Genomic DNA, 447,023 nt, shown 5'->3' on the forward strand with positions numbered 1-447,023 from the left:
TTTCGGCCGTGGTGTCGCGCAGCACCAGGTCGGACTCGGCGCCGCGAAGGCAGAGCACGGGGATGTCGAGCGCGTCGTAGTGGTCCCAGATCAGGTAGTCGTTGGCGTGGTGGGTGAACTGCTGCACCATGGCCGGGTCGTAGTGCGGCGTCACGCGGCCGTCGGGCAGGCGGCGGGTGCTGCTCTCGGTCAGCAGGCGCCACTGCGCATCGCTGAGCCAGCCATAGGGCGTGTAGACCTGACGGAAAAACGCCTCCAGCTCCCGCACGGTATCGAATGCAGGCGGGTGGCCCGCATAGGCCTTGATGCGTTCCAGCGCGGCGTCGGCCAGGCGCGGTGCGTTGTCGTTGAGCAGCAGGCTTTGGATGCGGCCCTTGAGCTGCGGCTCGAACAAACCCGAGGCGCACACGGTGCCGATGGCGCCGCCCATCGACGTGCCCACCCAGTGCGCTTTCTCGATGCCCAACTGGTCGAACAGATCGGCCGCAATGCGCGCGTAGAACGACAGACGGTACTCGTCCTGCGGCGCGCGCGCCCACTGGCTCAGGCCCCGGCCCAGGGTGTCGGGGCAGATCACGCGGTAGCGTGAAGCCAGGTGGGCGGCCAGCGGGTCCATGTCGCGCCCGGTGCGCGCCAGGCCGTGCCACGCGATCACCACCGGGGCGTCGGGCGCGCCCCATTCCATGTAATGGATTTCATAGCCAGCGCAGGTGGCGTAGCGTGAGGTGGGGGACATGATGGCGACCTTGTGGAACAGAGAAAAATAAAAGGGACCGGCGGCTCACTTCATGAGGCGGCCATTGCTGCCGATGACGGTGACCTCAACGTAGCGCGAGCCGATACGGTTGGTGGGCGAGTAGCCCAGCGTGATGCCGCCGAGGTCGTAGCTCTGCAGCGATTCGAGCGCCTTGACGACCTTGGCGCGTGTGGGCGCAGGCCCCGCGCGGCGCAGGGCTTCGACCAGCACCTTGGCGCCCAGAAACTGCTCGAAGCTGGTGTAGTTGACCTCTGCCTCGGGGGCGTACTTCTTCAGCAACGACTGGTATTCGCGCACCACGGGCAGCTGCGGCCGGTAGGGGTACGGAACCACCTGGCTGATGCCCAGGCCATGTGCGTTCTTGAGGCCCGCGAGCTTGACCAGCTCCGTCGGGTCTACCACCGAGATGTTGTAGAGCTGCGCGCCACCGCCCTGCTCGCGGTAGCGCTGAATGAACGCCGCCGCAGGCTTGTTCACCGCAATCATGATGACCGCATGCACATCGGCGGACTTGATGGCCTTGACGGCATCGTCCACCTTGTCGGTATTGCGTTCGTAGCCCGCAGACACCACGAGCTTGAGGCTGCGCTTGGCCAGCGCCGCCTCCACCCCCGCCAGGCCCGCCTTGCCAAAACCATCGTCCTGGTACATCACGGCCACACGGTTCATGCCCAGCGTGGTGAGCTGCTGCACCATGTGCTCGGCCTCGTCGGCATAGCCCGCACGCACATGAAAGATCCAGGGGTTGAACGGATTGCGCAGCGACTCACCCCCCGTGTAGGGCGCCACCAGCGCGGCGCCCCCCTGCTCCAGCACGCCATCGGACAGCAGCTGGGTGATGTTGGCCGTGCCTGCAAAGCCGTACAGCGCCACCACCTCGGGCTTGGCCAGCAGCTCGCGGGTTGCCTTGACGGTGTCGGCGACCTTGTAGGCGTCGTCCACCACCGACTGGCGGATGCTGGCGCCGTGCACGCCGCCCTGGGCATTCACCCAGTCAAAATAGATCTTGCCGCCCAGCACCATCTGCGCGCCGGTGCTGGCCAGCACGCCGGTGAGCGGCGCCACCTGCCCCACCACGATCTCGGCGGCGTGCAGCGAGGGCGCTGTGGCGCCCCCCCACATCAGCGCCAGCGCTGCCGCAGCGCGGCGGCCCCATGTCTTGACTTTGTCCATCTCGGTTCATCCCCTGGTTGAGTGGCTTGCAGCCGAATCCACGGGCGGCGCTGGGGCATACAACCCCGGCGCGTACCCGGCAGGCGGCAGTGACGGTATGTCGTCTGGCAAAGCTCCTTGGGGTCAGTCGGGGATGGCGATCGTGCCCGCCGTGATGGCGATGGCATTGGCGGCAGCAGGCGTGGTGGCCAGCGGCGGCACGTTGGCGGCCGTGATGGCCGGGGCGCTGCCCGGTGTGCCGCCACGCGGCACCGTGCGCACCACCTGGCTGGCAGGCAGGGCCTTGCCGCTGGCGAGGTGGTCGTACACGGCGTCGAGCGCGTGGTTCAGGTACACGTGCAGCGGCACGTAACGGCTGTCGTAGCCCGGCAGCACCGTGGGCAGGCCGATGAAGCTGTCGAAGTGCTGGGCGTTGGCCACCTCCACGTAGCTGAGCTTGCTGGCGGCGCCTTCGACCTTCTTGTTCAGCGCGGCGTAGGGGCGCGAGGTATGGCTCACGGGCAGCAGCGCATCGGCGCGGCCATGCACGATCACGGCGGGCTTGCCTCGCAGGTTGCCGCTGCGGCGGGTTTCGTCCACGCCGGCCTGCAGCTTCTTGGCAGCGGCGTCGGTGCCGGTGACGAGGTTGCGCAGGCACAGCGCGCCGCTCAGGTTCCAGTCGGCCACACCGGCGTCCGACACCAACAGGAAGTCGCGCGCCGGGCCCAGCTTGCCCAGGTTGTTGACCAGGTTGATGCCGCCCGAGGGAGGCACGCCGTTGCCCGTGGCAAACAGCACGGGCAGCGCGGCGGCGGCCAGCGGCGTGACCCCGCCGGTGGCTGCCGTGGCGGCGTAGCTGAAGCCGCAGAGGTTGTCCCGGACGCTGGCGCGCGAGAGGCTGTTGGCAAAGGTCACGGCCACGGCCGGGGCCACTTCAAATGCGGCCAGCGAGGCATGCAGGTCGTTCGACTCGGGCTCCCAGCCATAGTCGCGCAGCTTTTGCAGCGCCTCTTCGGCCTGCGTGGCCGTGGTGCTAGCCGTGAGCAGCCCTGCCGCCTTGAGCGACGCACAGCGGTTCGGCGCAATGGGCAGCGCGGCGCTGGCAAACCCGGCCGCAAATGCGGCGGCAAAGGGGCTGGTGCTGACCGAGGGTGCGAGCGACGCGCAGGCCTGGTAGAGGTTTGCGTAGGTGGTGAAGTCCACCAGCGTCTTACCGGTGACGGCCACATCGGCACTGCCACGGCGCACCGTGACGCCGGGGTTGGCGGGCAGCTCCAGCGCGGGCTCAGACACGGCCACGCCGCTGATGAGGCCTTGCGTATCCAGCTCGGCGGCGGCAATGGCAGCGCCACCGCCATTCGAGATGCTTGAGGCAATCACGATGGTGTTGGCCGGGGTCAGCGTCTTGAGGCGCTGGCCCGCTGCATCGGTGGTGCCATAGCGCTGGTTGAGCACGTAGTAGCCAAACTCCACCGCCTGCAGAGTGGTCGTACCCCAGTCCTTCTCGGCGTTCTGGCCCGAGTGCGCGTGCTTGAAGGCAAAGCGGTTGGGCGTGGCGGTGTTGAAAGCCGCCAGCTCGGTGGCCGTAAGGCCTGCGTTGAAAGCCGCGCTCTTGCCCGCCGCGGTGGCCGTGGTGCGGGTGCCGTCGATCAGCGGCACGGTGTCATTCATAAGATCGTGCGGCGCGCCGCCCGTGCCCTTGTCGGAGTACGCCACGGCGCAGCCCTTCTTGAGGCCCCACTCGCCGGTGGAGATGCCGCCGTACACACCGCGCGAACCCGAGGCCGTGGCGGTGATCATGCAGGGCTTCTTGGGGTCGAAGCTGGCAGGCACCTGCACCATGAGGGTGACGTTCTTGCGGCCTGTGCCATCGTCGGCAAAGGCGATGTATTCGGTGCCCGCCACCTTGCCCTCGCCGGTGGTGACCTTGCCCTGCGCATCCACGTTGGGGCCGTAGAGCGTGCCGTAGCCACCGGCCGCCGTCATGTCGAGCATGGCGCGGTAGTTGGTGTGGATGGCAGTGCGGCGCAGTTCGGCCGCCGTGGGCTGGAGCGGGTCGGCAAATGCGGGGGGGGCAGCGGCGGCCAGGCCAGAGGCGCCCAGGCCCGCCGTGAGCAGGTCGTTGCTGCCGCCGTCGTAGCTGGCCTCGCTGATTGCGCCCAGGTAGGCAGGCTTGGTGTTGAGTGCGGCGCTGTCGCCGTCACTGCCGCCGCAGGCAGCCAACACCGCAGCGGCCAGCACTGCGGGAACGAACGGACGAGAAAAGGGACGAAAACGCGGGTTCTTGATGCTCATCTTCATGTGCTTGTCTCCTGGAGTTTTTTCTTTGCGTCTTGTTGCACAGCTCACCCACAGACCCAGGCCACGCCGGTCACCCGGCGCGGCCGGGGCCACTCACCCCGCCTTGCGCGCAGCTGCCGCGCGCAGGCGCCCCACCACACCGGTGGGGAAGTAATAGACAGACAGAACAAACAGCACGCCCAGCCACAGCAGCCAGCGGTCGGGCGACAGCAGTGCGGACAGCCAGGGCAGGCCCGAGGTGGCCTCGTGGCCCAGGCGCAGCAGATCCTGCAGGTAGCTTTGCGCCACCAGAAACAGCACGGCGCCAATGGCCGAGCCGTAGATCGTGCCCATGCCGCCGATCACCACGATGAGCAGGCAGTCCATCATGATTTCGAAGCTGAGCGAGGTGTCCGGCCCGTTGTAGCGCAGCCAGAGCGCGAGCATCGCGCCCGCCATGGTGGCGAACAGCGCCGACAGCACGCTCGATGTGGTGCGGTACACCACCACGCGGTAGCCAATGGCCTCGGCGCGGAACTCGTTTTCGCGGATGGCCTGCAACACGCGGCCGAACGGCGAGTTAACGATGCGCAGCAGCGCCAGCACCAGCGCCACGGCCGTGACAAAAAGCAGGTAGTAGCAGATCAGCCGCCCGTCGATGGTCACGCCCAGGAAGGGCTCTTCAAACGGCTCGAAGCTGGGCGAAAGGATCTCGGGCACCTTGAAGGTCAGGCCGTCTTCGCCGCCGGTGATGTCCGACAGCTGCGAGGCCAGCGTCTGGAACGCGGCCGCCACGGCCAGCGTGATCATGGCGAAGAAGATGGCCCGCACGCGCAGCGAGAACAGGCCCACCGCCAATGACAGCAGCAGGGACAGCAGCAGCGCGCCGCCAACACCCACACCCAGTGCCGTCCAGGTGGGCCCGAGGCGGGTGGTGGCCACGGCAATGCCATAGGCGCCAATGCCAAAGAACATGGTGTGCGCAAAGCTCACGATGCCGGTGTAGCCCAGCAGCAGGTCGAAGCTGGCGACCAGCACCACAAAGATCAGCACCTTGGCCGCCACCGACAGCGCCTTGACGCCCGGGAAGAGGAAGGGGGCGAACGCCAGCCCCAGCAGGAGGGTCACGAGGATGACCGCCAGCACCTTGCTGCGCGGGTAGTCGCCAGAGAGAAGTCGGTTCAGCATGTCAGTCGGCTCCTCATCAGCGGTTGGCCACGGGATAGACGCCCTGCGGACGCCACAAGAGAATGGCCACCATCAACGCGATGTTGGAGAACAGCGCCACCTTGGGCACCAGGAAGCCGGTGTAGTTGGCCATCAGCCCCACCAGCAGCGCACCGATGAGCGCGCCGCCCGTGCTGCCCAGGCCGCCGATGATGATCACGATGAAGATCAGCACGTTGACCTGCGCGCCCATCTGGGGCACCACGTTCTGCTGGTACAGGCCCCACATCACGCCGCCCAGGCCCGCCAGGGCCGAGCCCACCACGAACACGCCAATGAACAGGCGGCGGATGCGGTAGCCCAGGCTTTCGACCATCTCGCGGTCTTGCACACCAGCGCGGATCAGCAGGCCGACCTTGGTGCGCGACAGCGTCCAGGCAAGCACGCCAAACACCAGCAGGCCCACGGCCACCGCCACCAGGCGGTATTTTTCGATGGCCGCATCGCCCACCAGCAGCGAGCCGCGCATGCCTTCGGGCAGCGGCAGCGGGATCTGCTGCGGGCCCCAGATGACCTTGATGAGTTCTTCACCAATGATCATGCCGCCCATGGTGATGAGGATCTGCTTCAAGTGCTGGCCGTACACCGGCCGCACGATGAAGCGCTCAAACGCCAGGCCCACGGCCCCCGCCACCGCCATGGCCACCACCATGGCGGGCAGCACGGCCATCAGGTTGCGCCACAGCTCGGCGCTCTGGGTGTAGTCGCCCATTGCGCCCAGCACGCTGGTGGCCACAAAGGCACCGAGTGCAATGAACACGCCGTGACCGAAGTTCAGCACGTCCATGAGGCCAAACACCAGCGTGAGGCCCGAGGCGATGATGAAGATGATCATGCCCATGGCCAGCCCCGCCACCGTGAGCGTGAGCCAGGTGCTGGGCGAGCCGATGAAGGGCAGCACCAGCAATGCCAGCGCGGGCACCAGGGCCAGGGGTTTCCAGTCGAAGTCGCGAGCCATGCTCATGCCAGGCCTCCTTGTTGGGGGGTAGGGGAATGTGCAATCACTATGCTTTTGATAGCTGCAACCGCTTGATGGACGCGCGCAGACGGTCTGAAAAGCTTGAAACCAAGGGTGACACTCATAGCGCCAGCCCCAGCAGCGAGCGCTGCAGTTCTTCGTCTTGCGCCAGCGCGGCCATGCTGCCCGCATGCACCACCTGGCCGTTGTCCATCACGGCCACGGTGTCGCCCAGCCGCTTGGCAAAGTTGATGTTCTGCTCGACGAGCAGGATGGTCACGCCGCTCTTCTTGAGCTGGTCGAACGCATCGATCATGTTGTTGATGATGGCGGGCGCGAGGCCCTTGCTGGGCTCATCGACGATGAGCAGGTCGCGCGGCTCGACGATGGCGCGGCTCACGGCCACCATCTGCTTTTGGCCGCCGCTGAGCTTGCCTGCGGGGTGGTTCCAGAACTTCTCCACCGCCGGGAAGAGCTTGAAGATCCACTGCAGTCGGGCCTCGTCCATCTGCGCGGCATTGCGCGCGCTGCGGGCGGCCAGCAGCATGTTTTCCTTCACCGTGAGGTCGGCAAAGATGCCCATGTTCTCGGGCACATAGGCGATGTTCAGGCCCGCGATGGCGGGGGTGTTCATCGCCGTGATGTCTTTGCCGCCAAAGTGGATGGAGCCCTGCGACGCATGCCACAGACCCATGATGGTGCGCAGCGTGGTCGTCTTGCCCGCGCCGTTGCGGCCCAGCAGCATGGTGAGCTGGCCCTTGGGCACGGCCAGGTCCACGCCGTGCAGGATGTGGTACGCGCCGATGTGCGTGTGCACGCCCTTGAGTTCGAGCAGGTTGGGGGTGCTTGCGTTGCTGGTGCTCATGCGGCCTCCTTGGTCACACCCAGGTAGGCCTCTTGCACCACGGGCGATGCGATCACCTCGGCCGGTGGGCCATCGGCCACCAGCGTGCCGTTGGTCAGCACGATGATGCGGTCGGCCAGCTCGCGCACCACGTCCATCTTGTGCTCCACCAGCAGGATGATCTTGGTCTTGTCCTTCTTCAGCTCGCGGATCAGGTTCAGGATCACGGGCGCCTCGTCGTGGCTCATGCCGGCCGTGGGCTCGTCGAACATGTAGACCTGCGGCTCCAGCGCCATGAGCAATGCCACTTCCAGCTTGCGCTGGTCGCCGTGTGGCAGGCTGGCCACGGGGGTGTCGGCGCGGTCGGTCATGGCCACGGCCTGCAGGATCACGCGGGCGCGCTGGGTGAGCGCGGTGTGGTCGCTCCAGATGCTCCACAGGTTCAGGCCCCGGCGGTGCTTGCCCTCTTGTGTGGCCTGCACGGCCAGGCGCACGTTTTCGAGCACGCTGAGGTTGGGGAACAGGTTGGTGAGCTGGAACGCCCGGCCCAGGCCCGCGTGGGTGCGTGCCGAGACGGACTGGCCCGTGAGGTCCTGCCCGCCCAGCGTGACGCTGCCACTGGTGGCCTTGAGTTGCCCGGAGATCAAGTTGAAGTAGGTGGTCTTGCCCGCGCCGTTGGGGCCCACGATGGCGGTCAGCGTGCCGGGCTCGAACGAGCAGGTCACGCCGTTGACCGCCACGTGGCCGCCGAAGCGGATGGTCAAGTCCTTGGTGGCCAAGGTGCTCATGGGTGGGGGTTCACTTTCACGGTCTGAGTCAATCGATGGAATGGGTGGGGCGCCCTGCCCTGCGGCAGCGCCCCCGGGCACTTTAAGGACAGGTGCCGATCACGTAGTAGTTGGTGCTGGTCTGCTTCAGGGTTTTGGTCACAAACACATTCCACAGCCCCATGTTCTGGTTGGAGCCCAGCGCATAGGTATAGCCCCCGGCGGCATAGGCGCGCCCGGCCAGCGTGTGTGCATAGTTGCTGGCCGTGGTGCAGGTGGCCGTGCCACCGCCCGCATCCGCCAGTGTGGTGCCCGATGCGGCGGCCGACGTGGCGCCCTCGGCCCCGTTGGCATCGGCGGCGCGCACCGTCCAGCTGTAGGTGGTGGATGCAGCCAGGCCGGTGTCGGTGTAGCTCGTGGCGGTGACAGGCAGCGCGTTGACCTTGTTGGCGTTGCGGTACACGTTGTAGCTGGACGCGCCCGTGACGGCGGCCCAGCCGATGGCCATGCTGCTGGCCGTGGCGCCCGAGGTGCTCACGCCCGTGGGGGCAGGCAGGGCAACAGGATCAGGGGGCGTGGTGCCACCCGTGCCGCTGGAGACGCGGTCCACCATGGCCTTGATGGCCGCCATTTGTGGGCCGGACTTCTTGGAGTAGTTGGCGCTGTCATAGCCCCACCAGTCCCAGCAGCTGTTGGTGGCGGCCAGGCTGGTCTGCGGGTACAGCATCACGATGTTGTTGGTGTCGGCCCAGCGGTTGTAGCCCGTGTTGCGCACGTACTGCTGCTGCACATCGTTCACGTTCTGCTTGCAGCCGTGCAGCACCACATGCAGCTTGCAGGTGGCACTGCCGCCCGCCTGGCAGGCCTGGGGCACATAGGCCCAGCCCGTGGTGGCCATGCCGTGGTTGCTGATGAATTCGCTCTGGTTGAACTCGATGTAGTTGCCGGTGGGCAAGGTGGCGTTGTTGCGCGCGTTCAGCGTGCCGTACAGGTGCTGCAGCATGGCACCGGCCAGGTCGAAGTTGCAGTCGCTGATGTAGGGCGCGCCCTTGGTGGAGCAGCCATTGCCGTAGTCGTCTGTCACCATCGCGTGTTCGGCCGCGATGTCTTTCTTGTAGACCACGTTGGCCGTGGGCACGAAGCTGTTGTAGTAGGTGCGCAGCGCGTCCATGGCACCGGTCTTGACCACACTGTCGAGCGTGCCCGAGAACAGGTAGACCTTGGAGTTTTGCAGGTTGGCCACAGGGTCGATCACGCCCTGGCTGGCCCAGGTGTTGGTGGTGCTCACCAGCGTGCTGGTGGGGATACCCGCGGGGCTGGCCATGCAGCGCCCAGTGGCGTTGACGACCGAGCCTTCAGCGCAATAGAACGGGCCACCAGCGACCACGCCCGCGCCCTTGGCAAACGTGGCCGAATACGCCACGTGCAGCTGCACCGCCATGAAGCCGCCCGAGGACAGGCCCGACACGGTGGTCTGCGTCTTGTCGATCTTGAGTGCTGGCAGGTTGACGGCGGCAAAGGCGCCGCCCGTGCCACACAGTGCCATTGCAGCCCCTGCTGCTGCCGCCCGGATGAAATTGAAAGCCATGTTGTCTTGTCTCCAAATAATTTTTGAGAAAAACCGACCCAGCCCCCGTGTAACCCGGGGGTTCATGCATCAATTCACTGGAAAAAAAGGGGCGGCCGCCCCCGCGAGGATGGATCCCCGCTGGGCTGAACAATCGTCAGCCAGCGGGGCCACGCAAACCGTTTATCGCTTGTTGCGAATCGGAACTTGCATCTCTTCAGGCTTGATCTCGCGCACCAGCTCGGGCACGCCCCAGGCAAAGGCTGGGTCCACCTTGATCTTGAAGTGGTACATGCTCTGCATGGCCTGGTGGTCTTCCTTGCGGAAGGTCATCTTGCCCTTGGGCGTCTCAAAACTCATGCCTTCCATGGTCTTGATGAGCTTGTTGGTGTTGGTGTCGCCATTGGTGGCCTTGAGGGCCGTAACCAGTGCCATGGCCGAGCTGAAACCACCGGCGGTGAAGAAGTCTGGCGGAGTCTTGAACTCCTTGTAGTGCGCGGCCACCAGGGCTTCGTTCACAGGGTTCTTGGGGATGCCGAAGTAGTAGTACGTGGCGCCTTCCATGCCCGGGAAGTTCTTGTACGCAGCCATGGCGGGCAGGATGTTGCCGCCCGTGGCGATCTCGATGCCGTAGCGCTTGAGGTCCAGATCAGCGATCTTGAACGGGTTGCCCGCACCGGCCCAGATGATGAAGATGACCTTGCGGCCGGGCACGTCCTTGAGCTTGTCGATCAGGCGCTGGGCACCGGCGGTGAAGTCGGTGGTGGTGGTGGGCAGGTATTCCTCGTGCACCAGCTTGGCGTTCTTCAGCGCGTCCTTGAAGGCTTTCACGCCGTCGCGACCAAAGGCGTAGTCCTGCGCCAGCGTGGCCACCGTCACGCCGGCCTTGTCGATGGCCACGGCGTTGGAGATTGCGTCCTGGCTGCTGTTGCGGCCGGTGCGGAAGATGTACTTGTTCCACTTGTCGCCAGTGATGGCGTCGGCCACGGCAGGCTCGACCAACAGGATCTTCTTGTATTCCTCAGCCACAGGCAGCAGGGCCAGGGCCACGCCGCTGGAGGTGGGGCCGACGGCGATGTCGGCCTTGTCGTCCGAGTAGGCCGAGGCCAGCAAGCTTTTGCCCAGATCGGGCTTGCCCTGGTCATCCTTCTCGATCACGACGAGCTTCTTGCCATTGACGGTCATGCTGCCGCCGGTGGCGTAGTTCAGGCCCATCATCAGGCCGGTCTGGGTCTGCTTGCCATAGGCTTCCAACGGGCCGGTCTTGCTGTAGACGTGGGCGATGCGGATTTCGCCGGTCTGGGCGAAAGCGGGGGCGGAAAGCGTGGCGGCGGTAACGGCTGCAGTGGCGAGGGTGACCAGAGTGCGACGGTGCATGGCGATGTCTCCTGTTGTGATGCCTGAACATTGCACAGTTTGTGCCAGCTCGCAAGCTATTGATTTGTATGAAACTTCTACTAACACCTCAGAAGCAGTGTCTGAATTTAATGCAATTGATTTGCCTGAATTTCAGACATTTGCCTGAAATTTATTCAGGGTTTTCCAGACGTCCATACAGCGTGGCGCGCGAGATGCCCAGTTGCCGCGCGGTGGCCAGCTTGTTGCCGCCATGGGCTTTCAGCGTGGCGGCGATGGCCTTGCGCTCCAGCTCGGCCACCTGCTCGGCCAGGGGACGCAGGTAGCGGCTTTCGTCCTCGGTGTCAGCCGCGTGGTGGACGGGGTCCTGCACGGGCGCCGGGGCGGCAGGCTCCACACCCGCTTCGCGCAGGATGCGTTCAAGCTGCGCGGCGTCGATGGACTGGCCTTCGCCGCGCATCACCGCCTGCTCCAGCACGTTGCGCAGCTCGCGGATGTTGCCGCGCCAGGGCTGGCCCGCCAGCAGGGCCATCGCATCCGGCAGCAGTTCGGGCGGCGGCGTGCCGTTGCGCAGGGCCAGGTCTTCGCCCAGGGCTTCGACGAGCGCCGGGATGTCGCCGCGCCGCACGCGCAGCGGCGGCACGCGCACGGGCAGCACATGCAGGCGATAGAACAAGTCCTCGCGGAACTTGCCCTCGCGCACCAGGGTCGCCAAATCGCGCGAGGTGGCGGCCAGGATGCGCACGTTGAAAGGCACGAGCTTGTTGCTGCCCAATGGCTCTATTTCGCCCTCTTGCAGCGCGCGCAGCAGCTTGGCCTGCAGGCTTTGCGGCATGTCGCCGATTTCGTCGAGAAACAGCGTGCCGCCATCGGCCAGCTTGAACTTGCCGTCGCGGCCCTTGCGGTCGGCACCGGTGTAAGCGCCCGGCGCCACGCCAAAGAACTCGGCTTCGAGCAGCGTGTCGGGCACGGCGGCGATGTTCACGCTCACGAACGGGCCGCTGGCGCGGCTCGATGCCGCGTGGATGGCGTGGGCCAGCAGCTCCTTGCCAGTGCCGGTTTCGCCCAGCAGCAGCACGGGGCTGGTGGACTGCGCCGCACGCCGTGCCTGGCGCTTGACCTCGGCCGCTGCGGGGCTCGACCCAATGAAACTCGCAAACGTGTATTTGGCGCGCCGCTCGCCGTCGCCTGCCGCCGCCAGGCTGCGGTTGCGCTGGCTGGCCAGCTCACGCCGGGCATCGTCCAGGTCGCGCTGCAGCAGCGCAAACTTGCTGATGAGGGGCTGCAGCGTGGTCTCGGGGTGGTCGAACAACACGATGCCGATGGCGCCGATCACGCGGTCGGCCTCGTCACGCAGCGGGATGCGGCTGACCACAAAGGTGCCCGCCTTGTTGGTGAGCAGGTCGATCAGCACAGGCTGGCCGGTTTCGAGCACACGGCGCATCTGGGTGTTGGGGATCACCTCTTCCACCGTGCGGCCCACAAACTGGTCCACCGACGAGAAACCCAGGTCGGGCAGAAAGCGCTGGTAGCCCTCATTCACCCACACGATGCGCCCGCTGCGGTCCACCAGGAACATGCCCTGGCTGACGCTGGAGAACAGCTGGAACATGGAGCGTGCCGCCAGTTCAAGGATGCCCTGGGCATCCAGCGGCAGTGCGGGGGCGTCGTCAACAAGCAAAGGCATCTGCGGATGGTAGCGCGGCGCTGCTGTCCGGTACCCGCCCACACACACGGGGCAAAGGGAGCGCCCAATGCACGAATTGCTATAAATTCAATAGCTTAAAGGGCAATACCAACGCGCGGTAACGGCCATTTTTTATCAGATTTCAATATCTTCAGGCTGCCCGGACGCTGCAGGCAGGATGGCCGAGGCCATTCGCAGCACCACCATGGGCCGGAGGGCCGCCAGCGCCTGCGCCTCGCGCACGGCCAGGGGCTGGTCCACCAGGATGCAGGGCTTGCCCGTGCGGCGGCAGTGGTCCTGCACACGCCAGTAGTCGTCGTGGCTGATGCAGCCCGTCTGGCAGATCACCAGATCGGCGGCGGCCAGGCTGGCATCCAGGGCCGACGGGTTGCCTTCCCCATACTCCCCACCGCCCTGCCCGGCCTGGGCACGCCGCCCAAAGCCGTCGTCCATGCGCAGTTGTGGCAGCACCGGCTGCACCGGTGCCGTTGGCATGGAGGCCCCAGTGGCCAACAGCGCTGGCTCCTGCACAGAGGGCAGCGCCACCGGTGCCTGCCCCTGCGCCACCTGGCGCCAGCGCAGGCATTCCCGCGACAAGCGGGTGATGCGCTCTGCCAGCAGGCTGATATGCCGCGCCATGGCCTGGCGGCGCGGCAGGCTGGGGTTGGCGGCACGCAGTTGCTCCAGCTCGTCCCGGGCCTGCGCCAGGCGGGTGTCGCGCACGATGACCGCGCCGCGCAAGCGCACCACCTCAGCCGTCAGGGCCTCGATCTGCCGGGCCTGTGCCTGCATGGCGGCGCTGCAGCGCTGCTGCGCATCCCCCAGCTGGCGGCACAGCGCCAGAAACTCCTGCGGAAGTGAGACCATGCACCATCCTTGCAAATAAGAACTATTCGCATTTTATGGTAGAATCGGCCCCCGTTGAGCAAGCCATCCTGGTGGGGAGGGCATCGAAGGGCGTCAGGGCCTTGGGTGTCTGGCTTGTGGCGACATCGTTGCTGACACATAAAAAAACCGCGCTGGAAGGCGCGGTTTTTTTGTTGGAGGCAGGCTCCCAGAGCCTGTTTGCGATCTCGCGGAGGTCAGACCTGCGCCAGTGCCATCTTGCGCGCGGCCCAGCGGCGCAGCAGGCGCGGCACGATCAGCACGGCCAGCACGATCACGATCAGGGTCACCGAGCCGGGACGCTCCAGGAAGATGGTCCACTTGCCTTCGCCAATCGCCACGGCATTGCGCATCTGCGCCTCGGCCAGGGGGCCCAGGATCATTCCCACCACCACCGGGGCGGCCGGGAAGTCGAAGCGGCGCATCACCACACCCAGCAGGCCAATGGCGTACAGCAGCACCAAGTCGAACGCGCTTTGGCGCATGCCATACACACCCAGCGTGGAAAACACCAGAATGCCCGCGTACAGGTACGACTTGGGAATGTTCAGCAGCTTCACCCACAGGCCCACCAGCGGCAGGTTCAGGATCAGCAGCATCACGTTGCCGATGTACATCGACGCGATCAGCGCCCACACCAGTGCACCGTTGGTGTCAAAGAGTTGCGGGCCTGGTTGGATGCCGTAGTTCTGGAACGCGCCCAGCAGGATGGCCGTGGTGTTGGACGTGGGAATGCCCAGCGTGAGCAGCGGGATCAGCGTGGCCGTGATGGCAGCGTTGTTGGCGGCCTCGGGGCCCGCCACGCCTTCGATGGCGCCGGTGGTGCCGAACTCTTCGGGGTTCTTGCTCAGCTTCTTTTCAGCGGCGTAGCTCAGGAAGGTCGGGATCTCGCTGCCGCCCGCAGGCACGGTGCCAAAGGGGAAGCCGATGGCCGTGGCGCGCAGCCAGGCGGGCCAGGAGCGCTTCCACTCTTCCTTGGTCATGTGGGTGCTGGTCAGGCGGTTCTGGGTTTCGTCGGCCTTGCCTTCGTACATCACGTTGTACAGCGCCTCGCCCACGGCAAACAGGCCCACAGCGATCAGCACCACCTCGATGCCATCCATCAGCTCGGGCACGCCGCCGGTGTAGCGGGCCTGGCCCGTGATCTGGTCGATACCGATGAGGCCCATGGCCAAGCCCACAAACAGGGCCACCATGCCGCGCAGCGTGCTCTTGCCCAACACCGCGCTAACGGTGGTGAAGGCCAGCACCATCAGCATGAAGTATTCAGGGGGGCCCAGGCGGATGGCGTATTCGGCCACCAGGGGTGCGCAGAAGGTGACCAGGATGGTGGCGATGGTGCCCGCCACAAACGAGCCGATGGCGGCCGTGGCCAGCGCCGCGCCGGCGCGGCCATGTTTGGCCATCTTGTTGCCCTCCATGGCCGTGACCATGGACCCCGCCTCACCCGGCGTGTTGAGCAGGATGGAGGTGGTGGAGCCGCCGTACATGGCGCCGTAGTAAATGCCGGCAAAGAAGATCATCGAAGCCGTGGCCTCGACCTTCACAGTGATGGGCAGCAACATGGCCACAGCCACGGCCGGGCCGATGCCAGGCAGAACGCCCACGGCGGTGCCGATCATGCAGCCCACAAAGGCCCACATCAGGTTGATGGGTGTTGCCGCAGTGGCAAAACCCTGCATCAAAAGGTTTAAGGTTTCCATGGCGCGCAGGCTTTACAGCCACCCCGTGTTGGTCAGGCCGGGCAGGTTGATGGCCAGCAATTGCGTAAACATCCAGTACACCGGCGCAGCCACTGCGATGCCGATGAAGGAATCCTTGATCCAGGCCTGCAGGCGCAGGTCCAGCTCGCCTTCGGAGCTTTTGAAGCCGCGCACCGACAGCACAAAACACAGCGCGCAGCTCAGGATAAAGCCGAGCGTGGTGATGAGCAGGGCATTGAGCAACAGCCCGGCGGAGACCCAGATGAAGCCCTTCCAGTGGGCCCGCTCGTCGCCCGAGCCGTCTTCCAGTTCGCGGAATCCGCCCGTGAGCGCGTGCACCACACAGAGCACGCCGCAGATCAGCAGCGCAATGCTGACCACCCAGGGGAAGAAGTTGGGGCCCACGCCACCGTAGCCCGCCTCGGAGCTGACCGAGCTGGCCCCCCAGCCCAGGCCCAGCGAGAGCAGCACCAAGCCCGACCCCACCAGGGTCTGCAGGGGCTTGGAGCGCGATGAATGTTGTTGTGTCATGTTTTTTCCTTCGCACCAACCAGCGCGCTGCGCCGCCGCGCCCTTCCTACCGGGCAGGGCGGCAGCACAGCGTCTTGCTCCCGATCAGATCATCCCGGACTTGGCCATCGTGGCGCGCATGCTGGCAAATTCGCTGTCCACGAAGTTGGCAAACTCGTCGCCTGCCATCCATGCAGGGGTCCAGCCGTTTTTCTCCATCGCGTCCTGCCAGGCCTTGTGCTTGTAGGTCTTGGTCAGGGCGTCGATCAGGGCCTTGCGCTGCTCGGGCGTGATGCCGGGGGCGCCATACACGCCGCGCCAGTTGCCGATCTCCACGTTGATGCCCTGCTCCTTGAGCGTGGGCACGTTCACGCCCTTGAGGCGGGTGCCCGAGGTCACGCCCACGGGGCGCATCTTGCCGGCCGTGATGTATTCGGCAAACTCGCTGTAGCCGCTGCCGCCCACGGTGACGTTGCCGCCCAGGATGGCTGCGGTGGCCTCACCGCCCCCACGGAAAGCCACGTAGTTGATCTTGGCAGGGTCCACGCCCACTTCGCGCGCAATCATCGCGGCCGCAATGTGCTCGGTGGAGCCGCGCGAACCGCCGCCCCACTTCACGCTGCCAGGGTCTTTCTTGAGCTGGTCGATCACGTCCTTCATGGTCTTGAAGGGCGAGTTGGCAGGCAGCACGAACACGTTGTATTCGCTGGTCAGGCGCGCCAGCGGCGTGACCTTGTCCAGGCCGACGGGTGGCTTGCCGGTAATGATGCCGCCCAGCATCACGGCGCCCATCACCATCATGGCGTTCGGGTCGCCCTTGCTGGCGTTGACGAACTGCGCCAGGCCAATCGCGCCGGCAGCACCGCCCTTGTTGTCATAGGCCACCGACGATGCGGCACCCGCGTCCTGCATGGCCTTGCCCAGCGCACGGCCGGTGGTGTCCCAGCCTCCGCCCGGGTTGGCAGGAATCATCATCTTGACGGCAGACGCCGTCTGGGCCGAGACGGGCAACACGCCTGCAGCGGCCATGGCGGCCAGTGATTTCAGAAAGGTATCGCGACGCATGGAGTCTCCTGAATGGTTATCGGACTGCCCGATGATGCGCGCGCTGCCTGTCAAACGGCTGTCCTCAGACTCAGGGAAAACACTAGCCTCTGAAGCCCCTCAGCGGCAAGCGCGCGCAGCACGCCCGGGAGTGATATGGTCCCGCGCATGCAATTGCTCCTTGTAGAAGATGACCCCACCATGCAGGCCACCCTGCACCGTGCACTGACGCGCCGGGGCATGGAGGTCACGGCCGTCAGCGACGGGCGCGCCGCCCTCGCCCAGTGGGCCGCCCTGCAGCCCGACGCCATCGTTCTGGACCTGACCCTGCCCGGCCTGGACGGCCTGCAGGTGCTGCAGCAGGCGCGCAACCGGGGCCTGCGCACCCCTGTGCTGATCCTGACAGCGCGCGGCACAGTGGGCGACCGGGTGCTGGGCCTGAACGCTGGCGCCGACGACTACCTGCCCAAGCCCTTTGACCTGGATGAACTGGAGGCCCGCCTGCGTGCCCTGGTGCGTCGCAGCGCCGACCCCACCGTGCCCCCCCTGGCGCCCAGCACCTTGCAGATCGGCGCCATCCGCTACGACAAGGACAGCGGCGCGCTGTACCTGAACGGCGAGGTGATGGAACTCACCCCTCGCGAGCTGGCGCTGATGCACGCACTGCTAGCGCAACCCGGCCACGCCGTGACCAAGGAGCGGCTGTATGAACTGGTGTTCCCCGGTCAGCTGGATGTGCAGTACGAAGCCATCGAGGTGGTGGTGTACCGGCTGCGCAAGAAGCTGGCGGGCACGGGCCTGACACTGATGACGCTGCGCGGCCTGGGCTATCTGCTGCGGGCCGACGCATGAGCCAGGGCCCGACCCGAACCCAGACCCAGAACGTGGCACGCCACCATTCGCTGCGGCGGCGGCTGTTGCTGGGCATTCTGCTGCCGGTGGCACTGTTCATCGGCTTCAACACCTGGAGTCTGTACCACCAGACACTGGCATCGCTGAACACCGCCTACGACCGCACCCTGCTGGCATCGGCCAAGAGCATCAGCGAGCAGCTCGATGTGAAAGGCTTTGACGATGCGGCGCAGTTGCGGGCCATCGTGCCGTACTCGGCGCTCGAAGCCTTCGAGGCCGACAACCAGAGCCAGATGTTCTACCGCGTCTCTACCTTGAAAGGGGGCATGGTGTCGGGCTTTGAAGACTTGCCGGTGTGGCGGGGCAGCATCCCCGACAAGCCCCCCTACGCCGCCCTGGTGGACTTCTACGACGACCGGTTCCGCGACCGCGATGTGCGTGTGGCCGTGCTGCTCCAGCCAGTGGCCAGCTCCGAAGGTCGCACCATGGCCGTGATCCAGGTGGCAGAAACCCTGGAGGTGCGCGAAACCCTGGCCCTGCAGATCCTCCGGAACACGCTGCTGCGCCAAGCGCTGCTGATCGCAGTGATCGCATTCACCGTGGTGCTGGTCGTGCAGCGCGCAACCCAGCCAGTGCGCCAGCTCAGCCAGCAGCTGCAGGCACGGCGCGAGGGCGACCTGAGCCCCATCGCCGCCCCCACGGCCCCGCGCGAACTGCAGCCGCTGGTGGACGCCACCAACGAGGTCATGCAGCGCCTGCGCCACCTGCTCAGGCATCAGAAGCGTTTTGTGCGCGATGCATCGCACCAGTTGCGCACCCCGCTGGCGGTGCTCAAGACCCAGGTGCAATCGGCCCTGCGTGGCGATGTGGAGCCTCGCCAAGCTTTGCACGAGATCAGCGACACCGTGGACCGCGCCACCCAGCTCGCCAACCAGATGCTGGCCCTGGCCAAGGTGGAACAGCTGCGCCAGCAAAGCACCCCGCCCGCCACCCGCTTCGACGACATCCTGCGCGCCGTGGCGCTGGAGATCTCGCCCCTGATCGCCCAGCGCGACCTGGACTTCGGCATTCACACCGAACCCGCGCTGGTGCAGTCCCACGAATGGATGCTGCGTGAACTCAGCCGCAACCTGCTGCACAACGCCGTGCGCCACGCGCCGCCAGGCAGCGAACTCACGGTGGATCTGCGCAGCGACGGACGGCATGTAGCGCTCACGATCAGCGACCATGGCCCAGGCATTGACGACGAGCTGGCGGCCCGGCTGTTCCAGCCCTTCTCGGCAGGCGACGTGCGCACCGGCAGTGGCCTGGGCCTGGCCATCTGCCGCGAAATCGTGCAGGCACTGGAAGGCAGCATCACCCTCAGCAACCGCACAGCGGGCCAGCGGGTCATGGGTCTGGACGCCGTGGTGCGCCTGCCCCTGCCCAGCGCTGCAGCCGCTAGCCCGCCCGAGCCACAGGCGACACAATCTCGCCCATGAACACTCTGGAGACAATGCGGCTGGACAAGTGGCTCTGGTGCGCCCGCTTCTACAAAACCCGCAGCCTGGCCACCGAAGAGATCGGCAAGGGCCGGGTCACCGTCAACGGCCAACTGGCCAAACCCGCGCGCGATTTGCGCTGCGGCGACACCGTGGCCCTGCGCCAGGGCCCCGTGGCGCGGACCGTGCGCGTGCTGGGCCTGAGCGGTGCACGCGGCCCGGCCCCTGTGGCCCAGCTCCTGTACGAAGAAACCCCCGACAGCATCGCCGCCCGCGAAAAAGCCGCCGAGCTGCGCCGCCTGGCCCCCGAGCCCGCCGCCGCGCTGCAGGAAGGCCGCCCCACCAAACGCGACCGGCGCGAGATCGACAAAGTCAACCGACAAGGCAGTGACTGGGGGAACCGGTGGAGCGCTTCGATCGACGAATGAAGGCAAGAGAGGTAGCTGTAGTTTTTTGCCAACCGTACGGAACCCGCCGCGTGTTGACGCTCCCGCGAGATCGTCAGCAGGCGCTCAGGCCAGCCGCCGCATCCGCAACCTGAACCGGGACATCACCAGCGCCGCGTCAGGCGCGCTGCGCGGCAGCAACTCTTCCACACATCCGGTGGCAGAAGGTGGCACAAAGCCCGACGCGATGCCCCCCATGGCAGCCCTGGCCCCCCCCGCCCAATCCCTGCCCCACTCTGGGCCCTCCACGCTGCCGGAGAAAACAAGCGCGCCCTTGGCCGAGAGGCCGGTGCGGATCTCGACCCTCATGCGGTTGGCCAGAGCTCCCTGTCGATAGCCAGCCACAATGCGCAGCGCAAAAACCGGATGCTGCGCGGGGTCGAACACTGCACCAGAGGTATTTGCAACGGCTGCCAACGCAGGCATGGCGGTCCCGTTCCAGCCCTCGGCCATCACCGCACCGTCGCCAAAAACGATAAAACCCCGCGCTGTGGCCCACAGGTTCTTGCCATATCGCAAGATCGGCCCGCAGTGCGGGTTGTAGCTGCCCTGCCCGCCTTCGCAATCGACGGCAAAAAAAATGTGGTGCCCCCCATTGGCAAAGAAGCGGGACGCATCGACGGTACATACCAGCTCGCTGCCATGCGAAGGCACAGAACTCGCCACCCATGGCAAGTAACAAAAGTCCAGGTCGTTGGGTGTCAGGCGGAGTTCACGGGTATGCCCTGTGTGGTGGAGAGTCATGGGGGCCTTGTGCTGTGCATGGATTGCCCGCCAGCATACATGCCCCTCCGCCAACGCCTCCCTGCCCGCTCCGCTCCAAACCTGCGCGGCATCACACCAGCCGCCGAGCCCGGTCAAAAAAAACCCGCACAAGGCGGGCTGAAACCTTGCCAGATTCCCCAGGACATCTCCAACGCACCTCCCGAAGCGGCGGGCGGCGCCTGGAGTCCACGGAGAACAGACAAGGCTCTTAGGACGAAATGATTGGGCGCGCAAGCCGGCCGCCTGGCAATGCGGGATTCACCTATGCACCGAAGCTGACCCTGCGCAGGAATCCTGCGGACAGGCGATGCCGATCCATACTGGGACAAAGAAAAAGCCCCGAGTACATGAAGAACTCGGGGCTTATCTTGGCGGAAACGGATGTTTTCGACGCTATTGACCGCCCTTGACACGATACAAGGCACGTTTGACAACAGAAGGCGAAACCCCGTATTTAGTTGCTAATCCCTTCTGAGTGACCCCGCCAGCAAGGTATTCAGCAACCAAAGCCGATTCGTCTGGCGGCGACAAGGCGCGAACTCTCCCCGGCAACCTGCCACGCGCACGAGCGGCAATCTGCCCAGCAATAGACCTCTCCCGGATCATCGAACGCTCCAGCTGAGCGACAGCGCCAAGAATCTGGACGACAAAAACCCCCATGCTGTTGGTGGTATCCAGAGGCTCAGTGACACTCTTGATGGTCGCACCTACAGACTCCAACTGGCGAAGCATCGCCAACAAATCAAACAGACTTCTGGCTATCCGGTCGATTTTGTAGACGACCAGAACATCACCCTTCTGGAGCGAGGCGAGACACCTAGCCAACTCATGACGCCCACGCCTTGACGCGCCGCTAGCCTTTTCCTGAAACACAACCGAGCAGCCCGCCTTTTCAAGAGCATCAAGCTGCAGCGCGGTGTCTTGATCCTGCGTTGACACACGCGCGTAACCAACGAACGCCATTCAATCCCCCCATAGAAGACCTTGCGAACGCCAATCCCTGTTGGTCAGTGCAAAGCGCAGCAGGGACCGAACGACGACCGCCTTACTGCAGCCGTATTGGGATGCTAGGTCTTCGATAGTTTTACCAATCGGTAAAGAAATAGGCACATCAAGGCGCGCATGCTTTGAGCGAAATTTCGCCACGCGCTGAGAATCACTTGCAGGCACTTTCCCACGGGCTGCGTTACCGGTAACAACACGCCGAACGACAGGAGCGGTAGCCATACCCACCCCTCATCCTTTCGACGCAGCCACAGCCCGTTTTGAGGGCAACTCGCCGTAGAGAACAAACCAGTCTTTCCACTTCGACAGCCGTTCAAGGACAACGGCGTGAACGTCCAAGAGACACGAATAAGCGGCCTCCCAAGCGGCCAGCGGTGTGGCGAAGTGGCCCATGTTGACGGGCTTGGGGACGTCAGGGGCGCCGAAGGCTGAATAGCGGTTAGAGAACGCCTCACCGTCGCGAAATGCCTTGACGATGTACTTTGCGATGTAGGAGGCGATCTGGGCCGGGCTGCGCCTGCTGGAGGCCTTACGCCGGGCTATGTCGATGTTGCCCTCACGTGCACCCGTCACAGAGCGCCAGATTGAACGGATGACGTTGAAGCTTTTCACCTTGCAGGGGAGGCCATGGGGGCCGGACTGGGTGAAGAACGTGGGGACATTGGCGGTAGCGATGTGCCAATGGATGGCGCCGCGCTTTTGGGTTTCGTACACGGCCACAGCACGGAATTCAGGCATGACGCGGCGGAGACGGCGCACGAACTCTTTCAAGTCTTTTTTGGCCTGCTTTACGCACTGTTCGTTTTGCCGGTAGGTGAGCGTTAGGAGGGTATCGGCGCCCATGGCTTTGCAGAGCTTGCGAACCTTCGCGTTTGCCCTGTTTGCGGCGATGGTGAGGGACTTCTCGCGCAGTTCGTCTGCGTTGTCTTCGCGATGCTTGATGACCGTCTCGAGGTACATCTCAAGCGCCATGGGGGACCAATCGAGCTCTTCCCACTTTGTTGGGGCTACCCCCGTCACCTCGATATGGCCGTTGCCCAGATCGTGGGCTTTGACGTTGATGCCATCACCCATCTTTCCCTCGAAAGCAACGAGGGGGACGCCACGGCGGTGCATATCGAGCAGCTCAGCGGGAGTGAATTTGGCAGTAGGGCGGGTTTCGTCGAAAATGCGGATCATGTTGACCAGTCGTAGTGGTTGACATCACGAACCCCGGACAGTTGGCGCTGTTGCGGGGTTCACCTTTTTCAGGCGTCTATGCCTGATGTTCCAAAGTGTTTATGGGATAAATCTAGGCCGGGCTTCGCCCGGCCCCGCCGCCGCGCTTCGCTCGCGTCAGCGGTGCCGGTGCGCAGCCATGCCACGCAGGGGTATCAAACAGATCCATCTGGATCAGCAGGAGGGGAGCAGTAACACGGGTACGGGCCGCACAACGGTTCACCATGGGGCCTGTCGCCCCATACCCCAACCCCCGAGCCTTCGGCGCGTGACTATTCGTCACTTCGGGGCCCCCGGTTTGTCTCTCAGAAACAGAGCGCATGCGGTACCTCACTGGGCGAGACTCGAACGCACCTGGGCATTCCGCGCGGCGAGGCCCTGCGCCCATTCGGACGTTGTTTTGACGGGCTCAGGCTTTGCCGCAGGCATGGGGACAGGAACAGTGCGCGGCGGCGGCGCTTGAGCTACTTGCTGAGCGTCAGGGACCGCGACGGGGTGGGGCCGGTAGTCGCCCCTATCTCTGCGCCCGCTATCGCCCTTCTCCTGAGCTTTCCAGTCGATGAAGAAGCCTTGCGCCACGATCTGGAGGCACACGGAGCCGCTCACTTGCAACAGGGTGGCTTGCTGGGTGTAGCACTTGCAAACGTTGCCCATCTGGACGCACGCTGCGGGGTATGGCGCTTCGGTGGGCCTAGTCACATCGTCGTAGGCAGGGGCGCTATGGGGGAAGTCTTTCAGACGCGCAATGCGGTCGGCAATGTATTCATCTGCTGTGAGCTTCTGACGTTCGCGCGGCAGTGTGCCGGGCATGCCTTGACCTGGTGGGGGCATGCCTTGCGTAGCGTCCTGTTGCTTGGTCTGCTTTGTGACGTTGCCATAGACCTTAGTGATAGCGAAATAGCCAAGCGCGGGCACAAGCAATACGCAGGCGACGAGCATCCAGACCTGCTTTGGGATGCGCACCTTTGCGGTGTGAAGGCTGGCCGATTCGTACCAGTCATACACCTCCTTGGGATACGCCCGCATGCTTACGACACCACGGGCACCGGAGTTAGGTTGCTCGCACTTGAGTTCAGCAAAGTTGAACTTGAGTTCGCTCACCATGGCCGCGCCTGCGGTGCGCTTGAGGTGGCGGTGCCAACTGGGCGACTCGATCAGGCGCCGGATGTTCACATGGATCAGGCTTGGATGGGGCGTGATCATCCAGAAGTCAAAGCCACGGCGGCGGCGGTGCTGAGCTACCGCGTTGATGTAGTCAGGCAGTTCGCCTTGGACCTTCGCGGGAAACTCGTTTTGGCACTCGTCCATCACGCAGATGGAGCCGTCTGGCAGGTCTTGCCACCTCTTCGGGTCGAATTCCTGCCAGCCCCAATCGAGCAAGACCTGCTTGGCCTTGAAGCCGTGGAAGTAGACGGGGCGGTTTTCTTTGAGTTGCTGCTCGCGTACGTCTTTGAGGGTGAACAGGGTTTTGCCCGCGCCGTTGCCGCCTGTCGTCAGATAGATCATTTCAAGACCCACTTTTTGAAGGTGTCGCCAGATACGCCGCTGATGACGGCGCGAGCAACAATTGCGCTGGTGATGATGCTGATGCACACACCAACTTTCATGAAGCCGATGAGGCCGAACAGATCAGCAGGCAGGCCACTGAGCGCAGAGATAGCGCCAGCCTTCAACCAGTCCAGCGAGGACGACACGCCGGTATAGGTCACAACGCTGATGCCCAGAGCGATCAGAACGCGGCCCGCGAGTGTGCCGACGAGGTTGATAAGCATGCCGCCGATAGCAGCGATGAAGATGGGCATGGTTTATCCCCTGGTGATGATGCGGGCGGCCATGAGCATGGACACGGCTACAAGGATGTTGCCGAGCATGGCAAGGTATTGACAGAGATTCGAGAGAGGCAGGGTGACAGAGGTGTGCCAGACCGTCAGATTGAGGTCACCGAAGCAACCGCCGCCGCCGATGGCGTCTGATGTATTGATGCGCCCGGCAATGCTGATGGTCTCGTTGCCGGGGAGGTTGCCGGTTTGGTTGCCCTCTTTGCCTTTGTTGTCCTGGTAGAGCTTCGACTCGGGTGACTCGTCATCAAAGAGCTTGCAGGCCCTGCGGTGCTGCTCTTGAGCAATGGCGCATTGGATGGCGTCGCCCTCACATGAAAAGCCACTCATGCAGGCACCGCCGAAGCCGCTTTGCTCCTCTTCGCCTTCGCCGTCACCATTCCCACCGCCACCACCACCGCTACCCCCGCCACTGCCACCGCCCCCGGGCTGCGTGTAGACACAGGTATCGCCAATCTTGACGGAGCCCGCAGGGCATGTGCCGTCGCCATCTGGTGGCGTGGGGTTCTTCACACAGAAGCGACCGCTTTGCGAGTAGCCAGCGGGGCAAGAACCATCAGGTTCTTTGGGCTTTGGCTCAGGGGGTGGGAGCGCCCCCGTCTCATCGCCCGGAGGGACCGGACGCGGACCACCGCCGCCCGTATCGCCACCAGTTCCGCCGCCCGTGTTGCCACCCGTGCCACCCCCAGTGTTGCCGCCTGTTCCACCAGTTCCGCCACCGGTGCCGCCAGTGCCCCCACCCGTGCCGCCGCCAGTGCCACCAGTACCGCCCCCGGTATTGCCACCGGTCCCACCCGTGCCGCCGCCAGTGTTGCCACCAGTCCCACCGGTTCCGCCCCCGGTATTGCCGCCCGTGTCACCGCCGCCAGGGCCTTGGGAGGATGAACCGCCATCACCGCCGCCAGTGCATGACGCACCAGTGAAGCGGCCAGCGCCGCTGCAGGAGGTTGACCCGTTGAATGAAACACAGATATCCGGCTTTATGCGCACAAGACAGGACTTGCCGCCGCTTTGCTCACAGATGTATGTGACCTGATCAGGCAGATCCGTGTAATCACCCGCCGGGCCCGCTTGGCAGTTGTTTTTCTTGCACTCGCCAGCTATGCGGGTGTATCCGGGGTCACAAGGCGGTGGATTGACACAAAAGCCGTTGACACGTACTTGACCGGGGTTGCAGTTGCGGGGAACGCAAGCGCCACCCTGCTCGATGTCATAAGGATTGGGGCAGGCGGTATCAGGGCCGCGAACCGGTATGCCAGTGCCGCCGCCGTTGTAGCCACTGCCCCAGCTGCTGGTGTAGGTGTAGTGGCACTGATCGCCATCAATGGCCGCAGTGATGACTGTGTTTGTGCCTGTTGCAGACAGGTACTGTGCGCCGACCAAACCGCTGCACGCATCTGCCGCACTTGTGCCGCGTGAGGTCTTATCGCCGTAGCTGATCGACCATGCTTGAAATGCAGCAAAGGCATTGCACGCAAACAGCGAGAGCAGCGCGGCGAGGGCTAGGCGGTGAAGATGAACCATGCGGCCCCCAAGACGGCGATGATGACGAAGAGGCCCATTTGTTTGCACCTTGAAGAAGCCCACCGCGTGAGCTTTTGCAAGGCCCCTGCCGGCCGGTCAGGGAGCGCTTGGGGCGACGGCTTAGGACAGAGCCTTGCGCACCCACTGGAAGGCCTTGACGCCCACGTAGATCAGCAGCACTGCGGCACCGATCGCGGCGATGGGGGCAGCTTGCAGAGCAATGTCCGCAGTCACTGCCGTGACGTCCACGGCGGCAGCATTTGCCGAGCCCACAGCGGCCAGAACACCAGCGGCGACGAGGCCGCGCTTGATTGCTTGAGTCATTTCAGGTTTCCTCTTTTGAAGTTGATGAATTGCCGTCGATGTTCAGAGCGCGGATGAGCATGCGAAATGCCCAGCCAACAGCCCAGACCGCGAGGACGGCGCCCGCGATTGCTGCCCCATCCGCTGTATCGAGTTGCAGCGGAGGGAGGCTTAATTCATGCACCACAGTCACCGTGCAGGTGCTGGGGCAGTCGATAACGATGGGGTCAGCCATGGGCGCGAGTGCGAGCCGCTGCAATGCGCTGGCGCTGGGCCATGCGGGCGTGCAGGCGCAGGGCCAGAACGTGCATGGAGCCAACGAGCAGTTGCCACAGGGCCGCGCCTATGAAGCCGCTGCAGATGCCGACGATGGCCAACCGCTGGGCCACGTGGGCGAGGTCAATTTCCGGGGGCATTACGCGGCCTTGGGAGCAGCGGGAGTGGGCGCAGCCGTGCGGGCAGGGGGTACAGGCGTCAGGCTAGTGAGAACGGCCACCACATCGCCCTTATCCGCGCCGTAGTCAGGCACGCGGAGAGCAAAGCCTGCGCGGAAGACGCCGACCGCCGCAACGTTCACCAAATCACGGGGAACGCGGAGACGGCCAACGGTTTCGAGCTCGCCGTCATCGTTGATCAGCGCCGTTCGGGCGATAGTGGACTCGTAGGGCTTGCCCGTGTCGGGGTTGATCTTTTTGCTGAGCTCTTGGGAGACCTTGAGGATTTGAATCGTGCTAGTGAATGCCATGGTGTGTGCCTCTATTGGCTGTGTGAAAATTGGCAATCCGCCACCGATGGCAAATTGCCACCGGAATGTAACAGCTATTGATGGCAATTTGCAACCATGAACCTCATCGAAATGATTGAAGAAGCCTCTGCAGTCGCAGGAAGCCAACGCAAACTGGCCGAGCTACTCGAAGTAGACGCGGCTAGCTTGATTCAAATGAAACAGGGGAAGAGGCCCGCGAACTGGCGCGTTCGGGGCAAGCTGCGAGTGATCCTTGGGCAGGAGCCAGCGCAAGCATTTGTGGCCGCGATGGCAGAGGACCTGGAGCAGTCAGAAAACGAGGACGAAAAAAAAGCCGCAGATGGTTTTAAGGCCATGCTTGCAGCTTTTCCTGATGGTTGGCGGAAACGGAGGGATTCGAACCCTCGATGAGGCTCTACACCCCATACTCCCTTAGCAGGGGAGCACCTTCGGCCACTCGGTCACGTTTCCAATCCCGCTATTATGCCTCATTTCGGAGGTGGTTCCGGCGGTTTGGGCGGGCTGCGGATCCAGTCCGAAGGCCCTGTGCAGGGTGTGCAGGGCCTGTACCAGCTGCGTTTCGTCGATCAACACCGAGGTGCACGTCTCTGCGGTGGAGACCATCTGCGCCTGGATGCCCTCTTCGCGAAGCGCACCAAACAGCTTGCTGGCGGTACCTACCTGGCTGTGCGTGCCATTGCCAGCAATGCTGATTTTGCAAACACCGGTGTCGGCCACAACTTCCCGCGCACCGAGGGCGGGAAGCACCTGGACCCTCAGCAGCTCCACGGTGCGCGCGCAGTCGTTGCGGCGCACGGTGAAGCTGAGATCGGTCTTGCCGTCCTTGCCCGTGTTCTGGACGACCACGTCCGCCTCGATGTGCGCCCTGGCCATCGTGCCCAGGATATGGCTGGCGAGACCGGGCTGGCTGGGCACGCCGAGCACGGAGACCTTGGCCTGGTCGCGGGTGACGGCAAGGCTGGATGCGGCGGCTGGTTCCATTTCTGTGTTCCTCAAAGTCTCTGGTGGCCTGGGTGTGCAGTTTTCAACACCGTCGTCCCCATCCCCTGCGGCAGGCTGCATGTGGCGCACGGCCATAGCGCTTTTAAACAAGGGGGGTCCAACTACGGACTGGTCCAATCCAGCCTGAGGCCGGAGCGCACCACAAAACCACGCCCCACCTTGATGCGGATCTGGTGACCCCGTGTGGTGCAGGCCTGGATTTGGTCAAGCAGTTCACCCAATTGCGCCGCTGCGGGTGTGGTGTGGTGGGCATGCCGCAGCCAGTGGCGCAACACGTTGGCCTGCCGTGCACGGCTGAGCCCTTGCAGGGCCTTGATCTGCGGAGGGACGCCCACCAGGACCAAGTCCTGCTGCGCCAGTTCGTCCAGCAATTCGGCCGCCTGGGCAGCGTTGTCGGCCGATCGCGCGAAGGTGTCACGAAAGGCTGGGAACGCCGCATCCAGCGCGGGCAGCAGCTGCGCCCGGATGCGGTTGCGCGTGAAGCGTTCATCGGTGTTGGTGGGGTCTTCTACCCAGGCCTGGCCCTGCGCGCTCAGCCAGCGGCGCACTTCTGCCCCCGCCACCTGGAGCAGTGGCCGGTGCCAGACCAGGCCCGCCCGCTCCCAGCGTGCAGGCATCGCGGCCAGGCCCGCCACGCCAGCCCCGCGCGACAAGGCCAGCAGCAGGGTTTCAGCCTGGTCATCCGCATGCTGCGCCAATGCTATTGATTTGATAGCATTATTTTGAATATGGTCGCGCGCAAAGACCTCAAAAGCTTGGTATCTCGCCTGCCGGGCCGCATCTTCCGGGCTCTGGCCCGGGGCGTGACGGGCGTCGAGCCGATGCACCACCAGCGGCACATCCAGCCGCTGGCAAAACGCGGTGCAGTGCTGCTCAAACCCATCGGCCGCAGCCTGAAGGCCGTGGTGCACATGGATGGCCCGCACCTGGCCGGGCCAGCGCAGGGCACAGGCCAGCAGCAGCGCGGTGGAGTCCGCGCCCCCGCTCAGACCCACTGCCAGCGGGAGCACAGGCGCGAAGGATTGGATGGCCGCCTCGAAGGACTGGGTCATGCCAGCGGCTTCCGCAATGGGCAAAGGCCTGGGCACGGGCCGGAGGCAGGATCAACAAGGCGGACGAGGCGACAGGGCATGGGCGCCGATTATCGCGGGCGGCACCAGCCTCATCAGCTACCGCCCACACGCACGCGAGCCTCAACCGGCGGGCGCAGACAGGCGTGGTGCAGAGTGCGACGCATCGGTGGACAGGCGGAAGGTGCCCACCACTTCAGACAGCCGCACCGACTGGTCTTTGAGGCTTTGCGCAGCTGCGGCGCTTTCCTCTACCAATGCGGCGTTTTGCTGGGTCATCTGGTCGAGTTGCGCCACGGCCTGGCCGACCTCGTTGATGCTGGTGCTCTGCTCGTTGGTGGACGCCGTGATCTCGGCCATGATGTCCGTGACACGCTGCACCGAGGTGACGATGTCGTTCATGGTGGTGCCCGCGTCGTGCACCAGGCGCGAGCCGTTCTCAACCTGCTCCACCGAGGTGTTGATCAGCGTCTTGATCTCGCGCGCGGCCTCAGCGCTGCGCTGGGCCAGACTGCGCACCTCGCCCGCCACCACGGCAAAACCCCGGCCCTGCTCACCTGCGCGCGCCGCCTCCACGGCCGCGTTCAGCGCCAGGATGTTGGTCTGGAAGGCGATGCCGTCGATGACGCCGATGATGTCGTTGATCTTGCGCGATGCGGCATTGATCTGGTCCATGGTGGTGACCACATTGCCCACCACTTGGCCACCATGCCGCGCCACATTCGACGCCTGGGCCACCAGCTGGTTGGCCTGACGGGCGGAGTCGGCGTTGTGGCGCACGGTTTCGGTGAGCTGCTGCATGGAGGCCGATGTTTGCTGCAGGCTGGACGCGGTGAGTTCGGTGCGCCCGCTCAGGTCGTGGTTGCCGGTGGCGATCTCTTCAGCCGCCACGCGTACCGAACTGCTGGCATCGCGGATCTGCGCCAGCACGCCCGAGAGCTTGCCTGCGAAGCTGTTGAAACTGGCGGCGATCTGCGCCAGTTCGTCCTCGCCCTGCGCATCAATCCGGCGCGAAAGATCACCATCGCCCGCGCCGATCTCGTGCATGGCGTCGCGCACCTGGGTGAGGCGGCGCAGCCGCTGCGACAGGATGCCGGCGAGCACCACCAGCGCCACCAGCAGCACCACAATGCCTGCGCCCAGCGACACCTGCAGCATGGTGCTGATGGCCTGCAGCGCCTCGCCCCGGTCGAGCGCAATGGCCAACAGCCAGGGTGTGCCGGTGACTGGTGCCACCGTGAGCAGCATGGCGCGGCCCTGCAGATCCATCGCGTTGAGGTCGGCACGTTTGGCCATGTCGGCCAGTGCAGCGGCGGTGAGCGCGGGGGCCACGTCGGTGGCGGGCTTCAGGGCCAGCTTGACCTCGGGGTGGGCAATGATGTTGCCGTCGCCGCCCACCAGAAAGGCGTAGCTTGATGGTGTGGGCTTGATGGAGGCCACATTGGCCACCACCGCCGCCAGCGAAACATCGCCCGCCATCACGGCCTTGACGGTGCCGCCTTCGCGCGCCGCCTTGGCAAAGGTCACCACCAGCCCCGCGCCCCCAGCGTCGGCATAAGGCGCAGTGAGCACCGAGGCATCGGCCCCGGCCGCCTGCTTGTACCAGGGGCGTGCGGTGGGGTCGTAGTCGGGCGGCAGGTTCTGCTTTTCGGAGAACACCGTGCGCTTGTCGGCATAGCCGAAATAGGTGGTGTGGAAGTTGCCCGCCTTGGCCAGCATATTGAGCGGCTTGGCGGCGTCGGCATCGTCCAGCGCAGCCGCCGCAGACTCGACGACCTGGGCCTTGCTGCGCGCCCAGTCGCGCAAGGCCTCAATGTGGCTGTGGGCCAAGGCCTGCGACTGCGCCGTGAGGGAGGCATAGGCCTGGGATCGTGCGGTGAGGTAGTTGGCCACGGTCAGGGCAATCAGCCCGGCCACCAGGCAACCCACCGATACCAGAAGGATCTGGCCCTTGAGAGTCTTCAGAAGCGACATTGAGCACCCCTTGGTCCACCCGCACGGGCGGCATCGGACCATGTTACATCCGGTATCACGGTGCGCGCCAGTGGGGGTTATCGCGAAGGGGTGGGCTGTTCGCTCTTGAAACGACGTGAAACGCGTGGAAAAGCCCCGGATCAGTCCACAAAAACAACAACGGCCCCGAAGGGCCGTTGTGCAGTGCAGCAGTGCAGTGTCTTGAACAGGGCCAAAACGCCCTGTGCCATCTCAGCGGCTGTCGGCCTTGGTGTCGCCGAAGCGGCCGTAGCTTTGCAGGCGTTCGTAGCGGCGGTCCAGCAGGTCTTTGGTCTTGAGGTCAGCCACCTGACGGAAGGCGTCGCCCAGCGCGCGCTTGAGGAAGGCGGCCATCTGCTTGTGGTCGCGGTGGGCGCCGCCCACGGGCTCGCTCACGATCTTGTCCACCAGGCCCAGGGCCTTCAGGCGGTGGGCTGTGATGCCCAGCGCGTCGGCGGCCTCCTGGGCCTTGTCACTGGTTTTCCAGAGGATGGACGCGCAGCCTTCGGGGCTGATCACGGAGTAGATGGCGTACTGCAGCATCACGACCTGATCAGCCACGCTGATGGCCAGCGCGCCGCCCGAGCCGCCTTCGCCAATAATGGTGGTGATGATGGGCACTTCGAGCTGCGCCATCTCGAAAATGTTGCGGCCGATGGCCTCGGACTGGCCACGCTCCTCGGCGTCGATGCCGGGATAGGCGCCGGGCGTGTCTACAAACGTGAACACAGGCAGCTTGAACTTCTCGGCCGTCTTCATGAGGCGCAGGGCCTTGCGGTAACCCTCGGGCTTGCTCATGCCGAAGTTGCGCATGGCGCGCTCCTTCGTGTCACGGCCCTTCTGGTGGCCGATGACCATGCAGGCATGGCCATTGAAGCGCGCCAGGCCGCCCACGATGGACTGGTCGTCCGCATAGTGGCGGTCGCCGTGCAGCTCCACAAAGTCGGTGAAGATGTCGCGCACGTAGTCGAGCGTGTAGGGGCGCTCGGGGTGGCGGGCAATCTTGGTGATCTGCCAGGGACTCAGCTCGCTGTAGATGTCCTTGGTGAGCTGCTGGCTCTTCTTGCTGAGCTGGTCGATCTCTTCCGAGATATCGACGGCGCTCTCGGTCTGCACGTAGCGCAGTTCTTCAATTTTGGATTCCAGCTCTGCGATGGGCTGCTCGAAATCCAGAAAGGTCTTTTTCGCCAACGTTGTTCTCCTTGGGGCTCGCGCCGGGCGGCTGCCACGATGAATGGCACGCACTGTAACCGACGGTTAACGATTTTTTGTCAAACGCGTCAGAGGGCGTCAGTAAGCAACCGGCTGCGGGTCAAGCGACCGCCAAATATACCAAGTCGCCACACTGCACCAGGGTTTCCAGGCCTCAGCCACTTCGCGGGCGTCGCTGCGGCTCACCGGGTCACCCGAGAAGTAATTCTGGCTGATGCCGGTGATCAACCCCGGATCGTCCAGCGGCAATACATTGGGCCGCATCAAATAGAAGATCAAAAACATCTCGGCCGTCCAGCGGCCAATGCCCCGGATGGCCACCAGCTCGGCAATGATGGCCTCGTCGTCCATCGCCGCCCAGTCCTTCACGTGGAGCTTGCCGCTCTCGAAGTGCATGGCCAGGTCCACCAGGTAGTCCACCTTGCGGGCGGACAGGCCTGCGGCGCGCATGTCGTCGATCTTGAGCTTGAGCACGCTGGCCGGCTTCATGCCGCGCGGCAGCAGCGCCACCAGACGCTCCCACACAGCCTGGGCCGCCGCCACCGAGACCTGCTGGCCCACGATGGAACGCGCCAACGTGATGAACGGGTCGCCCTTGGTCTGCAGCGCGGCGTCGCCAAACTGCGGGATCAGGCGCTTCATCACCCGGTCTTTTTTCACCAGGTGCTTGCAGGCCTCGGCCCAGTAGTCGGGCGTGGCCAGCACCAGCGGCGGCGCCACAGCGTCGCCTGCTATCTTTTTAGAAGCTGCCACGGCTTACCCCATGCGCCGCAGCGGCATTTTTTGCATCAAACAACGGCTCACTGGGCAGCTTCCCATGTCGTGCCCGCTGCCGAGTCCTTGAGTACGATGCCTTGCGCCAGCAGCGCCTGGCGGATGCGGTCGGCCTCGGCAAAGTCCTTGGCGGCCTTGGCAGCGGCACGAGCGGCAATCTGCGCCTGGATGTCGGCCTCGTTCACGCCAGCGCCAGCTTGCAGGAAAGCCTTGGGGTCGCCTTGCAGAACCCCCAGGCAACCGCCCAGGGCCTTGAGCAGCCCTGCCAGCTCGGCCGAGCGGGTCTTGTTGACCTCGCCCGCCAGCTCGAACAGCACGGCCACGGCCTCGGGCGTGCCGAAGTCCTCGTCCATGGCGGCCTTGAAGCGGGCGGCGTAGGGGTTGCTCCAGTCGATGGCCGCCACTTCAGCGGGGGCTACCAGGCTCAGCGCCGTGTACAGGCGCTTCAAGGCCTGGCGCGCATCGTCCAGGTGGGCATCGCTGTAGTTCAGCGCGCTGCGGTAGTGGGCGCGCACCATGAAGAAACGCAGCGTCTCCGCGTCGTAGCTCTTGAGCACGTCGCGGATGGTGAAGAAGTTGCCCAGGCTCTTGGACATCTTCTCGTTGTCCACGCGCACGAAGCCGTTGTGCACCCAGAACTTCGCCAGGGGCTTGCCGGTGGCGCCTTCACTCTGGGCAATCTCGTTTTCGTGGTGGGGGAACTGCAGATCCGCACCGCCACCGTGGATGTCAAAGGTCTCGCCCAGCGTCGCACCGCACATGGCCGAGCACTCGATGTGCCAGCCAGGGCGGCCCGAGCCGAAAGCGCTGTCCCACTTGGCCTCGGGCGGCTCCTCGGGCTTGGAGGCTTTCCACAGCACGAAGTCGAGCGGGTCTTCCTTGCCATCAAGCACCGCCACGCGCTCGCCGGCGCGCAGCTCGTCCAGCGACTTGCCCGAAAGCTTGCCGTAGCCGTCGAACTTGCGCACCGAGTAGTTCACGTCGCCGTTGCCCGCGCGGTAGGCAAGGCCCTTGCCTTCCAGCTGGCCGATGAGCGAGAGCATCTGGGGCACGTATTCGGTCGCGCGCGGTTCCACGGTGGGTGGCTCGATGCCCAGCAGGCCGATGTCCTGGTGCATCGCGGCAATCATCTCGTCAGTGAGCTGGCGGATGGTGATACCCCGCTCCAGCGCGCGTTTGATGATCTTGTCGTCGATGTCAGTGATGTTGCGCACATAGGTGACGCGGTAACCGCTGCTTTTGAGCCAGCGCTGCACCACATCAAACGCCATCATCATGCGGGCGTGGCCGATGTGGCACAGGTCATAGATGGTCATGCCGCACACATACATGCGCACATGGCCAGGTTCGAGCGGGGAAAAGTCCTCCAATGCACGCGACAGCGTGTTGTAGATGCGCAAACTCATGGGATTTCAGTCACGGGGAAGAGGTGGTTGGGTGAAGAGATTCACCCGGCAGCAAAGGGTCTGGAACAGGTTTTCAGAGCCCTTAGCGGGGGTTGGCCCGGCAAGGGGCCTCCAGTGAAATCACCCGCGGCAACAGCGTTCCGTCATGACAACCCCCTCAGCTACAATCCGCCGCAGTATAAGCCCCCCGCCCCGGCGGGCCGCTGCCCAACACCCCGGAATCCCCATGAAGCCAGTCCTCCGCACCCTTCCACAACTCCTGCGCCTGGTGGCGCTGACCGCGCTGCTGGGCGCTGGCGTGGCCCATGCCGAGGACTACTCCGACATCACACAGTTGCTGAAAACCGGCAAGGCCGCCGAAGCCCTGGTCAAGGCCGATCAGCGTCTGGCCGCCACCCCGCGCGACCCCCAATTGCGCTTCCTGCGTGGCGTGGCGCAGGCCGACAGCGGCAAGCAGGGCGAGGCCATCACCACCTTCACCAAGCTGACGGAAGAGTACCCCGAGCTGCCCGAACCCTACAACAACCTGGCCGTGCTCTACGCCAACCAGAACCAGCTGGACAAGGCCCGCACAGCGCTGGAAATGGCGATCCGCACCAACCCCAGCTACGCCACCGCGCACGAAAACCTGGGCGACATCTACGCCAAGCTGGCCAGCCAGGCCTACAACAAGGCCTTGCAGCTCGATGCCACCAGCGCCAACTCGGTCAAACCCAAACTGGCCCTGATCCGCGAGTTGTTCTCTGCCGATGCGGCCAGCAAGTCCGGCCGCCCTGCGGCGGCAGCCCCTACCCCCGCCGTGGTGACCACCCAGCGCCCCGCACCGGCCGCAGCGCCTGCAGCACCCGCCCCCGCAGTGGCTGCCGCGCCTGCGCCAGCACCAGCCGCCGCGCCGGCTGCTGCGGCACCGGCCCCCACGCCCGCACCGGCCCCAGCCCCTGCCGCCGCCAGCGACGCATCCACCCAGGCCGTCACGGCCGCCGTGCAGGCCTGGGCCGCCGCCTGGGCCGCCAAGGACATGAAGAGCTACCTGGGTGCCTACGACAAGTCCTTTGACCCACCAGGCAACCAGAACCGCTCTGCCTGGGAAAAAGAGCGTGAAGCGCGCATCGTGGGCAAGTCCAAGATCAGCGTGAAGCTGTCCGACATCGCCGTGTCGGTCCAGGGCGACAAGGCGACGGCCCGCTTTCGCCAGGCCTACAGTGCCGATGCACTCAACGTGACCAGCCGCAAGACCCTGGATCTGGTGAACAGCAACGGCCGCTGGACCATCGTTCGCGAATCCACAGGCGGTTGACCGTGAACCCCGACGCGGCGCCTGCGCCTCTTGCGCGGGCTTTTTTTTTGCCCTGACCCGATCCTGATGCCGCGCATGTCTGTGCCTTTGTCCGCACCAGGCCGCCTGGCGGCTACCGTCGTCCTGTGCCTGGCGGGCCTTTTGCTGGCCTCCCCCGCCATGTCCCAGGGCGATAAGGAAAAGAAGAGGCGGCGTGCGGCTCCCTCCGCAGCGCCGCCTGTCTCGGCAGAAGCCCTGCGCGACGGCCAGGCCGAGGCCCGCCTGATGGCGGTGTACAAGCTTGTGGGCGAAGGCCGGGGCCGCGAAGCCCTGGCGCAGGCCGAAAGCCTGGCGCGCGACTACCCCAACTTCCAGCTGGCGCAACTGGCCGTGGGCGATTTGCTGATGTCACGCACGCGCCCCATCCGCCACCTGGGCGACGTGGCACCCGAACCCGACTCAGCCCGCAGCATTCAGGCTGCCGCCACGCTCACCGAGCTGCGCACCGAATCCCGCCAGCGGGTGGACGCGCAGCGCAGCCGCCCGCCTGACAACAGCATTCCAGCCCAGTTCCTGGAGCTATCGCCCCGTTCGCGCCACGCCATCGCGGTGGACGCCTCACGCTCGCGCCTTTACCTGTTCGAGAACACCCCCAAGGGCCTGCAGCTGGTGGCCGACTACTACGCCTCTGTGGGCAAGCTCGGCATCGAAAAAGAGGTGGAGGGCGATCAGCGCACGCCACTCGGGGTGTACTTCATCACCAGCCGCCTGGATCCCGCCACGCTCAAGGATTTCTACGGCGCGGGCGCCCTGCCCATCAACTACCCCAACCCCCTGGACCAGAGCCGGGGCAAGACAGGCAGCGGCATCTGGCTGCATGGCACGCCACCCGACCAGTTTTCACGTGCGCCGCTGGCCACCGATGGCTGCCTGGTGCTGGCCAACCCCGACCTGGAACGCATCCTGCGCACCGTGGAGACACGCTCCACACCCGTGGTCATTGCACGCCAGCTGCAGTGGGTGCAACCCCACAGCGTGGCGGCCGAACGCAAGTCGTTCGAAGCCGTGCTCAATGCCTGGCGCACAGCCAAGACCGAGGGCGACATGAAGCGCCTGCTGAGCTTTTATGCCCCCAACTTCCAGAGCTACCGCAAGAAGCCCCTGGACGAATGGAGCCAGGTGCTGCAGGCCGAGGCACGCGCGCTCAAGGGCCGGGAACTCCAGCTCAAGGACAAGTCTTACCTGCGCTGGACAGACTCGGCCGACACCATGGTGGTAACGTTCGGCGAAGTCGCCGAAGGCGCCCGCACCGGCCCCACAAAGCGCCAGTACTGGACGCGGCGCGGCCAACATTGGCAGATATTTTTCGAAGGAGTGATTGGATGATTTCCAGAAGAAATTCGACCCTTGCGCTTGCCAGCATTGCCCTGGCAGCTATTTTTTCGGTAGCACCTGTCCAGGCGCAAGATGCCCCCAAGGTCAAGCTGGCCACGTCGATGGGTGACATCGTGGTGCAGCTCGACGCCGCCAAGGCGCCCAAGACGGTCGAGAACTTCCTGGCCTACGTGAACAGCAAGCACTACGACGGCACGGTGTTCCACCGCGTGATCGACGGCTTCATGATCCAGGGAGGCGGCTTCACGGCCGACATGCAGCAAAAGTCCACCAAGGCCCCCATCGCACTCGAAGCCAAGAACGGCCTCAAGAACGACACCTACACCATCGCCATGGCCCGCACGGGCAACCCCGACTCGGCCACCTCCCAGTTCTTCATCAACGTGAAGGACAACGCCATGCTCAACGCCCCCAGCCCCGACGGCCACGGCTATGCCGTGTTCGGCAAGGTGGTCGAAGGCACCGCCGTGGTAGACAAGATCAAAGCCGTGGCCACCGGCAACAAGGGCCCACACCAGAACGTGCCCACCACCCCCGTCACCATCACTTCCGCCACCGTGGTGAAGTGAATTTTTTGAAGAAAGCACTGCAATGAGCAATCCACAAGTCGAACTCCACGTGACCATCAACGTGGCTGAAACCGCCACCCAGGGCGTGATCACCATCGAACTGGACGCCGTGAACGCCCCCAAGTCCACGGCCAACTTCCTGAGCTATGTGAACAGCGGCTTCTACAGCGGCACCGTGTTCCACCGCGTGATCAAGAACTTCATGGTCCAGGGCGGCGGCATGACGGCCGACATGAAGCAAAAGGAAACCCAGGCTCCGATCGAGAACGAAGCCAAGAACGGCCTGAAGAACGACAAGTACACCCTGGCCATGGCCCGCACTGGCGACCCCCACAGCGCCACGGCCCAGTTCTTCATCAACACGGTGGACAACGCCTTCCTGAACCACACCTCCCCCACCGCACAAGGCTGGGGCTATGCCGTGTTCGGCAAGGTCGTGAAGGGCCAGGACGTGGTGGACGCCATCAAGGCCGTGCGCACCACGCGCAAGGGCTACCACGATGACGTGCCTTTTGACGCCGTGGTCATTGACAAGGCCGTGGCCCTGTAAATCCACAGCCTGGTTCGGGCCTTGACTGCTGCCCCGTTGACGACCGTGCCCCCGTTCGAGGAGCTTGCCGCACCATCGCACTGGCGCACGGTCGAATTCATTTCGGACCTGCATCTGCAGGCCAGCGAGCCCGCCACCGTGGCGGTTTGGCAGCACTACCTGCGGACCACAGAGGCCGACGCGCTCTTCATCCTGGGCGACCTGTTCGAGGTGTGGGTGGGTGATGACGCCCTGCAGGAGCCCGGCAGCTTCGAGGCCACATGCTGCGCCACCCTGCAGGCCGCCGCGCAGCGCCTGCCGGTGTACTTCATGCACGGCAACCGCGACTTCCTCGCGGGCCCGGCATTCCTGGCGCATTGCGGCATCACCGGCCTGGCCGACCCCACCGTGCTGGCATTTGGCGGCCAACGCTTCGTGCTCAGCCATGGAGACCTGCTGTGCCTGGACGATGTGGAGTACCAGCGTTTTCGGGTCCAGGCGCGCAGCGCCGAATGGCAGCAGCAGTTTCTAGCCCAGCCCCTGGCCGCGCGCCGCGCACAGGCGCGTGGCATCCGCCAGGAGAGCGAAGCCAAAAAACAATCCGGCGCCAGCTATGCCGATGTGGATGGCCCCGCCGCCATCGCCTGGCTGCGGGCTGCGGGCGCCCACACCCTGGTCCACGGTCACACCCACAAGCCCGCCAGCCACCCACTCGCCCCAGGCTTGCAGCGTGTGGTGCTCAGCGACTGGGATGCTGCTGCATTGCCCCCCCGCGTGGAAACACTGCGTTTGTCCGGCGCGGGCTTGGAACGGGTGGCACTGGCCCCCACGTAGATGCGATCCTGAACTGCGCGGGGCCTGACCGCCTTGCTGCCTGATCGCCATGCCCCCTTTCCTCAACCGGCTCTGGCGCCAAGTGCGCTCCACCGTGGCCCCTGTTCCCGACATCTCAGCCACGCTGTGGCTGCAAACGCTGCAGCGCTACCCGTTTCTGGCGGCACTGTCGCTGCACGACCAGTCCAAGCTGCGAGCGCTCAGTGCCCTGTTTTTGCACCACAAACAATTCCACGGTGCCCACGGCCTGGTGGTGACCGACGCCATGGCCATCGACATTGCGGCCCAGGCCTGCCTGCCCCTGCTGCATTGGGGCGACCCCACTAAGGCCCTCGCCTGGTACGACGATTTTGTCGGCATCGTGCTCCACCCCGGCGAAGCCGTGGCCCGCCGCAAGACCGTGGACGAAGCCGGCGTGGTGCATGAACACACCCAGGTGCTGCTGGGCGAAGCCATGGAGCGCGGCCCCATCATGCTGAGCTGGGAGCATGTGGCCAACGCCACCGAAAACACCGCGCGCGGCCACAACGTGGTGGTGCACGAGTTTGTGCACAAGCTCGACATGAAAAGCGGCGAGCCGAATGGCTGCCCGCCCCTGCCTGCCGGCTTTATGGGCGCACGCACCGGCCGTGCGGCGTATGAAGCCTGGTGGAACGCCTGGGAACCCGCCTACCAGGACTTCCGCGAAGCGGTGATCAAGGCGGAGCGTTTCGGCGCACCTGTGCCCTGGCTCGATGCGTACGGAGCCACCTCATCCTCCGAATTTTTTGCTGTGGCCTGCGAAGCCTATTTTGTGAACCGGGCGCGCTTTGCGCTGGAGTTCCCCGGGCTCATGCCAGTGCTGGACGCCTTTTACGCACCTCGTTAGCCCCCGCAGGTCTGCCCTGTGGTGTCAAGCCGCACGCAGCGAAAGCCTGCGCTCGCAGTGCGCGGGTTCAGTTGCGGCGCACGCGTTTGCATCTATTTGAAACATATTCGACCGCCCAATGACAGTGCGGCGCCTGCCGATGGCTATATAAAAGAACCTGTTGGTCCGCAGCGGATGCACGTGCACCGCCCAGGCGTTTTGCCGTGCGGCCCCCAAGGAGACTCCATGGCAGGTACGACCTCCGCAGCGCGACTGCGACACCTTAGCGCGCTCAGCGCACTCACCAGCATCTTGCTCAGCGCCTGTGGTGGCGGCTCAGGCGGCTCGTCCGACCCCGCAGCCCCACCGCCGCCGCCGCCGGCACCCACCACCGCCCTGTCGCTGCTGGCGGGCAACACCGATGGCGCAGGCAACCAGGATGGCGCCACGCCCGCCACCGCCCGGCTGAGCACCTACATGGGCGGGATGGCGGTGACCAGCGCGGGCGAGGTCATCATCCTCGACGGCGGGCACAACCAGGTTCGCAAGCTCAGCGCCGATAAGTCACAGCTCACCACCCTGGCGGGGGACGGCAATCGCTACGTTTTCAATGTGCCCTCCTACCATGCCGATGGCGCTGGTACAGCAGCGCGGTTCTACCGGCCCATGGGCGTTGCCGTGGATGCGGCCGGGAACGCCTACGTGGCCGACACCGATAACCATCTGGTGCGCAAGATCAGCCCAGCTGGTGCAGTGACCACCTTGGCGGGCAAGGTGGGCGTTTGCGGCAACGAGGATGGCACGGGCAGCGCTGCGAGCTTTTGCCGCCCCGCCAGCGTTGCCGTAGACAAGGCAGGCAACGTGTATGTGGCCGAAGTCAGGGAATCCACCACCAATTCAGTGGCCAACCCCATCCGCAAGATTGCACCCACGGGTGAGGTGACCACGCTGACCAGCAAGGCCAGCCAGAACCCATCGTCAGCCTTCATTTCCGGCCCGCCTGTCGAGTTCTACCGCCCGGTTCTGCTTGCCACGGATTCGACGGGCGTTCTCTACGCAGCGGATCCGAACGACCACGTGATCCGCAAGTACGCCAGTGACGGGCAGGCCACCGTCGTTTCTGGCGTGGTGGCCCGCGACAACAAGGGCGACACGGACGGCGCCGCGTCAGTGGCAAAGTTCAGTGATCTGAAGGCGATTGCATTCGACGCCACGAACCGCCTATTCGTGCTGGATTGGTATGCACGTTCTGCCATTCGCCAGATTGGTAGCGACGGAAGCGTGACCACCCTCGTTCGCGCCAACAACTGCAACTACGCCGGCGACGGCAGCGGGGCTGGGCCAGGCACGCTGTGCACTGCGGACCAGATGACCGTCACACCCGACGGCAGGTTCCTGGTCGCCGAAACCGGGATGAGCCCCAATGGTGCCGGTATCGGTACGGTCAGGTATGCGCAGTTGCGCAGCTACACGCCTCAGGGCAGCTCCACGGTGGTGGCGGGCATCCGCTCTGCCGAGGGCGCGAGCGACGGCCAGGGCGGCAGTGCGCGCTTTGACACGCCGGGCTCCCTGGCCTTGAACCCCGCAGGCACGCTGTACGTGCGTGACGAGGGCAACCGCAATATCCGCACCGTGCAGGCCGACGGCCTCGTTCGCACACTGGGCAAGCCCGACGGCCACTGCACGGCGATCACCGGCCTTGGTGCGCAGGTGCTGTCCAGCTTCTGGGCGCCCCTGGCCACCGATGGCGCGGGCAACCTCTACACCATCGACGGCGCGCGCGTCCTGAAGACCGCCAACTGCCAGGCCGTGCTTTTGGCCGACCTGGCGCCATGGCTGGACAAGGTGCCAACGGCTTTCCTCGGCGTGGCGTCCGGCATCGCGGCAGACAACGCTGGCAACGTGTACGTCGCAAGCCTCAAGGGTGCCATCTTCAAGATTGACACTAAGGGCGAAGTCACCCTGTTTGCCGGCAGCGTGGGCACCGTGGGCCATGTGGACGGGCAAGGCGCCGCAGCGCAGTTCTCGGCGCTGGGCCATATGACCACCGATGCCGCAGGCAACCTGTATGTGATCGACGGCCTGGGCTACGACACCAACAAGGTGGGGCCAACCATTCGCAAGATCACGCCGTCAGGCGCGGTCACCACGCTGGCGGGCAACCCTGGTGCGATCCCCGGCTACGCGGATGGTCCTGCCACTGCCGCCCGCTTTACCGTCCAGCAGGGCCCAACCTGGCCTGCGCAGACGGCCAGCCTCGCAGCGGATAACCGGGGCAACGTCTATGTCACCGATCCCTTTACCAGTGTGGTACGCAAGATCGGCATCGACGGCCAGGTCAGCACGGTCGCGGGTCAGGCCTGGAAGTACGGCTTTGTGGCGGGCGACCTACCGGGCCTCATCGACCGCCCACGCGGCATCGCCGTGCGCGACCACATGATGTACCTCTCGGTGTCCAACGCCGTGGTGCAGGTGCAGTTGCCCTGATGCATGCGCGCCCGGCCGCGGAGCGCGGCGGCCCCTCCGAGCGTGCTGCGGTCGCGGCGCCACGGCCATGCTTCGTGCACCGCCGCACGCCGACCGGCGGCGGCGCCCCATTCATGCATCGTTTTTCCTGAGCTACGCCCCCATGCGCGGTTCAGCCATTTCCAACCGCAGTCGGCTGTCCCGCACTCTCTGAGCCTCACTGGCCGCGTCTGTGCTGGTCTCGTGCGGTGGGAGAGGGCGAGTGTTGATGCCCGCCCCGCCGCCACTGCATCCAACCGCCACGCCCCTGGCGCTGCTGGCCGGCACTACCGAGGGGCAACCGCGCAGTGCACCATATCGGCGCCGACGGCCAAGTGAGCGTGCTGGTGGGCCAGCACTGGAACAAGGGCTTGGCGGCGGACCCGCCGCCGGGCCCGATCGACGAACCCACGGGCATCGCCGTGCACGGCGCTATGCTGTACCTCTCCACGTCGAACGCCGTGGCGGCCGTGAAGCTGCCGTGACGTGCGAGGTGCCGCTGACCCTTGTGCCTTCGCTTTCTTCGCTCGCCCTGACACCCACGATCCATGACTCCCATCGCCCCCACGCACCTTCCCACCTACGACGACGTTGTGGCCGCTGCTGGCCGCATTGCAGGCATTGCACACCGCACGCCGGTGCTCACCTCGCGCACCATCAACGAAGAGTTTGGTTCCCAGGTGTTCTTCAAGTGCGAGAACCTGCAGCGCATGGGCGCATTCAAGTTCCGTGGGGCCTACAACGCGCTCGCAAAATTCAGCCCTGCGCAGCGCAAGGCCGGGGTGGTCGCGTTCTCGTCGGGCAACCACGCACAGGGCATTGCGCTGGCCGCGCGCGAACTGGGCATCCCGGCCACCATCGTCATGCCGCAGGACGCGCCCGCTGCCAAGGTGGCGGCCACACAGGGCTATGGAGCCACCGTGTTGTTCTACGACCGCTACACCCAGGACCGCGAGCAGATCACCCGCGACCTGGCGCAGCAGAATGGCCTCACGCTGATTCCGCCGTACGACCATGCTGACGTGCTGGCCGGCCAGGGCACGGCCGCCAAAGAGCTGTTCGAGGAGGTCGGCCCGCTCGATGCATTTTTTGTCTGCCTGGGCGGCGGCGGGCTGCTGTCGGGCTCGGCTCTGGCCACGCGCGCGCTGTCGCCCCAGACCAAGCTTTACGGCGTGGAACCCGCTGCGGGCAACGATGGACAACAGTCGTTCCGCAGCGGCGCCATCGTGCACATCGACACCCCCACCACCATTGCCGACGGCGCGCAAACACAGCACCTGGGCAACATCACCTTCCCCATCATCCAGCGCGATGTGGACGACATCCTCACGGTGACGGACGAACAGCTGGTGGATGCCATGCGCTTTTTTGCCGAGCGCATGAAGCTGGTGGTGGAGCCCACCGGCTGCCTGGGGTTCGCCGCCGCGCGGGCCATGCAGCGCGAACTCAAGGGCCAGCGCGTGGGCGTGCTCATCAGCGGTGGCAACGTGGACCTGGCCCGGTTTTGCGCGTTACTGGCAGGGTGACGGGCGGCAACCCGGCCCGCGCAATTTAAAACACTGTCACGCCGAAAGCGCCTGCTCCACCGCAGCCTGGGCCTCTTCCAGGCTGCTGAAAAACCGCATCGGCTGGGGCATGGCCTTGGGCAGATGGGCCGGCACGGGCCACAGGCGCTCGTCCTCCCAGGAGGCAGTCCACCCCCCAATGTCTTTGCGCTTGACGGAGCAGATCGCTTGCCCGTCCACCATCGCGGTCCAGGTGGTAGGCGGGTTGTGGTCCCAGCTGACATGTGCCATGGTGCCCTCCGGCAGTTGCTCGGTTACAAACCATTCTAGGAAGCGGCTACAGGGTGGGCAATGTGTTCGACCCTAGGGGAGGCTGGTGGGGTCGCACGGTAGCCGGAAGGCTCAAGTGCATAGAGGCAAAAGTTAGAACCAAAATGGCCTTCTCCGCGCATCCACATTGTCTTATTAGCTATTTAATATATAGCAATCAGGTCATACCAGCATTGAATTCACCGCGCTGCATCCAGAATCGCCCGACATGGAAAAACGGCCCTGGCGCCCACCTTTCCCACCGGCGGCCACAGCTCGTCTTCCAAACTCCACCCAGACACCCAAGCAATACAGCGCCCACAAAATGAACACAGGCTGCAGCAAAGGCCGCACCCAGTGCTATCAAGTATTAAACGGCAGACCATGCACCTGATGGCCCGCGACCTGGCCTGTGTACAGTTTGAGCGCCAGCATCCTCAGCAACTGGTCCGTGTGTTCGGTGCGGCAGCCCGGGCCACAACGCGCCGCGCCCGTGCGCCGTGGCGGCCGATCTGTTCAATGACCTGCAGACCCCGGTGGCAGAGGGCCAGCAAGACGGTAGATTCCGCGCAGGCGACCCGCACGCACTGGGCCACGCGTACTGGGCCATGGTCCACGTCCTGGCGCTGTTGCAAGGCGGACATCTGCTGGGCCAGCACCCCGGTGCAAATGTCAGTGCGGGTGCCTCCACCGATGCCGTTGCCCTGTGGCCAGATGAAGCAGCCAATCGGCAGGCGCGCGAAGTGTTGGGAGTGCTTGTGCCGGGCATGGTGCCCGACGAGGCTTCTTGAACCCGCTGCGGCAGGTGCCCCGCCGCCTTGCCAGGCCGTACTGGAATGCGCCGACACGCGGGCTGTGGTGATGCAGGCGGAGCATGTCGGTGCGCGTATCTTTGTGCACGGTAACAGTGAGTTACCACTCAGTAAAAACACATGTCGCCTACATAAACTCATTGATTCATGCGTCATGCATCATGCGTCATGCGCAACAACCAACACCGTTCCGAGGGAGATTCATGTCAAGCACTGCATTCAATGAACGACTGCGACGCATCAGCCTGCTGGCCGCACTCGTTGCCCCGATGGTCACCGCCTGCGGAGGGGGCTCTGGCGGTTCGGCTGAGACGCCGCCAGCACCAGCGCCGACACCAGCTCCCCTGACTGCGCTGTCCCTGTTCGCTGGCAATGCAGACAGCCCGGGCAACCAGGATGGGCCCGCCTCCGCAGCCCGCTTCAGCCTCTGGGTCCGTGGGCTGGCTGTTGCGCCCAATGGTGATCTGGTGATTGCAGATGCTGGCAACAATGCCATCCGCAAGCTGTCCGGTGCTGGACAGGTCAGCACTCTGGCTGGGGGCGGCGATGTGTTGCCCAAGAGCCCCATTGCGACGCCGGCGGCAAACCATGCCGACGGAGCAGGTGCCACCGCCAAATTCAAGGCCCCACAAGCGGTGGCCGTGGATACAGCAGGCAACATCTACGTAGCAGACACCGACAACCATGTCGTGCGCAAGATCGACCCCGCAGGGAACACGACTACCCTGGCAGGGCAGCCAGGGGTGTGCGGAAATACCGATGGCTCCGGTGCTGCGGCAAGCTTCTGCAGGCCCGGCAGCATCGCCGTGGACGGATCCGGCAACGTGTACGTCTCTGACCGTATGGGTCTCAATGGCGACACCGGCAATCCCATCCGAAAAATCACGGCGGCTGGAGCAGTCAGCACGGTGACCCCCAAGGCAAGTCAGAGACCCAGCCGGATCCATTTTTCAGCAGGTGCATACATCTATTTTTACCAACCCGTTCGGCTGGCCACCGACGCCTCTGGCACCCTTTACGCAGCCGACCCCAACGACCATGTGGTGCGTAAATTCACCCCGCAGGGCCAGGAGAGTGTCCTGTCTGGCAGAGTGCCCGAAGGCAATGATGACTATGGCTATGCCGATGGACCCGCGGCAGACGCCAAGTTCGGAAGCATGGACGCCATTGCCCTGGACAGGCAAAACCGGGTCTATGTGCTGGACACCGGCATAGGCGGCAAGCGGATACGCCGCATCGAAAGCGATGGTGCAGTGTCCACGGTCGTAGGCCCTATCTCCTGCAGCGACCCATCAGCGCAATCTTTGTGCTGGGCTCAGGACCTCGCAATTGATGCTTCTGGCAATTTTCTGGTGAACGAGTCGCCAGCCGTGACGGGCAGTGCGGTTCAACAATACGCGCTTATCCGCCGACTCACTCCCGACGGAGTCTCTTCCAGCGTGGCGGCGGGCTCGCAGACTGGTGCCGGCTCCACCGATGGCACGGGCACGGCAGCGCGGTTCTACATGCCGGTAGCGCTTGCGGTGGGCAAGTCTGGCACGCTCTATGTGGCAGACAGTGGCAACAAGGTGATTCGCGCCGTTTCGCCCGCCGGCGCCACCCGCACCCTGGGGGCATCACAGGGCCACCGCTGCGCCTCCTCGGGTGGCAAAGTTTCCGAGGTGATTTTCTGCGGCCTCCAAACCCTGGCGGTAGACGGCGCCGAAAACCTCTACGTGCCCGTTGACACTCGCATCGTCAAAACGACACCAACAGGCGATGTCAACGTGGTGGCAGATCTCGCTGCGCTGGTGAACAATCCGCTGACACAAGCCAACGACACCATCGTCGGCATGGCAGTGGACAGCGTTGGCAACATGTACGCTGCAATGGCATCAGGAAGTACCATCATCAAGATCCCCCTCACGGGCGAGCCCACAGTGTTTGCGGGAACCCTGCGCGCTCAGGGGCATGCGGATGGGCAAGGAAGCACCGCCCGGTTTTCCGGACTCGGCGACATGGCCATCGACACCAACGGAAACCTGTACGTCATCGATGGCATGGGCTACGGGAACAGCGCCGGCCCTACCGTGCGCAAGATCACGCCCGCTGGCCTGGTCAGCACCATCGCAGGTACCGCAACCGAAGCACCGGGACTGGTGGACGGGCCTCGTGCCGCGGCACGCTTGACGGTATCTCAGCCCGGCTTCGCTCGTTCAGGGCAAAGTGCCCGCCTGACGGTAGACAACCAAGGAAACGTGTACCTCACCGACCCGGTTCATAGCGTGGTGCGAAAAATCGCGGCCGCAGATGGCAATGTCAGCACGCTGGTAGGGCAGCGGGCTCGCTACGGTTTTGCACCCGGTGATTTGCCCGGCATGGTCAACCGGCCCGTAGGCATTGCGGCATATGGCGCCATGCTCTATGTCACCACGTCCGACGCGGTGGCCGCAGTCAAGCTACCTTGAAGCCACTGCAGGAGCCACGCCATCAGTAGGAAGCAGGGCCTGTGCCACCGAAGCGACCGGCGTCGCCACAACAAAGCCGCGCCCTCAACACCCCCGCTCGTCACTTCAGCCGAATCCCTTGTGCTCCCGATGGGTGATGCGGCGGTGCCCTACGGGCACGAACGTCCGCACTGTCTCGGCCGCAGCACGCGTCCAGTGAATAGCGATGATCGCGAGGTTTTGGGGAGGAGCCTTTCGCGTCAACGGGTGACGCTCGGCCCGCGTCCGCTGATGCGCACAGCGCAGGGCTTCACGATGAGGATCCCAAGCCCCAATGCCTCGCCGTAACCAACAGTTACTTGGCGGTAGTCATACACGCCCCATAGACTCGTTGCGCCACGCTCGTGCACAACCACCACTCATCCCAGGGAGTTTCATGTCAGACATTGCATCCAACGAACGACTGCGACGTATCAGCCTGCTGGCCGCATTGGTCGTCCCCATGGTCACTGCTTGCGGAGGCGGCTCTGGCGGCTCGGCCGAGACTCCCGCCACTCCAGCCCCGGAGCCAGTTCCGACAACCGCCCAGTCCCTCCTTGCCGGCAACACCAACGGCACTGGCAATCAGGACGGGGCAGCACTCACCACCGCTCGCTTCAGCCTTCTGGGTGGGATGGCCGCAACCAGCTCGGGCGAAATAGTCATCGCGGACAGCAACCTTATCCGCAAGCTCAGCGCCAACCAAGAGCAAGTCAGTACCCTGGCAGGTGGCGGAGGTCCCGTACCTTCAGGCGTCCCATCCAACTACGCCGACGGCAACATTGGCGCCGCACGGTTCTATGGCCCCAAAGCTGTCGCCGTGGATGCAGCCGGGAACACCTATGTCGCGGATACCCAGAACCATCTGGTTCGCAAGATCAGTACGTCAGGAACAGTCACAACACTGGCCGGCAAAGTGGGGGTCTGTGGCAATCAAGATGGCTCGGGCAGTGATGCCACCCTGTGCAGCCCCGGCAGCGTTGCCGTGGACAAGGGGGGCAACGTGTATGTCTCGGAGATCAAGCGTGAGCAAGTATCAGGAGACATTGTCGCCAACCCGATCCGCAAGATCACCCCAACCGGGGAAGTGACCACATTGACCAACAAAGCCAGTGTGTACCCCCATACGTCGATATCGCCCTTCACCCTTCGACCAGTCAGCACCTACTACCCCGTGCGCCTGGCCATTGACTCGGCAGGAACGCTCCATGCCGCAGACCCCAACGACAATGTGATCCGCAAATACGCGGCAGACGGTCAGGGCGCCCTCGTGTCAGGCACGCCGTATGAGAACAATGAAGGCGATACCGACGGCGCGGCCTCTTCCACAAAGTTCCGGTACTTCCAAGCCATTGCATTCGATGCTGAAGATCGCCTGGTCCTTCTTGTTCCCGATGATTCCGGATATCCTGCCATCCGGCGGGTCGATAAAGATGGAACCGCAAAAACTCTCATGCGTGCACAGTCTTGCGGCGGTATCAATGCGGGTCAACCGGGGTCGCTGTGCACTGCCACTCAATTGATCGTGAAGGCCGATGGCGACTTCCTCGTCGCAGAATATGGCTCTTACAGAGGTCTCTACACGTACGCGCAACTGCGCAGCTATACCCCCCAGGGCGTATCCACCGCGGTCGCCGGTGTGGCTTCAGCCGAGGGTACTGACGATGGGCAGGGCGGTAGCGCGCGCTTCAACAATCCAGGAGCGCTGGCCTTCAACCCTTCGGGTTCGCTGTATGTGCGCGACAACAGCAACTCAGCCATTCGGACGGTCCAGGCCGATGGCTTGGTACGTACCCTCGGTAAACCCGACGGACATTACACCGCAGTCACCGGCATGGCGGGAGAGTTTATTTTCGGAGGGCGTGGACTTGCCGCCGACGGTGCAGGGAACTTGTACACCATCTACGTCAACCAAGGCGTACAGATCCTCAAGATGTCGAATTGCCAGGCCATGCTCTTCGCGGACATCAAACCGCTGTTGGGCACAGGCCCCGCCTCCTTCCTCAGCAGCGCATCAGGTATTACGGCTGACAGCACAGGCAACGTCTATGTGTCTACCCTCAATGGTGCCATTTTCAAAATCAATACCAAGGGAGAAATTGCACTTTTCGCAGGCGCTGTGGGTACGGCTGGGCACGCGGATGGACAGGGTGCAGCAGCACGATTCTCGACTTTGGGCAACATGACCATCGATGCTGCGGGCAATGTCTATGTGGTTGATGGCTTGTACTACTCGGTCAACAAGGTGGGGCCCACCATCCGTAAGATCACGCCGTCGGGGCTGGTCAGCACCCTGGCAGGCAACCCCAACGCGAAACCCGGCTATGCAGATGGCGCTGGAACGGCCGCGTTTTTCACGGTGAGCGAGGACTCCTATGGAACGGCGACAACCGCCAGCATCGCGGTGGACAACCAGGGCAACGTATACGTCAGTGATTTCGCCAACAGCGTGATCCGCAAGATTGCGGTCAACGGACAGGTCAGCACGCCCGTGGGCCAAGCATGGCGCTACGGGTTTGCGGCAGGCGATCTGCCCGGCATCATCAACCGCCCGGCCGGCATTGCAGTCCGTGGTTCGATGATGTACATCACCGTTCCGAATGCGGTGATTCAGGTCAAGCTTCCCTGACACAAGGGATACCGGCAAAAAGCCGTCGGACGCAGTGGGCTGCAAAGCCATTCCAGACCTCAACGCACACTCCGTCGCAACCACCATTCATCTCAGGGAGTTTCATGTCTGACATTGCATCCAACGAACGACTGCGACGTATCAGCCTACTGGCCGCATTGGTTGTCCCCATGGTCACTGCTTGCGGGGGCGGTTCTGGCGGCTCGGCTGAGACGCCTGCGCCCCCTCCACCCGCACCCACGCCAACGACCGCACTGTCACTTCTTGCGGGCAATACCGACGGGGCTGGCAATCAGGATGGGCCTACCAGCACCTTGGCGCGCTTGAGCACCAATTTGGGTGGAATGGCACTGACCAGTGCGGGCGAGGTGGTCATAGCAGACATCGACAATAACCAGATCCGCAAACTCAGTGCTAACCACGAGCAACTCAGCACCTTGGCTGGCGGTGGGGTCGGGGTGCACCTCGGCAGCCAATCCCAAAACTACTCAAACGGCGACGGTTCTTCTGCAAGGTTCTACAAACCAAACGCAGTCGCTGTGGATGCGGCAGGCAACACCTATGTGGCCGATACCTGGAACCACTTGGTGCGCAAGATCAGTGCATCGGGAACAGTGACCACCCTGGCGGGCAAAGTCAGCGTTTGCGGGAACCAGGATGGTGCAGGCAACGCTGCCACCTTCTGCAGGCCTACGGGCATTGCTGTGGACAAAGCAGGCAACGTGTATGTGTCGGAAGTAAAACTAGAAGAAACATCGCATTCATCGCTGGCAAACCCCATTCGCAAGATTACCCCTTCAGGCGAAGTCAGCACGCTCACCAGCAAGGCTAGCCTCTACCCCACTTCGGTAGGCATTTCTGGCCCTGTGACGTTCGACGTCTTCAACCCTGTGCACTTGGCCGTAGATTCAACCGGAACCCTCCACGTAGCTGACCCGAACGACCATGTGATTCGGAAGTACGCAGCAGATGGCCAAGCCACGGTGTTGTCTGGCACCGTGGGACCTCGCAACCAAGGCGGCACAGACGGAGGAGCTGGTACTGCACAGTTCTCCGAGCTACGCGCTATCGCATTCGACTCTTCGGATCGCCTCTTTGTTCTGGACCGCATCGAGTACCAACCCGCAATCCGCAGGATTGGCAGCGACGGAAGCGTCACGACCTTGGTTCGCGCCCAGTCCTGCAGCACCCGCAATACTCCCGGCACCTTGTGTACTGCAACTCAGATGGTGGTCAAGGCCGACGGCCAATTCCTCGTGAACGAAATCGGCACACGCCCCCTCACAGTCGCCAGGTACGCGCAATTGCGTAGCTACACGCAGCAGGGTGCATCCACCGTGGTCGTGGGTCGACCGACAGCAGAAGGCGCAAACGATGGCCAAGGCAGCAGCGCGCGCTTCGACACGCCCGGATCACTGGCCTTCAACCCAGCCGGCGCGCTGTATGTGCGTGATAAAGGCGACAACGGCTATAGCACCATCCGTACAGTGCAAGCTGACGGTCTGGTGCGCACGCTGGGCAAACCAGATGGACACTGCACTGCCGTCTCGGGTCTGAGTGTAGAAATGTTGTCCAACTACTACGGCCCCCTGGCAACCGATGGGGCAGGCAATCTGTACTCAATCGTGGGCCAACGCGTGCTCAAGATGAGGAACTGCGAAGTCGTGGTCCTGGCGGACCTCACTCCGTTCCTGAACAATCCGACCAGCATCCTTTGGAAGAGCATAAGCAGTATTGCCGCCGACAGCATTGGCAATGTCTACGTGTCCACATATGGTGGCGCCATCTTCAAGATCGACACCAAAGGAGAACTCACACTGTTTGCTGGCAGTGCAGAAACAACGGGGCACCTGGACGGACAAGGCACGGCCGCAAGGTTTGCGGGGCTGGGCAATATGACCACTGATGCTGCCGGCAACATCTACGTAGTGGATGGTCTGTTCCATCACAAGTACAAGGTCGGCCCTACCATCCGCAAGATCACACCATCCGGGCTGGTGAGTACTCTGGCTGGCAATCCCGCTGCCGCACCGGGATATTCAGACGGCTCTGGAACAAGCGCCGCGTTCACTGTTGATCAAACACCCATTGTGTCCACCGACTTGAGAGCCAGTATCGCGGCGGACGGCAAGGGCAACGTGTATGTCTCCGACCCCATCAACCATGTCATCCGCAAAATTGCGCCGGATGGTCGAGTCACCACCCCCGTGGGGCAGGCGTGGCGCCAAGGATTTGCGGCGGGTGATCTGCCTGGCATGATTAACAGCCCAGCGGGCATTGCCATACGCGATTCGATGATGTACATCACCGTCCCGAACGCGGTGCTGCAGGTCAAGCTCCCCTGACGGAAGAGGCATATGGCCAAAAGCCCCCGGACGCCGCGCGATGGCATGGCGTACGGGGGCTTTTTTGTTTTGCTGGCGGGATGCCGCCCGGGCCATTGCTACCGCAGCGCAGCCCTCGCCACGCGCGCAATGTGTGAAGCATCCACCCCAAAAAACTCCCGCAGCGCCGCCCGCGTGTCGCTGCGGCCAAAGCCGTCGGTGCCCAGGGTGATGTACTTGCGCCCTTCAGGGATGAAAGCGCGCACGGTCTCGGGCACGGCGCGCACGTAGTCGGTGGCCGCCACCACCGGCCCGCTGGTGGCGGCCAGTTGGGCGGCAAGCCAGGGGGTGCGGGGGTCAACCCCTGCTTCACCCGACAGCGTGCGCTGCTCGCAGGCCACGCCGTCGCGGGCCAGCTCGCTCCAGCTGGTGACGCTGAGCACGGTCACATCCAGGCCTTCGCTGGCGAGTTGTTCTGCGGCCTTGACCACCTCGGTCAGGATGGCGCCGGAACCCATCAGGGTGACGGAATTTTGAGAAGAAACAACGCCCTTGCGCGCGTCCACATTGCCTTGATAGCTCCTTAAAATATAGCAACCGCGCAAGACCCCGTCTGCAGCGCCTGCGGGCAGGTCGGGCTGGGCGTAGTTCTCGTTCATGAGCGTGACGTAGTAGAAAACGTCGCGCTGCTCGGTCACCATTTCGCGCATGCCGGCGTCGATGATCACGGCCATCTCGCCCGCATAGGCCGGGTCGTAGGCCTTGCAGTTGGGGATGGTGGCCGCCACCAAGTGGCTGGTGCCGTCCTGGTGCTGCAGGCCCTCGCCGCCCAGCGTGGTGCGGCCCGACGTGGCACCGAGCAAGAAGCCCCGCGCGCGCTGGTCTGCGGCGGCCCAGATGGCGTCGCCCACACGCTGGAAGCCGAACATGGAGTAGTAGATGTAGAACGGCAGCATGGCCAGGCCGTGCACGCTGTAGCTGGTGGCCGCAGCCGTCCAGCTCGCAATCGCACCGGCTTCGCTGATGCCTTCTTCGAGGATTTGCCCATCCAGCGCCTCGCGGTAGCTCAGCACCGAGCCGATGTCCTCGGGCGCATAGCGCTGGCCCACACTGCTGTAGATGCCGACCTGCTTGAACAGGTTGGCCATGCCGAAGGTGCGCGCCTCATCTGCCACGATGGGCACGATGCGCGGGCCGAGCTGGGTGTCCTTCAAGAGCGTGCCGAGCATGCGCACAAAGGCCATGGTGGTGCTCATCTCTTTGCCATCGGCCTGCAGCGCAAACTGGGCGTAGCTGGCCAGGGGCGGCACGGGCAGCGCGTCGCAGGCCGTCTGGCGGCGCGGCAGGTAGCCACCCAGTTGCTGGCGGTGGCGGCGCAGGTACTGCATCTCGGCGCTGTCTTCTGCAGGCTTGTAGAACGCCAGACTGGTCGCCTGCTCGTCGGTGAGCGGCAGGTTGAAGCGGTTGCGGAATTCGATGAGGTCCGTGTCGTCCAGCTTCTTCTGGCTGTGCGTGGTCATCTTGCCCTGCCCGGCCGTGCCCATGCCGTAGCCCTTTTTGGTGTGGGCCAGGATCACGGTGGGCTGGCCCTTGTGGGCAGCGGCGGCGGCATAGGCCGCATGGATCTTCACCAGGTCGTGGCCACCACGCTTCAAGCGGTCGATCTGCTCATCCGTCATGCCCTGGGCCAGCGCGGCCAGTTCGGGGTTTTGGCCGAAGAAGTTGTCGCGGTTGAAGCGGCCGTCCTTGGCGGCAAAGGTCTGCATCTGGCCGTCCACCGTGCCTTCAAGCGTGCGCACCAGCGCGCCGGTCAGGTCGCGGGCAAACAGGCCGTCCCAGTCACTGCCCCAGACCAGCTTGACCACGTTCCAGCCCGCACCCGCAAACAAACGTTCCAGCTCGTCGATGATGCGGCCGTTGCCACGCACCGGGCCGTCCAGCCGCTGCAGGTTGCAGTTGACCACCCACACCAGGTTGTCGAGGCCCTCACGCGCAGCGAGCGTGAGCGCACTCATCGACTCGGGCTCGTCCATCTCGCCATCGCCGAACACGCCCCACACCTTGCGGCCCGCGCAGTTGAGCAGGTTGCGGTGCGTGAGGTAGCGCATGAAGCGCGCGTGGTAGATGCTGCTGATGGGGCCGATGCCCATGGAGCCGGTGGGGAACTGCCAGAAGTCCGGCATGAGCCAGGGGTGCGGGTAGCTTGACAGGCCCTGCGCGCCCGCGCCGGGAGCGGTGATTTCCTGCCGGTAATGCTGCAGGTCGTTCTCGGTGAAGTGCCCTTCCAGAAACGCCCGCGCATACACGCCGGGCGCGCTGTGCGGCTGAAAAAACACCAGATCGCCCCGGTGCTGGCCCTCGCCCACGCCTTCGCGCGCGCGGAAGAAATGGTTGAAACCGCTCTCGAACAGATCGGCCGCGCTGGCGTAGCTGGCGATGTGGCCGCCCAGCTCGCCATACGCCTGGTTGGCGCGCACCACCATGGCCAGCGCGTTCCATCGCATGATGGACGCCAGCCGCTCCTCCACCGCCAGGTCGCCCGGGAACGCAGGCTGCGCCTGGGCCGCCACGGTATTTACATAGGGCGTATTGAGCTGCGGCTGCCAACCCACGCGCTGGGTGCGGGCCAGGCGCACCAGCTCCTGCAGCACAAACCGCGCGCGCTCGGGGCCTTCGGTGGCCACCAGGGCCAGGAAAGCATCGCGCCATTCGGCGGTCTCTTGCGGGTCAATGTCGGCCAGGGTGTCCTGGGGGCTGAGGAGGTGGGGGGGCAGTGGGGCGTTCATGGGAGCACACTGTAGAAGGGTTTGCCAAAAATAGGATGCCGAAACGCGCAGGCTTGGCGACTTCAAAAGCACAATATGCCGTATTCAAAAGAAATGACAGCATATGAAGCTTGACGTGACCGATCTGCGCATTCTGGCCGAGTTGCAGGCCGATGGTTCGCTCTCCAACGTGGAGCTGGCGCGCCGCGTGCACCTGTCGCCTTCGCCCTGCCTGGCGCGGGTGAAGGCGCTGGAGGCTGCGGGCGTGATCGCCCGCTATGTGGCGCTGGCCGACGCGGCAGCGCTGGGCCTGGGGCTCAATGTGTTCATCAGCATCAGCCTGAAGACACAGAACAAGGAGGCGCTGGCCGACTTCGAGCGGCGCATTGCCGAACACGACGAGGTGATGGAGTGCTACCTGATGAGCGGCGACTCCGACTACCTCATCCGCGTGGCGCTGCCCGACATTGCGGCGCTGGAGCGGTTCATCCTGGAGCAGCTTTCGCCGATCCCGGGGTTGGAAAAAATCCGCTCCAGCTTTGCGCTCAAGCAGGTGCGCTACAAAACGGCGCTGCCGCTGCCGCACGCTCGGGGCTGAGCCCGGCGTGGATGCCAGCGCTGAGGTCCATGGCGTGAGCCAAATCCAGCGCTTGGCCGATGTCGGCAAGCAGGTCGTCCAGGTCTTCCAGCCCCACCGACAGGCGCACCAGCCCTTCGGCAATGCCGTGGGCGGCGCGCTGCTCGGGCGTGTAGGTGGAATGCGTCATGCTGGCCGGGTGCTGGGCCAGGGTTTCGGCGTCGCCCAGGCTCACGGCGCGGGTGACAAGCTGCAGCGCGTCCATGAAGCGCACGCCCGCCTGCAGGCCGCCGCGCAGCTCAAAAGCGATCATCCCGCCCATCTGGCGCATCTGCTGCTGGGCCAGCGCGTGCTGTGCAAAGCTGGGCAGGCCGGGGTAGTGCACGGCCGCCGCAGCCGGGTGGGCGGCGATGAATTCGGCCACCTTCTGCGCGCTCTGGCAGTGGCGGTCCATGCGCAGGGCCAGGGTCTTCAGGCCCCGCATCACCAGGTGGGCGTCTTGCGCCGACATCACCGCGCCGGTCATGTCTTTCAGGCCGTACAGGCGCACACGCTGGGCCAATTCGGCATCGGCAAACACTGCTGCGCCTGCGGTCAGGTCGCCATGGCCGCCCAGGTACTTGGTCATGGAGTGCACGCTCACATCCGCACCCAGCAGCAGAGGCTGCTGCAGGTAGGGTGTGCAGTAGGTGTTGTCCACCACCACCTTGGCGCCCTGGGCGTGGGCCAGGGCCGACACGGCGGCGATGTCCACCAGGCGCATGTTGGGGTTGGCGGGGGTTTCGAGGTAAAGCACGCGCGTCTTGGCGGTCAGCGCCTCGGCCACGCGGGTGGGGTCGGTCATGTCCACATGGCGCACCGTGACGCCAAAGCGGCCGAGGCCATGGTGCAGGAACGAGAAGGTGCAGCCATAGAGCGTGAGGTCGGCCAGGATCTCGTCGCCCGGCTCCAGCATGGACCACAGCGTGGCCGTGATGGCCCCCATGCCCGAGCCGAACACCACGGCGCCCGCGCCCTCTTCCAGCGCAGCGAGCCGCCCTTCGAGCAGCGCCAGCGTGGGGTTGGCGATGCGGGTGTAGAAGTAGCCCGGCTCCTGGCCCGCAAAGCAGCGTGCGCCATAGGCCACGTCCGGGAAGGCATAGGTGGCCGAGGTGTGGATGGGCGGCACCAACGCGCCCTGGTGGTCGGCGGGGTTGTAGCCGTGGTGGATAGCGCGGGTGCTAAAGCCGGTGGCCGGGCTGCGGTCGGTGGTGCGGGTCATGCTTGTCTCCTGATGGGCCGACCACAGACGGGATGCGGGTCGGATGCGGAGATTCTTGACCTCATTGACAGGAAAAATTTCGCCATATTTGCCCTAAAACACAAACACAAAGGCAAAATTTGCCCCAATCAATTACGTTGCAAGCCACCATGCACCCCTACCCGCTCGACCCCGTGGACCGCACCCTGCTCAACGCCCTGCAGCGCGACGGCCGCGCCACCGTGGGCGACTTGGCCGAGGCCGTGTCGCTGTCCACCTCGCCCTGCTGGCGGCGGGTGCGGGCGCTGGAAGAAGCCGGAGTGATTGCGGGCTACCACGCCCACCTGCAGCGCCAGCGCGTGGGCTGGGGGGTGCTGGGCTTTGTGCAATTGGCGCTGCACGACCACACCGCCGAAACCACCTCGGCCCTGGAGCGCGAGGTGATGGCCATGCCCCAGGTGCTGTCGTGCCACAACCTCTCGGGCCGCTACGACTACCAGCTGGAGGTGGTGGCCGCCGACCTGGAATCGTTTGCCGAATACGTGCGCACCCATGTGCGCAGCCTGCCGGGCGTGCGCGAGATTTCGACAAGTTTTTCGCTCAAGGAAGTGAAGCGGACCATGGCGCTGCCTGTGTAGCCCCCAGCGCGGCAGCCACCGCGCTCCCTTCAGCGCGGCGGGGGTTGCAGCGCGCTGGTGGCCACACGCTTGCGCAGCTCGCGGATCAGTGCCTTGGCCCGCGCCTCGTTGGCGGGCCCCATGCGCACCAGGATCTTCTGGCCGCTGGAGAGCGATTCGAGCGCCGGATCGACAAACTCGTACCGCACCCACGGGCGCAGGTTGGGCACCTCGGTGTTCACTGGCGTGAGCTTCACGCGCAGCGGGCCCTGGGGCTCGGGCGCCAGCAACAGGTGGTCCAGCACGGCCACCAGGCGGTCGTTGAAATAGCGCCGGGGGTAGCCCAGCTCTTCATACGCCTGCTGAAACAACGGGTACAGCCGCGCGTAGAGCGCCACGGCGGGCTCCATCGGCACGGCTTCGGCAAACGCCAAAAAGGCGCTGTAGCGGGCCGCATTGGCGGCGGCCACCGTGGTGGGCGCGTCTCCGTCGGCATCCACCACAAAGCGCTGTGGCATGGGCTGCACCGGCCACATGCGCGACGGGGCCTGGGCGCGGGCCAGGTTGTCCACCGTGGCGACCACGCGGCGCACAAAGCCATCGGTGAGCAGGAACGACGCCACTTTGTCGCGGCCCAGCAGGTCGGCGAGCAGTTCCATCACCCGGGGGTCGGATTCCGCCAGTGCGGGCAAGGCGGCGTCTGCCGGGGCCAGCGCATCGATGGGGTTGTGCGGCCCCGAGGCCTCGGGCTGGGGCGATGGGGCTGCAGGCGTTTCGGGTGCGGCGGCCACCGGGGGTGGCACCACGGGGGCCTGCGCCGGGCGCAGCCAGAACCACCAGGCGGCTCCTGCCCCCACTGCGCAGGCGAGCCCGGCGGCGATGACCCAGGGCGTGGAAGATGCGCGCTCTGGCGCGGGGCGGAACTCGGCGGTGTCGTGGTCAGGCATCGGGTCTCCTTCCATACAGGAACAACCCTTGTCCGAGTGGCTGCAGCGCCGGGCGTTCCCCATCCACACCAACGAGGTTGTAGCTGGATTGGATACGCGCTGGATGAAGCGCCGGTAACGCGATGTAGGCAGCGCCTCGCACGCCGCACCGCAAAAGCCCCGGCTAAAACGCCGTGGGCGTCGTCGAAAGCGACTCCAGCCACGCCACCGTGGCCGCCAGTTCCGACGGCCGAATTTCGTGCGCGCTGGGGAACTCGTGGTACGTCACCGCCACCGGCAACGGCGCCATGTGGTGCGCAATGGCCTGGGCATTGGCCAGGGGGATCACGTTGTCGTGCGTGCCATGGCTCAGCCACAGGCGTTTGCCCCGCAGCGCATCGGCCGGGGCCGTCAGCGGCACCACCTGCGGCAGCAGGCGGCTGTGCCACACCAGGCCCGCGTGCATTAGCTCAGGCCGCGTGAGCAGCAGCGACAGCGCCATGATGCCGCCCTGGCTGAAGCCGCCCACCACCACGCGCTCGGGCGGGATGCCCAGTTGTTCGGCGGCAGACTCCAGGGCCTGGACCACCAGGGCACGGCTTTGGGCCTCTTGCGCTTCGTTGATGGTGCGGTCGCCGTTCGGTTCGATGGAGAAATCAAACCACGCGTGCGAGCCCGGCCCCATGCGGAACGGCGCGCGCAGGCTCAGCACATGAAAGCGCCCGGGGATCTGCGGCGACAGGCTGAACAGGTCCTGCTCGTTGCTGCCCACACCGTGCATCAGCACCAGCAGCCAGGGGCGGGGCGTGGAGGCGGCAGCGGGGCGCTGCAAAAATGTGAGCGGCAAATTGAGCATAGACAGGCGGCAGGGGCAGTTTTTACTTAAGAAATGCGGGACTGGTACATCATCAATGCACCGGCTCCAGCGCAAACGCATCCATCGACAGCATGCTGTACATCACCTCGCGGCTCAAGTAGTTTGCGTGCAGGTCGTCGCCCGCCGCACCCAGCGCAAAGAAGATGGGCAAAAAGTGGTCTTCGGTGGGGTGTGCGCGGTGGGCGTGGGGCGCCTGGCTGCGGTAGTTGAGCAGCGCCGCCATGTCGCCACGGGCCAGCGCGCCTTCGATCCAGCGGCTGAACTCCAGCACATAGGGCGCGGGCGCTCGCTCGCTGCCAAAAAATTCGGCCAGGTTGTGCGTCATGCTGCCCGAGCCCAGCACCAGCACGCCCTGGCTGCGCAGGCTGCGCAAGGCCGCGCCCAGCGCATACACCTCGGCCGGGCCCGCGCCCACGGGCAACGCCAACTGCACCACGGGCACATCGGCCTCGGGGAACAAATGCATCAGCGGCACCCAGGCGCCATGGTCAAAGGGGCGCGCGGCATCGCCCTGGGCGGCCACGCCAGCGGCCTGCAGCAGGCCCAGCACTTCTTGCGCCAGCGCGGGCGAGCCGGGGGCGGGGTACTGCAGCTCATACAGCGCGGGCGGAAACCCACCAAAGTCGTGCCAGGTGGCGGGCTGCGGGCCGGTCATGACCTGCACCGAGCGCGCCATCCAGTGCGGCGACATCACCACCACACCACGCAGGCCGGGGTATTGCGCCTTGAGGCCCTGGCCCCACTGCGTGAGCGCAGGGCCTGTGGTGCCTGCGTCCACCGCAAACAGCGGTGCGCCGTGCGATACGAACAGGGCTGGAACAGTGGGTGAAGAAGTGTGGGCAACAGCGGTCATGGCAGTTTCATCCGTGAATGCCTTCACTGTAGGCCGGACGGGCGCCCGCACCAAGCCCTGCAGGGCAGACAGATTGTTCTATGGGTGATGCCAATCAAGCCCGGGCGATGCCCCACCCTGCAGCCATCAGGCGCCGTCGCGCACCCGCCCCCGCAGCGCCTTGGTTTCGCTGCGCTGGGTCTTGCCCTGCAGGCGGCGCTGCTGCGATCCATAGGTGGGCTTGGTGGCGCGGCGCACGCGGGGCGGCACGGCCACGGTGTTGACCAGCGCGTTCAGCCGCGCCAGCGCATCGGCACGGTTCTGCTCCTGGCTGCGGAATTGCTGGGCCTTGATGACCACCACGCCCTCTTGCGTGATGCGGGTGTCGCGCAAGGCCAGCAGGCGCTCTTTCACACCCTCGGGCAGCGACGAGGCCGCCACATCAAACCGCAGGTGGACGGCGCTCGATACCTTGTTGACGTTCTGCCCACCCGCGCCCTGGGCACGCATGGCAGTGATTTCGACCTCGTCTTCAGAGACTTGCAGGGGCAGCGGGGCCATGGCAGTGCAATCCCGCGCGCCCGGCCATCAGGCCGCAGGCTGCTGAGCCAGCAACTGCGCCAGACCGTCAATCGCCAGGCCATAGCCCAGCACGCCAAAGCCGCACATCACCGCCTTGGCTGCGGCGGCCATGTACGAATGGTGGCGATACGCCTCGCGCGCATGCACGTTGCTGATGTGCAGTTCGATCAAAGTGATGCCCGTGCCCTTGATGGCGTCATGCAACGCAATGCTGGTGTGGGTGTAGGCCCCGGCGTTGATGACCACCCCCGCCAGCTCGCCCGCCGCATGCAGGCGGCCCGCCTCGTGAATCCAGTCCACCAGCGCGCCTTCGTGGTTGCTTTGGTGAAACCGCAGCGCAAAACCGTGGCGCTGGCAGGCGTCGGCGCAGAGTTTTTCCACATCGGCCAGCGTTTGGGCGCCATACACGGCGGGCTCGCGCGTGCCCAGCAGGTTCAGGTTGGGGCCATTCAGGACAAAAACGGTTTTTTGAGCGGTCACAGACAGGGTCTCCGGGGCAATGCGCCTGCCACGCTAGCAGGCCAGAGTGCGGGATTATGCGGCGCCCCAGCGCAGGGGCCGCCCCAATAAAAAAGCGGCCCCGAGGGACCGCTGTAAAAGGCAGCCTGTGCAACGCTGCCTGTGAGCGACTCGCGCCCAAGAGGTTGGTGAAAGATCAGCCTGCCAATGCCGTGCCGCCACGGCTGGCTGATCAGCGGTCCCAATGGCGACCGTGGCCGTGGTGGCGATGGCCATGGTGCCGGTAGCCTTGGCCATAACCGCCGTAGTAAACGGCTGGTGGGGGCGAGTAGTACACCGGTGGGGCGTTGTAATACACAGGCCGGGGAGGCGCGTAATACACCGGAGGGGGCGGCGCCACGTAGACCGGGGCGGGTGCGTAGTAGCCATTGCTGGCACCGATCACCACGCCGGGCACGCCAACGCCAACCGACCAATTGACGTCACGGGCCTGGGCAGCGCCAGCACCGGCCAACAAAGCCAGAGCCACGCCAGCCGAAGCGGCCATGGCATAAAGAGAACGGGTTTTCGTCATGGAAATCTCCTGTTAAATGAAGGCCACCCGCCAGGTGACAAGGGCCCTCACCGGTACACAACGCACCAAGTAGGCAAAAGGATGGCATAAAACCGTCTTTACGTTGTGTCTGAACGTACACGTGCTCGTTTTAATGCGTAAAGCGTCACGAAACCGCCGCCTAAAATGGCTGGATGAGCACCCCCTCCCCCGCCAATACCCCCGCCAGCGCCACCGCTGCGGACACCGCTGACACCACCAAGCCCAGCAACTTCCTGCGCCAGATCATCGAAAAAGACCTGGAGCAAGGCACCTACACCGCCCGCCGCTGGGCTGGCGCCCCTGGCGACGCCGCCCACCACGCCCAGGGCGAGCCCGACCCCGCCAAGATCCGCACCCGCTTCCCGCCCGAGCCCAACGGCTACCTGCACGTGGGCCACGCCAAGAGCATCTGCATCAACTTCGGCCTGGCGCGCGACTACGGCGGCGTGTGCCACCTGCGTTTTGACGACACCAACCCCGAAAAAGAAGACACCGAATACGTCAACAGCATCATCGATGCCGTGAAATGGCTCGGTTTTGACTGGACCCAGCTCGGCCAGGCGCCCGGCAGCGCCGCGCCCTACCAGGCCAGTGACTACTTCGGCTTCATGTACCGCGCGGCCGAATACCTGATCGAAGCAGGCCACGCCTACGTGGACGAGCAGACCACCGAACAAATGCGCGCCAACCGGGGCGACTTCAGCAAGCCCGGCGTGGACAGCCCCTTCCGCACCCGGACGCCAGAAGAAAACCTGCGCATATTCCGCGAGATGCGTGACGGCCAGCACGAAGACGGATCGATGGTGCTGCGCGCCAAGATCGACATGGCCAGCCCCAACATCAACATGCGCGACCCGGCCATCTACCGCATCCGCCGCGCCACCCACCACAACACGGGCGACACCTGGTGCATCTACCCCATGTACACCTACGCGCACCCCATCGAGGACGCGCTGGAGCAGATCACCCACAGCCTGTGCACGCTGGAGTTTGAAGACCAGCGCCCCTTCTACGACTGGCTACTGGAACGCTTGACCGAAGGCGGCCTGCTGGCCAGCCCGCCCCCCCGCCAGTACGAATTTGCACGCCTGAACCTCACCTACGTCATCACCAGCAAGCGCAAGCTCGCCCAGCTGGTGTACGACCACAAAGTGAACGGCTGGGACGACCCCCGCATGCCCACCATCGTCGGCCTGCGCCGCCGTGGCTACACGCCCGAGTCGCTGCAGGTGTTTGCAGAACGCATTGGCGTGACCAAATCCGACAGCTGGATCGACTACAGCACCCTGGAAGGCTGCCTGCGCGAAGACCTGGAGCTGAAGGCCCACCGTGGCATGGCCGTGCTCAACCCCGTCAAGCTGGTGCTGACCAACTGGGACGACGTGATGGGCGCAGGCCACCTGGAGCCCTGCAGCCTGCCTGCCCTGCCCCATCCACCCGAAGGCGTGGAAAGCCCCGTGCGCCACTTCACCATCGGCAAGGAAGTCTGGATCGAACGCGAAGACTTTGAAGAAGTGCCCCCCAAGGGCTACAAGCGCCTCTTCCCCGGCAACAAGGTGCGCCTGAAGGGCGGCTACGTCATCGAATGCACCGGCTGCACCAAGGACGCCAACGGAGTCATCACCGAAGTGCTGGCCACCGTGGTGCCCGACACCAAGAGCGGCACCCCCGGCGCCGACAGCGTCAAGGTCAAGGCCGCCATCACCTGGGTGGGCGTTGCCGACGGCGTGAACGCCGAAGTGCGCATGTACGACCGCCTGTTCCTGGACGCCCACCCCGACGCGGGCGGCAAGGACTTCATCGAAAGCCTGAACCCGAACAGCCTGAAGGTGGTGACCGCCATCGTGGAGCCGTCACTGGCCAATGCCAAGCCGGACGACAAGTTCCAGTTTGAGCGGCATGGGTACTTTGTGGCGGACCGGGTGGATCACACTGCGGAGAAGCCGGTGTTTAACCTGGCGGTGGGGTTGAAGGATTCGTGGGGGAAGTGACTACCCCCTGATTGAAAAGAAGGCCAGCAGATTTTTAGATTTGCTGGCCGTTTTCATTTGGACTGATGACAGCCTCTGACGCGAAGCGGTCTGTCACAGTGCAATAGGGATCTGTCATTTGCCGCCGTTCAGTCAAAATCCCCGCCCTCAGGGTGAGATTTGCCCGTGTCGAACACTTCGCATCTCAAAGGATGGGGCATCAACTCCCTAGTGGCTTGGTTTGGAAAAACGGTCTGCAACTTTGAGTGGAATGGCGAATGCTGCTGTCTAAGCCACAGCTTGAAAAGCGAGGAAAACAATATGCTGCTAACCGATATCGCCGTCGAGCACACCCTGGTGTCCAAAAAGGATGGAGTTCGTCAGACTTTTGTGCTGCATCCGTTTACCGATACACAGCGAGATTCGCTGGGCAAATTCGAGATCGTTCGTGACATCAGCCAGCCAGGACTCAAAGACGTTAAACGCTCTACCTTCGTGACGTTTCAACAACTGGCTGAGTTGTACGCAAAAGGTGCACTCGAACAATTCGGGTTTTCCGTTCGCATGTGTCCGGGTCAGGGCACGTACCCTGCCAAGAATCCAGCAAAAAAGATACTGCCCACCAGCATCAGGCCGGGCTCACCATTCGACCAGGCTGTTCAAAAGGTGGATATTTCAAAACCTGCTACGCGCGAATTGAGAACAGCCTTGCTTCGCACCAACGTCACCCTTTAAGGGTGGTGACGCTGATTGATATGGAAGTCCCCGTGAATTCATCCGTTGACCATGCTGAACTCATCGCCACTTTCGAGCGAGCGCAGGCCGATGCCGCTCACAAGCTCGGATTGATCAAAGCGGCTGCGAATAAAGGCCCCAAGGCAGTCCAAGCCGCCACCGAAACGGCTGCAAAGGCCGTAAAACGCAGGGACTCGTATGCAAAAAAGCTGGACAACCTGGGGGTGAGCCTCAAGGATTAAGGGCGGCCCAGCCTACGGCCTGGCACCAGCCAGTAGCCACCGCCTACACCTGGCCGCAAGAGATAAATATGCGCCAGAGACCCATTGCGTGATCCCTGCAAACCGCCCATAGCCTCCCACGGGGTACAGAGCTGCGCCTGCTATCGGCCGACAAAGCACCCACAACACGCTACACGCCGTACAGGGAGCGAGCTACCGCGCCGCAAGCGCCACGCCATTTGCGATACAAACACCGCCATGCTCCCTTCCTCCCCCCTGCCGCACCCGTTCACCCCCACCTTCGCCCATGTGCCACCCGGCCCGCTGACAGGCCCCTTGCAGTTGCTGCTCATCAACGCCGCCGCAGTGTCCGTCCACACGGCCGATGGCGCGCATGTGGGCTCGCTCAAGCTGGTTGGCGGGGTCTGGAAGTTCAAGGCCATGGGCTACGACGCTACTGGCCGCATGGAGCCGGGCCACGGGCCGCTGACGGAGCAGCACAACATGCAGTTCGCCACGCCCGATGCGGCCGAGGTGAGTGCGCGGTTGCTGGGTGCTTTGGGAAGCCATCCGTAAAGCGCACTCACATTCACGCGCCAAGCCCCTTTTGCTTTAAATTTGATAGCAATAAAGGCAACAGCATCAGGCGGAAGCGGCCGATTTATCCTTTATTTCCGCTCCACCAACGCCCGCAACGGCTGCCCGCCCGTGGACAGCTGAAACACCAGCCCCATGGCCTGCACCTGCCAGCCTTGTTTGGCCACGGTGGGGCTGAGCTGGAAGCCTGCCATCACGCAATCGGTCGTGCGCACCTCGCCTGCTTCGGGCGGGCTGCCCAGCATCTGGGTGTAGGTCTGCGGCGGTTGCTGTGTCTGAGCTTGCTGTGGCTGTGCCGCCTGCCCCTCTTTCACCAGCACCAGGTACGCCCTCTCGCGCGCGATGGGGGCGGCGGGGTCGGCGCCGTCGGGGCGCAGGGTGAGGAGGAAGTCGGGCACGGGGGTGGCCGGGTCCAACGCCAGCTGGGGCGTGAATTCGGCCTTGGTGGGTGCGCCGTTGCTCTGGGCCCAGTGCAGGCGCAGGTAGGGTGGGGGTTCCTGGGCGGACCACATCAGGTGCACGTCGTTGCCGTGGGTGCAGTAGCTGGGGTGGGCCGCGGGGTGGGGGTGCGTGGGCCATTGGCCGCCGCCACCGCGCTGCTCCACGCGCAGCAGGCGGTTGTCGGGGGTGCCCAGCAGTGACTGGGTGTAGACGAGCCCCACGCCGGGCAGCTGGTAGCGCTGCATGGGTTGCACGGTGTGGGCCAGCGGGGGGTTGCTGGCGGGCAGCTCGCGGCGCTGGGCCACGTCGCGTGCGGCGGCTTGCAGGGCGCTTTGCGCCAGCAGGCTGGCGTAGACGGGCACGGCGGCAATGGCCAGGCCGGTGAGGCCCAGCATCAGGCTTTCGGCGCGCGAGAGTGCGGGCCGCACCCAGCGCCCGGCCAGCACATGGCCGCCAAACCACACCACGGGGCCCAGGGTGTAGAGCGACAGCACAAACACGCCCAGCGCAGCGGGCCCGCCCACGGCGCGTGCGGGCAGCAGCACCACTGCCACCGCCAGCAGCGCGGCCAGCACCGACACCAGGCGCACCGCCAGCCAGCTGCCCACGCGGCGGCTAGGTTGGAAGTAGCGGCTCTCCAGCCACAGCAGGGCCACCACCACGGCCAGCAGCCCGGCGGCCATGCGCCACCAAGCCTGCTGCTCGGCGGCGGGCATGCGGGCGAAGGTGTCCAGCATCTGGGGCAGGTCCATGGGCGTTTCCTTCCGGTCCGGGCGGTGCGTAGGCTTGTGCCTTGGTGCGTCAGCGCCTCATTGCTTCAATATTGATAGCTATCAGCGCTCATCCATCAGGCGGCAGCAGCCTATTTGATGCATATTTTTCTGGTGATCTGGAACCGTTCACGCTGAGCCTGTCGAAGCGCCACGCGAGGCTTCGACGGGCTCAGCCCGAACGGATTTTTCAGGTTCAAGCGCACCCGATGCTGATCCATTCAAAAGGCGGCAGCACGGGCTGACTGCCTCACTGCCTTACCGCGCCCCACATACAAACTCCACCGCCGCGCACACCGCTGCCACCTGCGCGGCGATGCACTGCTCGGGTGTGGCGCGGGGGCTGTCGGGGTAGACCTCGGTGGTGGTGGTGTAGCGTGCGCCGCTCACGCTGGCGCACAGGCCCCAGGCCTTGAGCTGGTAACGGATCACGCCGGGGGCCACCACGGGCGAGCCGATGATTTCGTTCTTGTCGTCCGCAGGCGCGATGTGCGTGACGCGGCCCACGGCCTTGATGATGGCTTGCTGGAAAGCGGGCTGCGGGCTCTCGGTGTCGTCCACCAGGTAGAAGCCGTCGGGGATGCTGCCGGGCTCGAACACCTTGCCGTCGCGCGCGGCCACGGCGGGGCGGTATTCGGATTCGTCGGTGTCGGTGGTTTCGTGCAGGTCGATGTGGGCGTCGAATTGGCCGTATTGGGCCTGGTGCTGTGCCACCAGCTGCATGAGGGCGGCGGATTCTTGTGCGGGGGAGCCTTCCTTGAACGAGCGGTTGGGGTCGATGGCGTCGAAGTTCCAGCGCTGAAACCGCTCATACGCCCAGGGACTGACGCAGGGCACCACCAGCAGGTTGGCGCGGCCCGCAAACTCGGCCGCATGCTGTTGTGCAAAGCGCAGCGCGCCGTGCACGCCGCTGGTTTCGTAGCCGTGCACCCCGCCGGTCACCAGCGCGCTGGGCAGGCCGGGTTGCCAGGGGCGGCTGCGCAGGGTCTGCAGGGGGAAGTGCTCGGGCGCGTGGTGGGCGTTGGCATAGGCCACCTCGCCGTAGGGCTGCACATCCCACTGGCTGCGCAGGGCGTCGATGGCGCGCAGCACGTCGTCGGCATGGCTGCGCTGGCGCACCTGGCGCGCGCGCCACTGGTCGCGTTCGGCGTCGCCCCAGGGTTGGCCGGGCGTGCCGATGGGGTAGGAGGGAGTGGGTTGCATGGGTGTGTGGGTGGGTATGAGAGGAACCCGTGGCAGGCAGGGCCCGGGCAGGTCGCAGAGCGTTCATAGAATACCGCGATGCCCTTCCCCCTGATCCGGCCCCTGCGGCTGGCCACCTCCTCCCTGGTTCTGCTGCTTTGCGCCCTGGCGGCCCAGGCACAGAATGCCCCCTCACCCGCTTCCGCATCCGCCCCTGCCCCGGCCACACGCCCCGCGGGCAGTGACCCGGCAGATGGCACAGCCCAGCCCCCAGCAGCCACAGCACCCGCAGGGGCCGATGCCGCCCTGCTCTCGCGCGATGCGCGGCGCATCTACGAGCTGTCGCGCGACAAGCTAGTGCAGATCCGCACGCTGCTGCGCAATGCGGGCACGCAGGCGTCGATTGGCTCGGGCTTTTTTGTGTCGGCCGATGGGCTGATCGTGACCAACTTCCACGTGGCCAGCCAGCTGGCGCTGGAGCCCGAGCGCTACCGGGGCGTGTACGTGACGATGGAGGGACAGGAGGGCGAGGTGGAGCTGCTGGCGTTTGACGTGCAGCGCGACCTGGCCGTGCTGCGCGCCAAGGGCCGCACGGCAGCGGCGCCGGTGCTGGGCTTTCGGCCCGCCGACGAGGCGCTGGCACAGGGCGAGCGCATCTACTCGCTGGGCAACCCGCTGGACATTGGCTTTGCCGTGACCGAGGGCACCTACAACGGGCTGGTCAAGCGCAGCTTTTACCCGCGCATCTTTTTTGGCGGCACGCTCAACCCCGGCATGAGCGGCGGCCCGGCGGTGGACGACGCAGGCCGGGTGCTGGGCGTGAACGTGGCCAAGCGGCTGGATGGCGAGCAGGTGAGCTTTTTGATCCCGGCCGAGTTTGCGCAGGCGCTGGTGCAGCGCGCGGCCAACGCGCAGCCCATCACCCAGGCTGCATATGGCGAGGTAACGCGGCAACTGGTGGAGCACCAGCAGTTGCTGACCCAGCGGTTCCTGAAGGCGCCGTTTCATGAGCAGCGCCACGGCAACTACCGCGTGCCGGTGCCCGACGATGCGCTGGCACGGTGCTGGGGCTCGGGGCGTGACCCGTCCTTCCCCGGCCTGAACCTGGAGCGCACACAGTGCCGCGCCGACAGCGATGTGGTGGCGGGCGACTTCAACACCGGCGCGGTGCGCCTGTCGTACGAGGCCTACAACGCGCCCACGCTGGGCGCTGCGCGGTTTGCGCGCATGTATTCGCAAAGTTTTGCCAACGAGCAACTGCCCACGCGCGGCAACCGCCACCAGACGGCGGCCGAGTGCACCGAGCGTTTTGTGGACCCCGGCAGCCTGCCGCTGCGGGCCGTGGTGTGCCTGTCGGCCTACCGCAAGCTGACGGGCCTGTACAACATGACGGTGCTGGTGACCTCGGTGAACCAACCCACGCAGGGCGTGCTGGGCCGCCTGGATGTGCAGGGCGTTGCGTTTGACAACGGCATGAAGCTGGCCGGCCACTACCTCAAGGCCTTCCGCTGGGAGGCCGCACCATGAGCACGATGCCAACAAACACCACCCTGGGCCTGATCGAGGCCCATGACCGCCACGGCGCGCTGCTGGCGCGTGCGCCCATCACCCACTGGCCCGTGACGGTGGGCCGCGCACTGGACTGCGACCTGGTGCTGGACGACCCCTTTGTGGCGCCCCGGCACCTGCGCATTGAGCGTGCGGTGGACGAACCCCGCACCGTGCAGGTGGAGGTGCTGGAGACGCGCAACGGCGCGCGCCTGCAGCGCAAGCGCCATGCCCAGGGCGAGCGTTTTGACTGGCCCGGAGCCACCCCCATCGACCTGGGCCACACCCACATCACGCTGCGCCTGGCCGATGCGCCCATTGCCGACGAGCAGGCGCTGCCGGAGTTTCCGTGGCGCACCGTGGGCACCACCGCCGCGCTGGTGGTGCTGGTGGGGGCTGCGGCCATGGCCTCGTCTTGGCTGGAGTCGCGCGACAGCTCGCAGTACCTCAAGTCGCTGCCCAGCGTGCTGCTCATGCTGCTGTTGGTGGTTAGCGCCTGGTCGGGCCTGTGGGCCGTGGCCAACAAGATGTTTGCGGGCCGCCTGCAGTTCTGGCGCCATGTGCGCATTGCCTGCACGGTGTACCTGGCCAGCGAGGGCCTGCGGCTGGTGGCCAACCTGGCGGCGTTTTCGTTTTCGCTGGAGGCGCTGTCGCAGTTCGCCAGCGTGCTGGGCGTGCTGGTGCTGGCCTGGGCGCTGTATGCCCACCTGACCACCGTGCTGCCCCGCCGCCGCGCGGGCCTGGCCTGGACAGTGGCCGCCGTGGTAGCCCTGGGCGTGCCCGCGTGGCTGGGCGCGCAGTGGCTCAACCGCATGCGACTGACGAACGAGATGTACATGAGCAGCCTGTTCCCCCCCAGCCTGCGTGTGGCCCCTGCGGCGCCGGTGGACCAGCTGCTGCAAGACGCCGAAGCCCTGCGCGCCAAGCTGGACCGGCGCCTGAAGGACGACGGGCTGGCGGACGAGGACGAATAGGCGCGCCGCACGCAGCTGCCCAACCCCCTGCCCCATGCGCCGCCGCAAGCCCCACCACCACGTCTATGTGGTCGAACTCTCCAAAGACGTGCTGCTGGAGCCGCGCTTTCGCAAGAACAACCCGGGCTACATCGACGGCAAGCCCTGCGTGTATGTGGGCATGACCGGGCTGGACCCGGATGTGCGCTTTGACAAGCACAAGGCGGGCATCCAGGCCAACCGGTTTGTGACGCAGTACGGCCTGCGGCTGCTGCCGGATCTGTACGAGGGCTTCAACCCCATGAGCTATGAGGAGGGGGTGGACCGGGAGATCGAGATCGGCATCGATCTGCGCTCGGCGGGGTTTGGGGTGTGGCAGGCGTGAGGGGCTGTTTGCGCCCCAAAAGGACATCGAAAAGGTTCTCTGCCCCCCGCCATGCTGCCGCGCCCTTACCATCGCCCCCCACTTATCCACTCCTCTTTTGGTAGCTAACAGCGTTTACCCATAGCGCGGAAGCGGCCCATTTCATTCAAATTTTCACTCCTAACACCATCCTATGAACTTCGCAGACCGCCTGAAACAACTCCCCTCCGCAAGCCACCTCGCCGCCTTGCACCTGCTGGGTGCTGACGGCCAGGTCCTCGCCAGCATCGAGAACAAGCCCGGCCAGACCGGGTCGCTGGTGGTGTATGCCGCGCTGGGGGCGCTGTATGGCGGCCGCATCACGCCCGCAGCCGCCAGCCTGGGGCTGGAGTGGTATGCCGAGCATGTGGCAGATGCGCGTGCCTTCCCCGGCAAACACCCCAACATCGACCGGCTGCTGGCCTGGGCGCAGGGCAGCGAGAGCTTTGGGGTGCAAGCGGTTTCGGCCTGATACAAAAAAGCCGCTGTGGCCACGGCGGCTTGTCGAAAAAGCCCGGGGCCATTCGTCGTAATAGGTGTGGGCTGGCTGGAATGCGCGGTATGGTTCTGCGGCCCACGCTTTCTTCCTCATCATCCACCCCGATGCCCCTTCAGGAGACCCGAGCATGACGACAGACAACACCACCGGCACCGTCACCCTGCACCGCGTGCTGCGCGCACCGGCCGAGCGCATCTACCGCGCGTTTCTGGATGCCGACGCCATGTGCAAATGGCTACCGCCCCATGGCTTTACGGGGCGGGTGCTGAGCCTGGACGCACGCGTGGGCGGCAGCTACCGCATGCAGTTCACCAACATGAGCAGCGGAGGCACGCACGCATTTGGCGGCGATTATGTGGAGCTGGTGCCGGGCGAGCGCATCGTGCACACCGACCGCTTTGACGACCCCAACCTGCCGGGCGAGATGCGCACCACCGTCCAGTTCAGGAAAGTGATCACGGGCACCGAGGTGTCCATCGTGCAGGCGGGCATCCCGGCGGTGATCCCCACCGAGATGTGCTACCTGGGCTGGCAGGAGTCGCTGCAGCTGCTGGCGCTGCTGGTGGAGCCGGAGATTCCGGGCGAATAAGCCACCCGCACACCGCGCCAGGCCCGGGTCACCGCAACCGCGTCACTTCAACCACTTGTCAGCGGCCTGCTTGATGGTGCCCCGGCTGTCCACCAGGCCCCACACAAAACCCATCACGCGCACATAGTCGGCGTCGTCGGTGGGCAGCATGAAGCCCAGGTAGTTCTTGGGCGTGAGCGGCGCATCCACAAACGCGGCGTGCAGGCGCGGGTCGGCCTTGGCGTAGTGCAGGGCTTCGTAGGTCTCGGTGATCATCACGTCGCCCTTGCCCTCGGCGATGAGTGCGGGGATCTCGGCGTTCTTGTCGTGCGTGCTGACCTGTGCGGCCTTGAGGTTGGCCAGCACATAGGTTTCGTTCGTGCCGCCGGGGTTCTTGATGACGCGCACCGTGGGCTGGTTCATGGCGTCCACGCTGGTGTACTTGGCCTTGTCGGCCGCGCGCACCAGGGCCACTTTGCCGAACGGGGCGTAGCCGGGCAGCATGTCAAAAATGCGCATGCGGTTGACGTTGCGGGTGATGCCGCCCACGGCCACGTCAAACTTGTCGCCCTGCAAATCCTTCACCAGGTTGGGCCACGAGGTCTGCACGTACTCGATCTTCACGCCCAGTTCCTTGGCCATGGTTTCGATCACGTCGATGTCGTGGCCGCTGTAGCCCGCGCCGGTCTTGATGGCAAACGGGCGGTAGTCGCCCGGCGTGCCCACGCGGATGACCTTGGCCTCCATGATCTTGTCGAGCCGGGGCCCCGCCTGCGCGGCCTGGCTGAAAAGGGACAGGGCGGTGACCAGGGCGGCGGCAGCCACGGCGAGTGTTTTCTTGGGGATCATGTGGGAAGTGCTCCAGAAGACAAAAGGAATGAAACCGGCCGCCAGGGCCACGCTGCGCGCACCCACCCTGGCAGAGCCGTCAAAAAGGATACGCCAACAAGCATGCAACATGCCACGCGCGTGCCCGGTGGTGGCTTCTTACGGGCACTGCCATCGTGCTGGGTTACCCTCCGGGGCCTGAAGACCCTTCACCGGCTTGCACCCACAGCAATCCACCCCCCATTACCCCATGGACTACCCAAGGAACACCATGAAAAAACTCAACGTCACCATCCAGCTCGAAATGACCGTCCCCGACGACTGGGCCCTGGTCGAAACCTCCGAGGGCACGCCGGTGATCCAGATGGCCGATGGCAAGTTTCTGGACATCGCCATCGAACCCCTGTTTGCCACCGACCCCGAAGACATGTGGAGCAGCACCGACAGCGAGGAAGAACTCCATGAGGTGCTGGACATGGTCGAGAGCGAGGCCGTGACCTACGAGTTTGTGACGCACTGACCAGCCCAGGCCGCCCGCCGTGCCGCCCCGTGCGCACTGGCGCGGGCGGGCCTTGCGGGCCCGCGCCCCCCTCGCAAGCTGCAGCCTGCGCAACCGCCGCTGTGACTGTGGCCGCTGAAACCGTCTTTTGCCACGCCCCCTCCATTCCTGTGCCCCACCCTACCCACACCGCCGCCGCCTTGACCCTCACCCGCCGCGCCGCATTGGCCAGCGCGGGTGGCCTGCTGCTCGCGCCCATCACGGGCCTGCACGCCAAGCCGCAACCCGCATCACCCACCACACCCGCCAAGCCCCCGGCAGCACCCACCGTGTGGCCCCAGGCGCTGCAGGTGCCGGGCGGTGTGGCCCGGTTGTCGCTGGGCCCCGCCGCTGCGCGGCCACAGGCGCTGGTGCGCCAGGGGGAGGTGGATGTGCCGCTGCTGGTGGTGGGCGACGCCATCGAGTGGACGGCCATCGTAGGCATACCGCTGGCGGCGGCGCCGGGCGATGCGGCCATCACCGTGCGGGCCGATGGCAGCGGCAGCCCGCGCCCGCTGCACTACGCCGTGGCGCCCAAGCGCTACAAAGAGCAGCACCTGCAGGTGTCGCCGCGCACGGTAGACCTCTCACCCGAGGACCAGGCCCGCTACGAGCGCGAGCGCGACCACCAGGCGCAGGTGATGGCCACCTTCAGCGAGCAGCCTGCGGGCCAGGCCCTGGCATCGCTGCGCATGCGCGTGCCGGTGCCCGGGCGGCGGTCCAGCTCGTTCGGGCTGCGGCGCGTGTTCAACGGCCAGCCGCGCAATCCGCACAGCGGCATGGACATTGCCGCCACCACGGGCACGCCCATCGTGGCGCCGCTGGCGGGCCGGGTGATTGACGTGGGCGACTACTTCTTCAACGGCGGCACGGTGTGGCTGGACCACGGCCAGGGCATGCTGAGCATGTACTGCCACCTGAGCCGCATGGATGTGCGCGTGGGCGATGTGCTGCAGGCGGGCGACGCGTTCTGCCAGGTAGGCGCCACCGGCCGGGTGACGGGGCCGCACCTGCACTGGGGCGTGATGCTGAACCGCACCATGGTGGACCCGGCGCTGTTTTTGTAACGGTTGCTGCACACGCCGTATGGCTTCGAAATTGCTGCCAATTTGATAGCAAAACAGGACCGCGCGACAGGCACCTTGCCTTCATATTTTCAAGAAAAAGAGAGCGCCACCCGGTTTTCGTGTGTTTCGCTTTGATGCCTTCTGCCGCGCAACCTGCCAGTGCTGCGTTGCACGCTAGTTGTGCGCGCGGTACAGCACGTTGGCACGGGTCAGGTGGTCGTGCATGGCCATTGCAGCGGCATCAGGGTCGCGCGCGGCAATGGCTTCGTAGATGCGGGTGTGTTCTGCCAGGGTGACCTGTTCTGCCCCGGGGGCGCGCACGATGGTCTGGTAGAAAGCGCTGGCCCAGTTGAACATTGCTTCGACGATGGCCGGAAAGATCGGATTGCCACTGATGACCGCAATCTCTCGGTGAAACAGCATGTCGCGGTTCACAAAGACGCTCAGGTCGCTCAGGGAAGCGCGGTGCGCATCCAGGCAGGCACGCAGGCGCTCAATGTCGGCATCGCTCGCCTTTTGTGCCGCAATACGGCACAGGCCGGTTTCGAGGAAGAGGCGCGCATCCTTGAGGTGGCCGAGCATGTCAGGCTGCATCTGCAGCAGGTGCTTGGCGCCGCCAGCGACCTGCTCAATCAGGAGGTCGGCCGTGGGCACCACCACCCGGGCGCGCTCGCCATGGGTGATCTCGACGATCCCGGACCGCGCAAGGTCCTGAAGTGCCTCGCGCACCGCAGGCCGCCCTACACCGTAGGCGTCCATCAGGTCCCGCTCTGACGGGAGATGGTCTCCGGCACCCCATTCGCCGGCCCGAATCCGGTTCATCAGGCGATCCACCACCTCCTGGTAGATTTTTCGTCTCTGGATAGGCTCGGAATTCATGGCGGTGGAGGATACCGTACCCCTGGCGTCGGCAGGACCTCCGGCGGATTCCCACGCAGCCACAGGCGGCTGCGGGTGGCCGCTAGCTCCCAGAAGCGCCAAAGCGGAGACTGTGTGTGGATCACCCGCTTCATGCGGCGGTGCCGCGCAGCGCCTGGCCAAAGAAGTCTTCGCCCCCCATTTGGCCGCCCTTGAGCACGATTTCAAGGCCATCCATCGCCGGGGTATCTGACCATGCTCGGCACAACGGGGCGCCAGGCACCAGCTGCGAATGCACCGTCAGCGCGGTGATGTCCAGGGCGCTGGCCACGGCACCCGAGCTGTCGCCACCCGCAATCGCCACGCGGCGTACGCCGGTCTGAGCGATGACCTCCTGCATGCAGCGCGCCAGCGCCTGCCCCACCATGGCATGGGCCTGCGGCACGGTCACCCCCGCGCGCATCGCCGCTTCAGGAAACTGCACGACATGCGGGTCGTCGGGCCCGCTGGCCGAGTAGATGAGGGGCGGGCGCCCTGCGGCAACCGCCTGCACCGCGCCTGTCACCACCCGTGCCACTTCGGCCTGTGCCACCTGCGCATCCAGCAGGCGCTCAACGACCAGGCGCTCGGTGGCAAAGCCATGGTTTTGCGCCCAGGCGATCTGCGCCGCCGTCACGGGTGAGCAGCTTCCGCTGACCGCCACCATGGATGCAGCAGGCTGCGTGCGTGCAAGTGCTGCACCGCCCGCCAGGGCACCGCTGTGCCGCCAATGCGCCACCAGCGCGTACTCCAGCCCGGACGACGAGGCAGAAAACACGCCGTTTCCGCGCTCTTCCCAAATTACCCGCCCGGCTTCGGCCAGTGTGCGGTCATCCACCACGTCCATCAAGACGACGGGTGGCGCGGCGGCATCGCGCAACGGCGCGAGGGCTTCCGGTCCGTGCCCGGAGTGCAGGCTGACCAGATCGATCAGCTCCAGCCGCCGCGGCGTCTGTTTTGCCAGGTGCTGCCTCAGATCGGCCTCGGGCATGGGGGTGACGGGGTGACGCGACATGGTGGGATGCCGGTCCAGGCGGTGCACCGTGCCTCCCATGGCAGCAAACAGGTTGCCAAAAGCCTGGTAGCGGCACAGGCGGGGCGCACCAATGACCATGGGCGACCAGGCGCCGCCCATGGCGGCCACACCCAGTTCGATGGCCTGACCGATGGAGCCGATCTCAGGGCTGGAGTCGAAGGTGGAGCAGACCTTGTATTGCAGGATGGGCGCCCCGAAGGCCTGCAGGACGGCAAAGGCCGCGGGCAGGTGCTCGCGCATCCAGGCCGGGCTGCGCCCGCGCGAGGTGCCGGCCAGGCCGATGCAGCGCATGTGCGCAAAGCGCTGCACCCAGGCGGCAGACGGTGGCTGCAGAAACAGCACGGTGGGAACGCCGGCCAGAGTAAAGGCCTCCATCACGTCGGTGGAGCCGGTGAAGTCGTCGCCGTAGTAGGCCAGCAGGGGCCCTTCGGGCAGGGCGTGGTCGGTGTGCACGTTCATCACCAAAAGCCCAGCGCCTGTTGCAGTTCGGGGCGGGCGGCAGCGTGCTGCGCCAGCGGCACATCGGCCACGGCTGCATCCCAGGCCTGGCGCAGCGCGGTCACCCCGGCAGGCACGCCCGCGGGGTGGCCGAAGATGCCGCCCCCGGCGGCAAAGATCAGGTCCTGGATGCCCGCAGCGGCATAGGTGGCAGCGGCGACCAGGCCGGTCTGGCCCGAGCTGAACACCGGCATGACATGCATGGGCGCATGCGGCCACAGCGGCTCGGTCACGGCCTGTACCGAGGCGCGCACCTGGTCGTCGCCCTCGCTGAACTTGTTGCCAAGGCCGTTAACGTGCAGGTGGTCGGCACCGGCCAGCCGCCAGAGCTTGTGCCAGGGGCGGTAGTCCCAGCCCAGCGCAGGGTGGCGGCTCAGGTAACCCCAGCCGTTGCGGTGGGCGTGGATGGGCAGGCTGCTGTGGCGACGCAGTTCGTGCAGCCCGCTCAGGCCCACCGAGTTGAGACTGACCATGACGCAGGTGCCGCCCTGGGCCTGCACGAAGTCGTGGCGTCGCTTCATCTCGTCGATCTCGCCCGTGAGGTTGAAGGCCACCATCACTTTGCGGCCCAGGCGGTCAGCGCCGGCGTGTACTTCGCGCATGACGGCGCGCACGCGGTCCTCGAACGGGCAATGGGGGCCGTCGGCCTGCAGCTCGTCATCCTTGATGAAGTCGATGCTGCCTGCAATGAGCTTTTGCACCTCGGCGGCGGTCTGCTCAGGGCCCATGCCCACGCTGGGTTTGAGGATGGTGCCTATCAACGGCCCATGCGCCACCCCCGCCAGCGCCCGCGTCCCGGTAATGCCAAACGCCGGCCCTGGGTAGACATTGGCAAACGCACTGGGCAAGTGCAGGTCGGTGATGCGCAGGCCCGAAACGCATTGCAGCTCAAACAGGTTGCCAGCCACCGTCGCCAGCACATTGGGAAGCGATGTGCCTATGTTGCCCAGCGGCCACGAGAGTTCCAGCTCGCAGCGAGTAAAGCGCGCGCCTGCGGCGTAGCGCCCGGGCAGGCTGGGGTGGTCCACGGTGTCCAGCACGGTCAGGCGCTCAACGCGAGCGCCACTGCGCTCCTTGAGTTCGGCTGTCTCGTTGGCGAGGGCTAAGAAAGTGCCGCTGGATTGCTCACCCGCAATGATCTCTGCGGCTTTGGCTGGGGACTCACTGGTTTCCAGCCAGTAACGCGCATGGATGCGATCGGAAGACGCAGGAGACTGCAGCATGTTCATTGGGAATTGGAAGTTGGAGCAGTAGGAGCGGATGGAGCCGCTGGCGCAGGCGCCACAACGGCCGCTTTGCGGGGGAACACCGCATCCCGAGCAAGCAGCGAAATGGAGGGGATGTAGGTGACCAGCATCAGACAACCCAGAATGACCAGCACAAACGGAAGCAGATGACCAATGATGCGGTCCAGGGAAATCTTGGCCACGGTACAGGCCGCAAACAGGTTGACGCCAAAGGGCGGCGTGATCATGCCCAGGGCCAGGTTGACAACCATGATCGTGCCGAAATGCACGGGGTCTACCCCGAAGTGGATGGCAACAGGCACCAGGATGGGCGCCAGAACAATGATGGCGGCCGAGGTTTCGATGAACATGCCGATGACAAAGAGCGCCGCATTCACGCCCAGCAGAAACCAGCCGGGCGAGCGCAGCACCTCGGTCAGCCACACGCCAATCGCATCCGGGATGCCAGCCCGTGTGATGAGGAAAGCGAACAGCCCCGCATTGGCAATGATGAACAGGATCACGGCGCTGGAGAGCACCGACTTGCGCAGCACCTGGACGAGGTCTGCGAGCCTGAGCTCGCGATGGATGAGCAGCCCCACCATCAAGGCGTAGAACACCGCAACCACGGATGCCTCGGTGGGCGTGAAGATGCCACCATAGATGCCCCCCAGGATGATCACCGGCATCAGGAGAGCCCACCCGGCCTCGCGCGTGGCCACCAGCGGAGGCAAACGGCCTTCGCCGTCTTGCTTGCCCCAGCCCTTGTAGCGTGCGTGCAGGTGCACAAACAGCATCAGCGCACCGCCAATCAGCAGGCCAGGACCCAGGCCCGCAACAAACAGCTCGCCAATGGACACTTCGGCGGCCACACCGAACAGGATCATGGGAATGGACGGCGGAATGATCACGCCCAGCTCTGCTGCCGTGGCCTGCAATGACGCGGCATAGCTGGTGGGATAGCCATGCTTGACCAGCGCAGGGATCAGGATGGACCCGATGGCGAACGTGGTGGCCACCGAAGAGCCTGATACGGCCGCAAAAATCATGCAGGTGAGCACGCAGCTCATGGGCAAACCGCCTTGCACGCCGCCCACCAGCGATTTCGCGAAATGGACCAGGCGGCGAGAGATGCCACCGTTCTCCATCAAGTTTCCGGCGAGGATGAAAAACGGTACGGCGGCCAGCGGAAAGCGGTCGATGGCGGAAAACATTTCCTTGGGAACAAGGATGAGCCGCGCCGGGTCGAAGAACGCCAGCCCCAGGATGGCAGAGCCACCAATGGAAACGGCGATGGACACGCTGAACACGAAGCCCAGCAACATGGTGACAAGCAGGGTGAGCGACATGGCTTGGGGTGTACAGGTTGACGCAGCAGAGGACTACTGCGCGGTAGAAAGCTCGTCGTCCACGGGGTCGAGGTGGTGAGCCACCACAGCCAGCATGGCAAGCAGCGCGCCCACAGGCAACGCGGCGTATGCCCAGCCCATCGACAGATCCATGCTGGCAAATGTCTGGAAACGCACGCGCTGCACCAGGTCCAGCCCAAACCACGCCAGCACAACGAGAAACAGGAGGTTGACCGTGGTGATAGTCCCGCGCACCACCTTGCGCCATGCGCCCTTCGAGACACGCAGCATCAGGTCCACCGAGACCAGGGCACCTTGACGGAACGCCGCCACAATGCCCAGCGCCACCATCCAGATCAACAACCGCCGCATGGCTTCTTCCGTCCAGGAAGAGGGCTGCTGGAACAAAAACCGGGCGATCACCTGCCACAGCCCCAGGCACGAGACGATGGCGAGCAAGCCACATGCAACAGCCATGCTCAGGCTGGTCAAGCCACGGTCAAGGCGGAGTATGAGATTTTTCATGGATGGGAACGGTGGACCCAGGGGCTGCAGGCACGCCACGGCCGCCATCGGCGCGTGGAATGGCCCGGCCCTGACGGACCACCCTGAACAAGAACCAAGGAAGCGGAGAGTGCGCACCCAGGGGTGCGGCCCCCGCTGACGAAGAACGCAGCAGTCCGGGTGAACTACTTCACGGCCTGGATGCTGGCAATGCGCTCTGCACCGAACTCCCGGGCATAGGCCGTATAAGCGGGCGCCACAGCTTTGCGGAAGCTGTCGCCATTGACGTTTTCGTCAATCTGCATGCCGTCCTTGCGCAGCTCAGCGATGCCGTTGGCTTCGTCATCATTGACCTTTTTGCGCTGGACGGCGGCGGCCTTGCGCGCGGCCGCAGTGAACACCTGCTTGTCGGCCTCGGACAGCTTGCCCCAGATCGCAGGAGAGAGCACCAGCACCGCTGGCGAGTACACATGCTTGGTCAGAGACAGGTACTTTTGGACCTGGGACAGCTTGGCAGAAAGGATCACGGGGATGGGGTTTTCCTGTCCATCCACGGTCCCTTGTTGCAGCGCGGTGAAAACTTCGGGCCAGGCCATCGGCGTGGGCATGATGCCGAAGGTCTTGTAGCCCTCCATGTGCACCTTGTTTTCCATGGTGCGCATCTTCAGACCACGCGCATCTTCTGCACTGTGGATCGCGCGCTTGCTGTTGGTCATGTGGCGAAAGCCGTTCTCGGTCCACGCCAGCCCGACGATGCCTTTGGCCGTCATCTTGGACAACAGCTCCTGCCCGATAGGGCCGTCCATCACCTTGCGGGCATGGTCGTAGTCGCGGAACAGGAAAGGAATATCGACGATCTTCACCTCGGGCACAAAGTTTCCAAGGGCGCCCGTGGACACGTTGGCTGCATCCTGGGTGCCCAGCTGAACGGCTTCGATCATCTCGCGCTCACCACCGAGCGAATTGTTGGGAAACTGCTGGCACTTGTAGCGACCCTGGGTCCCCGCGTCCACGGCATCACAAAACGCCACAGCCCCCATACCGTAGTGCGAGTTGAGGGCGTTGGAGTAGCCAATCTTGAGCACAGTCTGCGCTTGCGCGCCTGCGTGCAGAAACAGGCAAGCCATCAAGGCGGCGGCCTTGGTCATCGAACGGCGAAAAGTTTTGTTCATCGTTTTGTCTCCTGTGTGGTGGTTTTTTCAAACATGACGGGGGCGCAACACAACCCAGGCCAGCACGCACCACCAAGGCGGGCGGCTTTGCACACTGCTTTTTGCGGAAGCCCCGGGAAAGATGCGCGCGCGGTGCCCAGGCAATCAGGTAATGCGACGGATGCTTTCCGCAATCTCGTCCTTGTCGAACACGTTTTTCCAGTCATCCCGCATGAGGCGGGGCTTGCCATGGACGATGGCCTTGTTGCAGGCATCGGAGAACTGGCCGGGAATCTGCTTGAAGATCACCGCGCTCAGGATGGTCATGTGGCCCAGCAGGAAATCGCGGGCCGCATCGGCAGGCACGCCCCGGGCGATCACTTCGTCCATGGCCTCCCGCATCACATCGAGCAAGGTGGCGCAAACAGTTTCTGAAAGGCCGGGCTCCAGCATCGCCATCTGCTCCACCGTCACGCGGTACGAGCGCTCAATCGGCTGATAGATGGTTTTGGCAATCGACTCACCCAGATCAAAAGCCGACTCGGGCCCCTGCATCAGCGCGCTCACGACCGACTGCGGCGCGGCCACTCCGCCAAAGTAGTCGGGCGAACCTGCCTGGTGCGCCCGGGGGTGGAAGATCGAAGGGTGACAAGGGTGCGCCACGAAATACACCAGATCGGCCCGATCCGGCAGATGCCCGGCAAAAGGCGCCGCCGCATCCAGCGTCATCACCATCGTGCCCGGCTTGAGCTGCGGCGCCATGTCGGCAGCCAACCGGCCAATCAGCGTATCCGGCACGGCAAGGATCACCACATCCACGCCATCCAGCGCCTGCGCCATGGGCACGCATTCAACACCCACCTCGGTGCGCAAGCGCTCCTGACCCACGGCGCTTGGCTCGACGTGGCGCACCTCATAGGGCGAGCCCTTCAAGTTCTGCGACAGGCGAACCCCCATCTTCCCCCCTGCGCCAAACAGCGCAATCTTTGCGGTCATGTATCTCTCCATCGTTGGCAAGAGTGCGGCTGAATGCCGCCCCCCTGAGTCACCGGAGATGGCCTGCGGATCGGGCCATCTTTCTGGTGTGATGGTATGACGAGTACATCATCATCTATAGAGGGTTTTCCCGGGACTGTCGCTCCGTGATCCCGCTGCGCTGAAGGCCCGACAAGGGTTCAACCGCCGAGGACATGGAGGACGCACACCTCGCATCTATGAGGCAAAACCAGCGCGTTCCATGAAGCACACCTCGCATGCCGAAGTGCTATCCATTCAATAGCGTGATATGAATATTTGGCAAGCACCTTGAGCCCCTCTTACACCTAAACTACCCACTGCATTTACCCAATCTGCACCGCACGGCCCCGGTGCCCGCCCTGGCGGCACGACCAGCCCTACCTGCCCCACGCCTCCCATGACCCGCCCTGCCCCACCCCGCCTGATCCGCTTCAACAAACCCTATGGCGTGCTCAGCCAGTTCACGGCCGAGGGCAAGTGGCAGGGGCTGAAGGACTACATCGACCTGCCCGGCGTGTACGTGGCCGGGCGCCTGGACGCCGACAGCGAAGGCCTGCTGCTGCTGACCAACAGCGGCCCGCTGCAAGCCCACATTGCCGACCCGCGCTTCAAGATGGAGAAAACCTACTGGGTGCAGGTGGAAGGCATACCGGATGAAGCCGCGCTGGCCGCGCTGCGCAGCGGCGTGGTGCTGAACGACGGTCCCACCCTGCCCGCCCGCGCACGGCTGCTGGAACCCGCGCCCGCCGTGTGGGAGCGCAACCCGCCCATCCGCGAACGCAAAAACATCCCCACGGCGTGGATCGAACTCATCATCCGCGAGGGCCGCAACCGCCAGGTGCGCCGCATGACGGCCGCCGTCGGGCACCCCACACTGCGGCTGATCCGCGCAGTCATCGGCCCCCACACGCTCGACGGCCTGGCGCCCGGCACCTGGGCCGACGCCGATGCAGGCAGCTACGCCGCCAGCGCCCCCATGCGCCGCGACAGCGCCGAGCCCCGCGCGCGCAAGAACCCACGCAAGCCGTCGGCGTAGTCCGGCCCCACGGCCTGCTGGACCGAGGTGCGGGCGGCCAATGCGGTGCGCCAGTGCGCCACCTGCGGCAGCCCCTGCCACAGGCCCAGGTCGTCCACGCCCGGCAGGTCATCGATCACATCGAAGTACCGGAACACGGGGCCAAACACTGCGTCCACCATGCCAAAGTCTGCCCCCGCGAAATAGGGGCCGGGGCCGCTGCGTTGCACCAGCGCGTGTTCGATCTGCACAAAACGGCTGCGCAGCTCCTGCGCGCGGCCCTGCAGGGTGGCCTCGTCGGGCGCGGAGTAGAACGCGCCGATGGTGCCCAGCAACGCAGAGCCAAACTCCATCCAGGCCCGGTGGCGTGCGCGCTGCAGCGGGTCTTGCGGGTGCAGCGCGGGCATGGCCACATCGTCCAGGTATTCGCAGATCACGGCCGACTCGAACAGGCTCTGGCCGCGCACCTGCAGCACGGGTGTCTTGCCCAGGGGCGAGAGGGCCAGGAACCAGTCGGGCTTGTTCGCCAGGTCGATGGTGCGGCGCTCGAACGCCAGGCCCTTTTCGTGCAGCACGATGGCCACGCGCTGCACGTAGGGGCACAGTGCGTGCGAGACCAGCGTGAGCGCGGGTGCGGCCCCGGTCACGACAACAGCCCCTCGGCGCGCAGTGCGACCTGCACCTGCGGGCGGGCTGCCACGCGCGCCATCCAGGCCTGCAGGTGCGGGTAGGCGGTGAGCGGGATGCCCAGCAGGTTCGACCAGTTGACGATGGTGAAGCCATAGGCATCGGCCACGCTGTAACGGCCCGCCAGGAAGTCGCTGCGCGACAGCACGGCATCCATCTCGGCAAACCGCACGGCCAGTTTGGCCCGCACAGCCTGGCGCGTGGAGTCTGCCGTCTCCTTGTGCCACAGCCAGGGGCTGAAGCCCTTGTGCAGCTCGGTGCTGACGAAGGTGAGCCACTCCAGCACCGCCAGGCGTTCGCGCGAGCCAGGCTGGCCGATGAGGGCCTGTGCCGGATCCAGGTCGGCCACGTACTGCAGCAAGGCTGCGGCTTCGGTGTGGCGCGAGTGGTCGTCCAGCTCCAGCAGGGGCACATAGCCACGCGGCGAGATGTCGAGGTAGTTGGTGCCGGTTTCGGTGGTGTGGCGGGCCAGATCGACCTTGACCAGGTCGAAAGAGGCGCCCACCTCACGCAGGGCAATGTGGACGGCGAGCGAGCAGGCGCCAGGGGCGTGGTAGAGCTTCATGATGGCAAAGTGCTTTCTTGGGTGTGCAAGGTGAAGGTCGCCCCCGGAGACCACAGGCGGGCACCGGGCGGCACACAGAATCTATGCTTGCACCTACGCAAACAAAATCCGCAGCCATGAAATCAACCATTGCACCAACGCAATATCGTCTGGGCGCTGCCGAGCTGGAAGTGCTGCTGGCCATGGTGCGCACCGGCACACTGGCGGCGGCGGGCGAGCGGCTGGGGGTGGATGCATCCACCGTGTTCCGCGCCATCCAGCGCATCGAGCGCGGGCTGGGCCAGCCGCTGTTCGAGCGCTCGCGAGCGGGCTACCGCGCCTCGGAACTAGCCCAGGCACTGGCCGAACAGGCCGAGCGTGTGGAGGCCGCGCTGGAAGCCGCGCGCACCGCAGCGCAGGCCCAGCCAGAGCAGATCACGGGCACGGTGCGCATCTCCACCACCGACACCATCCTGCACGGCCTCATCGCCCCGGCCCTGCAGCAGCTGCAGCCCCAGCACCCGGCCCTGGCGTACGAGTTGCACGCGGGCAACGAGCTGGTGAGCCTCACGCGGCGTGACACCGACATCGCCGTGCGTGCCACCAAGCGCCCGCCGCAGCACCTGGTGGGCCGGCAGCTGGGCATGGTCCGCGCAGCGCTCTACACCGCCGCAGCCAGCCCGCTGGCCCTGTCCGACGTGGAGGCGGGCCACGCCGCCTGGATCGCCCCGGACGACGCCCTGCCCGACCACCCCTCGGTGCGCTGGCGCAAGAAGCGTTTTCCCAAGGCGCAACCCACCTACCGCGTGAACAGCCTGCTCACGGTGATGGAGCTGGTGGCGCTGGGCATGGGCGTCGGCGTGCTGCCGATCTTTCTGGCGCAGGCCCGCAGCGACCTGCGCCCGCTCACCGGGTCGCTGGCCGACTGCGAGACCGAGCTGTGGCTGCTGACGCACCCCGAGTCGCGCCACCTGCGGCGCATTGCGGCGGTGTATGGGCACCTGGCGGAGACGGTGCGGATGCCGTGACACAGGGCAAACCGTACAGGAGAGCCGCGAGGTGGGCGCGCTGGCCATGGGCGCGCGCACCTACAAGTGGATGCGGAAACACGCCGTCGACGCCGGGCAACCGTGGCCCTACGCGCAGCCGACCTGGGTGTTCAGCTCGCGCACCCAGCGCGGCGATGTGCGGCCGGTGCACCGGGCCACGGTGCAGGCGGCGGCAGGGCGTAGGCCGGCGGGGTAGTCCTCAGTCATGGCTATGTGGTGCGGCACGTCAAGACCTCAATGTTTCTTGGGAGTCCTGCACCGTCCAAGCAATCGACAAATGACTGCTGCGAGGATTCGCGTCAGTCTGCTGGGAGCCCGTCGGCTAAAAAATCCCAGGCGATGAACACTTCGCCAAACTCGAATGCACTGCTTGACTCACCGAGGCGCATCTGCATTCAGGTCTGAACCCAGCATGCAGTCACGCGCTTTTTAGCTGAGCACTGTCATCTCTTCAGAATGAAAAAAGACAGCGATAAAAATCCCAAGGTAAAGCCAAAGGCGATGGCATGCAGGCCAAAAAATTCCAACAAAAAAATAGTGAAATCAACCCGTGCGGAAGCTGAACCGTCAAACTTCCTCGCCCGATTTTCACCAGTATCTCCACTGGAAAATCTGGATAAAAAATAGATCAACACCCTGACGGTGATCACAACAGCCAGAACGACGGCCATGACCACACCAGACAAGAGAGATGTTCGGTAGTGCCCCAAACCTTCAATCGTGGCGAAGTAATAGAACAGACCTGCGGCCCCCAATACCGCCAGGAAGAAGAACGCCATCTGACGCTTGATCAAGAAATCAAAAACATCATTCATGAATCACCCCCAGCACCATTTCTTTTCATTCGGGAAAGTCGTTCGATCATCTGTTCTGCCGCCATTCGCATCTCCAAAGCCAGAGATCAAGCCCAGGGCGCGACTGTAAGCAGCCTCACCGAGAGGAAGTGGTCAGGTGCAGCGATATCCACGCGGTATTTTCAGTAAAAACGCCGTGTCGAATCTCCACTTCTCGCCGAGTGCGAATGTTCGGCATCGCAGCACGGGAAAGCGTAGGACCTTGCTGCCAACACGTTGTCAGCAGCCTCGCACTATGGTGTCGGCACCCACAACGCAGACCCCACCCCCAGCATTCATCCCATGACCTCCACCCAGTTCTACGGCGCAGCCAGCCTCGATGGCTTCATCGCCACGCCCGACCACGACCTGGGCTGGCTGCTGCAGTTTGGCGAGATCGAAGGCTCCAGCTACCCCGCCTTCATCCGCGATGTGGGCGCGCTGGCCATGGGGTCGCACACCTATGAATGGATGCTGAAACACGCCATCGACGCGGGACAGCCGTGGCCTTACGCGCAACCCACATGGGTATTCAGCTCGCGCACTCTGCGGGGCATTGCGGGCGCCGATGTGCGCTTTGTGCGCGGCGATGTGCGGCCGGTGCACCAGGCCATGGTGCAGGCGGCAGCGGGGTGCAATGTGTGGATTGTGGGCGGGGGTGAGCTGGTAGGGCAGTTTTACGACGCGGGCCTGCTCGACGAGCTGATCGTGCAGATCGCCCCGGTAACGCTGGGCGCAGGCACGCCGCTGTTGCCGCGCCGGATCGCCCAACCGGCGCTGCGCCTGACGTCGGTGACCACGCTGGGCGGCCTGTTTGCGGAGCTGCGCTACGCGGTGCCGCGCCCTGAGAGCGACTAACAAAAATCCCCTGGCGTCGTTGTTCCGCCTTGTCGTACCGCTTGTACTGCCTGCGTCGGGGCCCTCAAGTCCCCGCCTCAGCCTCCGCTGGCCTGGGCCTGGTCGATGATGAGGTAGCGCTTGACCAGGTCGAAGAAACTTTCGTAGAAGGTGTCTTTGGAGATGGTCTCACTGCCCACCTTGACCAGCGATTCGCTGCTGGAAGAGAACGGCAGCGACACCGAGCCGATGGCGCCCACGCCCACGCTGGCCGAGTTGTTGGTCTTGCGCAGGGCGTAGGTGTCCTGCAGCGCGGTCACAAAGCCCAGGCTCACCTTGCCGTCATTGGCCTCGGGCACACACACCACACGCACCACCATCTGCAGGTGCGACTCGGCCTCGGGCTGAAAGCTTTTTTTGCCTTCGATCAGCTCGGCCTGCTGGGTAGAGATCACATAGCCCTGGCTCAGCAGTGCGCGGCGCGATGCCTCGCAGGTCTGGACAGGCGTGGCGTCGAACAGGCGCGAGTAGGTGGCCACGGAGCCAAAGTTTTCCTGCACCTCGAAGGTCTTGGCGGTGGTGCCCACACAACCCGCCAGCAGCAGGGCCGATGCACCGCCCGCCACGGCCATTGCCAGCGCCCGCAGCAGGGCCCGGCCTGGCACGTGGGCCACCGGAGTGGCGTGGGGCAAGGGGCAATCCGTCGGGGAGTTTGGTGTCATGTCTGGTTTTCTTCATGCGGCGCAACAGGCTGCTCTGACGGCACAGGCCGTGCGCGGTTCCATCGATTTTAGGGAGCGGCCCGCCCTTCGGCAGCCATATGACCAAGGTTTGGCCGGGGTTTGAACGGGGTTTATCGCCGTGCCAGCCATCATCCGGCAAGTTATACCCGCCGCATGTGCAGCAAGTTGTGGATAACCCGCAGAACAACCCCGAGAAACGGCGCCAGTGCGTGGTTTCAGCGCGCTGCACAAAAAACCGGCAGCCCCGCGCAACGCAGCGCCTGCGCCCCAGTTCGGCATGAAGAGAGGCCTGCAGCAGCTACACTATTGATAGCTATCAGCGCTCTCCCATTGCGCGCAGACGGCCAAAAAGACTTGTAAAGAACGGCAACCTTCCAGGCCACAGGCCTGGCAGCGCCCGCACCACTCCTTCCCCTCCCGTGCCCCTCGCTTCCCTGCTCTGCCAGGTCGTCGCCATCAGCGACGGCGACACCCTCACCGCCCGCTGCGGCGTGCCTGGCGCCTACCAGCAGGTCAAGGTGCGCATTGCCGCCATCGATGCGCCCGAGTCACGCCAGGCGTTTGGCCAGAAGTCGCGGCAGAACCTGGCACGGCTGTGCTTCAGGCAGCGCGCCACGCTGCAGCCGGTGGATGAAGACAACTACGGCCGCACGGTGGCCCATGTGCGCTGCGGCAGCGCCGACGTGGCCACGGCCCAGGTGCGCGCGGGCCTGGCCTGGGTGTACACGCCGTATGCCGAATCACGTCCGGAGCTGGCAGCTTTGCAGTCAAAGGCGCGCAGCAACGGTGCCGGCCTGTGGTCGCAAAAGCGGCCGCTGGCGCCGTGGGACTACCGGCACCGGCGCAGCCAGCGCTGAACGGGGCTGGAGAGGGATGGGTCAGGTGCGCAGCAGGGCCAACACGCCCTGGGGCATCTGGTTGGCCTGCACCACCATGGCATTGCCCGCCTGTTGCAGGATCTGCTGGCGCGCGAGGGTGGCGGTCTCCACCGCAAAGTCGGTGTCGGTGATGCGCCCCCGGCTGGCCGAGAGGTTCTCGCTGCCGATCTGCAGGTTGGAAATGGCCGACTCCAGCCGCGACGACTGGGCACCGATGACGGCGCGCTGGCTGTTCACGTAGTCGAGCGCGCGGTCCACCGACACGATGGTCTGCGCGGCCGAGGTGGTCACGTCCAGCGTGTTGCGCAGCCCCATGGCACCGAGGCCAACCGCGCCCACGCGGGTTTCCATGGTCTGGTTGGCGTTGGCGCCCACCTGGAAGACCTTGGTGCTGATGGCGCCGCTGGACGACGCGATGTTTTCGTAGGTCTCGGTGAAGCCCTGCAGCGCATCCTTGCCCGAACGGCTGCCCTGGTTGGGCAGCGCAGCCTTGGCGTCGCGCACCATGCCGCCATCCACATCGGCGCCGCCAATGGCACCGGTGTCGGCGTTGTTCAGGCTGAAGGTACCGATGAAGGCAGCGCCGTTGAGCGCGAATTGCGCCTGTACATCAGCCCCGTTGGTGAAGGCCCCTGCCGAGGCAGCGGCAATGGCCGCGTCCAGCGTGGCGCCGGGGTTGTTGCTCATGTAGCTGAGCACGTCCTTGATGCCCGTGCCACCCGCCGCCTTGATGCGGTCGTGCATGTAGCGCACAGCCGAGTAGCTGGCCGAATAGAACTCGCTGGTGTTGGTGGGCCCGCCAATGGCCGCCACCACGGCTGCCACGCCCAGATTGGTCACATCCCCACGCACGCGCTCGTCGGCACCGTGGACGAACTCGGCCGCGCCTTCGGCAAACCACAGGTGGTTGGTGGTGATGTCCTGCCAATTGGTGGCGCGCGCCATCACGGCGTGCACCATTTCGTGCGCAATGACGCGGTCGTTGTAGAACGGCGCGGTCCCGCCGTTGGGCATGTTGGGCGGAACGAAGTCGGCCATGTCCACCTGCAGCACCAGGTTGTTGCCCCGCCCCTGCCCATCAAAACCGGTGACCTGCACATAGGCCGCCACACCGCCTGCGTTGTCGGTGAAGCCGGTGTAGCGGATGTCCAGCGCCGCGCCGTCGGCCTGGATGCCGAAGTAGGTGCGGATGAGGTTCTCGCTGCTCTCCAGCCAGCTGCCCGCACTGGTCATGCCATCGAACACGGCCAGCAGGTTCTCGTCGCCCACCACGCTGGCATCGGAGCGGTCGAACACGTCCATGCCGTTGAACTGCGTGGTACGCCCGGTGCGGTCGATCTCTTGCGCCAGCCGCGTGACCTCGGCCTGGATGGCCTGGCGGTCGGACGCGCTGTTGGTGTCGTTGGCAGCCTGCACGGCAAGCTCGCGGATGCGCTGCAGGCTGGCGGTGACGCTTTGCAGCGCTCCCTCGGCCGTCTGCATGAGCGACAGGCCGTCGTTGGCATTGCGCGCCGCCTGGTTGAGCCCCCGGATCTGCGAAGTGAACCGCTCGGAGATCGCCAGGCCGGCCGCATCGTCCTTGGCGCTGTTGATGCGCAGGCCCGAGGACAGGCGCTGCACGGTCGTGGCCATGTCGCTCTGCGCATTGCCAAGCCGGCGCTGCGCATTGAGCGACATTACGTTGGTGTTGATCGTCAACCCCATGGCCTGCCCCGTGAACCCCTGGTGAGTGGTGGATAAATACACAGCTCCCGCGCCCCCACGCCAGAGCGCCGGAGCCCGGAAACCCGCTTCTCTTTCTCCTTATCGACGGGCTCCGGCAAAACCTGAATAGCGATTTCTGCGGGTCTTTCCCCCAGCCGCCAGCACGCCAGGGGCATGGCCGTTAGCATCGTGGGGTCTTTCTCTCCCCTTGGCCCGGCGGCGCCTTAAGAGCCTATTCAAAGAAGCCGCTCTCAGCCCCGCGCCAACCGTCCCTGTTGCCATGACCGCTCCCCCATCCCCTCTTGCGGCGCCCGATGCCGAGCCCGCCAACGTCTACCGCCATTCCGGTTTTGTTGCTTTTCTGATCGCCCGCGTGGTGGCTGTGGTGGCCACCCAGGTGCAGGCTGTGGTCGTGGCCTGGCAGGTGTACGACCTCACGCGCGAGCCGCTGGCGCTGGCCTATGTGGGGCTGGCGCAGTTTCTGCCCATGTTGTGCCTGCTGCTGCCAGCGGGCGATTTGATCGACCGGTTTGCGCGCAAGCGCATCCTGGCGCTGGCCTGGGCGGTGGGCGGGGTGTGCAGCGCGTTGCTGTGGTGGCTGTCGGGCCACGGCGCCAGCGGCGTGGCGGGCATTTATGCGGTGCTGGTGCTCTACGGCTGCTCGCGGGCTTTCTCGGGCCCGGCCATGCAAAGCCTGCTGCCGCAGATCGTGCCGCGCGGGCATCTGGCGCAGGCCATGGCCGCCAACAGCATGCTGATGCGCGTGGCAAGCATTGGCGGGCCCCTGCTGGGCGGGCTGCTGTATGCGCTGGGCGGCGGCGAGCTGACCTATGCCATTTGCTGCGCCTGCTTTGCACTGGGGGTGGCGCTGGTGCTGCGGGTTCCGGTGGCGCACGGCACCGCGCCCGGCCCCACGCAGGGCACGATGTGGCAGCGTTTTGGCGCGGGCATCGGCTTCATCCGCTCGCGGCCCATCATCCTGGGCACCATCTCGCTGGACCTGTTCGCCGTGTTGCTGGGCGGCGTGGTGGCCCTGCTGCCCATCTATGCACAAGAGGTGCTGCACGTGGGCCCGGCGGGCCTGGGCGCGCTGCGCAGCGCCATGGCGGTGGGTGAGGTGGGTGCCGGGCTGTACCTGAGCATGCGGCCCTTCAACCGCCATGTGGGGCGCACCATGTTCATCGCCGTAGCGGTGTTTGGCGTGGCCAACCTGGTGTTTGCGCTGTCGCACTGGTTCTGGCTGTCGTTTGCGGCACTGATGGTGGCGGGCGCGGCCGACATGGTGAGCGTGTACATCCGGGGGGCGCTGGTGCAGTTCTCCACGCCCGACACCATGCGCGGGCGGGTGAACGCGGTGAACATGCTGTTCATCGGCTCGTCCAACGAGCTGGGCGAGTTCCGCGCGGGCACCAGCGCCGCCTGGCTGGGTGTGGTGCCTGCCGCCGTGGTGGGCGGCCTGTGCACGCTGGGCGTGGTGGGGGGCTGGATGTGGGCCTTCAAGACGCTGCGCACGGTGGACCGCTTCGAGGAAGCTGCGCCGGCCAGCAGCTGAGCAGCTGAGCAGTTCAGCGGCGGCGCGACAGCCCGTGTAAACAAGCTCTGGGGCATTTGTGTCGCGCAGGTAAAACCCGCGCGGCAGGCTTGCACGCCGCGTGGGGGCGGCGCACCATGCGCCCACTGCCTGCCCCACAAGCGCGCCCATGAACGCACCCTTCGCTCCGCCCTCCAGCCATCTACAGCGCCGCACCGTGCTCGCAGGCCTAGGCCTGCTGGGCATGGCCGCCACCGCCCCTCTGGGCCTGGCCCGTGCCGCCGCCCCGGCAGGCGCCGCCCCCTGGGCCCAGGCCGACGAGGCCACCCTGGCCCGCCTGCTGGACCGCGTGACCTGGGGCAACATCGCCCAGGGCACGCAGGCGCTGCCGCCGCAGGGGGCTGCGGCCTATCTGACCGCCCAGCTGCGCCCGCCGCCCACCACGCTGCCGAGCGCAGCGCAGGCACAGATCGACGCCATGGCCATCACCCGCACGCCCTTGCCCGAGCTGGCCGCGCGCATGGAGGCGCAGCAACAGGCCGCCAAGGCCCAACCCACCGAAGAGGGCCGCAAGGCCGCACTCAAGGCCTGGCAGCAGGACATGCGCGCGCTGCAGCAAGAGGCGGCCGAGCGTTTTGTGCTGCGCGCGCTGTATTCCCCCACCCAGCTGCGCGAGAAGATGACCTGGTTCTGGATGAACCACTTCAACGTGTTTGCAGGCAAAGGCCCCTTGCGCGCGCTGGTGGGCGACTATGAAGAGCGCGCCATCCGCCCCCACGCACTGGGCCGCTTTCGCGACCTGCTGGGTGCCACGGTGCGCCATCCGGCCATGCTGCACTACCTGGACAACGCCCGCAACGCAGCGGGCCGCATCAACGAAAACTACGCGCGCGAACTGATGGAGCTGCACACCCTGGGTGTGGACGGCGGCTACAGCCAGCAGGACGTGCAGGAGCTGGCGCGTGTGCTGACCGGCGTGGGCGTATCGCTGCGGCCGCCGGACGACGAGCCCCCGCGCATGAAACCCGCGCTGCGCCGCCACTACGTGCGCGAGGGCCTGTTCGAGTTCAACCCCCAGCGGCATGACTGGGAGCCCAAGACGCTGCTGGGCCAGCCGCTGCGCGCCGAGGGCCTGGCCGAGGTGGACGAAGCGCTAGACCGCCTGGCCCGTGCCCCAGCCACGGCGCGCTTCATCACGCGCAAGCTCGCGCTGTTCCTGGTGGGCGACCAGCCGCCGCCTGCGCTGCTGCAAACGCTCACTCGCACGTTCGAGCGCAGCGATGGCGACATCGCCGCCGTGCTGGAGGCGCTGTTCAACACACCCGAATTTCACGCGTCGCTGGGCCAGCGTTTTCGCGACCCGGTGCACTACGTGCTGGCCGGCCTGCGCCTGGCCCATGGCGACGCCGTGCTGCCCGGCGCCGAGCCCGCGCTTGGCTGGCTGCAGCGCCTGGCCGAGCCCCTGTATGGCCGCGCCACGCCCGACGGCTACCCGCTGGATGCGGCGGCGTGGGCAGGCTCAGGGCAGATGTCCACCCGCTTCGAGATCGCCCGCGCCATCGGGGCCGGGGTGGCCTCCGCGCCCCTGTCCACCCCGCGCGAGAAGGAGATGAGGATGGCCGAGCAGTCCGCAGCGCAGCGCACGCCCCCGCCGCTGGCGCAGAGTGCCTATGTGCGCGCCCTGCAGCCCACCTGGTCGGCCGCCACGCGCAATGCGCTGGCGCAGGCCACCTCACCGCGCGAATGGAACCTGCTGTTCCTCGCGTCCCCCGAGTTCATGCACGGCTAGAAGAATCACCATGCAACGCAGACACCTTCTTCAAGCCCTGGGCGCCAGCGCGCTGGGCGTTAACAGTGCGAGCGCGATGGCCGCCCTCGGCGCGCTGGACGCGCGTTTTCTACTCGTTTTTCTGCGTGGCGGCTATGACTGCGCCAGCCTGCTCGTGCCCACGGCCAGCAGCTACTACTACGAGACGCGGCCCAACATCGCCATTGCCCGCCCCGGGCAGGACGGTGGCGCACTGCCGCTCACACCAGACTGGGGCCTGCACCCCGCGCTGGCCGATTCGATGCTGCCGCTGTACCAGCAGCGCCAGCTGGCCTTTGTGCCGTTTGCGGGCACCGACGACCTCTCGCGCAGCCACTTCGATACGCAGGACAGCATGGAACTGGGCCAGCCCGTGGGCGGGCGGCGCGACTACCGCTCGGGCTTCTTGAACCGGCTGGTAGCCGAGCTGAACCCGCGCACCGGCAACCCCCCGGCCACGGCAGCGCTGCAGCCCATGGCCTTCACCAGCACCCTGCCACTGGTGCTGCGCGGCGCGGTGGACGTGCCCAACACGCTGCTGAGTGCGGCGGCGGGCCGCAGTGGTGTGGATGCGCGGCAGGCACAGCTCATCGAATCCATGTACCGGGGCACGCCACTGGCCACGCCCGTGGCCGAAGGTTTTGCCACGCGCGAAGAAGTGGCCCGCACCATGCAGGGCGAAATGGAGGCCGCCAGCCGCAACGCGCTCAGCACCAAGGGCTTTGAAGGCACGGCGCGGCGCATGGCAAAGCTGATGCAGGCGCGCTACCAAATCGGATTTGTGGACGTGGGCGGCTGGGACACCCATGTGGGCCAGGGCGCTGCCACCGGCACGCTGGCCAACCGCTTTGAAGAGCTGGGCCGAGGCCTGGCAGGCTTTGCCGACGAGATGGGCCCCGCGTGGAAGCACACCGTGGTCGTGGTGGTCAGCGAGTTTGGCCGCACCTTCCGCGAGAACGGCAACCGGGGCACGGACCACGGCCACGGCACCGTGTTCTGGGTGCTGGGCGGTGGCGTGGGCGGCGGGCGCGTGGTGGGCGAGCAGCAGGCACTGACGGCCACCACGCTGTTCCAGAACCGCGACTACCCCGTGCTCAACGACTACCGCACCGTGCTGGGCGGGCTGTTTGCGCGCATGTACGGGCTGAACGCGGCCGCCGTGGCGCGGGTGTTTCCGGGGACGAAGGGAGTGGATCTGCGGCTGGTGTAGCCTGCGTAGATTGCTACATATTTAATAGCTATTAGCGCTTATCTATCGCGCGCAAAGGCCGATTTTCATTCAAAACCGGCCCCTGCTTCAGGCGTTGAAGGTGCCAGAGAGCAGCTCGGGCAGGCGCTCGACCTTCATCTTGAAACCGCAGGCCTGGGCATGGCCGCCGCCGCCCATGCTTTCGGCCAGGGCGATGCAGTCGAAATTGCGCTGCGCACGCAGCCCCACCTTCACGCCTTTTTCACCGGCGCTCCACATCAGCGCAAAGGTGCCGGTCTTGGCCGAGAGCATGTCGCCCACCAGGCTGTGGAACATGCCCGGCGCATTCACCATCAGGCCCGCGATGCCGTTGAACACCAGGGGCTGCGCGCCCTCGGCGATGTCGGCACAGAGCTTTTTGTACTTCTCGTCCATGGCCGCGCCGCGCACCATGAACTGCGCAAGCTGCTCGGGGCTGAAGGCAGCGATCTCGCTCCAGCGCGCAAAGTCCTGCGTCTCCATGTCGAGCGCCGACAGGAAGCGTGCGCTCTCTTCAAACTCCCACTTCCAGATGTCGCGGTCTTCTACATACTGCAGCAGCGCCGGGATGGGTGTGTGCGGGTGGAAAAACTCCCAGGCCAGGCGCGCGCCCGACTTGCTCATGTCAAAGTGCACCACGCCGCAGCGGCAGGCAAAGCCGGTGAGTTTTTCGGCCGCGCTCTTGTGGTGGTCCAGCATCACCAGCTTGGCGGCACGCTCGTCGATGGCCTGCAGGATCTCGGCCGAGAACGAGAAGTCAAGGATGTAGACGGTGCGGCCCGCCACGGGCGGCAGGTCTTCCACCGAGAGCACATCGCCGTGGTCCAGGCCCCGGTACTCGGCGCTGTCGCCGTAATACAGCCAGGCGGCCAGCGCAGCGCCAAAGCCGTCGGGGCAGTTGCGCCCGTGGTACAGGATCAGCGGTGCGGGGTCGTTCTTGTCGGGGGCAACCAGCAGTTGCAGGGGGAGTATGGTTTTCTTCGTCATGACCCCCAATTGTCGCTGGCTCAATAGACAGCAGCGAGCGCAAAGTGCGCAACCGCTCACGCGCCCGGCGGGAACCAACCGGCACGGCCACACCTCCACCCCACCAGCGCCACACAGCGAAAGCCCTCAGAAAAGGCCCCCGATGCTCCAGACCCTCAAAGACCTGTTCGACAGCTTCACGCAGCCCACGCCGTCCCCGTCACCCGCCGAGCGGACACACACGGTGCAACTGGCCGCCGCCGTGCTGCTGGTGGAGGTGGTGCGATTTGATGCCACCATGGACGACGCAGAACGCACCACCGTGGTGACCGCCCTGCGCAGCAAATTTGCGCTGAGCGACGACGAACTGGCCCGCCTGCTGGAGCTGGCCCTGACCACATCCCAAACCGCGTACGACTACCAGCGCTTCACCAGCAGCCTGAACGAGCATTTCACGCAGGACCAGAAGATCCAGCTGGTCGAGGCCATGTGGCAGGTGGCCTATGCCGATGCGCGCCTGGACGAAAACGAGATGCACACCATCAGCAAGGTGGCAGGCCTGCTGCACGTGACGCATGGGGAGTACATCGGCGCCAAGATGCGGGCGAAGGAAGTAAGCCCCCCCTGAGTCGCTTCGCGCCTTCCCCCCAAGGGGGGACGCCGCCCGTGCGGCGGAGCGGCCCTTGCACGGCGGCCATCGGCCTGCGCCGCGCGGGCTCTACGGATGATTAAGCCTGGTTCTACACCGGAAGCCAGCGCCACCAAAAAGGCTTGCGCTCTTCCTTCGCGCCCTGCGCCTGCAGCAAGGCAATGAACTCGGTGCGCCGGTGGCGGCGCGCGGCCTCCAGCGGGGTCATGTCGTCAAAGTCGGACCGCAACCCAGGATCGGCGCCATGGGCCAGCAGGTAGTGCGCAATGGCGTCGTGGCCGTGGACGAGGCTGGCCACCAGGGGCGTGCACAGGATCTCGGGGTGCTGGTAGTTGGGGTTCACGCCCGCGCTGATGTGGTGGCGCACCAGCGCCAGGTCGCCCGCCACGGCGGCGGCGTACATGTCTTTCCAGTCTCCAGCGGACATTGGCCTGTTCCTTGAGCGCGTTGCAGAAAACGTAGCAGTGTAGGCAGGCCTGTGTGCTGCACAATGCGCGCCTTCCCTACCCCACCAAAGAAGGGGTGTGGCGCCACCTTTAAACCTGTACCCCACGCTCCCATGCCCCCTCCCCTGCCCATCCTCTGGCGCGACGAGCACCTGGTGGCTGTGTACAAGCCCGCAGGCTGGCTGGTGCACCGCACGGGGCTGGACGCGGGCGAGACGCGGTTTGTGATGCAGACCCTGCGCGACCAGCTGGGCCAGCATGTCTATCCCGTGCACCGACTGGACAAGGGCACCTGCGGCGTGCTGGTGATGGCGCTGCACAGCGATGCGGCACGCGCGCTGTCGCAGGCGTTTGAGCAGGGCGCTACGCACAAGCGCTACCTGGCAATGGTGCGCGGCTGGGCGCCTGAGGCCATCGAGGTGGACCACGCGCTCAAGCCCGATGACGCCCCGGCCGATGCGGCGGTGCAAGAGGCACACACGCGCTTTCGGCGGCTGGCGCAGCTCACGCTGCCCGAGGCCAGCGATGCCCGTTTTTCCACCACGCGCGCTTCGCTGGTCGAGGCCATTCCAACCACCGGGCGGCGCCACCAGATCCGCCGCCACTTGAAGCACCTGGCGCACCCCATCATTGGCGATGCCACGCACGGCAAAGGCCCGCTCAACCGCTGGTGGGCCGAGCGGCTGGGCCAGCAGCGGCTGTGGCTGCATGCCTGGCAGCTCACGGTGCCCCACCCAGTGACGGGGGTGGCAATGACATTCGACAGCGGGCTGCGCTGGCCTGGGCCTGCGGACTTGGGCTGTGGGCACCTCCCCGCAGACGATTCCACAGAACCTGCCTGCGCCGACTGGCAGCGCCTGTTTGTGCAGCTGCCCTGGCAAGAGACACCCGCCCTGGCCCCGTAACGCGGGCGACACAGCGACAGCACACCCGTCGAAATAATGGGCGCTCCCAAAAAATCAGGAGACACCGCCCATGACCGCACCCGCCACCAACCGCGTCCTTGCCCACACCGGTGCGCGCTACCCCATCATCCAGGCGCCCATGGGCTGGATTGCGCGCACGCAGCTGGCCTCGGCGGTGTCGCGCGCGGGTGGGCTGGGCATCATCGAAACCTCGTCCGGCGAAACCGCCAACTGCCAGGCCGAGATCACCCAAATGAGCGCGCAGGGCCTGCCATTTGGCGTGAACCTGCCCATCCGCTTTTTGAAGGACGACGCCATGCTGCGCTTTGTGTGCACGTCGGGCGTGAAGTTTGTGACCACCTCGGCGGGCAGCCCGGCCAAGTTCATTGCGCCGCTCAAGGATGCGGGCATCACCGTGTACCACGCCGTGCCCACGGTGGACGCGGCGCTCAAATGTGTGGACGCAGGCATTGACGGCCTGGTGGTCGAAGGCGGTGAAGGCGGCGGCTTCAAGAACCCCGAAGAGGTCTCCACCCTCGTGCTGCTGCAGGCCATCCGCGCGCAGGTGGATGTTCCGCTGGTGGCGGCTGGGGGCATCTGCGACGGGCGCGGCATGGCCGCAGCCTTTGCGCTGGGGGCCGAGGCCGTGCAGATGGGCACGCGTTTTGTGAGCTGCGCCGAAAGCCCCGTGCACGCCAACTACAAGAACGCCATCGTCGACGCGGGCGTGACCGGGACCTGGATGCTCAACACCAAGGCCAGCCCCTGCATCCGTGCGCTCAAGTCGCAGCGCACCCAGGCTATTCACGAGGCTGGCCTCATGCCTGCCGACAGCTTTGCGGGCATCCAGCGCGTGTACTTTGACGGCGACATGGAGGCAGCCCCTGCGCTGGCGGGGCAGACGGCAGGGTTGATTGACTCCGTCAAGACCGCGCAGCAGATCATTGACGACACCGTGGCAGAGTTTTTTGCCATCAGCCAGCGCATGGGGGCGATGGCCGCAGCGCGGTCGTTTGGCTGAAGGCCGGTCGCCCGCCCCGGCAGGTACGGCGGCGGCTCAGGGACTCCGTGCAGGGCCCACCCACCGCGTCATAGAAAGCTTGTCAGCTCCTGTAAGGACAGTAACATGGACTTACACCCCAGCAGATTCTCTGCGTGGTAGCCCGAAAGCACCCCGACCATGTTTTTGCCGACCGATGACAAAGCCCTGCTCAGAACAGTACTGGTCGTCGATGACACCCGCGAAAACCTGACCGTCATTGGCCAGCTGCTGCGCCCGTACTACCACGTGCGGGTGGCCAACTCGGGCCAACGGGCCTTGCAGGTCGCCTACACCCAGCCGGTGCCCGACATCATCCTGCTCGATGTGATGATGCCGGAGATGGACGGCTACGAGGTGCTGGCCGCCCTGCGTGCCGCGCCTGAGACCCGCGAGATCCCGGTGATCTTCGTGACCGCCCTCGACGCCATTGCGGACGAAGAACGTGGCCTGCAGGCGGGCGCTGTGGACTATGTGGCCAAGCCCATCAAGCCCGCCGTGCTGCTGGCGCGGGTGCGCACCCACCTGGAGCTGAAGGCCGCACGCGACTGGCTGGCCGACCAGAACAGCTACCTCGATACCGAGGTGCAGCGCCGCATGGCCGAAAACGAGCTGATCAAGGACTTCAGCCTGCACGCCATGGCCACGCTGGCCGAAAAACGCGACAACGAAACCGGCAACCACCTGCACCGCACGCAGGCCTATATCGAAGTGCTGATGCTGCACCTGCAGGACCACCCCCGCTTTCGACACCTGCTGGGCAGCGCCCACCAGCGCCAGCAGATCGCCAAGGCCGCGCCGCTGCACGACATCGGCAAGGTGGGTATCCCCGACGCCATCCTGCTCAAGCCGGGACGCCTCACGCCCGAAGAGTTCGAGGTGATGAAGACCCATGCCCGCATTGGTGCCGACGCCATCGAGGAGGCCATCCGCAACGTGCTGCAGATGAGCCGCCACCGATCGCTGTCATCCGCCACAGCGCCCAGAAACTCGGCCCTCGAATTCCTGGAGACAGCGCGCCAGATCGCAGCGGGCCACCACGAAAAATGGGACGGTTCGGGCTACCCCGAAGGCCTTCAGGGCGACGCCATCCCGCTGCCCGCCCGGTTGATGGCCATCGCCGATGTGTTTGACGCGCTGATCTCGCGCCGCCACTACAAGCAGGCTTTCACACTCGACGATGCGGTGGACATCATCCGCAATGGCCGGGGGCAGCATTTCGACCCCGACATCTGCGACGCATTTCTAGAACTGGTTCCGCAATTTGCAGCCATCGCCGAACAGTTTGCAGACCATCCGGAAGCCGAGCCGGGGCATTGACGCATGCTCGCCATTCGCATCACGCCCTTCGCGCACCGCAGCGAGCCTGCCCGCAATGCCAGGGGTTGGGTGGTCGGAATGGCTGTCGCGGGGGCCGTTGCATGGTCAGCAGGTTGTCGCGCGCAAGACCAGAACTTCCAGGAGAAATTGGCAAGCTCCGCGCTGCTTGCACAGATGCGCCAGGGCGGTTTTGTGCTCTACCTGCGCCATGGCGCCACCGACAGCAGCCGGGTGGACCGAGCCCCGCAGGTGGATCTGAACGACTGCAACACCCAGCGTGTTCTCAGCGATGCCGGCCGACAACAGGCGCGCGAACTGGGCCTCATCTTGCAGCGCGCCAGAGTCCCCGTGGGCGAGGTCATCCACAGCCCGCTGTGCCGGGCGATGGAAAGCGCGCAGCTCACGTTTGCCGCACAGCCCCAGTTGCTGCGCGTGGAGCCCCTTCTGGCCTACACGGCCCATCTGACCAGCGAGCAGAAGAAACCCGTGATCGCCGCCACGCAGGCCCTCGTATCCACCCCGGTCCCTGCGGGTACCAACCGCGTCATCGTGGCCCACGCGCCGAACATGGCAGACCTGATGGGCTATTTCGTCAAGCCCGAAGGAACCATGGTGGTGCTGCGCCCGCTGGGGCAGTCCCGGTTTGAATACTTGGGCAGCATTCCTCCGTCGCACTGGAACACCCTGCTCAACGCCCCGCCCAAGCGCTGACCCACTTTCGCGCAGCCCATTGCCCATGCTCCTTCTGCTCAAACGCCAACGGTTTTTTCTGCGTTTCTTTCTGCCAGTGGCGCTGGCCGTGCTGGTGGGCATGGGGTTTGACTATGCGGTGCAGCAACGCACCCAGGCCATACAGCGCAAGGCCCTGCAGAGCCAGGAGGAGGACATCAAGGTGGCGGCCCAGGCGGAGGCCATCAGCCGTCGGCTGCTGGAGATCAAGCTGCGGCTCGCACAGACCCTGACCGCCGCCAAGGACCGGAACGTGGATGAAGCAAAGGCCTACCAGCTTCATGCGCGCATCGTGGACGAAATGGCTGCGCTCGAAAAGGACCTGACCGCACTGACCACCGCCCCTGACTTCTCGCACATCCGGGAGCACTACCCTGCAGCACTGAGCGCGTTTCAGGAGTTTCGCCAGTTCGCCCTGATGAGCTCGGACCAGATGTCCATCGACCAGTCATTGGCGGGTGAACATCTGCTGAGCGCCACGGCGTACTACGGCGTGTTCGCCTTGCGCATGGGCGACATTGCCAAGACATTCATGGACCATGCGATCCAGAACGCCGCCAGCACGCGCAACCAGTTGGAGGAATTTGATCGCCGCATGCGCCTCTACAGCACGCTGGCCGCGCTGGTGTTTCTGGCACTGTGGTTTGTGCTGTCGCGGTCCACATCCCGCCAGCTGGACCGGCTCAACCTCATTCTGCAAAAGCTGTCGCGCGGCGAAAGTGGTCTCAGCGACTACAAGACCTTCGCGCTGATCAAGGCCACGGCCGCGCGCCAAGGCACGCTCATCGGGGATATGGCCCATGCCGTACTGGCTTTTCAGAAAGCGCAGGACGAGCGCCGCCTGGCGCTGGCAGAGCTGCATGACCGCGAAGAACTGCACGCCAACATCATCAGCCAGGCCCCCATCGGCATCGTGGTGCTCGACATGCAGACCCTGCAGTTCGTGAGCTTCAACGACGCCACCTATGAACCGTTGGGCTACACGCGCGAAGAGTTCTCGCGAATGAGCCTGTACGACCTGCAGCTGGACCCGGACAAAAGCAAGGTCGATGAAAAGCTGCGGCGCATCCAGGACCTGGGTGGCCAGGACTTTGAAACCCAGCGGCGCGACAAGGCAGGCAACGTGCGCGACTTCTGGGTGTCCATGCGCCCCCTGCACATGCACGACCGTGAGTGCATGACCGGCATCTGGGTGGACATCACCAGCCGCAAGCAGTCCGAGCGTGAACTGACCCGCTACCGCGACGAACTGGAACAGCTGGTGGCCGAACGCACCCTCGACCTGGAGAAGACCAGCCAGGCCCTGGCACAGCAAACGCTGGAACTGCAGCACGCCAACGCGCAACTGCGCAGTGCCAAAGCCATGGCCGACGACGCCAACCAGGCCAAGAGTGCCTTCTTGGCCAACATGAGCCACGAGATTCGCACACCCATGAACGCGATCATCGGGCTGACCCACCTGATCCGCCGCGACACCACCCACCCGCACCAACGCCGGCAGCTGGACAAGGTGTCGGGCGCCGCCATGCACCTGCTGGCGGTCATTAACGACATCCTGGATTTTTCCAAGATCGAAGCGGGCAAGATGGCCCTGGACCCTACCGATTTCGAGCTGGAGAAGGTGGTGAGCAATGTGTTCACCATCACCGGCGACAAGGCCGAGGCCAAGGGCCTCGAGGTGATGGCCGAACTGGCAGGGGTTCCAGCCATCCTGCACGGGGACGGTGTGCGGCTGGGGCAGATCCTGACCAACTTCATGGGCAATGCGGTCAAGTTCACCGAGCACGGCAGCGTGTCGTTGCACGCCTCTGTGGTCCAGCGCGAAGACACCCAGGTGCGCCTGCGCTTTGAAGTGCGCGATACCGGCATCGGGCTGAGCCCGGAACAGCAGGCCAAGCTCTTCCTCGCGTTTCAGCAGGCCGATGTCTCCACCACCCGCACCCACGGGGGCACCGGCCTGGGGCTGGCCATATCGCGCCGCCTGGCTGATCTGATGGGCGGGCAGGTAGGGGTGCGCAGTGAACCTGGCAAGGGCAGCACCTTCTGGTTCGAGGCGCCCTTTGGCATCAGCACGCAGGCCCCTGCGTCGCACCACGCGCAGGCCCTGCCCCCCAGCACCCGTGTGCTGGTGGTCGATGACATGGAAGAGGCCCGCGAGCTGCTGGCCGACATGCTCACCCACCTGGGCGCGCGGGCCGATGCGGTCTCGTCTGGCACGTTGGCGTTGCAGGCAGTGGCACAGGCCGATGAGGTGGGCGACCCTTACGAGCTGGTGCTGACCGACTGGCTGATGCCAGGCCTCAACGGCACCCAGACCTGGCACCAGATCTGCGCGATGCCGCTCCAACACCGACCTGCCTGCATCCTGGTCAGCGGCAGCCTGAGCTGCCCTGCCGATGAGGTGGATGCAGGCCCGTTTTCCGCCTTCTTGCCCAAGCCCGTGCTGCCCACCGCGCTGGAAGAGGTGCTGGTGCGCGTCTGGAACCGCGCACAAGGGCCAGAGACCGGTGCACCCGCACCGAACGCCGATGAGCCCGTGCAATTCGCACCGGGGCTGCGCCTGCTGCTTGCAGAAGACAACGCGCTGAACCAGGAAGTGGCCGGAGAGCTGTTGCGGCAACTGGGCTTTGCCGTGGATGTGGCAGGTGATGGGCTGATTGCCGTGGAGCGCGCTCGCGAACAGCGCTATGACCTGATCCTCATGGACATCCAGATGCCCCGCCTGGACGGCCTGCAGGCCACCCGCCAGATTCGCGCGCTGCCAGGCCATGCACAGACACCCATCGTGGCCATGACGGCCAATGCCTTTGCCGAAGACCGCGCCACCGCGCTGGCCTACGGCATGAACGACCACCTGCCCAAGCCGGTGGACCCCGCACAGCTGGCGCGGGTGCTGGCACGCCTCCTGCCCAGTGCGGTGCTGGCAGCAGGCGCCCCCGCCCCGGCGGCTATAGCACCCGCCAGCGCCACGCCGGGTAACGAAGCGCGGATGCGCACACAACTCCAGGCAGTGCCGGGCTTTCAGCTGGAGCAAGGGCTGCGCTCACTCGGCAACAATTTCACGGCCTTGGTCAGGCTGCTGCAGCGCCTGGTGGTGGAGCACCGCCAGGACGCCCGGACGGCGCTGCAGGCGTGGCACACCGGGAAGCAGGCCGAAGCACTGCGCACCGTGCACACGCTCAAAGGCCTGGCGGGCACGGCGGGCCTGACGGGCCTGCACGTGGCGGCGCAACAGGCCGAGGCAAGGCTCCAAGCCACACCCCGGGATGGCCACGACGCAGCGACCACCCAGGCCCTGCAGGACATGGATGCAAGGCTGCAGCAGCTGGTGCAGTCCCTCCGCTTTGTGGTGGATGCCGCCACCGAGGCGGCGGGCACGCCCCCCCCCGGCGATGTTGAGCAATTGCGTGCAGGCCTGCACAAGCTCCGGCCTTTGCTGGCCAGTGACGACCTGGATGCGAGCGCTGCCTACGCTGAGCTGCATCCCGCCATGCGGCAGCACTGCCCGGACCGTGCCCAGGCCCTGGCCCAGGCCATCGATGGATTCGACTTTGTGCAGGCACTGGCGCTGCTCGATGCCACGCTGGCAGCGGCAGACAACCCCTACGACGCCGCCGATGCACACAGGCCCGCATCCACCCCACCGGCCGCCCCTCCACCGGCCAGCTGACGCCCCCTTGGGCGTGGCGGGCCTGCGCTACACTTTTTGGCCTTGCCGCACACCCCCCGCAATGGCCCTGCCACCCCAGGCGCCGGCCTCGCAGGGCCACACCCCACATGCTCTTGCTACGCCCACCGTTATCACGGCCTCTTGCCGCTGGTGTTTCCCCCCCCACCAGCCCCGACACCAAAGCCAACCCGGGCGAGGCTGTGCCTGCGGGCCTGCAGCCGCGGGATCGCACGATGTCTGACGCGCAGCCCCACACACACCCCGGGCTGGCGCCCCCCTCGGGCAACCTGCGCGGCATCGTCGCCATGGTGGCTGCCGTGGGCTTCTTCTCACTGATGGACGCACTGCTCAAGACCCTCACCGCGCACTACCCGGCCATGCAGGTCGCCGCGCTGCGGGGCTGGGCCGCGCTGCCGCTGGTGGCCCTGTATGTGCTGTGGCGTGGCGAGGTGCCCCGGCTGCTCCAGGTGCGCTGGCCGCTGCACCTGCTGCGCGGCGGGCTCAACGTGGCCATGTTGGCGCTGTTTGCCTTTGCCATCCGCGAGCTGGCGCTGGCCGAGGCCTACACGCTGTTCTTCATCGCGCCGCTACTGATCACGGCGCTCTCTACCGTGGTGCTGCGCGAAAAGGTGCGCGCCGCCCACTGGGTGGCGATTGCGCTGGGCATGGTGGGCGTGCTGGTGGCACTGCGCCCCAGCCAGGAGGCGTTTTTCACCCTGGGGGCGCTGGCAGTGCTGGCGGCGGCGGTCTGCTATGCCGTGTCGGCCATCACGGGCCGCCTGCTCACGCGCACCGATTCCAGCGCCAGCCTGGTCTTCTGGACCACCACCTTGCTGGCCCTGGGCGCAGGCACGCTGGCCTGGCCGCAGTGGGTGGGCGTGGCCCAGGCGCACTGGCCGCTGGTGGCAGGGCTGGCAGCGACCGGCTTTGCGGGCCAGCTGGCGATCACCGAGGCCTTCCGCCACGGGCAGGCGTCGGTGGTGGCGCCGTTTGAATACACGGCCCTGGCCTGGGGCATGGGGCTGGACTGGGTGCTGTGGCAAACCGTGCCCGGCTACAGCACCCTGCTGGGGGGCGCCATCATCATTGGCAGCGGCCTGTATCTGGTGCGCCAGGAGCGCACGCAGGCCGTGGTGCCGCCCTGACGACGGCGGCGCCGCTGCACCATCGATTGCGCATTAAAAACTACAAATTTGATAGCAAATAAACGAATACCAGCGCGCGGAAACGGCCAATTTTTCTCAATAAAACCGGACACTCAGCCCATGCAAGCCCACGACATCCTGCACTTCTGGTTTGAAGAACTCACGCCCGCGCAGCACTTTGCCCAGAGCGACGCGCTGGATGCACAGATCCGCACCCGGTTTGGCGCCACCTGGCAGGCCGCGCAGCAGTGCGAGCTGTGGGCCTGGCGCGCCACGCCCCTGGGGCGCCTGGCCGAGATCCTGGTGCTGGACCAGTTCTCGCGCAACCTGCACCGGGGATCGCCGCTGGCGTTTGCCCAGGATGCCCAGGCCCTGGCGCTGGCCCAGGAGCTGGTGGCCGGGGGGCACGACGCCACGCTGACGCCCGTGCAGCGCGCCTTTGCCTACATGCCCTACATGCACAGCGAATCGGCCGCCATCCATGCACAGGCCCTGGTGCTGTTTGACCAGCCGGGGCTGGAGAACAACCTGCAGTTTGAAGTGCGTCACCGCGACATCATTGCGCGCTTCGGGCGCTACCCGCACCGCAACGCGGTGCTGGGGCGCAGCTCCACGCCCGAGGAGCTGGCGTTCTTGCAGCAGCCCGGTTCGTCGTTCTGAGCCACCGGGCGCGCCGCGCTCCGGTCAGATCGGCCGCGTGAGGTACACCGCCTCGCGCCCCACGATGGGCTCGCGCGTGGGCATCATCACCGTGCAGTCGTCGCACAGCGCGCGGATCTCGTGCGGGCCATCGGTGGCGATGAGTTCGCCCTTGGCAAACACCTCAAAGCCCTGCACCGGCCGCGCAAAGCGGAAGTCTGCCGTGCGCACCATGCAGGTCTCCAGCAGCTCGTAGCGGCGCTGTGCCTCGGGCGCGGGCCGGTCGGTACGCGGTGCGATCAGGCCAAAGTGCGCCAGAAAATCCAGCGCTGCCGCCGTGGCCACATCGGCCGCCGATTGCAGGAAATGCTGCCCACACTCCACCACCAGGGCCACGCCCGTGCCATCGGCCTGGCCGTGGCGGCCATGCTGGATGAGCGGCGTGCCCGAACCGAGCCCACTGGGCATCACCAGGTGCACGGGCGGGCGGCCCAGGGCCAGCGCAACCTCGGCGTTGCGCGGGTAGGCGGGGTAGACCCAGAACGGCTGCACGTCCTGGCTGGTGGAATGGATGTCGAGGATGTGGTCGGCCGCAGCCACCACCGGGCGCAAGGCGCGGGCACGGTTCAGCTCGGGGCTGTCTGCGGTGCCGTCCAGCTCGGCCGCCGACCACACGCGGTTGAGGTTGTGCACCAGCTGGCGGCTTTCAAACGGGCGGCTCTGGTCAAACGACTCGTAGGCGGCCACGTTGGCAAAGCTGATGGTCAGCGTGCCGATGAGGGGGCGCACGCCCGTATCCAGCAGGTGCGTGGCAGCCACCATGCCGCAGATCTCGTTGCCGTGCGTGAGGGCGTTGATGAGCACATGGGGGCCGGGCTTGCCCGACTCGAAGCGGTGCACATAGTCGATGCCCACATTGCCCTGGCGGTAGGCCGAAAGGTCGCGGGGCAAGACTTCAAAAACGGGAGGATTTTGGGACATGGGGGACCATTAATAAGACAACACATCATTGTCTGCGCAAAGCCCCATGCGTGCATGGCTGCGGTGTACGATGCCCGCCGGTTTTGCTCCACACCGCGCCCCATGCCCACTGCCCGACTTTGCCCGCTGGCCGACGTGGCCGCCCTGATCCCTGCCGACTGCTGGATGGCCGAGCGCCTGGCCCAGGACCCTGGCGCGCTGGCCGATGAAACCGTGCTGTGGATCACCGGCGACGTGCAGGTGCCCGAGCTGCACCTGGATGCGCCCCTGGCCAGCGGCAGCCCGCTGCGAGACATGGTCGAACGCAGCGCCCCAGGCACCACCACCCCGAAGCGCGCCCCCTTTCTGATCCTGGTCGAAGGCCAGCTGCAGATCGACGGCGCGCTGACCTGCGACAACACCGACGGTGCCACCCACCTCATCGTCCGGGGCGACGCCCAGGTGCACAACGCCGTGGTGGGTGGGCAGCTGCTGTATGTGCAGGGCGCACTGAGGGTGCAGGGCCTGCTGTGGGGCCATTACAACCACGGTGAGCTGCACGTGCACGGCGGGCTGCAGGTCCGCGTGGCGCTGTTCACCGACGAATACCACCTGCACATCGAAGGCCCCGAGCAGGTGGAGTTTCTGCTGGACGAGGTTCGCCCCGTGCCCCACCTGGCGGAGTTCTCCGGCGAGGTGCTGGGCGCCATGTTCGCCCCGGAATTTCTTCACGGGGCAGCGTCGGGCGAAGAGGGCCTGGCGGCGATGCTGGACCGCCCGCAGGTGGTGGCCGCCGTGCGGGCCGGTGACAGCGCGGTGCACAGCAGCGCAGACATCCACGCCGCCTGGCCGCTGGCGCATGACCTGTGCGCCGACAACACCATCAGCGTGCAGAACATCCTGACCGTGGTGCACACGCAGGTCATCGCACACAAGGAGCACAAGGCCTATGGCTGGTTTCAGCAGACCGACTTTTCGATCTGCCAGCGGCATGTGGACGAAGACGGCGACCAGCGCGACGACAACGTGTTCATCACCGTCTGGAAAACCTGGGACTTCTACCTCTCGGTCGAGCAGACGCCCGCGCCCCAGGGCCTGCTGCAGCGGCTGGCGGCCACGCTGCTGCGCCGCAGCGTGCCCACCGCGCCACAGCTCACCCTGCTGTACCGCCGCTACAACCAAGGCGAGGCGGGCGAATGGCAGGCGCTGGCCGAGGGCACCGATCCCGAAGCCTGGCAGGCCTGCCAGCGCGCCTGGCGCGGCGTGCTCGACTACGTGCGCAAGGCCGTGGGCCAGCACCGCGCGCGCTACCCGCTCCACCAGCGCCTGGTGGCCACGCTGACGGCCGAGCACATCGAGTCCCTCACCAGCCTGCCCGTGTTCACCGACCAGTACAACGACTGGTGGGACAGCGACCGCAATGGCTGGTGGGAGGACGATATCTGGGTGGGCGCACGCCAGCCCTGCATGCACGACGGCGAGCCCTGGGGGCGCGCGCTCAAGCTCAGCTGGCACAACGGCGACGACGCACCGGGCGACGACGAAGACAACGCCCACAGCGCCTACCAGATCAACATCGACGAAGCACGCGAAGGCCCTGCGGTGGTGGAGTTCACCTGCGCCCAGCGCCAGAACGACAGCCGCGCCCCGCTGCCCCGGGGGGCGGCCGACCACATCGCCCGCCTGCTGCGCTTTTATGGCGCGATGGAAGCCCGCATCCGCGCCCAGGCCGAACAGAATGCCGCCCGCCAGGCCGAGGCCCGGCGCATTGAAGCAACCGTGCACCTGCTGGCCACTCCACCCCTGGCAGCCGATGTGCCCGATGTGGCGGTCTTCCCGCTGGAGCTGATGGAGCTGTCGGCCCAATGGCAAACCGACGGCCAGGCCTATGTGGCCACCGTGCGCGCCCACCATCTGGCGCAAGACAACCCCGAGCCCACGGCGGACGACGCAGCCGCTGCAGACGACGAGGGGGAAGACGAAGACGAAGACGCAGAGCAAGAAGAGAAAGAAAACACCCTGCCCCCCGACCCGCGCAAGGCCGCCGCGCCCACCGTGCTGCAGCTGGCACGCGTGGTCCACCGGCATGCCGACGCCGACCTGGGCGAGCGCTTCCGCCAACGGTTTGCATTTGCCCCCGATGCCTTTGTGCAGCGCGCAGCCAACGCGGGCTGCTTCATCGGCCCGGTGATCGCGCTGGACGATGGCCGCGTGCTGGCACGCATTGGCCCCGCCTACGACGACACCGCGCACTGGGTGGCCGTGCAGGGCCCGCAGCACCAGCCGCTGCCAGCACTGCGTGGCGTGGGACGCTCCCCCAACCGGCACATTTTTGCCCAGAGCGACGGCCAGCAGATCACCACCCACCAGGGCTTTGACGGCCCGGTGATCGCGCGCTTTTCCTTTCCCCGTGGCAACGAGGGCCTGCCAACCCATGTGCAGGTGGCCCCCGGCCCCCTGGGGCAGCGCTGCGACGAACTCATCCCCTTCAACGACGGCCAGCGCGTGCTGCTGCTCAACCCGACCGGCATCTACCTGCTCACGCCCACGGACAACGGCGGCAACGATGGCCGCAGTGATGGTGGCGGTGTGCAACGCCTGCACCCGCAAACCTTTGACGAAGACGGCCCCTACACCTGGCCCAAGAACCAGATGGACGAAGAGGTGGGCGGCCAGACCATCACCACGCTGGCGCTCGACATGCTGCACATGGCCCTCTCGCCCGACGAGCGCCACATCGCCGTGGGCGACCAGGACAGCAGCCACATCCTGCTCGATGCCCGGGGCAACTTGGTGGCCGAATACGACCCGCAGTCGTCATACCCGCACCACACGGCCTTCTCGCACGACGGCACGCGCCTGTTCGCCAACTCATGCCACTTCTACTGGGGCAGCACGCTGTCGGTGCCCCTCGCGCCGTTCCCGCCGCCAGTGGCACAGGAGCAGGCCGACGCGCCGCAGCGCGCACCCACCGACGCAGAAGACCTGCCCACGCTGGACGACCGCTGCCGCGTTTACGCCTCGGCCACCCAGCCCGGCCTGGTGGTCCTGGGCGACGCCGACGGCTACCTGCACGCTCTCAGCGACGACGGCCAAGCCCTGTGGCGCCACCACATCGGCAGCACCATCAGCGGCATGGACATGGCCCCCGATGGCAGCGTGCTGTGGGCTGCGAGCTACGGCGGCTACCTGGTGCGGCTGGAACGCAGCGAGGCGGGCATGGACCCGTATTCGATTGGGACATCGCCGTATGTGGAGACCAGCCGGTGGATTTTCTGGGGGGATGAGGCGGGGCCGGTGCGGTGGTAGGAGGTGCGACGGGGGCCTCTGGGTATTCACGCTCCAGCAACTCACTCGCTATAGTCTACTCGGTGCCGCCCTGCCGGATTTCATGGATTCACATACCGGAATACGCGAGTGGCGTTGCAACTGCAGACCCAGACAGTAAGCCACTCATTTGCCCGAATATCCGGCCCATCCAGCAGGCTTGCGAAATAGATTCAATTTGACTTCCTGGAACATGCCCCAGCACTACGACATCAGGTCGGCAACATTCGACGAATTTGTCGAGTTCATGTTCGACCGCGAGGTCACCTCGTATGCGGAGAACGCGAACCCTGTATCGCGTCCATGGTACTGGGACGCTGACGTGAAGTTCGCTCCTCAAAAGACACTAGCCTTCTATGTACGGCTCTTCTCCAAGCCCGAATTCCTGCTCAACCGCTACCCGGTGCCCCAACTCGAACAGGCTTTTTGGGCCATACCCAGTTGCAGTATGGAGTGCTCTGTCGCACATCTCATTTGGGACACCAGACTGTCGTTCGAGATGCGCGAAAGCTGCGTCCGATCAATGTACGAACTGTATGCACGCCTGTTCGCGGAAGAGCCACTGGAAAACTCATCGGACATGTGGTGGGACTCGCTAGCATATGACTGGCACTGTGGTATCCGCCTTCGCGCCAATGGCGAAGAGGATCTGGCCATGCAGGATGTGATGTTCGAAACTTTGGTCCGAATCCTGCAACTACCGCAGGAACACTGCCAGGGTGCTGCGCTTCACGGGCTCGGCCACTTGCATCATCCAGAGACAGATACGGCAATTCAGTGCTTCCTCACTGAGCGCCCCAACATCGACCCTGACCTGAAAGCGTATGCGCTCTCAGCAGCAAAACTTGAGGTCTTATGAATGCAAGCTAACTTGGCAACTGGCGCAATAAGCTCCATTGATCTGCTTTCGTCAGCCTGTTGTCCGCAGGTCATCGCCATATTGAAGCACCGCGCATCGTTACTGCCACAGGAGCACCCTACCGGGTAGTGCCAGCGCCAATCATCAGCACCCGCCTGCGGCAGCCACCACACAACGGCCAGTCCTCCCTACTGCGGCACCAACTCCACCCTTCGACTCTTCGCCCAGCCTTCGTCGCCGCTGTTGCCCTTAGCCCTTAGGAGTGACGAAGCGGAACCACTACGGCGGTAGGTTGGAGCAGGCCCGTGCGTGGCGCGGAACGGGCATTGGGGTGCTCACACTCGTCGCGTTCGCTCGCTATAGTCGGCTCGGTGTCGCGCTACCGGGTTTCATGAAACTCTTGAACCAGGGAATCCGCGCGCGGCGCGGCGGCTGCAAACCCAGGCCACAGGCCACCTTCAGGAGGAATCCGTGTCCAGAATATCCCGCATCGGCCATGCTTTCGTCGTGGGTTCTGCGGTCCGCGTAGCGCGAGGCTTCGGGAACCGACATCTCCTTTGGCCCACCCTGCTTCTTGCGTCCACACAGGTCGCGGTCGCCCAGGACTGCGTCAGAATCGCCTGCGGTCAGGCCGACGGCTGCGAGGTCTCCCCCTCTCGGCTCACGGCAGCGCTTCCGCCGGGCTTGGACATCCGGTCGATCAGGGGCAACACCAAGATTGCCACCCACGGCGAGGCGGCGCTGCTGGAGTGCCGCCCAGCGAGTCGCCTTGCGGCTGCAGTGTCCGCAGACCGGGCGAGCATCTATGGTGCTGTACAGGTGACAGGCAAGCTCCACGCGTCTGGCATCCTTCGGTTCGAGCCAAACGACGGCGGCGAGTTGGAGTTCCGCCCGGGCAAGGAGACGCTCCGAACCGGTGGACATTTCTTCAAGACAAACTTCGCACGCATCAAGCTGGATGAAGCGCAACCGCCCATGAAAATCGCACCACCCCAGAGCCTTGCCACCGCCAACTGCTGGCAGGCACATGCCAAAGTGGAGCTGTCAGATTTCTCCGTTCTGATCGGAGACACCTCGGCTGCTGGCACCTATGCGCGGCAAGCACGCATCACCCAGGCCAGTGGCTTCACCCAATGCACCTGGGGCGGAAAATGAAGCACAGCCCGTTAGATTCAACACAGGCCATAAGAGCAACACGAATGAACCACAGGATCTTGGTGCTGCTCATGTTCATGCTTTCAGGTGCAGGAGCAACCTACGCCGCCGACTCCAGGAATCAAGCCTTCGATCAGACTTTCGCCTACTGCCGCGATGTTGACGGGTACTTGGTCACCCCGCCGGAATGGAAACAAGCGCAGGCTCCGCAAGAGATTTCGGCAAGCAACAGCTTTTCGCCCCTGCCGGACGCACTGTTGCGGCAACTCAAACTCAAAGGGAATGTGATCCCTCCAGCGACCGCCCAACAGATGGCGCTGACGGTCGCAACGCTGAAGCCGCCGAACCACGGAAAAGTGAAGGACCTGACACCCCCTGACCAGCGGTATGAGAGCCACCTTCCGGGTGGAAAGAAAACCTCCTTTCCGCCCGGAACCACGTCCTACCACTACACCTTCATGCCCGACCTCGGGTATCTGGGAAAAGACCAGGTGATTTATGAGATTCGCGCAAATGGCAAGCGCTACCAGGTGATCGTCAACTTTCTGGTCGTGCCTGCCGTCAGCGACAAAGGCCCTTCGCAATGCGCTTCCGAGAAGTTCGGCCAATGATGCCCAGCCCCTAGATTGAGGGACCCAGTGTCGCTACAGCCACAAACCCTCCCAGCGGATAGAGCGAGCCTCCCATTCAGTCCCCGCCCCGCCTGCGATTACCCCGCCGCCTACCATTCGCTCCCTTACTGCGGCACCAACTCCACCCGCCGATTCTTCGCCCGGCCTTCATCGCTGCTGTTGCTCGCCACGGGCGCGAGTGACGCCACCCCGTTGCCCACCAGGCGGTTCGCGGCAATGCCGTAGTCCTTGGCCAGCGCCGCGGCCACGGCGTCGGCGCGGCGCTTGGAGAGGGCCAGGTTGCTGTCAAAGCTGCCCACGCTGTCGGTGTGGCCCACCACATGCAGTTTGACGGTGGGCTCGGCCTTCAGGAAGGCAGCGATCTGCTCCAGCGAGGGCTTGGACTCGGGCTTCACATCAGCCTTGCCGGTGTCGAACAGGATGCCGTAGATGGCGACCTTGCCGCTCACGGTGATGGACTTGCTGATGTCGGACGCGCTGACCACCACCATGTTCTGCCCCATGGCCTTGGTCTCCAGGATGTCCACAGCGATGTAGGCGCCTTGTTTGGATTTGTAGGTGGCGTCTTCCTTGGGCCAGTCAATGGCGACCAGGCGCACGGTGGTGTTGGCCTTCTGGAACGTGCCGGTGCGCACGGTGCTGGCGTCGGCGGCGTACATCACGTATTCGCTGCGGTTGTTCTTGATGTTGTCGCGCTGGCCGCTGCTGAAGTTGGCCAGAAAGTTGGTGTAGCTGCCCGCAGCGCTGTCGCGGGTGGAGTCGTACAGCACCGCAAAGCCGCTGGCCGCGAGGTCGTTGGCGTAGTTGCGGTACAGCTCCAGCGACCGGGTGGCGCCCGGGGCCTCGTACCACAGGCGGGTGAGCTTGCCTTCGAGCGCCAGCGGGGGCTGCACATAGCGCCGCTTGTTGGCCTGCAGGTCGAACTCCTTGAAGGTGGAGGTCTGGAACTCCACGGAGTCGAAGTTGCGCACTTCGTAGCCGACGATGGTGCTGCCGCCAAAGCGTTTCACGGCCGGGTGGTCCTTGGCACCGGGCAGATCTTGCGCAGTGGCCGGTGCCTGGCTGGCCAGGGCCACAAAGCCGAGGCACAGCGATGCGCCCCATTGGCGAAACAATGTCTTGATCATGAATGCTCTCCGGTGGACTGCATGGTTGCAAGCTGGCGCCGCCCCCGCGCTGCGCTGCAGCCGCAGCTGCCGGGCGGGCCGCAGCCATGATAGGGGAGGCACTGGCAGCACACCACCCTGCGCGCGTGCGCGCGGCAGCGGCTGCCCACGCCTTTCGCGCAAAACGTCACGGATTGGCGCAGGCCTTGTCGCACCCGCCGAAATGCGGGCCTGGCCCTTCCTGGGCCAGCGTGTCCTGCGCATTGCGCAGGGGGCAGACCTTGAGCGACAGGCAGCCGCAACCGATGCAGCCATCCAGCTGGTCGCGCAGCGCGGTCAGTGTGCGGATGCGCTCATCGAGGTCGCTGCGCCAGCGCGCTGACAGGCGCCGCCAGTCGGCCACCGTGGGTGTGCGGCCTGCGGGCAGTGCCTGCAAGGCTTCGGCGATGGCGGCCAGCGGCACGCCCATGCGCTGGGCCACCTTGATCACGGTCACGCGCCGCAGCACCGAGCGCGGATACCGGCGCTGGTTGCCCGCGTTGCGCACGCTGGCGATGAGCCCGCGCGATTCGTAGAAGTGCAGCGCCGACACGGCCACGCCGCTGCGGCTGGCGACCTCGCCCACCGACAGGTCGGCTTGTCCGTCCATGGCCAGGCCCGTGGCACCGAGGGCTTTTTTGGCTGGGTTCACAACATCTCCTTGGTGGTTATTCATCAGGGGCATTGACCTCAATATAACTTGAGGTTGAACAATCCCGCACACCCGCCGGGAACACCTTTGCAAGGCTCCCGCGCGGCGCAACGGCTTTGCGCCGGACCTGTTCCACACCCTTCCAGACTTTTGCACCATGCACCTTGACCCCACACCGCCCCTGCTTTCGGCCCCGACCACTTCCGCCCTCCAGTTCATCAACCCGCCCGGCCTGTACGACCCGCGCGCCAATGGCTACACGCATGTGGTGGTGGCCCCAGCGCAAGGCCGCACGGTGTATGTGGCGGGCCAGGGGGGAGAAAACGCGGCGGGCCAGTTGCCGCCCGGGTTTGGCGATCAGGTGCACCAGGCGCTGGCCAACCTGCGCACGGCCCTGGCGGCTGCGGGTGCCAGCGTGCATGACGTGGCCAAGCTCACCGTGCTGGTGGTAGGGCACACCGAGCAGCGGCTGGCACTGTTCAGCCAGGCCGTGCGCGGCCTGTGGCCCGATGGCGCGGCACCGGCGTGCACGCTGATCCCCGTGCCTCGCCTCGCGTTGGATGGCATGCTGATCGAGGTGGAGGCCACGGCCGTCCTGCGGGCATGAACCTGGTACGGGCCCGGCGGGTGGAAAGGTTGCAGCACCCGGCAGCCATGTCCGCCCCGCAAGCAACGGCACCGCAGGTTTGTGCCGTACGATGCGGCACGGTCCCATCCCGGGATTGATTTCAAGGAAGCCCCATGGCCAAAGGTGAACAACGCAGCAACAAGATGGCAAAAAAACCCAAGAAGGACACCTCGCCTCCCAAGGAACACGGGGGCTCCGACCGCCCCATGGCGCCCATCACCAGCGTGATCCCCAAGGGCAAGGACAAAAACAAGTAGCCCGCCTGCCGGGCGCAGGGAACGCGAGGGGCGCCGGGGGAGCACAAGTGCAATTGCAAGTGCACGTGGCGCGCAGACAGGACACAGGAAACGCTATAAATAATATAGCGATAAACCCTTTACCATTGCGCGCAAACGGCAATCTTTACTGGCGTTTTTGAGGCGCAGCGCCGTGCCTCGCCCCACACCCCGTGCTCATCCGCGCCATGCCCAGCGCCTGCACGTCACCCCGTGCGCAGCGCCTCGGCGGGCACCAGGCGGGCCAGCCACTGCGTGTCGGGCTCGGGCCGCCCGAAGAGGTAGCCTTGGTACACGATCTCTGGCGCGCGCTGGCTCAGGAAGTCGGCCTGGGCCTGGGTCTCCACCCCTTCGGCCACCACGCGCAGGCCGAAGTGGCGCGCCACCGACAGAATGCCTTCCACCAGAACGCCGTCGTCGGCATTGGTGGGTGCGTCGTGCACAAACGAGCGGTCGATCTTGATCTCCTGGATCGGCAGGCGCTTGAGGTAGGCCAGCGATGAATAGCCCGTGCCAAAGTCGTCCAGCGAGATGTCCACCCCCAGCACGGCCAGCTCGCGCATCTTGGCCACGGTGTCGTCGAAATCCTCGATCACCAGCCCTTCGGTCACCTCCAGCGTGAGCAGCCGGGGGTCGGCCCCCGTGGAGGCCAGCAGCGATCGCACCAGCGGCACAAAACCCGACTGCCGGAACTGGCGGGCACTGAGGTTGACCGACAGCCGCAGCCGCCGCTCGTGAAACGCAGGCTGCGCCAGCAGCCCGCAGGCATGGGCCAGCACCCATTCGCCCAGGCTCACGATGAGGTCCGACTCCTCCGCGATGGGGATGAACACGCCCGGCGGCACCAGACCATCGCGCGGATGCTGCCAGCGCACGAGCACCTCGGCCCCGGTGAGCTGGCCGTCCACGTTGACCTGCGACTGCAGGTGCAGGCGCAGCTCGCCCGCTCCGATTGCATGGCGCAACTCGCGCTCCAGCCGAAAGCGCTGCTCGGCCGCCTCGCCCATGCCCTGCTCAAAAAACGCGGCCCGCCCGCCGCCCGCCTGCTTGGCGCGGTGCAAGGCCATGCCCGCACGCCGCAGCGCGTCGTGTGCGCCGTCACCGGCCGTTTGCGGGTAGAGGGTGATGCCCACGCTGGCCCCGAGCTGGGCGTCCTGCGCATCGCCCTCCAGGCGCAGCGGGCGCAGCAAGGCGCTCTGCAGCTTGTCTGCAAAGGCCAGCGCGTGGCGGCCTGCCAGCGAGACATCCACCCCCAGGCCATGCAGCAGCAGGGCAAACTCATCGCCCGCCACGCGCACCAGCAGGCTCTGGGCGGGCAGGATCTCGGACAGGCGCAAGGCCACAGCGCACAGCAGGCGATCGCCCATCTCGCTGCCGCGTGCGTCGTTGAAGGTGGTGAAACGGTCCAGGTCCAGCAGCAGCAGCGCGTGGTGTGTGGTGGGGGGCCGGCCCGTGCGCCCATGCAGGGCCTGCAGCCGTTCCATCAGCGTGGAGCGGTTGGGCAGGCCGGTGAGGCTGTCGAAATGCGCGAGGCGGTGAATTTCGTCGGCCGCACGCTTGCGTTCGGTGATGTCCTGCTTGAGTTCCACATAGTGGCTCACGCGGCCGTCGGGCTGGCGGATGGGCGCCACCACCACCGACTCGATCATGGACTGCCCGTCCTTGCGGTAGTTGACCTGCTCACCCGCCCAGCTGTCGCCCCGCGCCAGGGTGGAGCGCAGGCCCTCGCGCTGTGCGGGCGCCAGGCCGTTGCTGGAATACTCGGCCGATGCGCGGCCCACCACTTCGTCACGCTCGTAGCCCGTGCGGCGCACAAAGGCCTCGTTCACGTACTCGATATCTTCCCGCAGGTCGGTGATGACGATGGCCTCCGGGCTCTGCTCCACAGCGCGCAGCAGCTTGCGCAGCGAGGCCTCGCTGGCCGCAAGGTTGGCAGCGGTCTGCTGCGCCTCGCGCACGCGGCTCATGTAGTTGCGGCGCGAGAGCAGCGTGGCCGCCGCCGTGAGCACCAGGATGCCCGCCAGATACACCGCCCCGGCCACGCGGTTGGCCACCTGCACCGGCTTGAACATGCCCTGGACATCGGCCCAGATAAAACCCAGAAACAGCAGCGCCGTGAGCACCACCAGGGTGATCGTGGCACGCACCCCCAGCAGCCAGCCCGCCAGCACGATGATGACGGGATAGTTGAGCAGGTTGGGGCCGTTGACGCCACCATTGCGGGCAGCCACCAGCGACACCGAGACCCACACGCCCCACACCAGCAAGTGGGTGGCCAGCGTCCAGCGCCGCGAACGCGCCAGCAGCAGTGTCGTCCCACCGACCAGACCCGCCACAAAGTTGAGCGCCACGCGCGCCGGCTGCACGGGTTCATCCCACAGCAGCAGCAATCCGATGGCAAACCCCAGCAGCATCACGGCCCAGCCCGCCACCCGCACCAGGTGGCGCGTTGTGGCGTCTTCATGGTCAGGCAACGGAACAGCAGAGGCTTCGGCCATGGCAACGGGAGGTGGGGGGAAGAACCCATCCTAACCGCAGCTTTCGCAAACGCCTACCAGCAAAATGCCAGCGGCGGCGCGCCTGCAACACAGCACAGGGGCCTGCCGGAGCCCGTGACGGGGGCCCAGCAGAGGCGGCGGGATCAGTCCGCGCTGCCGTCGCCACTGCCCGGAGCGGGCTCGCGCACCCCCGAGCCTTTGCCCTTGGCCTTGGCGCGCGCGTCCTTCTTGGCCTGGCGTTTGGCGTCTTCGGCCAGGCCGGCGGCGCGCCAGGCTTCAAATTCGGCAGGGGTTTCCAGCGTGATGCGGCCCAGGATGGCCGAACGGAAGTCGGTCATCACGATCTCGGCGGTTTTCTGCAGGTTGACGCGCCCCCCGCCCAGCATGGCGCCGCGTTTTTTGCCAATGGCTGCGAGCAGCTCGTCGTCCTGCATGGTGGCCATGGCACCTACGGGCAGGCCGAGCTTGTAGCGCGCCTCCAGCAGCGGTGCGTAGTGCGCCTGCAGGCGGCGCAGCAGCTCCAGCGCCACCAGTTCCTCGTCATACGCGTTGCGGCCCACGGCGCCACTGGCGGCCAGGTTGTAGCCGCTTTCGGGCACGATGATGCGCGGCCACAGCATGCCGGGCGTGTCCCACAAATAGAAGTCGTCGGCCAGGGTGATGCGCTGCTCCAGCTTGGTGATGCCCGCCTCGTCGCCCGTCTTGGCCTGGCGCTTGTTGCTGAGCGTGTTGATGAGCGTGGACTTGCCCACATTGGGCACGCCGCAGATCAGCACCCGCATGGGCTTGGCCATGCCACCCCGGTTGGGCGACAGCAGATGGCAGGCGTCGATGAGCTTGCGCGCAGGCGCGGCGTCGGACGCATCGAGCGGTACGGCACGCGTGTCGCTCTGGGCGTTGTACCAGTCCACCCACAGTGCGGTGCGCTCGGGGTCGGCCACGTCCTGCTTGTTGAGTACCTTGAGCGTGGGCTTGTGGCCCGTGATCTCGGCCAGCAGCGGGTTGGCGCTGGAGCCGGGCAGGCGCGCGTCCAGCACCTCGATCACCACGTCAATGTCCTTGATGCGTTCGGTGATCGCTTTCTTGGTCAGGTGCATGTGACCGGGAAACCACTGGATGGCCATGCGGGGTACTTTCTGGTGTTTTGAATACTGTCGGAGGGTGGCAAGGATAATCGCGGTCTTTGCCGCCCCTCGCTACCGCGTTCTTTCTGCCATGCCCGCACCTACCGACAAACCCCGCAACACCGCCGCCCGCAAGGCCGACAAGGAGCTGCTGTTCAAGGGCGTGACCTGCGCCCTGATTGGCCTGGTCATCCTGCTCGCGCCCTATGTCGCCCGCTCGGACAGCGTGCGCGAACTGATGGCGCAGGCCACGCTGGTGGGCTGGTTTGCGCTGGTGCTTGGCATTGCATTCGGGGTGCTGTACGGCGTGCGCCGCGCGCAGGCCGGGCGCCGCCAGCCGTGACACCGACTGTGGCGCTCGACACATTCACGGCCCCACCCCGCGCCGTGGACGGCGCCTCGGCCCTGGCCATGTTTGCCGCCCTGCAGCAGCGCGCCGAAGCACTCGGCACCACACTGCGCGCCCCACCGCCCGAGCCCACCACCTGCTGCGGCCGGGGCTGCAACGGCTGTGTGTGGGAGGGTTTTCTGGACGCAGCCGACTACTGGCGGCAGGAAGCCCTGCTGCAGCTTTCAGACTGAAAAATCAAGCCAAAATGGCCGCCACCGCCTAATGGATAAGCGCAAATAGCTATCAAATCAGGAGCAATCACCATTCACGGCACGCTCAGCCCAGCTCTTTCACGGCCATGTACTGCTCGCGCCAGGCCTCGAAAGGCAGCGTGTCGGCCGCCTCGATGGCCTTCTGCGCGGCGATGGACTCGGCCGCCATGGCCACGTAGCGGGCCTGCTGCTCGGCTGTCCAGGGCAGGCCCAGCAGCGCATCGCGCGCAGCCATGGACTGCTGGCGTGCAAAGCTCTCAAAGCTGTGCTGGTGCGCCTGCACGATGCTGTCCAGCACGCGGGCCGACGGGGTGTGTCCGGGCGCGGCCATCAGGGCCCGCGCTTCGCGCAGGGCAGCGCTGTAGTCGCCACTGCCGTGGGCAGCATCCAGCGCGGCGGCCAGCGGTTCGCAGGCGGCCAGCACCTCGGTGCCCCAGTCGGTCAGGGCCACCTTCTGGCCGTTGCGCGTCAGCTGCAGACCGGGCTCGCGGCCCCGTTCGGCCGTGAGGTGCTGGTTCTGCTTGAGTTCGGCAATCTCGGCCGGGGTGTCGGGGGGGCTGTCGGACAGCAGGCAGTGCAGCAAAAACACGTCCAGCAGGCGCATGGTGGAGGCCGTGATGCCCACGGGCACAAACGGGTCCAGGTCCATCAGGCGCACTTCCACATATTCAACGCCGCGCTCGCGCAGCGCATGCAGCGGGCGCTCGCCGGTGCGCACGGTGCGCTTGGGGCGGATCGTGCCGTAGAACTCGTTCTCGATCTGCAGCAGGCTGGTGCCCAGCTGGTTGTAGTCGCCACCCGGGTTGCGCACGCCCACGGTTTCGTAGGCCGGATAGGGCTTGGTCAGCGCCTCGTGCAGCGAATTGGCATAGCCTGTGAGGCCGTTGTAGCTCACGGCCAGCGTGGCCTGGGCGTCGCTCTGGTAGCCCAGGCGGCCCATGCGCAGCGAGGTGGCGTGCGGCAGGTACAGCGCGCTGCCGCCTTCCATCTGCTGCAGGCGGTGCTCGCGCCCTTCCACAAAACAAGGGCACAGCGCAGGCGACGCGCCAAACAGGTACAGCAAAACAAACGCGTGGCGGCGGAAATTGCGGATGAGCGAGAAATACTGCTCGCTCGTCACGCCCGGCAACGACCAGTTGTAGTGGATGCCCGAAATCGTCTGCATGCGCCGCCCGTAGCGGTGGCCCAGGCCCATGCGGTACACGCTTTTGGCGCGCCCCACGTTGGAGCTGCCGTAGCGGCCGATCGGAATGGTCTCGTCGGTCGGCAGGCCGCAGGGCATGCTCGACGCCCAAAGCAGCTCACCGCCACTGTCCCGCAGGGTGTGGTGCACGAACTGGTGCACCTCGGTCAGCTCATCCAGGCAGGCCAGCACGCCCTTGTGGGCGCCGGTGATGAGTTCGAGCTGCGACTCGCTGTAGTCGGTGGTGATCAGCGGGTGCGTGAGCGCCGAGCCCAGCGCCAGCGGGTGCGGCGTGAGGGCCAGGCCGCCCGTGGGCAGCACCCTAAGGCCTTCCTTTTCGATGCCGCGGCGAATCCCTCCCAGGGCATCCGCCGGGTAGGCGGCCAGTCTCTCGTGCAGTTTGCTCATATGTTTATACCGATCCAACTTCTGTCGGCCCGGAACTTAGCACGTTGAGCGCTGGCCCGCCTTTGGGGAAATCAAGCCCTTGCGGCCAAAGCGCGTCCAACCTCGTTGGTTCCTTGGGCTGCGCCACTTTGTGGTACTTGCTCGCCCGCACGCTCGGTCACTTCGGCCAGGCGGGCCGCCAGCTGCTCGGGCACGTCAGCGCCGATCCCCAGGTGGATGCCCTGCGTGAGCGTGATGTGGGCGGCCTCAAACGTGCCAGCGCCCGCACACAGGATGGTGCGCGTGGGTGCGCTTTCGTGTGCCAGCACCAGCATGGCGGGCACCACGGCCTCGGGCTTCAGGGCGTCAAGCACCTCCTGGGGCATCAGGCCCTCGGTCATGCGCGTGGCTGCCGTGGGGGCCAGGGCGTTGACGCGGATATTGTTCTTGACGCCTTCAATGGCCAGCGTCTGCATCAGCCCCACCTGGGCCAGCTTGGCCGCGCCGTAGTTGCTCTGGCCGAAGTTGCCGTACAGGCCGGTGGACGAGGTCGTCATCACGATGCGGCCATATTGCTGCGCCACCATGTGGGCCCACACGGCCTTGCAGCAGTTGGCGGCGCCCATCAGGTGCACCTGCACCACGAGGTTGAAGTCGGCCATGTCCATCTTGGCAAACGACTTGTCGCGCAGGATGCCGGCGTTGTTGACCAGGATGTCCACCCGGCCCCAGGCATCGATGGCCTGTTGCACCATGGCTTCCACGGCGGCAAAGTCGGTGACGGACGCGCCATTGGCCAGCGCCTCGCCGCCTGCGGCCCGGATCTCATCGACCACGGCCTGCGCTGCGCCCACCGTGGCGCCGCTGCCATCCACCGCGCCGCCCAGGTCATTGACCAGCACTTTGGCGCCGCGCGCGGCCAGTGCCAGCGCATGCTGGCGGCCCAGTCCACCACCGGCACCTGTGACGATGGCCACGCGGCCTTGGAAGTCGATACCCATGTGAGCTTCTCCTGATTGGTTGGTTGTGTGTGTAGAACGCAAGGGGTGCCGCAGGGGCACGCTGCGCGGGGGACTTTAAGCGAGATGGGGGGTGGGGGTGGTTGCGCAGGTGACTGGGGGGCTTGCTTTGGGTGTTGGGTGTTGGGTGTTGGGTGTGGCGTTGTGCTTGTGCTTGTGCTTGTGCTTGTGCTTGTGCTTGTGCTTGTGCTTGTGCTTGTGCTTGTGCTTGTGCTTGTGCTTGTGCTTGTGCTTGTGCTTGTGCTTGTGCTTGTGCTTGTGCTGAGGGCGGGGGCCGGGGTGTGCGCCCGGCGGCGCAGTAACTTTCTCTTGCCTCGCCAAGAGAAAGTCACCAAAGAGAAGGCGACCCTACAGGCTGCGTCCCTTCGCTTCGCTGCGGGCAACCTGCGGTGCTCGCGTCCAGCGGGGTCTCGCTCCAACTCGCTCCGCTCAGACAATCGCGAGCCCTGATCCGCTGGCCGCTGCGCTCCTCGGCGCATCCTGAAGGGAACCCAGGGAGCGGACATCCACACGGGCCTTTGCTGCGCTCGGCCCGGCCTGCGCAGCGCGTGGCGCTTGCGCCCGCGAGGTGGGGCCGAGCGAAGCAAAGGCCCGCGTGGCTGTTGGGCTGTTTGGATGTTCGGCTGCCCACCCCCTGCTGGCTGCGCCTGCGGCGGGGCGGTTGTGGGGTGAGCATGGGCGTCGAAGCGCCCATGCCTCGTGCTCTGACTCGCCGTGGCTGTCCGAGCGGCGCTGCGCAGCAGCAAAGCGAGTTCCACGGCGCACCCCGCAATCGCCCCGACGCAGGTTCGCCCCGTAGCGAAGCGCAGGGGTCGCAGACTGGGGGTCGCCTTTCTTTTGGGTACTTTTCTTTGGCGAAGCAAAGAACAAGTACCTCGGCCGCCGGGCCGAGACCCGGCCTCCGCACTCAACATAAGCACGCGGCCAGCCAACCCCCCACTCCACAAACCAATCGGGTAAGGTACCCCCGCCAACAAACACCCAGAAAAAGGACACCCATGAAAGCAACCTGGAACGGCGTGGTCATCGCCGAGAGCGACGACACCGTAGTGGTCGAAGGCAACCACTACTTCCCCGAAAGCGCCCTCAAGCGCGAATACTTCACCTTCAGCAACCACAAGACCATGTGCGCCTGGAAGGGCCAGGCCAGCTACCTGTCGCTGCTGATCAACGGCGAAATGCACGCCGATGCCGCCTGGTTCTACGCCGACCCCAAGCCCGAGGCCGAAGAAATCCGGGGCCGCGTGGCGTTCTGGAAAGGCGTCAAGGTCACGGCCTGAACCACTGCCTGTGGGTTATCCCTGCGGGCGCTGGACAATCATGTGGATAAGTTTTGGCAAGTCCTGTATGACAACTCCAAGTGCTTGATTTGTAATGGCAAGCCCTGCATTGCATCTTTTTTAGGCAACACTTCAAAACGCAGCCGCGGTTATCCCGATCCTCACTGGACAATCTTGTGGATAACCATGGACAAGCCTTGTATGAAGAACCTAAGTGATTGATTAATAAGGAATATCCTTGCATTGATTAAATAACAGGCAACCAGCAAGCAGCTTGCAAACCCTGGCAAACCACCCACCACCAGGGCCCGGCCAGCCCCGGTTATCCCGCCCGCCACTGGACAATCTTGTGGATAACTGTGGACAAGCCTTGTATGACAGGCTTAAGTGCTTGATTTGCAAGGAATAAGCTTGCACCGCCTAAAAAACAGGCAATCCAGCGGGGCATCCCATCTGCGGTACATTGCACACCGGCGCACCCCTTGACGCTCCTTATTTCATAGCTGCTAGCGCTTGACAGATGCGCGCAAACGGCCAAAAAAGCCCATGTCCAACGCCCTCCTCCAGCACAGTCCTGCCGCAGAACGCAACCAGGGCCCCATCTTGGCGCAGCTGCTGGCCTTGCTGGCGCCCACAGGGGCGGCGCTGGAGATTGCCAGCGGCACCGGACAACACGCCGCGCACTTTGCCGCAGCCCTGCCCGGCTGGAGCTGGCAGCCCACCGACCAGCAGGCCACCCACTTTGGATCCATCACTGGCTGGGCCGCACAGGCGCAGGCACACAACGTGCGCGCGCCGCTGCGGCTCGATGTGTTGCACAACCCCTGGCCTGCCGGCGACCCGGCCTTTGGCACTCCGTTCGACCTGATCTACTGCGCCAACATGCTGCACATCGCCCCCTGGGCCTGCTGCACCGGGCTCATGCAGGGCGCGGCCCGCCACCTGGCGCCGGGCGGGCACCTGGTCACCTATGGCCCCTACCTGGAAGACGGCGTGCCCACGGCCCCCGGCAACCTGGCCTTTGACGCCAGCCTGCGCGCACAAGACGCCGCCTGGGGCATTCGCCGCATCGAAGACGTGGCGGCGGTAGCCGCCCAGGCCGGCCTGCAACTGGCAGCACGCCATGCGATGCCCGCCAACAACCTGCTGCTGGTGTGGACGCACGCCACCCGCAACCTCTGAATTGACGCACCCATGAACACACCCGCAGCCCCTTTCTTCATTGCCAAGGTCGAGCCCGATGGCACCCAGTGCGACGCCTGGCCCGAACAGCCCCTGCTGCTGTCCATGGAGCAAAGCGGCATCGACTGGCCCAGCTCCTGCCGCAACGGCACCTGCCGCACCTGCCTGGGCCAGCTGGTGGAAGGGACGGTGCGCTACGCCATCGAATGGCCGGGCCTCACGGCCGAAGAAAAGGAAGAAGGCTGCGTGCTGCCCTGCGTGGCCTACCCCACTTCGGACGTGGTGCTGCAGGGCAGCGCCATCTGATCTGCCTCAAGCGCAACCCCGTTCAGAGACGGAACGGCCCCCGGTGCACTAAAATCCGTGCCTTCAGGAGCAAGATGCTCCTTTGACGTGCGGCAGCGCCGCATCGCATGTTCTTTGGGGCGGTTTCTTGGGGGCACAGCAGTTGCCTTCGGCCACGGGAACCTGTGCTGCAGCACACCGCCAGCTGGCAAGCCGCCAGAGGCTCCCACAGAAAGCCCCAACCTTCCATGAACACCCCCCTCACCCCCGTGCCGATCTCGCCCGTCGAGGACATCGTGGCCGAGATGCGCGCCGGGCGCATCGTCATCCTGGTGGATGAAGAAGACCGCGAAAACGAAGGCGACCTCGTCCTGGCTGCTGACCATGTCACGCCCGAGGCCATCAACTTCATGGCCCGCTTTGGCCGGGGCCTGATCTGCCTGACCTTGAGCCGCGAGCGCTGCGAGTTCCTCAAGCTGCCTCCCATGGCCGCGCGCAATGGCACCGTGTACAGCACGGCCTTCACCGTCTCCATCGAAGCGGCAGAGGGCGTGACCACCGGCATTTCGGCCGCCGACCGCGCCCGCACCGTGCAGGTGGCGGTGGACCGCAACAGCCAGCCCAGCGACCTGGTGCAGCCCGGCCACATCTTCCCGCTGCAAGCCGTGGATGGTGGCGTGCTGATGCGCGCTGGCCATACCGAAGCCGGTTGCGACCTGGCCGCCATGGCGGGCTGCAGCCCCGCATCGGTGATCTGCGAGATCATGAAGGACGACGGCACCATGGCCCGTCTGCCCGATCTGCAGCTGTTTGCGGCCGAACACGGCCTCAAGATCGGCACCATTGCCGACCTCATCGAATACCGCAGCCGCAACGAGTCGCTGGTCGAAAAGGTGGGCACGCGCACGCTGCAGACGGCCTACGGCGAGTTCACCGCCCATGCCTTCCGCGACAAGCCCAGCCAGGCCGTGCACCTGGCGCTGGTCAAGGGCCAGTGGAGCGCTGACGATGTGGTGCCCGTGCGCGTGCACGAACCGCTGTCGGTGTTCGACGCGCTCGAAATCAACCGCTCCATGCACTCGTGGGGCCTGGATACCAGCCTGCAATACCTCGCCAAACAAGGCAAGGGCGTGGCGGTGCTGCTCAATTGCGGCGAAAGCGCTGCCCAGCTGCTGGCCCAGTTTGAAGGTACGGCCCGCGCGGCCCAGGCGCCCGAGCGTGGCCGCATGGACCTGCGCACATATGGCGTGGGCGCACAGATCCTGCGCGAATGCGGCGTGCACAAGATGGCCCTGATGGGCCAGCCACGCCGCATGCCCAGCATGGCTGGCTACGGCCTCGAAATCACCGGCTTCATCCCCAAGGAATAAAGAACATGTTTGGCGCAGAAAAAGGCACCGCAGACAAACTGGACGGCAAGAAGCTGCACATCGGCATCGTGCAGGCCCGTTTCAACGAAAGCATCACCAACACCCTGGCTGCCGCCTGCCGCGCAGAGCTGCTGGCCCTGGGCGTGCAAGAAAAGCACATCAAGCATGTGCTGGTGCCCGGCGCGCTCGAAGTGCCCGTGGCCCTGCAGGCCATGGCCGAAAGCGATGAATACGACGCGCTGATTGCGCTGGGCTGCATCATCCGAGGCGAGACCTACCACTTCGAGCTGGTGGCCAACGAATCCGGCGCGGGCGTCACGCGCCTGTCGCTGGACTACCAGATCCCGATTGCCAACGCCATCATCACCACCGAGAACATGGAACAGGCCATCGCCCGCCAGACCGAAAAGGGTACCGACGCGGCCCGCGTGGCGGTGGAAATGGCCAACCTGCTGGACGAACTGTCATGAGCGAAAACACCCCCACGCCATCGTCGGCACGCCCGCCCAAGCAGAGCCGCACCGGCCTCAAGAGCACCGGCACACGCAAGGCAGCCTCCAAGTCCAACCGCAGCCGCGCGCGCGAGTTCGCGCTGCAGGCGCTGTACCAGCACCTGGTGGGCGGCAACGACGCCCATGCCATCGACGCTTTCACGCGCGACCTGGCGGGCTTTCACAAGGCGGACTCGGTGCACTACGACGCGCTGCTGCACGGCTGCATCGCCAACGCGGCCGAGATGGACGCACTCATTACCCCGCTGCTGGACCGCAAGATGGCCGAGATCTCGCCCATCGAGCACGCCACCATGTGGATCGGCGTGTACGAGTTCCAGAACTGCCTGGATGTGCCCTGGCGCGTGGTGCTGAACGAGTGCATCGAACTCGCCAAGGAGTTCGGCGGCACGGACGGCCACAAATACGTGAACGCCGTGCTCAACGGCCTGGCCCCCAAGCTGCGCGCAGTGGAAGTGGCTGCCGACAAGGCCGCAGGCACAGGCGCCGCCTGACCCAGCCCGCCGCCGCCCTGCCTTTTGAACCGGGGCGGCTTCGTTTTTTCCCCCTTAGCCCCCCACGCCCGAAAGGCCCGCAAGGCTCGGTCTGGGCAGGATGCCATTCCATGAAGTTTTCCACGCGCGCCGAGCGCATTGAACCGTTTTATGTGATGGAGGTCGCCAAGGCCGCGCAGGCCCTGGCCCGCGAAGTGGCGGGCTCGCGCGAGCCGATGATCTTCTTGAACATCGGCGAGCCCGACTTCACCGCCCCGCCCCTGGTGCAAGAGGCCGCCGCCCGCGCCGTGCACCACGGCGCCACGCAGTACACCAACGCGCTGGGGCTGGATGCCCTGCGCGAGCGCATCAGCGGCTGGTACCAGAGCCGCTTTGGCGTCGATGTGCCTGCGCGCCGCATCGTGGTCACAGCGGGTGCCTCAGCAGCGCTGCAGCTGGCCTGCCTGGCACTCATCGAGTCGGGCGACGAGATCCTGATGCCCGACCCCAGCTACCCCTGCAACCGCCACTTCGTGAGCGCTGCAGAAGGCAAGGCCGTGCTGCTGCCCACCACGGCGGCCGAGCGTTACCAGTTGAGCGCAGACAAGGTGCGTGCAGCGTGGAATGACAAAACGCGCGGTGTGCTTCTGGCCTCGCCCTCCAACCCCACAGGTACGTCGATTGCGCCCGATGAGCTGCGCCGCATCCACGGGGTGGTGCGCGAACACGACGGCGTCACGATGATCGACGAGATCTACCTGGGCCTGTCGTACGAGGAAGAGTTTGGCCACACGGCTCTGGCAATCGACGACAACATCATCAGCATCAACAGCTTCAGCAAATACTTCAACATGACAGGCTGGCGCCTGGGCTGGATGGTGGTGCCTGAGGCCATGGTGCCGGTGGTCGAACGCCTGGCGCAGAACCTGTTCATCTGCGCCAGCACCGTGTCACAGCATGCGGCGCTGGCCTGCTTTGAAGCCGAGAGCATTGCCGAATACGAACGCCGCCGCGCCGAGTTCAAGGCGCGGCGCGACTTCTTCATCCCCGCGCTGCAATCACTGGGCCTGAATGTGCCCGTGATGCCCGATGGCGCCTTCTATGCCTGGGCCGACTGCACGCAGGCCGCGCAGCGCCTGGGTGTCACCGGCAGCTGGGACTTTGCGTTTGAGCTGATGCGCCGCGCGCACATCGCCGTCACGCCGGGGCGCGACTTTGGCACGGCCGAGCCGGAGCGCTTCATCCGATTCTCCACCGCCAACTCGATGGCGCAGCTGGAAGAGTCTGTGGCGCGGCTGCGCACGCTGCTCGGCTGAATCAATGGCGTTCGAGTTCCCGATCCGTATCTACTGGGAAGACACCGATGCCGGTGGCATCGTGTTCTATGCCAACTACCTCAAGTTCTTCGAGCGCGCGCGCACCGAGTGGCTGCGCTCGCTGGGTGTGGGTCAGCAGCGTCTTCGGGAACAAACCGGCGGCATGTTTGTCGTAACCGACGCGCAGCTGCGCTACCACCGCCCCGCGCGGCTGGACGATGAACTGATTGTTACTGCCGCCCTGCAGGACGCAGGCCGGGCATCGCTGACAATAGTGCAGCAGGCGCTCCTGAAACCAGAGCAGATGACCGACCAGTCCCCCACTTTGCTGACAGAAGGCACCATCCGCATCGGATGGGTCGATGCCGCCACGATGCGCCCCGCAAGAATCCCGAGCACCCTTCTGGAACAACTCACACCATGAATTCCCAAAACATGTCCATCATCTCCCTGGTGCTGCACGCCAGCTGGGTGGTGCAACTCGTGATGCTGCTGCTGCTGGGCGTGTCGGTGGCGAGCTGGGCGGCCATCTTCCGCAAGCTGTTTGCCTTGAAGCGCGTGAAGACACTGAACGAGGATTTCGAGCGGGAGTTCTGGTCGGGCACCAGCCTCAATGACCTGTACGCCGCTGCCGCGCAAAATGCCAAGCAGGCGGGCCCCATGGAACGCATTTTTGCCAGCGGCATGCGCGAATACCAGAAGCTGCGCGAGCGCCGCATCGTGGACCCCGGCACGCTGCTCGATGGTGCCCGCCGTGCGATGCGCGCGAGCTTCCAGCGCGAGATGGATGTGGTGGAGTCCAGCCTGTCCTTCCTGGCCTCGGTCGGCTCGGTATCTCCGTATGTGGGTCTCTTCGGCACGGTGTGGGGCATCATGCACGCATTCACCGGCTTTGCAGGCATGGAACAGGTCACGCTGGCCACCGTGGCACCCGGCATTGCCGAAGCCCTGGTGGCCACGGCGATTGGCCTGTTTGCCGCCATCCCGGCCGTGATCGCCTACAACCGCTTTGCACGCGACATCGACCGCGTGGCCACGCACCAGGAGACCTTCATCGAGGAGTTCTCCAACATCCTGCAGCGCAATCTGGGCGCGCAGCCCGCGTCCTCGGGCCACACGGCCTCGGGCCACTGATCCGGGAGGCGCCCCATGCCCGCCATGGCATCCCGCGGCCGAGGCCGCCGCACCATCAACGAGATCAACATGGTCCCGTTCATCGACGTCATGCTGGTGCTGCTCATCATCTTCATGGTGACGGCGCCCATGCTCACCCCCGGCGTGGTCGATGTGCCCAGCGTCGGCAAGGGCAAGAACATGCCCAAGGTGGTGGCCCAGGTCATCGTCAACAAAGACGGCACGCTGCAGTTCAAGACGCCTGAAGCCACCCGCAGCCTGAACCAGCGCGAGATCGGCGATGCCGCGAGCCGCTGGCAAAAGGCCCAAGGCGCCGACAGCGCGAGCGCGGTGGTCATCAGCGCGGACAAGGGCGTGCAATACGAAAACGTGGTGAAAGCCATGGATGCCTTGCAAAAGGCGGGCGTGCAGCGTGTGGGCCTCTCCGTCAAACAAGGCGGTTGAACCGAATTCCCCCGCGCCGCTCTCACGCCCATGCAAGCCCACACCGACCGCGACCAGTTTGCCCCGCCCCGCCCCCCGGCTCGCCTGCGCGCCATCACGCTGGCGGTGCTGGTGCATGCGGTGCTGATTGGCGCACTCACCTGGGGCGTGAACTGGAAGAACACGGCCGACCAGCCCGCCGTAGAGGCTGAGCTGTGGGCTGCCGTGCCCACGCAAGCAGCGCCGCGCGCCGTGGAGCCGCCACCGCCTCCACCACCGCCGCCGGTGCAGCAGGTCACCCCGCCTGCCCCGCCGCCCCCGCCCGTGCGGGCCGCCGATCCGCCGGACACCCGTGAGGCCGACATCGCCATCGAGCGCGAGAAAAAGCGCCTGGAGCAGGAAAAGAAAGCCCGCGAGCAGCAGGAACTGCGCGAGAAGCGGGAGCGCGAACGCAAGGAAGAAGAACGCCGCGACCGCCTGGAGCAGGAGAAAAAAGAGCGCCTGCAAAAGGAAAAAGACAAGGAACAGCGCGAAAAGCAACTGGCCGAGCAGAAGAAGGCCGAGCAGGACAAGCAGAAGAAGCTGGCTGAAGACAAACGCAAGGCCGATGAGGCCGCCAAGCGCAAGGCAGACGCCGAGGCCAAGCAACTGGCCGAACAGCGCGAGGCCAACATGCGCCGCATCCAGGGCATGGCGGGGGCCACGGGGGGCGAGAACGCCACCGGCACCGCACAGCGCAGCGCCGGCCCGTCAGGCAGCTACGGCGGCAAGGTGGCAGCCAAGGTCAAGCCCAACATCGTGTACCCCGACGCGATCTCGGGCAACCCGCGTGCCGAGGTCGAGGTGCGCCTGTCGCCCGACGGCACCATCGTGGGCAAACGCCTGGTGCAGCCCAGCGGCAACAAGGCCTGGGACGATGCCGTGCTGCGTGCGCTGGACAAGACAGAGACCCTGCCGCGCGATGTGGACGGGCGGGTGCCGTCTTCGCTGACCATTGGCTTCAGGCCCCAGGACTGACACGGGATCGCACTCCATCCCGGCTGTTCAGACGGCGGTTCTGGCGAAGCCCGGCACAGCGCTCTGACCTGCCCAAAAAACAAAAACGCCCGGCATCTACCGGGCGTTTTTTCTATGCTTTTTTGGCCTCTACCGCCTGCTAGCCATGCCCAGGCAGCTATCAATACAGTAGCAAATCACCTGGGCGCCCTCAATCAGGCAGTTACCGATCCCGCCGCTCCATGCGGCGGTTCAGGTTCAGCGCGCCCAGCGTGCAGGCCACGCCCGACAGCAGGTACACCGTCACCGCCAGCAGTCCAAACTGGGCCGACAGGTACAGGGCCACCAGGGGGGCAAACGCCGCGCCGATGATCCAGGCCAGGTCGGCCGACAGGGCGGCGCCGGTGTAGCGGTACTGGGGCGAGAAATTGGCCGTCACGGTGCCCGAGGCCTGCCCATACGACAGGCCCAGCAGCACAAAGCCCAGCAGCAGGAACATGGTGCTGCCCACCTCGCCGGAGTTGAGCAGCACGGGAGCCATGAAGCTGAACACACCAATCAGCACCGCCATGCCGCCCAGCAGCTTGCGGCGGCCCAGGTGGTCCGACAGCCAGCCGGACACCATGATCGCGCCAGCGGCCAGGAAGGCGCCCACGATCTGCACGCCCAGGATCTGGGTGACGGGTTGCTCGGAATACAGCGTGATCCACGACAGCGGGAACACGGTGACCAGGTGGAACAGCGCAAAGCTGGCCAGCGCCGCAAACGCGCCCAGCAGCACGTTGCTGCCTTCGTCGCGCACCACGCGGCTCACGGGCACGGGTTGCAGTTCCCGGTCCTTGAGCAGCTCAGAGTACGACTGCCCCACCACCAGGCGCAGGCGCGCAAACAGGGCCACCACGTTCACGGCAAAGGCCACAAAGAAGGGATAGCGCCAGCCCCAGGCCAGGAACTCCTGCACGGAGAGGCTGCTGTACAGGTAGGCAAACAGGCCCGCCGCCAGCACAAAGCCCAGCGGTGCGCCCAACTGGCCGATCATGGCGTACCAGCCCCGACGCTCCTTGGGGGCCGACATGGCCAGCAGCGATGGCAGGCCGTCCCACGATCCGCCCAGCGCCAGCCCCTGGCCAACGCGCAGGATCAGCAGCGCCATCACGGCCGTCAGGCCCACATCCTTGTAACCGGGCAAAAACGCCATGCCCACCGTGCACACGCCCAGCAGGAAGAGTGCAACGGTCAGCTTGGTGCCCCGGCCCCAGCGCCGCTGGATGGCCATGGAGATGGCCGTACCCACCGGGCGCACGACAAAAGCGACCGCCAGCAGCGCAAAGCCCATCAGCGTGCCGTCCAGGCGCGACAGGAAGGGAAACAGGAAGGATGGGAAGACGAGAACGCAGGCGATCCCGAAAACGAAGAAGTCGAAATACTCGGACGAGCGTCCGATGATCACGCCCACAGCGATTTCGCTGGGGGTGACGTCTTCATGCGTATCAGCCCGCGAGAGAGAGGCGGGGCTTTCTTCAAAACCGGCCGCAGGGTAAGTGGCAGAGGCGGGGCTGCTCATGAACAAGGCTCCTTGTCGTTGTGTGAATAAGACAACACCGTTCTACACGCAAGTCGAACCGCCCACAAGTGCGGTTTCACTGATCTGACTGCAGGGCAACGCACCTCCATGCACCAAAACGGGGCAAGCCTCGTTGACCTTGGACAAAATGTCCAATGTACAAATTCGCTAGGGCTATTACATTCGGCGGCACTCCGTTATCCGCGTTTACCCGTAATTAAACGCCCCGATTGCGCTTCCACATGCCCAAACTCTCACTCCCCCGCATACCCGCCTGGCTGGCCGCCATGGCTGCCCTCGGCAGCCTGGCAGGCTGCAGCAAGGCGGTCGTCCTCAACCCCGCTGGCGACATCGCTGCGCAGCAAGGCCACATGGTCATCCAGGCCACGCTGCTGATGCTGATCATCATCGTGCCGGTGATCGCCCTGACCCTGTGGTTTGCCTGGAAGTACCGCCAGAACAACGCCGCCAACACCGAAGACGACTACGACCCTGACTGGCACCACTCGACCTCGCTGGAGCTGGTGATCTGGACGGTACCCCTCTTGATCATCATTGCCCTGGGCGCGCTGACCTGGATCGGCACCCACAAGCTCGACCCCTACCGCCCGCTGGACCGCATCTCGGCCACCAAGCCGCTGGATGCGCAATCCACCCCCCTGGAAGTGCAGGTGGTGGCCATGGACTGGAAGTGGCTGTTCTTCTACCCCGAACTGGGCATTGCCACGGTGAACGAGCTGGCCGCGCCAGTGGACCGCCCCATTTTGTTCAAGCTCACCGCCACGTCCACGATGAACGCGTTCTACGTGCCCGACCTGGCCGGCATGATCTACGCCATGCCCGGCATGCAGACCGAGCTGAACGCCGTGATCAACCAACCCGGCGTGTACAAGGGCATGTCCTCGCACTACAGCGGCTCGGGCTTCTCGGGCATGACTTTCAAGTTCCATGGCCTGAGCCAGGGTGACTTCGACCAGTGGGTTGCCAAGAACAAGTCCGAAGGCAAGCCCCTCACGCGCCAGGTCTACATGGATCTGGTCAAGCCCAGCGAGCGCGACCCCGTGCAGCGCTTTGCCAGCGTGGAAGACGGCCTGTACGACAAGGTGCTCAACCGCTGCGTCGAAGACGGCAAGATGTGCATGCACCACATGATGTCCATCGACGAGCGCGGTGGCGAGGCCTTCATGAAGGCCCAGGGCCTGAACCTGCCCCAGGACGTGTGCACCGTGGACAACGCCGCCCAGGTGGTGGCCGCCCTCGAAGCGCGCCACGCCACGGTCTACGACCGCACCCTCTCCCGCCAATGATCCGCGCATAAGAGACTGACGAACATGTCCACCTCACCCGTTGTAACCGAACCGCATTGGGCCCTGGGCCGAATCACCTGGGACTCCATACCGATGGCGCATGAGCCCATCGTGCTGTGGACCTTCATCGCCACCCTGCTGGGTGGCCTGGCCGTCATGGCCGCCATCACCAAATTCCGGCTCTGGGGCCCGCTGTGGCGCGACTGGATCTGCAGCATTGACCACAAGCGCATCGGCATCATGTACATGATCCTGGGCCTGGTGATGCTGCTGCGCGGCTTTGCCGACGCCGTGATGATGCGCCTGCAACAGGCCATGGCCTTTGGCGACAACATGGGCTACCTGCCGCCGCACCACTATGACCAGATCTTCACCGCCCACGGCGTGATCATGATCTTCTTCGTGGCGATGCCGCTGGTCACGGGCCTGATGAACTACCTCGTGCCACTGCAGATTGGTGCGCGCGACGTGTCGTTCCCGTTCCTGAACAACTTCAGCTTCTGGATGACCACGGCGGGCGCCGTGCTGGTGATGGTGTCGCTGTTCCTGGGCGAGTTCTCCACTGCGGGCTGGCTGGCGCTCTCGAACCTGGGGGCGCAGAACCCGGGGGTGGGGCTGGACTACTACATCTGGGCACTGCAGATTGCCGGGGTGGGCACCACGCTCTCGGGCATCAACCTGATCGTCACCATCATCAAGATGCGTGCGCCCGGCATGAACCTGATGCGCATGCCCGTCTTCACCTGGACGGCCCTGTGCACCAACGCTCTAATCGTGGCGTCCTTCCCCGTGCTCACCGCAGCCCTGGTGCTGATGTCGCTGGACCGCTACGCTGGCACCAACTTCTTCACGAACGACCTGGGCGGCAACCCCATGCTGTACGTGAACCTGATCTGGATCTGGGGCCACCCCGAGGTCTACATCCTGATCCTGCCTTGCTTCGGCATCTTCTCCGAAGTGGTGGCCACGTTCTGCCGCAAGCGCCTGTTCGGCTACACCTCCATGGTCTACGCCACGGTGGTGATCACCATCCTGTCGTACCTGGTGTGGCTGCACCACTTCTTCACCATGGGCTCCGGCGCCAGCGTGAACACCTTCTTCGGCATCACCACGATGATCATCTCGATCCCCACAGGCGCGAAGATCTTCAACTGGCTGTTCACCATGTACAAGGGCCGCATCCGCTTCGAGCTGCCCATGATGTGGACCGTGGCCTTCATGGTGACGTTCGCCATCGGCGGCATGACCGGCGTGCTGCTGGCCGTGCCCCCGGCCGACTTCGTGCTGCACAACAGCCTGTTCCTGATCGCCCACTTCCACAACGTGATCATTGGCGGCGTGCTGTTCGGCCTGTTTGCCGGCATCAACTACTGGTATCCCAAGGCCTTTGGCTACAAGCTCGACCGCACCTGGGGCCTGCGCTCCTTCTGGCTGTGGGTGGTGGGCTTCTGGGTGGCGTTTGGCCCGCTGTATGTGCTGGGCCTGATGGGCGTCACGCGCCGTGCCAACCACTTTGAAGACCCGTCGCTGCAGATCTGGTTCGTGATCGCCGCCATCGGCGCCGCGATGATTGCGGCAGGCATTGCCTGCTTCCTGATCCAGATCGTGGTGAGCTACCTCAAGCGCGACCAGCTGCGCGACCACACGGGCGACCCCTGGGACGCGCGCACGCTGGAATGGGCCACGTCTTCGCCCCCGCCCAACTACAACTTCGCCTTCACCCCCGTGGTGCATGAGATCGATGCCTGGTGGGACATGAAGAAACATGGCTACCAGCGTCCTTTGAGTGGCTATGCGCCCATCCACATGCCCGCCAACACCGGCTCGGGTGCGGTGATCTCGGCGCTGTCGCTGGTGCTGGGCTTTGCGCTGATCTGGCACATGTGGCTGCTGGCCGGTGTGTCGTTCGCTGGCGTGATCCTGGCGGCCATCATCCACACCTTCAACTACAAGCGCGACTTCTACATTCCCGCCTCTGAAGTGACAGAGACGGAAAACCTCCGCACCCTACAACTGCGTGCCAGCCATGTCTGATATCCGTTACACCCCTGGCGCGGCAGGCGCCGCAAGCGCAGCCCTGCCGCTGCGCCAATACCACCCCGCGCACGAGCCGCACCCCGAGAACGGCACGGCCCTGGGCTTCTGGCTGTACCTGATGAGCGACTGCCTCATCTTCGCCGCCCTGTTTGCAACCTATGGCGTGCTGGGCCGCAGCTATGCGGCGGGCCCCACGGGCGCGCAGCTGTTCGACCTGACGCTGGTGGCCATCAACACGGCCTTCCTGCTGCTGTCGTCCATCACCTTCGGCTTTGCCATGCTGCGCAAGCAGCAGAACGACGTGAAGGGCACGCTGGTGTGGCTGGCTGTGACGGGCTTCTTCGGCCTGTGCTTCCTGGGCCTCGAACTCTATGAATTTGCCCACCTGATCCACCAGGGCGCCACGCCCCAGCGCAGCGCCTTCCTGTCGGCCTTCTTCACGCTGGTGGGCACGCACGGCCTGCACGTGACCTTCGGCCTCATCTGGCTGGTGGTGCTGATGGTGCAGATCGGCAAACACGGCCTGATCCACGAGAACAAACGCCGCCTGATGTGCCTGTCGATGTTCTGGCACTTTCTGGACGTGGTCTGGATCGGCGTCTTCACCTTTGTGTATCTGATGGGGGTGCTGTAACTATGAGCGCACAACACACAACACACGCACACGATGCACACAGCCATGGCGGCCACGATGACCACCACGGCGACCACCATGGCGATGTGGGGCCGCACAGCAGCCTGCGCGACTACACGATCGGCTTCGTGCTGTCGGTCATCCTCACGGCCATCCCGTTCTGGCTGGTCATGGCCAAGGTGATTGCCGACCGCAACACCGCCGTGCTGGTGCTGGGGGCCTTTGCCGTGGTGCAGATCCTGGTGCACATGGTGTATTTCCTGCACATGAACGGCAAGGTGGAAGGCGGCTGGACCATGCTGTCCACCATCTTCACCGTGGTGTTCGTGGCCATCGCCATCGCGGGCACGCTGTGGGTGATGTTCCACATGAACGCGAACATGATGCCCGCGCACCCCACCCCCACACCACCGACGCACGAGGCGCCGGGCCACTCGACGCCCTGATGCCGTCCCACCCCACAGCCCAGGGCTCCCAGGCCCGGCGGCTCCGTCAGGCGGTGCTCGCGGTAGTGGGCATCGCCTTGTTTTTGGGCTTGATCGCGCTGGGCACTTGGCAGGTACAGCGCCGCGCCTGGAAGCTCGCGCTGATCGAGCGCGTGGAGCAGCGCGTGCACGCAGCCCCCGTGGCCCTGCCCCCGCGCCCGGAGTGGCCCCAGGTCAGCGCCGCCAGCCACGAATATCTGCCCGTCACCGTGCAAGGCCAGTGGCTGGCCGAAAAAACCGTGCTCGCCCAGGCGCTGACCGAGCTGGGCTCGGGTTTCTGGGTGATGACGCCCCTGCAGCTGGCCGATGGCTCCCAGGTGCTGGTGAACCGGGGTTTTGTGCCGCAGGAGCAGCGCGCCCAGTGGCTGGCCACGCCCCTGCCCGCCCCGGCCCCCACCACCGCAACGGTGCAAGGCCTGCTGCGCATGAGCGAGCCGGACGGCGGATTCCTGCGCACCAATGCGCCAGCGGAGCAGCGCTGGTACTCGCGCGACATCGCTGCCATGGGCCGTGCGCTGGAGCTGCCCCAGGCCGCCCCTTTCTTCATCGATGCAGGTTTGCCACCGGCCCTGGGTAGCTCAGCTACCTCGGCCACCGCTACCCGCTGGCCACGCGCGGGCATGACGGTGGTCCGCTTCTCCAACAGCCACCTGGTCTACGCACTGACCTGGTATGGCCTGGCCCTCATGGTTGCGGGTGCAGGCTGGTATGTGGCACGCTACGAGCGCCGCCTGCGCGATGCGCGCAGCGCCCAACCGCCCGCCAGCCCCCATCCATGACCCCCACCCCGCGCGCAGAAGCCACCGCCACGCCTCAACAGCAGCAGCGCAGCCCGCGTGCGGCCGATGCGGCGGCCGGCATCAAGAACCTGCAGCAGCTGATCGAGCTGCGCTGGATCGCCGTGGTGGGCCAGGTGTTCACCATCGAGATGGCGCACTACAGCCTGAACCTGAGCTTGCCGCTGCGCGAGATGCTGCTGGTGGTGGGCTGCCTGGCCGTGTTCAACGTGGTGAGCCTGCTGCGGCTGCGCACAGGGGTCATGGTGCGCACCATCGAGCTGTTCCTGGCCCTGCTGATCGACGTGGCCGTGCTCACCGTGCAGCTGTATTTGAGCGGCGGCACCACCAACCCCTTTGTATTCCTGTACCTGCTGCAGATCACGATCGGCGCCGTGCTGCTGCGCGGGGCCTACATCTGGTCCATCGTCGTCATCACGCTGCTGTGCTTTGGCGTGCTGGCCACACACCACCTGCCGCTGGAGCTGCCGCAGGACCTGCACCAGGGGCTCTCCAGCTTGTATGTGCTGGGCCTGCTGGTGTGTTTTGTGCTCAACGCCACGCTGGTGGTGGTGTTCATCACCCGCATCAACCTGAACCTGCGCGAGCGCGACGCGCGCCTGGCCGCCGCACGCCGCCGCCGGGTGGAAGAAGAACACATCGTGCGGATGGGGCTGCTGGCCTCGGGCGCAGCGCACGAGCTGGGCACGCCGCTGTCCACCCTGGCCGTGATCCTGGGCGACTGGCAGCACGACAAGCGCCTGGCAGACAACACACCGCTGCAAGAAGACATCCGCGAGATGCAGGCCCAGGTGCAGCGCTGCAAAAGCATCGTGAGCGGCATCCTGCTGTCGGCGGGCGAGGCACGTGGCGAGGAGTCGGTGCAGACCACCGTGTGCACCTTTGTCGATGCCCTGGCCAGCGAATGGCGCGGCACGCGGTCGATGCCCACGTTCGAATACGACAACCAGTTCGGCACCGACACGCCCATGGTGTCGGACACCACACTGCAGCAGATGGTTTTCAACGTGCTGGACAATGCCCGTGACGCCTCGCCCGACTGGGTGCGCTTGGCCGTCACGCGCAATGCCGATGTTCTGAACATCACCGTGACAGACCGGGGCCCCGGTTTTGCCCCCGACATGCTGTCCAAACTAGGAACCCCCTACCAGTCCACCAAGAACCGCCCCGGCCACGGGCTGGGTCTGTACCTGGTGCTCAATGTGGCCCGCACCCTGGGTGGCAGCGTGGCGGCACGCAACCTGCCCGAGGGCGGGGCGCAAGTGACCATCGAGCTGCCCCTGGCCGCCATCGCCCTGCCCGGCACCAAGACCTGAGCCATGCACACCGAAGACAACGCACACGATGACGACGACGGACAGCGCCTGCTGCTGATCGTGGAAGACGACGAGGCCTTTGCGCGCACGCTCACGCGCTCGTTCGAGCGGCGCGGCTACCGCGTGCTGCAGGCCGCCAGCCTGCCCGAGGTGGAAGCCCTGCTGGCCGACCACACGCCGGGCTATGCCGTGGTGGACCTGAAACTCAAGGGCGATGCCTCGGGCCTGGCCTGCGTGCAGCGCCTGCATGCGGCCGATGCCGACATGCTCATCGTGGTGCTCACGGGGTTTGCCAGCATCGCCACGGCGGTGGAGGCCGTTAAGCTGGGCGCCTGCCACTACCTGGCCAAACCCTCCAACACCGACGACATCGAGGCGGCCTTCGGGCTCAAGGAAGGCAACACCGAGGTGGAGCTGACCAACCGCTCCAGCTCCATCAAGACGCTGGAGTGGGAACGCATCAACGAGGTGCTGGCAGAGACTGGATTCAACCTGTCTGAAGCCGCCCGACGCCTGGGCATGCACCGGCGCACGCTCACGCGCAAGCTCGAAAAGAAGCAGGTGCGCTAAGCACCTGTTCCAAGCGACGCCCGCAGCCGACTCAGGCAGAGGCCGGAGCAGCCTCCAGCATCTGCCGCTCAAAGGCCCGCAGGCGCTTGTAGATCGAAATCTGCTCCACCACCGTGCTCCAGTTGAGCACCAGGAACTGGAACGACTCCAGCACCTTGTCGAACGCCCGCGCAATCTGCTGCATCACGCCCAGCGTGATGGCACCCGCAATGAGCGTGGGGCCGAGAGCGATCAGCGGCACCAGCACGCTCACCTGCAGGTAGGACCACTTCACCACGTCGAAATACAGGTAGTGGAAGAACAGCCGAAAGTAGTTGCGCCGCACGGCCGCAAACAGCTCGGCCGCCGTGGGCGGCGCGGCGCGGGCGGGGTCGTCCTCGCCCAGCACCAGCTCCTTGCGGTAGGCCGCCTCCACGCGCTGGTTGTGGAACTCCAGCCCCGGCAGCTTCACCCCCACGCAGGCCAGCAGCAAGGTGCCACCCAGCGACCAGGCCAGTGCCACCCACACCAGCGCGTGGGGCACGGCGCCGATCAGCGGCAGCTCGGTGATCTTGTCCGACAGCGCCCAGAGCACGGGCAAAAAGGCCGCCAGCGTCATGAGGCTGCGCATGAAGCTCAGGCCCAGGTCTTCCATGGTGCGGGCAAACCGCATGGTGTCTTCCTGCACGCGCTGGGCGGCGCCCTCGATATGGCGCAAACGCGGCCAGGCGGCCATGTAGTGCTCGTTCATCGCCTGCCGCCATCTGAAGATGTAATGCTTGCTGAAAAAATCCACCAGCACTGCCGTCGTCACATAGATCATGGCGATGCGCGCAAAGGTGGAAAGCTGGCCCCAGAACTGATCGGCGGTGATGCTGCCGGGCTTGCCCAGCGCCTCCTGGATCAGGTCGTAGAAGCTGCCAAACCATTCGTTGATCTGCACATCGAGCTGCACCCGGTAGGCCGTGGCCAGCAGGATCACGGCAGAACCCAGAACAGACCAGGCCCACCAGCGGCGGGCAAAAAAGAAGGACTTGAACATCGTGGACGGGGTGTTGTTGTGATGAAAGGACTCGCCCGGCTCTGACAGCGGCCGGGCCGGAACGTTCCGCTGCGGCTGCTGGCCCCGCAAGTTGGCCCCGCGACACGGGGCGCGCGCGTGGTGAGCAGATTCTGCACGGTGTGGCCGAGCAAAAATAGGGCCAAAACAGCCGTTACCGCGCGATGGGTCTCAAATGTTGCTTCAAAAATAATAGCAATCCTATCTGCAAACACCCGTGGCCGCCCCCGGACCTTCCCTCAGCAACCCGCAGGCGCCCCGTGGCCGGTGTAACCCGGTGGGACTCGGCGCAACCCAGCGCAGGTGCGGCGCAAAGCATCGCCCCCAAACTGCCCAGGCACTGGGAGCGTCCTCCGAGAGAGCCTACTGCCGGGGCCCCAGGTGCTCTGCCAGCCAGCGCTCGGCATCTGCCTGCCCGCGCCACCGCGCCCAGTCCTGCGCGCTCTTGCCGTGCTGGTCCTGCCGGGCCAGGTCCAGGCCACGCGCCTGCATCCACTGCAGCACCTCTACCCAGCCCTTGGCCGCCGCCAGCATGGCCGGGGTTTCGCCCCGGCTCGCGGGCGCGGGCTCGTCCAGGGCCTGCCCCTGTTCGACCAGCCACTGCAGGCAGGCCACACAGCCGCTTTGCGCTGCCATGTGCACAGGCCCCCAGTCCCAGCGGTTGCGGGCCTGCAGGCTGGCCCCGGCCTGCACCAGCCGCTGCGCCACGGCCAGGTGGCCGCCGTACATCGCCCGCAGCAGCGCGGTGTCGTCCCGTTCGCTGTCCTTCTGGGTCTGACGCAGGTCGGGCGCAGCGCCCGCTTGCAGCAGCAGTTCCACATGCGCCATCTGCCCCCGGTGCGCCGCCAGCATGAGCACGGACGACCCGTTGTCGGCCAGCAGATTGGGGTTGGCGCCTGCACGCAGCGCCTGCTCCAGCGCGGTGGCGTCGCCCGCGTTCTGCGCATCCATCAGCTGTGCATCCGCTGGCGACCAGACCCGCGCGGGTGCTGCAGCGGTTCGGGCCCCTCCGGGTGGCAGCCTCTCCGGCAGGCCCCAAAATGCGGCCGCCAGCACCACGGCACCAGCCAGCCACCCACCCCACGCCGGGCGTGAGTGGTCTGGCCCTAATGAGCGCTGCCCTCCGACCGCAAAACGCCCCCGTCGATCCCGCCAGGCCTGCGCCACGGCTTGCCCCACTGCGCTGGCCGCATCGGCGCCAGCAAGACCGGGCGTCAGCCGCACCAGCGCCCCGCGCACATTGCGCCCGTACACCGCGTGGTAGGGGCGCGTGTGGGCCCCGCTGCCCGTTGCCGCCAGCAGCTTGTGCACAAGCGATTGGCTGGCCTCGCCCGGCACGGACTGCACCGACGACCACAGCCACGACCTGCGCTGCACCACCACGCCGTCGTCCTGCACCCGCAGCGTCCAGCGCCGGGTGGCGGCGTGCAATGCAAAGGCCAGCAGCACGGCCATCACCGCCATCCCGCCCAGGGAGCGGGGCAGCACCAGGCCCTGCCCGCTCCAGCGGCCATTCACCACCCACTCCACAGCCAGCAGAACCAGCGCCGCCCCTGCGGCCCAGCGCCACCCTGGTTGGTAAAAATGCAGCACCCAGCCATGCGGCAATTCCTGCACCACCACACTGTGTGGCCACGGCACCGGCCCGCGCTCGGCTTCGGGCTCCGGCAGCGGTGCAATCAGCGCTTCAAGCGCCCAGGCAGCGCGCCCGTCAAACCGGTCCGGGCCCTCTGCGCCGCCACCGGGTGGCCCGGCCTGGACCTGCAGTTCGTACGACAGCTCCAGGGAGCCATCGGGCCGCAGCAGCTCCACTCGCCAGTCCACGCGCTCCCCAGACCGCTGTGCGCCATGGGTGGGCGCGTCCTCCGGCAGGTCAAAGCGGGCGACCAAGCGCACGCCCCCTTGCGGAGTGGGCTGCGCCGTGGTTCTGGCCTCCACCACCTCCACCCGCCGCTCCGGCGAGCCAGAGCTGGACTCATCCACCCGGTATTGCGCCAGGTGCAGGCGCAGGGCCGGGGCATCCTGCTGCGCCGCCGCCCGGGGAGGCAGCCACAAGGTGACCTCTGCCAAGCGCCCCGCCTGGGGCCGGGGCGGCAGGGCCGTGAACGCCGTGCCCCGATAGCGCCAAACCTTGCGCGCCTGGCCTGCGGCAAAGCAGAGCAGCATCAGCCCCACCACCACAAACACCCCCATGAAGGCCTTGGCCCACCCCGATGCACCCCGGTCGGACCAAAGCACGCCCGCCATGGGGAACGCAATGCCACACCAGAACAAGGCAAAAAACCAGGCCTTGGCAGCAGTGCCGTGCAAGGAGCTGCGCGCACCGTCATCCAGGCTCGGCCCCTGCTCGGCGCCGCCCTCTGGCGGCTGCTGGGCCGCGGGCGCCCCAGCGCGCCCCAGCAGCAGCCACACAAAGACCCAGGCTGCCACCAGCCCCACCCCGGTGAAGACAAATGCAAACGGTAGCCGGGCCAGCAGCAGCGGCCAGCGAATGTGTGGGTCAACCAGGGAGCGGGAAGGCTGGGCAGGGTCCACCCAGACGGTGATGGTCTGGTTGCGCGATTGCGCCTCCTGCAAATGGCGGTGCCACTGCTGCTGCCAGTCGCCCAGGTTGTCGGCCCCGCCAGGCGCGTCGAGCCCCACCTGCACGCCCTCGTACCGGGCACCGCCGAATTCATAGCGGTAACGTGCCTGCAGCGCGTAGGTGATGCCCCCTTCACTGCCCCGCCGCTGCCGCAGGTCCGCCTGGAGCACCTGCGCCGGCACAGCCACCCAGCTTCGCACCTGCCATGCCGCCTGCAGGGTCTGGGCCAAAGGCCGCAAGCCCGCCCAGTAACCGCCAAGGCCAAAACCGACCGCAAATATGGCCGTGAAAAGCAGCGCCCCTGCCCGACCCACTATGGATGCCATGCATGCCTCTCTTTCTTTTTATTGTTGTTGTGGCCGGAGCATAGGAACGGTTTCATGACAAAACCGTGACTGTCACATTTTTGCCATCAGGACCAAGAGGCAAAAAAGAGGTCCCAAAAGCAAAAAAACGGCCCCGAAGGGCCGTTTTGTTGGGTCCGGAGGCGTTCTACACCGCCGTCCGGGCATCCGCAGCGCGTCAGCAGGACGCGACTGCCGCACCCTTGGCGGCTTCTGCGTACTCTTCGATCTGGTCGAAGTTCATGTAGCGGTAGACGCTCGCCTTGTCGGCGTCGATCACGCCCATTTCCTTGAGGTACTCCTCCTTGGTGGGCAGATGGCCCAGGCGCGAGGCGATGGCAGCCAGCTCGGCCGAGCCCAGGAACACGTTGGTGTTCTTGCCCAGGCGGTTGGGGAAGTTGCGGGTGGAGGTGGAGATCACCGTCGCGCCTTCGCGCACCTGCGCCTGGTTGCCCATGCACAGCGAGCAGCCGGGCATTTCGGTGCGCGCACCGGCCGTGCCGAACGCGGCGTAGTGGCCTTCCTTGATCAGCTCGCTCTCGTCCATCTTGGTGGGCGGTGCCACCCACAGCTTGACGGGGATGTCGCGCTGGCCACCCAGCAGCTTGGCTGCGGCGCGGAAGTGGCCGATGTTGGTCATGCACGAACCGATAAAGGCTTCGTCGATCTTGGTGCCCGCCACTTCGGACAGGAACTTGGCGTCGTCCGGATCGTTGGGGCAGCAGACGATGGGTTCCTTGATGTCGGCCAGGTCGATCTCGATCACGGCGGCGTATTCGGCATCCTTGTCGGCTTCGAGCAGGTCGGGCTTGGCCAGCCAGGCTTCGACCTTCTCGATGCGGCGCTGCAGCGTCTTGGCGTCGGCATAACCGTCGGCGATCATGTTCTTCATCAGAACGATGTTCGACGTCAGGTATTCCTTGATCGGCGCGGGGTTCAGCTTGATCGTGCAACCGGCGGCAGAGCGCTCGGCCGAGGCGTCGGACAATTCAAAGGCTTGCTCCACCTTCAGGTCTGGCAGGCCTTCGATTTCGAGGATGCGGCCAGAGAAGGCGTTGATCTTGCCAGCCTTGGCCACCGTCAGCAGGCCCTGCTTGATAGCGTACAGCGGAATCGCGTGCACCAGGTCGCGCAAGGTCACGCCGGGCTGCATTTCGCCCTTGAAGCGCACCAGGATGGACTCAGGCATGTCCAGGGGCATCACACCCGTGGCGGCACCGAAGGCCACGAGGCCGGAACCTGCGGGGAAGGAGATGCCGATGGGGAAACGCGTGTGCGAATCGCCGCCGGTGCCTACGGTGTCGGGCAGCAGCAGGCGGTTGAGCCAGCTGTGGATCACGCCGTCGCCAGGACGCAAGGCCACGCCGCCGCGGTTGGAGATGAAGGCAGGCAGCTCGCGGTGGGTCTTCACGTCCACGGGCTTGGGGTAGGCGGCCGTGTGGCAGAAGGACTGCATCACCAGGTCGGCAGAGAAGCCCAGGCAAGCCAAGTCCTTCAGCTCGTCGCGGGTCATCGGGCCGGTGGTGTCTTGCGAGCCCACGGTGGTCATCTTGGGTTCGCAGTAGGTACCGGGGCGCACGCCCTGGCCTTCGGGCAGGCCCACGGCGCGGCCGACCATCTTCTGCGCCAGCGTGAAGCCGGCATTCGTCGCCCCGGGGGCGGTGGGCAGGCGGAACACGTTGGACGCAGGCAGGCCCAGGAATTCGCGGGCTTTGGCTGTCAGCGAACGACCGATGATCAGGTTGATGCGGCCGCCAGCGCGCACTTCGTCGAACAGCACGTCGCTCTTGAGCTGGAACTCCGCCACGGTGGCGCCGTTCTTCACGATCTTGCCGTCGTAGGGCATCACGTCGATGACGTCACCCATTTCCAGCTTGGACACGTCCACTTCGATCGGCAGCGAACCGGAGTCTTCCTGCGTGTTGAAGAAGATGGGAGCGATCTTGCCGCCCAGCGTGACGCCACCGAAGCGCTTGTTGGGCACGAAGGGGATGTCCTGGCCGGTGGCCCAGACGATGGAGTTGGTGGCCGACTTGCGCGAGGAACCGGTACCCACCACGTCGCCCACGTAGGCGACCAGATGGCCCTTCTTCTTCAGGTCGTCGATGAACTGCATGGGGCCGCGCTTGCCGTCTTCTTCAGGCTTGAACGCCGCATCGGGGCGGGTGTTCTTGAGCATCGCCAGGTAATGCAGCGGGATGTCGGGACGGCTCCAGGCATCGGGCGCGGGCGACAGGTCGTCGGTATTGGTTTCGCCCGGCACCTTGAACACGGTGACGGTGATCTTCTTTTCGACTTCGGGGCGCGAAGTGAACCACTCGGCGTTGGCCCAGCTTTGCATGACTTCCTGCGCCTTGGCGTTACCCGCCTTGGCCTTGGTCGCGACGTCGTTGAAGAAGTCGAACATCAGGAGCGTCTTCTTGAGCGCCTCTGCGGCCACACCCGCCACTTCGGCGTCGTCCAGCAGCTCGATCAGGGGGTGCACGTTGTAGCCGCCGACCATGGTGCCCAACAGCTCGGTGGCCTTGGACTTGGAGATCAGGCCGACCTTGATGTCGCCGTGGGCCACGGCTGCCAGGAAGCTGGCCTTGACCTTGGCAGCGTCGTCCACGCCAGGGGGCACGCGGTGCGTGAGCAGGTCCAGCAGGAAGGCGTCTTCGCCAGCGGGCGGGTTCTTGATCAGTTCGATCAGTTCAGCCACTTGCTTGGCATCCAGCGGCAGCGGTGGGATGCCCAGGGCGGCACGCTCGGCCACATGGTCACGGTAGGCTTTCAACATCATTTTTCTCCGGTTGCGTTCTAAAGTGGGGCGGCGCGCCTGGCTGCAAGGGCCTCAAGGGCCATCACGCCGGCACACACAAGGGGGTTCGTGGATTTCTCGGACTCTGTGGGTTGGATGCCTGGCGGTTTACTTGGCTGCAGGCAGGGGTTCCAGAACACTCACGGGTGGGTTCTTCTTGATGGCTTCGGCCACCACCACCTGCTCGGCGCTCATGCACTCGTCGGCCAGGCGCTGGCCCAGCTTCTGGTTCATCAGCATGGACTTGTTGGCGATCTGCAGCCAGACGGCGCCGCCCTTCTGGTCTTCCAGGCGCACCGTGCCAGTGGTCGTGGCCACGGGAGCCATGTAGTACTTGAAGCCCTTGCCTTCCACATGGAAGTGGCCGGGCGTGGCGGGGTCGGCGGTCACCGTGACAAATGCCCCCAGCTCGCAGGGCATGCGGCCGGTGTGCACGCGCTCGGCAATGGCCAGCTCGGCGGGCGACAGGGCAGCTTCTGCAGCGATGATGCCAGCTGCCACCTGGTTGGTCGCACTCTTGAGCTGCGTGCGGCTGCTGGTGGGCTCGGCCTTGGCCACGGCGGCCTTCTTGGCGACAGGTTCCTTGGCGGCGGTCTTGGTGGACTTGGCGTCGGGCTTGGCCGCCGTCTTGGGTGCGGGTTTGGCAGCAGGCTTGGCTGCGGCAGCCTTGGTCTCGGACTTGGCAGCAGGCTGGGCAGGCGTTGTTTGCGCCAGGGCAAGGGCCGGAGCCAGCAGCAAGAGAGCGGAGGCGAAGATGGATTTCATGGAAAGTCCTGCGTAGGGGTGTTCAGGAAGAAGGTTCACGATGGAACCACCGCCGATGCGCCAAACCAGTGGCGCACAGACGAGGGAAGTGCACGCCCGGTGTGGTGGGCGCGCTCAAGGATCTGCCAGTAAAAGCGGTAACTGGCACGGTCATGCAGCACGCCTTCAAAACTGATCGGAGCCCAATCAGCCTGAGCGGCAGCCGCTATTATTTTTGAAGCATTCTCGATATCGTCCTGCTGCGGCGCAAAGGCCTGCAGGATGGGGCGGATCTGCGCAGGGTGGATGCTCCACATGCGGGTGTAACCCAGCTCCTGGGCCGCACGGCGGGCCGCGCCCTGCATGGCCACGGTGTCAGTGAACTCGGTCACCACACAATGCGAGGGCACCTTGCCGTGGGCATGGCAGGCGGCGGCGATCTCCAACTTGGCGCGCACCACCAGCGGGTGGGCAAACTGCCCGGCCGACGTCATCCCCTGGGCCGGGATCGCCCCGCCATGGGCCGACACAAAGTCCATGAGACCAAAGCTCAGGCTCTGCACCCGGGGATGGGCGGCGATCTCGAAGGCCCGGTGCACGGCAGCGGGGGATTCGATCAGCACATGGATGGGAAGCTGGGGGGCGGAGGCGCGCTCCAGCGCACGCTCCACCTGCAGCACGTCGTCCACAGACTCGACCTTGGGCACCATGATGTGGCAGAGCCGGTGGCCTGCCTCGCCCACGATCGTGGCGACATCATTGGCAAAGGCCGGGTGGTCTACCGCGTGCACGCGGGCAGCGACCCGGGCCGTGGGCTCGGCGCCCAGTGCCAGGCTGGCGACCAGCCGCGCGTGGTCGGACTCGAAGCCGACCGGAGCGCCGTCTTCGCAATCCAGAGTGACATCAAAGACGCAGGTGCCCAGCTCCTGCGCCATCTCGGCCTGCAACTGCAGGCTTTTGCGCATGCGTGCTTCCACGCCACTGTAGTGGTCGCACACAGGCAGGAATCCTGACTGCGCCTGCGCACCCAGCAGCACATCCCGTGGATGCACGCTGCCAGCAGGCAGGGCAGAAGAAAGCGCAGCGCCCTGCCCCTGCGCGGGGACCGGGGCGGCCCGAAGGCCCGATGCCAGGGGCGTCGGCTGCATTGCGTTCACCGGGCTTGTTTACAGCAGGTGCTTGACGCCGTCTTGCTCGCCTTGCAGTTCGGCCAGCGTCTTGTTGATGCACTCTTGCGAGAAGGCATCGATCTCCAGGCCTTCGACGATCTTGTATTCGCCGTTTTCCGTGGTGACTGGGAAGCCGAACACGATGCCGGCGGGGATGCCGTATTCGCCGTTCGATGGCACGCCCATCGTGACCCATTCGCCGTTGGAGCCCAGGGCCCAGTCACGGATGTGGTCGATGGCCGCGTTGGCGGCGGAAGCTGCCGACGACAGGCCACGGGCGGCGATGATGGCCGCACCACGCTTGCCCACGGTGGGCAGGAAGGTTTCAGCGTTCCAGACCTGGTCGTTGATCATGGTCTTGATGGACTGGCCGTTTGTGGTGGCGAAACGGTAGTCGGCGTACATCGTGGGCGAGTGGTTGCCCCACACCGTCAGCTTGCGGATATCGCCCACCTTGGTGCCGGTCTTGGCTGCCAGCTGCGAGGCAGCACGGTTGTGGTCCAGACGCAGCATGGCGGTGAAATTCTTGGCTGGCAGGTCAGGCGCCGACTTCATGGCGATGTAGGCGTTGGTGTTGGCAGGGTTGCCCACCACCAGCACCTTCACATTGCGCGAAGCCACGGCGTTCAGGGCCTTGCCCTGGGCGGTGAAGATCTGGGCGTTGGCGGCCAGCAGGTCGGCACGCTCCATGCCAGGGCCGCGAGGACGTGCACCCACCAGCAGGGCGTAGTCGGTGTCCTTGAAGGCTTGCAGCGGGTCGCTGTGGGCTTCGATACCGGCCAGCAGCGGGAAGGCGCAGTCTTCCAGCTCCATGATCACGCCCTTGAGCGCGTTCTGGGCCTTTTCGTCGGGGATTTCGAGCAACTGAAGAATGACCGGCTGGTCCTTGCCCAGCATTTCGCCGGAGGCGATACGGAACAGCAGGGCGTAACCGATTTGACCAGCGGCACCGGTGACGGCTACGCGAACAGGCTTCTTGCTCATGATGAAAACTCCAGGGAAGTAAGGAAAACAGGTGTGTGTGCAACGCAAGCACCAGCGCCTGTTACCAGCAACCCGTGCCCCGCAAAACAGCCTTGGAGTTTACCCCCGATTGGGCACCCCGGTCAATTTGTCTTATGTCTTATATAAGATATGATTGCAACCCGTTTGTCGTTCGGTTGTCATGGGGCAACCGCTGCGCCACACACCAAACCCAGCGCCCACCCGCCATGTCCTCCCTGCCGTTCGCCGCCGACAACACCGCCACGCCCTCCGGCGCAGCGGGTGCCACCACGCCGGCGTTCAGCCCGCTGTACCAGCAGATCAAGGGGCTGATCCTGCAGAGCCTGCAGCAGGGCGAGTGGAAACCCGGCGAGGCCATCCCCAGCGAGATGGAATTGGCCGCACGTTTTCGGGTGAGCCAGGGCACAGTGCGCAAGGCCATCGACGAGCTGGCGGCGGAGAACCTGGTCATGCGCCGCCAGGGCAAAGGCACGTTTGTTGCCACCCACGCCGAGCAGCATGTGCAGTACCGCTTTCTGAAGCTGCTGCCCGACACCGGCGACGCCCGGGTCGAAGGCCCCGCCCAGCGCCGCGTGATCGAGTGCCGCCGCGTGCGCGCCAGCGCCGACGTGGCACGCGCCCTGGCCCTGCGCAGCGGCGACGCCGTCATGCAGGCCAAGCGCATCCTGTCGTTTGGCGGGGTGCCCACGATTCTGGAAGACATCTGGCTGCCCGGCCAGGCCTTCAAAGGACTCACGGCCGAGCAACTGGCCAACTACCAGGGCCCCACCTACGCGATGTTCGAGCTGGATTTTGGCGTGCGCATGGTGCGCGCCGAAGAAAAGATCCGCGCCGTGCTGCCCGACCAAGAACAAGCCCAGTTGCTGCAGATCACCGCCGCCACGCCACTGCTGAGCGTGGAGCGGATTGCCTACACCTACAACGACGTTCCCATGGAGTTACGGCGCGGCCTGTACCTCACCGACACCCACCATTACCGTAACGAATTGAACTGACAACAAGCTGGCACCCGAGCAAACACGTCAAAAATTCCGATGGGGTCAAACCCCTTATTGTTGCGTTGCAATAGAATTTTGCGTTCTTTGCATCTCCGAATTACAAAGAAGTTACATCCACGAAAGCACTCAACATGACCGAGCTTGCCAAAAAACGGCCTGAATTCCGCAACATCAATGCCTTCAAGGACCTCACCACCTACCGCATGACCCCTGCGGCGTGGGTTTCGATCCTGCACCGCGCCAGCGGGCTGATCATGTTCCTGCTGTTGCCTTTCATCATCTGGATGTTCGACACCTCGGTGTCGTCCGAAATTTCGTTCGCCCGCTTCACGGCGGCGTTCGGCATCGGCATCGGCTTCGTGCCCGGCTGGTTCGTCAAGCTGGCGACCCTGGCCCTGATCTGGTCGTACCTGCACCACTTCACTGCCGGTCTGCGCCACCTGTGGATGGATGTGAGCCACAGCGCCGTGAACAAGCAATTCGGCAAGACCTCGTCCCTGGCGGTGCTCGCCATCAGCATCCCGCTGACGCTGGTGCTGGGTGCCAAGCTGTTCGGCCTGTACTGACCCACCGACTGTCCCCACAGAAAACGGCAGCGGCCGCTGCCCCAAGTGCCCCCCCGCAGAACAAGACAAAAGGAAAACATCCATGTCCGTCAATTACGGTTCCAAGCGCGTCGTCGTCGGCGCCCACTATGGCCTGCGCGACTGGCTCAGCCAGCGCGTCACGGCCATCCTGATGGCCCTGTTCACGCTGGCCCTGCTGGCCCAGGTGATCTTCAACAAGGGCCCCATGGGCTACGACAAATGGGCGGGCATCTTCTCGGCCCAGTGGATGAAGGTGCTGACCTTCACCGTGATCATCTCGCTCGCCTGGCACGCCTGGGTCGGCGTGCGCGAAGTCCTGATGGACTACATCAAGCCCGTGGTCCTGCGCCTGGCGCTGCAGGTTTTCACCATCGTCTGGCTGGTCGGCTGTGCCGGCTGGGGCATCCAGGTTCTGTGGCGTCTCTGATTGATCACCCCGCGACTGAAGGCAAACAACAATGAGCTACACCAAAGCTAACATCACCAAGCGCAAGTTCGACGTTGTCATCGTCGGCGCCGGCGGCTCCGGCATGCGTGCCTCGCTGGAACTCTCCCGTGCAGGCCTGAACGTGGCCTGCCTGTCCAAGGTGTTCCCCACCCGCTCGCACACGGTGGCGGCGCAGGGCGGCGTGTCCGCCTCGCTGGGCAACATGAGCGAGGACAACTGGCACTACCACTTCTACGACACCATCAAGGGCTCGGACTGGCTGGGCGACCAGGACGCCATCGAGTTCATGTGCCGCGAAGCACCCAACGTGGTGATCGAGCTGGAACACTTCGGCATGCCGTTCGACCGCAACCCTGACGGCACCATCTACCAGCGCCCCTTCGGCGGCCACACCGCCAACTACGGCGAAAAGCCCGTGCAGCGCGCCTGCGCTGCGGCCGACCGCACCGGCCACGCCATGCTGCACACGCTGTACCAGCAGAACGTGAAGTCCAAGACCAACTTCTTCGTGGAGTGGATGGCGCTGGACTTGATCCGCAACGAACAAGGCGACGTGGTCGGCGTGACAGCCCTGGAGCTGGAAACCGGCGACCTGTACGAGCTGCACGCCAAGGCCGTGCTGCTGGCCACCGGCGGCGCTGGCCGCATCTTTGCGGCATCGACCAACGCCTTCATCAACACCGGCGACGGCCTGGGCATGGCGGCGCGTGCCGGCATCCCGCTGCAGGACATGGAGTTCTGGCAGTTCCACCCCACCGGCGTGGCTGGCGCGGGCGTGCTGCTGACCGAAGGCTGCCGCGGTGAAGGCGCCATCCTGCTCAACAGCAATGGCGAACGCTTCATGGAGCGCTATGCGCCCACGCTGAAGGACCTGGCTCCGCGCGACTTCGTGTCGCGTTCGATGGACCAGGAAATCAAGGAAGGCCGTGGCTGCGGTCCGAACAAGGACTATATCCTGATGAAACTGGACCACCTGGGCGCGGACACCATCCGCAAGCGCCTGCCATCGGTGGAAGAGATCGGCCACAACTTCGCCAACGTGGACATCACCAAGGAACCGATCCCTGTGGTGCCCACCATCCACTACCAGATGGGTGGCATCCCCACCAACATCAACGGCCAGGTGGTCGTGCACGACGGCCAGCAGAACAACATCGTCAACGGCCTCTATGCCGTGGGCGAATGCTCCTGCGTGTCGGTGCACGGCGCCAACCGCCTGGGCACGAACTCGCTGCTGGACCTGCTGGTCTTCGGCAAGTCGGCCGGCAAGCACATCGTCAACTTCGTCAAGGAATCGGGCGAACACAAGCCTGTGCCCGCCGACGGCGCTGACCGCACCCTGGCCCGCCTGAACCAGCTGCAGGACTCGAAGGAAGGCATCTACGCGCAAGACATCGCCAACGACATCCGCTCCAGTATGCAGCAACACGCCGGCGTGTTCCGTACGCAGGCCAGCATGGACGAAGGCGTGGTCAAGATCAACGCCATCCGCGACCGCGTGAGCGGCGTGACGCTGAAGGACAAGTCCAAGGTCTGGAACACGGCCCGCATGGAAGCGCTGGAAGTGGACAACCTGATCGAAGTGGCCCAGGCCACGATGACCTCGGCCGCTGCCCGCAAGGAATGCCGTGGCGCACACACCGTGTACGACTACGAACACCCTGCCGACCACGCCGAGTTCCCGCTGGGCCGCAACGACAAGGAGTGGATGAAGCACACCCTGTGGCACAGCGCAAACAACAGCCTGACCTACAAGCCCGTCAACCTCAAGCCCCTGACGGTGGACAGCGTGCCTCCCAAGGTCCGTACGTTCTGAAGATACAGCAGCCTCACGAAAGAACAACATGAAGCGCACCTTTCAAATCTACCGCTACGACCCGGACAAGGACGCCAAGCCCTACATGCAGACCATCGAGATCGAACTCGATGGTCACGAGCGCATGCTGCTGGACGCCCTGGTCAAGCTCAAGGAGCAAGACCCCAGCCTGTCGTTCCGCCGTTCGTGCCGCGAAGGCGTGTGCGGCTCGGACGCCATGAACATCAACGGCAAGAACGGCCTGGCGTGCCTCACGAACATGAACACCCTGAAGGGCACCATCGTTCTGAAGCCCCTGCCCGGCCTGCCGGTGATCCGCGACCTGATCGTGGACATGACGCAGTTCTTCAAGCAGTACAACTCGATCAAGCCCTACCTCATCACCGAGGACCTGGCCCCCGAGAAGGAACGCCTGCAAAGCCCCGAAGAGCGCGAAGAGCTCAACGGCCTGTACGAGTGCATTCTGTGCGCTAGCTGCTCCACGAGCTGCCCCAGCTTCTGGTGGAACCCCGACAAGTTCGTGGGCCCCGCCGGCCTGCTGCAGGCCTACCGCTTCATCGCCGACAGCCGCGACGAAGCCACGGGTGCGCGCCTGGATAACCTGGAAGACCCGTACCGCCTGTTCCGCTGCCACACCATCATGAACTGCGTGGACGTGTGCCCCAAGGGCCTGAACCCCACGATGGCGATTGGCAAGATCAAGGAACTGATGGTGCGCCGCGCCGTTTGACCTTTTTCGCAAGCACCACCGCCATGTCCGAAGCCCTCACCCCTGCCCTGCCATCGGCCAGCGATCTGCTGGACGACCGCGAACGCGCAAAGCTGCACTGGCGCTGCCGGCGCGGCCTGCTGGAGAACGATCTCTACATCGAGAACTTCTTCGCCAAGCACGGGGCGGGCCTGACCTGGCGCCAGGCCCACGGCATGAACCAGCTCATGGACCTGGCGGACAACGACCTCCTGGATCTGGTGCTTGCGCGCCGCGAACCCGAAGGCGAACTGGATACAGAAGAAGTGCGTGAGGTGCTCGGCATGCTGCGGCTCAGCGGTGGCGCAGCACGACCAAGGCCCTGAACGAGACCCGAGACAAACAAGGCCCGACCCCCGGAATCCCGGCAACCTACCCAAGGAAAGTAACAATGAAGCTAGCTGACAACAAAGCCACCCTGTCATTCAGCAATGGCAGCCCCAGCGTGGACCTGCCGGTCTACCAGGGCAGCATTGGCCCGGATGTCATCGACATCCGCAAGCTGTATGCACAAACGGGCATGTTCACCTATGACCCCGGCTTCCTGTCCACGGCAGCCACCCAGTCCGCCATCACCTACATCGATGGCGACAAGGGCGAGCTGCTGTACCGTGGCTACCCCATTGAGCAGTTGGCTGAAAACTGCGACTTCCTGGAAACCTGCCACCTGCTGCTGTACGGCGATCTGCCGAACGTGGCGCAAAAGACCGACTTCACCAGCCGCGTGACCAACCACACCATGGTCAACGAGCAGATGCAGTTCTTCCTGCGCGGCTTCCGCCGTGACGCACACCCCATGGCTGTGCTGACCGGCCTGGTGGGCGCCCTGTCGGCCTTCTACCACGACAGCACGGACATCAACAATCCGCAGCACCGTGAGATCGCCGCGATCCGCCTGATCGCCAAGATGCCTACGCTGGTCGCCATGGCCTACAAGTACGGCATGGGCCAGCCCTACATGTACCCGCAGAACAACCTGTCCTACGCAGGCAACTTCCTGCGCATGATGTTCGGCACCCCCTGCGAAGAGTACAAGGTCAACCCCGTGCTGGAACGCGCGCTGGACCGCATCTTCATCCTGCACGCTGACCACGAGCAGAACGCTTCGACCTCCACCGTGCGCCTGTGCGGTTCGTCGGGCACCAACCCGTTCGCAGCCATCGCCGCTGGCGTGGCCTGCCTCTGGGGCCCTGCCCACGGTGGCGCCAACGAAGCAGCTCTCAACATGCTGTACGACATCCAGGCCCAAGGCGGCGTGGAAAAGATCGGCGACTTCATCAAGCAGGTCAAGGACAAGAACTCCGGCGTCAAGCTCATGGGCTTTGGCCACCGCGTGTACAAGAACTACGACCCCCGCGCCAAGCTCATGCAAGAGACTTGCAATGAAGTGCTGGCCGAGCTGGGCCTGGAAAACGACCCGCTGTTCAAGCTGGCCAAGGAACTGGAAAAGATCGCCCTGGAAGACGACTACTTCGTGCAGCGCAAGCTCTACCCGAACGTGGACTTCTACTCCGGCATCGTGCAGCGCGCCATCGGCATCCCGGTGAACCTGTTCACCGGCATCTTCAGCCTGGCCCGCACCGTGGGCTGGATCGCCCAGCTGAACGAAATGATCGGCGACCCCGAGTACAAGATCGGCCGCCCCCGCCAGCTGTTCACCGGCTCCGTGCGCCGCGACGTGCCCCCGCTGGCCAGCCGCTGACGCTGGCACGGCGCCCAGCGCGCCGTCAGCCCCTCCCAAAGCCCGCAGGCCTTGTGCCTGCGGGCTTTTTTCATGGGTGCGGCGCCATGCCAAACCCCGAAGGATGCACATACTCCCCCCTAGTTAAAAGGTTTTTTATACGGCTACCGCGCGACCAGCAATGGCTCATCTTTTATACTACCACCCAGTACACAGACCACACCCACAGCACGCAGCCCTACGGCCCCAGCCCGCCACTGCCCCACCATGCCCCACACCCCCGAAGACAAGCAACGCGCCATCACCCGCCTGCGCCGCATCAAAGGCCAGGCCGAGGCGCTGGAGCGCGCGGTGGAGGCGGGCAGCGATTGCGCCCCCATCCTGCAGCAGCTGGCCGCCATGCGCGGCGCCGTGCACGGGTTGATGGCCGACCTGCTCGACAGCCATGTGCGCGAGACGCTGGCAGAGAAGCCCGCCCCCTCACAGCAGGCGATTGACGAAACCCTGGCCTTGCTGCGGTCGTACCTCAAATAGATAGACCGCTCCCACTCCATTCACCCCAATTCCAGCCGTTCACCGAAAGGACCACCCCATGAAATCCCGCGCCGCCGTAGCCTTCAAAGCCGGAGAACCCCTGCAGATCGTCGAGATCGACGTGGCCCCGCCCAAAAAGGGCGAAGTGCTCATCCGCATCACCGACACCGGCGTGTGCCACACCGACGCCTTCACCCTGAGCGGTGACGACCCCGAAGGCCTGTTCCCCGTGGTGCTGGGCCACGAAGGCGCGGGCATCGTGGTGGAAGTGGGCGAAGGCGTGACCAGCGTGAAGCCCGGCGACCATGTGATCCCGCTCTACACCGCTGAATGCGGCGAATGCCTGTTCTGCAAGAGCGGCAAGACCAACCTGTGCGTGAGCGTGCGCGCCACGCAGGGCAAGGGCGTGATGCCCGATGGCACCACCCGCTTCAGCTACAACGGCCAGCCCATCTACCACTACATGGGCTGCAGCACCTTCAGCGAATACACCGTGGTGGCCGAGGTGTCGCTCGCCAAGGTCAACCCCCAAGCCAACCCCGAGCAGGTTTGCCTGCTGGGCTGCGGCGTGACCACAGGCCTGGGCGCCGTGAAGAACACCGCCAAGGTGCAAGAAGGCGACACCGTGGCCGTGTTCGGCCTGGGCGGCATTGGCCTAGCCGTGATCCAAGGCGCCAAGCTGGCCAAGGCGGGCCGCATCATTGCGGTGGACACCAACCCCAGCAAATTCGACCTGGCCCGCACTTTCGGCGCCACCGACTGCGTGAACCCCAAGGACTTCGACAAGCCGATCCAGCAGGTCATCGTCGAGATGACGACCTGGGGCGTAGACCACAGTTTTGAGTGCATTGGCAACGTCAACGTGATGCGCGCCGCCCTCGAATGCGCGCACCGCGGCTGGGGCCAGAGCGTGATCATCGGCGTGGCAGGCGCAGGGCAAGAGATCAGCACCCGCCCCTTCCAGCTCGTCACCGGCCGCAAGTGGCTGGGCACGGCATTTGGCGGCGTCAAGGGCCGCAGCGAGCTGCCCGGCATGGTCGAAGACGCGATGGCAGGCAAGATCCAGCTCGAACCGTTCGTGACCCACACCATGGGCCTCAAGGACATCAATGAAGCGTTTGACCTGATGCACGAGGGCAAGTCGATCCGCTCGGTCGTCAAATACGCAGCGTAAGGCCCGGAGCGCCATGTCCACGTCCTTTGAACTACTCAGCAGCCACGCCTGCTTTGGCGGCGAACAGCGCTTCTACCAGCACGCCTCCACCACCATCGGCCTGCCGATGAAGTTTGCGGTCTACCTGCCGCCCCAGGCGCAGCAGGGCCCCGTGCCCGCCGTGGTGTACCTGGCGGGCCTGACCTGCACCGAAGAGACCTTCATGGTCAAGGCCGGCGCCCAGCGCCTGGTCGCCGAGCTGGGCCTGGCCCTCATCGCGCCCGACACCAGCCCGCGCGGCGCCAATGTGCCGGGCGAGGCCAAGAGCTGGGACTTTGGCGTGGGTGCAGGCTTCTACCTCGACGCCACCCAGGCGCCCTGGCGCACCCACTGGCGCATGGAAAGCTATCTGCTGGACGAGCTGCTGCCCCTGGTGACCGCCCAGCTGCCCATTGACGGCGGCCGCCTGGGCATCACCGGCCACTCGATGGGCGGGCATGGCGCGCTCACGCTGGCGCTGCGCCACCCGGGCCGGTTCCAGTCGCTGTCGGCTTTTGCGCCCATTTGCGCCCCCACCCAATGCCCCTGGGGCGACAAGGCCTTCACCGGCTACCTGGGCCCGGACCGCAGCACCTGGATCGAACACGACGCCACAGTGCTCATGCAGCACCAGCCCGTCGCCCCCTACCCGGCGGGCATCCTCATCGACCAGGGCCTGGCCGACAAATTCCTGGCCGAGCAGCTGCATCCGCACCTGTTCGAAGCCGCCTGCACCGCCATCGGCCAGCCACTCACGCTGCGCCGCCATGCGGGCTACGACCACGGCTACTACTTTGTGCAGAGCTTCATGGCCGACCATTTGGCCCACCATGCGCGGAGCCTTTGCGCAGGAAATTAATGCGCACTTAAGCAACTGGCAGCACACTCGCGGGCTATGCTTTTGTCCCTGCGGCGCCTGCTGCCCTCTGCCTCGGCTTCACGCTCGGAGCCACCCTCCGCCTCCCCTGCCCCCCGCCCCATGCACCCCGCCTGGGTGGTGGTGCTCATCAGCACCTGGCTGGCCACGGCCTGCAACGTGCCGCTGTGGCGCGAGGTGGCCCAACTGCCCGGCCAGGGCAGCCTGCGTGGCTGGGGTTTTGCGCTGGCGTTTGCGCTCATCGTGGCAGCGGGCAATGCGGCGCTGCTGAGCCTGCTGGCCTGGCGCTGGACGCTCAAACCCGCCGTGCTGGTGCTGGTGCTGATGGCCGCATTTGGCGCGTACTTCATGCTGGCCTACGGCATCGCCATCGACGCCAGCATGCTGGTCAATGTGATGCAGACCGACGTGAAGGAAGCGGGCGACCTGCTCAACCTGCGCATGCTGGGCACGGTGCTCATCCTGGCCGCACCGCCGCTGCTGTGGCTGTACCGCCGCCCCGTGCAGCGCCTCACGGCCCTGCGCCATGTGGCGCACAACGGGCTGCTGCTGGTGGGCTCCATTGCCGTCATCGTGGTGTGCCTGCTGCTGGTGTTCCAGGACTTTGCATCGACCATGCGCAACCACACCAAGCTGCGCTACCTGATCAACCCGCTCAACAGCGTGTACGCGCTGGGCAATATCGCCTCCAAGCCCCTGCGCATGGACACCAGCAAAATCCTGCCCCTGGGCCGCGACGCCCAGCTGGGCGTGAGCTACGCCAGCCAGGCCAAGCCCCCGCTGCTGGTGCTGGTGCTGGGCGAGACGGGCCGCAGCGGCAACTTTGGCCTGAATGGCTATGAGCGCAACACCACCCCCCGCCTCTCGGCCCGCAAGGACCTGGTGAGCGCGCGCAACGCCTGGTCCTGCGGCACCAGCACCGCCGCATCGGTGCCCTGCATGTATTCGCACCTGGGCCGCACAGGCTACGAGGGCCGCTCGGCCAACTACGAAAGCCTGATCGACGTGCTGCACCACGCGGGCCTGGCCGTGCTGTGGGTGGACAACCAGGCAGGCTGCAAGGGCGTGTGCGACCGCGTTGGCGAGACCATCACCAGCACCCAGAAGGACCCCGCGCTGTGCGCTGGCGGCGAGTGCCTGGACCGCGTGATGCTCAAGGACCTGGACGCCCAGATTGCTGCCCTGCCCGCCGAGCAACGCCAGCGCGGCACCGTGGTGGTCATGCACCAGATGGGCAGCCACGGCCCCGCGTACTACAAGCGCTCCGCGCCCGAGAACAAAAAGTTTGGCCCCGAGTGCACCTCCACCGCATTGCAGGAATGCCAGCGCGAGCAGGTGGTCAACGCCTACGACAACAGCATCGTCGAGACCGACCATTTCCTCGATTCAGTGCTCCAATGGCTGGGAGCGCAGGAACAACATGCCCAGACAGCTATGATTTACGTAGCAGACCATGGCGAGTCGCTGGGGGAGAACAACATCTACCTGCACGGCCTGCCCTACTCCATTGCGCCCGACGTGCAAAAACACGTGCCCTGGATCACCTGGCTGTCACCCGCCATGCAAGCCCGCACCCACCTCACCACGGGCTGCCTGCAGCAAGACCTGGGCGAGCGTCGCATCACGCACGACCACTACTTCCACTCGGTGCTGGGCCTGATGGATGTGAAGACCGAGGCGTACAACACCGAGCTGGACATGTTTGCCGCGTGCCGCAAGCCGGCCGCAGCAGACTGAGGTGGGCCTAAAGCTGGGTACTGGGCGATGGGCGCTACGCACTGCCCGCTCAGCGCGCCTCGGGCAGCAACAGGATCTTGCCGATGCTGGCGCCAGACTCCATGCGCCGATGGGCCTGTGCGGCATCGGCCAGTGCAAACGTGCTGTCGATCACCGGCCGGATCACTCCGGCGGCCAAGGCCGGCAGCCACTGCCGCGCAAACCGCTGCACCATGGCCTGCTTGACCTCGGGCGGGCGGGACTTCATCACGGTGCCAAAGATCTGCAGGTGGCGGTACAGCACCACGTCCATGGGCAGCTCCGCCCCTTGCGCACCACCCAGCAGCCCCACCGACACCAGGCGCCCGCCGTCGGCCAGCGACCGCACGTTGCGCTGCAGGTACGGAGCCCCGATGAAGTCGATCACCACATCCACGCCCCGGCCCTGCGTGGCCTGCGCCACCACCGCCTGAAAGTCTTCGCTGCGGTAGTCGATGAACACATCAGCCCCGCAGCCCAGCACGGCGCCACGCTTGTCGCCCCCGGCCGTGGCGAACACGCGCGCTCCCGCCGCATGGGCCAGTTGCACGGCGGCTGAACCCACGCCGCCCGCTGCGGCATGGATCAGCACCGACTCGCCCGCGTGCAGGCGCGCCAGGTGGAACAGCGCCTCGTGCGCCGTCACAAACACCTCGGCCACGGCGCCAGCGGCCACCAAGTCCATGCCCGCAGGCACCGGCATGGCCATGCGGTGGTCGATGCGCGACAGCTCGGCGTACGCCCCGCCGCCCACGATGCCCATCACACGGTCGCCCACGGCAAAGCCCTGCACCTCGCGCCCCATGGCGACGACGGTGCCCGCAATCTCCAGCCCCATGGTGTCGGCATCGCCAAAGTAGGCACGGCCGTAGGCCCCCTTGCGATGCAACAGGTCGGCCCGGTTGACGCCGATGGAGGCGTTGCGCACCAGCAGGTCGTGCGGGCGCACCTCGGGGACGGGGATCTCGCGCGCCACCAGCACCTCGGGGCCGCCGAAGTCATCGAACACGACAGCTTGCATGGTGCGTGGGGTGGTTGCGGGCTGTTCGGTCATGGGCGGTGCGGTCATAGGTATCGACATAGGGTTTGCTCCTCAGGCATTGACTTGAATGCCTTCAAGGATAGGGCTCCGTATGGTGCTTTAAACGCAGCAATTTCGCTCTACGGCGATGCAAATCTGCATCACACTCAGCCTTCGTCTACGACCTCCATACGACCATGAACTGGGACGACACACGCATTTTTCTCGCCCTGACCCGCGCGCCCTCCTTGCGCGCCGCTGCGCGCAGCCTGGGGGTGGACCAGGCCACCGTCGGGCGGCGGCTGAATGCGCTGGAGGCCGAGTTGGGCACCAAGCTCTTCCTGCGCGCCAAGGACGGCTACCTGCTCACCGCTGCGGGCGAGACAGCGCTGGCCGCCGCACGCCGCATGGAAGGCGCGGCCCTGGACCTGCGCACCCGCATCGAGGGCCAGGACACCAGCCCGGGCGGCCTGGTGCGCGTGACCAGCACTGACTCCATCGCCATCGACCTGCTGATGCCCGCCATCGAGCGCCTGCAGCAGAATTGGCCCCACATCCGAGTGGACCTGGAGGTGTCTACCCAGTTACTCAGCCTCAGCCGCCGCCAGGTGGACATCGCATTCCGCAACGTGCGGCCAGAGGCCGCCGACCTGGTGGTGCGCCGCGTGGCATCGTGGCCCGTGGGCCTGTTCGCCAGCGCGGACTATGTCGAGCGTTTTGGCGTACCCGAGCCCGATGACGAACTGCGCGGCCACCACCTGGTGGCCTACGCGCCCTACCTGGAGCACAAAGCGTTTCTCACCATGGCGGGTTTGCCTGCGCGCCAGGCCCGGATCGCGCTGGCCGTGCGCTCCAGCCTTCTGGTGCGCAAGGGCGTGGCGGCGGGCATTGGCCTGGGTGAAATGCCGGTGTGGATGGGGGAGCGCGAAGGCCTGGTGCGCATCTGGCCCGAGCGCCGCCGGGCGACCGACTACGAGGTCTGGCAAGTCATGCACCCCGACCTGCAACGCACGGCACGGGTGCGCGCCACGGCAGAGTTTCTGTCGGAGGCATTCCAAGTCCAGTAGGCGCCCCAGGCCGATGGAGCACGCCCCGCCAGGCAAGGCCGGGCCGCCGCTGATGCACCTGATGCACCTGATGCACCATACTCTGACGCAGACCCCTTTGCGCCCCACCATGCCACACACCATTCACCACCAGGAACAGGACGCCAAAGGTGCGTTCTACATCGAGCACAACGGCCAACGCCTGGCCGAGATGACCTATAGCCGCACCAACGCCACGATGGTCATCGTGGACCACACCGAGGTGGATGCATCGTTCAGTGGCCAAGGTGTCGGACGCGCGCTGCTCGACGCACTGGTCCAATGGGCCAGGGCCACAAGCACCAAGGTGGTCCCGCTGTGCCCGTTTGCCAAGGCGCAGTTTGACAAGGACGTGGCTGTTCGGGATGTGCTGGTTTAGGCAGGCCCTATGAGGGGGATGCAGCAGCCTCAGCCCACCGATTGGATCCGCTCGCTGCGGCTTTTTGCTTCTTGGTATCAGAGGTCGATTGGGCAAAAATGGCAGCACCATGCGCCAGCACTCCAATCCGTCACGCGAGCCGACTCAGGTCGGTCAGCCGCCACCTGCTACTCAGATCAACGCTCAGCATCACAAGGAGTGTCGCACTTGATTCGTCTCACCATCGCCATTGCATCCGTGGTTCTGCTCATCGGATGCGCGGGGCCCCGTTTTGATGCCGGACGGACAGAAACGGTACTTCCGCTGCACCGTGCCTGGGTTGACGGGCGACAGGTGGAGTACATCACGACAGACATCTCGGACGGCGCCATGGCAGAGGCCGCCGGTGTGAACCACGTCCCTCGCCTGCGCGACGCCATCGCCGCGCGCCCCTCAGTGCTGGAGCGGGTGTACAAATTTCCTCAGGGCGAACAGATCAGCATCTTTCAATCTGCGCCACGTCCCGTGGGCGCGGCGAACACGGACCGAAGCTACAGCCCGCTGTGGCGCCTCGTCCTGGTGACGAGAACGGCACCCCATCCCGGGCCCGAGCTGACATCGGAGGAGGAGCTATTGGCAGCCGAGGAAAAAGGCCTGGTCTCGCTCGAAGTCACCGATATCGTCATCAACTGCCCCGTAACGCGGGCTGTCGGTGGCGGGGGTCTGGCAGGAGTGCGGTAAGACGGACAGCGGCTCAACCGGGCGTCAGTTCCTGGCGTTCCACGAGGGCTGATGTGAGAAGCCGCATTGCTGCGCCTCTAAACCGTCGGCACCGTGCCCCCATCAATCACATGCTCCGAGCCCGATATCGCTCCCGCACGCGGTGACACCAAAAACGTGATCAGATCAGCCACCTCTTGCGGTCTGGCGGGGCGGCCCAGAGGGATGCCACCCAGCGAATGCATGATGATCTGCTTGCCGCCTTCGTAGTCCGTGCCCGCCTGGGTGGCCACGCGCTCGGCCAGGGCGACGGCGGCTTCGGTTTCAACCCAGCCGGGCGAGACGCTCAGCACCCGAACACCTTGGGGCGTGACCTCTTTCGACAAGGCCTTGCTGTAGGTGGACAGGGCCGCCTTGGCAGCGGCGTAGGCGGTGGTGGACTCGGGCAGCGGCAGCACACGCTGGATGGAACTGACGTGGACGATGACGCCCGCGCCCTGGGCCAGCATGGCGGGCAGCAGGGCGCGGTCCAGGCGCACAGCGGGCATCAGGTTCTGGTTCAGTTCGTTGAACCACTGCGCATCGTCCAGCGCCGCAAAGCCCCCGCCGGGCGCGCTGGAGCCGCCCACCACGTTGACCAGAATGTCCACCCCGCCCCAGTGTGCAAGCACGGCCTGCGCGACCTGTGCAGCGCCCTCTGCGGTGGAGACGTCGGCGGGCACGTACACCACTCCGTCGGCCGAGTGCGCTGGGGCGGAGCGCGCGGTGGCCATCACCTGCACACCGGCGTCCACCAAAGCCTGCACCACCGCAGCGCCCACGCCTTTGGTGCCGCCCGTGACGAGTGCGCGCTGGCCGCGCAGTTGAAGGTCGAAGCTCATACGGTGATCTCCAGCGAAGCAATCAGGCCACGCTCCAAGCGGAAGCGGTAGCGCAGATCGACCGGGCTGCCGGGAAAGTTGCCCTCGACGCGGCTGGTGACGACGTGGTGACCATCGCTCTGCTCCAGCGCAAAGGGGTTGGTGGTGTACGTGTACTTCGTCGATGCGGCGGCCTTCCACGCCTTGATGGCGTCGATGCCGGAATGGGTGTGGCCCTCGTCCTTGACGACGGCGTGCGCCGTAAAGCACCGGGCAATGGCCTCGGCGTTCTTGTGTTGGTCGGCCGCAAAGTAGGCGGCGATGGGTTCGGGAAGGTTCAAAGGGGTCATGGTGGCGATCTCCTTGGGTTGGTCAATGTGTTAGTGAGCCGTCAGGATGCGCCCGCATCACCAATAAGTGAATGGCCTAGAATTTGAATAAGCTATGTAGAAAGCAATACACAATGCGCGGATCGGACTTTGCGGAACTGAAGGCGTTTGCCGCCGTGGTCGAGCGCGCAAGCTTTGCGCGTGCGGCCGAGCACCTGGGGCTGTCGCCGTCGGCGCTGAGCCAGACGATTCGCCAGCTGGAGGCCCGCCTGGGCGCGCGGCTGCTCAACCGCACCACGCGCAGCGTGGCGCCCACTGCGACCGGTGCGCAGCTGTATGCGCGCATGGCGCCGCTGTTCAGGGACATGGCCGACGCGGTGGCCGAGGCCAGTGCGGCGGCGGGCCAGATGGGGGGCACGCTGCGCATCAACACGCTGGGCATGGCGGCCTCGCAGGTCATCGCGCCACGGCTTGGGCGGTTTCACCAGGCCCACCCGGATGTGGTGCTGGATATCGTGGTGGACGATGGGCTGAGCGACATCGTGGCGGGCCGCTTTGATGCGGGTATTCGCGTGGGCGGGCGGCTGGAAAAAGACATGATCGCCGTGCGCCTGACACCGGACGTGAAGATGATTGCCGTGGCCTCACCCGACTACCTGGCGCAGCGCGGCACGCCCAAGGCGCCCGCCGACCTGCACGGCCACGCGTGCATCAACTGGCGGCTGCAGGTGGATGGCCGAACCTACCGGTGGGAGTTTGAGAAAAAAGGCAAGCGGGTGGAGATTGCCCCCGAAGGACCGCTGGTAACCAACCACTCGGACATCGGCGTGGCTGCGGCCGTGCAGGGCCTGGGCATTGCCTATGCATTTGACCGCGAGCAGGTGGACAACCACATTGACCAAGGGCGGCTGGTGCAGGTGCTTGCCGACTGGACGGTGGCAAAGCCCGGCCTGTTTTTGTACTACTCCAACCGGCGGCATCCATCACCGGCACTAACGGCTTTTATCGACTGCCTTCTGGACCGCGATCTGCCAGAACCCAGGCCTGGCCCACAGCGCCCTTCGGTGAATGCGGTCGCAATGCAGAAGGCTGCCTGTCGGTGATGGGGTCTTGGGTGGCCGATATCAGCCATTCACGCCAGCAACGTCGCGCTCACCGCCCTTGCATCCACCCCTGCACCTCGCCCATCAGGTGCCCCCGGAACACCTCCGCAATCGGTGACAGCTGCTTGCCCTTGGGCCAGACCAGGTGCCATTGCGACTGGATGGGGAAGCCCGCCACGTTGAGCACGGCCAGGCCCTCGTGGTGCGGGCCCAGCGCGTGGAGGGAGACGATGGAGAGGCCCAGCTGGCCTTCCACCGATTCCTTGATGGCTTCGTTGCTGCCCAGCTCCAGCACGGTGCGGGGGGCAAAGCCCGCCTGGCGCAGGTGGGTGTCGGTGGCCATGCGGGTGCCGGAGCCTTTTTCGCGCAGGATGAAACGCTCGGCCTGCAACTGATCCAGCTTGATGCGCTTTTTGCCCGCCAGCGGATGGCTTGCGGGGGCGATGACGACAAGGGGGTTGGGCATGAGGATCTGGTCTTCCAGCGGCAGGTCGGCGGGCGGCATGGACATGACGTAGAGATCGTCCTGGTTGGCGCGCAGGCGGCCGATGACATGGTCGCGGTTGAGCACTTCCAGCGAGATGTCGATGTGCGGGTGCAGCTTGCAGAAGCTGCCCAGCAGGCGCGGCACAAAGTATTTGGCGGTGCTGACCACGGCGACCTTGAGGCGCCCGCTGGTCAGGCCCTTGGCGCCTGCGATGCGCTGCTCGAACGCATCCCACTCGCCCGCGATGGCGCGCGCGGTGCGGGCCAGGGCGTGGCCCGCTTCGGTGAGGTGCACGCGGCGCGAGATGACTTCGTACAGCGGCAGGCCCACGGCCTGTGCCACCTCGCGCAGCTGCATGGAGGCGGTAGGCTGCGTGACGTGCATGACCTTGGCGGCCGCGCTGACGCTGCCGGTTTCGGCCAGCGCCAAAAAAAGCCGCAGCTGGCGGAAGGTGATGTTCATAGATTTTTATCTATAGATAAGCACATTCGAATCGATTTTACTTTGCACCTTGCGCTGCATAGCATTGGCGCCCAAGGAGTTTAATGATGCAAAGTTTGCTGGACCCTGCGATCCTGTTTTTTGCTCTGGGCGTGTTTGCGGGCCTGGTCCGATCCAACCTGGAGATGCCTGCGGCGATCTCGAAGTTCTTGTCGATTTACCTGCTGATGGCGCTGGGCCTCAAGGGTGGGTTTGCGCTGGCGGCGTCGGGCTTCACGCCCAGCGTGGCCACCAGCCTGGGGCTGGCGGTGCTGCTGGCCATGGTGGTGCCGCTGGTGGGCTATGTGCTCTTGCGGCGGGTGCTGTCGGGCTTCAATGCGGCGGCGGTGGCCGCCACCTACGGATCAGTCAGCGCGGTGACGTTTGTGACGGCCACGCAGTACCTGGAGTCGCAACACATTGCCTATGGCGGCCACATGGCGGCGGCGATGGCGCTGATGGAGTCGCCCGCCATCATCCTGGCCGTGCTGCTGGCCAATGCACTGCGGCAAAAACAGCAGGCAACAGCCGTGGCCACCGGCACCCCACCCGTGGTGGGAATGACCAGCGGGGGCGCCGCCACGCTGGGTGGCCATGGCCCGGGCAACGTCAGTGGGAAGAGCGGCCCGCACCTGTCGGTGGGCAAGATCCTGCACGAGTCGTTCACCGATGGCACGCAGTTGCTGCTGCTGGGCGCGATGCTGATCGGCCTGCTGACCGGCGATGCGGGCAAGGCGGCCATGCAGCCGTTTTCGGGCGATCTGTTCAAGGGCATGCTGTGCCTGTTCTTGCTGGACATGGGCCTCTCGACCGCGCGCAACTTGCCCGCTGTGCGGCAGCAGTCGCCCTGGCTGCTGGCCTATGCGGTGCTGGGCCCCATCACCCACGCCACGCTGGCGCTGGGTTTGGCCTGGCTGGTGGCCGTGCCTGCGGGCGACGCGGTGCTGCTGATGGTGCTGGCGGCCAGTGCCTCGTACATCGCCGTGCCTGCTGTAGTGCGCTATGCCATCCCCGAGGCCGACCCGTCGCTGTATGTGAGCCTGTCGCTGGGGCTGACGTTTCCGCTCAACATCGTGCTGGGCATTCCGCTGTACACGCAGGTGGTGCAGGGCCTCTGGGCAGTGTGAGGGCGCGCAGCACGCAGGCCGCGTGCCGCCCCCGGCATGCGCTTGCAGCGCCTTGCATCATTGCTATCATTTAAATAGCTAAAAAGGTATACTGGACGCGCGGAAACGGCAATTTTTATTGATATTTTCGGGCCACGGCACCGCGCAGCCGGGTTAGAACAGGCTGCTTTGCCCCTGCAGCAGGCCGGGCCGGAACTGGCCCAGGTCCAGCTCCACCCGTTCGCGGTTCAGGCCCAGCCTGCGGCAGGTGGTGGCAAAACGCTGGCGCACCAGGTCGGCCCACAGGCCGGTGCCTTTCATGCGGGTGGCGAAGTCGCTGTTGTAGGTTTTGCCCGCGCGGCGTTCGGCGTCGCTGAGGTGGTGCAGGTCTTGCACACGGGCCATCACGCGCGCGGCGCGCTGGGGGTAGTGCACCTGCAGCCATTCGCGGAACAGGGTATCCAGCTCCCACGGCAGGCGCAGTACGGTGTAGAAGGCGCTGCGCGCGCCGGCCTCGTGTGCGGCCTCCAGCACCTGTTCCATGTCTTCGGTGATGAAAGGGATTTGCGGCGCCACGCTCACGCCCACGGGCACGCCCGCCTCGGCCAGCGCGCGGATGGTGCGCAGGCGCCGGTGGGGCGCGGCGGCGCGGGGTTCCAGGCGGCGGGCCAGGGTGGCGTCGAGCGTGGTGATGGTGACGTACACCGCCGCCAGGCGCTGCGCGGCCAGCGGGGCGAGCAGGTCCAGGTCGCGCTCCACCCCGCTGGACTTGGTGATGAGCGAAAACGGGTGGCGCGCGTCGCGCATTACCTCGATCACGCTGCGGGTGAGCTTCAGCTCGCGCTCCACAGGCTGGTAGCAGTCGGTGGCGGAGCCGATGTTCAGCAGGCGCGGCACATAACGCGGCTGGGCCAGCTCGGTCCGCAGCACGCTGGCGATGTTGTGTTTGGCGACGATCTGCGTTTCAAAGTCCAGCCCCGGCGAGAAGTTGAGGTAGCTGTGCGTGGGCCTGGCGTAGCAGTAGATGCAGCCGTGCTCGCAGCCCCGGTAAGGGTTGACCGAGAGTTCGAAAAAGATGTCGGGTGAATCGTTGGCACAGATGGCGCTGCGCGCGGTTTCTAGGTGCACGCGGGTGGCGGAAGGGGTCGCGGCGGGGTTGGCTGGTGCATCGCCTGCCCCATCATCGTCTCCAGGCGGTGGGCCCCACCCGTCGTCGGCCGCCTCGCGCGTGTCGCGCGCAAACCGGTGCGCCATGGCCGTGGCCGCGCCCCGGCCGCGAATGGCCTGCAAGGGGATGCGGACCTCTTCGGGCGGCGCGGGGATGTCGGAGGAGTCCGTGAAGGTGCGCGGCATAACTGTATGAATATACAGTTTTTTGATGGCGCGCGCATCGTTTGCTCAGCCCGCGCTCAGCGCATCCAGCGCACGCAATCCAGCGGGTCATTTCATTCCTTGAACAACTGCTCGATCAGGCCGCGCATCCACTGGTTGCCGCGGTCGCTTTCAAACCGGCGGCTCCAGTGCAGCGACACAGTGAAGTCGCGCAGCGGCAGCGCGGGCTCGATCAGGGTGTAGCCGCCATCGGCGGCAAAGGTGCGCGCAATGTTGCGGGGCATGACCACGGCCAGGTCTGTGGCGCGCACGATGGCGGGCAGCACCATGAAGTGTTCGGTGGTCAGGCGGATGCGGTCCTGCAGCTGCTGCATCTCCAGGATGCGCAGGGTGTCGGAGTGGGCGCGCACGGCCACAAACTCCAGTTGCCGTAGGGCACCCAGCAGCACCGGGCCGCTGCGCCGGGTGGCGGCAAAGGGGTGGCCTGCGCGCAGCAGCACCACATAGCGGTCCTGGAGGAGCTGCACGCGCTGCGTGTCCTTCACCGTGGGCAAAAAGCCGAAGGCGAAGTCGATGGCGCCGCTGTCCAGCCGCTGCGGGATCTCGTGGCGCGGCACGGGCAGCGTCTCCAGCCGCACGCCGGGCGCCTGGTGCTGCAGCGCCACCATCAGGTCGGGCAGAAAGCGGCCTTCGCCAATGTCGCTCATGTGGATGCGAAAGACCTTGTGCGACTGCAGCGGCTCGAACTGGGCGGATTCGTTGAGCGCCTCTTCCAGCAGGCCCAGGGCGCTGCGCACGGCGTTGGCCAGCCGGTCGGCCTTGGGAGTGGGCTGCACACCGCCGCCTGCGCGCACAAACAGCGGGTCTTTGATGAGCAGGCGCAGGCGCGTGAGTGCCTGGCTGGCGGCGGGCTGCGTCAGGTCCAGCAGGTCAGCGGCGCGGCTCACGCTGCGCGTGCGGTAGACGGCATCGAACAGGCGCAGCAGGTTGAGGTCGATGTCCTTGATATGCATTGGATGAATACCGCTTAGTCATTTCATTGTATTGATGGATGACTGGCGTGCCCCGAAGATGGCGCAATGCCTTCACAAGACCCCCATCTGCCCACCGTGCGCGAGGCCGTGCTCGACCTGCTGCGCGGCTTTCACATCGACACCATCTTTGGCAACCCCGGCTCCACCGAACTGCCGCTGTTCCTCGACTTCCCCCCGGACTTCCGCTACATCCTCGGCTTGCAGGAATCGGTGGTGGTGGGCATGGCCGACGGCTATGCCCAGGCCACGCACAACGCGGCCTTTGTGAACCTGCACTCTGCCGCTGGCGTGGGCCATGCCATGGGCAACATCTTCACGGCGCACAAAAACCGCACGCCCATGGTCATCACCGCCGGGCAGCAGGCGCGGTCCATCCTGCCGTTCGACCCGTTTTTGTTTTCGGGCCAGGCCACCGAGCTGCCCAAGCCCTATGTGAAGTGGAGCATCGAACCCGCCCGCGCCGAAGACGTGCCCCTGGCCATCGCCCGCGCCTACTACATCGCCATGCAGCAGCCACGCGGGCCGGTGCTGGTCTCCATCCCTGCCGACGACTGGGACAAGCCCTGCGAGCCCGTGCAGGCCCGCACCGTGAGCACCGAATCGCGGCCCGAGCCCCGCGTCCTGCAGTCCATTGGCGATGCACTCGATGCCGCGCAGCGCCCCGTCTTCGTGGTCGGCGCCGCCGTGGACCGCGACCGCGCCTGGGACGATGTGCTGGCCCTGGCCGAGCGGCACAACGCCGCCGTGTGGATCGCGCCCATGTCCGGCCGCTGCGGTTTTCCGCAGGACCACCGCCTGTTTGCAGGCGTGCTGCCCGCCATGCGCGAGAAGATCGTGGCGCTGCTCGGCGGGCACGACCTGGTGTTTGCGCTCGGCGCAGCGGCCTTCACCTATCACGTGGAAGGCTTTGGCCCCCACGTGCCGCCCGGAGCGCAGCTGGTGCAGCTGATCGACGACCCGGGCACAGCGGCCTGGACGCCCGAGGGCACCTCGGCCGTGGGCAGCGTGCGCCTGGGCGTGCGGGACCTGCTGGCACGCCCCGCGCCTGCGGCGCGCGCCCTGCCCCCGCCCCGTGCCGCGCGGCCCCGCGCCGAACCCTCGGAGCCCGACGCCCTCATGAGCGTGCCCTACGTGATGCAGACCCTGGCCGAGGTGCGCGATGCGGCCTCCATCGTGGTGGAAGAGGCGCCCAGCTCGCGCGCGGCCATGCACGCCTACCTGCCCATCCTGCAAAGCGAAACCTTCTACACCATGTGCAGCGGCGGCCTGGGCTACGGCCTGCCCGCAGCAGTGGGCGTGGCGCTGGCCAAGCCCGACCGCAAGGTCATCGGGCTGATTGGCGACGGCTCGGCGATGTACTCCATCCAGGCGCTGTGGAGCGCAGCGCAGCTGCAGCTGCCCATCACCTTCATCATCCTCAAGAACCGCCGCTACGCAGCGCTGCAGGAGTTCGCGCCCACCTTCGGTTTTCATGAAGGCGACAAGCTGGAAGGCACGGACCTGCCCGATCTCGACTTTCTGGCCCTCGCACGTGGCCAGGGCTGCCAGGCCGTGCGCGTGAGCGATGCCCGCCAGTTGGCGCCGGTGCTGCGCGACGCGCTGGCGCATCCGCGCGCCATGCTGGTGGAGGTGGATGTGGCCTGAGAGGCGGAGCCTGCACACTGGCGCGGCACCTGTCGCCCGCCTGCTTTTTTGATTCATTGCACAAGACCCGGCACACCCGGGCCCTAACGGAGACACACATGCATTCTTCTTATCCCCTTAGCACCCAACGCCGCCTCCTGGGCGCGCTGGCCCTGGCGGGCACGGCCTTCGGCCTGTTGCTGCACTTGCAACCCGCGCAGGCCCAGACCGAAGCCTGGCCCGGCAAGCCCATCAAGGTGATCGTGAACTTTCCGGCGGGCGGTGCGGCCGACCAGATCGCGCGCGCTGTGACCGTGCCGCTGCAGACAGCGCTCGGCCAGCCCGTGGTGGTCGAAAACCGGGGCGGCGCAGGCGGCAACATCGGCGGCGAGGCGGTGGCCAAGTCGCCCGCCGATGGCTACACGCTGCTCATGAGCTCGGGCGGCATGGTGTCGGTCAACCCGCACCTGTATCCCAAGATGCCGTTCGACCCCGCCAAGGACCTGGTGCCTGTGGCTGCGGCTGCGCGTGTGCTGGTGTTCCTGGAGGTCCGGCCCACGCTGCCGGTCAACACCATCCAGGAGTTCATGCAGTACCTCAAGGCCCATCCCGGCAAGCTGAGTTTTGGCACGCCAGGCAACGGCAGCTCGCCGCACCTGGCGGCCGAGATGCTCAAGGCCCAGGCCAATGTGTTCGCTGTGCACGTGCCCTACCGGGGCGCAGCCCCCGCCATGCAGGACCTGCTGGGCGGGCAGGTGGACTTCATGTTCGACCCCGGCATTGGCCTGTCGCACGTGAAGGCGGGCAAGCTCAAGCTGCTGGCCGTGGGCAGCGCAAAACGCTCACCCCTGTTCCCCGATGTGCCCACGCTCGACGAGGTGGGCCTCAAGGGTTTTGATGCCGACACCTGGTTTGGCTTTTATGCCCCCGCTGGCACGCCGCCCGAGGTGGTGGCACGCCTGAACCGCGAGATCAACAAGGTGCTGGCCACACCGGCCGTGAAGGAACGCATCACAGCGCTGGGCGGCGTGCCCGCGCCGATGTCACCGGCCGACTTCCATGTGCGCGCCGCCATCGACAGCACGCGGTTTGGTGCGCTGATCAAGGCGCGCAACATCACGGGGGATTGAGGGCGGAGCGGGGCGCTGTGAATGCCAGCGCACGGCAGTGCGAGATTCGCGATGGTCTACAGTCCCGCGCTTTGTCACAACCATCCCAGAGGTACTGCCATGGCGCGCAAGCCCCAGATCATCCTGTCGTCACTCGACGTTGACCGCATCGAAGCCCTGCTGGCCGCGATCCCGGCCAGCGTATTTCCTGGCAAGGCGGATCTGCAGGCAGAGCTCGACCGGGCGGACGTGGTGCCGCCCGAAGAAATTCCCCCCAACGTGGTGACCATGAACTCCACCGTGCAGTTCTCCATCCTGGAGACCGGCAAGGAGTTCTGCCTGACCCTGGTCTACCCCCGCGACGCCGATGGCACCGCCGACCGCATCTCGATCTTTGCGCCCGTGGGCAGCGCCCTGCTGGGCCTGGCCGTGGGCGACGAACTGGCCTGGCCCGGGCCAGGTGGCAAGTCGATGACGGTGCGGGTGAAGGACATCCTGTACCAGCCTGAAAGTGCTGGCGAATTGCATCGTTGATGCCCCCGCTGCCAGGCAGTGGGCAACATGCTGCTTGGCAGCGATACACGCCACCAGTGACAATGGCAGCCGCCATGACCACACCGCCCCCGCCGCACGCGCAAGACCTGCCACCGTCCATCGACCAGTTCGACCCGGATTCCACCCTCGCCTTCCAAAGCCGCATGGAGCGGGCCCCCGAGTGGTTCTGCTCGTTCCTCGCGGGCAACAGCCGCGAAAAAAGCCGCCTCAAGCGCGAGATGGCGACCATGAAGGGATCGGTGGTCTGGCTGGTGCAGCAGCGCCGCCAGGGCAACTGGACGGCCGATGAGCGCGCCCACCTGCGCGATGTGATGCGGTCGGCGTCGTCTGTCAGCCCCTACCTGTTCATCTGGGTGATTCCGGGTTCGATGCTGATCCTGCCCTTCATGGCCTGGTTTCTGGACCGGCAGCGCAAGCGGCGCGAGCGCAAGCTGCAGCGCCCTTGAACCACTCCACCGCCCGTGCCCCGCTCCAGCGACGGTGGTAACGCAGCGAGGGGTCAACCCCAGTTGCTGGACACGGCCACCAGCATGCCCGCCCCCACCAGCCCCGCTTGCCAGCGCAGGGCGGTGGACCAGGTGGGCACATGCTGCTCCACCCGCAGGTACAGCAGGCGCCCGGCGGCGATGGACAACCCAAACGCCAGCAGCATGCCCAGCGCATTGGGCAGCGGCGACGCAGGCCACAGATGGCTGACCACGCCGTTAACCAGCAAACACACGGCAAAGTGCACAAGAAAGACGGAGTAGGACATCTGCCCCACCCGCACCAGGGGGTCAAAACCGCCCCAGGCACGCACACGCTCGGACCGCAGCGCCGCCACCAGGCACAGTGCCGTGACCAGCGCCACCAGGATGCGGCCCCGGAAGTCCAGCGCCAGGGCCACCCCGCCCAGCAGCACGATGGCACTCAGCCACCCCGCCGGGTCGGCCGAGCGCACAGCCCAGAAGGCCAGCATGCCCAGGCCATAAGCACCCAAGAAATAAATCGCCCACATATCGAGCCCGGCCATGCGGTTGAACACCCACAGCGACGCGGCCACACCAGCCACGATGGTCACCCGGGCCAGCACCACCCTGTGCCGCCGGGCCCACGCGCCTGGCAAGGCCCGAACGCCCGCCCAGACCAGCACGCTCAATGCAAACAGCTGGAAGTCGATGGCCACGTACCAGACCCCGGCCGACAGGGCGCCTTCGCCCACGATGTCCTGCAGCAGCAGGGCGTTGGCCAGCAATTGCGACAGGGTGGGTTCATCAGGCACCGAAGGGTGTTGCATCCAGGGCCGCACCAGGGCGGCCACCACCACCGTCAGCAGCAGCGCCACCGCGTAGGGCACCACCAGCCGCACGAATCGCTTGGCCACCACATGGCCCGCATGGTCGAACCGTGCCACGCCCTGGGGCGCCAGACTGGCAGCGGCCAGGTAGCCACCCAGCACCAGAAACACCTGCACCGCCATGCGCCCGTAGTCATACAGCCAGGGCATCAGCGCCGGGGCCAGGGGCTGGGCGATGTCGGACATCGGGCCATAAAAGGCCAGGTGGTGCCAGACGATGGTGATGCACGCCATGCCCTTGACCATGTCGATCAGGGGCGTGCGGGATGGAGAAGACGACATGGCTGCGCGGGGTCGGTAGATGCGCTGGTGTGGGGGCAGAGCCTGGGCCAAGCCTGTGCCCCGGGGGCCGCACCAGCGGGCAAAAACCTCTATTGTCTCCTGTCGGCAGGGTTTGGGGGTGGCCGCCCTGCGCCGGTGGCGACACCCGCTTGTGCCTCACACGGCCACGCCCCTTCCGGGCTCAGTACCGCAGGCTGCCTTCCGCATCCACGATCGCCAGCTCCACATAGGTGGAGCCGTTGTGGCTCTTGGGCGAATACTTCACGCTGAAACGGCCAAAAGAAATTTCGCCCGCGTCTTCCATGGTCTTGGTGAACGATTCGGTGGTCAGGTTGCGCCCGGTGCGCCGCAGGCCCTCCACCAGCAGCCGCGCGTGCACAAAACCTTCGAACTGCGACGCAGAAGGCTGCGCATTGGGCGACTTGGCGCGCAGCAGGTTCAGGTACTCGGCCACCACCGGGATGGTGGCGTTGCGCAGGGACGGCATGATCTGCGCGAGGATGATGCCGCGCGCCTTGTCCTTGAGTTCGCGGTTGATCACATCGAGGCTGGCGACCGAGAACCCATAGTAGGCAGGCCGCGCGGCCGTGGCCTGCACGGCCTTGATGTAGTGGGTAAAGGTGGTGCCCGCTGTGGCCACGATCACGGCCTGCGGCTGCGCCTTTTCGGTGGCAGCTGCTGCGGCCGCAAAGTCAGGCTGCTTGGGGTCTACCTTGATCTCGGCCACAAAGGGCAGCTTTTCGTCGTCCGACGCTTTCTTCAGCTCGGCCGCCAGGGTCTTGCCTAGGCCGTCCTCCTGATAAAAAACTGCCACCCGGCTGATGCCCTGCTGCCGCATCTGCGAGACGATCCTGCTCGCCTCGCTGGCATAGCCTGCGCGCACATGGAATACGTGGGGATTGAAGGTCTCGCGGAACACCGAAGCGCCCGTGACCGGCCCGAAGAGCAGCGTGCGATGCTCCTTGATCAGCGGCAGGATGGCAGCCGTCTGCGCCGTGCCCGTGCTGTTGTAGACCATGAAGACCTTGTCGGCCTCCAGCAGCTGCCGGGTGTTCTCCACGGCTTTTTGCGGGTCAAAACCATCGTCCAGCGTGGTGTAGCGGATCATGCGGCCGTGCACGCCGCCCTGCGCGTTCACAGCGTCGAACATGAGCCGCGAGCCCTCGCCGTACTGCGCCGTCTGCGGGCCCAGCGGCCCCGACAGCACCGCCGACGCGCCCAGGCGGATCTCATCGGCCGTCACACCCTCGTTGCGGGCATGGGCCCACCCCGCAGCGCACAACGCCGCCACCAGCACCACAAAAGAACGAACCATTGCGCACCCACCTTGCAAAGAATGTGCTGAACCCGTCACCAAAGCAGGCTTGCTTTGGTTATTTTTCATCACCATTATCTGCAGCCACCCAGGCTGGCTTATGGGGGTTTGCCCTTGCGTGAGGGAGCCAGAAACGGTTTCGCCCACCGTGCGCGTCAGGCGCCTGGTGGGCGAAGCGGATGTCTTTCGGGCCGCCGTCGCGCCATGCAACTGGCGTGGGTGGTGGCTGGAAAACAGGGAGTCAGCGCAGCATCACAGCTTGAGGCGCACGCGCGCTGCTTCGTACTCGCGGCGCAGCTTAGCCACCATCTCGGCCGTGCTGGTCACTGCATTGATGGCGCCGATGCCCTGGCCGCAGCCCCAGATGTCCTTCCAGGCCTTCTTGGCGTCGCCGCCAAAGTTCATCTTGCTCGGGTCGGACTCGGGCAGGTTGTCCGGATCCATGCCCGCCGCACGAATCGATGGGGCCAGGTAGTTGCCATGCACGCCGGTGAACAGGTTGCTGTAGACGATGTCGTCCGAGCTGCCTTCGACGATGGCCTGCTTGTACGCATCGCTGGCGCGCGCTTCGTGCGTGGCAATGAAGGCCGAGCCGATGTAGCCGAAGTCTGCGCCCATGGCCTGCGCCGCCAGCACGGCGTCGCCGCTGGCGATGGAGCCGCTCAGGGCCACGGGGCCGTCAAACCACTGGCGGATTTCCTGGATCAGCGCGAACGGGCTCTTCACGCCCGCATGGCCGCCCGCACCCGCGGCCACGGCGATCAGGCCGTCGGCGCCTTTTTCAATCGCCTTGCGCGCGAACTTGTTGTTGATGATGTCGTGCAGCACCACGCCGCCCCAGGCGTGCACGGCCTGGTTCACATCTTCGCGCGCACCCAACGACGTGATGATGATCGGCACCTTGTACTTGGCGCAGACCTGCATGTCGTGCTCCAGCCGGTCGTTGCTCTTGTGCACGATTTGGTTGATGGCAAACGGCGCGGCGGGCTTGTCGGGGTTGGCCTTGTTGTAGGCCGCCAGGGTCTCGGTGATCTCGGCCAGCCATTCGTCGAGCAGCTCGGCAGGGCGGGCGTTGAGCGCGGGCATCGAGCCCACCACACCGGCCTTGCACTGCTCGATCACGAGCTTGGGGTTGCTGATGATGAACAGCGGCGAGCCGATGACGGGCAGCGACAGGTTTTGCAGCACGGGAGGCAGTTTGGACATGGCAACAACTTCCAGAACAAAAAATTAGGATGAAATTGGCTGCTACCGCCTGATGGTCATGCGCTAGCAGCTATGATTTTTATAGCAATCCTGCACTACAGGAATGCGTCTCCTCACAGCTCGCTCACCGCGCCTCAGAAGGCGTCGAGTGCCAGCTCGGTCACACTGGCCGCGCCGTCCACAATGCTGTCGCGCAGGCCGGGGGCCTTCACCAGGATGTGGTCGGCGTAGAACTGCGCCGTGGTGATTTTTGCGCGCATGAAGGCTTGGTCCTGTCCCTTTTGCAACAGGTCCTGAGCCACCAGCAGGCTGCGCGCCAGCTGCCAGCCCGCCACCACGTTGCCCGCGAGCATCAGGTAAGGCACGCTGCCTGCGAACACGGCATTGGGCTGGGCCTTGGTGCCGCCGGCCACGAAGTCGATCACGTCGAGCAGCGCCTTGCGCGCCGCCGTCAGGCGCTTGGCCACGGCCAGGGCTGCGGGCGTGCCGCTGGCCAGCAGGTCTGCTTCGGTCTTCTCGATCTGCGCAGCGATGCCCTTGGCCACCTGGCCACCGTCACGCGCCGTCTTGCGGCCCACGAGGTCGTTGGCTTGGATGGCGGTGGTGCCTTCGTAGATGGTCAGGATCTTGGCGTCGCGGTAGTACTGCGCGGCGCCCGTCTCTTCGATGAAGCCCATGCCGCCATGCACCTGCACGCCCAGGCTGGTGACTTCCTGGCTCATCTCGGTGCTGTAGCCCTTGACCAGGGGCACCATGAATTCGTAGAAGGCCTGGTTCTGCTTGCGCGTGTCGGCATCGGGGTGGTGGTGCGCGGCATCGAACGCGGCGGCGGCCACGGTGGCCATGGCGCGGCAGCCTTCGGTGTAGCCGCGCATGGTCATGAGCATGCGCTTCACATCCGGGTGGTGGATGATCGGCGCGCTGGCAGCAATGCTGCCGTCCACGGGACGGCTTTGCACGCGGTCTTTGGCGTATTGCACGGCCTTTTGATAAGCGCGCTCGGCAATCGCGATGCCCTGCATGCCCACGGCGTAGCGCGCGGCGTTCATCATGATGAACATGTATTCGAGGCCACGGTTTTCCTCGCCCACCAAGTAGCCCACGGCACCGCCGTGGTCGCCAAACTGCAGCACGGCCGTGGGCGATGCCTTGATGCCCAGCTTGTGTTCGATGCTCACGCAGTGCGCATCGTTGCGCGCGCCCAGGCTGCCGTCCTTGTTGACCAGGAACTTTGGCACCACAAACAGGCTGATGCCCTTCACGCCTTCGGGCGCGCCCGCCACGCGGGCCAGCACCAGGTGCACGATGTTGGCGGCCATGTCGTGCTCGCCGTAGGTGATGAAGATCTTGGTGCCGAAGACCTTGTAGCTGCCATCGGGCTGCGGTTCGGCGCGCGTGCGCACCAGGGCCAGGTCGGAGCCCGCCTGCGGCTCGGTCAGGTTCATGGTGCCGGTCCACTCGCCGGTCACCAGCTTTTCAAGATAGGTGGCCTTGAGCTCGTCGCTGCCCGCCGTGAGCAGCGCCTCAATGGCTCCGTCGGTGAGCAGCGGGCACAGCGCGAAGCTCATGTTGGCGCTGTTGGTCATCTCGATGCAGGCCGCACCGATTGTCTTGGGCAGGCCCTGGCCGCCGAAGTCGGCCGGGTGCTGCAGGCCTTGCCAGCCGCCTTCGCCGTACTGGCGGAACGCATCCTTGAAGCCGGGCGTGGTGGTGACCACGCCGTCTTTCCAGCTCGACGGGTTCTTGTCGCCTTCCCAGTTGAGCGGTGACAGCACCCCTTCATTGAACTTGGCACACTCTTCCAGCACGGCGGCGGCCGTGTCGAGGCCCGCGTCTTCAAAGCCGGGGATCTGCGCAATCTGTTCGATGTTGGCCAGGTGCTCGATGCCGAACAGCATGTCCTTGACGGGGGCGGTGTAGCTCATTGAAGTCTCCGAGAAAGCAAAAATCGTCAAAAAAAAGGCATCGCAAGCGATGCCTTTTGTGGCGGCTGGTGGGCCAGAGCGCCTTACAGCGCCTTCACCAGTTCCGGCACGGCCGTGAACAGGTCGGCTTCCAGGCCGTAGTCGGCCACGCTGAAGATCGGGGCTTCGGGGTCCTTGTTGATCGCCACGATCACCTTGGAGTCCTTCATGCCAGCCAGATGCTGGATGGCGCCCGAGATACCGGCCGCGATGTACAGCTGCGGTGCCACGATCTTGCCGGTCTGGCCCACTTGCAGGTCGTTCGGCGCGTAGCCCGCGTCCACTGCGGCACGCGATGCGCCGATGGCTGCGCCCAGCTTGTCGGCCAGGGGGGTGATGACTTCGTCGAACTTTTCCTTGCTGCCCAGCGCACGGCCACCGGAGACGATGATCTTGGCGGCGGTGAGTTCGGGGCGGTCGCTCTTGGCGATCTCGCTGCCCACGTAGCTGCTCTTGCCAGCATCGGCAGCGGCAGCAGCGGTTTCAACGGCGGCGCTGCCACCGGTGGCGGCTGCGGCGTCAAAGCCTGTGGTGCGCACGGTGACGACCTTCACAGCGTCAGCGCTTTGCACGGTGGCGATGGCGTTGCCCGCGTAGATGGGTCGCTCGAAGGTGTCGGCGCTCACCACCTTGGTGATGTCGCTGATCTGGGCCACGTCCAGTTTGGCGGCCACGCGGGGGGCAATGTTCTTGCCGCTGGCGGTGGCGGGGAACAGGATGTGGCTGTAGTTGCTGGCAATACTCAGCACTTGGGCAGCCACGTTTTCGGCCAGGCCGTGGGCCAGGCCCGCAGCGTCCGCGTGGATGACCTTGCTCACACCAGCGATCTGGCCAGCAGCGGCGGCAGCAGCGCCTGCGTTGTGGCCAGCCACCAGCACGTGCACGTCGCCACCGCAGGCCACAGCGGCCGTGACGGTGTTCAGGGTCGCGCCCTTGATGGACGCGTTGTCGTGTTCAGCAATAACGAGTACCGACATTTAGATCACCTTCGCTTCGTTCTTGAGTTTCTCGACCAGAGCGGCCACGTCGGCCACCTTCACGCCCGCACCCCGCTTGGCGGGTTCGTTCACGGACAGGGTCTTCAGACGGGGCGTCACGTCCACACCGAGGTCTTCAGGCTTGACGGTGTCCAGCTGCTTCTTCTTGGCCTTCATGATGTTGGGCAAGGTGACGTAGCGGGGCTCGTTCAGGCGCAGGTCGGTGGTGATGACGGCGGGCAGCGACAGGGCCAGGGTTTCCAGGCCGCCGTCGATTTCACGGGTCACGTTGACCTTGTCGGCAGCCAGGTCCACCTTGCTGGCGTTGGTGGCTTGGGGCAGGTCGGCCAAAGCAGCCAGCATCTGGCCGGTCTGGTTGGCGTCGTCGTCAATGGCCTGCTTGCCCAGGATCACGAGCTGGGGCTGTTCCTTGTCCACCAGGGCCTTGAGCAGCTTGGCCACGGCCAGGGGCTGCAGCTCGACGTCGGTCTCGACCAGGATGGCGCGGTCGGCGCCGATGGCCATGGCGGTGCGCAGGGTTTCCTGGCACTGGGCGACGCCGCAGGAGACAGCGATGACTTCGGTCACCAGGCCTTTTTCTTTCAGGCGCACGGCCTCTTCGACGGCGATTTCGTCAAAGGGGTTCATGCTCATCTTCACGTTGGCGATGTCCACACCCGTGTTGTCCGACTTCACGCGGACCTTCACGTTGTAGTCCACCACGCGCTTGACAGGGACCAAGACCTTCATTGCTGCGGCTCCTAGAGAGTTGGTTGAATTGACGTTTACGTAAACTGGAACATTCTATGCCGCACTGCAACGAAAGTGCTACAGGACAGGGACAGAGACTTCACGATCAGAAAAAAGAACGATCGTGCTTTTTGTCGATTATAGGCGAGTGCGCCGGGCGGCTGTCCAGTGTTTGTTGTCGCCTGCGGTACCTTGCACCGGGACCACAGGCAAACCTCACTTCGCAGGAGCCGATGCGGGAGGCGACATCGCCGCCGCCAACCCTCCATCGACCTGCACATGCATGACCCGCTGGGGGTACGGGATTTCGATCTGGTGGGCGCGCAAGGCGCTCAGGATGGCGCGGTTGATCTCCGAGCGCAGGCCCAGAGCGCCATTTTCGGGGTCGGCAATCCAGAAGCCCACGGTGAACTCCAGCCCGTCGGCGCCAAACGCCGACAAGGCCACACTGGGCGCGGGATCGCGCAGCACCCGGCTGCTGGCCAGGGCCGCCTCGCCCAGCAGGCGGGTGACCAGGTCCACATCACTTTCATATGCCACGCTCACCACGGTGGAAAGCCACACGCGGGGGTCGGCCAGCGAGAGGTTCTCCACCCGCTGGGTGATCAGCATCTCGTTGGGCACGATGGATTCGCGGCCCGTGGACGAGCGCACCACGGTGTAGCGGGCATTGATGTTGGTGATGCGGCCTTCGAAGTTGTCCACGCGCACGTTGTCGCCAATGCGCATGCTGCGCTCGGCCAGGATGACAAAGCCGCTCACATAGTTGGAGGCCAGCTTCTGCAGGCCAAAACCAATGCCCACACCCACAGCACCGCCCAGCACCGACAGCGCCGTCAGGTCGATGCCCACGGCCGACAAGGCCATCATCAAGCCCACAAACACCAGCAGCGCGCGCAAGGCATTGCTCACGGCCTTGCGCAGCGACAACTCGGCCCCGGTGGCCGAACGCAGCAGGCGCGACTCGATGGCGGCGGAAATCCACAAGGCAATGAGCAGCACGGCGCCCGCCGTCACGGCCCCTTCGATCATGGTGCGCACCGACAGCGTGGCGCCCCCCACCTTCCAGTGGATCTGGTCCAGCTCCTCCAGCACCAGCGGCAGGAGCCCCGTGACCCAGAGCACCATGCCCAGCCACGCCAGCCAGGAAATCGACCGCTCGATGGGCCGCACCCAGGCGGCATCGGGATACGCCACCTGCAGCACCTTCACGCCGATCCGTATCACCACCAGCGCCACCAGCACCGGGATGGCCACCTTGAAGGCTGCCAGCGGCACCCAATGGTGCAATGCGGTGCGCGCCACATAGGCCAGGCCCAGCAGCAGCAGCGGGAACAGCGCTCCATCCACGATCCGTACGCCAAACAGGATGGAACGCGGGTCGCCCCGTTGCAGCCCCCGCTGCAGCAGCGCCACCAGCGCCCAGGCCAGCGCCACGCAGCCCGCCAGGGCCGCCAGCTCCACCAGCACCGTCGGGCTCAAAAAGGCCTGTACCCACAGACCCACGTCGTCCAGCATCGGTTTATCCATCGCCCCGGCCCTCAGCGCTTCCAGCTGGGCTGGCGTTTTTCGGCAAAGGCGCGTGCGCCTTCCTGCGCGGCCTCGTCCATCATGTTGGTGGCCATGGCCTGGCCCGCCAGCTGGTAGGCGGCATCGATGCCCAGCTCGCGCTGCTGGTACACCAGCGCCTTGCCCATGGCCACGGCCACGCGCGGCTTTTGCAGGATGGACAGCACCAGCTTTTCCACCTCGGCATCCAACGCATCTGCGGGCACCACCCGGTTCACCAGCCCCTGCGCCAGCGCCGTGGGGGCGTCGATGAAGTCACCTGTGAGCAGCATTTCCATCGCCCGCTTGGCAGGCACGTTGCGCACCAACGGCACGCTGGGCGTGGCGCAGAACAGGCCGTAGTGGATGCCGCTGGTGGCAAAGCTGGCCGCGTCGGCCGCCACGGCCAGGTCGCACTGCGCCACCAGCTGGCACCCTGCCGCCGTGGCCATGCCCTGCACACGCGCGATCACGGGCACGCTGAGCTTGTGGATGGTCAGCATCATGCGGCTGCACTGGGCAAACAGCCTCTGGTAGTACGCCAGATCGGGATGGGCCGCCATGTCCTTGAGGTTGTGGCCAGCACAAAACGCCTTGCCCGCAGCCGCCAGCACCACCACACGCACCGATTCGTCACGCCCCGCCCCGTCCAGCGCCTGCTGCAGCGCCGCGAGCATCTCGCTGCCCAGCGCATTGAAGCGGGTGGGGTCATTCAGGGTCAGGGTGACCACGCCACGGGCGTCGCGGGTGGTTTGCAGCAATTCGGGGGAATTCGTCGTCATTTTTTCTCCAGTGTTTTGCAAGGCCCGGGATCGCCGAAACCGGCGCGCTTCTAGGCCAGCGCCACCGTGGAGCTGGCTTTGCCAGGCCACGGGTGGCGTCCCCCTGGGGGGAAGACGCCGCAGGCGGCTCAGGGGGGCTTACAAGTCCGCGAGAACGCGCAGGTGGCTCTCCACACTGCGCGCCAGCGGCCCCATCACGTAGCCGCCTTCCAGGCAGGACACGATACGGCCCTTGGCATAGCGGCGGGCCACGTCCTTCACGCGCTGGGTGATCCAGGCGTAGTCCTGCTCGGTCAGGCCCAGCTGGCCCATGTCGTCCTCGCGGTGGCCGTCAAAGCCTGCACTCACGAAAATCATCTCCGGCTTGAAGGCTTCAAGCCGGGGCATCCACATCATTTCGATGATCTCCCGGATATCCATGCCGCGCGTGTAAGCAGGCACGGGCACGTTGACCATGTTGGGCGCCGGGTCCTGGTCGCCGCTGTAGGGGTAGAACGGGTGCTGGAAGATGCTGACCATCAACGCACGTGGGTCGCCCGCCAGGATGTCTTCGGTGCCGTTGCCGTGGTGCACATCAAAGTCCACCACCGCCACCCGCTGCAGGTTGTAGCGCTGCAGCGCATATTTGGCGGCCACAGCCACGTTGTTGAAAAAGCAGAACCCCATGGCCTTGTCGCGGCAGGCGTGGTGGCCCGGGGGCCGCACGCTGCAAAACGCGTTTTCGACCTCGCCCGCCATCACGGCATCGGTGGCGGCCAGAGCGGCACCGGCGGCGCGCAGCGATGCCTTCCAGGTGTGGGCATTGATGGAGGTGTCGGTGTCGATCTGCGCGTAGTTCGGGCCACCGGCCATCAGCTCTTCATTGAGCCGGTCGGACAGGCCCCGCAGCGCCGCAATGTGCATGCGGCCGTGGGCCAGCTCGATGTCGGCCAGCGAGGCCTCGGGCGCCTCATAGCGCTCCAGTGCATCGGCCACGCCGGTGATCAGCAAACGGTCTTCGATGGCATCGAGCCGTTCAGGACATTCGGGGTGCCCCGGGCCCATCTCGTGCTTCCAACAATCCCGGTGGGTGAAATAGCCCGTCTTGCTCACAGTCAATCCCCGTGTCTCAATTTTTTAGGATAACGTCGCGCCATGAATGCACAGCACAAGATCAAATCGCTTCTGGACCAGCTTAACACGGTGATTGTGGGCAAACAGGCCCAGGTGCAGGACTGCGTGGCCTGCCTGCTGGCGGGGGGGCACTTGCTTATCGAAGACGTGCCTGGAGTGGGCAAGACCACGTTGGCACACGCCCTGTCGCACACCTTTGGCCTGCAGTTTTCGCGCGTGCAGTTCACCGCCGACCTGATGCCCAGCGACCTGACCGGCGTGTCGGTGTACGAGCGCGGCAAGGAGGCCTTTGTATTCCACCCCGGCCCGGTCTTCGCCCAGGTGCTGCTGGCCGACGAAATCAACCGCGCCAGCCCCAAGACGCAAAGCGCCCTGCTCGAAGCCATGGAGGAAAAGCAGGTGTCGGTGGAGGGCGAAACCCGCGCCCTGCCCCACCCCTTCTTCGTGATCGCCACCCAGAACCCGCACGACCAGCTGGGCACCTTTGCGCTGCCCGAGTCGCAGCTGGACCGCTTCCTCATGCGCATCTCCATCGGCTACCCCGACCGCACGGCCGAGCGCCTGCTGCTGTCGGGCTCCGACCGGCGCGACATGGTGAGCAGCCTGCTGCCCCTGCTGTCGGCAGACGAACTGACCGAGCTGCAGCGCCAGGTGCAGGCCGTGCACACGGCCGAGCCGCTGCTCAACTACGTGCAGGACCTGATCGCCGCCACCCGCTCGGGCCGCTGGTTTTTGCAAGGCCTATCGCCCCGCGCGGGCATTGCCATGCTGCGCGCTGCCAAGGCCCAGGCTCTCATCAGCGGGCGCGACTATGTGGCGCCCGACGACGTGCAGGCCGTGTTGCCACAAACCATCGCGCACCGCCTGGTGCCCGTGGGCGACGCCGGGCGCGGCGCGGTGGAACAGGTGCGCGCCATGGTGGACGCCGTCCCCCTGCCATGAATGAAGCCCCCCTGAGTCGCTTCGCGCCTTCCCCCAGGGGGGACGACGCCCTCGCTGCGGGGCGGCCCTTGCTTGGCGTCTCTGGCTGGGACTGCGCCAGTGTGGATGGCTGTGAACGACACACATCACCATGCCCCCTGAGATGACATCCGTCTCCGCCCACCCCACCGCGCCTTGGCGTACCGCCCTGGCCCGGCTGAGCCCGCTGACGCCCTTTCGCAAGCGCTTCCAGAAGTGGTGGCAAGCGCGCCTGCCGCTGAACGACACCCTGCTGCTCACCCAGCGCAACGTCTACATCCTGCCCACCAGCTCGGGCTGGATGCTGGCGCTCACGCTGGTCGTGCTGCTGGTGGCGTCCATCAACTACCAGCTCAACCTGGGCTACCTGCTCACCTTTCTGCTAGCAGGCAGCGCGGCTGCGGGCATGCACATCTGCCACGCCAACCTGCGGGGCCTGACGCTGCACCTGAAGGCGCCCGAGCCCCAGTTCATGGGCACGAGCACAGCGTTCGAGCTGCAGCTGTCGAGCGAACGCAAGTCGCCGCGCTACGGCATTGCGCTGTCGGTGCATGGCACGGGCAAGGCCGAGCACCACTGGGCCTGGACCGACGTGCCCGCCCAGGGGCAGGCCAGCGTACAGGTGGCCTTCCGCCCCACGCGCCGGGGCCTGCACCGCGTGCCCACGCTCACGGCAGAAACACGCTTCCCGCTGGGCACCTTCCGCGTCTGGACGTACTGGCGCCCGGCTTCCGAGGTGCTGGTCTACCCCGCGCCCGAGGTGCCCGCGCCCCCGCTGCCCCCCGGGGAGCCCCGTGCGGGTGGCACGGGCAGCGCGCCGTCGCAGGGCATTGGCGAGTTCGACGGCGTGCGGGCCTACCGGCGCGGCGACCCGCTCAAGCTGGTGGTGTGGAAAAAGGCCGCCAAGTCGCTGGCCACCGGCACCGACGACCTGGTGAGCCGCGACGCCCAGCAGGCCCAGCACCATGAGCTGTGGCTGGACCTGGCCCGCGCCGCCCTGCCCGACCACGAGGCCCGCGTCTCGCGCCTGACGGCCTGGGTGCTGCAGGCCGACCGGCTGGGCCTGGACTACGGCCTGCGCCTGCCCGGCACCGAGATCACCCCCGACACCGGAGCCGCCCACCGCAGGCGCTGCCTGGAGGCACTGGCACTGTGTTGACAGAGGACACCCCCCTGAGCGGCTGCAAGTCTCGGGGCGTCCGCCAGAGTCGGCCGCTCTTCGCTGCCGTCCAAGCCTGCGCAGGCAGGCTTGGAGCCGCGGCGCTCAGCCCCCGCTCTCGCAGCGCTGCGCGCTGCGGGCAGGGGGACGCAGCCCTCGCTGCGGGGCGGCCCTTGCTTGGCTGCCCTGGCGCTGGGTCGCGCCAGTTTCGTAGGCTGCAGGTGAAGCGCAGCGCAGTGGGGAGCGGAAATGACAGACAGTGAAGCACTGATAAAAAACACAATCAAAACAGCCTCCTGCGCTCGACCACATTGCCTTTGTAGCTACCAATTCAATAGCAAACAAATGGCATCGTGCCTGGGACCATCCCCACAACCATGACCCTGCGCCAAACCCTCCACGCCCTGCCCCGCGACGCCCGCGACACGCTGTTCCTGTTGTGTGTGATCGCCTGGGTGATCGCGCCGCAGGTCAACGTGTTGCCCGTCTGGGCCAGCCTGCTCGCGGGCAGCCTGCTGCTGTGGCGCGGCTGGCTGGCCTGGAAGGGGCGGCCCCTGCCCACACGCTGGGTGCTGGCCATTCCGCTGATCCTGGCCGTGGGTGGCACGCTGTACACACACCGCACCATCCTGGGCCGCGACGCGGGCGTGACGCTGATCGTGATGCTGCTGGCGCTCAAGATGCTGGAGCTGCGCGCGCGGCGCGATGCGATGGTGGTGTTCTTCCTGGGCTTCTTCACGATGCTCAGCAACTTCTTCTTCTCGCAGTCGCTGTTCACCGCCGCCGCCATGCTGGTGGCGCTGCTGGGGCTGCTGGCGGCTGTGGTCAACGCGCACATGCCCGTGGGCCGGCCGCCGCTGGCGCTCACACTGCGCACGGCCGGCACCATGGCGCTGCTGGGCGCGCCCATCATGGCCGCGCTGTTCATGCTGTTTCCGCGCATGGCGCCGCTGTGGGGCATGCCCAGCGACACCATGGCCGGGCGCAGCGGGCTGTCGGGCGTCATGAAGGTGGGCAACATCGCCGAACTGGCGCTGGACGACAGCGTGGCCATGCGGGTGCGCTTTGACACCCCCAACGGCGCCGCGCCGCCGCAAAACGAGCTGTACTTTCGCGGGCCGGTATTCGGTGCTTTCGACGGCGTCGAGTGGCACCCACTGGGCACACGCGGCGGCGACATCCTGCAGTCGAGCCCCGGCACCGCCGCCAACCTGCAGGTGCGCGGCGAGCCCGTGCGCTACGAAGTCACCCTGGAAGCCCACCAGCGCCCCTGGCTGATGCTGCTCGATGCGGCCGTGAACAAGCCCTCTGTCTCGGGCATGGACACGCTCATGACGCAGGACCTGCAGTGGCTCACCAACCGCCCCATCACCGCCGTGGTGCGCTACAAGGCCGAGAGCTACCCCCAGTTCAGCCATGGTACCAGCGCCCCCACCCGCAGCCTGCGCGCCTACACCGAGCTGCCCGCAGGCTTCAACCCCCGCACGCTGGCGCTGGCCCAGCAGATGCGCAATGACCCGAAGATCGCCCCCAACCCCAGCCAGGACAATGGCGAGGCCCTGGTCAATGCCGCGCTGGCCAGCCTGCGCACCGGCGGCTACACCTACACGCTGGAGCCCGGCGTGTACGGCCAGCACACGGCCGACGAGTTCTGGTTTGACCGCAAGGAAGGGTTCTGCGAACACATCGCCTCGTCCTTTGTGGTGCTGATGCGCGCACTCGACATCCCGGCCCGCATCGTGACCGGCTACCAGGGCGGCGACCGCAACCCCGTGGACGGCCTCTGGACGGTGCGCCAGAGCGACGCCCACGCCTGGGCCGAGGTCTGGCTGGCCGGGCGTGGCTGGGTGCGGGTGGACCCCACGGGCGCCGTGGCCCCCGGGCGCACCGGCGCCTTCGAGCGGCTGCGCGCCCCGCAAGGCGCGCTGGCTGCGGCTGTGGGCACCGTCCTCAGCCCCGGCCTGGCCCAGAGCGTGCGCGCCGTGTGGGAGGCCGTGAACAACAGCTGGAACCAGTGGGTGCTCAACTACACCCAAAGCCGCCAGCTCGACCTGCTCAAGGCACTGGGCTTTGAAGCCCCCAGCTGGCAGGACCTGACCATGGTGCTGGGCTTCCTGGTCATCTTCGCGGCCCTGGGCGGCATGGCCTGGAGCCTGTGGGAACGCAGCCAGCACGACCCCTGGCTGCGCCTGCTGGCCCGCGCGCGCCAGCGCCTGGCCCGCGCCGGGCTGGTGCTGCCGCCCACCCTGCCCCCCCGCGCCATGGCCGAGCGGGTGCAGGCACAATTCGGCGCGCCCGCTGCGGCGGTGGCCGACTGGCTGCTGCGCCTGGAGCGCCTGCGCTACGCGCCCCAGCCCGAAACCGCCCTGAACGATTTGCGGCGCGAGTTCCGCACAATGCCCTGGCCCCCAGCCCCCAAACCTTGACCCCGGACATGCCGAAGACCCACCGATCGATTGCCCTCATTGCTACGCTATTGATAGCTGCTTGCGCAATACCAGCAGGCGCGAAGCCCGAAAAACCCTCAAAAAACACCAGCGCCAGGCAGCCTGCGGTGTTCTACGCCTCGCGCCCCGAGGCCCTGCAGTTTGCCGACGACCTTGCCGCACGCCGCAACCTGGACCGCGAATGGGTGCGCCAGGCAATTGGCCAGGCACAGTTCCTGCCCCAGGTGCCCAAGCTCATGCTGCCGCCCGCCAAGGGCACGGCCAAGAACTGGCGCGTGTACCGCAGCCGCTTTGTCGAGCCGATCCGCATCCGTGCGGGTGTGCGCTTCTGGCAGCAGAACCAGACGGCGTTGGAGCGCGCCGAGCGCGAATACGGCGTGCCCGCCGAAACCATTGTGGGCATCATCGGCGTGGAGACCATCTACGGCCAGCAGATGGGCAACTTCCGCGTGATGGACGCGCTGGCCACGCTGGCGTTCGACTTCCCCTCCGCCCACCCGCGTGCCCAGGAGCGCGCAGAGTTCTTCCGCCGCGAGCTGGAGCAGTTCCTGAGCTTCACCAACCGCGGCAACACCGACCCCTTCGAGCCGCGCGGCAGCTACGCCGGGGCCATGGGCCTGGGCCAGTTCATGCCATCGAGCTGGGTGCGCTACGCGATCGACTTCGACGGCGACGGCCGCGTGGACCTGTTCAACAGCCCGGCCGACGCGATCGGCTCGGTGGCCAACTATTTCCGGGGCCACGGCTGGACGCCCGGCATGCCCACGCACTTTGGCGTGCAATTCGACACCGCACGCCTGCAGCTGGACGAACTGCTCGCCCCCGACATCCTGCCCACCTTCAGCGCAGCCAGCATGCTGGCCAAGGGCGCCGTGCTCGACGCCGCAGGCACACACCACACCGGCCCGCTCGCGCTGGTAGAACTGCAAAACGGCAGCGACGCGCCCAGCTACGTGGCAGGCACCGAAAACTTCTATGCCATCACGCGCTACAACTGGTCCAGCTACTACGCAATGGCGGTGATTGAGCTGGGGCGCGAAGTGGCCGCAGCGCGCAACCCGGCACAGTGAGGGGCAAGAGGACGGCTGCGCTACAGCACTGCCACCCCAATAGTGCCCGTCAGGGCCGTTGCATGGTGCAGCTGTGCGGCTGCTGCGCCTTGGCGGCGGGGATCTGCCGCACCACGCGGAAGCCGTAGCCCGAGCCTTCCACGTCGAACTTCACGCCGGGTGCGCCCTTCTTGTCCATCACGCCCACCACCAGCGCCTGCTGGAACTGGTGGTCCGCCGCACGCATGCTGCCGCCCTGGCCGGAGAGCTGCACGTTGGCGTTCTCCATCTGCCGCGCGATGGCCAGCGTGTCGGTGCTGCCCGCGCGCTCGATGGACTGGGCCAGCGCCTCGACCATGAGCTGCATGCGCATATGCACGTAGTCGTCCTGCGGCTTGGGGAAGCGCGCGCGGAAGGACTGATAGAACGCCTCGCTCTGCGCGCCTGGCACGTTGGGCAGCCAGTCGGCCACAGCCACCACCTTGCCGATGCCCGCGTCACCCATCGCAGCCGGTGCCCCCAGCGCATTGCCGTAGAAGGTGTAGAAGCTGCCTTCATAGCCCACCTCGCGTGCGGCCTTGACCAGCAGGGTCAGGTCGTTGCCCCAGTTGCCAGTGACCACGGCCTGTGCGCCGCTGGTCTTGATCTTCACGGCATAGGGCGCGAAGTCCTTCACGCGGCCGATGGGGTGCAGCTCTTCACCCACCACGGCCACATCGGGGCGCTGCGCGGTCAACTGCTTCCTGGCCTCGCGCAGCACGGCCTGGCCAAAGCTGTAGTCCTGGCCGATGAGGTAGACGCTCTTGAGGTTTTTGTCCTCGCGCATCACGTCCATCAGCGCGGCCATGCGCATGTCGGCATGGGCATCAAAGCGGAAGTGCCAGAAGCTGCACTTCTCGTTGGTAAGGATGGGGTCCACCGCCGAGTAGTTGAGGAACAGCACACGCTTGTTCGGTTCGCGCTCGTTGTGCTTGTTGATGGCCTCGATCAGCACCGCTGCCGTGGCCGACGAATTGCCCTGCAGGATGACCTGCGCGCCATCGTCGATGGCCGCGCGCAGTGCCGACAGCGCTTCTTCGTTCTGGCCCTTGCTGTCATAGCGCTCCAGCACCAGGGGGCGGGGGCCGCCGCTGCTGGCGGGCAGCTGCACGCCGCCGCGCGCGTTCACGCGCTCCATCGCCCAGTACACGTTGCGGTAGACCGCCTCGCCCGTGTTGGAGAACGCGCCCGACAGGCTTTCGATGAGCGCCACCTTGACGGGCCGGGCCTGGCTGGTTGCAGCGGCTGGCGCCAGGGCTTGCGCCCAGCTGGCGGACACGGGGGCCATGGCGCCCGCCGCTGCCAAAGCAGCGGCCCAAGCGGTGTGACGTAATGCTGCTGCGCCCGATTTCAAGCCCACGGCTTGCAATTTATTCATGCCACTTTTTCCCTTGAAAAGCGACGCGGGCGTACACAACTCCTTGGCATGCGGCGACCACGTCGAGAGCCGCGCAGTTTATAGGAGTTACCCATGATCTTCGCCCCTGTGATCCGCCGCGCCGCCTACGCCCAGGCCCCCCGTTCTGCCGACCTTGCGCTGCAGCGTTTTCTGATGGGCGCACTGGCAGAGCCCGCTGCAGCCGGTTCCGCAGGCTGCACCGTCACGCAGGACGACAAGGCCACCACCTTGCAGCTGGACGTGCCCGGCCTGGCCCGCGAGCAGCTCTCGATCAGCATCGAAGGCAATGTGGTGCGCCTGCAGAGTGTGGAAGGCGCCCCGCGCCAAGTGCAGCGCGCCTGGGAGCTGGCCGCCGACATCGATGCCGCCCACAGCAGCGCCAAGCTCGAAAACGGCGTGCTGACGCTGACCCTGGCCAAGGTGGAACCTGCCAGCAAGGCCACCACGCTCACGATCCAATAGCTACCAGATTGATAGCAAAAAAGGCCCGTATCGCGCGCGGTAAGGGCCTTTTTCTTTGCTAAGACGACCGCGTGGATCAGGCTCGCTCATGCCGCAGCGCATCGACGGGGTCCATGCGCACCGCGCTCCGCGCCGGAAAGTAGCCAAACACCACACCAATTCCGGCCGAGAACAGGAACGACAGCAGACTCCCCCGGGTTGAACAAATACGGTACGCCCCTCAGTGCGCCAGCGCGCCGCCCAGGCCAGCCCGCACCCGGTACTCGCTGGGGCTGCACCCCACATGCGCACGGAACGCCCGACTGAAATGCGCGCTGTTGCTAAAGCCCCAGGACAGCGCAATGTCCGTGACCGAACGCTGCGCATGGGCAGGGTGCTGCAGGTCGCGCAGGCAAGCCTCCAGGCGGCGGCGCTGAATCATGGCGGCCAGGGTTTCGTCGTCGTCGGCCACCGCGTTGTACAGGTGCCGCTTGCTGCAATTGAGCGCCTGGGCCATGCGATCGATGGTGAGGTCGGGGTCGCCCAGGTGGCGGTCGATGTACTGGACGATGCGGTCACGCAGGGCCTCGCGCTGCGACAGCGCACTCTGCTGACCATTGCGCTCCAGCAGCGACAGCTGCACCAGGTGCGTGATCACATCGGCCACGCCATCGGCAGCGGCGTCGGACATGGTGGGAAGCTCGGAGAAGGCGGCACGCATGGTGTCCCATGCCAGACGCGACACACCGCTGGTGCCCGAAAAGCGCTGCACCATGAGGTCGTCGAGCTTGAGCTTGCGCTCAGGCAGCTGCTCCTTGGGAATCATCAGCACCATCTGCCGCACGGCATCGGGGTTGCTCACCGCGTAGGCGCGGGTGGTGTCGTACACACTCCACTCCCCCGGCGACAGCCACACCTGGCGCCCATTCTGCTCAAAACAGGCACGCCCTTCCAGCTGCGCCACCACCTTGATGTAGGCCCGGTCGCTGCCCCGGATGAGGCTGGGGGTACGCACCACGCGGTGGCGGCTCACGTTCAGCTGGCACAGGTTCACATAGCCCGCCTGGCCTGAAGTGATGTGGCCCGCAAAGGCGTCGTCGCCAAAGGCGTCGGACTCCAGCCCGCCAATGAGGCGCCACACGGCATCGCCCCACAGGTGCAGGCGGTCGCGCGCGGGCACAGCGTCGGTGGATACCTCGGTCAAGGGATGGGCCATGGTGTCTCCAATGCGGGGTTGCGCAAACCTGATGGTTATGCGGCCGAATTATCGGACGCCCCGTTACCCCGTGCCACCGAGGGAAATCCGGGTAAACCCGCTGCCATCTGCACGCTGAGGCAAGCGTTTTGTGCACGCTGAGCGCAGCGCGCTGATGCCCGTCTCCCTACGATTCCTGGCACGGCGTGCACCACGCAGGCCCTATCCGAGGAGACACACCATGACCACACACCAACCCTCCAAGCGCCAGTGGATCAAAGGGGCCGCCGCCACGGTAGGCACCCTGGCCGTGGCCCCACAACTGTGGGCCCAAGGCAGCAGCGCGGCACCCGTGCGCATCGGCTACGCCATCGCCCGCACCGGCCCCTGGGCGGCCGGCGCCCAGGTCAGCCAGGAGCCCAACTACCTGCTGTGGGCCGAGCAGGTGAACGCAGCGGGGGGCCTGAGCGTGAAAGGCACCAAGCGCCCCATCGAACTCATCGGCTACGACGACCGCAGCGAGACTGAAACCTGCGTGCGCACCTACGAAAAGCTGATGGGCAGCGACAAGGTGGACCTGATTCTGCCGCCCTGGGGTTCGGGCGCCAACTTCGCCATTGCGCCGCTGGCCAACCGCTTTGGCTACCCGCTGCTGGCACCCACGGCGCTGTCGCGCAAGCTGATCGACATGAACCTGCCCTACTTCTTCTCGCTGCTGCAGCAGCCCGACAAGATGATGGGCGCGCTGGTGGACATGCTGGTGGCCAACAACGTCAAGACCATTGCCATCGTCTACATGGACGACCTGTTTGGCCTCGAAAACTTTGCCGCGCTGAACAACGCGCTCAAGAAGACCAGCATCCAGGTGCTGGAGCGCAAGAGCTACCCGCTGGGCGTGAAGGACTTGGCCCCCGTGCTGCGCGGCATCAAGGACCAGAACCCCGACGCCTTCATCGGCATCACCTACCCGCCCGACACCATCCTGGCCAGCCGCCAGGCGCGCGAGGTGGGCCTGAACCCCAAGTTCTTCTACGCGTCGGTGGGCACAGCCTTCCAGCTCTACAAGAACGTGATGCAGGCCAACACCGAGGGCGTGATCGGCATGGGCTCGTGGAGCGTGAAGACCAGTCCCGAGGCCAAAGCCTACTTCGACGCCCATGTGAAGAAGTTCAACAAGGAGCCCGACCGCTGGGCCAGCGGCCACGCCTGGGCGGGCCTGCAAATCCTGCAGCAGGCAGTGGAAAAGGCGGGCCTGGACCGCAAGGCCCTGCGCGAGCACATCGCCAAGAACGAGTTCAAGACCATCCTGGGCGGCATCCGCTTCCAGGGCAGCGAGAACGCGTCCATCCCCGGCACGGTGAGCCAGTGGCAGGGCAACGACTTCGAGGTGGTTTGGCCCAAGGACCGCGCCACGGCGCAGTTGAACACCGCGAAACCAGCCTGGAAATAACAAAGTGTCTCTGACTTCCTGGGCCGAACTGGTCGCCAGTGGCCTCATTACCGGCGGCATCTATGCGCTGGTGGCCATGGGCCTGAACCTGCAGTACGGGCTGATGCGCATCATGAACATCTCGCATGGCGAGTTCCTGATGCTGGGCGCCTTCCTCACCTGGTCGGCGCACAGCCTGTGGGGCATCTCGCCGCTGCTGCTGATGCCGCTGGCTTTCATCGCGCTGTTTGTGCTGGGCGTGGTGGTGCATGCGCTGTGCTTCAAGCGCCTGGCCGCCCGCGCGCCCACCGTGGACGTGTTCGAGGCCCGCAGTCTGATGGTGGGCTTTGGCCTGATGTTCCTGGTGCAAAACACCGCCCTGCTGATCTGGGGCGGCGACCTGCGCGGGTATGAATACCTGGCCGACCCGGTGCAAATCGCGGGCATGCGCTTCACCGAGAACAAGCTGGTGCTGTTTGGCGTGGCACTGGCGCTGTCGGCTGGGCTGATCGCGCTGCTCAAGCTCACACTGCTGGGCAAGGCCGTGCGGGCGCTGATGCAGTCGCCCACAGGCGCGCAGCTGGTGGGCATCAACACGCGGCGCCTGCACCCCATGATGTTCGGCATTGGCCTGGGCCTGTCGGGCGTGGCGGGGGCACTGCTGTCGATGACCTACGAGATCTCCCCCTCGATGGGCGAGCCATACACCGTCACAGCGCTCATAGTCATCACGCTGGGCGGCTTCGGCAGCCTGGCGGGCAGCCTGGCCGGGGGCCTGCTGCTGGGCGTGGTCGAGGCGCTGGGCATGCACTTCAGCAGCCCCTCTCTCAAGATGCTGCTGAGCTACGCAGTGTTCATCGGCGTGCTCATCTGGCGCCCCAACGGACTTTTCTCGAAAAAATGACTTCCTTACATTCCAACAAGCCCTGGCTGGCGCTAGCTGCGGGGGTGGCGTTGGTCGCCACCCTGCCGTGGCTGGTGTCCGAGTTCATGGCCTCTGTGCTGCTCAGCTGCCTGATGTATATCGCGCTGGCCACCAGCTGGTCGCTGTTCTGCGGCGCCACGCGCTACCTGTCGCTGGCCACCTCGGCCTTCTTTGGTGTGGGTGCGTATACCAGCGCGATGCTGCTGGGCGTACTGCCCTGGCCGCTGGTGATTCTGAGCGGCGCACTGATTGCCACTGTGGTAGCCGTGGTGATGGGCGCGGCGGTGCTGCACCTGCGCGGCACCTACTTTGCGGTGCTCACCTTTGGCATGACGGAGCTGATCCGCCACGCCGTGACCTTTGTGGAAAAGCAGATCTCCGGCACCGTGGGCCGCGTGCTCACGGTGGTGCCCAGCAACGAGACGGTGTACCTCACGGTGCTGCTGATTGCGGCGGGTGCCATTGCCACGGCGATTGCCATCCAGCGCAGCCGCTTTGGCCTGGCGCTCTCGGGCATTGGCGCCGACGAGCAGCGCGCGCAGACGCTGGGCGTGGACACGCGCCTGGCCAAGATTGCGGGCTTTGGCATCACCGCCGCCTTTGCAGGCGCCGTGGGCGCAGCCATGGCGGTGCGCTGGACGTACATCGAACCCGCAGCCGTGTTCAGCCCCTTTATCGGCTTCCAAACGGTGCTGATCGCGCTGATCGGCGGCGCCACCAGCCTGGGCGGCCCCATCCTGGCGGCCATCGTGTTCAGCCTGCTGGCCGAAACGCTGCGCCTGCAGCTGCCCTACGGCTACATGATGGTGCTGGGCCTGCTGCTGATTTTGTGCGTGATGTACCTGCCCAATGGCCTGGCCACGCTGTGGCAACGGCGCAAACCTGCTGCGGAGGCTCACCATGGCTGAAGCCCTGTTGACCATCGACGCCGTGACCGTGCGCTTTGGTGGCCTCACCGCCGTGGACGGCGTGAGCGCCACGCTGCACACGGGCGAGCTCATCGGCATCATCGGCCCCAACGGCGCGGGCAAGACCACGTTCTTCAACGCCATCTCGGGCGTGCAGCCCCCCACCTCGGGCACGCTGGTGAGTGGCACCGACAACCTCACCGGCAAGGGCCCGCACCACTATGCGGCCCACGGCATTGCGCGCACCTTCCAGACGCCGCGCGTGTTCCCCGACATGACAGTGCGTGACAACGTGCGCTTTGGCATGCAGTTCGCAGGCCGCCACCGCCAGGGGCCCGAGGGCCTGCGCAGCGAAGGCGAAATCCTGGCCATGCTGGGCCTCGCGCACCTGGCCGACCGCCCCGCCGCCGACGTGACGCCGTCGCAGCAGCGCCTGCTGGAGATCGGCATGGCCCTGGGCACACGCCCGCGCCTGCTGCTGCTCGACGAGGTGGCCGCAGGCCTGACCGAGGCCGAGGTGGACGCCATGGCCCAGCGCATCCGCCGCCTGCGCGATGACTGGGGCCTGACGGTGGTGTGGATCGAGCATGCGGTAACCACGCTGCTGAAGTACGTAGAGCGCGTACTGGTGCTGCACCAGGGTCGCAAGATTGCCGACGGCACGCCCGCCGAGGTGGTGCGTGACCCGCACGTGATCGAGGCCTATCTGGGTGACGAAATGGCGGCCACCAGCGAAGGAGCCACGGCATGAGCGGCGCACACCTCACCGTGCAGGACCTGACCACGGGCTATCACGGCTTTCAGGTGCTGCAAGACCTGTCGCTGCAGGCCGCACCTGGCATCACCGTGATCGTCGGCCCCAACGGCGCGGGCAAGACCACGCTGCTCAAGGCGCTGGCCGGGCTGCTGCCGCGCACGGGCACCGTGGCGCTGGACGGCAGCGACCTGCCCGCGATGAACGCCACCGCGTGCGTGCAGCGCGGCCTGGCCCTGGTGGCCGAGGGCCGCCAGCTGTTCCCGCAAATGACGGTAACCGAGAACCTGGAGCTGGGCGGCTGGCTGGTGCCATCACGTACCCGCGCCGACCGGCTGGCCCAGGCGTTCGAAGACTTCCCGCGCCTCAAAGAGCGCGCCACGCAGCTCGCAGGCACCATGAGCGGCGGCGAGCAGCAGATGGTGGCCGTGGCCCGCGCCATGATGAGCGGCCCGCGCCTGTTGATGCTGGACGAGCCCTCGCTGGGCCTGGCGCCGCGCATGGTCGATGAGCTGCTGGCCATCGTGCAGCGCATTGCCGCGCAGGGCGTGACGGTGCTCATGGTCGAGCAGAACGTGCGCAAGGCGCTGCAGATTGCGCAGCGCGGCTACGTGCTGGAGCGCGGGCGCATCGTGGCGTCTGGCGCAGCGTCCGATTTGCTGCAGTCCGACGTAGTGCGCCAGGCCTATCTCGGCGTTGCCTGAAAACCTCTTCCACCCCATTTTTTATCTCTTCTTTTTCAGGAGCTTTCATCCATGACTGCAATTTCCATGCTGATCAACGGCGAGCGCGTGCAAGCCACTGGCGGTGCCACGTTTGAGCGCCGCAACCCACTAGACGGCTCCATCGCCACCACCGCCCCCGCCGCCAGCGTGGCCGATGCCCAGGCCGCCGCCGACGCAGCCGCCAAGGCCTTCCCGGCCTGGTCGGCCCTGGGGCCCAACGCCCGCCGCGCGCTGCTGCTCAAGGCCGCACATGCGCTGGAGGCCCGCACGGCCGACTTCGCCGTGGCCATGGCGGCCGAGACCGGCGCATCCGGCATGTGGGCCGGCTTTAACGTGCACCTGGCTGCGGGTCTGCTGCAGGAAGCCGCCGCGCTGACCACGCAGATTGCGGGCGAGGTGATCCCGTCCGATGTGCCCGGCAGCCTGGCCATGGGCGTGCGCCAGGCGGCAGGCGTGGTGCTGGGCATTGCGCCGTGGAACGCTCCGGTCATTCTCGGCGTGCGCGCTATTGCCACGCCGCTGGCCTGCGGCAACACGGTGATCCTGAAAGGCTCGGAGCTGTGCCCCGCCACGCACGGCCTCATCATCGAGGCGCTGCAGGAAGCCGGCTTGCCCGCTGGTGTGGTGAACTTTGTGACCAACGCACCCGCCGACGCGGGTGCCGTGGTCGAGGCCATCGTGGCCCACCCGGCGGTGCGCCGCATCAACTTCACCGGCTCCACCAAGGTGGGCCGCATCATTGCGCAGACCTGCGCCAAGTACCTCAAGCCCGTGGTGCTGGAGCTGGGCGGCAAGGCCCCGCTGCTGGTGCTGGACGATGCGGACATCGACGCCGCCGTGGCGGGCACCGTGTTTGGCGCGTTTGCCAACTCGGGCCAGATCTGCATGTCCACCGAACGCATCATCGTGGACAACGCCGTAGCCGACGAATTCGTGGCCAAGTTGGGCGAGCGCGCCAAGGCCCTGCCCCTGGGCGACCCGCGCAAGGGCCCGGTGGTGCTGGGCTCGGTGGTGGACATGGCCACGGTGCACCGCTGCAACGCCCTCATCGACGACGCATTGGCCAAGGGCGCGAAGCTGGTCTGCGGCGGCAAGAGCGAAAGCACGCTGATGCAGGCCACGGTGCTCGACCATGTGACGGCCGCGATGGACATCTACCGCGAAGAATCTTTCGGCCCCGTCAAGCCCGTGGTGCGCGTGAACGGCGTGGAAGAAGCCATTGCCTGCGCCAACGACAACGAGTTCGGCCTGTCATCCGCCGTGTTCAGCCGCGACGTGGCCAAGGCCTGGAACGTGGCGGCGCGCATCGAGTCGGGCATCTGCCACGTCAATGGCCCCACGGTGCATGACGAAGGCCAGATGCCGTTTGGCGGCGTGAAGAGTTCGGGCTACGGCCGCTTTGGCGGCATGGCCGGGGTGCGTGAGTTCACCGAATTGCGCTGGATCACGGTGCAGACCACAACCCGCCACTACCCGTTCTGACAATCATAAAAGATAGCTACTAACGCTTTCTGGACAGGCGTTAGCGGCTTTTTTTATTCAGAAAATCAAACCGTGATCGCATCCAGCGGCCAGCGCGGCTTCACGTCAAAGGCGTAGTCGGTGCTGGCTTGCTGCTGCCCCGCCTGCAGCCGCATTGCAGCAGCCATGGCGATCATGGCGCCGTTGTCGGTGCACAGGTGCAGCTCGGGGTAGTGCACCCTCACTTTGTTTTGCGCACAGGCCGTGTTGAGCTGTGCACGCAGGTGCCTGTTAGCCCCCACGCCACCGGCCACCACCACACGTTTCAGGCCCGTCTGCTTGAGCGCGGTCAGCGTCTTCTTCACCAGCACATCGACAATCGCCGCCTCGGTGCTGGCGGCCAGGTCAGCCTTGCGCGACTCCAGTTCGTCGCCCAGCTTCTTGGCTTGCGTGAGCACGGCAGTCTTGAGCCCGGCAAACGAAAAATCCAGATCACCGCTGTGCAGCAGAGGCCGTGGCAGCTTGAAGGCCGTGGCGCTGCCTTGCTCCGCCAGCCGGGACAGCGCCGGGCCACCGGGATAGCCCAGCCCCATGAGCTTGGCGGACTTGTCAAATGCCTCGCCCGCCGCGTCGTCAATGGTCTCGCCCAGGATCTCGTAGCGGCCCACGCCATCCACGCGCATCAGCTGGGTGTGACCGCCCGAAACGAGCAGGGCCACAAAGGGAAACTCCGGCGGGTCGGCACTGAGGAAGGGCGACAGCAGATGCCCCTCCAGGTGGTGCACACCCAGCACCGGCCTGTTGAGCGCCGCACCCAGGGCGCAGGCTACGCCCGCCCCCACCAGCAGCGCCCCCGCCAGCCCCGGGCCACGTGTATAGGCCACCACGTCCACATCGGCCAACGTCTGGCCGGACTCGGCCAGCACCTCTTTGGCCAGCGGTAGCACACGGCGGATATGGTCGCGGCTGGCCAGCTCGGGCACCACGCCGCCATAGGCCTGGTGCATCTCGATCTGGCTGTGCAGCGCGTGTGACAGCAGCGTAGGCACGGCATCGCCCGTAGAACGGACCAATGCCACGCCGGTTTCGTCGCACGAAGATTCAATACCCAGGATCAGCAAGCTCATGCCCGAAGTGTAAAACCCATGCGATCCGGGCCACCCAAAAGCAAAAAAACCCCTGCTGGCATCCACCAGCAAGGGTTGAAAGAGGCCATGGCCCCAGGGCTTACCAGCGGTCCGACCGCATGCGCAGCTCCCAGCTGCCCGCGCGCAGTTCGTACACGCCGACGGCGCCGTAGCGTTGCTCGCCCTTGTCATCCCAGGTCATGGTGCCGATCACGGGGGCGTAGCCATTGATGCTGTGCATGGCCTTGGTGATGTCCTTGGGGTCGGCGGACTTGGCCTTCTGGATGGCGGCCGAGAGCACATAGGTGCTGTCGTAGCTGTAGTGGCCGCCATAGGCCGGGGGCTTTTTGTAGGCGGCGATGTACTTCTCCAGGAAAGGCTTTCCGGTGGAGAACTCCTTGGCTTCCAGTACAGGCGAGGTGGCGTAGATGCCCTGCACAATGCCACCGCCCTTGGTCATGTCGGTGGTCTTGATGGTGTCGCCGCCCAGCAGGCTGACCTTGGTGTGGTCCACCTTGCGCAGGGCTTCGAGCAGTGCCAGCGCCTGGAAGTCGTTGAGGGTGGAGACGATCACATCGACCTTGGCGGCCTTGAGTTCACCGGCCAGTTCGTCAAACGCCACGGTCTTGTCGTCGAACGACTTGCGGACCACCACTTCTTTTTTCTCGGCCTTGAGCTGCTCGGCGGCGCCGTCGGCCAGGCCCTTGCCGTAGGGGGTGCCGTCGTCCAGCGCGGCATAACGTGCGGCGCCCAGCTGGGTGGCGGCAAACGAGCCAATGGCGCGGGCCTGCAGGGTGTCGTTGCCCACCATGCGGAAGGTGGTGGAAAAACCCAGCTGCGTGAACTTGGGATTGGTGGAGATGGCGATCTGGGCAATGTCCTTGGCGGCATAGATGGGCGCGGTCTCGATGCTCACGCCCGAGTTCAAGTGCCCGATGACGGCCACCACGCCCGCATCCACGAGCTGCTGGGCCACGGCCTTGCCTGTGGCGGCGTCGGCCTTGTCGTCCACCGAAACCACCTCCAGCGTCACGCGCTTGCCGTCCACCGTGTAGCCGGACTTGTTGAGTTCATCCACCGCCAGGGTCACGCCGTTGAGCAGATCCTGCCCCAAGGCGCCCAGGGGGCCGCTCAGGGGTTGCGCCACACCAATTTTGATGGTGTCCGGCACCTTGCCGCATCCGGTCAGGAGTGCGGCAGTCGCCACTGCGGTCAGGGCCAGGCTGGCCGAGAAGCGGCGCCGGTTGAAGTGCTTGTTCATGCAAAAAACTCCATATCTGAATGTCGAAGTGACCGGATGTATATGCGAGGCCACCCGGAGGCGCTATCGGGTATGCCCTCCCGCAGCGTCCTTTATTAGCAACTTTCAGGCCCCGCAAGACGGGCCGCCCCGGCCCATGGACGTGTTGGAGGTCTTTTCAGCGCAGCACAGGGCTTCGTCGCTTCTAGAGAAGGCCGCCCAACAGACCGCTCCCCCTCGGCGGCCCCTTGGTGGCCACTCCGCCCGCGCATAGGCCCTGTATGCACCGCTTCGGCGCACCCAAATACGGCGTGAAAATTGCTTATGCTCAGCGCTATGAATGAGGCTTTGCGCATCGTGGTGGTCGCCCCGGATCTGGCGGTCACCGACCCACACGACGAACACGCCGTCCTGCAGGCGGAGCGGTCGCGTGCGCTGCGCATAGGTTTGCTGGAAAACAACTTCAACCTGGTGGCCACGCTGCCCGCCGACGTGTTTCTGAGCGAGCGCATCGCCCAGCTCCAGCCCGACCTGATCATTGTGGATGCCGAAAGCGAAGCCCGCGATGCGCTCGAACATGTGGTGATGGCCACGCGCGACGAGCGCCGTCCCATCGTGATGTTCACCAACGACGAGGACACCTCGCATGTCAAGGATGCGGTGGCGGCGGGTGTGTCGGCCTACATCGTGGCGGGCCTGGCACCCCAGCGCATCCGCCCCATTCTGGACGTGGCGATGGCGCGCTTTCAGCACGAACAGGCCCTGCGCGCCGAGCTGGCCGACGCCAAGACCGAGCTCAAGGACCGCAAGACCATCGACCGCGCCAAGGGCCTGCTCATGCAGCGCCAGGGCCTGACCGAACAGGCGGCCTACGAAAAGCTGCGCAAGACGGCCATGGACAAGGGCCTCAAGCTGGTGGATGTGGCGCAGCGCATGCTGGACGTGATGGATCTGCTGGGCTAGTGACATCCCCCTGAGGCGCTGCGCGCCTTCCCCCTTCTCCCGAATCGCTGGCGCGATGCGGGAAGAGGGACGATGCCCTCGCTGCGGGGCGGACCTTGGCTTGCCGCCCTGGCTTGGGCTGCGTCCAGATCCACCGGTTTCTCCTACATGGTGCGCCGCACAACCGCAGTGCAGACCGCACACATGCACCAGCCGTGAACATTTCAAGTCGAAAAGGCTTCCTCCGCGCGACCATATTGCCTAATTAGCTATCAAAAGCATAGTAATTGGAGCGCCAAATAGGCGCAACACAGGCTGGCACGCTGCTTGCATTAACCCTGGTAAGACCAAAGACGGTCCCACCCTGACAGCACCGGCCCAATGGCGGGCCAGTGCTGACACAAAGCCCCCCAATGGGCTTTGCCATGGACAAAGGCGTCCCTCTCCGAGCCCGTTTGCGCATGCAACCCGGCCAGGGGAGGACGCCTTTTTGTTTTTTAACGCACCGAGGAACCGCCCCATGACCGATCTGTTGAAAACCAGCCTCAACCGCCGCACCGTGCTGCAGGCCGCTACCGTGGGCGCCGTGGGCGTGAGCCCTGCCCTGCGTGCCCTGGTGCACGCACAGGGCTCGGACGCCCCCGAGAAGAAGGAAGTGAAGATCGGCTTCATCCCGCTGACCGACTGCGCCAGCGTGGTGATGGCTTCGGTGCTGGGCTTCGACAAAAAGTACGGCGTCACCATCATCCCCACCAAGGAAGCATCGTGGGCCGGTGTGCGCGACAAGCTGGTGAACGGCGAGCTGGACTTTGCCCATGTGCTGTATGGCCTGGTCTACGGCGTGCACCTGGGCACGGCCGGCCCCAAGAAGGACATGGCCGTGCTGATGAGCCTAAACAACAACGGCCAGGCGATCACGCTGTCCAAAGCGCTGGCCGACAAGGGTGCGGTGGACGGCCCGTCGCTGGCCAAGCTGATGGCCAAGGAAAAGCGCGAATACACCTTTGCCGGCACCTTCCCCACCGGCACCCACGCGATGTGGATGCACTACTGGCTGGCAGCGGCGGGCATCAATCCGCTGTCCGGCGCCAAGCTCATCACCGTGCCGCCGCCGCAGATGGTGGCCAACATGCGCGTGGGCAACATGGACGGCTTTTGCGTGGGTGAGCCCTGGAACCACCGCGCCATCATGGACGGCATCGGCATCACTGCCAACACCACCCAGGACATCTGGAAAGACCACCCCGAGAAGGTGTTGGGCACGTCGGCCGAGTTCGTCAAGAAGAACCCCAACACCACCCGCGCGGTGATGATGGCCGTGCTCGAAGCCAGCCAGTGGATCGACGCCAGCCTGTCCAACAAGATGAAGATGGCCGAGACGGTGGCGGGCAAGGCCTACGTCAACACCAGCGTGGACGCGATCAACCAGCGCATCCTGGGCCGCTACCAGAACGGCCTGGGCAAGACCTGGGACGACCCCAACCACATGAAGTTCTTCAACGACGGCGCGGTGAACTTCCCCTACCTGTCGGACGGCATGTGGTTCCTCACGCAGCACAAGCGCTGGGGTTTGCTGAAGGACCACCCCGACTACCTGGGTGTGGCCAAGCAGATCAACCAGATCGACCTCTACAAGTCGGTGGCCAGCGCCATGAAGATCAATGTGCCCAAGGACGTGATGCGCTCCAGCAAGCTCCTCGACGGTGTGGTGTGGGACGGCAAAGAGCCCGCCAAGTACGCCGACAGCTTCAAGATCAAAGCCTGATCGGGCGCCCCACGCCGACCTGCACACCCGGCCTCTTCAAAGGATTCACAGGAGAAACACCATGGTCAGTGCCGTTTTTCACTCCCCCGTGGATGCAGCCCCCATGGGGGCTGCACAGAATGCTATGAATAATGTAGCTACAAACGCTTTACCAGTAGGCGCAAGGGCCCAGAAAACCTTGAATCCTGCACCCGCAGCCAAGGCAACGACCGCGCCCGGCGCCACAGCACCTGCCGCGCCTGCCGCACGCGACTGGGCGGCGCTCTCGCGCAGCTTCTGGCTGGCCGTGCTGCCGCCGCTGTGTGGCCTGGGCCTGCTGGTCGGCCTGTGGGCGGTGGTCTCCACCACCACGGGCGGCAGCATCCCCAGCCCGATGGAGACGTGGAAACAGGCGCTGGACATCTTCAGCAACCCGTTCTACCGCAACGGCCCCAACGACCAGGGCGTGGGCTGGAACGTGCTGATGTCGCTGGAGCGCGTGGCGATCGGCTTTGGCATGGCGGCGCTGGTGGGCATTCCAGCGGGCTTCGTGATCGGGCGCTTCAACTTCCTGTCGCGCATGTTCAACCCGCTCATCAGCCTGCTGCGGCCCGTGTCGCCGCTGGCCTGGCTGCCCATCGGCCTGCTGGTCTTCAAGGGCGCCAACCCCGCCGCCATCTGGACCATCTTCATCTGCTCCATCTGGCCCATGATCATCAACACCGCCGTGGGCGTGCAACGCGTGCCGCAGGACTACATGAACGTGGCCCGGGTGCTGAACCTGAGCGAGTGGAAGATCGCCACCAAGATCCTCTTCCCCGCTGTGCTGCCCTACATGCTGACCGGCGTGCGCCTGGCCGTTGGCACCGCGTGGCTGGTGATCGTGGCGGCCGAGATGCTGACCGGCGGCGTGGGCATCGGCTTCTGGGTGTGGGACGAGTGGAACAACCTCAACGTCAAGAACATCATCATCGCGATCTTCGTGATCGGCATCGTCGGGCTGGTGCTGGAGTTTGCACTCATCAAGCTGGCCACAGCATTTACGTTTGAAGAGGTCAAAACTTGACCCACCCCTGAGCCGCGCCTGCGGCGCGTCGCCCCCTCAGGGGGCACCACCCGTGGCCCGGCAAAGCCGGTTCCACGGTGGTCCTCGAAGAAACCAGGAGTTCCTCATGCATGCATCTCTCACCACCAAGTTCATCGAAGTCCATGGCGTCGAGCAGACCTTCAAGACGGCCAAGGGCTTGTTCCCCGCGCTGCGCGACATCAACCTGACCATTGCCAAGGGCGAGTTCGTGGCACTGATCGGCCACTCGGGCTGCGGCAAGTCCACGCTGCTCAACCTGATCGCGGGCCTGACCACGCCCACCAATGGCGCGCTGCTGTGCGCCAACAAGGAGATCAAGGGCCCGGGGCCTGAGCGCGCGGTGGTGTTCCAGAACCACTCACTGCTGCCCTGGCTGACCTGCTTCGACAACATCTACCTGGCGGTGGAGCGCGTGTTTGGCGGCAAGGAAACCAAGGCCCAGCTCAAGGCCCGCACCGATGCTGCGCTGGCGCTCGTGGGCCTCACGCCCGCAGGCCAAAAGCGCCCCGGCGAAATCTCGGGCGGCATGAAGCAGCGAGTGGGCATTGCCCGGGCGCTGAGCATGGAGCCCCAGGTGCTGCTGATGGACGAGCCCTTTGGCGCGCTCGACGCCCTGACACGCGCCAAGCTGCAGGATGAGCTGCTGGAGATCGTTGCACGCACCCAAAGCACGGTGGTGATGGTGACCCACGATGTTGACGAGGCCGTGCTGCTGTCCGACAAGATCGTGATGATGACCAACGGCCCCGCAGCCACGATTGGCGAAGTGCTGACCGTAGACCTGCCCCGCCCCCGCAAACGCGTGGAGCTGGCCGAAGACCCGCAGTACGTGCACTACCGCAAGGCGGTGATCGACTTCCTCTACACCCGCCAGGGCCACGTCGAAAAAGCCGCCTGAGCGGCCGGGCCGGCAGCGGCCCAGACAACCAAAACAAAAGGGCTCTGGCCAGATCGGTCAGAGCCCTTTTTCGTTACATCCCCACGGCAGGGCCATCGCACGCGCGCAGCTCCAGACCAGTGCCCCCGCGCAAGGACCGCCCCGCCGCGTTGGGTGCGTCCCCCTTCCAGGGGGAAGGCGCCGCAGGCGACTCAGGGGGTCGTCAATGGCTACCGGTGATGTACTGCTCCAGCTGTTCGATGATGAATTTTTGCTCGGAGATGATGTCCTTCACCAAGTCTCCAATCGAGATCATGCCGACCAGCTTGTCATTGGCGTCCACCACCGGGAGGTGGCGCATGCGGCCCGTGCTCATGATCTGCATGCACTGCTCGCTGGTCTGGTCGGGCCGCACAAAACGAACGGCGGACGTCATCACATCCCGCACCTGCGTGACGGACGAAGTGCGCCCCATGAGGGCTATCTTGCGGGCGTAGTCCCGCTCCGTGAAGATGCCCACGATGGCCTCGCCCTCGGTCACCAGCAGGGCACCAATGCCCTTGTCGGCCATGAGCTTGAGCGCATCAAACACCAGGGCCGTGGGGGCGATGGTGTGCACGATGGCATCGGGTTTGGATTGAAGAATCTTGGCGACGCTGGTCATGGGAACCTCCCTCGTGAGAACTGAAACAGGCAGAGAACGTCAACACGTTCTAGGTTATTTCAGCCCATAAGCCCCGCGCGCGCAACCCGCGCAAGCCCGATTTGCCGAGGTTTTTTGGCCCCTGTGTAGCGGCTGCGATGCATATGTTTCGCCACTGTTGCATTCGGCGGAACGCGAAACAAACTGAAAAGAACCGAAACGGTGACGAGACGACGCAAAGTCGGCCACTGGGCACGATACAGCCCATGTCCAACGCACTCCGAAAGGATCCACCGCCCACTTTCCTGGCCCCCGCGCCCACCGCTTGCGCCCCCACCGGCCTTGTCGCCGCACAGGAAACAAGCACCTGGATTGTTTCCAATACCGGAACAGTTAATTCGCGACCAGATGGTTTTTCCCTGAACACCATCGGCGTACAGTTCAACCCATCGATGAGCCGATCCCGCAAGGCGACTCACCGAACCCAGGGTTGAGACAGTTTTTGTTTTGTTTTTCTCCTGGTTTTTTGAGACGCTTTTTTAAAGGACTTATCCATCATGAACAACACCGCACGTTTCCTCTCCATCGCCGCTGTCGCTGCTTTCGCCTCTTTCGGCGCCCAGGCTGACGAAGCCGATGCTTCGCAATTCGCCACCAAGTTCGAAACGAACCGCACCCGCGCTGAAGTGGCTGCCGAAGCCGCCACTGTGGCCCAGACCCGCAGCATTGAGCCTGCAGGTTCGCGCGTCGTGACCTACAAGAGCACCGCTGACCGCGCTGCTGTGCGTGCCCAGGCTGCTGAAGCTGTGCGCACTGGCCAGATTCCTTCGGGTGAGCAAGGCTGAGCTGGATCCGCTGGATTCACCGCCCCTCACTGACCTGATTGCTTGAACCCCATTTTTTGAATTTCACCGGAGTTTCACCATGAACAACACCGCCCGTTTCCTGTCCATCGCCGCTGTGGCTGCTTTCGCTTCTTTTGGTGCCCAGGCTGACGAAGCCGATGCTTCGCAGTACGCCACCAAGTTCGAAACCAACCGCACCCGCGCTGAAGTACAAGTCGAAGCCTCGGCCGTGCCCCAGACCAGCGGTGCCATCCCCGTCGGTTCCCGCGCTCTGGTTTACACCTCCACAGCTGACCGCAACGCGGTGAACGCCCAGGCTGCTGAAGCCCTGCGCACCGGCAAGATCTCTTCGGGCGAAATCGGCTCGCTGTAAAGAGCCCGGCCCGCGCTGCCAGGCAGTGGGGGCACAGAAGAGTTGCCAATGCAAAAAGGCTGGGGACCCGCAAGGGTCCCCAGCCTTTTGTCTTGTATCGGAGGAAACAAGGGCGCTGCTGCAGCGGCGCCCTTGCGTCGGTTACTTGCCAGCGCGTGCTTGCGCCACAGCGCCCTGCACATCCTTCCACAGGCTTTCGCCCACATTGGCGGCGATGCTGGCGTTCACGGCAGCCAGCTTTTCGCGCATGCGGTTGGCTTCGGCGGCGGGCAGTTCATTGACCTGCATGCCCTTGCCCTTGAGGTCGGCCAGCGCCTTGTCGGCCTCGGCGCGGGTGTCCTGGCGCTCGAAGTCACGGCTCTTCTTGGCGGCATCGAGCAGCACCTTCTGCTCGGCCTTGGAGAGGCCGTCCCAATACTTCTTGCTGACCAGCACGATCCAGGGGCTGTAGACGTGGTTGGTCACGGTGAGGTACTTCTGCACCTCATAGAACTTGCTCGACAGGATGGTGTTGTAGGGGTTCTCCTGGCCGTCCACCGTCTTGGTTTCCAGCGCGGTGAAGAGTTCGGAGAACGGCAGCGGCACGGCATTGGCGCCTAGGGTCTTGAAGCTGTCAAGGAACACGTTGTTCTGCATCACGCGCAGCTTGATGCCGTCCATGTCTTCGAGCTTGTTGACGGGGCGCTTGCTGTTGGTGAGGTTGCGGAAACCGTTCTCCCAGTACACCAGGCCCACCAGGCCTTTTTCCTGCAGCTTGTCCATCACCTTCTGTCCCACGGGGCCGTCCAGCACCACATCAGCCTCCTTGGCGTTGTTGAACAGGAACGGGGTGTCCCAGATCGCCATTTCCTTGGTGATGCCCACCAGGGTGGCGGTGGAGCCGACCATCATCTCCTGCGCGCCGCCGATCAGGGCCTGCTGCATCTGCACGTCCGAGCCCAGCGCGGCGGCGCCAATGGCACGCACCTTCATCTTGCCGCCCGAGGCTTTTTCGACCTCTTCGGCAAACAGCTTGGTGGCACGGCCCTGGTTGGACACCTCGTTCAGGCCATAGCCAAAACGGATGATGCGCGGCTTGAAGTCTTGCGCTGCGGCCTGGAACGAGCAAGTGATGGCAGCGACCGACAGGGCGGCCAGCAGGGTACGACGGAAAGTTTTCATGGTTGTCTCCATTGTGGTGAGGGAGTGAGGAACAGAGGAAAAGGAATCAAAGGGCATAGATGACCGATACCGGCGCGGCCTAGGCCAGTGCCCCCGCGCAAGGGCCGCCCCGCCGCGCTGGGGGCGTCCCCCTCCCGCATTGCGCAGCAATGCGAGAGAGGGGTGAAGGCGCGAAGCGACACAGGGGGTGCTTCATCTCAACCAGACGACAGGCGCAGTCACGATCTGCGGAAACACGACCAGCAGCGCCAGAATCAGCACGTAGGTGATGAGAAAAGGATTCACGCCCTTGATGACGCTGTGCATCGAGATGCGCCCCACCCCGGCCACCACGTTGAGCACCGTGCCCACCGGCGGGGTGATGAGGCCGATGGCGCCGTTGAGCACGAACATCAGGCCGAAGTACACCGGGTCGATCCCCGCCTTGACGGCGATGGGCAGCATCACGGGCGCAAAGATCAGGATGGTGGGCGTGAGGTCCAGCGCCGTGCCGATGAGCACCAGCACGATCATCATCACGGCCATCAGGAGGCGCGGGTTTTCCACCAGCGGGCCCAGCCAGCTGGTCAGTACATTGGGCAGGTCGGCCAGCGTGATCATGTAGCTGGCCACCTGGGCGCCAGCGCACAAGAACATCACGATGGAGGTCGTCTTGGCTGCACGCACCAGCACGCCATAGATGTCGGCCAGCTTCATTTCGCGGTGGATGAACAGCGCCACCACCAGTGCGTAGAACGCGGCCACCACGGCGGCCTCGGTGGGGGTGAACACACCGGTCTTCATGCCGCCGATGATGATGAGCGGCATCAGCATGGCCCAGAAGGCGCGCACCGTGGAGCGCAGGCGGTCCTTGATGGGCAAGGGCTCGCCCTGGGGAAGGTCCATGCCACGCAGCACCCAGCGCCAGGCAAAGATGAGGCCCATGCCCATCATCAGCCCCGGCACGATGCCCGACACAAACAGCGCCGAGATCGAGGTGTTGGTCGTCACGCCATAGATCACGAAGGGCATGGACGGAGGAATGATTGGGGCAATGATGCCGCCCGAGGCAATCAGCCCGGCAGACGTGTTCATGGGGTAGCCCTGCTGCCGCATCATGGGCAGCAGAATGGTGGCCAGCGCGGCGGTGTCGGCCAGGGCCGAGCCGCTCATGCTCGCCATGAGCACCGCAGCGCCAATGGCCACGTAACCCAGCCCGCCCCGGATGTGCCCCACCCAGGCCTGCGCCATGTCGATGATGCGGCGGCTGATGCCACCCGAATTCATCAGCTCACCGGCCAGGATGAAGAAAGGCACGGCCAGCAGCGGAAAGCTGTCCACCCCCGCCACCAGGTTCTGGGCGAGCAACTGCGCATCCCAGAAGTCGAGCACCCAGGCCATGCCTGCGCCCGTAAGCACCAGGGCGAGGCCCATGTTCATGCCGGTGCCCATCAGCACCAGCATGCCCAGCGAAAAGACCACAAAGGCCAAGGCTTCAGGCGTCAGTCCGAACATCACTCCACCTCCGCGCCGTGGCCCAGGTCCAAGGGCTTGCGTTGAATCAATTCAATGGTCGCCATCACCCCGATGGCCACCGCACACAAAAAGGCCGGCAGTGGCAGCAAGGCCGCCGGGTAGGCCATGACCACCGAGCGGCTGCCCATGCCCACCACCACCTGCTGCCAGGCCCCCCAGGCCAGCATGGCGCAGGCCGCCATCACCAGCAGGCGAATGGCGGCCGTGAGCACGCCAAACGCCACGGGGCGCTTGGCCAGCAGGCCCGCCAGGCTGGTGAAGGCCATGTGCTCGCCTGCCGGGTAGGCGGCGGCAGCGCCGATGAACACCATCCAGACGAACAGCAGGCGCGACAGCTCTTCACTGGCCGCCACGCCGCTGCCAAAGCCGTAGCGCAGCACCACGTTGATGAACACGGCCACGGCCATCACACCCAGGCAGCTGGCCATGAGCACCTGGGAGACCCGGGCAAAGCGGCTTTGCGGCACGGCATCTTGTGCGGGGGAACTCATGCGGTCTCCTTTGTGGCCAGCCAGGCCGAGGCCTGCTGCTGCAGGGTGGGCAGGTCCCTCAGGGCATCCAGGCGCAGCACGCCGGTTTCGCCTACGGGGGATTCCAGCGTGGCGAACTGGCTGTCCACCAGCGCGCTGGAGAAAAAATGTGTGCCCGCACGCGCAGCTACGCGCTGGCCTGCATGGGTGCGGTCGATCTCAAGAAAAACAAAGCGCAGGCCCGGGCAGGCGCTGCGCAGCCTGTCGCGGTACGCCTTCTTGAGCGCTGAGCAGGTCAGCACCACACCCTGCGGCTGCGCCTGCAGCAGTTGCCCCAGCGTGCCCAGCCAGCCCTCGCGGTCGGCGTCGGTCAGCGCAATACCCTGGCGCATTTTTTCGCGGCTGGCGGAGCTGTGGTGGTCGTCCCCTTCGATGAGGGGCAGGCCTTCGGCCTGGGCCAGGGCAGCGCCCAGGCTGGACTTGCCACAACCGGCCACCCCCATGACGACCAGATAAACCGATGACGGCGTAAAACTCATACTGGTAGCGCTATCCAATGAATCCAAAAAAATGCATCTCTGCAGATGCCTCCAAAATGCGAGCAATGATTCGGCCAACATGCCAAAAAACACGCCAACTGTCTTGCCCAGGCTTTTGGACAGCGCTATCCTAACCAGATCAACACCCATCCCAATGAGGGTTAACCCTTGAATAAATCCGAGACCCGGCGCCGATCCAGCGGGCGCATCACGCTGAGCGACGTGGCCAAGGCGGCGGGCGTCAGCCCCATCACGGCATCCCGCGCCCTGCGCGGCGAGCGCGGCGTGGCCCAAGAACTGGTGCAACGGGTCAAGGACGCGGCCCAGCAGCTGGGTTATGTGCCCGACCCGGCCGCGCGCGCGCTGGCCTCGCAACGCAGCGTGCAGGTGCCGGTGCTGGTGCCCCTGCTGTCCAACGCGCTGTTTGTGGACGTGCTCGAATCCGTGCACCGCACCCTGTTCCCCGAGGGCTACCAGGCCCTGATCGGCGTGACGCACTACGACCCGCAGGAAGAAGAACAACTGCTGCGCACCTACCTCGCCCACCGCCCGGCGGGCCTGCTGGTCACCGGCTTTGACCGCACCGAGGCCGCGCGCCAACTGATTGCGGCCAGCGGTGTGCCCTGCGTGCACCTGATGGAGATGACCCCGGCCCCCTGCGTGTTCTGCGTGGGGTTTTCGCAGCAGGACGCGGGCCACAGCATGACGGCCCACCTGCTGGAGCGCGGCTATAAAAACGTGGCCTTTGTGGCCGCCCAGCTCGACCCGCGCACCATGCAGCGCGCCGAGGGCTATCGCCGCTGCCTGCGTGAAGCAGGCCGGTACGACCCCAAGCTGGAACTGCTAAGCCCGCAGCCCTCATCGATGCGCCTGGGCGGTGAACTGCTGGAGGAGCTGCTGCGCACCCGCCCCGGCGTGGATGCCATCTTCTTCTGCAACGACGACCTGGCCCAGGGCGGCCTACTGGCTGCGCAGCGCCTGGGCCTGTCGGTACCCGGCCAGGTGGCGATTGCGGGCTTCAACGACCTGGCGGGCAGCGACCAGATGCTGCCGCCCCTGACCACCGTGCGCACGCCACGCTCTGCCGTGGGCGAGGCCAGCGCACGCATGCTGCTGGCGCTGATGCGCGGCGAGGTACCGGAGCACAACTCGGTGAATCTGGGGTTTGAGCTGACCATTAGAAGCAGCACCTGAGATCGCGAATCTGCAGTGCCGCCCTCGGACTTGCTATCCGCGGGCTCCAGTCCCCGCGCGGCCACTTCACACCGCCGCCAGCGCCCTGCTGGATGACGAACCACCCTGACCCTTCATCTCCTTGCGCAGCGCCACCGCATCGCGCGCCTGCGACGGCGCCGAGGCGTCGATGCGGAACACCCGCACCGTCTCGGTCATGGTCTGCGCCTGGCCATTGAGCTGCATGGCCGAGGCGGCGTTTTCCTCCACCAGCGCTGCGTTCTGCTGCGTGATGGTGTCCAGTTGCGCCACGGCCGAGTTGACCTGCGAGATGCCGCTGAGCTGCTCATTCGATGCACTGTGGATCTCGCCGATCAGCGTGTTCACGCGGCGCACCAAGTCCAGCGACTCGGTCATGGTCTTTTGCGCGGCATCGGTCTTCTCGTGGCCTTCGCTTACCTTGTTGGCCGAGTCGTCGATGAGCTGGCGGATTTCCTTGGCGGCGGACTGCGTGCGGTGCGACAGGCTGCGCACCTCCGAGGCCACCACGGCAAACCCGCGCCCCTGCTCGCCCGCACGCGCTGCTTCCACGGCGGCGTTCAGCGCAAGGATGTTGGTCTGGAACGCGATGGAGTCGATGAGCTGCGTGATCTCGCTGATGCGGCCGGATGCGGCCTGGATCTGCTTCATGGTGTCGGCCACACCGTCTACGGCGCTGCTGCTGCGCTCGGTGACCTGGGTGGCCTGTGTGGCCAGCACCGTGGCCTGGCGGGCGGATTCGGCGGTCTGCTTGACAGTGCCGGTGATCTCTTCCATTGACGCTGCGGTCTGCTGCAGGTTGCTGGCTTGCGCCTCGGTGCGGGACGACAGGTCCTGGTTGCCCTGCGCGATCTCGCGGGTGGAGACCTGCATGTGTTCGCTCTCCTGCCGCGCATCGCGCACGATGGACAACAGGTTCACATTGAGCTGCGCCAGCGCCTTCTGCAGCTGCCCGACCGTATCGGTGCGCGAGGCTGAAAACTTTTGCGTGAGGTCGCCCGCCGCCATGCGGTTGGCCCAGCGCAGCATTTCCACCAGGGGCAGCACCGTGGCCCGGTGCAGGTAAGCAGCCATCGCAATGGCGGCCACCACCACACCCGCCCAGGCCACACCCGAACCCAGCGTCATCACGTGCCCGCCCAGCGCGGCAGCCCCCCACGACAGGAGGACCAGCAGCAGGGTGCACAGCGCAATCTTGCCCAGAGGCCCCGGCTGCAGCGCCATCATCAGGCGGCCCATGAAGGTGTCGGTGATCAGTTGCCCACCGCGCAGCACATGCACCAGCCTGCCCGCCTGCTTTTCGGCCTGCATGGTGCGGTAGAGCTGGTCGGCCCCCTGGATCTGTTCGCGCGTGGCTTCGGTGCGCACCGACATGTAGCCCGTGGGCTGGTCGCCCTGCATGAGCGGCGTGACGTTGGCCATGACCCAGTAGAACGAGCCGTCCTTGCGCCGGTTCTTGACCGGTGCCGACCAGGGGATGCCTTTGGCGATGGTCTCCCACATGTCGCGGAAGGCCTCCTCGGGCATGTCCGGGTGCCGGATCATGTTGTGGGGCTGGCCCAGGAGCTCTTCTTTTTCGTAGCCGCTGACCTCGATGAACATCGGGTTGCAGTACAGGATGCGACCTTTGAGGTCTGTGGTGGAGACCAAGGTTTGGCCCTTGGGAAAAGCATACTCATGCTGACTGACCGGAAGATTTATTCTCATCGGAAAACTCCTAGAAAAGATTTGCTTCTGCACCGTTACTGGTCCCGCGTGAGAACCATCTTATAGATGCAACTGTGACAAAAGCAAACGTTAATTGCGCAGTTTCACGGGCACCGCGACACCAAATTTTGAAAAAAATGATAATTTACATTGATGATAAGTCATAAATATCATTTTTACAATATTCAAAATGACAAACGCAGGTGCACCCAACAGGGACTGACGCCCCAGCGCCCCAACGTGGGGCGCCACACGGCAACGAAAGCGCCCACGCATGCCGCCGTACGCATGCACGAAGTCCGTCGGCTCGCCGGAACGGTTGGCCGCAGGCACAACTTTGGTGCAGATAGAACTGGCACAGGCATTGCAAGCGCCCCACGCAGTGGCCCTTGAAGGGGCTGCGCACGCCCTGTGCAACGGCGCACGAAGGGCGGCAAGGACAAAGGCGTTCACACCTGCTGCTTTGGTACACCCATGCAGCCGGTGAGAACGCCTTTTTTGTTTTGTGGCCGACGAAGGCCATGAACAACGCTACCTCTCACTTGTGCGACATCTCATGCTCTCATTCAGGCAGTTTCTGCGCTCCGGCCACGCCCCCACGCTGTGGTCGTCCTTCCTCTACTTCGGTTTCTCGTGCGCTGTCTGGGTGATCAACGGTGCCATGGCGCCGTTCATCCGAGACAGCTTCCAGCTCACGCCCACACAGATGGGCATGATGCTGTCCATCCCCATCTTTGCCGGTGCGCTGATGCGCTTTCCGCTGGGCATCCTGGCGCAGTACATCGGGCGCAAGAACGCCACGCTGGTCGAGATGGCGGGCATCTTCGTGGCCATGGGCTACGGCTACCTGTTTGTGCACGACTACGGCGACCTGCTGGCCATGGGCATCCTGCTGGGCGTGGCCGGGGCCAGCTTTGGCGTGGCGCTGTCGCTGGGCTCGGGCTCCTTCCCGCCACGGTACAAGGGCCTGGCCATGGGCATCGTGGGCGCGGGCAACGTGGGCACGGCCGTGGCCGCCCTGCTGGCCCCCGCGCTGGCGCAGAAGTTCGGATGGCAGGCCGTGTACGGCTTTGCCGCCGTGAGCGTGGCCGTGCCCGCGATCGTGATGGCGGTCTTTGCCAAGGAGCCCACCGACCTGGCAGCCCACTCGACCTTCCGCGAACACATTGCCTGCCTGTTTGAAAAAGACGGCTGGGCGTTCAGCCTGATCTATGCCGTGACCTTTGGCGGCTTCATCGGCCTGACCACCTTTTTGCCCAGCTACTTCTACGACCAGTTCCACGTGAGCAAGGTGCAGGCAGGCCAGCTCACCATGCTGGCGGCCTTTCTGGGTGCAGCGCTGCGCATCTTTGGCGGCTGGCTGTCGGACCACTGGGGCGGCGTGAACACGCTCACCGCTGTGCTGGCCATCACGGCTGTGAGCATGGTGCTGTGTGGCCTGGCCGAGAACTCGCTGCCCGTCACCATGCTGCTCTTCCTGGTGTGTTTTGCAGCGCTGGGCGCAGGCAATGGCGCCCTCTTCCAGCTGGTGCCCCTGCGCTGGCCGCTGACCACGGCCGTGGCCGGCTCGATGATTGGCGAGATCGGCGCCCTGGGCGGCGGCCTGATCCCCAGCGGCATGGGCATCTCGCGCCAGTACACCGGCACCTATCTTTGGGGCTTCGTGGGCATTGCTGTGTGCGCTCTGGCCATGCTGGTGCTGCTGCGGGTAATGCAGATCCGCTGGACGCGGACATGGGCGGAGAAGGGTGGACGTGCGCGCAGCGCATGACTTGCGTTAAGCAAGTAAGCCCGATAGCGCTTGCCGAACTTTCGCTAAAAGGGGGACGCGCGCGCAGCGCATGACCGGCGCCAGCGTTGCCCCCTGAAACTCCCTCTCCCCTCGCGGGAGAGGGTTGGGGAGAGGGGGTAGCAGCGCCCCAAGGAAAGCACCCTCTCCCCCCGCCCTCTCCCGCAAGGGGAGAGGGAGCCCGCAGGCAGTGCCCTGTGAAAGAGACTGCTACCCACCGTGGCGCACACCCAAACAAGACGGCGTGTTGCTGAAGATTCAAGCAAAAAATGGCTCTTCCGCCTTCTGCATAAGCACTTACAGCTACATTTTCAGGAGCAAATCCAGCTCCCCAGTACTACCTCGGCAAGAACAGCACCCAGTAGATCAACAGCAGGTTCACCAGCACGCTCACCGCCAGCGCGATCTTCCACAAGGCCGTGGCGTCGCGCTGCATCAGCGGCTGCGGGCCGGGGGCTGACAAGGGGCGGGATGCGCCGCGCTCCAGCGCCAGCAGCAGCTCCTCGGCCGTTTCAAAGCGTTGTGTGCGCTGGCGCGCCACGGCCTTCAGGGCGATCTGGTCGAGCCAGATGGGCACGCCGGGGTTGTGGCGGCTGGGGGCCACCGGGTCGCGGTGGTAGCGGCCCAGCTGGTACTGCACCACCTCGCCATAAGGCAGGCGGCCGTGGCTCAGCAGCTGGTAGAGCGTGACGCCCAGCGCAAACAGGTCGCTGCGCGCGTCGGGCAGTTGCCCCTCGGTATCGCCGCTTTTTTCATAGCCGGGCCACTGTTCGGGGTTCATGTAGCTGGGCGTGCCCGCGTGCAGTTGGCGCGTGGCCTCGGGCTCGCGGCCCGACAGGGCCACGCCCAGGTCCAGCACGCGCAGCACACCGTCGTCACCCAGGTGCAGGTTGTCGGGTTTGATGTCGCGGTGCACCACGCCCTGGCGGTGCAGCCAGCCCAGCACGCGCGCGGCCTGCACCACCACCGACACGGCCTGCGGCACCGGCAGGTGCTGGCGGCTGCGCAGGCGTTGGCCCAGGGTTTCGCCCGCGTGCCAGTCGTACAGCAGGTAGAAGGCGCTGGCACCCTCGCCCCCCCTTCCATCGCCGTCCTGCCCGTCGCCCGCAGGCCAGGTGTTGAGCCGCGCCAGATGGGCTGCAGCCTGGCCCGACTGCATGCGTCGCGCCACCCAGGCCTCGTGCGCGAGCGTGGCGCGCTCTTCGGCATCGTGGGCACGCGTGGGCAGCAGGGTCTTGAGCGCATACAGGCGCTGCGTGGCGCCGTCGCGCACCTGGTACAACCGGTGGATGCCGTTGTCGGCCACGATGGCCGTGACCGTGAGGCCGTCCACGGTGTCGCCCACCTTGAGCAGGGGCAGCACGGGCAGGTCCTGCGCGCGGCGGGACTCGTCCTGCAGCGTGGCCTCCAGCGCGCCCTGCACCTGCACCACCAGGGCCGTGACGTTGTCGCTGCTGCCCCGGCGCAGCGCGGCCTGCACCAGCTCGTCGCTGAGCGCCTGGGCCGCCACGCCCTCCTGGCGCAGCAGTTGCCGCAGCTCGCGCTCGGGCAGGCTGCCGTGCACACCATCGGACAGCAGCACGAACAGGTCGCCGCTGTGCAGCTCGCCCTGGCTGTAGTCCACCACCACATGGTCATCGAGCCCCATGGCGCGGGTGAGCTGGTGCGCAAAGTCGCGCTGCGCCATCACATGGTCGGCCGTGAGCAGCTGCAGGCGCCCGCCGCGCAGCAGGTAGGCGCGGGTGTCGCCCACATGGGCCAGGGTGTACGACTGGCCGCGCAGCACCAGCGCCGTGAGCGTGGTCAGGCCCACGGCAGGCTGGCGGCGCCGGTTCATGGAGGCGAGCCAGCCGTTGTGGGCGTTCAGGATGCGGTCCAGCGCCACGGTGGTGTCCCAGGTCTCGGGGGTGGCGAAGTAGTCGCCGACCAGGGTGCTCACCGTGGTCTGCGCGGCCTCGCGGCCCTTGCCGCCCGTGCTCACACCATCGGCAATGGCGGCAATGGCGCCGCGCTCGCGGTCGCGCCCCTGCCCCACCACCAGGGCGGCGAAGTCCTCATTCACCTCGTTGCGGCCCGCCAGTGAGGCCTGGCCCACATCCAGTTCAAAGCTCATGCACCAGCTCCATGCAGGTTTTGTGCCCAAGGTGGTGCATGCCAGGGCCTGCCCGCCCACACATCCCGGCACCCTCGGCAGCCCCCGCCCGGGGCCCGCAGCCCGCACCCACCCCAGATCAGTGCAAAGAGTCTGGCACGGCCATTGCTTAACAAGGGCAAGGGCCGGGCAGGCCCACGCAATTCAGCAGTGCAAAGGCGCACGGAGGAGTTGTACGGACGAAGGCGTCCCCACATGCGGTTTCGAGACCTCGGAGCAGCATCGTGTGGACGCCTTTTTTGTTTTGCGCATCGCCCCGGCGATGGAACCGATGGAGTCATGATGAAGAAGCTCAAACTGGTGATGGTGGGAAACGGCATGGCCGGTGTGCGCACGCTGGAAGAGCTGCTCAAGATCGCCCCCGATCTGTATGACATCACGGTCTTTGGTGCCGAGCCCCACCCCAACTACAACCGCATTCTGCTGTCCCCCGTGCTGGCGGGCGAGCAGACGATTGACGAGATCATCCTCAACGACTGGTCGTGGTACGCCGACAACCACATCACGCTGCACACCGGCTTCACGGTGACCGATGTGGACCGCGTGCGCCGCGTGGTCAGTGCCACCAGCAAGGACGGCACGGTGGTCACCGCCGAATACGACCGCCTGATCCTTGCCACGGGCTCCAACCCCTTCATCCTGCCCATCCCCGGCAAGGACCTCCAGGGCGTTCTGGCCTACCGCGACATCGCCGACACCCAGGCCATGATCGACGCCGCCGCCACCTACAAACACGCTGTTGTCATCGGCGGCGGCCTGCTGGGGCTGGAGGCCGCCAACGGCCTCATGAAGCGCGGCATGCAGGTCACCGTGGTGCATGTGGGCGACTGGCTCATGGAACGCCAGCTCGACGACGTGGCCGGCAAGATGCTGGAGAAGTCGCTGCAGGAGCGCGGCATGCAGTTCCTGATGGGCGCGCAGACGCAGGAGCTGGTGGGCAACGCCGAGGGCCGCGTGGCGGGTGTGAAGTTCAAGGATGGCACCGAGGTGCCCGCCGACCTGGTGGTGATGGCCGTGGGCATCCGCCCCAACACCGCGCTGGCAGAGAAGATGCGCCTGCACGTGAACCGCGGCATTGTGGTGAGCGACACGCTGCAGACCACCACCGACGCTCGCATCTACGCCGTGGGCGAATGCGCCGCGCACCGGGGCATTGCCTATGGCCTGGTGGCCCCGCTGTTCGAGCAGGGCAAGGTGCTGGCCAACCATTTGGCAGAGTTCGGCATTGGGCGCTACCAGGGCTCGCTCACATCCACCAAGCTCAAGGTCACGGGCATCGACCTGTTCAGCGCGGGTGACTTCCAGGGCGGCGAAGGCACCGAAGAGATCGTGATGAGCGACCCATTTGGTGGCGTGTACAAGAAGCTGGTGCTCAAGGACGACAAGCTGGTGGGCGCCTGCCTGTATGGCGACACCGTGGACGGCAGCTGGTACTTCAAGCTGCTGCGCGACGGCCGCAGCGTGAGCGACCTGCGCGACAAGCTCATGTTTGGCGAATCGCACCTGGGCGACACCGGCCACCAGGGCCAGAGCAAGGCCGCGGCGATGGAAGACAGCGACGAAGTCTGCGGCTGCAACGGCGTGACCAAGGGCGCGATCTGCAAGGCCATCAAGGACAAGGGCCTGTTCACCCTCGACGAAGTGCGCAAGCACACCAAGGCCAGCGCCAGCTGCGGCTCGTGCACCGGGCTGGTGGAGCAGATCATCATGTTCACGGCGGGCGGCGACTACAGCGCCACGCCCAAGACCAAGGCGATGTGCGGCTGCACCGACCACGGCCACCAGGCCGTGCGTGATGCGATCCGGCACAGCAAGCTGGTCAGCATTGGCGACGTGTTCAAGTTCATGGAATGGAAGACGCCGAGCGGCTGCGCCACCTGCCGCCCGGCCGTCAATTACTACCTCATCAGCACCTGGCCCAAAGAGGCCAAGGACGACCCACAGAGCCGCTTCATCAACGAACGCAGCCACGCCAACATCCAGAAGGATGGCACCTACAGCGTGATCCCGCGCATGTGGGGCGGCGAGACCACGGCCGACGAGCTGCGCCGCATTGCCGACGTGGTGGACAAGTACAAGATTCCCACCGTCAAGGTCACGGGCGGCCAGCGCATCGACCTGCTGGGTGTGAAGAAGGAAGACCTGCAGAACGTCTGGAAGGACATCGGCATGCCCAGCGGCCATGCCTACGCCAAGGCGCTGCGCACCGTGAAGACCTGCGTGGGCAGCGAGTGGTGCCGCATGGGCACCCAGGACAGCACGCAGATGGGCAAGGACCTGGAAAAAGCCATGTGGCGCATGTATGCCCCGCACAAGGTGAAGTTTGCGGTGAGCGGCTGCCCGCGCAACTGTGCCGAGGCGGGCATCAAGGACGTGGGCATCATCGGCGTGGACAGCGGCTGGGAGATGTACGTGGCGGGCAACGGCGGCATCAAGACCGAGGTGGCGCATTTCTTCACCAAGCTGAAAACTGCTGAGGAAGTGCTGGAGTACACCGGCGCGTTCTGCGAGCTGTACCGCCAGGAGGGCTGGTACCTGGAGCGCACCGTGCACTACGTGGACCGCGTGGGCCTCGACTACGTGAAGAAGCGCATCCTCGACGACCACGCAGGCCGCAAGGCGCTGTGGGAGCAGCTGCAATTTGCACTCGATGGCGAACCCGACCCCTGGTTCGAATTTGACAAGGCGGCCGTGGACACGCGCCAGTTCGTGCCCCTGGGCGCCTGATCGGAAGGAAGGAACCCACCATGCAACGCCGTACCCTTCTGACCTCTGCGGGCTACACCACAACCTGGGGCGCCCTGGGCCTTCTGGTGCCTGCGGGCAAGGCCCAGGCCGAGGTGGCCGACCTGAATGACGCCATCAACAAGGCCGGGCGCCAGCGCATGCTGAGCCAGCGCATGGGCAAGGCCTGGCTGGCCCTGGCCCACAAGTCCGACACCCCGGCGGCACGTGCCGTGCTGGAGCAGTCCCTGGCGCTGTTCGAGCGCCAGCTGGGCGAATTGAAGGCCTTTGCGCCCTCCCCCGCCATCCGCGACACCTACGTGAAGCTCGAAGGCGCCTGGGCCGATCACAAGGCCACGCTGATGGGCACCACGCCCTCGCGCGATGGTGTGGCCGCTCTGCTGCAGGCCGACGCCAAGGTGCTGGCCCTGGCCCACCAGGGCACCTCGCAGTACGAGGCCGCGCTGGGCAAGCCCGTGGGCCACCTGGTGAACGTGGCCGGGCGCCAGCGCATGCTGAGCCAGCGCATGGCCAAGTTCTGCCTGTCGGCCATGCTGGGGGTGGACACAGCCGCCGCCACCACCGAGATCGCCAAGGCGCGCGACGAATTCCTCAAGGCCACCGAGCTGCTGCGCAACGCGCCCCAGGCCAATGCCCGCATCCGCCAGGAGCTGCTGCTGGCGGACGGCCAGTGGGTGTTCTTCGACGCCGCGCTGCAGCGCCTGGGCAACGCCAGCAACACCTTCCGCCAGGTGTCCGAAGTGTTTGTGAGCAGCGAAAACCTGCTCGCCAGCATGGACCGCGTGACCGGCATGTACGCCGCACTCGGCACCTGAGCATTGGCTACCGAGTCCGCCCCACACCACCACAACAAAATCCCCAAGGACCACCCCATGACCACGAACCACCCCACCCCCGACTGGAAGCTGATCTGCAGCGTGGACGACATCCCCGTGCTGGGCGCGCGCCGCGTGGCCCGGCCCGCAGGGCTGGACGTGGCGGTGTTCCGCAACGACGCGAACGGCGTGTTTGCGCTGCTGGACCGCTGCCCCCACAAGGGCGGCCCGCTGTCGCAAGGCATTGTGTTCGGCACGCAGGTGGCCTGCCCCCTGCACAACTGGACCATCGGCCTGTGCGACGGCCAGGCGTCGGCCCCCGACGAAGGTTGCACGCCAAAGTTCGCGGTGAAGGTGGAGGACGGTGCGGTGTACCTGGACAGCCATGAACTGGCCACGCTGGCCACCGACCTGACCCGCCCCATTGCAGGGCCTGCGCGGCGAACAGCCACGGCATGAAACGCACAGGCTGTACCGAAGGCGCCGAGCGCCTTTAATGCTACAAATAGTATAGCTATAAGTGTTTTATAGACGCGCGCAAGACCCCAAAAAAGATCACAACTCCAGGCCCCTCGCCATGCAAGAAACCAAATCCACCTGCCCCTACTGCGGCGTAGGCTGCGGCGTGATCATCGAAAGCAACGGTCCCCAGATCACCGGCGTGCGGGGCGACCCGAACCACCCCGCCAACTTCGGCCGCCTGTGCACCAAGGGCTCGACCCTGCACCTCACGGCCAGCAGCCCCATCACGCTGCAGACGCGGCTGCTGCAACCCCAGCGCCGCGCGCACCGCGCGGATGCGCCCCAGTCGCTGTCGTGGGACGCCGCCCTGGGTCTGGCCACCGAGAAGTTCGCCCACATCATCCAGCAGCATGGCCCCGACGCCGTGGGCTTTTACGTCAGCGGCCAGTTGCTCACCGAGGACTACTACGTCTTCAACAAACTCGCCAAGGGCCTGATCGGCACCAACAACATCGACACCAATTCGCGCCTGTGCATGAGCAGCGCGGTGGCGGGCTACAAGCAGACTCTGGGCGCCGACGCGCCGCCGGCCTGCTATGACGATGTGAAACACGCGCAGTGCCTGTTCATCGTGGGCAGCAATGCGGCCTGGGCGCACCCCATCCTGTTCCGTCGCATCGAAGACGCACGCGCCGCCAACCCGGGCATGAAGGTCATCGTGGCCGACCCGCGCCGCACCGACACCGCTGGCATGGCCGATCTGTTCCTGCCCATCCAGCCCGGCAGCGACGTGATGCTGTTCAACGGCATGCTGCACCTGATGCTGTGGGAGGGCTGGACGGACGCCGAATACATCGCCGCGCACACCACCGGCTTTGACGAACTCAAGGCCCTGGTGCGCGACTACACACCCGAGCGCGTGGCGCAGACCTGCGGCATCAGCGTTGCCGACCTGACCACTGCGGCAAGATGGTTTGCTGGCCTTGACGGCCAGGGGTTCGCCACCCGCAAACCCACCCTGAGCCTGTACTGCCAGGGCCTGAACCAGAGCAGCAGCGGCACCGCCAAGAACGCTGCGCTCATCAACCTGCATCTGGCCACCGCACAGATTGGCAAGCCCGGCGCAGGCCCCTTCAGCCTGACGGGCCAGCCCAACGCCATGGGCGGACGCGAGGTGGGCGGCCTGGCCAATTTGCTCAGCGCCCACCGCGACCTGGCCAACCCCCAGCACCGTGCCGAAGTGGCCGCGCTGTGGGGCGTGGCCGATGTGCCCAGCAAGCCCGGCAAGACGGCCGTGGAGATGTTCCAGGCCGCAGCCGATGGCGAGATCAAGGCGCTGTGGATTGCCTGCACCAACCCTGCGCAGAGCATGCCCGACCAGGCTACCGTGCGCCACGCGCTGCAACGCGCCGAGTTTGTGGTGGTGCAAGAAGCTTTTGCCACCGCCGCCACCTGCGCCTATGCCGACCTGCTGCTGCCCGCCACCACCTGGGGCGAGAAAACCGGCACCGTGACCAACAGCGAACGCCGCATCTCGCGCGTGCGCCCCGCCGTGCCTGCCCCCGGCGAGGCCCGCCACGACTGGGCCATTGCGGTGCAGTTTGCGCACCAACTGGAGGCACGCCTGCGCCCCGGCCAGCCCACGCTGTTCCCCTACACCACGGAGGCCGCTGATGCGGGTGCTGAAACGGTGTGGAAAGAGCACCGCGAAAGCACACGCGGGCGCGACCTGGATATCACCGGCCTGTCGTGGGAGATGCTCGAATCCCAAGGCCCCCAACAGTGGCCGCTGCCTGAAGACACCACCACCGGCAAAGCCCGCCTGTACGAAGACGGCGTCTTCCCCACCGCCGACGGCCGCGCGCGTTTTGCGGCCCACGCCTGGCAGCCGGTGGCCGAGCAGCGCGAATCGCGATACCCCTTCAGCCTGACCACCGGCCGCCTGCGCGACCAGTGGCATGGCATGACGCGCACCGGCACCCTGGGCCGCCTGTTCGGCCATGTGGCCGAGCCCAGCGTGCAACTGCACCCACAGGACATGGAGCGGCGCGGCCTGAAAAACGGCGACCTGGTCTATGTCACCAGCAAGCGCGGCACCATCGTCGTGCCCGCCCAGGGCGACGCCACCGTGGGCCTGTCGCAGGCTTTCATGGCCATGCACTGGGGCAGCGAATTTTTGAGCGGCTGCTCGTCCACCGGCGAGCGGCTGGCGGGCGTGAATGCGCTCACCACCTCGGCCTACTGCCCCACGTCCAAGCAGCCCGAACTCAAACACGCGGCCGTCAAGGTCCTCAAGGCCGAGCTGCCGTGGACGCTGCTGGCCATGGCCTGGCTGCCCGCCGACAGCGCCCAGGCCACGCGCGAGGCGCTGTCTGCGCTGATGGCGCAGTTCCCGTTTGCGAGCTGCGTGCCTTTCAGCAACAACACGCCGCTGAGCGAGCCCGGGCGGGAGCGGGTGGGCGTGCTACTGCGCGCCGCCGCGCACGAGGCCCCGCCCGACGCCACCGTGGAGCGCATCGAATCCCTGATGGGCCTGGCAGGCACAGACACGCTGCGCTATGCCGACAAAAAACGCGGCCAGCGCCGCGCCGCGCGGCTGGCGCGGCATGGGGACAGCACCACGCTCGAAGGCATCGTGCTGGCCGGCGACACCAGCGCCGAAGGCTGGCTCAAGACCCTGCTGCAAGAAGAATTGCCCGCCCAGACCTACGGCCGCCTGCTGCTGGTGCCCGGAGCCAAGGCGCCCGTGGCCGTGCAGTCGCGTGGCAAGTCGGTGTGCACCTGCTTCAACGTGACAGACGCGGCCATCACCGCCGAGCTAGCGCACTGCCACGGCACCGACGACGACCGGCTGGCACAACTGCAGGGCAAGCTGCGCTGCGGCACCAACTGCGGCTCGTGCATCCCCGAACTCAAGCGCATGGTGCGGGCCACGGGGCCGCTGGCGTCCAAACCCATGGCGCAGGCCGCCATATAACCAAAAGTTCTCTGAGTTGCGAGAAAATTGCACCTCAGCCCCACCTCGAACACCCACAAGGACTTGTGCAACAGGGCTCCAGCTAGGCATTTTCGGCGCAGACAGTACGCTTGTACGGCAAGCCGAAATAACGACGCTGGAGCCCTGTTTCACAAGTCCCGCCAACTAACACCATGGGCATCAGTCAGTACATCAAGGAGATTGGCCGCGGCGCGCGCGGCGCCAAGCCACTGTCGCGCGAGCAGGCCACCGACCTGTTCGGCCAGGTGCTGGACGGGCAGGTGAGCGACCTGGAGATCGGCGCCTTCTGCCTGGCCATGCGCATCAAGGGCGAGACCTCGGAGGAGATGTGCGGTTTCCTGGACGCCACGCACAGCCGCCTGGCGCTGCTGCCCGCCACCGACCGCCCGCTCGTCGTGCTGCCCAGCTACAACGGCGCGCGCAAGCTGCCCGTGCTGACGCCGCTGCTGGCGCTGCTGCTGGCACGCGAAGGCCTGCCCGTGCTGCTGCACGGCATGCGCACCGAGGCGCGGCGGATTCTGGCATCGGATGTGCTGCTGGCGCTCGATGTACCTGCGCTGGAAGCTCCTGAAAAGATAGCTAACGGTTCTGTGCGGCACATCCACACCCAGCACCTGCACGCGGGCCTGGCGCGCCTGCTGGCCGTTCGCGAGGTGGTGGGCCTGCGCAACCCGGGGCACAGCGTGGTCAAGCTGATGAGCCCCTGCGCGGGGCCGTCGGTGGTGGTCACGGCCTATACGCACCCTGAATACTTCGAGATGCTGCAAACCACCTTCCGCACCCTGGGCATGAGCGCGCTGCTCTCGCGCGGGCTGGAAGGTGAGGTCGCCACCGACCCACGCCGCACGCCGCGCTACGACGGCTTTGTGCACGGAGCGCATGCCGTGCTGGACGCGCAGCAGCCCGGCACCGCCAGCGAGGTGCCCGGCCTGCCCGCCGAGATCGACGTGGCCACCACGGCCACCTACACACGCCGCGTTCTGGCGGGTGAGCTACCCATTCCACCGGCCATCGAGCGGCAGGTGGAACATATCTTGCAGCTGGCTGATCAAACTGCTTCGGAGACATCCCCATGAGCCGCCCCACGCCCCCCACCACCCAGCCCGCATCCACATCCCACCTGGCCACCGGCGGCAGTTGCACCCTGGTGGGCGCAGGCCCGGGCGACCCGGAGTTGCTGACGATCAAGGCCCTCAAGGCCATCCAGTCCGCCACCGTGCTGCTGGTGGATGACCTGGTGAGCGATGCCATCGTGGCCCATGCATCCCCCACGGCCCGCATCGTGTACGTGGGTAAACGCGGTGGCTGCAAGAGCACACCCCAGGCCTTCATCGAAAAACTCATGCTCATGGCCGTGCGCGAGGGCGAGAACGTGGTGCGCCTCAAGGGAGGCGATCCGTTCATCTTCGGGCGTGGCGGTGAAGAGGTGGAGCACCTGCGTGCCGCAGGCGTGCAGGTCGGCGTGATCAACGGCATCACGGCGGGCCTGGCCGGGCTCACCTCGCTGGGCGCGCCACTCACACACCGCGAACATGCGCATGGTGTGGTCTTCATCACCGGCCATGCCAAGCCGGGCGACGCGGGCACCGACTGGCAGGCCCTGGCCCGCACCGCCCGCGATGCCAAGCTCACGCTGGTGATCTACATGGGCGTGAGCGGTGCTGCCATCATCGAGCAGGAACTGCTCACCGGCCTGCCAGCCGACACCCCCGTGGCCGTGATCCAGCACGCCAGCCTGCCCCAGCAGCGCCATGCCGTCACCACGCTGGGCAGCCTGCACGCCACCATCACGCGCGAGGGGCTCGCCAGCCCCTCGGTGATTGTGGTGGGCGATGTGGTGCGTGGCGTGGCCCTGGCATCACTGGATGCGGCGCAGGCCTCCCAGGCCTTGCGCGTGGGCTGACGCACAGCGCCGCCCCCCCAATCTCCTGACCATCGGACGCAGCGCTGAGCCCAGCGCTGGGCCGGGCCTATGCACGCCTTTTTTCTGATCGAACCCCACACTGCGCAACCCCACATTGGCCCAGGTATTGCTTGATCGCAAGCATCTGAATGCCACAAGCACAAGGAACACCATGGCAGCCTACCCCGCCCCTGCACGCACCACCGGCATGCCCATGCTGCCCTCCGCCCCCGCAACAGCACAGCGCGACAGCGGCATGTCGCTGGTCAACCTGGCTGCGCGCCAGCGCATGCTGTCGCAGCGCATGGTGCTGCAGACCGTGCTGGCCGCACGCGGCAGTGACCTGCACCTGAAAGCCGCACGCAGCACCCTGGCGCTGTTCGCCGACAGCCAGGCCCGCCTGGTCGAAACACCGCGTCACCTGGACGCCGTCAGCGCCGACATCATCCGCCGGGTGTACCAAGGCCCCACGGGGGTGCGCGCCACCATCGATCAGTTTGCACAGCAGGTGGACACCGCACTCGGCCTGACCGAACGCCAGAGCCCGCGCGTGGAAGAAGCGCTGGCCCGCCTGGTGGAGTCCACCGACAGCGTGCTCGACGCTCTCAACACCGCCACCACCGCGTTTGACCAGGTGAACAAGGCCCAGTCCGAAACCCTGATGAAGGAACTCGCGGGCATCGTGGCCTCCATCCAGACCGTGGCGCGCGAGGCCAAGGTGGTCAGCTTCAACGCCCAGGTGATGGCCGCCCGCGCAGGCCAGCACGGCCGCGAGTTTGCGGTGGTGGCCAATGTGCTGTCCGGCATCACCAACGAGATCGATGGCCTGTCGCTGCAGGCGGTGTCGCTGGCCGGGCGCAGCCGCAGCGGCAGCAACAACTGACTGCCTGCTTCGGGCCGGGACCGCCGACGAATGGCGGTCTCCACACCAGAATCTGTCCAAAGACGTCTGTACATGCTTTTACAATTCGCGTGACAGAGAAGCGCGCCCGCATGCAATCTGCCGGGCCCCTCCTGGGGCGCGGCGCAACGGCGGCACGCGGACACGAGACATACGGGCATTTGCCTCTGACCTGCAGACAACCAAGACACACAATGAAGCTGACAACCCTGTGCAAAAACCTCGCTTTGGCCGGCTGCGTGCTGATGGGCAGCAGCGCAGCCTGGAGCTACAGCATCCAGGCCGGCAAGGTTGTCAACGACGCAGGCCAGGTCATTCAGCTGCGCGGCGTGAACTGGTTTGGTTTTGAAACCAACACGCATGTGGTGCATGGCCTGTGGGCCCGCCACTGGAAGGACATGATCACGCAGATGCAGGCCCAGGGGTTCAACGCCGTGCGCCTGCCGTTCTGCCCCGCCACGCTGCACGGCTCGGCCCCGCCCAGCAGCATCGACTACGGCCGCAATACGGATCTGCAGGGCCTCTCAGCCATCCAGGTCATGGACAAGGTGGTCAACGAACTGAGCGCGCGCGGCATGTATGTGCTGCTGGACCACCACACCCCCGATTGCCAGACCATCAGCGAGCTTTGGTACACCCCCAGCTACAGCGAGCAGCAATGGATCAGCGACCTGACCTTTGTGGCCCAGCGCTATGCATCGGTGCCCGGCGTCATCGGCATTGACATCAAGAACGAGCCCCATGGTGCGGCCACCTGGGGCACGGGCAACCACGCCACCGACTGGAACCGTGCTGCAGAGCGCGCTGCTGCAGCCGTTCTGCCACTGGCCCCCCACTGGCTGATTGCGGTGGAGGGTGTTGGCGAAAACCCCAGCTGCTCCAGCAACAGCGCCCATTTCTGGGGGGGCAACCTGGAGCCCCTGGCATGCACGCCCCTCAACATCCCGGCCAACCGGCTGCTGCTGGCCCCGCACACCTACGGGCCGGACGTGTATGTGCAGTCGTACTTCAACGCGTCCGACTTCCCTGGCAACATGCCCGCGATCTGGGACCAGCATTTCGGCCAGTTTGTGCAGGCGGGTCATGCCGTGGTGCTGGGTGAATTCGGCGGCAAATATGGCCGGGGCGACACACGCGATGTGCTGTGGCAGAACACGCTGGTGGACTACCTCGTTGCCAAAGGCATGCGCAGCGGCTTCTACTGGTCGTGGAACCCCAACAGCGGCGACACCGGCGGCATCCTGGACGATGACTGGACCACCGTGCGCACGGACAAGGTGCAATTGCTGCAGCGCCTCTGGGGTGACGGCACCACCACACCCGCCCCCACGCCAACTCCCACCCCAACCCCAACCCCCACGCCGGTTGCCAATTTCTCGGTGGTGCAGACGGTGAACAGCGACTGGGGCTCGGGCTACTGCCAGCAGGTCCAGGTCATCAACATGGGCAACGCCACCGGCAACTGGGCCATCAGCGTCCCGGTGAGTGGCACCATCAACAACCTGTGGAATGCCACCTGGTCCCAGGCTGGCAGCAATCTGAACGCATCGGGCGTAAGCTGGAACCAGACCCTGTCTCCTGGGGCTGCTGCAGAGTTCGGTTTCTGCGCCGCGCGCTGAGTAACGCTCGCACAGATCAAACCCCGCCCAAGGCCTCTGCCATGCTGAGGCCTTTTTCATTGCCGGTTCTTTTCCTTATCCACCAGCGGTTTCACGCACCTGCCTGAAGCGCTCCGCCAGCTCCTTGCGCAAGGATTTGCGCAGCAGGGCCGCATCCCAGCGGCGGCGCTCGTCGGGGGAGGAAGGCGACAGCGGCGGCACCTGCACGGGCTTGCGTGACTCGTCCACAGCCACCATGGTGAAAAAGCAGCTGTTCACATGCCGCACCACCTGTGAGCGGATCTCTTCGGCCACCACCTTGACGCCCACCTCCATCGACGAGCTGCCTGTGTAGTTCACGCTGGCCAGAAAAGTCACCAGCTCGCCCACATGGATGGGCTGCAAAAACATTACCTGGTCCACACTCAGCGTCACGGTGTAGCAGCCCGAATAGCGGCTAGCGCATGAATACGCCACCTGGTCGAGCAGCTTGAGGATGGCGCCGCCGTGCACGTTGCCCGAAAAGTTGGCCATGTCGGGCGACATGAGCACGGTCATGCTCAGTTGGTGTGAAGGGATGTTCATGCAGCGATTTTAGAAAGCCGTGTGCGCTGCGTCGCGCGCAAATGGGGCCCCACGCACTGCGGGTGGCAGCTTCGCTACACTCGCGCAGCACCTGCTGACCGGGTGCGAGGAGGAACCGATGATCGAACTAGAAAAACTCAACGAATTCACCGAAAGCCATGGCGCATTGCGCACCGGAAAGGGACTGGTGTCGGGCGTGATTGCGCTCACGCTGGCCATTCTGTGTTTTCTGGGCGTGCTGGCCTTTCACTTCCCCGAGTACCTGACCACGCCCCAGCTGCGCAAGAGCTATGACGTGACGGTGATCCGCACCATCATGCTGGTGGCCATGGCGATTGCAGGGGGCATCTCGCTGGTCAACATCCTGTTCAACCGCGCGCGCTGGCTGGCCACCTTTGCGTTTGCCATCGTGGCGATCACCGCGCTGCTGGGCGGCCACAAGGTGGAGGTGGACCCGAACTTCCCTGACAACACACCCTACATTGGTCTCGACTGGTTCATCCTGGACCTGCTGGGTAGCTCGCTGATCTTCATCTTCATCGAGAAGCTGTTCGCGCTGCGCAAGGACCAGCCCATCTTCCGCGCCGAATGGCAGACGGACTTTCACCACTTCATCGTCAACCACATGGTGGTGGGCTTTGTGCTGCTGGCCACCAACCTCATCGTGCACAAGTTCTTTGGCTGGGCGGCCAGCGACGGCATCCGGGGTTGGGTGCAGGGCCTGAACTTCTGGGTGGCGCTGTTCCTCATCGTGCTGGTGGCTGACCTGGTGCAGTACTGGACCCACCGCGCGTACCACGAGGTGCCCACGCTGTGGCGTCTGCACGCGGTGCACCACAGCGTCAAAAGCATGGACTGGATGGCGGGCTCGCGCCAGCACATCCTGGAGCTGCTCATCACCCGCACGCTGGTGCTGGCCCCCATCTACGTGCTGGGTTTCAGCAAGGAAGTGATCGATGCGTACATCGTCATCGTGGGCTTCCAGGCCGTGTTCAACCACGCCAACGTGAGCGTGCGCCTGGGGCCGCTGCGCTACGTGCTGGTCACGCCCAATTTCCACCACTGGCACCACAGCCAGGACCAGGAGGCGCTGGACAAGAACTACGCCGCCCACTTTGCGTTTCTGGACTACCTGTTTGGCACCGCCGTCAAAAGCACCAAGCTCTGGCCCGAACACTACGGCGTGCTGGGTGACTACGTGCCCAACGGCTTTGTGAAGCAGTTCAAGTTTCCGTTCACCTGGAAGGGCTGAAAACGGCGACTGACTCCCCGCGCCTGCAGGCCGTCCAGCGGCCTAGAGAGCGTTGAGTTCCTCTTCGAGCTGCCTCAGCTGCTCACGCAACTCGTCACTGCGGGCGTCACACGCGGCCTTGTCCTTGGCAGCGGCCGCTGCACGGTCCTGAGGAAACTGGTTGCCCGACGGCAAGGTGCCGCGCCGCAGCGGGCCCGCCTGGGCCGTGGCCTCGGCAGGCTGGGCCGTGCATTCCTGCTGGTTGCGCACGAGGGCGGCACGCGCCTGAGGCACGCCCTGTGTCTGCAGATACTGCTTGCGCTGCCACGATGCGCCGAATGCGCCCTCCTTCCCCGCAGAGGGCGCAGGCCGGATGGGCGTAGCCCCCTGGATGGCGGGCCGCACGTCGATCTTCTCGCCCTCGCCCACACAGGGCGCATCCTGAAACGACACCTTGCCATTGGCATCCGTGCATTTGTTGACTGCCCAGGCCGGGGCCACAAGGCCCAGCACCAGGAGGCAGGCGGCGTAACGGATCGGATTCATAAAAGCAGTCCTCTTCAGGTCAATGGCACATGCTACCGCGCAGCACTGCGCGACTGCGGGCGCATGGGTCGGACCTGTCGTTACGTGCTGTATCCGGGCCAAAGCGAAAGGGCGCGCAGCTGTCCCTCATTTGACGCCTTCCCGGTAAAAACCCGGTGAATGCACCACCGGCAGCCCTCCTAACATCGCCGCACCCTGGGGCCACCATGGCCCCGCACCCGGAGACACCGTTTGATGATGAAGCCCCCCTTTGCCTTGCACACCGACCAGCGCCCGCCCGTGGCGCTCCGCCGCCACCTTGTGCTGGCACTGGCCGGGGGCGCGGCCCTGGCCAGCCTGCCTGTCCATGCGCAAACCGCCCAGGGCAAAGGCGACATCCTGATTGGCCGCTCCACGGCCCTGTCGGGCGGTATGGCGCCCTTTTTGTCCCCCATCCACGAGGGGCAGGACGCCGCCATCGAAGATGCCAACGCCAAGGGCGGCATTGGCGGCCGCAAGATCCGGCTGGTGACGCTGGACGATGGCTTTGACCCGCGCCGCGCACTCGACAACGCCAAGCAGCTGAGCGAAAAGGACGGCGTGCTGGCGCTGTTTGGCGTGGCCGGCACCTCCCAGGTCATGACGCTGCGGCCTTACCTGGCGCAAGCCAAGCTGCCACTGATCTCCGTGTACACAGGCAGCCCCGCCATCCGCGCGCAGCAGCACCCCTACCTGTTCACGACCCGCGCCAGCTATGCCGACGAGCTGGTGAAGATCGTGCGCAACCTCGTGGCAGTGCAAACCTCGCGCATCGCCGTGGCCTATGAGAACAACGACTTCGGCAAGCTGCTGCTGCCCCTGGTCGAAAAAACCATCGCGGCCGAGGGCGCGGCACTGGCAGGGTCGCGCGCACTGGCATCCTCGGGCGACGACGCCAACGACGCAGCCAAGGCACTGACAGCACAAAAGCCCCAGGCCGTGCTGCTGGTGGCGGCAGGCCCGTCGGTGGTGGCCTATGTGCGGGCCAACCGCGCGCACCTGGGCGCGCCCATTTACACCCTGTCGCTGGGCGCAGGCACCGCCGTGCTCAAGGCGCTGGGCGACGACGCGCGCGGCCTGGCCGTGGCGCGCACGGGCCCCTCGCCCACCAAACCCACCATTGCGCTCACGCGCGACTTCCAGGCGTCCATGAAGCGCCACGACAAGCCCGTGGACTACGACCGCTACACCGGCTACATGGACGCGCGCGTGCTCATCGAAGGCCTGCGTGCAGCGGGCCCCGGCGTCACCCGCGCCAGCCTCGCCCAGGCCATGGAAAGCCTGGGCAACCTGGACCTGGGCGGCTTTGGCTACCAGTTCAGTGCGCAAAACCACCATGGCTCCAACTATGTGGACATCGCGGTGGTGGGCTCTGGCGGGGTGTACCGCCAGTAAGCGCCGGTTGATGGGAGTTGAGATAAAGGAAGAGTGAGAGGCGCGATAAATGGGAAGAAACGGGAAGACCTGGGGCAAAACGGGCCGGGGGTTCTGAAAATCTCTTTCCCATCACGAAAACAAGGCTCAGAAGGAAAAATGGCGCCAGTGAGGCGCCATTTTTGTTCGTGAGGTCCTATCAATCGCTGGTTGTCATGCTCCCACCTACGAACTCAGCATCCGAGGCCATGATACCGCCAGCGTACACGGCGCGGGGTTTGTGCAAGGAGGCTCGCAGCACATAGCCCTCCAGCTCCCACAGCTTGGACCTGGCCGCAGCGATGGCGTTGTCCGCCGCGATTCCGATACCGATGTGGGCCTTGAAGTTCTCCGGGCTGATACAGCCCGAGTAGCCAGTGGCCACCACGTAGCCATCGGGCAAAGCAGCCACCGCCATTGTGGATGTCGTGCCAGGGAAATGGTGGGTTTTGATCACCAGGTCAGCAACCAATGAGTCGATGTGCTCCTTCGTGACGCGCGGAGCAACGTCGGCGCCGCTCGCGCGAATTTGCCGCTCAATGGCCTCGTCCGAGTCCAGTGGGGGCTCCTGGGTGACGTCGAGGAAGGCCACTTTGCTGTCCACCAACGCCTCTGCCGGTTCGTAGAGCGCAGAAGCCAGACAGACCGCACGGGTCAGCTCGGGCGACGCGCCACAAACTTCAATGGCGGCGATCAATTCGTGAATCTGGCGAAGGATAGGGTGCTTGCTGAGATTGGGCATGAAAGATCCAAAAAATGGCAGGTCGAGCCGCCTGCAGTCGGCGTGTTTAAGACTCAGCTCTCCATCAGGTAGGAGTGCACCAGGCGGACGATGTTGGCTTTGTCATCGTCAGACGCGCCCAGGAACGGCCGCGCCGGGATGTCGCCCCAAGGAAGCGGAAAGCTACCCTGGCGGGTCTTGTAGAAGCCAAACCCGAACTCCCCGGACTTCGCCCCATAGTGGAAGGTGCCCGCATAGATCATTGGGCTGCCGATCGCCACGGAGTCATCGCCCTGCAGCTGGTAGTTGATGGTGGTGCTCAGCGCGCGGGTCTCCCCGGTACCGGGCTTTTTGCCCGCCAGCTTGGCAGCGCTGCGTTTGGTGAACTCGCCGTCCTTCTTGCGCGCGAAGTTGGCGCTGTATCGCGCCAGGGTCAGCGCGCTGTTCGGAGCCCAAGCCGTGCCGTCGGGCCCGGTGGCTGTCGCAAAGCGCTGTTTTGTGGACTCGGCCATGTCTTCGCCGATCTCCAGCAGCACCGGCTGCATGTTCCTGGCACGGGCAATAAAGCCGTGCAGGTAGTCCAGGCCGCTGCGGTCGGTCAGTTCAATCAGTTGCGCCATGGAAACCTACCCCCTAAAATCAGGATGCCTTGTGCACATCGGCTCCCGGCGATTCACGCCGGTCTCGTCTAGGACGTAGAGGTCGGGGACACAGGGCTTTTTCATTTCTGTCCCGTCTTGATGGCTAGGCTGATCAGCTTCAAGGCCCGGTTGCGTTTGCCGTGCAGGATCTCGAAGACGGCACGAAACACCTCCCCGTCGATCTCTTTGCGGACCAACACGCGGGTTTCACCATGGCGGCCCAGCTCGCTGCCAGGCGAAGTCTCATACGCCTCATTGATGAACGACGCCACGTGCTGATAGTCAGCGGGAACAACAGGCCGCTGGCCCTTGCCGTCCCAGCGGTGCTCCTTGTCGGTATGGCGCACGTTGTCCTCGGGCAGCAGCACAAGGTAGTTGTCCACGTCCTGGCCGGTCGCAGCCTTCACCCTGGCGGCGGCGTCGGGCTCTACAAAGCCCATCCACAGATCTTCATTGCGCAGCGTGCCATCCCGTACACGCTGAACAAAGTCCGTGACGCGTTCAGTCGTGTTGAGGTGCCGGTTCACATCGACGGACAACATGCGCTGAATGGCTTGGGGGTACGTGACCAGCTTGTCTTGAACGAAGCTGCGCAGTTCATCCCCCGCTCGGGCGCCTGGTGCGTAGTTCCAGCCTTCATCAATGCCCACGGGGGCATTTGTGGCTGGATCGGTCTCGTCCCAGCCCTGGGGCGGGGCTGTAGTGTCACCTTCGGCCGGTGCAGCCACGGCCACCACCCGGCACTTGCAACCCCAGCCATTGGGCGGAAAGTGCGTATTCCAAAACGGGTCATCGTGGCGCAGGGTCAGGCGCATGTCTCCCCAGCGCTTGTGGTGTGGCCGTGGGCTGACCACGCTGTCGTTGTGCACATAGCGCCAGAACGGGCGGCGGCTGACCAGATCAGGGTCCAGCAACTGCGCTCGGCGCCCAGCTGCGTAGGAGGTCATCAGGTTGGTCTGGTAGATCACGCGGGTGCGCCAAGCCTCTCCGGCCTGGCTGCCCTCGCCCGTCCAGCCCGTCCATCCGTGCTTTGCCACGATGTCTGCAAAGTTTTTGCGGAACTCACCAATAGAGCCACCCTGGACGGCCCTGTCCACCGCCTGTCGTAGATCGTGCAAAAGGTCCGCCTTCATTGCACCGGCAACCACAAACGCCCGATCGTGAGCACCAAGCTGAATGTCGCGCCAGCTCTCCGTGGGCAGATTGAGTTTGCGCCGCAGCGCGTCGATTTGCTCCTGGAACTGTTGGCGCGCCCCCTCAACAGAAGAACGGGCAATGTCCCCGATCTCAGCCACGAACGCTCTCCTGGGCGGCCTGATCACGTCCCTGCAGGTGTGCCAGCTCAAAGGCCAGCGCCATCAGTTCGGTCAGGTCTTCGGTTGGCAGCTCGCTGTAGGCGTCAAGCAGTGCCTCTTGCAGCTCCTGCGCATCTGTATGGGCATGCACCAGGCTGCGCAGGTCACGCAGCCAAGAGCTGATCACGGGCGCCCCAGCGGCCGCCGCCTCTCGGGCGGTAATGCCTGGTGCCGGGACTCGTTCCGCGAACTCCACGGCAGGCCCGGGCAGCGATGCAGAAAATGGTGAGGTGATCACCTCGGGCTTGTCCGCAATGTCACCCTCCTGCAGCTTGTAGACGCGCTTCCAGTACTGGGGCTGGAAGTTCACACCCGCACGCGTGAGCGTTTCATCGCGCTCGGCCTGCGTGACGTTCACATCCTCCTCTTCGAAGAGTTCGAAGGTAGGCGCAGGAGCCTGCTCGCCATCGTGCAAATCCGTGATCCAGCGCAACAGCTGGTTCATGGCTGCGGCCGCGAGCTTTGCGTCTCCGTCCCGAATCGTGTTGGCCACCTCCAGGCCTGCGGTCGCGCTGGCCCGGTTGCTATTGGCCTCGGTGCTCTGGTTTTGGCCGAGCAACGCGATGTTGATCTCCGAGCGGCAGTACATCAGCAAGCGCTCGTACAGGTCCGCACTCGCGCCCTTGTCGCCCGCCTCCAGGATGTCAATGCTGGAGTCATCAGGGATGGCGGCCACAGCGTCCTGGATCATCGCCTCCAGCTTGTCCAGCAGCGCATTCACCTCCGGGCCCGGCGTTCCGCGTGGCTGCTTGCCCACCAGCCAGGGCGTGCCGTACTTCTCGGTGAAGGTCACCCAAAACTTGAGGCCACCCCGCATGAAGGTGTCTGCCCAGAAGCACATGGACAGGTCAGGAAAACCGTAGGGGTTTGCATAGCTGGCTTCTTGGCGGGCGAGCAGGAACTTGCGGGGCTCCAGCTCCTCGCCCTGCAGGGGCTGCTGGCGGCTGCGAAACCGCAGCTGCGCCGCGTTATCGAAGAAGAACCACTCCTGCGGCTTGCCGATCACCTGCAGGGGCGCCATTGCACCGTTGAAAGGCCCCCACATCAGTTCCAAGGGCTGGTAGCCGAACAGCACCGCGTCGGTGATCTCATTGAGCAACGTGTCCATGTCATAGGTCGCCAGTACATCGCTGCACAGGCGCGTGACGCGCGCGCTGGCCTTGCCGCGCTCCACCCGCCACTCCAGGGCTTTCACAGCGGCCTTGCGACGACGAATGGGGCCGCCCACAGATGCCCGGCTGCGCATGTCGCGATAGACGCTGATGTCCTTGCCTTGGCGCTTCAAGATCGGGTCCGGATTGGGCAGAATGAACCCGAAAGACATATCCATGCTGCGATCGCGCGTAGCGATCTGCTCGGACAGGCTACTGCGCTGGCGCGTCTCCGCAAAGGAGACGAACTCGGTGGGGGAAACGTAGATACCTCGGGATGTCATGGTCAGTAGCCTTCAAGGGAGAGCGCGCTGCGGCGGGGGCGGCTGGCAGCGTGCACCGGCCCAAAGTTCATGCGCGTTGCCGCGTGCGCGTAGGCGCAGGCCATGGCGTTGTCGCCGTGGCCACCGTCTGCGGTCTTGCCCTCGGGCATGCGGGGCACGCCGCGCACCAGCTTGATAGCTCGGTGAGACTGCAGCAGGCCGTCGTGTTTGGGGATCACCACGGTGTCGTCTTCAAACGCCGCCTTGTAGGGCGGCATGTTGTCCCGGTACCAGCCCTCGGTGGGCATCAGGCGCTCCACCACCGAGCCGTACTTATCGAACGCAGCTTCTCCGATGTAGCTGCCGTTTCCTCGGCTGTCGATCACCATGCCGCTCAAACGTGGCAGCGCATCGGCAATTGCAAACAGCACCTGCAGCTGCTGGTTGTAGGGCACGTTCTTCAGTTCGACTAGGAAGGGAATGCGCACCCGAAGATTGCTGGCAATCTCAGCCGGGGCGATACAGGAAAGGTCACCAGAGCGGCCAAAATCCATCCCCAGCGCATGGCGCAGCTCTGATGTGAAATGGGCCAGCAGCGGCTTGAGATGCTCGTTGATCCAGTCCAGCATCTCGCGTTCGCGCAGGTCAGGCCGGGCGTTGTTGAAGTCGGCGGTACCGGTGAAGCGAATCACTGGCGCGTCCTGCATGCGCGATTCAATCAGCGCACGGCTCAACCAGGCTCCGCCGCCCTTCGCCGGTATGCAAAACAGCTCCTCGTCCTCGTTGGGTTTGTAGCGGTTGATCATGGTCTGGCGCCACTCGGCCTCCCGCTCCAGAGACCACTCCTGTCCGGTCACCGCACAGATCTTGCGATAGAGCCCATCGCGCAGCGCCTTGTCTAGGTCCACACGGTGCACGCTGTATGGATACCGGCCCGCGCGCACATCGTTGATCAGCTCATTGAATGGGTTGTCTTCCCCGTCGTGGGTGCTGATGATGCGGATCTGGCCGCCCCACATGGTCATGGCCATCGCGGCTTTCAGCACCTCCTTGATGTCATCCAGGAAGGCGCCTTCATCAACCACCAGACGCTCACCCGGCCGCCCCTTTGAGCGCAGGTTGCGCGGGCTGCTGGTGAATGCCTGGATCATGTGACCACTGTCGAACTTGATCGTGTACGTGAGGATTTGCTTGTCCTCTTCTTCGATCACCGACTCTTCGATCTGCCCAGCCGCCGCGTTGAAAGCCCGCGCCCAGGTGGCGCAATCCTGGATGAAGCCCGCCGTCATCTCCTTGTTGTAGGAGATGTAGTAAACATTGGCTCCCTCAGCGCTGGCGGCATAGAGCACATCGTCCGCCGCCTCTGCATAGCTGATGCCGATGCGCCGCGACTTCTCCATGATCTTGACCTGCGACTTGTCGGCAATCCAGTCAACCTGGTACTGCATCAAGATGCGTGCAGCCTGGGCCACGGGTGTCTGTTGCATCACAACTGCCCCATGATCGCCGTACGCAGCGCATCTACGCCAGCAGCTGACAGGCCGTGTTGCCTGCCGGTCTCGCTGGCCTGTTGAGCCGCATCCTCCAGTGCCTTCCTGCGCGCTGCTTCTTCGATCTCCTTGCGCACCTCCAGGCTGAACTTCTTCTGCGTGACAGATGCCTTGCCGATCTCGGCCGCGTTCTTGAACAGCTTGTTCACGTCCACGCTATCGGCATCGATGTCCATGTCCATCAGTAGCGTGAAAATCTTCTCCTGCGTCAGGCGCACAACCGCCGAACCAAGCTTGTCCTCATCGTCAGGCGCAGCGTCCACCAAAGCGCGGGCCTGCTCGCTCGCCATCTTGAGCTGGGCCATGCGCTGCTCAAAGGGCGAGCCGTAGCGCTGCAATGCCGACTTGGAGACTTCGGCCCCGCGCACCTTCAGATCGGCGGCGAGCTGCACATAGTCTCCAAACCCGCGCTTCACCAGCTCGGCGTCCAGCCATTCCTTCAGTTCGGGCGGCAGCGAGTGCACTTTGCTACGTGGGGCCATGGGTTACCCCTGCGTAATGCGTGGGCGCGCAATGCCTGGCTGAGCGTCGATCGTGTATTCCACGAACTCGATCCCTGTGCGGGTCAGGTCCACAAACCAGCGGTCCAGCGGATCACGGTCGATGCGCACCGTTTCGCGTGCTTCCAGGTAGTCCAGCTCACGGCGGATTTCTTGATGGGTGGCATCCGGGTAGACCGACTGGATGATGGGCAGCAGCGCCTCGGTGTAAATGCCAACGGGGCGGGACAGGTCAATCGCGGACAGCAGGTGCCAGCGGATGGCCTCACGGCGAGCCTTGAGCGCGGCGGCGGAATAGTTGAGGGTCATTGCATGTTCCCGTTGCGGTTGTCGATGGCGCGCTCTACACGCAAGGCAAAGTTGTCGATGCGGGTATTGATCGTCCCCAGGGCGTGCACGAAGTCATCGCGCCGCACGTAGTCGCGGGGCAGCTCGGCCTGAAAGCGCAGGAACGAGATTTCGAGCTGGCGTGTGGATTCCGCCTCGCTCTTCAGGTCCTCTCCCATCTTTGCGATGGTCGATGCCAGGTCGGCGAATTTTTCGTTGATCCGACGCTCCTGCTGCATGCCGATGTATCGCAGCAGGCCCCACAAAATGCCCAAAAAGGCCCCTGCAATCGAGACAACGGCAGCGACGGTAGAGAGGTCAAAATTCATCAGTTCTTGCGCATTGCGCCTCGGTTGTTTTGCTGGCCCGCCTTCTTCTCCAGGCGCGTTCTGCAGGTCACACACAACTGGCAGCCGGGCACTGCGATGCGCCGCTCTTGCGGTATGTCTTGGCCGCAGTCCGAACAAGAAGCCGCTGAATCAGCGGCCGTTTTTCCCTTGAGCCCTGCGCGCAGCTCCTGATCGCGCAGCGCGTCGGCCAGCAATTCAGCTTCGCGCTCGCTGGCGCGGTCTATGTCGTCCATCACTGCGGCCGCTCCCCATCAATCCAGTTCAAGAGGTCGAGGTAGCGCCCCGCGCACAGGCCGTAGAGGTCGTACATGGCCTTCAGCTCCCGTGCCACTGGGTCCACCTCACCGCTCTCGGGCGGTGCTGGCGGGGGCGACGGGCAGCGCGCCGTGTATTCCGCTGGCAGCGGCTTCTGCAGCCCGTTCCCGGGCTTCGGAGAGGTTCCGCATGACGCGAGCAGGAAACACGCAGCCAACGCGGCTGTCAGCAGTGGTCGTGAGCGCATCGCTCATCTCCTTGGAAGTGGTGTCGTTGACCTTCTCGCGCGCAGCCACTGCCTGGCGAAGGTTGCGGCTAGCAATGCCAGACTGTTTGACCAGGTCGGCGTGTTCGGCCACCTGGTCGGTGAGGGTTTTGAGGGCAGCGCCGTCCTGGCGGCCTTTCTCCAGGGCCTTGCCTTGGTCCAGGCCGTAGCCAAAGCCACCGATACCGGCAGCGATGGCCACCAGCAAGCCACCAACGGCCACAGTTGAAGCGCTGCTCATAGGCCCGGCCCCCACTGCAGGTAGCGTGGCTGGATCACCACGAGGATGCGGTGGGGGTAGCCCAGGTTTTCTTTGCAATGCATGGCTGCGCGGCGGGCTTTGCCGCAAGCCGCATCGACCTGGGCCCGCGAAGGCTGGGCCAGCCCGGTACTGGCGGCCTCCTGTTGCCAATGGCCAAGCCCGCCGTTGTAAGAGCGCAGCGCAACCCACATGCGGTCGTGCGGCGAATAGCGAGCTGGTGCACGGTCGTACAGCCAGCGGTCATAGGTGACCAGGGCGCGAAAGGACCACGCCGGGTTGAAGGGCTGCTGGGATGCCAAGTCAGGGCTCAGCCCTGCGATCCACTTGGTGGTGGCGGGCATGAACTGGGCCAAGCCCTGCGCCCCTACATGCGATACCGCATCGGCACGCCACGCGCTTTCCTGGTGAACCTGGGCGGCAAACACAGCCACCGGGGCATCCATGCCCCAGGATGCGTGAGCAGTCCGAACCAGAAGTGAGCGGTGCTGCAGGGCAGCCTGGGGCACCTGGGCTTGGGCACAGCTCGCGGCAATGGAGATGGCCACGACCGCCAACCAGGCCAGCGCGGGAACTCGTGAATGCCAACGCATCACAGCCCCGCAGCCACACCCAGCACCACGCAGCCCACCACGATGGCCCGCCGCAGCTGCGCCACGCAATACGCGGCCATGTACTCGGCTTTGGCTAAGGGGTAGTCCACATCTCCCTCGGGCTCTTCGGTGCCCTTGCGCCAGTCGCGCCAGAGGAAGGAATCAGGCCGTGCGTAGGGGAACAGCGCGCGGTCGAGCCAATAGCCGATCACGGCGGCCAGCGCAATGAGCGCGGCCTTGTAGAGCACCACCGGCAACTGCACCGGCGATACCACCGCGATCACTGCCAAAAGCAGCGCCGCGAGCACGATGAAAAGACTGCTGCGCGGGGCACGCAGCCAGATAGGGATGTGGTCTTTGAGCGTCATGCACGGCAGGATGCCGCGCACGCGCGAAATGCGAAAAGAAAGCGCTTGAAAAACGACCTACTGCCGGTCGTCGAAGCTTCCCCTCAACTTTGCGAATCCAGGACTTGCCTAGAGGAAGTCTGAGAACAACCTTGCCAACAGCCCTGGAGGGTCTACGGTAGGCCTTTTACCGTCTGAAATCGATTGCTCACGCTCACAAATGATGGTCAGCGTCTTCAGAGCAGGCGGGCATTTGGCAACGATCCTGGCGTAGTCTGAGGCCCATTTTGCAACCTCCTCAGCAGACTCCAAAGACTCGGGAGTCAATTCGATAGATGCGACCACCCCTGCGAATTGTTCCGCCAGTTCTTTGTGAGTTTGCTTCCGGTCAGAGTACGTGTAAACCAGAGAAATCAAGCTCAGCAAAGCTATCGATGGCCCGACTAGAGGCCCGACTTCTTTCAACTGGGAGCCGACAATAGATGCGCCGCCAAGAACCGCAGTTATCGCCTTGGTCCCTTTGTCCAAAAAGTCAAAGAAGCGTTGGCGCCTACGGTGATAACGCACTTGTACCCAAGCGCGATGCAATGTGTTGAGGCGCTTCTCCCAGTCGCCACTTGATCCCGGAGTCATCGAGTGGGTTTAGGTGGGTTCGCAGGCGGGGGAGAAAATGAAACAGTACCTCTACTCTGCGACTTGGCTCCGTCACGGGAATCGTTGGCCACTGATGGTCGCCCACCGGTACTAGGAGCCGGTCGCGACGGCGCAGGCTTTGGAGCGGAAGACGGTTTGGATGCAGGCGGTTTTGAAGCCATTTTTACTTCCTCTGTAAGGCGATGTCGTAGTTGGGGAAAGAGCGCTTTGGTGCTGAGCGGCAAGTCATCAGTTCACACCCCACTCAAGCCGCTTCGCTTGGATCTTGGTCCAGTCGGCGCTGAACTTGCCGTTGTCGAACTCACATGCGGCCTGTTTGGTCACGAAGCCGCCAAAACCGTTGGTGGCGTGCAGCGTCATTCGGAGCACTCGTTTGTCCTCAAACTTGGGCTCGGTGTAGTAGGCGTTTGCAGGGTCACGCAGCAGCGGTTTGTACCAAGCCAGGCACTGATCCGCCTGAACTTCCAGCGCAGATTTTGGGGGCATTGCGGTCTTCGGCGCCGGTTGAACTGGAGGTGCGGCAGGCTGGGGTTGTGCCGAGGTGGGGACTACCGGCAGGGGCTGCTGGGTTGCGTTGCCACTCGCCGGGCGCACTTCAATCTTTTCCCCTTTGCCGGTGCATGGGGCATCCTGAAACACCGTCTTGCCATCAGCTCCAGTGCACCGGTTAATAGCCCAAGCAGGAGCTGCGGACCATAGAGCTATGGTCAGAAAAACGAGCGGTTTGATCATCCCAATTTCTCCTTGTTCATGCGGCGGTTGATTGTCTCGATATAGCGGCGAGCACGCAGCACCTCACTGGGCTTTAGATCCATCACCATGCGCGTGCCGAACGACTTCTGCATCCAGCTAAAAACGGCCTCCCTGTTCTTCAGCTTCCGGATCATCCCCAGCACTTCGCGTTGCTCTGGTGTCGTCAACGATGGGGCTTTGGAGACCTGTGAATCCGGCGCATGGGTGACATGCACGATGGTGACGTTGCCGCTCACCTTACCCACCTGAATCGCGCCATTCCCCTGTACTTTTTGTTTTGGCAGCAGCTTGGCAATCCACGCCAGAAGCTGCTTCGGTAGCTCACCCAAGTTTCACCTCATCTGTTTTTGATACGCGCTTTGCCGCTGACGCTGCCAATCTGAATTGCGTTGTCACCTACGACGTTCTGACCGCTGCCGCGAGCTTGGCTCGCCATTGGAGTGCTGGCACCAAGCAGGGCTCCGAGGGCTGCTCGGCGCACTTCTTTCGACGCATCCCTGAAGTACGTCAGCAACGTTTTCTCTTCCGCTGTAAGCGCCTGCCCTGACTCAGCACCGTTGGTGTGCTGGCCAGTGAGTATGTAGAGGACGTCCATCCCAAGGCCAACCAGCGCAGCCAGGTAGTCAGCGTCTGGACTGCGCTCGCCGGACTCGTAGTTGCGCTGGGACCGAGCGGAGATACCGACGTGGTCAGCCAATGCCTGCTGGCTCAGCCCGAGCGCTTTGCGACCTTCTGTCAATCGGTCAGAAATTGAAGGCACAAATATTCCTAAAAATCCCTTGCAATGCGGAACAAACGTGCCGCATAATTCGCACAACAACACACAAACAAATGCAGCAACGCCAATTGCTGCACAACAACTAGGACGCCAACCACCATGGTCAAAACCCGCGCCGAAGTCCGTAAGGAGTTCGCCAAAAAAGGCTGGTCCATCTCGGGCTGGGCCAAGTCGAACGGCTACAGCCCCAACATGGCCATTGCCATCTTGGCCGACAACGACGTCAACCCTCGCCTTAAGTGCCTGCGCGGCGACTCTCACAACATTGCGGTGCAACTCGGCCTCAAAGAGGGCGAGATATCCCGCACCGTTGGTGTCCGCCAGCTCGCCGCAGCGTGAGGTCCAAAGTGGTGCGTTCTACACCCAATGTAACAAATCGCCGAGACCTTTTTGGCTTCGACGTCACGGTGCCAGTGCTTGGCGTTGGCTACGTGCGCCGTCCAGTGCATGCGCCAGTTCCTGCAGCGTGCGGCCTGCAACCTCAAAGCCCGGCAGCGGTAGTGCTGAACGCCATGCCTGAGCCAGCTGGGGGCCGTCAATGAGGCCCGCAATCTCTAGCGCCGCTGCTATGTGCAGCACAGCACGGCTCACGCCTTCAACGCGGCCTGCCAATTCATCGAAATCTGTTGATTCCATCGTTTCCTCCGTTGCGATGGCTTCAATGTGCCTGCACACCGACTTCCACGGGGAAGTGATTTCGGAGCCGGTGCCTGGAGGGTATTTCCAATGACCCGTGCCCCTTCGAAACGCCAGCGTGCCAACAGCTTGACGCACGCGATGCGCCTGTGCAAAGAGCACGCTCAGGTCAAGCGGCACTTGAGCGTGGAGCGCATTGCAGATCGCATGGGCGTCACGCATGACAGCCTCTACAAGTGGCTGGCTACTGGCCGCATGCCCGCGATCCTCATTCCCGCCTATGAGCTGGCCTGCGGGTGCCACTACGTGACCAACTGGCTCGCGGCCAGTGGCGGCAGCTTGGTGGTGGACATGCCCACCGGCCGCAAGGCGGAGGGTACCGAGCTGCTGGACATGAACAGCAGTTGCGCCGCCGCACTGCAGTTGCTAACCACTTTCTACGCCGCCCCGCAGGCAGCAGACACCGAAGCCACCCTGGCCGCCTTGCGCCTGCATCTGGAGCAGGTGGCCTACCACCACCACAACGTGGCGGCCTACGCCACACCCGAACTGGAGTTTTGAGCATGGACATCTTTGATCAGATCGCTGCTGGCGTGCGCCCCCCACAGCCTTCACTCCTGGACACCAGGACCGTGCGGCCATGCACCGATGTGCAACTTCAGCTGAGCTATGCCCTCGCCAAGCAAGTGCCAGACATGGCGCGAGGCTTCACCATCCACACCAGCTACGGCGAGATCGCCGTGGTGCCGGGCCCGCTCGCCGATCAACTCCAGGCGCTGGTGCGCGAAGCCACTGAGCGCGAACTGGCTGCATCGGGAGCAGCGGCATGAGCGAGAAGACCTACCCCCTGGCCGCGCCCACCCGCAAGATTTGCAACCTGTTTCGGCTACTGGCTGGGCACGAGGTACTTGGCCTGACACCGGGTGAGATCGCCAAGGGTCTCGGCGTGTCACCCAGCTGGGTCAGCCAGAACCTGCCAGCCCTGGCCACCACGGGCTATGTCGAGCTTGTGGCGGGCACCAACCGCTGGCGCCTCGGTGTGGCCTTTGTACGTATAGCCACCACCGTGGCCACCAACCTCAACGCAGCCAAGCGCCAGCTTGATGACGTGAGCGCCCGGTATTCCGTCCCCCTGTAACCCCAACCCGAAAAGAGCTTCATGGCCCGCAAAGAGACACCCGCCCCCGCATCCAAAGAGCCCGTCATCCTGGATGCTGTCATTGCACAGGACATCAGCGCAGCCAACCAGCTGGCCCTGATCACCCGCGAAACCGAAACCCGTGTCCGCGCAGTTGCCCTGCAGATGGGCTACCAGCTTCCCGCCGACGCGACTGACCCCGATCTGATCCAGCGCGACGTTGCAGCCAACATGCGGCGCAGCGTGGAGGCCTGCCTGGAGGTTGGGCGCGGCCTGGCAGTGCTGAAAGCCGCCTGTGAGCACGGCAACTTCGTGGCTCGCCTTGACGTTCTCGGGGTGGATAAGTACGTGGCGGCCCGCTTTATGCAGTCAGCTGCGAAGTTCGCAAAATTGCCGACGTCGGCAACTTTGAAGGCCATCGGCAACCAGTCCAAGCTCTTCGAAATGCTTGTCCTGGACGACGAGCAGATTGAGGAGCTGGAACTCACTGGCCAAACCGGCGAATTGTCCCTGGACGACGTGGCCACCATGTCCGTCAAGGAGCTGCGCGCCGCAGTCCGGGAGGTGCGAGCCGAGAAGGCCGCAGTAGACAAGGTGCTGGCCGACAAGAACACGGCCATGGACAAGCTGCGCGCCCAGGTCAAGCGCATCGCCACCATCCCGCCCGACGACGCCCTGGCGGACCTCCAGCGCGAAGCCACCTCCAACATGAACGACGCCATTGGCGCTATTCGCGGTGGGCTGCGGGCGGCGCTGATCGCCATGAACAACCACGGCGATGAACGCGGCATGCACAGCGTTTTCATGGCCGGGCTGGTGGGCCAGGTCGCTGCTGAACTCGCAACCCTGCGAGAAGAGTTCAACCTGCCGGACGTGTCCAACGCCGCCGACGCAGCCCTGGCGGGCGAAGTGGCGCAGTGGGCCAAGTAATCGCGCTGAGGCCCACCAACCCATGTCGCTCAACCCCGTGATCGTCGGCCGCCTGGCGCAAGTGCACCAGGCCGCACAGGCGGCTCCACGCGGCGGCAAGCAGGCCATCTATGCGGCGGCTTGCGCCGAGCTGGGAATGAGCAAAGCCACCTTGCACCGCCATCTTGGAAAGATCACCGTGAAGCCAGAACGCAAAAAGCGCAGCGATGCAGGCGATGTGTCGCTGACCCGCGATGAAGCCGTGGCCATCAGCGCCGCGCTCATGACCAGCCACCGCAAATCCAACAAGCGCCTCATGTCCATCGGCCAGGCCGTGGAAGTGATGCGCGCCAACCGCGAGGTGCGTGCTGAGCGTGCCGACCCAGCCACCGGAGAGCTGGTCCCGCTCAGCGATAGCGCCATTGCTCGCGCACTGCGCCACTACAACCTGCACCCTGACCAACTCAACCGGCCCACGCCCGCCGTGGAACTGAAGAGCCTGCACCCCAACCACGTCTGGCAGGTCGATGCCAGCCTGTGCGTCCTGTACTACCTGAACGCCCGCACCGAGGCCGAGAGCGGCCTGCAAGTGATGGAGCGGGACAAGTTCTACAAGAACAAGCCCGCCAACCTCAAGCGCATTGAGGCTGACCGCGTGTGGTCCTACGAAATCACCTGCCATCACAGCAGCAGCGTCTACCTCCAGTATGTGATGGGCGCAGAGAGCGGCACCAACCTGGCCGACTGCTTCATCAACGCCATCCAAAAGCGTGAGGGCGACCCCTTTCACGGTGTGCCGTTCGTATTGATGATGGACATGGGCAGCGCCAACACCAGCGGCCTGTTCACCAACCTCGCCCGGCGTCTCCAGGTCAAGACCATCCCCCACGCCCCGGGCAACGCCCGCGCCACCGGCCAGGTCGAGAAGACCCGCGATCTGATCGAACGCAGCTTCGAAAGCGGCCTGCGCCTGCGCCCGGTGCTCGACCTGGCCGAACTCAACGCACAGGCCCAGCGCTGGGCCCGCTGGTTCAACGCGACCAAGGTGCACAGCCGCCATGGCAAGACCCGCTCCGAGGCGTGGATGACCATCACCGCCGATCAACTGCGCGTGGCGCCACCGGTCGAAATCTGCCAGGCACTGCTGACCGAGTCGCCCGAGACCCGCAAGGTGACGGACTTCTTGACTGTCTCCTACAAGGGGCGGGAGTTCGATGTGCGTGGCGTACCAAACGTGATGGTGGGCGAGAAGCTGCACATCACGCTCAACCCCTGGGTGCTGGACGCCGCCATGGTGGTGGATACCGATGCCGACGGTAACGAAGTCCTCCACAGCATCCCTCTGGTCGTTCGTAACGAAGCCGGTTTCCGCGCCGATGCAAACGTGATCGGTGAAGACTGGAAGCGCCCAGCCGACACCCAGCTGGAAGCCAACCGCAAGGAGGTGGATCGCTTCGCCTACGACGCCACAACGGACGCCGAGGTCGAGGCCAAACGCAAGGCCAAGGCCGTGCCCTTCGGTGGCCGTATCGATCCAGGCAAGGTCATCGACCAGGCGCCCGAGCGCACCTTCATGCCACGCCGTGGCACTGACCTGGCGCCAGCGGTCACAACCACCCGCACTGCAGCCCCCGAGCGCGTGCTGAACGGCTTTGAAGCCGCCGCCGAGTTGCGCCGCAGGGGCTTGGAGATGACCCGCGAGATCACCGCCAACCTGCGCGCCTGGTACCCCGAGGGCGTGCCGGAAGGCGAGCTGGACGCACTGCACGCCCGCCTGACGGTGCGCAGCGGCCTGCGCGTGGTGGCAGGGGGGGCGTCATGAGCTTGGCCTCCTTGTTCGACGCTCTGGGCGTCAGCCAGGCACAGGTCCGGCGCGACAGCGGCCTCAGCCGCTCGGCACTGAGCCGCCTGGTTGTGCACGGTGTGTGGCCTGCCCGTGGCGAGACCACGGCCCGCAAATCCCTGGAGAAGTGCTTGCGCAAGCACGGCGCAACCCCTGCCCAGTTGCTGGCGCTTTTTACGCCCGCAAAGAAGTTGGCCCCGGCGAGTTCGTACCTCGACGGGGCCGCCCCTGAAGTCCCGAAACCAACCGAAACCCCCGAGGAGGAAACCATGCTACTGCAAAACGAATCTCTGTCCCCTGACGCCCGCAAGCACTTCAGCCTGCCGCGCAACCCGTTCCTGGACGATGTGCAGAGCCCAGACGACGTGCACCAGACCAGCAGCGTGCGCTACGTGCGCGCCACGCTCACCGACTGCGCCCAGCATCACGGCTTCGTGGCTGTGGTGGGCGAGAGCGGTGCGGGCAAGACCACGCTGGCCGAAGACCTGGAGGAGCGCATCAAGGCCGACAAGCGCGACATCGTGATCATCCGCCCCTATGTCCTGGCCATGGAGGCCAACGACCAGAAGGGCAAAACGCTCAAGTCCAGCCACATCGCCGAAGCCATCGCCGCAGCGCTGGACCCCCAGCTCAAGGTCAAGAGCAGCCCAGAGGCACGCTTCCGCCAGGTCCACGAGCTGCTCAAGTCCAGCCGCCGCGCAGGCCGCCGCCACCTGCTGGTGATTGAAGAGGCCCATTGCCTGCCCAGCGCCACGCTCAAGCACCTCAAGCGCTTTATCGAACTCAAGGACGGCATGCAGCGCCTGGTCGGCGTGGCCCTGATCGGCCAGCCCGAGCTGCGCGACCGCCTCTCCAGCCAGAACGCCGAAGTGCGCGAGGTGGCTCAACGCTGCGAGATCGTGGAACTGGAGCCGCTCGATGCCGAGCTGGAGGCCTACCTGCGCCACAAGTTCGCCCGGTTCGACCTCAAGTATGAGGACGTCTTCGCTCCCGACGCGGCCGACGCCATCCGCGCCCGCCTGGTGCACATCCCGCGCGGTGGCAAGCCCACCGACGCCCGCAGCGAGTGCTACCCCCTCGTGGTCAACAACCTGGTCTGCCGCGCAATGAACGCTGCCGCCCGCGCTGGCTGGCCGCAGGTGGACGCCCAGGTCATCGGGAGCTGCTGAGCCATGCACAGCTACCACATCACCATCACCATGACCGACGCCAGCCAGGGCGTGCACGTGGGCCTCTATCAGCACGGCGCAGCTGCTGCCTTGCGCGCAGCTGGCCTGTTTCCTGATGCGGCCAAAATCAACGTGCGCCGCCTCTCCACCGTGCTGCTGCGCGGCTCGCGCAAGGGGGCTGCATGAACCGCCCCCGCCGTTCCTGCCACGAGCTGGGTGTATGCCATGGCCGCAAAGGCCAGGGCTGCACCTGCCACCACGACACAGAGACGCTTCCGCCTGGCGGCTACTACTTCGCCCCTGGCGCCATCGACTGCCCCCGCCGCAGCAACAAGCGCCTCGCAGGCTGGCAGCGCCTGGTACTCGACGTTGCCGGGTGCCTGGCCGTGGCGGGCTTGATCGGCTTCATTGCCGGGGTCTTGCAGGCGAGAGGGTGGCCGCTGTGAGTGCAGACCTGTCCTGCCCCGTCTGCGGCACCGAGCTGGACCTGGCCGTGCTGTTCTGCCACGAGCATGACCAGCGTGCTCTGGCGCGGCTCGCGGACGTCAGCATCCCGCTGGGCGCCCGGGTGCTGCAGTACATCGCGCTCTTCTGCCCGCCCAAGCAGCGGCTGACTGCCGCCAAAAAGATCAAGTTGATCCTGCAGCTGCTGCCCGACCTGGAGCGCCAGGCCATCACCCACAAGGGGCGCGACTGGGCGGTGCCACTGCCCGCCTGGGCCCAGGCCATTGACCAGATGCTGGCCGCTCGCGATGGCGGGCGCCTGGAGCTTCCGATGAAGGGCCATGGCTACCTCTACGCGGTGCTCGCCAGCATGGCCGACAAGCATGAGGCCCAGGCCGAGCAGCAGCGTGAGCAGGACCACCGCGTCCGCCCCCAGCGCGACAACGTCCAGGTGCGCGGCCAGTCCTTGGACATCAGCATGGCCTTCGATGTGGCCGTGGGTGGAAAGGACCCAGCACTTGCCGACATCGAGAAGCGGGAGCGCGCCGCTGCACCTATCCCTTCAGACATTCGTGCACGCATTGAAGAACTCAAGAAAGGCAAACAATGACAACCCTCCAAGACATCCAGAAGCGTGCAACCGCCCTCAGTGAGTGCCGCGACCGACTCTCTACCCTGTTCCTCACGCTGCAGGGCAACCTGGACACCGTGAAGAACGGCTCCATGGCCGAGATCAAGCGTGTGGCCCGCCAGGTCGCCCGTGAGCACAACGAACTCGTGGCGGCCATCAACGCCCACCCCGAGCTGTTCGAGAAGCCCCGCACCTACGTGGTGGAGGGCATCAAGTTCGGCATGCAGGCATCCCAAGGCTCGCTGGAGTGGGCAGACGACGACAAGGTGTGCGAGCGCATCGCCGCCCTGGCCGCCGCAGGCGATATCCCGGCCGACCAGGTCGAGCTGCTTGTCACGGTCACCAAGAAGCCGGTGGCCAGCGCCATCCGCCAGCTCTCCCCCGACCTGCGCCGCCGCATTGGCGTGCGCCTGGAGGGAGACGGCGATCAGCCCCTGATCAAGAGCGTGGACAGCACCATCGAGAAGGCTGTCACCTCGGTCATCAACGCGGCCATCAAAGAAGCCCAAGCGGAGGGTGCGTGATGCGAACCACCCCCATCGACCGGGCCAAGGCCGCCATGGGCTACCAGACGGCCATGCAGCGCCCATGCTGCCGCAATTGCAGGCACGGTGAGCAGGCCCCACGCACCGGCGCCTACAACGACGTCTATCCATGGCGCTGCAACAAGGGTGGGTTTGGCACAACGGTACAGGCCGTTTGCAATGAGCATCAGCCGGCCCTGAAGGGCGGTGCAGCATGAGCGTGCAAGAACCCGTTCTCAACGCCTTTCAATCTGTCCGCCCACGTGGCATCGATGCACCGAGCGCAGGGCCTCGTCCGCACAACGTGGGCCGCGCGCCCAACCTGCTGCCGGGGTCTCAGCTGCGCGACATGGCCATGGACCGTAATGGTAAGCGCCTGGTGCCGCTGGCGCCGCGTTTGCACACCGGCATGGTTGTCGTGGGTCGTGAGCAAGACCAGGCCGCGAACGACAAACGCCGGGCGATGAAGCAAGCAGGCATCTGACCACACGCGCAACCGGCCGCCTTGGGGCGCGACAGGTCGGTGTGGCAAGCGGTGGGTGCCACGGTGATTCCACAGGCCGCAACTACCGCAGGTACCGAGCGCCACCGTGTTGATGTCCCCTTCCGTCACCACGGCCTCCACCCCGCAAGGGGCTGGCGCGGCGGCATCCGGTTTCCGGTGTCCGACAACACCGGTTCTTTTGAACACATCGAAGGCATCGGGAAAGGGCTGAAACCCGTCCCAAATCGTCCCAAATCAATTCTCCGGGGCAGTGGCGCCAAAGCGGCGTCGAGGCCCCCAAACGCAGCAGGATCAAAACAATGAACGTCGCCGCCTTTTTCCTCTCCAGCCTGGCCGCAGCCTTCGGCATGCTTGGCGCACTGCTGCTGGCCATGCCCGCCTATCCCGGCTGGGGCTTCGGTGCGTTCCTGGTCAGCAACATCGGCTGGCTCACGGTGAGCGCTTGGCAGCGCCAGTGGCCCCTGCACGTTCAGCAGTGGGTGTTCCTGGCTTGCAGCCTACTCGGGCTGTGGAACTGGTGGCTTGGCCCCCTGGTCCTCGGGTGATGACCATGGCAAATCACATAGCTGCCATCCACGTCCTCAAGTCCAAGCTCCAGCTGTCGGATGACGACTACCGGGCGCTGCTCAGAGGCCTCACGCAAAAGACCAGCACCAAGGAAATGAACGACCGCGAGCGCCAGCATGTGCGCGACCACATGCAGGGCCTGGGGGAACGCATGGGCGTTGCAAAAGCCCTGCCGCGTCGTACCACCGCACCGCGCAGCTTCGCAGCGGCAAAGGCCGCTGCCAGTCCGCGCGAACGCAAGGTGTGGGCGCTGTGGAACCAACTGGGTCGTGATGGCGTAGTGCACAACACCAGTACCACCGCCCTGAATGCCTGGGTGGAGCGCACGGTCCACGTGAGTGCCTTGCGTTTTGCCAACGAAGCCCAGCTGGACACCTTGATCGAAGCGCTGAAGGCGTGGAAAACCCGGGGAGCTTGAATGCTGGACGTTGCACAACTCGCCCCGCTGCACCAGCAGCTCGACACAGGCTATCCAGAGAACCTGCGCACGGTCGCGGAGTGGCTCTTTGTCCAGCTCGTGGAAGACGAGGAAGTTGCGCCCACCCCTGATCGCCTCTACAGGCTGGCGACACTGGCCCTGCGTCAGACCGAGCGGCTCAGCGCTGAAGAGGGCGGGCGCAACTTCTACCTGGGCAAGGGCCTGCGGTATCGTGCAAGCCTGAGAGACCGCGAGATGTACGAACGCTTCAACGGTCGCAACTACAACGAGCTGGCCCGCGAATACCACCTCACCCCCACACGCGTGCGCCAGATCATGGACGTCATGCACCAGGACGACATCAGCCGCCGCCAGGGCCGCCTGATCCTGGAATAGGTCGCCCCCTCGCGCGCATGAGGCGGGGCCTCAAAACGTTCAAGCGCTTGATTTAGTGCAAAGAGCCATGCCGCACGACAGTGCGGTCCATGCCTCAAGTCGCCCCCGCTTCCAAACCTCTGCATATCTTCAAGCCCGGCCGGTGGACAACCGTGGCCGGGGAAACGATCGAGTTCGGCGAGGCCGACCTGGCCGCAACTGCAGCGGCCTACAACCCCAAGATTCACAAAGCCCCCATCGTCAAGGGGCACCCTGTAATTGACGCACCTGCGCAGGGTTGGGCCGACCAACTGGTGATCCAGGCGCGCGGCCTGTACGCGGTGCCGGGCAAGGTCGATCCGGCGTTTGCCGAAGAAGCGCGAACGGGCCGCTGGGGCACTGTCAGCGCGAAGTTCTACCGACCTGATGCTGCCAACAACCCGGTCCCCGGGGTTTGGTATCTGCGCCACATCGGGGTACTGGGTGCCCATCCGCCAGGCGTGAAGGGCCTGGACGACCCCGAGTTTGCCGAGGCCAGCGATGACGGTTGTGTCTGCTTTGCCGAGGGCGTGGCCTTCGGCGAGTGGGATGGCATGACCAACGCAAACCTCTGGCGCAACCTGCGTGAGTGGGTCTTGAGCAAGTTCGGCCAGGAAGACGCCGACAAGGTGCTGCCCGGCTACGACGTGCGTGCCCTGGAGCTGGGCGCAGCCGAAGACATCAATGAAGCCCGCCTGGCGGCAGGCGCCCCAGCCGCGTTCGCTGAAGACGCGGCCCCCCTCGCTCCATCTACCAAACCTCAACCACCACAGGAGTCCGCCGTGTTGACTGCAGAAGAAGCCGCGCGTCTGCGCAAAGAAAACGAAGACAAGGATCGCGAGATCGCCGCGCTGAAGGCGGCCGACGCAGAGCGCAAAAACGCTGCTGTGCTGGCCGACAACGCGGCCTTTGCCGAATCCATGGCGAGCGAGGCCCGCATCCCCGCCGCCATGAAGGGCCAGGTCGCCGCCATCGGCGCCCAGCTGGCCGCCGCGCCGGATGTTGAGTTCGGCGAAGGCGATGCCAAGAAGCCGCTGCATGAGTCGTTCCGCGACTTCATCCGCGCATTGCCTCAGCAAGTCGCGTTTGGCGAGCAGGCCTCGCGAGATCGCGCCACGGTTGCGTCCGATGACACCACGCCGGTCGAGTTCGCCGAGGGCGCCGACCCCGAACGCGTGCAACAGGACAAGCGCATCCGCGCCTACGCCAAAGAGCACAAGGTGGACTACTCCACCGCCGCTCACGCAGTGATGCGCAGCAAGTAACCCCAACCCCCATTCTCAAGGAGAAAAATTCATGGGACGTTTGAGCAAATTGCGCGTGGTGGACCCGGTCCTCAGCGCGCTGGCCACGGGCTACAGCAACGCCGCCTTTGTAGGCGACCAGCTGCTGCCCTTTGTGACGCTGGACAAGGAGGGCGGCCAGATCCCGCGCTTCGGCAAAGAGGCGTTCACGATTTATCAGACTGAGCGCGCGCTGCGTGCCAAGTCGAACCGGATCAACCCCGAAGACGTTGATGGCATCGACATCAGCCTGGACGAGCACGATCTGGAGTACCCGATCGACTACCGCGAAGACGCCGAGGCCGCTTTCCCGCTGCAAGCCCACGCCACAAACCGCGTGGTGGAAGGAATCCGCCTGCGCCATGAAGCCATGGTGGCCAGCATGACGCAGAACCCAAACAACTACCCGGCGGGCAACAAGATCGCGTTGTCGGGCACCAGTGTTTTCACCCACGCGGACAGCGACCCTGAAGGCGTGGTGGACGATGCCAAGGCGGCCGTGCGCGACAAAGTGGTGAAAGAGCCCAACACCATGGTGATTGGCTACAAGAGCTGGCGCGCGATGAAGCGCCACCCCAAACTCAAGGCGATTTTGAGCGACACCCGCTCACGCCTCGTGCAACTGGCGGACCTGCGCGAGATCTTCGAGATCGAGAACATCGTGGTGGGCAAGGGCATCTACCGCACTGACGCTGGCGTGGCGACCGACCTTTGGGGCGGCACGCTGGTCTTGGCCTATGTGCCCACGGCAGCGCCCGCTGCTGCTGGCGACGCTCCCGTGCGTTCGGCCTACGAACCCAGCTTCGGCTACACCCTGCGCAAGAAGGGCAACCCGGTGGTGGACACACGCACCGAGGACGGCAAGCTGGAAATCATCCGCAACACGGACATCTTCCGCCCCTACATGCTGGGTGCTGAGGCTGGCTATCTGGTGTCGGGAGCGGCTTGATCATGGCAAAAGCTCCAGCCAAACGGGCCGCCAACGAGGCGCCCAAGCCCCCCGTCAACGCAAGCGTTCCAACGCCTCCCACGTCCGCCCCAGCTCCTGCAGCCACGGCCGCAGCGCCTGCACCCGATGAGGCGTCGGGCGGCCCAAAGGGCGACGACGCGCCAGGCGGTGATCTGAGCACCGCAGCTTCTGGGCAAGCCAGCGGGTCGCAGGATGCAGGCCAGACAGAGCTGCAGACCGACGCTGCGCCAGTCGCGTCTGCCGCCCCCCGTGACCACCGCCCGGATACGACTAAGCGTCCCTACGTTGTGGGCACGGTCCCCATCCGCCACAACGGCGAGTTCTACGGCGTGGGCTTCGACATCGAACTGACCACCGCCGAGGCCGATCGCTTGGACGGCATGGTGGTGCCACTGCCTGAAGACAAGGAGTAAGCAAGCATGCAAACAGAGAAGATCCTCCTGGCCACGTCCATCCTGGCCGCCGCTGCGCTGTCGCGGTTTCGCTGCGTGAATTTCGCGGGGGCGACTGCCGTGGCCACCGACGCAGTGCTGGGCGTGCCCAACGCTGACTACGCGGTGGGCGAGCAGGCTGGCGTCTCCACGCACGGCGAGATCCTGGTGGAGGCCGGTGCTGCGATCGCGGCCGGTGCCCAGGTGCAGCCCGATGCCCAGGGGCGCGTGATCACGCTCGCCGCTGGCAAGGCCTGGGGCAACGCCCGCGATGCCGCGACGGCGGCCGGTGACATCATCCGCGTGCTGCGCTGACCCGGACCATGGCTGGCTACGCCTCTATCTCCGACCTGGTCAACGCCGCGACCGACGGCTGGACCGAGCTGGCCCAGCGGTCTGCGCTGGATGCCGTGCTGGACGCCGAACTGCTGCGCCTGGTGGCCACGGCCGGAGACCTGAGCGACTGGACGCCCGAACAGATCGCTGTGGCGACTACCGCCCTGGCGCGTCTGCAGGACGCTCTGGACAAGGCCAGCCGCCACGCCGACACCTACCTGTTTCCACGCTACCGCTCGCGCATGCCTCTGCCCACCGACCTGGTGCAGGGTAGCAGCCTGCCTGGTGCCGTGGCGGCGATCGCGCTCAAGCGGCTCTACGGCACCTCGGTGCCCGAGGAGCTGCGGCGGGGCGCAGCCTGGGCCGACCAGTACCTGGTGGACCTGAGCAAGGGGGTCGTGAGTCTGGGCGGTGCGGACACCGAAGTCGCGCAGCCCGCTGGGCACATGGCCACGCGCGCGCCAGGCAGCGCATTTGACTGGGGGCGGTACTGATGTCCACTGCGTCGGCACTACCCCACCGCAACAACTTTCTGGAGCCCGAGCCGCACATCGTGGCCAGGCTCAAGGAGGCGCTCAGCGGCCTGCGGCCCCAGGTCCACGTGCTTACGGCGGCCGACCTGGCACAGGTACGAGAGGACGCCCAGCCCACCCCGGCCGTGCACGTGGTTTGGAGCGGATTCAGGCCGCTGGAATCCCGTGAGGACGGGGCGGCTGCGCGGCTGGATCACACCTGGCTCATCGTTTCTGCCGTGAAGAACGTGCGAACGGTGAAGACCGGGCAGGACGCACGGTCACAGGCGGGCGAACTCATGGCCCGTGCGGGCGAAACCCTGATGGGCTACCGGCCGCCCAACACATCGGGACCGATGCGGCTGGCGCCAGCGCCCACCGCTGGATTCAGTGGCGGGTTCATGTACCTACCGCTCGCCTTCTTGGTTGAGACGGTCTTTCAAAACGAGTTTTCACAGGAGTAGTCACATGGCAGTCGAAGTGCTCAAAAAGGTCTTTCGACCATCAATGAACGTTGGTAAGGTGTATGCCAGCGCATGGGGTTCGCCCAACCACCCAGCCCCAATCGGCAACGTGTTGGAGTTGACGGTGGAGCACACCGAGGATGTGCAAGAGCAGGAGGATATGACTGCACTCGGCGGCGGCACGCATGCCGAAGTGCGGCGCGTAACGAAGGTGAAGGTCAGCATGAAGCTGGCGGACCTCAACGTTGTGAACTTGGCTCGCGCCACCCTGGCTTCGGTCTCGGGTATCGACTCCGGGACTGTGACGGACGAGCCATTCACCGTCGCCTCCCTGGGTTGCCTGCTGCCACTGGAGCACATCGCTCCGACCAGCATCACGATCAAAAAGGGCGCCACGGCTGGTGCGGCTACACCGATAGACATGGCGGGCAACTACGAGCCCGGGGCGGCAGGCATCTTCCTGCCATCCAACGCCGCCGACATCGCCGTGGCCGACAAGCTGTGGGTCAGCTACTCCTACGGTGCCTACGCCGCCGTGGAAGCGCTCACCACCAAGGCCCCCGAGCTGCGCCTGCTGTTCGAAGGCCTGAACGAGGCCGACAGCGGCAAGCCCACCGTGGTGGACATCTGGCGCGCCAGCCAGGGGGTGACCAAGTCACTCGCACTGATCAAGAAGGGCTTTGGCTCCCTGGACGTCGAGGGCAGCGTGCTGCAGGACCCAACCAGGACCGGGGCGGGAATCAGCAAGTACTACCGCCAGCGCTTGAGCTGATCCAGACACGGCGCGCCAGGGCCGCCCGCCGCTTTCCCAGGCGGTGCGCGGCCTTTTCTTTTCTCAGCCCTTCAACAGCCCATGGCCACCGGAAACGACAACAAGCTTGACTACACGGTCCGCGTCAAAGATGAGGGACTGGAAAAGCTCGGCAGGACGCTAGAGACCACCGAGGACGCGACCAAGGATCTTGGTGCGGCAGCGACAACGGCGGGCGCGGGACTGGACAAGCTCAATTCATCAGCCGACAAGGCCGGAAACGAAATAGCGGAACTGGCACGGTCTTTTGACGAAAAGACCCAGGCCATCAAGGCCGCGCTGCAAGTCGAGCAATCGGAGATCGAACTCCAGCGCCAGCAATTGGCAGCCAGCCAGTCGGAGCAGCAGGCAATTCTGAAGTCTGCGACAGCACGTGGGGATGAATCACTCGCCACGCAGGCACAAAACCGCTTGCGGCAAATTGAAGCTGAGCAACTCGCCTTATCGGCGCGTGCGAAGCGGACTGAAGCGGAGGCCGTCCAACAGACCACTGATGCGCGACGCGAGCAAATGGCCCTTGTTGGGCCACTCACGGCAGCGCAGGCCAGTTCGACGGCGGCCGCCGAGAACCACGCCAAGGCTCTTCGCGTTCAGGCGGATGCCGCAGATCAGGCAGCACAAAGCACCCGAGACCTTGGTCGCAGCTCCAATCAGATGGGCAGTGAGCTGGCCGAGCTGAAGAGCGCAGTGGACGCCAAGACCGCCGCTATCAAGAACGGCCTGCAGGTCGAACAGAGCGCGATCGAGCTGCAGCGGCAACACCTGGCGGCCAGCCAGGCGGAGCAGCAAGCCCGCCTGCAAGCTGCCCAGGCAAAGGGCGACGACGCCGCTGTAGCCCGTGCCAGGAATGCTCTGGCCCAAGTGGAGGCCGACCAACTGGCGCTGGTCGCCCGCGCCAAACGTGCCGAAGCCGATGCAACCCAGAAAGCGACAGCAGCGCGCCGTGAGGAGCTGGCGGCAGTCGGGCCGCTGAATGCCGCCCAGGCCCAGGAGCTGCAGGCCGCTGAAAACTACACCCGCGCCCTTCGCGTTGAAGCGGCTGCTGCCGATCAGGCTGCGCAGCGCACTCGGGAGATGGGTGCCGCTCATCGGTCAGCCGTTGGCGCCACGGACCAGCTCAGCAGTCGCGTCGGGAACCTGTCTCAATTGCTGGGGCAGATGGCGGGCGCATTGGGCGCCGCCTTCACGTTCCGAGAGCTGGTCACTGCGGCTGCGCAGATGGAGCAGCTGCGCAGCGGTCTTACGGCTGTCACCGGCGATGCCGCCAAGGCGGGGAAAGAGCTGGAGTTTGTCCGCCAGGTCGCCATCCGCATCGGGGCAGACGTCACCGAGGTTGGCAAGGCTTTCTTGAGTCTCTCAGCGGCAACCAAGGGCACCGCAGTCGAGGGAGAGCCTACACGCCAGGTGTTCGAAGCGGTGGCCACCGCTATGGGCAAGGCGGGCAAGAGCAGCGCTGAAACCTCCCTGGCTCTGCAGGCTCTAGCCCAGATGGCCAGCAAGGGCGTCGTGCAGATGGAAGAGCTGCGTGGCCAGCTCGGTGAATCGCTGCCGGGTGCACTCAACGCGGCCGCCAGAGGCTTGGGCATCACGACGGCCGACTTGATCAAGTTGGTTGAGGAGGGAAAGATCGCAGCCAGCGACCTGTTCCCCGCGCTTTCTAAGGGACTCAACGAGTTGTATGGCGGTGCACCCTCGGCTCAGACCCTGAGCCAGGAGATCACCAACATCAAGAACTCGTTCACCGAGATGGCTGCGAACATCGGTGACGCGGGTGGCCTCACTGCTTTGAAGACTGGTGCGGAGATCGCACAGAGCGCCATAGTCGTGCTGGATGCATCGGTCGTTGCTGTCGGAAAGAGCATCGGCACGGTGATCGCAGCCGTGGTGAACAGGGATTTCTCTGGCCTGAAACAGGCTTTCACGGATATCCAGAAGGAAGCGCAGGACAAGCTGCTGAAGGCTGCTCAGCACAACGAGACCCTGCGCAACGCCATCAAGGCGAGCGGCGACCAGGCCGCCATCACAGCACTGGCCCAACAGGACCTGGCCGCCAAGACGCAGCAGGCAGGTGCCGCAGCGGCCACGGGTGTCAGCGACTTCATCAAGCTGCAGAACGGCTACCGCCTGGTGCAGGAGTCCATCCGTGAGCAGATTGCCGAGCAGGAAAAAAGCCTGATCGCTCGGGACGCCGAAGGCAAGGCCACCGTTGCGCTGGCAACAGCGTTTGGCACAGAGGCTGCACAGCGTGCGGCCGTCGCCAGTGCTGCCGCGACCTCCGCCGCTGAGCAGGAAAAGTTGGCCAAGCTCAAGCTGACGGAGCTGGCCACCATGCAGGAAGAGCTGAAGGCGCTGAAAGCCGAGACGGCTCAGATGGCGGTGATTGATGACACCAAGAAGAAGCAAATCGCTGATCTGGAAAAGCTGATCGGGCTGCGTCAGCAGGACGCGGACAAGGCCGTCGCGCAGGCCCAGGCGGGCCGGTTGGCCGCAGAGCAAGCCAAGGCCGAAGCCGAGGCCTACAAAGACAACAGCGCCCGCGTGAATGAGTTGCGTGAAGCCTATGAAAGCGCCAAAGCCAAGCTGGAAGAAGTGCGCGCGGCCAAAGCTGCAGGCAGAGCCACAGCCGAGGAACTCGCCAGGGCTGAGCTTGAGGCTGGCAAAGCCGCCCTGGTGTATCGGGACGCTCTCCAGGACCAGCTCCAGGCCATCGAAGCCAAGCGCAACATGCAGGCTGTCGAGATCGACGTGCAATCGACCGCCGTGCGCCTCGCGATTGAGCAGCAGCGTGCAATCTATGAGGTCGCCAGGGCACGTGGAGATGAGCGAACGGCAATTGCCGCGCAAAACGAAATGCGGCGCCTGGAGATCCAGCTGCTGCAACTGACCGCCCAGGCCAAGCGCGCAGAGGCTGAAGCTGCCATTGCCAGCGCAGAGGCCAAGAAGGCCGAGCTGATCGCGGCTGATCAGTACAACGGGGCCAAGAAGCTGGAGATCGAAGCAGCAATCAAGGCCGCCGAGGTCAAGCGTATGGAGGGTGACATTGCCGAGGTGGCGGCCAACAAGCTGCGCAGCCTGGCTCAAGTGCAGGGAAGTTTGAAGGCTTCCACTGACAACGCTACTGGGGCGATCTACAGCCAAGCTGCAGCGATGGAGCGACTTGCCGAAGGGGTAGAGCGAGTCGGCGAAGGCTTCCGGAACAAGGACGGCTTCACGTCCGACGCCAAAGGCAACGTCCAGCAGCAGTTCATCTGGACTCAGGCCTCGATTGTTGACTACCTCAAGCAGGCCGGCCTGGACGAGTTGCTCGCCGAGCGGCTCTCGAAAGACTTCCTCAATAGCAACGGCGACGTGCCCTACCTCGCAACAGAAGCCCAGAAGCAATGGGCTGGCAAGTGGGGAACGCTGTCTGAAGCGCTGGGCAAGATGGTCGAGTTTTACAAGTTTGACGACACCGGCAAGCACAGGGCCAGCGAGATGCTGGACTTTGAGAAGAGAAGGCGCGGCACGCCACAGCTGCGACCCCAGCAACCAGCTGCCAACGGCAGCGGTGGCGGCGATACGGAAGACGGAAGTGGCAGCAGCCGCAGCAGTGGCATCGCCAGCGGCAGCAGCGCGCCTGGCGCCACCTACGTCTCCAACATCACCATCGACGGCGTCCAGACGCCCGTGCGCTTTGCAGACGCCCAGAGCCAGGCCCAGACCGAGGACCTGCTGCGCAAGCTCGCCCGCGCCAAAGGCACCGCTGCCAGGTAACCCCCCATGAGCATCACACTGACCTACAGCGGCACCACCGCATATCTGAGCGACCGCCTCCACTGGGCCGATGAGTTCGACTGGTCCCCTGTTGAGCAGGTCACCGCTTACAGCACCACCGGCCGCCTGCTGGTGGACGTGGCCGTCAAGCAATCGGGCCAGCCCGTCACGCTGGAAGGCACCGACACCAACGCCTGGATCAGCCGCGCCCTGTGCAGCACCCTGCAGGCCTGGGCTGCGCTGCCAGGCATCCAGCTCGACCTGGTGCTGCGCGGAGCCACTCACCAGGTCATCTTCGACCACGCCAAGGGCGGCTTCAGTGCCCAGCCTGTCTGGAAGCTGCTCGACGGCGAGATCACGTCCGAGCTGTTCTACCGCCCCACCTTCCGTTTTCTGAAAGTCTGACCCATGACCATCCTTGAAGGCGACATCAAGCTGCTCGCGTCCCGCGTGATGGACGACGTGCCCGAGGGCGGCGGCGGCCCCACCGGCACCGTCATCCCCTACGGCGGCAGCAACCACATCTTCCGCGACATCACCGAGGCCGACCGGGCGGGTGGCAACGTGTCCATCATGCAGGTGCATGCGGCTGTGATGACCAGCAACGCCGAGCCCTACATGGGCGCGAACTTCATCCTCTCTATGCCGCCCACCGACCCCAACGTGTCGGTCACCCTGGCGAAGTGCAACCTGTTCGCCCGCCGTACCGAGATCGCTGCGGCCATTGCCAATTACCTGATCAAGGCGTCCGAGTGGTCGGGCTATTTGTTAGAAAACCATGTCCTGGGCCAGAAGAACATCCAGCTCTTCCACCGCCCGGGCACCGCCACACCGCCCATCGGCCGCACCCTGGTGCTGATCTACAACGAAGGCCAGCCCGACGAGCGCGCCCAGTACATCCGGGTCACCAGGGTCACAACCGAAACGCGAACGTTCACCTACAACACGGGCGGCGCGTTTGTGGACTTCCTGGGCTCGGTCACCCAGCTGGACTTGTCCGACAGCCTGCGCTTTGACTTCCCCGGCAGTCCCCCCGACCGGGGCTTCGGGCGCGACCCACTCAAGACCATGATCCGCGACACCTCGGTGGCGGATGCGGCGGAATACTACGGCGCGGCCCCCACGGTCCTGGCCGCCGCCATTGGAGACAGCGTGGTGAAGGTGGACAGCATCTACACCCAGCTCGTGCCCAACTCGCGCACCGAGACCTCGGCCCTGGACCAGCGCCCGGCCGCCACGCGCTCCATCGTGCTGGCCGACGCACCGCGCCGGGTAGAGATCGCGGCGGCCGCCCACACCCAGCGCATCAAGATCGGCCAGGAGAACCGGGGGTTCAACTACGTCTTCATGCTCAAGCCGCTGCCCGAGCCGGGCACGGTCACCGTGAGCTGGATGGCGCTGGGCACTTGGTACGAGCTGCAGGACGACGGCGCAGGCGTCTTCACGGGCAGTGGCGTGGGCCAGCTCATCTATGGCACGGGCAGCGGCAGCGTGACGCTGCCCGTGCTGCCCGACGTGGGCAGCGCGCTCATCGTCCAGTGGGGCGAGCGCGTGGGCTACACAAACCGCAGCACGCAGGGCGCGGCCATCCGCGCGCCGGAGTACTGCTGGACGCTGGAGCATGAGGGCGTGGTGCCTGGCTCCCCCGAGTTCACCTGGTACAGCGCGGGCGTGCTGCGCACCGCCACGGCCAATGCCGCAGGCGTCATCAGCGGCGATGCGACAGGCCTGGTGGACTACCCCAGCGGCACCGTGCTGCTGCGCACCGTGCACCTACCCGACCCGGGCGACGAGATCAGCACGGCCTACGACACCGACGTGGTGGTCAAGGAGATGCTCGTCCCCGGCGCGCCCGACGCAGGCGGCTACATCACGCTCAGCCTGGCCCAGCAGCCCGCAGCAGGCACCCTGCAGATCGAGTGGGCCACGGCCCGCACCACCACCAACACCAGCGGCGGCAGCGTGACGAACACCAACGCCATTAAGAACACTGGTGTGACCTACACGACGCGCTCGGTGCCCGAATACCGCGAGCCCGAGTCCACCAGCGGCAGCAGCGGTGGTGATCGTGTTGACTGGCCGCGCACTTCTTGAGGAGACACTACCCATGCCCATCGCCTACGTTGAGCGCCCCTTCACCATCACCAGCACCGTCGGCAGCTCCAGCACGCTGACTCAGGAATCCGGCCGCACGGCCGATGGCCGCATCGTCGTGGCCCAGACGGTCACCGACGACGGCGCAGGCGCCTTCATCGGCGGCCTGGGCACCGTCAATTACGGCGCCAAGCAGGTCAACCTGCGCGTCGTGCAGTTCGACCGCAGCACCGAGTCCTACAAGAGCGACTACGACAACGCCACCGAGTTCGGCAACACCGTGGGCGACGGCAGCGGCAGCAGCAATGCCGACAGCCGCAAGGGCGCCTCCTACGGCACCACCAGCGTGGGGGAGCAGATTTTGGCGACCTCCAGCGTGGTGGCCCGCTACCGGGTGGCTCCTGCGGTGGTTACCGCCCGCACCGACAGCTTTGCGCCCCAGTCCATCGTCATCGACCTGTGCCCCTACACCTCCGATTCCATCGTGCCCGGCAGCGTGCAGTTTGTGTGGATGGGCGAGACGTACACCGACTTCGAAGGCGTGATCTACCGGGGCCGCACGGGCAGTAACCCGGGCATCAACTCCGGCCGCATCGACTACGCCGCAGGCACCGCGCAAATGACCGACTACGTGGTCGGCCCCAACCCCGATTCCATCACCCTGCAAAGCCTGTGGACCCGGCGCAGCGCCTGGAAGACCGCCAGCATCTTCATGCGCACCCAGGCCGCCCCCATCAAGCCCACGGGCTACGTGCTCACGCTCACCGACACCGCAGGCAACGCCCTCACGGCCACGGGCGACCTCAACGGCAACCTGCTGGGCGCCCACATGTGGGGGCACATCGACTACCAGACGGGCGTGGTGGAGCTGCAGTTTGGCGACTTCGTCCTGGACTCCAGCCTCACCGCTGCCCAGAAGGCAGAGTGGTGGTACGACGCCGCCGACGTGGGCGCCGTGGAGGCGGGCAAGATCTGGCGCCCCTGGCCGGTGGACCCCACCACGCTGCGCTACAACAGCGTGGCTTACTTCTACCTGCCGCTCGATGCCGACATCGTGGGCCTGGACCCGGTGCGCCTGCCGCCCGATGGCCGCGTGCCCAAGTACCGGGTGGGCAGCTATGTGGTGATCGGCCACACGGGCGTGGTGCCCGCCGCCACCTACACGGACGGCCAGACCGTCAACTGCGCCCGCGAGCGCCTCTCGCGCGTGTACCTGGTCGGCGCAGACGGCCAGCTCATCCGCACCGGCTACGCGCCCAACCTGGACGCGGGCACCATCGCCATCACCGACGTGACCGGCTGGGTGCAGCCTGTGACCGTGAAGCACCGCATCGAGCAGATGGCCCGCGTGGCCGACGTGCAGATCGACGGCACCCTCAAGCTCACCAAGCAGCTTGCCCACGACTTCCCGGTGGGGAGCGTCGTCTCCAGCGCCATCATGGCGGGCAACCTGCGCGCCCGGGCGCTGCCGGTGTTCGATCAGCAGACCTGGGACGGTGTGACCTGGTCCGACGTCACGGTCGGCAACCCGGCGCCCTCGACATACAACGACGGGGCCTTCCCGGTAGTTGTGACCAACGCGGGCGCCATGACCGAGCGCTTTGCCCTGCGCGTGCTCACCGGGGGCACCGACGTGGAGGTGATCGGCGAGCACGTGGGCAACCTGGGCACCTTCAGCCGCAACACCACCATCGCGCCTATCAACCCGATCAGCGGCGCCCCTTACTTCACCCTGGCCGCTGCAGGCTGGGGCGCTGGCTGGGTGCCGGGCAACACGCTGTTCCTGCCCACCGTCGGCGCGTACTACCCACTCGTGGCCATCCGCGCCACGCAGCCCAGCGAGGCCATCGGCACCGACTACGCATTTGAACTCACTGAGCGCGGCGATATCGACCGCGCGCCCACCAACCCCGTCATCTAAGCCGCAACCATGATCTACACCTTTGATTCCGCAATGACCGGCGCCTCGGTCCTGTCTGGCTCTGCAGGCGCGCTGCGCGCCGTGCTCAAGGCCTGCCTGGTCGATGGCTTCGGCGCCGGGGCCGTGACATCGCTCACGGTGAATGCAGGCATTGCCACCGCCAACTATGCGGGCTCGCATCCCTTCCGCGTAGGCAGCGTGGGCCAGTTCGCGGGCGCCACACCCGCAGGGCTCAATGGGCAAAAGCCCATCCTGAGCACCACGGCCTCCAGCGTCACGTTTGCCGCACCTGGCGTTGCCAACGGGGCGGCCACTGGCACCATCACCAGCAAGCTGGCGGCCGCTGGCTGGCAAGAGCTGTTTGCGGGCACCCTTGCCAACGTGCTGTGCGTAAAGCCCACCGTCCCCGAGGCATCGGGTTGCGTACTGCGCGTGGCCGACACCGGCACCACCAACGCCCGGGTGCGCGCCCATGAGAGCATGACGGACGCCTCCACAGGCCCCGGCACCACGCCGCTGGAAGCGCAGGTGTCCGGGGGCCTGTACTGGCCCAAGAGCAGCGCGGCCAACGCCACGGCGCGCGCCTGGTATATGGTGGCCGACGAGCGTGCCTTCTACCTGGCGGTGGACCCAGCAGGCACGGGCCGATTCACGGTGCTGTTCGCGGGTGATATCGGCAGCTTTAAAAGCGGCGATGCCTACGGCTACCTGGTCACGGGCAATGAGGCCGACCAGGCCAACGTCAGCACCGTGCCCAACGGCTGCGTGGGCTACTCGCACCGCAGCGCCCGGGTGGGCGCCTACCTGGTGCGCTCCCACACGGCCATCGGCCAGGCGATTGCGGCGCAACGCATCGGCGCCCACCACAACGGCAGCACGGCGGATGCCTACGCGGGCACCTCGGGCTATTCGTGGGCCACGTATCCCAACGGCCCCAACAACGGCCTGTTGACCGGCCCCCTGGAGCTGGTTGCGCAGGGCATCCGGGGTACCTTGCCGGGCCTGCTGCACCCGGTGCAAGACCTGGGCACGGCGTTTGCCAATGGCGGCATCGTGGAGGGCACCGATGACCTGGCCGGGCGCCGCCTGCTGGCGATCCGCACCGCACCGCCCGCTGGTGCAGTGACCGCTGGGACCGTATTCCTGGACACCACCGGCCCCTGGAGCCGCTGAGCATGGCCGCGCGTTTTTGGAGGCTCAGCGGCTTCATGCTGGGGGGTAACGACCTGGAGCTGGCAGAGATTGCGCTGCTCAACGGCACCACGCGCCTCGATGGCGCCGCCACCCTCACGGCCAGCCATGCGCCCATCGCGGGCACGCTGGCTGCGCTCAAGGACAACAACGTGGGCAGCAGCTGCCGTTTCGCCGCGCAGGCTGTGGCCTCGGCCGGGTTCTTCCTGCACTGGGACATGGGGTCGGATGTCGAGGTGGATGGGCTGCGCCTGGCTGCAGGCGCATCTGAGCAGCACTGGCCGAAGTCACTGTCGGTGGCGTATTGGAGCGATGCACAGGGCTGGGTGTATGTCACCGAAGGCACCGGCCTGGTGTTTCCCGGTGCCAATACCTGGGCCACGGACGCGGTGGCGGGTGTGGTCCCCAGCACCTGGAACCCTGCGGACCGAGGGACAGGCGTCACGCTGTCTGAGGGCGACCTCTACGCCAGCAGCAGCTACTTCTACTACGCAGTTCGCAGCGTGCACGGTGTGTCCTCAAGGAAGTGCTACTGGGAGGTCTCTGATCTGAGCGGCTATTCGATGCCAGGCATCGTGACGGCTGCGGCGCCCGTGGAGGTTTTGACGCCCGAGGGGGCTTATCCGGGGTCTAACGCGCACGGCTGGGGCTACTACGGCGCAGGGGTGCTGTACCACGGCGCGGTTGAGGTGCTCACGGGATTGCCAACGGCTGGCACCTTCTCCGTCATGAGTTTTTTGCTTGACATGGATTTAGGCACGCTGCGGCTGTGGTTCGACGGGGTGGATGCGGGCGTTGTGGCGTCCGGGCTCGTCGGGCCCATTTACGCGTTTTTTGGGTCGGGTGCGAGTGCCATTGCAACCTGCCGGGCGAACTTCGGGGCCACACCGTTTGTGTATGTGCCGCCTGCGGGCTTCCAGGCGGGGTTTGGCCCCACGCGCCTGCTGTTCCCGACGCAGGGCGCGCAGCAGGTGCGGCCGTCGCGCATTGCTGCGGGGCTGGCTGTCAGTGCCCCGGTGCCCGCTTTCTCTACCAAGAGGATTTCGCGTGCTCAGGTGGCCCGCGACGTGGAGTTTGGCGGCCAGGCGCGCATCTGGGGCACCACCAAGATCAAGGGCACGCCCAACGTGCCCACCAAGGCCCGGGTGGTGCTGCAGCACCAACGCAGCAAGCTGCCCGTGCGCGAGACCTGGAGCGATCCAGTGACCGGTGCGTTTGAGTTTTCTGGACTCGACGCCAGCCAGCAGTTCCTGACGCTGGTCGAAGACCTGGCGGGCAACTTCCGCCCGGTGGTCGCCAGCAAGCTGGTGCCCGAGGTGCTGGCATGAGCGGCACCTGGCGTGTGGGCCCCGCGACGGCCCTGGCCCAGCTGCAGGCCGCGATTGACCTGGCAGACGATGGCCCCGGCCCGAGCCGGGTTCTGCTCTTCACCACCGACCGCCATCCAGCTCTGGACGGCGCAGCGGGCGACACGCCGCAGGCCGAGATCGTGCTGGCTGTGCCCTGCGCGTCCATCGTGGGCGGTGGGCTTGTGCTGCACGTGGCCGACCCGGGCGGCTCCCTGGTGCTGACCACCGGCATGCCCCGCTGGGGCCTGTGGGTCAACGCAGCGGGCGACATCGTGGCCGAAGGTAGCGTGACAGACGAAGCCAACGGCGGCGACTTCTGGGTGGAAGGTGGCAACACGCCGCTGGGCGAGACCAGCCCGCTGCTGCAGGCCGGTGGCCTGGTGGTGCTGGGCACCACCTCACTCACATAAGGGCCAGCGCGTGGCAAGCACCGATCTGCTCTTCGACCAGGCGCCCAACCCAACGGGTGGGCCGGTCGAGATCGTATTTGGAGACGACGGCGGGGGCGGCACGCCCGACGTGGTCGAGTTGCATGCGGCGGGCACGATCACGGGCCTGCGCGGCCGCATCGGTGTGCGTGTGGCGGCCCGGCTGCGGGCGCATGGCTCCATCACCGGCCTGCGCGGGCGCATCGGCGTGGTGTTCGACGTCAACGTTGAGCGGCCGATCACCACCACGACCGTCAACGGCTGGCAGGATGCCGCGCCCGTGCGGGCCAGCACCCAGGTGCGCTACGAGCAGGCCCAGCCGGTGCCCGCCGCCGTGCAGGCCAACTGGCAAGACGCCCGCACCGTGGGCACGCCCCACCAGGCGCGCTGGCAACAGGCCCAGCCCCGGGCGGTCACCGTGCGCCAGGTCATGCAGCAGGCCCAGCGCCTGGGCAGCGCCCCAGCCCTGCAGCGGTTTGAAGACGCCGAGCGCCTGCGTTCCATCACCCTGCAAGCCATGCAGCAAGCCCAGCAGCTCGCAGCGCCCCCGGTGTTGCAGCGGTTTGAAGACGCCACGCGGCTGCGCCACCTGGTGCAAAGCCGGTTTGAGGAAGCCCAGCACCGCCAGGCCGCTGTGCACAGCGCATTTGGCCGTGCGGTGCCGCTGTCCCGCGTGGTGGCCGTTCGGTATGAGGAGGCTCGCAAGCTGCCGCCCGGCGTCAGCGCGCCCGTGCAGCCGCCCATTGAGACGCCTTGCTACGTGCCCGTCCTGCCCGCGCATCTGGTGTTTGAAGACCTGGCCGACAGCAGCCTGCCTGTGGGCCTGGTGTTTGTGTGCGATGGCCATGGGCCTGGGCCGCAGCCTGGCGAAACCATCGTTGTCCCTGTTCGAAGGACTTACATCGTGATCAACAACATCACCCTGCACCGGGTGGACACGGGCGCCGAGCTGAATGCCCACAGCTTCAGCATGTCGCTGGACCACCAGTCCTGGACCTGGTCCTGGACGGCTTCACTGCACAACGATGCGGCCAATCACCTGGGCCGCGACAGCGCGGGCGATCCGGCCGAGCTGGCGGTGCTGGTCAACGGGGTGGAGTTCCGTCTGCGACTGGAAGGCAAGTCGCGGGACCGGCGTTTCAGCCCCACGCGCTGGGCGGTGTCTGGCAAGGGCAAGGCCTCGGTGCTGGGCTCGGCCGACGCCCCCAAGCAGTCGTTCCGCAACCTGGTGGACCGCACGGCCCAGCAGCTCATGGCCGACGTGCTCACCGTGAACGGCGTCCCCATGGGTTGGACGGTGGATTGGGGCCTGGAAGATTGGCACGTGCCCGCAGGGGCTTGGGCGATGCAGGGCAACTACATCGACGCCATCAACGACATCGCTGGCGCGGCCGGTGGCTACGTGCAGCCCCACAACACGGCCGCCACGCTGCGGGTGCTGCCGCGCTACCCACTGGCGCCCTGGCACTGGGGCAGCGTCACGCCAGACTTTGAGATTCCGGCCCATGCGGCCGAGGTGGAGGGCACCGAGTTCATCGACAAGCCAGCCTACAACCGGGTTTTCTTGGGCGGCATCGGTGCGGGGGTGTTTGGGCCGTTCACCCGAGCGGGCACCCCAGGCAACGTGATCGCCCCCCAAGTGAACCATGCGCTGATCACCCACCCGGACGCGCACCGGCAGCGGGGCATTGCCGAGCTGTCGGATACCGGCAAGCAAGAGCGGATCACCTTGAACATGCAGGTGCTGCCCGAGACCGGCGTGATTGTGCCGGGCAAGTTCATCCGCTACCTGGGCGACACCCCGGTGATGGGCATCGTGCGCAGCACGTCCATCGAGTGGAGCCGCCCCCGCCTGCGCCAAACGCTGGAGATCGAGACCCATGCCTAACGCTTACCGGGAGTTCATGGCGCTGATGCCCGACCAGCCCCTGGAGGTGGGCGAGATCACCTCCATCGCCGGGGGCGTGGCCATCATCACTCTGCCAGGCGGCGGGGTGATCCAGGCGCGGGGCGAGGGGACAGCCGGGCAGCGCGTGTTTGTGCGCGCTGGCTTGATTGAAGGGGGAGCACCGACGCTGACGTATGTGTCGGCCGAGGGGTAGAGCGAAAAAAGACGGGCGACCTGACCAGGTGCTGTAACACCTGGCCAGGCCCCCAACATGCAGGTATGAGCTGCAAGCCAGGCAAGACCCGCCACTCTCGCGAGAGCGCGTCGAGCCTATCAGAGTTTTCGTACAGAGAAACAGGCTTGCAAATATGGAAGAGATCAGGTGCGGCGCATGCAGCCGCAAACTCGGCGAGGGTGTCTACATCCGGCTGAGCATCAAGTGCCCCCGCTGCGGGGTCATGAATTCACTGAGGGCCGAGAGCCCCACCTCAGAGCGCCATGGAGCGTCCAACGTAACTGGAACCCACCATGGCACCCATCATTCCCTGGATCGGCGGCAAACGCCGTCTCGTTGACCTGCTGCTGAGCAGGTTCCCTGCCCATAGCTGCTACGTCGAGGTCTTCGCGGGCGGGGCGGCGGTGTTCTTCGCTCGCAACCCTGCCGACGTCGAGGTGCTGAACGACGTCAATGGCGACCTGGTCAACCTCTACCGCGTCGTGACGCACCACCTGGAGGAGTTCGTGCGTCAGTTCAAGTGGGCGCTGACAAGCCGCCAGGTGTTCAAGTGGCTCCAGGAGACCCGTCCGGAAACGCTGACCGACGTGCAGCGGGCGGCCCGGTTTTTCTATCTGCAGCAGCAGAGCTTCGGCGGGAAGGTGGCTGGCCAGACCTTTGGGACTGCCACCACTGCGCCAGCCATCAATCTCCTGCGCATCGAGGAGACCCTCTCGGCCGCCCATTTGCGCCTGGCAGCGGGCACCTACATCGAGAACCTGGACTGGGCGGCCTGTATCGACCGCTACGACCGCCCACACACGTTGTTCTATCTAGACCCACCGTACTGGGAGACGGAAGGGTATGGAGTGCCGTTTCCTTGGGAGCAGTACCAGCTCATGGCCACCAAGCTGCGAGCGATCAAGGGCAAGGCGGTCATCAGCATCAACGACCACCCGGCCATCCGGGAGTGCTTCGAGGGATACGACATGGAGGCGCTCAAACTGGACTACACCGTGGGCGGCGGGGCGAACCGAGTGGAGCGCGGGGAGCTGGTGATCTACAGCTGGGACCGGGAGGCCGAGCCCGTTGGGCTCTTCTAGCGCCACTTGCCTGTGTAGCGCTCACTGAGCCAGGCGCTCATCCCACGGACGGCGGCGGCTACGACTTCTGAGCCTGGGCCGCAAAGCCAAGTCTGGGGCCATTCGCTCAGGTGGCCTGCATCCCATGCTCGTCCGTGGATCAGATAAGTCCCATCCTGGTTCTGGCGCACTTTGCCGTCCCCCAGCTGGACGGTCAACGGAGTCACAAGCGAGGGCCCTTCGAGGTCGGCGGACGTGTAGAACGTGGATACCCGTTCGCCCACCCCTGTGTCCTTGCTCACGATCCAGCCGCTGTGCAGTGGTCGGCTGAGAATCAGCCCTGCAGGCAAGTACACGCCGCAGAAACGCAGCTCAACAAGCCTGCAAGGCCATGCTGCTTGCCTCCTGTCTGAGATTGCTCTCACGCTGCCAGGGGCGCCGACAGATCTGAACATGCCTGGGGGTTCCATCCCCCAAGCGTACACTTTGCGCAATTCCTTTTCGTGCCGCGAAACGGCTTGCCATGTGCATTTATCGCAACTCCGGCTGCTCAAATATCGCGGCGCGCTTCAGCCGGTTCCCTGGAGGGCCCAGAGCCTGGTGCTCCCCCCCCCTCCCCCATGCCCGGCCACGCGCCGGGCACGTTGCGCCATTGCGACAAAACAGCTGGGATTGAGCCGCCAAGGATTGGCGCAATCAGCAATCATTCCCATTCGCGTTTACAATTTTTACGATTATTTCCAGCCAGCCGTGCTCTCGTAGAAAAGCGCTGCAAGCCAGCCCGTCATCGCTTTTCTCTCTGGAGCCCGTCCATGTCCGCACCCCGCAGGCGCATTGTCTGTGCCGTTCATCCCCTCGCGGTCGCCGCCGCCCTTGCCGCCTCTGGGGCCGGCACCGCCTGGGCCCAGCAGCCCGCAGCCACTGCAGAAACCTCCCCGCCCGCTACCGACCAGATCGTGCAACCCAAGGCGCTCGACAGCGTCACCGTGTCGGGCGCACGCGAGAGCGCATCCACCCGCCTCCAGCTCACGGCGCGTGAAACGCCGCAGTCGGTCAGCACCGTGAACCGTGCGCAGATCGAGCGCCAGTCGCTCACCAGCATCGACACCGTGCTGCGCAACGTGAACGGCATTGCCGTGAGCTTCTACGACACACAGCGCCCGCTGTACTACGCGCGCGGCTTCCAGATCACCGATTTCCAGATCGACGGCCTGCCCAGCTACAGCAGCAGCACCAACCAGGAGTTCGACACCGCGCTGTACGAGCGCATCGACATCGTGCGCGGCGCCAATGGCATCCAGACCGGCGTGGGCGTTCCGTCGGCCACCATCAACATGATCCGCAAGCGCCCGCAGCGTGAGTTCGCCGCCTCTGTGGCGCTCACGGCGGGTTCGTGGAACCTGTACCGCGGCGAGCTGGACATCAACGCACCACTCAACGGCGACGGCAGCGTGCGCAGCCGCCTGGTGGTGGCCCCACAGAAAAAAGACAGCTTCCGCGACCGCTACTCCGAGGACAAGACCGCCCTGCTCGCGGCGGTGGAGGCCGACATCGGCACCGCCACCGTGGTGTCGGTGGGCTACCAGCGCCAGTCCAACGACCCCAAGGCCCCCATCTGGGGCACCATCCCCCGTTTTGCCACTACGGGCGCGCCCATCGATCTGCCGATCTCCACCAGCTTCTCGCCGTCTTGGACGCGCTGGGAGCGCACATCAGGCACGCTCTACGCGACGCTGGAGCACCAGATCAATGACGACTGGAGCCTGAAGGCCGCGCTGAACCACACCGAGGGCGACACCTTCCGCCTGAGCACCTACGGCTATGGCACCACCACCGCCAAGGCGCCCTTCATCAACCCGGTGACAGGCGCAGGCACCACGCTGTATGCCGCCGTCAGCGGCGGCAGCGAAAAGCAGGACACGGTGGACGCCTACCTGTCGGGCAAGTTCGAGCTGGGCGGACGCAAGCACGACCTGGTGGTGGGCATGAGCTCCACCCGCACCGCCACACGCACTGACGGCTACACCTCCGTCGCGGGCTGGAGCTACTTGATCCCCAACATCTACACCTGGGACGGCAGCGCGCCTGCGCCCACGTACTCCAAGACCGGCGCCTGGCGCACACAGATCACGCAGCAGACGGGCCTGTTCGCCTCGGCACGCTGGCGCGTGACCGACCCGCTGTCGGTGCTCACCGGCCTGCGCCTGACCGACTGGCATCGCCACTCCGACACCTATGGCACCACCGGCACCTATGCGGGCAGCTCCGCCATCCAGGACGAGAACCGCAAGGCCACGCCCTACGTGGGCGCGGTGTATGACATCACGCCCACGCTATCGGCCTACGCCAGCTACGCACGCATCTTCAACCCGCAGAACTACAAGGACCGCAGCAACACGCCGCTGTCGCCCGTCATCGGCAGCAATGCCGAAGCCGGCCTCAAGGCCGAGCTGTTCGAGCGCCGCATCCAGGCGCACTTTGCGGTGTTCCAGACCAAGCAGGACAACTACGGCGTGCGCGACAGCGCCATCACCACCCCGCTGCCCGACGGCACCCTGCCCTATGTGGCCGTGAACGGCACCAAATCCACCGGCTTCGAGCTGGAGTTCGCGGGCATGGCCACCCGGCAGTGGCGCGTGAGCGCGGGCCTCACCCGCGCCAAGGTCACGCGCGCACCCACCGACCTGATCTACGCAAACATGCCCGACTACCTGCTGCAGCTGGGCACGGACTACCAGCTGTCGGGCGCCCTCGCCCCCCTGTCGGTGGGCGGCAACCTGACCTGGCAAAGCGCCATTGAGGGCTTCAACATCCCGCACCCCAGCGGCACGGTAACAGTGAAGCAGTCGCCCAAGGCCATCCTCAACCTGCGCGCGTCCTGGCAGTTCAACCCCAAGGTCAGCGCCACGCTGGCGGTGAACAATGTGACCAACCAGAAATACTGGGCCAACCTGGACTACGGCAACTACGCCGACCCGCGCAACCTGAGCGTGACATTGCGCGCGGCGTTCTAGGCGAAGGGCGGGGTACTCCGGCCCCGGCAGGCCCCAGGTAGAGCCTGTCGGGTTTCGCCTCCAGCGCCCGCAGCTGCCTGCGCAGCACCTCGGTGCGCCCCGGGGGCTCGGCCACAGATTCGCGCAGGTCGCGTTCGATGGCTGTCCGCGCCCGCGCAATGGCCTGCGACTGCAGGTTAATCCGACAGCACCAGTTTCAGCACGCTGTTCTCGCTGCCCACATACAGGCTGCGCCGTTCGGCCCCTGGCGCCAGGAACTTCACCAGGTTCAGTCCCGCCGGCAACTGCCCGAGCAAGACGCCGCCGGGCGTGGGCACGGCCTGGCCTGCCAACAGCTCAAGACCCTTGGCCTGCGTCCACCGGTGCACACCGCAAGCGCTGGAGAGAAACACCTCGCCGGGTCGGCCGGGCAGAACGCAGATCTGCTTGAAGGGCTCTTTGGAAAACTCGATTTGATTTCGGTCTATTTCCAAAGACAACGCGAATCGCTGGATTCCCTGGGTGTCGATGCGCACCAGCTCGGGATGGAACCGCACAAAGTTGGTGGAGCCATCGAGCTCCACCCGGTTGCACAGCACCCACGACACCTGCGCAGCACCGCCCTCAAAGGCCATGTCAGCAATGTCCATGTACCAGGGGCGCTGCGCCAGGGGGGGATAGCTCTGAGGCGTGTACAGGGCCTGCGGATCCCCTGCAACAATCTTCACCTGCCCATTGGCATCGATGGTGCCAACAAGCGCATTCCCATTGGCCCTGCCGAAGTACACATCGCCATCGCCGGCTTGTGGCGAATAACGCGTGGCAAACCACAGCAGCCCTGTTGTATCGGTGCGTAGAACTTGCACGCCAGGGTCGTGCCTCCCTCCGGACGCGAAATGGCTGGAGCTGACCCAGGTCTGCCACGCAGACTGGCCATTGGTAGCAGTCCGAATCAAGGCGCGGTTCTGGGTGTCATAGGTGATCAGTTGCCCATAGGCAATAGCCATGCGGTTCCCACGAGGCTCCAGAGACCATGTGCTCACCTGGCCCGAGGCGCTGACCGATCGGAGGGCCGGTGCGGGAGCAGCGTCCGACGAGTTGCCTCTCTGATTCTCCAGCAAGATCAAACCGCCAGCCCCGTCAGGCAACGCCTCAACACCCCTGACAAAGCTGAACCGCGCCTGACTCTGTCCGTCCACCTCGCCTACATTGGCTTGCGCTCCCAGCCACCGAGAGACCGACGTCGTCGGCATCTCCAACCTGCACGCCACAACCTCAGTACCGCCCTCAGGTGGGTCGCTGCATGCGACAAACAAAGAGCCCGGAGCCGTGTTCGACGGCTCTCGAACAACCGTTACTTTGCGCCCCCGTAGCTTCCATACTCCCGATGGCGTGACGCCCGACAAATCAATATGTGCAATGGAGAATTCCCGCGCTCCCTGCCCCTCGGCCAGCGCCCAATACACATCCTGGTCCCGATGGACTTTCATCAAGGGAGTCCAATGATCAAAAGGCCACTGGTTGGAAAGGACGCGCCATTGATACTCACCGCCCATCAGCACCAGATCTGCCCACTCATAAGGGTCGCCGGTGAACTTGGTATAGCGCCGCACGCCGCCAGTAGCGGACTCGAGCAGCAGGCTACCTCGGGGCAGCGGCAACAAGGTCTTCACCGTGCCATCCGTCCCCAGGGTACGCAACATGGGTTGTAAGCCCTTCTGGGGGTCTTGGTCAATGAAGTACACAAGCCCATCTCGGGCCAGCAAAGGTGAGTCGAAGTAGAGGAGAGAAGCACTCGCGCCCACTCCATCCACCAGACCGGTGCTAGCCCCACCTCCCGCCAAGAGTACGGGCGTTTCCCCCTGCAAATAGTGCACGCTTCCGCCACCCATCGTCACAAGGTAACGGTCCATGGCGTCAAACAGATGGCCAGTGAAATAGTGGGGATACGTTGGAGCAAACGAAGACACACCATCATGGGTTCTGTGCCCCACACGACTGTCCCGGCCGTACACCCCCACAAACTGAAGATCGCGCTTGCTATTGAAGCTCAGTCCCGTCAGCTCTGTGGGTAGCCGCACCATTTCGCCCTGACTGATTGCAAATCCGCCACCGCCCAAGGCGCCAGCCACCATTTCCAGTGTGCCGGCTTTGGCGGGCGGCTCCACAATGGGCTCGCCCCCCCCTCCCCCACCGCAGCCAGCCACACCGGAGGCTGCAGCAACCAGGCCCCATTGTCCAAATCGGCGACGCGTGATGGCCTGCCCTTGAGCATCGAATCCAGACGTCATGTTCACAGGTTGTCCTTCCTTTGAGCAAGCGCCCATTATTGGTGCGCCACACCGACGGAACGCACTGGCTGCGCCTCTGTTACCGACGGAAACATAGGTGTGCAAAGCCCTCCAGTCGATTCCTTTGGCCACGGCACTGCCACAAGCAATGGCGGCACAATCAGACTCTTTTGTGCCACCGCATCCGAACGAAGTGCCGACGACTCCATTTTTTGACGCCATCATCATCGGCGCTGGCGCTGCCGGCCTGTTCTGCGCGGGCCAAGCGGGCCAGCGGGGGCTGAAGGTCTTGCTCATCGACCATGCCGACAAAGTCGCAGAGAAGATACGCATCTCGGGCGGCGGGCGCTGCAACTTCACCAACCGCGACCTGGACCCGGCCGCGCCGCACAAGCATTTTGTGGGGCAGAACCCGCAGTTCTGCCGCTCTGCGCTGTCGCGCTACACGCCGCAGGATTTCATTGCGCTGGTGGACAAGCACGGCATTCCCCACCACGAAAAACACAAGGGCCAGCTGTTTGCCGACCGCTCGGCCGAGGACATCATTGCCATGCTGCTGGCAGAGTGCGCGGCAGGTGGGGTGACACATTGGCAGCCTTGTGCCGTCAGAAACATAGTTTTTTTGGCCGCTACCGCGCATCCATCAAGCGTTGCTAGCTATCAAATTGATACTGACCGGGGCCCAGTGCAAGCGCGCTCGCTGGTGATTGCCACGGGCGGGCTGTCCATCCCCAAGATCGGTGCCACGGATTTCGGCTACCGGCTCGCGCAGCAGTTCCAGATCCCGCTGGTCGAGCGCCGCCCAGGCCTGGTGCCGCTGACCTTTGATGGAACAGGCTGGGCGCCTTATGCACAACTCGCGGGTCTGGCGCTGCCGGTGCAGATCAGCACCGGAGCCAAGAAAGCCCGAATGGCCTTTGACGAAGACCTGCTGTTCACCCACCGGGGCCTGTCGGGCCCGGCGGTGCTGCAGATCTCCAGCTACTGGCAGGAGGGCACGCCGCTGGCCATCAACCTCGCGCCCACGGTGGACCTGCCCGCCGCGCTGGCGCAAGGCAAGGCCCGCTCGCGCAAGCTGATTGCCAACGAACTGGCCACCGTGGTGCCGAGCCGCCTGGCCGATGCCTGGGCCGGCCGCGAGGCCGACTGGCAGCGCCCCATCAACGAGGCCAGCGACAAGGCCCTGGCGCGGCTGGCGGAGCAATTGGCGCGCTGGGAGCTGACGCCGACGGGCACCGAGGGCTACAAGAAGGCCGAGGTGACGCTGGGCGGCGTGGACACCAAGGCGCTGTCGCAGCAGACCATGGAGTGCAAGGCCCAGCCGGGCCTGTACTTCATTGGCGAAGTGGTGGATGTGACGGGCTGGCTGGGGGGCTACAACTTCCAGTGGGCCTGGGCCAGCGCCCATGCCTGTGCGCAGGCGCTGCCGCTGACTGGTGATGCGTGACGCGTTAACGCGTTGAGGAGGAAGACGCCGCCAGGACAACGCACCTACACTCCGGCCAACCCACCGGGCTTTCACCCTCAACGTCTTTTTTCGGGAGACCGGCATGGACGCCATGGAGCGCACAGAAAAACTGCAGGCGGCCGCCACGGCGGTGGGTGCCCTTGTGGCCCTGGTGCCTGCGGCCAGCATCGGCGGCAACATCTTTGTCGCCATCCTCGCGGCGCTGGGCGTGGGCTCGCTGGCCGGGGGCGCGGTGATGCTGCGCTGGCAGCTCACCGACGAGGGCGACGCCTACCTGCGGGCCGACTCGCGCATCTCAGGCCGGTCCACATCGCGCACCTCCGTGTGGCTGGGCAACCTGGCGCCAAGCGTGATCCTGACCGGCCTGGCGGTTTTGCTCCACCTGCGGCTGACCTGACCACGGCACGCACCGAATCGCTGCGCCGCATCACCCCATCAGCGGTGCGGGTTGTGTGATGGTGGCATCCAGCCCACGCAACGATGCACCTTGCAGCAAGCGGTGCTGCAGCGCCCAGGCTTCCAGGTGGTCCAGCGGCAAGGGGCGGCTGAAGTAATAGCCCTGTAGCTCCTCGCAGTCCAGCGCACCCAGCACCTGGGCCGTGGCCAGGTCTTCCACGCCTTCGGCCACGATGCGCAACCCCAGCGTATGGCCCAGCGCGATGATGGCGCGCGTGATGGCCATGTCGGCGGGGTTGGTCAGCATGTCGCGCACAAAGGACTTGTCCACCTTGAGGCGGTCGATGTCAAAACGCTTGAGGTAGGCCAGGCTGGAATACCCGGTGCCGAAATCGTCGATGGACAGCTGCACGCCCAGCGCCTTGAGGGCTGCCAGCTGCTGCGCCGCCGCATGGGCGTTGTCCATGAGCTGTGATTCGGTGATCTCCAGCTCCAGCCGGTGGGCGGGCATGCGGGTGCGGGCCAGCAGCGCCTCGATGTCGGGCACCAGCGCCGGGTCGGCCAGCTGCGCGGCCGAGAGGTTGACCGACACCGACACATCCGCCAGCGCGTGCAGGTGCGCGGGTGAATGCGCGTGCGCGTGCAGGTGCGCGGGTGAATGCGCGTGCGCGTGCGGTTGTGGGTGCACTTCGCCATCCTCGGGCGGCGCCTGCCAGCGCGCCCACTGCTCGCAGGCCTGCTGCAGCACCCAGCCACCAATCGCGCGGATCATGCCGCTTTCTTCGGCAATGGGGATGAACTCGCTGGGCGGGATGGCGCCCAGCAAGGGGCTGTTCCAGCGCAGCAGAGCCTCCACGCCCAGCAGGTGTGCGCCCTTGGCGGACAGGCGCGGCTGGTAGTGCAGGCTCAGCTCGTTGCGCTCCAGCGCGCGGCGCAGCTGCTGCTCCATGGTCTGGCGGGCCACGGCGCGCAGGTCGGTCTCCATCGAATAGAACAGCGCCATGTCGCGCCCCGTGGTCTTGGCCTCGTACATGGCAGCGTCGGCGCGGCGCATGAGTTCGTCAATGTCGCTGCCGTCCTCGGGGTACACGGCAATGCCCACGCTGCAGGAGACGTTCAGCTCGTGGCCCTCCACCGGATGGCTCTGGCGGATGAGCGGGATCAGGCGCCGCTCCACCAGCTGCTGCACATCCTCGCGCCCGGCCACGTCGCGCATCACCACCACAAACTCGTCACCGCCCAGACGGCTCACCGTGTCGCGGCTGCGGACGGCCTGCGTGAGGCGTGCGGCCACCGAACGCAGCAGGCCATCGCCGATGTGGTGGCCCAGCGTGTCGTTGATGGACTTGAAGCGGTCCAGGTCGATGAACAGCACCGCCACCTTCTCGCCCGTGATAGGCGCCTGCGCCAGCGCGGCCTGCAGCCGCTGCACACACAGCGAGCGGTTGGGCAGCTCGGTGAGCACGTCGTGGTGCGCGAGGAACTGGATGCGCTCCTCGTTGTGCTTGCGGTCGGTGATGTCGATGGCAATGCCGATGTGGTTGGCCACAGCGCCACCTTTGCCCTCGCGCACGGCCGACACCATGAGCCAGGCCGGGTAGGTCTCGCCCGAGCGGCGGCGAAAACGCACCTCGCCCTGCCAGGATTCCTTGTCGGCCATGGTGCGGCGGATCTGCGCCGACAGCGGCTCGCCCCCCGCCTCTTCCAGCAGCGAGCCCAGGCCCTCGCCGATGAGTTCGTAGAAGTCGTAGTGCGTGCTGCGGCAAAACGCCTTGTTCACACTGATGATCTGCTGATCGGCGTTCATGATGATGATGCCCTCGGACGAGGCCTCGAACACCTTGGCCCACAGCTCCAGGCGCTGCTCCATCACCTTGAGCACGTTGATGGGCGTGAACGCCGTGAGTACCGAATCGCGCCCCTGGAACTGCAGGCGCCGCGCCGACAGCACGGCCCACGAGGGCTCGGGGCTGCCCTTCCAGCGCACTTCAAACTCATCGACCGATCCCTGGTCCGCCAGGCGCTGGAAGAAGCGCGCGCGCACGCCGGGCTCTAGCCCTACGGCCCAGGGGTCGGTCTTGCGGCCCCCCAGCCAGTGGGCGGCGGGCGCGTTGGAGTGCAGCACCTCGTGCTCGGGGATGGACGTGACGACCATGGGAATGGGGAAGGCCTCCACCAGCTCGCGCTGCGCCTCGGCCGCGCGGGCGCTGGCGGCCAGCTCCTGCTGCAGCAGGCGGTCGCGGTCGAGCTGCGAGAGCATCTCGTTGAACGCGGTGACCAGACGGCCGATTTCGTCGCGGCTGTTCCACTCTGCGCGCAGCGTGTGGTCGCCGCTTTTACGCACTTCGTCGGCCACGCGGGCCAGTTGCTGCAGCGGCTTGGCAATCTGGCGCGCGACCAGGGTCACCAGGCTCAGGATGCAGCCCAGCAGCACCAGCGCCGTGCCCAGGTGCAGCCACATGCGTGCAAACAGGCTGTCCACCCGCTGGTTCAACAGGCGTTCCAGGTCCACGATGCCCACCGACCAGGCATCGCGCAGCGCACCCAGCACCTGGGCCTGCTGCGCGCCCACCTGGGCCAGCGTCAGGCGCGACTCGCCAGCGGCAATGCCCTGCAGCAGGGCCTGCAGGCTCTCCAGCGAGGCCTTGAGCGCCTCGCGCTGCCGTCCCAGCGCTGCACGCATCTCGGGCGAACCCGCAATGAACGCCTGGTTGTAGTCCGACTCAATGCCCTGCGCCACCGCGTCCAGCCGCCCCACCAGCGTGAGCAGCTCCGAGGTCCACTGCGGCCCCCGCGCCGAAGGCGCTGCGCTCAAAAAACTCACCGTGTCATGCACCGCCTGCAGCAGCTCCGGGAACCGCAGCACCACCAGCGACATGACGTAGTAGCTGTCCAGGTCCGGGTCCAGGATCAGGTTGGACTGGTTGCCCACCGTGGTAAGCAGCTCGCGCCCCTCGCGCAGCAACTGGCTGCGCCGCAGGGTGAGCGAGGGCGCATCGGCCGATGCCGCTCCTGCCACTTCTGCCGGCGCCTGCCGTGCATTGCCGGGCAATTGCTCCAGCACGGTGCTGAAGCGCTGGCCTGCATCGCCGGTGCGCAGCAGCTCGTCATGGGCCGCACGCACCACCGCCAACCGGGCCAGCACCTCGGCCACCTGCGGCGGCTGCTGGGAGGCATCCAGAAACTGCCCCAGCAAGCCATCGCGCACCACCGCCGCATAGGTGGTGCCCACGATCTCCTTGCGCGTGAAGTCGATGGCCAAGTATTTCTCGTGGATCAGGATGCTGGAGACGTAGATCACCGCCGTCAGGTCCAGCAGATAGATGAGCATGAGCTTACGGCCCACACTGAGGCGGCCCAGCCAACCCGATACGCGGCGCATGAATGCCATGGTGTTGCGGCAAGGGCCCGCCCAGACGGATGGCCTGGGCTACCCACCGGAGAGTGAATAGGAGTGTTACAACATGAAGCAACTTCCGCGCCATTGCAGTGCAGCCAGCCCGTGAGCCGCCAACCGGGCGCCCCGTGGGGGGGCAGACGGGCGGGCCCTTGCGTTACCGGCGCGAATAAGGGCTATAATCTCCGGCTTTGCTGGCAATGCCCCGTCGGCCAAATACTAGTTACAGACGGGGAAACCGCTTTGTACGGACTTGAGGCCCGATCTCCCCAAGCCCCTCTGCAGGCACCATTTGGAAAACATTAGCTAATGACTACGATCCGCGTAAAAGAAAACGAACCCTTTGACGTTGCCCTGCGCCGCTTCAAGCGCACCATTGAAAAGCTCGGCCTGCTGACCGACCTGCGCGCCCGTGAGTTCTACGAAAAGCCCACCGCCGAGCGCAAGCGCAAGAAGGCTGCTGCCGTGAAGCGTCACTACAAGCGCGTTCGCAGCATGCAACTGCCCAAGAAGCTGTACTAAGTACTGCTTTGGCCCCGTCCTGATACGGAGTGCCGACAAACCCGCGCTAGGGACGCCAAGCGCGGGTTTTTGTTTTTGGGGTTTGCCAAAAGGCTTTCTGGCGTCGTTGCAACGCCTTGCCGTAGCAGTACTACTGTCTGCGGCGTTGACGCCTAGCCAGAAAGCCTTTTGGCAAACCCCTGTTCTTGTCTAAAAACCAACCAAGGAAGCCGCCATGAGCCTCAAGGACCAGATCACCGAAGACATGAAAACCGCCATGCGCGCCAAGGACAGCGAGCGCCTGGGCACCATCCGCCTGCTGCAGGCCGCGATGAAGCAGAAGGAAGTGGACGAGCGCATCACCCTGGACGACGCCGCCGTGGTCGCCATCGTGGACAAGCTGATCAAGCAGCGCAAGGACTCCATCACCGCGTTTGAAGGCGCAGGCCGCCAGGACCTGGCCGACAAGGAAAAGGCCGAGATGGCGGTGCTGCAGGCCTACCTGCCCGAGCGCATGTCGGCCGAAGAAACGCTGGCCGCCGTGAAGGCCATCGTGGCCGAAATCGGCGCCTCGGGCCCGGGCGACATGGGCAAGGTCATGGGTGTGGTCAAGACCCGCCTGGCCGGCAAGGCCGACATGGGCCAGGTGTCGGCTGCGGTGAAGGCAGCGCTGGCGGGCTGATCGCCCCCGCTACCACCCAGTCAGTCAGTATCTTTTTGATAGCTGCTACCGCTTGCCAGACGGGCGGTAGCGGCTATTTTTTCTTCAAACAGGGGCGTTTGCACCCGTCTCGGCGCCCTGCCCCATCCACCCGGCGCGGAAATGCGCCTGCAGAAACTCCACGCACACCCGCACCTTGGCCGAGCGCTCCAGCCGCGTCGGGTACACGGCCCACACATTGGCCTCTTGCTGCCACTGCGGCAGCACCTGCACCAGGCGCCCCGCCTGCAGGTGCGCGCCCACATCCCACAGCGAGCGCAGCACAATGCCGCGCCCATCCACCGCCCATTGCACGGCCATCTCGCCGTTGTTGGCCGACAGCGGGCCGCGCACCTTCACCGACTCCTCCTGCGCACCACTGCGCAAGCGCCACACGCCAAACGGGTGGTCGCGCTCCTTGATCACCAGGCAGTCGTGCGCCGCCAGGTCGGCCACGGTGCGCGGCGCGCCCTTGCGCTGCAGGTAGGCAGGCGCCGCGCACAGCACGCGGTGGTTGTCGGCCAGGCGGCGGGCGATGAGGTGCGGCGCAATCTCGTCGCCCACACGCACGTCCAGGTCAAACCCTTCACCCGCCACGTCCACCAGCCGGTCGAACACTTCCAGCCGCACCTGCAGCCCGGGGTGCTGCTCCACCAGCCGTGACAGCGCGGGCGCCACGATCTGGCGGCCAAAGCCGAAGCTGCTGCTCACGCGCAGCAGCCCGCGCGGCTCGCTGCGCGTGATGGCCACCTCCTGCATCAACTGCTCCATGTCGTCCAGGATGCGCTGCGCCCAGTGGAAGACGCGCTCGCCCTCCTCCGTCACCGCCACGCGGCGGGTGGTGCGGTGCAGCAGCTTGACCTGCAGGTCCTGCTCCAGCAGGCGAATGCGCTTGCTGACATAGGCGGGTGAGGTGCCCAGCTCGGTGGCGGCGCCGCCAAAGCTCGCCTTGCGCACCACGGCCGTGAACACGCGCAGGTCTTCCGCTGCAGGATTTTTATGCACGAAGTGTGAAAGATGAAGCCACAGTTGGCGGATTGTAGTTATCGGAAGCGCTGGGAACAATGCACACCATGCCGCTGGCTGCGCCCTGCAGCCGCATTCCCGACGCCATTGCAAGGACCGCTTGATGACCTCTTCCCCCCCTGCCAAAACCTACCGCATCGCCCTCATCGCCGGAGACGGCATTGGCAAGGAGGTAATGCCCGAAGGCCTGCGCGTGGTGCAGGCCGCCGCAGAACGCTTTGGCATCACCCTCGAAACCACCACCATCGACTGGGCCAGCTGCGACTACTACGCCGCCCACGGAAAAATGATGCCCGACGACTGGAAGGCGCAGCTGTCGGGCATGGACGCCATCTTCTTCGGCGCCGTCGGCTGGCCCGCCACTGTGCCCGACCATGTGTCGCTGTGGGGTTCGCTGCTCAAGTTCCGCCGCGAATTCGACCAGTACATCAATCTGCGCCCGGTGCGCCTGTTCGAGGGCGTGCCCTGCCCGCTGGCGGGCCGAAAGCCCGGCGACATCGACTACTACGTGGTGCGCGAGAACACCGAGGGTGAATACACGTCCCTCGGCGGCATCATGTACGAAGGCACCGACCGCGAGATCGTGATCCAGGAATCGGTCTACTCCCGCCACGGCGCCAACCGCCTTTTGAAGTTCGCCTTCGACCTGGCCCAGAGCCGTGCCAAGAAACACGTGACCCTGGCCACCAAAAGCAACGGCATCGCCATCAGCATGCCCTGGTGGGACCAGCGTGCCGACGATGTGGCCAAGGGCTACCCCGAGGTCACGCTGGATAAGCAGCACATCGACATCCTTACCGCCCGCTTTGTGCTGCAGCCCGGCCGATTCGACGTGGTGGCTGCGACCAACCTGTTCGGCGACATCCTCTCTGACCTGGGCCCGGCCACCACCGGCACCATTGGCCTGGCGCCCTCGGCCAACCTGAACCCCGAGCGCCACTTCCCCAGCCTGTTCGAGCCCGTGCATGGCTCAGCGCCCGACATTTATGGCAAGAACATCGCCAACCCGATTGCGATGATCTGGTCAGGCGCGCTGATGCTGGACTTCCTCACGCAGGGCCAAGGCGCAGGACGGCAGGCGCATGACGCCATCGTCACAGCTATCGAAGAGGTCATCAAAAGCGGCCCGCGCACGCCAGACCTGGGCGGCACGGCCAACACCACGCAGGTGGGCGAGGCGATTGCGGCACGGGTGGCGGGGCACTGAGCCACGGCCCTGGCCCAACGCTCCTATTTCAATAGCTTAAAAGGCATACCTATCGCGCGGTAACGGCCTTTTTTGCTTGAAACCACAGGCTAAGTGGCAATGTCCTCGTGCAGGCAGAGGTAGTTGCCCTCGGTGTCCTTGAACCACGCGGCCTTCTCGGCGCCCAGCACACACACATGGTTCACGGTCTTGAGACCGGGGAAGTCGTAGTCCTCAAAGACCACCTGGGCGCGTTTCAGCGCCTCGATGGTGGCGGCGATGTCGGCCACCTGAAAGCTGATGGCCGTGTGGTCGGCCTTGGTGCCTTCCGGCTTGGGGAACAGCGCCAGCGTGCTGCCCCCTACGGCATAGACAAACTTGCCATCGGGCCGGAAGCCACCGGGCCTCAGGCCCAGGCAGCCCTCGTAGAAGGCGCGGGCGCGGTCCATGTCCATCACGGGCAGCATGGTGGTTACGGAGGAATCGGACAACATACCAGGTCCTTTCGCTCAATCCGGCCCGACATGCAGCAGGGGTGACATGCAGCCATCCTGGCGGTGCGCCAGGGCCCGGTCCAGGCCGTCCGACCGGACTGGCAGTGTAGGCCGATCCCCGGCGCTGCGCCACTGCGCGCTGCCTCTCCCAGGCTCCAAAACTGCGTTAGCCCCCATGGGGCGGCACCCTGAAGTTGTCGGTGATGCGCTGCTCGGCCCGGGCCAGGGCAGCGCCCAGCCTCCGCAGCCAGCGCCACCCCAGGCTTTGCACCCAGCGCGGCCAGCGGGCGGCACGGGCCGGGCGCCGCGGCAGTACCCCCGGGGGCTGGGGCTGGCTGGCGCGGGCGTGGGGGGCAGTGTTTTCGGGGTCCAGACGGGTGGGATGCAACATGGCCCCGATGCTCGCGGCGGGTTTAACATCTGTAAAGTTGAATTCATTGAATCCTGAAGTCAGGAAACCTGATGCGTAACCTCAACCTCGACCAGCTGCAGACCCTGATCGCCATCGCCGACCTGGGCACCTTTGCCGCCGCCGCGCAGGCGCTGCACCTGGCGCCACCCACGGTCAGCATGCACATCAAGGAACTGGAGTCGCGCCTGGGCGCCGAGCTGGTGGTGCGCGGGCGGCGGCAGGCCGACCTCACCCCCGCCGGCGAGGTGCTGGTGCGTGAGGGCCGCCAGCTGCTGCTGGCCAGCGACGACCTGGTGGAACGCGTGCGGCGCCACGCATCCGGCCGTGAGGGCATGGTGCGGGTGGGCGTGTCGGCGGGCGTCAGCACCCGGCTGCTGCCGCGCATGCTGGAGGCGCTGGCGGCACGCAGCCCGGGTGTGGAAATCCGTCTGGAGGCCGTGGGCTCGGCCGAGTCGATGCAGCGGCTCAAGGCGGGCACGCTGGACATTGCCATCGTCGCCAGCCCCCAGCCGCCGCTGGCCGAGGTGCGGCAGACCCCGTGGCGCAACGACCCCATGGTGGCGTTGCTGCCCTCCGCGTGGGAGGCACCCGAACACATCGGCCCCGACTGGCTGGCCCACCGCCGCTGGGCCTCGTTCGCCCCCGCCACACAGATGCACGGGCTGATCGCCAACTGGTTTGGCCAGGCGGGGCACCACCCGCGCCCGTTTCTGGCGCTGAGCTACCCCGGCGCCCTCAAAAGCCTGGCCGTGGCCAGCCAGTGCGCGGCCTTGCTGCCGATGGAAGAAGTGGAAGACCTGCAGGGCACGCCCGGCGTGCAGATCCGCCCCCTGCAGCCGCCGCTGATGCGCCCCATGGCTGTGGCACACCGGCACCAGCCAGCGCCATCACCTGCGGTGGCGGGCGTGCTGGAGTTGCTGGCGGACTTTGCAGATGCCAGCGCAGCACCCTGCAGCGCGGGTGCCCAGTAGGGCTCACAAACTCCCGCGGTCACTCCGGTCGCGACACCAGCGCGCGGGCCACCTCCCGCAGGCACTCGGCCAGATGCTCCGTCACTGGTGTCAAGCGCTGGCCCCGCAGCGTGATGAGGCCCACCGGGGGCAAGTCCACCGCCACGGGCAGCCGGAGCACGGACACCATGCCCTGCCGCACAAAATGCCGTGCCACCGTGCGCGCCATGAAGGCCACGGCGCCGCGCTGCTGCAAGAAGGTGACCTGCGCCAAAAAGGAGGCCGACTCGATGATGTCGGCCGGGGGCAGCAGCCCGTGGGCAAAAAACTGCTGCTCCAGCTTGACCCGCAGCGACGCCCAGGGCGGCGGCAGCACGCAAGGCTGCACGGCCACATCGGCCCAGCGCACGGCACGCCGGCGGGCCAGGGCATGGGCGGGGTGCACCACGGCCACCATGGGGTCTTCGTAGAGCGCCTCGGTTTCCAGGTCTGGCGAGGCATAGCCGGGCTCCAGACGGCCCACAAACAGGTCCAGCTCGCCCAGGCGCAGCTTGGGCAAAAGGCGGGTCAGGTCGCCCTCGTCAATCAGCACGGTGGTGCGTGCAGACCGGGCCTTGAGCCGCTCCACCGCCTGCGCCAGCAACACGGGTGTGGCCACCACCATGGCACCCACGCTGGTGCGGCCCATGGCGCCACTGGCCTCGGCGGCGATCTCGTCGCGCGTGCGGTCAAAACCCGCCAGCACCGAGCGCGCAAACCGCACCACGCTGGCGCCTGCCGCCGTGGGCTCGGTGCCGCGTGTGGAGCGCTCGAACAGCGGCAGGCCGAACATGTTTTCAATCTCGGCCAAGGTCTTGGACACCGCAGGCTGCGTGACCGACAAAAACTCGGCCGCGCGCCCCAGGTGGCGAAACTGGTCGAGCGCCACCAGCATCTGCAGGTGGCGCAGTTTGAGGTTGCTGCGCAGTACGCGGTCGATTTGGGCCATGGTGAATCGGCGAATCGGTGAAAGGGAAGGCTGTGGTCGGGACACCCTGCTCGGGGGGCTGATTCATAACCTCCAGGCAATGAAGAGAGTCTATATTTTCATTGGATTGTTATGCAATGAGTTCGAACAATGGCGGCTGGTCCGATTTCAACAACAGGAGACAAGCATGCAGACCCCACGCAATGGACGGCGCCAGTTCGTCCTCGGCGCGCTCGGCGCAGCCGCCATCACCGCCACCCCCGCCCGCCTGCTGGCACAGAACTGGCCAGACAAGCCCATCACCTTCATCTGCCCCTGGCCTGCAGGCGGCACGGCCGACCAGTCGATGCGTGCGCTGTGCACCGTGGCCGGGCGCGTACTGGGCCAGAGCATTGCGGTGGAGAACAAGGTGGGCGCCTCCGGCATGATCGGCGCCAAGGCACTGGCATCGGCCAAGCCTGACGGCTACACCGTGGGGCAAATCCCCATCTCCGTCACCCGCTTTTCGCAGTTGGGCACGCTGCAGGCCGACCCGCGCAAGGACTTCACGTACATCGCTCGCACCTCGGGCCAGACCTTCGGCATTGCGGTGCCTGCCGCGTCCCCATTCAAGACGCTCAAGGATTTTGTGGACTTTGCCAAGGCCAACACCGGCAAAGTGACCTATGCCCACGCAGGCGTGGGCGGCGCCACCCACGTGGGCATGGAAGAGTTTGCGATGGCCGCAGGCATCCAGCTCAACCATGTGCCCTACAAGGGCGGTGCCGAGGCGCTGCAGGGCGTGCTGGGCGGGCATGTGGATGCGCTGGCCGACAGCAGCTCGTGGGCGCCCCATGTCGAGGCGGGCAAGCTGCGCCTGCTGGCCACCTGGGGTGAGCAGCGCACCACGCGCTTCAAGGACACACCGACCCTCAAGGAGCTGGGCTACAACGTGGTGGTCGATGCCCCCAACGGCATCGGCGCGCCCAAAGGCCTGGACCCAGCGGTGCTGGCCAAGCTGCGCGATGCCTTCCGCCAGGCCGTGGCGAGCCCCGAGTTCAAGGCCGTGGCCGACAAGCTCGATGCCCCCGTGCTGTACCTGGACGGGCCGGACTACGAAAAATACGTGAACACGGTCTACCAGAAGGAAACCGTGCTGATCGACAAGCTCAAGCTGCGCGAGCTGATGAAGAGCTGAGCGACCCACGGCAGAGCATCCCGCAGGCTCTGCCGTAGCCGGGCAGGCCCCTTCAAAATCACCCCAACACCACGAGAAACCCATGTCCCGCACCGATACCCCCCTGCTGCACCTGCACCCCAACGACAACGTGCTGGTCGCCAAGACCGTCCTGGCCCTGGGGCAGAAGATTGCGGAGCTGGGCGTGCGCACCCGCGCCCAGGTGCCCGCCGGGCACAAGATTGCCGCGCGCCGCATTGCGGCGGGCGAGCAGGTCAAGAAATACGACACCGTGATCGGCGTGGCCACGCGCGACCTGGAGCCCGGCGACTACGTGCACAGCCACAACCTGCAACTGGTGGACTACTACCGCGACCCGGCCTTTGGCACCGATGTGCGGCCCGTGGATTACGTGCCCGAGGCGCAGCGCGCCACCTTTGAAGGCTATGTGCGCGCCGATGGGCAGGTGGGCACGCGCAACTTCATCGGCATCCTCTCGTCGGTGAACTGCTCGGCCACCGTGATCAAGAACATCGCCGCGCACTTCACGCCCGAGCGGCTGGCCGCCTACCCCAACGTGGACGGCGTGGTGGCCTTTGCGCAGACTAGTGGCTGTGGCATGTCGTCCCCCAGCGAGCACTTTGATGTGCTGCGCCGCACGCTGGCCGGCTACGCACGCCACCCCAACCTGGCGGGCGTGCTCATCGTGGGCCTGGGCTGCGAGCGCAACCAGGTGGATGGTTTGGTCGAGTCCCAGGGCCTTCAAACCGGCCCGCAACTGCACACCATGGTGATGCAGGACGTGGGCGGCACCCGCACCACGATTGCTGCGGGCATTGCCGCCATTGAATCCATGCTGCCCGCCGCCAACGCCGCACGCCGCAGCACCGTGCCCGCCAGCCACCTCAAGATCGGGCTGGAGTGCGGCGGCTCGGACGGTTTTTCGGGCATCACCGCCAACCCCGCACTGGGCGCGGCCATGGACATTTTGGTGCGCCACGGCGGCACCGCCATCCTGAGCGAGACGCCCGAAATCCACGGCGTGGAATTCATGCTCACCCGCCGCGCCATCAGCCCCGAAATCGGCCAGAAGCTGCTGGACCGCCTGGCCTGGTGGGAGCGCTACACCGCAGGCCAAAACGCCCAGTTCAACGGCGTGGTGGGCCACGGCAACCAGGCGGGCGGGCTGGCCAACATCTTTGAAAAGTCGCTGGGCAGTGCGATGAAGGGCGGCACCACGCCCCTGCGTGCGGTGTACGAATACGCCGAGCCCATCACCGAGCATGGCTTTGTGTTCATGGACTCGCCCGGCTACGACCCGGTGGCCTCCACCGGCCAGATCGCCAGCGGCGCGCAGCTCATCTGCTTTACCACCGGGCGCGGCTCCATGTTTGGCAGCAAGCCCGCGCCCACCATCAAGCTGGCCAGCAACACGCCCATGTTCACCCGGCTGGAGGAAGACATGGACATCAACTGCGGCGTTGTGATTGACGGCGAATGCACCGTGCCGGAGATGGGCCAGCGCATTTTTGAACAGATCCTGCGCCATGCCAGCGGCGATCAAACCAAGAGCGAATTGCTGGGCTTGGGCGACCATGAGTTTGTGCCGTGGCACATGGGGATTGTGAGTTGACGCCGCACCCATGCACTATCAAAAACATAGCTGCATGCGCTTGATCAACAGGCGCTAGAGCCTTCTTTTTATTCAAACCCATGCCAACACCACTTTCCCTCACCCGCACCGACCTCATCCGCAGCGCCAACTTCATCGGCGGCCAGTGGACCGCATCGGCGGCAGCCCGCCTTGATGTGACCGACCCCGCCACTGGCGCCGTCATCACCTCAGTCCCCGACTCGGGAGCTTCTGAAGCCCTGGCCGCCCTGGATGCTGCTCATTTGGCTTTCACCACCTGGCGCAAAGTCCCCGCCAAGCAGCGCGCCGCGATCATCAAGCGTTGGAACGACCTGGTGCTGGCCCACCAGGACGACCTGGGCACCTTGATCTCGCTGGAGCAAGGCAAACCCCTGGCCGAAGGCAAGGGCGAGGTGGCCTATGCCGCCAGCTACATCGAGTGGTTTGGCGAAGAGGCCACACGCATAAATGGCGAGGTCATTCCCGCCCCGGTGCCCGGTCGGCGTATGTTTGCGCTCAAGGAGCCCGTGGGCGTGGTCGCTGCCATCACGCCCTGGAACTTCCCCGCCGCCATGATCGCCCGCAAGATCGCCCCGGCCCTGGCTGCAGGCTGCACCGTGGTGTGCAAGCCTGCGGAAGATACGCCGCTGACGTCCTTGGCTTTGGTGCAACTGGCCCATGAAGCGGGTGTGCCAGCAGGAGTGCTCAACATCGTCACCGCCTCGCGCCAGAACACGCCCGCCGTAGTGGATGTATGGCTGGACGACAGCCGGGTGCGCAAGATCACCTTCACCGGCTCCACCCCCGTGGGCAAGCATCTGGCGCGGCGCAGTGCGGACACGCTCAAGAAGCTGTCGCTGGAGCTGGGTGGCAATGCCCCCTTCATCGTGTTTGACGATGCCGACCTGGACGCCGCAGTGGACGGCTTGATGGCCGCCAAGTTCAGAAACGGTGGCCAGACCTGTGTGTGCCCCAACCGGGTGTTTGTGCACCGCAGCGTGTTCGACAGCTTTGCGGCCAAGCTGGCAGCCAGGGTGGCCGCGCTCCAAGTCGGCCCGGCCAGTGATCCCGCTTCGCAGATCGGCCCCATGATCAATGACCGGGCGGTGGAGAAGATCGAGCGCCACGTCAACGATGCCGTGGCCAAAGGGGCCAAGGTGCTCACCGGGGGCCAACGCCTGGCCCACCTGGGGCCCAACTACTACGCGCCCACGGTGCTCAGCGGGGCCGACGCCAGCATGGCCTGCGCCTGCGAGGAGACCTTTGGCCCCGTGGCGCCGCTGACGGTGTTTGACGACGAGGCCGAGGTGGTGGCCCAGGCCAACGACACGCCCTTCGGGCTGGCCGGGTACTTCTACAGCCAGAACGTCAAACGCATCTGGCGCGTGGCCGATCTGCTCGAAACCGGCATCGTCGGCATCAATGAAGGCGCGATTGCGGCTGAAGCTGCACCGTTTGGTGGGGTGAAGGAATCGGGCTATGGGCGCGAGGGATCGACCCATGGGCTCGATGACTACCTGCACACCAAGTACGTGTGCCAGGGGCAGCTGGATTGAGGGGGCGCACGCTGCACCCCAGTGACAGAACACCCCGCCAGAACACTCCTCTGAAACCCCTTCACACCTGAAACACCATGCCAGCCCACAACCCCTTCAAAACCGCCCTGGCCGAGCGCCGCCCGCAAATTGGCCTGTGGCTGTCGATGGCCGACCCCTACCTGGCCGAAGCCGCTGCCACCACGGGCTACGACTGGCTGCTGATCGACGGCGAGCATGCCCCCAACGACCTGCGCAGCACCCTGGGCGCACTGCAGGCTGTGGCTTCGCACCCCGCGCACCCCATCGTGCGGCTGGTGGAGGGGAGCACTGCGCTCATCAAGCAGATGCTCGACATTGGAGCCAAGACCCTGCTGGTGCCCATGGTGGACACGGCCGAACAAGCGCGCAGCATTGTGGCCGCCACGCAGTACCCGCCGCTGGGCATTCGCGGTGTGGGCAGCGCGGTGGGGCGCTCGTCGCTGTGGAGCAGCCGCAGCGACTACCTGTCCATCGCCGACGACGAGGTCTGCCTGCTGGTGCAGGCCGAAACCGTGACCGCCTTGGGGAACCTGGAAGCCATCTGCGCGGTGGATGGCGTGCACGGCGTGTTCATCGGCCCGGCCGACCTGGCTGCATCGATGGGCCACCGGGGCAACCCCGGCCACCCCGAAGTGCAGGCCGCCATCGAAGGTGCCATGAAAACCATCATCGCCAGCGGCAAGGCGGCCGGCACGCTCACCTCTGACCCTGTGCTGGCCCAGCGCTACCTGGACCTGGGCTGCACCTTTGTGGCCGTGGGGGTGGATGTGCTGATATTCGCAAATGCAGCGCGCAAGCTGCGCGGTCAGTTTGCCGGGGCCGCCCCAGCAGCAGCACCGGCCAAGTCCAGCGCAGCGTATTGAGGGGCCGGGTGGGTTGCACCGCCCCACAGTTTGAACAAAAACAGGCCCTTCCGCCCATTCAGCAAGCGCAACCAGCTATCAAAATATGAGCATTCGACTGCCGGTGCTGCACCATTGACGCCACACCGGTGGCTCGCCCCCACAAAAAAAGGCTCCTGGAAACCAAGAGCCTTTTTGCATGGGGCAGGAACGCCGGTATCAGCTGCCCGCCACCTTCATGCGGTTGACCAGGATGGAGCCCACCGTCTTGGCACCGTAGTTGTAGGCATCGGCGCCCACGGCCTCGATGCCCTTGAGCATGTCTTTCAGGTTGCCCGCGATGGTGATCTCGTGCACGGGGAAAGCGATCTTGCCGTTCTCCACCCAGAAGCCACTCGCGCCGCGCGAGTAGTCGCCCGTCACGTAGTTCACGCCCTGACCCATCAGCTCCACCACAAACAGGCCGGTGCCCAGCTTTTGCAGCATCGCATCCAGGTTGTCGCCGGCCTGCGTAAGGCGCGAGGTCATCACCAGGTTGTGCGAGCCCCCGGCATTGCCCGTGGTCTTCATGCCCAGCTTGCGGGCCGAGTAGCTCGACAAGAAATAGCCTTCCACCCGGCCGCCCTTGACGACCTTGCGCGGAGCCACGCGCACGCCTTCTTCGTCAAACGGCGAGCTGCCCTTGCCGCCCAGGATGAACGGGTCTTCGAGGATGTCGATGTGCTTGGGGAACACCATCTTGCCCAGCGAGTCGAGCAAGAAGCTGCTCTTGCGGTACAGCGCGCCGCCGCTCACGGCCTGCACAAAACCGCCCAGCAGGCCTGCGGCCAGGGTCGATTCGAACAGCACGGGGCACTGCGTGGTGGGAATCTTGCGGCTGCCCAGGCGGCTCAGCGCGCGCTGCGCGGCGTAGCGGCCCACGGCCTCGGGCGAGGCCAGGTCGGCCGCATTGCGCATGGAGCTGTACCAGGCGTCGCGCTGCATCTCGGCGTTCTTGCCAGGCAGCGACGCGATGGGTGCCACCGAGAAGCTGTGGCGCGAGCTGGCGTAGCCACCGCGAAAGCCACGCGTGTGGGCGCTGAAGAAATGGCTTTGCTGGGCCGACACGCCCGCGCCTTCGCTGTTGGTGATGCGGCGGTGGGTCTTGAGCGCGGCGGCCTCGCAGGCCTTGGCCATCTCGGCGGCTTCTTCGCTGGTGACGGCCCAGGGGTGGAAGAGTTGCAGGTCGCGGTGCGTGTCTGCGGGCGCGATGTCATCGGCGTCCGGCAGGCCGGCCACCGGGTCTTCGGCCGTGAAGCGGGCGATGTCGTAGGCCGCTTGCACGGTCTGCTCAATGGCCTTGGTCGAGAAATCAGACGTGCTGGCATTGCCCCGGCGGTGGCCGAGGTAGACCGTCACGCCCAGCGACTTGTCGCGGTTGCGCTCCACGTTCTCCAGCTCGCCCTTGCGCACGCTGACCGACAGGCCGCAGCCTTCGGACGCCTCGGCGCCCGCGTCGGTGGCGCCCAGCTTCTTGGCATGCGCCAGGGCGCGGTCCACCAGCTCTTCAAAAAACGGGCGGCTGTAGCTGAAGCCGCTGTCAGGGGTGCGGGAGGTGGCAGCTGCGGGCGCAGCAGCCAGCGCGCCAGGGGTGCGCGGGGCGCGTTTGGAGGGTTTATTCATAGCGGCAGCTATGATACTTGCCGCTGTGGCGCGCTCTGCGCCACTTGTTTTTTGCCCCCACCCCATGTCACGCAAACCCAAAAAAGGCTACTTTGTGAAGGGCCATTTTGTTGCCGAAGGCAGCGAACTGGACATTCAGCTCAAGGCCGAACTCAAAGGCACGCCCGATGCCAGCCGCACCGATCTCAAGCGCGAGAGCGATGAACTGCAAGACCTGGGCAAGGAGTTGCTGACCCTGCGCGCCGACCTGTTCGACGCCGTGGGCCTGCCCGACAAGCTGGCAGACGCCCTGGCCGAAGCCCGGCGCATCACCAACTTTGAAGGCAAGCGCCGCCAGATGCAGTACGTGGGCAAGCTCATGCGCAAGCTGGATCCCGAACTGGTGGACGCTGCCCGCCAGGCGCTGGAAGAGCAGCGCAAGGGCTCGGCCACCGAAAAGCTGCAACTGCACCTGGCCGAACAATGGCGCGACCGCCTGATTGCCGACGACGACACGCTGGCCGCCTGGATGGCCGAGCACCCCACCACCGACACCCAGCAGCTGCGCGCGCTGATCCGCCAGGCCCGCAAGGATGCGCAGCCTGCGGGCAAGGAGGCCAATGTCCAGGCCTCGCAAGGCCTGGCGCCCCGCAAGGGCCGCGCCTACCGCGAGCTGTTCCAGCTGGTGCGCGAGCACCTGGGCGGCACCGGCACGGCAGAGTCCAGCGACGTGAACGAGGACGAGGACGGCAGCGATGAGTGAGCCCCTGCACGACCCGGTGAAGATCGGCATCGTCTCCATCAGCGACCGTGCGAGCACCGGCGTCTACGAAGACAAAGGCCTGCCCGCGCTGCAGGACTGGCTCACACGCGCGCTGCACAACCCCATCACCTTCGAGCCGCGCCTGATCCCTGACGAACAGGCGGGCATCAGCGCCGCGCTCATCGAGCTGGTGGACGCTGGTTGTGCCTTGGTACTGACCACCGGCGGCACCGGCCCCGCGCTGCGCGACGTGACGCCCGAGGCCACGCTGGCCGTGGCGCACAAGGAGATGCCGGGCTTTGGCGAGCAGATGCGCCAGATCAGCCTGAAGTTCGTACCCACCGCCATCCTCTCGCGGCAGGTGGCGGTGATCCGGGGGAACAGCCTCATCATCAACCTGCCCGGCCAGCCCAAGGCGATTGCCGAGACGCTGGAGGGGCTCAAAGATGCCGACGGCCAGCAGATCGTGCCGGGCATCTTTGCCGCCGTGCCGTACTGCATCGACCTGATCAGCGGGCCGTACCTGGAAACGCGCGATGAGGTGTGCAAGGCGTTCCGGCCCAAGACGGCCATTCGCGCGCCGCGCACCGCCTGATCAGCACTTCCTCAAAGCAAAAATAGCTGCCACCGCTTGTCTATCAAGCGCTGGCAGCTATCTTTTTTGGAGCAACCCCGCGTGAGGCGGGGCCGGGCGGCCTACTTGCCCACCAGCTCGTTGAGCTTGCCCGCCTCAAACTGCTCCTTGATCGCGGCATCACAAGGCACACAGTCCTTGTTCTGGGCATTGGCCGAGAGTTTTTCGATCGCCTGCCACAAGAGCGCAATCTGGTGCTCTTGCGACGATGCGTTGTCGATCAGGCCGCGCATGGCCTGCGAGAGCGGGTCGTCTTCCTGTGTGATGCCATAGGCCGTGAACTTGCGCGCCTGCTGGGGTTCGGTCACGTCGGCGCTCTGGCCCGCCTTGGACGGGATGATGCGCGCGGGGATGCCCACGGCCGTGGCGCCTGCGGGCACGGGTTTGATGACCACGGCGTTGGAGCCGATCTTGGCGCCGTCGCCCACCTCAAAGCCGCCCAGCACCTTGGCACCGGCGCTCACCACCACGTCCTTGCCCAGCGTGGGGTGGCGCTTGGCGCCCTTGTAGAGCGAGGTGCCACCCAGGGTCACACCCTGGTAGATAGTGCAGCCATCGCCAATCTCGGCGGTCTCGCCCACCACCACGCCCATGGCGTGGTCGAAGAACACGCGCTCGCCAATCTTGGCGCCGGGGTGGATCTCGATGCCCGTGAACCAGCGCGCGAAGTGCGAGATGAAACGCCCCAGCCATTTCAGGCCGTGGTGCCAGCACCAGTGCGCGGGGCGATGCAGCCAGATCGCGTGCAGGCCCGGATAACAGGTGATCACCTCCCACGTACTGCGCGCGGCAGGATCGCGGTCGAGGATGCACTGGATATCGGAACGCAGGCGGGCGAGCATCGGTTGTTATGGTTATTTGTAAATGGGCTGCACAGTCTATCGTTTCGCCTGCGCCGTCTCGATCATGGCTTTGGCGACACCTCTCAAGATGTGGATTTCCTCAGGGCTCAGCTGCGCGCGGTTGAAAAGCTGGTTAAGGCGGGGCATGAGCTTCTTGGGCGCGGCGGGGTCCAGAAAACCGATGGATGTGAGCGCCTGCTCCCAGTGGCCCAGCATGCCGGCGACCTGGGCGGCATCGGCCAGCGCGCGGGGCGGCGTCGCGTCCTGCACCGCAAAACCGCCCAGCGCCTGGCGCCATTCGTAGGCAATCACCTGGATGGCCGCGCCCAGGTTGAGCGAGCCAAAGCCGGGGTTGGTGGGAATGGAAAGCGCCACATGGCAGCGGTAGACGTCCTCGTTGGTCATGCCAAACCGCTCGGAGCCAAACAGGAAGGCCACACCGGCCTGGCGGGCTGGTTCGGGCTCGGACGCCTCTGAATTGGAAGCTTTTTCGGCCTCTTGCGCGCATCCATATTGCCTTGATAGCTCCTGATTCAATAGCATTTCAAAGTGGGCACGCGGCGCGGCCGTGGGCGGGCCAAAGTCACGCGGTGTCATGGCCGTGGCGCACAGGTGGCTGATACCGTCGAGCGCCTCATCCAGCGTGTCTACGATGCGCGCGTTGTTCAGCACATCCAGGGCGCCGCTGGCGCGCTGGATGGTTTCCTCGCGCCGCAGCACGTTGGCCCAGCGCGGGGCGACCAGCACCAGGTCGTCAAACCCCATGGTTTTCATGGCGCGGGCAGCGGCGCCCACATTGCCGGCGTGGCTGGTGTTGATCAGGACAAAACGGGTCTTCATGGACGGGCGTGGCGAGAGGGGAAAAGCGGCCGGTTAGGCAAAAAAGGGCTCTGCGGGTAAAATCCCGCCCTCTATTGTCGCCGCCCGCATCGCCGGGACGGGCCTGACCTCCCCGCTCATCCTGTACGCAGACGCCCGCGCCACCCCGGCCGCGCGCTGCCAACCACCACAATTTATGTCGTCTACTCTGCACCCCATGCTCAACGTGGCCATCAAGGCTGCACGCGCCGCCGGCGCCATCATCAACCGCGCGGCCCTGGACGTGGAATCGGTGCGGATCTCGCAAAAGCAGATCAACGACTTTGTGACCGAGGTGGACCACGCCTCCGAAAAGATCATCATCGAGACGCTGCTGACGGCCTACCCCGGCCACGGCATCCTGGCTGAAGAGTCGGGCAAGGAATACGGCGCCAGGGATTCGGAATTTGTCTGGATCATCGACCCGCTGGACGGCACCACCAACTTCATCCACGGCTTCCCCGTGTACTGCATCAGCATCGCGCTGGCCGTCAAGGGCAAGGTCGAGCAGGCCGTGGTGTACGACCCCACCCGCAACGACCTGTTCACCGCCACCAAGGGCCGCGGCGCCTACCTGAACGAGCGCCGCATCCGCGTCAGCAAGCGCACCCAGCTCAAGGACTGCCTGATCTCCACCGGCTTCCCCTTCCGCCCGGGCGACAACTTCAAGAGCTACCTGAACATGATGGCCGACGTGATGCAACGCACCGCCGGCCTGCGCCGCCCCGGCGCCGCAGCGCTGGACCTGGCCTATGTGGCTGCGGGCTTCACCGATGGTTTCTTCGAGACGGGCCTCTCGATCTGGGACGTGGCTGCAGGTTCACTGCTGGTGACCGAGGCCGGCGGCTTGGTGGGCAATTTCACGGGCGAAGCCGACTTCCTGGAGCAGCGCGAGTGCCTGGCGGGCAACCCACGCGTGTACGGCCAACTGGTACCCATCCTGGGCAAGTACAGCAAGTTTGCGAGTGCTGGTGACAAGGCGGCTGTGCGCCAGGCGGCTGCGGCAGACGCGCCTGAAGCCGACAGCACCCCGGAGGCAGAAAGCGCTGCGGACGCAGCCGAATCGGCGGCGCCCCAGGCCGACACCGCCAAGGGCGAAGACGCGCCGTTCTAAATCCATCCACCGCGCACAGCGGTGAAGCCGACGCACGATGACCCCTGGTGAGGTCTGGTAGCTGGACCGTGCAGCGGGCGAGACGCACACCAGTGCAGCCGTGCAAGGGCCGCCCCGCCGCACTGGCTGCGTCCCCCTTCCCGAATTGCGCAGCCATTCGAGAGAAGGGGGAAGCGACGAAGTCGCTCAGGGGGTTGTCCGCTATACCGGGTCTGGGTACTTCTGCGCAATGCTGCGGAAGTCTTCCGCAATGTCCACAAACGCATCCACCATGTCGGGGTCAAAGTGGGTGCCCTTGCCCCGCACGATGGTGCTGCAGGCCTGGTCGTGTGAAAACGCGGGTTTGTACACGCGCTTGCTGATGAGCGCGTCGTACACGTCGGCCAAGGCCATCAGGCGGGCCGACACCGGGATCGCGTCGCCCGCCAGCCCCTGTGGGTAGCCCGTGCCATCCCACTTTTCCTGGTGGCTGTAGGCGATCTCCTTGGACACGCTCAGAAACGCCACGCGCATGCCCAGGCGCCGCTCGGCCTCCTCAATCGCGTTGCGACCCAACGTGGTGTGGGTCTTCATGACCTCGAATTCTTCCACCGTGAGCTTGCCCGGCTTGAGCAGGATGCTGTCGGGGATGCCGATCTTGCCGATGTCGTGCAGCGGGGCCGACTTGTAGAGCAGCTCAATCATGCGGTCGTTGAGCACATGCTCGAAGCGCGGGTGGTGGCGCAGGCGCTCGGCCAGCGTTTTCATGTAGAGCTGGGTACGGCGGATGTGGTTGCCGGTTTCGTTGTCGCGCGTCTCGGCCAGGGATGTCATGGCCATGATGGTCACGTCCTGGATGGCCTGCACCTCCAGCGTGCGCATGGCGACCTCACGCTCCAGGTAAGAGCTTTTGTCGCGCAGAAAATCGGCGGTGGCCTTGAGGGCCAGGTGCGTGTTGACGCGGGCCAGCAGAATGGGCGGGCTGATGGGCTTGGTGATGTAGTCCACCGCGCCCAGCGCCAGACCCATGCGTTCGTCGTCGGGGTCGGAACGGGCGGTGAGAAAAATCACCGGAATGTCGCGTGTCGATGGCGATGCCTTCAGGCGCCGGCAGACTTCGTAGCCATCCACCTCGGGCATCATGATGTCCAGCAGGATCAGGTCGGGTGGCGTGCCCGACTGGGCGATCTTGATGGCCTTCTCACCATGGTTGGCCACCTTCACCAGGTAATGCTCGCGCAGCAAGCTGCCCATCAGGGTGAGGTTCTCGGGCGTGTCATCCACCACCAGCACCGTGGCGTTCGGCTTGTCAACGAATGTCGCCTGGGTGGCGGCAAAGGGCGCATTGTCCATGGGTGTCCTGCGTGTAGTGCCGTGGGGTCGTGCCGTTCAGTTCAGGAGAGCGGGGCCGCCAGGGATTCAGGCCCCGGCACAGCCGCCATGGCCTCCAGGGCCTGCTCGAAATCAAAGTTCAGGGTGTGCATCTCGACGGTCTTGAAGACATTCCCCAAGGCCGCGCCGAGTATCTTGCCATTGTGTTGGAAAAATTCTGTGGCTGCAGGGTCATCCTGCTCCAGCAGGTGGCGCAGGCGCTGCAAAGCCTCCGCCGCCATCTCGCCACCCGACCCCGGCACGGACGGTGCGGGCTCCACCGCCACCACCGACTCCGCCAGCCACGCCTGCAATCCCGCGAGCAGCGGCACCAGGGCCGCGCGCAACTCGGCCAGCACGTGGACGATGGCCTCGTTGCCATGGCGAAACCGCAGCGCATGCTCCAGGGCCTGGGCGCACTCGGACACCTGGGGGGCGCCAATGTTGGCCGCCACGGACCGCAGCGTGTGGGCCAGGCGCTCGGCCACGCCCAGGTTGTTGGCGGCCAGGGCCTGCTGCAGCTCGGCCATCACCGGCGCCTGACCTTCGGCAAACCGGCGCAGCAGCTCGGTATAGAGCCCGGGCTTGCCCAGGGCCCGCTGCAGGCCCAGGCCTGTGTCCAGTCCCGCCAAGGAAGGCAGGGGCACGGCCGGTGAAGGTGCTTCCGGCTTGCGCGCCAGCGGCTGCAGGGCGGCGTCCTCACCCGTGCGCCCGGGCAGCACGCCAGCCTTGGAAGCGATTGCCCCCAACCCTGCGCGGGGCCGTATCCAGCGGCCCAGGGCGGCCCACAGGGCCGCAGGCTCTATAGGCTTGGCGACATGGTCGTTCATGCCCGCCGCAAAGCAGCGCTGGCGGTCGGCCTCCATCGCGTTCGCTGTCATGGCAATGATGGGCAACTGCGCGTACCGGGGGTTGCCGCGCAAAGCCCGGGTGGCGGTTTCGCCGTCCATGACCGGCATCTGCATGTCCATCAGCACGGCGTCGTAGTGTTTGCGCTCAATGCGGTCGATGGCAATCTGGCCGTTTTCGGCCACGTCCACCGCAAACCCGGCATCCAGCAGCAGCTCCATCGCCACCATCTGGTTGAGTTCGTTGTCTTCCACCAGCAACACCTGGGCGCCGCGGATCTCCAGCGGCAGCTCGTCGGCCGCCGGTGCGGCAGACACCGTGCGGCGCGCGGTGGCCGTGGAATGCTCCATGGGCTGCATGAGGGTATCGAACAGCACCGAGGCGTTGACGGGCTTGATGAGCACGGTCTCGATGCCCTGGGCCCGAGCGGCACGCATCACGTCTTCGCGGCCATAGGCGGTGACCATCAGCATCTGGGGCACCTTGGCCATGCCCAGGCTGCGGATGTGGCCCGCCAGTTCTACGCCATCCATGCCCGGCATGTGCCAATCCAGCAGCAGCAGGCCAAACGGCCGGTGCTGGGCCATGGATTCGCGCAGCCGGTCCAGAGCCTCCAGGCCGGAATGCGCCTGCTCCACCTCAAACCCCATGGCCTGCAGCATGTCGGACAGCACCGTGGCCGCCGTGTGGTTGTCGTCCACCACCAGCACCCGGCTGCCGCGCAGGTCGGGGGGCGGCAGCAGCACCCGGGCCGGTGCGCCACGTTCCAGCGGCACCGCCACCCAGAAGGTGGACCCCTTGCCAAACCGGCTCTCGACCCCGACCTCGCCGCCCATGAGTTCGGCCAGGCTCTTGCAGATCGCCAGCCCCAGCCCCGTGCCGCCATAGCGGCGCGTGGTGGAGGTGTCGGCCTGCTGGAAGCTCTGGAACAGGCGCCCCATCTGTTCTTCGGTCAGGCCGATGCCGGTGTCGCGTACTTCAAAACGCAGGCGCACTTGCTGGCCCGCCGATGCCAGCAATCGCACGGCAATGCTGATCTCGCCCGATTCGGTGAACTTGATGGCGTTGTTGGCGAAGTTGATGAGGATCTGCCCCAGGCGCAGCGCATCGCCCACCAGGTTGGGGGGCACGTCGCCGGCCACATCGCAGACCAGCTCCAGCCCTTTGGCACCGGCCTTGTAGCCCACCACGTCGGACACGCTCTCCAGCATGCGGTCGAGCAAGAACGGCTGGCGCTCCACCACCAGCTTGCCTGCCTCGATCTTCGAAAAATCCAGGATGTCGTTGATGACACCCAGCAGGTGCTGGCCCGCCTGCTGGATCTTGCTCACGTAGTCGTGCTGGCGCGGGCTCAGGCCCGACTTGAGCGCCAGGTGCGACATGCCGATGATCGCGTTCATCGGCGTGCGGATCTCGTGACTCATGTTGGCCAGGAAGTTGGACTTGAGTGCGGTGGACTCCTCGGCCAGTTCCTTGGCGCGGCGCAGTTCCTGCTCGGCGCGCTGGCGGTCGGTGATGTCCACGAACGTGCCGATGGTGCCCCCTGGCGTTCCATCGGCGCGCCGAAACCCGTGCAGCCAGAAGAGCGTGTGGTGCATCTCGCCATCGGCATACGGCAGGTCCACCTCGCGGTGCACCGATTGCTCGCCCGCCAGCACCAGCGCGTTGTCGCGCTCGAAAAGCACGCGGGAGGCGTGGGGCAGAAACTCCAGGTCCATCACCGTCTTGCCCACCAGGGACTCGCGGGTGACGCCAAAGGCCTGCTCGTACGCGCGGTTGACGCCCACATAGCGCCCATCGGCCCCCTTGTAGAAAAGGGGCACGGGGATGGCATCGATCAGGGCCTGCTGGAAATCCAGCTGCCCCGCCACCTGTTCTTCCAGCAGCTTCTGGTCGTGGATGTCCACATTGACGCCCACCACCCGCACCGGCCGCCCCTGGGCATCGCGGAAGATGCGCGCCGCCTCCAGGAACCAGCGCACCTCGCCATCGGGGCGCACAACGCGCCAGGAATCGCGCAGATGGTCCTCGGCACCAGCCAGGCAGCTATCGAAGTACGCCCGGGCCTGTGCCCGGTCCTCGGGATGCAGGCAGCTGAGCCAGAAATCGCGGCCATCGGGCTGGGTGCCGGGGGGCAGGCCCATCATCTGCGCCAGCTTGTCGGACCACAGGATCTCGCCGGTGAGCAGGTTCAGGTCGAAGACACCGATCTTGCCTGCCTCCTGGGCCAGCTCCAGGCGCTCCTTGGCCTGCTGAATGGCCAGCTCGGCCCGCCGCTGGTCGCTCACGTCCTCGATCACCCAGATGGAGGCCGTGCTGTATTCATCCATCTTAAGGCTGCGCCCCGCCAGCCGCGCCTCGAAGCGGCTGCCGTCCAGGCGGAACAGGGTAGCCGTCTCACGCAGCGCCTGGCCCGAAGCCAGGCTGGGCGCCACGCGGGCAGTGAACAGATCCGAGTGGCCCGGGCCACCAAACAGCACCGACACACCGAGCCCCAGCAGTTGCGAGGCCGTGCCACCCATGAGTTCGACAAACGCCGGGTTGAACTGGCGGAAATGCCCATCGCATACCAGCACGATGGGCGGTGCGTTGTCAAAAATGGCCGTCTGCTGCTCCAGCAGCTCGTTGAGCAGGCGCTCGCGCCGCTCCAGTTCCTTCTGGGCCTCGATGCGCTCGGACACATCCTCGTGCAGGCCCACGATGCCGATGCGCCGCCCCCGCCCGTCAAACACGGGCGACAGCGTGGCCTCGTCGTGGTAGGTGCTGCCGTCTTTGCGCCGGTTCACAAAATGGCCCTGCCACGACTGCCCCGACAGCAGCGTGGACCACATGACCTGGTAGGTCTGCGCCGGGGTCTGCCCGCTGGACACCAGCGATGGCTTTTTGCCACGCACTTCCTCCAGTGTGTAGCCGGTGTTGCGCTCGAACTGCGGGTTGACCCAGTCGATGAGGCCCTCACCGTCGGTGATGACCACCGACACCGGGCTACTCTCCAGTGCCGCGCCCAGCACGCGGAAGCGCTCCAGGGCCGTGGCCACGCGCGCACGGCTGCGCCGCAGGTCGAGCAGCAACAGGCCCAGCAGGCTCAGCACCACAAACGTAGCAGCGCCCACCTGCACCTGCTGGGTGGCCGTCATCAGGGCGCTGACGTCGTCGAGCATCACCAGCTGCCATTGCCCCCCCGGGTCATTCCAGTTGATGGCGCGGTGGGCCACGGCATAGGCCACGCCGTTGAGCACGACCTCGCCCGCGTCGGCGGCAAACGGGAGCGCCGAAGCCACGCCCTTATCAAAAAACTGCCCGAACTGGCCTGAGGCGCGCAGCGCGTCAATGCGCGCCTGGGTCAGCGGTGGAGCTACAGCAAACTGCCACTCGGGGCGTGTGGAGGAAAATGCCGCCCCCTGTGGCGAGAGCAGCACCATGGGTACCCCCGTCCGCTTGAGCAGCAGGTCCACAGGCTCAAAACCCTGCTTGAACATCACCACCCCGATGATGGAGCCCGTTGGTTTATCGCCGTCGTACAGCGGCGCGGCGTAGTACAGGCCACGCTCCTGGGTGTTGGACCCCACGGCGGCGTACACACTGACCGCGCCCTGGATGGCTTGCTGGAAATACGGCCGGAACGCCAGGTTGAGCCCCGTGGAGCGGGTCCCCGGCGTCTCGTGTGCCACCACCGTGCCATCCGCCGAGATCACATACACGCCGTTGACCAGAAACCGCCCGCGCGCCACGGCCAGCCGCGCCAGCGCATCGGGGTTGTCCGGGGGCAGGTTGCCCAGGGCCATCTCCTTGAGCAGGGGTTCGCTCAGCCCCAGCAACGACACAGCGCCCAGCATGGACCCACCCGTGGTCTGGCTCACCAGGGCATCGGCCGTCTGCTGCAGCAGGCGCGAGCGCTCGGCCGCGCGCTCGGTGCCGCGCCAATGCAATGCCCCCTGCACCACCAGCACGGCCCCCAACAAGGCGGCCACCAGCACCAGAACAAGTCCGCGTATTCCCGGGGCCTCGCGGTCCAGCACTTTGTCAAAGAACATGCCTACGCCTTCTCCCACACCGCGCCGCAGCGCCCTGCGGTGCCAAGGCCAGCCACCGCCCGGACGCCGTCAGCTGGCGGGGTGCAGGTAAGCATCGATTTCCCCCACCGGCCCCGGCCGCCCAAACAGATACCCCTGGAACCCCTCACACCCGTGCAGCCTCAGAAAGCCCAGCTGCCCCGTCGTCTCCACCCCCTCCGCCACCACCTCCAGGTCCAGGCTCTTGGCCAGCGCCAGGATGGTCCGCACAATCGCCGCGTCGTTCGGGTCCGCCAGCACGTCCCGCACGAAGCTCTGGTCGATCTTCACCTGGTCCAGTGGCAAACGCTTGAGGTAGCTCAGGCTGGAGTAGCCGGTGCCGAAGTCATCGAGCGCAAAGCCCACGCCTTCGCTTTTGAGCTGCACCATGCGGGCGATGGTGTCTTCGATGTCTCCCAAGAGCAGGCTTTCGGTGAGTTCGAGTTTGAGTTTGCGGGGGTCGGCGTTGTGGGCCTTGAGGGTTTGCAGTACTTCGGCCACGAAGCCGGGTTGCCGGAACTGGCGCGCGCTGACGTTCACCGAGATGGACAGGTGGGCGGTATTGTCGTGCTGGCTCCAGCGCTGCAGTTGTTCGCAGGCGGTTCGGAGTACGTATTGGCCCAGGGGGAGGATGAGGCCGGTCTGTTCTGCCAGGGGGATGAAGTCGCCGGGGCTGATCATGCCGCGCTGGGGGTGGCGCCAGCGCACCAGGGCTTCTGCACCCATGAGGCGGGCGTGGTGGTCTACCACGGGCTGGTAGTGCACGAGCAATTCGCCCCGGGCCAGACCCTGGCGCAGGTCGGCTTCGAGGTTGGAGCGGGCGTTGACGGCCGCCTGCATGTCGGGGTCGAAGAAGCGTTGGGTGTTGCGGCCTGCGGCTTTGGCCTGGTACATGGCCAGGTCGGCGCGTTTGAGCAGTTCGTCCACGCCCAGGCGTTCGTCGCCAAAGAGGGTGATGCCGATGCTGGGGGTGCTGTAGTGCTGGGCGCCGTCCAGCTCGAAGGGCTGGTTCAGGCTGGCCAGGAGTTTTTCTGCGACGGTTTCTGCCTGGGTGGCGGCGTTTTGCAGGTCGGGGGCCAGGGCTTCGAGCATGACGACGAATTCGTCGCCGCCAAAGCGGGCCACGGTGTCGGCTTCGCGCACGCTGCCCACCAGGCGGGCGGCCACTTGCGACAAAAGCTGGTCGCCCATGTCGTGGCCCAGGGTGTCGTTCAAGTCCTTGAAGTTGTCCAGGTCGATGAACAGCAGGGCGCCGAGATTGCGGGTGCGCTGGCAGGCAGCGATGGAGCGTTGCAGGCGATCGAGCAGCAGGCGGCGGTTGGGCAGGCCCGTGAGGGCGTCGTAGAAGGCCAGGCGCTCGATTTCTTGTTCGGCCAGCTTGCGGTCGGTGATGTCCATGGTGAAACCATGCGACACCACCGAGCCATCGGCCTCGCGGTGGGGAACGGCGTTGGTCATGTGCCAGCGCACGCTGCCATCGTTCATGCGCACGCGGTATTCGCACTGCCAGGGCACCAGCTTGCGCACCGACATCATGGCCGAGCGTTGTACCTGCGGCAGGTCTTCGGGCACCACCCGGTGCATGAGCACACCGTGGTCGGTGGTCACCTCGTGTGGCTCCACACCCATGAATTCGCGCACCGCATCGCTGATGTATTGCACGCTGGTGCTGCCATCGGAATGCAGGCGGTATTCGTAGATGAAGCCCGGGATGCGGCTGGCAATGCGCTGGATGAACAGCAACTGTTCGCGCAGCTGCTCGGCAGCACGGTGCTCTTCCGTCACGTCCTGCACCACGCCCATCACCACCTGCACCCCATCGCGAGGCAGCGTGCGCTGCACCCGAGACCGCATCCACCGCACTTCGCCATCGGGCCGGCGCCAGCGGTACTCCACATCCAGCCCCGCGCCCTGCATGCGGGCCTTGTCGAACACATGCCGGTCCTCAGGGAGGATGCCGCTCACGGCGCGCTCGGGGTCTACCCACTCCTGTTGTTCAAAACCGGCAATCTCGCACAGACCCGGCGACCAGAGCAGCACGGTTTCGCCCGGGTCTTCGATGCGGCGCCAGTGGCCCGTACGGGCCAGGCTCTCCATGGTGTTGAAGACTTCGGTCTGCTCGCGCAGTTCGCGACGGACCTCTTCGAGCGCGCGCTCGGACGCAGCCAGCGCAGTGCGCAAAGTCTCCGCCTCGGAGGCATCACGCACCGTGACCATGATGCAATCACTGGTGACCCGGCGCACCGACAGATCCCACGCCAGCAGCAACCGACCGGGCTCGCGCACCACCTGTCGGCACTCCAGCGGCGCTCCCACACGCACCACCCCGTACAACTGATCCAACAAGGGGGTACTGGCCAGAAGATCAAACACCTCGCTGGCGTCCGCGCCAGGTTCGCGCACAGCCCCCAGACCCGGCATGCGGCGGGCTGCTGCGTTGGCAGCCAGCAGCATCAACCGGCCGTTCTGCAGCCGGAACTCCATCAACGCCACCGGCACCGCATCCACCAGCGCCTGCAGACGTGCCTGCGCCATGGGCTCGATGAGGCCGTCGCCCACGGGGGCGAGAAGGTCGGTCAACAGTTCGGACGAAATCACGGTCGCTCTGAAACCTTCGAATCCTGGGGTTGGGAAAAGCGCCCTCGCAAGGGACGGCGCCTGCGGTCAAAGCCAAACTGCCAGCATACAGCCAAGAGTATGTCCAAACGTAACAAAGTAACAAAACCTGCGGCAAATCATTGAGGGGAAACCCCATGGGCGAACTGCTACAGTCCACGCCTCATTTCCCGGCGTCCCCCCAGCATGTCCGACACGCTCGAACACCACACCCCCATGATGCAGCAGTACCTGGCCCTCAAGGCCGGGTACCCGGAGACGCTTCTGTTCTACCGCATGGGCGACTTCTACGAAGTCTTCTGGCAAGACGCCGAAAAGGCCGCGCGCCTGCTCGACATCACGCTCACGCAGCGCGGCCAGTCGGGCGGGCAACCGGTGGTGATGGCGGGCGTGCCCTTCCATGCGCTGGAGAACTACCTCGCGCGCCTGATCAAGATGGGCGAGTCGGTGGCGATTGCCGAGCAGGTGGGCGAAGTGGGCGCGAGCAAGGGCCCGGTGGAACGCAAGGTGGTGCGCGTGGTCACGCCCGGCACGCTGACCGACACGGAGCTGCTGTCCGACAAATCCGAATCGCTGCTGATGGCCGTGCACCAGGCGCCGCGTGCGCGCTGCGGCCTTGCCTGGCTGAGTGTGACGCAGGGCCGCGTCTTCCTGGCCGAATGTGCACACGACGAGCTGGGTGGCTGGCTGGCACGCGTAGCGCCCAGCGAGCTGATCTACAGCGCAGGCGTGACCGAGCGCTTTGAGCAACAACTGCAGGTGTTGCGACAGAGTGGTGCCTTCACCTGCCCCATGAGCCTGCGGCCCGACTGGCAGTTTGACAGCGCCTTGGGCGAGCGCAAGCTGCTCGAAAACCTGGGCGCCGCCAGCCTGCAGGCCTGGGGCGCGCAAGACCTGGGCGAGGCCCACGCTGCTGCCGCCGGGCTGCTGACCTACGCCGAACACACGCAAGGCCGCACGCTCACCCATGTGCACAGCGTGCAGGTGCAGCGCAACGACGACCTCATCGACCTGCCCGCCACCACGCGGCGCAACTTGGAGCTGGTGAAGACCCTGCGCGGGGACGATGCGCCCACGCTGTTCTCGCTGCTCGACACCTGCATGACCGGCATGGGCAGCCGCCTGCTCAAAACCTGGCTGCTGGAACCCCAGCGCGACCGCGCCGAGGCACGCCAGCGCCTGTCGGCCACTACCGCCTTGCGGGGCGCGGGCGGCGCAGGTGGCGGCTCCGGCCCCTGGGCCACGCTGCGCGGCGAACTCAAGGGCGTGAGCGATGTGGAGCGCATCACCGCGCGCATCGCGCTGCGCCAGGTGCGCCCGCGCGAGCTGGTCGCGCTGGGCAAGACGCTACAAAAATCAGAGCTTCTTGCGCTTAATGGACGGGCGCCAGAGCCCTTTTTGGTTCAAATTTTTGGCCATCTGCAACCGCCCGAAGGCTGCACGGCGCTGCTGCAGGCCGCCATTGCCGAAGAGCCCGCCGCCCTGGTGCGCGACGGCGGCGTGATCGCCAACGGCTTCGACACCGAGCTGGACGAGCTGCGCGCCATCCAGACCAATTGCGACGACTTCCTGCTGGAGCTGGAAACGCGCGAAAAAGCCCGCACCGGCATCCCCAACCTGCGCGTGCAGTTCAACAAGGTGCACGGCTTCTATATTGAAGTGACCGGCAGCCACCTCGACCGCGTGCCCGACGACTACCGCCGCCGCCAGACGCTGAAGAACGCAGAGCGCTTCATCACGCCCGAACTCAAGGCGTTCGAAGACAAGGCCCTGTCGGCCAACGAACGTGCGCTGGCGCGCGAGAAGTGGCTGTATGAGCAGATCCTCGACCAGCTCCAGCCCCACGTGCCCGCCCTCACCCGCCTGGCGCAGGCGCTGGCCACGCTGGATGTGCTGTGCACGCTGGCCGAGCGCTCCCTCACCCTCCACTGGTGCGCGCCCCAGTTCGTGCCCGAGCCCTGCATCGAGATCGAGGGTGGCCGCCACCCCGTGGTTGAAGCCCGCCTGGCCGAGACATCGAGCGGCAGCTTCATCGCCAACCACACGCGCCTGAACGCCAACACGCGCATGCAGGTCATCACCGGCCCCAACATGGGCGGTAAATCGACCTACATGCGGCAGGTGGCGCTGATCGTGCTGCTGGCCAGCATGGGCAGCCATGTGCCTGCGGCCAGCTGCCGCCTGGGGCCCATCGACGCCATCCACACCCGCATCGGCGCAGCAGACGACCTGGCCAACGCCCAGTCCACCTTCATGCTGGAGATGACCGAGGCCGCGCAGATCCTGCACGCCGCCACGCCCCACAGCTTGGTGCTGATGGACGAGATTGGCCGGGGCACCAGCACGTTCGACGGCCTGGCGCTGGCCAGCGGCATTGCCACCCACTTGCATGACAAGACCCGCGCCTTCACGCTGTTTGCCACGCACTACTTCGAGCTGACCGAGCTGCCCGCCAAGGCGCGCCACGCGATCAACATGCATGTGAGTGCCACCGAAAGCGGCGCGGACATCGTGTTCCTGCACGAGATCCAGCCCGGCCCGGCCAGCCGCAGCTACGGGATTCAGGTGGCCAAGCTGGCGGGCATGCCATCGCCCGTGCTGCACCACGCACGCCATGCGCTGGCTGCGCTGGAAGAGCGCGCGGGTGAAGACGAACTGCAGGTGGACCTGTTCGCCGCCCCCGAGGTGCCCGAGAGTGTCGGCGCCAGCCCGGTCGAGGCAGCGCTGGCAGGCATCAACCCTGATGCGCTGAGCCCGCGCGAAGCGCTGGATGCGCTGTACCAGCTCAAGCGGCTGGTGGGCTGATGCGCCCACAGCACCCGCAGCGGAAACCGCTCCAACCTACAGATCCTGCGCCACCGGCGCCAGCTGCCCCAGCATGAAGGTGATGAACGGTGGCACACATGGCAGGTGCCCGGCGGGCTGAGCGCGGCAGTCGGTCAGGCTGACCAGGTCGCCTGCGCCCCGATCCTGCATGGCGCGGACCGTGGCGGCGGAGCTGGCATAGGGCACCGTGCGGTCGTCGCGACCGTGGTACAGGCGCACGGGCAGCTGGGGCTTCCAGTCGTAGACGTTGCTGATCTCCTCCAGGGCGCGCACATCGTCCGCCAAAAAACGGTCGATGAAGCGCGTGTCATAGGCCACGTCGGCATCGCCCGGAATGAGTGCGCGCAGCAGCAGGCGGCGTACCTCGCGCTGCACGCTGCCGCCCAGGTAGCGCAGGAAGCCGGGGTTGATCAGGGCGCCAATCACCGGCTGTTCTTGCCGCACCAGGTCCACCAGCCCATCCATGGTGGCCTGCACGTTGTAGGGCCCGGCGCCGGGCACCACCATGCGCAGCTGCTGCAGGTGGGGCGAGCCGCTGGCCTGCAGCGCACGGTGCGCAGCCATGGTCACGTAGCCACCTTCCGAGTAGCCCGTGAGGAAAAGCTGCCCGTTGTCCGCCACACCAGCCTGGTTGCGCCAGGTGCGGGCAGCGGTCAGAAAATCGACCGTGGCGGCGGCCGATGGGCCCGCCAGCAGGTAGGGGTGGGGCGTGCCCTTGGAGGCACCAAAGCCCACATAGTCGGGCGCGAGCACGATGTAGCCCAGCGAGGCCAGCACCACGGCCACTTCCGACGCCACGGCGTTGTTGCCAGGGGCCTCGGCATCTTTGAAGAGGGTGCCGTGCTGGTAGCTCAGCACCGGGCTTTTGGCGCCTGCAGCCTTGACGGGCACGCTCACCAGGCCCGAGGCACGCACCTCGCGGCCATCGGCGTCGGCGGTGAGGTATTCGAGCCGGTAGGAGGTGACGCCGTAGCGCGGCACCACGTCCTGGGCCAGCGACTCCTTGGCGGCAAGGGCGGCAGCGATCTCGCTGGCCGGGATGGCCCCGAGCAGGCGGGCGGACTCCAGCCGCCCCGAGCGCTCGGGCAGGATGGGCGGCACGGTGGGCGAGCCCCCATCGGCCGGGGCGCTGCTACCGCCCCCGCAGCCCGCAAGCCCCAACGCCAGGCACGCCCCCAGCACGGCGGCGCACACACGGCGGTTGCCCGCCAGCTTCCCCACAATCCACATGGTCCACCCCACCAGAAAGTTCAGCGCCGGATGATAGGACGGCAGGCCCCAACGTGCCCGAACGGTGTGGTTTGGCCCCTGAATCATGGCCAAAATTGCCGTCACCGCTCGACCATCAAGCAAAGTTTGCTATCAAATTAATAACAAACAAGTCTGCAGCCGGGCGCGTGGCAGCCCGCCCATCAGGGGCGGGGCACGCGCACGACTAAACTTGCGGGTTACCCACACCACGGACCCATTCCTGTTCATGACGTACTGCGTCGCCATCAAACTCAACGCCGGGCTGGTTTTCCTGTCCGATTCCCGCACCAATGCAGGCCTGGACCAGATCAGCTCGTTCCGCAAGATGATGGTCTATGAAAAGGCGGGCGACCGCTTCATGGTGCTGCTGTCGGCGGGCAATCTGTCTATTTCGCAATCGGTGCGCGAGATCCTCCAGAACGAGCAGATCAAGGACGGCGAGTCGGGCGAGGCCATCACGATCTGGAACGCCAAGAGCATGTTCGATGCCGCCCGCGTGCTGGGCGCTGCCGTGCGCCACGTGCATGAACGCGACGGCGCTGCGCTCAAGCGCTCGGGCGTGGACTTCAATGTGTCCATGGTGTTTGGCGGCCAGATCAAGGGCGAGGGCATGCGCCTGTTCCAGGTCTACTCGGCGGGCAACTTCATCGAGGCTACGTCCGAGACGCCGTACTTCCAGGTGGGCGAGTCCAAATACGGCAAGCCGGTGCTCGACCGCGTGCTCACGCCCGAGACCCCGCTGGACGAGGCCGCCAAATGTGCGCTGGTGTCCATGGACAGCACGCTCAAGTCCAACCTGTCGGTGGGCCTGCCCCTGGACCTGGTGGTCTACGAGGCCGACCGCTTTGCCACCGACAAGGTGGTCTGCATCGACGAGAACAACCCCTACTTCCGCATGCTGCACGACAGCTGGGGCCAGAAACTGCGCCAGGTGTTCGACAGCATCGAGGACCCAGCCTGGAGCGGTGGCGCCACCGAGGTGCCAATCATGGTGAGTCCCGCGCGCAGCAAGCCGCTCAAGAAGATCACGACCCACACCGACCGGCTCATCTAAGCCTTTCGGGCCGCCCTGCCCCTTGCCCTGCCGGTACGCCTTTTGCCCATGCTCCCCATCGTTTTTTCGCACGCCAACAGCTTTCCAGCGGGCACCTACCGCCTGCTGTTCAAGCTGCTCAAGGCCCGTGGTTTCCAGATCAGCGCGGTGGAGCGCTATGGCCATGACCCGCAGTATCCGGTGACCAACAACTGGCCCCATCTGGTGCAGCACCTGGCCGACTTTGCGACCGCCCAGGTAGAGCGGCTGGGGCAACCGGTGTTTCTGGTGGGGCATTCGCTGGGCGGTTTTCTGAGCGTGATGGCGGCGGCCCGCCACCCGGAATTGGTGCGCGGCGTGCTGCTGATCGACTCGCCGCTGATCGGCGGCTGGAAGGCCAACGTGGTCGGTGTGGCCAAGCGGGCCCAGGTGGTGGGCTCCATCTCGCCGGGGCGGGTGAGCCGCCAGCGCCGCTTCAGCTGGGCCAGCGACGAAGAGGCCCTGGAGCATTTCCGCAAGAAGAAGGCATTTGCCCGCTGGCACCCCGAGGTGTTACAGGACTACATCACCCACGGCCTGCAGGACCAGGACGGCAAACGCGTGCTGGGCTTTGACCGTGCGGTGGAAACCGCCATCTACAACACCCTGCCCCACAACCTGGGCCGCCTGCTCAGCGCCCACCCGCTGCAGTGCCCGGCCGCCTTCATCGGCGGGCGTGACTCCGAAGAGATGAAGCAGGTGGGCATGGCCATGACGCTGCGCATCACCGAGGGCCGCACCATGATGCTGGACGGCAGCCACCTGTTCCCCATGGAGCAGCCGCAGGCCACGGCGGCGGCCATCGAGGCCGCGCTGCTGAACCTGGCCTCGCTCACCCCCGCACAGGCTTGAGCCCCGGGCCCGCTGCCTGCGGGCCCTCCTATAGCACCAAAACCCCTGGTGCAGCGCCCCAAACAGCGCTGCTGAGACTGCCTTTGATCAGGGCAAACAGGGAGCACGGCGGTCTGGGCAATCCCCTACACTGGTGGAATTGTTACAGCGTGATACAGCCGACATGCCTGCACAGCCCTACTTCGCCTCGCGCCTGCCCGCGCTGAGCTACGTGCTCCTGGCGATCTACCTGGTCATCCTCGCGTTTCGCACCCACAACGACACCACCATCGCCCTGGTGATTGCCTCGGTGGTGATGTTTGCCTGCTGCTGGGCCAGCGCCACCCATTTGCTGGGTGCGCGTCCCGCGCTGCAGTTTGTGCTGATCGCCGTGAGCTTTGGCTGGTTTGCCGAGCAGATGGGCTCGTCGCACGGCTGGTTCTTTGGCCACTACACCTACACCGATGTGCTCGGCCCCCGCCTGGGCGATGTGCCCCTGGTGATCCCCCTGATGTGGTTTGCGCTGACCTATGCAGGGTATGTGATTGCCAACCTGATCGTCTGGCAAAGCCCGGTGGACGGCGCACGGGGCCTGGGCAATACCGTCATGCTGTCATTTCTGGCGGCGATGATCGTCACCGCATTTGACCTGGGCGCAGACCCTTACATGGTGTACACCCTCAAAGCCTGGATCATGACCAAAACCGATGGCGCCTGGTTTGGCGAGACGGTGCAGGGCTTTTTTGGCTGGGTGTTTGTCTCTTTTGTGATCCTTCTGGGCTTTCGCATGTCGGTCCGCACCCTGGCGATGCAACCCAGCAGCCCGTTTTTGCGCCACCATGCGCTGGTACCGCTTGCACTGTATGGGAGCAACATGGTGTTTCAGATGATTCTGGGCAACCCCGTGGAAATCCGCTCGATTGCCCCCTTTGCGATGGGCATCCCCCTGTTGTGCGCGCTGGCGGGCTACCAGCGCTGGGTTGCACCCGCCAAGGCCCCCGTATGAGCCAGAACACATTGCACACGCACCCCATTTCAGACGCCACGCTGGCGGGCATGGAGCACCACGCCGACCCGCTGGCCGACCAGACCATCGCCGACATCCTGGGCGACTGGCCCGCAGGGGATGTCGCGGTGGACGCCCCGCAATGGGCACGCATCGACACCGTGAACCGCCTGTTCGGGGAGTGGACGGACAACAAGAGCCTGGTGGGCTGGACCGCCCAGGGTGACGGTGTGGACGCCGCCATGTCCAAGGCGCTGAACCACTACGTGCAGACCGCACAGGTGCTGCCGTCCTGGGCCGATGCGAAAAAGATCGAACGCGCCGAGAAGCTCTTCATGGAGCACGGGGCACTGTCGTGCATCCTGCTGTTCTGCGCCAGCCTGCCCGAGTGTTATGTGATTCCCGATCTCTCCAGCGTGCTGCACACCTCGGGCCAGCTGGAGCAGAACGCCGAGTACCGCATCCGCTCCACGGCGGCGATGATCTTCCCGGTGATGATGCATGGCGGCCTGAGCCAGCGCGGCGCAGGCGTGGCGCAGGTGCTCAAGGTGCGGCTGATCCACGCCACCATCCGCAACCTGATCCTGCACGGCAGCCCGCAAAGTGCAGTGAAGCAGTTGGTGGCCGGCGGCAGCGGACATGTGCCCCCCCAGGCCCTGCCCACCGGGGGCGGGCGCCAGGCCATGTTCAAGACGCTGTACGCACGCGGCTGGAACCTGAAAGGCGACGGCCTGCCCTGCAACCAGGAGGAGCTGGCCTACACCTTGCTTACCTTTGGCTACGTGTTCCTGCGCAGCCTGCGCCGCCTGGGCATCGGTTTGCGCCCGGCCGAAGAAGAGGCCTACCTGCATGCCTGGAACGTGGTGGGCCACATCCTGGGCATCGACCGCGCCCTGATGGTGGACACCATGGACCAGGGCCAGGCCCTGATGGCCCGCATGCAGGCGCGGGGCCGCGCAGAACCAGTGCAGCCAGACCCTCGCCCCGCCCTGGGCCGGGCCTTGATGCAGACCATGGAGAACTCACTGCCCTGGAGCATTGTGAAGCCCTTCCCCGAACTCATGACCCGCTACCTGTGCGGGCGCGACACCGCCAACGACCTGGGCCTGACCCAGCCGGTGCCCTGGCCGTCTGCACTGCTGTTCTGGGGGGTGTTGCTGCTCGCACGGGCCCTTGATACGCTGCTGCGGATGGTGTTGCCACGTTTTTCCCTTGTGCGAACCCTCACCCGCATCCTGGGTTACCACTTCATGAGCCGTGTGCTGATGAGCCAGACCCGCCCCCTGCAACTGCCCACCGAACTGCTCAACCAGGTGGACGAGGTGGTGCACAGCTGGAGCGATGACCCCCACGCACCCGACTGGATCAACCGGATCGAAGACCGGTTGACCACGCATGGCAGCTGGAGCCCGGGGCTGGCTCGCACGGCGCAGACTGCGCGCTCCGCAGAGGCGCAGCAACCCGCCTAGCCGTAGTTGTTTCCACGCCGATGTACCCGATGCTCTGCGCCCTCCTGATGTTGGCCCGGCATTGGCACGCGCGTCGCGGCGTTGCGGCCACCCTGCTGTGGGTGATCGTGCCCATGGTGCTGCCCCTGGGCGTGCAGGCAGCCTCCCCCTTGGTGCTGACGCCTGACCGACCCCAGGTGGATGCCTGGGAGGCCGTCACGCTCAAGGCAGACCCGACCTACCAGCTCTCGGTGCAGGACATGCTGGGCCAGTTGCGGGCGTTCGATACGCCCGCCCAGCGGGGTGGGTCCATAGGCGTGCACAAGGCGGCGATGTGGCTGCACATCCCCATCATTGCGCCCGAGGCGCTGCGCACCCCCTGGGTGGTCAACATCGGCTACAGCTCGCTGCAGGCGGAGCTGTTCCTCGCCCGCGACGGCAAGGTGCTCCAGCAGGTCCGCAAAAAGGAAGGCAACCAGACACAACTGTCCAGCCGCACGCCAGCCATGGTGTTGGACCTGCAGCCCGGGCAACGCTATGACCTGCTCATACGGGTGCAGGCCACCGGTCCGCTGATCCTGCCCATCACGGTCAGCGAAATGCCCGTCTACCTGCACCAGTCCTTGGGCGAGCAGTTGCTGCAGGGCCTGCTCAATGGGCTGGCTTTGTGCCTGCTGGCCTACAGCCTTGTCCAGTGGGTCACGCAGCGCGACCGCATGTTCGCCTTTTATGCGCTGGTGGTGCTGGGCAGTATGGGCTTTTCGATGCAGTTTTTTGGCATTGGCCCTCAATATCTGTGGCCTGACAACCCGTGGATGAATCGGTATTCTGGCCCGGCGGCGGGGCTGATGGCCCTGGTCGGCTCGTTTCTCTTCCTGGGGCATATGCTGGCCGACAGCACGCAAAAAAGCCGCTATGCACGCACCATGCGCGCGGGCGCAGCCATCACTTCGGCGGTGTGCGGTGCCTTGCTGCTCGGTTGGCTGAGCGTACCCATCGCCATCGCATTCATGAGCCTGGCGGGCCCCCTGCCATCCATCATCAGCTTGCCCGCCGCCATCGCGCGCGTACGACAAAAAGACCCGATCGGCATGACGCTGCTGTTGGCCTGGATCGCTTTTGGCGTGGCCGCTGGCGTGATGGTGTGCCTGGTACAGGGCTGGGTGCCCGCGAACTTCTGGACGCTGCACTCGTTCCAGTTTGGCGCCACGCTGGACATGCTGCTGTTCTTCCGCGTGCTGGGCCTGCGCGCCCAGGCCGCCAAGGCACAGGCGCAAGAGGCCATGCGTGAGCGCGACCTGATGCAATCCCTGGCCAACACCGATCCGCTCACAGGCCTGAGCAACCGGCGCGGCCTTCAGCATGCCCTGCACACCGCACTGGCCCACTGTTCGCCACAGCGTCTGGTCGCGTTGTACCTCATGGATCTGGACGGTTTCAAGCCCGTCAATGACTCTCACGGCCACGATGTGGGCGACGAACTGCTGGTGGCCGTGGGCCAGCGGCTGCAAGCCAGCGTCCGCCAGCAGACCGATCTGGTCGCACGGTTGGGGGGTGACGAGTTCATCATCATGGCCTGCCACCTCGAAACGCCACAGCAGGCAGAGGATCTGGGCCGTGCATTGTTGCAAGCCGTCGATCAGCCGTTTTGCCTGGGCAATCTGCGCTTGAAAGTGGGCTTGACCATCGGTTACGCCCTGGCCCCCCTGGACAGCAACGACCCCCAGGGGCTGATCCGCCTGGCCGACGCCGCCATGTACGCGGGCAAGCAGGGGGGCAAGCGCTCGATCCGGCGCAACACTGGCACGTTGGCGCTGGCACCATGACACGAGCCCTTCGCCCCATGCCGAACCGGCCCTGGCTGCGGCTGCAGCACACCCTCTGGCTGGCGCTGCTGTGGGTGCTGATGGCCTGCACCGGCGCATGGGCCAACAGCCCCGTCTTGCAGCTCAACGATGAAAAGCGTGCCATCGACGCCTGGCCCTCCGTCAAGCTGCTGAGCGACCCCAGCCGCCAGCTTTCTGTGCGGGATGTGCTGCCGCTGGCCGACAAGTTCACCCCTCCATCCAGCGTGGGCGCCACGCTGGGCGTGCGGCCTGACGCAGTGTGGCTGCGCATCCCGTTCGAGGTGGCCTCCACCTCTGACGCCCAGTGGATTCTGGACATCAACCACTCCGACCTGAACCACATCGACATTTACCTCACGACCAGCGGGTACCTGGTCCAGCAAGCCACCCTGGGCAGCCTGCACCCTTATACGCAGCGCCCCTTGCAAAGCCGCTCCCACGCCATCCCGCTGAACCTGATGTCCGGGCTGCCGTACGAACTGCTGGTGCGTGTGGAGACCCGGGGCGCAATGATCCTGCCTATCTCTTTCTACAAGCCTGCGGCCATGCTCAGCAAGGCCGTCAACGAGCAGATGCTGCAGGGCGTCCTTACCGGCCTGGCCCTGTGCCTGCTGGTATATAGCCTGGGCCAGTGGCTGAGCCTGCGCGATCCACTTTTCATCTATTACGCGCTGCTCACCTCCGGCAGCCTGCTGTTCTCGATGCACCTGTTCGGTGTAGGCCGGCAGTTCCTCTGGAGCGACAGTCTCTGGCACGAAGTCCACATGGGGGGGATGTCGGCCTTGCTCGCCACCTGTGGCTCGTTCCTCTTCATCGGGCAGGCCCTGGCAGAGCCCGGATCCAGCAGCCGTTTCATGCGTTTCATGCGGGCCGGTGCCGTGTTGTGTGTGCTGCTGGCTGTGGCCTATGGGCTGGATGTGATCTCCACCCGCGCCATCGCAGCCATCGTGAGCATCCTGGGCCTGGTCCCGGCACTCATGGGCATCCCGGGCGCCGCGCGCCGCGCCATCCGGGGCGACGGAGTGGGCACCAGCCTGCTGCTGGCCTGGCTGGTTTACTTTGTGGCCACGGCCATCGTCATCGGCGTGATCAATGGCCGGGTGCCCGTGAATTTCTGGACCATGCACTCCTTCCAGTTCGGCGCCACGCTGGACATGCTGCTCTTCATGCGGGTGCTGGGTCTGCGCACGAAGGCCCTGCGGCTGGAGGCGCTGGATGCCAACCGCGAGCGCGACGTGATGCGCTCGCTGGCGCACACCGACCCATTGACCGGCCTGCCCAACCGGCGCGGGCTCAACATCGCGCTGGCATCGGCGCTCTCACGCTGCAGCCCAGAGCGGATGCTCGCGGTGTATGTGATGGACCTGGACGGCTTCAAGCCCGTCAATGACCAGCATGGACACGATGTGGGCGACGAGCTGCTGATTGCGGTGACCCGGCGCCTGCAGGGCCATGTGCGCCAGAGCGACCTGGTGGCGCGCCTGGGCGGGGATGAGTTCGTGGTGATGGCTGGGCAGCTGCACAGCCTGCAGCAGGCGCAGGAGCTGGGCCACAAACTGCTGGATGCGTTCCGCGCACCGTTCTCGCTGCAGAACGTGCGGGTGGAAGTGGGGCTGACCATTGGCTATGCGATTGCCCCCCACGACGGCAACGATGCCATCGGCCTGCTCAAGCTGGCCGATGCCGCCATGTACAGCGGCAAACAGGGCGGCAAGTTCTGCCTGCGGCGCAACACGGGCGACCTGGCACTGTCATCCACCTGACCAAGACGGGACCCGCAGCAGGCTGTCGGCCACATACGGCACGGCCCCAAAAAGCAACGCGGGCCATTTGCGGCTGGTCAATCCGGCGCTGATCCATTACACACGGGACTTCGTCTTTTCACGGAGGATCGTTCGCCATGGCCCATCGCAAAAGCCCTGCCCGCATTGCCAAAGACGCGCGTGTTGCGTACTTCCGCTCGCTGGCGGCCCCACAGGCCGCCGCCCTGAATGCAGCGGCCGCTCCTGGCCTGGCGCTGGCCTGGGACGCCATTGCCGCGCTGGAAGCCCGGCTGGTGGGCCGCATCGTGCTGCCCTCCAGCCCCGACTACAACGAGGCACGGCAGGAGTCCAACCCCGCCTTCCAGGCCTATCCCGAGATCATCGTTTACTGCGCCTGCGAGAACGACGTGCTGGAATGCCTGGCCGTGGCCCGCGCCTACAAGGTGTGGGTGGCCGTGCGCTGCGGGGGGCACAGCACGGCGGGGTATTCCGTCAACAGCGGCATGGTGGTGGACTTGAGCGACATGCAAGGCGTGGTGCTGGACCCGGTACGCGAGCGGGTGCATGTGCTGCCTGGCACCGACTTCGACCACTTCAACGGCGCGATGAACCACACCGGCTGGCATGTGCCCACCGGGGCCTGCGGCAGCGTGTGTGTGGGCGGGTTTGTACAGGGCGGGGGCTATGGCTACACCTCGCGGGCCTTCGGCATCCAGAGCGACCTGGTGGAGTCGTTCCGAGTGGCACTGGCCAACGGCACCATCATCACCGCCAGCGCCCAGGACCACCCCGACCTCTACTGGGCGATGCGGGGCGGCACGGGCGGCAACTTCGGTGTGCTGCTGCAGGTCACCTACCGCATGCACCGGCTTGACCAAGTGTGGGCCTGGGCCATCAGCTGGGACCAGGCCCATGCCGCCCAGGTGCTCACGCTGATGCAAAAGAGCTTCATGAAAACCGGTGCCCCCGATGCGCTGGGCTACATGATGAACCTGGGCTATCAGCAAGGTGTGCCGGTGTACATGGTGCAGGGCATGTTCTGCGGCACCCGCGAGGCCGGTCTGCAGGCCATAGCCCCCCTGCTCGCCATCCCCAGCGCCCAGCTGCTGGTGGACAAGACCGGCACCTACCCCGAAATGAACATCTGGCTCGAAGACCACCCCTACACCCTGCCCGACAACCTGCCGGACGGCGTGGCAGAGACCAAGGCCAGCGGCTACATCAGCACCCCGCTGTCGCCCGCCGACTGGCAGCGCATCATCGATTACTTCAAGACGTCGCCCAACCCCTGGTCCCTGGCTTACCTGGAGCCCTATGGTGGCGCCATCAACCGCTACCCGGTGGCCGACAGCGCCTTCATACACCGCCATGTGGATGCCGACCTCGTGGTGGATGTGTTCTGGACCAACGACGCAGAGCGCGCACAGATGGAGGCCTGGCTGGACGGCTTCATGCAGCTCGTGAGGCCCTTTCTGAACGGGCATGTCTACCAGAACTACCCGGACGCACGCCTGGCAGATTTTGCGAACGCCTACTGGGGCCTTGCCTATCCCCGGCTGCAGCAGGTCAAAGCCACCTACGACCCAACCAACTTCTTCCACTTCCAGCAGAGCATCCGGCTGCCCCAGGGATGAACACACCAGGCCGGAAGAGGCCCGGCCTGGCTCAGGACACCGCCTGCTGCGCGTAGTGCAGCCGCCCCTTGCCCGCGCGCTTGGCCGCATACATGGCCTGGTCCGCGCGGTTCATGAGGGCATCGATATCGCCCTCCATCGGGGGGTACATCGCCACGCCAATGCTGGCGCCGATGGACAGCTCGCGCCCATCCACGGCCATGGGCTGGTGCAGGGCCTCGATGATGCGGTGACCGATGGTGTCGATCACTTCGCGCGTGACCTCCTGGTCCAGCATGACCAGAAACTCATCGCCCCCCAGGCGCGCCAGGGTGTCGCCCGCGCGCACCGTGCTGGCGATGCGCTGGGCTACCGTGCGCAGCACCTCGTCCCCGGCGCGGTGGCCCTCGGCATCGTTCACGCGCTTGAAGCCATCCAGATCGATGAACAACAGCGCCACCGCCCCGGCGCTGTGGCGGGCCTGCAGCAGGGACTGCTCCAGACGCCCCTGGAACGCCGCGCGGTTGAGCAGCCCGGTCAGCGAGTCATGGTTGGCCAAGTAGTGCTGCTGGCGCGCAATCTGGATCTTGGCCGATACATCCTGCACCAGTGCCATGATGGAGGTCACCTGGCCGTCCTCGTCTGTCAGTGCCGAGTTGAACCACTCGCAATGCACCTCGGTCCCGTCACCGCGCACAAAGCTGGTCTCGGCGCGGTTCTGCGATTCTTCACCCGACTGCAGGCGCGACAGGGCCAGCTGCAGGCTGTCATCGACGAAAGCCGGGTCGAGCAGATCGGTCAGCAGACGCCCCTCCAGCCCCGCCACATGCAGCCAACCCATGAGCTGCACCGCCCGCTGCGAACAGTGCAGCAGCTGCAGCTTGTGGTCCATTTCCAGCACCGCCAACGGGCTGTTTTCCATGTGGGAGGACAGCCGCTGGTTGGCGGCACGCAGCGCGTTCATGGTCACCTGCAGCTCGTGCACATCCAGCGCCGTGGTGATGAAGCCGTCGATTTCGCCCTGGCTGTTGTGCCAGGGCGTGAGGCAAATGGTGCGCCACTCGTCAAAACCGTAGGGCGTGTGCAGCATGCGCTGGTACTGCACCCGCTCGCCCCGCAGCACGCGCTCCACAAAAGGCATGAAGCGGGCACAGTCCTGCTCGCCATACACCTCCACCAGCGTCTTGCCTACGAGGCGCTCCGGCGCTGTGCCAAACCAGCGCGCATATTCTTCGTTGACGTAGATCATGGCCAGGCTGCGGTCGATGACCGCCATGGTCGCTCCGGCACTGCGGGAGATCAGGTCCAGCAGCTCCGCCTTGGACCACGTTTGCTTCCGCGCGGCAGCGGAAGGCAGTGACAACTCTGGCTCGTCTTGCATCATGCGGAGAAAGCCCATCGGGGCATGGTCATCAACAGGAAGACTACAGCCCCAGGTGGCACGCAGCCGCCGGGGCACTGACAGCGGCCTGCAACGCGCGGCAGTGGGTTGCCGCAGCTTATCACTTTCGGTAACAGTTCCGCCTGCCCCCAGAGCAGCGGGCCATGCCCGGCACCTCAGCGGCAGCAGCGGTAGGCCAGCCCCACGGACACCGAATAACCCACGGGCTCCACCGTGAGGGGGCTGCGGCGCGCGTCCCCCTTGAGCTGCGACACCCGGGCCGCCCCCAGGATCACCCAGTGGCGGTTGATGGCGGACATCACCTCCACCCCACCATCCACGCTGTAGAGACCCGCACCCGGATCAAACGCAGGCAACGGGCTGGCACTGCCCGCAGGAACACCAAAATGCCCCCGGACGTAGGCGCTGTCACCAAAGCTGGCCCCCGCGCCCATGGTGACCTTGGTCTGCTCGGTGAGGGGCCAGGTGTAGCCCACACTGGTGGACAGCTGGGCACCGCCATCGCGGCCCAGAATGTCCTGCGACACCCCTGCCCCCACCGACCAGCGGTCTGTGACCGCGTACCCGGCGCTCAGCCGCGCGCGCAGCGTGGAACGCACCGATGGCAGGCCCACCAGGATGGGGGCATCGGAGCCATCGCGGCCCTTGTCGATGCGCAAGGCGGCGCTCAGGCTGAAGCGGTCGCTTTGCGCGAGGGTCGCGCTGGCGCCTGATTCGCGGGGAGTCCCCAGGCCGTGCCCCATGAAGGCGCTGCCGCGCGATGTGCTCAGGCGGAAACGCCCGTACTCCACCGCCCAGGCGGGCCGCAGGCTGCTCTTGCGGCCATCGCCCCCCGCATAGTCCGGGCCATTGCTGGCAATGGCCCCCAGCGCGTAGTGCAGCCTGGGCCCAGCCGGTTCGTCCGAGGCAGCCGTGTCTTGCGCCCATCCCGGCGACAAGGCAAACCCTGACGCCACGGCCAGGGCGCCAGCACGCAGAAAAATCAAACCCGTGGAGCAATGCATGGACGGATTATCAATCCGCCCACTGCACCCAACCCGTCCACGCTGTCACCAAAACAACGACCCCGAACACGATGCGGTAGTACGCAAACGGCACAAAGCTGTGGGTGCTGATGTAGCGCAACAGCCAGCGCACACACAGCCAGGCGCTGAGGAAGGAAAAGACCAGTCCCGTGAGGAACATCGGAAGGTCCGCCATGGACAGCAGCGCCCGCTCCTTGTAGAGGCTGTACACGCCCGCGCCGATGAGCGTAGGAATGGCCAGGAAGAAGGAGAAATCGGTGGCCGCCTGCCGCGACAGGCCCAGCAGCATGCCGCCGATGATGGTGGAGCCGCTGCGGCTGGTGCCGGGGATCATTGCCAGGCACTGCACCAGGCCCACCTTGAGCGCATCCAGCGGTGTCATTTCATCCACGCTCTGCACCCGCGTGGCGGAGGCCGGGCGGCGCTCCGCCCACAGGATGATGAAGCCCCCGATGATGAAGGTGCTGGCCACCACCACCGGTGTGAAAAGGTGCGCCTTGATGGCCTTGCCAAACAGCAGGCCCAGCACCACGGCGGGCAGAAACCCGATGAATACGTTGAGCGCAAACCGCTGCGCCTGGCGCTCGGTGGGCAGGGCCACCAGGGTCGAACGGATCTTCTGCCAGTACACCAGGATCACCGCAAAGATGGCGCCAGTCTGGATCGCAATGTCGAACACCTTGGCCTTGGCATCGTCGAAACCCAGCAAGGAACCCGCCAGGATCAGGTGCCCCGTGGAAGAAATCGGCAAAAACTCGGTCAGCCCCTCGACGACCCCCATGATGGCGGCCTTCACCAGCAATACAACGTCCACGCGCACTCCTTGCAAATAGGTGCGGGATTATCCGCCGGGGCGTGGTGGTGCAGCGGGCAGCAGGGCTCTCTCGCAGCCGTGCAACCTGCTTTCGCCCCCAAAACGCCGCGCAACTCACGCCGCGCCCGTGCATTTCGCGGCCCGGCGGCTGCATTTCGTCGCAACGCGCTGGCCGCTAGCGCAGGCCCCCGGCACAGTCCACCCCATCGAACGCGCCAGGAGCCCCACCATGCAAATCACCCCCGTCATCGCCATCCACCTTGCCGCCGCGCTGGCCGCCGTGGCCATCGGCCCCATCGCCCTGTGGGCCCGCCGGGGTACCACGCAGCGCCCCCGCCTGCACCGTGCGGCCGGGTATGCCTGGGTCACCCTGATGGTGGCCACTGCCGTGTCCGCCATCTTCATCACCGGCGGCCCCGGCCCACGCTGGGGCAGTTTTGGGCTGATCCACCTGCTGATCCCGGTCACGCTGGGCATGCTGGTGATGGCCTTTGTCTACCTGGCCCGCCGCAACATCGTCGGCCACCGCAAGACCATGCAGCAGATCTACATCGGTGCCTGCGTGGTGGCCGGTGGCTTCACCCTGCTGCCCGATCGCTTCCTGGGCCACTCGCTGTGGTCTGCACTGGGCGTGATCTGACCCCTCCTTCAACCCCTTATCTCCTCAGGACACCCCATGCTTGCCAACCTGCTGATCCAACAACCCCAGATGCTGGGCGCCATCATCCAAAACACCCCGTACTGGGTTTGGGCACTGCTCGCCGGCCTGCTGGCGCTGGGATCCAGCCAGCTGCTGGACCGCCACGTTGGCCTGACGCGGGCCCTGGCCATGCCGCTGGCCATGACGGGCCTGTCGGTCTACGGCCTGGTGTCTGCCTTTGGCGGCGCAGGCCAGGCAGGCACTGCGATAGCTGCCTGGCTCGTGGCGGCTGGCGCCATCACCGGGCTGGCGCTGTGGCTTCAGCCTGCAGCCCCCAGCGGCACGCTGTACGCCGCCAGCTCGCGCAGCTTCTTCATTCCGGGCAGTGCCATGCCCCTGGCGTTGATACTCGGCATCTTCCTGACCAAGTACTTCGTGGGCGTGGAGCTGGCCTTGCAGCCCGCACTGGCCCGCGACGGCAGCTTTGCCCTGCAGATTGCCGTGCTGTACGGCGTCTTCAACGGCCTGTTTGCTGCCCGGGCGCTGCGCCTGTGGAGCCTGGTGCGCCGCAGCGCCGCCTTCGCCACCACACCGGCGGCTTCGTCTGCATCGGCCTGAGTCGCCTTGCGCTACCCCAACCCTTACGAAAGCCTCTTGCCATGTCGCACCACCACCTGATCACCGACCCTCTGGAACGCCTGGCCCGCCGCCGTGCCGGAGCCAAGCTGGGCTGGTACCTCCATGCCGGGGTCTACCTCTTCGTCAACCTGCTGCTGGCCGTGCTGTCGATGAGCAGCGGACACCACTGGGCCGTGTTCCCCGCCGTGGGCTGGGGCATCGGCCTGGCCATCCACGGTGTGGTGGTGTTTGTGCTGGCAGGCAGCAGCGGCCTGCACGAACGCATGGTGCAGGCCGAGCGCGACCGCGTGGCGCAGCAAGGCCCACGCTCCTAAAAAAGCGCTCCGTACAGCCCCAGCTTACGCAAAAGGAACCCCATGAAGCTGCTCCAGCGCCTGACCCTCGCCCTGCTGACCCTGGGCGCCGCCGCCACCTGCCAGGCGGGCACTGGCCTGATGGAGTTGCCCGGTTTGCCAGGAGACGGCCCCGTCACCGTGTTCTACCCTAGCAGCGGGGCGGACGCGCCCGTGCAGCGGGGCCCCTTCCAGCTGCAGCTGGCCTGGCAGGCGCCCCCCGTGCAGGGCAATGGCCGCCTTGTGGTCATCACCCACGGCTCGGGCGGCAACCCGTGGGTGCACACCGACCTGGCACGCGCGATGGTGGCAGCGGGCTTTGTCGTTGCGCTGCCCGAACACGCAGGGGACAACTCCCGGGACCCGTCCACGCCCGGCCCCGAGAGCTGGAAGCGCCGCCCTGCCGAGGTCTCCCGCGCCATCGATGCCGTGGCCCGGGACACCCGCCTGGCCCCGCTGCTCGCACTGGACAAGGTGGGCGTCTTTGGCGGCTCCGCCGGTGGCCACACCGCGCTGACGCTGGCAGGCGGCGCCTGGTCGCCCACGCGCTTTCGCCAGCACTGCGAGGCCCACATTGCCGATGACTTTTCCTCCTGCGTCGGCTTCATCACACGCCTGCATGGCAACCTGCTGGATGGCCTGAAAAAATGGCTGGCACTGGCCGTGATACGCCACCGCTTCAACGACGACACCGCCTACACACACGAGGACCCTCGCATCCAGGCCGCCGTGGCCAGCGTGCCTTTTGCGGCCGACTTCGATATGGCCACCCTTGCCCACCCACGCATCGCACTCGGGCTGGTCACGGCGGGGCTGGATGTGAATCAGGTGCCACAGTTTCACAGCAGCGCCGTGCTCGCCGCCTGCCAGGACCGCTGCACCCATGTGGCCCGCTTGCCGGGCGCCAGCCATGGCGCCATGCTGTCGCCCATGCCACCGCTGCACCTGCTCAACGACGTGCAGACCGCGCTGCTGGGCGACCCGCCCGGCTTTGACCGCAAGGTGCTGCCCGAGGTAGATGCGCGCATCGTGGACTTCTTTGCCCAGCACCTTCAGCCGCTACCAGCCCCCCAGCGCTGAACCGCCAGCAGGTGGCGCCCTGGCCACCATCCACCGTATGCTCCCCATCACCACGGCCAGCCCGGTCCGCCCGCCTCCATGACGCCCACCCGCACACCCCAGCCCCACCGCCGTTACACCATGTTGATCGCAGCCCTCCTCCTGACCGCCGCCATCGCTGGGCTTGCCGCCGCCATTGCCTGGGGCGGCCCCAAAGACATCCCGCCGCTGGCCAGCATCAACAACCCGTTCAAGGATGTGGACTACAGCAACGTGCCCCCGGCCCAGCGCTACACGGCACGCGATGGCACATCGCTCGCCTGGCACGGCTACACCCCTGCGGGAGGCACAGGGGGCACGGGTGCCTCGGCCAGCGCCCCCCTGCGCCGGGTGGTACTGGTGCACGGGTCTTCCGCACGGGGGCAGTCCAACCATGTGCTGGCACAGGCGCTGGCGGCTGCAGGTTACGCCGTGGCCTCCCTGGACATGCGGGGGCATGGCGAGTCCGGCCCCCGGGGCCAGGCCGCCTATATCGGTCAGATGGAAGACGACATCGAGGACTTTTTGCGCGCCGTGCCCCACGTGGGCCCGCAAACGCTGATGGGCTTTTCGGCAGGCGGCGGGTTTGCGCTGCGTTTTGCGGGCAGCGCGCGGCAGGGCCTTTTTGACCGCTACGTGCTGCTGTCACCTTTCCTGCACCACAACGCACCTACATCGCGGCCGGACAGCGGCGGCTGGGTCTCGGTGGGCCTGCCGCGCATGATTGCCGTCACGCTGATCAACCAGGTCGGCATCACCCGGTGGAACCACCTGCCCGTGCTGAGCTTTGCGCTGAACGACGTGGCCCGCGAGCTGCTCACACCCTACTACTCCTACACCGTGGCCACCAACTTTCGCCCCCACAACGACTACCAGGCCGACATCCGCAATGCCCGGGGCACCGTCTGCATCGTGGCCGGGCAGGACGACGAGTTGTTCTACGCCGATCGCTTTGCCGACCTGTTTGCCCAGGCAGGCAAGCCCGCGCCCGTCACCCTGGTGCCGGGCGTGAACCACATCGGGCTGACGCTGGATGCGCAGGCCGTGGCCACAGTGGCGCGGCAGGCCTGCCCTGCGTAGCAAGCCGCCGTGCCCCCTAAAATTCTGACCACCTTGCCCCACGCCCCTTTGCCGCCATGCCAACTCCCCTGAGCCCCGAAGAACTGGACACGCTGGCCCGCCGCCGCGCCAACGCCAAGCTGGGCTGGTACCTGCACGCGGTGGCCTTTGTGCTGGTCAACGCGCTGATCTTTGCCATGTCGCGCTATGCGTTTGGCACACGCCCCTGGTCGGTGTACCCCCTGCTGGGCTGGGGGCTGGGGCTGGTGCTGCATGGCGTGTCGGTGTTTTTGCTGGGCACCGGCAGCGGCCTGCGCGAGCGCATGGTGCAGCGTGAGCGCGAGGCCCTGCAGCGCCGCCACGACCGATCATGAAGCTGCGCCAAGACTTCAACGGGGTCAGCAAGCTGCGGCACTACCTGCAGGTGGTGGCCTTCACGCTGGCCGTGGCCACGCTCCAGTACGCCTTCATGCCCGACAAGCCCTACGGGCCACCGGTGGTGTATTCGGTGCTGATCGGCACCTTCACCTGGGCCATCATCGACCTGGGGCGCGAGGTGATGCCCTCTGCCGCAGAGACTGGCTGGCCGCATGGCTGGCGAGGCGTTGCGCTGGTGGTGGTGGGCATCGTCGTCGGCTACCTGGCGGGCACCTTGCTGGCCGATACGCTGTGTGTGCACTACTTTCACTTCTACCCGGCGGGTGCATCGCTGTCCGGTGCAGACCAGCGCACCTCCATCCTCATCACGGCCATTGCCGGGCTGGTGGGCACGTTCTACTTCTACGCTGTCAACAAGTCGGCCTATCTGGAAGGCAAGATGGCCGAGGCGCGCATGCACGCCACCGAGGCGCGCCTGAAACTGCTGGAAACCCAGCTCGAACCCCACATGCTGTTTAACACTCTGGCCAACCTGCGCGTGCTCATCGGCACCGACCCGGCCCGCGCGCAGGACATGCTGGACCGCATGATTGCCTACCTGCGCGCCACGCTCAGCGCATCGCGCAGCACCCAGCACCCACTGGAGAACGAGTTTGACCGCCTGCGCGACTACCTGGAGCTGATGGCCGTGCGCATGGGCCCGCGCCTGGCCTACACGCTGGACCTGCCCGATGCGCTGCGCGAGGTGCCTGTGCCCCCGCTGCTGCTGCAGCCCCTGGTCGAGAACGCGATCCGCCACGGGCTGGAGCCCCAGGTGGAGGGCGGGCACGTCACCGTGCGCGCCACCACGCGGCCTGGCGGCAGCGGCCCCCAGCTGGTGCTGGAAGTGATCGACACCGGCGTGGGCCTGCCGCAGCAGCTGCCCGCCTCCGGCCCCGGGCAGAGCTTTGGCCTGGCCCAGGCGCGCGAGCGGCTGGCCACCTTGCACGGCACCGCAGGCACTCTTGAATTGATAGCTGAAAAAGTAGGTGGGACGCGCGCAAGCATCACTTTTCCCTTAAAAAATTCGCCCACACCATGACGCTGCCCGCCCCCCGTGCCCTGATTGCCGAAGACGAACCCCTGCTGGCTGCCGCCCTGCGCCAGGAGCTGGCCCGCGCCTGGCCCTCGCTGGAGATCGTGGCCACCGTGGGCGACGGGCTCTCGGCCGTGCAGCAGGCCCTGGCACTGCAGCCCGATGTGCTGTTCTTCGACATCCGCATGCCCGGCCTGAGCGGGCTGGACGCCGCCGTGGAGCTGGCCGACGCCTGGCCTGCCGACACGCCCTTCCCGGCCCTGGTGTTTGCCACGGCCTACGACCAGTACGCCGTGCAGGCCTTTGATGCCCAGGCCGTGGACTACCTGCTCAAACCCATCGATGCCCGCCGCCTGGCGCGCACCGTGGCCAAGGTACAGGACCTGCTCGCACAGCGCCAGCCCGCCCCTGCCCCCGCAGCAGCCGTGGCGCCCCCCGCGCTGGAAGCGACCATGGCCCAATTGCGCGCACTGCTGCAAGCGCCGGGCCTGGGTGCCAGCGCAGCACCACCGCCTTTGCAGCCCGCGCAACCCGCCACGCGGCTGAGCGTGATCCAAGCCAGCCATGGCACGCAGATCCACATGGTGCCGGTGGCAGAGGTGGTGTACTTCGAGGCGGCCGACAAGTACGTGCGGGTGTTGACCACCGAGCGTGAGTACCTGATCCGCACCGCGCTCAAGGAGCTGATCGAGCAGCTCGACCCGCAGGAGTTCTGGCAGGTGCACCGCAGCACCCTGGTGCGCGCCACGGCCATTGCCACCGTCACGCGCGACGAGGCAGGCAAGCAGCACCTGAGTCTGCGCGGGCGGCCCGAGCGCCTGCCGGTGAGCCGCCTCTACGCGCACCTGTTCAAGGCGATGTAGCTGCGCCCCTTTTCAAGCGAGCTTCACGCGGGCGGCAGCGCCTCCCAGCGCCCGGCCACATTCTTCAGCAGCGCATTCACCGCCGTCAGGCGGCGGCCCTTCACGTCGATCAGGCTGCGCTGCGACGACAGCACGGTGGTCTGGGCCGCGAGCACATTCAGGTAGCCCACGGTGCCCGCACGGTACTGGTTCTCCACCACGTCCAGCGCACGCTGCGCGGCGGCGGTGGCCTCGCGCTGCAGTTGCTCCTCTTGCGCCAGGGCGGCGGCGGCCGTGAGGTTGTCCTCCACCTCCTGCAGCGCGGTCAGCACCGTCTGGCGGTAGGCGGCCGTGACTTGCGCGTGGTTGGCACGGGCTGTCTCCACCGCCGCACTGCGCGCGCCGCCGTCAAAAATCGACGCCGCCAGCGCAGGCCCCAGCGACCAGAACAGGTTGGGCGCGCTGAACAGGTCCGCGAGCGGTGCCCCCCGGTAACCCCCCGCTGCCGACAGCGTGAGCGTGGGGAAATACGCCGCGCGCGCCACGCCAATCTGCGCGTTGGCAGCCGCCACGCGGCGCTCGGCCGCCGCAATGTCGGGCCGGCGCTGCAGCAGGTCGGACGGCAGGGCCTGGGGCACGTCCGCCGGTGCGGGCAGCGTGGCCGTGGGCTCCAGAGCAAAGGCGGCAGGCGCCTGCCCCAGCAGCGCGGCCAGCGCGTGCTCCAGCTGGGTGCGCGTAGTTTGCGCCTCCAGCAGCTGCGCCTGGGTGGACTTGTACTGCACCTCGGCCTGCGCCACATCGGCGCTGGAGGCCACACCCGCCGCCTGGCGGTTGCGCGTCAGCTCCCAGCTCTTGTTGTAGGCCTTCAGCGTTTCGGCCAGCAGGGCGCTCTGCGCCTCGGCTGCACGCAAAGAAAAATAGGTCTGCGCCACGGCGGCCTGCAGCGACAGGCGGGCAGCAGCCAGGTCGTCGGCACTGGCCTGGGCGCTGGCCTGCGCGGCGCTCACCCCGGCCGACACGCGCCCCCACAGGTCCAGTTCCCAGCTGGCAGACAGGCCCAGCGAATGGCTGGTGCTGATGCGTGCGGTGCTGCTACCGTCGGCCAACTGCGTGCCGCTGCGCGCACGGCTACTGCTGGCATTGGCCCCCACCGTGGGCAAGGCGGCTGCACCACTGCTGGTCACGGCCGCCTGGGCCGCGCGCAGCCGGGCAGCGCTTTGCGCCAGTGTCGGGCTGTTGGCATCGGCCTGCTGTTGCAGGCGGTCCAGCACGGCGTCGCCATACGCCGTCCACCATGCCTCGGGCAAGGCCGGGGCGGTCTGCGTTTGTGCGGGCTTCCAGATGCCCTGGGCCTGGGCCGCAGCCTGTTCTTTGTAGGCCCCTGGGATGTCCATGCCCGGGCGCTCATAGGGCGGCGTCTGTGCGCAGCCTGCCAGCCACAGGCCGCTGGCCAGCACCACCGGCCAGGCGGCGTGGCGCGAAAAAATGGGAGGAGAGGTCATCCGTCGTTTCCTTGCAATACCGCCGGGGCCACAGCTGCGGCGCCCGCTTGCTTGCGGCGCCGTCCCACGGCGCGCAGCACCCGCGCACGCAGCCGGTCCAGCGCCACATACATCACCGGCGTGGTGTAGAGCGTGAGCAGCTGGCTCACCAGCAGGCCGCCCACAATCGCAATGCCCAGCGGCTGGCGTAGCTCGGCCCCATCGCCCCGGCCCAGGGCCAGTGGCAACGCCCCAAAAATGGCAGCCACCGTGGTCATGAGGATGGGACGCAGGCGCAGGTTGCAGGCACGGTAGATGGCCTGCGCTGCCGTAACAGGCGCCCCGCCCTGCTGGCGCTGCCGTGTGAGCGCAAAGTCGATCATCAAGATCGCGTTCTTTTTCACGATGCCGATCAGCAGGATCACCCCAATGAGCGCGATGAGCGAGAACTCGGTCTTGAACAGCATCAGCGCCAGCAACGCCCCCACGCCCGCCGACGGCAGCGTGGACAAGATGGTGACCGGGTGCACCAGGCTTTCATACAACATGCCCAGCACCAGATAGATGGTGATCATGGCCGCCAGGATCAGCAGCGGCTGCCCCGCCAGCGCCGACTGGAAAGCCCCGGCCGTGCCACTGAAGGTGCCCCGCACGGCCACGGGCACGCCCAGCTCGGCCACGGCGTTGTTCACCGCCTCGGTGGCCTGCGACAGCGACACGCCCGGCGCCAGGCTGAAGCTGATGCTGCTGGCGGGCGTGCCCCGGTCGTGGTTGACCGACAGCGGCGTGTTGGTGGTGGTGATGCGCGCAAACGCCGTGAGCGGGATCTGTTGCCCCTGGCTGTTGACGAAGAAGAAGCCGCGCAACGTTTCAGGGCTTTGCAGGAAGCGCGGCGCGGCCTCCATCACCACGCGGTACTGGTTGAGCGGGTTGTAGATCACCCCCACCTGGCGCTGGCCGAAGGCATTGTTGAGCGTGGAATCGATCTGCGCCATGGTCAGCCCCAGGCGCGTGACGGCATCGCGGTCGATGACCAGCGAGGTCTGCAGGCCATAGTCCTGCACGTCGCTGTTCACGTCCTCCAGTTCGGGCAGCTGGCTCAGCACCTGCCGCACACGCGGCTCCCAGGTGCGCAGGTCGCCAATCTCGTCGGCCTGCAGCGTGTAGTCGAACGATGCGCCGCTGCTTTGCCGCCCGCCAATGCGCACATCGCGCTGCGGCGACATGAACAGGCGCGCGCCCGGCTCGTTCTTGAGCTGCTCGCGCAGCCGCGCAATGACCGCATCCGAACTCTCCTGCCCCGGCCCGCGCTTGAGGGTCATGAACAGGGCCGCAGCGTTGCGCTGCCAGCCGCCGGTGAAGCCGGTCACATGCTCCACAGCCGGGTCGGCCTGCACGATGGCCAGAAAACGCTGCAGCCGCTGCTCCATCGCCTGGTACGACGTGGCCTGGTCGGCCCGGATGAAGCCCGAGATGCGCCCGGTGTCCTGCTCGGGCATGAAGCCTTTGTCGATGGCGGTGTAGAGGTATACGTTGAGCCCCACCACACAGACCAGGGCCAGCAGGGCCACCGGCTGGTGGCGCAGGCACCAGGCCAGGCTGCGGCGGTACAGGCGCATGCCCTGCACCTGGACGCGGTCCACCCAGCGACTCAGCCAGCGGCCCACCGCCCCCCCCCAGCCACTGCGCCGCACAGGGGCCAGGTGGTGGGGCTTGAGCAACGCCGCGCACATCATGGGCGTGGTGGTGAGCGACACCACCATCGACACCAGGATGGCCGAGGACATGACGATGGCGAACTCGCGGAAGAACCGCCCGACGATGCCGCCCATGAAGAGGATGGGCACGAACACTGCAATCAGCGAGATGCTCATCGACACCACGGTGAAGCCGATCTCACGCGCGCCGTCGAGCGACGCCCGCAGCGCGGTCTTGCCGCGCTCCATGTGGCGCATGATGTTCTCCAGCACCACGATGGCATCGTCCACCACAAAACCCGTGGCCACCGTGAGCGCCATGAGCGAGAGGTTGTCGAGGGTGTAGCCCGCCAGGTACATCACGCCAAACGTGCCCGCCAGGGACACCGGCACCGCCACGCTGGGGATGAGCGTGGCGCGCCCGTTGCGCAGGAAAAGAAACACCACCAGCACCACCAGCCCCACGGCGATCAGCAGCGCGCGCTCCACCTCCTTGACCGAGGCGCGCAGCGTGGGTGTGCGGTCGGAGACGATTTCAATATCGATGGCCGCCGGAATGGAGGCCTTGAGTGCAGGCAGCAGCGATCGCACCCGCTCCACGGCTTCGAGGATGTTGGCACCTGGCTGCTTGTATACCTGCAGCAGGATGGCGGGCTTGCCATTGGCCACGCCAAAGTTGCGCACGTCCTGCACCGAGTCCACCACTTCGGCCACGTCCTGCAGCCGCACGGCCTGGCCGTCCTTCCAGCGCAGCACCAGCGGCGCGTAGTCGGCCGCCACACGTGCCTGGTCGTTGGTGGCCACCTGCCAGTAGTGGTCTTCCCGCTCCACGGCACCCAGCGGGCGGTTGGCATTGGTGGTGACGATGGCGCTGCGCACCTGCTCCAGAGAGATGCCGTTGGACGCGAGCCGTACCGGGTCCAGCTCCACGCGCACAGCGGGCAGCGCACCGCCACTCACGGTGGCCTGGCCCACGCCCTCTACCTGCGAGAGCTTTTGCGCCAGCACCGTGGAGGCCGCGTCGTACATCTGCCCGCGTGTGAGCAGGTCGGACGTGAGCGCCAGGATCACGATGGGCGAATCGGCCGGGTTGACCTTGCGGTAAGTCGGGTTGCTGGGCATGCCCGTGGGCAGCAGCGTGCGAGCAGCGTTGATGGCGGCCTGTACATCGCGCGCGGCGCTGTCCACGTTGCGGTCCAGGTCGAACTGCAGCGTGATGGAGGTGCTGCCCAGGATGGAGCGCGAGGTGATCTCGGTGACGCCCGCGATCGCGCCCAGCGACCGCTCCAGCGGCGTGGCGACGGTGGCGGCCATGGTGTCTGGGCTGGCGCCGGGCAGGCTGGCGCTGACCGAGATGGTGGGGTAGTCCACCTGCGGTAGCGGGGCCACGGGCAGCAAAAAGTACGACACCGCACCGGCCAGGGCCAGGCCCAGGGTGAGGAGCATGGTGCCGATGGGGCGGTGGATGAAGGGGGTGGAGAGGCTCATGGTTGGGCCTCTTTTTTTAGGTTTTTGGGGGCTCTTCCGCGCGTTGGTATTGCCTTGTTAGCTATTGTTTTTGTAGTTACTTGCGTGGTTTTGCCAAGGGCGGGGGCCGGGGTGTGCGCCCGGCGGCGCAGTGGCTTTCTTTTGCTTCGCCAAAAGAAAGTCACCAAAGAAAAGGCGACCCTACAGGCTGCGTCCCTTCGCTTCGCTGCGGGCAACCTGCGGTGCTCGCGTCCAGCGGGGTCTCGCTCCAACTCGCTTCGCTCAAACAATCGCGAGCCCTGATCCGCTGGCCGCTGCGCTCCTCGGCGCATCCTGAAGGGAACCCGGGGTGCGGACATCCACACGGGCCATTGCTTCGCTGCGCAGCGCTCGGCCCCCTCTCGCGGGCGCAAGCGCCACGCGCTGCGCAGCCGGGGCCGAGCGAAGCGATGGCCCGTTGGTTGTTCGGCTGTTGGAGGTTCGGCTGCCCAACCCCTGCTGGCTGCGCCTGCGGCGGGGCGGTTGTGGGGTGGCATGGGCGTCGCAGCGCCCATGCTTCGTGCTCTGACTCGCCGTGGCTGTCCGAGCGGCGCGCGCAGCGCAAAGCGAGTTCCACGGCGCACCCCGCAACCGACACGACGCAGGTTTGCCCCGCAGCGAAGCGCAGGGGTCGCAGACTGGGGGTCGCCTTTCTTTTGCTTACTTTTCTTTGGCGAAGCAAAGAAAAGTGAGTCGCCTGCCGGGGCGACAACCCGGCTCCCGCCCCAAACACAAGCATGGAGCCCAAACCAGCAAGCCAAGGCTTCGACAGGCTCAGCCCGAACGGCAAATGACGAAGCGCAATCCACGAACGCCATCACGCCCCCTCACCCCGCCGTCCACGCCACCGCTGCGCCCACCCCTCGAACGTGAGGTAAATCACCGGCGTCGTAAACAGCGTAAGCAACTGGCTCAGAATCAGCCCCCCCACCATCGTCACCCCCAGCGGGTGCCGCAGCTCACTGCCCACCCCCGTACCCAGCATCATCGGCAACGCCCCCAGCAAAGCCGCCAACGTCGTCATCAGGATCGGCCGGAACCGCAACAGACATGCCTGGTAAATCGCATCACGCGCACTCAAGCCCTCGTCCCGCTGCGCCTCCAGCGCAAAGTCGATCATCATGATCGCGTTCTTCTTCACGATGCCGATCAGCAGCACGATGCCGATGATGGCAATGATGTCCAGGTCCAGCCGCGCCGCCATCAACGCCAGCAAGGCCCCCACCCCGGCCGAGGGCAGCGTGGACAAAATCGTGACCGGGTGCACCGTGCTCTCGTACAGCACGCCCAGCACGATGTACATGGTGACCACCGCCGCCAGGATCAGCAGCAGCGTGTTCGACAACGACGCCTGGAACGCCAGCGCCGCGCCCTGAAAGCTCGTCTCCACCGACAGCGGCAACTGCCCCTCGGCCTGCACGGCCGCCTTCTCGCGCTCGATGGCCGCCACCGCATTGCCCAGCGACACGCCCGGCGCGGTGTTGAACGAAATGGTGGCGGCGGGCAACTGGCCCACGTGGTTGACCACCAGCGGCATGTTGCGCTCCTCGATGCGCGCCACCGACGACAGCGGCACCGGCGCCCCCACGCTGGAGGGCACATAGATGCTCTGCAGCGCCTCGGGCCCCACCTTGAACTGCGGCGCAACCTCCAGCACCACGCGGTACTGGTTGGACTGGGTGAAGATGGTCGAGATCAGCCGCTGGCCAAAGGCGTTGTACAGCGCTGCGTCAATGCCCGCCACCGTCACACCCAGGCGGCTGGCCTGAGCGCGGTCGATCTGCACATAGGCCTGGCGGCCCTGGTCCTGCAGGTCGCTGGCCACGTCGGTCAGCTCGGGCAGGGCGCGCAGGCGGCGCAGCAGTTCGGTGGTGCTGGTGGTGAGCTGCTGCATGTCGGGCGACGACAGCAGCCACTGGTATTGGGTGCGTGCCACCCGGTCTTCAATGGTCAGGTCCTGCACAGGCTGAATGAACAGGCGGATGCCCGGCAGGTTCTGCACCCGCTCGGCCAGGCGCTGCTGCACCACATCGGCCTTGTCGCGGTCTGCATGGGGTTGCAGGTCGATCAGCAGACGGCCTGTGTTGAGCGTGGTGTTGGCGCCATCAACACCAATGAACGACGACACACTGCGCACGGCCGGGTCTTGCAGCAGCCGCTCAGCTACGGCCTGCTGGCGCTCTGCCATGCCGGCAAACGAGATCGACTGGTCGGCCTCGGTGGTGGCCTGCAGCGTGCCGGTGTCCTGCACCGGGAAGAAGCCCTTGGGGATGAACAGGTACAGCACCACGGTGAGCGCCAGCGTGGCCGCAAACACCAGCCAGGTGGTGCCCCGGTGGTTCAGCACCCAGCCCAGCATGCGGCCATAGCCCGCAATGGTGCGGTCAAAGAAGTGGCCCGTGGCGCGGTACAGGCGGCCGTGGCTCTCCTCCGGCGTGTGGCGCAGCAGGCGCGCGCACAGCATGGGCGTGAGCGTGAGCGACACCACGGCCGAGATCAGGATGGACACGGCCAGCGTGATGGCGAACTCGTGGAACAACCGCCCCACCACATCGCCCATGAACAGCAGCGGGATCAGCACCGCGATCAGCGAGATGGTGAGCGAGATGATGGTGAAGCCGATCTGCTGCGAGCCTTTGAGCGCGGCCGCGAGCGGTGCCTCGCCCTCTTCCACATAGCGCGCGATGTTCTCGATCATCACGATGGCATCGTCCACCACAAAGCCGGTGGAGATGGTCAGCGCCATCAGCGTGAGGTTGTTGATGGAAAACCCCGCGAGGTACATCACGCCGCAAGTGCCGATGAGCGACAGCGGCACCGCCACGCTCGGGATCAGCGTGGCCGAGGGGCTGCGCAAGAAGACAAAAATCACCGCCACCACCAGCAGCACGGCCAGGCCCAGCTCCACCTGCATGTCGCGCACCGAGGCGCGCACCGTCACTGTGCGGTCGGTCAGCACCTGCACATCCAGCGACGCGGGCAAGGTGCTTTGCAGCTGCGGCAGCAGGGCCTTGATGCGGTCCACCGTGTCGATCACGTTGGCACCGGGCTGGCGGCGGATGTTGAGGATCACGCCGGGCTTGGCGCCCGTGTCAGCCGTGCCCGCCCAGGCGGCGAGACGGGTGTTCTCGGCGTCGTCCACCGTTTCGGCCACATCCTTCAGGCGCACGGGGGCGCCGTTCTTGAAGGCAATGATGAGGTCGCGGTATTCGGCCGCCGACTGCAGCTGGTCGTTGGCATCGATGGTGGATGCACGGGCCGGGCCGTCGAAGCCGCCCTTGGCCTGCTTGACGTTGGCTGCTGCGATGGAGGTGCGCACGTCCTCCAGGGTGAGGCCCAGCTGCGCCAACGCCGTGGGGTTGGCCTGGATGCGCACGGCCGGGCGGCGCCCGCCCGCAATCGCAACCAGCCCCACGCCCTGCACCTGCGACAGCTTGGGTGCCAGGCGGTTTTCCACCAGATCGTTCACGCGGATCACGGGCAGCGAGGGCGAGGTGATGGCCAGCGTGAGGATGGGCGCATCGGCCGGGTTGACCTTGCTGTACAGCGGCGGCATGGGCAGGTCGCTGGGCAGCAGGTTGCTGCCCGCGTTGATGGCTGCCTGCACCTGCTGCTCGGCCACGTCGAGCGCCATGTCGAGCGCAAAACGCAGCGTGATCACCGAAGCCCCGCCCGAGCTGGTGGAAGACATCTGCGACAGACCCGGCATCTGGCCGAACTGCCGCTCCAGCGGCGCCGTGACGTTGGAGGTCATCACGTCCGGACTCGCGCCCGGGTAGAGCGTGGTGACCTGGATGGTGGGGTAGTCCACCTCGGGCAGGGCCGAGGTGGGCAGCAGCCGGTAGGCCATCAGCCCCGCGATCAGGATCGCCACCATCAGCAGCGCGGTGGCGATGGGGCGCAGGATGAAAAGGCGCGACAGATTCATGGCGACGGGTGCGCTGGCAAAACAGGCAGGAGAGAAACCGGGGTGCAGCTGCGCTCAGCGCGCCGGGCTGGCCGTGCCACCGGGGGACGGCGGCTGCTGCAGCCGCTCGCGGATGTAGGCACGGCGCTCCTCCTGCGGCATTGCCATCACGCGGGCACGCTCGTCGGCGGGCATCTGGTCCAGCAGTGCCTTCACCTGCGGAGGAATGCCCCGTGGAGGTTCAGAGGCCCGGTCTGCAGGCACTGCTGAGGCGGCAGGTGGTGCAGCGCCAGGGGATGCTTGCGGTGCAGCGGCGCGGGCTGGGGCTTCACTGCGCCGCTGTTGTGGCGCTGCAGAGGCCTGCGGAGCAGAAGCAGAAGCAGCAGAGGCCGCCGATGCCGGCGCAGTTGCGCCGCTCGCACCCATCTGCGCACGCCGCTCGCGCAGGAAGGCGCGGCGTTCTTCGGGGCTCATCTTCTGCAGCTTTTCACGCACATCGGGTGGCAGGGATGCGATGAAGGCACGGCGCTGCGCAGCCTGGTCCTGGGCCGCCTGGTCGGCACGGGTCACCGCACCGGCATCGATCACAGCAACCTTGGCGCCTTCGCGCAGGCGGTCGATGCCGTCCGTGACCACCTGCTCGCCCTCGCGCAGCTCGCCTTCAATGCTCACGCGGTCGCCATCGGTCACGCCCACGCGGATGCGGCGCTGGGTCACGGTGCTGTCTTCCTGCACCAAGTACACGTAGTTGTTCTGCACAGCCGTGGCAGGCACGGTGAGCACGGATTCGAGCAGATTGACCTGCAGGCGCACATTGACGAACTGGTTGGGGTACAGCGCGCCGTCCTCATTGGCAAAGGCCGCCTTCACCTTGATGGTGCCCGTGGCTGTATCGATGGCGTTGTCCAGCGCCACCACGCGCCCCTTGGCCAGTTGGCGGCGCGCGTCGCGGTCCCACAGCTCCACAGGCAGTTCCTCACCGGCGGCCAGGCGGCGGCGCATCTGGGGCAGGTGCGCCTCGGGCACGGAAAACGCTGCGTCCATGGGGCGCACCTGGTTGATGGTGACGATCCCATTGGCATCGCTCGGCCCCACCACATTGCCCTTGTCGGCCTGGCGCAGGCCCAGCCGGCCGGCAAACGGCGCGGTGACCTGGGTGTAGCTCAGTTGCAGGCGTGCGGCATCGACCTGCGCCTGGTCCGAGGCCACGGTGCCTTCCAGCTGCCGCACAAGTGCGGCCTGGGTGTCCACCTGCTGGCTGGCGATGGAGTCGCGCGCCAGCAGGTCCTGGTAGCGCTTGAGGTCGAGCTGCGCATTCTTGAGCAGCGCCTGGTCGCGCTGCAAGGTGCCCTGGGCCTGCGACAGTGCGGCCTGGTAGCTGCGCGCATCGATCTCGGCCAGCACCTGGCCTGCGCGCACCTCGTCACCCTCCTTGAAGCGCACCGACGTCAACTCACCACTGACTTTGGCACGCACCACGGCCGTGGCGCGGGCGCTCATGGTGCCGATGGCGCTGACCACCACCCGCACATCGCCCCGCTGCACCGTGCCCACCGACACGGGCTGGACGCCACCGCCGCCAAACCGGCCTGGGCCGCCCGCAGGCTTGCGTGCTGTGGAACCTGGGCCACCGGCGTCGGCCGTGGCGACAGCGGCCGCATCCTGGCGCTGCTTCCACCACCAGGCACCGCCCCCCACAGCGCCCACGAGCAGGGCCGCCAACAGCACAGAGGGCAACAGCCGCAGCTTGCCGGACTGCGATACAGCAGACCGCTGCGGACGGGCAAACGAACGGATCAGGGGCATGGTCAGGCGCAACGGTGAATGGGCAAGGGGCTATGGTAGCCAGCGCAGCCCCGGGGATTGCCGCCAAGCAGCCCCCCTTTACCGAGGATTTACGCGGGCTTTGGGCGGGGTTTACCGGGGACACAAACGCCCCCCCCGCCCCGCATGGGGGATCAGCGGTTGGTGGCCAGCAGCAGGCCACCAGCACCCATGAAGAAACCGCCCGTGGCCTTGTTCAGCCGCGCGACACCGCGCGAGGTGCGGATGAAGCGGCGGATCTGCCGGCCAAAGCTGGCGTACACGGCGGTAGAGACAAATTCGCTGCCCAGGTAGATGGAGCCCAGCACCAGGAACTGGCGCGCTGCAGGCTGCGCCGGGTCGATGAACTGCGGAAAAATCGCCGCAAACAGGATGATGGCCTTGGGGTTGGTAATACCCAGCAGGAATTCCTGGGTGATGAGGGCCCGCAGATTGACCTGCGCCGGCTGGCCCGATGACGAGCCACTGCCGGGCGCATCTTCCAGCGCCAGGCCGCTGAACTCACGGCTGTGCCAAGCACGCCAGCCCAACCAGAACAGGTAGGCTGCGCCCACCCATTTCACCGCCGTGAACGCCGCTTCGGACGCCAGCAGCATCGCACCCAGCCCCACCGCAGACACCGTGAGAAAGATCGCAAAAGCCGCTGCGCGGCCCACCGTCGCGATCATGGCAGGGCCCACACCTGCGCGGATGCCGTTGTTCAGACCACAGAAGTTGTTGGGCCCAGGGGTGAGCGAAATAGCGATGGCGACCGGAACAAATAGCAGCGCATCCATGGGGCAGTCCTTGCGGCAGAAATGGGAGACAACGGGGGGACAGGACAGTCTACGGCAGTCTTCCCCACCCTGCGACCCAGGCAGCAGAAGCCCCCGAAAATCCAGAATATGTTTTGAAAGGATGAACGGGCACGACAGGCCCGTTCATAGCTTGTCAGGGCCGCACCAAATCCACCACCGTACTCCAGGGCACATCCGCCAGGGCCTCATAGTGCGCCACCACCGTCAGGCGGTCCTGCCGGGATGCCTCCGACGCCAGGGCTTGCGCCAGGTAGCGGATAGAGGGTTTGTCCAGCCCGCCCACGGGCTCGTCGATCAGGGTCAGGGGCGCGCCCGAGGCCAGGGCACCGGCCATGAGCACCTTGCGCTTGCTGCCGGTGGACAGCGCATAAAACGGTTTGTCCAGGTGCTCTTGCAGCGTGAACCCCTCGGTGTGTGCAGCCAGCGCGGCGGCATCCCACAGCGGATAACGGGTGGGCAGTCCCTCCAGCCAGCCCCGGGCGGTGAACGAGTCCAGGTCACCCGCGCGGGGGTCGGCCCAGAAAACTTTTTGCGCATACGCCTTAGGGGTTTCGGCCGGGCCCGTACCCTGCAGCAAGATGCGCCCGGCCTGCGCGGCAAGCTCCCCGGCCAGCAGGCGCAGCAGCGTGGTCTTGCCACTGCTTTCATCGCCCCGCACCAGCGCCAGCCCTGCGGGCCATGCCAGAGACAGCCCGTCCAGCACGGCACACTCGGGATAAGAAAACCGCAGTCCATCGACCTGCAAAAAAACGCGCTCAGCCACCCTGCCTCCGTGATAGCAAAAGCGGGGATTCTAGGGATCCTCTGCACGAACCGAGCGGAAAGTGAGCGTTGCGGATCGGGATAGACTGCAAGGCGCAAAACGCAGCAATAGCCTTAGCTATTGCGAGTATTTGCAACGCCGCAGGCCGCCCGAGTCCGCAAATGCACACGGCGCGGTGATTCGTGCAGAGGGTCCCTAGTGTGGTGTCTCAGAAGTAAGCATCAAATAATTGCATTCGCGGCACGAGCGACAGATGCCAAGATAGTGTCGGCACTTTTGTGCCAAACAAATGGCTTTGGATCCTGGTTGTGGCGATCAATGTATTGCCGTATGGCTTGCTCCAACTCGCCGATGCTGGTGTGGGCGCTACGCTTGATCCACCTCTCGCTGATCTGACTGAAGAAGCGCTCGACCAGATTGAGCCACGACGCGGAGGTCGGCGTGAAGTGAACGTAATAGCGGGGATGGGCGGCTAGCCAGGCGCGTACTGCCTGCGTCTTGTGCGTACCGTAGTTGTCCATGATCAGATGGATATCTTGTTCGCCTGGTACCGCCGCATTGATGACTTTGAGGAACTGCAGGAATTCCACGCTGCGGTGACGGCGCTTGAGTTGCCCAATCACCTTGCCAGTGGCCACATCCAGCGCTGCGAACAGGGAGGTTGTCCCATGGCGTTTGTAGTCGTGCGTGCGCGTGGTCGGCTTGCCGAAGGTCAGTGGTAGACCAGGCTGTGTGCGATCAAGAGCCTGGATCTGGCTCTTCTCGTCCACGCACAGCACAAGGGCACGATCAGGCGGCGCCATATACAGCCCCACAACATCACGCACCTTGTCAACGAAATGAGGGTCAGTGGACAGCTTGAAGGTTTCCTGCAGGTGCGGCTTCAGACCAAACGCATGCCAGATGCGCTGCACCGTCGCTGGTGATACGCCCGTTTGCCGGCTCATCTGGCGCACGCTCCAGTGCGTGGCATTGTCAGGTGTGCTCTGGCGAACCTTATCCACGATTAGCTGAATCTGCTCGTCGCCCACGCTGCGCGGGCGGCCTGCGCGCGGCGCATCGGTCAAACCAGCCAGACGGTACGCCTGGTAGCGCCGCCGCCATTTGGAGACGGTTTGCACCGTCGTATGCAAGCGCTGGGCAATCACAGTGCCCGACTCCCCATCCGCGCAGCCCAGCACGATTCGCATGCGCAACTTCTCGTCTTCAGGCGCTTTGCGCACGCGCAACCGGGCCTTGAGCTCTGCGCGCTCAGCGTCGGTGATCTGCAGCTTCGTGGCGGGGCGTCCGGGGTGGGCCATCGGCGTAGTCTCCTATACGGAAACCACTTCGATAGCCATGACTCAAAATAATTCAATTTATTTTTGAGACACCACACTAGGAACCTGAAGCGCGGCGCGCCCACCACCAGCCACCAGCCTGGTTCACCACCAGACCACACAGCACGGCCGCCGCGCCCGCCCACTGCAGCGGTGCGGGGGTTTCCCCTAAAAAGGCATAGGCCGCCCACAAGCCCACCACAGGCACCAACAGTGAAAACGGCGTCACCCGCCCCGCCGCATGGCGCTGCAGTAACTGGGTCCACAGTGTGTACGCCAGCAAGGTGGCCAGGAAGGCCAGGTAGCCCACGGCCAGCAGCGCCGTGCCGTTGACGGCCTGCAGCTGCGCCGCTACGCCGCTCAGCCCTTCGCTCCACACCGCCAGGGCAAAAAACGGCATGATGGGCACCAGGCTGCTCCACACAATAAAGGGGAACGGCGCATAGGCCCCGGCCTGTGCCGCCCGGCGCACCACCAGGTTGGACACTGCCCACATGAACGCGGCCCCCAGCGTGAGCACAAACCCGGCCAGCGTCATCTGCCCCGGTCCTTCACCGTGCGCCAGGCCGATGGTCATGAGCCCTCCGAACGCCAGTGTAAGCCCCGCCCATTGCCAGGGCTTGGCACGCTCACCCAACAGGGGTGCAGCCAACAGCAAGGTGAAAAATGCCTGCGTCTGCATGACCACCGAGGCCATGCCGGCAGTCATGCCCAGTTGCAGGCCCAGGAACAGAAAACCAAACTGCCCCAGCCCCTGCGCCAGCCCGTACCCCAGCACAAAACGCCACGGCAGGGATGGACGCGGCACGAACAGCAGAAAGGGGAGCGAGGCTGCGGTGAAGCGCAGGGCCCCCAGCAGCATCGGGCTGAGCCCCTGCAGGCCGAGCTTCATCACCACAAAGTTCAGCCCCCAGATGACCACCACGGCCAATGCGCGCAGCAGGTCACCACGGCTCAACGCGGTGGTGGTCATGCGGGCGCCCCAGGCGCCGCTGCAGCCACGGGCCGCCCTTGCCGGGTGCGGGCGGCCACAAAGGCATCGAAGGCCTGTGCGCTGGTCTTGCCCGGCACATAGCCCAGCACCTCCTTGAGCGCAGTGTTGAGCAGCACCGGGCGGTAGCGCAGAAAATCGAGCTGCTCCGGCCCGTAGCGGCTTACGCCGAGCGCGGAGCCCACGGCCAGCGCGGCGCGCAACAAGCCCGCAGGCAGCTCCAGCACAGGTTTTCCCAGGCGCCGCGCGATGTCCCTCAGCGGCAGCGCGCCATCACCTGCCAGGTTGAAACAGCCCGCTTTGCGGGTGTGCAGCCCATGCACGATGGCACCGGTCACGTCCTCGTCCCAGATGAAGACAAACGGGCTGGCGCTGCCGCGTATGGCCAGCAGGCGGGGCTTCTCGAACAAGGCAGTGATCTGGTTGTCCACCCGCTCGCCCAGGATGGTGCCGATGCGCAGCACCGTCTGCACCAGCGCCGGGTGTTCCACCCGGTAGCGCGCCAGCATCTCCTCCACCAACCGCTTGTGGTGCGCATAGGCAAAAACCTCGTTGCCCCTCAGCGCGTCCGTCTCACGCAGCCACGCGGGGTTGTCCGCGTGGTAGCCATAAGCCGCGCCGCTGGAGCTGACGACCAGGTGTTGGACGCCCACGGCCACACAGGCATCGAGCACGTTCTGGCTGCCCAGCACGTCCACTGAATACTCGAATTCGCGGCTAGAGCCCTTGCCCGGCGTGACGATGGAGGCTAGGTGCACCACGCTGTCGATAGCGTGCGCGGACAAGGTCTGGGCCAGCGCCGGGTCGCGCACGTCCTGCACCACATAGGCCACGCCGGGCAGGCGGCGCTCGGGCGGCACGTCGCGCACATCGGCCGCCACGATGGCCTGTACACCTTCGCCTTCGCGCGTCAGGGCCGCCACCACGCTGCGGCCCAGAAAGCCATCGGCACCGGTCACCAGGATGCGTGCACTCATGCGCCGCCCTCCTGCCCCGCTGCTGCCGCGTGCGGCACCACGGGCGGGCGCCGCCCCCACCAGCCTGCGAGCGCGAGGCCCGCAATGATGTCCCAGAAGCCCCACACGCCCGCCACCACGGCCATGCCACCCAGGCCGCCGAAGAAGCTGAAGATCAGCACCAGGCCCAGCCCCGCGTTGCGGATGCCCACCTCGATGCTCACGGCACGCCGGTCATAGTCGGACAGGCCGCTCGCCCGCGCACAGGCATAGCCCGTGCCGAAGGCCAGCGCATCGTGCAGCGCCACGGCCAGCAGCACCAGGCCCACATAGTCGAGGAAATAGCGCCAGTTACCCGCCACAGCCCCCACGATGAAGCCAATGAGGCACAAGAAGCTCAGGATGCGCACCGGCTTGTGCACGCGCTGCGTGAAGCGCGGCAACTTCTCGGCGCACAGAATGCCCAGCACAAACGGGATGCCGATGATGGCCACGATGTGGCCCGCCATCTCCAGCGGATCGAGCGCAATGCTGCGTAAGAGGGTGGACGCCGTGGGGTGCATGCCGCCCCAGAACGCGAAGTTGAGCGGCATGAGCACAATGGCCAAGGCATTCGAGATGGCCGTCATCGACACCGACAGCGCCACATTGCCCCCGGCCCGGTGCGTGAGGATGTTGCTCACATTGCCTGGGGGGCAGCAGGCGACCAGGATCATGCCCAGCGCGATGCTGGGGCCGGGCTTGAGCAGCAGCGTGAGCACAAAGGTCACGGCAGGCAGCACGATGAACTGCGCGGCAATCCCCACCGCCATGGCGCCGGGCATGCGCAGCACGCGCTTGAAATCAGCCACCCGCGTATCGAGCGCGATGCCGAACATGAGAAAACCCAGCACCACGTTGAGCACCACCAGCGATGCAGGGTTGAAGTTGAGGCGTATTTCGTCCACAGGCAGCATGGCGTCAGTCCTTTCAGGCAAGTGCGGCGGAGGCCGCACGCACCGCGTTGCGGTAGGTGTCCTTGTGCACGTAGTACGCCATGCGTTCGAGCTTCAGGTACTTGAAACCACCCGACAGATCGGGCGGCGGCCCTGCCTTGGCCTGGCGCAGGGCCTCAGCACGCGGCGACCCATCGGCCTGCACCTTGAAGAAGCGAGCCACCAGCTCGGCCTGCTCATAGCGCCCCTGCCAGCCGATGCCGCTGGCCTCGATCATGCCCATCACGGCCAGGTTGTCGAAGCGGGGCGACAGGATGTTGAGGTACAGCTGCGGCGCCATGCCCTGCCAGTTGAGCAGGTTGTGGTCGATGAACGGATAGTGCAACTTGTAGCCCGTGGCGCAAAGCACCAGGTCGTAGTCCTGCGCGCGGCCGTCCTTGAAGTGCACAGTGTGACCGTCCAAACGGGCGATGTCGGGCTTCACATGGATGTCGCCATGGCCCAGGTGGTGCAGCACCAGCGAGTTCACCACGGGGTGGGACTCGTACATTTTGTAGTCCGGCTTGGGCAGGCCAAACCGCGCAGGGTCGCCCGTGAACCACTGCAGCACCACCCGGTCGATTGTCTGCTTGAGCCAGGGCGGCATCTTGAACTTGCCACCCAGTGTGTCTGCAGGCTGGCCGAACACGTACTTGGGCACGAAGTAGTAGCCCCGGCGCACCGACAGATCCACGCTGCGCGCGTAGTGCACGGCATCCACGGCAATGTCACAACCCGAATTGCCAGCGCCCACAATCAGCACCCGTTTTCCCTTGAACAGCTCGGCACTTTTGTAGGCGCTGGTGTGCAGCAGCTCGCCATCAAACCGGCCTTCAAAACGGGGCATGTTGGGCTCGGCCAGCGTGCCGTTGGCGATCACCACGCCCTTGAATTCGGCGGTTTGCGCAGGGCCGCCCTGCTGGCTCCAGGTGATGCGCCACAGCGGAGCGGCGCCCTCGCCCACCGGCTCGACCTTGAGCACCCGGGTTCCAAACCGGTAGTGCGGGCGCAGGGCAAAGTGCTCGGCGAAGTCCATGAAGTACTGCCGCATCTCGCGGTGGCTGGGATAGTCGGCCACCTCGGCACGCATGGGGAACTCGCTGAACTCCGTTGTGTGCTTGCTGGAGATCAGGTGCGCGGATTCGTACACCGTGCTGCGCGGGTTTTCGATGTTCCACAGGCCGCCCACATCGGTGTGCGCTTCAAAGCCCTGGAAGGGCAAGCCCAGCTTTTGCAGGTTGCGGGCGGCCGCGAGGCCGCTGGGGCCTGCGCCGATCAGGGCAATCTGGGTGCGGGTGTCTGTCACAGTGGGTGTTGTCTCCGTTGTCATGCGTTTTTGCTTTCGTTCTTTATCGGTGTCTCTGCGGGCAGCAGCAGGCCTGGTATGGCCGTTGCCCCCGCCTCGCCCACACGTGGCTTGCGCGGCTGGCCGAGCAGCAGACGGTCGTGCAGCGCATCGGGCAACAGGTTCAGCAGGCGGGCCAACCAACCGATGCGCGCGGGCAGCACGATGTGGGAGCGGCCTTGCGCAACGCCCGCGAGCAATGCCCGGGCAGCGGCTTCGGGCTCCATGAGGCCCGGCATGGCAAACCGGTTGCCCGCTGTGAGTGCAGTGCGCAAATAGCCAGGGCTGACCGTGCTCACCACGATGGAATCGCTGCGCAGCTCGGCACGCAGGCTCTCTAGATAGCGAATCAACCCACCCTTGCTCGCGCAATAGGCGCCGTTGCCCGGCATGCCGCGCCAGCCCGCAATGCTGGCCACACCCACCAGTGCGCCGCGCCGCTCCTCGCGCATGGCTCTTACAAAGGGCTGGAAGGTGGTGGCCGCGCCCAGCAGATTGATCTCCAGCATGCGGCGCAGCACAGCCAGATCATCGGCTTCGGCGGTGTCAAAACCACCTGCCACGCCCGCGTTCGCAATCACCAGGTCGGGGGTGCCAGCGCGCGCCATCCAATCGGCCGCCATGGCCTGCATCGCAGCGCTGTCGGCCACATCGGGCGTGTACACCGCACAGCGCTCGGGCGCAAGCGCTGCCAGCGCCTGCAGGCTGGGCCTGTCCAGCCCCACCAGCGCCACAGCGGCGCCATGGCCGATCAGCGCCCGCGCCAGGGCCTGGCCCAGGCCACCACAAGCGCCTGTGAGTACCGCGTTCTGAAAAGTCGCCGCCATGACCACCCCGTGAAATGTTGGTTTGCAGCTTAGCCACAATGCTCAATAATCCCGAAATGTTTTATGAATTCGTCTCGAATTCCGGGATTTATGACCAATCCTTCACCCAGCCTGCGTTTGTTTGAACTGCTGGAAATCATGTGCGCGCACGGTCGGCCGTTCAGCCTGGCGGACGCCATCGATGCATCGGGCTGGCCCAAGCCCAGCGTGCACCGGATGCTGGGCCAGCTTGAAAGCGGCGGCTTGCTGGCCCGCGAGCCCGACGGGCGCCGCTACACCCCCGCCCCCCGGCTGCTGCGCCTGGCCGAGAGCACCCTCAGCGCAGGCACCCAGCATGGCGTGCGGCACGCGGTGCTGCGCCAGTTGGTGGCCGACATCGGCGAGAGCTGCAACCTCACGGCGCTCAGCGGCGCCGAGGTGATTTACCTGGACCGGGTGGAATCGGCCTTTCCGCTGCGCATGGAGCTGCGGCCCGGCACCCGGGTGCCCATCCACTGCTCGGCCAGCGGCAAGCTGTTTCTGGCCCACCTGTCGGCCGCGCGCCGGGCGGCGATTCTGGATGGCCTGCCCCTGACCCGCCACACGGCCACCACCTTGACCGACCGCGCCGCACTGGAGGCCGAACTGGAGCAAATCCTGCGGCAGGGTTATGCCACCGACGCCGAAGAGTTTGTGGATGGCCTGGTCTGTGTGGCCGTGCCGGTGCTGGCTGGCGGGCGGCGCCATGTGCGCAGCGCCGTCGCACTGCAGGCGCCAGCAGCCCGCATGCCCCTGGCCCAGGCGTTGCAACTGGTGCCCCGCCTGGGCGAAGCCGCCCAGGCGCTGGGCCGCACCTGGGCATGACCTTGAATGAAAAACATGAACCTGAACTACCTGGATTTTGACTACAGCGAAGATGCCGAAGGCGTGGGCACCTTTGATGCCATGGCGAGCGTGTCGCCCGCGCAGGTTCCTGCGTTGCACGCCGAGATCAGCGCCGTGCTGGCCTGGGCGCACCAGCATTGGCCCGATGCCTGCGGCCCCTCAGAAGACGGGGGCGAGTGGCAATACGACCTGCAAGGTGTCCAGGAGGTCAGTACACCTCTGGTGTTGGCGTTTGACGGCGCCACCGGGCCACTGCGGGCTGCAGCAGGCAGCCCCGCACCGACCAGGACCACGATCACCCTGACAGTCAGCGGAACCCCGGCCTTTTGCAGTGCACTGCGCGAAGCCTTCGGAATTGAATAGGCCTTCAACAAGGGGTTAACCCCAGTTACTGGCAAAAAGCCCCACGTTGTGCACAGGTTAGTGCAGCGGCGCGTGATCGTCTCTCTGACAACGCTAAAGTTGCGACTCATCAGTTCAACTCAAGACCGGAGAGTTTCATGCTGTCACGCCGTCACTTCCTGGGCGCAAGCCTGGCCACCACCGTTTACGCAGCGGGCTCCTTTGTCCCCGCGTGGGCGCAGAACGCTCCCAATTTCGGTATGCCCACGCTGCCCAGCCCGAGTTTCAGCCGCATGAAGGTGGGCGACGTGGAGGTGATTGCCCTGAACGATGGCATCACGCGCCGCCCGCTGGGAGAAGAGTTTGTGAAGAACGCGCCGCTGGCTGAAGTGCGCGCGCTGCTCGCGTCGCAAAGCCTGCCCACCGACTATATCGACGTGCCTTACACCCCGTTCCTGGTGGTAGCGGGTGCGCGCAAGATCCTGATCGACACGGGCCTGGGGGAGTTTGGCGGCCCCACCACCGGCAAGCTGCTGGAGAGCCTGCGCGCTGCAGGCATGCAGGCCTCTGATATCGACACCGTCCTCATCAGCCACTACCACGGCGACCACATCAACGGCCTGCGCAACAAGGCAGGCGAATGGACCTTCCCCAACGCCAAGGTGATGGTGCCCGCCGCCGAGCACGCCTTCTGGATGGATGATGCCCGCATGGCGGCGGCCCCTGCGGGAATGAAAGGCGCATTCGACAACGCCCGCCGCACCTTTGCCAGCATGCCTGCAGACAAGCTGGTGCGGTTTGAAGCGGGTACCAAGGTTGCGCCGGGCATCCAGTCTGTGGCCGCCTACGGCCACACTCCGGGCCACACACTGTTCGAGCTGAAGTCTGCAGGCCAGAACTTCTTCTATGTGGCCGACCTCACCAACGTGCCTGCACTGTTTGCCCGCAATCCCGACTGGGCCGTGACTTTTGACATGGATGCAGAGGCAGCCCGCAAGGTACGCCGCGAGGTGTTCGCGCGCATCACCGCCAGCAACGCCATGCTGGGCGGCTTCCACTTCCCGTTCCCGGCATTCGGCCGGATGGCGGTTTCGGGCAACGGCTATGCCTTCCAGCCAGCCACCTGAGCCCCGTGTTGCCCGCAGGGCGGTGCTGGGCGCAGGGCTGGCCTTCGCCAGCCTGCGCAGTTGGGCGGCACAAGACGCCAATGCCGAAACCTTGTTGCGCAAAGGCGGGGTGGTGGCAGCCTTTCGCCACTCGCTGGCCCCTGGCACGTTTGATCCCCCCGGATTCTGTTTGGGTGATTGCAGCACCCAACGCAATCTGAGCGAAGAAGGCCGGGCACAGGCGCGCAGCGTAGGTGCATGGTTTCAGCAGCGAAATCTTCAACCGAGCAAGGTCTTATCGAGCCCCTGGTGCCGCTGCGTGGACAGCGCCACCCTTGCCTTTGGGCCGCCAGAGGTCTGGGCAGCGCTCGGGTCACCCCGTGGCAGCCCGGAGACCACCAGTGCTGCCCATCTGCATGAGCTACGGGCCGCGCTGGCTGTGGCGTCCTCCCGGCCCAATCGTTTTGAGGTGTGGTTCACCCACATGTTTGTGCTGTCCGACCTGGCAAACGCCAACACCAGCTCTGGCGAAGCGCTGATCCTGCGGGCCAACCCCAGCGGCAAAGCCGAGGTACTGGCACGTCTTGCCATCCCTGCCTGACCAGAGAGCTTGCCGGTGCCCGAGCAGATCCGAAGGGAGCAGGCAAGGGAACGGCCATCCAGGGCATGGGGTGGGCGGCTGTTTTGTGGTGCCAGGGGCACTGCAAAAACACCCACCAAACACCTTTGAAAGTCTGGCAACCCGGCTGTGGCCTAAAATCCATCTCTTTTCCACCAACTTTGAGACCTACCATGGGCAACAAGATCGTCACCGAAGCAGACCGCAAGCGCACCCCCCGCCCTACGCCCGTGCCTGGCTACACCCTGGCTACCCCCGGCCGTGGCCAGCGCGTGAGCCTGGAGCGCGGTGTGGCAACCCGTAGCAAGAAGAACCCTGGCAAGCGCTCCAAGAAGGGCGGCTGATCGCCCGTGTGCCATGGGCCGGCTGCAGCTGGCACCTTGCAGAAAAGCCCTCGCGAGAGGGCTTTTTGCTTTGTGTGCCCACTCCGCCAGCGCGGCGCTAGGAAGGCATGGACGCAATATCCTCGCGCGCCATCTCCAGCAGCCACTGGCGGAAGACCGGCAGACTCGCCGCCATATGGCGGCCGGGCAAGCTGCACAGAAAGTATCCGCGCGGCAAGGTGATCGGCAGATCAAACGGCGCGACGAGACGGCCCGCATCCAGTTCAGCGCGCACTAGGCAGCGCTGCACCAGCGCCACTCCCATATCGGCCATGGCCGCCTGGATCAGGATGGAAACCTGGTCGAACACCGTCGAGAGTTCGGGCACCACCTCACCAGCCCCAGCGGCATGCAGCCAATGCGCCCAGTTGCCGGGAGAAGTGGAGTGGGCAAGCAAGGATTCGGCCATCAGGTCGGCGGGGTGCTGCCAGCGCTGCCTGGCAGCCCGCGCAGGATGGCACACGGGCACCACTTCGCGGCCAATCAGGTAGTCGCACTCCCAGGCAGGCCACTGGGATGGCCCGAGGCCCGTCAGGATGGCGGCATGCGGCGTAGGACCAGAAAAATCCTCGTCCTTGCGATAGGGGACAAAGCGCACACGCACCTGCGGATGCCGCGCCTGAAAATCCGGCAGGCGAGGCACCAGCCACACACTGGCCAGCGTCGGCACCACCGACAGGACCAGCTCGGTGGTCTGCGAGGGGCCAACCCTCAGCGCCTCGCTGGCCGCTTCAATGGCGGCCAAGGGCTCCCGCACAGCCTCCAGCAACTGCGCTCCCGACTGGGTGAGCACCATCTGGTGCGCGCTGCGCCTCAGCAACACCTTGCCGTAGTGGCCCTCCAAGCGCGCCACAGCGCGACTGATGGCGCCCTGGGTCACGCACAGCTCCTCAGCCGCCCGCGAGAAGCTGCCCGTACGCACCACCGTGACAAAAGCATGCAGCTCGGACATGGACGGCGAGTGAAGGCGCATGGTGTGGCGGAATGTGAAAAGACACGGAAAACAGTGGGCGGCCAACTGTTTGTATGACCAATGGTAATGCGAGAGTGCCAGACTGTCGTTTGCCGGTACAGGCCGTTCCCCAGAGACTAGGCGTGTCATCCATCCATCCGACCACCATGGCCACCACCCACACCCCTTTCTCACTTGCCCGGCGCGCTGCGTTGCTGGCACTGGCACTCGCACCATGGAGCGGTGCAGTCCAGGCGCAGGCAGCTTACCCAGACCGCCCCATCAAGCTGATCGTTCCTTTCGCGCCCAGCGGCTCCACAGACCTGGCGGCACGGCTGATTGCCGAGTTTGCAAGCCGCGAACTGGGCCAGCCCATCGTGGTGGAGAACAAGGCGGGCGCCGGCGGGTCACTGGGCATGGAGCAGGTGGCCAAATCACGCGCCGATGGCTACACCCTGGGCATGGCCACCATGAGCACGCATGGCTCCAACGCAGCGGCCTACGGCAGCCGCATGAAATACGACGCTGTGAAGGACTTCGCCCCCATCTCCAATGTGGCCACCGTGCCCAGCGTGTTCGCGGTGCACGCAAACTTCCCCGCCAGGACCATGCAGGAGTTCATCGCGCTGGCCAGGGCCAACCCCGACAAGTACACCTTCGGCTCGCCAGGCACAGGCTCGCTGGGACACGCGAATGTCGAACACTTCTCCAGTCTGGCGCAGATCCGGCTTCTGCATGTCCCCTACAAGGGCGCAGGCATGGCGCTCAACGACGCCGTGGCAGGCCAAGTCGATGGCATCACCGACAACCTGCCTTCGGCCCTGCCCCATATCAAGTCAGGGCGTTTGCGCGCCCTGGCAGTGCTGTCCGAGAGCCGCTCTGCCCTGCTGCCCGACGTGCCGACTTACGGCGAGCTGGGCTTCAAGGAAATGGGCTCGGGGGGCTGGTTCGGCGTGGTAGCTCCGGCTGGTACGCCCGCCCCGGTGGTCAACCGGCTCAACCAGGCGATTCATGCCGCCATGAAACAGCCCGACTTCATCAAGAAGATGAACGAGGCGGGCGCCACGTTGATTCCCGGCACGCCCGCACAGTTTGGTGTGCAGATCCAGCAGGCGCTGGACCGCTATGCACGTGTGGCAAAGGTCGCCAAGCTGGCTGCAGAATGAACATGGAGCACTTGCACGGCGGGTCATCTGCATTCACCCTTCGGACCCCAGTGGCGCCCTCCATCCCACTGGTCTGCGACTCCCCGCACAGCGGCACCACCTACCCGGATGACTTCGGCCACGCGGTCCCGCGCGCGCTGCTGCGCGCTGCCGAGGACACGCATGTGGAGGCCCTCTGGCAGGCCGCACCGGATGTGGGCGCCACCTTGCTGGCGGCGCATTTCCCGCGCAGCTACATCGATGCCAACCGCACACTGGACGACCTGGACCCGGAATTGCTGGACGCGCCCTGGCCCACCCCTCTCGCCCCCAGCGAGAAAACCCGCCTGGGATACGGCCTCATCTGGCGCAATGTGAACGCCACCACCCCCATCTATGCCCGCAAACTCCCGGTGGCCGAGGTGCAGAGGCGCATCACACGCTGCTATCAGCCCTACCACACGGCACTCGCCACCGCCATTGAACAAACCCATGCGCGGTTCGGCGCCGTCTGGCACCTGAACCTGCACTCCATGCCCAACAACGCCTACGAGCGGTTGCAGATCCAGAACACCCACCCACTGGCTGACTTCGTGCTGGGCGACCGCGACGGCACCACCTGCGAACCGGCGTTCGTGGACCTGGTGGAGCGGGAACTCAAGGCCCGGGGGTACACCGTGGCCCGGAACGACCCCTACAAAGGCGTACAGCTCATTGCCCACATCGGCCAGCCCGGGCGCCAGCGGCACAGCATGCAAGTGGAAATCCGGCGACCGATCTACATGGACGAAACCAGCCGGGAGCGCAACGCCCAGTTCGGCACCGTGCAGCGCGATCTCACTGGCGTATTGCAGGCCATTGCCTGCTACCTTCGGGATCACTCTGCCGTACGGCAAGAATGCTGAACAAGAGTCCTGGCAAGCGGCACCGGTTTACCCCTAGTCGGCCCCGGTAGGAGCAACACCGACAGACCATCCGTCTGCAAAAAAGCTTGGAAGTGGGTGCATGGCCACTGATCGACTATTCCAGTCCGAGGGGTGCGGGCATGGTTTCCGCCTGCCCTCGGGCTGGCAGGATGATGTGGAACGCCGCACCACTGGCCGGCACGTTGCGCGCATAAATCTGCCCCCCCATCGCCTCGACGATCTTGCGGCAGATGGCCAGCCCCAGACCGGTGCCCCCCGAGCCATCCTTGGTTTTGCTCGACTGCACAAACGCCTCGAAAATAGTTTCGATTTCGGACTCCGGGATTCCTGGCCCCTCGTCCTGCACCACCACGTGGGCCTGGCCCTGCGGGTCCATGAAGCCCTGCAGCGTGATCGTGCTTCCCGGAGGCGAAAACTTGATGGCGTTGGCGACCACGTTGCGAATCACCTGCTGAAAACGCAGTGGATCGGCCTTGGCCACCAGCGGCGTATCGGACATGTCCACATCCATCATCAAGTGGCTGCGCTCCAACAGGGGCTCCAGCTCGCGGATGACCGGGCGCACTACACCACGCAGGTCAATACGCTCCAGGTGGAAGGTCCCCACCGTGCTCTCCAGCTTCGAGACTTCCAGCAGGTCGTTCACCAGCGTCAGCATGCGCTTTCCCGCCTGATGGATGTCTTCAAACATCCCCACCAGCTTGGGCTGGGAACGTCCACGCAACATACCCAGCTCGGCAAAACCCAGGATGGACTGCAGCGGTGTACGCAGTTCGTGGCTCATGTTGGCGACGAACTCCGACTTGGCCCGCGACGCCTCTTCGGCTGCGTCCCGCGCCTCCTGGGTGGCACGCTCGGCCTCGCGGAATTCGCTCACATCCATCAGGATGCTGAGTACTCCAGTCACCCGACCGTGTTCGTCCTCAATCGCTGCCTTGGCGATCCGGGTGTCGCGCCGCGACCCATCTCCATGGCGAACCTGTGTCTCCAGCAAGGCCCGCCCTCCCCAGCGAAGCAGTTGGGTATTGGAGGACTGGTGCACCTTGGCCTCGTCAGGCGGGATGCACTGGGCCAGCTCACGCCCCAACATCGTGTCGCGCGACTTGCCCTTGTACTCCTCCCAGGCCTTGTTGACCCGCACAAAACGGTCTTGCCCGTCGGTCACGGAGATCGGCAGGGGGCTGGTTTCCACCAGCAAATCCTGAAAAACGATCTGTGCCTGCAACTGCTGCTGCGCAACCCAGCGCTCGGTGACGTCCACAGCGCTGCCTGCAAAGCCAGCCACACGGCCGTCGGCCAGCAGTGGCACCACAGCCAGCTGGAACATCATTTCCTTGCCTTCCGCAAAACGAGCCAGCACCTGGCATGCCCGCACGCCCTCGACCGAGCGCGGGTCCAGTACTTTGAGCACGTCGTTGCGGCTTTGCGGTTCCACGATCTCCTGCAGCTTTCGGCCAATGGCACTGCCCATGCCACCGCCGGTAAAAGCGGTCCAGCGGGCGTTCACGTAGGTGATGACCCCGGCGGCATCGGTGCGAAAGATCAGCTCCTGCACGCTGCGCATGAGCACCGAGAGTTCGCGCTCGTTCTGGGCTACACGGGCGTGTGCGGCATCTATCGCGCGCCGCGCCATCTCCCGGGTGCGAACGCCGCGCCAGACCGCAAAGGTCAGCCCCAAGACCAGGAGGACCAGTGCCACTCCGATGCCCAGCAACGCACGGGACTCAGCCAGCCACCGCTGCACCGCACTGCGCGAGGCTTCCTCGACTATGACCACCAAGGGCTTGGTTCCCGAAGCGCGAAAACCAACCAACTGGTCCTCGCCCAGCACTCCAGCGCCTCGGTAAGTGGCGTACTCCTGGCGTGGCAGGTACTGCGTGAAGACAGGGATGCGCTGATGAACGCGGGTCCCCATGAGTCCGGCTGCCGCTCCCGAGGTAGCCAGTATCTGTCCGTCGAACGAGACCACCACGGAGCTGAAGCTGTCCGACTCCAATGTGAGATGCTGAAAATTCGACAGCGAATCGGGGTTGAACAATGCCACCAGGACCAACTCGTGCCCGGCTTGGTTTTTGTAGCCGTACAGCATGGGCACAAAAGCCACCCCCGCAGGGGCCTGCACCGCCGGACCATGGAGACGGATACCCTGCAAACTGCGACCTGGCGTCCAGCCCCCCAGCACGGAGCGTCCAATAGCGACCTTGGCCCCCAAGCGGCGCATATCTACGAATATTTCAGCGTCACCGCCTTGGGTACTGGCAATCACCCTCCCGCCAACATCCACCACCGCCAAGCCACGCAGAAATGACAAACCCGTCAGAGCCTGGCCCAAGGCCTCCTCCATGCGACGGGGGTCTGCCGCCGCAGATTCGAGTGCCGGTGCATTGGCCAAGGCCTCCAGGGCCAACTCGGCGGTCTCCACTGTGCGGGTGGCCTGGTCTTCGAGAATGCGCGCCAACATGGCGGCATGGGCCAGATCGTTGGCACGCGTGGCTCGAAAGTCATTCACCGCCAAGGCGCTGATAGCCAGCACGCTGACCAACACCGACAGCCCCCCGGTGATCAACACCAGGTGGCTGGTATTCGAAACCCAGGCTTGTATTCGTGTGCGCAGAGATGCCGGGGGACGGGGATTCGCCATATCAACGCACCACGATTGTGTTCAAGCCATGGTGGCCTGCCGCACGCAGCAACCGGCCATCGGCCTTGATGCGCGAGACAAAGGCATCCACCGTGGCCAACCAGGCGCTGTCCCCCTGCTTTACCGCATACCCGTAGGGCAACACAAAAAAAGGCTCTGGCGACTCGATCAGCCGGGCCCAGTCCGCGTTGTCCAGCAAGCGCCGGCTGTAGGGGTAGTCGGTCATGAACACATCCACACGCCCCGCCACCAGCTCACGTTCGCGCGTGGCAGGCAGCTTGATCTTGACCATCGTGGCGCTCTTGAGGCGCTGGGCCATCACGGGCTCCATGAACGTGCCTGCCTGCACAGCGACCAAGACACCAGGCTTGTCGATGTCAGACCACTGCCGGACCACGACATTGCTTTTGGTAGTGATCGCGTAGATATCGCTGCGCATGTAGGGCTGGGTAAAAGCCAGCTTCTCCATGCGCTGGGGCAGCATGCCCACTGCAAACATCGCCACATCACACCGGTCTTGCCCCAGGTCGTCCATCAGAGTGGGAAAGGAGGACTCCACGTACTCCACCTTGGCCTTGAGGTCACGCCCGAGTTCGACCGACAACTCAATGTCGATGCCCACCAGCTCCTGCGTGCGGGGGTGGCGATAGGTCACACCATAGTAGTCAGGCCAGATGCAGACCTTCACCACAGCCTGGCTCTGTACACGGTCCAGCACCGGGCCCGCAGCAGCACCGCTTGCGCCTACAACCAGCCCCAGCACCGCAGCCAGGCTCCATCGATTCACACGAGACATCAGCATAGGGGTTCCTTCAGTTCCGGCTCTTTTCAACACACATGTTTCGCTAGGGCGAGTCGATCAGCGAATCGAACGATGGGCACTCTTGCGTGATCTTGCAACGCAGTGCATTGATCGCCTCAGCCTGCTCCAGAAAGGCATCCACTACGGCGGGATCGAATGCACGGCCCCGCTCTGCCTTCAGCATCTCCAACGCGTCTTCCACACTGAAGGCGGGGCGATAGACACGGTCCATGGTCAGCGCGTCGAAAAAATCAACCACTGCGGTGATGCGCCCTGCCAGCGGAATCGCATCCCCTGCGAGGCCCTCCGGATACCCCGCCCCGTCATAACGCTCATGGTGGGTCAGCGCCACCTCTGCCGCCATGCGAAAAACGGGGATACGCGAACGCCCCAGTATCTTTGCCCCCATGGCAGCGTGGCCATTCATGATCTGGCGCTCTTCCGGGCTCAGCTTGCCTGGCTTCTTGAGCACGCTGTCGGGTGTGCCAATCTTGCCGACATCGTGCATAGGCGCTGCCTTGCGCAGCATGCGGGCAAAACCCACTGTTTGCCCCAGCGCCAAAGCCAGCGCTTCTGCGAGGTAGCCGATGCGCACGATGTGTATGCCCGTGTCATCGTCCTTGAGATCCGCTGCCGCTGACAGGTGCAACAAGGCTTCGTGGTGAGCGCGGGTGACTTCGCGCAGGGCTTCGTTGCGCTCGCGGTACATTCGGCCGAAGTCGTCCACAAAACGCTCCATCTGCGCTGCGGCGGCTTCGTCGAAACAGCGCACCCCTTCTTCTGTCTGGGGCGCAGGGTCAACAAGAGCGGCCAGCATCACAGTGCCGCCTCCATGCGGTAGATCGTCTCCAGGACCTGCAAGGTGCTGAAGGGCTTCATCAGGTAGTCATCCGCACCGGCAACGAAACCTGCGGCCCTGTCTTCGGACTGCACCCGTGCCGTGAGCATGATGACCTTGGTGTGCCGCATCTCAGGATCGGATTTGATGCGACGGCATACATCCAGACCATTCAAGGCGCCCGGCATCATCACATCCAGCAGCACGATGTCGGGCTGCAGTTCGCGGGCCAGTACCCACCCGGCATCGCCGGTGGCAGCTTCATGGATCTCGAAGTCATCAAATTCCAGCGTCATCTTGAGCAGCTTGCGGATATCCATATGGTCTTCAACGATGAGGATCTTCTTCACAGCGGGCCCCTTTCCAGGACATGAATCAATTGGGAGCAAAAAAACGCGACTTCAGGTGATTTTTTGCGATTGATTGAATCATATCAATGATTTTTATCAAATACAAGAGGTCTTCAACAGAAAAAACCGTCAAAATGCGGGATCTATGCAATCTGACAAATATCCACCGGAGCGCCAGGTGCCGGATCACTACACCACACTGGAAGTCGCCAAGATCCTGGGTATGGCCGTGCGCTCGGTCCAGCTGATGGTGGACCGCAACGAACTGGAGGCCTGGAAGACCCCCGGCGGACACCGGCGGATATCCCGGGCCTCGGTAGAACGCTGGGCCAGCGCCCACGGCCTAGCCGGAGCTGGCGGCACTCCGCCCTCGCCCTCCCCCACAGCATCTACAGCTGCCGTTGCCCCCCTCCCGGTGCCCCCCAGGACGGCTGCCGCTCCAGCGCCCGCACACACACCGCAGATCCTGCTGATTGAAGACTCGGTCCATTTCCAGAATCTGCTGGGGCTTATCGTGAAGCAGCACTTTCCGGCAGCGGCGCTGCAAGTGGCCAACGACGGGATCACGGGCCTGGCGCTGTACGGACAGATCCAGCCGGATGTGCTCATTGTTGACATCCTGCTGCCCGGCATCGACGGGGCCACCTTGATCACCACCCTGCGTTCTCACCCGCAGTTTGCGCGCAGCCACCTCATCGTTGTCACCTCGCTGGACGAATCGCAGCGCGAGCCCTATGCATTTGCCCTGCAGGGCGTGAAAGTGATCCACAAGCCCCGGCTGGTGGCCGAGTTACCCGCCGCCCTCGCGGCCTGCCTGCCACCGGGCCAGGTGCCTTCATGAATCCGCCCCGGGTCCTGCTGGTCGAAGACGACGCCTCCATTGCACGCTTTGTGCAACTGGCCCTGGAAGAGCTTCCCATCGAGCTGGTCACCTGTACCAATGTGCGCGACGCCATGCAGGCGCTGCAGGCCCACGACACCCGGCTCATCATCACCGACCTCATGCTGCCCGGAGAGTCCGGCATTGACCTGGTGCAACGGCTGCTGCATGAGCCAGTCCCCGGCCACCCCATCCCCGTGGCCGTTTTCAGCGCGGGCCTGACGCCGGATGTGCGCGACCAGCTGAGCGCCATGAAGGTCTGGCGCATGTTGTCCAAACCCACCTCGGTGATGGAGCTGGAAGACTGCGTGCGCGACGCCCTGGCGCTGCCCGCGCCCTCACCAACCAGCCAACCTACCGACGGAACCATCCGCACCTCGGCCCATGCGGAAACCACGGCCCAGGCCGAGGCAGAAGCGATTGCCACCCACTTTGCGGGGGACGAATTCCTGTTCAAGGCCTACCGCGCCAGTTGCTTGCAGCAGTTCCCCAACGATGTGCGGCAAGGTGATGCGGCCTGCGCCGCACAGGACTGGCCCGCCCTGCGCCGTCTGGCGCACAGCCTGGCCACGGTGTTGCTGACCCTGGGGCACCCCACACAGAGCGTGCGGGCACGCCAGCTGGAGAACGCCGCCGCCCAGCCCGATCCCCCCCATTGCATGGACCATTGGGGCAAGCTGCGCGCATTCCTCACCCAGCTCCAATAACCTGCACAGGATCACACCATGATCACCCTCCACCACCTCGAAACCTCGCGATCGCAGCGCATTCTCTGGCTCCTGGAAGAACTGGGGGTGCCGTATGAACTCAAGATCTACCAGCGCGACAAGGCCACCAAGCTGGCACCGCCAGCGCTGAAGAAGATCCACCCGCTGGGCAAATCGCCAGTGATCACCGACGGTGGCGAAGTGATTGCCGAGTCGGGCGCGATCATCGAATACCTGGTGGAGACCTATGGTGCCCAAGCCAGCGGTGACCTGGCCCACCTGCAGCCTGCACTGCGCACGCCCGAACACCGCCAGTGCCGCTTCTGGATGCACTATGCCGAGGGCTCACTCATGAACTGGCTGGTGATGAAGCTGGTGTTCATGACCATCCCCACCCAGCCCATGCCTTTCTTCGTGAAACCCATTGCGCGCCAGTTGTGCGGCACGGTACAGAAGAAGCTCATCGACCCCAATGTGGACGGCGCACTGGCTTTCATCGAGGCGCACCTGGCCACCCACCGCTGGTTTGCGGGCGAGCACCTCACCATGGCCGACTTCCAGATGAGCTTTGCCGTGGAGGCCCTGTTGTCCCGCGCCAACGACACCAGCGCCAGCCCCCACTTGCTGGCCTATAAGCTGCGCATGGAAGCTCGCCCCGCCTACCAGCGCGGCATCGCCAAAGGTGGCCCGGTGGTCATATCTGCCTGATCGGCCTGAACACTGCCTGGGTCAAAGACATGCAGGACCGCATCGCCACCTATTCGGTGCTTTTTGTGTGCATGGGCAACATCTGCCGCAGCCCCACGGCCCACGGCGTGTTCCGGCACAAGATGATTCACAGTGGCTTGGCAAACCAGGTGCAGGTGGACTCGGCGGGTACCCACAATTACCACCCGGGCGAAGCGCCAGATCACCGCACCCAGCGCCACGCGGTACAGCGCGGCTATGACCTGTCGGACCTGCGAGCACGCCAGATCACAGATGCCGACTTCGCCCGCCACGACCTGATCCTGGCGATGGACTGGGACAACCTGGCCTTGGCCCAAGACCAGTGCCCACCAGAGCATGCCCACAAGCTGCGGCGCCTGACCGAGTTTTGCCTGCGCTTCGACAGCCCGGTGGTGCCCGACCCGTACTACGGCGGCAGCCAGGGCTTTGAGGAGGTGCTGGACCTGGTGGAAGACGCCTGCGAAGGGTTACTCAGGCATGTGCGGCGGCAGCTGCAGGCGCGGGCGCAGAAGCCACCAGTGCAGCACTGACACTGAAGCCCGGAGCTACCGCACCCCGCACACCAGCGCGCCGGGGTCGTTGTGCGCTTGCTCCCGCTCGTTCTTGGCCCGTGCCACTTCCACATCGCGCGGCAGGGCCACACCGTTCTTCACGGCCAGGATCTCGGCCATCACACTCACCGCGATCTCGGGTGGCGTCTTGCTGCCGATGTAGATGCCAATCGGCCCGCGCAGGCGTGCCAGGCTGGCCTCGGTCTGCTCGAAGTGTTCGATCATGCGCGCCCGGCGCGCCTCGTTGTTGCGGCGCGAGCCGATGCCGCCCACGTAGAACGCCTCGGTGTTCAGCGCCTCCAGCAGCGCCAGGTCGTCGAGCTTGGGGTCGTGCGTGAGCGCCACCACGCAGCTGCGGCGGTCGGGCTTGAAGGCCTGCACCACGTCGTCGGGCATGTCGCTCACCACTCTGGCGCCAGGCACGCTCCAGCTGCCCCGGTATTCCTCGCGCGGGTCGCACACCGTCACAGCAAAACCGTTGAACAAGGCCATGGTGGCCAGGTACTCGGTGAGCTGCCCGGCGCCGATGAGCAGCATGCGGTACTCGGGCCCGAAGGTATTGGTGAGCTGCGCCGCATCCACCGCCAGTTCTTCCGGCGCCTGGGTGGGGGCCAGGGTCACGGCACCATCGGACAGGCGCACCGTGCGCCGCATCAGGCGCCCGACCTCCAGCGCGGCAATCAGCGCTGCCAGGCTGTCGGGGTCCGGGTCGTATTCCAGCAGCAGCTCCAGCGTGCCGCCACAGGGCAGGCCAAAGCGGTGGGCCTCATCGGCGCTGATGCCGTACTTGACGAAAGACGGCGGTCCGCTGGGGATGCTGTGGGCACCGCCAGCCGTTGCCGCAGCCGCCTGCGCATAGGCACGGGTGTGGCGGTCGATCAGGTCGTCCTCGATGCACCCGCCAGACACCGAACCCACCACAGCGCCATCCTCACACAGCGCCATGATGGAGCCCACGGGCCGGGGCGACGAGCCCCAGGTGCGCACCACCGTCGCCAGCAGCGCGCGGCGCCCGGCGGCACGCCAGCCCTGCAAGGTGCGCAGCACCACAACGTCCAAATTTTCCATGACTCGCTTCCTCTGGCTACCCGGATCACTCAGCCGCGATTGAACCACCAAGCCAGCAACACCAGGGCCCCCGCGCCAACACCCCACGCCCATGCAGGGATACCCCCGCCCTGGATGGCATCGCCTCCCGCACCCGGTGGATTGACAGCTTCGGCCTGCGCGGCATCCGACGCACCAGCTTGCGGAACCTCGGCACGCGGATAGCGGCGCTGCATCTCGTCGTCGAAGCGCTTGAAGAAGTCTTCCGCCATGGTCTTGGCGGCGCCGTCGATCAGCCGCTGGCCCAGCTGGGCGATCTTGCCGCCCACGGTGGCGTGCACCGTGTAGTGCAGCTCGCAGCCGGTCTGTCCCACCCCGTCCACAGCCAATGGCACCAGCTTGACCTGGGCATTGCCCTTGCCAAAGCCCGCCACGCCGCCCGAGCCATCAAAGGCGATGTGGTAGCTCTCGGGCGGCACGATGTCCGACAGCGTGATCTTGCCCGCGAACTTGGCCGACACAGGCCCGATCTTGAGCGCCATGGCCACGGCGTACTGGTTGTCACCCGTGGGCTCGATCTTGTCGCAGCCGGGGATGCACAGCTTGAGGACCTCGGGGTCGTTGAGCGCCTCCCAGGCCTGTTGCTGGCTCACGGCAAGGGTGCGGCTGGCTTGCATTTCCATGGTGGGTTCCTCTTGGTGTCTGATGTCTGAAATCGGTCATTGCCGCAGCACACTGGCCAGGCTGGCCGCCAGGTCCTGCAGGCGGCTGAGGTTGTGCACGGCGAGCATGCCGTGGGCCTGGCGGTGCAGCTCGGCCGCCCCCCGTGCCGTGGGCGCATAGCCTTCAAAGCGCAGCAAGGGGTTGAGCCACAGCAGGCGGCCGCAGTGGCGGCGCAGCCAGGCCAGCTCCTGCACCAGCACTTCGGGGGTGCCGGTGTCCAACCCGTCACTGATCAGCAGCACCAGCGTGCGCCGCCCCACCAGGCGCCGTGCATGCTGCTGCCGCAACTGGGCCAGGCTGTCGCCCATGCGTGTGCCACCGGCAAAGTCGTTGATGGCGTGGCTGGCCACCTGCAGCATGGCGTCGGTGTCGGCCAGGCGGAAGGCGGGGGTGAGGTCGGTCAGCCCCGTGCCAAACGCAAACACGTCGCGGCGCACGGCGCCCATGGCCCCAGTGCGGCGCGGCGCCGTTGCGGCATGCAAAAAGGCCAGCAGCAGGCGCGCGTAGCGCTCCATGGAGCCCGACACATCCACCAGCACCAAGAGCGGCAGGGCTTGCTGGCGCCGCTGCAGCAAGGGCACGCGCAGCACCTCGCCGCCGCTGCGTGCGGCCAGGTGCATGGCGCCCGGCCAGTGCGGGCGGTGGCCCCGCGCGCCGGGGCGGGTGCGGCGGGCCGCGTAGTGCGGCAGGGGCAAAGGAATCTCACGCGCCAGGCGCTCCACCAGGATGTATTCGCTGGCCGAGAGCTGGTTGAAATCGGCCTGCCGCAGGCGCTGCAGGTCGCTGGCCGTCATGGCGGCGTCAAAGTCCACCTTGTCTTCTTCGCGCGGCGGCGGCGCGTTGCGCGCTGCGCGCACCGGGGCCAGCGCCTCGCTCACGCGCGGGCGGCGCTTGGCGGGCTCGGCTTTGGACTCGGCGCTGGGCAGCATCTGCGCCAGCAGCTTCTGGGCCACGTTGGGGTTCTTGAAGTAGGCATCGAACAGCTCGCGAAAGACCAGCCGGTCCTGTTCGCGGCTGACCAGCACAGCCTCCAGCGCCGCGCAAAAATCCTCGCGCTGCAGGCCCACCAACATCACCGCCTGCTGGGCCAGCGCCATGCGGGCGGCGTCTACACGCACCCCGGCGCGGCGCAGGGTGCGGCCAAAGCCGCTCAGGTTGTCGGCCAGCTTGCCGGTGCGGGCATCGCCGAGCTGGGAGATGGTTGCGCCCTGGACCATGGCAACGCCTTCAGACGGTTTCACGCGGTGTCAGGCATCGGCGGCTTGCAACAGCTGCACCGCCATGTCGCGCGTAAGCGCCGCCACATCCTCGCGCTGCTTGAACAAGATACCGGCCGTGTCAGACACCACCTCGGGGTCCACCACGATGGTGTCGAGCGCGACCAGCGCCTTGGCCCACTCCACGCTCTCGGCAATGCCCGGCGCGCGCTGGAAGGCGTTGGCAAATGGCTGGCTGCGCAGGCGGCCCACAAACTCGGCAACCTGCTGCGCCAGCGCGGCGCTGGCACCCGGCACCTGGGCGCGCACGATGGCCAGCTCGCGCTCGCGCTCCGGGTAGTCCAGCCAGTGGTAAAGGCAGCGGCGCTTGACGGCGTCGTGCAAATCGCGCGTGCGGTTGCTGGTGAGCAGGGTGACGGGCGTGGCCGTGGCACGCACGGTGCCGATCTCGGGAATGCTGACCTGGTACTCGCCCAGGTATTCGAGCAGGAAGGCCTCGAAGGGCTCGTCGGCGCGGTCCACCTCGTCGATGAGCAGCACCGCGCCGGGCGCGGGGGCCTGCAGGGCCTGCAGCAAAGGACGGCGGATGAGGTAGCAGTCCTGATACACCTCGCGCTCCACCTGCGCCATATCGGCAGTACCTTTACCTTCCGCCGCACGCATGTGCAGCAGCTGGGCGGCGTAATTCCATTCGTACAGCGCCTCGCGCTGCTCCAGGCCGTCGTAGCACTGCAGGCGGATCAGGCTGCGCGCCAATACTTCCGACAGCGCCTTGGCCAGCGCTGTCTTGCCCACGCCGGGCTCACCCTCCAGCAGCAGCGGGCGCTGTAGCTTGAGCGCCAAAAACACCGCCGTGGCCAGGCGCCGGTCGGCGAAGTAACCCACGCTTTGCAGCGCTTGCACCAGGGCATCGACGGTGGTTGGCAAACTCATTGCTACTCTTTATATAGCTACCAGCGCTTGATGGACGCGCGCAGGAGGCCTATTTGGCTATCAATTGATCTTGTCGGCAAGGCGCCCAGGCTCTGGCAGGTGCTGTCCGGACAGTTGCCACGACCCGCACCACGCGCCATAGATCGGGTGACGCCCTGACGGGACCACCCGACCTGCGGTGCTGCGCGCCCTGCTCAACCGAGCATCTTCTGCACGGCCCTCTGCGTCTGCACGCTGATGAGGTTGGCGCGGTAGGCGGCACTCGCGTGGATGTCGCTGTTCAGGTCGCTCGCGTCGATCCTCACCGCTGCTGCCGCTGCGGGCGTGAAGCTCTGGCCCAGCGCCGCCTCCAGCGCCGCATGGCGGAACACGCTGGTCGCCGCGCCGGTGATGGCCACACGCGCGCCGCTGTCGGTCTGCGCCACAAACACCCCCACCAGCGAGAAGCGCGACGCAGGCTGCTTGAACTTCATGTAGGCCGCGCGCTTCGGGATGGGAAAGCGGATGGCGGTGATGATCTCGCCCTCTTCCAGCGCCGTGGTGTACATGCCCACAAAGAAGTCGTCGGCCTTGATCTCGCGGCGGTTGGTGATGACCGTGGCGCCCAGGCCCAGCACCGCGCTGGGGTAGCAGGCGGCGGGGTCGTTGTTGGCCACCGAGCCGCCCAGCGTGCCGCGTGCGCGCACCTGGCGGTCGCCAATGTGCGCGGCCAGGTCGGCCAGCGCAGGGATGGCGGCCTTCACATCGGCGCTGTTCGCCACGTCCATGTGGCGTGTCATGGCGCCGATGACGAGGGCGTTGCCGTCGCGGCGTATGCCCGCCAGTTCAGCCACGCCGTTCAGGTCCACGATCTTCTCGGGGTTGGCCAGGCGCAGGCGCATGGAGGGCAGCAGGCTCTGCCCGCCCGCCAGCAGCTTGCCGCCCTGGGCGATGAGCTGCGCGGCAGCTGCGGTGGAGGTGGGCGCTTCAAAGGTGAATGCGTACATGGTCGATCTCCTTATGCCTTGGCGCTTTGGATGGCTTCCCACACGCGGTGGGGCGATGCGGGCATGTCGAAGTCCTTCACGCCCAGGGGGCGCAGGGCATCGAGCACGGCGTTGATCACCGCCGGGGGCGAGCCGATGGCCCCGGCCTCGCCGCAGCCCTTGGTGCCCAGCGGGTTGTGGGTGCAGGGCGTGCAGACATGGCCGAGCTTGAACTCGGGGAAGTCGTCGGCGCGCGGCATGGCGTAGTCCATGAAGCTGCCGGTGAGCAGCTGGCCCGTTTCGCGGTCGTACACACAGTTTTCCAGCAGCGCCTGTCCGATGCCTTGCACCAGCCCGCCGTGCACCTGGCCCTCCACGATCATGGGGTTGATGATGGTGCCGAAGTCGTCCACGGCGGTGAACTTGTCCACGCGCGTGCTGCCGGTGGCGGGGTCGATTTCCACCTCGCAGATGTAGGTGCCTGCAGGGAAGGTGAAGTTGGTCGGGTCGTAAAAGGCGGTTTCGTTCAGGCCCGGCTCCAGCTTGTCGAGCGGGTAGTTGTGCGGCACATAGGCCGTGAGCGCCACCTGGCCGAACGGGATCTTCTTATCCGTGCCGCGCACGGTGAACTCGCCGCCGCTGAAGTCGATGTCAGCGTCGCTCGCTTCCATCAAATGCGCGGCAATCTTCTTGGCCTTCGCCTCGATCTTGTCCAGCGCCTTCATGATGGCCGCGCCGCCCACGCTGATGGAGCGCGAGCCATAGGTGCCCATGCCAAACGGCACGCGGCCCGTGTCGCCGTGCACGATGTCCACGTTCTCCACCGGGATGCCCAGGCGTGCCGCCACCACCTGCGCGAAGGTCGTCTCGTGCCCCTGGCCGTGGCTGTGCGAGCCGGTGAACACCGTCACGCTGCCCGTGGGGTGCACACGCACCTCGCCGCATTCAAACAGCCCGGCCCGCGCACCCAGTGCGCCGGCAATGTTCGACGGCGCAATGCCGCAGGCCTCGATGTAGCTGCTGTAGCCAATGCCGCGCTTGAAGCCCTTGGCCTCGCTGGCCGCCTTGCGCGCCGCAAAGCCCGCCACGTCGGCCAGTTGCTGCGCCTGCGTCATGCATGCGTGGTAGTCACCCACGTCGTACTGCAGCGCCACGGGTGTCTGGTAGGGCCAGCTGGTGATGAAGTTGCGCTTGCGGATCTCGTCCTGGCCCAGGCCCATCTCCCAGCCGCAGCGCGTCACCAGGCGCTCCAGCAGGTAGGTGGCCTCGGGCCGGCCCGCGCCCCGATAGGCATCCACGGGTGCGGTGTTGGTGAACCACGAATCCACCTCCACGTACACCTGTGGCGTGGTGTACTGCCCCGCCAGCAGCGTGGCGTAGAGGATGGTGGGCACGGCGCTGGCAAAGGTGCTCAGGTAGGCGCCCAGGTTGGCGTGGGTGTGTACGCGCATGGCTAGGAACTTGCCGTCCTTGTCCATGGCCATTTCGGCGTGGCTGATGTGGTCGCGGCCATGCGCGTCCGACAGGAAGGACTCGCTGCGGTCGGCCACCCACTTGATGTTGCGGTTGAGCTTCTTGGCGGCCCAGGTCAGGCACACGTCTTCGGCATACAGATAGATCTTGGAGCCGAAACCGCCGCCCACGTCGGGCGCAATCACACGCACCTTGTGTTCGGGCAGGCCCATCACAAACGCCGTCATCAGCAGGCGCTCGACGTGCGGGTTCTGGTTGCTCACGTACAGCGTGTACTCGTCATTGGCGCGGCTGTAGCTGCCGATGGCCGCGCGCGGCTCCATGGCGTTGGGGATGAGCCGGTTGTTGATCAAATCCAGCTGGGTGACATGCGCAGCGTTGGCAAACGCGGCATCCACCGCGCCCTTGTCGCCAATCGCCCATTTGAAGCAGTGGTTGTCGGGCGCGATGTCGTGCAGCGCCGCACCCGCCACCGCACCGGCAGCGGCATCGGCCACGTTGACCACGGCGGGCAGCACGTCGTAGTCCACCTCCACCAGCTCGGCGGCGTCACGCGCCTGCTGCAGGGTCTGTGCCACCACCATGGCCACATGGTCGCCCACATAGCGCACCTTGCCCTGCGCCAGGATGGGGTGCGGCGGCTCCTTCATGGGCTCGCCGTTGGTGCTGGTGATGAGCCAGCCGCAGGGCAGGCCGTTGATGTTGTCGGCCGCCACGTCAGCGCCCACAAACACGCCCAGCACACCCGGTGCGGCCTTGGCGGCACTGGTGTTGATGCTGTTGATGGCGGCATGCGCATGCGGCGAGCGCACAAACACCGCATGGCTTTGCGCGGCCAGCACCACGTCGTCGGTGTACTGGCCTGCGCCGGTGAGGAAGCGGTAGTCCTCCTTGCGCTTGAGCGATTCGCCAATGTGCGGCAGCTTGGAAAAGTCGGATGCACCCATGGTCGTTCTCCTTTTTCCTGGTTAAGCCGATGCCATGGCCTTTTGGCCGACCTGCACCGCACGCACGATGTTCTGGTAACCCGTGCAGCGGCAGATGTTGCCCTCGAGCAGCTCGCGGATCTCGCCTTCGCTGGCGCCGGGGTGGTTCTTGCACAGGTCCACCGCACTCATCACCATGCCCGGCGTGCAGAAGCCGCACTGCAGGCCGTGGCACTCCTTGAACGCCGCCTGCATGGGGTGCATGGTGCCGTCGGCGGCGGCCATGCCTTCGATGGTGGTCACCTCGGCGCCCTGGGCCTGCACGGCGAGCATGGCGCAGGATTTGACGGCGCGGCCGTTGACGTGCACGGTGCAGGCGCCGCACTGGCTGGTGTCGCAGCCCACATGGGTGCCTGTGAGCGCAAGGTGCTCTCGCAGCGCATGGACAAGCAGGGTGTTGGGAGGAACGTCAACACTGGCAGCGCGCCCGTTGACCGTGAACTGGACTTGCATCTGGCTGTCTCCTGGAAGGGTTTTTGGCTGGATAAGCCAGCGCATCTTGTGCCCGCGACCCAGGCACACCCCTAGGGACAACCCTAGATTTCCGGGGCCCCTCGCTGGATATTCTCAAAATGAAACATGTTGCAGCGCACACCGGCGCATCATGCTCAGCTCAAGGATTCAGATCACCATGCTGTCCTCCGCCCCCAGCTCCACCGCCCACCGCCACGCGCTGATTGCGCAGGCCCGCCAGACCCTGCTGGTGGATGGCGCTGCGCCCCTGCGCGCAGAGGTGGAGCCCTGGATTGCGCGGTCGTGGCAGCGCTGCCTGGCGCAGGGCATGGACCCCACGCAGCGTGTGGTGTTCGAGGCCGTCAGTGCCCCGGCGCTGCGCCACAGCCTGGAGCAGAACCACGCCCTGCTGCGCGCGGCCCGCCCCGTGCTGGAGCAGCTCACGCGCGCCATCGCGGGCATGCGCTACTTCGCCATCCTGACCGACGCCCGGGGCACCGTGGTCGAGGTGCAGGGCCATTGCGACCCCAGCGACCCGCGCGCCAGCAGCATCGGCCGCGTGGGCATCGACCTCTCGGAAGCCGCCGTGGGCACCACGGCCATCGGCGCGGCGCTGGCCGAGTTGCAGCCCGTGTGGCTGCACCGGGGCGAACATTTTCTGGACGACAACGGCAGCTACAGCTGCGCGGGCGCACCGCTGTTCGACCCCGAAGGCCGGTGCATGGGCATGCTGGATTTGACTGGCATCGACGTGCCCGAGCGGCCCGAGCTGCGCCACCTGGTGGCGCGCTCGGCCCGCGCCATGGAAGACGCCCTGCTGCTGCAGCGGCCCCATGCCCTGCTGCTGCGCATGAACTGGCCCGGCTGCACGCTGGGTGGCGAAGGCGATGGCCTGCTCGCACTCGACGCCGATGGCTGCGTGGTGGGCGCCAACAGCATGGCCCGCCAGCTGGTGCCCCAGCCCCTGCGCGCGCCCGGCGCGCCCACCCACTGCAGCGACCTGCTGGCCATGCCCTGGACCATGCTGTTCGACGCGGCCCGGCGCCACCCCGCGCAGCCACTGGACCTGCCCCTGTGGTCGGGCCTGCGCCTGCAGGCCCTGGCGCAGTGGCCTGCCCACCCCCGCCGAAGTAGCCATGGAGGCCATGGAAGCCTTGGCGCTTCCACCTCTTTCAACCACAGCGGGGCTGCGCCCCTGGCGCCCACATCGCCGCCCGTGGCCGCACCGCTGCGCGAGGCCGAAACCGCCCTGATCCGCCAGGCGGTACAAGACGCTCGGGGCAACGTGGCCGAGGCCGCCCGTGCGCTGGGCATCAGCCGTGCCACGGTGTACCGCAAGCTGGGCACGCCCAAAGGGACATGAGCGGCGCTGCGCCAGCCCTACCCCGCGCGCACGCTGCCCGCCACCGTCGAAAATTTGAGTCAAAAAGGGCTTCTGCGCGCGACCCTATTGCCTTATAAGCTATCAAACAAATAGCAAACAAGTAATCCAACAGGCCGCTGATCAGAGTTCCGCCAGTGCCAGCACCACGGCGTTTTCTTCGAGCACCAGCACCACGGCGCTGCCCGCGCGCAACCCGCTCTGGGGCGCGGCAAAACCCACCATGTGCAGGCCCGCCGCCAGCTCGGCCGACACCTCATCGCCCGATTCGCCGCGCACCACACGGGTGGCCCGTGCGGGCAACCGGTGGGTGCCTGCGGGCGCGGCATCGGCAGTGGCGGTAGCAGGCGCCGCACGCCCGCCACGCTCCACCCGCACCGCCGTGGCCTTGCACAGCGCCAGCACGGCCAGGCCCGGTTGCAGGCCCAACAGCTCGGCACTTTCGCGGGTGATGCGCGAGGCCAGCGACACGGCGCCTGCTGCCCCACCCAAGGCGCCTGCGCCCTCCCCCTCCAGCCGCAGGTGCACACACACGATCTGCCCCTGCACCACAAGCCGGTCCACCACACAGGGCAGCTGGTTGCGCATGCTGGTGCGCACCGCCAGCCGCGCCAGCGCCGGGCCCGCGTGGGGCGTGGCCTGCCAGCGTGAGAGCACGGCGCCCCGCGCCTGCGCCATCGCTTCGGCGGCGGCCAGCAGCTGGTGACCCGCCTCGGTCAGTTGCGCGCCGCCGCCGCCCGCCCCGCCCACAGCGCGGGCCACCAGCGGTGTGCCCGCGAGGTTGGTGAGTGTGTCCACCGCCTGCCACGCGGCCTTGTAGCTCACGCCCACGGCGCGGGCGGCCTGCGAGATGGAACCACAGGCGCCAATCTGCCGCAGGATGTCGATGCGTTTGTCGGTCAGCGCGTGGCCCAGCGCGTCCGTGAGGGAAAGTGAAGCAGGCATGGGCTGATGATGCCTCACCGGGCTGTCCGCACAGGGCCTTCAGGCCGCCTTGCGGCGCAGCCCCGTGACCGGCTTGGCCCGCTTTTGCTGGCGCGCCAGCGCGCCGTCCGCCGCTGCCTTCAACAGCCGCTGGAAGGACGGGCATTGCGCATGGCTCTCGGCCGGGCAGGCGGCGGCGTGGCGCAGGCCGTTGCTCATGGCCTTGAGGCGCTTGACCATGGCGTCCAGCTCGTCAGCCTTGGCAGAGAGCAGCTGCCGGTCGATGCTGGGCTCGCCGCCGGGCAGGAACATGGAGCGGATCTCGTCCAGCGAGAACCCCGCCGACTGCCCCAGCGCAATCAAAGCCAGCTGGTCCAGCACGCCGGGCGCAAACCGGCGGCGCTCGCCGGGCGGGCCCACCGAGTGCACCAGTCCCTTTTCTTCGTAGTACCGCAGCGTCGATGCCCGCAGGCCCGAGCGTTTGGCGACTTCTGCAATGTCCATAAAAACACCTCCAACAAACCCTTGACTTCAAGTTGACTTGAACTTTTACAGTTCATTTAACCGTGAATTCAACCCGTTTTCACGTCCACCGTCCAAGGAGTTTTTTTATGGCTTTTCAATGGCAAGACTTCCCCCTCGCCCTGCTGATCGGCGTGGGTGCCACCGCCGTCATGGATGCCTGGCTGGTACTGCTCCAGCGCCTGGGCGTGCCCACGCTCAACTTTGCGTTCATCGGCCGCTGGGTGGGCCACCTGTTGCGCGGCCAGTTCGCCCACGCGGCCATCGCCAAAGCCAGCCCCATCCAGGGCGAGCAGGCCTGGGGCTGGCTCACGCACTACGCCGTGGGCGTGGGTTTTGCCACGGTGTTGGTGGCCATCCAGGGCGCGGACTGGGTCCGCAGCCCCACCCTGCTGCCCGCACTGGCCCTGGGCATCGGCACCGTGGCCGCGCCCCTGCTGGTGATGCAGCCGGCGATGGGCGCGGGCTTTGCCGCATCGCGCACGCCCACGCCGCTCAAGAACTGCCTGCGCAGCCTGGCCAATCACACCGTTTTTGGCTTCGGCCTGTACCTGTCCGCGCTGGCCATCGCACTGATTTCACGATGACCTCTTCCGCGCCTTTCCTCAGAAATCACCCCAACGGAAACCACACCATGCAACACATCGCCATCATTTATCACAGCGCCCACGGCCACACCGCCCACATCGCGCAGCAGGTCTGCCAGGGCGCCCAAGGGCTGCCCGGCATCCACGCCGAGCTGGTCCGGGCCGAAGACCTGGCCCACACCCCCGACGCCCTGCTGCGCTACGACGGCGTCATCCTCGGCTCGCCCACCTACCTGGGAGGGGTGTCCGGGCCGTTCAAGTCTTTCATGGACGCCACCGGCCGCCTGTGGAAAACGCAGCAGCTCAAGAACCGGCTCGCGGCAGGCTTCACCGTGTCGTCGTTGCCTGCGGGCGACAAGCAGTCCACGCTGCTGTCGATGTTTGTGTTTGCCATGCAGCACGGCATGGTGTGGGTAGGCAACCCCATCCTGCCCGAGCAGCATGCCGGTGTGCCGTATGACGAGGCCGCCAACCGGCTGGGCTCCTGGTCGGGCCTGATGGCGCAGGCAGGCCACGGGTCCCCCGCCGATGCCTTTGCGCCGGGCGATGTGAAAACGGCCCGGATGTTTGGCCGGCATTTTGCGCAGACCCTGCAGCGCCTGGGTACCGTGGCTGCACCGCAGCCCCACGAGGAGGTCACTGCGTGATCCCCGCCCGCTATGCCCCTTTGCTGTTCAGCCTCATCCTGTCGGGATGCATGTCGCTGCTGGTGTCGGGCATCTCCACCTGGCGCACGCTGCCGCCCGACCAGGGCTTTGTGGGCCTGTGGATGGGCGCCTGGCTGACCGGATGGCTGTTCGCCCTTCCGGCCGTGATGCTGGCGGCCCCGCTGGCGCGCAAGGCCGTGGCCTGGCTCACCACACCCCGCGCCACGGGTCTGCACCGCCCCTGAAACGCGGCAGCAGCCGCAGCCTGGGGCCTACGGCAGAACCGCGTTTCGCCGCGCCCCAAAAGCGGCTACGCTGCGGGCCATGCACCCCACCACGCTCCCGCCGCGCACCCTGCGCCTAAGCTTGCGCGTCTGGCTGCTGGGCCTGTCGCTGCTGACCACCTTGCCGCTGCTGGTGTTCGCGCTGTCGGTGGTGTGGGAGTTCAAGGAATTCCAGCAGCGCACCCTGGTGGAAGAGCTGGAGCGCCGCAGCGATGAGCTGGCGCACACCGTGGCCGAAAAGCTGCAGAGCACCCTGGGCACCCTCAATGCTCTGGCCGAGTCCGATGCCGCCCTGGCGGTGGACGCGCCCGGCCTGTACCTCCACGCCAAGCGTGTCGTCGCGCGCGACCCCGACATCCGCGCGATCACCCTGGTCACCCGGGACCGCATCTTGTTCCTCACGTCCGCCCCGTTCGGCCGCACAGGCCTGCCCGCGAACGCCGCCGACCGGGTGGAAGCAGCACTGCGCACCCAGAGCCCCAATGTCTCGGGGCCGTTTCCCTCCCCGGTGAGCCCCATCCAGGTGGTCGCACTCACCGTGCCTCTGGCACGCGAAGGCGAAGCCACCTACGCGCTGCGCGGCATCCTGGCCGTGGATTCGCTCAACAGCCTGGTGGCAGCAGAGCGCCTGCCCCCAGGCTGGATCGCAGGCATTGCCGACGCCAATGGCACCGTGGTGGCCCGCAGCCACGATGCGGCGCGGTATGTGGGCCAACCGGCCAGCGCGTCGTTCCGGCAAGGCATTGTCTCTGCTGGCAAGGCAACTCCCTTCCTGGGGTCCACCCTGGAGGGCACGCCCACCATGAACCTGGTGCGGCCCGTGTTCGGCTTTGACTGGTACTTGGGCGTGGCGGTGCCACAAACCATCCTGCACGCCCCGCTGACCGACATGCTGTGGCACATGGCGGGCCTGGGCCTGTTGTGGGTGGGGCTGTCAGTGGCGGCGGCCATGGCGTTCTCGCAGTACCTGCTGCGCCAGATGAAAGCTGTGGCCCACACCATGGACGGCGCTGCCTATGCACGCAAGGGGCCCGTGCCCCTGCGGGTGTCGGAGCTGGCGGCCATCGTCGAGCAGTTTCATGCCACCCAGCGCAGCGAGGCCGCCATGCGTGGCGACCGCGACGTGGCCGTGAGCGCCCGCGCGCAGGTGCAGGACCTGTACGACCACGCACCCTGCGGCTACCACTCGCTGGACAACGAAGGCCGCGTGCTGCGCATGAACCAGACCGAGCTGCAATGGCTGGGCCTGCCGCTGGGACTGGTGCAGGGTCGGGCCTACACCGACTTCCTGACACCCGCCAGCCAGCAGATCTTCCGCGACCGTTTCCCCCAGTTCATGCACGAAGGCCACATCAAGGACCTGGAGATGGAGCTGCTGACCGCATCGGGCACGGCCATGCCCATCCTGGTGAGCGCCACCGCCATCCACGACGCCCAGGGCCGCTTTATCGCCAGCCGCTCCACCGTGTTCGACCACACCGAAAAGAAGCGCGTGCAGGCCCAGCTGGAGCGCATGGCGCGAAGCGACGCACTGACCGGCCTGAGCAACCGGCGCGACTTCTATGACAAGGCCGAACATGAAATCGCACGCAGCCGCCGCAGCATGCAGGTGTTCTGCGTGCTGATGCTGGATGTGGACTTTTTCAAGAAGATCAACGACGAATACGGCCACGCCGGGGGCGACGATGTGCTGGTGCAGCTGGCGCAGCTGCTGGTGGCCCAGCTGCGCAGCGTGGACCTGCCCGCGCGCATCGGTGGCGAAGAGTTTGCAGTGCTCATGCCCGCCACCCCGCTGGCCGAAGCGGTGAACGCGGCCGAGCGCCTGCGCCGGGCCCTGCAGACCACCGCCGTGGCCCTGCGCGATGGGCGTGCGGTGCACGTCACGGCCTCCCTGGGGCTGACGCAATGGAACCCCGGCGACGCAGACATCGAGGCCACCCTCAAGCGGGCCGATGCGGCGCTCTACCGTGCCAAGGCCCAGGGGCGCAACCAGGTGTGCACCGAAGACTGACCCGCATCAGGCATCGGTGCCGCGCGGCAGTACCACCGGCGGTTTCTCCCCTCTCGGCACCCCACCGCTTTCCCCTGGGCCAGCCCAGCATTTGCTGCCGGGCCCGTTGTAGATGTCTATACTCGCTATTCCAATAATGAATAGCGAAACCATCGCGCCCACCGCCATGCTCCGCCACCCAGCTCCCGCGCTCCGCTCTCTCGTTGGTTTGATCGGCCTTGCCCTGGCCACCGTGCATGCAGCGCATGCCGACACCGTCTCCGTCGCCGTGGCCGCCAACTTCACTGCCCCCATGCAGAAGATCGCCACCGCCTTCGAGGCCGACACGGGCCACAAGGCCGAGTTGTCGTTTGGCGCCACCGGCAAGTTTTACGCGCAGATCACCAACGGCGCACCGTTCCAGATCCTGCTGTCGGCCGACGACACCACCCCGGCCAAGCTGGAAAAAGAAGGCAAGGCCGTGCCCAACACCCGCTTCACCTACGCCATCGGCACGCTGGTGCTGTGGAGTGCCCAGCCTGGATATGTGGACGCCCAGGGCGCCGTGCTCAAGACCGGTGACTTCAAGCACCTGGCCATTGCTAACCCCAAGCTGGCCCCCTATGGCCTGGCTGCCATGCAGGCCATGGACAAGCTGGGCGTGACCGCCCGCGTACAGCCGCGCCTGGTGCAGGGCGAGAACATTGCCCAGACCCACCAGTTTGTGGCCACCGGCAACGCGCAACTGGGCTTTGTGGCGCTGTCGCAGGTGATGGCGGACGGCAAGATCACCAGCGGCTCGGCCTGGCAGGTGCCCGCCGACCTGCACGAGCCCATCCGCCAGGATGCCGCCCTGCTGGAGACCGGCAAGGGCAATGCAGCGGCCCTGGCGCTGATGCAGTACCTCAAGGGCGACAAGACCAGGGGCATCATCAAGCCCTACGGCTATAGTTTCTGACGGGCGACTGCTAAAACTCTCCTGGCGTCGTTGCCCCGCCTTGCCGTACTTTCAGTACTGTCTGCGACGGAGCGCCTAGCCAGGACCGCTGCGCTGAGTTTTATCAGACGCCTGGAAGCGCCGTCAGCACTCCAATTACCTCAGAGCTCTTCAACCTTCCATGCCTTTCTCCAGCGCCGATCTTGCGGCCATTGGTCTCACGCTGCGGCTGGCGGGCACCACCATGGTGCTGCTGCTGGTGCTGTGCACGCCGCTGGCCTGGTGGCTGGCACACACACCGTCGCGCTGGCGCGGGCCCGTGTCGGCCGTGGTGGCGCTGCCCCTGGTTCTGCCGCCCACGGTGATCGGTTTTTATCTGCTCGTGACCCTGGGGCCCCATGGCCCCATCGGGCAGTTCACCCAAAGCCTGGGCCTGGGCACGCTGCCCTTCACCTTCTGGGGGCTGGTGGTGGGCTCGCTCATCTATTCGCTGCCCTTTGCGGTGCAGCCGCTGCAGCACGCGTTTGAAAGCATCGGCACACGCCCGCTGGAGGCTGCCGCCACGCTGGGCGCGGGGCCCATCGACCGGTTCTTCACGGTGGCGCTGCCGCTGGCACGCCCGGGCTTCATCACAGCAGCCATCCTGAGCTTTGCGCACACGGTGGGCGAGTTTGGCGTGGTGCTCATGCTGGGCGGCAACATCCCCGGCGTGACGCGCGTGGTGTCGGTGCAGATTTACGACCATGTGGAAGCGCTGGAATACACCCAGGCCCACTGGCTGGCTGGCGGCATGGTGGTCTTCTCGTTCCTCGTGCTGTTGGGGCTCAACCTCACGCGGCGCCGCGCGTCCATGGTGTCCTGAGGCCGTGATGGAAACCGCACCACTCCTCCCCTCCATCGAGGCCCGCCTGCAGCTGGCGCGCCCAGGCTTCACGCTGGATGTCGATCTGCACCTGCCCGGGCGCGGCGTGACGGCGCTGTTTGGCCCCTCAGGCTGCGGCAAGACCACCTGCCTGCGCGCCATCGCCGGGCTCACGCGTGCCCAGCCGGGGCGTGTGATGGTCCACGGCGAGGTATGGCAGGACGACGCGCAAAAAATCTGGCTCGCCCCGCACGAACGGGGCCTGGGCTATGTGTTCCAGGAGGCCAGCCTGTTCGACCACCTGAACGTGCGCGGCAACATCACCTACGGCCTGAAGCGCACGCCGCCTGCGCGGCGCCAGGTGGCGCTGGAGCAGGCTGTGGAGCTGCTGGGCATTGGTCACCTGATGGAACGCAAGCCCCAGGCCCTGTCGGGCGGCGAGCGCCAGCGCGTGGCCATTGCACGCGCGCTGGCCACCAGCCCGCGCCTGCTGCTCATGGACGAGCCCCTGGCCGCGCTCGATGCGCAGCGCAAGGCCGAAGTCCTGCCCTATCTGGAGACGCTGCACCGCGCGCTCGACATCCCGGTGCTGTATGTGAGCCACGCCATCGACGAGGTCGCAAGGCTGGCAAGCCACATGGTGCTGATGCGCGAAGGCCGCGTGCTGGCCCAGGGCCCCACCAGCGAGCTGATCACCCGCCTGGACCTGCCCCTGGCCCATGGCGATGCAGCTGCCACGGTGATCGAAGGCACGGTGCAACGGCACGACGCGCACGACCACATCACCACCGTGGGGTTCAGTGGCGGGCAATTGCTGCTGGTCAGCCCCACAGCCCGCGCGCCAGGCGATGCACTGCGCCTGCGGGTGCAGGCCCGCGACGTGAGCCTGGCCCTGGCCGCGCCCGAAGACAGCAGCATCCTCAACATCCTGCCCGCCACCGTGGTGGCCCTGGCCGAAGACAGCCCGGGCCAGTGCATGGTGGCGCTGGATGCCGGGGCCACACGGCTGCTCGCGCGGGTCACCCAGCGGTCGGCCCAGGCATTGGCGCTGGCGCCGGGCCGGGTTGTTTTTGCACAGATCAAGGGCATTGCCATCGTGAACTGACCCCGCCCAAAACCCGTCCCCATCGACCGTATGATGCCCCGCAGACACACAGCACAAAAGGGGAGGACGGGGTGGCCATGGCATGGAAAAAACAATGCAGACGATCACTGACCGGTACGCACGCACGACTCCTTGACGGCATGCTGGCTCAGCAGCCAGGGACCTGAGCGATGGCGGCACTCACAACCCTGGTCCTGGGCGGCTACGGCAACTTTGGCGCACGCATCTGCCGCGCGCTGGCAGGCGACCCGGCCACCCACCACGGCATCGCGCTGCTGGTGGCAGGCCGCGATGCCACACGCGCCCGGGCCCTGGCGCACACACTGGGCCATGGCGCACAAGGCATCGCGCTGGACCACCAGGCGCCCGGCCTGGCCGACCGGCTGCGCGCGCTGGGCGTGGGCCTGGTGATCCACACGGCGGGCCCCTTCCAGGCCCAGGCCTATGGCGTGGCCCAGGCGGCAGCCGGGGCGGGCGCACACTACATCGACCTGGCCGACGGGCGCCGGTTTGTCTGTGACTTTCCAGCGGCGCTGCAGGTCACATTTGCGGCAGCCGGGCGCACCGCCGTCACCGGGGCCAGCACCGTGCCCGCGCTGTCGTCGGCCGTCATCGACCACCTGTGCGCAGGCTGGCAGCACATCGACAGCATTGACATCTGCATCGCCCCGGCGCAGCGCGCACCGCGCGGCGAAGCCACGCTGGCGGCCGTGCTGAGCTATTGCGGGCTGCCGATTCCCGTGTGGGAAGGCGGCCGCTGGCAAGCCCGGCGGGGCTGGGCTGCGCCCACACCGGTGCAGTTCCACCGCCTGCAGCCGCGCTTTGGGGCGGTGTGCGACATCCCGGACCTGGAAATTTTCCCGGCCCACTACCGGGTGCGCGACCGCGTCATGTTCCGCGCCGCGCTGGAAGTGGGCCTGGCGCAGCGCAGCTTCGCCACACTGGCCGCCCTGCGCCACTGGGGGCTGCTGCCCCACCCCGAAAAGCTGGCGGGGCTGCTGCACCGCACCGGCGGCGTGCTCGACGCCCTGGGCACTCCGCTGGGTGGCATGGTGGTGCGGGTGGCGGGCACGGGTGCCCAGGGCCAGCCGCGCCAGCGTGCGTGGCACATTGCGGCCGACCACGACCATGGCCCCGAGATCCCCTGCATGGCCGCCATCCTGCTGGCCCGCCAACTGGCCGCCGGGCAGCACCAGCCCACCGGCGCCCACACCAGCACGGGCCTGCTGCCCCTGGAGGCCTTCGCCCCCGAGTTTGCAAAGTGGGGCATGGTGACGGACATCGTGGAGGAGGCATGACGCCCGCAACCCATGCGCTGCTGCGCTGGAGCCTTGTCTTCGTCTGGCTGGCCACGGCCGTGGTGAGCGTGGTGGAGCTGAACGGCCAAAGCCGCGAACTGCTCGCGGGCTTGCCCAGCGGCTGGACCACGGGCAACGCCGCCTGGCTGCCCACGGCGATCATTCTGGCGGGCGCGGCAGCCGATGCCGTGCTAGGGCTGTGGCTGGCGTTGCGCCCCAGTCGCAGTGCTTACCTGGGCGCGCTGGTGCTGATGGGTCGATGACGCTGCTGGCCACCTTCATCCACCCCGCATGGTGGCTGCACCCGCTGGGCCCGCTGACCAAGAACCTGCCGATTGCAGCCATTTTGTGGGTGCTGCTGCAAGACACGACCAATCCCACGCCCGAGCCATGAGCCTTTACCTGATCCTGAAATGGCTGCACATCGTCTCCAGCGTGCTGCTGGTGGGTACCGGGCTGGGCTCGGCGTTCTACATGTTCTTCACCAACCGCAGCGGCAACGTGCAGGCGCAGGCCGTGGTCACACGCCTGGTGGTACGGGCGGACTGGTGGTTCACCACGCCCACGGTGCTCATCCAGCCAGCCACCGGGCTCGCCATGGCGGCCATGGCCGGGCTGCCCTGGAGCACACCGTGGCTCGCGGTGTCCATCGCGCTGTACCTCGTGGCCGGTGCCTGCTGGCTGCCCGTGGTCTGGCTGCAGCTGCGCATGCGCGACATGGCGGCATTGGCAGCCCAAGGGGACGGCGTGCTGCCCCCGCTGTACTGGCGTTATGCACGCTGGTGGGAGGCACTGGGCTACCCCGCCTTTGTGGCGATGGCCGTGGTCTTCTACATGATGGTGAACAAGCCCGCCCTGGGCGTCTGAACCTATGATGGCCCCATGCTCATCGAAACGCTGGACACGGCCCGCGACCTGGGGCGCCTGAAGGAAATCCTGGGCGTGATGGTGCGCCACGGGTTTGGCGACACCGTGCGCCGAATGGGTCTGGCCGACCGGCTGGAGCGTGCGGGCCAGGCACTGAACTGGACGCACGCCGCCGACCTGGCCCGTGTCGAGCCCCCCGTGCAGGTGCGGCTGGCGCTGGAAGAGCTGGGCCCGGCGTTCGTGAAGTTCGGCCAGATCCTCGCGGGCCGGGCGGACCTGTTCGGCCCCGAATGGATTGCCGAGTTCGAGAAGCTGCACAGCCAGGTGCCCGCCGTGCCCATCGACGCCCTGCGCCCGCAGTTGCGCGAAGACCTGGGCGCCGAGCCTGAAGAGGTGTTTGCCTGGTTCGACACCACCCCGCTGGCTGCTGCCTCCATCGCCCAGGTGCACCGCGCCCGCCTGCATGGTGGCACCGAGGTGGTGGTCAAGATCCGCCGCCCCGGCATTGCCGACACCATCCACGCCGACCTGCGCCTGCTGCAGCGCCTGGCTGCGCTCGCCGAGGCCGAGCTGCCCGCGCTCAAGCCCTACCGGCCCCAGCAGCTGGTGCGCGAGTTTGCGCGTTCGCTGCGCCGCGAACTGGACCTGGCAGGCGAATGCCGCCAGGCCGAGCGCATTGCGGCCAACATGGCCGAGGCACTGCCCCACATCGTGATTCCGCGTGTGCACTGGGCCTACACGCGCGAACGCATCAACGTGCAGGACTTCATCGACGGCACTCCGGGCGGCGCGCTGGCAGCGCTCACACCCGAGGCGGGTTTTGACCGCCGCTTGCTGGCGCAGCGGGGCGCGCAGGCGGTGATCAAGATGATTGTGGAAGACGGCCTGTTCCACGCCGATCCGCACCCGGGCAATGTGTTCTACCTGCCGGGCAACCGCATTGCCTTCATCGACTTCGGCATGGTGGGGCGGCTGTCGCAGCGCCGGCGCGACGAGCTGTTGCAGCTGCTGCTGGGCCTGGTGGAGCACCAGCCCCAGGCCGTGGCCGATGTGCTGCTGGACTGGACGGGCGACGCCCCGGGCCTGAACCTGGGCCAGCTCGAAACCGAGATCGAGGGCTTTGTGGACCAGTACCACGGCGTGCCGCTGGCGCAGCTCAGCCTGGGCCAGATGCTGGCCGATGTGAGCGCCATCCTGCGTGAGCACCGCCTGGGCCTGCCGCCCGACCTGGCCCTGCTGATCAAGGCCTTCATCTCCCTCGAAGGCATGGGCCGCAACCTGGACCCGGGCTTTCACATGGCCACCGAAACCCTGCCCGTGCTCCAGCAGGTGGTGCGCCACCGCTACCGCCCCGAAGCGCTGGCCGGGCGCGCCTGGACCGCCCTGCGGCGGGTGCTGACCACGGCGGAGCAGCTGCCGGACGACATCTCACGCCTGCTGCGCAATGCGCGGCGCGGGCATCTGCAGGTGGGCATCGAGCTGGCCCACCTCAAGCGCGTGGGCGACCAGATCGACCGCTCGGCCAACCGGCTGGCGATGGCGCTGGTGATTGCGGCGCTGATCATCGGCTCGTCCATCGTGATGACGGTGAAGGGCGGGCCCACGCTGTTCGGGCTGCCCGCGTTTGGTTTTCTGGGCTTCTTCGGCGCGGTGGTGTGTGGCCTGTGGCTGGTGCGCGCCATCTGGCGCAGCAGCCACCACCGGGACGATGACTGACGGCTGAGAAAGCGCAGGTGCTGCCGCGCCACGGCTCACCCATCTGAAAAAGCCACACACCGTGCCGCCCCACCAGGCGGGCAGACGCGGTGTGTGCACACAAAAATCGACGCAGAATCAACGCCCGCTGCGCGCGGTGGTCAGGGCGCCCCAAACCCCATGCGGCGCAGCACCGCCTGTGCCGCCGGTTGGCGCAGCGCCTCGGCAAACATCTGCGCTGCCCCTGGCGCATCGGCGCGCACCGTCAGGCCATAGGCCGCGCCCACCTGCAGCGCAGGCGGTAGCTGCACCACGCGCAGACGCGGCACCTCGGCCTGCGCGGCCACGGCATTGGTGCAGTAGGTCAGGAACACATCGGCCTGGCGCTGCTCCATCACCCAGGCATAGGTGCCCCGGCCTGCGGGCGGCTTGGGCGAATCCGCACCGCCCGTGAGCTTCAGGGCCTTGGCGTCCAGCTGCGCGTAGGCGCCCGGCTGCATCTTGTCGGCCTGGCGGAACAACGCCCAGGCGTAGTCGCCCGACGGGTCGGCCTTGGGGGTGGAGGTGCCCACGCGCACATCGCTGCGCAGCAGGGTGGCCAGCAGGGTGTCGGACGTGGCGCTGATCTGCTCGCTGGTCAAGGCACACAGTGCATTGCGTGTGAACACCACCGGGGCCGACCAACCGCCCCGGGCCGCCAGACGCTGGGGGTGGTCGGTGTCGGCCGAGGCAAACACCTGCGCGGGCTCGCCCTTTTCGATGCGCTCGCGCAGCAGGCCCGAGGCGCCAAAGGCCAGCGCCACTTTCTGGCCCGTGCGCGCTTCGTGGTCGCGGGCGATCTCGGTGAAGGCCTCGCGCAGGCTGCCTGCGGCGTGGACCAGCACAGGGGCTGTGTCAGCCACGGGCACCTTCGCAGGGCCTGCCGAACAACCGGCCAGGGCCCACGCGGCGACTGCAGCCGCAGCCACCAGGGAACGGCGTGCCATGGCGACCGCTCACTTCGCTGCGTTGGGGAAGAACAGCTGCTCCCCACCGATCTTGTAGCCCGCAATGGCCTGCTGGCCTGCGGGCGACACCACCCAGTCCACAAACTTCTGCGCGTCCTGTGTCTTCACATGCGGGTGCTTGGCAGGGTTGACCACCATCACGCCGTACTGGTTGAAAAGCTTGGTGTCGCCCTCGACCAGGATGGCCAGGTCGGCACGGTTCTTGAAGTTGAGCCAGGTGCCCCGGTCGGCCAGCACGTAAGCGTTGCTCGACGCGGCGATGTTGAGCGCAGGCCCCATGCCACAGCCGCATTCCTTGTAGCCGCTGCCCTTGGCTGCGTCAGCGCCCGCGAGCTTCCAGTAACGCAGCTCGGCCGCGTGGGTGCCGCTCTTGTCGCCACGCGAGACAAAGTTGCCGTTGGCCGTGGCCAGCTTCTGCAGCGCCGCCACGATGTCCTTGCCCTTGGTGCCCACTGGGTCGTCCTTGGGGCCGATCAGGATGAAGTCGTTGTACATCACAGGGTAGCGCTTCACGCCCCAGCCGTCGGCCACAAACTTCTCTTCGGCCACCTGGTCGTGCACAAACAGCACGTCGGCATCGCCGCGCCGTGCCATGTCGAGCGCCTGGCCGGTGCCCAGGGCCACCACCTTCACATCCAGGCCGCTGGCCTTTTTGAACTCGGGCATCAAGTGGCCAAACAGGCCCGACTGCTCGGTGGACGTGGTGGACGCCATCGTGATGTTCTGCGCCGATGCAGTGCCACTCGCTACAAAAACAGTAGCTATCAGCGCATACTGGACGCGCGCAAGAGGCTTAAAAACCTTGAAATTTTCCGTCATCGACATCATCCCAGTTCTCCTTTGACAAACAAACGGGCAGCCTCCGGCAGGGGGCCGTTGAAAAAATCGTGTACGGGCAGGTCGGCCACCAGGCGGCCGTGCTCCAGGTAGATCACGCGGCTGGCCAGGCGCTTGACCTGGCCCAGGTTGTGGCTGCTGAACACCATGGTCACCGGGTGGGCCGGGCCTGCGGCGCCGTGGCTGGCGGCAAAGTCGGCCATCAGGGCCTCAACCTCGCGCTTGGCATGCGGGTCGAGGCTGGCGGTGGGTTCGTCCAGCAGCAGCACATCGGGCCGCAGGGCCCAGGCGCGGGCCAGCGCCACGCGCTGCTGCTGGCCGCCCGACAGCGTGCGGGCGTTCTGCGCGGCAATGTCCTGCAGGCCCACGCGCTGCAGCGCCGTGAGCGCCTGAAGCCGCGCATCGCGCCAGCGCATGCCACGCAACCACAGGCCCAGCGCCACGTTGTTCTGCGCGCTGGTGCGCAGCATGTGCGGGCGCTGGAACAGCATGGCCTGGCGCAGCGTGGCATCGCAGTGCAGGCCGCCCGCCTGGGTGCCCGCCAGACCATTGAGCAAACGCAGCAAGGTGCTTTTGCCACTGCCGTTGGCGCCCACCAGCGCCACGCGCTCGCCGGGGGTGATGCGCAGCGTGACCTGTTCGAGCGCGGGCACGCGGCCATAGCGCACCGTCACCTGGCGCAGTTCGGCCCAGGGGGTGTCTGGCAAGCCGCTCATGCAGCCACCCCCACCGAGGTGCCGGATGCCGAGCCATCCACCCGCTCGCGCCAGCGGCGCAGCAGCGCAATCAGCACATTGAGCGCCAGCACCACGGCCAGCAGGATGATGCCCAGCGCCAGCGCCAGCGGCAGGTCGCCCTTGCTGGTCTCCAGCGCGATGGCGGTGGTCATCACACGCGTGAAGCCGTCGATGTTGCCGCCCACGATCATCACCGCACCCACCTCGGAAATGGCGCGGCCAAACGATGCGAGCAGCACTGTGAGCAAGGCATAGCGCTCGTCCCAGGCCAGCAGCAGCGCCCGCACCAACGGGCCCGCGCCCATGGACCGCAACTGCTCGCCATGCGCGCGTTCGGCGTCTTCCACCACCTGGCGCGTGAGCGCCGTGACCACAGGCAGCACCAGGATGGCCTGCGCCAGCACCATGGCCTTGAAACTGAACAACCAGCCCAGCGACCCCAGCGGCCCGCTGCGCGACAGAACCAGGTAAACCACCAGCCCCACCACCACCGAGGGCACGGCCAGCAGGGTGTTGAGCACCGCCAGTGCCGCCCCGCGCCCCGTGAAGCGGGCCACGCCCAGCCAGGCGCCCAGCACCAGGCCCGCACCACACGCCAACAGGCATGCGGTGGCGCTGACGGACAGGGATCGGCCCACGATGGTCCAGAGGACGGGGTCGGAGGAGAGGGTGAGCTGCAGCGCTGTGACCGCGCTTTCGGTGAGGGTAGACATGGGTTCGGCTATCGTAGGCACCCATCCAATATCCAGCGATATGAACGTCCGTGCATAGGGTCCAACTTCACTACACACTCAGCAAGGATGCAGGCAACGCCCTCATCCGCAACCCGCTGCCCGAGCTGCTGCAGGCCGTGGCAGAACACGGATCCATCTCTGGCGCTGCACGCGCGCTGGACCTCTCGTACCGCCATGTCTGGGGCGCGCTCAAGCGCTGGGAGGACCAACTGGGCGGCGAGCTGATCATCTGGGGCAAGGGCCAGTCGGCCCAACTCAGCGAGTTTGGCGCCAAGCTGCTGTGGGCCGAGCGCCAGGCCCAGGCCCGGTTGGCTCCGCAGATTGCCGCCCTGAACGCCGACCTGGAGCGCGCGTTTGCCGTGGCCTTCGACCCCAACGCCCATGTGCTCACCCTGTACGCCAGCCACGACGACGCCCTGGTGGCACTGCGCACACACGCCGCACAGGCCGATACAGGGGCGCTGCACCTGGATATCCGCTTCACCGGCAGCGTGGACGCGATCCGCGCACTGAACGAGGGGCGCTGCACGCTCGCAGGCTTCCACACGGTGGACAAGGCCGGGGCCGACTCGCTCACCGCCCAGACCTACCAGCCCCTGCTGCAGCCGGGCCTGCACAAGATCATCGGCTTTGCGCAGCGCACGCAGGGCCTCATCGTCGCGCCAGGCAACCCACTGGCGCTGCAGAGCCTGCAAGACGTGGCCCGCACCGGCGCCCGCTTTTTGAACCGCCCTCTGGGCACGGGCACGCGGGTGCTGCTGGACGACCTGCTCGCGCAGGCGGGGCTGGAGCCGGCCCGCATCCTGGGCTACGAACTCAACGAGCCCTCCCACACCGCCATTGCCCAGGCCGTGGCCGCCGGGGCGGCCGATGTGGGCATGGGCATCGAGGTGGCGGCGCGTGCGCGCGGGCTGGATTTTGTGCCGCTGGTGCACGAGCGCTATCACCTGGCCTGCCTGAAAGCCAGCCTGGACCAGCCCGCCACGCTGGCCCTGCGCACCCTGCTGCAAACCGCCGAATGGCTGGCGCAGATGGCCACCCTGCCCGGCTACAGCCCCCTGCGCTGCGGCGAGGTGCTGGCCATGAGCCGGGTGCTGCCCTGGTGGGAGTTCACGCGCAAAAAACGCGCTCCGACATCTAGGAAGAAACCCTAATTGCTCCACTTTTGATAGCTAAAGAACAAGAGCCTGCTGCGGGATAACACCGTCACGCATCCGTCAGCCTGGGCCTACAGTGCTCCGTAGAATCGCGCCGTTGTAAAAGTTTGTCGGGCCGCTGCGCCCACCTGCGCGCAGCCCGGCATATCGCATGCACAGCCTTTTTATTGGAGACACCATGCAGGCTCTACTGAAGTTATCAAGGGGGATCGACTGGCTTAACACCCAGGTCGGTAAATACGTGGTCTGGCTGATTCTGGCCTCCACGATCATCAGCGGCGTGAACGCCGTGGTGCGCAAAGCGTTCAACATCAGCTCCAACGCCTTCCTGGAAGTGCAGTGGTACCTGTTTGCCGCTTCGTTCCTGCTGGCAGCGGGTTACACGCTGCTGCAGGGCGAGCATGTGAAGGTGGACGTGATCTCCAGCCGCTTTTCCAAGCGCACCCAGATCTGGATCGACGTGTTTGGCTACATCGCCTTCCTCACGCCCATGTGCCTGGCCGTGCTCTGGTATGGCATTCCCTTCTTCACCCGCGCGCTGGCGTCGGGCGAAATGTCGAACAACGCGGGGGGCCTGATCCGCTGGCCCGTCTACCTGATGATGCCGCTGGGCTTTGCGCTGCTGTGGCTGCAGGGCATCTCCGAGCTGATCAAGCGCCTGGGCTTCCTCCAGGGCCTGATCGAAGACCCCACGGTCAAGAAAGTGGAAAAAACCGCCGAGGAAGAACTCGCCGAATCGATCCGCAACCTGGCTGAAGCCGCCAAGGGCAACGGCAAGAACAAGACCGAGGCCGTCTGAGCGGAGCACACACCATGGAATTCATTGCACACAACCTCGCCCCGATCATGTTCGCGGGGCTCATCTGCTTCTTGCTGGTCGGCTTCCCGGTCGCCTTCAGCCTGGGTGCCTGCGGCCTGTTCTTCGCATTCATCGGCATCGAGCTGAATGTATTGCCCGAGGCCCTGCTGCAAGCCGTGCCGCTGCGCATCTTCGGCATCATGCAGAACGACACCCTGCTGGCCATTCCGTTCTTCACGCTCATGGGGCTCATATTGGAGCGAAGCGGGATGGCGGAAGACCTGCTGGACACCATCGGTCAGCTGTTCGGTCCCATCCGTGGTGGCCTGGCACTGGCCGTGATCTTCGTGGGCGCGCTGCTGGCAGCCACCACGGGCGTGGTGGCCGCTTCGGTGATCTCGATGGGCCTGATCTCGCTGCCCATCATGCTGCGGTACGGCTATGACCGGCGGCTGGCCGCCGGGGTGATTGCAGCCTCCGGCACGCTGGCGCAGATCATTCCGCCCTCTCTGGTGCTGATCATCATTGCCGACCAGATGGGCCGCAGCGTGGGCGACATGTACAAGGGCGCCTTCCTGCCCGGCCTGATGCTCACCGGCTTCTATGCGCTATACGTCATCCTGCTGGCCATCTTCAAGCCCCAGTGGGTGCCTGCCATCCCCCCCGAAGCGCGCACACTCAAGGGTGACGACGGCAAGAGCGGCGTGCCTTCGCTGCTGGTGCTGACCGGCATCTGCGTGGCCGCTTCGATCTATGTCGCCAAAAACATGCCTGCCCTGCACGGCTGGTGGTCGGGCGAGGCTGTGGACAAGGTCGCGCTGGACGAGACCATCGTGGTCTCCATGTGCTTCGGTGTGGCCCTGGCCTTTGTGGCCGCCAGCATCAACAAGATCACCCGCATGGGCCTGCTCTCCCGCGTGGCAGAGCGCGTGACCTTTGTGCTGATCCCGCCGCTGCTGCTGATCTTCCTGGTGCTGGGCACCATCTTCCTGGGTGTGGCCACCCCCACCGAAGGCGGCGCCATGGGCGCACTGGGCGCCGGCATCATGGCCATCATCCGTGGCCGACTGACGCTGTCGCTGCTCAAGCAGGCCATCACCACCACCACCAAGCTGTCGTGTTTTGTGGTGTTCATCCTGGTGGGCGCCACCATCTTCGGTCTCACCTTCCAGGGTGTGGACGGCCCGCTGTGGGTGGAGCACCTGCTCACCGGCCTGCCTGGCGGCCAGCTCGGCTTCCTGATCGTCGTGAACATCATGGTGTTCTTCCTGGCGTTCTTCCTGGACTTCTTCGAGCTGTCCTTCATCGTGGTGCCTTTGCTGGCCCCCGTGGCCCACAAGCTGGGTATTGACCTGATCTGGTTCGGCGTGCTGCTGGCCGTGAACATGCAGACCTCGTTCATGCACCCCCCATTTGGCTTTGCGCTGTTCTACCTGCGCAGCGTGGCACCGGCCAAGGAGTACATGGACAAGGTCACCAAGAAGATGATTGCACCAGTGACCACGCCACAGATCTACTGGGGCGCCATTCCCTTCCTGTGCATCCAGCTGCTGATGGTGGGCCTGATCATTGCGTTCCCCGGCATCGTCTCCAGCGGTCTCGACAAGGAAGTGGTCTATGACCTCGACAAGGTGCGCATGGAAATGGAAGCCACCATGCCAGGCGAGGCAGCCGAAGCCGCAGACCCCACCGCAGGCATGGAGGGCGCCGCAGCAGCCCCCGGCAGCGACACGGCAGCGCCCGCAGCAGATGACCCACTGAAGGCCCTGCAAGACTCGATGGCCAACGATAAGAAGTGATGTGACACGGCTGCAGGGGCGGCAACACCCCTGAACAACAGCCTCTCACAAAGCTCCTTCAAAGCCCCGGCGGACGCCATCCGCCGGGGCTTTTTTCATGGCTGCACGCACAGGGACCGATCGAGGGCAGACCAGAAGCAGCCCCAGGCCACCCGTGGTGCGGAACACCCGGCACCCACAGAAGGCAGGCCCGGGCACCCTCCGATGTTTGTGTCCGCAACTCACCAGGCGGGGTCGTGGCGCAGTTGCAGGGACTCGGGAACGGGACTGTGGAGGACGTACCGACACGGCGGGCAAGGCAAGGGCCTGCGCAATGCCGACTGGCGCTTTTACAGCCCGCAGCAGAAGCTTCCGCCCCTCCATCCCGAGACATGCGCGGTTAGAAACACTGCCCCATCCCGCATGGCCGCCTTTAGCACGGCCGCTTCCCGCCATCGCCCCTCCGGCATCAGCAGCTCTGCAGCGGGAATATCACGCCACCCCGGGCACCGGGAACAAGACAAGCACTGTTGGCAAGGCCCAGGCACAAAAAAACCCGCCAGGCGAACCTGGCGGGTTGATCGTTGGAACCATGCGGCACGGGGCCGCAAGGACTCGCAGCGCTTAGACCTTCTGCGCGGACATGAAGGTGTCGTAACGGGCTTCGGCAAAGCGGAACCACAGGATCTGATCGCGCTGGAAAGTGCGCATGTCGGCGTAGATCTTCTTCCACTCGGGGCTCTTGGCGTCGTTCTCGGCGAACACTTCCATGGAGGCCTTGAAGGAGGCATCCATCACCGCCTGCGAGAACGGCAGCACCTTGGTCTTGGCAGCCACCAGTTGCTTGAGCGCCGTCGGGTTCAGTGCGTCGTACTTGGCCAGCATGTCGATGTGGGCCACATTGGTAGCGGCTTCGATGATGGCCTTGTTCTCAGCCGACAGGCCGTCAAACGCCTTCTGGTTGACGAAGAAGTCCACTTCAGGACCACCTTCCCACCAGCCGGGGTAGTAGTAGAAGGGAGCAACCTTGTTGAAGCCCAGCTTCTGGTCGTCGTAAGGACCCACCCACTCGGCAGCGTCCAGCGTGCCCTTTTCGAGGGCTTGGTAGATTTCACCGCCAGGGATGCTCTGGGGCACGGCACCCAACTTCTGCATCACTTCACCCACCAGACCGCCGCCCAGGCGCATCTTCATGCCCTTGAAATCGGCAGGCGACTTGATTTCCTTGCGGTACCAGCCACCCATCTGGGTGCCGGTGTTGCCGCCTGCAAAGCTGATGGCGTTGTAGTTCGCGTAGAACTCGTTCATCAGCTTGCGGCCGTTGCCATGCAGCATCCAGGCGTTCATCTGGCGGGCATTGAAGCCGAAGGGAATGGCCGAGCCCAGCGCGAAGGCGGGGTTCTTGCCATAGAAGTAGTAAGGCACGGTGTGGCACATCTCCACAGTGCCTTGCTGCACGCCGTCCATCACGCCGAAGGGAGGCATCAGCTCGCCACCTGCGTGCACGGAGATTTCAAACTTGCCACCGGACATGGCCTTGACGGCCTTGGAGAACACATCAGCGCCACCGTAGATGGTGTCCAGCGACTTGGGGAAGCTGGAAGCCAGACGCCAGCGGATGGCGGCCTGGGCGTGGACAGCAGGCGCAGCGCCCGCAGCCAGCACACCGGCGATGCCAGCGTGCTTGATGATTGAACGACGATCCATGAGGTTCTCTCCGATATATTGATTGCAAAACTTGGACTGCACGCGTTGTGCACGACAAGCCAAGGACTCGATTCGGCCGAGGCTCATTGTAGGAACATGCCCCGGGGGACTTTTGCGGGTTTTCCCGCGAAATCCGGCGCTGGCGATGCACCTTCAGGCTTCTGCAAGCATCCGCAAGGCAGCACGGAAAGGCGCGCCCGGCGACGCGCGAAACAACCACCGGGCTCCACCACCCGGCAGGCACGGACGGTCAGGCGGCGTGGCCGGGCAGGAAACGCGCCGCAATCGATGCGCGGATGCCTGCCGCATCCAGCCCTTGCAGCGACAGCAGCTTGGCGGGGTCACCGTGCTCGATGAACACATCGGGCAGGCCCAGTTGCAGCACGGGGCGCACGATGCCCATGGTGTTGAGCGCCTCGGTCACCGCGCTGCCAGCACCGCCCTGGATGGCACCCTCTTCCAGCGTGACCAGGGCATCGTGGCGCTCGGCCACATCGCGCAGCAGGGCCTCGTCGATGGGTTTGGCCCAGCGCATGTTGACCACCGTGGCATCGAGCGATTCAGCCGCCTCCAGCGCGGGGTACAGCAGGGTGCCAAACGAGAGGATGGCAATGCGCGGCGCCTTGGTGTCTGTGCCCTGGCACTCACGGCGGATCTCGCCCTTGCCGTACGGCAGGGCCTCCAGACCAGCCAGCGGCGCCACACCCGCGCCGCTGCCGCGCGGATAGCGCACGGCCACGGGGTGGTTCTGCTCGAAAGCGGCAGACAGCAGCTGGCGGCATTCGCGCTCGTCGGCCGGGCAGGCCATGCCCATGTTGGGGATGCAGCGCACGAAGGGGATGTCATACGCCCCCGCATGGGTGGCGCCATCAGCGCCGACCAGGCCCGCGCGGTCCAGCGCAAACACCACGGGCAGGTTCTGCAGGGCCACGTCGTGGATCAACTGGTCGTAGCCGCGCTGCAGGAAGGTGGAATAGATCGCCACCACGGGCTTGACGCCTTCGCAGGCCATGCCAGCCGCGAACGTGACGGCGTGCTGCTCGGCAATGCCCACGTCGTAGTAGCGGTCGGGGAAGCGCTTTTCAAACTCGACCATGCCCGAGCCCTCGCGCATGGCGGGCGTGATGCCCACCAGGCGCATGTCCTGCGCGGCCATGTCGCACAGCCACTGGCCAAACACCTGGGTGAAGGTCTGCTTGGGCGGCGTGGCGGGCTTGGTCAGGCCCACGCTGGGGTCGAATTTGCCGGGGCCATGGTAGGCAATGGGGTCGGCCTCGGCCAGCTTGTAGCCCTGGCCCTTTTTGGTGACCACATGCAGGAACTGCGGACCTTTGAGGCTCTTGATGTTTTCGAGCGTGGGAATCAGCGAATCGAGGTCGTGCCCGTCGATGGGGCCGATGTAGTTGAAGCCGAATTTTTCGAACAGCGTGGCGGGCACCACCATGCCCTTGGCCTGCTGCTCGAAGCGCTTGGCCAGCTCCAGCAGGGGCGGCACGGGCTTGAGCACGGTCTTGCCCACGTTCTTGGCGGCGGCGTAGAACTGGCCGCTCATGAGCTGCGCGAGATAGCGGTTGAGCGCGCCCACGGGCGGGCTGATCGACATGTCGTTGTCGTTGAGCACCACCAGCAGGTTGCAGTCGGCCACGCCCGCGTTGTTCAACGCTTCGAAGGCCATGCCTGCCGTCATGGCGCCATCGCCAATGATGGCCACCGCGTGGCGGTTTTCGCCCTTGCGCTTGGCGGCCAGGGCCATGCCCAGTGCGGCCGAGATACTGGTGCTGGAATGCGCCGTGCCAAAGGTGTCGTAGATGCTTTCAGCGCGCTGCGGAAAGCCCGAGATGCCGCCCAGCTGGCGCAGCGTGTGCATGCGCTCGCGCCGGCCGGTCAGGATCTTGTGCGGATAGGTCTGGTGGCCCACGTCCCACACCAGGCGGTCTTCCGGGGTGTTGAAGACATGGTGCAGGGCCACGGTCAGCTCCACTGTGCCCAGGTTGGAGCTGAGGTGGCCGCCGGTCTGGGAGACGCTGTGCACCACAAACTCGCGCAGCTCGGCAGCCAGCGCCTTGAGGTCGGCCCGCGCCAGCTGGCGCAGGTCTGCCGGGTCATTGATGGTCTGCAGCAGGGGGAATGAGGTCGTGGACATTTACTATTCTTTTAATAGCTACTAACGCATGATGGACAGGCGGTAGAGGCCAATTTTGTTCAAATTCTAGTAAGAGCGGCGCACCACCATGTCGGCCAACGCGGCCAGGGCGCGGGTGTCGGGCAAACCACTGCGCGCCAACGCGGCGTGGGCGTCGTGCAGCAGCTCCTGGGCATGCGCCTGGGCGCGCTCCAGGCCCAGCAACGAGACATAGGTGGGCTTGTCGGCGGCGGCATCCTTGCCAGCCGTCTTGCCCAGCGTGGCGGAATCGGCCACCACGTCCAGGATGTCGTCCACCACCTGGAACGCGAGACCCATGGCCGCACCGTAGTCGGACAGTGCCTGGTAGGCGTCGGGTGCCGCGTGGCCACACACGGCGCCCATGAGCACGCTGCCCTGCAGCAGCGCGCCGGTCTTGAGCCGGTGCATCTGGCGCAGCTGGTCTTCGGTCAGCGCCACGCCCACGCTGGCCAGGTCGATCGCCTGGCCACCCGCCATGCCAGCCGAGCCTGCGGCGCGCGCCAGCAGGCGGCACAGCGTGGCCTGCATGGCGGCTGGCACGGGGCTGTCGTCGGGGGTGAGTAACTCAAATGCAAAAGCCTGCAGCGCGTCGCCCGCCAGCAAGGCCTGGGCTTCGCCAAACTGCACATGCACCGTGGGCTTGCCCCGGCGCAGCACATCGTTGTCCATGCAGGGCATGTCGTCGTGCACGAGGGAATAGGCGTGGATCAGTTCCACCGCACAGGCGGCGCGCAGGGCCGCTTCGCCCGACACCTCCGCAGCAGGCGTGCCACTGCACACCGCCTCGTACGCGGCCAGCACCAGCAGCGGCCGCAGGCGCTTGCCGCCATCGAGCACGGCGTAGCGCATGGCATCGCCCAGCCCGGCAGGAGCGCAGTGGCCCACCCACCCGGACAGGGCCTGCTCCACACGGGCCAGGTGGTTCTGGCTCCAGGAGCTCACATCAAACAAAGGGAGATGACTCATCACTGCGGCGGTCGGCGCGGGCACTGCACTCATTCCTGGGTCCATGGTTGGAGCTGGCCATCGTCCAGCACCTTGATCTGGTCCTGCACGGCGGTGAGCCGCTGGCGGCAAAACGCCAGCAGCGCCGCGCCACGCTGGTAACCGGCCAGCATCTGGTCCAGCGGCAACTGCCCCGACTCGATGCGGCCCACAAGCTGCTCCAGCTCTTCCAGCGCCGCTTCGTAGCTGGCAGGTTCGGCGGGCGGCGCGGGGGTGGCAGGAGCCTTGGGCATGGGGGAGGCGGCAGAGCGCAGGTGAGAAAACCGGCCATTTTAGGCGCACCATCACGGCGCACAGACCGGAGCACGCCGAATGGATGCGGCGCCCCAGAACCCGCCCGGCAACCGCCAAAGGCACAGGACCAGCCAGCGCCTGTTTGACCTGCGTCTAGAACAAGGATTTCAATACACGTAGGGGGGGTGCGGGAATAACCCCACCGCCTATAATCCCATTCCCGTCGAGCCGGCTACCCACCCTAGCCGGTTTCTTTTTTCTGGATGCGCCATGGCGCACCTCCCGCACTTCCCTGTGGGGAGTCTTTAGGTCAGGTCACCCATGTCTGATTTAAGTCTTCAACTGCAGCAGGCCGCAAGCCAACTACCAGTTTCAAGCTACTTTGACGAAGCGCTGTTCCAGCGCGAGCTGGACACCATCTTCCAGCGCGGGCCCCGCTATGTGGGGCATCAATTGAGCGTGCCGAACCCCGGCGACTACTATGCACTGCCCCAGGAGGGCGAGGGCCGCGCCCTGGTGCGCAACGCCCAGGGCGGCATCGAGCTGGTCTCCAACGTCTGCCGCCACCGCCAGGCCGTCATGCTCAAGGGCAAGGGCTCGCTGTCGGGCCAGGGCAAAGGCCATGCCGGTGGCAACATCGTCTGCCCCCTGCACCGCTGGACCTACAGCCCCAAGGGCGAACTGCTGGGCGCGCCGCATTTTGCACACGACCCCTGCCTGGACCTGAACAACTACAAGCTGCGCGAGTGGAACGGCCTTCTGTTTGAAGACAACGGCTGCGACGTGGCTGCGGACCTGGCCCAGATGGGCCCGCGCGCCGACCTGGACTTTGGCGGCTACGTGCTCGACCACGTTGAGCTGCACGAGTGCAACTACAACTGGAAGACCTTCATCGAGGTCTATCTGGAGGACTACCACGTGGGGCCCTTCCACCCGGGCCTGGGCAGCTTCGTCACCTGCGACGACCTGCGCTGGGAGTTCGGCAAGAACTACTCGGTGCAGACCGTGGGCGTGGCCAACCGCCTGGGCAAGGCCGGCAGCCCCGTGTACGAGCGCTGGCACAAGGCGCTGCTGGACTACCGGGACGGCAAGCCACCACAGTACGGCGCCATCTGGCTCACGCTGTACCCACACATCATGGTGGAGTGGTACCCGCATGTGCTCACCGTGTCCACGCTGCACCCCATCAGCCCCACCAAAACGCTGAACATGGTGGAGTTCTACTACCCCGAGGAAATCGCCGCCTTCGAGCGCGAATTCGTCGAGGCGCAGAAGGCTGCCTACATGGAGACCTGCGTCGAGGACGACGAGATCGGCGAGCGCATGGACGCCGGCCGCAAGGCCCTGCTGGCGCGCGGCGACAATGAGGTCGGCCCCTACCAGAGCCCCATGGAAGATGGCATGCAGCACTTCCACGAGTGGTACCGCGAGGCCATGGGGAGCGACGCCACCAACACGGCTGCGGCAAAACGCTGAATACGGCGGCAAAACCCCGCCAATCCGTAGGCCCGCCGTGGCCTGCTCTCATTACAATAGCTGCCAGTGCTTAAAAAATAAGCGCTGGCAGCTATTTTCATTTCTGCGCCCCACGGCGCCCCTGAAGAGACCTCAACCCGATGCAAGCCCTCTGGATGGTGTTGGCCGCGTTCCTGTTCGCCAGCATGGGCGTGTGCGTGAAGATCGCATCGGACTTCTTCAACTCGGCCGAACTGGTGTGCTACCGGGGCCTGATCGGCATGTTCATCCTGTGGCTGCTGGCGCGTTCGCAAAAAGTGACGCTGGCCACGCAGTACCCGGGCATGCATGCCTGGCGCAGCCTGGTGGGCGTGACATCGCTCGGGGCCTGGTTCTTTGCCATCGCCCATCTGCCCCTGGCCACGGCCATGACGCTCAACTACATGAGCAGTGTGTGGATCGCAGCCTTTCTGATTGGGGGTACGTTGCTGGCCTGGCGCCCCTCTGCGGCCACCCCCCGCCCCGCCCTGCAAGGCCCGTTGGTGGTGACCGTGCTGGTCGGTTTTGTAGGCGTGGTGCTGATGCTGCGCCCCAGCCTGGACCAGAACCAGGCTTTTGCCGGATTGATCGGGCTGATGTCCGGCCTGACGGCAGCATTTGCCTACATGCAGGTGGTGGCGCTGTCGCGCATCGGCGAGCCCGAATCACGCACCGTTTTTTACTTTGCGGTGGGCTCGGCCGTGGCGGGCGGTGGCGCCCTGCTGTTCACGGGCACTTCGCCCTGGCCGGGCTGGCAGGCGCTGTGGCTGCTGCCCATCGGCATTCTGGCCGCCGGTGGCCAACTGTGCATGACCAAGGCCTATGCCAGCGCCAAGACCCAGCGCGGCACGCTGGTGGTGGCCAATCTGCAGTACTCGGGCATCGTGTTTGCGGGCCTCTACAGCGTGCTGCTGTTTGGCGACCAGATCCCGACCATCGGCTGGATTGGCATGGCCCTCATCGTGGGCAGCGGCATTGTGGCCACCATCCTGCGCGCCCGCGCGGCGCCCGGAGCCCCCGCAGAAGAACATTGATAAGAAGTGGCTGCACGAGGCCGCATGCGGCCAGACACAATGGGCCCCTCTTCCACCCCAGCCCTGGCACACACCATGACCTACACGACCCTCATCTCCGCCACCGAATTGCAGGCCCAGATCGACAGCGGCGCCCCCTTGATGGTGTTTGACTGCAGCTTTGACCTGATGCAGCCCGCGGCCGGAGCCCGGCAGTACGGAGAGAGCCACATCCCGGGTGCGGTGTACGCAGATCTCAACAACCACCTCAGCGCAAAACATGGCGCACCCGGCGCAGGCGGCACAGTCACCGCCCAGGAGGCCGACAAGCCCGCATCCGGCGGCCGCCACCCGCTGCCCAGCCGCGAGCGCTTTGCCATGTGGCTGTCCAGCGTGGGCTTTGCCAACCACATGCAGGCCGTGGTGTACGACCGCCAGGGCGCCAACTACTGCGGGCGGCTGTGGTGGATGCTCAAGTGGGCAGGCCATGACGCGGTGGCGGTGCTCGACGGCGGGCTGCAGGACTGGCAAGCGGCCGGGGGCCCCGTGCAGAGCGGTGAAGAGCCCGCACATTTCCAATCCAATTTCGAACTGGGCCAACCCCTGCGCAGGCTGGCCACGGCCAGTGACGTGCTGGCCGCCCTGCACAGCCCCCAGCAGAACGTGATCGATGCCAGGGCGGGCGCGCGCTACCGTGGCGAGGTAGAGCCTCTGGACCCGGTGGCAGGCCACATCCCGGGAGCACTCAACCGCCCGTTCACAGAGAACATCGGCAGCGACGGACGCTTCAAACCCGCAGCCACGCTGCGTGCTGAATTCGACACCCTGCTCGCAGGCCGCGACCCTGCCACCGTGGTGCACCAGTGCGGCAGCGGCGTGAGCGCCGTGCCCAATCTGCTGGCCATGGAAGTGGCCGGCCTGGGCTCCACGGCACTGTTTGCCGGCAGCTGGAGCGAGTGGTGCGCCGACCCTGCGCGACCTGTCGAAAAAGGCTGACCGGAGCCCAACCCGATCAGCGGCAGTTGCAAAAGCGCAAAAAAGATGGCTTTGCAGGCGCTATCAAAACCATGAGCAGAATTCAGGGCTCGCTGCCGAGCAACGCAGCAGGCGCGCGCCCCTGAAAAGCCAGCCAAGGCCTGATCGGCGTGTAAGGCAAATTCCTACACAGCCCACCGCAGAACCAGACACGCGGCACAGCCAAATCCCGACTTAATTTCTGATTGGGGCGGTTTCACAATCCATTTCAACGGATCACGCAAACCTGCAACCAGCAGGCAACGCAGGGTCCGGGAACTGGAACAAAGGAAGCCGCCATGACCAACGAACAACTCCTCGCCGAAATCCGCGAAGCCAACCTCACTTACCTGATGCTGGCACAGACCCTGATTCGCCAGGACAAGGCAGAAGCCGTGTTCCGCCTGGGCATGAACGAAGAGTCTGCCGATATTCTCGCTTCGCTGTCCGCAGCGCAAGTGATGAAACTGGCATCACGAAACACGCTTCTTTGCAGCTTCCGCGTGGATGACAACCTGGTGTGGAGCTTGCTGACCAACCATTCGGCCAAGAAGGTGGGCAACGAAGCCACCAACACACTGCACGCCAACATCCTGATGGCCAGCCGCGTGTCAGAAGTGCTCTGACCCAGAACCTTCATCCAGCCTGAAAGCCCGCCATGTCCACCTCCGCCAAAGCCCCAGCCAAGAGCGTTCTCAACGAATCCAAGCAGATCGAGCGCGCCGCCATGCTGATCCAGATGGGTGCCCGCATGCAGGTGCTGGAATCGGAAACCACGCTGTCGTATGAGCGCCTGATCCGCCTCTACAAGGAGATTGCAGGCAAGTCGCCATCCAAGGGCCAGCTGCCCTTCTCAACCGACTGGTTCCTGACCTGGCAGGAGAACATCCACAGCTCGCTGTTCCTGAACATCTACGAGTACCTGTCCAAGGGTGTGGACCTGGATTCTGTGGAATTGCTGACCAAGGCCTACCGGCTCTACAACGAGCAGGTCACCACGGCCGAGATCGAGCCTCTGCTGTCGTTCACCCGCGCCTGGCGCCTGGTGAAGTTTGTGGACGCCGGCATGCTGACACGCACCAAGTGCTCGCAGTGCAGCGGCCAGTTCGTGACCGAGCTGTACGAAAACCGCCATTTCACCTGCGGCCTCTGCAACCCGCCAGCGCGCGCAGGCAAGAGCAAGACGGCGGGTGCGTTGATGTTGCACTGAACCTGCGCCGTCCAGAAATCCAGAACCACCAGCACAGGTCGGGGTACCTGACGGACCGACCAGCCACCTTGGGTGGCTGGTTTTCTTTTTGGTCACAGCATTTCGTCTTTACCGCCTGGCCACATACACGCGGCAATGGACCGTTCCTCAACGGCCAGCCAGCAAAGTCCGCACGTTTTCGTCCACCGGCACCGCGTAGTTATGGGCAGCAACCACCTGGTTACCCACCGGATTCACCATCTTGAGGCTGATGTACAGCATCGACGCCGATACCGCGTATGTGCCCACCACCACGGCCTGGGCATTCTGGGCCTGACTGACCTCCCGCGCCTCGCGGGAAAGCAGCAACTCCCCTTGGTCGCGGTTCAGCACGAGGCTCTCGCGCAGCTTCACCTCCGTCACGCGAAGACCTCTTTGCACCATGCGCCCGGCAATCTGTTCTGAAAAAATGCGCCCCAGGCGGGAAGACTCATTCAGCCGATCCACGCTGACCAAGGTTGCCATCAGCACCGGCTGATGGGGGTCCAGCCTCGCGTTCTGCAGCAACGCATCGGTGGCCTGGTCATTGACCTCGATCAGGTCGGAGCGGGCCCCACCGCCGGAACGGTCACCGTAGTAGTAGGCACTGACCGGATTGCTGACGCAGGCAGGAAGACTGCAAGCCGCAAAAAAAATGGCCGGCCACCACCAGGCCCTGCGCACCAGAGGATGCTGCATCTTCATGGCGCCACCACCCGCCAGGTCTTGACCGGAGTGGGCGGCGGAGCAACTGGCGGCAGCTCGGGAAGGTAGAGCACGGCATCGGCTCGTTCGATGTAGTACATGTCTGCCGACCCTGCCAGGTAGCGGTCCTGACTTTTGAGTGCAGTGGTAATGAGCACTTCTGTGCGTGTGGGGCCTCCCGCCGCAGCGCCTTGCGTATACAACTGCGCCATATCCAGGGCCACACCGGCTCCCACACCCAGTGCAGTCGCCACACCCGGGAGCAGCGTGCGGTCTGCGTAGTGCACCTTCCAGTCGCGCCAGACACCCACACCCGTGCCCAGCAGCGTCCCGCCGATGGGAACAGGCAAGTTGCGGGGAACCGCCGACTCGTGCTGGACCAGCTGGGTTTGCACCTCCAGCTCTACGGCGGTTGGCACGGTCGAAACAGCCACCCCCCGATTGAGCAAATGCACCTTCAAGAGCTTGAGAAAACCGAGATTGAAGCTGGAGTTGTCCGCCACCGTGACGTGAATGGGGTACTCGCCTTGTGGCCAGGACGCAATTTTGTCTGCCACACGTGCCGCCACGTCGCCGGCCAGCACATCCCAATGGTGCACGGCACGCGCCTTTTTCTGGCCGGTGGCAGGATAGTTGTCAGCACGCGGAACGTCCAGGGTGCCACAGCCTGACAGCAGCACCGCAGCCAGCACGACCGCGAGGCTCGGAATGCGGAGGAAGGGGGATGACATGGAACCCATGGTAGCGGTACAGGCCCGCCACGATCGGCACAACAACACGGCTTTTCCGGCCCAAAGCCCCGCTTTCAGCGCTTGGAAGCACCACGGCATGCGTTCACAATAGCTCCACAAAACGAACCTCCTGAACACCATGCGCACCATGAACACGACAAACCGCCTCGCATCCCTGCTGGCATTGACCGCTGCTCTGACGGGCTGCGGAGGTGCCTCGGACAAGGCCAGCACACCTGCCCCATCGCCCGCCCCAACACCGGCACCGGCACCCGTGCCAACGGCGCCGATCGGCGTGGGTTTTGTACAACCCGGCAACAACGTGCTCGAACCCAACGTGTCAGAGCCCCTGTCGGTCAACGTTACCGTCAATGGCAGCCAGGCTCCCAACGGCACCACCACGACATTCACGGTCAGCCCTGCGAGTGCAGCCACCCTGGCCCCTGTGGCTCCGACGACGGTGGGCGGCGTTGCCAGTACGACACTGACGGTGAGCAGCCTGCCACCCACTGCCACCTTCCAGACCACAGTAACAGCCGTCAGCAGTTCCAATACGGCCACGGACAGCCTCACCTACTACGTGCGCCCCGCGCACAAACCATTGCAGGTGCTGGTGCCCGCCTATTTCAGTGCCACCGGCACCACGTCGCCCTGGGTCACCCTCACCGGCGGCGCGACGAGCTACCCCGACGTCAAAATCACAGCCATCGCCAACCCCAGCAGCGGGGTGCTGACGGCGGACACCAAGGAAGACACAGACCTCACCAAGGCCATCAAGGCATTCCAGGCGGTTGCAGGCACCAGCAACCGGGTGATTGGCTACGTCGCCACCACGTCAACCAGCAGCGGTGCGCTGTCGGTTGCCGACATCAAGGCCACCATCACCAACTACATCCGGCTCTACCCCGGCCTGTTTGATGGGTTCTTCCTGGACGGCATGGCCACCGACAGCTCCCGGGTAGCGCACTACCAGGAGGTCTACACCCATGTGAAGGGGCTGACCACGGGCCTGACCACCGGCGCAACACCGCCCTCCGCCCCCGTCGTGATCGGCAACACAGGCACCTACCCAGTCGCGGCCTATGCAGGCGTCGCGGACACACTGGTGACCTATGCGGGCAATGCGGCGGCCTACACGAACATTGACCCTCAGCCGGGCAACACCTGGGTCTATGCCAAGGACAACAGTGCGCAGGCGATGCTGGTGCACACAGCAAGCACCTGCACCGACATGCAAACGGCCGTGAAGAATGCCAATCGCCCGCGCATGAATACCGGTCTGGTCTATGCCACCAATCTGGCCATCGGAGCGCCCTGGTCCGCGCTGCCCACCTACTGGCAGCAGATGCTGGGCACCGTGGATGCACTCAACAAACAGCGCACTTTGCCTTTGTGCTGATGGCGGTAGGGACAGTCGCCTCGGAGCGGCGGCAAGCAACAGGCACAAAAGCCTGTTTACGATGGGCACATGACGACCGATTCCACCACCGCCGCACCATCGCAAGACACCCACCTCATTGCAGATGAGGGAGCGGGCCCGCCCGCAATCAGCGCTTCGCCCCGCGAAGGGCCAGAGGCCGTCCCCGAAGCGGCCACGCCAGCGGCCCCGAGCATCGAGGCGCCGCCCACATCACCCCTGACCCTCCACATGCCCGTGGACGTGCGCAACCTCTCGCTTGCGCTGCTGGCGCTTTTTGCGAGTGTGGCGCTGCTGCACTGGGCCAGTGCGGTATTCATCCCCATCATGCTGAGCCTGCTGCTCACCACAGCGCTTCGGCCTGCAGTGGACGTCCTGCACCGCTGGTACATCCCGCGCTGGCTGGGGGCGGGCATGCTGCTAGTCGCCATGGTTGCCGGGCTGGCCAGCGCCGCGTGGTCGCTCAGCGACGGCGCAGCGCAGCTGGTGGACTCGCTGCCCGTGGCGACCAAGAAGGTGCGCGACAACCTCAAGGCCCGCGCGGGCGGGAGCAGCCCGCTGGACACCATGCAGAAGGCCGCCACGCAGATCGAACAGGCAGCCAATGAAAACAGCGCCACGGCCACACCGCGCCGGGGCGTACAGCGGGTCATCGTCGAGCGCCCTCCCTTCAATATCCGCGACTACCTCTGGAGTGGCACCGTGGGCCTGATGTCCGCCCTGGGGCAGCTCATGGTGGTGGTGTTCCTGACCTTCTTTGCCCTGGCATCGGGCAACCTGCTGCGCGACAAACTGCTGCGTATCGCGGGCACCAGCCTGGAGCGGCGCAAGGTCACCGCCCATGTGCTCGAAGACATCACGCGGCAGATCCAGCGCTACCTGCTGCTGCAGGTGTTCACCAGCGTGCTGGTGGGCCTGGCCACGGGTCTGGCCTACTGGGCACTGGGCTTGCAGAACGCAGCAGTGTGGGGTGTGGCGGCCGGGGTGCTCAATCTGGCGCCCTATATCGGGTCGGCGCTGGTCACAGGGGCATCGGCGCTGGTGGCCTTCCTGCAGTTCGGCACGCTCGACATGGCCCTGGCCATTGGTGGTGCATCGCTCGTGATCCACACGATTGTCGGCAACCTGCTCACCCCCTGGCTCACCAGCCGCACCAGCAGCATGAGCCCCGTGGCCGTGTTCGTGAGCGTGCTGGCCTGGGGCTGGCTCTGGGGCCTGTGGGGGCTGCTGCTGGGCATCCCGGTGATGATGGCCGTGAAAGCGGTGTGCGACCGGGTGGAAGACCTCAAACCGGTGGGTGAACTGCTGGGACAGTAGGCGCCACCTGGCCCCTGGCCTGCTGCGCGCACTGCTGCACAAATGCGGGCAGGTCGTCAGCCGCCAGCGCGCGGCTGTAGTACCAGCCCTGCACGCTCAGGTCGATGGAGGCGGGCAGCACCTGCAACTGCCCATCGGTCTCCACGCCCTCGACCACAATGCCCAGCCCCAGGCTCTGGCAAAAGTGCAGCAAGCCTTCCAGCACGCGGGCGCCCTGTGGCTCGGCGCTCGTCACCACAAAGCTGCGGTCGATCTTGATGGTGTCTACCGCAAACGCATGCAGATAGCTCAGGGATGAATACCCCGTGCCAAAGTCGTCGATGGACACCTTGGCACCCACGGCATGCAGCCGCGCGATGGCGTCGCGCATCTGCGCCACATCGGCCGCCAGGGCGTCCTCCGTGATCTCGATGCTGATACAACCTGCCGCTGGCGCAATCAGCGCCACCAGGCGCTGGCAATGCACGGGCGACATCAGGGTGGGCCCTGTGACGTTGATGGAAATCGGTAGTTCAAACCCCGCATTGCGCCAGCGCCGGTACTGCCTCAGCGCTGCCGCAGCCACCCACAGGTCCACGTCCTTCATCAGCCCCGCCTCGGACAGCCAGACCAGGAAAGACCCTGGCGACTGGGTGCGCCCCTGCGAATCGCGGGCCCTCAGCAACGCCTCACACCCCACACACAGGCCCGTGCGTGGCGACACCTGCGGCTGGTACTCTAGGAAAAACTCATAGTCCCCCATGCGGCGCACCCGTGCTACCAGATCCTCCCTGCGGGCCTGGCCTTGCTGCGCCGCCACGATGGGGTCATGGGCATACAGGCTCCCCTCCTCCTGCAACCGCGTGAACGTGGTGTCCAGCCCCGGCAGATGCACGGTGGTGGCGTTGTGGCGCTCCAGCGCACGTACAGCCGGTGCATAGAGACAGGCCCCGAGCAGCACCAGGACCAGTTGCAAGGCCACGGCCGACCAGGCCCCCTGGGTGCTGACATAGGCATTGAACACCACGGGGGCGTTGAGGGGCAGGGGCACCGTGGCCATGGGCACCCAGCCCGCCTGTACGGCCGCCAACGCCAGGCAGGCGTTGACCGCAGGCACCAGGATGAAGGGAACGAGCAGGCGCGGATTCAGGATCAACGGGATGCCGAACAACAGCAGCTCATTCACGTTCAGCAGGGCCATGGGCAGGCTCGCCACTGCCAGCAAGCGCAGGCCGGGGCTGCGCGCGCGCCACAGCACGGCCACCACCAGCGACAAGGTGCCACCCGCGCCCCCGATGAAGGCAAACGCCCCCAACAGCCCCGCATTCAACGGGTGCTGGGGTACCTGGTCGGTCAGCAGCTCGATCGCGTTCCAGCCCACGGCCTGTTCCAGCAGCTGGAACAGGGGCTGCAGCGCGTGGTAGCCATGGATGCCGAAGAACCACAACAGCGAATTCATGCCGGTAAGCACCACGGCGTTGAAGTAGGAATGGTCGGGATCGACCATGTCCATGGGCAAACTCCAGTGCGCCAGGCCCGACCATTGCTGCAACAGCGCCAACACCGCCGCCAGCAGCGCGGCGGTGAGGATGCCGGGCACCACCATGTTCACGGCGTCCTCGACGTTGTCGCTGACCAGCGCCCCCCGCGACACCTGCAGCCAGCGCACCCGCATCAAACGGGCCATCAGCGGCACATTGATGAGAGGGGACGCAATCGCGATGAACAGCACCAGCGTGGCAGCGGCACGCGGCTGCCCGCTGAGCTGGTACGACGCCAGCGCCACATACACAAAACACAGAAAAGCCACCGGCAGCCGTGGCAACTGGTGTCGAATGGCCAGCATGTAGCCAATCGAAGCGGCGATCAGCAGGGGCAGGATGCGGCTGATCTCGCCATGCAACCCTGCGAGCATGTCGCCTACCGCGGGCGGCAGACCCACCACGCGCGCCAGCACAGACAGCACCAAAAACACCGCCGACACCATGAGGCAGGGCAGCACCCACAACAGCCCTTCGCGGATGGCGCGCATGGAGTCAGCGCGCGCCACAGCCTCCAGCCGTTGCGACAGCAACACCCTCCAGGCAGCCAGATCAATGCCCAAAGCCATGCCTCCCGGCCCGTTGGCGGGCCACCACCATGACGACGCACGCAGGGCCAGCCACCACAGCGACAGCCCCGCGCCTACAGCCTGGGGCTCTGCTGCCAGCGCCCCGCCAGGGGCACTACCGCGCCCAGGCAAGCATGCTAGCGTGCGCGGGTGCTGGCGGCAAAACGGAGGACAAGACGGGCGGGGTCAGCCCGTGTTGCGCAGCCCCGCCGCAATCCCGTTGATGGAGATGTGGATACCCGTCTGCACCCGCTCGTCGCCCTGCCCCGCGCGCCAGCGGCGCACCAGCTCGACCTGCAGGTGGTGCAGCGGGTCGATGTACGGAAAGCGGTGCTTGATGGAGCGCGCCAGCGCCGTGTTGTGTGTCAGGCGCTGCTTGTCGCCCGTAATGCGCGTGAGCGCATCGGCCGTGCGCTGCCACTCGGCCTCGATGGCCGTGAAGACCTTCTTGCGCAGGCGCGCGTCGGTCACCAGCTCGCTGTAGCGCGAGGCCAGGGCCAGGTCGCTCTTGGCAAGCACCATGTCCATGTTGGACAGCAGGGTGCGGAAGAAGGGCCACTGGCGGTACATCTTCTGCAGCAGGGCCAGCTGGGCCTTGGGGTCCTTGCCTTCGGTGTTGATGAAGGCTTCCACCGCAGAGCCAAAACCAAACCAGCCGGGCAGCGTGAGGCGGCACTGGCCCCAGCTGAAGCCCCAAGGGATGGCGCGCAGGTCTTCGATCTTCTGGCTGGCCTTTCGGCTGGCGGGGCGGGAGCCAATGTTGAGTTCGGCGATCTCGCGGATGGGCGTGGAGTTGAAGAAGTAGTCGGTAAAGCCCGGGGTCTCGTACACCAGCGCGCGGTAGCTGCCCATGCTGGCCAGCGAAAGCTGCGCTGCAGCGTCCAAGAACGCCTTGGTCGCTGGCTTGGTGGGCTGCAGCAGGGTGGCTTCGAGCGTGGCGGCGACCAGCGTCTCCAGGTTGCGCCGGCCGATCTCGGGGTTGGCGTATTTGGAGGCGATGACTTCGCCTTGCTCCGTCAGGCGGATCTGGCCGCGCACGGTGCCGGGGGGCTGGGCAAGGATGGCCTGGTAGCTGGGGCCACCGCCCCGGCCCACCGTGCCGCCCCGGCCGTGGAACATGCGGAGCTGGATGCCATGGCTGGTCGCGAGTTCGTCAAAAAGTTCGACGAGAGCGATTTCGGCGCGGTACAGCTCCCAGTTGCTGGTGAAGATGCCGCCATCCTTGTTGCTGTCGCTATAGCCCAGCATGATGTCCTGTTCGCCACCGCTGCGCTGTACCAGCGCAGCCACACCGGGCAGTGCATAGAACTCGCGCATGATGGGCGCGGCGTTGCGCAGGTCTTCGATGGTCTCGAACAGCGGCACCACGATGAGGTGGTTGCGCGACTCGGCATCCAGCGTGCCGTTCATCAGCCCCACTTCCTTTTGCAGCAGCAGCACTTCGAGCAAGTCGCTCACCGTTTCGGTATGGCTGATGATGTAGTGGCGGATGGCCTCATGGCCAAAACGCTCGCGCATCACACGGGCGGTCTCGAAAATAGCCAGTTCGCCCTGCGTGTGGGCGGAATACTCGGCGCCCACCACGCGCAATGGGCGGGCGTCATTGAGCAGCTTGATCAGCAGCGCCCGCTTGGCGGCTTCCTGCAGGCCCGCATAGTTCGGTTCGATGCGCGCCTTGGCCAGCAGCTCGGCCACCACGTCTTCGTGTTTGTCGGAGCTTTGACGCAGGTCTACTGTGGCCAGGTGAAAGCCAAACACCTGAACGGCGCGGATCAGGGGGTGCAGGCGCTCTTGCGCCAGGGCTTCGCCGTGGTGCGACTTCAACGATGCTTCGATCACCCGCAGGTCCGCCAGAAACTCCTCGGCACTGGCATACGCATTCTGTGGTGCCACGGCATGGCGCGCTGCTTCGCCGCCGGTCAGGTCTTTCAGCGAAGCGGCCAGGCGCGCATAGATGCCGGTGAGCGCGCGACGGTAAGGCTCGTCCACGCGGTGTTCGTTGGTGTCGGGCGAACGCTGGGCCAAGGCCTCCATCTCGGCTGACACCTGCACCAGGCGGGCGGACAGCGACAGCTCGCCGCCCAGGTAGTGCACCTCGGTCAGGTAGTGGCGCAGGGCGACCTCGGCTTGGCGGCCCAGGGCGTATTGCAGCGTCTGCGCCGTCACATTGGGGTTGCCATCGCGGTCGCCGCCAATCCACTGGCCCATGCGCAGAAAGCTGTGCACGGGGTATTGGCCCAGTTCGCTTTCCAGATCGGCATAGATCTTGGGAATCTCGCGCAGGAAGGTGGCTTCGTAATAAGAGAGCGCGTTCTCGATCTCGTCAGCCACGGTGAGCTTGCTGTAGCGCAACAGGCGCGTCTGCCACAGCTGGGCCACGCGGGCGCGCAGCTGGGCTTCGTTGGCGGCCAGCTCGCGCGGGGTGAGCGCGTCCTTGGCGCTGTTGTAGAGCTGGGCGCGCACCTGGATGTCGTCGCGTGTGGCCAGCAACTGGGCGATGTCGCGCTCGGCGTCCAGAATGCTCTTGCGCTGCACTTCGGTGGGGTGGGCGGTGAGCACGGGGGCCACGTAGCTGCCGGCGAGGGTCTGCGAGATGGTCTTGGGTGCAATGCCGGCCCAGCGCAGGCGCGAGAGGGCAACCTCAATGCTGCCCTCCTGGGTGTCGCCCGCACGTTCGTGCACGGCGCGGCGGCGGATGTGGTGGCGGTCTTCGGCCAGGTTGGCCAGGTGGCTGAAGTAGGTGAAGGCGCGGATCACGCTCACCGTCTGGTCGCCCGACAGGGACTTGAGCAGCTTCTTGAGCGCACGGTCGGCCTCCTGGTCCGCATCGCGGCGGAAGGCCACGGAGAGTTTGCGCACCTGCTCGACCAGCTCATACGCGGCCACGCCCTCCTGGTCCCGGATCACATCGCCCAGAATGCGGCCGAGCAGGCGGATGTCGTCGATCAGGGGCTGGTCCTTGTCGGATCGTTTCATGGTGCGTGAGTCTCCGGAGGTGGGTGGTGGCCGGGAGCCGCCTGCCCCCGTGTCCCCCGGGGCGCACCAGCCCCAGTGCGGGCGCATGCTAGCATCGCCCGCCCCTGAAAGATTACAAACAGGTTACGAACTTGAGCCTCCAGAACGCCCCTCTTTCCATCGTGATCGCCACGCGCGAGAGCCGCCTGGCGCTGTGGCAGGCCGAGCATGTACAGGCCCTTTTGCGCGCGCAGGGCCACCAGGTGGAGCTGCTGGGCATGACCACCAAGGGCGACCAGATCCTCGACCGGTCGCTGTCCAAGGTGGGCGGCAAGGGCCTGTTTGTGAAAGAGCTGGAAGTGGCTCTGGAAGAAGGCCGTGCGCACATTGCCGTGCATTCGCTCAAGGACGTGCCCATGGAGCTGCCCGAGGGTTTTGCGCTGGCCTGCGTGATGGAGCGCGAAGACCCGCGCGATGCCTTTGTCTCGCCCAACTACGCGAACATTGACGCCCTGCCCCAGGGCGCGGTGGTGGGCACATCGAGCCTGCGCCGCCAGGTGCTGCTGCAGGCCCTGCGGCCTGACCTGAAGATCGAGCCCTTGCGCGGCAACCTGGACACGCGCCTGCGCAAGCTGGACGAAGGCCAGTACGACGCCATCGTGCTGGCAGCCGCAGGCCTCAAGCGCCTGGGGCTGGAAAGCCGCATCCGCGCCACCTTTGCCCCCACCGCCATGCTGCCCGCCGCCGGCCAGGGCGCCCTGGGCATCGAAGTGCGCAGCGACCGGCAAGACCTGATCGCTGCGCTGGCACCGCTGGCACACCAGCCCACCTGGCTCACCGTGGCCGCCGAGCGCGCCGTGAGCCGCGCGATGGGCGGCAGCTGCTCCATGCCGCTGGCCGCGCACGGCACATTCACGGGTGGCGTGCTGCAGCTTGATGCAGCCTGGGGCGATGTGGATGCACAGGCCCCTCTGGTGCGCGCCGCGGCCAGCGCCCCCGTCACCACGCTGGCGCAGGCCGAAGCGCTGGGCGACGCGATTGCGCAGCGCCTGCGCGCCGGTGGTGCGCGGGGTGTGGACCCGGCACACGCCTGAGCCCCATGCCCCGGGTGATCGTCACGCGGCCGGCCCGCGAGGCTGCGCACTGGGTCGGGCTGCTGGCCGCACATGGCGTCCCGGCCGTGGCCCTGCCGCTGATTGACATTGGCCCCTGCCCCGACGCGGCGGCGCAGCAGGCGCTGGCCCAGGCCCACGCCCGGCTGGCGCAGTACCGGGCGCTGATGTTTGTCAGCGGCAACGCCGTAGTCCATTTTTTTGAGCAAAAAGCGGCCTCTCCGCTCAACAGGCATACCTTTATAGCTATCAAAACTAGAGCATGGGCACCTGGCCCTGGCACGGCACGTGCGCTGGAGCAGGCCGGGGTGCCGCCAGACCGCATTGACGGCCCGGCGCCCGACGCCCCGCAGTTCGACTCGGAAGCGCTGTGGCAGCAGGTGGCCGGGCAAATCCGGCCCGGCGACCGGGTGCTCATCGTGCGCGGGCGCTCTGGCGGCGCGCACGACACCGCCCAGGGCAGCGGGCGCGACTGGCTGGCCCGGCAGATCGAGGCCGCAGGCGGTCAGGTGGACTTTGTGGTGGCCTACCAACGCGGTGCCCCCCGGCTGACCCCGGCCGAGGTGGCGCTGGCGCAACAGGCGGCGCAGGACGGATCGGTCTGGCTGCTGAGCAGCTCCGAAGCCGTGGCACACCTGTCAGAGGCCCTGCCCGGCCAGCGCTGGGGCGCGGCGCGTGCGCTGGCCACCCACCCGCGCATTGCCGAAGCGGCGCGTGCGGCGGGCTTTGGCACCGTGGGGGAATGCCGTCCGGCGCTGGAAGACGTGGTGGCCTCGATAGAATCGGCCGCATGAGTTCTGCGCCGCCCAACGACCTGCCTCCAGCCCCCACCGCCGCCCCTGTGGCCGCACCCGTGGGCGCGCCTGCGGCAGGCCCTGCAGCAGCGACACCCGCTGCAGGCGGCCCCACGCCAGGCCGGGGGAGCGCCGTCACCCTGCTGCTGGGCGCCGTGGCCGCAGCCGCGCTGGTCAGCAGCGGCATGCTGTGGCAAAAGCTCAGCGCCATCCAGGAACAGCTCGCCCGGCAGTCCGCCGACTCGGGTGCGCAGGCCATCGAGGCCCGCACCATGGCCCGCCAGGCCGAAGAGCTGGTGCGCGAGACGGCCGCCCGCCTGTCGGTGGCCGAAGCCCGAGTGAGCGAAGTGGCGCTGCAGCGCAGCCAGCTCGAAGAACTGATGCAAAGCCTGTCGCGTTCGCGCGACGAAAACCTGGTGGTGGACATCGAATCCGCCATCCGCCTCGCTCAACAACAAGCCCAGCTCACCGGCAGCCTGGAGCCGCTGGTGGCCGCCCTCAAGAGCGCCAACCAGCGCATCGAACGTGCCGCCCAGCCGCGCCTGGCGCCCGTGCAGCGCGCCATTGGCCGCGACCTGGACCGCCTGACCCGTGCCACCGTGACCGACACCGCCGGCCTGCTGGGCCGCCTGGACGACCTGGTGCGCCAGGTGGACGAGCTGCCCGTGCTCAACGCCGTGGCCCAGGCCGCGTCCACCAAGCGCCTGTCCACCGGCCCCGCCGCCCCGGGCAGTGCCCCCGCCCCCACCGAGGGCCTGGCTTGGTGGCAGGCAGCCCTGCAACGCAGCTGGGAGGTGGTGCGCGACGAGGCCCGGGGCCTGGTGCGCGTGAGCCGCATCGACCAGCCCGAGGCCATCCTGCTGGCGCCCGAACAAACCTTTTTCCTGCGCGAAAACCTCAAGCTCAAGCTGCTCAACGCGCGCCTGGCCGTGCTGGCACGCCAGTTCGACTCGGCCCGCGCCGACCTGGGCGCTGCCACGGTGGCACTCAACAAATACTTCGACCCGGCCGCCCGGCGCACCCAGATCGCCGCCAACACGCTGCAAACCGCCCAGGCCAGCCTGAAGGCGGCCGAACAGCCCCGCCTGGACGAAACCCTGTCCGCGCTGGCCACTGCGGCAGCGGGCCGGTAAAGGGCGGTACGCATGCGCGCTGCACTCTGGCTCCTGGCGTTGTTTGGCGTGGCCGTGGCCACCGCCTTGTTTGCGGGCAACAACCAGGGCACCATCACCCTGTACTGGCCGCCGTACCGCATCGACCTGTCGCTCAACATGGTGTTGCTGCTGCTGGTGGGCGGGTTCGTCACCCTCTATGCGGCACTGCGCGCCCTGGCTGCGCTGCTCGAATTGCCCCACCAGGCCCGCCGCTGGCGCGTGCAGCAAAAGGAGCGTGCGATGCACGCCGCCTTGCTCGATGCGCTCACCCACATGCTCGGGGGCCGCTTCATCCGCTCTCGCAAGGCCGCCGTGGCGGCGCTGTCGCAGGAACACGCCCTGGAGGCCAGTGGCGAGGCCGTGCCCCACGGCAAACAATTGCGTGCCCTGGCCCACATGATTGCAGCCGAGGCATCGCATGCCCTGCAAGACCGCGCCACACGCGAAAGCCATTTGCAGGACGCCCTGCAGGAAGCCCCGATGCGTGGCACGGTGAACGAGCAGGAAATGCACGAAGGCGCCCAGATGCGCGCCGCCCGCTGGTCGCTCGACGATCGCGATGCCAGCGCCGCCCTGGAGCGCCTGGCCGCCCTGCCCCAGGGCGCAGCCCGCCGCACGCTGGCCCTGCGCATCAAGCTCAAGGCCACACGCCTGGACCGGCAGACCCAGGAAGCGCTGGACACCGCCCGCCTGCTGGGCAAACACCGCGCCTTCTCGCCCGCCGCAGCACAAAGCATCGTGCGGGGCCTGGCCACCGAACTCATCAACAGCGCCCACGACACCGCCCAGCTGCAGCAGATCTGGCTCTCGCTGGAACCCGCCGAGCGCAGCATGCCCGAGCTGGCCATCCACGCGGCGCAACGCCTGGCCGCGCTGGGCGGCGAAGCCACCCAGGTGCGCGCCTGGCTGCTGCCCGTGTGGGAACGCATGGTGGACCTGCCCGATGCCCTGGCAGATCACCACGCACTGAAGCTGGTGCGCGCACTCGAAGCCGGGCTCGACGAACTCGACGCCCCCTGGCTGGCCCGCATCGAATCGGCCCACCAGACCAACCCGCGCGACGCCCGCCTGCAGTACCTGGCAGGCATGGCCTGCCTCAAGCGCCAACTCTGGGGCAAGGCCCAGCAGCTGCTGACCCAGTCGGCCCAGCAACTGACCGACCCCCAGCTGCGCACCAGCGCCTGGCGCCGCCTGGCTGAACTGGCCGAGCAGCGCGGCGACGAAAGCGCCGCCGCCAATGCCTGGAAACAGGCTGCGCTGAACCGCTAAGAACCCGTTCTAAGCACCAATCCCCCTGGCCGCACTGCGCACCGGGGGCGGGCCCAATGCGGCCCAGTGGGTGGGCCAAACTCCGCCAGAGCGCACCTCTCCCACCCGCTCCACCATCGTCTACCCAAAGCGGCTCCCGCGCACGGCCTTGCGCCGCCGGGCCCGGCATGCCTTGGCGCACCTTCCCGCCCGCAAAAAAACCGCAAAGCATTGGGGAACTTTGATTGCTGGGGGCTCCTCAATTCATTTTTTTTGAAATGAAGCGTCAATCTGCCTGAAGCCTCGCCCGGCAGGCGCTTCCTACACTGCCTTCACGCCGACATGCCCGCATCCCCCGGGGCCTGCGGCGCACAGGTCTTCAGCCCTTTCACTGCACACGCTTTTGATGACTGCTTCTGCCACCACCACGGCCACCGCCTCGCGCCGCTACACACGCACCGCCATGCTGCTGCACTGGGTGCTGGGCCTCGCACTGATCGGCCTGTTTGGCGTCGGCATCTACATGACGGACCTGCCGTTTTCGCCGCAGCGGCTCAAGCTCTACAACTGGCACAAATGGGCGGGGGTTACCCTGCTGATGCTGTCGTTGCTGCGCCTGCTGTGGCGCGCCACGCACCGCCCGCCAGCCCTGCCATCGGCGATGGCCAAGGCCATGCCCGGCTGGCAGAAACTGGCCCACCATGGCACCCACGGGCTGCTGTACGCCCTGTTTTTTGCCGTGCCGCTGATTGGCTGGGCCTACAGCTCGGCCGCCGGGTTCCCCATCGTGTTCATGGGCCTGTGGCAGCTGCCCGACTTTGTGCCCGTGAGCAAGGAGCTGGCCGAGGCCATCAAGCCCTGGCACCAGATCACTGCCTTTGCCATGGCGGGCCTGGTGCTGCTGCATGTGGCCGCCGCCATCAAGCACCACCTTATCGACCGCGATGGCCTGCTCTCGCGCATGCTGCCCTGGTAAACGGGGCGCTCCCTGATCCACTCGCCTGCACCTCACGCCCCCTCTCCTCTGGACGGGGTATGCGCCCGGTGGCTCGGCCTAGCCGCTCTCACAGGCGCACAGGCCACGGCCTCACCAGTCTCCAACACTGCCAGCGGCGCGCAGCGCCATCGGTCACTCCTACGGCTTTCACTTTCTGTCTTTTGAACGGAGTTTGCGAATGAATCTGTCTTCTCCCCTGTCCCGCATCGTGCTCGGCGCCACCCTGGTGGTGGGCGCCCAGGCCGCCATGGCCCAGCAACAACTGGTGCCCGCCCAGAGCGAGGTGCAGTTCACCGCGCGCCAGATGGGCGTGCCGCTCGACGGCCATTTCAAGAAGTTCAGCGCCCAGGTGGCGTTTGACCCGGCCAAGCTGGCCAGCAGCAAAATCGCCCTCACGGTAGATACCGGCAGCGCCACGCTGGGCTCGCGCGAGACCGACGCGGAATTGCCCAAACCCACCTGGTTCAACGTGCCCAAGTTCCCGCAGGCGCAGTTCGAGTCCACCAGCATCAAGGCGCTGGGTGGCGGCAAGTTCGAAGTAGCGGGCAAGCTCACCATCAAGGGCACGCCACAGAACGTGACCGTGCCGGTCGCACTGACCCAAAGCGGCGCCACCACCACGGCCACCGGCACCCTGCCCATCAAGCGCCTGGCGTTCAAGATCGGTGAGAACGAGTGGGCCGACACCTCGATGGTGGCCGACGACGTGACCGTGAAGTTCAAGCTCGCACTGACCGGCGTAGGCAAGCTGTGACCGGTCTTTGACCGGTCTCTGGCTGCAGCGCCGCCTCTTTCGTCCTCCGTTTTCCCCTGGTTCGTTTCGTAGTTCCTCTTTTCAAGGAGTCTTTTCATGCGCAAGTCCCTGTTCTCCCTGCTCGCCGTGGCCGCTGCCACTGCAATGACCGCTGGCGCCGCCCAGGCCGCCAACTACGCCATCGACCCCACGCACACCTTTGTGACGTTCGAGATCGGTCACTTTGGCGCCACCACCAACCGCGCCCGCTTCGACAAGAAGCAAGGCACGGTCGAGTTTGATCGCGCCGCCAAGACCGGCAAGGTGGAGATCTCCATCGACACCACCTCGGTGAACTCGGGCACGCCTCCGTTTGACAAGCACCTGCAAAGCGCCGACCTGTTCGACGCCGCCAAGCACCCCACGATCAAGTTCGTGTCCGACAAGTTCAGCTTCAACGGCGACAAGGTCAGCGAAGTGACCGGCCAGCTCACGCTGCTGGGCAAGACCGCGCCCGTGACCCTGAAGGCCACGCAGTTCAACTGCTACGACAGCCCGATGCTCAAGCGCGAAGTGTGCGGCGGCGACTTCGAGACCACCATCGACCGCACCCAGTGGGGCATGAACTACGGCGTGGAATGGGGCTTCCCCAAGAACGTGCGCCTGGTGGTGCAGATCGAAGCCGTGAAGCAGTAAACAACATCCGCAGGCGCACACGCTGCTCGTCCGAACAGGCGACGGCGGCGCGACCGGCCGACAGGCCACCCCTGCATTCATGCAACGGGTGGCTCTTTTTTGAACGCGCAACGGTCAGCCGGATCAGAAGGCATCCAGCGTGCCATCCAGGTCCCAGCCTTGTGCCTGCCAGGCCCAAACCCCATCCAGCTGAAGCGTGCGCAGGAAAGCGAAGTCGTGCGACACCACGACCAATGCGCCCGTGAAGGCTCGCAACGCGGACTGCAAGGCTTCGATGGCGTCCACATCCAGATGGTTGGTCGGTTCGTCCAGCAGCAACATCTGCGCAGGCTCGCCCGACCACAGGGCGCAAGCGAGCGCAGCCTTGATGCGCTCCCCGCCGCTGAGCACGCCCGCAGGCCGCTGCACTTTGTCCGCACCCAAGCCCAGCTGGGCCAGGTGCGTGCGCAGCGCCGCTTCGGACAGGGGCGTGCCGAGCGCCTGCAGGCGCGCCAGCACACCGAGCTGGGGTGGAAGCAGGTCGGCGTTGTGCTGGTCCAGCCAGGCGGCCCGCACACCCCGCAACACCCGCCCCGCAGTGGCCAACGCGGGGTTGGCAATGGTGCGCAGCAGGCTGCTTTTGCCGCAGCCGTTGGGCCCGGTGATGGCAATGCGGATGGGCCCGCTCCAGACTCCATGAAGCGGAGGAAAGCCGGGCGGCGCATGCGGCACATGCACCTGCTCGAACGCCAGCACCTGCTTGCCCGCAGGCACGGCGCTTTGGGGCAGCACCAGAGCCGTGGCGCCCCCCGCAGGAACACGCTGAGCGGCCTCGCGCACCGCGTCGTTCAGCCGCTGGCGCTCCTGCTGCTGCCGCTCGTGCTCCCGGCCCGCATGGGCCTGTGCATTGTTCTTCTTGCGGTCCAGCAGAACGGACGCCTGGTTGGCCGTGCGACCGGCCTCGCGCCCCCGAGCGGCGCGGCTCTGCTGAGCATCGTGCTCGCGCTGCAGCGCCCGCAGGCCACGCTCGCGCTCTGTTCGCGCATGGTCCAGCGCGGCCTGGGCAGCAGCAGCCTCGGCCTGGCGCTGTGCCTGGTACACGGACCAGTTTCCGCCGTAGCGCTGCAGCCCCGCCGCAGACAACGCAACGATGTGGTGAGCCATGCCCAGCAATTCACGGTCGTGGCTGGCCACCAGCACGGCACCTGGCCACTGAGCCAGGGCCTCCATCAACCAGCGCCTGCCAAGGCGGTCCAGGTGGTTGGTCGGCTCGTCCAGCACCAGCAGATCGGCGCCCGACAGAAATGCCCCTGCCAGCGCCACGCGCATGCGCTCGCCGCCGCTGAGCCGTTGCGCTGCATGACCCTGGGGCAGGTGGCCCAACCCCAGCGCAACCAGCGCCTGCTGCCAACGCAACGGCACATCCCACCGTCCGTCGGCAAGCACCAGGTCATCGGGCGTTCCCAGTCCCGCCTCCAGCCGCGCCAAGGCCCCCAGAACCGGCCCCAGGCCCGCGATGTCGGCCACCGTGGCCGAGGGCGCTGCATTCACTTCCTGCGCCACGGCGTGCAGGGCCGGGTGGCCCCGCACCGCCCCGCTCGCGGGGATCAGCGTGCGCTGCGCAAGTCGCAAGAAAACACTTTTGCCGCTGCCATTGGCGCCCACCAGACCGGTCATCCCCGGCCCCACAGCCATGTTCAGCGGCTGCGCCCACAGCGCATCACCGCTGGACAGGTTCCAGGTCACATCGTGGAACTGGAGAACGGACGGGCCCGCAACGGGCGCAGCGCCGCAGAGAGCAGGCCCTGAAAGCCGGGAAGAATGAAAAGGAAAGGCAGCCGCCGAAGCGACAGCAGCGCTGCGGCTGCCATGGGCGCGGTCGCCCCAGGATGAAGGTTTCGCCATGCAAAGCACTCCAGACAAGACATACAACCGCCTGACCTGGCACAGGGCAAGCAGGAAGGAAAGGCTTGGGGGGCTTACAGGCGCATCGGACGAATACCTCAGGGCAAAGAAGGACGAGTGCGGAATGTACCGCAATCACGCCCTCATGAAAATTAACTTAACGTAAATCAATTACGAATAGTAGAATCCCAGAACCGATTTGAGGAGACTCCGCATGAACGCTGTCCTGAAGAAGCCCGACCTGGCCACCCTGCCCGCGCCTGCCGCCATCCAGCAGCTGCACCACTACGCCTACAAGGCCCGTGATGCCGAGGAAACACGCCAGTTCTACGAAGACATCCTGGGCCTGCCGCTGTACCACATCATCCAGAGCGACTACGTGCCCAGCACGGGCGAATACTGCCCCTACACGCATTTCTTCTTCCGCCTCAAGGATGGCTCGTTCATTGCCTTCTTCGACCTGGGCGACGACGTGAAGGCCGAGCCTTCGCCCAACACACCGCTGTGGGTCAACCACATCGCCTTCCGCGTGGACACGGTGCAGGAGCTGGAGAACACCAAGAAGCGCCTGGAAGCCCACGGCATCGAGGTGCTGGGCGTGACGGACCACCACATCTTCCACAGCATCTATTTCTTTGACCCCAACGGCATCCGGCTGGAGCTGTCGGCCCAACTGGCCAACGAGGAGCAGATGGCCAAGGACAGCACCGTGGCCCACGCACGCCTGGCCGAATGGACGGCCCGCAAGGAACAGTGGCGCAAGGAGCGCGCCGAAGGCAAGGTGGCCGAGCCGCTCAAGCCACAGCAGAACGACCGGCCGGAATTCGTCAAGGCCTGATCCGCTCTTGCCGCTGCCACGCCCCGCCTGCCAGCGCAGGATGGGCCGTGGCGCGGGCGGAAAATAGAAGCAAAAATGGCCGCTACCGCGCGACCATCAAGCGTCAATAGCTATATATTTGATAGCAATCCAGCCTCAACAGCTTTGGCCGGTAGCGGTCACCCCTTGTGCGGCGGCTCTTGGTGTTGCTGCTGCTGGGCCCGCATGATCTGGTGGCGCTGCCAGTAGGCACCCACCACGGCGTTGAAGCGATCTTTTTCCTTGGTGAGGCCCGACAGCTTGACCTTGCTGGTCTTGGCGCCCAGGCCCAGGGCATTCTTCTCGGGGTGGGTCACGAGCAGCGTGTTGCCAAAGCTGCTTTCCTTGAATTCCAGCGCCTTGACGGCGTCCCAGAACACAGTGGTCTCATCGGCCGAGGTGCGGATGCCGTCGATGCTGACCTCCACCGTGTTCTCCCCCTTGAGCGCGAACACCACGGGCGGAAAGTAGCGCAGCACCAGCTCGCGCTCTTCGTCGGTGGCGGGCTCGTAGCGGTAGGCCAGGCTGCGTTCGTGGTCCTGCGCAAACTGCTGTTCGTAGTCGCTCCACAGACGCTGCTCAATCGCGTCGGCCGTCAGAATCTCCTGCACCCAGGTGGTGGCGGGCACGCGCACGGCGATGGCGCCATAGTCCCGCTCCTTCAGCGCCATGCCCACGTTGCGCAAGCGCTCGGGCATGGCGGGGTGCGAGTCGAAGGGGTGCGGCACGTTGGCCGTCTTCATCGCTTCCAGAAAATCGTCGGACGCCGCATACGGCGCCAGCCCCTGGGCCACAAAACGCGCAATGCCCAGCGTGGCACCGTCCTGCTGCTCATTGCGGCCAAACAGCTCGTCCTCGATCCTGGCGCGGTACTGCGCGTAGGCCGCAATCTTGACCAGCGATTGCGCAATCGCGGCGGGTGAGATGAGCTTCGCGGCAATGCGGTCGGCCTTGAACTCGCGCTCGCGGCTGTCGCGCGCCAGGGCAAACTCGAAGATGGTGCGGAACAGGTCCAGCACCGGCGACACCACGGCCGACAACCCGCCCGTGCGGATCGCGTGGCGGTAATGGTCAAACTGCACCAGCTTCGGACCCAGCCGGGCGCTGCTCTGGGTGTCGCCGCCGCGCAGGTGGGCCAGTTCGTGGCCAAACACGGCGTCGGCCTCGGCCTGGTCGAGGATGCGCAACAGCGGCAGGCTGACAAACAGGGTGCGGCCTGTCAGTGTCTGGTTGCCCACCGTGAGCGGCGCCTCGGTCACGAAAAAGTTGGCGTCGATGCCCGCCACGATGTGCTGCGGCGGATCGGTCTTGAGGCGCCGCGCCATGTGGCGGATGCGCTTCCACAGCAGCGGCGCATCGTCCTCGGACACCAGCTCGCCCACGGCGCGGCTTTGGGACTGCACGCGCTTGAAGATGCCCGCCACCGCCACCAGCACGCCCGCCAGCACCGCAAACCCCACAAACAGCACCAGCTTGGGCGAATACTTGTGAAAGAAGAACGCCGTAACCCAGAACGACAACCACACCGCCATCGCCCCCTGCACCACCAGCGCGGCAGCACTGGCCCAGGTGGTCAGGCGCCAGCCCGCCACAAAGCTGGTGTACTGCAGCGTGCGGTCGGCAAAGGCCAGCGCGCCCAGGCCCAGCACCACCACCAGCAGCACAAAGCTGGCCACCAGGGTCCAGAACGACACCTTGTGCGCCATGTGGAACTGCCACACGTCGGAAAACCGCTCACACAGCGCCTCGCGGTACTCCTGAGCCTCGGCAGAGCTGTTGTCGCAAATGGCGGACGGCGGATTGCTGCGGAAGTAGTCCTTGCGCGCCTGCTTCTCGGCGAGCGGCATGGCTTTTTCAGCGTCGATGCGCTGGCTCATGCCCGCCACAAAATCCGCGTCCTGGTCGCGCTGTGCGTAGACGCTGAACCCCAAGGTCAACGCCGGGATCAGAAAAAGCGCCAGCAGCGCATAGACAAAGACCTTGGCAAGGCCCGCGCGGAGTGCGGAAGAAAGATGCATGGGTGGGACCGATTGGTTATATGTTTTTGATCCGGGCGGATGGGTGGAGCTACGCCTCCCTCTCCGAAGGCCCTCTTGCTCCACCGGGCGGGATTATCAAGACGCCACGGCGGGCCGGTCGAGCGACAAGGTAACAATTGGCGAGAAATGCCCGACAGGCGGAACGCCCCTGGGGTGAAGACGGGATGCAGGAGGGATGCAGGCGGGACCGGGACGAGCGAAAAACGCCACCAGGCACCGGCCGACACTCCCGTAAAATGCCCGGTCCACCCTCTTGACCGCTGAGGCGCGCCCTGTGCCCGCCTCTTCCTTCTGCCAGACCCCATGAGCACGCCCCAAGCACAACCCGGCCTCGACAGCCTGTCCAAGTCTTTTGAACCTGCCGCACTCGAAGCCCACTGGGGCCCCGAATGGGAAAAGCGCGGCTATGGCACCGCAGGCCACCGTGGCACGGGCCAGCCCCAGGCGGGCGAACCGGCCTTCTCCATCCAGCTGCCGCCCCCCAACGTCACGGGCACGCTGCACATGGGCCATGCGTTCAACCAGACGATCATGGACAGCCTCACGCGCTACCACCGCATGCGCGGCTTCAACACCGTCTGGGTGCCGGGCACCGACCACGCAGGCATCGCCACGCAGATCGTGGTGGAGCGCCAGTTGCAGGAACAGGGCATCAGCCGCTACGACATGGGCCCCACCCCGCCCGAGGCGCGCAAGAACTTTGTGAGCAAGGTGTGGGAGTGGAAGGAAAAGTCCGGCAACACCATCACCACCCAGATGCGCCGCATGGGCGACAGCGTGGACTGGAGCCGTGAATACTTCACTATGGACGACAAGCTCTCCAAGGTGGTCACCGACACCTTCGTGAAGCTGTACGAGCAGGGCCTGATCTACCGGGGCAAGCGCCTGGTGAACTGGGACCCGAAGCTGCAGTCCGCCGTGTCGGACCTGGAAGTCGAGAGCGAAGAGAAAGACGGCTCGCTCTGGCACATCGCCTACCCGCTGGCCGACGGCTCCGGCAGCCTGACGGTGGCCACCACCCGGCCTGAGACCATGCTGGGCGACGTGGCGCTGATGGTGCACCCGGAAGACGCGCGTTACACGCACCTCATCGGCAAGATGGTCAACCTTCCCCTGTGCAACCGCCAGATTCCGGTGATCGCCGACGAGTACGTGGACAAGGAGTTCGGCACCGGCGTGGTCAAGGTCACGCCTGCGCACGACCAGAACGACTACGCCGTGGGCCAGCGCCACAAGCTACCCATGATCGTGGTGCTGACGCTGCAAGCCACCATCAACGAGAACGCCCCCGCCAAGTACCAAGGCATGGACCGCTTCGTGGCCCGCAAGGCCGTGGTGGCCGACCTCGAAGCCATCGGCGCGCTGGTCGAGGTGAAGAAACACAAGCTCATGGTGCCCATCTGCACCCGCACCGGCCAGGTGATCGAGCCCATGCTGACCGACCAATGGTTCGTGGCCATGAGCAAGGTCAGCGACCAGGACCCCACCGGCAAGAGCATCGCGCAAAAGGCGATCGATGCCGTGGCCAGCGGCGATGTAAAGTTTGTACCGGAGAACTGGGTCAACACCTACAACCAGTGGATGAACAACATCCAAGACTGGTGCATCAGCCGCCAGCTGTGGTGGGGCCACCAGATCCCGGCGTGGTACGACGCAGAGGGAAATGTCTACGTTGCTCGCAACCAAGCTGAAGCTGAAGAGCAATTCTTGGATTTCAGGAACAGCTTGGCTGACGACGATTACGAGGAGCTGGCGCACAAAGGTACGAGTAGCACTCACGAGCGCCTCAAGATCCTCGACCAGCACGGTTTACGCCGCGACGAGGACGTGCTCGACACCTGGTACTCGTCCGCGCTCGTGCCCTTCAGCACCATGGGCTGGCCCAACCAGGGCAACAGCGCCACCGACGACTTCAACCTGTACCTGCCCAGCACGGTGCTGGTCACGGGCTACGACATCATCTTCTTCTGGGTCGCCCGGATGATCATGATGACCACGCACTTCACGGGCCGCGTGCCGTTCAAGCACGTGTACATCCACGGCTTGGTGCGCGACGCGCAAGGCAAGAAGATGTCCAAGTCCGAGGGCAACGTGCTCGACCCGGTGGACCTGATCGACGGCATCGCGCTGGAGCCGCTGCTCGACAAGCGCACCACCGGCCTGCGCAAGCCCGAGACCGCGCCCACCGTGCGCAAGAACACGCAAAAGGAATTCCCTGAAGGCATCCCGGCCTATGGCGCCGATGCGCTGCGCTTCACCTTCGCGGCACTGGCCAGCCTGGGCCGCAGCATCAACTTCGACAGCAAGCGCTGCGAGGGCTACCGTAACTTCTGCAACAAGCTCTGGAACGCCAGCCGCTTTGTGCTGATGAACTGCGAGGGCCAGGACTGCGGCTTGAAAGAGCACACCAAGGAAGAGTGCCAGCCCGGCGGCAGCGCCCACGGCTACATGGAGTTCAGCCAGGCCGACCGCTGGATCACCTCGCTGCTGCAAAAGACCGAGGCCGAAGTCGCCAAGGGCTTTGAAGAGTACCGCCTGGACAACGTGGCCAACACGATCTATGACTTTGTCTGGAACGAGTACTGCGACTGGTACCTGGAAATTGCCAAGGTGCAGATCCAAAACGGCACCGAAGCGCAGCAGCGCGCCACGCGTCGCACGCTGATCCGCGTGCTGGAAGCCATCCTGCGCCTGGCCCACCCCATCATCCCGTTCATCACCGAAGCCCTGTGGCAGGTGGTGGCACCCGTCGCCGGTATCCCCGGCGAATCGGTCAGCATTGCCCGCTACCCAGAGGCGCAACCCGAGAAGATCGACGAGGCCGCGATTGCCCACATGGGCCGCGTGAAGGGCCTCGTGGACGCCTGCCGCGCGCTGCGGGGCGAGATGAACGTGTCTCCCTCCACCCGCCTCCCCCTGTACGTGGTGGGCGACACCGAGTTCATGCGCGGCGTGGGCCCGGTGCTGCAGGCCCTGGCCAAGCTCAGCGAGGTCAAGGTGTTTGACGACGAGGCCGCCTGGGCCGCCGCCGCGCAGGCCGCGCCCGTGGCCGTGGTGGGCGAGGCCCGGCTGGCGCTGTACATGGAAATCGATGTGGCCGCCGAAAAGGCGCGCCTGTCCAAGGAAATCACCCGCATCGAGGGCGAGGTGGCCAAGGCCAACAACAAGCTCTCGAACGAAGCCTTTGTGGCCAAGGCCCCACCGGCCGTGATCGACCAGGAAAAGAAGCGCATTGCCGACTTTGGCGCCACGCTGACCCGCCTGCGCGACCAGCTGGGCCGCCTGGGCTGACAAAAAGGACACGGGCCAGCCATCCCCTGGCCTGACCCTTGCATACCCGCGACAACAACACACCCAACACCGCCATCAAGGAGACCCATGACTGTTGCCACCACCGTCCGCAAGGCCGTTTTCCCCGTTGCTGGCCTGGGCACGCGCTTTTTGCCCGCCACCAAGGCATCGCCCAAGGAGATGCTGCCCGTGGTGGACAAGCCGCTGATCCAGTACGCCGTGGAAGAGGCCTACGCCGCTGGCATCCGCCACATGATCTTCGTGACCGGCCGCAGCAAGCGCGCCATCGAAGACCATTTCGATACGGCGTACGAGCTGGAGGCCGAGCTGGAAGCCGCCAACAAGAAGGAACTGCTGGCGCTGGTACGCTCCATCCAGCCCGACGACATGGACTGCGCCTTTGTGCGCCAGCCCCGCTCGCTCGGCCTGGGCCACGCCGTGCTGTGCGCTGAGCCCCTGGTGGGCAAGGAGCCCTTCGCCGTGCTGCTGGCCGACGACCTGATGGTCGGCCCCCCCGGCGGCCAGCCCGTGCTGGCCCAGATGGCCACCGCCTTCCGCCAGCAAGGCCGCTCGGTCATCGCCGTGCAGGAAGTGCCGGAAGACCAGGTGCACAAGTACGGCATCGTGGCGGGCGAGCCCGCTGGCGGCCCGCTGATTCGCATCGAACGCATTGTTGAAAAGCCCAAGGCCGATGTCGCCCCCTCGCGCATGGGCGTGGCAGGCCGCTACATCCTCACCCCCGGTGTGTTCGACGAAATCCGCAACCAGCCACGCGGCGTGGGCGGCGAAATCCAGCTCACCGACGGCATCGCCCGCCTGATGCAGCACGAAGCCGTGTACGCCTTCCAGTACCAGGGCAAACGCTATGACTGCGGGAGCAAGGAAGGCTTCTTGGAAGCGACCGTGGAGCTGGCCTTGCAGCACCCGCAGGTGGGGGCGCACTTCCGGGAATATCTGAAGGCCCTGGCGCTGTAAGCCACCGCCCCATCCGTCAATCCATGCAGGAAGCGCCCCTGGCGCTTCCACTCTGATAGCTGCCAACGCTTATCCAACGGGCGCTGGCGGCTATTTTCATACCTATCTGCGACGCAGGATGTGGATGAACTCCTCGCCCACCGTCTGCTGCTCCACCAGCTCGTTGCCCGTTTGCTTGGCAAACGCCTGGAAGTCGCGCAGCGAGCCGCCATCGGTGGCCACCACCTTGAGCAGCTGGCCGCTGGCCATGTCGGAGAGCGCCTTCTTGGCCTTGAGGATGGGCAGGGGGCAGTTCAGGCCCCGGGTGTCGATTTCTTTGTGGATGTCCATGGTGTGGTTCTCTTCTAGTCCTTGGGCGGCAGGTTCAGGCCACGGCGGCGCTCCTCATTTTCCTCTGCCGTGAAGAACACGGGCTCGTGCCCCCGCGTGCGCAGCCAGTCGGCCAGTGCGTAGCCGGTGCCTGCGGGCCAGCATTTGAGTTCATGCAGGTCATAAAAGCGGTAGTCCACCAGCTCGGGCGACAGCTTGACCTGCCCCGTGGCCACCACGTGGTAGGCAATGATGATCTGGTTCATGCGCAGGAACTCATACGCCCCCACCAGGGTGGTGGACTGCACGTCAAGGTTGGTTTCTTCCTTCACCTCGCGCGCAATGCCCTCCTGGGGAGACTCGCCCGCCTCCATGAAGCCGGTGATCAGAGCAAACATCTTGGCCGGCCAAGCCGCGTTGCGCGCCAGCAGCACCTTGCCATCCACCTCCACGATCGCCGCCAGCACGGGCGTCGGGTTGTTCCAGTGCGTCCAGCCGCAGGCGGGGCAGCGCAAACGCTCCTTGTCGCCACCGTCTTCGGCCAGGGTGATGGGCTGCAGCGCGGTGCCGCAGTGGGTGCAGTGGCGAACTTCGTAGTGCATGGGTTACTATTATTTTGATAGCTACCAGCGCTTATCCATTGCGCGCAAGCAGCCAATTTCATTCAAATTCTGCAATCCCCGGCGGCGCTGGGCCACGCCTTTAGGCCGGGAATACGCCGGTGGACAGATAGCGGTCGCCCCGGTCGCACACCACAAACACGATGGTGGCGTTGCTCTCGCGCGCGGCGATCTGCTGTGCCACCCAGCAGGCACCGGCAGCCGAGATACCGGCGAAGATGCCCTCTTCGCGCGCCAGGCGGCGGCACATGTCTTCGGCATTGTCCTGGCTCACGTACACCAGTTCGTCCACGGTGCTCGCGTCGTAAATCTTGGGCAGATACTCCTGCGGCCACTTGCGGATACCCGGGATGCGCGAGCCTTCCTCTGGCTGCGCGCCGATGATCTGGATGCCGGGGTTCTTCTCTTTGAGGAACCGCGACACGCCTGTGATCGTGCCCGTGGTGCCCATGGCGCTCACAAAGTGGGTGATGCGCCCACCCGTCTGCTCCCAGATCTCGGGGCCGGTGGTTTCATAGTGGATGCGCGGGTTGTCGGGGTTGGCGAACTGGTCCAGCACCTTGCCCTCGCCGCGCTTTTGCATGGCCTCGGCCAGGTCGCGGGCGTGTTCCATGCCACCGCTCTTGGGGGTGAGCACCAGCTCGGCGCCAAAGGCCTTCATGGTCTGCGCGCGCTCGATGGACAAATCCTCGGGCATCACCAGCACCATGCGGTAGCCCTTGATGGCCGCCGCCATCGCCAGCGCAATGCCGGTGTTGCCCGACGTGGCCTCGATCAGCGTGTCACCGGGGCGGATGTCGCCCCGCTCCTCGGCGCGGCGGATCATCGACAGCGCTGGCCGGTCCTTGACCGAACCCGCCGGGTTGTTGCCCTCCAGCTTGCCCAGCACCACATTGCCACGCGCCGTGTTGTCCTGCGCCCCAATGCGCTGCAGCGCCACCAGCGGCGTGTTGCCCACCGCGTCTTCAATCGTCGGATATTTCATGCGCCCTACTGTGCCATAATTTGGGGCTTCACGAATTCCAGCCCGGGTGGTGAAATTGGTAGACGCAGGGGACTCAAAATCCCCCGCCGCAAGGCGTGCCGGTTCGATTCCGGCCCCGGGCACCACAGATAAGGCCGTACGGTTCCACAACCGTGCGGCCTTTTTCTTTTCCCCTATGGGAAATGGCTTTGACTAGTGCGCAAACGTGCGCCGAAATGCACCGCAAACCGGGAGTTTCGGGGGCACATTTGGGGGCACATATTGACAAAGCGGGGGTACATGGCAGCAATGAGCCCTTGGAGCACCACAGCCATCGGCGCCTCCCATGGTGTGCAGCGCTGGGGGCATCAACCCACAACACGCGTTGGAAACGTGCGCAGCAATTCCAGCAACCTGCCCCAACACCCGGATAGTGGCTGACCATGGGCAGCACAGACTTGGCAACCACGCAGGTGACCGTGTTGACCATCGTGTCAACATCGTCCCGCTCCAACCAATCGCCGTAAGTAGTGTGGATGGCCATGGTTACTGGCTCAGAAGCCACTCAGGTCTGCAACACCCGCAGCACCACCCTGACTGCGGGCGATACATCATCGGCACGGGTCAGGGCGCCCAGGGGAGGCAGCGCGATCGACTTTTGCAGTGGCAACTCGATCAGCTCGCCCCGCTCTAGCCACGGCAGGGCGATGGATCTGGGCAGCGCAGCCAGCGTATGTGCATCGCCAGTCACCGCGAGCAGCAGCAGAGCCGAGATGCTTTGCATCGGCGCCTGCAGCGGGGTAAAGCCGGCCTGATCACATGCCTGCATGAATGCATTGAAGGTGACCGACACGCCCATCGGTACCGAAAAAGGATAACCCGCCAGGGCCTGAAGGCGCAGCCGGTCACCGGGCTGCCGGGGTCGCGCGGGGTGTTCGGGCGCAGCCGCCACCACGATCTCATCGGCGCCCAGAGGCGTGAAGAGCAAGCGGTGATCGGGCAACGTGGCGGGGCGCCGCACAAGCGCCATCTGGCTCAGGCCCGAGTGCAGAGACGCGGCCATGTCGTCGGGCATCCCCTCGTGAAACGTCACGCGCCAGTCGCGCAGGGCGTGGCGCAGTGCCCCCATGCGAGGCCTCACCAGGCTGGACAAGGCAGCCGGGATGGCGCTGATGTGCAGCGGGTGAGCCACCCCACGCGCCGATGCTGCCAGCGCCTCGGCTGCATAGCCCACGCTGCCCAGCATCTGGCGCGACTGCTGCGCCATGAAGCGCCCCGCCTCGGTGGCGCGCAGGCCCTTGGCGTGGCGCTCGAACAGGGCGACCTCGAGCATGTCCTCCAGCTCGCGCAGGGCCTGGCTAGCGGCAGGCTGGGTGATGCCCACCGACTCAGCGGCCTCGCGCAGCGTGGTGTTGCATTCAAGCGCCGCCAGCAGGCGCAGATGCCGCAACCGCAGGCGCCCGAGCATGCGCTCCTGTAGCACCTGGGCGTTGGCACCCGGTCGGGATGAGGGGGCAGGTGGCGGGGTGGACATGGGGCTTCATCCTAAGAGAAATCGCACACCCCCTGGCGATAAGCCGCGCTTATCGCGGCATGGTTTTCTGACTGGTCTGTGACAAAGCCCTTGCCTAGACTGGGGCATCAAGTCTTCCTCAGGCAGCGTTGGCACCAGCCAGCGCCCCTCACCCCCTAGAAGGAACCCGAGCCATGCCCCATGACACGCCAATTGCCATGCCGCTTTACGAAGCCATCGTGGACGTGAATGCCCCCACCGACCTCGGGACCGGCCCGCTGGGGCAGCGCCGCATCATCAACATCACGGGCGGCGAGTTTGCCGGCCCCCAGCTGAGAGGGCGGGTGTTGCCCGGCGGTGCCGACCGCCAACTGGTCCGGTCCGATGGCGTTCGTCTGCTTGATGCCTTGTACGAGATGGAAACCGACGACGGCACCGTGCTCACCGTGCACAACCGGGTCAAGGTCATCGAACGCCCCGGCCAGGAGCGTGTAGCGCTGTCGCATGTGGACATCACGGCCCCGGTGGGTCCTTACGGCTGGCTCAACGACGCCGTTCTGGTGGGGCGCGCCTACCCACGGCTGGCCGACCGGCAAGCGGTCCGGATCTGCGTTTACCAGCTGCGCTAAGGCTCTGACCGCCACCGGCTCCGACTCGCCGTTTATCGCCGATTGCCCATCGCCCCTCTCCGCGCTTCGCTGCGCTTTGTCCTGCCATTTTCAACACGAGGAGTTTCCCCCATGCTTCGACGCGCCCTGCTGCAAGCCCTGCCCCTGATGGCCTGCGGTCTGACCCCTGCCCTGGCCGACACCCCGGCCAGCAACAGCGTGACGACGTTGTACGTGCCCTTCCCTGCGGGGGGAACATCGGATGTGTTTGCCCGCACGCTCGCCCCGGGCCTGGCGGCCCAGTTGCAACGCACGGTGGTGGTGGAAAACCTCTCGGGCGCCAGCGGCAGCATCGCTGGCAACAAAGTGCTGTCGCGCGGTGCGGCGGGCGACGCTCTGTTCCTCGGGTCGCCCACCGAGACCATCCTGGCCCCCATCATCCTGAAAGCCGTGAAATACAGCCCCACCGACTTTCGGCTGGTGCATCTGATCAGCAAGCCATCCCTGGCGGTGTACGTTCGTGCGGACCTTCCCGCCAACAACATTGACGAACTGGTGGCCCTGGCCCGCTCTGCCAAGGACAAGCCCCTGAACTACGGCAGCGTGGGTGTGGGCTCGGTCTACCACCTCGCAGGCGATGCATTCAACCAGGCGGCGGGCGTAAACATGACCCACGTGCCCTACCGCGGCGGCAGCCCCCTGCTGCAGGACCTGATGGGCGGCCAGCTGGATCTGGCCTTTTTCCCGCTGGATGGCCATCTGGCCAAGATGGCAGCAGGCGGCAAGATGCGCATCATCGGGGTCACCGGCACGGCCCGCTCGCCGCTGGTGCCTGGCGTTGGTACTTTTGCCGAGAGCAAGTCCCTGCCTCGCTTCACGACGGTGGATGTGTGGGGCGGCGTGTTGGTACCCAAGGCCACGCCCGAAGCCCTGGTGCAGAGCCTGCACCGCGCCGCACAAGAGGCCGCGAGCCGCCCCGAGATTCGCAAAGGGCTGGAGGCCACCGCCGGTGTTCCGCTGATGCCGCCCATGAGCTTGGAGCAACTGAGCGCGTTCTACGCACAGGAGATCGCCCAGTTCCAGGAGGCAGCCCGCCGCGCCAAGCTGGATGCCAACTGATGACGATGCCCCTGACACCCCTGCCCCCGGCACTGGACGAGGTCCGCGCCCACGAGGACGAAATGGTGGCGCTGCGCCGCCAGATCCACGCCCACCCCGAGCTGGGCTTTGAAGAGCAGGTGACCAGCGACCTGGTGGCCGAGCGCCTGAGCCGCTGGGGCTGGGAAGTACACCGGGGCCTGGGTGGCACCGGTGTGGTGGGTACGCTGCGCGCTGGCACCAGCCCGCGCCGCATCGGCCTGCGGGCCGACATGGACGCACTGCCCATGACTGAGACCTCCAACAAGCCTTGGGCCAGCAAGGTGTTTGGCAAGATGCATGCGTGCGGTCACGACGGGCACACCGCCATGCTGTTGTCGGCCGCCCGCCACTTGGCCGCTACCCGCCGATTTGACGGCACGGTGTACGCGGTGTTTCAACCCGCCGAGGAGGGCCTGGCCGGCGCGCGCAAGATGCTGGAGGATGGCTTTATGGAGCTATTCCCCTGCGATGCCATCTTTGGGATGCACAACGCCCCCGGCATTCCCGAGGGGCAGTTCATGACCGTGCCGGGCTTTGCCATGGCCAGCGCCGACACGTGCATCATCAAGGTCACCGGCGTGGGCGGCCACGGCGGCCTGCCGCAGAACACGGTAGACCCCATCGTGGCGGGCTCAGCCATCGTGATGGCTTTGCAAACCATCGTGGCCCGTAACGTGCCCCCCCTGCAGACTGGCATCGTGTCGGTCGGTGCCTTTCTGGCGGGCGATGCCCCCAACGTGATCCCGGGCACAGCCGAGCTGCGGTTGACCGTGCGCGCCATGCAGCCCCAGGTGCGGGACCTGCTGGAGCGGCGCATCACCGAAATTGCCCACACCCAGGCCGCCACATTCGGCGCCCAGGCTGAAGTGAACTACCAACGGCGCTACCCGGTGCTGCACAACAGCCCGGAGCCCACGCGCTTTTGCCTGGATCTGGTACGCGACTGGCTCGGCGAAGCGGGCCTGGCAGCCCAGGCCGAGCCGGTCACCGCGAGCGAGGACTTCGCCTTTTTTCTCGAAAAAATCCCTGGTTGCTTCATCAACATCGGCAACGGTGTGGGCCAGCAAGGCGGCTGCATGGTGCACAACACACAGTACGACTTTAACGACCGGGTGCTGTCCACCGGCGCGACCTACTGGGTGAAACTGGTCGAGCGCTGGCTGGCCCCGGCCTGAGCACCGCGCTGCGATTCGCGCAGTGGAGCCCCTAACCCCTGCGCCGCTGCGCCACGCGCAACTCCTCCAGCGCCTCTTCCACAGCGCGCCGGTACTCTGGCGTGAGCCCTTCGCTCTTGAGTTCCCGCTCGTGAAACGACACGCGGCGCGGGTTTTTGATGAGGTCCTGGATCACGATGCCCTTGAGTTTCAGATAGACAGCCTGGTTCATGGGGGTCTCCTTCAGGTGCCAAGGACCCGATGATCCACCCAAACGGGCAGGCAAGCCCATGGAATTATTGCCCTTGCGCCACCCGTCCTATCCATGCAGGCTCACTGGGGAACGGGGTCGCTGCGCGACACCCGCTGGGCCGCCAGGGTGATGAAGTCCTGTTCGTAGGCACCGACCGAGGCCACGGCCCGCAGCCGCTGTGCGGGGGTCATGGTGGCGTGCACCGCCGCAAAACCGGCGCAGCCTTCTTCCACCAGCGCCTGGGCGTAGCGCTGGTAGGCCGCGTCCGGGGAGGTGTTGAGGCGGGCCAAGTAGCCGCGCACCAGCGTGCGGGCCTGGTCGGTGTTGCCACGCTCCTGCGCCATCTGGCGCAGCACCTGGACCAGGTCCGTCTGGCGGCGCAGGCGTTCGGCGTAGGTGCGCTGCGGGTCGAAGGACGACTGGGCGATGTAGCGGCGCAGCGCGGCCTTCTGGGGCTCCTGCAGGCTGCCGTAGAAGTCTTCGGTGCGCGACAGCAGTTGCTGATAGCGGTGCTCGCGCAGCTTGTCCGGGGTAGGGTCGAGCCACTCTTTTTTCCAGTCGGCATTGCTGTCAGCCTGCCTTTTTTGCAGGCTGCGGATCTGGGCTTCGGACAGGTCCGAGGCCAGCCACACCAGCGACGGCTCGGCCCGGGCCAGCAGCTGGTCGATCTGGGTGCGCAGGTCGGCGTAGGCGCGGCAGGCCTGCTCGGGGGACATGGGGGCGGGCAGCTGCTGACGCAGCTTTTGCAGCAGCCCGGCGTGCTCGGGCAGCAGGGTGTCGCGGTGCCAGCGGTGCAGCTCGGCCAGCTCGTCGCGCACCCGCTCGGCCTGCGGCTGCGACAGGTCCAGATACCGGTTCAGTTGCCAGGCCAGCAACTGCGGTGCCTGGCCGTAGGCCAGCTTCACGGTGCTGCAGCCTGCCAAGAGCAGGCCAGCCAGCACCAGGGTGACCACACCGATAGTGGTGCGAAGAGGAAACATGGGCAGACCTCGCAAAGAAGGCCGCAGGATAGAACGGCGGCCCGGCAAGTGCCTGAGCGCGCCCGAATACCCTGTCAGGCATCTCTGAATTGCGGCTGGGCGCATCGCCCGGGTCAATGCCGGGGCACTGGCCAGTGCACCCGGCGGGGGGCTCGTACAGGGCGCTTCAGTTGTCCTGCCGCCGAATCAGCTGGCGGCCGCTGGCCGTGATGGCCAGCTCTCCCCCAGGCCCCTTGGTGACAAACCCCCACTCCAGCAGGCGCCCGGAGACATGGTCCTTGAGCGCGTGGGGCAGCGTGATGATTTCGCCCATCTCCAGTTGCTTGAGGGTTGCAATCTCGTCCACGGTGGGGTCGAAATGCGGAGCGTGGTAAGTGGTCATGGTGGTCGCTCTCCAACAAAGTTGCTGAATGAAAGACAGACTTCCGCGCAGCCAGATTAGTTCACCGCCCGGGTGGACGCAAGCGCGTCATCCCGCAACCGGGGCGCCCGCCGCCTCGGCCATCTGCTGCAGCCAGCGCGCAAACGTGGCCAGCACCGGGGGCTGGGCCTGTGCGGGGCTGATGAGGTAATACGCCCGCTCGCCGCGCAGCGGGCGGTTGCAGGCCACCACCAGTTCGCCGCTGGCAAGCTCGGCCTCGATGAGCAGCGGCGGGATCAGCGCCACGCCCATGCCGTGCGTGGCGGCCACGGCCAGCATGGAGAACAGCTCGTAGCGCGGGCCATCGAGCGCATGCGGCGCATCCACCGCCATCGCATCGAACCACTGGCGCCAGCCGTAGGGGCGTGTGCTTTGCTGCAGCAGGGGCAGGTCGGCCAGCGCCTCGGCGGCCACCGGCTGGTGGGCGCGGCCCAGCCCCCGGGGCGCAGCAGATTCGAGCAGGCGGGGGCTGCACACGGGCACCACGTCTTCGTGCATCAGTAACTGCGCCTGCACGCCGGGCCAGTTGCTCACCTGCTCGGCCGTGCCCGCGTACAGCGCGGCGTCAAACGTGGTGTCGGCAAACAAAAAGGGCCGGGTCTGGGTGTCGATGTGCACCACGATGTCGGGGTGCGCCTGCGCCAGCTGCGGCAGGCGCGGGATGAGCCAGCGCGTGGCAAACGTGGGCACCGCCGCCAGCGTGATCGTGCCGCCCTCGCCCTGGTGGGCCATCACGTCCAGCGTGTCGCGCTCCAGCCCCTGCAACCAGCGCGCCACCTGGCGGCCGTAGTGCGCGCCCGCAGGCGTCAGCACCACGCCGTGGCGCGTGCGACGGAACAGCGCCACGCCCAAAAACTCTTCCAGCGCCTGGATCTGGCGCGACACGGCGCTTTGGGTGAGCGACAGCTCCTGCGCGGCGCGGGTGTAGCTCTCGTGGCGGGCGGCCACTTCAAAACAGGCCAGGGCCTGGGTCGATGGAATGTTGCGGCGCATGATGAAGAGGAACTTGTGAAGAAGCTACCATCCCTTGAGGCTGGCTGCGGCAAGTATTCCATACATTCCATAAACGCATGTCTGGATGAAAAGAACTCGCTTGCGGGCCACCACCCCAAGGCCTACGATGCGTTCCAGATTCGTTTTTTATTCCCCCCTTTTCTGACCTGGAGACACACATGGCCCACGCCGCTTTTCAATGGGATGACCCGTTCCTTCTGAGCCAGCAACTGACCGACGACGAGCGCGCCATCCGCGACGCCGCCGCCGCCTATTGCCAGGACAAGCTGGCCCCCCGCGTGCTGGACGCCTTCCGCCACGAAAAGATGGACGTGAGCATCTTTCGCGAGATGGGCGAAGTGGGCCTGCTGGGCCCCACCATCCCCGAGCAGTACGGCGGCCCCGGCCTCTCCTACGTGGCCTACGGCCTGATCGCCCGCGAAGTCGAGCGTGTGGATTCGGGTTACCGCTCGATGGCCAGCGTGCAGTCGTCGCTGGTGATGGTGCCCATTTATGAATTCGGCAGCGAAGCACAGCGCCAAAAATACCTTCCCAAGCTGGCCAGCGGCGAGTGGATCGGCTGCTTCGGCCTGACCGAGCCCGACCACGGCTCCGACCCTGGCAGCATGGCCACGCGCGCCTACAAGGTCGATGGCGGCTACAAGCTCAAGGGCAGCAAGATGTGGATCACCAACAGCCCCGTTGCGGATGTGTTCGTCGTCTGGGCCAAGGAAGTGTCCGAAGGCGGCGCGGTGGGCCCCATCCGCGGCTTTGTGCTGGACAAGGGCATGAAGGGGCTGACGGCTCCTGCCATCCACGGCAAGGTGGGCCTGCGTGCATCGATCACGGGGGAGATCGTGATGGACGACGTGTTCGTTCCCGAAGAAAACGCGTTCCCTGAAGTGCAAGGCCTGAAGGGCCCCTTCACCTGCCTGAACAGCGCCCGCTACGGCATCGCCTGGGGCGCGCTGGGCGCTGCCGAGTTCTGCTGGCACACCGCCCGCCAGTACACGCTGGACCGCAAGCAGTTCGGCCGCCCCCTGGCCGCCAACCAGCTCATCCAGAAGAAGCTGGCCGACATGCAGACCGAGATCGCCATCGGCCTGCAGGCCTGCCTGCAGTTCGGCCGCATGAAGGACGCGGGCACGGCCAGCGTGGAAGGCACCTCCATCATCAAGCGCAACAGCTGCGGCAAGGCGCTCGACATCGCCCGCCTGGCACGCGACATGATGGGCGGCAACGGCATCAGCGACGAGTTCGGCGTGGCGCGCCACCTGGTGAACCTGGAGGTGGTGAACACCTACGAAGGCACACACGATGTGCACGCGCTGATCCTGGGCCGCGCCCAGACGGGCATTGCTGCGTTCTCGAACTGAAGCAAAGAAGACCTTCTGGCCGCTGCACGCTGCTCGCTGCGGCGGTGAGAACTCCCCTCTCCCCTCGCGGGAGAGGGTGTTGAGCAGGGCGCGCCCTGAAAATTTCAAGCTTTTTAGGCCTTCTCCGCGCTCTGGACATGCCTTTAAAGCTATCAATTTAATAGTACCCATGACCATATCCCCCTCGAACGCAGGCGCCCTCGCAGGCATCAAGGTCCTCGACCTCTCCCGCGTGCTCGCGGGCCCCTGGTGCACGCAGGTGCTGGCCGACCTGGGCGCGGACGTGGTCAAGGTGGAGCGCCCCGGCGTGGGTGACGACACGCGGCAGTGGGGCCCGCCCTTCTTGAAAGACGCCGAAGGCAACGACACCAACCAGGCCAGCTACTACACCGCTTGCAACCGCAACAAGCGCTCCGTCACCATCGACATGGCCTCGCCCGACGGCCAGGCGCTCATCAAGCAGATGGCGCTGGAGGCCGACATCGTGGTCGAGAACTTCAAGGTCGGCGGCCTGAAGCAGTACGGCCTGGACCACGCGAGCCTGCGCGCACTCAACCCGCGCCTCATCTACTGCTCCGTCACCGGTTTCGGGCAAGACGGGCCCTACGCCGAGCGCGCAGGCTACGACCTGATGGTGCAGGCCATGACGGGCCTGATGAGCATCACCGGCCAGGCCGACAACCAGCCCGGCGGTGGCCCGATGCGCGTGGGCGTGGCCGTCATCGACCTGTTCACCGGCCTGTACGCCAGCAACGCCATCCTGGCCGCGCTGCACGTGCGCGACAACGCCGTGAACGGCACGGGCCAGGGCCAGCACATCGACATGGCCCTGCTCGACGTGGGCATGGCCGTGCTGGCCAATCAGGCCTCGGGCTTCCTCGCCACCGGCAAGGCACCCGGCCGCATGGGCAACAGCCACCCCAGCCTCGCGCCCTACCAAGACTTCGCGACGGCCGACGGCAACATGCTGCTGGCCATCGGCAACGACGGGCAGTTCCAGCGCTTTTGCGCCGCCGCAGGCCAGCCCCAGTGGGCCACCGACCCCCGCTATGCCACCAACACGCTGCGCGTGAAGCACCGCACCGAGCTGATCCCCGCCATGGAGGCCGTGACCCGCACGCGCACCACCGCCGACTGGATCACGCTGCTGGAAGACAAGGCCGTGCCTTGCGGCCCGATCAACACCATTGCCCAGGCGTTCGATGACGCCCAGGTGAAGGCGCGCGGCCTGGCCGTGACGCTGCCGCGCTGGAAGGACGGCGAGGCCGCCACGGACAGCGTGCAGCACATCACCGGCGTGGCCAGCCCGCTGCGCCTGTCGGCCACGCCGCCGGTGCTGCGCAATGCGCCGCCGGCGCTGGGGCAGCACACGGATGAAGTGCTCGCAGAGATGGGCCTGGATGCGGCGCGCATTGCGGCGCTGCGGGCGCAGGGCGTGCTGTAGCGGCGTGCAACGCCACGCGACGCGACGCGACGCACATCAAACAATGCCCCGCACCGACAGGATGCGGGGCATTGTTCTTTCTGGGCCTAAGGTGCTGAATGCCCCGGCAACGCGGCCGCCGCCAGCAGGCAGTCCGTCACCTCGTCCGAGAAGCGCATCCACCGGCCGTCCAGCCACAGGGCGTCCGATCCGTTCGGATCGGGTGCAGCAGGCGGCAAACCGTGATCCAGCAGCGCCTGGGCACAGCCCGCCCAGTCACCACCTTCTTCGGGCGTGTTGATGGAACCCCAGGCAAGCGCGCCACAGGCGTTGTCCCCAAAACCATGCCGTGCCTGCCAGCGCGCGCCGTGCTCCAGCAGGAAACGGGTGAGCACCGCATCGCCCCGGAAGATGGCGTGGTGCAGCGCCGTGCCCTCCCAGTCGCCGCCCGGCGTGTCGATGGGCCAGCCCACACGCACCATCAGCCGCACGGCATCACCGCAGTCCGACTGTGCCGCCAGTTCGGGCAGCAGGCGCTGCTGGGTGGGCGTCAGCCGCTGCACCAGGCCCGGCTGCGCGGCCAGCAAAACATGCGCCTGCGCTTCGTCGCCCTGCGCACAGGCCGCGACGAAGCGTTCGTCGGCGGGTATGTCGCCCACACCCAGCACACCGCGCAGAAAGGCTGCAACCTCCGGCAGGCCGTAGCGCAGCGCCTGGATGTGCGCGGGGGTGCCCTCGGCCGTGCCCACCGCAGCGTCGGCCCCAGCCGCCACCAGTGCCTGCACATGGGCCAGCGACCGGCGGCGGCGCAGAGCCCACAGCAGCGGTGCGGCACCGGGAGGGCTGCCACCCAGAGGTTCGTTGGGGTCCGCGCCATGGGCCAGCAGCAGCTGCAGAGCGGGCAGATCGTCCATGTCGAGCACGCGGTGCAGCGTGTTCGTGCCCGACACCCGCGCGCCCGCCTCCAGCAGCAGGCGCGTGCATTCCAGGCTGCCCAGCGCGTGGTACAGCGATTCGCCATCGTTGGGGTCTGCCCCCGCCGCCAGCAGCAGGCGGCTGATGCCCACATGGTGGTTGGCCCCGGCCGCGCCATACAGGGCCGACAGCTGGTGCGAGGCATCGGGCGCCTGCAGCGATGCGGGCGGCCAGCGGCTGCCCACGCACTGGTGGGGATCCGCGCCCGCGCGCAGCAGCAGGTCGGCGCAGGCCAACAACCCTTCGGCAAACGCGGGCAGCCGCGCCAGGCTGGAATGGGTGACAGCCATCAATGGCGGCAGCTGCAGCGGCCCACCCGGCCGGTGCACCCAGGCCGGGTCGCGCGCCACCTGTTCGCGCAGCCGGCCCACATCGCCCACGGCGCAGGCCAGCCAGGGGGCGTCCAGGCCCGCCTGCGGCACGGCACCTTCGGCCCACAGCTGCTCAGCCAGCGCGGGCCGTGCGGTGTGGTTGCCGCCGGCAATATCGCCTGCATAGACCAGCTGCAGCCACAGCAGCGTGGCGCGCTCGGGGTCATCGGCCAGCGCGCGGCGCGCCAGCACCAGGGCCTGGAACTGCGGCCAGGACTGAAAGCCGTGCTCGCGCGCCAGACACCACTGCGCGTGGTGCAGCCGCAGCTCGGTGCCTGCGGGCAGGCCCAGCGGCTGCAGGCGTGCCAGCGCAGCGGCATCGCCCGCACGCGCCTCGGCCAGCAGCGTTTTGGCTTGTTTCTTGAGATGGCCTAGGTCGGGCCGGGGGGGAAGACGTTTCACGAGAACCTCCGTGCATGGAACACCGACGGCCTGCAGTTCCGGCAGCACAAAGGGGGAAAACAACAACTCAAGGAGTGAGTCAGCAAGTGGGTTGCACCCTGTCCGCAGGCCCGGGCGCGGCTTGCGTCCGCGCAGCGCGGGATCTTACCCGCGCGGTTCACCAAAATGCTTGTACAAAAAATTACAAACACCCTACGATATGTGCAAACAGGCTTTAAGACGCAACATTGCACCGCCCAATCGGCATTTGCAGTGCCTATCTGCAGTCTTCTTCACTCCCCCACGCTGGTTGCCAAAAACCAAGGAGTTCACCATGAAGCTCAGTCTCAAGCTCCCTCTCGCCTTCACGGCGGCCTTGCTGCTGCTGTTTGCGGCGGCGCTGTTCGGCATCAGCCGCCTGAACCAGGCGCTGGACACCTACCAGACCACGGTGGCGCAGAGCTTTGAAAACGAACGGCTCGCAGCCACCATGCTCAACGACTTCAAGGTGCAGGTGCAAGAGTGGAAAAACGTGCTGCTGCGCGGCAAGGACCCGGCCCAGCTCACGCGCTACTGGGCCGCGTTTGAAAAGCAGGAAAAAGCCATCAAGGACGAGGCGCAAAAGCTCATCGCCGCCCTGCCCCCGGGCGATGGTCGCGAGCGCGTGAGCCAGTTCGCCCAGGCCCATGAACGCATGGGCGCGGCCTACCGCAAGGGGTTTGAAGCCTTCAAGGCCGCCGACCACGATCCGCAGGCGGGCGACAAGGCCGTGGCAGGCATGGACCGCGAACCCTCGCAACTGCTGGACCAGGCGGGCGACCTGATTGCCAAGGCCAGCAGCGAGGTGGCCGAACGTGCCGCCGCCACTGCGCAGCGCGCCACCACCATCAGCCTGGGCGTGATGCTGGTGGTGTGCGCCCTGGGCATTGCCGGGGCCATTGCCTTCAGCCGCACCGTGGTCAACCCGCTGGACAACGCGGTGCGCGTGTCGCAGGCCGTGGCCGGGGGCGACCTGACGGTTGCGCAGCATGTGCAGGGCAAGGATGAGATTGCGCTGCTGCTGAACGCGCTGCACGACATGCAGCAAAGCCTGTCGCGCGTAGTGGCCGGGGTGCGCCACAACGCCGACAGCGTGGCCATGGCCAGCACCGAAATCGCGCAGGGCAACAACGACCTGAGCGCCCGCACCGAGCAGCAGGCCAGCGCGCTGGAGGAAACCTCGGCGTCGATGGAAGAGCTGAGTTCCACCGTGCAGGCCAACGCCGAAAACGCGCGCCAGGCCAACCAGCTGGCGGTGAGTGCGAGCACCGTGGCCGTGCAGGGCGGCGATGTGGTGGCCGAGGTGGTCACCACCATGAAGGGCATCAACGACAGCAGCAAGAAGATCGCCGACATCATCAGCGTGATCGACGGCATTGCCTTCCAGACCAACATCCTCGCGCTGAACGCTGCGGTGGAGGCGGCGCGCGCAGGCGAGCAGGGCCGGGGTTTTGCCGTGGTGGCCAGCGAGGTGCGCAACCTGGCGCAGCGCAGCGCCGAAGCCGCCAAAGAGATCAAAGGTCTGATCCACGCCAGCGTGGAACGCGTGGAGCAAGGCACCACGCTGGTGGACAAGGCGGGCGCCACCATGACCGAGGTGGTGGCCTCCATCCGCCGCGTGACCGACATCGTGGGCGAAATCAGCGCCGCCAGCAGCGAGCAGAGCGCAGGTGTGGCCCAGGTGGGCGAGGCCGTGATGCAGATGGACCAGGCCACGCAGCAGAACGCGGCGCTGGTCGAACAAAGTGCCGCCGCCGCCGACAGCCTGAAGGTGCAGGCGCAGCAGCTGGTGCAGGCGGTGGCGGTGTTCCGGCTGGCAGAGACGGATGCCCCGGCCCTGGCAAACCCCACGGCGCCCGTGGGCCGCCAGCCCCGGTTGGCCGCGACCTGAGCGGCTTTCTATGGAAAAAAAGGCCGTTACCGCTCGTCCATCAAGCCTTTATAGCTATATATTTAATAGCATTACAGCATTGTCGGGCGAGGCGGGGGGCGTTGCCAGGCCCGCTCAGGCTGCCACGGCCTCAGCCACCGCAGGCGTGGCCTGCTGGGGTGTGGCCAGCGTGGGCGATGCCAGCTTGCGCAGGTAGGCCATGGTCTGCAGGCAGGCCTGGGCGACCTCGGTGCCCTTCTTCACGAAATGCTCGCGGAAGAAGCGCACATGGTCCTCGTGGTCATGGAAGTCGCGCGGCGTGAGCACGGCCGACATCACGGGCACCTCGGTGTCGAGCTGCACGCGCATCAGTCCATCAATGACAGCGGTGGTCACAAACTCGTGGCGGTAGATGCCGCCGTTGACCACCAGCGCACAGGCCACGATGGCGTCATAGCGCCCGCTGCGCGCGAGCTTGCGCGCCAAGAGCGGAATCTCGAACGCACCAGGCACGTCGAACAGCGCCACCTGCGTAGGCGGTAGGCCGTGGCGGTCGAACTCGGCCAGGGCCGCGTCGCGCGCCTGGTGCACGATGTCCTGGTGCCAGCTGGCACTGATGATGGCCACGCGGGCGCCACGGTGGGCGGCGACAGGGGCCAGGGGAGAGACGGAAGAAGTAGCAGAAGACTGATTCATGGGTTCCTCAAAACAGGTCATACCAGAATCAGGGCGCGCGCGAACACGGCACCTGCACAGGGCGGCGCAGGCCCAGCGCCATGCCAGCGCGCAACAAAGCACGCAGGCAAACACCTAGGACCCAGCCACCCATGGCGGGTGCTGTGGGTTTCGCGATCTCTTTCATCCGGACTGTGACCGTCGGCTCTGGCATCGCACCAGATCTGCTGACCCTGCAGGCCTGCTCCGAAGAACGGCACCACAGGCGCTCGCGGGCTCTTGCTGGTTTTTCAACCAACAAATACCGCCGGTGGGGAATTCCGCCCCGCCCTGAGAACGCTGTCGGCCCCGAAGGTCATTCGGGGCCGACGGGTAGGATTTTAGGCGGCTGGCACACGGCACGCCGTCGCGCAGGCGATTGCCTGCACTGGCAGTGGCGGTTTCTGAGGCTGTGGGCAGTGTTGAATGCCGAAGTCTGCTCAGCGCACGCGCTGAAACCCGCCTTCGGCCCAGGCCGCTGCGCTGGCGGGCGTGAGCTTGAAGGTGGGTGGCGCGGACGCACGGGCCAGTTCCTCGCCCAGCTCGTCCTGCGCGCTCAGCGTGGCCGTGGCGCCTTCTTCATCGGGCACGATGGCCAGCGCCACGCGCAAGCGCTGGCCGTCTGCGGTGGTGATGTGCACGCTTTTGTTCAGCTGTGCGTGCAGTTGCTGCTCATGGCGGCGCACTACCTCGCTAGCGGTCTTGACCAGCGTGTGGAAGGCCGACACATCGAGCGGCTTGGGGTTCTTTTTGTCGCGGCCCATGGTCCAGGGGCCCACCAGCGCGGGCTCGGCCTCGCCCTTCAAGGTCATGGCCACGGCCCAGCCATCGTCGTCCTCGTTCTTGATGACCTGCGCCGTCCAGCGCCCGTCGCTCCAGCAGCGGGGTTCCTGGATGGTGTCGGGCGTATCGGGTGCGTCGGTCATGGAAAAAAGGCCTGGGTTGCGGGAAAGGGCGCAGAGCATAACGGCAGGGCTTGGTGGCCCCGATTTTCAATAACCATTGGTTATCGAAAAGACCACACACTGCCCAGGCCGGGTCACTCCCCAAAAACGTCCGGCGCCACACCCGCCGTCTCGCGCAGCACATCGATAAAAGCCTGTGCCGAGGGCGTGGGCGGCTCGCCCAGGCGGGTGATGAGGCCATAGCTGGGCATGCGGTCTGGCAGCTCGACGGGGATGCGCGAGAGCAGCCCCCGGTCCACGTATTTCTGGATCAGCGCGGCAGGCTGCAGCGACATCATGTGCGTGGTGTTCATCAGCTCCAGCGCAAACAAGAAGGACGGCGTCTCCACCACCCCCGCCGTGAGCGCCAGGCCCGCGCCGCCAAACAGGTCGTCCGACACCTTGCGCACGGCCGTGGAGGCGGGGTACAGAATCCACGGCCAGTGCGCCAGCTCGGTCAGCGACAGGTCGGTGGCGCCGCGCAGCGGGTGGTGCTGTCCGCCCACCACATGCAGCGGCTCGGCCGACAGGTGCTCGTAGTGGAACTGACTGCGCTGGTCCTCGGTGGTGAAGCGGCCAATCATCAGATCGATCTTGCGTTCGGCCAGCCAGGCGATGAGCTGGTCGCTGCTTTGCTCCAGGATCTTGATGACCAAGAGGGGCCGCAGGCGCTGAATCTCCACCACCGACGCCACCAGCACATGCGCGGCCGACCCGGTGATGGCGCCCACTGTCACATGGCCGTGGCCGCCCTGCTTGAGCGCATTGAACTCGTCCACAAACCTGCGTTGCCCATCGAGCGCGGCGCTGGCGTAGCGCAGCGTGAAAAGCCCCAGCTCGTTGGGCCGCATGCCGCGCGAGAGGCGGTCGAACAGGCGCGCCTCCAGGATCTCCTCGATGTCCATCAGGATCTTGGTGGCCGCTGGCTGCGTGACGTGCATCTGCTCGGCCGTGAGCCGCAGGTTGCGGGTGCGGCCCAGGATGTCCAGAAACTGCAAATGCCGAAAGCGCAGGCGTGCACAGGCCTGCGCCAAAGACAAGGGTTTACCCGGAAATTCGTCTGGACTCATAAGCGTTTGGAATGGATTGTCGCAAAACATTCAGTGGACCCGCCGGGGCGCGAAACCTAACCTTCTCTCTGCGTCGATAACGGCTGGCCCCAAAAAGCCGCAGGCGCCAAAGGCCTCGCCAACGGGGTCAGCCATTCCAACGGAGACAAGACACCATGCAATTCAATTCCCTCGCCAAATCCTTGGCACTCGGCGCCACGCTGCTGGCCGCCCTCGCCACCCCCGTCGCCGCGCAAGTCAAGGAACACACCTTCAAGGTCGGCATCGGCCTGAGCGACGACCACCCTCAAGCCCAGGCCGTGCGCCACTTTGCCGAGCGCCTGCAGGCCAAGAGCGGCGGCAAGATGAATGCCAAGCTGTTTGCCAGCGGCGCGCTGGGCAACGACGTGAGCATGACCTCCGCCCTGCGCGGCGGCACGCTGGAGATGACGATTCCGGATTCGTCCACGCTGATGTCGCTGATCAAGCCCTTTGGCGTGCTGAACCTGCCGCTCACCTTCAATACCGAGGCTGAAGCCGACGCCTTGCTCGACGGCCCCTTCGGCCAGAAGCTGCTGGCCATGCTGCCCGACAAGGGCCTGATCGGCCTGGGCTTCTGGGAGAACGGCTTCCGCCACGTGACCAACTCGCGCCGACCTATCAACACGGCCGACGATCTGGCGGGCCTGAAGCTGCGCGTGATCCAGAGCCCGCTGTTCCTCGACACCTTCAACGCGCTGGGCACCAACGCCACGCCCATGCCGTTCACCGAGCTGTACACCGCCATGGAGCAGAAGGCCGTGGACGGTCAGGAGAACCCGCCCGCCACCATTCTGGCCAGCAAGTTTTATGAGGTGCAAAAGCACCTGGTGCTGT

421 protein-coding genes, 2 tRNA genes, 1 pseudogene and 1 riboswitch (2 of these 425 only partly in view) are annotated in these 447,023 nt (G+C 65.8%); of the genes and pseudogenes, 237 read left to right on the top strand and 187 right to left on the bottom strand.

The window, feature by feature from the left end; all coding sequences use genetic code 11:
- The 9 genes from ACSQ3O_RS18855 to ACSQ3O_RS18895 all read right to left on the bottom strand — a co-directional run.
- Positions 1-736 carry the 5' portion of an alpha/beta fold hydrolase gene (locus ACSQ3O_RS18855; RefSeq protein WP_436140050.1) on the bottom strand. It extends 131 nt beyond the left edge of the window, so the window shows 736 of its 867 coding nt (coding positions 1-736); its start codon is at positions 734-736; the stop codon falls past the left edge of the window.
- Positions 737-781: 45 nt separating this feature from the next.
- Positions 782-1,930, bottom strand: a complete 1,149-nt coding sequence (locus tag ACSQ3O_RS18860; RefSeq protein ID WP_298454443.1) for an ABC transporter substrate-binding protein — start codon at positions 1,928-1,930, stop codon at positions 782-784.
- Between the two features lie 123 nt (positions 1,931-2,053).
- Positions 2,054-4,210, bottom strand: a complete 2,157-nt coding sequence (locus ACSQ3O_RS18865) for a D-(-)-3-hydroxybutyrate oligomer hydrolase (RefSeq protein WP_436140051.1) — start codon at positions 4,208-4,210, stop codon at positions 2,054-2,056.
- Between the two features lie 93 nt (positions 4,211-4,303).
- Positions 4,304-5,377 carry a branched-chain amino acid ABC transporter permease gene (locus ACSQ3O_RS18870; RefSeq protein ID WP_436140052.1) on the bottom strand — a complete coding sequence of 358 codons (1,074 nt, stop codon included), beginning with the start codon at positions 5,375-5,377 and terminating at the stop codon, positions 4,304-4,306.
- A 16-nt stretch (positions 5,378-5,393) separates the two neighbouring features.
- Complete coding sequence (locus ACSQ3O_RS18875; RefSeq protein ID WP_436140053.1) at positions 5,394-6,380, bottom strand: branched-chain amino acid ABC transporter permease; 987 nt, start codon at positions 6,378-6,380, stop codon at positions 5,394-5,396.
- Between the two features lie 115 nt (positions 6,381-6,495).
- Entirely contained in the window at positions 6,496-7,239 is a 744-nt protein-coding gene (locus ACSQ3O_RS18880; RefSeq protein ID WP_436140054.1) for an ABC transporter ATP-binding protein, read from the bottom strand.
- Positions 7,236-8,006: an ABC transporter ATP-binding protein gene (locus ACSQ3O_RS18885; RefSeq protein WP_436140055.1), complete on the bottom strand. Its 771-nt coding sequence runs from the start codon at positions 8,004-8,006 to the stop codon at positions 7,236-7,238. Before ACSQ3O_RS18885 ends, ACSQ3O_RS18880 begins: the two co-directional genes overlap by 4 nt.
- Positions 8,007-8,088: 82 nt before the next feature.
- Positions 8,089-9,573, bottom strand: a complete 1,485-nt coding sequence (locus ACSQ3O_RS18890) for an extracellular catalytic domain type 2 short-chain-length polyhydroxyalkanoate depolymerase (protein WP_436140056.1) — start codon at positions 9,571-9,573, stop codon at positions 8,089-8,091.
- 162 nt (positions 9,574-9,735) lie between these two features.
- Complete coding sequence (locus tag ACSQ3O_RS18895) at positions 9,736-10,929, bottom strand: substrate-binding domain-containing protein (protein WP_137748605.1); 1,194 nt, start codon at positions 10,927-10,929, stop codon at positions 9,736-9,738.
- Here ACSQ3O_RS18895 and ACSQ3O_RS18900 point away from each other — a divergent pair.
- On the top strand, positions 10,928-11,077 hold the full coding sequence (locus ACSQ3O_RS18900) for a hypothetical protein (RefSeq protein WP_436140057.1): 150 nt from the start codon (positions 10,928-10,930) through the stop codon (positions 11,075-11,077). The two genes, ACSQ3O_RS18895 and ACSQ3O_RS18900, sit on opposite strands and share 2 nt — an antisense overlap.
- Positions 11,078-11,080: 3 nt before the next feature.
- On the opposite strand, the gene ACSQ3O_RS18905 is transcribed toward ACSQ3O_RS18900, so the two are convergent.
- From ACSQ3O_RS18905 to ACSQ3O_RS18925, 5 genes are all read right to left on the bottom strand, one after another.
- The gene (locus tag ACSQ3O_RS18905) at positions 11,081-12,595 is read right to left on the bottom strand and encodes a sigma-54 interaction domain-containing protein (protein WP_436140058.1); all 1,515 of its coding nucleotides are present in this window, start codon (positions 12,593-12,595) and stop codon (positions 11,081-11,083) included.
- A 135-nt stretch (positions 12,596-12,730) separates the two neighbouring features.
- The gene (locus ACSQ3O_RS18910) at positions 12,731-13,462 is read right to left on the bottom strand and encodes a DUF2325 domain-containing protein (RefSeq protein WP_436140059.1); all 732 of its coding nucleotides are present in this window, start codon (positions 13,460-13,462) and stop codon (positions 12,731-12,733) included.
- A 215-nt stretch (positions 13,463-13,677) separates the two neighbouring features.
- The gene (locus tag ACSQ3O_RS18915; RefSeq protein WP_436140060.1) at positions 13,678-15,183 is read right to left on the bottom strand and encodes a tripartite tricarboxylate transporter permease; all 1,506 of its coding nucleotides are present in this window, start codon (positions 15,181-15,183) and stop codon (positions 13,678-13,680) included.
- A gap of 12 nt (positions 15,184-15,195) precedes the next feature.
- Positions 15,196-15,714, bottom strand: coding sequence for a tripartite tricarboxylate transporter TctB family protein (locus ACSQ3O_RS18920; protein ID WP_137748609.1), 519 nt, complete (start codon positions 15,712-15,714; stop codon positions 15,196-15,198).
- An 84-nt stretch (positions 15,715-15,798) separates the two neighbouring features.
- On the bottom strand, positions 15,799-16,758 hold the full coding sequence (locus ACSQ3O_RS18925; protein WP_137748610.1) for a Bug family tripartite tricarboxylate transporter substrate binding protein: 960 nt from the start codon (positions 16,756-16,758) through the stop codon (positions 15,799-15,801).
- Between the two features lie 147 nt (positions 16,759-16,905).
- Between ACSQ3O_RS18925 and ACSQ3O_RS18930 the strand changes: the two genes are divergently transcribed.
- The 3 genes from ACSQ3O_RS18930 to ACSQ3O_RS18940 are packed head-to-tail and all read left to right on the top strand — an operon-like array spanning position 16,906 to position 19,498.
- Positions 16,906-17,589: a response regulator gene (locus ACSQ3O_RS18930; RefSeq protein ID WP_137748611.1), complete on the top strand. Its 684-nt coding sequence runs from the start codon at positions 16,906-16,908 to the stop codon at positions 17,587-17,589.
- A complete protein-coding gene (locus tag ACSQ3O_RS18935) occupies positions 17,586-19,070 on the top strand; it encodes a sensor histidine kinase (protein ID WP_436140061.1) in 1,485 nt (494 codons plus the stop codon). The genes ACSQ3O_RS18930 and ACSQ3O_RS18935 overlap by 4 nt, the downstream gene beginning before the upstream one ends.
- Complete coding sequence (locus tag ACSQ3O_RS18940) at positions 19,067-19,498, top strand: RNA-binding S4 domain-containing protein (RefSeq protein WP_298454412.1); 432 nt, start codon at positions 19,067-19,069, stop codon at positions 19,496-19,498. The genes ACSQ3O_RS18935 and ACSQ3O_RS18940 overlap by 4 nt, the downstream gene beginning before the upstream one ends.
- 84 nt (positions 19,499-19,582) lie before the next feature.
- Here the strand turns inward: ACSQ3O_RS18940 and ACSQ3O_RS18945 are convergent, their stop codons facing one another.
- From ACSQ3O_RS18945 to ACSQ3O_RS18990, 10 genes are all read right to left on the bottom strand, one after another.
- Positions 19,583-20,260, bottom strand: a complete 678-nt coding sequence (locus tag ACSQ3O_RS18945; protein ID WP_436140062.1) for a hypothetical protein — start codon at positions 20,258-20,260, stop codon at positions 19,583-19,585.
- A gap of 414 nt (positions 20,261-20,674) precedes the next feature.
- Positions 20,675-21,244, bottom strand: coding sequence for a recombinase family protein (locus tag ACSQ3O_RS18950; RefSeq protein WP_436140063.1), 570 nt, complete (start codon positions 21,242-21,244; stop codon positions 20,675-20,677).
- 273 nt (positions 21,245-21,517) lie between these two features.
- Positions 21,518-22,465, bottom strand: a complete 948-nt coding sequence (locus tag ACSQ3O_RS18955; protein ID WP_436139699.1) for a rolling circle replication-associated protein — start codon at positions 22,463-22,465, stop codon at positions 21,518-21,520.
- 369 nt (positions 22,466-22,834) lie between these two features.
- Positions 22,835-24,010, bottom strand: coding sequence for a zonular occludens toxin domain-containing protein (locus ACSQ3O_RS18960; protein WP_436140064.1), 1,176 nt, complete (start codon positions 24,008-24,010; stop codon positions 22,835-22,837).
- Complete coding sequence (locus ACSQ3O_RS18965; protein WP_436139697.1) at positions 24,007-24,306, bottom strand: DUF2523 domain-containing protein; 300 nt, start codon at positions 24,304-24,306, stop codon at positions 24,007-24,009. The genes ACSQ3O_RS18960 and ACSQ3O_RS18965 overlap by 4 nt, the downstream gene beginning before the upstream one ends.
- 3 nt (positions 24,307-24,309) lie before the next feature.
- A complete protein-coding gene (locus ACSQ3O_RS18970; RefSeq protein WP_436139696.1) occupies positions 24,310-24,855 on the bottom strand; it encodes a virulence factor TspB C-terminal domain-related protein in 546 nt (181 codons plus the stop codon).
- A 1,131-nt stretch (positions 24,856-25,986) separates the two neighbouring features.
- Positions 25,987-26,190 carry a major capsid protein gene (locus ACSQ3O_RS18975; protein WP_436139695.1) on the bottom strand — a complete coding sequence of 68 codons (204 nt, stop codon included), beginning with the start codon at positions 26,188-26,190 and terminating at the stop codon, positions 25,987-25,989.
- 1 nt (position 26,191) lies between these two features.
- The gene (locus ACSQ3O_RS18980; RefSeq protein ID WP_436140065.1) at positions 26,192-26,404 is read right to left on the bottom strand and encodes a hypothetical protein; all 213 of its coding nucleotides are present in this window, start codon (positions 26,402-26,404) and stop codon (positions 26,192-26,194) included.
- Complete coding sequence (locus ACSQ3O_RS18985; protein WP_436140066.1) at positions 26,397-26,585, bottom strand: hypothetical protein; 189 nt, start codon at positions 26,583-26,585, stop codon at positions 26,397-26,399. The genes ACSQ3O_RS18980 and ACSQ3O_RS18985 overlap by 8 nt, the downstream gene beginning before the upstream one ends.
- The gene (locus tag ACSQ3O_RS18990; RefSeq protein ID WP_436139692.1) at positions 26,585-26,914 is read right to left on the bottom strand and encodes a hypothetical protein; all 330 of its coding nucleotides are present in this window, start codon (positions 26,912-26,914) and stop codon (positions 26,585-26,587) included. The genes ACSQ3O_RS18985 and ACSQ3O_RS18990 overlap by 1 nt, the downstream gene beginning before the upstream one ends.
- 96 nt (positions 26,915-27,010) lie before the next feature.
- On the opposite strand from ACSQ3O_RS18990, the gene ACSQ3O_RS18995 reads away from it, so the two are divergent.
- On the top strand, positions 27,011-27,325 hold the full coding sequence (locus ACSQ3O_RS18995) for a hypothetical protein (protein ID WP_436140067.1): 315 nt from the start codon (positions 27,011-27,013) through the stop codon (positions 27,323-27,325).
- On the opposite strand, the gene ACSQ3O_RS19000 is transcribed toward ACSQ3O_RS18995, so the two are convergent.
- The 7 genes from ACSQ3O_RS19000 to cysS all read right to left on the bottom strand — a co-directional run bounded on the left by ACSQ3O_RS19000 (position 27,293) and on the right by cysS (position 34,391).
- Positions 27,293-27,385, bottom strand: a tRNA-Ser gene (locus tag ACSQ3O_RS19000). The two genes, ACSQ3O_RS18995 and ACSQ3O_RS19000, sit on opposite strands and share 33 nt — an antisense overlap.
- Positions 27,347-27,916, bottom strand: coding sequence for an ACT domain-containing protein (locus ACSQ3O_RS19005; RefSeq protein WP_436140068.1), 570 nt, complete (start codon positions 27,914-27,916; stop codon positions 27,347-27,349). The genes ACSQ3O_RS19000 and ACSQ3O_RS19005 overlap by 39 nt, the downstream gene beginning before the upstream one ends.
- Before the next feature lie 122 nt (positions 27,917-28,038).
- A complete protein-coding gene (gene tilS, locus ACSQ3O_RS19010; protein WP_436140069.1) occupies positions 28,039-28,989 on the bottom strand; it encodes a tRNA lysidine(34) synthetase TilS in 951 nt (316 codons plus the stop codon).
- 141 nt (positions 28,990-29,130) lie between these two features.
- Positions 29,131-30,981 (bottom strand): methyl-accepting chemotaxis protein, encoded by a 1,851-nt coding sequence (locus ACSQ3O_RS19015; protein WP_436140070.1) that lies wholly within the window; start codon positions 30,979-30,981, stop codon positions 29,131-29,133.
- A gap of 231 nt (positions 30,982-31,212) precedes the next feature.
- Positions 31,213-32,190 (bottom strand): acetyl-CoA carboxylase carboxyltransferase subunit alpha, encoded by a 978-nt coding sequence (locus ACSQ3O_RS19020; protein WP_137745658.1) that lies wholly within the window; start codon positions 32,188-32,190, stop codon positions 31,213-31,215.
- 99 nt (positions 32,191-32,289) lie between these two features.
- The gene (locus ACSQ3O_RS19025) at positions 32,290-32,964 is read right to left on the bottom strand and encodes a DNA-3-methyladenine glycosylase family protein (RefSeq protein WP_436140071.1); all 675 of its coding nucleotides are present in this window, start codon (positions 32,962-32,964) and stop codon (positions 32,290-32,292) included.
- A gap of 47 nt (positions 32,965-33,011) precedes the next feature.
- On the bottom strand, positions 33,012-34,391 hold the full coding sequence (cysS, locus tag ACSQ3O_RS19030) for a cysteine--tRNA ligase (protein ID WP_436140072.1): 1,380 nt from the start codon (positions 34,389-34,391) through the stop codon (positions 33,012-33,014).
- Between the two features lie 226 nt (positions 34,392-34,617).
- Between cysS and ACSQ3O_RS19035 the strand changes: the two genes are divergently transcribed.
- From ACSQ3O_RS19035 to ACSQ3O_RS19075, 9 genes are all read left to right on the top strand, one after another.
- Positions 34,618-35,688, top strand: coding sequence for a L,D-transpeptidase Cds6 family protein (locus tag ACSQ3O_RS19035; RefSeq protein ID WP_137745660.1), 1,071 nt, complete (start codon positions 34,618-34,620; stop codon positions 35,686-35,688).
- Positions 35,689-35,763: 75 nt separating this feature from the next.
- Positions 35,764-37,053 (top strand): L,D-transpeptidase family protein, encoded by a 1,290-nt coding sequence (locus ACSQ3O_RS19040; RefSeq protein ID WP_137745661.1) that lies wholly within the window; start codon positions 35,764-35,766, stop codon positions 37,051-37,053.
- Positions 37,050-37,631: a peptidylprolyl isomerase gene (locus ACSQ3O_RS19045; RefSeq protein WP_436140073.1), complete on the top strand. Its 582-nt coding sequence runs from the start codon at positions 37,050-37,052 to the stop codon at positions 37,629-37,631. Before ACSQ3O_RS19040 ends, ACSQ3O_RS19045 begins: the two co-directional genes overlap by 4 nt.
- Positions 37,632-37,653: 22 nt before the next feature.
- Positions 37,654-38,181 (top strand): peptidylprolyl isomerase, encoded by a 528-nt coding sequence (locus ACSQ3O_RS19050; RefSeq protein WP_137745663.1) that lies wholly within the window; start codon positions 37,654-37,656, stop codon positions 38,179-38,181.
- A gap of 36 nt (positions 38,182-38,217) precedes the next feature.
- Positions 38,218-38,994, top strand: a complete 777-nt coding sequence (locus tag ACSQ3O_RS19055; RefSeq protein ID WP_436140074.1) for a UDP-2,3-diacylglucosamine diphosphatase — start codon at positions 38,218-38,220, stop codon at positions 38,992-38,994.
- A gap of 49 nt (positions 38,995-39,043) precedes the next feature.
- Positions 39,044-39,862 carry a zinc-dependent peptidase gene (locus tag ACSQ3O_RS19060; RefSeq protein WP_436140075.1) on the top strand — a complete coding sequence of 273 codons (819 nt, stop codon included), beginning with the start codon at positions 39,044-39,046 and terminating at the stop codon, positions 39,860-39,862.
- A 225-nt stretch (positions 39,863-40,087) separates the two neighbouring features.
- Positions 40,088-42,328, top strand: coding sequence for a hypothetical protein (locus ACSQ3O_RS19065; protein WP_436140076.1), 2,241 nt, complete (start codon positions 40,088-40,090; stop codon positions 42,326-42,328).
- A gap of 326 nt (positions 42,329-42,654) precedes the next feature.
- On the top strand, positions 42,655-42,831 hold the full coding sequence (locus ACSQ3O_RS19070) for a hypothetical protein (RefSeq protein ID WP_298454384.1): 177 nt from the start codon (positions 42,655-42,657) through the stop codon (positions 42,829-42,831).
- A 63-nt stretch (positions 42,832-42,894) separates the two neighbouring features.
- Complete coding sequence (locus ACSQ3O_RS19075; protein WP_436140077.1) at positions 42,895-43,872, top strand: threo-3-hydroxy-L-aspartate ammonia-lyase; 978 nt, start codon at positions 42,895-42,897, stop codon at positions 43,870-43,872.
- Positions 43,873-43,908: 36 nt separating this feature from the next.
- Here the strand turns inward: ACSQ3O_RS19075 and ACSQ3O_RS19080 are convergent, their stop codons facing one another.
- Positions 43,909-44,142, bottom strand: coding sequence for a hypothetical protein (locus ACSQ3O_RS19080; protein WP_436140078.1), 234 nt, complete (start codon positions 44,140-44,142; stop codon positions 43,909-43,911).
- Between the two features lie 518 nt (positions 44,143-44,660).
- Here ACSQ3O_RS19080 and ACSQ3O_RS19085 point away from each other — a divergent pair.
- From ACSQ3O_RS19085 to ACSQ3O_RS19100, 4 genes are all read left to right on the top strand, one after another.
- A complete protein-coding gene (locus tag ACSQ3O_RS19085) occupies positions 44,661-44,951 on the top strand; it encodes a hypothetical protein (RefSeq protein ID WP_436140079.1) in 291 nt (96 codons plus the stop codon).
- Between the two features lie 224 nt (positions 44,952-45,175).
- Complete coding sequence (locus ACSQ3O_RS19090; protein WP_436140080.1) at positions 45,176-47,419, top strand: hypothetical protein; 2,244 nt, start codon at positions 45,176-45,178, stop codon at positions 47,417-47,419.
- 415 nt (positions 47,420-47,834) lie between these two features.
- Positions 47,835-50,066 (top strand): hypothetical protein, encoded by a 2,232-nt coding sequence (locus tag ACSQ3O_RS19095; RefSeq protein ID WP_436140081.1) that lies wholly within the window; start codon positions 47,835-47,837, stop codon positions 50,064-50,066.
- A gap of 344 nt (positions 50,067-50,410) precedes the next feature.
- The gene (locus ACSQ3O_RS19100; protein ID WP_436140082.1) at positions 50,411-52,411 is read left to right on the top strand and encodes a hypothetical protein; all 2,001 of its coding nucleotides are present in this window, start codon (positions 50,411-50,413) and stop codon (positions 52,409-52,411) included.
- Positions 52,412-52,509: 98 nt separating this feature from the next.
- Here ACSQ3O_RS19100 and mdeB read toward each other — a convergent pair whose 3' ends face one another.
- Positions 52,510-55,176, bottom strand: a complete 2,667-nt coding sequence (mdeB, locus tag ACSQ3O_RS19105; RefSeq protein WP_436140083.1) for an alpha-ketoglutarate dehydrogenase — start codon at positions 55,174-55,176, stop codon at positions 52,510-52,512.
- 103 nt (positions 55,177-55,279) lie between these two features.
- Here mdeB and ACSQ3O_RS19110 point away from each other — a divergent pair, with 103 nt between their 5' ends.
- On the top strand, positions 55,280-55,753 hold the full coding sequence (locus ACSQ3O_RS19110) for an Lrp/AsnC family transcriptional regulator (protein WP_137745673.1): 474 nt from the start codon (positions 55,280-55,282) through the stop codon (positions 55,751-55,753).
- On the opposite strand, the gene ACSQ3O_RS19115 is transcribed toward ACSQ3O_RS19110, so the two are convergent.
- Positions 55,701-56,993, bottom strand: a complete 1,293-nt coding sequence (locus ACSQ3O_RS19115; protein WP_436140084.1) for a methionine gamma-lyase — start codon at positions 56,991-56,993, stop codon at positions 55,701-55,703. The genes ACSQ3O_RS19110 and ACSQ3O_RS19115 overlap by 53 nt on opposite strands.
- Positions 56,994-57,142: 149 nt before the next feature.
- Here ACSQ3O_RS19115 and ACSQ3O_RS19120 point away from each other — a divergent pair, with 149 nt between their 5' ends.
- The gene (locus ACSQ3O_RS19120) at positions 57,143-57,610 is read left to right on the top strand and encodes an Lrp/AsnC family transcriptional regulator (protein WP_298454372.1); all 468 of its coding nucleotides are present in this window, start codon (positions 57,143-57,145) and stop codon (positions 57,608-57,610) included.
- A 29-nt stretch (positions 57,611-57,639) separates the two neighbouring features.
- Here the strand turns inward: ACSQ3O_RS19120 and ACSQ3O_RS19125 are convergent, their stop codons facing one another.
- The 6 genes from ACSQ3O_RS19125 to ACSQ3O_RS19150 form a co-directional block, all read right to left on the bottom strand.
- On the bottom strand, positions 57,640-58,536 hold the full coding sequence (locus ACSQ3O_RS19125; protein WP_436140085.1) for a DUF3014 domain-containing protein: 897 nt from the start codon (positions 58,534-58,536) through the stop codon (positions 57,640-57,642).
- Between the two features lie 163 nt (positions 58,537-58,699).
- On the bottom strand, positions 58,700-59,371 hold the full coding sequence (locus ACSQ3O_RS19130; RefSeq protein WP_436140086.1) for an alpha/beta hydrolase: 672 nt from the start codon (positions 59,369-59,371) through the stop codon (positions 58,700-58,702).
- Positions 59,372-59,423: 52 nt separating this feature from the next.
- A complete protein-coding gene (locus tag ACSQ3O_RS19135; RefSeq protein WP_436140087.1) occupies positions 59,424-60,245 on the bottom strand; it encodes a DODA-type extradiol aromatic ring-opening family dioxygenase in 822 nt (273 codons plus the stop codon).
- Positions 60,246-60,371: 126 nt separating this feature from the next.
- Positions 60,372-60,785, bottom strand: a complete 414-nt coding sequence (gene arfB / locus ACSQ3O_RS19140; protein ID WP_137745678.1) for an alternative ribosome rescue aminoacyl-tRNA hydrolase ArfB — start codon at positions 60,783-60,785, stop codon at positions 60,372-60,374.
- A gap of 27 nt (positions 60,786-60,812) precedes the next feature.
- On the bottom strand, positions 60,813-61,286 hold the full coding sequence (gene aroQ / locus ACSQ3O_RS19145; protein WP_298454362.1) for a type II 3-dehydroquinate dehydratase: 474 nt from the start codon (positions 61,284-61,286) through the stop codon (positions 60,813-60,815).
- A gap of 211 nt (positions 61,287-61,497) precedes the next feature.
- Positions 61,498-61,839: a hypothetical protein gene (locus ACSQ3O_RS19150; RefSeq protein ID WP_436140088.1), complete on the bottom strand. Its 342-nt coding sequence runs from the start codon at positions 61,837-61,839 to the stop codon at positions 61,498-61,500.
- Positions 61,840-62,012: 173 nt separating this feature from the next.
- Here ACSQ3O_RS19150 and ACSQ3O_RS19155 point away from each other — a divergent pair, with 173 nt between their 5' ends.
- The 4 genes from ACSQ3O_RS19155 to ACSQ3O_RS19170 all read left to right on the top strand — a co-directional run bounded on the left by ACSQ3O_RS19155 (position 62,013) and on the right by ACSQ3O_RS19170 (position 65,362).
- Complete coding sequence (locus tag ACSQ3O_RS19155) at positions 62,013-63,851, top strand: glutamine--tRNA ligase/YqeY domain fusion protein (RefSeq protein WP_436140089.1); 1,839 nt, start codon at positions 62,013-62,015, stop codon at positions 63,849-63,851.
- Positions 63,852-64,151: 300 nt separating this feature from the next.
- Complete coding sequence (locus tag ACSQ3O_RS19160; protein WP_436140090.1) at positions 64,152-64,565, top strand: hypothetical protein; 414 nt, start codon at positions 64,152-64,154, stop codon at positions 64,563-64,565.
- A 32-nt stretch (positions 64,566-64,597) separates the two neighbouring features.
- Entirely contained in the window at positions 64,598-64,807 is a 210-nt protein-coding gene (locus ACSQ3O_RS19165) for a hypothetical protein (protein ID WP_298454354.1), read from the top strand.
- Between the two features lie 237 nt (positions 64,808-65,044).
- Complete coding sequence (locus ACSQ3O_RS19170; protein WP_436140091.1) at positions 65,045-65,362, top strand: hypothetical protein; 318 nt, start codon at positions 65,045-65,047, stop codon at positions 65,360-65,362.
- A 92-nt stretch (positions 65,363-65,454) separates the two neighbouring features.
- On the opposite strand, the gene ACSQ3O_RS19175 is transcribed toward ACSQ3O_RS19170, so the two are convergent.
- Both ACSQ3O_RS19175 and ACSQ3O_RS19180 read right to left on the bottom strand, forming a co-directional pair.
- The gene (locus tag ACSQ3O_RS19175) at positions 65,455-66,576 is read right to left on the bottom strand and encodes a hypothetical protein (protein ID WP_436140092.1); all 1,122 of its coding nucleotides are present in this window, start codon (positions 66,574-66,576) and stop codon (positions 65,455-65,457) included.
- A 276-nt stretch (positions 66,577-66,852) separates the two neighbouring features.
- A complete protein-coding gene (locus ACSQ3O_RS19180; RefSeq protein WP_436140093.1) occupies positions 66,853-67,797 on the bottom strand; it encodes a M14 family metallopeptidase in 945 nt (314 codons plus the stop codon).
- 78 nt (positions 67,798-67,875) lie between these two features.
- On the opposite strand from ACSQ3O_RS19180, the gene ACSQ3O_RS19185 reads away from it, so the two are divergent.
- From ACSQ3O_RS19185 to ACSQ3O_RS19205, 5 genes are all read left to right on the top strand, one after another.
- A complete protein-coding gene (locus ACSQ3O_RS19185; RefSeq protein ID WP_137745691.1) occupies positions 67,876-69,303 on the top strand; it encodes a S1 family peptidase in 1,428 nt (475 codons plus the stop codon).
- Positions 69,300-70,298: an FHA domain-containing protein gene (locus ACSQ3O_RS19190; RefSeq protein ID WP_436140094.1), complete on the top strand. Its 999-nt coding sequence runs from the start codon at positions 69,300-69,302 to the stop codon at positions 70,296-70,298. The genes ACSQ3O_RS19185 and ACSQ3O_RS19190 overlap by 4 nt, the downstream gene beginning before the upstream one ends.
- 34 nt (positions 70,299-70,332) lie before the next feature.
- On the top strand, positions 70,333-70,662 hold the full coding sequence (locus tag ACSQ3O_RS19195; protein ID WP_436140095.1) for a hypothetical protein: 330 nt from the start codon (positions 70,333-70,335) through the stop codon (positions 70,660-70,662).
- Positions 70,663-70,834: 172 nt separating this feature from the next.
- Entirely contained in the window at positions 70,835-71,152 is a 318-nt protein-coding gene (locus tag ACSQ3O_RS19200) for a DUF2322 family protein (RefSeq protein ID WP_137745693.1), read from the top strand.
- A 154-nt stretch (positions 71,153-71,306) separates the two neighbouring features.
- On the top strand, positions 71,307-71,768 hold the full coding sequence (locus tag ACSQ3O_RS19205) for an SRPBCC family protein (RefSeq protein ID WP_436140096.1): 462 nt from the start codon (positions 71,307-71,309) through the stop codon (positions 71,766-71,768).
- 42 nt (positions 71,769-71,810) lie between these two features.
- Here the strand turns inward: ACSQ3O_RS19205 and ACSQ3O_RS19210 are convergent, their stop codons facing one another.
- Complete coding sequence (locus ACSQ3O_RS19210) at positions 71,811-72,596, bottom strand: transporter substrate-binding domain-containing protein (RefSeq protein ID WP_436140097.1); 786 nt, start codon at positions 72,594-72,596, stop codon at positions 71,811-71,813.
- Positions 72,597-72,846: 250 nt separating this feature from the next.
- Between ACSQ3O_RS19210 and ACSQ3O_RS19215 the strand changes: the two genes are divergently transcribed.
- The gene (locus tag ACSQ3O_RS19215; RefSeq protein WP_063463119.1) at positions 72,847-73,095 is read left to right on the top strand and encodes a hypothetical protein; all 249 of its coding nucleotides are present in this window, start codon (positions 72,847-72,849) and stop codon (positions 73,093-73,095) included.
- Positions 73,096-73,238: 143 nt separating this feature from the next.
- Positions 73,239-74,180 carry a peptidoglycan DD-metalloendopeptidase family protein gene (locus ACSQ3O_RS19220; RefSeq protein ID WP_436141150.1) on the top strand — a complete coding sequence of 314 codons (942 nt, stop codon included), beginning with the start codon at positions 73,239-73,241 and terminating at the stop codon, positions 74,178-74,180.
- Between the two features lie 174 nt (positions 74,181-74,354).
- On the opposite strand, the gene ACSQ3O_RS19225 is transcribed toward ACSQ3O_RS19220, so the two are convergent.
- The 7 genes from ACSQ3O_RS19225 to ACSQ3O_RS19255 all read right to left on the bottom strand — a co-directional run bounded on the left by ACSQ3O_RS19225 (position 74,355) and on the right by ACSQ3O_RS19255 (position 81,837).
- On the bottom strand, positions 74,355-75,059 hold the full coding sequence (locus ACSQ3O_RS19225) for a transcriptional regulator NanR (protein WP_436140098.1): 705 nt from the start codon (positions 75,057-75,059) through the stop codon (positions 74,355-74,357).
- Positions 75,060-75,189: 130 nt separating this feature from the next.
- A complete protein-coding gene (gene oiaK / locus ACSQ3O_RS19230; protein ID WP_436140099.1) occupies positions 75,190-76,572 on the bottom strand; it encodes a 3-oxo-isoapionate kinase OiaK in 1,383 nt (460 codons plus the stop codon).
- Complete coding sequence (locus ACSQ3O_RS19235; protein ID WP_436140100.1) at positions 76,572-77,840, bottom strand: ribulose-bisphosphate carboxylase large subunit family protein; 1,269 nt, start codon at positions 77,838-77,840, stop codon at positions 76,572-76,574. Before ACSQ3O_RS19235 ends, oiaK begins: the two co-directional genes overlap by 1 nt.
- Positions 77,837-79,186, bottom strand: a complete 1,350-nt coding sequence (locus tag ACSQ3O_RS19240; RefSeq protein ID WP_436140101.1) for a TRAP transporter large permease — start codon at positions 79,184-79,186, stop codon at positions 77,837-77,839. Before ACSQ3O_RS19240 ends, ACSQ3O_RS19235 begins: the two co-directional genes overlap by 4 nt.
- Positions 79,187-79,219: 33 nt before the next feature.
- Entirely contained in the window at positions 79,220-79,663 is a 444-nt protein-coding gene (locus ACSQ3O_RS19245; protein WP_249367903.1) for a TRAP transporter small permease, read from the bottom strand.
- Positions 79,664-79,875: 212 nt separating this feature from the next.
- Positions 79,876-80,862, bottom strand: a complete 987-nt coding sequence (locus ACSQ3O_RS19250; RefSeq protein ID WP_375708135.1) for a TRAP transporter substrate-binding protein — start codon at positions 80,860-80,862, stop codon at positions 79,876-79,878.
- 144 nt (positions 80,863-81,006) lie between these two features.
- Entirely contained in the window at positions 81,007-81,837 is an 831-nt protein-coding gene (locus tag ACSQ3O_RS19255; protein ID WP_436140102.1) for a phosphogluconate dehydrogenase C-terminal domain-containing protein, read from the bottom strand.
- A 418-nt stretch (positions 81,838-82,255) separates the two neighbouring features.
- Between ACSQ3O_RS19255 and ACSQ3O_RS19260 the strand changes: the two genes are divergently transcribed.
- Positions 82,256-82,894 (top strand): pseudouridine synthase, encoded by a 639-nt coding sequence (locus tag ACSQ3O_RS19260; protein WP_436140103.1) that lies wholly within the window; start codon positions 82,256-82,258, stop codon positions 82,892-82,894.
- Here ACSQ3O_RS19260 and ACSQ3O_RS19265 read toward each other — a convergent pair.
- Both ACSQ3O_RS19265 and gstA read right to left on the bottom strand, forming a co-directional pair.
- Positions 82,816-83,520: a glutathione S-transferase family protein gene (locus ACSQ3O_RS19265; protein WP_436140104.1), complete on the bottom strand. Its 705-nt coding sequence runs from the start codon at positions 83,518-83,520 to the stop codon at positions 82,816-82,818. The genes ACSQ3O_RS19260 and ACSQ3O_RS19265 overlap by 79 nt on opposite strands.
- Positions 83,517-84,125, bottom strand: a complete 609-nt coding sequence (gstA, locus tag ACSQ3O_RS19270) for a glutathione transferase GstA (RefSeq protein WP_436140105.1) — start codon at positions 84,123-84,125, stop codon at positions 83,517-83,519. The genes ACSQ3O_RS19265 and gstA overlap by 4 nt, the downstream gene beginning before the upstream one ends.
- A gap of 116 nt (positions 84,126-84,241) precedes the next feature.
- Here gstA and ACSQ3O_RS19275 point away from each other — a divergent pair, with 116 nt between their 5' ends.
- Positions 84,242-85,132 (top strand): LysR family transcriptional regulator, encoded by an 891-nt coding sequence (locus ACSQ3O_RS19275; protein ID WP_436140106.1) that lies wholly within the window; start codon positions 84,242-84,244, stop codon positions 85,130-85,132.
- A 464-nt stretch (positions 85,133-85,596) separates the two neighbouring features.
- Here ACSQ3O_RS19275 and ACSQ3O_RS19280 read toward each other — a convergent pair whose 3' ends face one another.
- Positions 85,597-85,968, bottom strand: coding sequence for a hypothetical protein (locus ACSQ3O_RS19280; RefSeq protein WP_436140107.1), 372 nt, complete (start codon positions 85,966-85,968; stop codon positions 85,597-85,599).
- A 321-nt stretch (positions 85,969-86,289) separates the two neighbouring features.
- Here ACSQ3O_RS19280 and ACSQ3O_RS19285 point away from each other — a divergent pair, with 321 nt between their 5' ends.
- The gene (locus ACSQ3O_RS19285; protein ID WP_436140108.1) at positions 86,290-86,844 is read left to right on the top strand and encodes a dihydrofolate reductase family protein; all 555 of its coding nucleotides are present in this window, start codon (positions 86,290-86,292) and stop codon (positions 86,842-86,844) included.
- A gap of 77 nt (positions 86,845-86,921) precedes the next feature.
- On the opposite strand, the gene ACSQ3O_RS19290 is transcribed toward ACSQ3O_RS19285, so the two are convergent.
- Positions 86,922-87,455, bottom strand: coding sequence for a DUF2242 domain-containing protein (locus ACSQ3O_RS19290; RefSeq protein ID WP_137745738.1), 534 nt, complete (start codon positions 87,453-87,455; stop codon positions 86,922-86,924).
- Positions 87,456-87,985: 530 nt separating this feature from the next.
- On the opposite strand from ACSQ3O_RS19290, the gene ACSQ3O_RS19295 reads away from it, so the two are divergent.
- Positions 87,986-88,423, top strand: coding sequence for a thermonuclease family protein (locus ACSQ3O_RS19295; protein WP_436140109.1), 438 nt, complete (start codon positions 87,986-87,988; stop codon positions 88,421-88,423).
- Positions 88,424-88,444: 21 nt separating this feature from the next.
- On the opposite strand, the gene ACSQ3O_RS19300 is transcribed toward ACSQ3O_RS19295, so the two are convergent.
- The gene (locus ACSQ3O_RS19300; protein WP_436140110.1) at positions 88,445-90,148 is read right to left on the bottom strand and encodes a flagellinolysin; all 1,704 of its coding nucleotides are present in this window, start codon (positions 90,146-90,148) and stop codon (positions 88,445-88,447) included.
- A gap of 280 nt (positions 90,149-90,428) precedes the next feature.
- Between ACSQ3O_RS19300 and ACSQ3O_RS19305 the strand changes: the two genes are divergently transcribed.
- The 3 genes from ACSQ3O_RS19305 (at position 90,429) to ACSQ3O_RS19315 (ending at position 94,696) form a co-directional block, all read left to right on the top strand.
- Positions 90,429-91,700, top strand: coding sequence for an MFS transporter (locus ACSQ3O_RS19305; RefSeq protein ID WP_436140111.1), 1,272 nt, complete (start codon positions 90,429-90,431; stop codon positions 91,698-91,700).
- Between the two features lie 148 nt (positions 91,701-91,848).
- Entirely contained in the window at positions 91,849-93,468 is a 1,620-nt protein-coding gene (locus ACSQ3O_RS19310; RefSeq protein WP_436140112.1) for a DUF1800 domain-containing protein, read from the top strand.
- A 10-nt stretch (positions 93,469-93,478) separates the two neighbouring features.
- The gene (locus ACSQ3O_RS19315) at positions 93,479-94,696 is read left to right on the top strand and encodes a DUF1501 domain-containing protein (protein WP_436140113.1); all 1,218 of its coding nucleotides are present in this window, start codon (positions 93,479-93,481) and stop codon (positions 94,694-94,696) included.
- A gap of 87 nt (positions 94,697-94,783) precedes the next feature.
- Here the strand turns inward: ACSQ3O_RS19315 and ACSQ3O_RS19320 are convergent, their stop codons facing one another.
- Positions 94,784-95,701, bottom strand: a complete 918-nt coding sequence (locus ACSQ3O_RS19320; RefSeq protein ID WP_298454307.1) for a DHH family phosphoesterase — start codon at positions 95,699-95,701, stop codon at positions 94,784-94,786.
- 142 nt (positions 95,702-95,843) lie between these two features.
- On the opposite strand from ACSQ3O_RS19320, the gene ACSQ3O_RS19325 reads away from it, so the two are divergent.
- Positions 95,844-96,308 (top strand): TerB family tellurite resistance protein, encoded by a 465-nt coding sequence (locus ACSQ3O_RS19325; protein WP_436140114.1) that lies wholly within the window; start codon positions 95,844-95,846, stop codon positions 96,306-96,308.
- 112 nt (positions 96,309-96,420) lie between these two features.
- On the opposite strand, the gene ACSQ3O_RS19330 is transcribed toward ACSQ3O_RS19325, so the two are convergent.
- A complete protein-coding gene (locus tag ACSQ3O_RS19330; RefSeq protein WP_436140115.1) occupies positions 96,421-96,756 on the bottom strand; it encodes an ankyrin repeat domain-containing protein in 336 nt (111 codons plus the stop codon).
- Positions 96,757-96,888: 132 nt separating this feature from the next.
- Here ACSQ3O_RS19330 and ACSQ3O_RS19335 point away from each other — a divergent pair, with 132 nt between their 5' ends.
- From ACSQ3O_RS19335 to ACSQ3O_RS19365, 7 genes are all read left to right on the top strand, one after another.
- Entirely contained in the window at positions 96,889-97,680 is a 792-nt protein-coding gene (locus tag ACSQ3O_RS19335; protein WP_436140116.1) for a pseudouridine synthase, read from the top strand.
- 70 nt (positions 97,681-97,750) lie between these two features.
- Entirely contained in the window at positions 97,751-98,701 is a 951-nt protein-coding gene (locus ACSQ3O_RS19340) for an NAD(P)H-dependent flavin oxidoreductase (protein ID WP_436140117.1), read from the top strand.
- 159 nt (positions 98,702-98,860) lie between these two features.
- Positions 98,861-100,039, top strand: a complete 1,179-nt coding sequence (locus ACSQ3O_RS19345) for a response regulator (protein ID WP_436140118.1) — start codon at positions 98,861-98,863, stop codon at positions 100,037-100,039.
- 147 nt (positions 100,040-100,186) lie between these two features.
- Entirely contained in the window at positions 100,187-100,750 is a 564-nt protein-coding gene (locus tag ACSQ3O_RS19350) for a histidine phosphatase family protein (RefSeq protein ID WP_436140119.1), read from the top strand.
- A 25-nt stretch (positions 100,751-100,775) separates the two neighbouring features.
- Positions 100,776-104,438: a response regulator gene (locus tag ACSQ3O_RS19355; RefSeq protein ID WP_436140120.1), complete on the top strand. Its 3,663-nt coding sequence runs from the start codon at positions 100,776-100,778 to the stop codon at positions 104,436-104,438.
- A 233-nt stretch (positions 104,439-104,671) separates the two neighbouring features.
- The gene (locus tag ACSQ3O_RS19360; RefSeq protein WP_436140121.1) at positions 104,672-105,583 is read left to right on the top strand and encodes a DMT family transporter; all 912 of its coding nucleotides are present in this window, start codon (positions 104,672-104,674) and stop codon (positions 105,581-105,583) included.
- 120 nt (positions 105,584-105,703) lie between these two features.
- On the top strand, positions 105,704-106,243 hold the full coding sequence (locus ACSQ3O_RS19365) for a DUF924 family protein (protein WP_436140122.1): 540 nt from the start codon (positions 105,704-105,706) through the stop codon (positions 106,241-106,243).
- Positions 106,244-106,267: 24 nt separating this feature from the next.
- Here ACSQ3O_RS19365 and ACSQ3O_RS19370 read toward each other — a convergent pair whose 3' ends face one another.
- The gene (locus ACSQ3O_RS19370) at positions 106,268-107,203 is read right to left on the bottom strand and encodes a succinylglutamate desuccinylase (RefSeq protein WP_436140123.1); all 936 of its coding nucleotides are present in this window, start codon (positions 107,201-107,203) and stop codon (positions 106,268-106,270) included.
- Between the two features lie 102 nt (positions 107,204-107,305).
- On the opposite strand from ACSQ3O_RS19370, the gene ACSQ3O_RS19375 reads away from it, so the two are divergent.
- The 4 genes from ACSQ3O_RS19375 to ACSQ3O_RS19390 all read left to right on the top strand — a co-directional run bounded on the left by ACSQ3O_RS19375 (position 107,306) and on the right by ACSQ3O_RS19390 (position 113,134).
- Complete coding sequence (locus ACSQ3O_RS19375) at positions 107,306-110,491, top strand: WD40 repeat domain-containing protein (RefSeq protein WP_436140124.1); 3,186 nt, start codon at positions 107,306-107,308, stop codon at positions 110,489-110,491.
- A gap of 211 nt (positions 110,492-110,702) precedes the next feature.
- Positions 110,703-111,368, top strand: a complete 666-nt coding sequence (locus ACSQ3O_RS19380) for a hypothetical protein (RefSeq protein ID WP_436140125.1) — start codon at positions 110,703-110,705, stop codon at positions 111,366-111,368.
- Positions 111,369-111,839: 471 nt separating this feature from the next.
- Entirely contained in the window at positions 111,840-112,523 is a 684-nt protein-coding gene (locus tag ACSQ3O_RS19385) for a hypothetical protein (RefSeq protein WP_436140126.1), read from the top strand.
- A 44-nt stretch (positions 112,524-112,567) separates the two neighbouring features.
- Positions 112,568-113,134, top strand: a complete 567-nt coding sequence (locus ACSQ3O_RS19390) for a hypothetical protein (protein WP_436140127.1) — start codon at positions 112,568-112,570, stop codon at positions 113,132-113,134.
- A 125-nt stretch (positions 113,135-113,259) separates the two neighbouring features.
- Here ACSQ3O_RS19390 and ACSQ3O_RS19395 read toward each other — a convergent pair whose 3' ends face one another.
- Positions 113,260-114,282, bottom strand: coding sequence for an OmpA family protein (locus tag ACSQ3O_RS19395; RefSeq protein WP_436140128.1), 1,023 nt, complete (start codon positions 114,280-114,282; stop codon positions 113,260-113,262).
- 166 nt (positions 114,283-114,448) lie between these two features.
- The gene (gene soxR / locus ACSQ3O_RS19400; RefSeq protein WP_436141151.1) at positions 114,449-114,910 is read right to left on the bottom strand and encodes a redox-sensitive transcriptional activator SoxR; all 462 of its coding nucleotides are present in this window, start codon (positions 114,908-114,910) and stop codon (positions 114,449-114,451) included.
- 199 nt (positions 114,911-115,109) lie between these two features.
- On the opposite strand from soxR, the gene ACSQ3O_RS19405 reads away from it, so the two are divergent.
- Together ACSQ3O_RS19405 and ACSQ3O_RS19410 are read left to right on the top strand one after the other, a co-directional pair.
- Entirely contained in the window at positions 115,110-115,559 is a 450-nt protein-coding gene (locus tag ACSQ3O_RS19405; protein ID WP_436140129.1) for a RidA family protein, read from the top strand.
- Positions 115,560-115,693: 134 nt separating this feature from the next.
- A complete protein-coding gene (locus tag ACSQ3O_RS19410) occupies positions 115,694-115,837 on the top strand; it encodes a hypothetical protein (RefSeq protein WP_171012126.1) in 144 nt (47 codons plus the stop codon).
- A gap of 224 nt (positions 115,838-116,061) precedes the next feature.
- Here ACSQ3O_RS19410 and ACSQ3O_RS19415 read toward each other — a convergent pair whose 3' ends face one another.
- Complete coding sequence (locus ACSQ3O_RS19415) at positions 116,062-118,353, bottom strand: putative bifunctional diguanylate cyclase/phosphodiesterase (RefSeq protein WP_436140130.1); 2,292 nt, start codon at positions 118,351-118,353, stop codon at positions 116,062-116,064.
- Between the two features lie 143 nt (positions 118,354-118,496).
- Positions 118,497-119,477, bottom strand: a complete 981-nt coding sequence (gene ylqF / locus ACSQ3O_RS19420) for a ribosome biogenesis GTPase YlqF (RefSeq protein ID WP_298454269.1) — start codon at positions 119,475-119,477, stop codon at positions 118,497-118,499.
- A 91-nt stretch (positions 119,478-119,568) separates the two neighbouring features.
- Here ylqF and ACSQ3O_RS19425 point away from each other — a divergent pair, with 91 nt between their 5' ends.
- Both ACSQ3O_RS19425 and ACSQ3O_RS19430 read left to right on the top strand, forming a co-directional pair.
- On the top strand, positions 119,569-119,820 hold the full coding sequence (locus tag ACSQ3O_RS19425) for a hypothetical protein (protein WP_298454267.1): 252 nt from the start codon (positions 119,569-119,571) through the stop codon (positions 119,818-119,820).
- Between the two features lie 68 nt (positions 119,821-119,888).
- Entirely contained in the window at positions 119,889-120,059 is a 171-nt protein-coding gene (locus ACSQ3O_RS19430) for an oxidoreductase-like domain-containing protein (RefSeq protein WP_436141152.1), read from the top strand.
- Positions 120,060-120,144: 85 nt separating this feature from the next.
- Here ACSQ3O_RS19430 and gshA read toward each other — a convergent pair whose 3' ends face one another.
- Positions 120,145-121,671 carry a glutamate--cysteine ligase gene (gene gshA / locus ACSQ3O_RS19435; protein WP_436140131.1) on the bottom strand — a complete coding sequence of 509 codons (1,527 nt, stop codon included), beginning with the start codon at positions 121,669-121,671 and terminating at the stop codon, positions 120,145-120,147.
- A gap of 71 nt (positions 121,672-121,742) precedes the next feature.
- Positions 121,743-122,651, bottom strand: a complete 909-nt coding sequence (locus tag ACSQ3O_RS19440) for an SDR family NAD(P)-dependent oxidoreductase (RefSeq protein WP_436140132.1) — start codon at positions 122,649-122,651, stop codon at positions 121,743-121,745.
- Positions 122,652-123,667: 1,016 nt separating this feature from the next.
- On the opposite strand from ACSQ3O_RS19440, the gene ACSQ3O_RS19445 reads away from it, so the two are divergent.
- From ACSQ3O_RS19445 to tolA, 11 genes are all read left to right on the top strand, one after another.
- Positions 123,668-123,949 (top strand): DUF427 domain-containing protein, encoded by a 282-nt coding sequence (locus tag ACSQ3O_RS19445; protein WP_137749550.1) that lies wholly within the window; start codon positions 123,668-123,670, stop codon positions 123,947-123,949.
- Positions 123,950-124,495: 546 nt separating this feature from the next.
- Positions 124,496-125,131 (top strand): DUF938 domain-containing protein, encoded by a 636-nt coding sequence (locus ACSQ3O_RS19450; RefSeq protein WP_436140133.1) that lies wholly within the window; start codon positions 124,496-124,498, stop codon positions 125,129-125,131.
- A 12-nt stretch (positions 125,132-125,143) separates the two neighbouring features.
- Positions 125,144-125,437, top strand: coding sequence for a 2Fe-2S iron-sulfur cluster-binding protein (locus ACSQ3O_RS19455; RefSeq protein ID WP_436140134.1), 294 nt, complete (start codon positions 125,144-125,146; stop codon positions 125,435-125,437).
- Positions 125,438-125,664: 227 nt separating this feature from the next.
- Positions 125,665-126,786 (top strand): bifunctional 3,4-dihydroxy-2-butanone-4-phosphate synthase/GTP cyclohydrolase II, encoded by a 1,122-nt coding sequence (gene ribBA / locus ACSQ3O_RS19460; protein WP_436140135.1) that lies wholly within the window; start codon positions 125,665-125,667, stop codon positions 126,784-126,786.
- 5 nt (positions 126,787-126,791) lie between these two features.
- Positions 126,792-127,256, top strand: a complete 465-nt coding sequence (ribH, locus tag ACSQ3O_RS19465) for a 6,7-dimethyl-8-ribityllumazine synthase (protein WP_137749554.1) — start codon at positions 126,792-126,794, stop codon at positions 127,254-127,256.
- Entirely contained in the window at positions 127,253-127,792 is a 540-nt protein-coding gene (gene nusB / locus ACSQ3O_RS19470) for a transcription antitermination factor NusB (RefSeq protein WP_436140136.1), read from the top strand. The genes ribH and nusB overlap by 4 nt, the downstream gene beginning before the upstream one ends.
- Before the next feature lie 110 nt (positions 127,793-127,902).
- A complete protein-coding gene (locus tag ACSQ3O_RS19475; protein WP_436140137.1) occupies positions 127,903-129,087 on the top strand; it encodes a pyridoxal phosphate-dependent aminotransferase in 1,185 nt (394 codons plus the stop codon).
- A gap of 4 nt (positions 129,088-129,091) precedes the next feature.
- Entirely contained in the window at positions 129,092-129,511 is a 420-nt protein-coding gene (ybgC, locus tag ACSQ3O_RS19480) for a tol-pal system-associated acyl-CoA thioesterase (protein WP_436140138.1), read from the top strand.
- A complete protein-coding gene (tolQ, locus tag ACSQ3O_RS19485) occupies positions 129,508-130,221 on the top strand; it encodes a protein TolQ (protein ID WP_063462830.1) in 714 nt (237 codons plus the stop codon). Before ybgC ends, tolQ begins: the two co-directional genes overlap by 4 nt.
- Positions 130,222-130,236: 15 nt before the next feature.
- Positions 130,237-130,665 (top strand): ExbD/TolR family protein, encoded by a 429-nt coding sequence (locus tag ACSQ3O_RS19490; RefSeq protein ID WP_055398910.1) that lies wholly within the window; start codon positions 130,237-130,239, stop codon positions 130,663-130,665.
- A gap of 30 nt (positions 130,666-130,695) precedes the next feature.
- Positions 130,696-131,661, top strand: a complete 966-nt coding sequence (tolA, locus tag ACSQ3O_RS19495; RefSeq protein ID WP_436140139.1) for a cell envelope integrity protein TolA — start codon at positions 130,696-130,698, stop codon at positions 131,659-131,661.
- A 202-nt stretch (positions 131,662-131,863) separates the two neighbouring features.
- Here the strand turns inward: tolA and ACSQ3O_RS19500 are convergent, their stop codons facing one another.
- Positions 131,864-133,204 carry an MFS transporter gene (locus ACSQ3O_RS19500; protein WP_436140140.1) on the bottom strand — a complete coding sequence of 447 codons (1,341 nt, stop codon included), beginning with the start codon at positions 133,202-133,204 and terminating at the stop codon, positions 131,864-131,866.
- A 242-nt stretch (positions 133,205-133,446) separates the two neighbouring features.
- Here ACSQ3O_RS19500 and cyoA point away from each other — a divergent pair, with 242 nt between their 5' ends.
- The 7 genes from cyoA to ACSQ3O_RS19535 are packed head-to-tail and all read left to right on the top strand — an operon-like array spanning position 133,447 to position 140,350.
- Positions 133,447-134,511 (top strand): ubiquinol oxidase subunit II, encoded by a 1,065-nt coding sequence (gene cyoA, locus ACSQ3O_RS19505; protein WP_436140141.1) that lies wholly within the window; start codon positions 133,447-133,449, stop codon positions 134,509-134,511.
- Positions 134,512-134,535: 24 nt separating this feature from the next.
- The gene (cyoB, locus tag ACSQ3O_RS19510) at positions 134,536-136,545 is read left to right on the top strand and encodes a cytochrome o ubiquinol oxidase subunit I (RefSeq protein WP_298452425.1); all 2,010 of its coding nucleotides are present in this window, start codon (positions 134,536-134,538) and stop codon (positions 136,543-136,545) included.
- Entirely contained in the window at positions 136,538-137,182 is a 645-nt protein-coding gene (gene cyoC / locus ACSQ3O_RS19515; protein ID WP_063462836.1) for a cytochrome o ubiquinol oxidase subunit III, read from the top strand. Before cyoB ends, cyoC begins: the two co-directional genes overlap by 8 nt.
- Before the next feature lie 2 nt (positions 137,183-137,184).
- A complete protein-coding gene (gene cyoD / locus ACSQ3O_RS19520) occupies positions 137,185-137,628 on the top strand; it encodes a cytochrome o ubiquinol oxidase subunit IV (RefSeq protein WP_436140142.1) in 444 nt (147 codons plus the stop codon).
- Entirely contained in the window at positions 137,628-138,446 is an 819-nt protein-coding gene (locus ACSQ3O_RS19525; protein ID WP_436140143.1) for an SURF1 family protein, read from the top strand. Before cyoD ends, ACSQ3O_RS19525 begins: the two co-directional genes overlap by 1 nt.
- Positions 138,443-139,780, top strand: a complete 1,338-nt coding sequence (locus ACSQ3O_RS19530; RefSeq protein WP_436140144.1) for an ATP-binding protein — start codon at positions 138,443-138,445, stop codon at positions 139,778-139,780. The genes ACSQ3O_RS19525 and ACSQ3O_RS19530 overlap by 4 nt, the downstream gene beginning before the upstream one ends.
- A gap of 3 nt (positions 139,781-139,783) precedes the next feature.
- Positions 139,784-140,350, top strand: a complete 567-nt coding sequence (locus ACSQ3O_RS19535; RefSeq protein ID WP_436140145.1) for a response regulator transcription factor — start codon at positions 139,784-139,786, stop codon at positions 140,348-140,350.
- A gap of 31 nt (positions 140,351-140,381) precedes the next feature.
- Here ACSQ3O_RS19535 and sbmA read toward each other — a convergent pair whose 3' ends face one another.
- The 6 genes from sbmA to ACSQ3O_RS19565 all read right to left on the bottom strand — a co-directional run bounded on the left by sbmA (position 140,382) and on the right by ACSQ3O_RS19565 (position 150,014).
- A complete protein-coding gene (sbmA, locus tag ACSQ3O_RS19540) occupies positions 140,382-141,371 on the bottom strand; it encodes a peptide antibiotic transporter SbmA (protein ID WP_436140146.1) in 990 nt (329 codons plus the stop codon).
- Between the two features lie 381 nt (positions 141,372-141,752).
- Positions 141,753-144,299, bottom strand: coding sequence for an ankyrin repeat domain-containing protein (locus ACSQ3O_RS19545; RefSeq protein WP_436140147.1), 2,547 nt, complete (start codon positions 144,297-144,299; stop codon positions 141,753-141,755).
- Positions 144,300-144,495: 196 nt separating this feature from the next.
- Positions 144,496-147,096, bottom strand: a complete 2,601-nt coding sequence (gene acnB / locus ACSQ3O_RS19550) for a bifunctional aconitate hydratase 2/2-methylisocitrate dehydratase (protein ID WP_436140148.1) — start codon at positions 147,094-147,096, stop codon at positions 144,496-144,498.
- A 129-nt stretch (positions 147,097-147,225) separates the two neighbouring features.
- A complete protein-coding gene (locus ACSQ3O_RS19555; protein WP_137749571.1) occupies positions 147,226-147,882 on the bottom strand; it encodes a hypothetical protein in 657 nt (218 codons plus the stop codon).
- A 35-nt stretch (positions 147,883-147,917) separates the two neighbouring features.
- On the bottom strand, positions 147,918-149,009 hold the full coding sequence (locus tag ACSQ3O_RS19560) for an HpcH/HpaI aldolase/citrate lyase family protein (protein ID WP_436140149.1): 1,092 nt from the start codon (positions 149,007-149,009) through the stop codon (positions 147,918-147,920).
- An 18-nt stretch (positions 149,010-149,027) separates the two neighbouring features.
- Complete coding sequence (locus ACSQ3O_RS19565) at positions 149,028-150,014, bottom strand: malate dehydrogenase (protein WP_137749572.1); 987 nt, start codon at positions 150,012-150,014, stop codon at positions 149,028-149,030.
- A gap of 227 nt (positions 150,015-150,241) precedes the next feature.
- Here ACSQ3O_RS19565 and ACSQ3O_RS19570 point away from each other — a divergent pair, with 227 nt between their 5' ends.
- The 11 genes from ACSQ3O_RS19570 to ACSQ3O_RS19620 all read left to right on the top strand — a co-directional run bounded on the left by ACSQ3O_RS19570 (position 150,242) and on the right by ACSQ3O_RS19620 (position 160,653).
- Positions 150,242-151,030 (top strand): GntR family transcriptional regulator, encoded by a 789-nt coding sequence (locus ACSQ3O_RS19570; protein WP_436140150.1) that lies wholly within the window; start codon positions 150,242-150,244, stop codon positions 151,028-151,030.
- Positions 151,031-151,164: 134 nt separating this feature from the next.
- Positions 151,165-151,599, top strand: coding sequence for a succinate dehydrogenase, cytochrome b556 subunit (sdhC, locus tag ACSQ3O_RS19575; protein ID WP_137749574.1), 435 nt, complete (start codon positions 151,165-151,167; stop codon positions 151,597-151,599).
- A gap of 82 nt (positions 151,600-151,681) precedes the next feature.
- Complete coding sequence (gene sdhD / locus ACSQ3O_RS19580) at positions 151,682-152,047, top strand: succinate dehydrogenase, hydrophobic membrane anchor protein (RefSeq protein ID WP_137749575.1); 366 nt, start codon at positions 151,682-151,684, stop codon at positions 152,045-152,047.
- 31 nt (positions 152,048-152,078) lie between these two features.
- On the top strand, positions 152,079-153,884 hold the full coding sequence (gene sdhA / locus ACSQ3O_RS19585) for a succinate dehydrogenase flavoprotein subunit (RefSeq protein ID WP_137749576.1): 1,806 nt from the start codon (positions 152,079-152,081) through the stop codon (positions 153,882-153,884).
- Between the two features lie 28 nt (positions 153,885-153,912).
- Positions 153,913-154,614 carry a succinate dehydrogenase iron-sulfur subunit gene (locus ACSQ3O_RS19590; protein WP_137749577.1) on the top strand — a complete coding sequence of 234 codons (702 nt, stop codon included), beginning with the start codon at positions 153,913-153,915 and terminating at the stop codon, positions 154,612-154,614.
- Between the two features lie 23 nt (positions 154,615-154,637).
- A complete protein-coding gene (locus tag ACSQ3O_RS19595) occupies positions 154,638-154,958 on the top strand; it encodes a succinate dehydrogenase assembly factor 2 (protein ID WP_137749578.1) in 321 nt (106 codons plus the stop codon).
- A gap of 65 nt (positions 154,959-155,023) precedes the next feature.
- Positions 155,024-156,334, top strand: coding sequence for a citrate synthase (locus tag ACSQ3O_RS19600; RefSeq protein ID WP_137749579.1), 1,311 nt, complete (start codon positions 155,024-155,026; stop codon positions 156,332-156,334).
- 246 nt (positions 156,335-156,580) lie between these two features.
- Positions 156,581-156,847, top strand: a complete 267-nt coding sequence (locus ACSQ3O_RS19605) for a metal/formaldehyde-sensitive transcriptional repressor (RefSeq protein ID WP_055402789.1) — start codon at positions 156,581-156,583, stop codon at positions 156,845-156,847.
- 58 nt (positions 156,848-156,905) lie between these two features.
- On the top strand, positions 156,906-158,021 hold the full coding sequence (locus tag ACSQ3O_RS19610) for an S-(hydroxymethyl)glutathione dehydrogenase/class III alcohol dehydrogenase (RefSeq protein ID WP_436140151.1): 1,116 nt from the start codon (positions 156,906-156,908) through the stop codon (positions 158,019-158,021).
- Positions 158,022-158,034: 13 nt separating this feature from the next.
- Complete coding sequence (fghA, locus tag ACSQ3O_RS19615) at positions 158,035-158,898, top strand: S-formylglutathione hydrolase (protein WP_436140152.1); 864 nt, start codon at positions 158,035-158,037, stop codon at positions 158,896-158,898.
- 36 nt (positions 158,899-158,934) lie between these two features.
- Positions 158,935-160,653 carry a phosphoethanolamine transferase gene (locus ACSQ3O_RS19620; RefSeq protein ID WP_436140153.1) on the top strand — a complete coding sequence of 573 codons (1,719 nt, stop codon included), beginning with the start codon at positions 158,935-158,937 and terminating at the stop codon, positions 160,651-160,653.
- A gap of 49 nt (positions 160,654-160,702) precedes the next feature.
- On the opposite strand, the gene ACSQ3O_RS19625 is transcribed toward ACSQ3O_RS19620, so the two are convergent.
- On the bottom strand, positions 160,703-161,752 hold the full coding sequence (locus tag ACSQ3O_RS19625) for an NAD(P)H-quinone oxidoreductase (RefSeq protein WP_436140154.1): 1,050 nt from the start codon (positions 161,750-161,752) through the stop codon (positions 160,703-160,705).
- Between the two features lie 137 nt (positions 161,753-161,889).
- Between ACSQ3O_RS19625 and ACSQ3O_RS19630 the strand changes: the two genes are divergently transcribed.
- The 3 genes from ACSQ3O_RS19630 (at position 161,890) to ACSQ3O_RS19640 (ending at position 163,876) form a co-directional block, all read left to right on the top strand.
- Positions 161,890-162,759: a LysR family transcriptional regulator gene (locus ACSQ3O_RS19630; protein ID WP_137749584.1), complete on the top strand. Its 870-nt coding sequence runs from the start codon at positions 161,890-161,892 to the stop codon at positions 162,757-162,759.
- 109 nt (positions 162,760-162,868) lie between these two features.
- Complete coding sequence (locus ACSQ3O_RS19635) at positions 162,869-163,156, top strand: GNAT family N-acetyltransferase (protein WP_137749585.1); 288 nt, start codon at positions 162,869-162,871, stop codon at positions 163,154-163,156.
- Between the two features lie 207 nt (positions 163,157-163,363).
- Positions 163,364-163,876: a DUF7482 domain-containing protein gene (locus ACSQ3O_RS19640; protein WP_436140155.1), complete on the top strand. Its 513-nt coding sequence runs from the start codon at positions 163,364-163,366 to the stop codon at positions 163,874-163,876.
- 77 nt (positions 163,877-163,953) lie between these two features.
- Here the strand turns inward: ACSQ3O_RS19640 and ACSQ3O_RS19645 are convergent, their stop codons facing one another.
- Both ACSQ3O_RS19645 and ACSQ3O_RS19650 read right to left on the bottom strand, forming a co-directional pair.
- Entirely contained in the window at positions 163,954-164,736 is a 783-nt protein-coding gene (locus tag ACSQ3O_RS19645) for an SDR family oxidoreductase (protein ID WP_436140156.1), read from the bottom strand.
- Entirely contained in the window at positions 164,733-165,065 is a 333-nt protein-coding gene (locus tag ACSQ3O_RS19650) for a nuclear transport factor 2 family protein (protein WP_436140157.1), read from the bottom strand. Before ACSQ3O_RS19650 ends, ACSQ3O_RS19645 begins: the two co-directional genes overlap by 4 nt.
- A gap of 113 nt (positions 165,066-165,178) precedes the next feature.
- Here ACSQ3O_RS19650 and ACSQ3O_RS19655 point away from each other — a divergent pair, with 113 nt between their 5' ends.
- On the top strand, positions 165,179-166,147 hold the full coding sequence (locus tag ACSQ3O_RS19655; RefSeq protein WP_436140158.1) for a LysR family transcriptional regulator: 969 nt from the start codon (positions 165,179-165,181) through the stop codon (positions 166,145-166,147).
- A 49-nt stretch (positions 166,148-166,196) separates the two neighbouring features.
- Here ACSQ3O_RS19655 and ACSQ3O_RS19660 read toward each other — a convergent pair whose 3' ends face one another.
- On the bottom strand, positions 166,197-167,096 hold the full coding sequence (locus ACSQ3O_RS19660) for a LysR family transcriptional regulator (RefSeq protein ID WP_436140159.1): 900 nt from the start codon (positions 167,094-167,096) through the stop codon (positions 166,197-166,199).
- 86 nt (positions 167,097-167,182) lie between these two features.
- On the opposite strand from ACSQ3O_RS19660, the gene ACSQ3O_RS19665 reads away from it, so the two are divergent.
- Positions 167,183-168,241 (top strand): sodium-dependent bicarbonate transport family permease, encoded by a 1,059-nt coding sequence (locus tag ACSQ3O_RS19665; protein WP_436140160.1) that lies wholly within the window; start codon positions 167,183-167,185, stop codon positions 168,239-168,241.
- 153 nt (positions 168,242-168,394) lie between these two features.
- On the opposite strand, the gene ACSQ3O_RS19670 is transcribed toward ACSQ3O_RS19665, so the two are convergent.
- Entirely contained in the window at positions 168,395-169,573 is a 1,179-nt protein-coding gene (locus ACSQ3O_RS19670; RefSeq protein WP_436140161.1) for a PA0069 family radical SAM protein, read from the bottom strand.
- 92 nt (positions 169,574-169,665) lie between these two features.
- A complete protein-coding gene (locus ACSQ3O_RS19675) occupies positions 169,666-170,565 on the bottom strand; it encodes a LysR family transcriptional regulator (RefSeq protein WP_436140162.1) in 900 nt (299 codons plus the stop codon).
- Positions 170,566-170,631: 66 nt separating this feature from the next.
- Here ACSQ3O_RS19675 and mdlC point away from each other — a divergent pair, with 66 nt between their 5' ends.
- From mdlC to ACSQ3O_RS19695, 4 genes are all read left to right on the top strand, one after another.
- Positions 170,632-172,230: a benzoylformate decarboxylase gene (gene mdlC / locus ACSQ3O_RS19680; RefSeq protein ID WP_436140163.1), complete on the top strand. Its 1,599-nt coding sequence runs from the start codon at positions 170,632-170,634 to the stop codon at positions 172,228-172,230.
- 98 nt (positions 172,231-172,328) lie between these two features.
- Positions 172,329-173,339: a Bug family tripartite tricarboxylate transporter substrate binding protein gene (locus tag ACSQ3O_RS19685; protein WP_436140164.1), complete on the top strand. Its 1,011-nt coding sequence runs from the start codon at positions 172,329-172,331 to the stop codon at positions 173,337-173,339.
- 99 nt (positions 173,340-173,438) lie between these two features.
- A complete protein-coding gene (gene rnk, locus ACSQ3O_RS19690) occupies positions 173,439-173,852 on the top strand; it encodes a nucleoside diphosphate kinase regulator (RefSeq protein ID WP_063462866.1) in 414 nt (137 codons plus the stop codon).
- 74 nt (positions 173,853-173,926) lie between these two features.
- Positions 173,927-174,319 (top strand): hypothetical protein, encoded by a 393-nt coding sequence (locus tag ACSQ3O_RS19695; RefSeq protein WP_436140165.1) that lies wholly within the window; start codon positions 173,927-173,929, stop codon positions 174,317-174,319.
- Between the two features lie 53 nt (positions 174,320-174,372).
- Here ACSQ3O_RS19695 and ACSQ3O_RS19700 read toward each other — a convergent pair whose 3' ends face one another.
- The 9 genes from ACSQ3O_RS19700 to ACSQ3O_RS19740 form a co-directional block, all read right to left on the bottom strand.
- Positions 174,373-175,491: an acyltransferase family protein gene (locus ACSQ3O_RS19700; protein ID WP_436140166.1), complete on the bottom strand. Its 1,119-nt coding sequence runs from the start codon at positions 175,489-175,491 to the stop codon at positions 174,373-174,375.
- 181 nt (positions 175,492-175,672) lie between these two features.
- Positions 175,673-176,806 carry an ABC transporter substrate-binding protein gene (locus ACSQ3O_RS19705; RefSeq protein WP_436140167.1) on the bottom strand — a complete coding sequence of 378 codons (1,134 nt, stop codon included), beginning with the start codon at positions 176,804-176,806 and terminating at the stop codon, positions 175,673-175,675.
- A 252-nt stretch (positions 176,807-177,058) separates the two neighbouring features.
- Complete coding sequence (locus tag ACSQ3O_RS19710; RefSeq protein WP_436140168.1) at positions 177,059-178,012, bottom strand: NAD(P)H-dependent flavin oxidoreductase; 954 nt, start codon at positions 178,010-178,012, stop codon at positions 177,059-177,061.
- 134 nt (positions 178,013-178,146) lie between these two features.
- Complete coding sequence (locus ACSQ3O_RS19715) at positions 178,147-179,937, bottom strand: acyl-CoA dehydrogenase (protein WP_436140169.1); 1,791 nt, start codon at positions 179,935-179,937, stop codon at positions 178,147-178,149.
- Between the two features lie 83 nt (positions 179,938-180,020).
- On the bottom strand, positions 180,021-180,953 hold the full coding sequence (locus tag ACSQ3O_RS19720; protein WP_436140170.1) for an electron transfer flavoprotein subunit alpha/FixB family protein: 933 nt from the start codon (positions 180,951-180,953) through the stop codon (positions 180,021-180,023).
- Positions 180,954-181,703: an electron transfer flavoprotein subunit beta/FixA family protein gene (locus ACSQ3O_RS19725; RefSeq protein WP_137749602.1), complete on the bottom strand. Its 750-nt coding sequence runs from the start codon at positions 181,701-181,703 to the stop codon at positions 180,954-180,956.
- 216 nt (positions 181,704-181,919) lie between these two features.
- Entirely contained in the window at positions 181,920-183,233 is a 1,314-nt protein-coding gene (locus ACSQ3O_RS19730; RefSeq protein WP_436140171.1) for a mechanosensitive ion channel family protein, read from the bottom strand.
- A gap of 11 nt (positions 183,234-183,244) precedes the next feature.
- The gene (locus tag ACSQ3O_RS19735) at positions 183,245-184,033 is read right to left on the bottom strand and encodes an enoyl-CoA hydratase (protein ID WP_436140172.1); all 789 of its coding nucleotides are present in this window, start codon (positions 184,031-184,033) and stop codon (positions 183,245-183,247) included.
- A 138-nt stretch (positions 184,034-184,171) separates the two neighbouring features.
- On the bottom strand, positions 184,172-185,077 hold the full coding sequence (locus ACSQ3O_RS19740) for a histone deacetylase family protein (RefSeq protein WP_436140173.1): 906 nt from the start codon (positions 185,075-185,077) through the stop codon (positions 184,172-184,174).
- 90 nt (positions 185,078-185,167) lie between these two features.
- Here ACSQ3O_RS19740 and ACSQ3O_RS19745 point away from each other — a divergent pair, with 90 nt between their 5' ends.
- The 4 genes from ACSQ3O_RS19745 (at position 185,168) to mltB (ending at position 190,782) form a co-directional block, all read left to right on the top strand.
- Entirely contained in the window at positions 185,168-186,088 is a 921-nt protein-coding gene (locus tag ACSQ3O_RS19745; RefSeq protein WP_436140174.1) for an AAA family ATPase, read from the top strand.
- Positions 186,089-186,230: 142 nt separating this feature from the next.
- Positions 186,231-187,265: a DUF58 domain-containing protein gene (locus tag ACSQ3O_RS19750; protein ID WP_436140175.1), complete on the top strand. Its 1,035-nt coding sequence runs from the start codon at positions 186,231-186,233 to the stop codon at positions 187,263-187,265.
- A 377-nt stretch (positions 187,266-187,642) separates the two neighbouring features.
- Positions 187,643-189,691, top strand: coding sequence for a transglutaminaseTgpA domain-containing protein (locus tag ACSQ3O_RS19755; RefSeq protein WP_436140176.1), 2,049 nt, complete (start codon positions 187,643-187,645; stop codon positions 189,689-189,691).
- 8 nt (positions 189,692-189,699) lie between these two features.
- Positions 189,700-190,782 (top strand): lytic murein transglycosylase B, encoded by a 1,083-nt coding sequence (gene mltB / locus ACSQ3O_RS19760; RefSeq protein ID WP_436140177.1) that lies wholly within the window; start codon positions 189,700-189,702, stop codon positions 190,780-190,782.
- 49 nt (positions 190,783-190,831) lie between these two features.
- Here the strand turns inward: mltB and ACSQ3O_RS19765 are convergent, their stop codons facing one another.
- Positions 190,832-192,178: a branched-chain amino acid ABC transporter substrate-binding protein gene (locus ACSQ3O_RS19765; protein WP_436140178.1), complete on the bottom strand. Its 1,347-nt coding sequence runs from the start codon at positions 192,176-192,178 to the stop codon at positions 190,832-190,834.
- Positions 192,179-192,271: 93 nt separating this feature from the next.
- Here ACSQ3O_RS19765 and ACSQ3O_RS19770 point away from each other — a divergent pair, with 93 nt between their 5' ends.
- On the top strand, positions 192,272-192,661 hold the full coding sequence (locus ACSQ3O_RS19770; protein ID WP_137749609.1) for an Hsp20/alpha crystallin family protein: 390 nt from the start codon (positions 192,272-192,274) through the stop codon (positions 192,659-192,661).
- A 76-nt stretch (positions 192,662-192,737) separates the two neighbouring features.
- Here the strand turns inward: ACSQ3O_RS19770 and ACSQ3O_RS19775 are convergent.
- Both ACSQ3O_RS19775 and ACSQ3O_RS19780 read right to left on the bottom strand, forming a co-directional pair.
- Positions 192,738-192,885: pseudogene (locus tag ACSQ3O_RS19775) on the bottom strand (ABC transporter permease); the annotation flags it as partial.
- On the bottom strand, positions 192,882-193,856 hold the full coding sequence (locus tag ACSQ3O_RS19780; protein ID WP_436140179.1) for a helix-turn-helix domain-containing protein: 975 nt from the start codon (positions 193,854-193,856) through the stop codon (positions 192,882-192,884). The gene ACSQ3O_RS19780 and the pseudogene ACSQ3O_RS19775, both read right to left, overlap by 4 nt.
- A 220-nt stretch (positions 193,857-194,076) precedes the next feature.
- Between ACSQ3O_RS19780 and ACSQ3O_RS19785 the strand changes: the two genes are divergently transcribed.
- Genes ACSQ3O_RS19785 through ACSQ3O_RS19810 form a run of 6 tightly spaced genes read left to right on the top strand, consistent with a single transcriptional unit; the run spans position 194,077 to position 200,058 of the window.
- A complete protein-coding gene (locus ACSQ3O_RS19785) occupies positions 194,077-195,285 on the top strand; it encodes an amino acid ABC transporter substrate-binding protein (RefSeq protein ID WP_436140180.1) in 1,209 nt (402 codons plus the stop codon).
- A 4-nt stretch (positions 195,286-195,289) separates the two neighbouring features.
- Positions 195,290-196,168 (top strand): branched-chain amino acid ABC transporter permease, encoded by an 879-nt coding sequence (locus tag ACSQ3O_RS19790; RefSeq protein ID WP_436140181.1) that lies wholly within the window; start codon positions 195,290-195,292, stop codon positions 196,166-196,168.
- Positions 196,165-197,097: a branched-chain amino acid ABC transporter permease gene (locus ACSQ3O_RS19795; protein WP_436140182.1), complete on the top strand. Its 933-nt coding sequence runs from the start codon at positions 196,165-196,167 to the stop codon at positions 197,095-197,097. The genes ACSQ3O_RS19790 and ACSQ3O_RS19795 overlap by 4 nt, the downstream gene beginning before the upstream one ends.
- Positions 197,090-197,848 carry an ABC transporter ATP-binding protein gene (locus tag ACSQ3O_RS19800; protein WP_436140183.1) on the top strand — a complete coding sequence of 253 codons (759 nt, stop codon included), beginning with the start codon at positions 197,090-197,092 and terminating at the stop codon, positions 197,846-197,848. The genes ACSQ3O_RS19795 and ACSQ3O_RS19800 overlap by 8 nt, the downstream gene beginning before the upstream one ends.
- Positions 197,845-198,555 carry an ABC transporter ATP-binding protein gene (locus tag ACSQ3O_RS19805; RefSeq protein ID WP_298457704.1) on the top strand — a complete coding sequence of 237 codons (711 nt, stop codon included), beginning with the start codon at positions 197,845-197,847 and terminating at the stop codon, positions 198,553-198,555. The genes ACSQ3O_RS19800 and ACSQ3O_RS19805 overlap by 4 nt, the downstream gene beginning before the upstream one ends.
- Before the next feature lie 51 nt (positions 198,556-198,606).
- Complete coding sequence (locus ACSQ3O_RS19810) at positions 198,607-200,058, top strand: aldehyde dehydrogenase (RefSeq protein WP_436140184.1); 1,452 nt, start codon at positions 198,607-198,609, stop codon at positions 200,056-200,058.
- A 65-nt stretch (positions 200,059-200,123) separates the two neighbouring features.
- On the opposite strand, the gene tsaD is transcribed toward ACSQ3O_RS19810, so the two are convergent.
- Together tsaD and ACSQ3O_RS19820 are read right to left on the bottom strand one after the other, a co-directional pair.
- A complete protein-coding gene (tsaD, locus tag ACSQ3O_RS19815) occupies positions 200,124-201,164 on the bottom strand; it encodes a tRNA (adenosine(37)-N6)-threonylcarbamoyltransferase complex transferase subunit TsaD (RefSeq protein ID WP_137749616.1) in 1,041 nt (346 codons plus the stop codon).
- A gap of 100 nt (positions 201,165-201,264) precedes the next feature.
- The gene (locus tag ACSQ3O_RS19820) at positions 201,265-202,425 is read right to left on the bottom strand and encodes a branched-chain amino acid ABC transporter substrate-binding protein (RefSeq protein WP_137749617.1); all 1,161 of its coding nucleotides are present in this window, start codon (positions 202,423-202,425) and stop codon (positions 201,265-201,267) included.
- 315 nt (positions 202,426-202,740) lie between these two features.
- Here ACSQ3O_RS19820 and ACSQ3O_RS19825 point away from each other — a divergent pair, with 315 nt between their 5' ends.
- The 4 genes from ACSQ3O_RS19825 (at position 202,741) to ACSQ3O_RS19840 (ending at position 207,075) form a co-directional block, all read left to right on the top strand.
- A complete protein-coding gene (locus ACSQ3O_RS19825) occupies positions 202,741-203,367 on the top strand; it encodes an ANTAR domain-containing response regulator (protein WP_137749618.1) in 627 nt (208 codons plus the stop codon).
- Positions 203,368-203,866: 499 nt separating this feature from the next.
- Positions 203,867-205,111 (top strand): CmpA/NrtA family ABC transporter substrate-binding protein, encoded by a 1,245-nt coding sequence (locus ACSQ3O_RS19830; RefSeq protein ID WP_436140185.1) that lies wholly within the window; start codon positions 203,867-203,869, stop codon positions 205,109-205,111.
- Between the two features lie 61 nt (positions 205,112-205,172).
- Entirely contained in the window at positions 205,173-206,156 is a 984-nt protein-coding gene (gene ntrB, locus ACSQ3O_RS19835) for a nitrate ABC transporter permease (protein WP_436140186.1), read from the top strand.
- 106 nt (positions 206,157-206,262) lie between these two features.
- Entirely contained in the window at positions 206,263-207,075 is an 813-nt protein-coding gene (locus ACSQ3O_RS19840) for an ABC transporter ATP-binding protein (protein ID WP_436140187.1), read from the top strand.
- Between the two features lie 202 nt (positions 207,076-207,277).
- On the opposite strand, the gene ACSQ3O_RS19845 is transcribed toward ACSQ3O_RS19840, so the two are convergent.
- On the bottom strand, positions 207,278-207,718 hold the full coding sequence (locus tag ACSQ3O_RS19845; RefSeq protein WP_137749622.1) for a CBS domain-containing protein: 441 nt from the start codon (positions 207,716-207,718) through the stop codon (positions 207,278-207,280).
- A gap of 536 nt (positions 207,719-208,254) precedes the next feature.
- On the opposite strand from ACSQ3O_RS19845, the gene ACSQ3O_RS19850 reads away from it, so the two are divergent.
- Both ACSQ3O_RS19850 and ACSQ3O_RS19855 read left to right on the top strand, forming a co-directional pair.
- Positions 208,255-208,542 (top strand): DUF4148 domain-containing protein, encoded by a 288-nt coding sequence (locus tag ACSQ3O_RS19850; protein ID WP_436140188.1) that lies wholly within the window; start codon positions 208,255-208,257, stop codon positions 208,540-208,542.
- A 79-nt stretch (positions 208,543-208,621) separates the two neighbouring features.
- Positions 208,622-208,915, top strand: a complete 294-nt coding sequence (locus ACSQ3O_RS19855; RefSeq protein ID WP_137749624.1) for a DUF4148 domain-containing protein — start codon at positions 208,622-208,624, stop codon at positions 208,913-208,915.
- Between the two features lie 141 nt (positions 208,916-209,056).
- Here the strand turns inward: ACSQ3O_RS19855 and ACSQ3O_RS19860 are convergent, their stop codons facing one another.
- The 4 genes from ACSQ3O_RS19860 to ACSQ3O_RS19875 form a co-directional block, all read right to left on the bottom strand.
- Complete coding sequence (locus tag ACSQ3O_RS19860; protein WP_137749625.1) at positions 209,057-210,076, bottom strand: TRAP transporter substrate-binding protein; 1,020 nt, start codon at positions 210,074-210,076, stop codon at positions 209,057-209,059.
- Between the two features lie 192 nt (positions 210,077-210,268).
- Positions 210,269-211,570 (bottom strand): TRAP transporter large permease, encoded by a 1,302-nt coding sequence (locus tag ACSQ3O_RS19865; protein ID WP_298450414.1) that lies wholly within the window; start codon positions 211,568-211,570, stop codon positions 210,269-210,271.
- Positions 211,570-212,082: a TRAP transporter small permease gene (locus ACSQ3O_RS19870; protein WP_298450412.1), complete on the bottom strand. Its 513-nt coding sequence runs from the start codon at positions 212,080-212,082 to the stop codon at positions 211,570-211,572. The genes ACSQ3O_RS19865 and ACSQ3O_RS19870 overlap by 1 nt, the downstream gene beginning before the upstream one ends.
- The gene (locus ACSQ3O_RS19875) at positions 212,079-212,564 is read right to left on the bottom strand and encodes a gluconokinase (protein WP_436141153.1); all 486 of its coding nucleotides are present in this window, start codon (positions 212,562-212,564) and stop codon (positions 212,079-212,081) included. The genes ACSQ3O_RS19870 and ACSQ3O_RS19875 overlap by 4 nt, the downstream gene beginning before the upstream one ends.
- Positions 212,565-212,768: 204 nt before the next feature.
- On the opposite strand from ACSQ3O_RS19875, the gene ACSQ3O_RS19880 reads away from it, so the two are divergent.
- On the top strand, positions 212,769-213,794 hold the full coding sequence (locus ACSQ3O_RS19880) for a LacI family DNA-binding transcriptional regulator (RefSeq protein ID WP_436140189.1): 1,026 nt from the start codon (positions 212,769-212,771) through the stop codon (positions 213,792-213,794).
- A 66-nt stretch (positions 213,795-213,860) separates the two neighbouring features.
- On the opposite strand, the gene ACSQ3O_RS19885 is transcribed toward ACSQ3O_RS19880, so the two are convergent.
- Together ACSQ3O_RS19885 and ACSQ3O_RS19890 are read right to left on the bottom strand one after the other, a co-directional pair.
- Positions 213,861-215,519 (bottom strand): methyl-accepting chemotaxis protein, encoded by a 1,659-nt coding sequence (locus ACSQ3O_RS19885; RefSeq protein WP_436140190.1) that lies wholly within the window; start codon positions 215,517-215,519, stop codon positions 213,861-213,863.
- 90 nt (positions 215,520-215,609) lie between these two features.
- Positions 215,610-215,852 carry a hypothetical protein gene (locus ACSQ3O_RS19890; protein WP_436140191.1) on the bottom strand — a complete coding sequence of 81 codons (243 nt, stop codon included), beginning with the start codon at positions 215,850-215,852 and terminating at the stop codon, positions 215,610-215,612.
- Between the two features lie 223 nt (positions 215,853-216,075).
- Between ACSQ3O_RS19890 and ACSQ3O_RS19895 the strand changes: the two genes are divergently transcribed.
- The gene (locus ACSQ3O_RS19895; RefSeq protein ID WP_436140192.1) at positions 216,076-217,290 is read left to right on the top strand and encodes an MFS transporter; all 1,215 of its coding nucleotides are present in this window, start codon (positions 216,076-216,078) and stop codon (positions 217,288-217,290) included.
- 355 nt (positions 217,291-217,645) lie between these two features.
- Here ACSQ3O_RS19895 and ACSQ3O_RS19900 read toward each other — a convergent pair whose 3' ends face one another.
- Positions 217,646-219,421: a protein kinase domain-containing protein gene (locus ACSQ3O_RS19900; protein ID WP_436140193.1), complete on the bottom strand. Its 1,776-nt coding sequence runs from the start codon at positions 219,419-219,421 to the stop codon at positions 217,646-217,648.
- 321 nt (positions 219,422-219,742) lie between these two features.
- Between ACSQ3O_RS19900 and nirB the strand changes: the two genes are divergently transcribed.
- The 8 genes from nirB to ACSQ3O_RS19940 all read left to right on the top strand — a co-directional run bounded on the left by nirB (position 219,743) and on the right by ACSQ3O_RS19940 (position 230,903).
- Positions 219,743-222,187 carry a nitrite reductase large subunit NirB gene (nirB, locus tag ACSQ3O_RS19905; RefSeq protein ID WP_436140194.1) on the top strand — a complete coding sequence of 815 codons (2,445 nt, stop codon included), beginning with the start codon at positions 219,743-219,745 and terminating at the stop codon, positions 222,185-222,187.
- A 20-nt stretch (positions 222,188-222,207) separates the two neighbouring features.
- Positions 222,208-223,020, top strand: coding sequence for a type IV pili methyl-accepting chemotaxis transducer N-terminal domain-containing protein (locus tag ACSQ3O_RS19910; protein WP_436140195.1), 813 nt, complete (start codon positions 222,208-222,210; stop codon positions 223,018-223,020).
- Between the two features lie 57 nt (positions 223,021-223,077).
- Entirely contained in the window at positions 223,078-223,479 is a 402-nt protein-coding gene (gene nirD, locus ACSQ3O_RS19915) for a nitrite reductase small subunit NirD (protein WP_436140196.1), read from the top strand.
- Positions 223,480-223,597: 118 nt separating this feature from the next.
- Positions 223,598-226,459, top strand: a complete 2,862-nt coding sequence (locus ACSQ3O_RS19920; protein ID WP_436140197.1) for a nitrate reductase — start codon at positions 223,598-223,600, stop codon at positions 226,457-226,459.
- Positions 226,460-226,632: 173 nt separating this feature from the next.
- Complete coding sequence (gene ybiB, locus ACSQ3O_RS19925) at positions 226,633-227,556, top strand: DNA-binding protein YbiB (RefSeq protein ID WP_436140198.1); 924 nt, start codon at positions 226,633-226,635, stop codon at positions 227,554-227,556.
- Positions 227,553-228,383, top strand: a complete 831-nt coding sequence (gene cobA, locus ACSQ3O_RS19930; RefSeq protein ID WP_436140199.1) for a uroporphyrinogen-III C-methyltransferase — start codon at positions 227,553-227,555, stop codon at positions 228,381-228,383. The genes ybiB and cobA overlap by 4 nt, the downstream gene beginning before the upstream one ends.
- 172 nt (positions 228,384-228,555) lie before the next feature.
- Positions 228,556-229,266, top strand: a complete 711-nt coding sequence (locus tag ACSQ3O_RS19935; RefSeq protein WP_436140200.1) for a methyl-accepting chemotaxis protein — start codon at positions 228,556-228,558, stop codon at positions 229,264-229,266.
- A 212-nt stretch (positions 229,267-229,478) separates the two neighbouring features.
- Positions 229,479-230,903 (top strand): cellulase family glycosylhydrolase, encoded by a 1,425-nt coding sequence (locus ACSQ3O_RS19940; protein ID WP_436140201.1) that lies wholly within the window; start codon positions 229,479-229,481, stop codon positions 230,901-230,903.
- A gap of 75 nt (positions 230,904-230,978) precedes the next feature.
- Here ACSQ3O_RS19940 and ACSQ3O_RS19945 read toward each other — a convergent pair whose 3' ends face one another.
- Complete coding sequence (locus tag ACSQ3O_RS19945; RefSeq protein WP_436140202.1) at positions 230,979-231,467, bottom strand: acyl-CoA thioesterase; 489 nt, start codon at positions 231,465-231,467, stop codon at positions 230,979-230,981.
- Between the two features lie 118 nt (positions 231,468-231,585).
- Here ACSQ3O_RS19945 and ACSQ3O_RS19950 point away from each other — a divergent pair, with 118 nt between their 5' ends.
- Positions 231,586-232,719 carry a sterol desaturase family protein gene (locus ACSQ3O_RS19950; RefSeq protein ID WP_436140203.1) on the top strand — a complete coding sequence of 378 codons (1,134 nt, stop codon included), beginning with the start codon at positions 231,586-231,588 and terminating at the stop codon, positions 232,717-232,719.
- Between the two features lie 42 nt (positions 232,720-232,761).
- On the opposite strand, the gene ACSQ3O_RS19955 is transcribed toward ACSQ3O_RS19950, so the two are convergent.
- Positions 232,762-233,244: a DUF4124 domain-containing protein gene (locus ACSQ3O_RS19955; protein WP_298457992.1), complete on the bottom strand. Its 483-nt coding sequence runs from the start codon at positions 233,242-233,244 to the stop codon at positions 232,762-232,764.
- 234 nt (positions 233,245-233,478) lie between these two features.
- Here ACSQ3O_RS19955 and ACSQ3O_RS19960 point away from each other — a divergent pair, with 234 nt between their 5' ends.
- Positions 233,479-234,657, top strand: coding sequence for an ABC transporter substrate-binding protein (locus ACSQ3O_RS19960; protein ID WP_436140204.1), 1,179 nt, complete (start codon positions 233,479-233,481; stop codon positions 234,655-234,657).
- A 178-nt stretch (positions 234,658-234,835) separates the two neighbouring features.
- Here ACSQ3O_RS19960 and ACSQ3O_RS19965 read toward each other — a convergent pair whose 3' ends face one another.
- The 16 genes from ACSQ3O_RS19965 to ACSQ3O_RS20040 form a co-directional block, all read right to left on the bottom strand.
- The gene (locus ACSQ3O_RS19965; RefSeq protein WP_436140205.1) at positions 234,836-235,417 is read right to left on the bottom strand and encodes a Gp49 family protein; all 582 of its coding nucleotides are present in this window, start codon (positions 235,415-235,417) and stop codon (positions 234,836-234,838) included.
- A 53-nt stretch (positions 235,418-235,470) separates the two neighbouring features.
- Positions 235,471-236,016: a phage virion morphogenesis protein gene (locus tag ACSQ3O_RS19970; RefSeq protein ID WP_436140206.1), complete on the bottom strand. Its 546-nt coding sequence runs from the start codon at positions 236,014-236,016 to the stop codon at positions 235,471-235,473.
- 101 nt (positions 236,017-236,117) lie between these two features.
- Positions 236,118-237,332, bottom strand: coding sequence for a phage head morphogenesis protein (locus ACSQ3O_RS19975; protein ID WP_436140207.1), 1,215 nt, complete (start codon positions 237,330-237,332; stop codon positions 236,118-236,120).
- Complete coding sequence (locus ACSQ3O_RS19980; protein WP_436140208.1) at positions 237,325-238,827, bottom strand: DUF935 domain-containing protein; 1,503 nt, start codon at positions 238,825-238,827, stop codon at positions 237,325-237,327. Before ACSQ3O_RS19980 ends, ACSQ3O_RS19975 begins: the two co-directional genes overlap by 8 nt.
- Before the next feature lie 2 nt (positions 238,828-238,829).
- Complete coding sequence (locus ACSQ3O_RS19985) at positions 238,830-240,293, bottom strand: terminase large subunit domain-containing protein (protein ID WP_436140209.1); 1,464 nt, start codon at positions 240,291-240,293, stop codon at positions 238,830-238,832.
- Positions 240,293-240,838: a DUF3486 family protein gene (locus tag ACSQ3O_RS19990; RefSeq protein WP_436140210.1), complete on the bottom strand. Its 546-nt coding sequence runs from the start codon at positions 240,836-240,838 to the stop codon at positions 240,293-240,295. The genes ACSQ3O_RS19985 and ACSQ3O_RS19990 overlap by 1 nt, the downstream gene beginning before the upstream one ends.
- Before the next feature lie 3 nt (positions 240,839-240,841).
- Positions 240,842-241,165 (bottom strand): hypothetical protein, encoded by a 324-nt coding sequence (locus ACSQ3O_RS19995; RefSeq protein ID WP_063463319.1) that lies wholly within the window; start codon positions 241,163-241,165, stop codon positions 240,842-240,844.
- Positions 241,162-241,512 (bottom strand): hypothetical protein, encoded by a 351-nt coding sequence (locus ACSQ3O_RS20000; protein ID WP_436140211.1) that lies wholly within the window; start codon positions 241,510-241,512, stop codon positions 241,162-241,164. The genes ACSQ3O_RS19995 and ACSQ3O_RS20000 overlap by 4 nt, the downstream gene beginning before the upstream one ends.
- Complete coding sequence (locus tag ACSQ3O_RS20005; RefSeq protein ID WP_436140212.1) at positions 241,512-241,766, bottom strand: TraR/DksA C4-type zinc finger protein; 255 nt, start codon at positions 241,764-241,766, stop codon at positions 241,512-241,514. The genes ACSQ3O_RS20000 and ACSQ3O_RS20005 overlap by 1 nt, the downstream gene beginning before the upstream one ends.
- 108 nt (positions 241,767-241,874) lie before the next feature.
- On the bottom strand, positions 241,875-242,294 hold the full coding sequence (locus tag ACSQ3O_RS20010; protein ID WP_436140213.1) for a hypothetical protein: 420 nt from the start codon (positions 242,292-242,294) through the stop codon (positions 241,875-241,877).
- On the bottom strand, positions 242,291-242,905 hold the full coding sequence (locus tag ACSQ3O_RS20015; RefSeq protein ID WP_436140214.1) for a transglycosylase SLT domain-containing protein: 615 nt from the start codon (positions 242,903-242,905) through the stop codon (positions 242,291-242,293). Before ACSQ3O_RS20015 ends, ACSQ3O_RS20010 begins: the two co-directional genes overlap by 4 nt.
- Positions 242,905-243,273, bottom strand: coding sequence for a putative holin (locus tag ACSQ3O_RS20020; RefSeq protein WP_436140215.1), 369 nt, complete (start codon positions 243,271-243,273; stop codon positions 242,905-242,907). The genes ACSQ3O_RS20015 and ACSQ3O_RS20020 overlap by 1 nt, the downstream gene beginning before the upstream one ends.
- A 108-nt stretch (positions 243,274-243,381) precedes the next feature.
- Positions 243,382-243,885: a hypothetical protein gene (locus ACSQ3O_RS20025; RefSeq protein WP_436140216.1), complete on the bottom strand. Its 504-nt coding sequence runs from the start codon at positions 243,883-243,885 to the stop codon at positions 243,382-243,384.
- Positions 243,886-244,134: 249 nt separating this feature from the next.
- Entirely contained in the window at positions 244,135-244,638 is a 504-nt protein-coding gene (locus ACSQ3O_RS20030; protein WP_436140217.1) for a DUF4124 domain-containing protein, read from the bottom strand.
- Positions 244,635-244,988, bottom strand: a complete 354-nt coding sequence (locus tag ACSQ3O_RS20035; RefSeq protein ID WP_436140218.1) for a hypothetical protein — start codon at positions 244,986-244,988, stop codon at positions 244,635-244,637. Before ACSQ3O_RS20035 ends, ACSQ3O_RS20030 begins: the two co-directional genes overlap by 4 nt.
- 8 nt (positions 244,989-244,996) lie before the next feature.
- On the bottom strand, positions 244,997-245,482 hold the full coding sequence (locus ACSQ3O_RS20040) for a helix-turn-helix domain-containing protein (RefSeq protein ID WP_436140219.1): 486 nt from the start codon (positions 245,480-245,482) through the stop codon (positions 244,997-244,999).
- Positions 245,483-245,536: 54 nt separating this feature from the next.
- Here ACSQ3O_RS20040 and ACSQ3O_RS20045 point away from each other — a divergent pair, with 54 nt between their 5' ends.
- Complete coding sequence (locus ACSQ3O_RS20045) at positions 245,537-245,776, top strand: DNA-binding protein (protein WP_436140220.1); 240 nt, start codon at positions 245,537-245,539, stop codon at positions 245,774-245,776.
- A 63-nt stretch (positions 245,777-245,839) separates the two neighbouring features.
- Here ACSQ3O_RS20045 and ACSQ3O_RS20050 read toward each other — a convergent pair whose 3' ends face one another.
- A complete protein-coding gene (locus ACSQ3O_RS20050) occupies positions 245,840-246,073 on the bottom strand; it encodes a hypothetical protein (RefSeq protein ID WP_436140221.1) in 234 nt (77 codons plus the stop codon).
- A 90-nt stretch (positions 246,074-246,163) separates the two neighbouring features.
- Between ACSQ3O_RS20050 and ACSQ3O_RS20055 the strand changes: the two genes are divergently transcribed.
- The 34 genes from ACSQ3O_RS20055 (at position 246,164) to ACSQ3O_RS20220 (ending at position 276,376) form a co-directional block, all read left to right on the top strand.
- Complete coding sequence (locus tag ACSQ3O_RS20055) at positions 246,164-246,634, top strand: hypothetical protein (protein ID WP_436140222.1); 471 nt, start codon at positions 246,164-246,166, stop codon at positions 246,632-246,634.
- A gap of 2 nt (positions 246,635-246,636) precedes the next feature.
- Complete coding sequence (locus ACSQ3O_RS20060) at positions 246,637-246,903, top strand: hypothetical protein (RefSeq protein ID WP_436140223.1); 267 nt, start codon at positions 246,637-246,639, stop codon at positions 246,901-246,903.
- Positions 246,900-247,211, top strand: a complete 312-nt coding sequence (locus ACSQ3O_RS20065; protein ID WP_436140224.1) for a transcriptional regulator — start codon at positions 246,900-246,902, stop codon at positions 247,209-247,211. Before ACSQ3O_RS20060 ends, ACSQ3O_RS20065 begins: the two co-directional genes overlap by 4 nt.
- Before the next feature lie 21 nt (positions 247,212-247,232).
- Positions 247,233-248,141 (top strand): hypothetical protein, encoded by a 909-nt coding sequence (locus ACSQ3O_RS20070; protein WP_436140225.1) that lies wholly within the window; start codon positions 247,233-247,235, stop codon positions 248,139-248,141.
- A gap of 22 nt (positions 248,142-248,163) precedes the next feature.
- Complete coding sequence (locus ACSQ3O_RS20075) at positions 248,164-249,942, top strand: integrase (protein WP_436140226.1); 1,779 nt, start codon at positions 248,164-248,166, stop codon at positions 249,940-249,942.
- Entirely contained in the window at positions 249,939-251,132 is a 1,194-nt protein-coding gene (locus ACSQ3O_RS20080; protein ID WP_436140227.1) for an ExeA family protein, read from the top strand. Before ACSQ3O_RS20075 ends, ACSQ3O_RS20080 begins: the two co-directional genes overlap by 4 nt.
- 3 nt (positions 251,133-251,135) lie before the next feature.
- Entirely contained in the window at positions 251,136-251,318 is a 183-nt protein-coding gene (locus tag ACSQ3O_RS20085; protein WP_436140228.1) for a hypothetical protein, read from the top strand.
- The gene (locus tag ACSQ3O_RS20090; RefSeq protein ID WP_436140229.1) at positions 251,315-251,578 is read left to right on the top strand and encodes a hypothetical protein; all 264 of its coding nucleotides are present in this window, start codon (positions 251,315-251,317) and stop codon (positions 251,576-251,578) included. The genes ACSQ3O_RS20085 and ACSQ3O_RS20090 overlap by 4 nt, the downstream gene beginning before the upstream one ends.
- Entirely contained in the window at positions 251,575-252,186 is a 612-nt protein-coding gene (locus ACSQ3O_RS20095; protein ID WP_436140230.1) for a hypothetical protein, read from the top strand. The genes ACSQ3O_RS20090 and ACSQ3O_RS20095 overlap by 4 nt, the downstream gene beginning before the upstream one ends.
- Entirely contained in the window at positions 252,183-252,731 is a 549-nt protein-coding gene (locus ACSQ3O_RS20100) for a hypothetical protein (protein ID WP_063463301.1), read from the top strand. Before ACSQ3O_RS20095 ends, ACSQ3O_RS20100 begins: the two co-directional genes overlap by 4 nt.
- Positions 252,731-252,949, top strand: a complete 219-nt coding sequence (locus tag ACSQ3O_RS20105; protein ID WP_436140231.1) for a hypothetical protein — start codon at positions 252,731-252,733, stop codon at positions 252,947-252,949. Before ACSQ3O_RS20100 ends, ACSQ3O_RS20105 begins: the two co-directional genes overlap by 1 nt.
- Positions 252,946-253,215 (top strand): hypothetical protein, encoded by a 270-nt coding sequence (locus tag ACSQ3O_RS20110; protein WP_436140232.1) that lies wholly within the window; start codon positions 252,946-252,948, stop codon positions 253,213-253,215. The genes ACSQ3O_RS20105 and ACSQ3O_RS20110 overlap by 4 nt, the downstream gene beginning before the upstream one ends.
- Positions 253,216-253,535: 320 nt before the next feature.
- The gene (locus ACSQ3O_RS20115) at positions 253,536-253,781 is read left to right on the top strand and encodes a hypothetical protein (protein ID WP_436140233.1); all 246 of its coding nucleotides are present in this window, start codon (positions 253,536-253,538) and stop codon (positions 253,779-253,781) included.
- Positions 253,782-253,786: 5 nt separating this feature from the next.
- On the top strand, positions 253,787-254,221 hold the full coding sequence (locus ACSQ3O_RS20120) for a regulatory protein GemA (RefSeq protein WP_436140234.1): 435 nt from the start codon (positions 253,787-253,789) through the stop codon (positions 254,219-254,221).
- The gene (locus ACSQ3O_RS20125) at positions 254,222-254,617 is read left to right on the top strand and encodes a Mor transcription activator family protein (RefSeq protein WP_436140235.1); all 396 of its coding nucleotides are present in this window, start codon (positions 254,222-254,224) and stop codon (positions 254,615-254,617) included.
- An 89-nt stretch (positions 254,618-254,706) separates the two neighbouring features.
- On the top strand, positions 254,707-255,900 hold the full coding sequence (locus tag ACSQ3O_RS20130) for a peptidase (RefSeq protein WP_436140236.1): 1,194 nt from the start codon (positions 254,707-254,709) through the stop codon (positions 255,898-255,900).
- A 31-nt stretch (positions 255,901-255,931) separates the two neighbouring features.
- Positions 255,932-256,867 (top strand): hypothetical protein, encoded by a 936-nt coding sequence (locus ACSQ3O_RS20135; RefSeq protein WP_436140237.1) that lies wholly within the window; start codon positions 255,932-255,934, stop codon positions 256,865-256,867.
- Between the two features lie 2 nt (positions 256,868-256,869).
- Positions 256,870-257,301, top strand: a complete 432-nt coding sequence (locus tag ACSQ3O_RS20140) for a hypothetical protein (RefSeq protein WP_436140238.1) — start codon at positions 256,870-256,872, stop codon at positions 257,299-257,301.
- Between the two features lie 6 nt (positions 257,302-257,307).
- Positions 257,308-257,634, top strand: coding sequence for a capsid cement protein (locus ACSQ3O_RS20145; protein ID WP_436140239.1), 327 nt, complete (start codon positions 257,308-257,310; stop codon positions 257,632-257,634).
- Between the two features lie 8 nt (positions 257,635-257,642).
- Positions 257,643-258,149, top strand: coding sequence for a phage protein Gp36 family protein (locus ACSQ3O_RS20150; protein ID WP_436140240.1), 507 nt, complete (start codon positions 257,643-257,645; stop codon positions 258,147-258,149).
- Positions 258,149-258,631 carry a phage tail terminator protein gene (locus ACSQ3O_RS20155; RefSeq protein WP_436140241.1) on the top strand — a complete coding sequence of 161 codons (483 nt, stop codon included), beginning with the start codon at positions 258,149-258,151 and terminating at the stop codon, positions 258,629-258,631. Before ACSQ3O_RS20150 ends, ACSQ3O_RS20155 begins: the two co-directional genes overlap by 1 nt.
- 4 nt (positions 258,632-258,635) lie before the next feature.
- Positions 258,636-259,403 (top strand): hypothetical protein, encoded by a 768-nt coding sequence (locus tag ACSQ3O_RS20160; RefSeq protein WP_436140242.1) that lies wholly within the window; start codon positions 258,636-258,638, stop codon positions 259,401-259,403.
- A gap of 81 nt (positions 259,404-259,484) precedes the next feature.
- Positions 259,485-263,195 carry a tape measure protein gene (locus ACSQ3O_RS20165; RefSeq protein WP_436140243.1) on the top strand — a complete coding sequence of 1,237 codons (3,711 nt, stop codon included), beginning with the start codon at positions 259,485-259,487 and terminating at the stop codon, positions 263,193-263,195.
- A gap of 6 nt (positions 263,196-263,201) precedes the next feature.
- Positions 263,202-263,600, top strand: a complete 399-nt coding sequence (locus ACSQ3O_RS20170) for a hypothetical protein (RefSeq protein WP_436140244.1) — start codon at positions 263,202-263,204, stop codon at positions 263,598-263,600.
- Between the two features lie 3 nt (positions 263,601-263,603).
- Positions 263,604-265,289, top strand: coding sequence for a hypothetical protein (locus tag ACSQ3O_RS20175; protein ID WP_436140245.1), 1,686 nt, complete (start codon positions 263,604-263,606; stop codon positions 265,287-265,289).
- A 13-nt stretch (positions 265,290-265,302) separates the two neighbouring features.
- Complete coding sequence (locus ACSQ3O_RS20180; RefSeq protein WP_436140246.1) at positions 265,303-267,210, top strand: hypothetical protein; 1,908 nt, start codon at positions 265,303-265,305, stop codon at positions 267,208-267,210.
- A 9-nt stretch (positions 267,211-267,219) separates the two neighbouring features.
- Positions 267,220-268,383, top strand: coding sequence for a hypothetical protein (locus ACSQ3O_RS20185; RefSeq protein WP_436140247.1), 1,164 nt, complete (start codon positions 267,220-267,222; stop codon positions 268,381-268,383).
- A gap of 2 nt (positions 268,384-268,385) precedes the next feature.
- Positions 268,386-269,729: an SPRY domain-containing protein gene (locus ACSQ3O_RS20190; RefSeq protein WP_436140248.1), complete on the top strand. Its 1,344-nt coding sequence runs from the start codon at positions 268,386-268,388 to the stop codon at positions 269,727-269,729.
- Positions 269,726-270,160 (top strand): hypothetical protein, encoded by a 435-nt coding sequence (locus ACSQ3O_RS20195; RefSeq protein WP_436140249.1) that lies wholly within the window; start codon positions 269,726-269,728, stop codon positions 270,158-270,160. Before ACSQ3O_RS20190 ends, ACSQ3O_RS20195 begins: the two co-directional genes overlap by 4 nt.
- Positions 270,161-270,170: 10 nt before the next feature.
- Positions 270,171-272,066, top strand: a complete 1,896-nt coding sequence (locus ACSQ3O_RS20200) for a hypothetical protein (RefSeq protein ID WP_436140250.1) — start codon at positions 270,171-270,173, stop codon at positions 272,064-272,066.
- Entirely contained in the window at positions 272,059-272,280 is a 222-nt protein-coding gene (locus ACSQ3O_RS20205; protein ID WP_252659462.1) for a hypothetical protein, read from the top strand. The genes ACSQ3O_RS20200 and ACSQ3O_RS20205 overlap by 8 nt, the downstream gene beginning before the upstream one ends.
- A 154-nt stretch (positions 272,281-272,434) precedes the next feature.
- A complete protein-coding gene (locus ACSQ3O_RS20210; RefSeq protein WP_108497971.1) occupies positions 272,435-272,641 on the top strand; it encodes a Com family DNA-binding transcriptional regulator in 207 nt (68 codons plus the stop codon).
- A complete protein-coding gene (locus ACSQ3O_RS20215) occupies positions 272,595-273,383 on the top strand; it encodes a DNA adenine methylase (RefSeq protein WP_436140251.1) in 789 nt (262 codons plus the stop codon). The genes ACSQ3O_RS20210 and ACSQ3O_RS20215 overlap by 47 nt, the downstream gene beginning before the upstream one ends.
- Before the next feature lie 791 nt (positions 273,384-274,174).
- Positions 274,175-276,376 carry a TonB-dependent siderophore receptor gene (locus tag ACSQ3O_RS20220; RefSeq protein ID WP_436140252.1) on the top strand — a complete coding sequence of 734 codons (2,202 nt, stop codon included), beginning with the start codon at positions 274,175-274,177 and terminating at the stop codon, positions 276,374-276,376.
- Positions 276,377-276,552: 176 nt separating this feature from the next.
- Here ACSQ3O_RS20220 and ACSQ3O_RS20225 read toward each other — a convergent pair whose 3' ends face one another.
- Positions 276,553-278,652 (bottom strand): hypothetical protein, encoded by a 2,100-nt coding sequence (locus ACSQ3O_RS20225; RefSeq protein WP_436140253.1) that lies wholly within the window; start codon positions 278,650-278,652, stop codon positions 276,553-276,555.
- A gap of 187 nt (positions 278,653-278,839) precedes the next feature.
- Here ACSQ3O_RS20225 and ACSQ3O_RS20230 point away from each other — a divergent pair, with 187 nt between their 5' ends.
- Both ACSQ3O_RS20230 and ACSQ3O_RS20235 read left to right on the top strand, forming a co-directional pair.
- Positions 278,840-280,093: an NAD(P)/FAD-dependent oxidoreductase gene (locus tag ACSQ3O_RS20230; RefSeq protein WP_436140254.1), complete on the top strand. Its 1,254-nt coding sequence runs from the start codon at positions 278,840-278,842 to the stop codon at positions 280,091-280,093.
- A gap of 103 nt (positions 280,094-280,196) precedes the next feature.
- Entirely contained in the window at positions 280,197-280,511 is a 315-nt protein-coding gene (locus tag ACSQ3O_RS20235) for a hypothetical protein (protein ID WP_436140255.1), read from the top strand.
- A 30-nt stretch (positions 280,512-280,541) separates the two neighbouring features.
- Here the strand turns inward: ACSQ3O_RS20235 and ACSQ3O_RS20240 are convergent, their stop codons facing one another.
- A complete protein-coding gene (locus ACSQ3O_RS20240) occupies positions 280,542-283,901 on the bottom strand; it encodes an EAL domain-containing protein (protein WP_436140256.1) in 3,360 nt (1,119 codons plus the stop codon).
- A gap of 315 nt (positions 283,902-284,216) precedes the next feature.
- Here ACSQ3O_RS20240 and rpsU point away from each other — a divergent pair, with 315 nt between their 5' ends.
- Positions 284,217-284,429 (top strand): 30S ribosomal protein S21, encoded by a 213-nt coding sequence (gene rpsU / locus ACSQ3O_RS20245; protein WP_007833691.1) that lies wholly within the window; start codon positions 284,217-284,219, stop codon positions 284,427-284,429.
- A 214-nt stretch (positions 284,430-284,643) separates the two neighbouring features.
- Positions 284,644-285,090 carry a GatB/YqeY domain-containing protein gene (locus ACSQ3O_RS20250; RefSeq protein WP_252658511.1) on the top strand — a complete coding sequence of 149 codons (447 nt, stop codon included), beginning with the start codon at positions 284,644-284,646 and terminating at the stop codon, positions 285,088-285,090.
- Between the two features lie 84 nt (positions 285,091-285,174).
- Here the strand turns inward: ACSQ3O_RS20250 and ACSQ3O_RS20255 are convergent, their stop codons facing one another.
- Positions 285,175-286,113 (bottom strand): LysR substrate-binding domain-containing protein, encoded by a 939-nt coding sequence (locus tag ACSQ3O_RS20255; RefSeq protein ID WP_436140257.1) that lies wholly within the window; start codon positions 286,111-286,113, stop codon positions 285,175-285,177.
- 124 nt (positions 286,114-286,237) lie between these two features.
- Here ACSQ3O_RS20255 and ACSQ3O_RS20260 point away from each other — a divergent pair, with 124 nt between their 5' ends.
- Positions 286,238-287,341 carry a tartrate dehydrogenase gene (locus tag ACSQ3O_RS20260; protein ID WP_436140258.1) on the top strand — a complete coding sequence of 368 codons (1,104 nt, stop codon included), beginning with the start codon at positions 286,238-286,240 and terminating at the stop codon, positions 287,339-287,341.
- Between the two features lie 89 nt (positions 287,342-287,430).
- Here ACSQ3O_RS20260 and ACSQ3O_RS20265 read toward each other — a convergent pair whose 3' ends face one another.
- Positions 287,431-287,814 (bottom strand): VOC family protein, encoded by a 384-nt coding sequence (locus ACSQ3O_RS20265; RefSeq protein WP_137749650.1) that lies wholly within the window; start codon positions 287,812-287,814, stop codon positions 287,431-287,433.
- A 166-nt stretch (positions 287,815-287,980) separates the two neighbouring features.
- Entirely contained in the window at positions 287,981-288,205 is a 225-nt protein-coding gene (locus tag ACSQ3O_RS20270; protein WP_436140259.1) for a hypothetical protein, read from the bottom strand.
- 71 nt (positions 288,206-288,276) lie between these two features.
- Here ACSQ3O_RS20270 and ACSQ3O_RS20275 point away from each other — a divergent pair, with 71 nt between their 5' ends.
- On the top strand, positions 288,277-289,197 hold the full coding sequence (locus ACSQ3O_RS20275; protein ID WP_436140260.1) for a LysR family transcriptional regulator: 921 nt from the start codon (positions 288,277-288,279) through the stop codon (positions 289,195-289,197).
- Between the two features lie 19 nt (positions 289,198-289,216).
- Here the strand turns inward: ACSQ3O_RS20275 and ACSQ3O_RS20280 are convergent, their stop codons facing one another.
- Positions 289,217-290,164: a LysR substrate-binding domain-containing protein gene (locus ACSQ3O_RS20280; protein WP_436140261.1), complete on the bottom strand. Its 948-nt coding sequence runs from the start codon at positions 290,162-290,164 to the stop codon at positions 289,217-289,219.
- Positions 290,165-290,330: 166 nt separating this feature from the next.
- Between ACSQ3O_RS20280 and ACSQ3O_RS20285 the strand changes: the two genes are divergently transcribed.
- The 4 genes from ACSQ3O_RS20285 to ACSQ3O_RS20300 all read left to right on the top strand — a co-directional run bounded on the left by ACSQ3O_RS20285 (position 290,331) and on the right by ACSQ3O_RS20300 (position 295,372).
- Positions 290,331-291,320, top strand: coding sequence for a Bug family tripartite tricarboxylate transporter substrate binding protein (locus tag ACSQ3O_RS20285; RefSeq protein ID WP_436140262.1), 990 nt, complete (start codon positions 290,331-290,333; stop codon positions 291,318-291,320).
- A gap of 82 nt (positions 291,321-291,402) precedes the next feature.
- Positions 291,403-292,932, top strand: coding sequence for a UxaA family hydrolase (locus ACSQ3O_RS20290; protein WP_436140263.1), 1,530 nt, complete (start codon positions 291,403-291,405; stop codon positions 292,930-292,932).
- A gap of 80 nt (positions 292,933-293,012) precedes the next feature.
- On the top strand, positions 293,013-294,488 hold the full coding sequence (locus ACSQ3O_RS20295; RefSeq protein WP_436140264.1) for an NAD-dependent succinate-semialdehyde dehydrogenase: 1,476 nt from the start codon (positions 293,013-293,015) through the stop codon (positions 294,486-294,488).
- Between the two features lie 77 nt (positions 294,489-294,565).
- Entirely contained in the window at positions 294,566-295,372 is an 807-nt protein-coding gene (locus ACSQ3O_RS20300) for an aldolase/citrate lyase family protein (RefSeq protein WP_436140265.1), read from the top strand.
- Positions 295,373-295,570: 198 nt separating this feature from the next.
- On the opposite strand, the gene pmbA is transcribed toward ACSQ3O_RS20300, so the two are convergent.
- Positions 295,571-297,013 carry a metalloprotease PmbA gene (gene pmbA / locus ACSQ3O_RS20305; RefSeq protein WP_436140266.1) on the bottom strand — a complete coding sequence of 481 codons (1,443 nt, stop codon included), beginning with the start codon at positions 297,011-297,013 and terminating at the stop codon, positions 295,571-295,573.
- Positions 297,014-297,077: 64 nt separating this feature from the next.
- Here pmbA and yjgA point away from each other — a divergent pair, with 64 nt between their 5' ends.
- Both yjgA and mog read left to right on the top strand, forming a co-directional pair.
- The gene (yjgA, locus tag ACSQ3O_RS20310; RefSeq protein ID WP_298457950.1) at positions 297,078-297,755 is read left to right on the top strand and encodes a ribosome biogenesis factor YjgA; all 678 of its coding nucleotides are present in this window, start codon (positions 297,078-297,080) and stop codon (positions 297,753-297,755) included.
- Positions 297,748-298,350, top strand: a complete 603-nt coding sequence (mog, locus tag ACSQ3O_RS20315) for a molybdopterin adenylyltransferase (protein ID WP_436140267.1) — start codon at positions 297,748-297,750, stop codon at positions 298,348-298,350. The genes yjgA and mog overlap by 8 nt, the downstream gene beginning before the upstream one ends.
- Before the next feature lie 101 nt (positions 298,351-298,451).
- Here mog and cysE read toward each other — a convergent pair whose 3' ends face one another.
- Complete coding sequence (gene cysE, locus ACSQ3O_RS20320) at positions 298,452-299,231, bottom strand: serine O-acetyltransferase (protein ID WP_137749661.1); 780 nt, start codon at positions 299,229-299,231, stop codon at positions 298,452-298,454.
- 36 nt (positions 299,232-299,267) lie between these two features.
- A complete protein-coding gene (locus ACSQ3O_RS20325) occupies positions 299,268-300,071 on the bottom strand; it encodes an RNA methyltransferase (protein ID WP_298457946.1) in 804 nt (267 codons plus the stop codon).
- Positions 300,072-300,246: 175 nt separating this feature from the next.
- Between ACSQ3O_RS20325 and ACSQ3O_RS20330 the strand changes: the two genes are divergently transcribed.
- Complete coding sequence (locus ACSQ3O_RS20330) at positions 300,247-301,203, top strand: inositol monophosphatase family protein (RefSeq protein WP_436140268.1); 957 nt, start codon at positions 300,247-300,249, stop codon at positions 301,201-301,203.
- Positions 301,204-301,404: 201 nt separating this feature from the next.
- Here ACSQ3O_RS20330 and ACSQ3O_RS20335 read toward each other — a convergent pair whose 3' ends face one another.
- The 3 genes from ACSQ3O_RS20335 to ACSQ3O_RS20345 all read right to left on the bottom strand — a co-directional run bounded on the left by ACSQ3O_RS20335 (position 301,405) and on the right by ACSQ3O_RS20345 (position 310,052).
- Positions 301,405-302,535, bottom strand: coding sequence for a response regulator (locus tag ACSQ3O_RS20335; RefSeq protein WP_436140269.1), 1,131 nt, complete (start codon positions 302,533-302,535; stop codon positions 301,405-301,407).
- 41 nt (positions 302,536-302,576) lie between these two features.
- Entirely contained in the window at positions 302,577-307,436 is a 4,860-nt protein-coding gene (locus ACSQ3O_RS20340) for a PAS domain S-box protein (protein WP_436140270.1), read from the bottom strand.
- A gap of 69 nt (positions 307,437-307,505) precedes the next feature.
- Positions 307,506-310,052, bottom strand: coding sequence for a putative bifunctional diguanylate cyclase/phosphodiesterase (locus ACSQ3O_RS20345; RefSeq protein ID WP_436140271.1), 2,547 nt, complete (start codon positions 310,050-310,052; stop codon positions 307,506-307,508).
- A 204-nt stretch (positions 310,053-310,256) separates the two neighbouring features.
- Here ACSQ3O_RS20345 and mutS point away from each other — a divergent pair, with 204 nt between their 5' ends.
- Positions 310,257-312,875, top strand: a complete 2,619-nt coding sequence (gene mutS / locus ACSQ3O_RS20350) for a DNA mismatch repair protein MutS (RefSeq protein WP_436140272.1) — start codon at positions 310,257-310,259, stop codon at positions 312,873-312,875.
- 36 nt (positions 312,876-312,911) lie between these two features.
- Here mutS and ACSQ3O_RS20355 read toward each other — a convergent pair whose 3' ends face one another.
- Positions 312,912-314,126: an alpha/beta hydrolase family protein gene (locus ACSQ3O_RS20355; RefSeq protein ID WP_436140273.1), complete on the bottom strand. Its 1,215-nt coding sequence runs from the start codon at positions 314,124-314,126 to the stop codon at positions 312,912-312,914.
- Positions 314,127-314,373: 247 nt separating this feature from the next.
- Between ACSQ3O_RS20355 and ACSQ3O_RS20360 the strand changes: the two genes are divergently transcribed.
- The 7 genes from ACSQ3O_RS20360 (at position 314,374) to ACSQ3O_RS20390 (ending at position 323,748) form a co-directional block, all read left to right on the top strand.
- Positions 314,374-315,201 (top strand): proteasome-type protease, encoded by an 828-nt coding sequence (locus ACSQ3O_RS20360; RefSeq protein WP_137745203.1) that lies wholly within the window; start codon positions 314,374-314,376, stop codon positions 315,199-315,201.
- Between the two features lie 48 nt (positions 315,202-315,249).
- Positions 315,250-316,071 carry an alpha/beta fold hydrolase gene (locus ACSQ3O_RS20365; RefSeq protein WP_137745204.1) on the top strand — a complete coding sequence of 274 codons (822 nt, stop codon included), beginning with the start codon at positions 315,250-315,252 and terminating at the stop codon, positions 316,069-316,071.
- 163 nt (positions 316,072-316,234) lie between these two features.
- Positions 316,235-317,056, top strand: a complete 822-nt coding sequence (locus ACSQ3O_RS20370; RefSeq protein WP_137745205.1) for a carotenoid biosynthesis protein — start codon at positions 316,235-316,237, stop codon at positions 317,054-317,056.
- Positions 317,053-318,525 carry an oxygenase MpaB family protein gene (locus ACSQ3O_RS20375; RefSeq protein WP_298458909.1) on the top strand — a complete coding sequence of 491 codons (1,473 nt, stop codon included), beginning with the start codon at positions 317,053-317,055 and terminating at the stop codon, positions 318,523-318,525. Before ACSQ3O_RS20370 ends, ACSQ3O_RS20375 begins: the two co-directional genes overlap by 4 nt.
- A gap of 29 nt (positions 318,526-318,554) precedes the next feature.
- Complete coding sequence (locus ACSQ3O_RS20380; RefSeq protein ID WP_298458907.1) at positions 318,555-320,330, top strand: diguanylate cyclase; 1,776 nt, start codon at positions 318,555-318,557, stop codon at positions 320,328-320,330.
- Positions 320,327-322,114, top strand: coding sequence for a diguanylate cyclase domain-containing protein (locus ACSQ3O_RS20385; protein ID WP_436140274.1), 1,788 nt, complete (start codon positions 320,327-320,329; stop codon positions 322,112-322,114). Before ACSQ3O_RS20380 ends, ACSQ3O_RS20385 begins: the two co-directional genes overlap by 4 nt.
- Positions 322,115-322,251: 137 nt before the next feature.
- The gene (locus ACSQ3O_RS20390) at positions 322,252-323,748 is read left to right on the top strand and encodes an FAD-binding oxidoreductase (RefSeq protein WP_436140275.1); all 1,497 of its coding nucleotides are present in this window, start codon (positions 322,252-322,254) and stop codon (positions 323,746-323,748) included.
- 31 nt (positions 323,749-323,779) lie between these two features.
- Here ACSQ3O_RS20390 and ACSQ3O_RS20395 read toward each other — a convergent pair whose 3' ends face one another.
- The 3 genes from ACSQ3O_RS20395 to ACSQ3O_RS20405 form a co-directional block, all read right to left on the bottom strand.
- Positions 323,780-325,111 carry a diguanylate cyclase domain-containing protein gene (locus ACSQ3O_RS20395; protein WP_137745359.1) on the bottom strand — a complete coding sequence of 444 codons (1,332 nt, stop codon included), beginning with the start codon at positions 325,109-325,111 and terminating at the stop codon, positions 323,780-323,782.
- Between the two features lie 173 nt (positions 325,112-325,284).
- On the bottom strand, positions 325,285-326,133 hold the full coding sequence (locus ACSQ3O_RS20400; RefSeq protein ID WP_436140276.1) for a MipA/OmpV family protein: 849 nt from the start codon (positions 326,131-326,133) through the stop codon (positions 325,285-325,287).
- A gap of 10 nt (positions 326,134-326,143) precedes the next feature.
- On the bottom strand, positions 326,144-326,968 hold the full coding sequence (locus ACSQ3O_RS20405; RefSeq protein ID WP_137745211.1) for an undecaprenyl-diphosphate phosphatase: 825 nt from the start codon (positions 326,966-326,968) through the stop codon (positions 326,144-326,146).
- Positions 326,969-327,197: 229 nt separating this feature from the next.
- Here ACSQ3O_RS20405 and ACSQ3O_RS20410 point away from each other — a divergent pair, with 229 nt between their 5' ends.
- The 8 genes from ACSQ3O_RS20410 to ACSQ3O_RS20445 all read left to right on the top strand — a co-directional run bounded on the left by ACSQ3O_RS20410 (position 327,198) and on the right by ACSQ3O_RS20445 (position 333,052).
- Positions 327,198-327,608 carry a DUF2306 domain-containing protein gene (locus tag ACSQ3O_RS20410; RefSeq protein WP_436140277.1) on the top strand — a complete coding sequence of 137 codons (411 nt, stop codon included), beginning with the start codon at positions 327,198-327,200 and terminating at the stop codon, positions 327,606-327,608.
- 36 nt (positions 327,609-327,644) lie between these two features.
- On the top strand, positions 327,645-328,226 hold the full coding sequence (locus ACSQ3O_RS20415; RefSeq protein WP_436140278.1) for a DUF6622 family protein: 582 nt from the start codon (positions 327,645-327,647) through the stop codon (positions 328,224-328,226).
- Positions 328,227-328,267: 41 nt separating this feature from the next.
- Complete coding sequence (locus tag ACSQ3O_RS20420; RefSeq protein WP_137745214.1) at positions 328,268-328,561, top strand: 2TM domain-containing protein; 294 nt, start codon at positions 328,268-328,270, stop codon at positions 328,559-328,561.
- Positions 328,562-328,603: 42 nt separating this feature from the next.
- Positions 328,604-329,659, top strand: a complete 1,056-nt coding sequence (locus ACSQ3O_RS20425; protein ID WP_436140279.1) for an alpha/beta hydrolase family protein — start codon at positions 328,604-328,606, stop codon at positions 329,657-329,659.
- Positions 329,660-329,779: 120 nt separating this feature from the next.
- Positions 329,780-330,757 (top strand): alpha/beta hydrolase, encoded by a 978-nt coding sequence (locus ACSQ3O_RS20430; protein WP_436140280.1) that lies wholly within the window; start codon positions 329,780-329,782, stop codon positions 330,755-330,757.
- Between the two features lie 56 nt (positions 330,758-330,813).
- Entirely contained in the window at positions 330,814-331,110 is a 297-nt protein-coding gene (locus ACSQ3O_RS20435; RefSeq protein WP_137745216.1) for a 2TM domain-containing protein, read from the top strand.
- Positions 331,107-332,195 carry a sensor histidine kinase gene (locus ACSQ3O_RS20440; RefSeq protein ID WP_137745217.1) on the top strand — a complete coding sequence of 363 codons (1,089 nt, stop codon included), beginning with the start codon at positions 331,107-331,109 and terminating at the stop codon, positions 332,193-332,195. The genes ACSQ3O_RS20435 and ACSQ3O_RS20440 overlap by 4 nt, the downstream gene beginning before the upstream one ends.
- Positions 332,192-333,052 carry a LytR/AlgR family response regulator transcription factor gene (locus ACSQ3O_RS20445; protein WP_436140281.1) on the top strand — a complete coding sequence of 287 codons (861 nt, stop codon included), beginning with the start codon at positions 332,192-332,194 and terminating at the stop codon, positions 333,050-333,052. Before ACSQ3O_RS20440 ends, ACSQ3O_RS20445 begins: the two co-directional genes overlap by 4 nt.
- Before the next feature lie 23 nt (positions 333,053-333,075).
- Here ACSQ3O_RS20445 and ACSQ3O_RS20450 read toward each other — a convergent pair whose 3' ends face one another.
- The 12 genes from ACSQ3O_RS20450 to ACSQ3O_RS20505 form a co-directional block, all read right to left on the bottom strand.
- Entirely contained in the window at positions 333,076-334,533 is a 1,458-nt protein-coding gene (locus ACSQ3O_RS20450; RefSeq protein ID WP_436140282.1) for an efflux transporter outer membrane subunit, read from the bottom strand.
- Complete coding sequence (locus tag ACSQ3O_RS20455; protein ID WP_436140283.1) at positions 334,530-337,697, bottom strand: efflux RND transporter permease subunit; 3,168 nt, start codon at positions 337,695-337,697, stop codon at positions 334,530-334,532. Before ACSQ3O_RS20455 ends, ACSQ3O_RS20450 begins: the two co-directional genes overlap by 4 nt.
- Positions 337,698-338,532: 835 nt before the next feature.
- Positions 338,533-341,643: an MdtB/MuxB family multidrug efflux RND transporter permease subunit gene (locus tag ACSQ3O_RS20460; RefSeq protein ID WP_436140284.1), complete on the bottom strand. Its 3,111-nt coding sequence runs from the start codon at positions 341,641-341,643 to the stop codon at positions 338,533-338,535.
- A gap of 54 nt (positions 341,644-341,697) precedes the next feature.
- Complete coding sequence (locus ACSQ3O_RS20465) at positions 341,698-343,428, bottom strand: efflux RND transporter periplasmic adaptor subunit (protein ID WP_436140285.1); 1,731 nt, start codon at positions 343,426-343,428, stop codon at positions 341,698-341,700.
- Positions 343,429-343,580: 152 nt separating this feature from the next.
- Positions 343,581-344,222 (bottom strand): LysE family translocator, encoded by a 642-nt coding sequence (locus ACSQ3O_RS20470; protein ID WP_137745223.1) that lies wholly within the window; start codon positions 344,220-344,222, stop codon positions 343,581-343,583.
- A gap of 154 nt (positions 344,223-344,376) precedes the next feature.
- Positions 344,377-345,006: an ABC transporter ATP-binding protein gene (locus tag ACSQ3O_RS20475; RefSeq protein WP_436140286.1), complete on the bottom strand. Its 630-nt coding sequence runs from the start codon at positions 345,004-345,006 to the stop codon at positions 344,377-344,379.
- A gap of 221 nt (positions 345,007-345,227) precedes the next feature.
- On the bottom strand, positions 345,228-346,307 hold the full coding sequence (locus tag ACSQ3O_RS20480) for an IS630 family transposase (protein WP_436140287.1): 1,080 nt from the start codon (positions 346,305-346,307) through the stop codon (positions 345,228-345,230).
- A gap of 76 nt (positions 346,308-346,383) precedes the next feature.
- Positions 346,384-347,298 (bottom strand): EamA family transporter, encoded by a 915-nt coding sequence (locus ACSQ3O_RS20485; RefSeq protein ID WP_137745225.1) that lies wholly within the window; start codon positions 347,296-347,298, stop codon positions 346,384-346,386.
- A complete protein-coding gene (locus tag ACSQ3O_RS20490) occupies positions 347,295-348,293 on the bottom strand; it encodes an SDR family oxidoreductase (RefSeq protein WP_436140288.1) in 999 nt (332 codons plus the stop codon). Before ACSQ3O_RS20490 ends, ACSQ3O_RS20485 begins: the two co-directional genes overlap by 4 nt.
- Entirely contained in the window at positions 348,290-349,228 is a 939-nt protein-coding gene (locus ACSQ3O_RS20495; RefSeq protein WP_298456211.1) for a bile acid:sodium symporter family protein, read from the bottom strand. Before ACSQ3O_RS20495 ends, ACSQ3O_RS20490 begins: the two co-directional genes overlap by 4 nt.
- Positions 349,229-349,241: 13 nt before the next feature.
- Positions 349,242-350,552, bottom strand: coding sequence for a flavin-containing monooxygenase (locus tag ACSQ3O_RS20500; RefSeq protein WP_436140289.1), 1,311 nt, complete (start codon positions 350,550-350,552; stop codon positions 349,242-349,244).
- Between the two features lie 20 nt (positions 350,553-350,572).
- On the bottom strand, positions 350,573-351,418 hold the full coding sequence (locus ACSQ3O_RS20505; RefSeq protein ID WP_298456216.1) for an SDR family oxidoreductase: 846 nt from the start codon (positions 351,416-351,418) through the stop codon (positions 350,573-350,575).
- 90 nt (positions 351,419-351,508) lie between these two features.
- On the opposite strand from ACSQ3O_RS20505, the gene ACSQ3O_RS20510 reads away from it, so the two are divergent.
- From ACSQ3O_RS20510 to ACSQ3O_RS20530, 5 genes are all read left to right on the top strand, one after another.
- The gene (locus ACSQ3O_RS20510) at positions 351,509-352,261 is read left to right on the top strand and encodes an IclR family transcriptional regulator (RefSeq protein WP_137745230.1); all 753 of its coding nucleotides are present in this window, start codon (positions 351,509-351,511) and stop codon (positions 352,259-352,261) included.
- A gap of 15 nt (positions 352,262-352,276) precedes the next feature.
- Positions 352,277-352,645, top strand: a complete 369-nt coding sequence (locus tag ACSQ3O_RS20515) for a hypothetical protein (protein WP_137745231.1) — start codon at positions 352,277-352,279, stop codon at positions 352,643-352,645.
- 137 nt (positions 352,646-352,782) lie between these two features.
- Positions 352,783-353,751 (top strand): MBL fold metallo-hydrolase, encoded by a 969-nt coding sequence (locus tag ACSQ3O_RS20520; protein WP_436140290.1) that lies wholly within the window; start codon positions 352,783-352,785, stop codon positions 353,749-353,751.
- A gap of 298 nt (positions 353,752-354,049) precedes the next feature.
- On the top strand, positions 354,050-354,331 hold the full coding sequence (locus ACSQ3O_RS20525) for a hypothetical protein (protein WP_436140291.1): 282 nt from the start codon (positions 354,050-354,052) through the stop codon (positions 354,329-354,331).
- Positions 354,332-354,522: 191 nt separating this feature from the next.
- The gene (locus tag ACSQ3O_RS20530) at positions 354,523-354,693 is read left to right on the top strand and encodes a hypothetical protein (RefSeq protein WP_162995995.1); all 171 of its coding nucleotides are present in this window, start codon (positions 354,523-354,525) and stop codon (positions 354,691-354,693) included.
- A gap of 97 nt (positions 354,694-354,790) precedes the next feature.
- Here the strand turns inward: ACSQ3O_RS20530 and ACSQ3O_RS20535 are convergent, their stop codons facing one another.
- Positions 354,791-355,705 (bottom strand): LysR substrate-binding domain-containing protein, encoded by a 915-nt coding sequence (locus ACSQ3O_RS20535; protein ID WP_298456230.1) that lies wholly within the window; start codon positions 355,703-355,705, stop codon positions 354,791-354,793.
- Positions 355,706-355,851: 146 nt separating this feature from the next.
- Between ACSQ3O_RS20535 and ACSQ3O_RS20540 the strand changes: the two genes are divergently transcribed.
- Together ACSQ3O_RS20540 and ACSQ3O_RS20545 are read left to right on the top strand one after the other, a co-directional pair.
- Entirely contained in the window at positions 355,852-356,850 is a 999-nt protein-coding gene (locus ACSQ3O_RS20540) for a tripartite tricarboxylate transporter substrate binding protein BugE (protein ID WP_137745235.1), read from the top strand.
- 2 nt (positions 356,851-356,852) lie between these two features.
- Positions 356,853-357,734: an N-formylglutamate amidohydrolase gene (locus ACSQ3O_RS20545; protein WP_137745236.1), complete on the top strand. Its 882-nt coding sequence runs from the start codon at positions 356,853-356,855 to the stop codon at positions 357,732-357,734.
- A gap of 115 nt (positions 357,735-357,849) precedes the next feature.
- Here ACSQ3O_RS20545 and ACSQ3O_RS20550 read toward each other — a convergent pair whose 3' ends face one another.
- The 4 genes from ACSQ3O_RS20550 to ACSQ3O_RS20565 form a co-directional block, all read right to left on the bottom strand.
- Positions 357,850-360,324, bottom strand: coding sequence for a PAS domain S-box protein (locus ACSQ3O_RS20550; protein ID WP_436140292.1), 2,475 nt, complete (start codon positions 360,322-360,324; stop codon positions 357,850-357,852).
- A 73-nt stretch (positions 360,325-360,397) separates the two neighbouring features.
- Entirely contained in the window at positions 360,398-361,192 is a 795-nt protein-coding gene (locus ACSQ3O_RS20555) for an ABC transporter substrate-binding protein (protein WP_436141154.1), read from the bottom strand.
- 49 nt (positions 361,193-361,241) lie between these two features.
- A complete protein-coding gene (locus tag ACSQ3O_RS20560) occupies positions 361,242-362,015 on the bottom strand; it encodes an HD-GYP domain-containing protein (RefSeq protein ID WP_436140293.1) in 774 nt (257 codons plus the stop codon).
- Positions 362,015-362,386: a response regulator transcription factor gene (locus ACSQ3O_RS20565; RefSeq protein WP_137745240.1), complete on the bottom strand. Its 372-nt coding sequence runs from the start codon at positions 362,384-362,386 to the stop codon at positions 362,015-362,017. Before ACSQ3O_RS20565 ends, ACSQ3O_RS20560 begins: the two co-directional genes overlap by 1 nt.
- Positions 362,387-362,531: 145 nt before the next feature.
- Between ACSQ3O_RS20565 and ACSQ3O_RS20570 the strand changes: the two genes are divergently transcribed.
- From ACSQ3O_RS20570 to ACSQ3O_RS20585, 4 genes are read left to right on the top strand one after another with little or no spacing between them, the layout of a single operon-like run.
- Entirely contained in the window at positions 362,532-363,227 is a 696-nt protein-coding gene (locus tag ACSQ3O_RS20570; protein WP_298456246.1) for a response regulator, read from the top strand.
- Positions 363,224-363,973 (top strand): Hpt domain-containing response regulator, encoded by a 750-nt coding sequence (locus tag ACSQ3O_RS20575; RefSeq protein WP_436140294.1) that lies wholly within the window; start codon positions 363,224-363,226, stop codon positions 363,971-363,973. The genes ACSQ3O_RS20570 and ACSQ3O_RS20575 overlap by 4 nt, the downstream gene beginning before the upstream one ends.
- 18 nt (positions 363,974-363,991) lie before the next feature.
- Positions 363,992-364,681 carry a glutathione S-transferase family protein gene (locus tag ACSQ3O_RS20580; RefSeq protein WP_436140295.1) on the top strand — a complete coding sequence of 230 codons (690 nt, stop codon included), beginning with the start codon at positions 363,992-363,994 and terminating at the stop codon, positions 364,679-364,681.
- Between the two features lie 29 nt (positions 364,682-364,710).
- Positions 364,711-365,232 (top strand): low molecular weight protein-tyrosine-phosphatase, encoded by a 522-nt coding sequence (locus tag ACSQ3O_RS20585; RefSeq protein WP_436140296.1) that lies wholly within the window; start codon positions 364,711-364,713, stop codon positions 365,230-365,232.
- 15 nt (positions 365,233-365,247) lie between these two features.
- Here ACSQ3O_RS20585 and ACSQ3O_RS20590 read toward each other — a convergent pair whose 3' ends face one another.
- The 7 genes from ACSQ3O_RS20590 to ACSQ3O_RS20620 form a co-directional block, all read right to left on the bottom strand.
- Positions 365,248-366,321 carry an XdhC family protein gene (locus tag ACSQ3O_RS20590; protein WP_436140297.1) on the bottom strand — a complete coding sequence of 358 codons (1,074 nt, stop codon included), beginning with the start codon at positions 366,319-366,321 and terminating at the stop codon, positions 365,248-365,250.
- 29 nt (positions 366,322-366,350) lie between these two features.
- Entirely contained in the window at positions 366,351-366,983 is a 633-nt protein-coding gene (locus tag ACSQ3O_RS20595; RefSeq protein ID WP_137745245.1) for a CoxG family protein, read from the bottom strand.
- Between the two features lie 36 nt (positions 366,984-367,019).
- Positions 367,020-368,240, bottom strand: a complete 1,221-nt coding sequence (locus ACSQ3O_RS20600) for a vWA domain-containing protein (RefSeq protein ID WP_436140298.1) — start codon at positions 368,238-368,240, stop codon at positions 367,020-367,022.
- Positions 368,241-368,270: 30 nt separating this feature from the next.
- Positions 368,271-369,173: an AAA family ATPase gene (locus ACSQ3O_RS20605; RefSeq protein WP_436140299.1), complete on the bottom strand. Its 903-nt coding sequence runs from the start codon at positions 369,171-369,173 to the stop codon at positions 368,271-368,273.
- Between the two features lie 194 nt (positions 369,174-369,367).
- Positions 369,368-370,159 carry an FAD binding domain-containing protein gene (locus ACSQ3O_RS20610; RefSeq protein ID WP_436140300.1) on the bottom strand — a complete coding sequence of 264 codons (792 nt, stop codon included), beginning with the start codon at positions 370,157-370,159 and terminating at the stop codon, positions 369,368-369,370.
- An 11-nt stretch (positions 370,160-370,170) separates the two neighbouring features.
- On the bottom strand, positions 370,171-372,558 hold the full coding sequence (locus ACSQ3O_RS20615) for a xanthine dehydrogenase family protein molybdopterin-binding subunit (RefSeq protein WP_436140301.1): 2,388 nt from the start codon (positions 372,556-372,558) through the stop codon (positions 370,171-370,173).
- A gap of 21 nt (positions 372,559-372,579) precedes the next feature.
- On the bottom strand, positions 372,580-373,050 hold the full coding sequence (locus ACSQ3O_RS20620) for a (2Fe-2S)-binding protein (RefSeq protein ID WP_124515463.1): 471 nt from the start codon (positions 373,048-373,050) through the stop codon (positions 372,580-372,582).
- Between the two features lie 178 nt (positions 373,051-373,228).
- On the opposite strand from ACSQ3O_RS20620, the gene ACSQ3O_RS20625 reads away from it, so the two are divergent.
- Entirely contained in the window at positions 373,229-374,413 is a 1,185-nt protein-coding gene (locus ACSQ3O_RS20625) for a helix-turn-helix domain-containing protein (RefSeq protein WP_436140302.1), read from the top strand.
- Between the two features lie 141 nt (positions 374,414-374,554).
- On the opposite strand, the gene ACSQ3O_RS20630 is transcribed toward ACSQ3O_RS20625, so the two are convergent.
- Positions 374,555-375,376 (bottom strand): TOBE domain-containing protein, encoded by an 822-nt coding sequence (locus tag ACSQ3O_RS20630; RefSeq protein WP_436140303.1) that lies wholly within the window; start codon positions 375,374-375,376, stop codon positions 374,555-374,557.
- A 39-nt stretch (positions 375,377-375,415) separates the two neighbouring features.
- Positions 375,416-375,859, bottom strand: coding sequence for a helix-turn-helix domain-containing protein (locus ACSQ3O_RS20635; protein ID WP_436140304.1), 444 nt, complete (start codon positions 375,857-375,859; stop codon positions 375,416-375,418).
- Between the two features lie 107 nt (positions 375,860-375,966).
- On the opposite strand from ACSQ3O_RS20635, the gene ACSQ3O_RS20640 reads away from it, so the two are divergent.
- From ACSQ3O_RS20640 to ACSQ3O_RS20695, 12 genes are all read left to right on the top strand, one after another.
- A complete protein-coding gene (locus ACSQ3O_RS20640) occupies positions 375,967-376,464 on the top strand; it encodes a DUF2938 domain-containing protein (RefSeq protein WP_436140305.1) in 498 nt (165 codons plus the stop codon).
- A 47-nt stretch (positions 376,465-376,511) separates the two neighbouring features.
- The gene (locus tag ACSQ3O_RS20645; protein ID WP_137745254.1) at positions 376,512-377,111 is read left to right on the top strand and encodes a flavodoxin family protein; all 600 of its coding nucleotides are present in this window, start codon (positions 376,512-376,514) and stop codon (positions 377,109-377,111) included.
- A complete protein-coding gene (locus tag ACSQ3O_RS20650; RefSeq protein ID WP_436140306.1) occupies positions 377,108-377,356 on the top strand; it encodes a DUF2798 domain-containing protein in 249 nt (82 codons plus the stop codon). The genes ACSQ3O_RS20645 and ACSQ3O_RS20650 overlap by 4 nt, the downstream gene beginning before the upstream one ends.
- Before the next feature lie 79 nt (positions 377,357-377,435).
- Entirely contained in the window at positions 377,436-379,406 is a 1,971-nt protein-coding gene (locus tag ACSQ3O_RS20655) for a sensor domain-containing diguanylate cyclase (protein WP_436140307.1), read from the top strand.
- 166 nt (positions 379,407-379,572) lie between these two features.
- Positions 379,573-380,343, top strand: a complete 771-nt coding sequence (modA, locus tag ACSQ3O_RS20660) for a molybdate ABC transporter substrate-binding protein (RefSeq protein WP_436141155.1) — start codon at positions 379,573-379,575, stop codon at positions 380,341-380,343.
- Between the two features lie 160 nt (positions 380,344-380,503).
- On the top strand, positions 380,504-381,184 hold the full coding sequence (gene modB, locus ACSQ3O_RS20665; protein WP_436140308.1) for a molybdate ABC transporter permease subunit: 681 nt from the start codon (positions 380,504-380,506) through the stop codon (positions 381,182-381,184).
- A gap of 7 nt (positions 381,185-381,191) precedes the next feature.
- On the top strand, positions 381,192-382,289 hold the full coding sequence (gene modC / locus ACSQ3O_RS20670) for a molybdenum ABC transporter ATP-binding protein (RefSeq protein WP_436140309.1): 1,098 nt from the start codon (positions 381,192-381,194) through the stop codon (positions 382,287-382,289).
- Positions 382,290-382,459: 170 nt separating this feature from the next.
- A complete protein-coding gene (locus ACSQ3O_RS20675; protein ID WP_436140310.1) occupies positions 382,460-383,587 on the top strand; it encodes a saccharopine dehydrogenase NADP-binding domain-containing protein in 1,128 nt (375 codons plus the stop codon).
- Positions 383,584-383,850, top strand: a complete 267-nt coding sequence (locus ACSQ3O_RS20680) for a hypothetical protein (protein ID WP_436140311.1) — start codon at positions 383,584-383,586, stop codon at positions 383,848-383,850. Before ACSQ3O_RS20675 ends, ACSQ3O_RS20680 begins: the two co-directional genes overlap by 4 nt.
- Entirely contained in the window at positions 383,847-383,981 is a 135-nt protein-coding gene (locus ACSQ3O_RS20685) for a DoxX-like family protein (protein WP_436140312.1), read from the top strand. The genes ACSQ3O_RS20680 and ACSQ3O_RS20685 overlap by 4 nt, the downstream gene beginning before the upstream one ends.
- The gene (locus ACSQ3O_RS20690; protein ID WP_436140313.1) at positions 383,978-384,454 is read left to right on the top strand and encodes a DUF2269 family protein; all 477 of its coding nucleotides are present in this window, start codon (positions 383,978-383,980) and stop codon (positions 384,452-384,454) included. The genes ACSQ3O_RS20685 and ACSQ3O_RS20690 overlap by 4 nt, the downstream gene beginning before the upstream one ends.
- Positions 384,455-384,469: 15 nt before the next feature.
- Complete coding sequence (locus ACSQ3O_RS20695; RefSeq protein WP_436140314.1) at positions 384,470-386,170, top strand: ABC1 kinase family protein; 1,701 nt, start codon at positions 384,470-384,472, stop codon at positions 386,168-386,170.
- A gap of 140 nt (positions 386,171-386,310) precedes the next feature.
- On the opposite strand, the gene ACSQ3O_RS20700 is transcribed toward ACSQ3O_RS20695, so the two are convergent.
- The 4 genes from ACSQ3O_RS20700 to ACSQ3O_RS20715 are packed head-to-tail and all read right to left on the bottom strand — an operon-like array spanning position 386,311 to position 389,443.
- Positions 386,311-387,135 carry a molybdate ABC transporter substrate-binding protein gene (locus tag ACSQ3O_RS20700; RefSeq protein WP_436140315.1) on the bottom strand — a complete coding sequence of 275 codons (825 nt, stop codon included), beginning with the start codon at positions 387,133-387,135 and terminating at the stop codon, positions 386,311-386,313.
- Between the two features lie 9 nt (positions 387,136-387,144).
- Positions 387,145-387,975: an extracellular solute-binding protein gene (locus ACSQ3O_RS20705; RefSeq protein ID WP_436141156.1), complete on the bottom strand. Its 831-nt coding sequence runs from the start codon at positions 387,973-387,975 to the stop codon at positions 387,145-387,147.
- A gap of 5 nt (positions 387,976-387,980) precedes the next feature.
- Complete coding sequence (locus ACSQ3O_RS20710) at positions 387,981-388,709, bottom strand: ABC transporter ATP-binding protein (protein ID WP_298456322.1); 729 nt, start codon at positions 388,707-388,709, stop codon at positions 387,981-387,983.
- Positions 388,706-389,443, bottom strand: coding sequence for an ABC transporter permease (locus ACSQ3O_RS20715; protein ID WP_137745265.1), 738 nt, complete (start codon positions 389,441-389,443; stop codon positions 388,706-388,708). Before ACSQ3O_RS20715 ends, ACSQ3O_RS20710 begins: the two co-directional genes overlap by 4 nt.
- Positions 389,444-389,493: 50 nt before the next feature.
- On the opposite strand from ACSQ3O_RS20715, the gene ACSQ3O_RS20720 reads away from it, so the two are divergent.
- The 3 genes from ACSQ3O_RS20720 (at position 389,494) to ACSQ3O_RS20730 (ending at position 393,219) form a co-directional block, all read left to right on the top strand.
- Complete coding sequence (locus ACSQ3O_RS20720) at positions 389,494-390,618, top strand: substrate-binding domain-containing protein (protein ID WP_436140316.1); 1,125 nt, start codon at positions 389,494-389,496, stop codon at positions 390,616-390,618.
- Positions 390,619-390,799: 181 nt separating this feature from the next.
- Complete coding sequence (locus ACSQ3O_RS20725; RefSeq protein ID WP_436140317.1) at positions 390,800-391,420, top strand: TRAP transporter small permease subunit; 621 nt, start codon at positions 390,800-390,802, stop codon at positions 391,418-391,420.
- A gap of 14 nt (positions 391,421-391,434) precedes the next feature.
- Positions 391,435-393,219 (top strand): TRAP transporter large permease, encoded by a 1,785-nt coding sequence (locus ACSQ3O_RS20730; RefSeq protein WP_298456328.1) that lies wholly within the window; start codon positions 391,435-391,437, stop codon positions 393,217-393,219.
- A gap of 603 nt (positions 393,220-393,822) precedes the next feature.
- On the opposite strand, the gene ACSQ3O_RS20735 is transcribed toward ACSQ3O_RS20730, so the two are convergent.
- From ACSQ3O_RS20735 to xseB, 4 genes are all read right to left on the bottom strand, one after another.
- The gene (locus ACSQ3O_RS20735; RefSeq protein ID WP_063462656.1) at positions 393,823-394,905 is read right to left on the bottom strand and encodes a TRAP transporter substrate-binding protein; all 1,083 of its coding nucleotides are present in this window, start codon (positions 394,903-394,905) and stop codon (positions 393,823-393,825) included.
- A gap of 250 nt (positions 394,906-395,155) precedes the next feature.
- On the bottom strand, positions 395,156-397,048 hold the full coding sequence (gene dxs, locus ACSQ3O_RS20740; RefSeq protein WP_436140318.1) for a 1-deoxy-D-xylulose-5-phosphate synthase: 1,893 nt from the start codon (positions 397,046-397,048) through the stop codon (positions 395,156-395,158).
- A 66-nt stretch (positions 397,049-397,114) separates the two neighbouring features.
- Entirely contained in the window at positions 397,115-398,035 is a 921-nt protein-coding gene (locus ACSQ3O_RS20745; RefSeq protein WP_436140319.1) for a polyprenyl synthetase family protein, read from the bottom strand.
- Between the two features lie 29 nt (positions 398,036-398,064).
- Positions 398,065-398,307: an exodeoxyribonuclease VII small subunit gene (gene xseB / locus ACSQ3O_RS20750; protein ID WP_436140320.1), complete on the bottom strand. Its 243-nt coding sequence runs from the start codon at positions 398,305-398,307 to the stop codon at positions 398,065-398,067.
- 322 nt (positions 398,308-398,629) lie between these two features.
- Here xseB and ACSQ3O_RS20755 point away from each other — a divergent pair, with 322 nt between their 5' ends.
- From ACSQ3O_RS20755 to flhC, 5 genes are all read left to right on the top strand, one after another.
- A complete protein-coding gene (locus ACSQ3O_RS20755; protein ID WP_436140321.1) occupies positions 398,630-399,784 on the top strand; it encodes an aromatic ring-hydroxylating oxygenase subunit alpha in 1,155 nt (384 codons plus the stop codon).
- 140 nt (positions 399,785-399,924) lie between these two features.
- Positions 399,925-400,836, top strand: coding sequence for a DMT family transporter (locus tag ACSQ3O_RS20760; RefSeq protein WP_436140322.1), 912 nt, complete (start codon positions 399,925-399,927; stop codon positions 400,834-400,836).
- Positions 400,837-400,911: 75 nt separating this feature from the next.
- Complete coding sequence (locus ACSQ3O_RS20765) at positions 400,912-401,811, top strand: sulfurtransferase (protein ID WP_436140323.1); 900 nt, start codon at positions 400,912-400,914, stop codon at positions 401,809-401,811.
- A gap of 317 nt (positions 401,812-402,128) precedes the next feature.
- Positions 402,129-402,455 (top strand): flagellar transcriptional regulator FlhD, encoded by a 327-nt coding sequence (gene flhD, locus ACSQ3O_RS20770; RefSeq protein ID WP_008902803.1) that lies wholly within the window; start codon positions 402,129-402,131, stop codon positions 402,453-402,455.
- A 32-nt stretch (positions 402,456-402,487) separates the two neighbouring features.
- Positions 402,488-403,039 carry a flagellar transcriptional regulator FlhC gene (gene flhC / locus ACSQ3O_RS20775; protein WP_137745275.1) on the top strand — a complete coding sequence of 184 codons (552 nt, stop codon included), beginning with the start codon at positions 402,488-402,490 and terminating at the stop codon, positions 403,037-403,039.
- 147 nt (positions 403,040-403,186) lie between these two features.
- Here the strand turns inward: flhC and ACSQ3O_RS20780 are convergent, their stop codons facing one another.
- Together ACSQ3O_RS20780 and ACSQ3O_RS20785 are read right to left on the bottom strand one after the other, a co-directional pair.
- Complete coding sequence (locus ACSQ3O_RS20780; protein ID WP_436140324.1) at positions 403,187-403,762, bottom strand: FlgO family outer membrane protein; 576 nt, start codon at positions 403,760-403,762, stop codon at positions 403,187-403,189.
- Positions 403,759-404,493: a hypothetical protein gene (locus ACSQ3O_RS20785; protein ID WP_249367849.1), complete on the bottom strand. Its 735-nt coding sequence runs from the start codon at positions 404,491-404,493 to the stop codon at positions 403,759-403,761. The genes ACSQ3O_RS20780 and ACSQ3O_RS20785 overlap by 4 nt, the downstream gene beginning before the upstream one ends.
- Before the next feature lie 139 nt (positions 404,494-404,632).
- Here ACSQ3O_RS20785 and ACSQ3O_RS20790 point away from each other — a divergent pair, with 139 nt between their 5' ends.
- Both ACSQ3O_RS20790 and ACSQ3O_RS20795 read left to right on the top strand, forming a co-directional pair.
- Complete coding sequence (locus ACSQ3O_RS20790; RefSeq protein WP_436140325.1) at positions 404,633-405,892, top strand: spherulation-specific family 4 protein; 1,260 nt, start codon at positions 404,633-404,635, stop codon at positions 405,890-405,892.
- 69 nt (positions 405,893-405,961) lie between these two features.
- On the top strand, positions 405,962-407,227 hold the full coding sequence (locus ACSQ3O_RS20795; RefSeq protein ID WP_436140326.1) for an AI-2E family transporter: 1,266 nt from the start codon (positions 405,962-405,964) through the stop codon (positions 407,225-407,227).
- Here ACSQ3O_RS20795 and ACSQ3O_RS20800 read toward each other — a convergent pair.
- A complete protein-coding gene (locus tag ACSQ3O_RS20800; RefSeq protein ID WP_436140327.1) occupies positions 407,196-409,316 on the bottom strand; it encodes an EAL domain-containing protein in 2,121 nt (706 codons plus the stop codon). The genes ACSQ3O_RS20795 and ACSQ3O_RS20800 overlap by 32 nt on opposite strands.
- 186 nt (positions 409,317-409,502) lie before the next feature.
- A complete protein-coding gene (gene ppc / locus ACSQ3O_RS20805; RefSeq protein WP_436140328.1) occupies positions 409,503-412,292 on the bottom strand; it encodes a phosphoenolpyruvate carboxylase in 2,790 nt (929 codons plus the stop codon).
- Between the two features lie 131 nt (positions 412,293-412,423).
- On the opposite strand from ppc, the gene hemC reads away from it, so the two are divergent.
- The 7 genes from hemC to ACSQ3O_RS20840 all read left to right on the top strand — a co-directional run bounded on the left by hemC (position 412,424) and on the right by ACSQ3O_RS20840 (position 419,005).
- Complete coding sequence (gene hemC / locus ACSQ3O_RS20810; RefSeq protein ID WP_436140329.1) at positions 412,424-413,365, top strand: hydroxymethylbilane synthase; 942 nt, start codon at positions 412,424-412,426, stop codon at positions 413,363-413,365.
- Between the two features lie 5 nt (positions 413,366-413,370).
- The gene (locus ACSQ3O_RS20815) at positions 413,371-414,177 is read left to right on the top strand and encodes a uroporphyrinogen-III synthase (protein ID WP_436140330.1); all 807 of its coding nucleotides are present in this window, start codon (positions 413,371-413,373) and stop codon (positions 414,175-414,177) included.
- Positions 414,174-415,310 carry a uroporphyrinogen-III C-methyltransferase gene (locus ACSQ3O_RS20820; protein WP_171012098.1) on the top strand — a complete coding sequence of 379 codons (1,137 nt, stop codon included), beginning with the start codon at positions 414,174-414,176 and terminating at the stop codon, positions 415,308-415,310. Before ACSQ3O_RS20815 ends, ACSQ3O_RS20820 begins: the two co-directional genes overlap by 4 nt.
- Before the next feature lie 12 nt (positions 415,311-415,322).
- On the top strand, positions 415,323-416,600 hold the full coding sequence (locus tag ACSQ3O_RS20825; RefSeq protein ID WP_137745282.1) for a heme biosynthesis protein HemY: 1,278 nt from the start codon (positions 415,323-415,325) through the stop codon (positions 416,598-416,600).
- A 385-nt stretch (positions 416,601-416,985) separates the two neighbouring features.
- On the top strand, positions 416,986-417,555 hold the full coding sequence (locus ACSQ3O_RS20830) for a cytochrome b (protein WP_436140331.1): 570 nt from the start codon (positions 416,986-416,988) through the stop codon (positions 417,553-417,555).
- A gap of 199 nt (positions 417,556-417,754) precedes the next feature.
- On the top strand, positions 417,755-418,330 hold the full coding sequence (locus ACSQ3O_RS20835) for a YceI family protein (protein WP_436140332.1): 576 nt from the start codon (positions 417,755-417,757) through the stop codon (positions 418,328-418,330).
- Positions 418,331-418,426: 96 nt separating this feature from the next.
- Positions 418,427-419,005 (top strand): YceI family protein, encoded by a 579-nt coding sequence (locus tag ACSQ3O_RS20840; protein ID WP_137745285.1) that lies wholly within the window; start codon positions 418,427-418,429, stop codon positions 419,003-419,005.
- A gap of 123 nt (positions 419,006-419,128) precedes the next feature.
- Here the strand turns inward: ACSQ3O_RS20840 and ACSQ3O_RS20845 are convergent, their stop codons facing one another.
- Both ACSQ3O_RS20845 and ACSQ3O_RS20850 read right to left on the bottom strand, forming a co-directional pair.
- Positions 419,129-420,730 carry an ABC-F family ATP-binding cassette domain-containing protein gene (locus ACSQ3O_RS20845; protein ID WP_436140333.1) on the bottom strand — a complete coding sequence of 534 codons (1,602 nt, stop codon included), beginning with the start codon at positions 420,728-420,730 and terminating at the stop codon, positions 419,129-419,131.
- Positions 420,727-420,855, bottom strand: a complete 129-nt coding sequence (locus ACSQ3O_RS20850) for a hypothetical protein (protein ID WP_436140334.1) — start codon at positions 420,853-420,855, stop codon at positions 420,727-420,729. The genes ACSQ3O_RS20845 and ACSQ3O_RS20850 overlap by 4 nt, the downstream gene beginning before the upstream one ends.
- A 248-nt stretch (positions 420,856-421,103) precedes the next feature.
- Here ACSQ3O_RS20850 and ACSQ3O_RS20855 point away from each other — a divergent pair, with 248 nt between their 5' ends.
- Positions 421,104-421,727: a VOC family protein gene (locus ACSQ3O_RS20855; RefSeq protein WP_137745286.1), complete on the top strand. Its 624-nt coding sequence runs from the start codon at positions 421,104-421,106 to the stop codon at positions 421,725-421,727.
- 158 nt (positions 421,728-421,885) lie between these two features.
- On the opposite strand, the gene ACSQ3O_RS20860 is transcribed toward ACSQ3O_RS20855, so the two are convergent.
- A complete protein-coding gene (locus tag ACSQ3O_RS20860; protein ID WP_436140335.1) occupies positions 421,886-423,763 on the bottom strand; it encodes a M48 family metalloprotease in 1,878 nt (625 codons plus the stop codon).
- 324 nt (positions 423,764-424,087) lie between these two features.
- Between ACSQ3O_RS20860 and ACSQ3O_RS20865 the strand changes: the two genes are divergently transcribed.
- Complete coding sequence (locus ACSQ3O_RS20865) at positions 424,088-427,075, top strand: valine--tRNA ligase (RefSeq protein WP_436140336.1); 2,988 nt, start codon at positions 424,088-424,090, stop codon at positions 427,073-427,075.
- 87 nt (positions 427,076-427,162) lie between these two features.
- Positions 427,163-428,050, top strand: a complete 888-nt coding sequence (gene galU / locus ACSQ3O_RS20870) for a UTP--glucose-1-phosphate uridylyltransferase GalU (protein ID WP_137745289.1) — start codon at positions 427,163-427,165, stop codon at positions 428,048-428,050.
- Positions 428,051-428,152: 102 nt separating this feature from the next.
- On the opposite strand, the gene ACSQ3O_RS20875 is transcribed toward galU, so the two are convergent.
- The 3 genes from ACSQ3O_RS20875 to cysM all read right to left on the bottom strand — a co-directional run bounded on the left by ACSQ3O_RS20875 (position 428,153) and on the right by cysM (position 429,964).
- The gene (locus ACSQ3O_RS20875) at positions 428,153-428,380 is read right to left on the bottom strand and encodes a sulfurtransferase TusA family protein (protein ID WP_063462001.1); all 228 of its coding nucleotides are present in this window, start codon (positions 428,378-428,380) and stop codon (positions 428,153-428,155) included.
- 14 nt (positions 428,381-428,394) lie between these two features.
- Positions 428,395-428,961, bottom strand: coding sequence for an NUDIX domain-containing protein (locus ACSQ3O_RS20880; RefSeq protein ID WP_298456385.1), 567 nt, complete (start codon positions 428,959-428,961; stop codon positions 428,395-428,397).
- Between the two features lie 100 nt (positions 428,962-429,061).
- Positions 429,062-429,964, bottom strand: coding sequence for a cysteine synthase CysM (gene cysM / locus ACSQ3O_RS20885; protein WP_298456388.1), 903 nt, complete (start codon positions 429,962-429,964; stop codon positions 429,062-429,064).
- Between the two features lie 40 nt (positions 429,965-430,004).
- Between cysM and ACSQ3O_RS20890 the strand changes: the two genes are divergently transcribed.
- Positions 430,005-430,089: transfer RNA gene (locus ACSQ3O_RS20890), tRNA-Leu, on the top strand.
- 419 nt (positions 430,090-430,508) lie between these two features.
- On the opposite strand, the gene ACSQ3O_RS20895 is transcribed toward ACSQ3O_RS20890, so the two are convergent.
- Positions 430,509-431,477: a LysR family transcriptional regulator gene (locus ACSQ3O_RS20895; RefSeq protein WP_436140337.1), complete on the bottom strand. Its 969-nt coding sequence runs from the start codon at positions 431,475-431,477 to the stop codon at positions 430,509-430,511.
- A gap of 173 nt (positions 431,478-431,650) precedes the next feature.
- Here ACSQ3O_RS20895 and ACSQ3O_RS20900 point away from each other — a divergent pair, with 173 nt between their 5' ends.
- The 3 genes from ACSQ3O_RS20900 to ACSQ3O_RS20910 all read left to right on the top strand — a co-directional run bounded on the left by ACSQ3O_RS20900 (position 431,651) and on the right by ACSQ3O_RS20910 (position 434,379).
- Positions 431,651-432,085 carry a DUF3237 domain-containing protein gene (locus ACSQ3O_RS20900; RefSeq protein ID WP_436140338.1) on the top strand — a complete coding sequence of 145 codons (435 nt, stop codon included), beginning with the start codon at positions 431,651-431,653 and terminating at the stop codon, positions 432,083-432,085.
- Positions 432,086-432,196: 111 nt separating this feature from the next.
- On the top strand, positions 432,197-433,183 hold the full coding sequence (locus tag ACSQ3O_RS20905; RefSeq protein WP_436140339.1) for a tripartite tricarboxylate transporter substrate binding protein: 987 nt from the start codon (positions 432,197-432,199) through the stop codon (positions 433,181-433,183).
- On the top strand, positions 433,183-434,379 hold the full coding sequence (locus ACSQ3O_RS20910; protein ID WP_436140340.1) for a M20 aminoacylase family protein: 1,197 nt from the start codon (positions 433,183-433,185) through the stop codon (positions 434,377-434,379). The genes ACSQ3O_RS20905 and ACSQ3O_RS20910 overlap by 1 nt, the downstream gene beginning before the upstream one ends.
- A 31-nt stretch (positions 434,380-434,410) precedes the next feature.
- On the opposite strand, the gene ACSQ3O_RS20915 is transcribed toward ACSQ3O_RS20910, so the two are convergent.
- The 4 genes from ACSQ3O_RS20915 to ACSQ3O_RS20930 all read right to left on the bottom strand — a co-directional run bounded on the left by ACSQ3O_RS20915 (position 434,411) and on the right by ACSQ3O_RS20930 (position 437,005).
- Positions 434,411-434,590 carry a hypothetical protein gene (locus tag ACSQ3O_RS20915; RefSeq protein ID WP_436140341.1) on the bottom strand — a complete coding sequence of 60 codons (180 nt, stop codon included), beginning with the start codon at positions 434,588-434,590 and terminating at the stop codon, positions 434,411-434,413.
- A 101-nt stretch (positions 434,591-434,691) separates the two neighbouring features.
- The gene (locus ACSQ3O_RS20920; RefSeq protein ID WP_436140342.1) at positions 434,692-435,591 is read right to left on the bottom strand and encodes a DUF6279 family lipoprotein; all 900 of its coding nucleotides are present in this window, start codon (positions 435,589-435,591) and stop codon (positions 434,692-434,694) included.
- Between the two features lie 166 nt (positions 435,592-435,757).
- Positions 435,758-435,973, bottom strand: coding sequence for a hypothetical protein (locus ACSQ3O_RS20925; RefSeq protein WP_298456397.1), 216 nt, complete (start codon positions 435,971-435,973; stop codon positions 435,758-435,760).
- Between the two features lie 87 nt (positions 435,974-436,060).
- Complete coding sequence (locus ACSQ3O_RS20930; protein WP_436140343.1) at positions 436,061-437,005, bottom strand: LysR family transcriptional regulator; 945 nt, start codon at positions 437,003-437,005, stop codon at positions 436,061-436,063.
- A 179-nt stretch (positions 437,006-437,184) separates the two neighbouring features.
- Here ACSQ3O_RS20930 and ACSQ3O_RS20935 point away from each other — a divergent pair, with 179 nt between their 5' ends.
- The gene (locus tag ACSQ3O_RS20935; RefSeq protein WP_436140344.1) at positions 437,185-438,381 is read left to right on the top strand and encodes an acyl-CoA dehydrogenase; all 1,197 of its coding nucleotides are present in this window, start codon (positions 437,185-437,187) and stop codon (positions 438,379-438,381) included.
- A 169-nt stretch (positions 438,382-438,550) separates the two neighbouring features.
- Positions 438,551-439,825, top strand: coding sequence for a CaiB/BaiF CoA transferase family protein (locus ACSQ3O_RS20940; RefSeq protein ID WP_436140345.1), 1,275 nt, complete (start codon positions 438,551-438,553; stop codon positions 439,823-439,825).
- Between the two features lie 86 nt (positions 439,826-439,911).
- Here ACSQ3O_RS20940 and ACSQ3O_RS20945 read toward each other — a convergent pair whose 3' ends face one another.
- Positions 439,912-441,552 carry a hypothetical protein gene (locus tag ACSQ3O_RS20945; protein ID WP_436140346.1) on the bottom strand — a complete coding sequence of 547 codons (1,641 nt, stop codon included), beginning with the start codon at positions 441,550-441,552 and terminating at the stop codon, positions 439,912-439,914.
- A gap of 313 nt (positions 441,553-441,865) precedes the next feature.
- Here ACSQ3O_RS20945 and ACSQ3O_RS20950 point away from each other — a divergent pair, with 313 nt between their 5' ends.
- Positions 441,866-443,461, top strand: a complete 1,596-nt coding sequence (locus tag ACSQ3O_RS20950) for a methyl-accepting chemotaxis protein (RefSeq protein WP_436140347.1) — start codon at positions 441,866-441,868, stop codon at positions 443,459-443,461.
- Positions 443,462-443,575: 114 nt separating this feature from the next.
- Here the strand turns inward: ACSQ3O_RS20950 and ACSQ3O_RS20955 are convergent, their stop codons facing one another.
- The 3 genes from ACSQ3O_RS20955 to ACSQ3O_RS20965 all read right to left on the bottom strand — a co-directional run bounded on the left by ACSQ3O_RS20955 (position 443,576) and on the right by ACSQ3O_RS20965 (position 446,168).
- Positions 443,576-444,136, bottom strand: coding sequence for a 6,7-dimethyl-8-ribityllumazine synthase (locus ACSQ3O_RS20955; protein WP_436140348.1), 561 nt, complete (start codon positions 444,134-444,136; stop codon positions 443,576-443,578).
- 150 nt (positions 444,137-444,286) lie between these two features.
- Positions 444,287-444,457: riboswitch (FMN riboswitch) on the bottom strand.
- Between the two features lie 137 nt (positions 444,458-444,594).
- Positions 444,595-445,080, bottom strand: coding sequence for a hypothetical protein (locus ACSQ3O_RS20960; protein ID WP_063462625.1), 486 nt, complete (start codon positions 445,078-445,080; stop codon positions 444,595-444,597).
- 113 nt (positions 445,081-445,193) lie between these two features.
- The gene (locus tag ACSQ3O_RS20965) at positions 445,194-446,168 is read right to left on the bottom strand and encodes a LysR family transcriptional regulator (protein WP_436140349.1); all 975 of its coding nucleotides are present in this window, start codon (positions 446,166-446,168) and stop codon (positions 445,194-445,196) included.
- Positions 446,169-446,323: 155 nt separating this feature from the next.
- Here ACSQ3O_RS20965 and ACSQ3O_RS20970 point away from each other — a divergent pair, with 155 nt between their 5' ends.
- Positions 446,324-447,023 carry the 5' portion of a TRAP transporter substrate-binding protein gene (locus ACSQ3O_RS20970; protein WP_436140350.1) on the top strand. 320 nt of this gene lie beyond the right edge of the window, so only the first 700 of its 1,020 coding nucleotides appear in the window; the start codon lies at positions 446,324-446,326; the stop codon falls past the right edge of the window.

Source organism: Acidovorax sp. LjRoot74 (genome assembly GCF_964254355.1).
Classification (GTDB): Bacteria; Pseudomonadota; Gammaproteobacteria; order Burkholderiales; family Burkholderiaceae_C; genus Acidovorax.

Bases quoted from the DNA above. Each gene is read 5' to 3' on its own strand.
- ACSQ3O_RS18860 (WP_298454443.1), bottom strand. From the start codon at position 1,930: ATGGACAAAGTCAAGACATGGGGCCGCCGCGCTGCGGCAGCGCTGGCG.
- ACSQ3O_RS18865 (WP_436140051.1), bottom strand. From the start codon at position 4,210: ATGAAGATGAGCATCAAGAACCCGCGTTTTCGTCCCTTTTCTCGTCCG.
- ACSQ3O_RS18870 (WP_436140052.1), bottom strand. From the start codon at position 5,377: ATGCTGAACCGACTTCTCTCTGGCGACTACCCGCGCAGCAAGGTGCTG.
- ACSQ3O_RS18875 (WP_436140053.1), bottom strand. From the start codon at position 6,380: ATGAGCATGGCTCGCGACTTCGACTGGAAACCCCTGGCCCTGGTGCCC.
- ACSQ3O_RS18880 (WP_436140054.1), bottom strand. From the start codon at position 7,239: ATGAGCACCAGCAACGCAAGCACCCCCAACCTGCTCGAACTCAAGGGC.
- ACSQ3O_RS18885 (WP_436140055.1), bottom strand. From the start codon at position 8,006: ATGAGCACCTTGGCCACCAAGGACTTGACCATCCGCTTCGGCGGCCAC.
- ACSQ3O_RS18890 (WP_436140056.1), bottom strand. From the start codon at position 9,573: ATGGCTTTCAATTTCATCCGGGCGGCAGCAGCAGGGGCTGCAATGGCA.
- ACSQ3O_RS18900 (WP_436140057.1), top strand. From the start codon at position 10,928: ATGGCGATGTCTCCTGTTGTGATGCCTGAACATTGCACAGTTTGTGCC.
- ACSQ3O_RS18895 (WP_137748605.1), bottom strand. From the start codon at position 10,929: ATGCACCGTCGCACTCTGGTCACCCTCGCCACTGCAGCCGTTACCGCC.
- ACSQ3O_RS18905 (WP_436140058.1), bottom strand. From the start codon at position 12,595: ATGCCTTTGCTTGTTGACGACGCCCCCGCACTGCCGCTGGATGCCCAG.
- ACSQ3O_RS18910 (WP_436140059.1), bottom strand. From the start codon at position 13,462: ATGGTCTCACTTCCGCAGGAGTTTCTGGCGCTGTGCCGCCAGCTGGGG.
- ACSQ3O_RS18915 (WP_436140060.1), bottom strand. From the start codon at position 15,183: ATGGAAACCTTAAACCTTTTGATGCAGGGTTTTGCCACTGCGGCAACA.
- ACSQ3O_RS18920 (WP_137748609.1), bottom strand. From the start codon at position 15,714: ATGACACAACAACATTCATCGCGCTCCAAGCCCCTGCAGACCCTGGTG.
- ACSQ3O_RS18925 (WP_137748610.1), bottom strand. From the start codon at position 16,758: ATGCGTCGCGATACCTTTCTGAAATCACTGGCCGCCATGGCCGCTGCA.
- ACSQ3O_RS18930 (WP_137748611.1), top strand. From the start codon at position 16,906: ATGCAATTGCTCCTTGTAGAAGATGACCCCACCATGCAGGCCACCCTG.
- ACSQ3O_RS18935 (WP_436140061.1), top strand. From the start codon at position 17,586: ATGAGCCAGGGCCCGACCCGAACCCAGACCCAGAACGTGGCACGCCAC.
- ACSQ3O_RS18940 (WP_298454412.1), top strand. From the start codon at position 19,067: ATGAACACTCTGGAGACAATGCGGCTGGACAAGTGGCTCTGGTGCGCC.
- ACSQ3O_RS18945 (WP_436140062.1), bottom strand. From the start codon at position 20,260: ATGACTCTCCACCACACAGGGCATACCCGTGAACTCCGCCTGACACCC.
- ACSQ3O_RS18950 (WP_436140063.1), bottom strand. From the start codon at position 21,244: ATGGCGTTCGTTGGTTACGCGCGTGTGTCAACGCAGGATCAAGACACC.
- ACSQ3O_RS18955 (WP_436139699.1), bottom strand. From the start codon at position 22,465: ATGATCCGCATTTTCGACGAAACCCGCCCTACTGCCAAATTCACTCCC.
- ACSQ3O_RS18960 (WP_436140064.1), bottom strand. From the start codon at position 24,010: ATGATCTATCTGACGACAGGCGGCAACGGCGCGGGCAAAACCCTGTTC.
- ACSQ3O_RS18965 (WP_436139697.1), bottom strand. From the start codon at position 24,306: ATGCCCATCTTCATCGCTGCTATCGGCGGCATGCTTATCAACCTCGTC.
- ACSQ3O_RS18975 (WP_436139695.1), bottom strand. From the start codon at position 26,190: ATGACTCAAGCAATCAAGCGCGGCCTCGTCGCCGCTGGTGTTCTGGCC.
- ACSQ3O_RS18980 (WP_436140065.1), bottom strand. From the start codon at position 26,404: ATGGCTGACCCCATCGTTATCGACTGCCCCAGCACCTGCACGGTGACT.
- ACSQ3O_RS18985 (WP_436140066.1), bottom strand. From the start codon at position 26,585: ATGCCCCCGGAAATTGACCTCGCCCACGTGGCCCAGCGGTTGGCCATC.
- ACSQ3O_RS18990 (WP_436139692.1), bottom strand. From the start codon at position 26,914: ATGGCATTCACTAGCACGATTCAAATCCTCAAGGTCTCCCAAGAGCTC.
- ACSQ3O_RS18995 (WP_436140067.1), top strand. From the start codon at position 27,011: ATGAACCTCATCGAAATGATTGAAGAAGCCTCTGCAGTCGCAGGAAGC.
- ACSQ3O_RS19005 (WP_436140068.1), bottom strand. From the start codon at position 27,916: ATGGAACCAGCCGCCGCATCCAGCCTTGCCGTCACCCGCGACCAGGCC.
- tilS (WP_436140069.1), bottom strand. From the start codon at position 28,989: ATGACCCAGTCCTTCGAGGCGGCCATCCAATCCTTCGCGCCTGTGCTC.
- ACSQ3O_RS19015 (WP_436140070.1), bottom strand. From the start codon at position 30,981: ATGTCGCTTCTGAAGACTCTCAAGGGCCAGATCCTTCTGGTATCGGTG.
- cysS (WP_436140072.1), bottom strand. From the start codon at position 34,391: ATGAGTTTGCGCATCTACAACACGCTGTCGCGTGCATTGGAGGACTTT.
- ACSQ3O_RS19035 (WP_137745660.1), top strand. From the start codon at position 34,618: ATGAAGCCAGTCCTCCGCACCCTTCCACAACTCCTGCGCCTGGTGGCG.
- ACSQ3O_RS19040 (WP_137745661.1), top strand. From the start codon at position 35,764: ATGTCTGTGCCTTTGTCCGCACCAGGCCGCCTGGCGGCTACCGTCGTC.
- ACSQ3O_RS19045 (WP_436140073.1), top strand. From the start codon at position 37,050: ATGATTTCCAGAAGAAATTCGACCCTTGCGCTTGCCAGCATTGCCCTG.
- ACSQ3O_RS19050 (WP_137745663.1), top strand. From the start codon at position 37,654: ATGAGCAATCCACAAGTCGAACTCCACGTGACCATCAACGTGGCTGAA.
- ACSQ3O_RS19060 (WP_436140075.1), top strand. From the start codon at position 39,044: ATGCCCCCTTTCCTCAACCGGCTCTGGCGCCAAGTGCGCTCCACCGTG.
- ACSQ3O_RS19065 (WP_436140076.1), top strand. From the start codon at position 40,088: ATGGCAGGTACGACCTCCGCAGCGCGACTGCGACACCTTAGCGCGCTC.
- ACSQ3O_RS19075 (WP_436140077.1), top strand. From the start codon at position 42,895: ATGACTCCCATCGCCCCCACGCACCTTCCCACCTACGACGACGTTGTG.
- ACSQ3O_RS19080 (WP_436140078.1), bottom strand. From the start codon at position 44,142: ATGGCACATGTCAGCTGGGACCACAACCCGCCTACCACCTGGACCGCG.
- ACSQ3O_RS19090 (WP_436140080.1), top strand. From the start codon at position 45,176: ATGTCAAGCACTGCATTCAATGAACGACTGCGACGCATCAGCCTGCTG.
- ACSQ3O_RS19095 (WP_436140081.1), top strand. From the start codon at position 47,835: ATGTCAGACATTGCATCCAACGAACGACTGCGACGTATCAGCCTGCTG.
- ACSQ3O_RS19100 (WP_436140082.1), top strand. From the start codon at position 50,411: ATGGCACTGACCAGTGCGGGCGAGGTGGTCATAGCAGACATCGACAAT.
- mdeB (WP_436140083.1), bottom strand. From the start codon at position 55,176: ATGAACGCCCCACTGCCCCCCCACCTCCTCAGCCCCCAGGACACCCTG.
- ACSQ3O_RS19110 (WP_137745673.1), top strand. From the start codon at position 55,280: ATGAAGCTTGACGTGACCGATCTGCGCATTCTGGCCGAGTTGCAGGCC.
- ACSQ3O_RS19115 (WP_436140084.1), bottom strand. From the start codon at position 56,993: ATGACCCGCACCACCGACCGCAGCCCGGCCACCGGCTTTAGCACCCGC.
- ACSQ3O_RS19120 (WP_298454372.1), top strand. From the start codon at position 57,143: ATGCACCCCTACCCGCTCGACCCCGTGGACCGCACCCTGCTCAACGCC.
- ACSQ3O_RS19125 (WP_436140085.1), bottom strand. From the start codon at position 58,536: ATGCCTGACCACGACACCGCCGAGTTCCGCCCCGCGCCAGAGCGCGCA.
- ACSQ3O_RS19130 (WP_436140086.1), bottom strand. From the start codon at position 59,371: ATGCTCAATTTGCCGCTCACATTTTTGCAGCGCCCCGCTGCCGCCTCC.
- ACSQ3O_RS19135 (WP_436140087.1), bottom strand. From the start codon at position 60,245: ATGACCGCTGTTGCCCACACTTCTTCACCCACTGTTCCAGCCCTGTTC.
- arfB (WP_137745678.1), bottom strand. From the start codon at position 60,785: ATGGCCCCGCTGCCCCTGCAAGTCTCTGAAGACGAGGTCGAAATCACT.
- ACSQ3O_RS19150 (WP_436140088.1), bottom strand. From the start codon at position 61,839: ATGACGAAAACCCGTTCTCTTTATGCCATGGCCGCTTCGGCTGGCGTG.
- ACSQ3O_RS19155 (WP_436140089.1), top strand. From the start codon at position 62,013: ATGAGCACCCCCTCCCCCGCCAATACCCCCGCCAGCGCCACCGCTGCG.
- ACSQ3O_RS19160 (WP_436140090.1), top strand. From the start codon at position 64,152: ATGCTGCTAACCGATATCGCCGTCGAGCACACCCTGGTGTCCAAAAAG.
- ACSQ3O_RS19170 (WP_436140091.1), top strand. From the start codon at position 65,045: ATGCTCCCTTCCTCCCCCCTGCCGCACCCGTTCACCCCCACCTTCGCC.
- ACSQ3O_RS19175 (WP_436140092.1), bottom strand. From the start codon at position 66,576: ATGGACCTGCCCCAGATGCTGGACACCTTCGCCCGCATGCCCGCCGCC.
- ACSQ3O_RS19180 (WP_436140093.1), bottom strand. From the start codon at position 67,797: ATGCAACCCACTCCCTCCTACCCCATCGGCACGCCCGGCCAACCCTGG.
- ACSQ3O_RS19185 (WP_137745691.1), top strand. From the start codon at position 67,876: ATGCCCTTCCCCCTGATCCGGCCCCTGCGGCTGGCCACCTCCTCCCTG.
- ACSQ3O_RS19190 (WP_436140094.1), top strand. From the start codon at position 69,300: ATGAGCACGATGCCAACAAACACCACCCTGGGCCTGATCGAGGCCCAT.
- ACSQ3O_RS19195 (WP_436140095.1), top strand. From the start codon at position 70,333: ATGCGCCGCCGCAAGCCCCACCACCACGTCTATGTGGTCGAACTCTCC.
- ACSQ3O_RS19200 (WP_137745693.1), top strand. From the start codon at position 70,835: ATGAACTTCGCAGACCGCCTGAAACAACTCCCCTCCGCAAGCCACCTC.
- ACSQ3O_RS19205 (WP_436140096.1), top strand. From the start codon at position 71,307: ATGACGACAGACAACACCACCGGCACCGTCACCCTGCACCGCGTGCTG.
- ACSQ3O_RS19210 (WP_436140097.1), bottom strand. From the start codon at position 72,596: ATGATCCCCAAGAAAACACTCGCCGTGGCTGCCGCCGCCCTGGTCACC.
- ACSQ3O_RS19215 (WP_063463119.1), top strand. From the start codon at position 72,847: ATGAAAAAACTCAACGTCACCATCCAGCTCGAAATGACCGTCCCCGAC.
- ACSQ3O_RS19225 (WP_436140098.1), bottom strand. From the start codon at position 75,059: ATGAATTCCGAGCCTATCCAGAGACGAAAAATCTACCAGGAGGTGGTG.
- oiaK (WP_436140099.1), bottom strand. From the start codon at position 76,572: ATGAACGTGCACACCGACCACGCCCTGCCCGAAGGGCCCCTGCTGGCC.
- ACSQ3O_RS19235 (WP_436140100.1), bottom strand. From the start codon at position 77,840: ATGAACATGCTGCAGTCTCCTGCGTCTTCCGATCGCATCCATGCGCGT.
- ACSQ3O_RS19240 (WP_436140101.1), bottom strand. From the start codon at position 79,186: ATGTCGCTCACCCTGCTTGTCACCATGTTGCTGGGCTTCGTGTTCAGC.
- ACSQ3O_RS19245 (WP_249367903.1), bottom strand. From the start codon at position 79,663: ATGGCTGTTGCATGTGGCTTGCTCGCCATCGTCTCGTGCCTGGGGCTG.
- ACSQ3O_RS19250 (WP_375708135.1), bottom strand. From the start codon at position 80,862: ATGAACAAAACTTTTCGCCGTTCGATGACCAAGGCCGCCGCCTTGATG.
- ACSQ3O_RS19255 (WP_436140102.1), bottom strand. From the start codon at position 81,837: ATGACCGCAAAGATTGCGCTGTTTGGCGCAGGGGGGAAGATGGGGGTT.
- ACSQ3O_RS19260 (WP_436140103.1), top strand. From the start codon at position 82,256: ATGACCCGCCCTGCCCCACCCCGCCTGATCCGCTTCAACAAACCCTAT.
- gstA (WP_436140105.1), bottom strand. From the start codon at position 84,125: ATGAAGCTCTACCACGCCCCTGGCGCCTGCTCGCTCGCCGTCCACATT.
- ACSQ3O_RS19275 (WP_436140106.1), top strand. From the start codon at position 84,242: ATGAAATCAACCATTGCACCAACGCAATATCGTCTGGGCGCTGCCGAG.
- ACSQ3O_RS19280 (WP_436140107.1), bottom strand. From the start codon at position 85,968: ATGAATGATGTTTTTGATTTCTTGATCAAGCGTCAGATGGCGTTCTTC.
- ACSQ3O_RS19285 (WP_436140108.1), top strand. From the start codon at position 86,290: ATGACCTCCACCCAGTTCTACGGCGCAGCCAGCCTCGATGGCTTCATC.
- ACSQ3O_RS19290 (WP_137745738.1), bottom strand. From the start codon at position 87,455: ATGGCCGTGGCGGGCGGTGCATCGGCCCTGCTGCTGGCGGGTTGTGTG.
- ACSQ3O_RS19300 (WP_436140110.1), bottom strand. From the start codon at position 90,148: ATGGGGTTGACGATCAACACCAACGTAATGTCGCTCAATGCGCAGCGC.
- ACSQ3O_RS19305 (WP_436140111.1), top strand. From the start codon at position 90,429: ATGACCGCTCCCCCATCCCCTCTTGCGGCGCCCGATGCCGAGCCCGCC.
- ACSQ3O_RS19310 (WP_436140112.1), top strand. From the start codon at position 91,849: ATGAACGCACCCTTCGCTCCGCCCTCCAGCCATCTACAGCGCCGCACC.
- ACSQ3O_RS19315 (WP_436140113.1), top strand. From the start codon at position 93,479: ATGCAACGCAGACACCTTCTTCAAGCCCTGGGCGCCAGCGCGCTGGGC.
- ACSQ3O_RS19320 (WP_298454307.1), bottom strand. From the start codon at position 95,701: ATGACGAAGAAAACCATACTCCCCCTGCAACTGCTGGTTGCCCCCGAC.
- ACSQ3O_RS19325 (WP_436140114.1), top strand. From the start codon at position 95,844: ATGCTCCAGACCCTCAAAGACCTGTTCGACAGCTTCACGCAGCCCACG.
- ACSQ3O_RS19330 (WP_436140115.1), bottom strand. From the start codon at position 96,756: ATGTCCGCTGGAGACTGGAAAGACATGTACGCCGCCGCCGTGGCGGGC.
- ACSQ3O_RS19335 (WP_436140116.1), top strand. From the start codon at position 96,889: ATGCCCCCTCCCCTGCCCATCCTCTGGCGCGACGAGCACCTGGTGGCT.
- ACSQ3O_RS19340 (WP_436140117.1), top strand. From the start codon at position 97,751: ATGACCGCACCCGCCACCAACCGCGTCCTTGCCCACACCGGTGCGCGC.
- ACSQ3O_RS19345 (WP_436140118.1), top strand. From the start codon at position 98,861: ATGTTTTTGCCGACCGATGACAAAGCCCTGCTCAGAACAGTACTGGTC.
- ACSQ3O_RS19355 (WP_436140120.1), top strand. From the start codon at position 100,776: ATGCTCCTTCTGCTCAAACGCCAACGGTTTTTTCTGCGTTTCTTTCTG.
- ACSQ3O_RS19360 (WP_436140121.1), top strand. From the start codon at position 104,672: ATGTCTGACGCGCAGCCCCACACACACCCCGGGCTGGCGCCCCCCTCG.
- ACSQ3O_RS19365 (WP_436140122.1), top strand. From the start codon at position 105,704: ATGCAAGCCCACGACATCCTGCACTTCTGGTTTGAAGAACTCACGCCC.
- ACSQ3O_RS19370 (WP_436140123.1), bottom strand. From the start codon at position 107,203: ATGTCCCAAAATCCTCCCGTTTTTGAAGTCTTGCCCCGCGACCTTTCG.
- ACSQ3O_RS19375 (WP_436140124.1), top strand. From the start codon at position 107,306: ATGCCCACTGCCCGACTTTGCCCGCTGGCCGACGTGGCCGCCCTGATC.
- ACSQ3O_RS19380 (WP_436140125.1), top strand. From the start codon at position 110,703: ATGCCCCAGCACTACGACATCAGGTCGGCAACATTCGACGAATTTGTC.
- ACSQ3O_RS19390 (WP_436140127.1), top strand. From the start codon at position 112,568: ATGAACCACAGGATCTTGGTGCTGCTCATGTTCATGCTTTCAGGTGCA.
- ACSQ3O_RS19395 (WP_436140128.1), bottom strand. From the start codon at position 114,282: ATGATCAAGACATTGTTTCGCCAATGGGGCGCATCGCTGTGCCTCGGC.
- soxR (WP_436141151.1), bottom strand. From the start codon at position 114,910: ATGGACGGACAAGCCGACCTGTCGGTGGGCGAGGTCGCCAGCCGCAGC.
- ACSQ3O_RS19405 (WP_436140129.1), top strand. From the start codon at position 115,110: ATGCACCTTGACCCCACACCGCCCCTGCTTTCGGCCCCGACCACTTCC.
- ACSQ3O_RS19410 (WP_171012126.1), top strand. From the start codon at position 115,694: ATGGCCAAAGGTGAACAACGCAGCAACAAGATGGCAAAAAAACCCAAG.
- ACSQ3O_RS19415 (WP_436140130.1), bottom strand. From the start codon at position 118,353: ATGGCCGAAGCCTCTGCTGTTCCGTTGCCTGACCATGAAGACGCCACA.
- ylqF (WP_298454269.1), bottom strand. From the start codon at position 119,477: ATGGCCATCCAGTGGTTTCCCGGTCACATGCACCTGACCAAGAAAGCG.
- ACSQ3O_RS19425 (WP_298454267.1), top strand. From the start codon at position 119,569: ATGCCCGCACCTACCGACAAACCCCGCAACACCGCCGCCCGCAAGGCC.
- ACSQ3O_RS19430 (WP_436141152.1), top strand. From the start codon at position 119,889: ATGTTTGCCGCCCTGCAGCAGCGCGCCGAAGCACTCGGCACCACACTG.
- gshA (WP_436140131.1), bottom strand. From the start codon at position 121,671: ATGAGCAAACTGCACGAGAGACTGGCCGCCTACCCGGCGGATGCCCTG.
- ACSQ3O_RS19440 (WP_436140132.1), bottom strand. From the start codon at position 122,651: ATGGGTATCGACTTCCAAGGCCGCGTGGCCATCGTCACAGGTGCCGGT.
- ACSQ3O_RS19445 (WP_137749550.1), top strand. From the start codon at position 123,668: ATGAAAGCAACCTGGAACGGCGTGGTCATCGCCGAGAGCGACGACACC.
- ACSQ3O_RS19450 (WP_436140133.1), top strand. From the start codon at position 124,496: ATGTCCAACGCCCTCCTCCAGCACAGTCCTGCCGCAGAACGCAACCAG.
- ACSQ3O_RS19455 (WP_436140134.1), top strand. From the start codon at position 125,144: ATGAACACACCCGCAGCCCCTTTCTTCATTGCCAAGGTCGAGCCCGAT.
- ribBA (WP_436140135.1), top strand. From the start codon at position 125,665: ATGAACACCCCCCTCACCCCCGTGCCGATCTCGCCCGTCGAGGACATC.
- ribH (WP_137749554.1), top strand. From the start codon at position 126,792: ATGTTTGGCGCAGAAAAAGGCACCGCAGACAAACTGGACGGCAAGAAG.
- nusB (WP_436140136.1), top strand. From the start codon at position 127,253: ATGAGCGAAAACACCCCCACGCCATCGTCGGCACGCCCGCCCAAGCAG.
- ACSQ3O_RS19475 (WP_436140137.1), top strand. From the start codon at position 127,903: ATGAAGTTTTCCACGCGCGCCGAGCGCATTGAACCGTTTTATGTGATG.
- ybgC (WP_436140138.1), top strand. From the start codon at position 129,092: ATGGCGTTCGAGTTCCCGATCCGTATCTACTGGGAAGACACCGATGCC.
- tolQ (WP_063462830.1), top strand. From the start codon at position 129,508: ATGAATTCCCAAAACATGTCCATCATCTCCCTGGTGCTGCACGCCAGC.
- ACSQ3O_RS19490 (WP_055398910.1), top strand. From the start codon at position 130,237: ATGCCCGCCATGGCATCCCGCGGCCGAGGCCGCCGCACCATCAACGAG.
- tolA (WP_436140139.1), top strand. From the start codon at position 130,696: ATGCAAGCCCACACCGACCGCGACCAGTTTGCCCCGCCCCGCCCCCCG.
- ACSQ3O_RS19500 (WP_436140140.1), bottom strand. From the start codon at position 133,204: ATGAGCAGCCCCGCCTCTGCCACTTACCCTGCGGCCGGTTTTGAAGAA.
- cyoA (WP_436140141.1), top strand. From the start codon at position 133,447: ATGCCCAAACTCTCACTCCCCCGCATACCCGCCTGGCTGGCCGCCATG.
- cyoB (WP_298452425.1), top strand. From the start codon at position 134,536: ATGTCCACCTCACCCGTTGTAACCGAACCGCATTGGGCCCTGGGCCGA.
- cyoC (WP_063462836.1), top strand. From the start codon at position 136,538: ATGTCTGATATCCGTTACACCCCTGGCGCGGCAGGCGCCGCAAGCGCA.
- cyoD (WP_436140142.1), top strand. From the start codon at position 137,185: ATGAGCGCACAACACACAACACACGCACACGATGCACACAGCCATGGC.
- ACSQ3O_RS19525 (WP_436140143.1), top strand. From the start codon at position 137,628: ATGCCGTCCCACCCCACAGCCCAGGGCTCCCAGGCCCGGCGGCTCCGT.
- ACSQ3O_RS19530 (WP_436140144.1), top strand. From the start codon at position 138,443: ATGACCCCCACCCCGCGCGCAGAAGCCACCGCCACGCCTCAACAGCAG.
- ACSQ3O_RS19535 (WP_436140145.1), top strand. From the start codon at position 139,784: ATGCACACCGAAGACAACGCACACGATGACGACGACGGACAGCGCCTG.
- sbmA (WP_436140146.1), bottom strand. From the start codon at position 141,371: ATGTTCAAGTCCTTCTTTTTTGCCCGCCGCTGGTGGGCCTGGTCTGTT.
- ACSQ3O_RS19545 (WP_436140147.1), bottom strand. From the start codon at position 144,299: ATGGCATCCATAGTGGGTCGGGCAGGGGCGCTGCTTTTCACGGCCATA.
- acnB (WP_436140148.1), bottom strand. From the start codon at position 147,096: ATGTTGAAAGCCTACCGTGACCATGTGGCCGAGCGTGCCGCCCTGGGC.
- ACSQ3O_RS19555 (WP_137749571.1), bottom strand. From the start codon at position 147,882: ATGAAATCCATCTTCGCCTCCGCTCTCTTGCTGCTGGCTCCGGCCCTT.
- ACSQ3O_RS19560 (WP_436140149.1), bottom strand. From the start codon at position 149,009: ATGCAGCCGACGCCCCTGGCATCGGGCCTTCGGGCCGCCCCGGTCCCC.
- ACSQ3O_RS19565 (WP_137749572.1), bottom strand. From the start codon at position 150,014: ATGAGCAAGAAGCCTGTTCGCGTAGCCGTCACCGGTGCCGCTGGTCAA.
- ACSQ3O_RS19570 (WP_436140150.1), top strand. From the start codon at position 150,242: ATGTCCTCCCTGCCGTTCGCCGCCGACAACACCGCCACGCCCTCCGGC.
- sdhC (WP_137749574.1), top strand. From the start codon at position 151,165: ATGACCGAGCTTGCCAAAAAACGGCCTGAATTCCGCAACATCAATGCC.
- sdhD (WP_137749575.1), top strand. From the start codon at position 151,682: ATGTCCGTCAATTACGGTTCCAAGCGCGTCGTCGTCGGCGCCCACTAT.
- sdhA (WP_137749576.1), top strand. From the start codon at position 152,079: ATGAGCTACACCAAAGCTAACATCACCAAGCGCAAGTTCGACGTTGTC.
- ACSQ3O_RS19590 (WP_137749577.1), top strand. From the start codon at position 153,913: ATGAAGCGCACCTTTCAAATCTACCGCTACGACCCGGACAAGGACGCC.
- ACSQ3O_RS19595 (WP_137749578.1), top strand. From the start codon at position 154,638: ATGTCCGAAGCCCTCACCCCTGCCCTGCCATCGGCCAGCGATCTGCTG.
- ACSQ3O_RS19600 (WP_137749579.1), top strand. From the start codon at position 155,024: ATGAAGCTAGCTGACAACAAAGCCACCCTGTCATTCAGCAATGGCAGC.
- ACSQ3O_RS19605 (WP_055402789.1), top strand. From the start codon at position 156,581: ATGCCCCACACCCCCGAAGACAAGCAACGCGCCATCACCCGCCTGCGC.
- ACSQ3O_RS19610 (WP_436140151.1), top strand. From the start codon at position 156,906: ATGAAATCCCGCGCCGCCGTAGCCTTCAAAGCCGGAGAACCCCTGCAG.
- fghA (WP_436140152.1), top strand. From the start codon at position 158,035: ATGTCCACGTCCTTTGAACTACTCAGCAGCCACGCCTGCTTTGGCGGC.
- ACSQ3O_RS19620 (WP_436140153.1), top strand. From the start codon at position 158,935: ATGCTTTTGTCCCTGCGGCGCCTGCTGCCCTCTGCCTCGGCTTCACGC.
- ACSQ3O_RS19625 (WP_436140154.1), bottom strand. From the start codon at position 161,752: ATGTCGATACCTATGACCGCACCGCCCATGACCGAACAGCCCGCAACC.
- ACSQ3O_RS19630 (WP_137749584.1), top strand. From the start codon at position 161,890: ATGAACTGGGACGACACACGCATTTTTCTCGCCCTGACCCGCGCGCCC.
- ACSQ3O_RS19635 (WP_137749585.1), top strand. From the start codon at position 162,869: ATGCCACACACCATTCACCACCAGGAACAGGACGCCAAAGGTGCGTTC.
- ACSQ3O_RS19645 (WP_436140156.1), bottom strand. From the start codon at position 164,736: ATGAGCTTCGACCTTCAACTGCGCGGCCAGCGCGCACTCGTCACGGGC.
- ACSQ3O_RS19650 (WP_436140157.1), bottom strand. From the start codon at position 165,065: ATGACCCCTTTGAACCTTCCCGAACCCATCGCCGCCTACTTTGCGGCC.
- ACSQ3O_RS19655 (WP_436140158.1), top strand. From the start codon at position 165,179: ATGCGCGGATCGGACTTTGCGGAACTGAAGGCGTTTGCCGCCGTGGTC.
- ACSQ3O_RS19660 (WP_436140159.1), bottom strand. From the start codon at position 167,096: ATGAACATCACCTTCCGCCAGCTGCGGCTTTTTTTGGCGCTGGCCGAA.
- ACSQ3O_RS19665 (WP_436140160.1), top strand. From the start codon at position 167,183: ATGCAAAGTTTGCTGGACCCTGCGATCCTGTTTTTTGCTCTGGGCGTG.
- ACSQ3O_RS19670 (WP_436140161.1), bottom strand. From the start codon at position 169,573: ATGCCGCGCACCTTCACGGACTCCTCCGACATCCCCGCGCCGCCCGAA.
- ACSQ3O_RS19675 (WP_436140162.1), bottom strand. From the start codon at position 170,565: ATGCATATCAAGGACATCGACCTCAACCTGCTGCGCCTGTTCGATGCC.
- mdlC (WP_436140163.1), top strand. From the start codon at position 170,632: ATGCCTTCACAAGACCCCCATCTGCCCACCGTGCGCGAGGCCGTGCTC.
- ACSQ3O_RS19685 (WP_436140164.1), top strand. From the start codon at position 172,329: ATGCATTCTTCTTATCCCCTTAGCACCCAACGCCGCCTCCTGGGCGCG.
- rnk (WP_063462866.1), top strand. From the start codon at position 173,439: ATGGCGCGCAAGCCCCAGATCATCCTGTCGTCACTCGACGTTGACCGC.
- ACSQ3O_RS19695 (WP_436140165.1), top strand. From the start codon at position 173,927: ATGACCACACCGCCCCCGCCGCACGCGCAAGACCTGCCACCGTCCATC.
- ACSQ3O_RS19700 (WP_436140166.1), bottom strand. From the start codon at position 175,491: ATGTCGTCTTCTCCATCCCGCACGCCCCTGATCGACATGGTCAAGGGC.
- ACSQ3O_RS19705 (WP_436140167.1), bottom strand. From the start codon at position 176,806: ATGGTTCGTTCTTTTGTGGTGCTGGTGGCGGCGTTGTGCGCTGCGGGG.
- ACSQ3O_RS19710 (WP_436140168.1), bottom strand. From the start codon at position 178,012: ATGTCCAAACTGCCTCCCGTGCTGCAAAACCTGTCGCTGCCCGTCATC.
- ACSQ3O_RS19715 (WP_436140169.1), bottom strand. From the start codon at position 179,937: ATGAGCTACACCGCCCCCGTCAAGGACATGCTGTTCGGCATCGAGCAC.
- ACSQ3O_RS19720 (WP_436140170.1), bottom strand. From the start codon at position 180,953: ATGTCGGTACTCGTTATTGCTGAACACGACAACGCGTCCATCAAGGGC.
- ACSQ3O_RS19725 (WP_137749602.1), bottom strand. From the start codon at position 181,703: ATGAAGGTCTTGGTCCCTGTCAAGCGCGTGGTGGACTACAACGTGAAG.
- ACSQ3O_RS19730 (WP_436140171.1), bottom strand. From the start codon at position 183,233: ATGGATAAACCGATGCTGGACGACGTGGGTCTGTGGGTACAGGCCTTT.
- ACSQ3O_RS19735 (WP_436140172.1), bottom strand. From the start codon at position 184,033: ATGACGACGAATTCCCCCGAATTGCTGCAAACCACCCGCGACGCCCGT.
- ACSQ3O_RS19740 (WP_436140173.1), bottom strand. From the start codon at position 185,077: ATGGGCCCGGGGCACCCCGAATGTCCTGAACGGCTCGATGCCATCGAA.
- ACSQ3O_RS19745 (WP_436140174.1), top strand. From the start codon at position 185,168: ATGAATGCACAGCACAAGATCAAATCGCTTCTGGACCAGCTTAACACG.
- ACSQ3O_RS19750 (WP_436140175.1), top strand. From the start codon at position 186,231: ATGACATCCGTCTCCGCCCACCCCACCGCGCCTTGGCGTACCGCCCTG.
- ACSQ3O_RS19755 (WP_436140176.1), top strand. From the start codon at position 187,643: ATGACCCTGCGCCAAACCCTCCACGCCCTGCCCCGCGACGCCCGCGAC.
- mltB (WP_436140177.1), top strand. From the start codon at position 189,700: ATGCCGAAGACCCACCGATCGATTGCCCTCATTGCTACGCTATTGATA.
- ACSQ3O_RS19765 (WP_436140178.1), bottom strand. From the start codon at position 192,178: ATGAATAAATTGCAAGCCGTGGGCTTGAAATCGGGCGCAGCAGCATTA.
- ACSQ3O_RS19770 (WP_137749609.1), top strand. From the start codon at position 192,272: ATGATCTTCGCCCCTGTGATCCGCCGCGCCGCCTACGCCCAGGCCCCC.
- ACSQ3O_RS19780 (WP_436140179.1), bottom strand. From the start codon at position 193,856: ATGGCCCATCCCTTGACCGAGGTATCCACCGACGCTGTGCCCGCGCGC.
- ACSQ3O_RS19785 (WP_436140180.1), top strand. From the start codon at position 194,077: ATGACCACACACCAACCCTCCAAGCGCCAGTGGATCAAAGGGGCCGCC.
- ACSQ3O_RS19795 (WP_436140182.1), top strand. From the start codon at position 196,165: ATGACTTCCTTACATTCCAACAAGCCCTGGCTGGCGCTAGCTGCGGGG.
- ACSQ3O_RS19800 (WP_436140183.1), top strand. From the start codon at position 197,090: ATGGCTGAAGCCCTGTTGACCATCGACGCCGTGACCGTGCGCTTTGGT.
- ACSQ3O_RS19805 (WP_298457704.1), top strand. From the start codon at position 197,845: ATGAGCGGCGCACACCTCACCGTGCAGGACCTGACCACGGGCTATCAC.
- ACSQ3O_RS19810 (WP_436140184.1), top strand. From the start codon at position 198,607: ATGACTGCAATTTCCATGCTGATCAACGGCGAGCGCGTGCAAGCCACT.
- tsaD (WP_137749616.1), bottom strand. From the start codon at position 201,164: ATGAGCTTGCTGATCCTGGGTATTGAATCTTCGTGCGACGAAACCGGC.
- ACSQ3O_RS19820 (WP_137749617.1), bottom strand. From the start codon at position 202,425: ATGAACAAGCACTTCAACCGGCGCCGCTTCTCGGCCAGCCTGGCCCTG.
- ACSQ3O_RS19825 (WP_137749618.1), top strand. From the start codon at position 202,741: ATGAATGAGGCTTTGCGCATCGTGGTGGTCGCCCCGGATCTGGCGGTC.
- ACSQ3O_RS19830 (WP_436140185.1), top strand. From the start codon at position 203,867: ATGACCGATCTGTTGAAAACCAGCCTCAACCGCCGCACCGTGCTGCAG.
- ntrB (WP_436140186.1), top strand. From the start codon at position 205,173: ATGGTCAGTGCCGTTTTTCACTCCCCCGTGGATGCAGCCCCCATGGGG.
- ACSQ3O_RS19840 (WP_436140187.1), top strand. From the start codon at position 206,263: ATGCATGCATCTCTCACCACCAAGTTCATCGAAGTCCATGGCGTCGAG.
- ACSQ3O_RS19845 (WP_137749622.1), bottom strand. From the start codon at position 207,718: ATGACCAGCGTCGCCAAGATTCTTCAATCCAAACCCGATGCCATCGTG.
- ACSQ3O_RS19850 (WP_436140188.1), top strand. From the start codon at position 208,255: ATGAACAACACCGCACGTTTCCTCTCCATCGCCGCTGTCGCTGCTTTC.
- ACSQ3O_RS19855 (WP_137749624.1), top strand. From the start codon at position 208,622: ATGAACAACACCGCCCGTTTCCTGTCCATCGCCGCTGTGGCTGCTTTC.
- ACSQ3O_RS19860 (WP_137749625.1), bottom strand. From the start codon at position 210,076: ATGAAAACTTTCCGTCGTACCCTGCTGGCCGCCCTGTCGGTCGCTGCC.
- ACSQ3O_RS19865 (WP_298450414.1), bottom strand. From the start codon at position 211,570: ATGTTCGGACTGACGCCTGAAGCCTTGGCCTTTGTGGTCTTTTCGCTG.
- ACSQ3O_RS19870 (WP_298450412.1), bottom strand. From the start codon at position 212,082: ATGAGTTCCCCCGCACAAGATGCCGTGCCGCAAAGCCGCTTTGCCCGG.
- ACSQ3O_RS19875 (WP_436141153.1), bottom strand. From the start codon at position 212,564: ATGGGGGTGGCCGGTTGTGGCAAGTCCAGCCTGGGCGCTGCCCTGGCC.
- ACSQ3O_RS19885 (WP_436140190.1), bottom strand. From the start codon at position 215,519: ATGAGAATAAATCTTCCGGTCAGTCAGCATGAGTATGCTTTTCCCAAG.
- ACSQ3O_RS19895 (WP_436140192.1), top strand. From the start codon at position 216,076: ATGCTCTCATTCAGGCAGTTTCTGCGCTCCGGCCACGCCCCCACGCTG.
- ACSQ3O_RS19900 (WP_436140193.1), bottom strand. From the start codon at position 219,421: ATGAGCTTTGAACTGGATGTGGGCCAGGCCTCACTGGCGGGCCGCAAC.
- nirB (WP_436140194.1), top strand. From the start codon at position 219,743: ATGAAGAAGCTCAAACTGGTGATGGTGGGAAACGGCATGGCCGGTGTG.
- ACSQ3O_RS19910 (WP_436140195.1), top strand. From the start codon at position 222,208: ATGCAACGCCGTACCCTTCTGACCTCTGCGGGCTACACCACAACCTGG.
- nirD (WP_436140196.1), top strand. From the start codon at position 223,078: ATGACCACGAACCACCCCACCCCCGACTGGAAGCTGATCTGCAGCGTG.
- ACSQ3O_RS19920 (WP_436140197.1), top strand. From the start codon at position 223,598: ATGCAAGAAACCAAATCCACCTGCCCCTACTGCGGCGTAGGCTGCGGC.
- ybiB (WP_436140198.1), top strand. From the start codon at position 226,633: ATGGGCATCAGTCAGTACATCAAGGAGATTGGCCGCGGCGCGCGCGGC.
- cobA (WP_436140199.1), top strand. From the start codon at position 227,553: ATGAGCCGCCCCACGCCCCCCACCACCCAGCCCGCATCCACATCCCAC.
- ACSQ3O_RS19935 (WP_436140200.1), top strand. From the start codon at position 228,556: ATGGCAGCCTACCCCGCCCCTGCACGCACCACCGGCATGCCCATGCTG.
- ACSQ3O_RS19940 (WP_436140201.1), top strand. From the start codon at position 229,479: ATGAAGCTGACAACCCTGTGCAAAAACCTCGCTTTGGCCGGCTGCGTG.
- ACSQ3O_RS19945 (WP_436140202.1), bottom strand. From the start codon at position 231,467: ATGAACATCCCTTCACACCAACTGAGCATGACCGTGCTCATGTCGCCC.
- ACSQ3O_RS19950 (WP_436140203.1), top strand. From the start codon at position 231,586: ATGATCGAACTAGAAAAACTCAACGAATTCACCGAAAGCCATGGCGCA.
- ACSQ3O_RS19955 (WP_298457992.1), bottom strand. From the start codon at position 233,244: ATGAATCCGATCCGTTACGCCGCCTGCCTCCTGGTGCTGGGCCTTGTG.
- ACSQ3O_RS19960 (WP_436140204.1), top strand. From the start codon at position 233,479: ATGATGAAGCCCCCCTTTGCCTTGCACACCGACCAGCGCCCGCCCGTG.
- ACSQ3O_RS19965 (WP_436140205.1), bottom strand. From the start codon at position 235,417: ATGCCCAATCTCAGCAAGCACCCTATCCTTCGCCAGATTCACGAATTG.
- ACSQ3O_RS19970 (WP_436140206.1), bottom strand. From the start codon at position 236,016: ATGGCGCAACTGATTGAACTGACCGACCGCAGCGGCCTGGACTACCTG.
- ACSQ3O_RS19980 (WP_436140208.1), bottom strand. From the start codon at position 238,827: ATGACATCCCGAGGTATCTACGTTTCCCCCACCGAGTTCGTCTCCTTT.
- ACSQ3O_RS19985 (WP_436140209.1), bottom strand. From the start codon at position 240,293: ATGCAACAGACACCCGTGGCCCAGGCTGCACGCATCTTGATGCAGTAC.
- ACSQ3O_RS19990 (WP_436140210.1), bottom strand. From the start codon at position 240,838: ATGGCCCCACGTAGCAAAGTGCACTCGCTGCCGCCCGAACTGAAGGAA.
- ACSQ3O_RS19995 (WP_063463319.1), bottom strand. From the start codon at position 241,165: ATGACCCTCAACTATTCCGCCGCCGCGCTCAAGGCTCGCCGTGAGGCC.
- ACSQ3O_RS20000 (WP_436140211.1), bottom strand. From the start codon at position 241,512: ATGAATTTTGACCTCTCTACCGTCGCTGCCGTTGTCTCGATTGCAGGG.
- ACSQ3O_RS20005 (WP_436140212.1), bottom strand. From the start codon at position 241,766: ATGGACGACATAGACCGCGCCAGCGAGCGCGAAGCTGAATTGCTGGCC.
- ACSQ3O_RS20010 (WP_436140213.1), bottom strand. From the start codon at position 242,294: ATGAGCAGCGCTTCAACTGTGGCCGTTGGTGGCTTGCTGGTGGCCATC.
- ACSQ3O_RS20015 (WP_436140214.1), bottom strand. From the start codon at position 242,905: ATGCGTTGGCATTCACGAGTTCCCGCGCTGGCCTGGTTGGCGGTCGTG.
- ACSQ3O_RS20020 (WP_436140215.1), bottom strand. From the start codon at position 243,273: ATGACGCTCAAAGACCACATCCCTATCTGGCTGCGTGCCCCGCGCAGC.
- ACSQ3O_RS20025 (WP_436140216.1), bottom strand. From the start codon at position 243,885: ATGACTCCGGGATCAAGTGGCGACTGGGAGAAGCGCCTCAACACATTG.
- ACSQ3O_RS20030 (WP_436140217.1), bottom strand. From the start codon at position 244,638: ATGATCAAACCGCTCGTTTTTCTGACCATAGCTCTATGGTCCGCAGCT.
- ACSQ3O_RS20045 (WP_436140220.1), top strand. From the start codon at position 245,537: ATGGTCAAAACCCGCGCCGAAGTCCGTAAGGAGTTCGCCAAAAAAGGC.
- ACSQ3O_RS20050 (WP_436140221.1), bottom strand. From the start codon at position 246,073: ATGGAATCAACAGATTTCGATGAATTGGCAGGCCGCGTTGAAGGCGTG.
- ACSQ3O_RS20055 (WP_436140222.1), top strand. From the start codon at position 246,164: ATGACCCGTGCCCCTTCGAAACGCCAGCGTGCCAACAGCTTGACGCAC.
- ACSQ3O_RS20060 (WP_436140223.1), top strand. From the start codon at position 246,637: ATGGACATCTTTGATCAGATCGCTGCTGGCGTGCGCCCCCCACAGCCT.
- ACSQ3O_RS20065 (WP_436140224.1), top strand. From the start codon at position 246,900: ATGAGCGAGAAGACCTACCCCCTGGCCGCGCCCACCCGCAAGATTTGC.
- ACSQ3O_RS20070 (WP_436140225.1), top strand. From the start codon at position 247,233: ATGGCCCGCAAAGAGACACCCGCCCCCGCATCCAAAGAGCCCGTCATC.
- ACSQ3O_RS20075 (WP_436140226.1), top strand. From the start codon at position 248,164: ATGTCGCTCAACCCCGTGATCGTCGGCCGCCTGGCGCAAGTGCACCAG.
- ACSQ3O_RS20080 (WP_436140227.1), top strand. From the start codon at position 249,939: ATGAGCTTGGCCTCCTTGTTCGACGCTCTGGGCGTCAGCCAGGCACAG.
- ACSQ3O_RS20085 (WP_436140228.1), top strand. From the start codon at position 251,136: ATGCACAGCTACCACATCACCATCACCATGACCGACGCCAGCCAGGGC.
- ACSQ3O_RS20090 (WP_436140229.1), top strand. From the start codon at position 251,315: ATGAACCGCCCCCGCCGTTCCTGCCACGAGCTGGGTGTATGCCATGGC.
- ACSQ3O_RS20100 (WP_063463301.1), top strand. From the start codon at position 252,183: ATGACAACCCTCCAAGACATCCAGAAGCGTGCAACCGCCCTCAGTGAG.
- ACSQ3O_RS20105 (WP_436140231.1), top strand. From the start codon at position 252,731: ATGCGAACCACCCCCATCGACCGGGCCAAGGCCGCCATGGGCTACCAG.
- ACSQ3O_RS20110 (WP_436140232.1), top strand. From the start codon at position 252,946: ATGAGCGTGCAAGAACCCGTTCTCAACGCCTTTCAATCTGTCCGCCCA.
- ACSQ3O_RS20115 (WP_436140233.1), top strand. From the start codon at position 253,536: ATGAACGTCGCCGCCTTTTTCCTCTCCAGCCTGGCCGCAGCCTTCGGC.
- ACSQ3O_RS20120 (WP_436140234.1), top strand. From the start codon at position 253,787: ATGGCAAATCACATAGCTGCCATCCACGTCCTCAAGTCCAAGCTCCAG.
- ACSQ3O_RS20125 (WP_436140235.1), top strand. From the start codon at position 254,222: ATGCTGGACGTTGCACAACTCGCCCCGCTGCACCAGCAGCTCGACACA.
- ACSQ3O_RS20130 (WP_436140236.1), top strand. From the start codon at position 254,707: ATGCCTCAAGTCGCCCCCGCTTCCAAACCTCTGCATATCTTCAAGCCC.
- ACSQ3O_RS20135 (WP_436140237.1), top strand. From the start codon at position 255,932: ATGGGACGTTTGAGCAAATTGCGCGTGGTGGACCCGGTCCTCAGCGCG.
- ACSQ3O_RS20140 (WP_436140238.1), top strand. From the start codon at position 256,870: ATGGCAAAAGCTCCAGCCAAACGGGCCGCCAACGAGGCGCCCAAGCCC.
- ACSQ3O_RS20145 (WP_436140239.1), top strand. From the start codon at position 257,308: ATGCAAACAGAGAAGATCCTCCTGGCCACGTCCATCCTGGCCGCCGCT.
- ACSQ3O_RS20150 (WP_436140240.1), top strand. From the start codon at position 257,643: ATGGCTGGCTACGCCTCTATCTCCGACCTGGTCAACGCCGCGACCGAC.
- ACSQ3O_RS20155 (WP_436140241.1), top strand. From the start codon at position 258,149: ATGTCCACTGCGTCGGCACTACCCCACCGCAACAACTTTCTGGAGCCC.
- ACSQ3O_RS20160 (WP_436140242.1), top strand. From the start codon at position 258,636: ATGGCAGTCGAAGTGCTCAAAAAGGTCTTTCGACCATCAATGAACGTT.
- ACSQ3O_RS20165 (WP_436140243.1), top strand. From the start codon at position 259,485: ATGGCCACCGGAAACGACAACAAGCTTGACTACACGGTCCGCGTCAAA.
- ACSQ3O_RS20170 (WP_436140244.1), top strand. From the start codon at position 263,202: ATGAGCATCACACTGACCTACAGCGGCACCACCGCATATCTGAGCGAC.
- ACSQ3O_RS20175 (WP_436140245.1), top strand. From the start codon at position 263,604: ATGACCATCCTTGAAGGCGACATCAAGCTGCTCGCGTCCCGCGTGATG.
- ACSQ3O_RS20180 (WP_436140246.1), top strand. From the start codon at position 265,303: ATGCCCATCGCCTACGTTGAGCGCCCCTTCACCATCACCAGCACCGTC.
- ACSQ3O_RS20185 (WP_436140247.1), top strand. From the start codon at position 267,220: ATGATCTACACCTTTGATTCCGCAATGACCGGCGCCTCGGTCCTGTCT.
- ACSQ3O_RS20190 (WP_436140248.1), top strand. From the start codon at position 268,386: ATGGCCGCGCGTTTTTGGAGGCTCAGCGGCTTCATGCTGGGGGGTAAC.
- ACSQ3O_RS20195 (WP_436140249.1), top strand. From the start codon at position 269,726: ATGAGCGGCACCTGGCGTGTGGGCCCCGCGACGGCCCTGGCCCAGCTG.
- ACSQ3O_RS20205 (WP_252659462.1), top strand. From the start codon at position 272,059: ATGCCTAACGCTTACCGGGAGTTCATGGCGCTGATGCCCGACCAGCCC.
- ACSQ3O_RS20210 (WP_108497971.1), top strand. From the start codon at position 272,435: ATGGAAGAGATCAGGTGCGGCGCATGCAGCCGCAAACTCGGCGAGGGT.
- ACSQ3O_RS20215 (WP_436140251.1), top strand. From the start codon at position 272,595: ATGGCACCCATCATTCCCTGGATCGGCGGCAAACGCCGTCTCGTTGAC.
- ACSQ3O_RS20220 (WP_436140252.1), top strand. From the start codon at position 274,175: ATGTCCGCACCCCGCAGGCGCATTGTCTGTGCCGTTCATCCCCTCGCG.
- ACSQ3O_RS20235 (WP_436140255.1), top strand. From the start codon at position 280,197: ATGGACGCCATGGAGCGCACAGAAAAACTGCAGGCGGCCGCCACGGCG.
- ACSQ3O_RS20240 (WP_436140256.1), bottom strand. From the start codon at position 283,901: ATGGCATTCATGCGCCGCGTATCGGGTTGGCTGGGCCGCCTCAGTGTG.
- rpsU (WP_007833691.1), top strand. From the start codon at position 284,217: ATGACTACGATCCGCGTAAAAGAAAACGAACCCTTTGACGTTGCCCTG.
- ACSQ3O_RS20250 (WP_252658511.1), top strand. From the start codon at position 284,644: ATGAGCCTCAAGGACCAGATCACCGAAGACATGAAAACCGCCATGCGC.
- ACSQ3O_RS20260 (WP_436140258.1), top strand. From the start codon at position 286,238: ATGACCTCTTCCCCCCCTGCCAAAACCTACCGCATCGCCCTCATCGCC.
- ACSQ3O_RS20265 (WP_137749650.1), bottom strand. From the start codon at position 287,814: ATGTTGTCCGATTCCTCCGTAACCACCATGCTGCCCGTGATGGACATG.
- ACSQ3O_RS20270 (WP_436140259.1), bottom strand. From the start codon at position 288,205: ATGTTGCATCCCACCCGTCTGGACCCCGAAAACACTGCCCCCCACGCC.
- ACSQ3O_RS20275 (WP_436140260.1), top strand. From the start codon at position 288,277: ATGCGTAACCTCAACCTCGACCAGCTGCAGACCCTGATCGCCATCGCC.
- ACSQ3O_RS20280 (WP_436140261.1), bottom strand. From the start codon at position 290,164: ATGGCCCAAATCGACCGCGTACTGCGCAGCAACCTCAAACTGCGCCAC.
- ACSQ3O_RS20285 (WP_436140262.1), top strand. From the start codon at position 290,331: ATGCAGACCCCACGCAATGGACGGCGCCAGTTCGTCCTCGGCGCGCTC.
- ACSQ3O_RS20290 (WP_436140263.1), top strand. From the start codon at position 291,403: ATGTCCCGCACCGATACCCCCCTGCTGCACCTGCACCCCAACGACAAC.
- ACSQ3O_RS20295 (WP_436140264.1), top strand. From the start codon at position 293,013: ATGCCAACACCACTTTCCCTCACCCGCACCGACCTCATCCGCAGCGCC.
- ACSQ3O_RS20300 (WP_436140265.1), top strand. From the start codon at position 294,566: ATGCCAGCCCACAACCCCTTCAAAACCGCCCTGGCCGAGCGCCGCCCG.
- pmbA (WP_436140266.1), bottom strand. From the start codon at position 297,013: ATGAATAAACCCTCCAAACGCGCCCCGCGCACCCCTGGCGCGCTGGCT.
- yjgA (WP_298457950.1), top strand. From the start codon at position 297,078: ATGTCACGCAAACCCAAAAAAGGCTACTTTGTGAAGGGCCATTTTGTT.
- mog (WP_436140267.1), top strand. From the start codon at position 297,748: ATGAGTGAGCCCCTGCACGACCCGGTGAAGATCGGCATCGTCTCCATC.
- cysE (WP_137749661.1), bottom strand. From the start codon at position 299,231: ATGCTCGCCCGCCTGCGTTCCGATATCCAGTGCATCCTCGACCGCGAT.
- ACSQ3O_RS20325 (WP_298457946.1), bottom strand. From the start codon at position 300,071: ATGAAGACCCGTTTTGTCCTGATCAACACCAGCCACGCCGGCAATGTG.
- ACSQ3O_RS20330 (WP_436140268.1), top strand. From the start codon at position 300,247: ATGTCGTCTACTCTGCACCCCATGCTCAACGTGGCCATCAAGGCTGCA.
- ACSQ3O_RS20335 (WP_436140269.1), bottom strand. From the start codon at position 302,535: ATGGACAATGCGCCCTTTGCCGCCACCCAGGCGACATTCGTTGACAAG.
- ACSQ3O_RS20340 (WP_436140270.1), bottom strand. From the start codon at position 307,436: ATGTTCTTTGACAAAGTGCTGGACCGCGAGGCCCCGGGAATACGCGGA.
- mutS (WP_436140272.1), top strand. From the start codon at position 310,257: ATGTCCGACACGCTCGAACACCACACCCCCATGATGCAGCAGTACCTG.
- ACSQ3O_RS20355 (WP_436140273.1), bottom strand. From the start codon at position 314,126: ATGTGGATTGTGGGGAAGCTGGCGGGCAACCGCCGTGTGTGCGCCGCC.
- ACSQ3O_RS20360 (WP_137745203.1), top strand. From the start codon at position 314,374: ATGACGTACTGCGTCGCCATCAAACTCAACGCCGGGCTGGTTTTCCTG.
- ACSQ3O_RS20365 (WP_137745204.1), top strand. From the start codon at position 315,250: ATGCTCCCCATCGTTTTTTCGCACGCCAACAGCTTTCCAGCGGGCACC.
- ACSQ3O_RS20370 (WP_137745205.1), top strand. From the start codon at position 316,235: ATGCCTGCACAGCCCTACTTCGCCTCGCGCCTGCCCGCGCTGAGCTAC.
- ACSQ3O_RS20375 (WP_298458909.1), top strand. From the start codon at position 317,053: ATGAGCCAGAACACATTGCACACGCACCCCATTTCAGACGCCACGCTG.
- ACSQ3O_RS20380 (WP_298458907.1), top strand. From the start codon at position 318,555: ATGCTCTGCGCCCTCCTGATGTTGGCCCGGCATTGGCACGCGCGTCGC.
- ACSQ3O_RS20385 (WP_436140274.1), top strand. From the start codon at position 320,327: ATGACACGAGCCCTTCGCCCCATGCCGAACCGGCCCTGGCTGCGGCTG.
- ACSQ3O_RS20390 (WP_436140275.1), top strand. From the start codon at position 322,252: ATGGCCCATCGCAAAAGCCCTGCCCGCATTGCCAAAGACGCGCGTGTT.
- ACSQ3O_RS20395 (WP_137745359.1), bottom strand. From the start codon at position 325,111: ATGATGCAAGACGAGCCAGAGTTGTCACTGCCTTCCGCTGCCGCGCGG.
- ACSQ3O_RS20400 (WP_436140276.1), bottom strand. From the start codon at position 326,133: ATGCATTGCTCCACGGGTTTGATTTTTCTGCGTGCTGGCGCCCTGGCC.
- ACSQ3O_RS20410 (WP_436140277.1), top strand. From the start codon at position 327,198: ATGCAAATCACCCCCGTCATCGCCATCCACCTTGCCGCCGCGCTGGCC.
- ACSQ3O_RS20415 (WP_436140278.1), top strand. From the start codon at position 327,645: ATGCTTGCCAACCTGCTGATCCAACAACCCCAGATGCTGGGCGCCATC.
- ACSQ3O_RS20420 (WP_137745214.1), top strand. From the start codon at position 328,268: ATGTCGCACCACCACCTGATCACCGACCCTCTGGAACGCCTGGCCCGC.
- ACSQ3O_RS20425 (WP_436140279.1), top strand. From the start codon at position 328,604: ATGAAGCTGCTCCAGCGCCTGACCCTCGCCCTGCTGACCCTGGGCGCC.
- ACSQ3O_RS20430 (WP_436140280.1), top strand. From the start codon at position 329,780: ATGTTGATCGCAGCCCTCCTCCTGACCGCCGCCATCGCTGGGCTTGCC.
- ACSQ3O_RS20435 (WP_137745216.1), top strand. From the start codon at position 330,814: ATGCCAACTCCCCTGAGCCCCGAAGAACTGGACACGCTGGCCCGCCGC.
- ACSQ3O_RS20440 (WP_137745217.1), top strand. From the start codon at position 331,107: ATGAAGCTGCGCCAAGACTTCAACGGGGTCAGCAAGCTGCGGCACTAC.
- ACSQ3O_RS20445 (WP_436140281.1), top strand. From the start codon at position 332,192: ATGACGCTGCCCGCCCCCCGTGCCCTGATTGCCGAAGACGAACCCCTG.
- ACSQ3O_RS20450 (WP_436140282.1), bottom strand. From the start codon at position 334,533: ATGACCTCTCCTCCCATTTTTTCGCGCCACGCCGCCTGGCCGGTGGTG.
- ACSQ3O_RS20455 (WP_436140283.1), bottom strand. From the start codon at position 337,697: ATGAGCCTCTCCACCCCCTTCATCCACCGCCCCATCGGCACCATGCTC.
- ACSQ3O_RS20460 (WP_436140284.1), bottom strand. From the start codon at position 341,643: ATGAATCTGTCGCGCCTTTTCATCCTGCGCCCCATCGCCACCGCGCTG.
- ACSQ3O_RS20465 (WP_436140285.1), bottom strand. From the start codon at position 343,428: ATGCCCCTGATCCGTTCGTTTGCCCGTCCGCAGCGGTCTGCTGTATCG.
- ACSQ3O_RS20470 (WP_137745223.1), bottom strand. From the start codon at position 344,222: ATGGATGCGCTGCTATTTGTTCCGGTCGCCATCGCTATTTCGCTCACC.
- ACSQ3O_RS20480 (WP_436140287.1), bottom strand. From the start codon at position 346,307: ATGGCCCACCCCGGACGCCCCGCCACGAAGCTGCAGATCACCGACGCT.
- ACSQ3O_RS20485 (WP_137745225.1), bottom strand. From the start codon at position 347,298: ATGACCACCACCGCGTTGAGCCGTGGTGACCTGCTGCGCGCATTGGCC.
- ACSQ3O_RS20490 (WP_436140288.1), bottom strand. From the start codon at position 348,293: ATGAGTGCACGCATCCTGGTGACCGGTGCCGATGGCTTTCTGGGCCGC.
- ACSQ3O_RS20495 (WP_298456211.1), bottom strand. From the start codon at position 349,228: ATGCTGCCTGTGGACGAAATACGCCTCAACTTCAACCCTGCATCGCTG.
- ACSQ3O_RS20505 (WP_298456216.1), bottom strand. From the start codon at position 351,418: ATGGCGGCGACTTTTCAGAACGCGGTACTCACAGGCGCTTGTGGTGGC.
- ACSQ3O_RS20510 (WP_137745230.1), top strand. From the start codon at position 351,509: ATGACCAATCCTTCACCCAGCCTGCGTTTGTTTGAACTGCTGGAAATC.
- ACSQ3O_RS20515 (WP_137745231.1), top strand. From the start codon at position 352,277: ATGAACCTGAACTACCTGGATTTTGACTACAGCGAAGATGCCGAAGGC.
- ACSQ3O_RS20520 (WP_436140290.1), top strand. From the start codon at position 352,783: ATGCTGTCACGCCGTCACTTCCTGGGCGCAAGCCTGGCCACCACCGTT.
- ACSQ3O_RS20530 (WP_162995995.1), top strand. From the start codon at position 354,523: ATGGGCAACAAGATCGTCACCGAAGCAGACCGCAAGCGCACCCCCCGC.
- ACSQ3O_RS20535 (WP_298456230.1), bottom strand. From the start codon at position 355,705: ATGCGCCTTCACTCGCCGTCCATGTCCGAGCTGCATGCTTTTGTCACG.
- ACSQ3O_RS20540 (WP_137745235.1), top strand. From the start codon at position 355,852: ATGGCCACCACCCACACCCCTTTCTCACTTGCCCGGCGCGCTGCGTTG.
- ACSQ3O_RS20545 (WP_137745236.1), top strand. From the start codon at position 356,853: ATGGAGCACTTGCACGGCGGGTCATCTGCATTCACCCTTCGGACCCCA.
- ACSQ3O_RS20555 (WP_436141154.1), bottom strand. From the start codon at position 361,192: ATGTCTCGTGTGAATCGATGGAGCCTGGCTGCGGTGCTGGGGCTGGTT.
- ACSQ3O_RS20560 (WP_436140293.1), bottom strand. From the start codon at position 362,015: ATGCTGGCCGCTCTTGTTGACCCTGCGCCCCAGACAGAAGAAGGGGTG.
- ACSQ3O_RS20570 (WP_298456246.1), top strand. From the start codon at position 362,532: ATGCAATCTGACAAATATCCACCGGAGCGCCAGGTGCCGGATCACTAC.
- ACSQ3O_RS20575 (WP_436140294.1), top strand. From the start codon at position 363,224: ATGAATCCGCCCCGGGTCCTGCTGGTCGAAGACGACGCCTCCATTGCA.
- ACSQ3O_RS20580 (WP_436140295.1), top strand. From the start codon at position 363,992: ATGATCACCCTCCACCACCTCGAAACCTCGCGATCGCAGCGCATTCTC.
- ACSQ3O_RS20585 (WP_436140296.1), top strand. From the start codon at position 364,711: ATGCAGGACCGCATCGCCACCTATTCGGTGCTTTTTGTGTGCATGGGC.
- ACSQ3O_RS20590 (WP_436140297.1), bottom strand. From the start codon at position 366,321: ATGGAAAATTTGGACGTTGTGGTGCTGCGCACCTTGCAGGGCTGGCGT.
- ACSQ3O_RS20595 (WP_137745245.1), bottom strand. From the start codon at position 366,983: ATGGAAATGCAAGCCAGCCGCACCCTTGCCGTGAGCCAGCAACAGGCC.
- ACSQ3O_RS20600 (WP_436140298.1), bottom strand. From the start codon at position 368,240: ATGGTCCAGGGCGCAACCATCTCCCAGCTCGGCGATGCCCGCACCGGC.
- ACSQ3O_RS20605 (WP_436140299.1), bottom strand. From the start codon at position 369,173: ATGAGTTTGCCAACCACCGTCGATGCCCTGGTGCAAGCGCTGCAAAGC.
- ACSQ3O_RS20610 (WP_436140300.1), bottom strand. From the start codon at position 370,159: ATGTACGCATTCACCTTTGAAGCGCCCACCTCCACCGCAGCTGCCGCG.
- ACSQ3O_RS20615 (WP_436140301.1), bottom strand. From the start codon at position 372,558: ATGGGTGCATCCGACTTTTCCAAGCTGCCGCACATTGGCGAATCGCTC.
- ACSQ3O_RS20620 (WP_124515463.1), bottom strand. From the start codon at position 373,050: ATGCAAGTCCAGTTCACGGTCAACGGGCGCGCTGCCAGTGTTGACGTT.
- ACSQ3O_RS20625 (WP_436140302.1), top strand. From the start codon at position 373,229: ATGCTGTCCTCCGCCCCCAGCTCCACCGCCCACCGCCACGCGCTGATT.
- ACSQ3O_RS20630 (WP_436140303.1), bottom strand. From the start codon at position 375,376: ATGCCTGCTTCACTTTCCCTCACGGACGCGCTGGGCCACGCGCTGACC.
- ACSQ3O_RS20635 (WP_436140304.1), bottom strand. From the start codon at position 375,859: ATGGACATTGCAGAAGTCGCCAAACGCTCGGGCCTGCGGGCATCGACG.
- ACSQ3O_RS20640 (WP_436140305.1), top strand. From the start codon at position 375,967: ATGGCTTTTCAATGGCAAGACTTCCCCCTCGCCCTGCTGATCGGCGTG.
- ACSQ3O_RS20645 (WP_137745254.1), top strand. From the start codon at position 376,512: ATGCAACACATCGCCATCATTTATCACAGCGCCCACGGCCACACCGCC.
- ACSQ3O_RS20655 (WP_436140307.1), top strand. From the start codon at position 377,436: ATGCACCCCACCACGCTCCCGCCGCGCACCCTGCGCCTAAGCTTGCGC.
- modA (WP_436141155.1), top strand. From the start codon at position 379,573: ATGCTCCGCCACCCAGCTCCCGCGCTCCGCTCTCTCGTTGGTTTGATC.
- modB (WP_436140308.1), top strand. From the start codon at position 380,504: ATGCCTTTCTCCAGCGCCGATCTTGCGGCCATTGGTCTCACGCTGCGG.
- modC (WP_436140309.1), top strand. From the start codon at position 381,192: ATGGAAACCGCACCACTCCTCCCCTCCATCGAGGCCCGCCTGCAGCTG.
- ACSQ3O_RS20675 (WP_436140310.1), top strand. From the start codon at position 382,460: ATGGCGGCACTCACAACCCTGGTCCTGGGCGGCTACGGCAACTTTGGC.
- ACSQ3O_RS20680 (WP_436140311.1), top strand. From the start codon at position 383,584: ATGACGCCCGCAACCCATGCGCTGCTGCGCTGGAGCCTTGTCTTCGTC.
- ACSQ3O_RS20685 (WP_436140312.1), top strand. From the start codon at position 383,847: ATGACGCTGCTGGCCACCTTCATCCACCCCGCATGGTGGCTGCACCCG.
- ACSQ3O_RS20690 (WP_436140313.1), top strand. From the start codon at position 383,978: ATGAGCCTTTACCTGATCCTGAAATGGCTGCACATCGTCTCCAGCGTG.
- ACSQ3O_RS20695 (WP_436140314.1), top strand. From the start codon at position 384,470: ATGCTCATCGAAACGCTGGACACGGCCCGCGACCTGGGGCGCCTGAAG.
- ACSQ3O_RS20700 (WP_436140315.1), bottom strand. From the start codon at position 387,135: ATGGCACGCCGTTCCCTGGTGGCTGCGGCTGCAGTCGCCGCGTGGGCC.
- ACSQ3O_RS20705 (WP_436141156.1), bottom strand. From the start codon at position 387,975: ATGACGGAAAATTTCAAGGTTTTTAAGCCTCTTGCGCGCGTCCAGTAT.
- ACSQ3O_RS20710 (WP_298456322.1), bottom strand. From the start codon at position 388,709: ATGAGCGGCTTGCCAGACACCCCCTGGGCCGAACTGCGCCAGGTGACG.
- ACSQ3O_RS20715 (WP_137745265.1), bottom strand. From the start codon at position 389,443: ATGTCTACCCTCACCGAAAGCGCGGTCACAGCGCTGCAGCTCACCCTC.
- ACSQ3O_RS20725 (WP_436140317.1), top strand. From the start codon at position 390,800: ATGCAGGCTCTACTGAAGTTATCAAGGGGGATCGACTGGCTTAACACC.
- ACSQ3O_RS20730 (WP_298456328.1), top strand. From the start codon at position 391,435: ATGGAATTCATTGCACACAACCTCGCCCCGATCATGTTCGCGGGGCTC.
- ACSQ3O_RS20735 (WP_063462656.1), bottom strand. From the start codon at position 394,905: ATGGATCGTCGTTCAATCATCAAGCACGCTGGCATCGCCGGTGTGCTG.
- dxs (WP_436140318.1), bottom strand. From the start codon at position 397,048: ATGTCCACGACCTCATTCCCCCTGCTGCAGACCATCAATGACCCGGCA.
- ACSQ3O_RS20745 (WP_436140319.1), bottom strand. From the start codon at position 398,035: ATGAGTCATCTCCCTTTGTTTGATGTGAGCTCCTGGAGCCAGAACCAC.
- xseB (WP_436140320.1), bottom strand. From the start codon at position 398,307: ATGCCCAAGGCTCCTGCCACCCCCGCGCCGCCCGCCGAACCTGCCAGC.
- ACSQ3O_RS20755 (WP_436140321.1), top strand. From the start codon at position 398,630: ATGTCTGATTTAAGTCTTCAACTGCAGCAGGCCGCAAGCCAACTACCA.
- ACSQ3O_RS20760 (WP_436140322.1), top strand. From the start codon at position 399,925: ATGCAAGCCCTCTGGATGGTGTTGGCCGCGTTCCTGTTCGCCAGCATG.
- ACSQ3O_RS20765 (WP_436140323.1), top strand. From the start codon at position 400,912: ATGACCTACACGACCCTCATCTCCGCCACCGAATTGCAGGCCCAGATC.
- flhD (WP_008902803.1), top strand. From the start codon at position 402,129: ATGACCAACGAACAACTCCTCGCCGAAATCCGCGAAGCCAACCTCACT.
- flhC (WP_137745275.1), top strand. From the start codon at position 402,488: ATGTCCACCTCCGCCAAAGCCCCAGCCAAGAGCGTTCTCAACGAATCC.
- ACSQ3O_RS20780 (WP_436140324.1), bottom strand. From the start codon at position 403,762: ATGAAGATGCAGCATCCTCTGGTGCGCAGGGCCTGGTGGTGGCCGGCC.
- ACSQ3O_RS20785 (WP_249367849.1), bottom strand. From the start codon at position 404,493: ATGTCATCCCCCTTCCTCCGCATTCCGAGCCTCGCGGTCGTGCTGGCT.
- ACSQ3O_RS20790 (WP_436140325.1), top strand. From the start codon at position 404,633: ATGCGCACCATGAACACGACAAACCGCCTCGCATCCCTGCTGGCATTG.
- ACSQ3O_RS20795 (WP_436140326.1), top strand. From the start codon at position 405,962: ATGACGACCGATTCCACCACCGCCGCACCATCGCAAGACACCCACCTC.
- ACSQ3O_RS20800 (WP_436140327.1), bottom strand. From the start codon at position 409,316: ATGGCTTTGGGCATTGATCTGGCTGCCTGGAGGGTGTTGCTGTCGCAA.
- ppc (WP_436140328.1), bottom strand. From the start codon at position 412,292: ATGAAACGATCCGACAAGGACCAGCCCCTGATCGACGACATCCGCCTG.
- ACSQ3O_RS20815 (WP_436140330.1), top strand. From the start codon at position 413,371: ATGCCCCGGGTGATCGTCACGCGGCCGGCCCGCGAGGCTGCGCACTGG.
- ACSQ3O_RS20820 (WP_171012098.1), top strand. From the start codon at position 414,174: ATGAGTTCTGCGCCGCCCAACGACCTGCCTCCAGCCCCCACCGCCGCC.
- ACSQ3O_RS20825 (WP_137745282.1), top strand. From the start codon at position 415,323: ATGCGCGCTGCACTCTGGCTCCTGGCGTTGTTTGGCGTGGCCGTGGCC.
- ACSQ3O_RS20830 (WP_436140331.1), top strand. From the start codon at position 416,986: ATGACTGCTTCTGCCACCACCACGGCCACCGCCTCGCGCCGCTACACA.
- ACSQ3O_RS20835 (WP_436140332.1), top strand. From the start codon at position 417,755: ATGAATCTGTCTTCTCCCCTGTCCCGCATCGTGCTCGGCGCCACCCTG.
- ACSQ3O_RS20840 (WP_137745285.1), top strand. From the start codon at position 418,427: ATGCGCAAGTCCCTGTTCTCCCTGCTCGCCGTGGCCGCTGCCACTGCA.
- ACSQ3O_RS20850 (WP_436140334.1), bottom strand. From the start codon at position 420,855: ATGGCAGCCGCAGCGCTGCTGTCGCTTCGGCGGCTGCCTTTCCTTTTC.
- ACSQ3O_RS20855 (WP_137745286.1), top strand. From the start codon at position 421,104: ATGAACGCTGTCCTGAAGAAGCCCGACCTGGCCACCCTGCCCGCGCCT.
- ACSQ3O_RS20860 (WP_436140335.1), bottom strand. From the start codon at position 423,763: ATGCATCTTTCTTCCGCACTCCGCGCGGGCCTTGCCAAGGTCTTTGTC.
- ACSQ3O_RS20865 (WP_436140336.1), top strand. From the start codon at position 424,088: ATGAGCACGCCCCAAGCACAACCCGGCCTCGACAGCCTGTCCAAGTCT.
- galU (WP_137745289.1), top strand. From the start codon at position 427,163: ATGACTGTTGCCACCACCGTCCGCAAGGCCGTTTTCCCCGTTGCTGGC.
- ACSQ3O_RS20875 (WP_063462001.1), bottom strand. From the start codon at position 428,380: ATGGACATCCACAAAGAAATCGACACCCGGGGCCTGAACTGCCCCCTG.
- ACSQ3O_RS20880 (WP_298456385.1), bottom strand. From the start codon at position 428,961: ATGCACTACGAAGTTCGCCACTGCACCCACTGCGGCACCGCGCTGCAG.
- cysM (WP_298456388.1), bottom strand. From the start codon at position 429,964: ATGAAATATCCGACGATTGAAGACGCGGTGGGCAACACGCCGCTGGTG.
- ACSQ3O_RS20895 (WP_436140337.1), bottom strand. From the start codon at position 431,477: ATGTCCACCCCGCCACCTGCCCCCTCATCCCGACCGGGTGCCAACGCC.
- ACSQ3O_RS20900 (WP_436140338.1), top strand. From the start codon at position 431,651: ATGCCCCATGACACGCCAATTGCCATGCCGCTTTACGAAGCCATCGTG.
- ACSQ3O_RS20905 (WP_436140339.1), top strand. From the start codon at position 432,197: ATGCTTCGACGCGCCCTGCTGCAAGCCCTGCCCCTGATGGCCTGCGGT.
- ACSQ3O_RS20910 (WP_436140340.1), top strand. From the start codon at position 433,183: ATGACGATGCCCCTGACACCCCTGCCCCCGGCACTGGACGAGGTCCGC.
- ACSQ3O_RS20915 (WP_436140341.1), bottom strand. From the start codon at position 434,590: ATGAACCAGGCTGTCTATCTGAAACTCAAGGGCATCGTGATCCAGGAC.
- ACSQ3O_RS20920 (WP_436140342.1), bottom strand. From the start codon at position 435,591: ATGTTTCCTCTTCGCACCACTATCGGTGTGGTCACCCTGGTGCTGGCT.
- ACSQ3O_RS20925 (WP_298456397.1), bottom strand. From the start codon at position 435,973: ATGACCACTTACCACGCTCCGCATTTCGACCCCACCGTGGACGAGATT.
- ACSQ3O_RS20930 (WP_436140343.1), bottom strand. From the start codon at position 437,005: ATGCGCCGCAACATTCCATCGACCCAGGCCCTGGCCTGTTTTGAAGTG.
- ACSQ3O_RS20935 (WP_436140344.1), top strand. From the start codon at position 437,185: ATGGCCCACGCCGCTTTTCAATGGGATGACCCGTTCCTTCTGAGCCAG.
- ACSQ3O_RS20940 (WP_436140345.1), top strand. From the start codon at position 438,551: ATGACCATATCCCCCTCGAACGCAGGCGCCCTCGCAGGCATCAAGGTC.
- ACSQ3O_RS20950 (WP_436140347.1), top strand. From the start codon at position 441,866: ATGAAGCTCAGTCTCAAGCTCCCTCTCGCCTTCACGGCGGCCTTGCTG.
- ACSQ3O_RS20955 (WP_436140348.1), bottom strand. From the start codon at position 444,136: ATGAATCAGTCTTCTGCTACTTCTTCCGTCTCTCCCCTGGCCCCTGTC.
- ACSQ3O_RS20960 (WP_063462625.1), bottom strand. From the start codon at position 445,080: ATGACCGACGCACCCGATACGCCCGACACCATCCAGGAACCCCGCTGC.
- ACSQ3O_RS20965 (WP_436140349.1), bottom strand. From the start codon at position 446,168: ATGAGTCCAGACGAATTTCCGGGTAAACCCTTGTCTTTGGCGCAGGCC.